Below are 347,382 nucleotides of genomic sequence, written 5' to 3' on the forward strand. Positions count from 1 at the left end.
TTCAATTATAGAAAGCATTAAATCTTTACATGATGAGATTGAAGCTGTTTTTACGCAATCTCCACTTTCTGTTGATGCAATAGCTAAGATAGAAAATATTTTATCTAGTGAGTTTTCGATGGTGGGAATCAACGGAAAAACAGTGAATTATGATGATGTTATCGCGATGTTCAGACAAAATGTAGGGAAAAGACATGGTCTGAAAATAAAAACAGATAATTATAAAATAATTTATCAATCAGATTGTTTGGCTTTTGTCAGATATCAAGAAACACACAGTGAAAATGAGAAAATTCTTATGAGGGAGTCAGTGGCACTATTGAGACGCAATTCTCATGAGATGAGTTGGCAATGGCACTACCTACATGAAACACAAATCATGAATAATTAATTGATTTATATGAAAAAACAGTCTTGTTACTGGTTTTTTTTGTCATTAAAAATAATACTAATAAATAAGACAATCTATGAATTTCTAATTAGCAAGCATTTTTATGCTGTCTTAATAAAAATATTTTTTCTATTCGGAGCACAAAGCATATTGCGTGTTGCAAAGAAGAGTTTATGATTGGCGCCTGAAAACTGTGTTTTCTATTCTTTACGTTACTATGATTCCCTTAGAGCGACCTCTTAAGTATAGTTAAGTAACCTATAGCTTAATTATTTATGGACTTAACTCGGAAAATGTAAGGAAGATATTATGCAGTTTCTTTGGCCTGTTCGTGTTTATTATGAAGATACTGATGCTGGTGGTGTAGTCTATCACGCTAGCTATCTAAAATATTTTGAACGCGCCAGAACAGAACTACTCAGAGAAAAAGGTTTTCATCAGCATGATTTACGGGAGTATGATCATGTTGTATTTGTTGTACGTAAATTATCAATAGAATATATTGCGCCAGCTCGACTCGATGAGCTTTTACAAGTAGAAAGTGAAATTACCCTATTACGTGGTGCTTCAATGACATTTTCTCAAAAGCTTATTAATCAAGATGGTTGTGTTTTGTGTAGCGCAGATGTGCTCGTTGTCTGCGTAGATTCATTAAAAATGAAGCCTGTAGCGCTTCCTAAGTCCATTATCGCGGAGTTTAAGTAGTGGCTGACATGAATGTTATCGATCTCTTTCTGAAAGCAGGGCTTTTAGTTAAGTTGATCATGTTGATTTTAATCGGATTTTCTATTGCATCTTGGGCGATTATTATTCAGAGAACCAAAGTCCTGAATGCTGCCGATCGTGAAGTTGCTGATTTTGAAGATAAATTCTGGTCAGGTACTGATTTGGCTCGTTTATATAAAGATAGCCAAGCTCGTCGTGATGAGTTATCAGGCTCAGAGCAAATTTTTCATTCCGGTTTTAAAGAATTTGCACGTTTACATCAAGCAAACGTTCATGCCCCAGATGCAGTCGTAAATGGTGCATCAAGAGCAATGCGTGTTTCTTTCAATCGTGAATTAGAATCTCTAGAAACTCATATTCCTTTCCTTGGTACTGTTGGTTCTATCAGCCCATATATTGGTCTGTTCGGTACAGTATGGGGGATCATGCATGCATTTATTGCATTAGGTAGTGTTAAACAAGCAACATTACAAATGGTCGCACCCGGCATTGCTGAAGCGTTGATTGCAACAGCTATCGGTTTATTTGCGGCGATCCCCGCAGTTATGGCTTATAACCGGTTTACACAACGTGTAACTAAACTGGAACAAAGTTACGATAACTTTATGGAAGAGTTTTTGACGATTTTACATCGCCAAGCTTTTGCCTCAGCAGAAAAGAAATAGTTAACGCAGAAGGAGATAGCTGATGGCACGGGGTCGCAGTAGCCGCCGAGGCGTAAAATCAGAGATTAACATTGTTCCTTTGCTTGACGTATTGTTAGTGCTTTTGCTTATTTTTATGGCTACAGCACCCATTATTTCGCAAAGTGTTGAGGTTGATCTTCCTGAAGCAACAGAGACACAAACTGTTTCAAGTAGCGATAATCCCCCAGTGATAGTCGAAGTTGCAGGTGTTGGAAAATATAATATTCGTGTTGATCAGGAAATATTAGAATTATTGCCTGAAGAACAGATTATGGCTGAAGCGAAACGACAATTGGAAAAAAATCCGAAAGTTGTCTTTCTTATTGGCGGTGCTAAAGATGTTCCTTATGATGAGATAATTAAAGCGCTCAACATGTTACGTCAAGCAGGTGTCAAATCTGTAGGTTTAATGACTCAACCTATGTAATAGGTTGAAATAAGTTTGGATAATAGCGTGGGAAAGAAGACGAAGCCAATCCGAAGTAAATTGAGCGGTTCAGTTATCTTGTCTACCGCCTTGCATTTGCTTGTTATCGCATTGCTTATCTGGGGGTCATTAACTCAGAAATGGGATTTAGGTGGCGGCGGTGGTGAAGACGGGCAAGTTATTGATGCTATTATGGTTGATCCTAATGCTGTCGTGCAACAGTATAATCAGCAAAAAGCACAACAAGCTAACGTCCAAAAAGCAGAGCAAGAACGTAAAGCGCGTGCTGAGCAACAAGAAGAAGAGTTGCGTCAGCAGCAGATGAAAGAACAAGAACGATTGAAAACCTTAGAAGTTGAGCGTTTACAAGCAAAAGAGGCAGCAGAAGCTCAAAAACGTGAAGCAGCGTTAGCTGCCGCCAAAGCGAAAGAAGAGCAAAAAGTGGCAGAAGAAGCGGCTGCACAAGCGAAAGCAGAGCGTGATCGTATCTTAAAAGAACAAGCAGACGCAAAAGCACAAGCTGAAGCTGAAGCAAAAAAACAAGCAGAATTAGCCGCGAAGCAAAAAGCTGAAGAGGCCAAAGCAAAAGCTGAGGCTGATGCTAAAGCAAAAGCTGAAGCAGATGCAAAAGCGAAGGCTGAGGCGGATGCTAAAGCGAAAGCCGCTGCTGAAGCCAAAGCGAAAGCTGCCGCAGAGGCCAAAGCAAAAGCAGCAGCTCAACAACAGAGTAAAGCTGTTGATAGCTTGCTTGATGGCTTAATGGCTGATGGTAACAAACAAAGCGGTGCATCAGCAGCGGGACAAGGTGGTGGAAATCGTACTGGTGCCAATGGTGAAGGTGTTGATCGCTATAAAGGTCAACTGAAAATTGCAATAGAACAGAAGTTCATTGATCCAGAGTTATATAAAGGTAAAACGTGTGAACTAAGAATTAGTATTGCACCTGATGGGATGTTAATTAATGTGAAGATTGTAGGTGGTGATCCCGCATTATGCCAAGTGGCATTAAGAGCGGCAAATACCGCTAAGTTACCGAAACCACCGAAAGATGTTTATGAAGAAGTAAAATCGTCAGTAATTGAGTTTAAACCATAAAACTATCTGATTGTAGGAAAACATACACTAATTTATAGCTATTTTAGAATGTTATTGATGCGTTGTATGGTGTTGTTGAAAAGCGTTTGTTACTATTCTGTGCGTTATTGCGTAATAATCGCAATAATAAAAGGGAGACATGATGAAGCAGGCATTAAATGTTATCTTCGGACTTTTAATTTTATGCGTAACCACTCTGGCTAACGCTGAAGTTCGAATTGAAATTACACAAGGGGTGAATACTGCACGCCCTATCGGTGTCGTTCCTTTTAAATGGGAAGGTACTGGTCAAATGCCAGAAGATATCGCTGGTGTGATTGCAGCTGATTTACGTAATAGCGGAAAGTTTAATCCTATTGATGTATCACGTATGCCTCAACAGCCTGTCACGGCTTCTGAAGTCCAACCTGCATTATGGACTGCATTAGGGATTGATTCTGTTGTTGTTGGACGCGTACAACCGTCAGCGGATGGCCAATATTTAGTAAGCTATCAGTTAGTTGACGTTGCTGGCTCTCCAGGCGCGGTTTTATCTCAAAGCGAGTTTAAAGTCCCATCTAAATGGCTACGTTATTCTGCTCACACGGCCAGTGATGAAGTGTTTGAAAAACTGACTGGTATTCGTGGCGCATTCCGTACACGTATTGCTTATGTTGTTGTGACTAATGGGGGCGCATATCCTTATGAATTGCGCGTTTCTGACTATGATGGCTTTAACCAAGATCGTGTTTATCGTTCATCACAGCCATTAATGTCACCAGCATGGTCACCAGATGGTGCTAAACTGGCTTATGTAACTTTTGAAAGCGGTCAATCTGCTTTAGTTGTACAAACATTAGCAACAGGCGAAATTCGCCAAATTGCATCATTCCCAAGACATAATGGTGCACCTTCGTTTTCACCAGATGGCTCTAAACTTGCTTTTGCTCTTTCTAAGAGTGGTAGCTTAAATCTGTATGTGATGGATTTAGCAAGTGGGAATATGACACAGGTAACCAATGGCAGAAGCAACAATACCGAGCCAAATTGGATGCCAGATGGACAAACCTTGGTCTATACTTCAGATCAAGGTGGACGTCCACAAATATACAAAGTTAATATTAACGGTGGAACGCCTGAACGTATTACGTGGGAAGGTAAACAAAACCAAAACCCAGCAGTAAGCCCAGATGGTAGTTTCTTAGTTATGGTGAGTTCTGAAAGCGGTAGGCAACATATCGCTAAGCAGGATCTAGAAACGAATTCCGTACAATATTTAACAGATACGTTTCTGGATGAAACGCCAAGCATCGCGCCTAACGGCACAATGGTTATTTATAGCTCTACACAAGGCTTAGGCACCATTTTGCAGCTAGTATCGACTGATGGACGTTTCAAAGCGCGTCTTCCGGCGACTGATGGTCAGGTTAAATCACCTGCCTGGTCACCGTTTATGTGATGCATAAGAATTATGTATGGCAAACAAAATAAAGGAACAAATAGAGATGCAATTAAACAAAGTGTTTAAAGGGTTGATGTTAGCATTACCACTCGTTGCTGTAGCAGCATGTAGCTCAAACAAAAACGAAGATCAAACTGACACAAACAATGTACCAGTTGTTGAACAAGGTCCTACTGCTGAAGAGTTAGCTCGTCAGCAATTAGAACAACTGAAACAACAAAACATCGTTTACTTCGGTTTTGACAAATATGACATTAGCTCAGATTACGCTAGCCTATTAGATGCACACGCTGACTTCCTGCGTGCTAATCCATCAGTACGTATCACTGTAGAAGGTCATGCTGACGAACGCGGTACTCCAGAATACAACATCGCTCTGGGCGAACGTCGTGCTAACGCTGTGAAAATGTACCTACAAGGTAAAGGCGTATCTGCTGATCAACTGTCAATCGTATCTTACGGTAAAGAAAAACCAGCTGTACTGGGTCATGACGAAGCCGCTTATGCGAAAAACCGTCGTGCAGTACTGGATTACTAAGAGAACGGCATGAACAACAGTAACTTCAGACCTTTCTTGATGAGTCTGTTGTTACTGGTTGGCGTAGCGGCTCCTGTAGCCGCTATTGCCCAAGCGCCAATCAGTAATATCGGTTCTGGTTCGACCGATGAACGACTCGCCCAACTTGAGCGTTTTTCAAATGCTCACAGCCAGCTTTTGACTCAATTACAGCAACAACTTGCTGATTCTCAGCGTGATATTGATATGTTACGTGGTCAAATTCAGGAAAACCAATACCAGCTAAATCAAGTTGTCGAACGTCAACGCAATATCTATCAACAATTGGATAGCCTAGGTGGCGGAGCTTCAACATCGACAGAAGCCACTCAACCTGATAATGCTACTTCTTCAACACCTTCTGCTACAACTAATTCTGGGCAAGGTGATGAGAAGGCCGATTATAATGCTGCAATTGATATCGTATTGAATTCAAAAGATTACGATAAGGCAATTGTTGAATTAAACAACTTTATCAAAAACTATCCGAAGTCTAGCTATCAATCAAATGCACATTTTTGGTTGGGTCAGATGTATTACTTAAAAGGTAATAAGGATCAGGCAGCAAGTACATTTGCTATCGTTGTTAAAAACTATCCGAAATCTCAAAAAGCAAGTGAAGCCTTTTATAAAATTGGTCTGATCATGCAAGAGAAAGGGCAAAAGGATAATGCTAAAGCTATTTATCAACAAGTGATTAAGCAATATCCAAATAGTGCGGGCGCTAAATTAGCGCAAAAGCAGTTAGCAGCACTCTAATTATTGACCCCGTAATGTAAAATCTTACATTTTCGGGGTTAAATGATTGTTTTTTAAACGCTCGATTGTTTTTTTGAAAAAAAACATTGCACAAAAACATTAAATCAGTATTATTACCCGCCGTTGCCACAGAGAATGTGGCAAATTCGAAAAAGGGTCGTTAGCTCAGTCGGTAGAGCAGTTGACTTTTAATCAATTGGTCGGGCGTTCGAATCGCCCACGACCCACCATTTTCGAATACCAATCCGTTTTTATTGAAATGGGTCGTTAGCTCAGTCGGTAGAGCAGTTGACTTTTAATCAATTGGTCGGGCGTTCGAATCGCCCACGACCCACCATTTCAAACCCTTCCTTGATTATTTACCATCGTTCTAATAATTAGCCACATTATCAATTAATGTCTCTCCAGTTTTTCTGATAATGCTATCTAATCTCTGGACTGAATAACTAAGATAGTTTTTTCAAAATTGAAAAAAAGACCTCACACTTTAATTAAAAATCACTTTGAAATCAGTAATGGCAAATAATTGATGACGTAATCTGGGTATATTCATTTTCAGTCAAAAGTTCATTGTCAATAAGCCAATTACTCACTTGCTCTTGGGTTTTTTTTGCGGTATCAAGGGAATAATCAAGCCGTTTTGATGCATCAATAAAAAAAGCCATCATAATCGAAAGGGCTGCGGCTGATTCATAAGGTGTACTCATTGCAAGTGTACTTTCTAATGATCGTAATGAATAAAATTTAGGTAGCCATTCTTTCAGATTTTTTCCTTGATACCACACATCTTGTGTTGGTGCGGTGTGTAACGCAACTTGTTCAAGTAACGCGATTAGCCATTCACGCATATCGTTCATGCGATAATTAGCAAACCAAAATTCATGGCGTAAAATGGCTATAGCGACCTGTGACGCTTCAAACCAGAATTCTTGAGCATTATTGTAAGCTTGCTCTTTAGTGAGCGTAGGTGGCGTTATGGTGCTAATTTCAGGAAGTCCGTCACATAAACCTGTTTTATCAAGTAAGATTTGGTATCCACGCTGGTAAACTGGGCTAAGTCCTTCTGTTTTCATGTTAAAAATACGCTCAGGCTCTGCCATCATAATATCCATTTTGCGACCTTGAGCTAAAACATGTAGGTAGATAGGCCAAAATTGACCTTTGGGATCTTCACAGTCCAATTGTAAGCTGACAAGGCTATTTCCAAATTGTGATAGCCAATGTTGGTTTTTTGCGAGCTCTGTCGCGCCATAACCGATAAGCTCTATATCAATATCAGAATAACTGTCTATCTTTTTATTACGCCCTAATGATCCTGTCAGTATTACAGCTTCAATTCTGGGATCAAGGAGAGCAAAAGATAGTGTGCGATCGATTAAGCGTGTTGTTGGCTCCATATTTCTCTCTAATAATTAAAATGTATAAAGTTATTTGTCGTTTTTATTGTTTAAAGCGTAAATTAGAATAATTTGTTTAGTATATAAAACACTTTTTTGTTATTTTTATAGCTCAATAATATAATGTTTAGTATTAAAAACTAAGTACCATTATAAATATGAATTTATAATATATCTTTACTACTTTGCAAAGATGTCGCAATAACCCATATTTTCTTTGTTTTTTTCTATGATTAAGTCGGGGTTGTAAAATGGATGTCATGAGTTGGTTTAGTATCAATAATATTTTAGTCAATATTCCACTTGGGCAAGGTGGATACCCACTTTCGTGGATTGAAGCTGTGGGCACTATAGCAGGTCTCTTATGTATATGGCTTGCAAGTCAGGAAAAAATAATTAATTACTTATTTGGACTGATTAACGTCACCTTATTTGCCATTATCTTTTTCCAAATTCAGTTATATGCGAGTTTATTGCTTCAAATTTTCTTCTTTGCAGCCAATATTTATGGATGGTACGCATGGAGCAGAGTAAATGATTTTGAGCAAGCTGAACTAAGAATTCGTTGGTTAAAACCAAGCCATCGTCTTTTTTTAATTATTGTTTCAATAGCTGCTATTGTCGCTTTGACCTTTAATATTGATACTGTATTTGGTTATTTAGCCATTATTGCTGTTGATATCTTAAATGTCTTTGGTGCAAATTTAGCTACGCCAGTGCTTGAACCTGATGCTTACCCATTCTGGGATTCTACAATGACGGTTCTTTCTATTGTGGCGATGATCTTAATGACGCGGAAATTAGTTGAAAACTGGTTAATTTGGTCCGTGATCAACGTGATTAGTATCGTTATATTTTACAAGCAAGGTGTTTATGCCATGTCTGTTGAATATATTATTTTATTGGCCATCGCGATTAATGGCTCTCGTTTGTGGATCAAAACAGCAAAACGTACTAGCAGAAATAATTATCTCTCCTAATAAAAAAGGCTGGTAGAGTTATCTTTCTCTCCAGCCTTACTATTCATTGTTTTTATTCTTATCTTTAACGCAATTTCAAATCATTATTTTGCTTAAGTGCGCTATTTCCATTTTTGGCGATTTTTTAGAAAGGTGACTATAGATACTTTAGGGTGAAAGGGTGTTTACAGATAGAAAACGAATGGTTAGATTGGGAAAGCAATAATAACATTGACTAGATAACATAAAAGAGTGGATACACGGGAATGAATTATCAAAATGATGACCTTAAAATAACACAAATTAATGAACTCTTACCGCCCGTCGCTTTATTGGAAAAGTTTCCAGCGACTGATAATGCGGCTTTTACAGTTCGTCATGCCCGTGAAGCTATTCATCAAATCCTAGCAGGAAAAGATGATCGTCTATTAGTAGTAATTGGACCTTGTTCTATTCATGATCCGAAAGCTGCGTTGGAGTATGCGCAACGGTTAAGCCTCATTAGAGAAGAGCTTAAAGATAAACTTGAAATTGTTATGCGTGTTTATTTTGAAAAACCACGTACAACCGTAGGCTGGAAAGGTTTAATTAATGATCCTCATATGGATCATACCTTTGATATTAATGAAGGTTTACGTATTGCTCGTAATCTTTTATTAACCATCAACGATAGTGGCTTGCCAACAGCTGGCGAGTTTTTAGATATGATAACGCCTCAATATGTTGCTGATTTAATGAGTTGGGGTGCCATTGGTGCTCGTACTACAGAATCTCAAGTACACCGTGAGCTTTCGTCTGGCTTGTCTTGTCCTGTTGGTTTTAAAAATGGTACAGATGGAACCATTAAAGTTGCTATTGATGCAATTAATGCCGCGGGATCGCCACACTGTTTTCTTTCTGTCACTAAATGGGGCCATTCAGCCATTGTGCGCACAGCAGGTAATGGTGATTGTCATATTATTTTACGTGGTGGTAAAGAGCCAAATTACAGCGCTGAACATGTTGCAGCAGTAAAAGAAGGGCTTAAAAAAGCAGGTTTACCACAAAATGTGATGGTTGACTTCAGCCACGCTAATAGTTGCAAGAAATTTGAGAAACAAATGGAAGTTGGTGCTGATATCTGTCAACAAATTAGTTCAGGTGAAAAAGCATTAATTGGTGTTATGGTTGAAAGCCATTTAGTGGAAGGTAGCCAGTCATTAGAGAGCGGTGAACCTTTGGTTTACGGTAAAAGTATCACTGATGCTTGTATTGGTTGGGATGATACTGAAACGCTGTTACGCCAATTAGCAGATGCAGTTGTCGCTCGTCGCGGTTAACTGATATTATTTCAGTACACAAACTGTAATACCGTTGATAATTAATCAACGGTATTTTTTTATGAAAAAATAAGTTAATCATGTATCTTCAGTAGATCAAGCCTAAATTTAGCGGGTTTAAATCCAAGCTCATATGACTTTTGATACCATTCACATGCTTTTTCTTTGTCAGCAATGACACCCAATCCTTTTTCATACAAATAACCGATATTATAAATAGCGGAGGGATCATTATCTTCAGCCGCCTTTAAATAGAAGGTCATTGCTTTCTGATAATCCTGCTCAACTCCTAAGCCATGTTGATATGAATAAGCAATATTATTGTTTGTTTTGATATGTCCATTACTAACTGCTTTTAAATACCACTCCATTGCTTTTTCGTAGTCTTGTTTAGTACCAAGACCATCTAAATATAAAAGACCTAGATTATTCTGTGCTCTACTAAAATTCTGCTCTGCAGACTTTAAATACCATTCAATTGCTGTATAGTAATTTTGTATAACACCTAAACCATCATCATACATATATCCTATATAAAACTGTGCAGTAGGATTATTTTTACTAGACGATTTTAATAGCCACTTCATGGCCAGTTCATAATCTTTAGGGAAATATAAATTTCCATTAATGTAGAAAGAACCTATTTTTGCTTGAGCTTCCGCATTCTCGTTATAAGCAGATAATAAATAAAACTTGCGGGCTTTGTTTTTATCATTCTTAGTAAAATAAATATCGCCTAAGTAAAGTTGATAATGTGAAAGACTTTGTTTAAATAGAGATGGAGAAGGATCATTTATTCTACTTAAATGGAAATAAAACAAACATTATTATAATCATAATAATGATAAATAGAATGGTAGCTATTTTTAATTTCATATTAATGTCCCTATTCTTTATTTTATTTTTAATGTTTTATTATAGTAGTATATTTGAGATTATTATAATTAAAGGATTAAAAAAATAAAATGGGAAACTTAATTTATTTAACAATCGAAGGAAAACAACAAGGTTTGATTTCAAGAGGATGTGGAACAGTTGACTCTATTGGAAATAAATGCCAAGAAGGAAAGGAAGATGAAATTATTATTATTGAATATAGTAGCACGATAACAAGAAATTAAAATGTATCTCATCATCCAATAGAGTTTATTAAAAATATTGATAAATCATCACCTTTGTGATTAGTTGCTATTTCTAATAATGAAGTTCTTAAATTAACATTTGATTTTTATAGAACTTCACAGCACGGTAAAAATGAAAAATATTATACTATTGTATTAAATCAAGCTTCTATTGTCGATTATTCTACTCGTTATCCACATAGTATAAATAGTAATAGTTCCCAACCGGAAGAGTCTGTTCTTGTGCAATATAGAGACATAACTTGTAGCCACCATATTGCAGGAACATCAGGATGTAGTATCGCAGATTAATTATTTTTTGAATTTAATAAAGCAACATAAGCTTGTAAAAGCTCGTATGTATCATGCGAGTTTTTATTCTCTATTATATTTAGAATAGGGCTAATATCTTCTTCAAAAAAAAGATAAGTTAAAGATAGTTGCTTATTATCTAATCTATAATATAACTCCGGACTAAGAGCTCGTAATCGTCTAGATGCTCTATCTAATTTTTCTATAAAACCATAAGAGCTCACTAAAACAATTGTAATATCTATCCATCCTTTTGATAATTTTTTTTTGTTTTTTAAACTTGCTTTTGATTTAAATATGTTTAATCTTAAAATTGCACTTCTGGTAATTAGGTAAATAATTATGGATAATAGTAATTTTCTTACTACGGTATTTTCTATAAAGGATGGTACTTCATTAAATCCATTATAGTATGCAAGTTCATTAACTTTATATTTGGTTGCATCTGTATCAATGGATAATTCTCTTGTATTTAGTATTTTATTCAATTCATTTTTTTGTTGTTCATCTAAATTTTCATAAATATACTCACCAATAATAGTTCCTGCAATATTTACAACTTCAGAAGGATTTTTAGCATAAACTAAAAGATGTATCGCTTCGACATCTCTATCAAAAACGGGATTTTTTGAGGGAGGTGCTCGTAATAAATGGTGATAAAGATAAACATCAGATAATCTATCTAGACCCAGTGCTGTTGTTTCAATGAGGCCGAGAGTACCTGATACGGCTTGATCTGAAATAGCCTCGGCCATTTCTTCTAATGATTTATTTTTAGATTTTCATACCCTTTTCTGAGTGAGCGAGATAGTGCTTGTCTTTCTGTATAAAAAGGTTGTTCATGAAGTTCTAAAATTCACCCTTCTGGAGAACAATATCACCAAGATCCATAAGAGTTATAATTACACTCAGACATAAAATATCCCTATTTTAATATGCGTTTGTTATAAGCGTTTTATATTTATAAATAATTAAATTACTTAAAATCTAATATTAAATACTTAATAACTGCAAGTGATAATTTAATATTTTTTAATTAATACTATCGAGTTAAATATTATATTTTTAATGTAAAATAAACAACAATGTGAAAAAATTGAAATCTAGAAATTTAATATAAAAAAATACCGCTATTTCTAGCGGTATTTATAATATAAACCTAAATAAATAGATTTAAAGCAAAATTATTTCGCTTTACCTTGGTTAGCAACAGCGGCTGCTTTTGCTGCGATTTCGTCAGCATTACCTAAGTAGTAACGTTTGATTGGTTTCATGTTTTCATCAAATTCGTAAACTAAAGGTACAGCTGTTGGGATATTCAGCTCAAGAATTTCATCTTCGCTCATGTTGTCTAGGTATTTAACCAGAGCACGCAGTGAGTTACCGTGAGCTGCAATAATCACTTTCTCACCAGAAGCAACACGTGGTTTGATAACTTCTTCCCAGTATGGTGTTACACGGTCGATAGTTAATGCTAGGCTTTCTGTTAATGGCAGTTCTGCCGCAGTTAAAGATGCATAACGAGGATCTTTACCTGGGAAACGTTCATCGTCTTTAGTTAATTCTGGTGGAGTGATAGCAAAACCACGACGCCATTGTTTAACTTGCTCATCACCATATTTTTCAGCAGTTTCAGCTTTGTTTAAGCCTTGCAGAGCACCGTAATGACGTTCGTTTAATTTCCAGCATTTTTCAACTGGCAGCCATTGTTGATCAACTTGATCAAGAATGTTCCACAGGGTGTGAATTGCGCGTTTCAGAACAGAAGTATATGCATAGTCAAATACGAAACCTTCAGCTTTCAGCAGTTTACCTGCTTCTTGCGCTTCATTACGGCCTTTTTCGGACAGCTCAACGTCAGTCCAGCCTGTAAAACGGTTTTCTTTGTTCCATACACTTTCACCGTGTCGAACTAGCACAAGCTTAGTTACTGCCATAGTTTAGACTCCTATAATTACTTTCTTAATATAAGTTTAAAATTAGCACTTCAATCATTATATGGATCATCGACAAGAACGCCAAACATAAGTGACAAAACAAGGGGGATTAAGTCAAAAATGTCGTTTGTTCGATGAATTATTGCACAGTTGTCACACCTTTTGCTTAATCGTTCAAGCTATTAATCTAGCGGGATCGGCGTAAAAAAACAAAATATCCGTTTTGTATAAAAAATAGACGAAAATGACGTCCATAAAAACGACAGATCTTTTATTTATTATTGTTTAAATAACAAGCAAAAAATGTCGATTTAAATAAAAATTCAGACCTAAGTTTAGCGTTAATTTCTAAAATCATTGCCCTGATTATGACAGTAAAAATCATCATTTAACAAATTTCTTGCTGGTAGCGATAAATTTCGCCTTCTTTAATAAAAGTCAATCGATGAGTAATACACGATGGCGCATCTTCTTGATGGTGGCTTACAAACAAAAGTTGCGTATTACTGTGGCTTATCATGATATCGATAAAACGTTGTACTAAGAGTCGGTTCGTTGTGTCTAATCCTTGTAGTGGTTCATCAAGAATAAGCAAGGTAGGGTGTTTAACTAAGGCTCTAACAATTAACACTAAGCGTTGTTGACCCCACGATAAAGAATGGAATGGATGATTAGCATGTGAGGTTAAACCAATTAACGCTAACCATTCATCAGCAAGTTTAAGCTGCTTATCTGTAATGGCTTGATAAATGCCAATAGAGTCATGAAAGCCTGAAATAATGACATTTTTTACCGTTGAAGAAACACGATAACTTTGATGCAAGGCATTACTGACATAACCAATATGACGTTTAATTTCCCATACTGTTTCACCACTTCCTCTTTTACGACCAAATAGCGTCAAGTCATTGCTGTAGCCTTGAGGGTGATCGCCCGTAATTAAACTTAATAACGTCGATTTCCCTGCACCATTAGGGCCTAAAATCTGCCAATGTTGCTGAGGTTTTACTTCCCAGCTTAAATGGTGAAGAACAGGTTTATCGTTATAGCTCACTACGCCATCTTTTAACACGATAGGAGAAAGAGTCGGTGATAATTGAGGAATGGCATCAGGTAGATCTTGTTCAGGTAATGTGAGATTTTCCAGCGTTTCGCTGTGAGATAATTGCCCTATTACAGAGTCAGATAAAACCTGCTCTTTCTCACCGTTGGCGACTAATTCGCAATTAATGAGTAGACCTGCATACTGAATAAAATCAGGAATATCATTAAAACGATTTAGAATGAGTACGATAGTCAGATTTTGTTGATGTAATAGTGTTAGCAATTCATTTAAAGCACGGCGAGAATCAACATCTAATCCATCAAAAGGCTCATCTAAAATAATTAAATCAGGTTTATTCATTAAAAGTTGAATAAGCAATATTTTTCGAGATTCACCAGTAGATAGATATTTAAAACGTCTTGATAAAAGGTATTCAACACCAAATTGCTTTGCTAGTAAAAAGCATCTGTCATCATCTTTAACCTGCATTTGAATAACTTGAGCAACGGTTAAGCCAGTATCTTCTTCACCTTCACTTAATAAATCTGTGTTATTACGACGCCACTCTTCTTCAATCATTTTTTGCTGTTTTTCAAAAGAGAGGCTAATTGGACGAGAAAATGTGCTGATAAATTCACCAGAGAGCAAAATACCTTCTTGGCATAATGCGTTTGCTAAGGCGGTTTTGCCACTTCCATTACTGCCTACAAATGCCCAACTTTCACCTTCATTTATGGCTAAATTGTCAATTTGTAAACAGAGTTTATCGCTTAAGCGAAATTGTGTTTTGTTGAGTTGTAAGTGTTTCATTATTATTAGCCTTATTTTTTTAATGTAAGCTAAGTGCAAGTTAAGTATCTAGCAATATAGGGTTAATAGAAACTTGTCAATATTTGCTGAAAGAACTTTTTCCAAAAGCCTTATACATCTACTATTTAATGATAACCTTTAAAATGCGTTTCCTATGTAAATATATAAACATCTCTTTAAGGATGACTTATATATGCATAAATTTAAAAAAATAAACTTATTCTTTTTTATATTTTTACTCATTAGCAAAAATAGTTTTTCTTCGAATAATAAAAATGTAAATAGTAATTGCTTTCTTATTGATAAAGTTGATCTTACAGAAAATACTCTATTAGATTATAGACAGAAATCTAAATTAATTTCACCGTATCTACAAAAATGTCTAACATTAAATGATATGCATGAGATCGCTAAATCAATTACTAATAATTATATTGAAAAAGGTTATGTAACCTCACAAGCTATTATTCCAGAGCAGGATCTTTCTAATCATAAGTTAGTAATAAAGATTATTGAAGGTAGAATAAAAGATATTTCTATCAATGGTGTTTCATCTAGATTAATTGATATTATTTTTCCTTCCTTCAAAGAGAAAATTTTAAACCTACGAGATTTAGAACATGGATTAGAACAGCTTAATCGATTAACAACAACGCAATATACATTGGATATTCAACCAAGCGATAGTGTGGGATATTCATCTGTAACCATTAATCGAAAAGCTAAAAAACTTCCTTTAAAGAATCGATTAACAATTGATAATTCGGGAACAGAAACAACAGGAAAGATCTTACTTACTAATACAACAACAATAGATTCTTTGTTTGGCTTGGGTGAGCAGTGGATTTTTTCACTAAAAACAAATACAGATTTCCTTCATACTCACTATTCTCGTGCTTATACTGCAAGTGTGAATATCCCTTATGGTTATTGGTTTTATCAATACCAGTTATCTCATAGTAGTTCATCTTATTCCTTCCATGATAATCAAAAATATATTTATAAAAACAAAAATAGAGATCAGCAATTTGATATTAATCGTCTAGTCTATCGAGATAATAAACAACGAATAACACTAAAGGGAATGTTAAAGCATAAGAAAGCAAAAACACAATTAGCACAACAAAAATTATTAATAAATAGCCCCACATTAACTTCTTTATCATTTAGCCCTGAATATACTTTAAGGTTACATAATGGATATTTAATTATTAATCCAACTGCTGAGTTTGGGATCTCTCTTTTTGGCGCGACACCTGATTATATTGCTGATAATTCACCTCGAAGTCATTATCGAAAATTGAGTTTAAATTTAAGCTATCAATATTTATTGACTGATCAGTTTTCCTATCTCACTTCATTTCATAGTCAATATACGCCTGATAACCTTTATGGTTCGGAAAAAATAGCAATAGATGGAATAAAGGCTGTTCGTGGATATAAAGAAACAAATTTTAATGCTAATAATGGGCTTTATTGGCGCAATGAAATAAATATATCACCAATAACTTCGTTTTTAAGTAAATGGAATTTTATTTTTGCACTTGATTATGGTGTCGCCCATTCAGATCAATATGAAACAGAAAAGAATAAAATAATTGGAAGTTCAATAGGTGCTTCTTTTTATCATTCCACTTTTTCTTCTCAAATTTTAATTAATAAACCTGTGTTTTATCCCAAATCATTAAAGCCAGATTGCTGGTCTTTTTATTGGTCCATTTCTCTTGCTATTTAAATGTTAGGAGTTTTTATGTGTGAAAAGGATATTTCTTGGAAACAACGTTTAATAAGTTATAGCATAGCTTATGTAATTGCTATTTATCCATTACATCCAGCTTGGAGTTTAGCAATTACGCCCTCCGATAAAACGATTAAAGTCAATCAGCACAATACTGTTCCTATTATTAATATTGTAGCACCTAATGATCTTGGTATTTCTCATAATAAGTTTCATTCGTTCAATGTTAGCAAGCAAGGTGTTGTAATTAATAATGCGACAACTTCTGTTAATACACAATTAGCCAAACAAGTAAATGCCAATACTAATTTAAAAGGAAGTGCTGCTCATTTAATTATTAATGAAGTGGTGGGAAATGGGCGCTCACAATTACAAGGAAAATTTGAAGTCGCGGGAGAACAAGCGAAAGTTGTTATTGCTAATCCAAATGGCATTACGTGTGATGGCTGTTCATTTATTAATACTCCTACAATTACGCTAACAACAGGAAAACCTCTTTTTAACCCTCAAGGTGCTTATTCGGCAATAGAAGTGAAAAAAGGTGGTGTTGTTATTGGCAAGCAAGGCATAGATCTCCGAACTCAGGATTATGCCGACATTATCAGCCGCAGTATTGAGTTAAATGGAAAAATTAACGCTAAAACCCTTTCTTTAATGCAAGGAAATAACCGTATCGATTTTGATAAAGGTACAGTAAATAGCATTAATGGTGAAGGCGTTAAACCTACGCTGTCTATTGATACGAAAGCGCTAGGTGGAATGTATGCCAATCAAATACGTCTAGTTAGTACAGAAAAAGGTGTCGGTGTTAATTTAAGTGATATTAAAACGAACCAAAACAGTGTGAATTTAACCGTTGATGGAAAAATTACCTTTAATGGCAATATTCAATCTGATCAAGATATTAATGTTAGTAGTAAAGAACTACAAATTAATAGTAATACAAAGTTAAAAGCAAAAAGAGATATTACTTTAGCAACTAATACGCTGATTAATCATAGTAAAGTTATCTCAGAGAAAGATATGCGTTTATTTGCAGATAAACTCACTAATAAAAATGAAAAGGCACTTATTCAAGCGAAAGATAATTTATGGATACAGAGAAATGCGCAGGGTGAACCAAGCACTTTAATTGAAAATCAATCAGCCACGATAAAAACAGAAAAGGGTGATTTGATTATTAGAACTAAGAAATTGGTTAATGAATCTATAACACCTTTATTTAAAGAGATAAAACAAGAGCCTAATTCTAAAGAATTTTACAGTGTTAGAAATCAATTTATTCCATCTTATCCAAGTAGTAGTTTTTCTCAGGGTAATTATGAAGCATATATTATTTCTTACATACCTGAATTAATAGATGAGAAAAATAAAAAATGGTTTGGTGTGGCAAATTTAAATGATGATTATGGTATAAATACTGAGAGAGAAAAAGTAGATTTAATTTCAAGTTATATCGGTTCTAAAATTATTTCTGGTAATAATTTATACATTCAATCCAATAGGATTTTAAATAGTCAATCATATATTTTAGCAAATAATAATTCTATTTTAACTGGAGAGAGTGCTTTTTTTTTAAATTACTCAATAGGTCAGTTAGATAAGTGGGTGATATATGAAAATAGAAGTCCTTTCCCAGAAATAAATTCACTATTTGAGATACCAAATAATTTAGTTGAAAAATCAAAGTATAAAAAAGTATATTTATATATACCATATATTTCCACTGATATTTATAGTTACCATTTTAAATTTGGAAAAAACAATGAACATATCAGAGCAGAAGAGAATTTAATTTTAGATTTTAAGAATAGCATTAATATAGAAACTAATCCCCCATCTAAGTATTCATCAATAAAAAAATCAATAAACAAGTTACACTCAGGTTATAATGTTTTAGCTAATAACATATTGATTAATTCTAATTCTATTAATATATCGTCAAATATAAATTCAAATAATGAATTATCTGTTATCTCTAGTGGAGATATTATTGTAAAAGATTCACACCTCTCATCTAAAAAATCATTAAGCTTAATTTCAAATAAAAATATAGAGCTTAACCAAGTAGATCTAACAGCAAAAGACGGTGTTGTTCTTGCTAAGAATGGAAACATTGATTATACATTAAATCCCATTTCTGCATTTAATGAAAATGATGTTTTAACTCCACCGGCTATTAATGTCTCTGATTCTATTTTATTTCAATCTGGAAAAGATATAACTTTTAATAATATTGAAATTAATAATGCTAACTTCTTAAGCTTAATTTCACAAGGTGATATAAAAATTCAGAGAAATGAATCGGAACTTTTTAAGATATTACCATATTTTCATTTGTATAATAAAGAGCCTGCATTATCAAAAACGGAAAGCTGGAAAACGCGAGGTGATATTATATTTACGGCTGGTAAAGATATTATTAGTCAAGGAATAAAATATCACAGCGATAAAGCTATAACCTTTAATGCAGGACAGGATATTTTCCTTGCCTCAAAATCAATAAAAGAAGCCGATCCTTTTTTTAGTGATATTCATTATCCTCAATTACAATCTAAGTTATTTTCAGACAATAACCTTATCTTAAATGCAGCGCGTGATATTGATTTAAGTTCAACAGTATTAAATTCAAAAGATAAAGTCATTGTATTAGCAGGTAGGAATATAAAGCTGGGTACAAATGCTTATTCTGCCATCAAAGATCCCCACGAAGATTCTCAAGATATCCAGTATAGCACAGCGGCCATTATAGGAAATAAAGGTATTTCGATTGCGTCATCAGGTGCGTTAATAACAGAAGGTAGTTCACTCAAATCAGACGATAACATTACGATATCCAGTGGTGGTAATATTCAATTAGGATCGGTAAAAACACATTTTCGTAAAGAGTCGGGTTCTAAGTTAGAAGAACTTCGCAAACAAGTCAGTACTGAAATTAATAGTGGTAATAATTTAACTCTATTATCTGAAGGCAGTATTTTATTTCAGGCATCAAAATTGATTGCCAATAAAGAGATAGATATTGCTGCTAAAGGTGGATTTCTTTACGCACAAGCGATGGAAGAATCGAGTTATTACGAAGAAGAGAAGAAAAAATGTAATCGATGGACTTTATGTACTACCAAAAAGAAATATACGAAAAAACGTCATAATACAAATAATAAAGTTACCGATTTCATCGCTAATGGCGATATTAATTTATTTGCTAAAGATGATATTACCTTAGAAGCGAGCAAACTAGAAACAGCGAAGAATGCAAAATTAACCAGTAAAACAGGAAAAGTTAATTTTAAAGCAGTTAAAAATACAGCATTTAAGCAAGTTATTACTAATTCAAAAGATATTTATATTACTCAGCGCGATCAGGGATATATAAAAGAGAGTTGGGCATTACCGACACTTTATATTGGTGGAAAACTGACTATTGATGCTCCTAAAGGAATATCTGCTGATATTAAAGCTCAAAAAGGACAATCACTAGAACAAGCATTAACAGTTTTAAGTAACACTCCAGAATATGCATGGCTTAAAGATCTTCAACATCATCAAAACGTCAATTGGAATTTAGTTAAGGATACCTATTCTGATTGGGATGATAAAACAAAACAATTAAATCCTGTTGTTGGTGCGGTTATCGCTATTGCAGTGGGAGTTGCCACTTACGGTACAGCAACCGCGGCAACTATTGGTGGAATGGCAAGTAAGGCAACCATTGCGGCGGGCGCTTCAGCAAGCGTGGCTTCAACGGCATCGGTTGCAGCACAAGCAGGTTTTGCCTCTTTAGTTTCGCAAGCGGCGGTCTCTTTAGCTGAAAACCAAGGCAACATCTCTAAAACACTTGAATCACTGGGGCGTAGCGACACGGTCAAGTCTGTGGTGACGAGTATGGTTGTTGCGGGGGCACTTCAGGGCCTTGACCAATTTATGGGGTGGGATCAAGCAATCCAAGGTGGAACATTACCTTCAACAGGTAAGTTACTTGCGACCGATAGCGCAACATGGAATCAAGTTGCACAACGCGTTGCCTCTCATTCAGTCGTCAGTTCAACATTGGGCACTACCATACAAGGTGGCAGTTTTATTGATAATTTTAAAACCGCGCTATTAAGCAATATCGGTAGTCAGCTTCATGCCGAAGGCGCCAATTTAATTGGTGATAATGGCGCGGTATTAGGGCATGCAGGAAAGGTTTTAAGTCATGCAACATTATCTGGTTTATCTGCCCAAATTAGTGGAGGAAATATTAATGGTGCAGTTATAGGTAGCTTAGCTGCTGAAATTGCTGCTATTTCATTGGGTGATAACACTATTAAGGCTGAGGAATGGCAGAGAAAATCAGAATCACAAGCGCAATTTGTTAGATTATTTGGTGGTATTGTCGGTGGTGTTTTTACTGGTGAGCCAGGTGGTGTATATAGTGGTGCTAGTTCAGCTGAGAATATATTCCGTTTCAACCATTTATTTCATGATATTTCGATGGATTTCGATCGAGAAATACATAAATGTGGGTCTAATGCTGAATGCCTATCAAAGATAATCGACAAATATACAGTTTTTAGCAATGAAAATAGTTTAAAACTAGATGTTGAATTAAATACTAATCCGTTAGCAGTTATAGAGATCAAGAAAAAAAGAATTGAAAATGCACTTGAATTAACTAAAAGACCATATTGGGCTAGCTATCTTGGTGCTGATACAATGCAAACTGAGATAGCTAAACAATATGTTCAATATTGGAATTCGCAAGATTTAGATAAAATAGATGTAAACACTCCTTCTTGGTTAAAGTTTTCATCGTGGATCTCAGAGCCAGATAACCAGTTTTTTCTTGTTAGTGCTGGTTTTTTAGTTAAAGAATTAAGCGATTTTGCTATTAGATATTTTGGTAGAAATTCAGCAAGTAAAACAATTTCTGCTTCTGAAATTGGTATGAAATGGTCTTCTGGGGGAGGAAATATAAATACACAAGGAATGTCATGGGAAAACTCTATTGCGAAAAGCTTACCTGTTCACACTAGATTGCCAAAAAATTTTAAAACATTTGATTTTTATATTGCTAAAGATAAAGTAGCAATAAGTGCAAAAAGCCTAGATACTCAAACGATGAGTAAACTTAATCGACCAAAACAAATTTATAATACAATTAAAGGTAATATAGATGATGCTGCAAAATTTGAAGGTTATAGATTGTCAGGAGTTAATTTACATTCAGAAATGATAGCAAAACGAGAAATTTGGCTTGCTGTACCACAATCGACAACAAAGGCCCAATGGATTGAAATTAATCGTGCGGTAGCTTATGGAGAAAGTATGAATATTGAAGTAAAAATAACGCAGGTAAAATGATGACGTTTATTAACGATAATGAGTATTGTGCTTTGATAGTAATGACAGATAAATTTTTTTGCTTAAATACGGAATCTGGCTATGGGCTAATGACACTCGATCCTAATTTTTCATCAATTATACTTTCTTTAACATGTTCAAATAAGGAGCTTGGCGAAAGTTTAATTAAAGTTTTAGAGAATAGTCGAACTCAGCTCAAAGATGAGGAATATGACAAACTCTTTAAAAAGGAAAATATAAAAAAAAACTGGGATTCATGGCTAGAATTATTACAGTATAAATATAACTATCGCTCAAAACGTCAACTTTTAGCTAATATGCTAAATTGTTCTGTTTATCTTTCTAATAACAAAATATTAATTTCACCTTCTCACCATTCAAGTCTTGAAGGATGGGAAGGAATAGGGGCATCCCATAAGGTTATTTTATCGCTAGATAGCTCATCTGATGAGATAGGTTTGGGTATTCGGCTTGCATTTAGTCGGTGTACTACGAAGAGATTTTAACTTAATGAAAGTGAGTATTTTTGTATAATTGAAATATAATATATATGTAAATTATTAGGCAATAAATAATTAAATGTTTTTAATTTGATTTTTAATTGAATTGATAGGGATTTTTCTTTTTTGAGTTTTTAATGAATTATATGAGTACCGCCCAGTAGGGTATGAAGGAGAAAATAAAATTGGTGATTATTTTCGTTTTATTGTCCCTAGTATTTATGCTTCGATTGAAGATATTCCTGAAGATTTAAGAAAATATGTTGTAGTCTCTGATAATATTGATTTTACTAAAGATAGATTACTCGATAATAATAAGATTAATGATTATTTTACTCGTATGTACTCAAAATAATTTTAGTTACTAAATTTTAATGAGAAAATTATTTAATCCAAAAACTATTGCTTAATATGACAATTAGGTGATGGTTTTTTATTTAACGATAATTATCTAAGTTGTTTATAAAAAGGGAAGTAAAGATGATTATAAACTACTGAATGACAGGAATTAATCAATGGAAAATAATTAGCTATTCAATTAAAAATGCATCTTCAAAGAATATTAGGTTTAATATTACTGTAATTGAGGAGTAGTTAATGATTATATCGAAGGGCTATAATTTATATGCGGATATTTACTTTAATTATGATTACTATATTATAGTAACTATCTCGGGATGCTATATCCACTTTATGGATTTAAAAAATGGATATAACGTTTTATCTAAGAATATCACTGATGATAAGTTAGGTCATTATTCAAAAATTTCTTTAAGTAATAGTAGAAAAATAGAAAGTAACTCACAAGAATTTAATGAGATGTATAATGATAAAAAATATTATTCAGAGTGGGTAAAAAAAATAATTAAAGAATATAGTTATAAAAATAAAATAGCTCATATTTGAAAATATGAACTTATGTGGTTTAAGCTTTATAGGTAATGAAATTATTATTAAGCCTCAAAACCATTTACGTATGGATCATTGGGTCGGCGAGGGAATACCTGATAGCGCAATTATTACGTTAAAAAGCAATTGTAGTGACGAGGTTTTAGGTGCCTCAATAAAAGAAGCATTTACGCGTTGTATTAGTCGAAAAGTTTAAATGGATATTAAAATTACCTTATATCAATCAAGTGTAAGGTAATTTTATATAATTTAATCAATTAAAAACCATCACTTAATATTATTGTTAAAATAATAACTAAGTGATGGTTTTATCTTTTATTTAAAAGTAATCATATTAATGATTAACACAGTGTTGCAACAATCACCTGATCAGCATTAAATAAAGCCGTTACGCTGTCATTAATATGTAGTTTTTGCTCTTTAACATGCTGATTAGAACATGTGGCACAAACTTCTTGTCCACCTTCTAATGTCACCACTAATTCGCTGTTTTCACTACCTGTCTCAATTTGAGTGAGTGTGCCTGAAAGCGCATTGTCATATTGCTGTGTTAAAGAAGTTCCTTTTTCAATATTGACCCAAGGTGCCTTAATTAAAATCAGTACTTCTTTACCTTTTTTAAGCCCTAGGCGATCAGCGCTTTTCTCTGTTAAAGCAGCACGAATGATCGTTTTTCTATCTGCAAGTTGCACATTAACATGTTGTTGAACTTGCAGGTTGTCACGCTCAATAATCGTACCAAAAAATTGGTTTCTAGCGCTGGTTTGTAATGAAAAACGAGAAATAGCCGCTAAAAGACTATCCAGAGGGAGTGAATCATCTTTCAATACATCAAAGGCTTTTTGCTGAATTTGACCGAGCAGATCGTAAAGTTGAAGTAAGCGCTCACAATAATGTGTGAGAGTTGCACCACCGCCACCTTTACCGCCTGTTGCTCTATCAACAAGAAGTTCGTCCGCGAGTTGATTCATTTCATTAATGGCATCCCAAGCACTTTTATAACTAATGCCCGCCATTTTTGCCCCTTGGCTAATTGAACCTGTCGCCTTGATCTGTTTTAACAATGCAACACGACGAGGATCGGCAAAGAGCTTATCTTGAAGTTTAAGAGTTAATAATATTTCTGCTTGCATAATGATAGGCTTCTTCTTTTTTTGTGTGTTTATCGCATTTTTTGTGCCGACACAAAGCGATAATTCTCTAGAATATATACATCTATAGCGTTATTATTCGTCATTCGTGAAGAAATGCCAACTCTGGCTTTCCGAATATACCATGATAAAGAGGTTATCATGCTTGAATTATTGAAAAGTTTAGGGTTTGCTCTCTTGATGGTACCTGTTGTAATGGTACTGATTATGGGCATCATTTATGGTTTAGGTGAAGTGTTTAACTTGATTTCACCAAGTCAGCCAAAAGCAGACAAAAAATCATAATTTCTCCCTTCCTGATTTAGAACAGCCCTTTATTTTGTAGAGGGCTGTTTTTTTATCTACGCGTACTTGTCATACTTCAAGCCACAGCGTCATTCGCACTAGCCACATAACTCATGATACTCGTCATACTTCAAGCCACAGCGTTGTTGGCTGTGTTCATTCGCATTAGCCACATACTCATGATACTCGTCATACTTCAAGCCACAGCGTTGTTGACTGCGTTCATTCGCACTAGTCACATACTTATGTATGCTCCTAGCGACTCATTCACTTGTCGCCTAGCTGTGACTTGAATTATTTAGAGTATCTATTCACACATTTTAAATTGTCGTGTTGTTGAGTACGCTTCTATTTCTATTTTTTACCTCTATTTTTATGGTTATATTTATTGATATATAACCAGTTTCTAACATCTAATTCTTTCATTTTACGCTGTATCTTGGTATATACAGCGTGTCATCCTTTAATTTAAGTGGAATTAGAACATGAAAAAATTATCAGGCAAGCTACTTGCTGGCGCAGTTATCTCTTTTGCTTTAGTAAGCCAAAGTTTTGCATCGGAAAAAGTAACGGTATTTGCTGCCGCTTCTCTGACCAATGCTCTTAATGAAATTTCGGCACAATATAAGCAAGAAAATAAAACTGAAGTTGTTGCATCTTATGCCTCTTCTTCAACACTGGCTCGTCAAATTGAGCAGGGTGCACCTGCAAATCTGTTTATTTCAGCAGATCAGCAGTGGATGGATTTCGTTATCGATAAAAATTTAATGGTTGCAGATTCACGTCATACACTATTAGGTAATGATTTAGTACTCATTGCCCCTAAAGATAGTAAATTAAATGACGTTGTTATTAATAAGGAAACTAAATGGAAATCCTTACTTAATGGCGGAAAACTAGCCGTTGGCGATCCTGACCATGTGCCTGTTGGTATCTATGCGAAAGAATCATTAGAATATTTAGGCGCATGGGATACAGTAAGCCCAGATATGGCTCGTACTAATAACGTGCGTAGCGGTATGGCGCTGGTTGAACGCGATGAAGCACCATTAGGTATCGTATACGGTTCTGACGCGGTTGCGAGTGATAAAGTGAAAGTGGTCGGCGTATTCCCAGCTGATAGCCACAAACCTGTTGAGTATCCAATGGCAGTTGTAAAAGGTCAGGACAATAAAGCAGCTCGTGATTTTTATGACTATCTGAAAACACCTCAAGCCGCAGAAATCTTTAAGAAATACGGCTTTAGCCCACTGTAGGAATTATACTTTTGGAGATGTTAAGTGAATACGAATGGCAAGCCATCATACTAAGCCTTAAGGTATCGACTGTTGCAGTTATTATTAGTCTACCTTTTGGTATTTTTATGGCTTGGCTTTTAGTTAGGGTACGTTTTCCCGGTAAATCATTGCTTGATAGCATTATCCATTTACCTTTAGTTCTACCTCCTGTTGTGGTTGGTTATCTTTTACTGATCAGTATGGGGAGACGTGGATTTATTGGTGAATGGCTGTATGACTGGTTTGGTTTTAGCTTTACCTTTAGTTGGCGAGGCGCAGCACTTGCATCCGCAGTCGTTGCATTTCCATTGATGGTAAGAGCGATCAGATTAGCATTAGAAGCTGTCGATCAACGTATGGAACAAGCAGCGAGAACCTTAGGGGCCTCACCGATACGCGTCTTTTTTACCATAACGTTACCTTTGTCTATGCCAGGGATCATCGCAGGAATTGTGTTGGCATTTGCGCGCTCATTGGGAGAATTTGGCGCAACAATCACTTTCGTCTCCAATATTCCGGGGGAAACAAGAACTATTCCTCTAGCAATGTATACCTTGATTGAAACACCGGGTGCGGAAATGGATGCGGCTCGTTTGTGTGTTATTGCAATTATTTTGGCGCTCGTCTCTTTAATGGCTTCAGAGTGGCTAACTCGTTGGGGTCGTAAAAGATTGGGGGGCGTATGCTAGAGATGAATTTTAAACAGACGCTAGGATCACTGCGTCTGGAAGTCAATACTGAACTACCAACAGAAAGTATTACCGCTGTTTTTGGTTTATCTGGAGCCGGTAAAACCTCATTGATTAATGTGATTGGCGGTTTAACCAAGCCAGATTCAGGACGGATTATATTAAATAATCACACACTGGTTGATACAGAAAAGAAAATTTATCTGCCACCTGAAAAACGTAAAGTGGGTTATGTATTCCAAGATGCCAGACTGTTTCCTCATTACACTGTAAAAGGAAATCTGCTTTACGGTATGTCGCCGACAATGAAAGTGCAGTTTGATCGCATTATTCATTTATTAGGGATTGGTCATTTACTCACTCGTTTTCCTATCACTTTATCAGGCGGTGAAAAACAGCGTGTTGCCATAGGACGAGCGTTATTAACAGCGCCTGATATTATGTTGATGGATGAGCCTTTGGCTTCACTTGATTTACCGCGTAAACGAGAGTTACTGCCATATTTAGAAAAGCTCTCACAAGATGTACAAATTCCTATTTTGTATGTGAGTCATAGCCTTGATGAAATTATTCGACTTGCAGATAACGTCATTGTGATGGATGCAGGAAAAATTAAGGCGACAGGTAAGCTGGAAGATGTATGGGCAAGCAGTGCATTACGTCCTTGGTTACAAAAAGAGACACTCAGCAGTATCGCGAATGTGATGGTAGTAGAACACCATAGCCATTACGATATGACAGCAACGGCTTTCGGTAATCAAGTGCTGTGGTTGCCTCAAATCGAGACTAAAATTGGTCGTGATGTTCGTGTTCGTATTGATGCTTCTGATGTGTCACTGACTACCACTCGCCCATCAAATAGTAGTATTCGTAATATTTTGCATATGAAAGTGGTTGAAACCATTAAAAATGATGGCCAAGTTGATGTGAAACTTGTCAATGATGGTAATTATTTATGGGCAAGGATCACGCCTTGGGCAAAAGATGAATTGAATATTCAAGAAGGGCAATGGCTTTATGCGCAAATTAAGAGTATTTCACTAAGCCGCCATCTTTGATTTATCCGTTATATGTGTCGATAAAAAGACCTCATTAAAAACGAGGTCTTTTTCTTTTAGCTGAGGTAAAAATAAGGCTAAGACAAAATATATTTATGAATAGTTTCAGCAATACCTGGTTGTGAATTCACTTTAGTGACCATTCTTGCGCGTGCTTTTACTTCATCTGAAGCATTACCCATTGCAACACCTAAGCCAACATGCTCTAGCATGCTAAGATCATTAAAATTATCACCAAAGGCAATAACGTCACTCATATTCATACCATTCGCTTCAACCCAGCGTTGTAAACGACGACCTTTACTGTTGCCTTTTTTGGCGATATCAACTTGATCAACCCAAGACCATTCACACTCTAAACCGACTTGTTGCTCAATTTTTTCAACTAAAGTGCGTAATTCATCGTGATCAGGCGTTGTTGTTGCAATTTTCCAAATGGCATTAACATCATGCATGGCTTGATAGAAATCATCGACTTTGATTAAATTTGGACGCTGTGCAGTAGGTAATGTTTCTGACCATTTTAAAGTGCGTTGCACTGGGGCTGATAGTTGGTCATACATCATTGCATCATCAGCATAAACTAAGTGATGTACATCTGTTTGTTTAACAAGATCTAATACTGCGCTGGTTTCTTGAGTCGTTAATGGATCGGATTCCAGTACCTTTTTACCAATATAATCATAAAGGTAAGTCCCATTACAGCAGATCGCAGGGGTATCAAGATCGAGTGCTTGATAGAATGGATGAATAGCAACATGATGACGACCTGTTACAATTAAAACTTTAACACCTGCTTTTCTTGCAAGATTGAGTGCTTCTAAAGATTCTGGCAGGATACGTTTTTGGTCATCAAGCAGTGTGCCATCAAGATCCAAAGCAATAACGCGATATGACATAAATAAGCCCCTTGATAGTATTAAGATGCAATGTTGCTGATGGTACACGTTAACCAATAAAAGATAAACTAGCTTAATCGTGACAAGTAAACGTTAGTTATTCTATTATTCTTTACAAATCAATGGGTAATCGGTTTTAAGGAGAAGGGATGAAACAGGTAGTCTACATAGCATGTCCAGAGAGTCAGCAAATCCATGTTTATGGATTAAATGCTGAAGGTGAAATGGATTTATTGCAGATTGTTGAGGTTGCAGGGCAAGTACAACCGATGATTGCAAGTGCGGATGGAAAATACCTTTATGTTGGGATCCGTCCTCATTTTAGTGTAGTGACATTTGCGATTACGGCCGATGGTCAGTTAGAACAAAAGGCGATGACTTCCATTCCAAGCACACCTGTCCACTTATGCCTAGATAAAACAGAGCGCTTCTTGTTTGTTCCTTCTTATCATCAAGGCAATTTGGCTGTTTTACCTATTAATGAGAAGGGGATCCCGCAATCACCTATTCAACTGATTGAAGGATTAGATAAACCTCACTCGTCGAATATTGATTGGAATAATAAACAACTGATTGTACCTTGCTTAGGTGAAGATCATATTCGTTTATTTAATTTATTAGAAGATGGGCATTTAACAGAAGTGGGTACTGAAGAGCTGACAACAGCACAAAATGCAGGGCCTCGCCATATGGCATTCCACCCTAATGGTAATGTATTTTATTGCCTTAATGAATTAGATGCGACAATCAATGTTTATTGTCGTATGGGGGATTTATATCGTTTAATGCAAACGGTTGATATTGTGCCTGAAACCTTTAACAGTACTCGTTGGGCATCAGATATTCATATCACACCTGATGGTCGTTTTCTTTATGCCAGCGAACGCTCTGAAAGCTTTATCTGTGGGATGGCAATCTCTGAGGCTGGTGATTATCTACAACCTGTAGGACATTACCCAACACAGGCACAGCCTCGTGGCTTTAATCTTGATAATACAGGCAATTACCTGATTTCTTGTGGTCAAAAATCAGATTTTGCTTCTGTTTCTCGTATTGATAAACACACGGGTGCATTAACTGAATTAGCGTGTTACCCAGTAGGTAAAGGTGCAATGTGGGTTACCGTTGTGACGAAATAAAAATCACTGAAAACCTCTAGCAAAACATTACCTTGCTAGAGGTTTATTTTGATGAAAGATTTATGAGATATTAACCACTTTCTCAATAGCTTGAGTGAGTTTAGTTAGGCTTGCTGGTGGTATAATAAATGGTGGCATAATATAAATAAGCTTGCCAAAAGGCCTGATCCAAACCCCTTCCTCTACAAAGATTTTTTGTAATTTTGCCATATTAACGGGCTCGTTCATTTCGACCACGCCAATCGCACCTAAAACCCGCACATCTTTGACACATTTAGCCTGTTTTAACGGTAATAGCTCGCGTTTTAGTTGTTTTTCAATTTCTGCAACTTGGTTTATCCAATCGCCATTTGCTAATAGAGATAAACTGACATCAGCAACAGCACAAGCCAAAGGATTTCCCATATAAGTAGGGCCATGCATAAAGCAACCCGCATCACCTTGACTGATGGTTTCGGCAATATGACGCGTGGTTAAAGTTGCTGATAAGGTCATGTAACCCCCCGTTAATGCTTTACCTACACACATAATATCAGGAGAAATTCCAGCGTGTTCACAGGCAAAAAGTTTACCTGTTCGGCCAAAACCCGTAGCTATTTCATCGGCAATGAGTAATACATCAAATTCGTCACACAGGGCTCTTGCGCATTTTAAATATTCAGGATGGTAAATCCGCATACCCCCCGCGCCTTGAACAATGGGTTCAAGCATAACGGCGGCAATTTCTTGATGATGTTGCTCTAGTGTTGAGCGTAATGAGTTGATATCAGCTGGATCCCACTCTTCATAAAAGCCTGTTTTGGGTGCATCTACAAAGAGATGATTAGGCAAGTAACCTTTGTAAAGACTGTGCATGGAGTTATCCGGATCACATACTGACATCGCGCCAAAGGTATCACCATGATATCCCTGTTTTAACGCCACAATACGTTGACGTTTTTCACCTTTAGCTTGCCAATATTGCAAGGCCATTTTCAGTGCGACTTCAACGGACACCGAACCTGAATCCGCTAAGAATATGCATTCAAGAGGCTCTGGTGTTATCGCCAATAATTTACGACAAAGTGATACTGCTGGGGGATGAGTAATGCCACCAAACATAACATGAGACATATTGTTTAGTTGCGTGGTAACCGCATGATTAAGCTCTGGATGATTATATCCATGAATTGTGGCCCACCATGAAGACATTCCATCTATCAATGTTCTGCCATTAGCTAAGACTAATTCAACGCCTTTAGCACTAACAATAGGATAAGCAGGTAACGGATGACTCATCGAGGTGTATGGGTGCCAAATGTGGCGTAAATCGAAAGCGATATCTTCAGGTGTCATTTTATTTTTCACTCAATCATGTAAACCAATGGTGATCAATTTTAGTTGACATGATAACCCTATTATTTAAACTGGCAATCACTTTTAAACAGGAGATTGTATTGTGAGCACACTAAAACGCTGGACATTAAAAGAAGCCAGAGCATTGTTTGATATGCCATTTTTAGATTTGGTTTTTCAAGCACAACAAGTGCATCGTCAACATTTTGACCCTTCACAAATTCAAGTCAGTACGTTGCTTTCTATCAAAACAGGGGCTTGCCCTGAAGATTGTAAATACTGTGCTCAAAGTGCGCGCTATAAAACAGGATTAGAAAAAGAGCGCCTAATGGAAGTGCAACAAGTGATTGAATCGGCAAAAAAAGCAAAAGCGGCGGGTTCAACCCGTTTTTGTATGGGGGCCGCTTGGAAAAATCCGCATGAACGTGATATGCCTTACCTTGAGCAAATGGTAAAAGAAGTGAAAGCACTGGGTATGGAAACCTGCATGACTCTGGGTAAATTAGATGATTCACAAGCTAATCGATTAGCCGATGCGGGGCTGGATTTTTATAACCATAACCTTGATACCTCCCCTGAATTTTACGGCAGTATCGTGACAACGCGAACGTATCAAGATCGTTTAGATACACTTGATAAAGTTCGCAATGCAGGCATTAAGGTATGCTCTGGTGGAATTTTAGGGTTAGGTGAGGAAGTGAAAGATCGCGCGGCAATGTTGGTGCAATTAGCCAATTTGCCACAACCTCCAGAAAGTGTGCCGATTAATATGTTAGCCAAAATCAAAGGTACGCCATTAGCTGATAATGAAGATGTCGATCCTTTTGATTTTATTCGTACAATCGCCGTTGCTCGTATCATGATGCCACGCTCTTATGTACGCCTTTCTGCCGGTCGTGAGCAAATGAGTGAACAAACACAAGCATTCTGCTTTATGGCTGGGGCGAACTCTATTTTCTATGGTTGCAAATTATTAACAACAACCAATCCGACCGAAGATAAAGATCACCAATTATTCCGTAAATTAGGTTTAAATCCTGAACGATTAGCAGTATCTATGGGCGACAATCAGCAAGAAGATGCTTTGATGCAAGCTGTTGCCAATAAAGACACTGAACAATTTTATAACGCGGCACTGTAATGAGTTGGCAAACCTATTTAGATAAACAACTTAATGGGCGTAGAAATACGCCATTATGGCGAAAACGCAAAGTGATCAAACAGGCTACGGGGCGCTTTTTGATCACAATATCAGGTGAAAAGTACCTTAATTTTTCAGGCAATGATTATTTAGGTATCAGTCAACATACGGATGTCATTAAAGCATGGCAACAAGGTGCTGATAAGTACGGTGTAGGTAGCGGTGGATCAGGTCATATCACCGGATTTACACAAGCTCATGCGCAATTAGAGCAACATCTCGCAGGTTGGCTGGGTTACGATAATGCACTGCTATTTTCATCCGGTTATAGTGCTAACCAAGGCGTGATTTCGGCATTACTTGAAAAAGGCGATGCCATTATTGCAGATAAACTTTGCCATGCTTCGTTAATGGAAGCCGCCGTATTATCACCAGCCACATTATGGCGTTTTTTACACAATTCTCCTGACTCTTTATCTCAACGACTTAATAAAACGTTGGCTAGTAAAACCTTAGTGGTTACCGAAGGGGTATTTAGCATGGATGGAGATCAAGCGCCATTAACAGAAATGGCAACAATAAGCCGACAACATGATGCATGGCTAATGGTCGATGATGCGCACGGTATTGGTGTTTTAGGTAAAGAAGGTCGAGGTAGTTGTGATGAAGCGGGTATCAAACCTGAGCTATTAGTGGTGACTTTTGGTAAGGCTTTTGGTGTCAGTGGGGCGGCAGTGCTTTGTAACCAGTCGACAGCGGAATTTTTTGAACAATATGCTCGTCATCTTATTTACAGTACCTCAATGCCACCAGCACAAGCTATCGCTTTAAATACTACTCTAAATGTCATTAAGCGAGCGGATAATGAGCGAGAATATCTACAGCAATTAATTAATACCTTTCGCCAAGGTGTTGTTTCGCTTCCTATTAAATTATTACCTTCACAAACGGCTATTCAGCCAGTAATTATTGGTGATGAGCAATTATGCCAAACACTTTCAGATTATCTGCAATCTAAAGGGCTTTGGGTAAAAGCCATCTTTCCACCTACAGTTCCACCTCATAGTGCACGTTTACGAATAACGTTAACCACTCGCCATCACCTTTCAGATATTAAGCTGTTAATCGAGACGCTTCATGCATTCTTTAGTCAAAACAGATAAACAACGTATAGCTCAAACATTTGGTAAAGCGGCGATTCATTATGATAATCACGCTAATATTCAGCGCTACAGTGGCAATAAATTAATGGATTTAGCACGTTATGATAGTGGCAATATTGTCTTAGATGCAGGATGCGGAACCGGGTATTTTAGCCAAAAATGGAAACAACGCGGGCGCTTTGTTATTGCACTCGATTTATCACATACGATGCTACAAGTAGCAAAACAACAACGACGGGCAGATGGTTATCTACAAAGTGATATAGAACACTGTGCGATTGTGCCACAAAGTATGGATATCGTATTTAGTAATTTAGCGATGCAATGGTGTGATGATTTATCCGTTGCAATTAACTCACTCATGAAAGTGGTAAATAAAAAAGGCGCGCTTTATTTTTCAACACTCGCTACATTGACTTTGCAAGAAGTCAGAAATGCTTGGCAATCTCTTGATAACCATCCGCATGTTAATCCTTTTTTATCTCTTCAAGATATTGAGAAAGCGTGTTGTGGTTTTCATTGTCAATTTTCTACTGAAACAATCACCGAACACTATGATTCATTACATGCGTTGTTTGCTTCTTTAAAGGGCGTTGGTGCCAATTTTGTGCAAGGTGATAGACAAAAAGGGTTAATGACTCGACAAAAATTTCGTGCACTAGAAAAGGTGTGGAAAACAGATTCAGGTAAATATTTACTTACCTATCAAATTGTTATAGGAAAAATATCACATGGCTAAAATAGTGTTCTTAACAGGTACAGATACAGAAGTGGGTAAAACCGTTGTGAGTAGTGCACTATTGCAATGTGCTACAGAGCAAGGATATCAAACCGTAGGCTATAAACCTGTTGCTTCAGGAAGTGAGTGGCTAAAGGAAGGTTTGCGTAATTCGGATGCATTAACACTGCAAAAATTCAGTACAGTAAAATTGGATTATCACCGTGTTAATCCTTACTGTTTTGAAATACCTACATCGCCTCATATTGTCAGCGGCGAAATGAATCAGCCTATTGATTTTAATGTAATGTCAGAAGGTTTATCTTACTTAAAACAGCAAGCAGATTGGGTTTTAGTCGAAGGGGCTGGTGGATGGTTTACGCCATTGTCGGAAAACCAATTTTTCTCTGATTGGGTTATTAGTGAACAGCTTCCCGTTATTTTAACGGTAGGGATTAAATTGGGTTGTATTAATCATGCGTTATTAACGCAACAAGCAATTATTCAGTCTGGTTTAACATTTGCGGGTTGGATTGCTAATGAAGTTGAGCCAGCAGGGCGATATCAGAAGGAATATCTGGCAACATTAAAAAAACATATTAAAGCTCCGTTCTTAGGCAAGATACCCTATTTAAATGAAACAAAAGAGCATAATTTTAGGCCTTATCTTGATCTTTCTTGTTTAAAACTAGGTTGATAAGCTTCTCTCTGGTAAATAATAAAAGTCTATTTTTTAAGCCAATAAAAAAATAAAAAAAATAAATTTTGTCCTTTTTAAGGAATATTTTAAGGCAAAAAAAAAGACGTAACTTACCGAGAGATAACAATTTTGTGTAGTTATCCACTATTCCTGTGGATAACCTTGTGTATTACCATTATAAAAATACTCTGAATAGAGAGAATACAAGGCATTGCTAAAGATTGGTGTTATTCTCAACTTTTATTTTTAATTCTTACATATCAATTAATTAAATAAAATCAATAGAGCGAGTGATGTCTGCGCGTCTCTTTGAATAATTCACAAAATAGGGGGTTGCTTTTTAAATTTTTTCCAGTTTCAAAACTGGGGATAACTGATGCTAATTATTCATACAATTTTTAGTAGATAGAGATTGAAGCTGGATTTTTATCCAGTATCATAAGGAGTGTCAGCGAGGAGAAGAAAATATGAGCAAAGTTTTTAAACTGCATTCTGAATTTAAGCCTGGAGGCGATCAACCTACAGCTATTGCTTCACTTTGTGAAGGATTAGACGATGGGCTTGCGCATCAAACTCTTTTAGGGGTAACAGGTTCAGGTAAAACTTTTACTATTGCTAATGTAATTGCCAATTTAAATCGACCCACGATGGTGCTTGCTCCAAATAAAACCTTAGCAGCACAGCTTTACAGTGAAATGAAAGAATTTTTTCCTGAAAATGCAGTGGAATACTTTGTTTCTTATTACGATTATTATCAGCCTGAAGCGTATGTGCCAAGTTCTGATACTTTTATTGAGAAAGATGCTTCAGTTAACGAACATATCGAACAAATGCGTCTGTCTGCGACAAAAGCTTTATTAGAGCGTAAAGATGTCATTGTCGTGTCGTCTGTTTCTGCGATTTATGGTTTGGGTGATCCTGATAGCTATTTAAAAATGATGCTTCACCTAACAAATGGCATGATAATCGATCAACGTGCAATTTTGCGCCGTCTTGCTGATCTACAATATACCCGTAATGATCAAGCCTTTCAGCGCGGGACATTTCGTGTCCGTGGTGAGGTTATTGATATCTTCCCTGCTGAATCTGATGATTACGCTTTACGTGTTGAATTATTTGATGAAGAAGTCGAGCGCCTGTCTTTATTTGACCCTTTAACAGGGCAAATCCATTATAATGTGCCTCGTTTTACGGTTTATCCCAAAACACACTATGTCACACCACGTGAGCGCATTCTTGAAGCGATGGAAGAAATTAAAAAAGAACTTGCAGAGAGACGCAAAGTACTTTTAGCGAATGATAAACTCGTTGAAGAACAACGTGTGACACAGCGTACCCAGTTTGATCTCGAAATGATGAATGAGCTGGGATATTGCTCTGGTATCGAAAACTATTCGCGTTATCTATCAGGTAGAGGCCCGGGCGAGCCACCACCAACCCTGTTTGATTACCTCCCTGCTGACGGTTTGTTAGTAATTGATGAATCACACGTTACTATTCCACAAATTGGTGGAATGTACAAAGGTGACCGTTCTCGTAAAGAAACCTTGGTTGAATATGGTTTCCGTTTGCCTTCAGCGCTTGATAACCGTCCATTACGTTTTGAAGAATTTGAAGCATTAGCACCACAAACAATTTATGTTTCAGCAACACCGGGTAAATATGAGCTTGAAAAATCAGGTGATGAAATTGTTGAACAAGTTGTAAGACCAACAGGCTTACTTGATCCGATTGTTGAAGTGCGACCGGTTGCTACACAAGTTGATGATTTACTCTCTGAAATTCGTATTCGTGCTGCAAAAAATGAACGTGTATTGGTTACCACATTAACAAAACGGATGGCGGAAGATCTAACAGAATATCTAGAAGAGCATGGTGAGCGAGTTCGTTATTTACACTCTGATATTGATACTGTTGAACGTGTCGAAATTATTCGTGATTTACGCCTAGGTGAGTTTGATGTATTAGTGGGTATCAACTTACTTCGAGAAGGCTTGGATATGCCAGAGGTCTCTTTGGTGGCGATTTTAGATGCTGATAAAGAGGGCTTCTTACGTTCAGAACGTTCATTAATTCAGACTATCGGTCGTGCGGCTCGTAACCTTGAAGGTAAAGCGATTTTATATGGCGATAGAATTACGGACTCCATGGCGAAAGCAATTGGTGAAACCGAACGTCGTCGAGAGAAACAGCAACAATTTAACCTTGAACACGGTATTGTGCCTAAAGGATTAAATAAAAAAGTGGGCGATATTCTTAAGATTGGTCAGCCTACCCAAGGACGTAATAAAAATAAAAAAGGGCATAAAGCAACAGATATTCATGATAATTACCCGTTGTTATCGACTGCTGAACTAGAAAAAGAGATCCAACGTTTAGAAGCCGAAATGTATCAACATGCCAAAGATCTTGAATTTGAACAAGCAGCAAGCACTCGTGATAAGTTGCAAGCGTTGCGCGCTCAATTTATTGCGAACTCTTAATCACTAAATTTAAATCAGAACAATGAAGGGATAACTGCATATTTACCTCGGATTATCCCTTTTCCCTTTTTATCTTTCACTTTTTCCCTAGTTTTATATTCCCTTAATGGCGTTCAACTGTTTAAATATCACCACAAACAAAGCGTCAATTATTTACAAAGATAAAAAAGACATTAAGGACAGTGAATGAGTGGTTATGTTTATGCAGGGTTTCCTAGCTCTGCAGGGGTCATTATTGGTGTTATTCTTCTTATTTTGCTTTTTAAATGGTTACGCAAATTTGCTGTACAAGATAGTGAATTATCAAAACCATTAACAGCAGGGCAGGAGCCCATTTTATCTGAAGCAAAAAATACGCCATCAGATCAGTTATTGCCTCATGAATGGGGATTGTATGTAGCAGCGCCTTATGCCGTAATGAATGAGTGGGCATATAATGAATATAATCCAGGAAAAGATGATGGTGGGTTGTCAGCTGGTTGGGGAATTAATGACCGTTGGGATTTAGTGTATCAACTGTTTTGGTTGCTGACTCAGGGTCATACTAATGATTTTTATCAGTTACGCGACCAAATTTTAGAGAGCAAAGAAGAGGATATTCAGTCATTAAAAAATGATATTTTGCTTTCAGAGTTGACGGAACATGATAAAAACGAGCGTTTATGGCAAATCGATATGATGAGCACTAATCGTATGAATATCCAAAATGTGAAATACCTTATTTGGGATCTCTGTCGTTTTAACAAGCTTTGCTTAGAAGGTTGTCAGCAAGGTTATATAACCCAGCAAGAAGCACAAACATGGTCATTAATGAGTGCCTCAATGTTACGTCGAATTTACGATGGCTGGGAAGATATGTGGAAAAACTTTATTGCTGCGCGTTGGTTTTGGGCGAGTGGCGATCAAGATTGGGTATCTTCTCATCAAGCTTTTACGGATGTTATACAAACTATTCTTAATGCAGAAGATACGTTGGCAACAGAAGAAAATTGGATAATGGATTTACCGCCACTGGATTTAACATCGTTCTCTCGTACTGTGGCAGGTCTGGGTTTAATGAAAAATGATGTGCCAATGACATTATCTGAAATTGAAGAAACCATCAGTCAACGTATTACGTTAAAACACCTTAATAGTTAAAATGAGTTAAAAACCAATAGCGATATTGTGTTTTTATCGACAAAAACCGCACTTGCTGTTTATTGCAGATGCGGTTTTTTTAATGAAATTACGTGATTAAATTCTATTTAATGGCTTGAGATGAAGCGTTACGTTGTCCTAATTGTTGCAACGTTAACTCAATCGCTTTGCCTAATAGATGACGGTCGTGGCGATAAGGAATATCTTTGGCTTCCAATTGAGCCTGCACAATTAGCCGGCCTTTCATCGACTCATATTGTGTTTCAGGGCTAATAATGACAGCGTCTATCGTTTGTAGGCCAATATAGTTTTCCATCATGGCGATTTTATCAGACATCGTCATACTGGCAGCCGCAGGGCTTAGCTCTTTGCCTAAATTACCAATATAAATGGTTGTTGCACTACTACGGCGTAATGCTTGTGCAAGCTCTGGCAATAATAACAAAGGCATTAAACTGGTAAAAAAACTACCGGGGCCAATTAAGATAAGATCAGCTTGCTCAATGGCTTCAATGGCTTCTCTTGTCGTTGGTACTTTAGGATAAAGATCAAGTTTTTGTGGGATCTTAGGCAAATTATCAACATTGACCTCCCCATAAATCTCATTACCTTGGTCATCTATTGCCATCAGGTCAACGGCTTGTTCAGACATAGGAATAAGGTGCGCATTGACTCTTAATAATCCCCGAATAAGATTAATCGCTTCTAAGGGGCGAACACTTAGGTTATCCAATGCTTTTAGCATTAAATTCCCTAAATTATGACCAGCAAGTTCCCCTGTCCCTGAAAAACGGTATTCAAACATTGCAGAAGCCACTGAAGGCTCAGTAATTAACTGGTTAATACAATTGCGCATATCACCCCACGCAATGCCACCTTCTTCTTGACGAATACGGCCAGTAGAACCGCCATTGTCTGTTGTTGTAACAATACCAGTAAGGCGAGTGCCTAAGTAGGAGAGTGCTGAAAGCACACGTCCAAGGCCATGACCACCACCAAGGGCAACAACACGATCTAAATCACTTAGCGTGCGATTTCGCATATTTGTTCTACTCATCTTTAAAAATTTGTCGCTAATTTATCACAATTAAATTTTAAGCCTATGATCACGACGTGATTTCATCACATTCCTAGTTTAATTTTACTTTTGATAGCCAAATATTTAACCAATGAAAGTGTTTTTATTTATGTTATTAACGCAACTAAAGTGTTGTAAGTCGTTGTATTGTAAATTATATAGCGAAAACATTATTCGCTTTTTATATCATTAGCAGGTAGAATCCACAATAAATATATAGGTATTAGAAACCTGTGCAAAACAGGTAAAGATAAACTCCTAGCCTTAACGTCTAAGTCGAGTATTGACAAGATATGATGTTCTGGCCGTGACAATAAGTCACCAGGGTGCAAGGTAGAAATGTCTGCATCTCCCGATTTGGAAAGGTGTTATTATGCAACAACTCGTTGATGCGTTTTCCCGCAAGTTTTTCTATTTACGTCTTTCAATTACAGACGTGTGCAATTTCCGTTGTACTTATTGCCTACCCAATGGTTATAAGCCTAATGGCCACAAATCATTTCTTTCATTAGATGAAATCAGCAGACTTACACAATCTTTTGCCGCATTAGGGACAGAAAAAATCCGCTTAACAGGTGGTGAACCCACAATGCGTCGCGATTTTACTGATATTATCGCGACAATTAAAGATAATGCTGCGATTAAAAAAATCGCAGTGACAACAAATGGCTATCGTCTATCACGCGATGTTGCACAATGGCGTGATGCGGGATTAAGTGCGATTAATGTGAGTGTTGATAGTCTCGATCCCCGTCAATTCCACGCTATTACTGGACAAGATAAATTTAGCCAAGTGATGGAAGGTATTGATGCCGCATTTACCGCAGGGTTCGAAAAAGTCAAAGTTAACGTTGTGTTGATGCGCAATGTCAATGACAAAAATCTCCCTGATTTTCTTCATTGGATCAAAGACAGACCTATTCAATTGCGCTTTATTGAATTAATGGAAACCGGTGACGGTAGTGATATTTTCAACCGCTTTCATTTGTCTGGTGAAGTTATTCGCCAACGCTTATTTAATGAAGGTTGGTCGCAGATCCCTCGCGCCCGTAGTGACGGGCCAGCTCAAGTATTTACCCATCCTGATTATCAAGGCGAAATCGGTCTGATCATGCCTTATGAAAAAGATTTTTGCCTAACTTGTAACCGTTTACGTGTTTCAGCTATTGGTAATCTTCATCTTTGCCTATTTGGTGAACATGGCATTCCGTTACGTGATCTACTTGCTGACGATAGTCAACAAGAGGCATTACAACAACGTATTCAGGGTGGTCTTCTTCATAAACGAGAAACGCATTTTCTTCATCAAGGCGATAGCGGTATTACACCGAATTTATCTGTTATTGGTGGATAGTTTTTCGCTCTGTTATTTCGTTAATTTCAGGAGTTGTGCATGTCTCAACTAACTCATATTAATGCTGCCGGTGAAGCTCACATGGTGGATGTTAGCGCTAAAGATGAAACAGTGCGAGAAGCGCGAGCTGAAGCCTTTGTTGAAATGTCAGCAGAAACATTAAATATGATCACGGAAGGTAAGCACCATAAAGGTGATGTATTTGCGACTGCAAGAATTGCAGGTATCCAAGCGGCAAAAAGAACATGGGAGTTAATCCCATTATGCCATCCGTTATTATTAACTAAAGTCGAAGTGCGTTTAGAAGCACTCACTGGATCTAATCGTGTACGCATTGAATCTGTTTGTCGTTTAACCGGTAAAACAGGCGTTGAGATGGAAGCATTAACTGCCGCATCGGTCGCAGCATTAACGATTTATGATATGTGTAAAGCGGTTCAAAAGGATATGGTGATAGGTCCTGTGCGTTTATTAGAAAAAACAGGCGGTAAATCAGGTCACTTTAAGGTGGAAGCATGATCAAAGTTCTCTTTTTCGCACAAGTGCGTGAGTTAGTTGGTGTAGACTCGCTTGAATTAGAATGTAAATATCACACGGTAGATGATTTACGTAATGCATTAATTACCAAAGGCGAACGTTGGTCATTGGCACTTGAAGATGGCAAATTACTTTCTGCGGTTAATCAATCTTTTGTTAAAGGCGCTCATATAATTAATGATGGAGATGAAATCGCCTTTTTCCCACCTGTTACAGGGGGTTAGAATGAACGCATCAACACGCATATCAGTACAAACCGACAATTTTAGCGTTGGTGATGAATACCAATGGCTTTCAGAGTGCGACAGTGATGGTGCTGTTGTGACCTTTACGGGGAAAGTTCGCAATCACAATTTAGGTGATGAAGTGAGTACGCTCACACTTGAACATTACCCTGGCATGACAGAAAAAGCGCTTAATGACATTGTCAATGAAGCTCGAGGACGTTGGCCTTTGCAACGTGTCAGTGTTATTCACAGAGTAGGAACATTGCATATCGGTGAAGAGATAGTGTTTGTCGGTGTGACCAGCTCTCATCGTAATAGTGCGTTTGAATCTGCGGAATTTATTATGGATTTCTTAAAAACACGTGCGCCATTTTGGAAGAAAGAAGGGCTCTCTGAAAATAAAAACAGATGGGTTGATGCGCGTCAAAGTGATTATGACTCAGCCGAGCGCTGGGAATAAATCACCACACTCAATTTAATGCTACAAAACTTTACCTCAATTTATTTTACGATGACATTTCATACAGTTTATTTCATGGAAATGTAAAATCAGTGTGATAAAATTAAATTCTAATGAGCCCATAATGGGCTCTTTACTGAAATAAACGTTATCGTTAAACCTAACGTTATCACTATGATTAAAGGGTAATCATCATGGATCGATTTTCACGTTCTAATGATTCAATCGTACAGCGCACAGGTTCTGGCCTACAAACCTTTATGGCTCAGGTTTATGGTTGGATGACTGTTGGTCTGTTATTAACTGCGTTCGTAGCACTCTACGTTGCATCAAGCGAAGCATTATTATCAATGATTTTTTCTAGCAAGGTCGTCTTCTTTGGTCTGATCATTGCTCAGTTAGGGTTAGTTTTCGTGTTATCAGGTATGGTTCATAAAATGAGTGGTGCAGTTGCAACCTCATTATTTATGCTATATTCCGCATTAACAGGGGTAACTATCTCTAGTGTATTAATTATTTACACTGCATCATCAGTTGCGAGTACATTCTTTATTTGTGCGGCAATGTTCGGTGCATTAAGTGTTTATGGTTACACCACTAAGCGTAGCTTAACGGGTATGGGTAGCTTCCTGTTTATGGGGCTTATCGGTATCATTATTGCTTCTATCGTTAATATCTTTATGCAAAGCTCAATGATGAGCATGGTTATCTCTTACGCGGGTGTGTTAATTTTCGCTGGCTTAACTGCTTACGACACACAAAAATTAAAAGACATGGGTAATGAGATTAATCAAGAAGATAAAGAAAATATGCGCCGTTACTCCATTATGGGTGCATTAACGCTTTATTTAGATTTCATCAACCTGTTCTTAATGTTACTGCGTATTTTAGGCGACCGTCGTTAATTTTAACGATATTTACGTGCAAACGTAGTTTAACAACAGCATAAACAATAAATCCCATAACTTAATAAGTTGTGGGATTTTTTTATTTAATAAATTAATGGCTATCGTTTTAAGCTATTTTTCTTTGGAAAAGATAATATGCAAAAGAGCCAGTACCTGCTGCAATCACCAATAAAGGCCATAAACTGTGCCATATTACGGTAATATCGGCATTTTTAAGGTAAATCTGTTTTGTGATATCGGTAAAATGACGAATAGGGTTTATCCATGTGGCATGTTGTAGCCAAACGGGCATGTTTTCTACGGGGGAAATATAACCTGATAGTAAAACGGCTGGCATCATAAATACAAACACACCAATAAAAGCCTGTTGTTGTGTTGAACTTAATGCTGATATTAATAAGCCAAAACCCACCAGCGATAAACCATAAATTAGCATGGTAAAGTAAAACAGCAATAGTGAACCTGAAAAAGGTATTTGGTAACCAAATATCCCTATAATCAATACAATAGTGCCTTGAATGGCCGCCACTACCATTGCTGGCACCGCTTTACCTACAAAGATTTGCCATGTTGATAATGGTGAAACTAATAATTGGTCTAATGTGCCTTGTTCACGCTCTCTCGCAACAGAAAGTGAAGTGACTATCATAACCCCAATAGTAATAATCAGTGCTACTAAAGAGGGGACAATAAACCATTTATAATTTAAATTCGGGTTATACCAATTGCGAACAACCAGTTCTGTTTTATTTAGTAAAGAAGGTGTATTACCTGCTAATTCAGTTTGATAATTTTGTACGATTTGTTGTACATAATTTGCAGCAATTTGTGCACTATTTGAATTTCGGCCATCTAAGATTAATTGCAATTTAACAGGAACATGGCTTTCTAGATCAGCACTAAAATTCTGCGGAAAACGAACTAATAAAAGCGCTTTACGATTATCAATAGTCTCTTTTATTTCATGTTCATTTTTAAGCAAAAGAGTTTGAGAGAATGCACTCGCTTTGGCGATACGTTGGGTTAACTCGATAGATTGTTTACCATTGTCCTCATCAAAAATGGCAATAGAGGCATTAGTAACATCTAACGTTGCTGCAAAAGGAAATAAAATCATCTGAAAGATAACTGGCATTATTAAAATAATACGCGTTTGAGGCTCTTGTAATAATGACTGTAACTCTTTCATTATCAGGGTGAGAAGGCGATAAAACATAAAAGCTCTCCCTTTAATCTAATCGACGACGTGTTGCTAACGCCGTTAATCCAATAAAAAATATCGCCGATACAATTAATAACCACATATCTAGCATTAATATCAACGGAATATCACCAGCCAAAAAGAGTGTTTGTAAACTACTGACAAAATAACGCGCGGGAATAAAATAAGTCACCACTTGAATAAATATGGGCATACTATCAATTTCAAAAACAAAGCCTGATAACATAATTGCGGGTAAAAATGCGGCATTTAGCGAAATCATCGCGGCATTAAATTGATTACGCGTTAGCGTGGAAATAAGCAATCCCATGCCTAAAGCGGTAGCTAAAAAGAGCGAGGTGATCCCGCCTAAAATCCACAACGATCCTCTATAAGGTACGCCAAGCACAAACACGGTGACTACCATACATAACACCATGACAAAACTGCCTAACACTTGGTAAGGAATAAGCTTTGAAAGTAAGAGTTCTGTGCGTGTTATTTGGGTAGAAAGTAGCGCTTCCATCGTACCTCGTTCCCATTCACGCGCAATCACTAGCGAGGTAAGGATAGCGCCTACGACGGTAATAATAATAGTAACGGCACCCGGAATAATATAGTGCTGACTTATTGCCGCAGGGTTAAACCAATAACGAGGTTCTATTTCGATTAAGGGGGGAGTATCAATACCTTTGCTGATAGCTTGTTGTTGTAACCAGATTTGCCAAACCCCTTTGGTATAAGCTTGTACAAAGTTTGCGGTATTGGGTTCGCTACCATCGGTGATCACTTGAATGGGCGCTTTCGTGCCCTGGCGAGCCAGTAATTCAGCAAAATTAACAGGGATAACCACAATACCTCTAATTTGCCCCGCCTGCATTTTATCGATTAATAATTGTCGATTATCGCTAATGGTTGCATTGATATAAGGTGAGTTTGTAAAGGTATAAACGAGCGCTTGCGAAGGTTGGCTTTGTTGATTGGTTAAAATACCGATATTTAATTTACTTGAGTCTAAATTAATGCCATAACCAAATATAAACAGCAAAGTAAGCGGAATAACAATGGCAATTAAGGCACTACTGGGATCGCGAGTAATTTGTTTTGTTTCTTTTAAACACAGTGCGTATAAACGTCGCCAAGAAAAGCGGGCATGAGAGGATTGAGCTGAATTAGGCATGTGTTTCGCTCCCTTTATCATTTTCACGTTCAAGTTTTTTATCGTAATCTAGCACCAAGCCAATAAAGGCATCTTCCATTGAAGGCGTTGGATTATCATCACTGGCAACCATTTTCTTGAGCGAATCAGGTTCGCCAGCAGCAATGATTTTTCCGCGATAAACCAAACCAATGCGATCACAATACTCGGCTTCATCCATAAAGTGGGTCGTCACCATCACAGTCACCCCTTTATCAACCATACCATTAATGTGTAGCCAAAACTCTCGCCGTGTTAAGGGATCAACACCCGATGTGGGTTCATCTAAAAAGAGAATATCGGGCTCGTGCATGAGTGAACATGCAAGAGCAAGGCGTTGTTTATAACCTAAAGGTAAAGTTTCCGTGATTTGATTCACCATTGGTTGTAAACCAAAAGCGGTTATCATATCGTTGATTTTATCGCGCTGTTGCTTACCATGTAAGCCATAAATACCAGAGAAGAATTTTAAGTTTTGTCCCACTTTAAGATTGCCATAAAGTGAGAATTTTTGTGCCATATAACCTAAATGTTGGCGTGCTTTACCTGAACTCTCTTTTAAGTCCATACCTAATACCAGTGCTTTACCGCTGGAGGGCACCAATAAGCCACACATCATTTTAAATGTTGTCGATTTACCCGCACCGTTAGGCCCCAATAAGCCAAAAATTTCACCACGTTTAACTTGAAAATCAACATGATCAGTTGCTGCAAATTGACCAAACATTTTGGTGAGTTGTTGTGCTTCAATGACGGTCTCATTGGGCGCAGGTGGGATTTGAGGCATGATTTCAGCTAATTCAGATTTATGAGAAGGGCCTCCCCCTAATAAATCAATAAAAGCATCTTCAAAGCGTGGAGTGGCTGGAATAAGTTTAGCGTCAGGTTTACCTAAGGCATTGAGTAATTCGGATTGATTGCTTTGTTTTTTCAAGATCAAACGGACAGATTGTCCTTGAATAACACCATCTGTTACTTGAGGTTGAATAATGGCTTGTTGTAATACTTTTCTTCGCTGATGCCCTTCAACATCAAGCAGAAAAGAGCGACCAGCCATTTTTGCTGTTAAATCTTGCGGAATACCACTATAAAGCAACTCCCCTTTGTTAAGTAAGAGAATATTTTTACATTGCTCTGCTTCATCAAGATAAGAAGTACTCCACAGTATCAACATACCATCACTGGCTAAGGCATGTACCATTTGCCAAAGCTCACGCCGTGCAATGGGATCAACGCCAACACCAGGCTCATCAAGTAACAAGACTTTAGGGCTACCTAATAAAGTACAAGCCAACCCCAATTTTTGTTTCATTCCTCCTGAAAGATTGCCCGCAAGGCGAGAGGTAAAGCGAGTGAGATCGGTAAAAGAGAGCAACTGCTGGTAAACTTTTTTGCGCTCTTCACCGATGACATTTTTTAAATCAGCATAAAGATTGAGATTTTCTAATACCGTTAAATCTTCATAGAGGCCAAATTTCTGAGGCATATAACCAAGAATGGCTCGGACATCCACGCTTTGGCGTTGTGGATCCATGCCCAAAATACGAATATCACCTGCATCAGGTTTTAATAGCCCTGCAAGCATACGAATGAGTGTCGTTTTACCCGCACCATCTGGGCCGACTAAACCCGTGACAGAGCCACCAGTAATGGTGGCGGTTAATGCAGAAACCGCTGGGCTTTCTAGTCCAGTAAAGCGTTTTTCAACACCTTGTAGTTCGATAGTGTAATCAGTGTGTTCCATTTTGCCTCCCACTTAATGAGTGGGTGCAAATTTTAAAGTCACGGGCATCCCTTGGCGTAATGCATCATCAGCATCCGTCACAACGACTCGAAGTCGATAAACTAAGTCAGTTCTTAATTCCGGTGTTTCGACACTTTTCGGCGTAAATTCTGCTGTCGGTGAAACAAAACCGATTGTGCCATGATAAGGTTTATCTTTACGTCCATCGGTGTAGAGATAAACGTCTCGATTAGGGATAGCTTCGCTTAAGTGGGTTTCACTAATATACGCTCTAACCCAAACCGGGTTGGTTAAAGACACTGTAAATACGGGATTACCTGCGGATAAAATAGTGCCAGGTTCAACGGCTCTTGTTAATATTGTACCTTGTGATGGTGAGATTAACTGCGTGTCTTGAAGGTTTAACTCAGCTTGAGCAACGGCGGCTTTTGCCTGCATAACTTGGCCTCTAGCTGCATCAATATCTTCTTTTCGGTAACCATTTTTATATTGATTTAATTTATCTTGGGCTGCCTTTAAGGCAGCTGCTGCTTGATTACGATTATTTCTTGCGCTGTCTAAGTCATTGGCCGAAATCACGTTACGATTAGCTAAATCTTGTTGGCGTTTATAAAAGTTGTCGGCATATTGCCAAGCGGCTTGTTTTAATGACACATCAGATTGAGCTTGTGCAATTTCCTCACTGCGATAACCCGCTTCCATTAAGGCTAACGCAGCAATAGCACTATCGCGCTCACCATAAGCTTTATCGAGTGCATTACGATAAGGGGCATCATCGAGATTTCCTAGCAGTTGCCCTTTTTCGACAGAAGCACCTTCATCAACAAGCAATGAATCTAATTTTCCTGCAACACGAAAACTTAGATTAACAGTACGTATATCGACATTGCCATAGAGTACTAATTCAGACTCTTTGTTTTCTTCGTAATAATAGATACCTGCAACAACACCGATAATAATCATTAAGATGATAAAGAAGCTGATTTTTTTAGTTTTCATAATAACTCTATTTATGCATGATGTGGGTGAGTGTAAATCTCTCTTAATCCATTGAGTAATAACGTAATATGTGTTTTTAAAGTATTGGAGATAATTTGATATTCATTCTTACCAATTCTATCCCATCCTGTTTGTCTTAGAATGGTTTCTCTCACTAAACGAAATGATAGCACTTCTCCTAAAATAGCGTGAGTGTGTAACATTGTCGTCGGAAGTGTGGGATCTAAACCAATATAGAGAGCTAATAATTTATTTACGCGTGTTAAAAGTGGCGATAACGCTTGTTGGTGAATAAGCGAATATGCTTCTGTGGGGACAAGCTGTTCTCTCGCCATAATACGACTAAGATGAATATTGGCTTTATCAAGTACCAGTTGAGCATATTGTAAAAAGCTATCCGTGATCAGTGTTTGTAGCAATGGCAGATGTTCGGTTGGGTTTGGCCGCTCAAGAAATTCGTCGAGGATGGCAACAGTAGGTTCAAAATCAAGACGGATAAGATCAGCGATATGTTGTGCAACGGCGAGATACAACCCGTCTTTGGAGCCAAAATAATAAGCGATAGCGGCAATATTTTGTTGAGCGGCTTGTGCAATCTGGCGTGTTGTGGCTGCATCGGGGCCATTCTTACCAAAGATCTCACATGCTGCTTCCAATAGTTGTCGTTTTGCTAGTTCACCACGTGTCGTCTTCTGATGGGTTTCTGACATAATAGAAGATACCTTACTTAAGTAAAATGTAACAAAACCAATGATATTAAAAACAGAGATAACAAGGAGTATTATATTAGATGATATTGAACAATAGGGAAATTTTGTAATAAATAATCAAATAAAGGTGATTTGTAATAATAAAAACAACGCTATCTATTATTGAAAATTATTTTTGTATTCTGAACATAGCAAAAACTGTTAAAATAAGGGTTATTAGGTTAACCTAGCAAGGTTCATTCTCTTTTATCACTGTCTATACCTATAAATGGTAGTACCTATAGAGCAATAATATCTATAGATTGACAGTATGAAAGCCCGTCATTTTTAATTTTCAATCACCGTGTTATACGTTCTGGTTGTAGGAGACTACTGTTTTGACCGATTTTACATCGCTTGGCTTAAGTGAGGCGCTTCTCCGCGCTATTGATGAACAAGGGTATAAAACCCCAACCCCTATTCAACAGCAGGCGATTGAGCCGATTTTGGCAGGTAAAGACGTATTAGCCAGTGCGCAAACAGGAACGGGTAAAACAGCCGCTTTTACATTGCCTATCTTGGAAAAGTTAGCTCAATCGGCAGAAAAAACCAAAGGTCGCCAACCTGTTAAAGCACTCATTTTAACGCCAACACGTGAACTCGCAGCACAGATTGCTGAGAATGTGAAAGCGTATAGCCGTTATTTACCGATCCGTTCACTTGTTGTTTTTGGCGGTGTGAGTATTAACCCGCAAATGATGAAATTGCGTGGTGGCGTTGATGTATTGATAGCAACCCCTGGGCGTTTACTCGACCTTGAACATCAAAATGCGGTCGATCTTTCTCGTGTTGAAGTTTTAGTACTTGATGAAGCTGATCGTATGTTAGATATGGGCTTTATTCATGATATTCGCCGAGTGATCAATAAATTACCTAAAAAGCGTCAAAATTTATTATTCTCCGCGACATTCTCTAAAGAGATCACAGGACTGGCCAATTCTTTATTAAATCATCCTGTGAGTATTTCAGTTGCGCCAAAAAATTCGGCTGCTGAATCTGTTGATCAATATGTTCATTTAGTGGATAAAAAACGTAAAACAGAGTTGTTATCACACTTAATTGGCTTAGAAAATTGGTCACAAGTGCTTATTTTTACACGTACTAAGCACGGTGCTAATAAGCTTGCTGAACATTTAAATGCCGATGGTATTAAATCAGCTGCTATTCATGGTAATAAAAGCCAAGGTGCAAGAACCCGTGCTTTAGCTGACTTTAAAGACGGTAAATTAAAAGCGCTGGTGGCAACAGATATTGCAGCACGTGGCCTCGATATCGACCAACTGCCTTATGTTGTCAATTTTGAATTACCGCAAGTGGCTGAAGATTATGTTCACCGTATTGGTAGAACAGGACGAGCGGCGGCAACAGGTAAAGCTATTTCACTGGTTTGTGTTGATGAACATGGATTATTAGCCGATATTGAGCGTTTATTAAAACGTGAAATTCCACGTTTAGCGTTAGAAGGTTATGATCCTGATCCTTCAATTAAAGCCGCCCCATTACATAAAAAGCCAAAAAACAATGCACCACGTAGAAGTGGTGGTGGCCATGGCCGTGCAGATATTCGTGGCAAAGATAATCGCAATAATCCCCGTAAAGAGGCGGGGAGTGAAGGCGGTAAAGAAGGTGATCGTAAAAAAAACAAAGAAAACTACCGTAATAAAGATGGCTCTCGTACCGGTAAATTAGGGCCTCGTCGTTCACGTAAAAGTGATGAAGGTAGTGATAATCAAAGCCCTTGGTCAAAAGCTAAAAAAGAGTTTTGAGGTTAAACCGTGCGAGTTCTATTAGCGCCAATGGAGGGGGTTTTAGACCCCCTTGTGAGAGAGTTGCTCACTTCGATTAATGATTACGATCTCTGTATTACAGAGTTTGTGCGTGTTGTTGATTCATTACTGCCAACAAAAGCTTTTTATCGCTTATGTCCTGAATTGCAGACTGAAAGTCGCACAAAAAGTGGCACACTTGTGCGAGTGCAATTATTAGGGCAACACCCACAATGGTTGGCTGAAAATGCGTTTAGAGCGGTGTCATTAGGCTCTTGGGGAGTTGATTTAAATTGTGGTTGCCCTTCAAAAACAGTCAATGGTAGTGGGGGGGGAGCTTCACTTTTAAAACAGCCAGAAACGATTTATCAAGCCACTAAAGCGATGCGTCATGCAGTACCTTTAGAATTACCTGTATCGGTTAAAGTGAGACTCGGTTGGGATTCTTCCTCGTATAGTCATGAGATTGCAGATGCGGTGGCGCAAGGTGGTGCTACAGAAATCACGGTACATGGCAGAACAAAAGAAGATGGCTATAGTGCAGACAAAATTAATTGGCAGGCTATTGGTGATATTCGCCAAAGACTCTCAATACCTGTGATTGCCAATGGTGAAATCTGGAACCGTGAAGATGCATTAGCTTGTTTAGCTACAACAGGGTGTGATGCGATAATGATTGGGCGTGGTGCAATGAATACACCTAACTTAAGTCGTGTTGTAAAAGGCATAGAAGCTAAAATGTCATGGCAGGAGGTTATTCAATTATTAAAGCGTTATATTCGTTTAGAAAAACGTGGTGATACGACGATCTATCATGCATCACGCATTAAACAGTGGTTTAGCTATTTAAGAAAAGAATATCCAGAGGCGGATGCGTTGTTTAGGCAAATCCGAACATTAAAAACGTCGCCAGAAATTGCAGTCGCAATAGAGGCTCTGTAGTTTAAACAACCATTTTATTTGATAAAAATAGTGCTTATTAATCAGCACTATTTTTTGTTCATTAAGCAATGATATTTCTATTTATCTTAAATATAGTGTTACTTATCTCTAATAATTGGAAAAAATAACTATTTCGACTTACACTCAATAAGTGGCATTTTTAGGTATGTTGTTTATATCATGACTATTTTAGGGGGAAATATGGGAATTCTTGCTTGGATTATCTTTGGTTTGATCGCGGGTATTTTGGCGAAATTCTTAATGCCAGGCTCTTATGATATTGGTCTGATATGGACTTGTATTCTGGGTATTGTGGGTGCGGTTGTTGGTGGCGCAATCAGTAGCTTCTTTGGTAAAGGTAAAGTGGATGGTTTTAACTTTGGTAGCTTTGTTGTTGCCGTTATTGGTGCCATTGTTGTACTCTATCTTGCCAAGATATTCGCCAGTTAATGCATTTATACTCAATCATGATAATAAACCCGCTTAATATGCGGGTTTACTTTTTAAGGCAAAGACTGATTAAGTTAGCATTCGCAAGGAAGAGCACTCTCTGCGCCCCATTGCGCCCAAGAACCGTCATAAAGTGCGATAGACTGACAACCTAATATTGTTAACGCTAAAAATAACACTGCGGCAGTCATACCTGAACCACAGGTAACAATGACGGGTTGTGATAAATCGACACCAGCCTGTTCAAATATTTGCTTTAATTCAGTTTTACCTTTTAATTGCCCATCAACAACTAACTCATTCCAAGGCACATTTTTACTACCAGGAATATGTCCACTACGCAAGCCTGGGCGGGGTTCTGGTGCTCTACCATAAAAGCGATCAGCAGAACGCGCATCAATCATCTGTTTTTGCTTTGTCGCTAGATTATCAATAAGTTGCTGTTTATTAGCATAATGTTGGGCGTGACGTTCAACTACAAATGGAGATGTTGCTGGTGTCTTGATAGTTTCACCTTGTTCTATAGCAAATCCAGCATCAATCCATGCTTGTAGACCGCCAGCAAGAATGCGCACATTACGACAACCTAGTGTTGTGAATGTCCACCAACCTCTAGGAACAGAAAATAAGTTGCCTTGATCGTAAAGAATAACCGTCGTGGTATTAGAGATACCTAATTGCGTCAGCGTTTCTGAAAATAGTGTGTCAGACGGCAACATATGTGGCAATGTTGTCGTTTTATCTGCGATTTCATCAAGATCAAAAAAATGAGCATGTGGAATATGGCGCTCAAGATAAAGCGCTTGATAGTCAATCTGTTGTGTTGGCATTGGTGCACTGACATCTAGGATCACAAGATCAGAGTTATTTTGATGTTCAAATAGCCATTGGGGAGTAACAAAGTAATCGTATTCCACGGTGCGACCTCATTTATTTAGCAGAAGATGAGCTGTCTGGGATAGCTGGAAATTGTTGTGCAGGTGACGTTTCATGTTGCGCTTTTTCTGTTTCTATTGGTGTAGTGGAGCGAGTATAGATATTTAAACCCGCAAGAAAAACACCACCGATAGAACCAAAAGCAAGGAGTGCGATAATGACAATAATTATTTTTTTCATAATGTTCATTTGCAGATGAATGTTGCGCAAAAGTATATCGAGATATGAAGTTGAAACAAGTATTAAGTGGGCTTAATCGACAAATGATGGTGGTTAGAAAGTTTATTTTTTGGGGAAAAGCAAGGGAGAGTAGATAAATAAACAGACTATTTATTTTTATAAATAGTCTGAGTAGGGTTAACGTTGGCGTTAATTATTTCAATCAAAGGTTACAGTCAATGATAAGAAAAAATCCCTTAAACTCAGGAGTAAATGAGTTTAAGGGGAAGGGTAACGCAACTTAATTAGGAATATAAAAACCAGAATGTCATCGCTAAGTTCACAATAGCCGCGACAGCCATAGGAATAGCAGTGCGTTTAACTATTTGGAACGGTGAGACATTCGCAATACCTGCAATGGCGACAATGGCGGCGGTAATGGGTGAAACAGTACGGCCGAAACTTGTCATTATTTGCATGGGTAAAATTAAGGTAATCACATCGACTTTTAAGAAGGCGGCAATTTTAGGTGTTAAGGCTGCAAATGAGAAAAATGCGGCATTGCCCGAACCCATTAAAAAGGCGGCTAATGCAAGAATGGCACTCATTACAATAATCATGGCTGCAATTCCGAAACCTGCATCTTGAGCAGAACTAATTAGTGTATCGACGGCACCACTTTTTAGTAAACCATTCGCAAAGAACTCACCGGAGACAATTAACGATACTACTAAGACAAATTGCTTACCCATTCCTTCAAAGAACAGCATAAAGCTATTCATTACCGCTTTTGCATCGCGTAAGCGAACATATTCAAAAAGAAGTGCAATCACAGTACTAATAATCATCGCTGTGGTGACTTCTAATTTAATATAAGGGTGTAGCAAAGGACTGAAGCCAATAATCAGAATTAAAGGGATCACGGGTAATAAGGCATAAGATAACGGAATTTTATTATCTTCTTCTTTTACAGAATCAATCGTTGTTGGGTCAAAAACAAATCCTTCACGTTTATCCCACCAGCGCTGAATAAAGAAGTGAGTGATGGCAACAGCAATAATAATAGGAATAGTGATCGGTAACTGATGTTGAACAAAATAGACGGCAGGTTCAATATCCGCTGTTTTCGCAGCCATAATCACGTTACCAGAACCGGGACCATGGTCGATAAACTGGCAACATCCAATAACACCTAAAGCGGAAAGTGGACTAATACCAGAACGAATTAATATAGGGTACATAGTGACCATCAACAGCATACCTAAACCCGCATGGCTAGGAATAAAGATAACCAAGATTTGGGTGACTAGAAATGAAATCACTAATAATAAGTAAGGCGATTTTATCGCTTTTAATGGTTTCTCAAAAATCGCGAATAAAGCACGGCTTGCGCCAACGTGTTCCATATAACGAGAGAAACCCGCAATGGCCATTAATGTTAAACCAAGACCCGCTAGGCGAGAACTCATAATATTCGTAAAGATTTGGAAAATATCAAAATATTTAAATTGAGTGGATTTATTTTCTGGCAATAACGGATTAAGGTCGAGAGATGCCGTTAAGAGTAATAGCAACAACCCGCCGAGTAATAATACTGGTTGAGGCTTATAACCTCGCGCCAGTAAATAAACCACCAACGCTGTTACCAGCGCGGCAATGATTAAACCTGTCATAGTGAATTCCCCGGTAATGACGCAATATTTTTTGTTATTGGTTTAATGCTGAAAAAGCTTGTGTAATATCTGCAATAAGATCGTCAGTTGCCTCAAGACCAATATGTAAACGGACAAAAGGACCATGACCTTCACGCCAATCAGATGCTGTTCTTGCACCAACAACATTGGCCGGTAATGCAAGGCTTTCGAATCCCCCCCAAGATGCACCAATCCCAAATAGCTCAAGCGCATCAATAAATTGCTCTGATTGTTTTGTGGTAAATTCTTGTTTGAACTCAATAGTTAATAGGCCGTTACTGCCTTTGCAGTCACGTTTCCATAAATCATGACGAGGGTGATTAGGTAATTCAGGGAACCATACTTTTTCAACTTCTGGACGAGTCTCTAACCACTGGGCGATAGTCAGAGCCGATTTACCATGAGCGGCAATACGTTGGCCTAATGTCCTCATTCCGCGAAGTACTAGTGCTGCATCATCAGGACTACTGGCTTGACCTAATGCTTCGGGTAATGCACCAATTTTTTCCCATGCTTTTTCATTGGCGACCATAATGCCCATCATGACATCAGAGTGACCGCATAAATATTTAGTTGCTGCAATAACTGAGACATCAGCGCCTAATTCCAGTGGGTTATAAAGCCATGCAGAGCCCCATGTATTATCAACACCGACAGGAATATTTCTTTCATGAGCAATACGGCAGATTTCAGGTAAGTCGAGCATTTCATAAAGGAGTGAGCCTGGAGATTCGACAAAAATAAGCTGTGTATTTTGCTGAATTTTCTGTTCAAAATCTGAACCGTCGGTTTTAAAGAAGCTATAAGCAATATTATTGGGTTCAAGGAAAGCAGAAGCGATTTTACGCACAGGTTCATAAACGGAATCGGCAAATAAAACATGCCCGCCACTGCGTGCATATCCCATAATGGTCACTGCGATAGCCGCCAAACCGGTAGGGAACAATTGAGCACGATGACCACCTTCTAGTTCTGTCACTAAAGCTTCTAAAGCAAAAGCGGTTTCGGTACCACGAGCGCCATAACTCAATACACGCTCTGTCGCACGACGATCACGTACATCACGCCAGCTTTTAATTGAGTCAAAAACAATAGTACTGGCTCTCATAACAGGTGGATTAATGGGACCAGAAGTCTTAATTTCTTGACGTCCACTGTGGATTAATTTTGTTTGTTTATTTTGTTTCATTATTAATATCTCCAAATATAGAAATAGAGTTCCCCGGTAATTAAATAAAATGATTAATTACTGTTTGTACTTATTTTGTTTCTATTATTTATAACAAACTTATTTATTTTTAAAATAGCTATTTTCTAAAAATGATGATCTCCCTCTAACTTTTTAGCATTAATTATTCTAATTGAATCTTAAATGTTATTTAAGATTCAAAAGTTATAATTCATAAATAAAAGATTATTTATAACATATTGAATTAATGTTACTTTTTAATTGATAAGAAATATTTGAAATTAGATTAAAATTATCAAAGTGTTTTTTTAGAGATTATATTGCATAAATAAAATAACAATCTAACAAGTCGTTTGATTAAAAAAACGATTTTTTTTATTATTCTTTTAACAGGGGAAATAATTATGGGAACCAGCGTTTTCGATTCGGTTTTATTAAAGAATTTATGGTCAACAGAAGAGATGAGAACTATTTTTTCTGATAAAACAAGAATGCAAAATTGGCTTGATTATGAAGCGGCATTAGCCATTGAACAAGCTGAATTAGGTTTGATCCCAAAAGAAGCAGCTAAAGTTATTGCAGATACCGCGAAACTTGAAAAGCTCGATATGGATTATGTATTAGAACAAGTGCGCCTTACTCGCCATCCATTAGTGCCAACAATTCGTGGTTTAGAACATGCTTGCCCAGAACACTATGGGGAATATGTTCATTTTGGGCCAACCACTCAAGATGTAATTGATACCGGCCTTGTGCTTCAACTCAAAGAAGCGCATCACACTTTTTTACGTGATATCAAAGTATTAGGTCGTGCATTACTTTCATTAAGTGAACGACATCGCAATACGCCAATGGTTGGACGTACATTAGCTTTACAAGCTCTACCTATTACTTTCGGTCATAAAACGGCGATTTGGTTAACTGAATTAGCACGTCATTACCAACGCCTTAAAGAAATTGAGCCTCGTTTATTTGTTGGCAGTGTTGTCGGTGCGGTGGGGACAAAAGCCTCTTTAAGTGATAAAGCTGATGAATTAGAAGCTCGCGTATTAAAACGCTTAGGCTTAGGCGTACCTGAAATTTCATGGCAACCTGCACGTGATAGATTCAGTGAATATGGTATGTTGATTGGCTTAATTAGCGGAACTTTAGGTAAAATTGCCAATGAAATCCTACTATTAGCACATAACGAAATTGATGAGTTATCTGAACCGTTTAGTAAAGGACAAGTGGGTTCTTCGACTATGCCACATAAACGTAATCCAGCGATTGTAGAAAATGCGGCCTGTGTTAGTAATACCTTAAAAGCAAATCTTTCTGTACTAACAGACATGATGAAACATCAACATGAGCGTGATGGTGCTATTTGGAAAATGGAATGGAAAATCATGCCAGAAATGTGCCTGATGTTATCTGTTATCTTCGATAATATGAAAACAGTATTAGGTGGATTAAATGTGCATGTAGAAAAAATGCGCGAAAATATGGACATATTAGGCGGTTTTATGTTGGCAGAGCGTGTGATGTTTGCATTATCTGATAAAGCAGGTAAACAAACCGCACATGAAATTGTGTATGAAGCATCCATGTCAGGACAAGAAGAAGGCATAACCTTCGTCGAAGCGATTAATCGCGATACGCGTATCCGTGATCACATCACTCAAGAAGAGCTTGATGCTCTTTTAGATCCAACAACGTATGTAGGAAATGCGCCGGCCCAAGTTGATCGTGTTGTCGCACAAACCAAAGCTTCTGGCTGGTTAAATGACTAAGTGACTTAATTACATCCAATCTTCTTATTATCTAAAAGCCGGTGATATTGCTGGCTTTTTCTTATCTATCCTGAGGTGTTTATGACATTGAGTCAGCAGTTAGCCCAATTTATTACTACAACCACTTTCTCTGATTTACCTGTTCAAGTTGTTAGTCAAGCCAAAATTCATTTATTAGATACATTAGGTGTCGCACTTGCTGGAAGTGTGCAACAAAGTGCTATTCAAAGTCGTCAAGGTGTGGCTTTTTTACCTGATAGCCAAGGTAACATTCCGATTTGGGGAAGTTCGCTAACAGCAAGCACTACAGTGGCGGCACTAACAAATGGTATTGCATCACATGCCTTAGATTTTGATGATACACACACTGATTCGATTGCACATGGTAGCGCGGTATTAACGCCGATTGCTTTTGCATTGGGTGAGTCTATTGGTGCTTCATCAAAAGATATTTTAACGGCATGGGTGATTGGCTGGGAAGTGGCAGCAAGAGTAGGCTTAGCAAGCCATAGTGGATTTCATCAGCGAGGTTTTCACGCCACAGCAATTGCGGGAATTTTTGGCGCAACAGCTTGTGCCGCTTCACTATTAAAGTTAACGCCAGAACAAACTGTGAATGCAATAGGCCTAACAGGAAGCCAAGCAGGAGGTGTGGCAGAATATCTTACTAATAGTTCATCTTCTAAATGCTTTCATGCGGGATGGGCTGCACAATCAGGTATTATTGCTGCATCACTAGCAAAAGGTGGAATGACAGGCCCTGAAACGATATTCGAAGGTCGCTATAGTCTCTACCAAACTCACGGTATTCGAGAACAAGCACAACCCGAACAAGTGGCATTGGGATTAGGTAAACGATGGGAATTTTTAAATGTTTCTATTAAGCCTTATCCGGTGTGCCACTTTGCTCATGCGACTGTTGACTGTGGACGTAATCTACTGAAAAAAGGGGTCACGGCTGATGATATTGAGAGCGTGGAGTGCGTGGTTGATCCTGTCGCAGCCGCTTTAATTTGTGAACCACTTGAAACAAAATGGGCACCTCAAACAGCTTATGGAGCAAAATTTAGTTTGCCGTGGCTATTTGCTGTGGGCTTTTTAGATAATGCATTAACGTTATCTTCATTATTACCCGAAAACTTACAACGTGAAGATATTCAATCGTTAGCGAAGCGTGTAAGTTATCGTTATCCTGAAAAAGCTGAAATACCATTCCCAACATATTTTCCAGGATTAATTTTTGTGACATTAAAAAATGGTGAAAAGATCACCGAGAGATTAGATATTCAATATGGTAATCCACAAAATCCAATGACTGATAAGGATGTGATCAGTAAATTTTACGATAATGCTTCATTAGTGATGCAAGATAAACAATTGACTCAACTCGTTGAAAAAACGTTGGATTTTGAGAATGTCACTCTTTCTGAGATTACACAATTATTGCGTATTGAAGAAAACACTAATTAAGTTAAAAATAACGTCAATAAGATGATGAAGTGAAGGATTGGTTTGGTCTATCCAATCCTTTTTTTATTGCCTTGCACACATAAATTCAGATGTACATACAATTTTTTCACCAATACGAACAATACCAAAAAAGCTAACAATAGTGCGTCGTTGTCGGCGAAACTGAATATCCAGATGTAGCTGATCACCCGCTTTTACCGCATCATAAAACCGTGCATTTTTTATACTGGCAAAATAACATTGCTGGCCTTCTTCCATAGGAGAAAGGTAGTAATGTGCAAGGATCCCTGCCGCTTGAGCCAGACTTTCAAGGAGTAATAAAGGTGGGTAAAACTCACCAAAAACAACCGTATCATTGGTAGTGACATTTTTTATTGCGATTAATTTGCCACAGGCAAGTTCGGCTGGCTCAGAAATAACGCCATCAATTAATAAGAATGGATAACGATGAGGTAATATTTCCATTATTTCACTGACTGAAATGGGCATATATTTTCTCCTCGTTATGGTGATAGAACAAATCGGATCCTGCAACAATAGTGGCTATTATTTCATTCTTATTCAATATCGTACAGCATATTGAACTGAATGGTATGCGAAAGCGATAACAAAGACTAAAATTGTAAAAAATTTAGCCTTTGTTATTTCTAAATAAGAATAGTTTATTAATCAAGTTGAGCAATAATTTGGCGTAGATCCGCTATTGCAGCATCATTTAAAGGCGCTTGCGGTAAAATGGGATCACCTACGTTAAAACCTTGAATATTGAGAGAGGCTTTAATGCATGATGCCAGTGAATATTTAGTAAAGGCTTCATTGAGTTGCCACATTTCTTTTTGTTTTGCCAATGCGGTATCAAAATTGCCTTTTGTTGCGAGTTCATACAGTTCAACACATTGTTTTGGTAAGACGCAAGCAGGGCCTGCCATCCAACCAACACCACCCAGCTTTAATACAAGCAATGGAATATGAGCAGAGGCGCTGAAAATTTTGGCGCGTTCACCAAAGGTGTTGATCATGGTGAGTAAACGACCTGTATTGCTTGACGCATCTTTAATATATTCAATATTCGGGATATAGCTAAGTTCATTGAATAAAGAGATAGGGAGAACATCACCTAAAAGCCCAGGATTTGTGTAAATTGTCATGGATTTTTCAGGAAAGGCTTCAGCGATAGTTCTGAAATAACCCGCTTGCGCTGTTTCGCTTAATGGGTACATTTTTTGTGATATCAGCACCATGCCATCTACACCTAATTGGGCGTATTGTTCAGCCTGATGACAGGCATCTGCGGTTGAAAAACTTGCGACACCTGCAATAACAGGAACCCGCCCCGCAGTTTGATCAACCGTAATACGCACAATTTCATTACGTTGCGCTTGAGAGAGATAAGCATATTCACCAGTGCTACCTAATGGACTTAGTCCATGAACACCACACGAGATCAAATGCTCAATCAAGTGGCGTAATGAGACTTCGAGGATCGTGCCTTTTGTTTGATCAACAGGGGAAACAAGGTAAGGAAAAATACCATGAAATTGGGTCATAATCGGTGTCCTGTTCTATGGTGTTAATATTTTATTACTTTGGTTATTAACGATATTATTTCATTCAGATATTTTATTCTTGTTGAAGAGTTATATCGGCATGATTAATAACTTCATTTTGTTCATTTTTTAATGAATCAAACAGTATTTGTGCTGCTTTTCCTGGGCTATTGGCATTGAGATACAGGTTATAACGAATTGCGGGTAAAGCGGGTAATCCTTCTTTTTCGCCTAAAATACGCAAATCATCACCTGAAAGCTCAATTGACCGCGCCATAATACCTAAACCTGCACGTACCGCAGCTCTAGCTCCTGAAAGCGTTGTAGCCATATAAGCAATTCGCCAACGAATGCCTTGTTGATCAAGGTGATTTATCATCATATCGCGGTATGTGCTGGGTTCATCTAGTACAACTAATGGCAATGGTTCATCAAGATCAAATCTGAAATGTTTTCCGCAATACCATAAGGAAGGGGAGACACGCAGGACAATTTTGGGATACCCCACATGTTCTTCGGTGGAAATAGCTAAATCAAGCTCGTTATTTTCTAGCATCGACATTAAAAACGGACTACGTTTAACAATGATTTCCATAATAAGGCGTGGATATGCACCTGAAAAACGTGCGAGAAGGTCTGGTAAAATCGTGTTTGCCGTATCATCAGGGGAACCAATTTTTAAGATCCCATCGATTTCTTCATGCATTAATGAAAGACAAGCTTCATCGTTCAGACGTAAAATACGGCGAGCATAATTGAGGAGTTGCGTGCCTGCTTCTGTCAGTGTTTTATTTCTGCCTTGGCGAGCAAAAAGTTCTTTACCTATAAGGGATTCAAGTCGCTGCATTTGCTGGCTAACCGCAGATTGAGTACGACAAACAGATTCTGCGGCTGCGGCAAAGGTATTTCCATCGACAACGGCAACAAAGGTTCGGAGTAAATCAAGTTCTAAGTTAAAAATAGGGCGCTTTGCAGAGGTCATTATAGGTATCTCTTAACTGGTGTTGTGTTTTAATAAAACCAATAAATCATATTTTTATAAAGCTATTTTTAATGTGACGTAACGAATACTCATACTATGAAGAGTTGAATTAATAATCTATAACAAAGCTCAATAATTTCGAGATGTTATCCATTCTTTGATGAAAAAAGAGAGTAATTAAAGGTAACTACTGATTTTTATACAGTATTATGAGACAATAGCACCTTTCTTAAAATCAGCTACAGAGTGGTTATGTCCCTTTCTCAATCAGTTAAAACTCAAATAAGTCAGTGGTATAAAGCTCTCCCCGAATATATTGATGGGTTTATTCCCCGTGCGCCACAGCGTGAAATGATCGCTGAAGTAGCCAAGACTTTTTCTGATGAGATGGGACGTCATTTAGTAATTGAAGCGCCAACAGGTGTAGGAAAAACACTCTCTTATCTTATTCCTGGTATTGCAATTAGTCGTGATGAGAAAAAACCACTGATAATCAGTACGGCAAATGTGGCACTGCAAGATCAAATTTTTAGCAAAGATCTCCCCTTATTAAAAAAAATCATTCCTGACCTTACGTTTACAGGTGCTTTTGGCCGTGGGCGTTATTTATGTCCTCGTAATTTAGATGCTATCTGTGCGACTGAAGGCGAGCAAATCGACTTAATGTTTTTACTTGAAGACAAAGTGGATGTGGCAACCAGTGCAGAAAGAGAAATTTGCCAAGAATTAAAAAATGATTTTACGAGTTTTGGCTGGGATGGTTTGCGCGATCATCATAAACGGGCATTAACAGATAGTTTATGGCGCAAAATTAGCACAGATAAAATGAACTGCTTAGGACGCAATTGTCAATATTATCATCGTTGCCCTTTTTTTATTGCTCGCCGTGAAATTGATGAAGTTGATGTAGTGATCACCAATCATGCTTTAGTGATGGCGGCAATGGAAAGCGAATCTGTGTTACCGGATGCTAAAAATATGCTATTGGTGCTAGATGAAGGGCATCATATTCCTGATGTTGCGCGAGATGCACTTGAAGTGGAAGGGGAAATTACCTTAGTTGCCCTTAATAATCAGCTCGATAATATCACTCGCCATGTTAGTCAGTATTTAGCGCAATTTATTCCAGCAAGGCCACCTAAATTGGCTGATCCTATTCGTTTTGATGCCCATATCGCTAAGTTACGTGAAGCTTATCAAGAGGTTGATACATTTACGCGCGTGTTATTACCAGAGCGTAGTGAACAAGATGAATATCTCTTTCCATTAGGCCAATTACCTGAACAACTTTTGCTAAGTTGCCAAACCTTATTTAAGTTAACGGATGGATTAAAAATGTTAGGTGAGGCGATTTTAAACGATTTAACAGAGCGTACAGGCAAAGAAGATGTTGTGCGTTTACATCGTGCTATTTTAACTACCAGTAGAATGGTGGGCTATTTAGAAAATATGGCCAAACTGTGGCGCTTAGCAACATTAGAACAGACGTCAAAAGCTCCCGTATCAAAATGGCTGACTCGTCGTTACGATAAAAAGCAGTCTCATCTCTATTTTCATTGTGCTGGCATTCGTGTTAGCGAACAACTGACACAATTGTTATGGAAAAATATCCCACATGTGGTTATTACTTCTGCGACATTACGCTCATTAAATAGCTATTCTCGTATTCAAGAATTAACAGGCCTAAGTGAGCATTTTGATGATCGCTTTATTACGTTATCTTCACCTTTTGAACATAAAGAGCAAGGTAGATTAGTTATTCCCAAAATGCACTATGAACCTACGATGAGCTATGAGCGTGAACATTTAAAAGAGATGGCTCAATATTTTCGACAAGGAATGGAAGAAAATAATCATCGAGGACAATTGGTTTTATTTAGTAGCCAACGGGCAATGGACGGCTTTTTGGAAGAAGTGAAAGATTTACGTTTATGCTTATTAGTACAAGGGGATCAGCCTCGTTATCGATTGGTAGAAACACATTGTAAGCGTATTGATGCGGGTGATAATAGTGTATTGATTGGTTTGCAATCATTTGCTGAAGGGCTTGACTTAAAAGGAGATTATTTAACACAGGTGCATATTCATAAAATTGCTTTCCCTCCTGTGACTGATCCTGTCATTGTGACAGAAGGTGAGTGGCTCAAATCACTGAAACGTTATCCATTTGAAGTGCAAAGCTTACCAAGTGCATCATTTAATTTAATTCAGCAAGTCGGTCGTCTTATTCGTAGTCATCATTGTCACGGTGAAATTGTCATTTATGATAGGCGTTTGCTAACTAAAAATTACGGGGGACGTTTATTAACGGCGTTACCTGTTTTTCCTATTTATCAACCTGATATGCCTAAAATAAATAAAAAAAGACTACCTAAAGAAAGGTAGCCTTTTTAAGTTATAATTATAACGTATTATATTATCAATTAATTCTCAATATTAGCTTCAATAAACCATAAGAATTTATCAAGATCACGTGATGCGGCTGTAAACATATCCGCGGTATCTTCGTCTTCAACTTCATCAATGGCTTTACGAATATCATTTGCAACGATAGCATAACGATCGGCCAGTGCTTTTAAGTGATCTTGCACATCGTGAATATCCAGAGGATAAGCTTTCAATGGGGTTTTCTTACTGACAACCTGTGCTGTGCCTAATACAGTGCCACCTAATTGAACAACACGCTCTGCAAATTCATCAGTGTGTTCATTAATGGTATCGCGGAAGCCGTCTACCATCTCATGAACAGAAATAAAGTTTCTGCCACGCATATTCCAGTGCGCTTGTTTTGTAATGAGAGATAGGTCGATAAACTGCGTCACCATCTGTTGTAGTAATTCGATAGCATGCAGTTTTACACTATCATCGAGATTATTACGGGTATAAAGCAGAGTTGAAGGTGTGGATTTGACTAATTTAGCAGTACTCATAATCGTTCTCCCTAAATAATTAATAAATCATTATCTTAATTTCTGTTAATTATGATAGTGAATTATTAATGGTTAGTCTTATCGATTGATACTATTAAATTGATAGGTCATCTATTAAAAAAATCTAATCTATCGAAATAGTCTATTTAGGGTAAGACAATGAGCGAAAAATAGCAATGATAGGTCAGTAAAGTTATTATTTAATAAGTAAAAAGGATCATAAGATCCTTTTAAAACTAATATTAATTTCTTACTGAGTAAAATGAGTTAAATATCTATTTTATTTCCTCAATTTTGGTTTTGCTTTTCATGGTCGTTGTTGAACCAATAGAGGCTAAAACAATAAAGGCTAAGGCAACCCATTGTATTAACGTCAAATGTTCATGTAAGAAAATAATACCAATAAAAGCTCCCATACAAGGCTCTAAGCTCATTAAAGTACCAAATGTTTTAGCTGGTAGACGCGTAAGTGCGATCATTTCTAAGGTATAAGGGAATGCGGTTGATAAAATCGCAATCGCCAAAGCAATAGGTAAAATAGACCAACTAAACATAATGTCAGGACTGCTTTGTAACATACCAATAGGAACAAAAATAAAAGCCGCAACTAACGAGCCAATAGAAACCGTTGCCGCGCCGTAACCTTTACCTGCACGTTGTCCGAATACAATATATAACGCCCAACCTACACCGGCACCCAGTGCATAAAGGATACCTAGAGGATCTAATCCATGAATATTATCGCCAATAGGCAGCAATAATCCTAAACCTGCAATGACTAAAATTATCCATAAAAAGTCGATGGCTCTGCGCGATGAAAACATAGCAACAGCTAAAGGGCCTGTAAATTCAAGGGCAACCGCAATACCTAAAGGAATGGTTTCAAGGGCGAGGTAGAAAAGGTAATTCATTGCCCCTAACGATAAACCATATAAAAACAGTGGCATAATTGACTCGCGGTTAAATTTGAGCCGCCATGGTTTAAAGATAAAAAAGAGGATCAATGTGCCTAATAATAGACGTAACGCCGTTACCGCAGGGGCACCGATAACAGGAAATAGGCTTTTAGCAAGGGATGCGCCACTTTGTATCGAAAGCATAGAAAGAAGCAAAAGAAGCACAGGATAAAATACCTGTAATTTAGCTGAGTGTCTGGCTGACAACATCCTATAAAACCTCGTCAATAATCAATCGTATGTGTGCTCTGTTAGCGAAATAACAAAGGATCGCATAATATAAAATAAAATTACGTGCTTTAATATAGTTATTTATTAATAAATATTTTTATTTAAATTTAGTTGAATAAATTTAGTTAAAATACAAGTCAATTAATATTGAATAAAATAAAGAATAGGATAATTTAAATATAAGATTTAATAATAATTAAAGATATATGCATGATAAAAGTGCAAAAACACTTTTTTTAACCTTTTTTATCAAAGTAGGCTTAAGTATAATTCGACATTCGTTTTAACTAGCAAAATGAGAATAAAAAATGAATAAAATAAAATCTATCGCTGTGTATTGTGGTTCTAGTTTAGGGGCCTCACCTATTTATAAAGAACAAGCCATTATTTTTGCCGAAGAGCTGGTTAAACGTAATATTACCTTAATTTATGGAGGAGCAAGTGTGGGAATTATGGGTACACTTGCAGATACAGTATTAGCTGAAGGCGGAAAAGTAATTGGGGTTATTCCTACGCTATTAGAAGGGCGTGAAATTTCTCATAAAAATCTGACTGAACTGCACGTTGTTGAGACCATGCATCAGCGTAAAAGCAAAATGATAGAACTAGCAGAAGGTTTTGTCGCTTTACCTGGTGGTTTTGGTACATTAGAGGAGTTTAGTGAAGTCTTTACATGGAGCCAAATTGGGTTGCATAAAAAACCCTTGGGCATACTTAATATTAATCAGTTTTATTCACCATTATTAATGATGATTGATAAAATGGCGGACGAACAATTCCTACATGAAAAATATCGCAATATGGCAATTGTAGAACAATGTCCTATTCAATTATTAAATAAGTTTGAAACATATATTGCACCTCCGGTAAAAACCTACAACAAATAAAGGTAAAAAATGATAATAATAAGAAAAGCAATTTTTTCTGATGTGGAAGAAATTAATGCACTTTACTCGGTTTTATTTAATGAAATGGCAAAATTACAACCCGATCGATTAAAACCAGGTAAGCAAGATGAAGCTTTTATTATTAATGGAATAAAAAATAATAAGTTTCATCTGTTAGTGGCCGATTTAGACGGTAAAATTGTTGGATTTAGTATGGCGCAAATACAAGAAACGCCAATGTTTAACTGCTTAGTGCAACGTAAATACGCCTATATTTATGATATCGTTGTTGATCCTACTATTCGTAGTCAAGGCACTGGGAGCTTATTGCTCAACGCCATGAAAGAGTGGGCGAAATCAGAGAAAATGACGCATCTTGAGTTATCGGTATTAGCTGAAAATAGTGCAGCTAAGCGTTTTTACGAGCGAGAAGGATTAAAAGAAGTAAGCACTGTAATGGGGATTACTTTGTAGCAGATTAAATTTATCTTAATTCTCATGGGATTAAGTGCATAGATAAAAATAAACCCGCTTTACACGGGTTTATTAATTATATTATTCAGCTAAATTGTGGGTTTCCCCGCTATGATCGTACACAATACCCTGACATTTTCAACATCTTCTGCCGATATTTCAAACAGGTTTCTATCTAATACAATAAAATCAGCAAATTTTCCGACTTCTAATGATCCAATTTGTCTCTCCATATCCAATGCCTGAGCGGCATTAATGGTAGCAGCTCGTAAGACTTCAATTAATGTAAGATTGCGATCGTTATCAAGGCGTGGGCTTGTGACATTTTTTTGGCGCGTCATTGCAACTTTAAAATTGTACCATTCATTAAGTGGATCTATCGGCCAGTCGCTACCAAAAGCCACGGTGACGCCTGCATCAATAAATTTTCCTGCCGTTTCCAAATAGTCACAGCGAGATTTACCTAGCATTTCAATATCTTTTTCGATATTGCTCTGCTCTACAGCAGCCCATTGGAAGGAGAGAAAAGGGGTGGTTTTTAGTTGTGTAAAACGAGCATAATCTTTTTCACACATCAATTCATTATGCGCGAGCCCCGGTCTAATGTCTTTTTTAGGTAAGACTTTACGCATTTCACTGATAGCATCCAGTGCTGTGCTGATTGCACCTTCAGCAACGGTATGAATATGAGGATGATAACCCTCACGAGCAATTTCTATGATTAATGGCGTTAAGATTTCAGGTGAAAAATAGAGGTCACCAACATGTTCAGATGGTTGCCAATGTGGTGTGTCATCTGTGCCCACATTGATGCGATATGGTGCGTGTAAACGAGCTGTCATAATCGGCGCTTGTAATACACCATCAAGAAAAAGTTTAATATGACGGATAGCAACGCTGGGTTGAGCATTTTCGCTGATTTGATGCCATTGTGAAAAACGAGTTGTAGCATGGCGTACCGCGTTTGGAATATCATCAATAGATGGCACATCATCGGGTGTGATTTCAACGGCATTTTCAACACGAAGGGTCAGTTCACCGGCTTTTCTTAATGTATTAAAGGCGCGTAATTGAGGTTCACCCGCACGCGCATCCATAATGGTGGTTACGCCTTGTTCATTTAATAATTTTTGAACATGACGGGCTATGTGTAGGTTTTGTGCTTCAGTGAGTGGAGGCAAGCTATCAATGGCTTGCATTGCGGGGGCATCTTCAAGAATGCCAATGGGAGTTCTATCGCCATCACGCTCGATATTTCCATCAGGAGGATCGGGTGTTTCAGCAGTGATATTTAACAGTTCTAAAGCTCGAGAATTAGCAAGAACGCTATGACAATCACTGGAAAAAAGTAAAATAGGGCGAGTCGTATTTAGGGTATCAAGGTGATAACGTGTCATTTGTACACCTTCTGGTTGCATTCCTTCACGATACCATGCAGAGACCTTTAACCATTCGTTATCACTATTAATAAAATTTTCATCAAGGTATTTTTGAATGCGCGATAAAATATCATCGATAGAGAGTGATTGATAATCAAGATGGCAACCCGCTAATGTTGCACCACCCCAAAATGGGTGCATATGTGCATCAATAATGCCAGGCATAGCCATTTTTCCCTGTAAATCAATCAGTTCAGTTTTGTCATTACAGTAAGAAAGTAAACACTCTTTTTTACCTGTAGCTATAATTACACCCTGGTTTATCGCGATAGCATCAACAATATTATCATGATGATCCGCGGTATAAATAAACCCGTTGTAATAAAGAGTGTCTGCAATTTGAAATGTCATTCTTCTACCTTGTATTGCTTTTTAGCACGTTAAACTTGTGCTTAGATGAGTATCTGTGCTTATCGGGCATCCTGTTGCGTTTTGACGCGGGCGGTTATAGTAGAATTAAATCAAGTTGAATACTACAAGTGTGTTACATTGATTTAACGAGGAATATGACTTAAAACGCGATTAAAATGATGATAAAACAGGTGAACACCCTTATATTTGAGGGTCGATAAGGTAAGGTTGAAGACGTTAGGCTTACCTTATCGAAAAGTATCAGAGTGGTTAGTTGTCAGGTAAATTGGCGGAGCACACTTCGCAATGTGGGTTTTTAGGGAGCTTAAACTCACGAAATTGCATTCGCATTGCGTCAAACATTAATACTTTGCCATGCAAATTTTCACCGTAGCCAGTGAGTAACTTTATTGCTTCAACGGCTTGTAATGTACCGATAGTACCCACAACAGGCGCCATTATGCCCGCTTCAACACAACTCAAGGCGTTATCGCCAAAAAGGTGGCTCAGACAACGATAGCAAGGTTCGCCATTTTGGTAGGTGAATACACTGATTTGACCTTCCATACGAATAGCAGCACCAGATACTAGCGGTTTCTTCTGATGAAAGCAGAGACGATTAAGTTGTTCGCGCACAGTCACATTATCCGTACAATCCATAACAATATCATGTTGGCTAATAAGCTGTGCTAAAGCCTCATCTTCAAGTAATGCATCAACGGTTTCTATTGTGACATGAGGATTAATAGCTTCTAATGTGGCTTTTGCAGAGAGTACTTTGGGTTGACCAATCGTGGCATCGCGATGAAGAATTTGGCGCTGAAGATTAGAAAGAGAAACGGTATCAAAATCTAATAATGTAAGTTTCCCTACGCCAGCGGCCGTTAGATATTGCGAAGCGCTACATCCTAAGCCACCTGCGCCAACAATTAGTACAGAAGCGCTTTTCAACGCTTCTTGACCATCAAAATCAAAGCCTCGCAATACAATCTGGCGATTATAGCGTAGTGTTTCTTCATCGGTTAATTCTATACTCATAAAGGCTATTCGCTTTTTAACAGGGAATTAAATAGCTCGATAGTAACGGTTTCGCCCGCTGCGATTTTGCCTCGTTCACGCTCTAAAACGATAAAGCAGTTAGCAACACTAAAAGAGCTATAAACGTGAGAGCCTTGGTGGCCTGAAGTATCCACTTGCCAAACACCCTCAGCATTAATACTTGCAATACCACGTTGAAAATCAAGACGGCCTACTGATTTTTTTAATGATGATTGGGCTATTGCTTGGAAACGTTGTGGTGCTTTCCAATGACTAAAGCCTGACAAGCGCGCGATTAAAGGCTGAACCAATTGGTAGAATGTGACCGTTGCTGAAACAGGATTACCCGGTAAGCCACAGAACCATGCATGATGTAATCGACCAAAGGCAAAAGGTTTTCCTGGTTTAATGGCTAATTTCCAAAAACCAATTTCGCCAATTTCATCAAGAATTTGTTTGGTATAATCAGCCTCACCGACAGAAACGCCACCACTGCTGATCACTAAATCGGCTTCTTGATCTGCTTTTTTAAAGGTTTCACGGAGTTTTTCCGGTGAGTCAGGAATAACGCCTAAATCTAAAACTTCACAACCCAATTTTTCAAGCATTAGGCGGACAGCAAAACGATTGGTATCATAAATTTGCCCCGCTTTTAATGGCTGACCGATAGTTTGTAACTCATCACCCGTTGAGAAAACGGCAACTTTTAAACGTCGATAAACGTGTACAGTGGCGATCCCTAAAGAGGCGATTAAGGGTAATTGTGCTGTTGAAAGCTTAGTGCCCGCCGGTAATACAACCTCATTTTCCTTAATATCTTCACCAATACGGCGAATATTTTGGCCTTTTTTCGCTGGATGAGGAAAACGAATACCACTTTCGCTTATCTCTGCTTCTTCTTGCATAATGACAGTATCAACACCAGTAGGAACCATTGCCCCTGTCATAATGCGTACACATTGACCAGCAGGAAGTTCTCCCTCAAAAGGAATACCAGCGAATGATTTTCCTGCCACAGGAAGAGGAGTTTGAGCGTCTAAGTCAGCGTAACGAAGTCCGTAACCATCCATTGCAGAATTATCAAAAGGCGGAACATTGAGTGGAGATGTAATATCTGCACTTAGAATATAATTGGCTGCATTATTTAATGGGATGTTAAGGGTATCGGTAATTGCCAGCGGTTTTTCAAGTAGTTTTTCTAGCGCTTCATCAAGAGATAATAAACCGCTAACGTGACATTGACTCATTATATACTCCAAGATCTATCGAAATGTTCTGTTTTATTTCATGATACTAATCTATCACGATGAACATCATCATGTCAGAGATCATCTTGTGACTAGAAAGAAATGAAACATCTTGTTGCAAAAAATGTTAACTGTCTGGGGTTAATATGTTGCTTGTTCTATTATTAATAAACAGCACATTTAAAATGTATAAAACAATAAAACAAAATAATGGATATCAATGAATACTTCAAATCACCAAAGTCATTCAGCGCAAGCTTTTCATATCGCGTTTAGTGGTTTTCTTGCTTTAGTCGTAGCGATGGGAATAGGGCGTTTTACCTTTACACCACAGGTGCCACTGATGATTGCGGGATCTCAATTGACACTCACGAGCGCAGGTATTGTCGCGGCATTTAATTACCTTGGTTATCTCGCAGGCTCTTATGATGCCATGAGAGCTATTAACGGTGTGGGATATCGCTTGTGGGCTGGACTTTGGGGATCCGTTGTTATTACCTTGTTGTCTGCCTTTTTAAATGATGCCTTTACACACAGTATTGCCCGTTTTTTTATTGGTTGGGCAAGTGGCTGGACACTTGTGTTGGTAGCCTCATGGGCCAATGAGTTACTGGCTCGGTTAAATCGTCCTGCTTTAAGTGTTGCTGTTTATGCTGGTACAGGAGCGGGTATATTCATTAGCGGTATGCTTGCTGTATTAATTATGAAATGGCAAATGACGGCGATGGCTGGCTGGATTATTTATGGTTCACTTGCTTTTATTTGTGCAATATATGTGAGCTATCACCTTCCTAAACCTTGGGCGATGAGCCGAGAAAACGTAAAAGTTGCACCTTTAACACTGACCCCAGCAATGAAAAAGTTGATTTGGGGTTATACCTTTGCAGGTTTTGGTTATATTTTACCGGCCACATTTCTTTCTCAAATGGCGGCAGAGCGCTTTCCGGGTAGTTTAATTGCACAATTTGTTTGGCCTGTTTTTGGTGCTTCTGCTGCATTGTGTATTGGAATTGCCATTTTAACGCGTAATGTATTAAACACACAGTTACGATTAGCTATTACACTTTGGCTCCAAGCATTAGGCATTTTAATTGCAGAGTGGATACCAACAATAACAGGGCTTGCGATAGGTGCTTTTTTAGTTGGTGGCGGTTTGATGTGTGCAGTACAACTTGCTTTTTTACGAGGTCGAGAATTAGCGCCTGATCATGGGCGCTATATGGCGGGTTTACTCACGACTTTTTATGCCATTGGGCAATTAGTTGGTCCTGTTATATCTTCACTTTCAACAGCATTAACAGGAAAATTAGAACCCGCGCTTTACGTTGCCTTTATCGTGTTGATCATCGGTGGTTTTCTGGTGTGTTTAAATGAAAAAAATTAGATTTAAGCTAAAAATAGTTCACACAAAAATGCAATAATTTCATAACGAAAAATGCGGTATTGCTGGATAATGTGATTCAGGTCATCTAAAGTGTAGGTTGTTGTCGCTGAGCGTGACAACAGCGACTTAATTAATGTGTTTATCGGAGAGTCCAATGTCATCATTAAGTAAAGAGGCGCAATGGGTGCACGCTGCGTTAGTTGAACGCGGTTTGGAAACGCCTCTTCGTGAATCAAAGCTATCTCCAAGTGAGAGTAAACAGCAAATTGAACATCATATGACAGAAGTGATGAAGCTGTTAAACCTGGATTTAAGCGACGATAGTTTGGCTGAAACGCCTCGTCGTATTGCTAAAATGTATGTTGATGAAATTTTCTCAGGACTGGATTATCACAATTTCCCAAAAATCACGCTCATTGAAAATAAAATGCAAGTGGATGAAATGGTGACGGTACGGGATATCACATTAACCAGTACTTGTGAGCATCATTTTGTCACCATTGATGGTAAAGCGATTGTGGCTTATATCCCAAAAGATAAAGTGATTGGTTTATCTAAAATTAACCGTATTGTGCAGTTTTTTGCTCAACGTCCTCAAGTTCAAGAACGCTTAACGCAACAAATACTGATTGCATTACAAACGTTATTAGGCACAAAAAATGTGGCAGTTTCGATAGATGCTGTTCACTACTGTGTTAAAGCTCGTGGTATTCGCGATGCAACGAGTGCAACGACAACAACCTCATTAGGTGGGTTATTTAAATCGAGTCAAAATACGCGTCAGGAATTTTTGCGCGCTGTTCGTCATCTTTGAGATTTTAAATAAAAATGAATGAATCGTCTCATCAACGTATCGAATCGCTTGATGCGTTGAGAGGAATGGCGATCCTTGGCATTTTATTGCTCAATATTTCAGGTTTTGCATTATTAAGAGTGGCTTCCTTTAACCCTTTACATTCGGGGGAAGCTTCTTTTGGTGATCGTATAACATGGATGGCATTAAATCTCTTTGCTCAAGGCAAGTTCCTCTTTATTTTTGCATTACTATTTGGTGGTACGCTTTATTTGCTTTTACGCAAAGGCACACGCTTTAATTTATCACGCTTAATTGTGTTAGCGTTGATTGGTGTTATTCATACATTATTTATTTGGGAAGGGGATATTTTATTCCCATACAGTGTGTGTGGTTTATTTGTTTTTGCTTTTATCAAATCAATGACAATAAAGCACCAATTTATATTGGGTGCAATACTCTATTTTTGTGGCGCTCTTATATTGGGTGCTCTATTTTATTATTATCGCGATTTTATTGATACTGTTTGGTATAGCACACCCTATTCTCAATTGGCTGAATCAGATTGGAAAACAGGATCTTATTTAAATAGTGTCTATTATCGCTTGAGTGAATTTAGCCTTTTTATCTTTAATTTAGTACGCCAATATAGCTGGTTTTTGTTTGGTGCTATGCTGATGGGCGCTGCATTAATGGCATCTGGCTGGTTACAGCAGAAATTTAGTCGTTCCCATTATGGGAATGTAGCGTTTTTTTTCCTCACAATCAGTTTAAGCTTACAAACGGTTATTGTACTGGTGGATTATTTTCTTGATTGGGATTATCTCTGGGCAGCGGTTTGGGCGCAACCTTTGACTATGTTGATCCAAGTAATACAAAGTTTGGGGTATGTGGCGCTTTTTTATTGGAGCTGGGATATCATTCAGCACTCCTATTTTGCTTATGCTTTACGCTGTGTAGGAAAAATGGCGCTAACGACCTATTTAATGCAAAGTCTTATTGGCATCATTTTGTTTCAGCGCATGGGATTATTTAACCAATTTACCCTACCTGAACTGATGCCTTTTGTTGTGGTTATTTGGGCAATCAATGTTGCTTTTGCCATAATTTGGCTACGTTATTTTCCACAAGGTCCAATAGAGTGGATTTGGCGCAAATCAGCTACAAAATTAGCGCAATTCTTTTAGTTTTTCTCCTGATTATTGTCACTCAGAGGAAGTGATTCTACTTCCTCTGGTGAAACTGCAGGATATCCTTTTATGCCATCAGGAATAGATTGTATCGCAGGAATGGTTTCTGGTGGCCCTAAAAAGCGCGGCTCACGGTTTAAAATATACACATCAATCATTGCACCCGCTCTGGCAAATACTTCACGTATACGTACTTTAAACATACTTTTTGGGGATGCAACAGCGAAACATTGTGCATCAATCCCTTTTTCAAGAGCAATAAAAACGGCGCGTTCGCAATGAAAACGTTGGGTAATAATAGTAAAGCCATCCGTGCCAAAGACTTCCTTTGTCCGCACAACAGAATCTAGTGTTCTGAATCCTGCAAAATCCATTACGATACGAGAAGCTGGAATACCTGCTTTAATGAGATCTTTACGCATCGTATTAGGCTCGTTATAGCTATGCTTTGCATTATCTCCACTTAACAATAAATATTGAATTTTACCACTATTATAGGCATTAACAGCACCCTGTATGCGATATTGATAAAATTGATTAATGTAACCACTGGTGTAGTATTTGGATGTACCCAAAACCATTCCCACTTTTTTAGCGGGTAATTTATCAATATCTTCAAAGATATAAGGGCTTGTTTTCCACCCGATCCAGCGATCGCAGGCAATTAGCGTGACAGCAAGTAGAATAAACAGTGTAAGAAAGAGATAAATGAGGCGTTTTAGCATGTCCTTGCCTTAATGACGCATGACTTTAATAATGCTTAAGGCTACTTGAGCGGAGATAGGGAAGCAAGAAAAAAGCGCCTCATATTAAGTAATGACGCGCTTTTCAGAATGGTACTTAGTGACAAAAACTGACTTAGAATGACGTTCTTTTATAAATGCGGTATTCAGGTTGCCAATAATTACGTTCAATCGCTTCTTCTAAAGCCGAATCTGAGGTGACAGTAGCAACACCTTGGACTTGTGCTTCCTTTGCAACTTGTTTTGCAATATAACGCGAAACTTGTTGAATATCTGCCAGTAAAGGTAATAGAGAGCCATTACCGTCTTTTGCCATTGGTGAGCAATCAGCTAATGCACGACTTGCAACCATTAACATGGCATCAGTCACACGTTTAGCACCACAGGCAATAACACCTAACCCAATGCCTGGGAAGATATAAGAGTTATTACATTGTGCAATTGGATACTCTTTATCTTTGTATTTTACAGGTGCAAATGGGCTACCCGTTGCAACTAAAGCTTGGCCATCCGTCCAATTGATAATATCTTCAGGGCGCGCTTCAACACGTGAAGTTGGGTTAGATAATGGCATCACGATAGGGCGTTCACAGTGTTTGTGCATTTCACGAATAATTTCTTCAGTGAATAACCCTGCTTGTCCTGATACACCAATTAGGATCGTTGGTTTTGCATTCTTAACCACTTCTAACAGTGAAATCGCATCGCTTTCAGTTTCCCAATTAGCAAGAGTTTCACTTTTTTGGATAAGTTTGCTTTGGAAATCAAGTAAATTTGGCAGTTTATCTGTTAATAAGCCAAAACGGTCAACCATGAAGATACGCTTACGCGCTTGTTCATCGCTTAAGCCTTCAGATTTCATTTGGGCAATGATTTGCTCAGCAATACCACAACCTGCGGAGCCTGCACCTAAGAAAGTGACGGTTTGGTCTTTTAATTGACGACCTGCAGCACGACTAGCTGCAATCAGACTCCCTAAGGTAACAGACGCAGTACCTTGAATATCATCGTTAAAACAACATAACTCATCACGATAACGGTTTAGTAAAGGCATTGCATTTTTTTGCGCGAAGTCTTCAAATTGCAGTAAAACATTTGGCCAGCGACGTTTAACCGCTTGAATAAATTCATCAACGAACTCGTTATATTCATCACCAGTAATACGAGGATGGCGCCATCCCATATACAGTGGATCGTTTAAACGCTGTGGGTTATTAGTACCAACATCAAGTACAACAGGCAGTGTGTACGCGGGGCTGATACCGCCACACGCGGTATATAAAGAGAGTTTACCGATAGGAATTCCCATACCGCCGATACCTTGGTCACCTAAACCAAGAATACGTTCGCCATCAGTAACAACAATTACTTTTACATTTTGTTTAGTGGCGTTTTGTAGCATATCGTCGATATTGGCACGGTTAGGATAAGAGATAAACAAGCCACGAGCACGACGATAAATATCAGAGAAATGTTCACAAGCTTCACCCACTGTTGGTGTGTAAATGATTGGCATCATTTCAGTCAGGTGAGATTCCAATAAACGATAAAACAGGGTTTCATTGGTATCTTGGATGTTTCTTAGGTAAATGTGTTTATCGTTATCGTTTTTGAAATCAAGATATTGGCGATAAGCGCGTTCAACCTGCTCTTCAATAGTTTCAACTGCTTCAGGCAGTAAACCATGTAAGTTAAAGGTGCTGCGTTCTTCTTCGCTGAAAGCACTACCTTTATTTAACAGGGGAAATTCAAGCAGGATTGGGCCTGCATACGGGATGTAGAGAGGGCGTTTACTTTCGTGTTCCAGTTCCATGAAAAATACTCTTGTAAGGCAGTTAGTCACATGACAATTGTAGATCCTACAAAATAATAAAAATATGTACAGCTTATGTTATTTTTTTATGATTTTTATGCTTAGAAATGAGAGATAGATACGGTTGTTACAACTTTTTCTGGTAAGCATCAGCAAAATTTACATGCTGATGCTTTTTTAAGAGAGATTTTTAGAGGAATAAGTTAAAACTTTTTACAAAGTGATGCGTTGCATTTGGCGACAACCTAAAGCAGTTAATGTTGCTTGTGTTGCATCCCATTGCGTTAAAATTGTCTCTGCTTTTTCGATTAAGACAGCCGATTCAATATCCATCACACTCTCACCTGCCATATTTAACAAAATTAAAGCTGCTTGTAATGGCGGTAAACTTGGATTGAATGCAGCATTTTCTGCGTAACTACCTTGGAAAATTTTGCCATTTTTCATTTGAACGGCAATACCACTATGCGACTCGCTATAAGGCGCATGGCTACGATTAGTGGCTTGTAGCGCTTGTTGCGCTAATTCACTAGGATTATCAATTTTGTAGTCGTGATTAACTTTATCCATCAATAGTGAAGTAATATTGAGATCTTTTGGACCAAAGCTATCGGGTAAATAATCTCCCAATGTTGCCAATTTTCTACCTGGTAATTGAATTTGAATGTGAGTGCCACTGTTGAGCTCATTCATAAACTGGCGACAATGACCACAAGGTGTATAGTTAACAGTGATTGAGATTAAGCGAGATTCGCCACGTAACCATGCGTGAGTTACCGCACTTTGTTCAGCATGGACGGTTTGTTGTAGTGGTGCACCAGCGAATTCCATATTGGCACCGAAGTAGAGATTACCACTTTCACCACGCGCAACTGCACCGACTTTAAAATTAGAGATGGGTGCAACAGCACAAGCAGCAGCAACCGGTAAAAGTGCTAGGGCTAAGGCATCATCATTACATTGTAACTGTGTTTTTATGGCGTTGACCTGCTCTGCCGTAAACATTGCAGGAAATTCATCCTGCTCAAGATAAGGAGCAAGTGCTTGTTGTAACTGAGGGGATAAATCTGACCAAACTGCCTGAAAACGAGTATGCATACATGAGTCTCCCATTAATCTTTCTGTATTATAAGATTCTAGGCATCTTTACCCATTCTTATATGTGATGAAAATCATATTTTCAATGAAACAATTGCAACAAATTCATTAATTGAGAGATGTATCTCAAATTTATAGTAAAAATCCCCGAAATAAATTTAATTAAATCGGGGATTTAAGAATGGAGAGTAAGAAAGATATCAACTATAAAGATGCAAAATAATAGGGAAGATAAATGGCGCAGTAAGGGATGTAATAATCCCACAGGTCATTAATGCCAATGAACTGTAAGCACCTTCGATATAATCCACTTCTGCGGCTCTTGCTGTTCCGACTGCGTGAGAAACGGTTCCCATTGCTAAACCACGAGAGGCGTGAGTGGGAATACGCAATATCTTGAATAGAGTGTGACCAAAAATGGCACCTAAAATACCTACTGCAATAACACATGCAGCACTGATTGCAGGAATACCACCTATAGAGTCTGCGACAGCCATTGCGATAGGGGTTGTGACCGATTTAGGTAAGACTGATGCGGCAATTTCAGGTGTTGCTCCTGCCCATAAGGCAATCGCAGTACCACTGACCATTGCAGCAACACTACCAATAAAGCAAATGCTTATCAGTGACTTCCACTGTGCGCGAATTTGGTGTAATTGCTGATAAAGCGGGATAGCTAAAGCCACAACGGCAGGTTGTAATAAATCATTTAAAATACGACTACCCGCGAAATAGTGTTCGTATGGCGTATGTGTAATTAACAAGATAGGAATAATAACCGCAATACCAATAAGTAAAGGGTTCAATATAGGTAATTTATAACGAGCAGCAAGCTTACGTGATAAATAAAAGATAATTATGGTTAAAGGAAGTGACCACCAAATATTCATTAACACTAACATTTTTTCTTCTCACTTAATGCTTTATCATCATCTTTTTCTTTTGTTTCAATAACATCTTCCACTAAGTCTGGTTTTGAACCCACGATAACACGCTCACGATGGACATAATGTGAACAGTAAGCAACCAGTGCCATAACCCCAAAAGTACTGACTACACAGGATAAAACGATAGGGAAAAGTTGCTGGCTTAATAAATCATAATAATTCATTACGGCTACCCCGATAGGGATAAAGAGCAATGACATATTTTTTAACAGTATATTGGCGCCAGGTTTGACCCAACGTAAAGGAATAAGTTGGAAAGCAAGTAAACCAAAAAGGATGAGTAAGCCAACAATACTACCAGGAACCGCAAAGGGTAGAAGGGCGGAAATAAGATTACCTGCAAAAAGACAAAGATAAAGAACCAAAAAAGATCGTAGATAATGCCAAAGTGTAATCTGCAATCGTGCCCGTTTAGATTTCATAAGTAAGTGTCCCAAATCAACTAACAGAATTATCATACACCGATTTTGAAAGTGTGCTATGGATCACAATAAAAAAAGAGCGGGGCTCTAATAGAACCCCGCCATTTATTTGTTTGGCAAATGAATCTTGGTTGTTATTTCACTTGTTGACCTGGTTTTGCACCAGAGTCTGGGCTAAGTAAGAAGATATCTTTATCGCCTGGACCTGCGGCCATGACCATGCCTTCTGAAATACCAAAACGCATTTTACGAGGTGCTAAGTTTGCCACCATCACCGTCAAGCGACCTTCTAACACTTTAGGATCTGGGTATGCAGTACGAATACCTGAAAATACTTGGCGAGTTTCGCCACCTAAGTCTAAAACTAATTTCAGCAGTTTGTCTGAGCCTTCAACAAAATCCGCTAGTTTAATTTCAGCGATACGCATATCGATTTTTGCAAAATCATCAAACTTAATCGTTTCTTGAATAGGTGAATCTGCTAATGGGCCAGTGACTTCTTTTACTGGCGCAATGGTGCTTTTAGATGCTTCAACCATCGCATTAGCTTTATCCATTTCAATACGATTAAACAGCGCTTTGAATTTTGTAATTTCTTGGCCTAATAGCGGTTGTGCAAGAGCATTCCATGTTAATTGGGTTTGTAAAAATGCTTCTGAACGTTCTGTCAGTGAAGGTAATACAGGTTTCAGATACGTCATCAGTACTCGGAATAAGTTAATCCCCATGGTACAGATTGCTTGTAACTGAGCATCTTGACCTTCTTGTTTTGCTACGACCCACGGCGCTTTTTCGTCGATATAACGGTTAGCTTCGTCAGCTAATGCCATAATTTCACGAATGGCTTTACCAAATTCACGGTTTTCAAATGATTGAGCAATGGTGTCTTGCATATCAACGAAGTGTTGATAAAGCTTAGCATCATCTAAAGTATCTGCTAATTTGCCATCAAAACGTTTGCTGATAAAACCCGCAGTACGCGATGCTAGATTAACGACTTTATTTACAATGTCGCTGTTTACGCGTTGAACAAAGTCTTCTAAGTTTAGATCAATATCGTCAATGCGTGATGAAAGTTTGGCTGCATAGTAGTAACGCAGGCAATCAGCATCAAAATGATCAAGGTAAGCACGCGCTGTAATAAAGGTGCCACGAGATTTAGACATCTTCGCGCCATTTACAGTGACATAACCATGAACAAACAGGTTCGTTGGTTTACGATATTCGCTACCTTCTAACATGGCAGGCCAGAATAAACTGTGGAAATAGACAATATCTTTACCAATAAAGTGATAAAGGTCAGTTTTGCTGTCTTTATTCCAAAACTCATCGAAACTTAAGTCACCCCGTTTTTCACATAAGTTTAAAAATGAGCTCATGTAGCCAATCGGTGCATCTAGCCATACATAGAAATATTTACCCGGAGCATCTGGAATTTCGAAACCGAAATAGGGTGCATCACGAGTGATATCCCATTGTTGTAAACCGCTGTCGAACCACTCTTGCATTTTATTTGCAACTTGCTCTTGCAGTGCGCCAGAGCGTATCCAATCTTGTAACATGTTGCTAAATGCAGGTAAGTCAAAGAAATAGTGTTCTGTTTCACGCATGACAGGAGTTGATCCTGAAACGACAGAACGTGGATTAATTAATTCTGTTGGGCTGTAAGTTGAGCCACACACTTCACAGTTATCACCGTATTGATCTTGTGCTTTACATTTAGGACAAGTGCCTTTCACAAAACGGTCAGGTAAGAACATGCCTTTTTCTTCATCATAAAGCTGAGAAATCGTTTTGCTTTTGATGTGGCCATTCTTTTTCAGTGCCAGATAAATTTTAGTCGATAATTGGCGACTTTCTTCACTGTGAGTAGAGTGATAATTATCATAACTGATATTGAAGCCAGCAAAATCCTGTTGATGCTCTTTGCTCATTTCTTCAATCATGGCTTCTGGGGTAATACCCAGTTGTTGTGCCTTTAGCATAATTGGTGTGCCGTGAGCATCGTCAGCGCAGATGAAATGAACTTCTTTGCCGCGCATTCGTTGATAACGGACCCAGATATCTGCCTGAATGTGCTCAAGGATATGACCGAGATGAATTGAACCGTTAGCATAAGGTAACGCGCAGGTTACCAATAATTTATTCGCGACGTGAGACATAGTAAGGATCTTACTTCCATAAAATTAATAAAGGGGCTTTGATGTTAACCGATCCGTCATGATGTCGCTAGGGCAATAATGGAGTTTTTGCAAGAGAAATTTCAGTTGGCAAATTGAGGTAAGGCATTATCGTAGTCATCTACTATCTGATATGATAGATACACTCATATATTTAATAAATAATGAAAACGAGAGGAGCCGGGATGAGTGATAAATCCCCCGAGCAGACCACCCCTGAGATTCTGAACGAAAAAGTTTCAGGTGTCTTGTCTACTTTTGAACACCCGACATTGAAACGTAATCTGCTTTCTCTAAAAGCATTACATCAATGTGCGATGATTGACGATGTTCTTCATATCGAGTTAGTGATGCCGTTTGTTTGGAAAAAACCATTCCAAGTGCTAATTGAAGAAAAAACAGCTGAACTTCGTAATATCACTGGCGCAAAAGCGATTGAATGGAAGCTCAAACATAATATTTCAACCTTACGTCGTGCAAATGATCTGCCCGGTGTTAATGGTGTGCGTAATATTCTTGCTGTGAGCTCTGGTAAAGGTGGTGTAGGTAAATCAAGTACAGCCGTTAACCTTGCACTAGCCCTTGCACAAGAAGGTGCTAAAGTGGGTATTCTTGATGCAGATATTTATGGTCCGTCTATTCCTAATATGTTAGGTACCACAATGGAGCGTCCTACGTCCCCTGATGGACAACATATGGCACCAATTATGGCTTATGGATTAGCGTCTAACTCTATCGGTTATTTAGTCACTGACGATAACGCGATGGTATGGCGTGGACCTATGGCGAGCAAAGCGTTAATGCAAATGCTCCAAGATACGCTATGGCCCGACTTAGATTATCTCGTTATCGATATGCCACCGGGAACTGGTGATATTCAATTAACCTTATCCCAAAACATCCCTGTAACTGCGGCCGTTGTGGTAACAACACCACAAGATATTGCATTGGTGGATGCGATGAAAGGGATTGTCATGTTTAAGAAAGTCAATGTGCCTGTATTAGGTATTATTGAAAACATGAGTGCACATATTTGTAGTAACTGTGGTCACCTTGAACCTATCTTTGGTACAGGTGGTGCGGCAAAATTGGCAGAGAAATATCATTGCCAATTATTAGGTCAAGTCCCTCTTCATATCTCTTTACGTGAAGACTTAGACCGTGGACAGCCAACTGTTATGCGTGATCCTGAAGGTGAATTTGCCGATATTTATCGCGAAATAGCATCAACCGTTTCTGCTCAAATGTATTGGGATGGTGATGCAATCCCAACGGAAATTTCTTTCCGCGCAGTGTAATCGCAGTAGAATAATGCATGACGTTATTTGTTAATTTAAATGGAAAGCCATTTGGCTTTCCATTTTTTACATATGATTTCCGACTGTTTTTGATAAAAAACAAAGAGATTTCTGGTTTTACTCTGGAACCAGAAGGATTTCAAAACTATAATCTGCGCTAGCGTAATATTTACATATTATTACGTTATCCCTCTTTTTATTTCAAACCAGGTTTTTGATTATGGCTGACACAGCACATCAGTGCACAATTGTAGGTATCGCTGGAGCTTCTGCTTCGGGTAAAAGTCTTATTGCAAGTACACTTTACCGTGAATTAAGAGCGCAAGTAGGTGATCATAATATCGGTGTGATACCAGAAGATTGTTATTATCGTGACCAAAGTGACTTGACGATGGAAGAACGATATAAGGTCAATTATGACCACCCTAATTCGATGGATCACGCACTTTTATACCAGCATTTGTGTGAACTAAAAGCAGGAAATGCCATCGAACTCCCTCAATATGACTACGTTGCTCACACACGCAAAACAGAATCCATACCTTTTAAACCTAAAAAAGTTATTATTATTGAAGGTATTTTGTTATTAACCGATAAGCGCCTGCGCGAAGAGATGGATTTCTCTATCTTTGTTGATACCCCATTAGATATTTGCTTAATGCGTAGAATTAAACGTGATGTAAATGAACGTGGACGTAGCTTAGACTCAGTCATTGAACAATATAATAAAACAGTTCGTCCAATGTTCTTCCAGTTTATTGAACCTTCTAAACAATATGCCGATATTATTGTACCTAGAGGGGGTAAAAACCGTGTTGCGATTGATATTCTGAAAGCAAAAATTGGGCAGTTTTGCGAATAATAGGTTCATTTTGGGGCAGCTTTCATGCATGATGAAACTGCCTATTTAACTTGAGGAAGGAAATAAAATGCGATTATGCGACCGTGATATTATTCAGTGGCTGGATGAAGGTAAATTAGTCATTGAACCCCGCCCGCCTGTCGAGCGAATTAACGGCGCAACAGCAGATGTTCGCTTAGGAAATCAATTCCGTGTTTTCCAAGGACATACTGCTGCTTATATTGATCTGAGTGGCCCAAAAGCTGAAGTGAATGCCGCATTAGAACGCGTGATGAGTGATGAAATTGTGTTACCTGATGGTGAAGCTTTTTATTTACATCCTGGTGAGTTAGCGTTGGCAGTGACACTTGAATCGGTCACTTTGCCTGACAATGTAGTGGGATGGTTAGATGGACGCTCCTCATTAGCACGTTTAGGTTTGATGGTACATGTTACCGCACATCGTATTGATCCTGGTTGGCATGGACAAATCGTATTAGAGTTTTTTAATTCAGGTAAACTTCCCCTTGCATTAAGACCGGGCATGGTGATTGGTGCATTAAGCTTTGAACCTATGTCGGGGTCTGCTGATAGGCCTTATAATCGACGTCAAGATGCAAAATATAAAAATCAACAAGGTGCAGTTGGTAGTCGGATTAGCGAAGATTAACTATCTTTATGATCATCATTATCATGTTCACTAAGCGGGTAATTATATGAAAAGGTTTTTGACAACACTGGCTATTTTGCTTGTGGTTATTTTGGCAGGCTTAACAGCATTAGTTTTACTCATTAACCCTAATGATTTCCGTGGATATCTTGTTGAACGAGTTGAAAAACAAAGTGGCTATAAACTCACATTGCAAGATGATATGCGTTGGCATGTTTGGCCAAAGCTGAGTATTATCAGTGGAAAAATGTCATTAACAGCACCAGGTGCTGAAATGCCTTTAATTACAGCAGATAATATGCGTCTGGATGTTGAATTATTACCGCTTCTCTCTCATCAACTTGAAGTAAAAGAAGTTATGCTTAAAGGGGCTGTCGTTCGTCAAACACCAGAAAGTAAGGCCATTCCTAAAATACCATCCCCCTCTACACCTAAAGATACTTCTCATCCAGTTATAGAGCCTAGGGCGAATAGCTGGCAGTTGAATATCGCAAAAGTAAACATTTCAGACAGCTTAATTATTTGGCAAATGAAAGACGGTGAGCAACTTAATTTGCGTGATATTAATTTATCGCTGAAAACAGACGATAAAAAACAAGTCAATCTTGAGATGAGCACGAAAGTGAATCGTGATCGTCGTGAGATCACGCTAAATGTTGCCGCTAATGCGGATATGAGCAGCTATCCTTACCAAATCAACGGTAATATCTCACAGCTGGATTATGTTTTATCCGGGGTAGAAATCCCTGAAAATGGCATCACAGGAAGTTTAACCTCAGATTTTACGATCCAAAATGAGGGGATGAGAAAAATTTCATTTGATAACTTAAATTTCACCGCTAATGACAGTCAGCTACAAGGCCATATTCGTGCTGAATTTGCGGATAAAACACGTTATCAGATCGATTTAAAAGGTGAGCAATTAAATTTAAATACGTTGCTACCAGAGTTAGCTACGGCTAAAACAGCTGAAACCGCATTATTGTCCCTTAAAGATAATAAGACACCGTCATCATTTTCATTATTCAATACAGCACATGCAGCTCCAGCTCCAAATGCAACGATTATAGCCAAGCCGGTTATTACTTCAGTGACGATTGAAAATAAAGAATATGATTTAACGCATTGGGGCAATATTGAATTTACGCTGAAATTAGCACTGAATAAGCTTCTTTATAAAGATTTGGAGATTAATTATTTTAAACTTGATGCGCTAAATAATCCCAAATCGCTGAATATTCAAACCTTAACAGGAAAAATTCTTCAGGGTGATTTTTCACTTCCTACCGTGATTTCTACCAGTATAGTGCCCGCTCATATCAGTATGGATATCACTATGAACAATATTCCCTTACAACCCTTATTGCGTGCATTTAATCAGCCTGAAAATTTCAGTGGGTTAATTTCAGCTAAAGGAAATGTTGAAGGTGCGGGATATAATCGAAAAGCCTTTTATCATTACTGGCAGGGCACACTGAATACCTCATTAACTCAATTTAAAATGCAGGGCTTAAATGTACCTCAGGTTATTCAGCAATCTATTGCTCAAGCAACGGATAAAGTGATTTACCCTGAAAATATCGAAAGTTACACTCAAGCAGATAATGTTATTGCCCAATTTAAATTAACGCCAAAAGGACAGTTGACGGTTAATTCACTTGATGCTCAAGCTAATACTTATCAAATTAAAGGGCAGGGTAACGTTAACCTTCAACGTCATGATCTTGATGTGACGCTATTGGTTAATATTAAAAAGGGGTGGGGTAAAGAAAACGAATTTATTCGCCAACTGACTAAAATAGATATTCCATTAAGGCTTTATGGGGATTGGAATGCGGTGCAATATGAGCTCAATGTTGAAAAATTATTGCGTGACCAATTACAGCAAAAAGCAAAACAAGCCATCGATAATTGGCTGAATAAACAAGACGCTGAAAGCCCTGAAGTCAAAGCACTCAATCAGTTATTGAAGAAAATTTAATTTCACGACTTTTAACGTCATCACCGCTTAATAAAAGCACACTATTTTGATAATTGTGTGCTTTTTGCTTTATATCTATCATTTAATTTATATTTTGAATGAAAAGTAAGCATTCGTGCTATATCTATGTAAAAAAATAGTCGTTTTTTTTGATATATGTCATACACTGCAACGTTGCCTTTGGGCAGAGTGTGTCAATCGCACTAAACGCAAAAATGATGATAAAAATAAAAAACTTCATTTTATAAATGACTATTTTAGACAGGATAAACCAATGATTGAAATTCTTATCGGCGCCCTCGTTGCAGTGGGTGTTGGACGTTATATTGTAAAAGGCTATTCACCAACGGGTGTGTTAATGACGGGTGGTCTGTTATTACTGATCATCAGCGTTATTATGGGTAGAGCTGTTTTACCTGCGAGTGCGACTGCGACAGGCTACGGATTAATTGACATTGTTGAGTATGTGAAAAATCTTCTAATGAGCCGTGGTGGCGATTTAGGTATGATGATCATGATACTGTGTGGCTTTGCTTCTTATATGACACACATCGGTGCAAATGATGTTGTAGTAAAATTAGCATCACGCCCACTGAAAATGATCAACTCACCTTATCTTCTGATGGTCGCGGCTTATATTGTTGCATGTTTAATGTCTCTGGCTGTTTCATCAGCAACGGGCTTAGGTGTGTTGTTAATGGCAACACTGTTCCCTGTTATGGTAAATATGGGAATTAGTCGCGGGGCTGCTGCTGCAATTTGTGCGTCTCCAGCCTCTATTATTTTAGCGCCAACATCAGGTGATGTTATTTTAGCCGCTGAAGCCTCTCAAATGCCACTGATAGATTTCGCCTTTAAAACCACATTACCTATCTCTATTGCTGCAATTATTGGTATGTGTATCGCTCACTTCTTTTGGCAGCGTTATCTTGACCGTAAAGAGCATATCGAAACAGAAATGTTAGACGTGAATGAGATCAAAACTCACGCACCAAGTTTCTATGCGATTTTACCTTTCACACCAATTATTGGTGTTTTAGTTTTCGATGGTAAATGGTTACCAGAACTTCATATCGTTGCCATTATTATCATCTGTATGATTTTAGCGGCTATTATCGAATTTATTCGTAGCTTTAGCGCCAAACAAGTTTTTGAAGGTTTAGAGGTTGCTTACCGTGGCATGGCAGATGCATTTGCTCAAGTTGTTATGTTATTAGTGGCAGCAGGGGTATTTGCTCAAGGCTTAACAACAGTTGGCTTTATTAACGCCTTAATTGAAGGGGCCCAGTCATTAGGCTCAGGTGCGATTGTGATGATGATCGCTCTGGTATTAATTACCATGTTAGCCGCGATGACAACCGGCTCGGGTAATGCACCATTCTATGCCTTTGTTGAATTAATTCCTCGTTTAGCAAGCAACATGGGTGTTAACCCTGCTTATTTAACTATTCCAATGTTACAAGCTTCAAACTTAGGGCGTACATTATCACCTGTTTCTGGTGTCGTAGTTGCGGTATCCGGTATGGCAAAAATTTCACCATTTGAAGTGATGAAACGTGTTTCTGTACCCGTATTAGTTGGGCTGGTTATTGTTATTGTTGCGACTGAAATTCTTGTACCAAGTACATTAGGTTAATTGTTAGTGTATTGAAATAAAATTAATTTTATCTTTATTGGCGGGTTTTGTTATGTCATAACAAAGCCCGTTAAAGGGGGGATTGCCTTTCTCTCTCAAGAGGTGTTAACCAAAGGATTTTGACACAGGCATGGGTTTTCATATCACTCACGATTAAACACAATTTTCAGATAAAAAATATCCGCCTTAAAGGCGGATATTTTGCTATTTGACAGGGATTACGCTTCGTCCACGTTTTCTTCGTCTTCCGGTGTAGGCTCCACAATTCGAACTTTATTAATTCGATGATTGTTGACTTCTAATGGCTCAAATTCAATACCATCAATTAGGATTTTTTCACCTACTTTTGGTACACGTTGTAAATGCTCCATTAATAAGCCTGCTAAGGTTTCATATTCACGTTTTTCATCCAATTTGATTGGAATATAAAGTACTAAGTCTTCAAGTGGTGTAAAACCGTTAACAGTCCATGAACCGTCTTCATTTTGAGCTAAATCGTGGCGTGAGTCGTTTTCTTCAGAGCTGACGGGTAAGTTACCTGCAATGGTTTCCATTACGTCAGTTAATGTAACAATACCTTCCACTGAACCGAATTCATCTACGACAAACGCGAAGTGAGTATGCGCACTTCGAAATTGTTCTAATGCTTGTAGCAGTGATAGACCTTCAGGGAAGATCAACGGTTGTGTGACCAATAAACGTAAGTCTAGTGGTTCATTACGTAGCTGTTGGTTCAACAGCTGGATCACATTAACGACACCAACAGGTTCATCACTAGATTGCTCATCGGTGATCACAAGGCGAGAGTGCGGATCTTTTTCCAATAATTGGCGAATATCATCTTGCGTTGCATTTAAATCGACGTACTCAACATCATGGCGAGAGGTCATGATACTGTTAACGTTGCGTTGACTTAAACCCAGCACACGCACAATCATTTGGCGCTCTTGAGGATCAAACACTTCTTCTGAACTAGAGACTAGATCAGAGGTGTGAGGATCTAATTCTGAAGTTTCAGGTTTACCATTAATAATGCGTAACACCGCTTCTGCTGTACGTTCACGTAAAGAACGAGAGGCAGATAAGAAACGGCGACGATTAAATTGTGCAAGCTGATTAAAGACCTCTATCATGATAGAGAAGCCAATTGCTGCATATAAGTAGCCTTTTGGAATGGCGTAGCCAAAACCTTCGGCAACTAATGCGAAACCGATCATCAGCAAGAAACTTAAACACAAAATAACAATGGTTGGGTGATTATTGACGAAGTTTGTTAAAGGCTTACTTGCCAGGATCATCAATATCATTGCGATAGTAACAGCCGCAATCATAACGCCTAAATGATCAACCATCCCCACAGCGGTTATTACTGAGTCAAGCGAGAATACCGCATCCAGTACGATAATTTGGGCAACAACAGACCAAAAGCTGGTGGTTTTGCGTTGTTTTCCCTCACCGTGGTCTTTACCTTCTAGCCGTTCATTAAGCTCCATCGTGGCTTTGAACAGCAAGAATATCCCTCCGAGAAGCATAATTAAGTCTCTTGCACTGAAAGGATGCTCAAACAGTGTGATAAGAGGTTTTGTCAGAGTGATAAGCCAAGAGAGACTAAATAACAACACAATACGCATAAGTAAGGCACACAATAGGCCTGTTATACGTGCTTTATCTCTTAGTTTTGCTGGGAGTTTATCTGCCAGAATAGCAATAAAAACAAGGTTATCAATACCAAGTACGATTTCGAGAACAATTAGGGTGGAGAGTCCTACCCAAATCGTCGGATCCAAGATCCATTCCATACAGTTTGTTTTACCTTCTATAAAGACGGCATATGCCGACAAGGGAATAATGAGCAATTTGCAGGAATTTTTCAATAATTTATTATTAATATAAAGGTAATAATTTCATTTCATGTGAAAGAGTGCGATATCGATTGCATCAATAACTACCACCAATGATGAGAGTGCGTTACTATGTGATCAGGTTAACAGATTGTCAGTACATTGATACTGGCAGGTTTATTTTCAGACGGGAGTTATTTTCATGTCAAAACAGCAAATCGGCGTGGTTGGTATGGCAGTAATGGGACGTAATCTTGCGCTAAATATTGAAAGCCGTGGTTATACTGTCTCCATTTACAACCGCTCAAGCGATAAAACCAACGAAGTTATCGCTGAAAATCCAGGTAAAAAACTGGTTCCGAATTATTCTATTGAAGAGTTTGTTGATTCGTTAGAAAAACCGCGCCGTATTTTATTAATGGTAAAAGCGGGTGAAGCAACGGATAAAACAATTGCTGCATTGACACCGCATTTAGATAAAGGCGATATCCTTATCGATGGCGGAAATACATTCTTTAAAGATACTATTCGTCGTAACCGTGAATTATCAGCACAAGGTTTTAATTTCATTGGTACAGGTGTTTCTGGTGGTGAAGAAGGTGCATTAAAAGGCCCTTCAATCATGCCGGGTGGACAAAAAGAAGCTTACGAATTAGTCGCACCAATCCTTGAGAAAATTGCAGCTGTTGCTGAAGGCGAGCCTTGTGTAACTTATATTGGTGCTGATGGTGCGGGTCACTATGTGAAAATGGTTCATAATGGTATCGAATACGGTGATATGCAATTGATTGCAGAAGCCTATTCCGTATTAAAACACTCTTTAGGTCTAACTAACGAAGAATTGGCAGAAACCTTTACCGAGTGGAACCAAGGTGAGTTAAGTAGCTATCTGATTGAAATCACTGCAGATATTTTCCGTAAAAAAGATGATGAAGGCAAATATCTTGTTGACGTTATTCTTGATGAAGCGGCAAATAAAGGTACAGGTAAATGGACTAGTCAAAGTTCTTTAGATTTAGGTGTACCTGTCACGCTTATCACTGAATCTGTATTTGCTCGGTATATCTCTTCATTAAAAGACCAACGTGTTGCTGCATCAAAAGTATTATCAGGCCCAACACCTAAAGCATTTTCTGGTGACAAAAAAGCCTTTATTGAAAATGTTCGTCGCGCACTGTATTTAGGTAAAATTGTCTCTTATGCGCAAGGTTTCCAACAACTGAAAGCCGCATCAGATGAATATAACTGGGATTTAAACTACGGTGAAATCGCGAAGATTTTCCGTGCGGGTTGTATTATTCGTGCTCAATTCCTGCAAAAAATTACTGATGCCTATAATGAAGATGCAAACATCGCAAATCTGCTGTTAGCACCATACTTCAAACAAATTGCTGATGATTACCAACAAGCTCTACGTGATGTTGTTTGTTATGGCGTGCAAGCGGGTATTCCTACACCAACTTTCTCTGCGGCTATTTCTTACTACGACAGCTATCGTGCAGAAGTGTTACCTGCAAACTTAATCCAAGCTCAACGCGATTATTTTGGTGCGCATACTTATAAGCGTACTGATAAAGAAGGTGTATTCCATACAGAGTGGATGGAATAAGTAAAATTAAATATTCGGTTATCTTAATCGAAATATAACAAATAAAAGGTGCTCAAATTGAGCACCTTTTTTATAAATTTTATATTGCGGTATTAAACGGAGATAGTACCATTTAAAACATCATTAAAGATGTTCTCTATCCATTGAGGTTTTTCTTCATGAACGCTATGTGAAATAAAAGGCACATTTAGTAATGAAGCTGATCCGATAGCACCAACATATTACAATAAGGTAATAATCTTTTAAGTAATCAACTAAAGGGTTAAATGAGGTTAAATTTCCCATTCCTCCATGCAGTAAAATAATAGGGTAATTTTTTGGGTTACCCAGTGTTTCAATATAAATATCTGCATTATTAATAAGCAAGGTTTTACCTTGTTGATGGTTGAAGTGTGTCATAGTAAAAGTCCTATTCTTTCTACCACACTTGTTTTAGCTCATTAAAGTAACAATAATTGTCAGTAGCATTTGAATACAATGGATTATTTATGGTGATTGAAACGTTACCACGGCGATAACGAATTAAATATAAAAGAAAAAATTAATAAAAAAGAGAGTATTTAAATAAATACTCTCTTTTATCATTATTTGTTTAAGAATAGATCCAATTTATTATTCTGATACTTTTACATAATGAGGTTCATTGCTTTCATTATTAGAGACTAAATTATCATGAGGTATGTCTTCTCTTGATATCCTTCCACTAAAAACAGCATTCATTCTCTCTGTATCCAACGCATTTTCCCAGCGAGAGACCACAATACAGGCGCAAGCATTACCCACAATATTGGTCAATGCACGGCATTCTGACATAAAGCGATCTATACCCAAGATAAGCGCCATACCTGCAACAGGAACACTAGGTACAACAGAGAGTGTTGCTGCAAGAGTAATAAAACCGGCTCCTGTCACCCCCGCCGCACCTTTTGAGCTGATCATGGCAACAAACAGTAACGTGATTTGTTCTGTTAATGACAGATCAACGCCGGTTGCTTGAGCGATAAATAACGCAGCCATGGTCATATAGATATTGGTGCCATCTAAATTAAAAGAATAGCCAGTCGGAATGACTAAGCCGACTACCGATTTTTTACAGCCTAACTGTTCCATTTTACTCATTAATGTCGGTAATGCGGCTTCTGATGAAGAGGTGCCTAATACAAGCCAGAGTTCATCTTTAATATATTTAATTAAAGCAAGAATAGAAAAACCATTATATTTAGCGACAGATCCTAATACCACTAAGACAAAAAGTAAGGCAGTAAGATAAAAAGTAATCACCAATAACATTAGATTACCAATGGAAGAAATACCATATTTACCTATTGTAAAAGCCATGGCGCCAAAGGCGCCAATAGGTGCTAACTTCATTAGCATTCCTACCATTTTAAAAACAGGTTCAGAAAGCTGTTGTAAAAATTCAAGTACAGGCCTACCTTTTGTTCCTATTGAGGCTAGAGCTAAGCCAAAAACGACAGACACAAACAGTACTTGTAAGATATTACCGTTAACTAATGGGCTAACGATAGTATCGGGAATGATATTCATCAGAAAGCTAACAAGAGAAGAACTATGTGCCTGTGTGACGTACATTTCAACTCTACTGCTATCTAATGAGCCAGGAGAGATATTTAAACCATCTCCAGGACGAATAATGTTAGCAGTGATTAATCCAATAACAAGTGCAATAGTAGAAAATGTGAGAAAGTAAATCATTGATTTACCCGCTACTTTTCCTACTGCGTTCATATTGTTCATCCCCGCAATGCCTGTCACGACGGTTAAGAAGATCACAGGTGCGATGATCATTTTTACAATTTTGATAAAACCATCCCCTAAAGGTTTGAAGGATTCACCAATATCAGGATAAAAATGACCGAGTAAAATGCCTAGAAGAATGGCGATAATAACTTGAATATATAAAACTCGATAAAAGGGGAGCTTGCGAGATGAAGTCTGCATAAAAAATTCCCTGTAACTGAAAGATATTAAATAAATAAAAGAGGTATTACGATGTAAATTATTATTTACATTTGTTTTGTTGTGATGGGTAACTTAAAGGTATGAGTAAATTAGGTCAATAAAATAAAATTGATTTTATCAAATATTGTGCTCTTTATCTAAAAAAATAGATTTAATTTCTATTTAATCAGTTTTATTAAAATTTATTTTACTTAAATGTTAAGTTAATGAAATTATCTTTTGTATTTTTTATTCGAGTTTATTTAATGGTATGTGTATTTTAATGGCGTTAAAAGTGAATGAAAAAATTAAAATGTAAATAAATATAAACAGGAAAAATAAAGTCAGTTTAAATAGTTTGTAAAGCGATTCTCTTTACTCTTCAGTATTATTATGAAAAAAATACATCATAATGAAAAATAAATCTTATGATAACAATTACCCTTTATAGGTTTTATTTATAGGGTAATTGTTAAAATGGAATTGTTTTATTCTTCGGTATTTTCTTCTCGAATAAAGTGAATCAATTCAGGTTGTGCAATACGTTTATAATCTTGCGTATTGAGAATAATAGAGCGCTCTAATGTGCCCGCATTAAATGCTAATTCATCAAAACGTTCAAAAAGTAGAGGGTCTGCTACCAGTTTTAATGAAGGGTGAAAACTAAAAGGAGGGATAGCACCAAATACACATTGGGTAAGATCATCCACTTCTTTCGGGCTCGCTAGAGATGCTCTTGTCCCTCCAATTTGATGTGCAAGTTTTGAGAGATCAGCTTGTTTATCGGCGGGTAATATTGCCAGCACATGTTGCTTAATTCCATTTCCTTTTATATGACAAACCAGCCCTTTTGCGCCTTGTCCTAATTGTGTTCCTCTGATTTTTGCAACCTCTTCAGAACGACCTGCGGTAGAGTGTTCCATAACACGATAAGTAGCGTGGTTGTTATCTAATAAAGTAGTAAGTTGCTCAAAAATAGTCAAAGACATCAATGACTCCTGAATTTAATAAGTGATTTTTTTAAAGCCATTATACGACTTTAAAAAAAATATTCTGCTGTGATGTTTATGGCTGGTTTTGATTATTTTGATAAGCTTTTCAAATTATTTTGTTACAAATGATAATATGTTAATAGTATTATCCTATTGAATTAATAGGGTAATTGGGCTTCTAAATTTAATTACCTGTAATAACATGATAAACAAATTGATATTTATTCATTATTTTGATGATGATCAATTTAAGAACAAAAAGAATAGAACATATTAAAACGCAGATTTAATTACTAAAAAGGAAGTCAATAATGGCTGTTTCAACATTCTATATCCCTTCTGTAAATAAAATTGGTGCAGGTTGTCTTGCGGAAGCTGTAAGCTCAATGAAAGACTTCGGTTTTCATAAAGCGCTAATCGTTACTGATAGTGTTTTAAATCAACTGGGTGTTGTGGATAAAGTCAGTAAATTATTGACTGAATCAGGTATTGCAAGTGTGACTTATGATGGTACAGCACCAAACCCTACAGTTGAAAACGTAGAAGCGGGTTTAGCTCTGCTGAAAGAACATCAATGTGACTGTGTGATTTCTTTAGGTGGTGGTTCTCCACATGATTGTGCTAAAGGTATCGCATTAGTCGCTTCTAATGGTGGAAAAATTGCAGATTACGAAGGTGTCGATCGTTCAGCTAAACCTCAATTACCACTGATTTCAATTAATACCACAGCAGGTACTGCATCAGAAATGACTCGTTTTTGTATCATCACCGATACTGCGCGTCATATCAAAATGGCTATTGTTGATAAAAACGTTACCCCAATTTTATCTGTAAATGATTCAGAATTAATGCTTGGTATGCCAAAAGGTTTAACTGCTGCAACAGGTATGGATGCATTAACTCATGCGGTTGAAGCGTATGTTTCAATCGCAGCAAACCCAATCACTGATGCGTGTGCATTAAAAGCAGTCACTATGATCAGCGAGTCTTTACGTAAAGTTGTTGATAATGGTGGTGATGCGCAAGCACGTGAAAATATGGCTTATGCTCAATTCTTAGCTGGCATGGCATTCAATAATGCTTCTTTAGGTTATGTACACGCTATGGCTCACCAATTAGGTGGTTTCTATAATTTACCTCATGGTGTGTGTAATGCTGTTTTATTGCCACATGTTCAAGCTTATAACATCCAAGCTGCTGCGGGACGTTTAAAAGATATTGCACAAGCGATGGGTGTTGATGTTTCTGCAATGAGCGATGAACAAGGCGCTAAAGCATGTATCGAAGAAATTCGCAAAATGGCTAAGGATGTGGGTATTCCAGCAGGTCTGAAAGAATTAGGCGTGAAAGAAGAAGATTTTAAAACATTAGCTGAAAATGCGCTGAAAGACGCTTGTGCAATCACTAACCCTGTTCAAGGTTCTGAAAGTGATGTTATCGAGTTATTCCGCCAAGCAATGTAATGTTTAAAGAAGAGAAAAGTCATTAAGTAACGACTTTTATTTTTTCAAAAGCGAAAGCCGATACATTGAAGTTTGTATCGGCTTTGTCGTATTACATTATATCAATTATTCTGCTTTTTTATGGCGCGCTTGTAGGCAATCAATAACATCAGAGAGTGATAATGATTGGTCTTGTAACAATACCATTAAGTGATAGAGCAAATCAGAGGCTTCATTTTTTAGCTCTTCTCTGTCATTAACCGTGGCAGCTAACGCCGTTTCTACGCCTTCTTCTCCTACTTTTTGAGCTATACGTTTTGTTCCGCTGGCATAAAGGCGGGCAGTGTAAGAGCTATCAGGTGAGGCATTTTTACGCTCACGTAATATATTCTCGAGTTCATAGAGAAATCCCCATTGGCTTTGTGCAGGTGCAAAGCAACTTTCAGTGCCATTATGGCAGGTAGGTCCAATTGGGTTAGCTAAAATAAGTAAAGTATCATTATCACAGTCAGGATAAATATTGACTAACTTGAGAAAATTGCCTGATGTTTCGCCTTTTGTCCATAAACGCTGTTTGGTACGTGAATAGAAGGTAACATTTCCACTTTCTAGCGTTACATCTAGCGCTTTTTTATCCATGTAACCGAGCATTAATACATCGCCTGAAATGGCATTTTGGATAATCACAGGCATGAGATTATCGACTTTTTCCCAATCTAATTGTGCTAATGCTTCACTATTCATTATATTCTTACCTTAACGTCATTTTCTGCAAGATATTGTTTTAATTCGTTAATATTAATGATTTGTTTATGAAAAACAGATGCTGCAAGTGCGCCATCGACATTGGCTAATTTAAAGGCATCAAGAAAGTGTGACATTTCGCCAGCGCCTCCTGATGCGATAATAGGAACATTAGCGACTTGGCGTACTGAGGCGAGTTGTTTTAGGTCATAGCCTTGTCTTACACCATCTTGGTTCATCATATTTAAAACAATTTCACCCGCACCGAGTTTCTGAACTTCGCGTACCCAATCAAGTGTTTTCCAGTGTGTTTGTTGTGTCCGTTTTTCATCACCTGTGAATTGATAAACTAGGTATTCACCTGTTTTTTCATCAAACCAAGTGTCAATACCGACGACAACACATTGCACACCGTAGCGATCTGCCAAACGAGATATCAGTGAAGGATCGGATAGTGCTGGGGAGTTAATCGAAATTTTATCAGCCCCAAAAGAGAGAATTTTTCCTGCATCTTCAACAGAACGAATGCCACCAGCAACACAAAATGGAATATCAATCACTTCAGCAACACGCGATACCCAGCTCTTATCAACAACTCGGCCATCAGAAGAGGCGGTAATATCATAAAATACAAGCTCGTCAGCGCCTTCTTTGGCGTAGCGTTCTGCAAGAGGGACAATATCACCAATGATTTCATGATTTCGAAATTGAACACCTTTAACGACTTGTCCATCACGAACATCAAGACAAGGAATTATGCGTTTTGCCAACATGATATCGCCTCTTTTAATGTAAATTTGCCTTCTAATAATGCTCTACCAACAATAATACCAGCGACGCCAGATGCTGGAAGCGCTGCGATATCTTGTAAATTACCAATACCACCAGAAGCTTGAAATAAAATGTCAGGAAAACGTTGGCTAATTTCTGTATACAATTCAACGTTAGAGCCTGTCAATGTGCCGTCACGAGAAATATCGGTACACAACACATGCTTTAATCCGACACTTTGATAAAGTTCGATGATCTCTTCAAGGGTATAGGGGGAGTTCTCTTGCCAGCCACTCACGGCTACCCATTTTTGACCTTGTTTATCGATACGAACATCAAGGGCTAACACAATGGCATCTGCACCATAGCGTTGAAACCAAGTTTTCACCATTTCGGGCTGACTGACTGCGGTAGAGCCAATAACAACTCTACTTGCACCTGCATCGAGTAATGATTTCACATCATCTTCAGTGCGAATGCCACCCCCCACTTGTACTGGTACATTCACACAAGCAACAAGCTCTTTTAACAGTGAAATCTGGCGAGCAGAAGGATCTTTTGCACCGGTTAGATCCACCAAATGAAGGAGCTTTGCACCGTCTTTTTCATATTGTTGATAGCGTGTCAGCGGATCATCATCGTAATCACGTTGTTTCGTGTAATCACCTTGGTGAAGACGAACGACTTTCCCGTCAATTAAATCTAATGCTGGAATGATCATAACGCGTTACATCTCCAAAAAATTCTTGATAAGTTGAGCGCCGGCTTTTCCTGAGCGCTCTGGGTGAAATTGCACACCATAAAAATTATCTTTTTGAATTGCACTACTAAAGCGAGATCCATATTCGGTTTCGGCAATGGTTGATTCATTTAATGCTAAACCATAACTGTGAACAAAATAGAACCAAGCATCGTCATCAAGAGAACGAAAAAGAGGATGAGCAGGTTTGGCTAATACTTGATTCCAACCCATATGAGGTAGCGGTAAGCCCGCTGTATCCAGTTTATTAATTGTGCCATCAACTAGTCCTAATAACGGAATACTTTTACCTTCTTCACTTAATGAGGCTAATATTTGCATGCCTAAACAAATTCCTAAAACAGGCTGTGTTAACGCCTTAATTAAAGGAATTAATTCGCGTGCTTCCAGTTGTTCCATTGCTGCGCGAGCCGTTCCCACTCCGGGTAAAAAGAGTTTATCCGCAGATAGCACAACGTTTTTTTCATAGGAAATAATGGGGTCATAACCGAGTCGCTTAACGGCGTAAGCGACAGAGGCTAAATTGGCACAACCTGTATCGAGAATAACCACTTTCATCACAGAACACCTTTTGAGCTTGGTAAAGTATTACCTTCAACACGAATAGCTTGGCGTAATGTACGACCAAAGACTTTAAATAAGCTTTCAGCTTTGTGGTGATCGTTTTTGCCTTTTGATTTCAGGTGTAATGTGCAACCCATGGTGTAAGAGAGTGAACGGAAAAAGTGTTCTATCATCTCTGTACTTAGATCACCGACACGCTGATATTTAAATTCCGCTTTGTATTCAAGGTGTGGACGGCCAGAAATGTCTAATGCACAGCTTGCGAGGCATTCATCCATTGGTAATGTAAAACCAAAGCGGGCAATACCACGTTTATCACCCAATGCTTCGCGTAGGGCCTCACCTAAAGCCAGGCCGGTATCTTCAACGGTGTGGTGATCGTCAATCACTAAGTCGCCTTGTACATCGATGTTCATACGAAAACCGCCATGAGTGGCAATTTGATCAAGCATATGATCAAAGAAACCGACACCGGTACTGATTTGGCTGTCACCTTCACGATCAAGCCAGATATCAATAGCAATTTGTGTTTCTTTTGTTTTACGTTCAACGTGCGCATAGCGATCTTTTTGGGTGAGTTGTTCTGTGATAACCGCCCAATCGAGATCATCGGTATTATAAAGTAAGCCTTTAATACCCATATTTTCAGCTAACTGAATATCTGTTTGTCTATCACCAATAACGTAGCTGTTATCTTTATCGAGTGCACCATCAACTAAATATTGTGTCACAAGCCCTGTTTCAGGTTTGCGACAAGGGCAGTTATCTTCAGGTTTATGAGGACAAATTAAAACATCATCAAAGGTTATTCCTTGTGATGACAAAATTTGCATCATCAAATTATGTGGAGGATCGAAATCTGCCTGAGGAAAACTTTCTGTACCTAATCCATCTTGATTCGTGATCATAATAAGTTTGTAACCCGCCTTTTGTAGCGTAATTAGCGCAGGGATCACACCATTTTCAAAGGCAAGTTTATCGAGTCTATCAACTTGATAATCTGTAGGTGGTTCGGTGATTAAAGTGCCATCACGGTCAATAAAAAGAATTTTTTGGCTCATGGTAAGCTCCTTCAGTTGCGATTTTTGTTGTTATCGTTTTAATGTTTTTATACGTTTGCAGTTTGAATGTTTTTTATGGCATTGATCACGCTATCACATTCTTCAGCTGTACCGATAGAAATACGCAAACAACCATTAAGCCCATATTGACGTTGTTGATCGCGTAAAATGATCCCTAGCTCCCATAAAGTACGGAAAACTAGATTAGCATCAGTGAATTTCACTAAAATATAGTTGGTTTCACTATTATAAACCTGCTCAACATTCGGTAATTTTTTTAACGCATCAGATAAAATCTTTCTGTTACGCGATATTTCAGCAACACGGTTTCTCATCACGTCAATACCTGCCTTAGTTAATGCTTGTGCTGCAATGTCGGCAACAGGTGTTGACAGGGGATACGGTGCAATCACTTTTAGTAATAATTCAATAACGGGTGGATTGGCAAGCGTAAACCCACAGCGCAACCCAGCTAATGCAAAGGCTTTCGATAAGGTACGTAAAATGACTAAATTCGGGTAATCTTCAAGCCATGAAACAATCGATGCTTGTGGACAGAATTCTATATAAGCTTCATCAACTGCAACGATAGCTTTGCCTTTAGTGAGTTCTAATACATCACGAATAAGGGATGGGTTAACAATGTTCCCTGTTGGGTTATTGGGGCTACACAGATAGAGTAGTTTTACATTCTCAAGTTGAGATGCAATGGCTTCTACATTTGGACTCCAATCTGCTAATGTCGGTACAACTCGTTGTTCGATGCCAAAAGTTTCTGCACTAACGCTATACATGCCGTAAGTGGGGGGGCAATAAAGTACTGCATCTTTACTGGGTTCACAAAAAGCGCGAATAAGCAGTTCAATAGCTTCATCCGCACCACGGCTGACTAAGACTTGATTTGGACTAACACCCGCGTATGTTGCATAACGATTAATAACATTAACGGGCTGGCATTCAGGGTAACGGTTTAAATTTTTTTCATTAAAAGTAAATTCGGGTGCAACAGGGTATTCATTTGCATTTAACCAAACTGAACCATTTCCCCCTAAACGTCTTGCAGACTGATAAGGGGTTAATTCACGTACATTTTTTCTGGCAAGTGTGGTGATATCAAATTCAATGTTCATCGTTATTTTTTTCCCTGAGCCAAAGCGTTAACACGAAGTGTGACCGCATTTTTATGAGCCGTTAATTGTTCTGCTTGCGCTAGTATTTCAATTGTCTGTGCTAAATCAGATAAACCTTGTGCTGTGAGTTTTTGCACGGTCATACGTTTCATAAAATCAGCTAAACCTAAACTTGAGTAGGTTGAAGTATAGCCATAAGTCGGTAGAACGTGATTGGTACCAGAAGCATAATCTCCCGCAGATTCTGGAGACCAAGCCCCAAGAAAGACAGAACCTGCACTGGTAATATTATCAACACGCATATCTGCGTCATTGGTTTGAATAATCAAGTGTTCAGGGCCGTAATTGTTACTGATTTCAATACACTGATCGAGATCACAAGTAATAATGACACGGCTTTCAGCTAAGGCTTGTTTAGCAATCTCAGCTCGGCTTAACTGAGCCAGTTGTGTTTCAGTTTCGGCAATAACCGATTTAGCTAATGCTTCATCTGGCGTTAATAACACGACTTGTGAATCTGGACCGTGCTCTGCTTGTGACAATAAATCAGCGGCAATAAATGCAGGGTTTGCATCGGCATCAGCAATGACTAATACTTCAGAAGGGCCTGCTGGCATATCAATAGCAGCACCTTGTAGTGATTGGCTGACTTGGCGTTTGGCTTCGGTAACATAAGCATTACCAGGGCCAAATATTTTATCTACTTTAGGAATAGACTCTGTACCGAATGCCATTGCTGCAATTGCCTGTGCGCCACCCACTTGGAATATTTCATTAATACCAATTTGTTGAGCAATATATAAAATTTCATCAGCAATAGGGGGCGGTGAGCAAAGAATAACTTTGCGACAACCGGCAATACGCGCTGGAATACCGAGCATCATTACGGTTGAAAGTAATGGAGCCGAACCACCGGGAATATAAAGTCCTACTGCATCAATAGGTCTGCTTACTTGTTGGCAAAATACGCCAGGCTGAGTTTCCACTTCAATTGTGTTAGGAATTTGAGCTTCATGAAAACGGCGAATATTATTCATCGCCTGTGCTACCGCCTGTTTTATTTCGTTATTAAGTCTTGCTGTAGCTTCATCAACTTGCGCTTTTGGCACCAATACACTTTCCGGCGCTGCCTTATCGAATTTTTGGCTAAGTGCTTTAAGCGCTTTGTCCCCATCATTGCGTACCTGTGAAATGATGTTAGCAACTTGTTCTGTAATTGAACCTGATGCAGAAATCGCAGGGCGAGTTAATAGCCCCTTTTGTTGCTCTTGTGTGTATTCATTCCAGTAAATTAATGTATTAAAACCCGTTTTCATCATTTCACCTTATTCCATCATTTTTTCTATTGGTAAAACAAGAATTGAACTTGCACCTAATGTTTTAAGTTTTTCCATTGTTTCCCAGAATAGGGTTTCGCTACTGACCATGTGCATTGCAACGCGATTTTGATCACCGGCAAGCGGTAGAATTGTTGGTCTTTCTGCACCAGGAAGTAATGCAATGACATCTTCGAGGCAATCGCTTGGTGCGTGTAACATAATGTATTTTGATTCTCGGGCTTGGATAACGCCTTGAATACGAGTGAGTAAACGGTCGATAAGTGCTTGTTTATCAGCTTCCATTTCACCGTCGCGTTGGATCAAGCACGCTTTTGAGCGGTAAATCACTTCAACCTCTTTTAAACCATTTGCTTCTAATGTTGCACCAGTTGAAACTAAGTCACAGATAGAATCAGCAAGGCCGGCACGAGGAGCGACTTCAACAGATCCATTTAATAGACACGATTTAAATTTGATGCCTTTTTGGTCTAAATAACGTTTTAATAGATTTGGGTAAGAGGTAGCAATACGTGTATTATCTAGGCATTCAGCACCTTGATAGTCGAAATCGACAGGGGTCGCAATAGATAAACGGCAACCACCAAAATCTAAGCGTCGTAGTGTGAGATAACTTGGATTTTCGCCTTGTGCGCGACGTTTTAATAATTCTTCTTCTAATACGTTTTCGCCAATAATGCCTAAGTCAACCACACCGTCCATCACTAGGCCGGGGATATCGTCATCTCTTACACGTAAAATATCGATTGGCATATTTTCCGCATAAGCAATCAGACGTTGTTGGTTTAAGTTAATTTTGATGCCACAACGCGCTAAAAGGGCGCGTGATTCATCACTTAAACGACCTGATTTTTGCATTGCAATTCTTAATCTTGTTTTGTCTAACATAATGTTACCCTGCCCTTGTTTCTATTTTTGTTTGAAAATTAGCTATAAAAAAACCCCGGAAGTTGCCTTCCGGGGTTTTTATTGTTTGCCTGCATTCAGACCACCGGAAGCGTTTCTTAAACGTCTTCCAGCACTCATCGCCTGAAAGACTAGTCAGGATGATGGTGATGATGGTGGTTTAGTTGAATGCTATACATAATTATTTTCCTAGCTAATTACACTATTTATTATTTGATAATGCTCGTTACTATTAATTTGTATTTAGTAACCAACATTCAGAAATTGTCTGCCTTTCAACCTACATGATTTGCAAAGTGAAAAGCAACCTATTTTTTAATAATAATTTAATTATTTTATAACCTTTTGTTTTTAATGCTATTTTAATATTTCTCTTATTTACTTAATCCAACAAGTGAGCGAGTATATAGGAGTATGCTAAAAATCAACAAAATATAAGTAGTATTTATATGTGATGGCGAAATAAAAATTTTATAGCATACTTTGACTAAGCCATTTAAGTAGGGGAGCAAAATGAAACGAATAACCATCGTTGGATTAGGTTGGTTAGGTTTACCACTTGCGGTTGCGTTGCGTGATGCAGGCTATCAAGTTAAAGGGACTAAAACCACCGAAGATGGCGTAGAAGCAGCAAGAATGAGTGGCGTTGATTGCTGTTTAGTGAATTTAACACCCGCAATTGAATGTGATAGAGATGATTTTGATTACTTAATGGAAACTGACGTTCTGATCATCACATTGCCACCCAGTGCCGCTGGTGGCGGTTATGATTATGTTGAAGCTATTCAAACGCTAGTGGATAGTGCAATGTCTCGCCATATCACAAGAGTCATTTACATTAGCTCTACTTCTGTATATGGCAATCAGACAGGTAATATCACAGAAGAAATGGATATTCGGCCTGAAACACAATCGGCAAAAATGTTAGCTGAAGTTGAAAACTGGTTACATCGTTTACCATTAACCACGGTTGATATTCTTCGATTGGCGGGATTAGTGGGGCCAGGCCGTCATGCTGGGCGTTTTTTATCGGGTAAAAAGCAGGTAAAAGGTGCGCATCAATGTGTCAATTTAGTTCATCTTGATGATGTGATTTTTGCAGTTGAACAACTGCTTGCACAAAATGAAGGGGGACATTTGTATAATTTATGTGCACCTATTCATCCTAAAAAGAAAGATTTTTACACGAGAGTATCCTCTCAACTTAATCTTATTCCCCCTGAATTTGCTGATGAAGAGAAACCGTTAATACGGGAGATTGATGGGCAGGAGATCTGTCGAGATCTTGGATTCCATTATCATTATCCAGATCCCGACAAAATGCCAATGAATTAACTTAATTTACAGGCAGTAACACGACATCACGGAAAATAGAACTTTCACTTAATTGTGCGAACCAGCGCTCAATATGTGGGAAGTGAGGTCTATCTTTGCAAACTTCGAGCCATGGGTAAACCAGTGGCGCGATAGCTATATCAGCAAGAGAGATTTCATCTCCAGCAAAATAAGCTGTTTTTGCTAGTTGGTTATCTGCAATTCTGATCAGTTTGTTAAGTTTTTCTTTTAATTCTTCAATCTGCTCAGGATGTTGTTGTTCTTTAGGTGTGCGAACAATCATTATCATCATTTGTTGAATGGGTGAAAATAAGCTGCCATTTGACCAGTCCATCCATTTTTCTACATTTGCTCGTTGTTTAGGATCAATTGGATAGAATGTGTTATTTTCATATTTTGAGCATAAATAACGAAGAATGGTATTAGACTCCCATAATGTAAAGTCATCATCTTGTAGTGTTGGAATAGAAGCGTTGGGATTCATCGCTAAATAATTTGTTTCATTGAGCCCACCAAACGGGCCTCCAACATCAATTTGCTCATAAGGAACGTTTAACGCCTTTAAGCACCAAAGAACTTTTTTAACGTTAGATGAGTTTTTTCTACCCCAGACTTTTAACATAAAGGTCTCCTAAACCACGATAAGTAATAAAATTTCCCTCTATAGGGCGTTAAGCATGAATATAAGATAAATCTCTATATATCAATGTTGGCGTCTTATTCCAGAAAGCCATATAGTAGGAAAGCTTTAACAAATTGATATAAAAGGGTGATCGGTAATGAAAAAAAATATTCCATCTGTTCTGGGTAAGGTTACCGCGGGAATGGGTTTACTGCTAATTATTTCTAGTCCTTCATTTGCGGTAAATAATCCTGTACCTCCTCAAATAGAGGCAAAATCTTATGTATTAATGGATTACAACAGCGGAAAAATTCTGGCATCAGAGAAACCTGATGAGCGTTTAGATCCCGCCAGTCTGACAAAAATCATGAGTAGCTATGTGGTTGGACAAGCCATCAAAGAAGGGCGTATGTCGCCGGACGATATGGTGATTGTAGGACGCAATGCATGGGCAACAGGTAATCCGGTATTAAAAGGCTCATCATTAATGTTCTTGAAACCGGGTGATCAGGTAAAAGTCATTGATTTAAACCGAGGCATGGTTATTCAATCGGGTAATGATGCCAGTATCGCATTAGCTGAACATGTTGCGGGAAGTCAGGAAACGTTTGTTGATTTAATGAACTCCTATGCCAACAATCTGGGTTTAAAAAATACGCACTTTAAAACGGTCCATGGATTAGATTCTGATGGACAATATACAACTGCACAAGATATGGCTTTGCTAACTGCTGCCATGATCCGTGATGTTCCATCAGAATACGAAATACATAAAGAAAAAGAATTTACATTCAACAATATTCGTCAGCCAAACCGCAACCGTTTATTGTGGAATAAAAATATGAATGTTGATGGTGTGAAAACAGGGCACACAAATGGTGCTGGATATAACCTTGTATCTTCGGCAACTGAAGGAAATATGCGCTTAATTGCGGTTGTTTTAGGTGCACCGTCAGACAAAATTCGCTTTGCTGAGAGTGAAAAATTATTGGGTTGGGGATTCCGCTTTTTTGAAACCGTCACACCAGTTAAAGAAAATGCACCACTGACAAAACAAAAAGTATGGTATGGCGATAAAGGGGAAGTGGCTTTAGGCGTTGCTAATGATGCTTCAATCACGATCCCTAAAGGTGAACTGAAAAATTTAAAAGCTTCATTTACTTTAACTAATCCAGTATTAGAAGCACCTTTAACACAAAACCAGGTGGTGGGTACAGTTAACTTTTTATTAAACGATGAAGTGATTGAACAACGTCCTTTAGTTGTAAAAGAAGCGGTTGAAGAAGGTGGTTTCTTTAGTCGTATCTGGGATTTTGTGGTTAAAACAGTATCAGGCTGGTTTAACGCCATTTTTGGTTAAAATTATCAATAATGGTTTTATCAACGCGTTACTGAGTTTTTCACCCATAAAGAAAGACTAACTATCGTTTTTGTATAAAAAATCCGTAATTAGAATGACGATTACGGATTTTTTTATATTTACTGAAATAAAGAGTTATATACTTTAGAACTTAAATAAGCCCATCAATCTTGCCTCGATTATTAATATCAACCTTAATGGCTGCTGGCGTTTTCGGTAATCCTGGCATAGTGGTAATAGTGCCTGTTAACGCAACAACAAAGCCAGCACCCGCAGATACGTATACTTCGCGTACATTTATCGTAAAATCAGTAGGGCGCCCTAATAAAGTTGGATTATCTGAGAGTGAATATTGTGTTTTTGCCATACATACAGGAAAATGGCCAAACCCCATATTTTCTATTTTTTCCAACATATTGCGTGCATGTTGGCTATAAGTCACACCATTTGCTCCATAAATTTCTTTAGCTACAGTGTCAATTTTTTCATAAAGTGAAGCGTTATCAGGGTAAATTAATTGAAATTGACTCTGTTCATTTTCAAGTGTATCAATCACTTGCTTAGCTAATTCAATACCGCCTTCGCCTCCTTTTTCCCACACTTTGGTAATAGCGAAGCGACAATCTCTATCTTGGCAAAATTGTTCGATAAACTGGTGTTCTACAATACTATCAGTGACATAGGCATTAAGAGAGACAATCACCGGCAAGCCATATTTTTTAAGGTTTTCAATATGTTTTTCGAGATTAGCAATGCCTTTTTCAAGTGCAACTAAGTCTTCATTATCCCACTCGTTTTTGCCTAAACCACCGTTATATTTTAGTGCTTTTGTGGTAACTACAATCACTGCACAATCTGGATGTAATCCACTCATTCGACATTTTATATCAAAGAATTTCTCAGCACCTAAATCGGCTCCAAAGCCTGCTTCTGTAATTGTGATATCGGCAAGTTGAAGTGCCAATTTTGTTGCCCTTACACTATTGCACCCATGGGCAATATTGGCGAAAGGGCCACCATGAATAATCGCGGGTGTATTTTCGAGTGTTTGTACTAAATTAGGATTAATGGCATCTTTTAACAAACTGGCCATTGCGCCAACAGCTTGTAAATCGTTTGCAGTGATAGGGTCGTCATTATAAGAATAAGCAACAATGATCTGAGAAAGTCTTTGCTTTAAATCTTGGATATCTTCGGCTAAACACAAGATTGACATAATTTCAGAAGCAACAGTAATAACAAAATTATCTTCTCTTGTAATACCGTCTTTTTCGCCACCCAATCCCACAACAATATTTCGTAAAGTGCGATCGTTCATATCCATACAGCGCTTAAAAACAATTTTTTTAGGGTCGATATTTAAAGGATTACCTTGATAAATAGAGTTATCAAGCATGGCTGCCAGTAAATTATTGGCTGAAGTAATCGCATGAAAATCGCCAGTAAAATGAAGGTTAAGATCTTCCATTGGCACGACTTGAGAATAACCGCCTCCCGCAGCTCCACCTTTAATACCAAAGCAAGGACCTAAAGAAGGCTCGCGTAACGCAATAATGGCATTTTTCCCAATATGGTTAAGGGCTTGGCCTAATCCAACAGTAACAGTTGTTTTACCTTCTCCGGCTGGAGTGGGATTAATTGCAGTGACTAAAACTAATTTTCCTGTTTTTTTTGTGGCGATTTTAGACCAAATACTGTGGCTAAATTTGGCTTTGTATTTGCCATAAAACTCGATATCGTCTTGATCAATATTTAAATTTTTAGCAATGTCTTGAATTGGTAAGAGGTGTGCTTCTTGGGAGATTTGAATATCTGATTTCATTTTAGTTCTCTTTTTATCCCGCTTATGATGTCTCTAGTGATCTTTACTTATCAACTGTAGCCAAGGATATAAATATGGCCAATAGATTGATTAAGTTGTAATTATTTTCTATTAGATAACGTGTTTATCGTCACATCATTTAAATAATTATTGCTACAGACTCCTATCTTTGATCTTTTGCTACTTATTATTGAGTAATATTTCTGTTTTCAATATCGTGTTCTTTTTTCGACACGTATTTTAACTAAGGATGATCATTTAATCTCATACAAAAAATAATATTCAAAGAGAAGAGCATCATTTTTGATTTTAGATAATAAAAAAGGCGCTGATATCAGCGCCTTATCGATAATGATTCTCTATATTTGAACCTCTTAAATTTAGTCACAAGAAATTTTAATGGCTAATCCACCTTGAGAGGTTTCACGATATTTAGCATTAATATCTTTACCTGTTTCGTACATGGTTTCGATGACTTTATCTAAACAAATACGAGGATCACTGACACGGCGTAAAGCCATACGAGATGAGTTTACAGCTTGTACAGCCGCAATGGCATTACGTTCAATGCAAGGGACTTGCACTTGTCCTGCAACAGGGTCACAGGTAAGTCCTAAGTTATGCTCCATTGCTATTTCAGCAGCCATACAAACTTGTTCTGGACTGCCACCTAGAAGTTCTGTTAATGCACCGGCAGCCATAGAACAAGCAACACCGACTTCACCTTGACAACCGACTTCAGCACCTGAAATTGAAGCATTCATTTTGTAAAGAGAACCGATAACACCGGCCACTAAGAAAAAGCGTGTGTAAGAGTTTTCATTTACAGGACGAATGAATTTATCATAGTAAGACAGTACCGCAGGAATAATGCCACATGCTCCATTTGTCGGTGCTGTTACAACACGTCCGCCAGCGGCATTTTCTTCATTGACAGCAAGTGCAAACATATTGATCCAGTCAACAACTGTCATAGGATCGGTTGTGGTTTTATCTTCTGTTACCAACATACGGCGTAACGCAGAAGCACGGCGAGGTACACGTAATGGTCCTGGCAATAAGCCTTCGGTATTTACACCGCGCTCAATACCTGACTTCATTACATCCCAAACCGCAGCAAAATGGGCTGAGATCTCTTCTTTACTCCGCAGAGCTAATTCATTTTGCATGACTAATGCAGATAGAGAAAGGCCGGTTTCTTTACAATGGCGACGTAAATCAGCCGCATATTGGTAAGGATAAGGGACTTGAACTACATTTTCTTCAGGTTGACCAAAATGCTCTTCATCAACAATAAAGCCACCACCAATAGAATAATAGGTTTTTTTCAATAGAACCTGTTCACCATTATAAGCGGTGATAGTCATACCATTCTCATGGAGAGGTAAATTGCTTTTATGGAAATTCATACCACCATCAACAGGAAAATCTACTTCTTTAATGCCGTTTGCCAGCATTAAGCGACCCGTTGTTTCTACTTGTTTTATAAATGGAGTAATAGAATCTATATCAACGGTATCAGGTAAATTACCAGCTAATCCCATAATAATAGCAATATCGGTTGCGTGACCTTTACCAGTTAAAGATAAAGAGCCGTACACATCAACGATAACACGGGAAACAGAAGAGAGAAGATTTTTGTCAGCAAGGATATCAACGAATTCTTTACCTGCTTTCATGGGGCCTACAGTGTGTGAACTTGAAGGACCGATACCAATTTTAAAAATATCAAAGACGCTAACCATAATATTCGCCTCCCTAATTAATTTAAAGGCGCAACTGTGTGATTATTAGAGTGATAAGTGTCAGTTTTGAAGTCTAAAGCTGTAATGGCTACTTTCATAAAAGAAAGTAGCCATTAGATGCCTTATTAGCCCATGAAAGAGTTAATTAAGCTATAGAAAACTGCTGAGATTGCGATAAGACCCATGATTACAACGAATACGTTGCTGATATGGCCTTCGTATTTCTTCATCGCAGGTACTTTACGGATTGCATACATAGGCATCAGGAACAGTAACATTGCGATAATTGGACCACCTAACGTTTCAATCATACCTAAGATGCTTGGGTTTAACGTTGCAACGATCCACGTTGTAACCAGCATAAACAGTGCAGTGATTTTGTTTAAACGATCTTTTTCGATTGTTTTACCTTTTTCACGCAATGATTTGATGATTAAACCATTGAAACCTTCACGAGCACCTAAGTAGTGACCTAAGAAAGATTTCGTAATCGCAACAAAAGCAATAAATGGAGCAATATAAGCGATAACAGGTGCTTCAAAATGGTTAGCCAGATAAGACAGGATACTGATATTCTGTGCTTTTGCTTCTGCTAAGTTTTCTGGTGTTAAGCTAAATACACAGCTAAACACGAAGAACATAACAGTGATAACCATCATGATGTGCGCATAAGCTAAAATGCGTGAACATTTCTTCTCAGCGTTTTCACCGTATTCTTCACGTTTTGCAACCGCAAAAGCAGAGATAATGGGGGAGTGGTTGAAAGAGAATACCATGACAGGGATAGCTAACCACAGTGTTACTAATAGGCCTTGGCCCATACCTGAAGTTGTTGCGTGATCAAAAGAGAGAGTCTCAAGTATTGCGCCATTCCATTCAGGAATAAGATACAGTGCTAAAACCATCAAGACGGCAACAAATGGGAACACTAGCACACTCATTGCTTTAACGATAGCTTGTTCACCAAAGCGAATAATTGACATGATACCGACAATCAGTATCAGCGATAAAATTGCGCGAGGTGGTGCAGTCATGTGCATTTGGTTCACTATAAAGCTTTCTACTGTATTGGTGATAGCAACACTATAAACCAATAAAATAGGGTAAATAGCAAAGAAATAGAGCAGAGTAATCAGTTTACCTGCTGTTTTACCAAAGTGTTCTTCAACAACTTCAGTGATATCTTCACCTGGGTTTTTACCTGATAACACAAAGCGACACATACCACGGTGTGCAAAGAAGGTCATTGGAAATGCAAGCACTAACATGATCAACAGAGGAATTAAGCCACCAATCCCTGCATTGATAGGTAAAAATAGAACGCCAGCACCGATAGCCGTACCATATAAACCTAACATCCATACCGTATCTGACTTACGCCATGTTTTGTAATCACCTTGGGTGTTACCCGATGCGATAGAACCAGCTTTGGTTGTATCCATAATACTCTCCGAAATAACGCGGTAAAAAAAATAATGAATAAAATAAAAGCGTGATTTTATTTCTTATCAGAAACAATCACGACATAAATTTAATTATGAATAAATGAGAGCATTGAGTACCTGGTGTTATCTCAATATCTTCAATTACCACATACTAAAATCTTTAAATTTCAAAAGAATTACGATCTTCTAAAATTTGAAAAAATATTCGATAAGTTTATATCCAGACTTAAGAGGTGCAGAATATAGTGTTTTTCAGGATAAACTACCGTGATCACCATCTCAAATGCTAAATATAACTGAAAAATCTAAAAATGTAACATTTTTTATATTTTGTGTTTTTAGAAGGGTTTTTTAAACATTTTGAAATACTTTTCCATTTTTAATGGAGATTGATAATAAATCCATATACCTGAATGTTCATATATTAATGATTAAAATTAGACTTTTTTATTTCTTATAAAATAAATGATTTAAATCAATATGGTTATTTTTATTCACAATTAAAACATTATATTAACAATATAACACATTGATATTTATATACTAATTATTTTCTTTAATTTGTGTTTAAAAGTAGACAAAAGAATATAAAAATAGAGTATTACGATTATTTATTAATGATTTTCTTTTATTCTATGAAATGAAGATAACAATAATTCAGTCATAAGTAGAATATTGTTTATTATTACGACAATAAATTTGTTAATAAATGAGTTTGATATATTACAATATAGCGAATATAAAAACTTCATTTTGATTAAAATAACAACACATTTTTTTTTGGACAAATAATATAATAATAGAGGATAATTTTATTTAGATATTAATATATCGAAGTGGAGAGAATTGCTTAAGTTAAATATAAAAAAAGACCACAATAAATAGGGTCTTTTTCAAAGCAAGAAGGGTTAGGCTTTTGTCCAACCTTTACGAATCGGATAAGCAAAACAGAACTGATAAAGTTGTTGTACCCATTTTTGGAGTGCATTCCCGCCTTTAGACCAGAAGATCTGGCTTAAACCACAAGAAAGCAGAGCAACTATAAGGGCGCCTATCATATCGATTGGCCAATGCACACCAAGGTAAATACGCGCCCAAGCAATCGCAACTCCTAAACCTAGCATGATATAACCAATACGTTTACTGTTATGCCAAAACAGATAAGCTAATGCAATGGTGAAAACAAATGTACCGTGATTGCTTGGGAACGAAGGCGTTGCATCATGCTCAAGGAAATTATACCCAATATTGGCAGCAAAAGGGCGCTCATGAGGCGCAATTGCACCAATAAACCAAGAGATAGACAGCGCAATAACTAAAGAGACCGCTGCTTTACAGGCTAATGTTCTTTGCTGGCTAAGGTGTTTTTCATTACCCCACAACCAATAGAACACTAAAGATAAAGGAAAGAGATAGACAAGGTACTTAGCAATAATTATCGCCACACCGATTTCGAAAGGAGATGCTGCAGGTGTTGCATTCATCATTGAAAATACGGCTAAATTAAATTGTTCCAGCAAAGTAGGCTCCATACATGTCGTGCTGATAAGCGATGTTTATGATACATAATACGCAAGTTTTTAAGGGTAAATGAGCGAGTAATAAGGGTAAAGTGTTTTTTTCTTATTTAATTGTGCTTTTTTTAAAAGAATTGTCAGTTTTAGATTTAACTGAGCTAAAGCATGCTTAAAAAGAGAATTTCACTTATGGTATAGCTCTCACATTGCTCTTTTTTGTTATTTTCAACGAGGTATAAAAAATGTGGCTCCAAAAAAATATCGTACTCAACGCAAGGCCGAGAGGGTTCCACTTAATTACACAGACATTGATTCAAGAATTACCCGAACTAAGACAATATAAAATTGGAATTGCTCATTTTTTTATTCAACATACATCGGCTTCGTTAACGATTAATGAAAATGCAGATCCGACAGTACGAAGTGATTTTGAAAATTTCTTTAATCAAAGTGTTAAAGAGAATGAAAATTACTACCTTCACACTTATGAAGGAAGTGATGATATGCCAGCACATATAAAAAGCAGTTTACTTGGACAAAGTATCACTATTCCTATTAGTCAAGGCGAGCTTAATTTAGGAACTTGGCAGGGAATTTATCTTGGTGAACACCGTAATCATGGTGGTCGTCGCCGTATTATTGTGACATTGCAAGGTGAATAAGGCTCTATTTTAGGCAATAAAAAACCCGACAGTTATTTCACCAAAGGGGTTGAAACTATCGGGCTCCTCAATATTTGGGGACATCAAAGAAAAGCAGTGGCACTAATTCAGACTCTGAGTTAAGAAGAAAGTTCGCTGACTAATGAAAAAAAATAGAATTTTTTTTGGAAAGAGGAAGATATAAAGAGATAATGTGTGAAATAAAAAAAAGAAAGCGCTAAAACATATTGAAAAATAGCTTGTTTTAGCGCTTTTTGATTAGTTATAGATGCCTAAATTTTCTTTAGCATAAGCTTCAAAATCTGTGCAACCACCGATGTGTTTCTCATCAATAAAAATTTGTGGCACAGTTTCAACCTCTTTACCGACGGTTTTAGATAAATCTGCTTTTGTAATTCCTTCGGCTTGGATATCAACATAACGGAAATCAAAATCGTCACGTTTTTCAGCCAGAGTTTCAGCCAGTTGTTTAGCACGTACACAATATGGGCAACCAGGGCGACCAAAAATTACAACAAACATACGACACTCCTTATTGAGGAAATAAAATTCAGGCATAATAGTCTTTATTGGTTGATACTATGCCCTTTTATGAGGCTAAACAAAAACAGTTATTGCCTTTTAGTGTGATAAATTATACCAATTTGCCGAATAATGAGATAGGACTGCGATACAGCATTTAGCGGAGAAAATATGGAAAAGCCTTCTAATCGGGATATGAAATCACTGTCTGATATGCCAAAACCCATCATAATCATTGAGATCATAGGGATTATTTTATTAGTGATTGCTTATTTGTCTATCAATCAATATATCACATCTCCGCAGTGGCTAGGCACCTACACGGGGCAATTAACACTGGTTGTTCTGGGGGTTATCTGCATGATCCCGCCTGCTATTCATATTGTATGGCGTGCGATTTATCGCTTAACGTTTTTAGGTATTGATAACAAACCCGCGAATAATAAAAAGAAAAAAGAGAATAACGAACAATAGCGCACTGTTTTTTTTCAACAATGCATGAAAAACCAAGAAAATCCAATCTGTAAATTGGCTTAATTTTCTTAGTTTTTCTATTTATTAGTGCCTTCAAGATATAAAAAGTGGCAAAATAGCCTCAATGCCAAAAGGCACTCTTTTCTTTAGCGCGTAAAGGTTATTTGAATGAACGCTGTTGTGACCCCCGATCTGGATCAGCTAAAATCTTGGCTTGATGAACTACAGATTGCTTATTATGAATGTGACTCTTGTCAGGCGTTACATTTGCCACATCTTCAATATATCAGTGGCATATTTGATGCTAAAATTGATATTCTTGAAGATGTGCTTGTATTTACCGCTATCGCTGAATTAAAACCCTCAGCAATAGTGCCTTTAATGGCCAACCTTAGCCAAATTAATGCAAGTTCTTTGTTTATTAAAACATTTTTAGAAATTAGTGATGAAAACTTACCTAAATTAGTATTCTGCCAATCATTCCCTGTTGCCGCGGGGATCTCACTGAATCAGTTTGATCTGTTCTTACAAAAAGCAGAAGAACAATCAGCTGAAGTAGTCAGTGAGATTTTTAATAATGGTTTCTTGTATGGCGAAAAACAAGAAAGTGAAAATGAAGAAGATGATGAAGAAGATGTTGAAATAAGTAGTTCATCAACTGACTCCTCCTATACTGTACATTAATATTAATCTCCATAACGGTCACAAAATCTTATGCAATGCGCACGATTTAGTGCGGGTGATTGTCATTCTTGTGAATGGCTTTCTCTTGCTTATTCTGAACAAATCAAGAAAAAACAGCACAGCTTATTAGCATTGCTACCTGAAGATTATGCTTTTGATAAATTAGCGCCTGTTGAAAGCCAGCAAGCGCAATTTCGTAACAAAGCAAAAATGGTAGTCAGTGGCAGTGTTGAAAAACCAGTATTAGGTCTAAAAACACGAGAGGGTGTGGCTGTCGATTTATGCGAATGTCCTCTTTACCCTGACTCTTTTACACCGATATTCCCAATTTTAAAAACATTTATAGCGAGAGCAGGATTAGTACCTTACGATATTGAGCGTCGGCGTGGCGAACTTAAGTTTATTTTATTAACTGAAAGCAGAAGCAATGGCACGATGATGTTGCGTTTTGTTTTACGCTCAGAAAAAAAATTAGAGCAACTTCGTAAAGCACTTCCGTGGTTACAAGAAAAACTACCTCAATTGGCGGTTATCTCTGTGAATATTCAACCTGTTCATATGGCAATTCTTGAAGGTGAAAAAGAAATTATTCTGACTGAAAAAACGTTTTTAGATGAATCATTCAACAAAATTCCATTGCATATTCGTCCAAGAGGCTTTTTTCAAACTAATCCAGTTGTGGCCTCATCACTTTATGCTACGGCGGGTCGTTGGGTTAGAGAATTAAATATCTCACATTTGTGGGATATGTTTTGTGGATCAGGAGGCTTTGGGTTACATTGCGCAGATAAATTGACCCAATTGACAGGAATTGAGATTAGTCCTGAAGCAATAGAATGTGCGCGTTTATCAGCTTATGAATTAGGGTTAGAGCATGTTGAATTTCAAGCACTAGATTCAACGGGTTATGCATTAGCCAACGAGTTAGTGCCTGAATTAGTGCTTGTTAATCCGCCAAGACGAGGTATTGGTGAGGCACTGTGTGGCTATTTAAATAAAATGAAGCCTCGCTTTATTCTGTATTCGAGTTGTAACGCTCAAACTATGGTTAAAGATATTCAGCAACTTTCTCATTATCGTATTGATAGAGTGCAGTTGTTTGATATGTTTCCGCATACAGCTCACTATGAAGTGCTTACATTATTGGTATTACAAGACAGTTAAGATATTCATTACAAAATAGGCAATGGGTGTTAGTATAAATCAGTATTTAACGCTCGATGGATAACATCGGGCGTTTTCTTTTTTATTAGATGGGCATTTTTTATGCAGAATTTAAAAGCGTTGTTATTAGTGATGGTGTTATTGGGGCCTTTGGGGATCGATCTCTATTTACCGACGATCCCTGCGATTGCTCAAGATTTAGGAAGTAGTGTCTCCCTTATTCAATCGACTATCGCTTTATTTATTTTAGTTTTAGGTATAGGACAACTGATATCAGGGCCATTAGTGGATAAGTTTGGTCGTAAACCTATCGCTATCGTTGGGATCCTTATCTATATTGTGGGTTCTGTCATTGCAACGATCTCTACAGACTCAACGCTTTTTATTATTTCGCGATTATTACAGGCTTGTGCAGTGTGTTGTACTTCCGTTGTGGCTTTTACCTGTGTTCGTGACTGCTTTAATGGTAATGATGCGGCTCGTGTTTTTGGCTTTTTAAATGGTACCTTAAATATTATTCCTGCACTTGCACCCTTATTAGGTGGATTATTGGCTGAGTATTGGGGATGGCGTGCACCTTTTGGGTTTTTAATTTTCTATTCAGTATTTGTGCTAGTGTTGATCACTCGCTTCTTACCAGAAACTAAGCCTGAAAATATAGCGCAATCGAAACAGAAATTAGGTAAAACATACCTTGAGATTTTGTGTAGTAAACGTTTTTTAACTTTTGCTTTCGTGAATGCAGGCACAATGGGAATGGCTTTAACTTATGTTTCATTTGCTCCTATTGTTTTGATGAATGATGCGAAGCTATCACCGCTGATTTTTTCCATTGTTTTTGGTGTAAATGGTTTTTGGATAATGTTTGTTAGCTTTTATGCAAACCGGGTGATCCACCGTGTTGGCAGACCTATTTGTTTGATATTAGGGGGTGGGTTAATGGGGGTAGGTTGTGTGAGTTTGTTATTAAGCTTAATGTTTATTCCTGCCGAAATACAAAGCCATTGGCTGATTTACATGCTCCCTGTAGCAAGTGCTTGCGCTGGATTAGCCTTTATTATGGGGCCTGCGACAAGTTATGCACTTGAGCCGTATTCACAGACGGCAGGTATTGCCTCTGCTTTGGTTGGTTTTATTCAAATGGCAGGCGGTGCTGCGTTAGGTTTAACTGCACTGACATCACCGGTACAACCTAAATTAGCATTAGCCGTTGTCATGTTAATTGGTAGCCTATTGGCGTGGAATGCGTATAGAGTAAGCCATAAGGAAGCGTTAATAGAAAAACAGACTACACAAAAATAGAACCATTATTTGTTACAATTTATTCAGCGATAAAAAAATACCCCAGAGATAAAAATATCCGGGGTATTTTTTTATCGACAGTTTGGCTTACGCATTTTTAATTACGATGTTCAAACTTTAAGGCTTTTTTCTCAATCAATCTCATGAGAAGTGTTAGTATTCCGTTGATGCCTAAATAAATAATGCCTGCGGCAACAAAGACCATCACATCATAACTTTGACCGAATACTTGTCGGCTATAACCTGTTAATTCAAGTAAAGTGATCGTACTGGCGAGAGAGGTACTTTTAAATATTAGTACAACTTCATTTGAATAGGATGAAAGCGCCCGCTTAAATGCATAAGGCAATATTACCCTTGCCGTTTGCACGGGGGACATCCCTAACGCTTGGCAAGATTGCCATTGTCCTGACGGAATCGCTCTTACTGCACCATAGAAAAGTAAGGTTGAATAAGCAGCACTATTTAATGCTAATGTAACCATGGCACAAAACCAAGGTGTTGATAATAACTCCCAAATCATAGGGAATTTTTGCAACACAGGAAATTGTCCAGGGCCATAATAGATTAAGAAAAACTGTACTAATAAAGGAGTACCGGTAAATAAGGTGATATATGCTTTTACAATTTGAGTAATAACTGGAGTTTTTAACGCCAAAATAAAGGTCATTAAAACCGAAAGTGTAAATGCCACCAGTAAAGCCACTAAAGTTAATGACAAGCTGGTTGGTAATCCCGGTAAAATATCAACAATATAATCCCACATTATGAGGCACTCCGTTCAAAGCGAGTTGTTCTCATTTCTAACCATTTCAGGATATATTGACTGATCAGCGTAATGGCTAAATAAATCAGTGCAACAATGCTATACCAAGTAAAAGGCTCTTGAGTTCTATTAGCAATACTTTGTGTTTGTAACATTAAATCATTAACACTGATTAATGAGACTAAAGCAGTATCTTTTAATAAAACTAACCACTGATTACCTAAACCGGGTAAAGCATGACGCCACATTTGAGGCATGATAAAGCGGAAGAAGATAGTAATACGGCCCATACCTAATGCTTGACCGGCTTCCCATTGTCCTGTTGGTACGGCTTTTAAGGCGCCACGTAACGTTTGTGAAGCATAAGAAGCATAAAGAAGTGAAAGGGCGATAACACCACAATAGAAAGGTAGAGAATCGGTGTCACCAAAGTCTATTTGCAAGGTGAATGAGCCTAATTCAATGCCATCCATTAAGATCATGACGCCTTGTAAGGTGCCATAATAGACAAAAAGAACCACCAGCATTTCTGGTAGTCCCCTAATGAGTGTTACCCAACATGTTCCTAAGAAAGCAAAGGCTTTCCATCTCGCAGATTCCCATGCTGTAAACAGCATGGCTAGAACTAATCCGATGATAAGCGCAGAAATAGCAAGTGAGACCGTTGTGACGGCCGCACCTGCTAGAGTTGTTATTTCATTCATTTATTAAGCTATTATTGTTATTCAAACCATTTTTTATAAATGACATCATAGGTGCCATCAGCTTTTACTTCAGCTAATGCTTTGTTCAATTTATCTTGTAAATCAGCATTGCCTTTTCTTACTGCGATCGCAAGGCCTGTACCAAAATAGTTAGGATCTGCAACTTTGTCGCCTACAATACCTAATTCAGGATTCTTTTTCAGCCATTCATTGACAACCGCAGTGTCACCAAAGATTGCTTCGATACGACCATTTTTAAGATCTAATACCGCATTTTGGTAACTGTCATAAGGAACAGTTTTCATCTCTTTATGTTGTTCATTGATGAATTTTTGATGAGTAGTCCCATTTTGAACACCAATTTGTTTACCTTTTAAACTCGCAACGTCAGAGATTTTACCCGTTACTGTAATAAATACAGCAGAGTTATCATAGTAAGAATCTGTAAAATCAACTTGTTTTTGACGTTCTGGTGTAATATCAATACCTGCCATTAGTGCTTCAAAACGACGGAATTTCAAACTAGGAATTAAACTATCAAATGATTGATTGGTAAAGGTACAATCCGCATTAATTTTTGCACACATAGCATTAGCGAGATCAACATCAAATCCTACAATTTGGTTATTCGCATCAATCATTTCGAATGGAGGATATGTTGCTTCAGTGGCAAAACGGATTGTCTCTTTTTCAGCCGCAGTTGCAGAAAGTGTAATACTGGTCAGAAGTGCTGCAAATAATATTTTTTTCATTGTCTGATCCCGATTTAGTGTGACAAGTAATTAGCAAAAGCTTCCGTTTGTGGAGCTGTAAAACGATAGTTATCGCCTTGCTCTATAATACGGCCGTTTTCCATATATACAACTTTGCTCGCGGCTTTGCGTGCAATTTCAACTTCGTGGGTCACAATCACTTGTGTAATACCCGTTTCAGAAAGTTCTTTTATAATATCAACAACTTGAGCTGTTATTTCAGGATCTAGTGCTGCTGTCGGTTCATCAAATAAGAGAACTTGAGGTTCCATCATTAATGCTCTTGCAATGGCAACACGTTGTTGCTGTCCACCTGATAAATGTAGTGGAAAGCGTCCTGCATAATCACTTAAACGTAAACGTTCAAGTAATTTCATCGCTTTTTCTTTGGCCTGTGGTTTTGATAAACCTAACACACGACAAGGCGCTTCAATTAAATTATCAATAACCGTCAAATGTGGCCATAAATTATATTGTTGAAATACCATGCCCACATTTTGGCGTAATAAACGAATTGCCTTTGCGTTAGGCTGTTGGCTAAAGTCAAAATGTAGACCTGCAATTTCTAACTCACCTGAACGTGGCATTTCTAATAAGTTAAGAACTCTCATTAGTGAGCTCTTGCCTGCACCACTTGGTCCTAATAGAACCATTGTTTCGCCAGCAGAGCATTCTAGATTAATATCATAGAGTGCTTGGTGCGAACCGTAGAAACAATTTATGTTTTTTAATTGAATACTCATGCGTTTTTTCTGAATAGTCATTAACTGGTTCAAATAATAAAACGATAAGAATAATTATGCAACAAAAACTGCATAATAAAGTGGTTTTTTTACGTAAAAATGGGTAATTCAGCTACTTTTTTTCATTGTTAGATGAATTTTTATCCAGATTGTAAGCGTTGGTACTTATGGTTTTAGCCATCCCTTTGAAAATAAATAAGTGTGCAGGCATCATCGCAAACCAATAAAGTAATCCACTAAAGCCTGCTGGATGCCACCAAGCACGAACATCAATAGAACGAAGATTGCCACTATCATGGATGGTAAAAGAAAGTCGGCCTAAGCCAGGGGCTTTCATGCCAAACAACAATGTGAGTTGCTTTTCAGGCTCAAGTTTTATCACTCGCCAACCATCAATCATATCACCGAGTTTTAATGTGTCTCTAGAAGGTCGACCATAAGTCACTTTATTTCCGACCATATCATCCATAGCCGCGCGTATTTTCCATAGTGCGTTACCATAAAAGTAGCCTTGCTCACCACCAATTTGTTGTACGGTATGCCAAAGCGATTTTGCTGTGGCAGGTGTTGAAACAGTACATCCTGCGTTTTTAGGGTAATAACCATAACCAGGCTTCCAACGACTGCGAACAGCAGGATCGTAACCCCAATCTTGATTATCTAAAGCGGCTTCTTCATCTGCTAATGTTTCTCTTACGGCATCATCAAAAGCGATTAATGTTTGAGGGATAAGTTTACGTAAACGAGCATCGTGAGCAGGAAGATCATGCTTGAGTCCTTGAATAAGCTCCTTAGCAATGGAGGTTGGTACAGAGGTTATCATGCTAATAAAGCCTGCTGAAATAAGGCTGCCTGGCATAGGTAATGGGATCAATACACGCTTTTTACCTGAAATTTTAATAAAGCGCTCAAAAAGAGTTTGATAACTAATATATTCGGGGCCACCAGCATCAAAAACACGATGTTGATGTGAGGGGTGATGGATAATTTCAGATAAATAGTGAATTAAATTTTTTAAGGCGATAGGGGAAGATTTTGAGCGAACCCAGCGTGGAGGCGTAAGAATAGGAAGGTTATAAACCATATCACGCATAATCTCAAAGGCGGCAGAGCCAGGGCCAACAATCATGGAGGTACGAATTTCAGTTACAGGAATAGTACTTGTTCTTAATACCTCACCAGTGAGTTTTCGTGCAATGAGATGAGGTGAGTATTGCTGATCTTTATGTTGTAAGGCGCTTAAAAAAATAATTTGTTTAACTTTTGTGCCTTCTAAAGCTTCAACAACATTAATTGCTGCTTTACGCTCTTGCTCAACTAAATTATGAGCATCACCCATGCTATGAACAAGGTAGTACACGATATCAGTATCATGCATGACTTTGTTTAAGGTTTCTGGATTGTGCAAATCCACGAAGATACAGCGTGTGTTTTCCCAACCTTGAGACATCATCCAATCAACTCTACGTGCACCCGCAGTGACTTGATGACCTTGTTTTATCAGAGCTGGAATAAGATTTTGACCAATATGACCACTTGCACCAAGTACTAATACACGCTGTTGATTCATTATTAACCCACTGTAAAAGAGAACACTATTGTTCTATTGTTACTGATTTTTCTATGAAGTAAAGAAAGCCATAAATATTGGGGTAATTAAGCTCAACACGAATCCATGCACAATAGCTGCAGGCACAATGGCCACACCGCCACTTCTTTGTAAAACAGGTAAAGTAAAGTCCATGGAGGTTGAGCCACAAATTCCTAAGGCAGTATTTCTATAACGATTAACAATAATAGGAATAAGCATAATTGCGGCTAATTCACGCATTAAGTCATTAAAGAAAGCAGTACTACCAATAACAGGGCCAAATGCATCGGTGAGTACAATCCCAGATAAAGAGTACCAACCATATCCAGATGCAATAGCTAATCCCATTTTCATCGGTAATCCTAGTAAATAAGCCGCTAAAGCACCGCCAGCAAGCGCACTCACCCCCATGACGACGGCAACGGTTGTTCCTCGACGGTTAATTAAAATTTGCTTTGGGCTCATTCCGCTATTACGCAATTGTAACCCTACTAACCACAGCAAGAAGATCAGTGCACCTTGGCTGGCATGAGAAGCATAATGAAAAACTGACCAACCTGTTAAACCAACAAAAAAACCAACAACAACGACACCGCATAATTGCAACGATTCAAGTACCATTTTTATGCGTGATGGGGGTTTAGATTGTTTATGAGCAGGGACATGCCAAGGATCTTTTTTATCCAATAGCCATAAGAACAGTAAATTTGCACCAAAAGTACATAAAAAGAAAACACTGGCATAAGCAAGAATAGAGACTAAATTTTCACCAATATTATCTAACATGGCAAGACTGACGCCCATTAGAAATAGGATAACGTAAACCATCGCACTAAGTAGGCGGTTTGCCAGATGAAGTAATGGGCGATGGTTTAACTTAATCAAATATCCTACAAAAAGCGGAAGTAGGATAATTAATAACCCTGATAGCATTTCTATTCCTTACTGAGTGTGCTCAAATTATAAAATAAACTAATAACGTGATTTGTATTATAACATTTACTTATGTTGTTGTAGATATAGAAGCTGAGATAAATATAAAATTTTTATTGAAGGTAAAGAGCCTAACATGTTTAGGGTAAAGTGGCTTTAATTGTCTGAAAAATGAGCGAATTGGGTATGTATCGAATAGTTGAGTAAATTTTATTACGACACTCTTTAACTGTGATTTAATAAAAATATTCATTAAGTGAAATTATTGGCAGATTAAGCATAAAATTAAGATAGGAAGAATAAAAACATAGCTTAGTCGTAACTAACGAGGGAACTTATGTATTTAGAAAGAGTGGAAATAGTTGGATTCCGTGGACTTAATCGTCTTTCATTACCTCTTGATATGAATACAGTCTTAGTGGGGGAAAATGCGTGGGGTAAAAGCTCATTACTTGATGCGTTAACACTCAGCTTGGGTATTGAAACCTATCAATATGCATTTACACCTGATGATTTCCATCGCCTGCCGAATGAATCAGAAGAAAATAGTAAAAAAAGTCTACAAATTATTCTGACATTTACTGAATCTCGTCCCGGAAGACATCGTTCTTATCGTTTCCATAAACTTACGCCAGTATGGGTTGAAAATGGTGATGAATTAAAACATATCTATTATCGCATTAGTGCAGAACTCGATGAGCAAAAAAATGTGAAAACCTTTCGCTATTTTCTTGATAAAGAGGGAAAGCAGATCCGTTTACCTAATGGGCAAACACAAGAAATTATTGCAGAAATAGTGAGACTTTATCCCGTCTTACGCTTACAAGATGCGCGTTTTGTTCGTGATCTTACCTCTGACGTTATCGATCCTCATAATAACCCTCATCGAGAAGCATTTAATAATAAAATGAGCGAGTTAACTAAAGCATTAGTTAATAATCCGGATGAATTGTCGGATGAGGATTTACGTGAAGGGCTAGATGCCATGCAACAATTGTTAGGGCACTATTTTGCCGATCATGGTTCGTTATTGTTTAAATCGCATACCCGACATCGTAAAGTTAATGAACCTCATGTACGTGGCTGGCATGCGTTAGAAAATATTAATAAGGTGTTAGCAAAACCGAATCAACGAAGTATTCGCCTAATTATCTTAGGGATGTTCTCCTCTATATTACAGTCTCGAGGTAGTGTTGCATTAGATCCTTATGCAAGGCCTATCGTTATTGTTGAAAACCCTGAAACACGTTTACACCCCATTATGCTTTCAGTGGCTTGGGGATTACTTAATCTTTTTTCACTACAACGCATAACTACGACTAATTCAGGTGAGTTACTTTCATTAGCCCCATTAGAGAGTGTTTGTCGTTTAGTGCGAGATACCGACAAAGTCGCTGCTTACCGCGTTGGTCATCAACAGCTGCATTCAGATGAAGAACGGCGCATCTCATTTCATATTCGCTATAACAGACCTTCTGCACTTTTTGCTCGTTGCTGGTTATTGGTTGAAGGTGAAACAGAAATTTGGCTAATGAACGAGTTGGCAAGGCAATGTAATTATTTCTTTGAAGCTGAAGGAATAAAAGTCATCGAATTTGCACAATGTGGACTTAAGCCATTATTAAAGTATGCAACGTATATGGGAATAGAATGGCATACTTTAGTGGATGGTGATGAAGCCGGTAAAAAATATGCCGCAACCGTTAAAGATTTTGCATCAAAACGTAATGATTCTGAACGTGATAGATTAACGAAACTTCCTGCTTTAGATATGGAGCATTTCTTATACAAAGAAGGTTTTCGTAATGTGTATCATGATGTTGCAGGTGTGCCAGATAATGAAAAATGGCCAATTCGACGTGTGATTATTAAAGCTATCCAACGCTCATCAAAACCCGATCTCGCATTAACGGTAGCTAACAATGCTGCTCAACGAGGAGTTGACGCCATCCCTTCCATACTAAAAAGTATGTTTTCTCGTGTTGCATGGCTTGCTAGAGGCAAAGCGAATTAGGTTGTTATAGCAAGCAAGATAAATGCACGAGACCAAAGTAAATTTTATTTAGCGATGAAGGTTAATATCATCGCTAAAATTTCTTATGGCTTATTAAATCGTCATGTTTAGGAAGGATATTGTATGGCTTTTTTATCTTTAAAAAAGCGCGGAAAGGTGCTCGCTTTTATTTTAATTACGGTTGCTATTATCGCCTATTTTTTTTGGCCGAAAGAAAATGTACCGTCATACCAAACACAAATTATTACACGAGGTGAACTGTCAAAAGAAGTGACAGCAACTGGTAAACTGGATGCTGTGCGTAAAGTTGATGTGGGTGCTCAGGTCAGTGGCCAATTACAAACTTTGTTTGTGAAAGAGGGCGATACGGTTAAAAAGGGTGATTTGTTAGCGATTATTGATCCTAAGAAAGCACAAAATGAAGTCACTGAATCGCAGGAAACTAACAATGAGCTTAGAGCAAATCTTCAACAAGCACAGGCCGAATTACGCTTGGCACAACTGACTTATCAACGTCAGTTAAAGCTGATTGGTACACATGCAATTGCACAAGATGAGCTTGATCGTACTAAAACTGATGTTGATGTTAAAAAAGCGCGTATTATCACCTATGAAGCACAAATTAAAAAGAATCAAGCGACCTTAGATACAGCCAAAACTAACCTTCAATATACACGTATTACTGCGCCTATGGATGGTATAGTGACGTTTATTAAAACCCTAGAAGGCCAAACCGTCATTGCAGCACAAGAAGCACCAACGATTTTAACTTTAGCAGATTTAGATACGATGCTGGTAAAAGCAGAAGTATCAGAAGCCGATGTTATTTATTTAAAACCGGATCTTAGTGCTTCTTTTACGGTATTAGGTGCACCAGATAAAGCCTTTAGCGGTAAGTTAAAAGATATTCTGCCGACGCCTGAAAAAATTAATGACGCTATCTTCTACTATGCCCGTTTCGAAGTGCCTAATGAACAACATTTACTACGTTTACAAATGACGGCACAAGTTAAAATTCTTATCGAAAATAAGAAAGATGTACTCCTTGTACCGCTTTCTGTCCTAGGTGAGGATGCGGGTATTAATGAATATTATGTTGATGTATTGGTTAATGGTCAGCCAGAAAAACGCACGGTAAAAATAGGTATGCGTACTGATGTTTATGCTGAAGTCCTCAGCGGATTAAAAGAGAACGATGAGGTTATTCTGGGTGAAACTTCAGGAGATGCATAATGCCGGCATTATTAGAACTCAATGAGGTTAGTCGCGTATATAGCAATGGTGAAGAAGAAACTATTGTTCTTAATAAAGTCTCATTAACGATTAATGCGGGTGAAATGGTCGCGATTATGGGTGCCTCCGGCTCTGGTAAATCGACCTTAATGAATATATTGGGATGTTTGGATAAACCAAGTCGCGGTGAATATAAAGTTGCAGGTCAAAGTGTTGCACAAATGGAAGGTGATCAGCTTGCTGCATTACGCCGTGAGCACTTTGGGTTTATTTTTCAACGCTACCATTTAATGGCGCACTTAAGTGCAGAACAGAATGTTGAAATTCCAGCTATTTATGCCGATAAAAATGCCACTCAGCGTAAAGAAAGGGCACGTGAATTATTAACTCGTTTAGGATTAGGAGAGCGTGTTGATTATCGCCCTAATCAGCTTTCTGGTGGTCAGCAACAACGTGTAAGTATTGCGAGAGCGTTGATGAATGGTGGTGAGGTCATTCTTGCTGATGAGCCTACGGGTGCATTAGATAGTCATTCTGGTAAAGAAGTTATGGCTATTTTGAAGCAACTCAATGAACAAGGGCATACGGTTATTATCGTCACTCATGATCCTTTAATTGCAGAGCAAGCTGACCGAATTATCGAAATAAAAGACGGTAAGATTATTAGTGATCGCTGTCATCAAACAACGACACATAAAATTAAAAAAGAAACGACAACTGTTTTAACTTCCTCTTATTTGGGGCAAATTGTAGGGCGCTTTACTCAAGCATTAGAAATGGCTTGGCGTGCCATGGTTGTCAATAAAGTACGTACCTTATTGACAATGCTCGGCATTATTATAGGGATCGCTTCTGTTGTGACCATTATTGTGATTGGTGATGCCGCAAAAAGTATGGTGCTTTCTGATATAAAAGCGATTGGCTCTAATACTATTGATATCTATCCTGGGAAAGATTTTGGTAGTGACTCCCCCGAAGACAGGCAATCATTAACGCTACAAGATGTTTTTGCCTTAAAACAGCAGTCTTATGTGCAAGCGGTAACGCCACAAGTGCAATTTAGTACGCGATTACGCCGAGGGAATCAAGATTCGCCCGCTTCTGTTGCGGGGGTGAGTGATGACTATTTTACTGTGTATGCGATGAAATTTTCGCAAGGTCGCTCATTTACGCACGATATGATCCAACGGCAAGCTCAGGTTGTTGTGATTGATGAAAATACTCGCCATCGCTTTTTTCCTAATAAGAAAAACGTAATTGGTGAACAAATTATTATTCGGAATATTCCTTCTACGATTATTGGAGTTATAGCAGATAAAAAATCGGTTTTTGGTAATGGACAATCATTACGCGTTTGGGTGCCTTATAGCACGTTAAATAGTCGTATTTTAAATCGCTCATATCTTGATAGCATTACGGTAAGAGCAATAGAAGGCTATGATGCTAACGTAGCAGAACAACAAATTATTCGTTTACTCACGATCCGACATGGCAAAAAAGATATTTTTACTTATAACCTTGATAGTTTTATTAAAGCGGCTGAGAGCACCACACAAACAATGCAATTATTTCTTACATTTGTTGCCGTTATTTCATTAGTGGTTGGTGGCATTGGTGTTATGAATATTATGTTGGTTTCTGTGACTGAAAGAACGCGAGAGATTGGTATTAGAATGGCGGTTGGGGCGAGAGCGAGTGATGTGATGCAACAGTTTCTCATTGAGTCTGTACTGGTTTGTTTAGTCGGAGGGGTGTTAGGAATTGGTCTTTCGTTTAGTATTGCAATAATTGCAAGTGTGATGTTACCCGAATGGCATTTTGTATTCCAGCCTATCGCATTAGTCAGTGCTTTTATTTGTTCAACCGCTATTGGGGTTATTTTCGGATTTTTACCCGCAAGACGTGCAGCAAAAATGAATCCCATTGATGCGTTAGCCAGAGAATAATTCAAACAATAAAATAAAAGCCCTTAACCGTATAAAGGGCTTTTATTTGAATGAATGAGGTATCTTGTTTGACTGAAAATACCTGACTTCATTGGATGAGGATAAAAGGTATTATCAAGTTTACCTATACTGTGAATATCTTCTATTCAATGATAGGAATGATAAGGTCAGTATGGTCACCTTTAGGCCCTTTTATCGTGCTATAATTAACTTTCTGCCCCGCTTTAAGTGTGCGGTAGCCTTCCATTCTAATTGTTGAATAGTGGGCAAAAATATCTTCGCCACCGTTTGCTGGGGTAATAAAACCAAAGCCCTTAGCATTATTGAACCACTTTACTGTACCTGTCTCCATACTTAGCTTCTCTCATATACTTGTATTTATTTGTTTAACATCACCTTCAGTATATTTACTGAGCTGTTCATAAAACATACTCTATTTTATTGTTTCAGTCGTCAAGAGGTGGAAGGTATAGAAAGTGTTTCGATAAGGTAAAATTTTGATGTAGCTAACGCTTTGTTATTTTTTTGGATGTAAAAAGAGGGAATAAAAAAGCGTTGATAGGCAGACTTTCCTGTGAGATGGTAAACTAAATGTCATAATTGAAAGTGATGTTTAACAAGACAATGAGTAATGCAAAACAATGGGTCAGTTTGATTTTTTAACAGAAACCACGTTAAGGGATGATGTTCATCAGGTAAATGAGCCACCAGCAATGTATAAGGTGATCTTGAATAATGATGATTACACCCCCATGGATTTTGTTGTAGAAGTACTTACGATGTATTTTTTTCTTAGTGAAGAGAAAGCAACACAGATTATGTTGGATGTTCATCATAAAGGAAAAGGAGTTTGTGGGGTTTATAGTGCGGATATTGCTGAAACGAAAGTGGCACAAGTTAATCTGTATGCGAGAGAAAACGAATACCCACTTTTATGTACTCTTGAACAAGCATGATCCGGTTAGTCTTTTAAGGAGGAGGTGCTTATGCTTAATCACGAATTAGAGCTGAGTCTTAATGTTGCATTCGCGAAAGCCCGTGATAACAGACACGAATTTATGACTGTAGAGCACCTGTTATTGGCGCTATTAAGTAATAAATCGGCACGCGAAGCATTGGAAGCTTGTAAAGTCGATCTGGCCGTTTTACGAGAAGAGCTTGAAGTCTTTATTCGTAAAACAACCCCAATTTTACCTGAAAATGTTGATAGAGAAACACAGCCAACGCTGAGTTTTCAGCGAGTATTACAACGTGCTGTTTTCCATGTTCAATCGTCAGGCAAAAATGAAGTCTCTGGTGCTAATGTGCTGGTGGCTATTTTTAGTGAACAAGAATCTCACGCTGCTTACTTATTACGTAAACATGATGTTAGTCGTCTTGATGTTGTCAATTTTATTTCTCATGGTATTTCAAAGGAAGCTCAACAAAACGAAGATCTTTCTGACATGAATGAGATGAATGCACAATCTCAGCAAGAGATGCCTCAAGGTGACGATCATATGGATAATTTTACCACTAACCTTAATCAGTTAGCGCGCCAAGGTAAAATAGATCCTCTAATTGGGCGTCAAGCTGAATTAGAAAGAACCATTCAAGTATTATGCCGTCGCCGTAAAAACAATCCACTGTTAGTGGGTGAATCAGGCGTTGGTAAAACGGCAATTGCCGAAGGGCTTGCATGGCGTATTGAGCAAGATGATGTTCCTGACGTTATGAAAGGCTACACCATTTACTCACTGGATATTGGTTCGTTATTAGCGGGTACAAAATACCGTGGAGATTTTGAAAAACGGTTTAAAGCGTTACTGAAAACACTTGAAAAAGATGAAAAAAGCATCTTATTTATTGATGAGATCCACACGATTATTGGTGCGGGTGCGGCTTCAGGTGGACAGGTAGACGCGGCAAACTTAATCAAACCTTTGTTATCAGGTGGGCGAATTCGAGTTATAGGCTCTACGACTTATCAAGAATTTAGTAATATTTTTGAAAAAGATAGAGCACTTACACGTCGTTTCCAAAAAATTGATATAACAGAACCTTCTCCTGATGAAACCGTGCTCATCATCAAAGGATTGCGTCAAAAATATGAAGCGCATCACGAGGTACGTTATACCAATAAAGCGATTCAGGCTGCGGTGGATTTATCAGTTAAATACATTACGGATAGACATCTACCTGATAAAGCTATTGATGTTATTGATGAAGCTGGTGCAAAAACACGTTTAATAGCACCAAGTAAACGCAAAAAAACGATCAATGTCTCTGATATTGAATCAGTCGTTGCTAAAATTGCACGTATTCCTGAAAAAACGGTTTCTAGTAGTGATAAATCAATACTGAAAAATCTTGATAACCAATTAAAAATGTTGGTATTTGGTCAAGATCAGGCAATTCATGCATTGTCTGAAGCCATTAAAATGAGTCGAGCAGGGTTAGGCCAAGATAATAAACCGGTCGGTTCGTTCTTATTTGCTGGCCCTACTGGGGTAGGTAAAACAGAAGTTACTGTACAATTAGCGAAAGCATTGAATGTTAAATTACTTCGCTTTGATATGTCGGAATATATGGAGCGACATACTGTTAGTCGCTTAATTGGTGCGCCTCCAGGTTATGTTGGTTTTGATCAAGGCGGATTATTAACCGACGCAGTAATTAAAAATCCTTATTCTGTTGTATTACTTGATGAAATTGAAAAAGCACATCCCGATGTGTTCAATATTCTGTTACAGGTGATGGATAACGGTACATTAACAGATAACAATGGCCGCAAAGCGGATTTTCGTAATGTTATTTTAGTGATGACCACCAATGCGGGGGTGCGTGAAACGCAACGTAAATCGATCGGATTTACGGAGCAAGATAACAGCACTGATGCGATGGTCGAAATTAAAAAAGCGTTTTCTCCTGAATTTCGTAATCGTTTAGATAGCATTATTTGGTTTAATGCATTATCACCTGAAATTATCTCTATGGTTGTAGATAAGTTTATTGTCGAACTACAAGTACAGTTAGATGATAAAGGGGTTTCGCTAGAAGTTAGCCAAGAAGCACGCCAATGGTTGTGCGATAAAGGTTACGACAAAGCGATGGGCGCAAGACCAATGGCACGCGTTATTCAAGAAAACTTAAAAAAACCATTAGCTAACGAGATTTTATTTGGCTCTCTTGTTAATGGTGGTTCAGTTTCTGTCACATTCGATAATTTAGCAGGTAAGTTAAACTACGAGTTTATCAGCCAAGAAAAACGGGCTAAGAACGAAGATACCGTTATCTAAGGATAGCGGTTAATTTACTAAGTTATAAACGCATACACCACAGGTGAGCATCAATAATGCTTTGCCTGTGGTGTTTTTTTTCATCCGTTATATGACAATAACGGGAGAGAACAGATTGGGATCAACGGCTACGGAAGATGATACGGCCTTTGCTCAGGTCATATGGGGTCAGCTCAACGGTAACCTTGTCGCCTGTCAGGATACGAATATAGTTTTTACGCATTTTTCCTGAGATATGAGCGGTAACGACGTGTCCGTTTTCTAATTCTACGCGGAACATCGTGTTTGGCAGAGTATCCAGTACAGTGCCTTGCATTTCAATGTTGTCTTCTTTGGCCATCTAATCCTCTAAGTTTTAATAACCATATTTTTTAAACGGCAAGATAATGCCGAAAATATTGTCCTATGTAAAGGAATGTTATCCGATAGCAATGGTGTTCACCTTGCTATTGTGCTTAACATCCTTACCGTGACTTGCGTTTTACTAAGCTCAAGCAAAAGTAATAACAGAAGTCGTAATTCTTTATTTTGTGGTATTTATAGCAATAAAATAACAGCACCCTAACCACGTAATGGGTGTGTAAGATAAAATTTTTGTATAAACCTTTTATTGAATAAATAACAGAATGGCATTCTTGATTCTGTTTTAAATAAGAAGGGCTTTACAAAAACAAGCAGTGATTATAATTCCAACGATTGCTGATACCAACACTTTTTATCAATAATCACTTTTTTCCAACGAGATAATGCAACTAAATAATGGTCACGAGAGATCTCACTGGCACCTAACGAGGCAGTATGAGAGTTTAGCACCTGACAATCAAATAGTTGACCCCCATAACGAAGAAAATGGTTATAAAAAGCAATAAAGGCACATTTAGATGCGTTATCTCTGCGACTAAACATCGATTCGCCACAAAAAACTGCACCAACATTGACTCCATACAATCCGCCAACTAATTCATCGCCATCCCAAACTTCAACAGAGTGCGCTTCACCTTGTCGATAAAGTGCTTCATAACCTTCTTTAATATCAGGGCCTATCCATGTACCTTCATCACGTATAGAGCAGGCTTCTATCACAGAAGCAAAAGCATGATTTAACGTTATTTTATATGGCTGATGACGAATAAATTTACGCAAACTACGTCCAATATGTAAATCACCAGCAGACAACACAGCTCTTGGATCAGGTGACCACCATAATGGCTCTTCGTAGGGGAAGTACCAAGGGAAGATCCCTGATTGATATGCAACACGTAATCGAGCAGGGGAGATTTCTCCCCCTATCGCTAATAATCCATTAGGCTCTTTTAATGCTAAATGAGGCTCTGGAAAATCCAAATCACTATCGTCTAATTGAAACAATGGCATATTATGCCTCGTGAGTCGGAGTTAATAGTGCTTGTCTTTGGTGAAATTTAGCATAATGCCCTTGTTGCTGTAATAACGAAGCATGAGTGCCTGTTTCAACGATTTTCCCGCCATCCATAACGCAGATTTTATCCATTTTATCTAAACCGTGAAGTCGGTGAGTGATCATTAATACCGCTTTACCCTGACAATGTTGATGTAAGAGAGTAAGGATCTGTTGTTCTGTATCGGCGTCAAGGCCTTCTGTTGGCTCATCCAGTAATACAAGAGGTGCATTATGGAGTAGAGCTCTTGCAAGACCTAAACGTCGTTGTTCACCACCTGAGAGCTGTCTACCACCATCGCCCATCCATGCATTTAAACCTTCATCATTGTCCAGCAGGTGTCCAAGGCCAACTTGCTGAAGCGCATGACTGAGTTCTTCATCCGTTGCCTCTTCTTTTGCCATAATTAAGTTTTCTCTTAATGTGTGGCTAAAGACATGAACACGTTGAGGAACAACAGACATCATTGAACGTAGAGTTGTTTCATCATAATCAGCAATAGGTGAATTATTTAAGCGGATAGTGCCATGAGTCGGATCAAACGCACGATTGATTAACTGTAATAGCGTTGATTTACCACAACCTGTTTTTCCTAATAATGCGATGTGTTGCCCTGCTTCAATAGTCAAATCAACATGATTAATTACTTGCATCGGCTGAGTTGGGTAAGTAAAGCAAATATTATGCAGGGTGAGTGAAGCACTATTTTTTCTTTCTCCTCCTTTTTCAGGGAAAGAGACATCGGGTTTTTGCTCAATTAAATGAGAAATACGAGTTGCTGATGCCATTACTTGCCCTAAATGCTGAAACGCAACAGTAACAGGTGCTAACGACTCGAAAGCAGCGAGTGCACAGAAAGTGAATAAAGCTATTAAGGCTTCAGGCATAAAATTATGGTCTATGCCACCCGCTGCCAGCCATAGAATTAAGGTTGCGGTCAGCCCTGATGCGAGGATCATGAGGGATTGCGATAAACCGGTTAAGTTTGCTTGTTGTGCTTGTCTGCGTAACCACTTAGCTTCAAGTTGCGCTAAGTTCTGTCTAAAGCGAGGCAATGCGCCAAAAACAGTTAGCTCAGCTTGTCCTTGTAACATACTGGTTAATACTGTGCGATATTGTCCACGTAAGTCGGTCAGATCACGGCCAATAGGTTTACCTGCATAATAGAACACAAAAGGTAAAATAATCAGCAAGGTGAGCATAATGCCACCTAATGTGTTGGCTAAGTGGGCATCAATTAAACCAAGACCAAACATAATCATCATAATGACGACAAAAGCGGCAATAATTGGTGAGATAACACGAATATAAAGGTGATCTAATGTTTCAACATCAGCCACTAAGCGGTTAAGTAACTCACCTTGACGAAAACGCGCAATCCCACCTGGTGAAAGAGGTAAGATCTTTTTGAAGGTAAACACACGTAAGTGCGATAACACCCGAAATGTTGCATCATGACTAACAAGTCTTTCAAAATAACGGCCTGCTGTACGAAATATTGCGGCACCACGAACACCTGCCGCAGGTAGCATATAGTTAAAACTATAGATCCCCGCAAAACCGGCTAAAGACGTGCCTGCTAAAAACCAGCCTGATAATGTTAAAAGGCCGATACTCGCAAGTAAGGTTAAGATAGCGAGAATAATCCCTAGCAATAACATAAACCAATGGCGACGATAGAGTGCGAGAAAAGGAAGCAATACTCTCATGATTAAAGTTCCTCTTTACGATGAGCAAGAAGACGGGCAAAAGCACCTTGCTGTTGGCTTAATGATGCATAAGTGCCCGTTTCAATAATTTGACCTTTTTCCATTACCCAAATTTGATCGTAACCTAATGTTTCTTCCAATAAATGGGTAACAAGTAACGTAGTTTGATTTAATGACGCATTATTAAGAGCGTGCATCACACGTTGTTCGCTATGAGAATCAAGGCTTGCTGCAGGTTCATCCAATAACAAAAATTGGCAAGGGGATAATAATGCACGTGCTACAGCAATGCGTTGTGCTTGACCAACAGAAAGACGTGCAGCACCATCGCCAATTACTGTATTTAACCCATCAGGTAAATCGTTAATAAAATCGCTGACATAGGCTTTTTCAATAGCCAGATTTATTTGTTCTGAACTGGCCTCGGGAGCACTCAAACGCACATTATCAAGTAAAGTTTGTTCAGGTAAATTGGGATTTTGTCCCACCCAACTTAAACATTGACGCCATGCTTCAGGTGAAAGCTGAGTTAATTCAATGCCATTAACTTTTAATGAACCCCGATAGGGTAAAAAGCCTAAAAGTACATTCAATAATGAGCTTTTTCCTGCACCACTTTGGCCTACAATCGCAATACGTTGCTGAGGACTAATCGTAAAACTTAATGGACCCGCTAATTTTACCCCTTGATGCGATAAAATCTCTAGTTCATGTGCTGTTATTTCAATACCTTCGTTTGTATTGACACGCGCATTACCTGCTAATTGTGGTTTTTCGCCATCAGTTTCTAAAAACTCAACGAGAGATTCTGCTGCGCCCACTGCTTGCGCTTTTGCGTGATAATAAGTGCCTAAATCTCGTAAAGGTTGAAAAAATTCAGGAGCAAGGATCAGCGCTAAGAACCCCGAAAAGAGGGTAACACCTAGACCATAGCTACCAAAGTTAAGTTCACCTAAGTAAGAAAAACCGAAATAAACAGCAACAACGGCAATAGAAACAGCGGTAAAGAATTCCAATACGCCAGAAGAAAGGAACGCCATTCTAAGCACTTCCATCGTGCGTTTACGGAAATCTTCTGTGGCTTCTGTAATTTGTTTGACTTCAGCATTACCGCGGTTAAATAACCGTAATGTATCAAGCCCTCTTAATCTATCGAGGAAGTTACCACTTAAACGACCTAAAGCGAGAAAGTTTCTGCGGTTTGCATCAGCAGCACCTAATCCGACTAATGCCATAAACAAGGGAATTAGAGGGGCAGTAAAGAATAAAATTAAACCCGCAACCCAGTTAACAGGAAATAGGGTGATAAGAATAAGAATAGGAACAATAGCGGAAAGATACATTTGTGGAAGATAACGTGCATAGTAATCTTGCATATCTTCAATTTGTTCTAGAATAATAGTTGCCCAGCTTCCAGCGGGTTTGCCTTTAACCCAAACAGGGCCTAATTCTTCAAGTCTATCAAGGACAATTTTACGAATTTGTTGCCTAACAACCATACCACAGCGATAACCAACACGCTCTCGTATTGCCATGACTGCTGCACGTAAGATAAAAATGCCAATAAGAGTGAGGAAAGTAGGTATATGCGTATCACGGTTAATACTATCCATGATAAATGCTTGAAGTAAAACCGCTAATAACCATGCTTGAGCAATAATTAATAAACCGCTTACGACACCTAAAATCATTGATAGCCGTAGCCATCGACGGGCTGGAGCACTCTGCTGTTTCAGCCATCGAACCATTTCATTTTGTTTAGTTTTATCCATAAGAAAAGATTCAAATCTGCAGGTGAGATACAAAGTATCAGAAAGGCCAAGGTAAGTAATTATACGCTTTGGCAACCAGGCTAGTATGTTACATGGTAAAAGGCGCTACTGAAATAGCGCCTTGAAAGGAAGTGATGATTTTAGTTGGATTTTTGTGCGTCTAAGTAGCGTTCTGCATCTAACGCTGCCATACAACCTGTTCCGGCAGAGGTAATTGCTTGACGATAAATATGATCCATTACGTCACCTGCAGCAAAAACACCTTCAATTGAGGTTTGAGTTGCATTACCTTGTGTGCCTGATTGCACTTTGATATAACCATTATCTAATTCTAATTGTCCATCAAAAATAGCGGTATTTGGGCTATGTCCAATGGCAATAAAAACACCCATTACATCTAATTCTTCGGTTTTATCGCTTTTTGTATCTTTTAAACGAACTTTGGTCACACCCATATCGTCGCCAAGAACTTCGTCTAAGGTACGATCAGTATGCAAAATAATATTGCCACTGTTAACTTTGTCCATTAAACGATTAATTAAGATTTTTTCAGAACGGAATGAATCACGGCGGTGGATCAGGTGAACTTCAGAGGCAATATTGGCTAAATAGAGCGCTTCTTCTACTGCAGTATTACCTCCACCGACTACGGCGACTTTTTGGTTACGATAAAAGAAACCGTCACAGGTTGCACAAGCAGAGACACCACGGCCTTTAAAGGATTCTTCAGAAGGTAAGCCGATATAACGCGCAGAAGCGCCTGTAGCGATAATTAATGCATCGCAGGTATATTCTTGTTCATCACCAAATAGACGGAAAGGACGGTTTTTCAGATCGACTTTATTAATATGGTCAGAGATAATCTCTGTATTAAATTTTTCAGCGTGCTGAAACATGCGGTCCATTAAGCCTGGGCCTGTTAGCCCTTCTGGGTCACCGGGCCAGTTTTCGACTTCTGTTGTTGTTGTCAGCTGACCGCCTTTTTCAACACCCGTAATCAGTACTGGTTCTAAGTTTGCTCTTGCCGCATAAACGGCAGCGGTGTAACCCGCAGGGCCTGAACCTAAAATAATAAGTTTGCTATGTTTGATGGTGCTCATGTATACCTCATCTCTGATTAGGCGTGATGCGAATTGAAGGATTGTAGGAGAAATAAGACGTTAAAAAAAGCCAATGACGAGAAATAGACATAATATTTTAGCTATTTTAGCAATAGTTAATACTAATATAGTTTAATAATTATAGAGTTATATTGGGCTAACATCATCGAATTAACATGAAACATTTTGCTTTACAATTGATGACTATCTTGCGTATATAGAGAATAACATAGCGCCTTGTTCTGATTTTTACTCATTTGCTTTGACAATCCGCTGTACATTTGCGAAAACATGATTGTTAAAGATAATTATCCTTGGATGTTATAGGTACAATTTTTTCGGCAGACAGGGTAAAGGATAGTTACTTGGCGATATTTGCTAATGAGTATTTAGATAAAATAGATGTTTTATCTGGCATTAAAAGAAAATAAATTGATAGTTTGCTCTGACCATTTGATACCGAAGTTTCGACATTGATGCTGAAGGTGTACAGGTATGGGTCTAGGAAAATAAAGTAAGAGAAAAAGAGAAAGAGAGTATAGAGATGATTGATAATAAAAAACGTCCGGGTAAAGATCTTGATAGAATAGACCGGAATATTCTAAATGAGCTTCAAAAAGATGGTCGTATTTCAAACGTTGAGTTATCTAAACGTGTTGGTTTATCACCAACGCCTTGTTTAGAGCGCGTACGTCGTTTAGAGCGCCAAGGATTTATTTCTGGTTATACTGCGCTGTTAAACCCTCATTACCTCGATGCATCATTACTGGTATTTGTGGAAATCACACTAAATCGTGGCGCACCAGATGTTTTTGAACAATTTAATATGGCTGTTCAAAAGCTTGAAGAAATCCAAGAATGTCATTTAGTTTCTGGTGATTTTGACTATCTGTTGAAAACTCGTGTACCTGATATGTCCGCTTACCGTAAATTACTGGGTGAAACCCTGTTACGTCTTCCTGGTGTTAATGACACACGTACTTACGTGGTTATGGAAGAAGTTAAACAAAGTAACCGCCTTGTAATCAAAACTCGCTAAGCCAACTTAATAGGTTGGTGCAAAACAGGAAAAAATTAGGTACACTCCTGTTTATGCATACAGTTTCAACGCTGGGATAACTCAGCGTTGTTCCGTTTTAATTTAACCCTAAATTAAACCTGGAGAGCCCTCTTTGAGCCAGGAATATACAGAAGACAAAAATGTTCGTTTAACAAAGATAAGTAACCGTCGTCGTGTTTGGGAAGCTATTCTCATTTTAATCGGGATTGGTGCTGTCTTTTTGATGGTTTCTTTACTTAGCTTTCATCCTTCTGATCCTAGCTGGTCACAAACCACATGGAATGATCCTATTCAAAATTTAGGTGGCAGCATCGGAGCATGGTTAGCTGATATCCTATTTTCAGCATTTGGCTTGCTTGCCTATGCAATTCCTGTTGTGGTTGTTTTTGGTTGCTGGAATTCGCTACGCTACCAAAAAAATCGTGAATATACTGACTTTTTTTCCCTCGCACTTCGCACGATTGGCGCCTTGGCTCTGGTTTTTACCTCTTGTGCATTAGCTGATCTTAATTTTGATGATATCTATAATTTCAGCTCGGGCGGTGTTATTGGTAGTTTATTCAGTAAGGCCTTATTACCTTGGTTTAATGTATTAGGCGCAACGCTTGCACTACTATCTGTCTGGGCGATTGGTTTTACACTATTTACTGGTTGGTCGTGGTTAACTATCACTGAAAAGATTGGTGCCGTAATCCTTGGTACAGTGGGTTTTATTACTAATCGAGGCCAACACGAAGCTGAATACGAAGAAGATGATGATAGTACTCAGGATTTTGTTGATGATGTAACTGAACATGTAAATCAAACAGAAAAACAACCATCAGAACTGAAAACAGAAGAGAGTGATGACGTCTTATTTTCCGCACCTTCAGCGCTTGAACTTGCTCGTCAGCAAGATATTGAGTCATCACAACCTAAAACGGAACACGAAGACGAGCTACCTTCTTTCAGTGCAACAAATGATACAGACAATCATGCACAATCATTAACACAAGTTGCGCCTGCTGTATCAGGGGCTATTGCAGAACAAACACCTGAAATAACAGTAACAGAAGAAGTACCTGAACATTACCGTTTTGATATACCGGAAGCCTTCCTTAAAAAAGATATTCAGCCAGATGTCAGTGCGCCTCAACATTCTGTTTACTCAATACCAGAAGAGAACACTCCTTCTGTAACACCATTAGTTGAAAATGATCAACCTGCAGAGGCAGATAGCTTTATGCCAGTTGGGCGTGCTGAACCAACATTTTCGTTAGCACCAAATAGCGAAGATACCTTAACACCTGAAATGGCCGTGACTGCAGGAGTAGCAACGAGTGCTTTGGTGAGTCATGGCGCGCAAGTTAAACAAGGATTAGGGCCTGAACTACCTCGACCAAACCCAGTACGTTTACCTACTCGTCGTGAGCTTTATGGCATTCATATTCCTTCGCAACGCGAAGCGGAGCTACGTCGTCGCGAAGAAGCGGTTCAAACAGAGCATGAAGATGAGTTAGCTGATATCCAAGAACAAGCGAATTTTGAACAACAATTGCGCCAACAATTTCTTGAACAGCAGCGTGAACGCTATGGCGATGAAGCAGATGAAGTTATTGAGCAATCTGCATCTTATTATGAGCCGAATATTGAAACATCGTTTTCTTCCTTGAATCCTCAAAAAGATAATTATCAGGATGAACCTACTGTTACTGCAAATACATTCTCTTCAACAGAAGATAATCACAATGATGTAGATGAGAATGCACTTCATGAACAACAACAGCTAGCTGCGCAATTTAAACAACAATTGCAGGCGCGTTATGGTGATGATGTTTCATTAGATGACGATGAAGAAGAGGTGTTACCTCAACTATCCTCACAAGCACCTTCATTGCAAACAACAACAGGTTATCAACCTCATATTCAACATTCGTTTGCTTCACAATCAGCACAACCGACGCAAACAATAGAGAAAAAAGTAGAATATTCAACCAGTAATGCGTTTTTACAAATCTCACCTCGCGATGATGAAGAGGAAGAGTACACTCCAAAAATTGAGTTAGAAAGAGAACTCACCGCATTAGAGGCTTTCTCGCCTATTGATGATTTATTGGATGAAGAACCGATAGAGCCGGTATTTACGCCGATTGTTTCTGAACCTGTTACGCCACCTGCTACATCTCAAACTGCATCGGAATCACGTATTGAACCACAGCCAAATATGGCTCAGCATTTTGCACAGCAACAGCAACAGCAACAGCAACAGCAACAGCAACAGCAACAGCAACAGCAACAGCAACAGCAACAGCAACAGCAACAGCAACAGCAAGAATCTTTAATTCATCCATTTTTGATGCGTAATGATAGGCCGTTGCAAAAACCAACTACGCCAATGCCTTCTCTGGATCTGTTAACAACACCGCCAGTAGAAGAAGAACCCGTTGATATGTTTGAGCTTGAGCGTATCGGTAAATTAATTGAAGCACGTCTTAATGATTATCGTGTTAAAGCGAAGGTCGTGGGCATATCACCAGGACCTGTTATCACGCGATTTGAGCTTGAACTTGCGCCGGGCGTAAAAGCCGCACGTATTTCAAATTTATCACGCGACTTGGCACGTTCATTATCTGCCATTGCGGTACGTATTGTCGAAGTTATTCCAGGAAAACCTTATGTAGGGCTGGAATTACCGAATAAGAAACGTCAAACCGTGTATATGCGTGAGCTATTAGATAATGATGCTTTCCGCGAAAGTCGTTCACCTTTAACCGTTGTTCTGGGTAAAGATATTGGTGGGCAACCTGTTGTTGCAAATCTTGCAAAAATGCCACATCTATTGGTGGCGGGTACAACAGGTTCAGGTAAATCTGTCGGTGTGAATGCAATGATCATCAGCATTCTTTATAAAGCTAAACCAGAAGATGTTCGCTTTATTATGATAGATCCAAAAATGCTTGAACTTTCTGTCTATGAAGGTATTCCTCATCTTCTTACGGAAGTCGTTACCGATATGAAAGATGCTGCCAATGCATTACGTTGGAGTGTGGCAGAAATGGAGCGCCGTTATAAACTGATGTCGCGATTAGGTGTACGTAATCTTGCGGGCTATAACGAAAAAATTAAAGAAGCTGAAGCGATGGGTCGCCCAATTCCAGATCCATTCTGGAAACCAACAGACAGCATGGCAACAGAAATGCCTATGTTAGAAAAAGAGCCCTATATCGTGGTTGTGGTTGATGAGTTTGCTGATTTAATGATGACCGCAGGTAAAAAAGTGGAAGAATTGATTGCACGCTTAGCGCAAAAAGCGCGTGCGGCGGGTATTCATCTTGTGCTTGCAACACAACGACCTTCTGTTGATATTATTACAGGCCTGATTAAAGCTAATATCCCTAGCCGTATTGCATTTACTGTTTCGAGTAAAATTGATTCACGAACCATCTTAGATCAAGGTGGTGCAGAATCCTTACTGGGTATGGGTGATATGTTATATGCACCTAATGGTTATCCGCCAGAGCGTGTACATGGTGCTTTTGTCAGTGATGATGAGGTACATGCTGTCGCAAGTGACTGGAAGGCACGAGGTCGTCCGCAATATATTGAAGCTATTACTAAGTGTGGTGAAGAAGGCGAAAGTGGTAATGGTGGTGGATACGATGATGGTGAAGAACTAGATCCATTATTTGACCAAGCCGTAGAATTTGTGGTTGAAAAACAACGTGTTTCTATTTCTGGTGTACAACGTCAATTTAGAATTGGCTATAACCGTGCCGCAAGAATTGTAGAGCAAATGGAGATGCAAGGTATTGTCAGTACGCCAAATCACAACAATACACGTGATGTACTTTCACCACCGCCTTCTGATATGTAATATCTTGAAAACTCAGTTATCAGCTAATGAGATAGCATGATAACCTGCACAATATCATTAAAATTTATACGCCGACATTATGTCGGCGTAATCTCATGCCGAGGCTTGTAGAATGAAAAAAGTATTATTTGCAGTGTGTGCGATGACCTTAATAAGTAGCCAAGTCGCTTGGGCTGATGCGCGTCAAGATCTGCAACAACGATTAAATAAAGTAAATAGTTTTCAAGCTAACTTTAGCCAAACTGTCACTAGCAATGAAGGGGCCCTTATTCAAAAAGGGGAAGGTAATTTAAAGGTACAACGTCCTGATTTGTTTAATTGGCAAATGACAGCGCCTGATGAGAGCACTTTGATTTCTGATGGTAAAACATTATGGTTTTATAACCCTTTTGTGGAACAAGTCACGGCAACTTGGCTTGAAAGTGCGACAACCAATACGCCTTTTATGTTGATTGCGCGTAATGACAGTAAAGAGTGGCAAAATTATGAAGTAAAACAAACGGGTGATCGTTTTGAGCTAACACCAAAAACAGAAAATAATTTAAAACATTTTACGATCACCGTGTTACCTAATGGGCAAATCCAACAATTTGCTGCGACAGAACAAGATGGTCAGGTGAGTAATTATCAACTTACAGCTCAAACTGTTGCCCCTATTGATGCTTCTGCTTTTCGCTTTACACCACCAGCGGGTGTGACTTTGGATGACCAACGTCAGTGAGGATACTTTGAGTAATTTATCACTCGATTTTTCACGCAATGAATTCCAACCTCTTGCCGCAAGAATGCGACCTGAAACATTGGAACAATATATCGGACAAACGCATTTACTTGCGGAAGGTAAACCATTACCTCGAGCTATTAAGGCGGGACAATTGCATTCCATGATTTTATGGGGGCCACCAGGCACGGGGAAAACAACCCTTGCTGAGATAATTGGTCGCTATGCACAAGCTGATATAGAGCGATTATCTGCGGTAACATCGGGTATTAAAGAAATCAGAGAGTCTATTGAAATTGCGCGCCAAAACCGCAATGCAGGGCGTAGAACAATTTTGTTTGTTGATGAAGTTCACCGTTTTAATAAAAGCCAACAAGATGCCTTTTTGCCTCACATTGAAGATGGCACGATCACTTTTATTGGTGCAACAACAGAAAATCCTTCTTTTGAATTAAATTCGGCGTTGCTCTCTAGAGCAAGAGTTTATCTATTACGTTCGTTAACCGAAACGGATATAGAGCAAGTGCTACAACAAGCGCTGGATGATCCAGAACGAGGTTTAGGTGGGCGTAATATTATCTTACCAGATGATACACGCAAAATGATTGCACAGCTTGTGAATGGTGATGCGCGTCGTTCGTTAAATTTGCTTGAAATGATGGCGGATATTGCCGAAGTGGATAGCCAAGGAAAACGCACATTGACACCCGCATTATTGGCAGAAATTAGTGGTGAACGTAGTGCACGTTTTGATAATAAAGGTGATCGCTTTTACGATCTTATCTCTGCGTTACATAAATCAGTAAGAGGTTCAGCACCTGATGCTGCGCTTTATTGGTATGCAAGGATCATTACTGCGGGGGGGGATCCCCTGTATGTTGCTCGTCGCTTATTGGCAATAGCATCTGAAGATGTGGGGAATGCTGATCCTCGCGCGATGCAAGTCGCTATTGCAGCATGGGATTGTTTTACACGTGTTGGGCCCGCGGAAGGCGAACGTGCGATTGCTCAAGCTATCGTATATTTATCTTGCGCCCCAAAAAGTAATGCGGTTTACACGGCATTTAAAGCAGCTATTGCCGATGCCAAAAGTAAACCTGATTATGATGTGCCTGAACATTTGCGTAATGCGCCGACAAAACTCATGAAAGAAATGGGGCTTGGCGCTGAGTATCGTTATGCTCACGATGAGCCTAATGCTTATGCAGCAGGAGAGGTTTATTTCCCTAAAGAAATGGCCAATACGCAGTATTATTACCCAGTAAAAAGAGGGTTAGAGATCAAGGTTGCAGAGAAATTAGACTGGCTTTCTCAACAAGATCAAAATAGTGTTACAAAACGCTATCGCAAAATGTAAAGATGCGGTAAGGTTATTAAATTATCATTAATTTCTTAACTATGCCTTGTCTCAGATATCTTTTTTATAAGATAGGAGAGAAGGTTTTTATTAATCTATCAATAAGCACAGGATAAGCATGCTCGATCCAAATCTACTGCGTAATGAGCTAGACGCGGTCGCCGAAAAACTGGCTCGCAGGGGGTTCACCCTCGATGTGGAAAAAATCCGTCAACAAGAAGAACGCCGTAAGGTGTTACAAGTTGAAACTGAATCCCTGCAAGCAGAACGTAATTCTCGATCGAAGTCCATCGGTGCGGCAAAAGCGCGTGGTGAAGATATTGAGCCACTTCGTCAGGAAGTTAACCTGTTAGGTGAAAAACTTGAAGCTGCAAAAGCAGAACTTGAAGTACTTCAAGCTGAAATTCGTGATTACGTTTTAACTATTCCTAATATGCCAGATGATGCTGTGCCAAATGGTAAAGATGATAGCGAAAACGTAGAAGTTTCTCGTTGGGGTACACCAAAGACTTATGATTTCGAATTAAAAGATCATGTGACTTTAGGTGAGCTGACTGATGGTTTAGATTTTGCTTCTGCGGTGAAAATTACTGGCTCGCGTTTTGTTGTGATGAAAGGTCAAATTGCACGTTTACATCGTGCTATCACACAATTTATGCTGAATCTGCATACCGAAGAGCACGGCTACCAAGAAATGTATGTTCCTTACTTGGTTAACCACGCAACTCTGTACGGTACAGGTCAGTTACCTAAATTCAGTGAAGACTTATTCCACACTAAACCGTTAGAAGAAGAAGCAGAAAGCCAATACGCGCTTATTCCAACAGCAGAAGTACCTGTTACCAATATGGTAAGAGACGTTATTCTTGATGAAGACGACTTACCACTGAAAATGACAGCTCATACGCCATGTTTCCGCTCAGAAGCTGGTTCTTATGGCCGTGATACTCGTGGCTTAATCCGTATGCACCAATTTGATAAAGTTGAGCTCGTTCAAATTGCTCACCCTGAAAAATCAATGGAAGCATTAGAAGAGCTAACAGGCCATGCTGAAAAAGTGTTGCAATTACTGAATCTGCCATATCGTAAAGTTGTGCTTTGCACTGGTGATATCGGTTTTGGTTCACGTAAAACTTACGACTTAGAAGTTTGGGTTCCGGCTCAAAATACTTACCGTGAAATCTCTTCATGCTCAAACATGTGGGATTTCCAAGCTCGTCGTATGCAAGCACGTTTCCGCTCTAAAGGTGATAAGAAAACTCAACTGGTTCATACATTAAATGGTTCTGGTTTAGCAGTAGGTCGTACTTTAGTCGCAATCATGGAAAACTATCAAATGGCTGATGGCCGTATTGAAATTCCAGAAGTATTACGTCCTTATATGAACGGTTTAGAATATATTGGTTAATTATTATCTAATTAATTGAATATTTATAATTTAACCCTCTGCTTAGGCAGGGGGTTTTTGTTTTCATAGTATTATAGAAAGGGATCAAAAGATCAGAAGTTATATCGTTAATGACTTATTTAATACGCAATACTTCAATGAGGTTCAGATAAATAGGGCAATAGAGAGAAAAAGATCTCTATTTTTCTTTCATTTTCCATATTAACAAAATCGTCCATTGCAATTTCTATATAATCAATAGTTTTATTATGAATAGTAAATTTATACATCAAATGTCCACTCCAACTGCGGTGAATATAGACACAGTTTTCTATACTATAAGAAAGCCATTTCTCTTCCATGCATGCAGGTAACCAACCATTTAATATGTTTTTTTCAGCATCTTCAGTTAGAGAATAATTAATATGATGAATTAATGGTTTTTTTTCAAAATACTTTAAGTTCTTTAATATTTCTTTATTTATCATTTTATTTATTATACAAATTTTAATTGTTACCACAGACTACCGAAATAGATTTAAATGATCAAAAGGAATGTATGAAAATTTATAATTTTTAATATTATCTAAATACAGTTATGAAGTGGAGAAAAAATAGATGATTATTAAAAAATTCTTACTAAATAGAGTAAGATTAAATAAAAATATAATGCAATCCGCTATTGGTTAAATTGATCACGGCAGATCCTATTTATGCTGTTAGATTAGACCTATCGCTCGAATTAACCTCGATTATTTATGACGTTTCTATTTAAATAGAACCCTACAAAAGAGCATATTCTATGATAGTTTCTAAACAACAGTTACATCAATTAATTAAAAACAAATTACATCATGCAGGGCTAAATGAAGTACATGCAGATACGGTGGCTGATGTCTTAGTTCATGCTGATGCCAAAGGTATTCACTCTCATGGTGCTGTGCGAGTAGAGTATTATGCAGAGCGCATTAGCAAAGGTGGCACAAATACTGCACCTAACTTTACTTATACTGAAACAGGGCCTTGTAGCGCTGTATTTGACGGTGATAATGGTGCTGGGCATGTTGCAGCTAAAGATGCAATGGAGCGTGCTATCAAAATGGCACAAGATAAGGGTGTTGCTGTTGTGGGAGTCAGGCGAATAGGCCATAGTGGTGCACTTTCTTATTTTGTTGAGCAAGCATCTCAAGCAGGGATGATTGGGATCTCACTTTGCCAATCTGATCCCATGGTTGTTCCTTTTGGTGGTTCTGAAGTGTATTACGGCACTAATCCTATCGCGTTTTCAGCCCCAGGCGTAGGGGATAAACATATAACATTCGATATGGCGACAACGGTACAGGCGTGGGGAAAAGTACTTGATGCACGTTCACGCGGTGTTGATATTCCTGATACTTGGGCGGTAGATGAAAGCGGTAAACCTACGACAGATCCTTTTGCGGTAAAAGGCTTATTGCCTATTGCTGGCCCGAAAGGTTATGGCTTGATGATGATGGTCGATGTGTTGTCAGGTATTTTGCTTGGGCTTCCTTTTGGTAAACATGTCAGCTCGATGTATCACGATTTAACGCAAGGACGAGAGTTAGGCCAATTACATATTGTCATTAATCCCGCTTTTTTCACTGATACCATTTTATTTAGAGAGCATATCTCACAAGTGATGAAGGAGTTAAATGCGATTAAGCCAGCGCCTAATGTCGAAAAAGTCCTTTATCCTGGTGAAAATAGCCAAATAGAAGAACAGAGAAGTGAAAGTGAAGGCATTGAGATTGTTGATGATATTTATGACTATTTAATGTCTGACGCAATTTATAATAAATCTTATGATAATAAAAATCCCTTTGCTAGCTGAAGAAAAAGTGTAAAGCTAGCAGTAAGTTATTTTATTAACTATTTGATGTGATCGTATTACATTACGATCACTATTTTATTATTGCTGTTTTTTCTATAGCATAATAGCAGATACATAAATAAACATGATTTAGCGCCACCTCATATTCAAGATAAATCAGAGAGTTTTTTTGTGGAAAAATGAATATGAGATTAACTTTGAAGAAGTTGATAATAAATTAATTTATTATCAAATAAAAATACGCCCATAATAGGAAGTCAATAAGCATATCTTGAGAGCATCAGATTGCCTACTATTGAAATTTTTTTAGTTTCAATATTAAGATATTATTGATATAAAAAACCCCTAATGTTGATTGATCAAATATTAGGGGGTTGATGATTATTTATTTTGTATTAATTAAAGATTAACTTACTAATTTCCCAATATTGGATTCAGCGGTTTTATTTAGGGATATTGTACCATTTCCATTGATACCACCGTTATTTCCTTGATTTCCTATATTATGGTGATAAAACACATCACGATAAGAACCATACATTGCCGTATAAGAAAGAGGGATGGTAATCAGTAACCCTAAACCAAATGGAATAACACTAATAGCGATAATAAAGAACAGTAAAAGAAAGAAGAAAAAACCGCCAGATAAATTTATTTTTACCGCGGAAAGACTCGCTTTAACCGCAGGGAATGCTTTATAACCATTGACTAATACAAGCGCAGGAACAAACCAATAAGCTGCTGTACTCAACGCACCAAAAATAGCGATAATAATAAAAAACAATATAAATCCGGATGAGTTATCCATCATCATTTCAGCAATAATCTCTTCGGGGTAATCGCTATTGATAGCATAAAAAATATCCATCATAGCAGCACTGCTGACGAGAATGGCAAGAATGATGCCCGCTAATAAAATGAGAAAACTGATGCCATACGCTCCCATTAAACTAAGGTAACGTTTGTTATAGAAACCTACAAATAAGGTATCGACATCAATTCGCTGGGTTTCATACTGCTGATGAGCAATTGCTACGACACCTGCGGCTAATACAGTAGTAACAAAAGGTGAGATGATCGGGCCAATTAGCGGAATAAATCCAAGAATGGTTGATATAATAAGACTTACAATAAAGTAGATAATAATAACGCCTATCCACATCCAAAAACGTTCTTTTATTAAATCCCATCCTAGCCCTAACCAACGCACCCCGCCAGAGGCACCTCGTGCTTGAGGAATAGGTGTAAAGACCTCTTGTGGCTGAGTTTGCGATGAATTGTTATCTTGTTCCATTTCCTGTACCTTAATCCCAATATTTTTGTTTATAAATATAAGCCCTCTATAATATCTTTTTGTTTTGTTATTAATCAACTGTATTAAACCTAATATAGGTTAGGGATAATCTTATAAAGCCTACTTTTATTTGCTAGTCATTTAATTGTTTATTTAATCTTTGCATAAGAAGTATGAAATAAAGATGATAGATTTAATAGAAGGGATATTACGTTTAAGACCGTTATTCTAAAAATAACCTAAAGAAAAATAGAAAAGGTGAAAAAGAAGACAACAAAGCAACTCTTTTAATATCAATGATATTTAGGTTTGATTAACAAAAAAGCAGCGTTTTAATGCGCTGCTTCCTAAATTAACACTAAGTAGAAAAACTTAATACATGACTTTATGGCCGTAAGACTCAAGAATAGATTTTACATTTTCCATCGTCTCTTTTGACGGTGGATGAATACCATCTAATTTGTATTCTTCGCCTAAAGCTACCCATTTATGTTTGCCGAGTTCGTGGTAAGGCAGTAGTTCTACTTTTTCAATATTTTTCATATCTTTAATAAATTCGCCTAAACGATGAGCAGAATCATCATCATCAGACCAACCCGGTACAACCACATAACGAACCCATGTTTTTTGGCCTCGTTTTGCTAAATAACGCGCAAACTCAAGTGTACGCTGGTTTGATACACCTACTAATTTTTGGTGAATTTCATCATTGACTTGTTTTAGATCGAGCATCACCAAGTCAGTGGCATCCATTAATTCATCAATAACCGGATCATAACGACGAACAAAGCCGTTAGTATCTAAGCAAGTATGGATATTTTCTTTTTGACATGCGCGGAACCAATCGCGCACAAACTCTGCTTGCAAAATCGCTTCGCCGCCAGAAGCAGTAACACCGCCACCAGAAGCATTCATAAAATGACGATAGGTAACCGCCTCTTTCATTAATTCATCAACTGTGACGATTTGCCCACCATGAGTATCCCATGTGTCACGGTTGTGACAATAGAGGCATCTCATTAAGCATCCTTGAAAGAAAACAATGAAACGTATTCCGGGACCATCAACAGTACCGCAGGATTCAAATGAGTGGATACGACCAAGTACGGACATAACAGGGTTACTCCAAAACTGTCTAGATAAAAAGGCCCCAAAGTAGGGGCCTTTATTCTAAGCGATTTTATCTACTTTCTCAGTAAATAAATGCATATAGTTATCTTTATTACATTGTTTGTGTAAATGTACGGGTGATAACGTCTTGCTGTTGCTCTTTAGTCAGTGAGTTAAAGCGAACTGCATAACCAGAAACACGGATAGTTAACTGAGGATATTTCTCAGGATCTTCCATTGCTTCTAACAGCATTTCACGATTCATCACGTTAACGTTCAGATGTTGGCCACCTTCAATACCGGCTTCGTGGTGGAAATAACCATCCATTAGACCTGCAAGGTTCGCTTTACGAACATCATCATCTTTACCTAATGCATTAGGTACAATTGAGAAGGTGTAAGAAATACCGTCTTTTGCATAAGCAAATGGCAGTTTAGCAACTGAAGTCAGTGATGCAACTGCACCTTTTTGGTCACGGCCGTGCATTGGGTTAGCACCTGGTCCGAATGGTGCGCCTGCACGACGACCGTCTGGAGTGTTACCTGTTTTCTTACCGTAAACAACGTTTGACGTGATAGTCAGGATAGACTGTGTAGGTACCGCATTACGGTATGTACGCAGTTTCTGAATTTTCTTCATGAAACGTTCGACTAAGTCACAAGCGATGTCATCTACACGAGAATCGTTGTTACCAAATTGTGGGTATTCGCCATCAATTTTGAAGTCAACTGCTAAGCCGTTTTCATCACGGATTGGAGAAACTTTTGCGTATTTGATAGCAGACAGTGAGTCAGCAGCAACAGACAGACCTGCGATACCACATGCCATTGTACGATATACATCACGGTCATGAAGTGCCATCAGTGCTGCTTCATAGCTGTATTTGTCGTGCATGTAATGGATAACGTTCAGTGCAGTTACGTACTGAGTTGCTAACCAATCCATAAAGTGATCCATTTGGTTCATCACAGTATCGAAGTCTAAGACTTCATCCATGATTGGCGCATGTTTTGGACCGACTTGGATTTTCAGTTTTTCGTCAACACCACCATTGATGGTATACAGTAAGGTTTTCGCTAAGTTTGCACGAGCACCAAAGAACTGCATTTGTTTACCAACAACCATTGGGCTAACACAACATGCGATTGCATAGTCATCGCTGTCGAAGTCAGGACGCATTAAGTCATCATTTTCGTACTGGATTGAAGAAGTATCGATTGAGACTTTTGCTGCATATTTTTTGAAGTTGATAGGCAGTTGTTCTGACCACAGGATGGTCATGTTTGGTTCAGGAGATGGACCCATTGTGTATAGGGTATTTAAGAAACGGAAAGTATTCTTAGTTACCAAAGTACGGCCATCTAAACCCATACCTGCTAAAGATTCTGTTGCCCAGATTGGGTCACCAGAGAACAGTTCATCATATTCAGGCGTACGTAAGAAACGAACCATACGTAACTTCATGACTAAGTGGTCAATTAATTCCTGAGCTTGTTCTTCTGTCAGTAAACCTGCTTCAATATCACGTTGGATGTAGATATCTAAGAACGTAGATACACGACCAAATGACATTGCTGCACCGTTTTGAGATTTAACAGCAGCTAAGTAACCGAAGTAAGTCCATTGTACTGCTTCTTTTGCGTTTTGAGCAGGACGAGAAATATCGTAACCGTATTTCGCAGCCATTTCTTGGATTTGACCTAAAGCAGCATGCTGCTCTGCGATTTCTTCACGCAGTTGGATAGTCATTTCCAGATCTTCGCCTTTTTCCATTCTTTCTTGTAAAGAAGTGAATTGAGCGAATTTGTCTTTACGCAGGAAGTCGATACCGTACAGAGCAACACGACGGTAGTCACCGATGATACGGCCACGACCATAAGCATCTGGTAAGCCAGTTAAGATACCAGATTTACGGCATTTTAAGATGTCTGGAGTATAAACATCGAAAACGCCTTGGTTATGAGTTTTACGATAATCAGTAAAGATTTTTTTCAGTTCTGGATCCAGCTCACGGTTGTAAGCGTGGCAAGAACTTTCAACCATACGGATACCACCGAATGGGATGATCGCACGTTTCAGAGGTGCATCAGTCTGTAAACCTACGATTTGTTCTAAATCTTTAGCGATGTAACCTGCATCGTGAGATGTGATAGTTGAAGCAACAGAAGTATCAAAATCAACCGGCGCATGCGTACGGTTTTCGATTTTGATGCCTTCCATAACTTGTTCCCAAAGTGTATCAGTTGCTTTAGTGGAACCTGCTAGGAAAGATTCGTCGCCTTCATATGGAGTATAGTTTTTTTGGATAAAATCACGAACGTTAACACCGTTCTGCCATTCACCTTCAGAAAAACCTTTCCATGCTTCAGCAAATTTTTCATTTAAATCAGACATGATACTTCTACCTTTTTACAATGGAACTTAAGAAATCAGTCATACCTGCACGGATTAATGTTTGTCACCGCGCAGATGCATTAACCAGTATACCAGACCGACTAGGACTGCTCCGCCAATAATGTTACCGATAGTGACTGGTAATAAATTATCAGAGAGGAAATTTGATACCGTTAAATTTGAAAATTGTTCGGGTGATGCACCTACTTTAGTCCAGAATTCTGTGGGTGCAAAATTCTTAATAACAATACCTAATGGAATAAGAAACATGTTAGCGATACTGTGCTCAAAACCGCTAGCAACGAACATACCGATAGGTAATATCAGTGCAAAAAGCTTATCAATAAGTGTACGACCTGCATAGCTCATCCATACTGCAAGACAAACCATTAAGTTAGCTAAAATACCTAAACAGACGGCTTCAATAAAAGTGTGTTCAACTTTATGTTGTGCTGTTTGTAAAACATTTAGCCCCCAAAGCCCATTTGCAGCCATATGTTGGCCCGCAAACCACATTAATGCGACAAAAAAGAGTGCGCCAACGAAGTTACCAAGATAGACATTTATCCAGTTAGCAAACATTTTGCCCCAAGATATACGTCCAGTTGCTTTAGGAATAATAGTCAGAACAGTTGAGGTGAATAAGTCCGCGCCACAAACGACAACGAGCATTAACCCCAGAGAGAAGCAGATCCCGCCAACTAATTTAGCCAGCCCAAATGGAACAGATGCGGTGCCTGTAGTAGCAGTAATATAAAAAACAAAAGCAATTGATATAAACATTCCCGCAGTAAATGCAGATAAGTAAGTCGTTGGAATATGTTTATTTGCTTTATAACAACATGCATCATCGGCAAATTTTGCCATATCAGCAGGTGATAATAAATTAAAAGGGCTGTCAGCTTTCATACTAACACTCTCTTATATGTTGGAATAATTATAGCACGCAATAATAGTAGCAAAGGGGCTTACTTCTAAAATTGATATGGATCATGGTCGCTCATTAGAAACCCGTTTTTAGTGCGTAAAAACCCGTTGTTTATGCTATAACTATTTGATTAATAAAATAAAAAATTTTTTTAAAAATTATCAAAAAATTTTAGACTAGCTGGATAAATAAAGTAAAAAGTAAAGATAAAGTATTATTTAGACCTCGTATGTTAAGAATTAAAAATCAAATTTAACGCCTTATTTACTTTTGCCATAAATATAAACATTACTTTATTTGTGGTTAATCATTATTGATTACTCCAGACATATAACCATTATAAAAATAAGGTTTTTATTTTTTTGAGATCTGGTTAAACAAATAGCAATTTAAACCATATTTAAGTAATATTCTTGGTTGAAAAATTCAATATTTATTTGTAGCGTCATATTAAATGTCATAATTCGTCACTTTTGCCATATTTTGACAATTTTGTCAGGTGACATATTTGTCATGTTGACATATTTGTCAAAAATTTATTTTTAGCAAAATAAAACACTCTACTTTTCAATAGAGTGTTTTAATTCAAATACGCGCTTATTATTCAGTTAAATTGAGTGTTTATTTAATAAATCATCTTAAATAAAATAGGCTTATTTGTTCGATTGACGTTTTGCTTTTTGCAATTTTTCATAAGCAGCAAGTAGTGACTGATGAATAGGTAAATTTGTTAAATCGGCATCAATAGGCTGTAAACCATAAAATGCTTGTTTACCTTGCATTGCGTTTAAGGCTGCTTGTAATGTTTCTTCTCCATACATACGAGAGAATGCATACATGTATTGTGCGGGTTCACGTTCAGTCTCTTGTTGTAATAATAAGAGATTGTGCAAGCAACGATAATAATTTTGGCGTTCTGACGTAAATAAAGAAGCGTTGAAATCTTGAGTCCATTCAACCCAAACAAGCGCTTGGTCAAGATCGCCCCCCGCAAGTGCAAGCATGGATTTTAATTCACCGACACGTAGATGGCTCCAACCATTATCTTTACCCGGTGCAATACCAATCATTTCTCTGATACGAGTAAAGTCGTCTAAACCATCTTCATCAAATTGACTGATAAGTGATAAATATTCTTCTTTTGTGCCTTCGCTTGTTGGTAATGAAAGAATAGTATCGCGCCAATGTACACCCATAATGTTATTGGCTAATTGTAGATCTTCTGCAGGGTAAATATCCGATAAACCAGGTACTAAAATACGACACGCATAAACGCCTAAGTGTGAGTAATCCATAATATAGACTTCAGCATCACATTGTTGGCACAGCGCCATTAAGGTATGAAATTCTTCTTCGGTTGTCCCACTGAAATCCCAATCTGTGAAAGCATAATCGGCCTCTTTTTTAAATAGATCCCAACTAATTAAACCACTTGAATCAATAAAGTGTGTTTCAAGGTTGGTGTGATCACCCACTTCTTCATCATCAAAGCTTGGTGGGTTGAAAACATCAAGATCTTTAAGGCTACGGCCTTGTAATAACTCAGTGACGGTACGCTCTAAAGCCACACCGAAATCAGGATGAGCGCCAAAAGAAGCGAAGCAAGTTCCATTTTGTGGGTTAAATAACACGACACAAATAACAGGGAATTGCCCCCCTAAAGAGGCATCAAAACTAAAGATTGGGAAACCTTCTTGTTCTAATGTTTCAATCGCCTCAATAACTGCAGGGTAGCGAGCTAAAACTTCGTTAGGAATTTCAGGTAAGCTGATTCTTTCGGTGATAATGCGGTTTTTTACATAGCGCTCAAAAACTTCTGAAAGTCCTTGGACTCGAGCTTCATTTTTTGTATTACCCGCTGACATACCGTTAGAGGCATACAAGTTAGCGATAATATTTACAGGAATAAAAACAGGTTTTTCATCAGATTGACGTATAAATGGTAGGGCACAAATTCCACGATCATGGTTACTCGATTGTAGATCGACTAATTCGCTACCACATAATTCACCTTCAGGATCGTAAAACTCACGTAAACGACTATCTAGTAAGCCTTCTGGTACTGAATCGTCATCTGTAAGTGGGAACCATTTTTCATTTGGATAGTGAACAAACTCACCTTCTGCAATATCAGCACCTAGCCAGAAATCAGAAAAGAAATAGTTTGTTGAAAGACGTTCAAAATATTCGCCCAGTGCAGAGGCTAAAGCCGCTTTTTTACTAGCACCTTTACCATTAGTAAAACATAAAGGGCAATCTTTATCGCGAATATGAACAGACCAGACATTAGGAACGGGGTTTAACCATGAAGCTTCTTCAATGTTAAAGCCTAAGTCGGTTAATTTTTTCTGAAAGTTAGCGATAGAATCTTCCAGTGCGGCATCTTTGCCAGGAATGAATGTTTGTGACATGGCAGGTTTCATTAATATTTTGCGGGTGATAGTTAGGGGAACATGATACTGAAATCCCCTGTTAAGCACTAATAATTTCTCTCATTTAGAACAGACTAACCATATTCATTACTAATTAATTATTTAATATATGAGTTTTTTTAATAAATACGTTTGATTAATCACGGAATTAATGAGAACAAATCATCATAATTGGATTTATTTATAAACTCATAAGGGATCAGTTCGATGATGAAAAAAACATTGCTTGCCAGTTTATTAGCTGTAGTCAGTGGTTCTGTTTTCGCCTTACCTAATGTGACCATTTTAGCAACCGGGGGCACTATTGCTGGTGGTGGCGATTCAGCAACAACATCAAGTTATACAGCGGGTAAATTAGGTATTGATACGCTGATTAATGCCGTACCTGAGGCTAAGAAAGTGGCCAATTTAAAAGGTGAGCAAGTCGTTAACATTGGTTCTCAAGATATGAATGACCAAGTATGGCTAAAGCTGGCTAATAAAATTAATGCAGATTGTGATAAAACAGACGGGTTTGTGATTACTCATGGTACGGATACCATGGAAGAGACGGCTTACTTTCTGGATTTAACAACAGCCTGTAAAAAACCGGTTGTTATGGTTGGTGCAATGCGTCCTGCAACGGCATTAGGCGCTGAAGGTCCTTTGAATCTTTTTAATGCGGTTGTGATTGCCAGTGATAAAGCGTCTGAAAATCGTGGTGTGTTGGTCACTATGAATAATTCGGTTATCAGTGGTAAAGATGTTGTGAAAATGAATACAACGGAAGTACAAGCATTCCAACCTATTAATGCAGGGGCTCAAGGCTATGTACACAACGGAAAAGTTCATTTTTATACAGCCGCATTACCTCGTGCCGATAAGCCAATCTTTGATGTAAGTAAACTGACTGAATTACCTAAGGTTGGTATCGTATATAACTACTCAAATGCATCAGATTTACCGGCTAAAGCCTTTATTGATAATGACTACAAAGGCATTGTGAGCGCAGGTGTGGGTAACGGTAATTTATATACTGATATTTTTGATACTTTAGCCGATGGCGCTAAAAAAGGTGTTGTCGTAGTTCGTGCAAGTCGTGTTCCAGTAGGTTTTACGACACAAAATGGCGAAGTTGATGATGCGAAATACGGTTTTGTGGCATCAGAACGCCTGAACCCACAAAAAGCGAGAGTATTATTACAATTATCACTCACACAAACTCAAGATCCTGCGAAGATCCAAGAAAACTTTGAAAAGTATTAATGTAAAATAGTTTGGACAATAACAAGGCCTCATTAAAGAGGCTTTGTTATTTTTTAGAAATGAAATAGGTTAATTTTTTGAGGTTCGAGACACGACTATTTGTGCTGTAAAGAAAGCAATTAGCGGAGTTACTGCAAAAATAATAAATAACCAATGTGCGGCATTTTTTGCACCAATAATGCCTCCAGGATCGGTTAATCCTGCCATATTAACGACAGTACCTGATATTGAAGCGCCAACTGCGGCTGAAAATAATTGGATCGTTGTAATTGATGTTGCTGCTTTTTGGGCTTCTTGCCCCTGAGAAACATGTAATACACGGGTTAAATAATGAGGCCAAGCCATACCAATTCCTGCGCCAGTAAAAAAGAGTGCTACACAAATAACGATAATCTGCCCATAAGGTAATGTGACACTATTGGATATAAATAAACCGAGAATAACTATTGCAGAAAAGTTAATTATAGGGCCAAAGCGCATTAAACGTTGAGCGGTATATTGTTGACTTGATGAAGAAATAATCGCAGAAAAAGACCAACCTGCGCCCACTAATGCCGCTAAATAACCGGAAAGTAATGGGGTAATATTATGAATGGTTTGTAAAAAATAGGGCACAAAAACTTCGGTTTGTACACTGATACCCAATAATGCCATGGTGAGATAAATTGGGGCTAAAGGTGCAGAAAAAGAGAATGTCCCTTTAGGAAATAAGCCATCATTTGATTTTTTATCTATGTGTATTAAAAGCAATATAAAGATAATAGCAAGTAAAAATGATAATACGTGATACAACGTGATGTTATAAAGACCGCCGATTGAAATAGATAATACAGCAAACATTAATAGAAAAAGTTGCTGATAGGGTAAAGGGGATTTTGCGACGATATTATCGGTCACATTTTCTGTCGGCAGAATAGTAAATAATAAAATGGCGTAAGGAATGCCAACGACTAAAATAGACCAAAATGCGCCACGCCAAATATCATATTCTGCAAATATTCCACCTAATGCAGGGCCTAATAGTGTTGATATTCCCCACATACTTGACATTAATGCCATCGCTCTAGACCAAAGTGGTTGTGGAAACATCACTCTGACTAACGAATAAGCCAGTGCAAGCAACATACCGCCACCCGCTCCTTGAACAAATCGGCCGAATAATAATATTTGCATAGAAGGTGCTGTGGCACAGATAACGGAACCGACTAAAAAGCAGAGCGTTGCAAGCAAGTAACTATTACGAGGCGCAAATTTGCTCAATAAACGAGACGTCACCGCGGAAAAGAGAATAGAAGCTAAAATAAAAACCGTCGTATTCCAAGCATACAAATTGAGTCCACCGATATCACGTACTACAGAAGGCAATGTTGTTATCGTGATATAGACATTAATTGCATGTAATGCGACCCCTCCTGCTAAAGCGAGCGATTTTAGACTATTTTTTCCATGAAGAAGCATTCCCCAGCTTGCTTCTTCTTTTTTATTTACACTCCCCGACATAAAATACTCCTAACCGTTATTTTTACGCACTGCGTATTATGCGTTAGCTCACAATAATCATTGCGCCAATTTAACGAGAATGATACAACCGATAAAGGTCATTTTGTAAAAACATATTCAGATAGGGTGAATTTGAATGAGTCAGGTATATAACTTTAGTGCAGGTCCGGCTATGTTACCGGCAGAAGTCCTTCGTCGTGCAGAATTAGAATTATGCAATTGGCATGAACTTGGGCGCTCGGTCATGGAAATCAGCCACCGCAGTAAAGAGTTTCTTGAAGTTGCTCATCAGGCAGAGCAAGATCTTCGTGATCTTCTTAATGTGCCAGAAAACTACAAAATTCTTTTTTGCCATGGTGGGGCTCGAGGTCACTTTGCGGCTTTACCTCTCAATTTATTAGGTGAGAAGGCAACTGCTGACTATATAGATGGTGGATATTGGGCGAAAAGCGCGGCTGATGAAGCTGAAAAATATTGTTCACCAAATGTCATTAAAATTAAAACAGAAATTGATGGCAAAATTGGTGTTAAGCCAATGAAAGAATGGCAATTAAGTGATGATGCTGCTTATGTACATTATTGCCCAAATGAAACCATTGATGGCATCGCAATTCATGAAGAACCGAATTTTAATGATAATAAAATTGTTATTGCAGACTACTCATCTGCGATTTTATCCCAACCATTAGATGTTAGTCGTTTTGGTGTAATTTATGCAGGCGCACAAAAGAATATTGGTCCTGCGGGATTAACCATCGTTATTATTCGTGAAGACCTATTAGGTAAAGCACGTAAAGAAACACCATCAGTGTTTGATTATACCGTGCTCGCTGAAAATGACTCAATGTTTAATACACCTCCTACTTTTGCTTGGTATTTATCAGGAATGGTCTTTAAATGGCTAAAAGAGCAAGGTGGGTTGCAAGAAATGGCAAAACGTAACTATGAAAAAGCAATGCTTCTTTATAGTGCCATTGATAACAGTGATTTTTATATCAATCGTATTGCAACAGAAAATCGTTCATTAATGAATGTGCCTTTCCAAATGTCTTCTCCTGAATTAGATTCAGTCTTCTTAAAAGAAGCCGAGGCTCAAGGATTAGTGGCATTAAAAGGTCACCGTGTATCGGGTGGTATGCGTGCATCAATTTATAACGCAATGCCATTGGCAGGTGTTCAAGCCTTAGTTGATTTTATGGCTGATTTTGAGCGTCGTCACGCATAATTCATACATTATATGTTTAGGAAACCTATGTGAAAATGGGTTTCCTTTTATCCAAAGATGTTGATAATGATAATCAATTATTACTGTACTAAAAAATAAATAAAAACAATAAGCACCTAAGTTGTTTTCTCATTTTTTGATTAAACCACATCCCATCTTATTTTATTTGTTTATCGGAGTTCTTACCTATTTATGGAATCGTTGACGTTACAGCCTATTGCTCATATCGAAGGTACTATTAATTTACCCGGTTCAAAAAGTGTCTCTAATCGTGCGTTATTATTAGCCGCTTTAGCTAACGGTAAAACGCGTTTAACTAACTTATTAGATAGTGATGATATTCGTTATATGCTGAATGCATTAAAAGCATTAGGCGTGCAGTATCAATTATCAAATAACAATACGGTATGTGATATTGAAGGGCTAGGGGGAGAATTTAAAACAGAGTCGTCATTAGAACTCTTTTTAGGTAATGCTGGAACAGCAATGCGTCCATTAGCAGCAGCCTTAAGTTTAGGCTTGCATGATATTGTATTAACTGGCGAACCACGTATGAAAGAGCGTCCAATTGGGCACTTAGTTGACGCTTTGCGTCAAGGTGGCGCGAGTATTGATTATCTCGAACAAACAGATTATCCACCTATTCGTCTACGGGGCGGGTTTAAGGGAGGACATGTAGAGGTAGATGGTAGTGTTTCAAGTCAATTTTTGACTGCCTTATTAATGTCGGCTCCATTAGCTAAACAAGATACAACTATTACAATTAAAGGCGAATTAGTATCAAAACCTTATATTGATATTACCTTAGCTTTAATTAATACCTTTGGTGGAAAGATTGAAAATCAAAATTATCAACAATTTATTATAAAAGGTGGTCAACAATATCAATCACCCGAAACATATCTTGTAGAAGGAGATGCATCATCGGCATCTTATTTCTTAGCAGCGGCTGCAATTAAAGGTGGGACCGTCCGAGTTACAGGTATTGGTAAAAAGAGTTTGCAAGGCGATATTCACTTTGCTTCTGTACTTGAAAAAATGGGCGCAAAAATACGTTGGGGTGATGATTATATCGAATGTGAACGTGGCTCATTAAACGGCATTGATATGGATATGAATACGATCCCTGATGCGGCAATGACCATTGCTACGACAGCATTGTTTGCAGAAGGTGATACTGTTATTCGTAATATCTATAACTGGCGAGTAAAAGAGACAGACCGATTGGCTGCAATGGCTGCAGAGTTGCAAAAAGTGGGTGCAATTGTTGAAGAAGGGCATGATTACTTAAAAGTCACGCCACCAAAGCAGTTAACGACTGCTGACATTAAAACCTATAACGATCATCGTATTGCAATGTGTTTTTCGCTGGTGGCATTGTCTGATATACCGATTACTATTCTTGATCCAGGGTGTACAGCCAAAACATTCCCAGATTATTTTGAAAAGTTAGAAACGCTTTCTCAGCGTCATGGATAATATCCATTATACTAAATAAAAATAAGTCAAAATTAAATCAATCAAATCGGCAGTGTTGGACTTTTAAAAGAACAATATTGTCGATTTGTTATTATTTTAAGATAAAGTTTTCTAAAAAATAACTTATCTATGAAAAATAACATTGAATAAATCTCTTTGTCCCTTATCTGCTTGTTTCTTCCTATACATTGTATGCGTATAATGACGCGCATACATTAATACTGTTTTTCTCTGTTTGAATTCAATGTCTATTATATCAATGTAATAAGAGCATCAAACACAGAAATGCAGTGCCCATGAAAAGGAGAAACTCATGGCGGTTATCGTCCCTGTTATAACTGTTGATGGGCCTAGTGGAGCAGGTAAAGGAACATTATGCCAAGCATTAGCAAAAGCGTTTGGCTGGCACTTACTTGATTCTGGCGCTATTTACCGTGTGTTGGCATTAGCTGCTTTACACCACCATGTTGATATTACTTCTGAAGATGCATTAGTACCATTAGCGGCAAATTTAGATGTACGTTTTGTCCCTAATGAGAATGGTTTAAGTGTTATTCTTGAAGGGGAAGACGTATCGAATGAAATTCGTACCGAAACAGTTGGAAACACAGCATCACAAGCAGCAACTTTTCCTCGTGTAAGAGAAGCGTTATTGCGTCGCCAGCGTGCATTTCGTACAGAACCAGGCCTTATTGCTGATGGGCGAGATATGGGAACAATCGTTTTCCCTGATGCACAAGTGAAAATTTTTCTTGAAGCCAGCGCAGAAGAACGAGCACGTCGTCGCATGTTACAGTTGCAGGAAAAGGGCTTTAATGTTAACTTTGAACGCCTTTTATCCGAGATAAAAGAACGCGATTACCGTGACCGGAATCGTGCTGTTGCGCCACTTATTGCGGCGAAAGATGCATTAATTCTCGATTCTACAAGTTTGTCTATCGACGAAGTCATTGAAAAATCGTTAACTTATGCTAAAAAAAATCTGCAATTATCAGCGTAATTAATTTTTATTTCGTTTATACTAGGTAATTATCAAAATCGGGTTGACGTGTTAATGAAAACACAACAATGCCCGATGACCTTGTCACAAAGGATGTAACGAGGTATGTGAAACAACCCCATTCGGCCGGATGCTAAATGGACGTTAATTAAATTTACTTGAAGATCATTAACATGACAGAATCTTTTGCTCAACTCTTTGAAGAATCCCTAAAAACAATCGAAACTCGTCCTGGCGCTATCGTTCGTGGCGTTGTAGTTGCTATCGATAAAGACGTTGTTCTGGTTGATGCAGGTCTGAAATCAGAATCTGCTATTCCTGTAGAACAATTCAAAAACGCTCAAGGCGAATTAGAAATCCAAGTGGGCGACGAAATTGATGTTGCTCTGGACGCGGTTGAAGATGGCTTCGGTGAAACCGTTCTGTCTCGTGAGAAAGCTAAACGTCACGAAGCGTGGCTGATGCTGGAAAAAGCTTACGAAGAAAACGAAACTGTTGTTGGTATCATCAACGGTAAAGTTAAAGGTGGTTTTACTGTTGAACTGAATGGCATTCGTGCATTCTTACCTGGTTCACTGGTAGACGTTCGCCCAGTTCGCGATACAACTCATCTGGAAAACAAAGAGCTTGAGTTCAAAGTCATCAAATTAGACCAAAAACGTAACAACGTTGTTGTGTCTCGTCGTGCGGTTATCGAATCTGAAAATAGCGCAGAACGCGATCAGTTATTAGAAAACCTGCAAGAAGGCATGGAAGTTAAAGGTATTGTTAAGAACCTTACTGACTACGGTGCATTCGTTGATCTGGGCGGTGTTGACGGCTTACTGCACATCACTGACATGGCTTGGAAACGTGTTAAACACCCAAGCGAAATTGTCAATGTTGGCGACGAAATCACTGTTAAAGTCCTGAAATTCGACCGTGAACGTACTCGCGTATCATTAGGTCTGAAACAACTGGGCGAAGATCCATGGGTAGCTATCGCTAAACGTTATCCAGAAGGTACTAGACTGACTGGTCGTGTAACTAATCTGACTGATTACGGTTGCTTCGTAGAAATCGAAGAAGGCGTTGAAGGTCTGGTACACGTTTCTGAAATGGATTGGACTAACAAAAACATTCACCCATCTAAAGTTGTTAACGTTGGTGATGTTGTTGAGGTTATGGTTCTTGACATCGATGAAGAACGTCGCCGTATTTCACTGGGTCTGAAACAGTGCAAATCTAACCCATGGCAGCAGTTCGCAGAAACTCACAACAAGAACGACCGTGTTGAAGGTAAAATCAAGTCTATCACTGACTTCGGTATCTTCATCGGTTTAGACGGCGGTATCGACGGTCTGGTTCACTTATCTGACATTTCTTGGAATGTTGCAGGTGAAGAAGCTGTTCGTGAATACAAAAAAGGCGACGAAATCGCTGCTGTAGTTCTGCAAGTTGATGCTGAACGTGAACGTATCTCACTGGGCGTTAAACAATTATCAGAAGATCCATTCAATAATTACCTGTCTGCTCACAAAAAAGGTGCTATTGTTTCTGGTAAAGTAACTGCTGTTGACGCTAAAGGCGCAACTGTAGAATTAGCTGACGGTGTTGAAGGTTACCTGCGTGCTTCTGAAGCTTCACGTGACCGCGTTGAAGATGCAACTCTGGTTCTGAATGTTGGCGAAGCTGTTGAAGCTAAATACACTGGTGTTGACCGTAAAAACCGCGTTATCAACTTATCTGTTCGTGCTAAAGACGAAGCAGACGAGAAAGACGCTATCGCTTCTGTAAACAACAAAGAAGAAGTTGGTTTTTCAAACAACGCTATGGCTGAAGCTTTCAAAGCAGCTAAAGGCGAATAATTTAAGTTATTAACGGAGGCAACGTTAATCGTTGCCTATTTATCGGTAGTTTAGGGAGGTAATATGACCAAGTCTGAGTTAATCGAGAGACTTGCAGGCCTACAATCTCATCTTTCGGCTAAGACGGTTGAAGAAGCTGTAAAAGAAATGCTTGATCATATGGCTGATACTTTAGCTGATGGTGAGCGTATCGAAGTCCGCGGATTCGGCAGTTTTTCTCTACACTACCGTGCGCCGCGTACGGGTCGTAACCCGAAAACTGGTGATAAAGTAGATCTGGAAGGTAAATACGTTCCACACTTTAAGCCAGGTAAAGAGTTACGTGACCGTGTAAATATTTATACGGAATAATAACACCTGTCGAAATGGTACGATGTTAGTTAACTTTCTCAAAAACGGTGCTTCGGTGCCGTTTTTTATTATCTTTTACTTGTGCTGATTATTTTTATGACTTTCATAATTTTTGTTTTTTATTGTTAGTCCTTATTTTATTTACGATATTTACTTTATTCTCTTTCTTACTTTTCTTAGTATTACTTTATTGTATTTTGATTTTTATTTCTTGATTTAATTATCATGATTGCTGAGTTATTCTATTTTTTTCGAGGTTCTTCTCAAAAAATAGTGTATACGACAATAAAAATTATTCTTTTTATAAAGAAGTACAAAAAAGCCCTCTAAAAAGCTACCTTTAATAAAAATATAACCTCATGATATTTAAAGATGCTTATAAAGGGATGCGAAAATGATTCTATTCAAAGGGATAATAAGTATTTTGAGGGTGAAAATATTATCAATAAAACAACACTTTTTTTATTCAAAATATTTTCAACGATTTTATTTTACCAAGCTGAGTTTAGATAACATTGCTTTGGCAATATTTTTAGGGGGAATGCCTTTATTATTTCAGCATACGCTTTTTAGTTTAATGACTTATTATATTGTTATTATTATTGCAATATTCTTATTATTTATTCCTTTTTCATTAATTCGTTTTTTAGCATTATTTTTATTCTTCTGGGTTTATTCTAATCTTATTGCATACGCTTTGATGGCAAGAACAGTAGAACTTGTTGATAATATAGTGATCTTTGAAGCAAATATTGTTGAGTATCGTCAATTATCGGATGGTCACCTTATTATCAAAATTCCCATTCCGAAAAAAACATTTTTTTCATCATCTATTTACGCTAGCGTATATTGGCGAAATCCACCTAAAAATATCGAAATAGGACAAGGTTGGCAATTTAAAGTTCAATTTAGAGCCGCACATAGCTATTTAAACGAAGGCGGATTTGATAGTCAAAAATATGCAGTTTCTAAGAAAGAAACTTTAGCAGGCAAAGTATTACAAGCAACCTTACTTAATGCCGATATTTCTCTACACACTCAATTCATCCAATATATTTCAAGCTTTTGGAAAACAACAACAAACAGTGGTGAGATTGCGGCTTTGGTTTTGGGAGATAAAAGACAAATAGAGCCTGAAAAGAAAGATCTTTATATGAAAACCGGTGTTGCGCACCTAATTGTTATTTCTGGTTTGCATATTGGTTTAGCCGCATTATTAGGTTGGTTAATTGCAAGAGGGATCCAGTTTTTCTTTCCAGCAAAATGGATAAATATTTATTTTCCTTTGGTTCTTGCTTGGGGATTTGGTGTTTTTTATACAGCACTATCAGGTTGGGGAATACCAGCAACCAGAGCTGTAATAGGCTTAAGTGTTTGGGTTTTATTGCATTTAGGACATCGATTATTTCTTCCGTGGCAGTGGGCTCTTTGGAGTGCAGCCCTTATTTTGATTGTTGAACCACTATCGATACTTTCAGCCAGTTTTTGGCTTTCATTTTCAGCTGTATTTGCCATTATTTTTTGGTATTGGATGTACCCACTCAACGCTAAATATAATTATCAAAAAAAGTGGTTTATTTTAAGGTTAATTCATTTGCAATTTGGATTGTTAATTATTTTATTACCTTTTCAATTCTATTTATTTGGTGGTGCTAATTTTTTTAGTTTTATTGTTAATTTATGGGCAGTTCCTATTATTTCATTTATTACCGTACCATTAATAATGATTGGGTTATTGACATTCTTTCTCTCATTTCTACAACCAATAATTTGGTACTGGATTGATCTTTCGATTAGTCTTGCTTTTTGGTGTGCTCCTTTTTTTTTGAAGTTTTGGCAACATAGTGGCGCTCTTCCTTTTTTATTGGGGTTTTCAGGTGTTGGTATTATTGTAATCATCAAAATGTCATGGTGGCGTCATCATTTTATTTTGCTTGTTGTTATTGGTATTCTTTTATATTGCGAATTCACTACTTTCCCACGTTATCAATGGCGTATATCTATGTTAGATGTTGGCCATGGTTTAGCTATTATTATTGAAAAAGACAGAGAAGCGATTATTTATGACACAGGAATACGTTGGAAAAGTGGGGGGTCAATTGCAAAAAGTGTCATTATCCCTTATTTAAAGTACCATCGCCTTAAGCCAGTTGCATTGATAATTAGTCATGATCATTTAGATCACACCGGAGGGATTGAGGATTTATTGAGAGCTTATCCAACATTAACGATCCGCAGTAGTTTCAATAATCCTTCACATTTACCTTGTTTGCAAGATGAGTCATGGCAATGGAAGGGACTTTATTTTGATGCCTTATGGCCGGCAAATACAGTTCACTCTCCCAAAAATAACCAATCGTGTGTGATCAATGTAAGTGATGGTAAACATAATATATTGTTGACTGGCGACATTGAAAAAGAAGCAGAAACTCAATTGATCAGGTTGAAAAACCACCAATTAAAAGCTGATATTTTACAAGTTCCTCACCATGGTAGCCAAACATCGTCCACATTGGCGTTTATTCAAACAGTATCCCCCAAATTTGCACTCGTTTCTGCTGCTCGTTATAGCCTTTGGCGTTTACCTTCTGATAAAGTACACCTCCGTTATAAAAAAGAAGCAATTAATTGGCTAACAACCTCTATTAGTGGGCAGATTTCGATCGAGTTTAATCAAGATAATATTGATGTATTTACCTATAGGGGAGATATTTTGCCTCGCTGGTATCATCAGTGGTTTGGTGTTTTGACGTTTCCCGAGTAGAATGACCGGCTAATTATTAAAAGTTTGGTAATATATATGAATGATATAGACCTATCAACGTGGCAAACATTCCGACGTTTATGGCCGATGATTCGGATTTTCAAAGTGGGATTGATCGCTGCAGCAATTGCATTAATCATCAATGCAGGTGTGGATGCATTTATGATTTCTTTATTAAAACCACTTCTTGATGAAGGTTTTGGTAAAGCAAGTAACGACGTATTAAAATGGATGCCAATTGCTGTTATTGGGCTGATAGTTCTGCGTGGTATATCTAACTTTATTTCAAGCTACTGCCTTTCTTGGGTATCAGGGAAAGTTGTAATGAATATGCGTCGCCGACTGTTTTCTCATATTATGGGAATGCCGGTGAGCTTTTTTGATCAGCAATCAACAGGAACTTTGCTTTCTCGTATTACATATGATTCAGAGCAAGTTGCTTCATCATCATCAGGTGCATTAATTACAGTTGTCCGTGAAGGTGCCTATATTATCGGGCTATTTGGCTTGATGTTTTACTATAGTTGGCAATTATCTCTGATCCTTATTATTATTGCTCCTATCGTCGCCATTGTTATTCGTTTGGTATCAACGCGCTTTAGAACGATCAGTAAACGTATCCAAAATAGTATGGGACAAGTAACAACTAGTGCTGAACAGATGCTGAAAGGGCATAAAGAAGTACTCATTTTTAATGGTCAAGAAGTTGAGAATAAACGCTTTAATCATGTGAGTAACCATATTCGTCGCCAAGGTATGCGTATGGTTGTTGCATCGTCAATTTCAGATCCAATCATTCAATTAATTGCTTCTTTCGCATTAGCATTTGTTCTGTACGCTGCCAGCTTTCCTGAAATTATGGAAACATTAACCGCAGGTACAATCACTGTTGTTTTCTCATCAATGGTTGCATTAATGCGTCCATTGAAATCACTGACTAATGTAAATGCTCAGTTCCAGCGCGGTATGGCGGCTTGTCAGACCTTATTTTCTATCCTTGATATGGAACAAGAAAAAGATACAGGTAAACTGGAGCTGAAAAAACCGACGGGTGATATTGAATTCCGTAATGTAACTTTCCAATATGTGACAAAAGATACGCCTGCTTTGAGAAATATGTCATTTACTATTCCAGCGGGGAAAACTGTTGCATTAGTCGGTCGCTCAGGCTCAGGTAAGTCTACAATTGCTAATCTAATCACGCGTTTTTATGACATTAATGAAGGGCAAATATTGATTAATGGACATGATATTCGTGACTACACTCTGAAATCTTTACGTAATCAAGTCGCTCTTGTTTCTCAAAATGTCCACTTATTTAATGAAACAGTAGCGAACAATATTGTTTATGCTTGTGAAGACCAATACAGCCGTGAAGATATCGAAAAAGCGGCTAAAATGGCGCATGCAATGGACTTTATCAATAAAATGGATAAAGGCCTCGATACTGAAATTGGTGAAAATGGTGTTCTGCTTTCTGGTGGGCAGCGTCAACGTATCGCGATAGCGAGGGCTTTACTACGTGATTCACCAATTCTTATCCTTGATGAAGCTACATCGGCACTTGATACAGAATCTGAACGTGCTATTCAATCAGCTCTTGATGAACTGCAAAAAAATAGAACTTCTTTAGTGATTGCTCACCGATTATCAACCATTGAAAAAGCGGATGAAATCTTAGTTATTGAAGATGGTGAAATTGTTGAACGTGGCTCACACATTGATTTAATCGATCAAAAAGGTGTTTATGCTCAACTTCACAGGATGCAATTTGGTAAATGATTGAACGGATTTGGTCTGGTAAATCTTGGTTTTATCTCCTCTTACTTCCATTTTCATGGTTGTACGGCGCGATTACTCTATTAAGGCGCTTTGCATATCAAAAAGGATGGTTGTCATCATGGAAAGCCTCTGTTCCTGTCGTGGTTGTTGGTAACTTAACGGCAGGTGGCAATGGCAAAACCCCCGTTGTTATATGGCTTGTTGAGCAATTAATACAGAAAGGGTTTAAACCAGGTATTGTTTCCCGCGGCTATGGCGGGAAATCAGATCATTATCCATTACTGTTAACATCCGAGACAACACCTGCAATGGCAGGTGATGAACCTGTGTTAATTTATCATCGAACTGGTGCACCCGTTGCGGTTGCACCTAATCGACGAGATGCAGTAAAAGCCTTATTAGCACAACATGAACTTGATGTGATCATCACGGATGATGGCTTACAGCATTATGCACTACAGCGTGATTATGAAATTGTAGTTATCGATGGGCAACGTCGATTTGGTAATGGCTGGTGGCTTCCTGCTGGCCCTATGCGGGAACGCGCTACTCGTTTGCATTCAGTTGATGCAATTATCGTTAATGGTGGTTTAAGCCAAGGTAATGAAATAGGTATGGTTTTAGCGGGTGATATTGCGGTGAACCTGAAAACGGGTGAGAAAAGACCCGTTCAGGAGATCACTAAAGTAGTTGCCATGGCGGGTATTGGTCATCCTCTTCGTTTCTTTAATTCTTTGCGCGAAAAAGGGATTGAATTAATATCAACTCGAGCATTTAGTGATCATAGTGATTACAGCGCCAAAGAATTACAAGATTTAACGCCTTTCAATGAGCCCCTTATTATGACAGAAAAAGATGCTGTTAAATGTCAGCATTTTGCTCAGGATAATTGGTGGTATTTACCAGTTAGTGCTAAGTTAAATAGCCAATCTGTGCTAAAACAGGTCAGCAATTTAATTTACGGCTCGAAAAAAACTTGTATCTGATCTGAAACAATGATATTTATAGTGGAAATCAGGATAGCGTTACATAAAAGATTACCTACCCACAGTCGCATATCGCTTTTGTCGTAGTTCAATTTAACTCGCCAATACCCTATCTACTCAAAAGCCTTGTGTGGATATTTTGTGGATCTTTAATGTAGACGTAATATTTTTATGCTGTGAATGCAATAGGCTTTGCACCTAATGGATTGTAGAAACTATTTTGAATAGTGATTGTTAATCCTTATATGCGGTTATTTTATTTATAGGTGCTCAATAAACTATCTTCCTCATGTCATCTTTTTGTCATGTTGGTACTGTAAATATTGATTAAGCCTTAGAATATTCATTAAGCTTAGCTATCACGGTTTTGAACATTTATATTAAATAATAAAATGCACTACTTAAATTAATGTGTTCAGAATTTAATTGGGGTTTTATATAAGAAGACATAATAAAAAGTAGGATGCATTAGTATAGAAAAATAAAAACTATACGAAGAACAAAAGGAGTTTATCTATCATGACATTACAATTAAGAATGGGTCGCGTAAAATGGTTCGACAATAACAAAGGTTATGGTCTTATTGTTGCCAGCGGTATTGAACAAGAAGTTTATGTCAATAAAAAAGCGATTGCCAACACAAAAAATAAAGCATTAACAGAAGGTCAAGACGTTGAATTTTCTGTTATCAGAACAGCTGCAGGCCTAGAAGCCGCTGATGTTATCGGATTTTAAATAAGGTTTAACCTTGTTGAAGATGTAGATAAAACGATAGTTTAATACTGAGATTAAATGATCGTTTATACCTAATTGGGGGCCGATAAGCACAAATAGCTGACCACCAAGCCGAATAAGTAATATAAAAGAGTTGTGACGTTAATTAGAATGCAATAAAGATAATAAAAAGGTTAAATTATTATCAATAAAAGCGGAATGTAATTCTTTATTAATGATGTTGCAGACTCAACGATAAAAAGCCACATTAATGTGGCTTTTTTGTTGCTTATAGTAAAAAAGAAAATAATAAATTTATTAATAAATAAAATAATTTTCGAATTATCACTAAACGGGAGGCTTTGAGTATTAACGCTGATCCTTCCTTATGATATCCTTTTGCCATATAAAATGATTAACCCTTGAGAGGGACAAAATGGATCACCGCTTACTTGAAATTATTGCTTGTCCAGTTTGCCATGGCAAACTTATCTTTGATAAAGAAAATTCTGAGCTTATCTGCAAAATTGATCATTTAGCTTATCCTGTTCGTGACAATATCCCCGTTCTTCTGGAGAATGAAGCAAGAGAATTATCACTAGAAGAGGAAAAGTAACTTCATGTTCACGGTCATAATCCCTGGTCGATACGCATCGACCCGTTTACCGGGTAAGCCCCTTGCGGATATTCACGGTAAGCCTATGATTGTTCGTGTTATGGAACAGGCTATGCGTTCTGGTGCAAACCGTGTCATTGTCGCAACCGACAACTTAGATGTTGTTGCCGCTGTGGAAAAAGCGGGTGGAGAAGCATGTATGACTCGAGAAGATCACCATTCGGGTACAGAACGTTTAGCTGAAGTCATTGAAAAATACCAATTTGCAGACGACGAAATAATCGTTAACGTACAAGGTGATGAGCCTCTTATTCCGCCCACTATTATTACTCAGGTTGCTGAAAACTTAGCAAGTTGTGGTGCCGGAATGGCAACATTAGCCGTGCCTATTGTTGACTCAAAAGAAGCTTTTAATCCTAACGCTGTGAAAGTAGTGATGGATGCAAAAGGTTTCGCACTTTATTTTTCTCGAGCAACCATTCCTTGGGAAAGAGACCGTTTTAACTTATCACACGATGAAATTGGTGAGCATTACCTCCGCCATATTGGGATTTATGCTTATCGTGCTGGCTTTATACGTCGATATATTACTTGGGAACCAAGCCCATTAGAATCTATTGAAATGTTAGAGCAACTGCGAGTGTTATGGTATGGTGAAAAAATCCATGTTGCAAAAGCATTAGAAGTTCCTGGCGTGGGTGTTGATACTCAAGATGATCTTGTCGCAGCTAGAGCTGCATATCGAGCACTTAACCAAGAGTTCTGATCTTTTAACGGTAACAAATAAATTTCAACGGCGCTTAAATTAAGTGCCGTTTTTGTATCAGTCTGTAATGATATCTTTTAATTATTGGCTTTCTTCTTTATCAGATTGATGATTTTCATTTTCAGTAATAGTGGCAGGTTGCCCCGCAGGTTTGACTGATTGCCACATTGATCCTAAAAACTCATACCACGCACGTTCACTATGTTGAAAATAGGTCGCCGAAGGAAAATACTTCTCCCAAGGATGCAATGGCGAAGTGATTGCTAATTGGTTAGCCGGTGCCACAATAGGCTTCATACCTCTGGCTAAAAAGAAACGTTCAGCACGTGCTAAATGGTTGGCTGAAGTCACGAGTAAAAAAGGTTGTTTACCGATGAGCTTATCAACCTCATAGGCTTCTTCTTCGGTATCTTTTGGTATTGATAATGCAATGGTTTTATTCGCGGGTACGCCTAAAGATTGTGCTACCTGAGTTGCAACCTCTGCACTACTTATTTGATTAACGCCAGCACCACCTGTAAAAATCAATGTCGCATTAGGATTACGATAATAAAGCCTAACGCCTTCTACAACACGAAATAAGCTATTATTGAGAAGGTTAGCACTAGGTGCCCATTCGGGGTTATAAGTAAATCCCCCCCCTAAAACAACAATGTAGTTCACATCTTGTGGTGAATTTTCTCGTAATTCATAACGAGCTTGATACTCTTTTTCACTTGGCATTAATAGAGTATCAGCAACAGGTTGTATGCCTAAAATAGTGAGTAGAATAAGTACCACCGTAAGTAGGCTTTTTCCTGTTTTTTGCCAACGAGTAAACCAAAGCAGAGCCAAGGCAAAAAAAGCGATTAATAAGAGCAAAGGTAAGGGCATTAGAAAGCCAGCAACATATTTTTTGAGCAAAAACAGCATAAATCATCCTAAATTGAGTGAAATACATGCAATTGATAGTGAAAGCTTAGTGAAAACTAGGGGATCATAGAGGCATTGTGTCAAAATAGTGAGCACAACGACATTTCACTAAGTTTTAATCAATAGAAATAAAGAACCGTTAAATTATTTATAAAACGATAAGCGTTTGAACGTTAATTTTTTCATTAATAAGCGTTATATTTATACTGCGCTTTGCGAATAGTCTGATTCATGGCTTATTTCTTTAGAGAAAACAGTCAGTATCATAGAACACTGGTAAAATTGCTGTCTTAATTTTATGTACAGTGTCTCATATTTTTTGAATTTATCAGAATGCAAAGAGCGCAAGTAGCAGGTTGTTATCATGAGGCGTTTTAATGTCAGATCGTAATTTTGACGATATTGCAGATAAATTCTCCCGCAATATCTACGGCACAACAAAGGGTAAAATTCGCCAAGCGGTGATTTGGGAAGATTTACAACAATTATTAACTCTTTTCCCTAACCGTACTCTGCGTATTTTAGATGCAGGCGGTGGTGAAGGGTATTTCTCTCGTCAGTTAGCTAAATTGGGACACCAAATTATCTTATGTGATTTATCACAAGAGATGCTTAATCGCGCGCAAGAAGCAGCTATTGACGAAGGTGTTGCTGAGAATATGACATTTATTTGTTGTGCTGCTCAAGAGATTAAAGAGCATAGAGATGAAAGCGTTGACTTAATTCTGTTTCATGCTGTATTGGAGTGGATCACGGATCAGAAAGACGCCGTAAATGTTCTTACCGATATGTTGTTACCTAATGGTATCTTATCGCTGATGTTTTACAATGCAAATGGCATTGTTATGAGAAATGCGATATTGGGGAATTTTCATCTGGCAAATCCTGAAATTCCTCGAAGAAGAAAAAAATCGTTGTCACCTCAAAACCCATTGCAACCTGAAGATGTCTATCAATGGCTGACTGAATTTTCAATGACAATATTAGGAAAGACAGGTGTTCGCGTTTTTCATGATTATTTACAAAGTCGTCAGTTACAAAATAAAGATTTTCCATCGTTGCTTGCATTAGAGCAACGTTATTGTCGACAAGAGCCCTATATCAGTCTGGGGCGTTACATTCATGTCATGGCACAAAAGCGTGTAAATTAAGGATGTACTATGAGTGATTTTACCCAGACCGTTCCTGAGTTAGTGTCTTGGGCGAGAAAAAATGATTTCTCAATCTCACTGCCACCTGAAAGATTAGCTTTTTTGATGGCAGTCGCTGTATTAAACAGTGAACGCCTTGATGGCGAAATTAGTGAAGGGGAGTTAATTGACGCCTTTAGAGAGGTCTGTAAAGGCTTTGAACAACCCGCAGAATCAATACAAGTCCGTGCCAATAACGCCATTAATGATATGGTTAAGCAACGGCTTTTTAACCGTTTTACCAGTGAACTGGTAGAAGGTAATGCAATATATCGTCTAACCCCGTTAGGCATTGGAATAAGTGATTATTATATTCGCCAACGTGAGTTTTCATCGTTACGTTTATCTATGCAGTTATCTATAGTGGCCGGAGAACTCGATTCTGCTGCAAGCTCTGCTGAAGAAGGGGGCGATGAATATCATTGGCATCGCAATGTTTTTGCACCACTGAAATATTCAGTAGCAGAAATTTTCGATAGCATTGATTTGTCACAGAGAATTATGGATGAGCAGCAAAATACGGTAAAAGAAGATATTGCTGAGTTATTAAATCAAGACTGGCAAGCTGCTATTTCAAGCTGTGAACAACTCTTATCTGAAACTTCCGGCACACTAAGAGAGCTACAAGATACGCTTGAAGCCGCAGGTGATAAACTTCAAGCCAATCTGTTGCGTATCCAAGAAGCAAACATGAATACAGGTCATGTCGATCAAATTGATACGTTAGTATTTGAGCTACAAAGTAAGCTTGATCGTATTATTAGCTGGGGTCAGCAATCTATTGATTTATGGATTGGCTATGATAGACATGTCCATAAATTTATTCGTACGGCGATTGATATGGATAAAAATCGTATATTCTCTCGTCGATTACGTCAATCAGTACAAAACTATTTCGACAGCCCATGGGCATTAACTTACGCTAATGCAGATAGGTTGTATGATATGCGTGATGAAGAACTAACGCTACGAGATGAAGAAGTCACCGGTGAATTACCCGAAGAACTCGAATACCAAATGTTCAGCGAAGTGAACGAACAAATAACGCAATGGGTAGAACAAGAGCTTGCTTCTTACAAATTAGAGCAACGAGCATTAGATCTCAGTTCAGTATTAGTTGAATATCTTAATCGTTATCCGCAACAGAAACATTTCGATGTTGCCCGTATTGTCATTGATCAGGCGGTGCGATTAGGTGTGGCAAAAGCTGAGCTCGCAGGATTACCTGCAAAATGGTCAGAAATTAACGAATATGGAGCTAAGGTACAAGCGCATGTCATCGATACATACTGAACAATTTATGCCAGCAAAACTGGCGCAGGCATTAGCGAACTCACTTTTCCCTGAACTGGATAGCCAATTACGTGCAGGTCGGCATATCGGTATAGATTCTCTGGATAATCATGCATTCTTGATGGACTTTCAAGATGAGTTATCAGATTTTTATGCGCGTTATAATGTTGAATTAATTCGAGCACCAGAAGGTTTTTTCTATTTACGTCCTCGCTCAACTACGCTTATTCCTCGTTCTGTACTATCTGAAATGGATATGCTGGTGGGGAAAATTCTTTGTTATCTCTATCTTAGCCCTGAACGATTAGCGAATCAGGGAATATTCACTGTTCAAGAATTATTTGATGAATTAAGAACATTAGCAGATGAAGCCAAACTTTTACGCTTAGTGAACCAACGCTCAACGGGGTCTGATCTTGATTTGCAAAAATTACAAGAAAAAATGAGAACCTCTCTAAATCGTTTACGACGTTTAGGTATGATTTCATTCTTATTAAATGATATGCAGCGTTTTTCAATCACTGAGTCTGTTTTTCGCTTTGGTGCTGATGTGCGTAGTGGTGATTCACCTATTGAGGCTCAAATACGAATGATCCGTGATGGTGAAGCTATGGCGCTTGAGAACAGTTCCGAATCACCAAACGAAGATGAAGAAAATGAAGATGAGCAGTTACAATCGAGTGAAGATGATGCGGAGGAAGAAAATAAATGATTGAACGTGGAAAATTTCGCTCATTAACACTGATCAACTGGAATGGGTTCTTTGCTCGTACTTTTGACTTAGATGAATTGGTGACGACATTATCAGGCGGGAATGGAGCAGGTAAATCAACCACTATGGCTGCATTTATCACCGCAATGATCCCTGATCTTACTTTGTTGCACTTTCGCAATACCACCGAAGCAGGATCGACAAGTGGTTCTCGTGATAAAGGGCTATATGGGAAACTGCGTCCTGGTGTGTGTTATGCCGTATTAGATGTGATCAACTCACGTCACTTACGTGCTGTGGTTGGTGTGCGTTTACAGCAAATTGCAGGGCGTGATAAAAAAGTTGATATCAAACCCTTTATGATCCAAGGGTTGCCGATGGCAGAGAATCCAACAGAAATTCTGACCCAAGCTGTTGCCGATCGCCAAGCGCGCGTTTTACCACTCAATGAATTAAAAGAAAAAGTTGAAGCGATTGATGGTGTTGTTTTCAGACAGTTTAATTCTATCACTGATTTTCATGCCGTAATGTTTGATTTAGGCGTTATCCCTAAACGTTTACGTTCAGCGAGTGATCGCGCCAAATTCTATCGTTTAATTGAAGCCTCATTGTATGGTGGTATTTCAAGTGCGATCACACGTTCTTTACGAGATTATTTATTACCTGAAAATAGCGGTGTAAGAAAAGCATTCCAAGATATGGAAGGTGCATTGCGGGAAAACCGCATGACACTTGAAGCTATTCGTGTCACACAATCTGATCGTGATTTATTTAAGCACTTAATTACAGAAGCGACATCTTATGTTGCAGCTGATTATATGCGCCATGCTAATGAACGACGTGTTCATCTTGATGAAGCGCTAGAAGTCCGCCGTGAATTATGGCGCCAGAGAAAATCCATCAATAACGAGGCATATCGCTTTATTGAAATGGGTAAAGAGTTGGAAGAGCAACAAGCACTTTCTTCTGATCTTGAGGCGGATTATCAAGCAGCAAGTGACCGATTAAACTTAGTGCAAAATGCGGTTCGCCAACAAGAAAAAATAGACCGTTACGTTGCTGATGTAGAAGAGATCACTTTCCGTTTAGAAGAGCAAAGTGAAGTGGTTGAAGAGGCGGCTTCTAAAAAAGAAGAGCTCGAAGCGCGAGTAGAGTCTGCGGAAGAAGAAGTTGATGAACTGAAAAATCAGTTAGCAGATTATCAGCAAGCATTAGACGTACAACAAACACGCGCTATTCAATATCGTCAAGCAGTACAGGCTTTAGAGCGAGCAAAAGCACAATGTAACATTGCTGATTTAGATGAAACTAATGCGGATCAATGGGCTGAACATATTCAAGCAAAAATTCAAACTCTTACCCATTCGCTACTTTCTATGGAACAGAAACTCAATGTTTCTGAAGCGGCAAAAACACAGTTTGATCAAGCGTATAAATTGGTTAGCGGCATTGTTGGTGAGGTTGATCGTAAAGATGCATGGGGTGTCGCCAAAACCGCATTACGTGAATGGTCTTCTCATCGCCATCAAGCAGATAGGGTTCATCCTATTCGTATGCAGTTGGCAGAATTAGAGCAACGCTTACATCAAAGAAATAATGCCCAGCGCCAGCTTGAAGAATTTAATAAGCATCATGGTAAATCGATGGAGCCAGATGATCTTTTAATTTTACAAGATGAGCTGGAAGCAAAAATTGAAGAGCTTAGCGATTATGTTAACGAATCTGGTGAACATCGCATGCAAATGCGCCAAGAGCTGGATCAACTCAAGCAACAAATTGAAAAGCTGAAAAAACAAGCACCTGCATGGCTTGCGGCACAAGATGCGTTAACACAGCTGTGTGAGCAAACTCGCCAATCTTTTGAAACGGGTCATCAAGTAACTGAATATATGCAACAGTTACTTGAAAAAGAGCGTGAAGCCACAGTATTACGTGATGAAACTGCGACGCGTAAACAGCAGATTGAAGCACAAATTGAACGTTTAAGTCAGCCTAGCGGTGCTGAAGATGGACGATTAATTACGCTAGCAGAGCGCTTTAATGGGGTTTTATTATCTGAGATTTATGATGATATTACATTGGATGATGCGCCTTATTTTTCAGCGCTATATGGCCCTGCACGTCACGCAATTGTTGTGCAAGATTTGTCTCAAGTTCAGGAACAGTTAGAAACGTTAGAAGATTGCCCTGAAGATCTCTATTTTATCGAAGGGGATCCACAATCTTTCGATGACAGTGTATTTAATGCACAAGAGATGGAGAAAGCGGTTCTTATCAAGAGCTCAGATAGGCAATGGCGTTATTCTCGCTACCCTGAAATTCCGCTTTTTGGTCGCGCGGCGCGTGAGAATCAATTAGAAATATTATCTCGCCAACGCGATGAGCTTTCTGAGCTTTATGCAACGCAAGCTTTTGATGTACAAAAAATTCAACGTGCGCACCATGCTTTTAGCCAATTTGTCGGGCAACATATTTCAGTCGCGTTTGAAGCTGATCCTGAAGAGGATATCCGTCAACTTAATCAAAGACGCAATGAGCTAGAGAGGGCATTAACACAGTATGAAGAGAATACTCAACAGCAACGTCAACATTATGCTCAAGCAAAAGAGTCGTTAAATTTACTTAATAAACTGATCCCTCAAGTGAATATCTTGATGGATGAAACGCTAATTGATCGCGTTGAAGAATTACGTGAAGAGCTGTATAGCGCTGAAGAGTCTATGCGCTATTTACAGCGTCATGAAAAAGCACTGGCAACATTAGAACCTATTGCATCAATTTTACAAAGTGATCCACAAGAACATGAGCAATTAGCACAGGATTACGAACACGCTAAAGCAGAACAACAGCGTTATCAACAACAGGCTTTCTTGCTGGTGGAAGTTGTACAACGTCGTGCACACTTTAGCTATAGCGATGCGGTTGAGATTGTGAGTGAAAATAGCGATCTTAACGAGAAACTACGTCATCGTTTAGAAATGGCAGAAACAGAACGTGCTACGGCAAGAGAACTTTATCGTCAGCAACAAGCTCAATGTGCTCAATTTAATCAAGTACTCGCATCATTAAAAAGCTCCTTTGACACTAAATCTGAATTGCTCAGAGAACTTGAGCAAGAGATGCGTGATACAGGGATCCATATTGATGTTGGCGCAGAAGCAAGAGCTAAAGAGCTACGTGATCAACGTTATGCTGCTGTCAGTGCTAACCGTACACGAATTAGTCAACTTGAGCGAGATATCGCACTGAGTGAAGCTGAACGCGATAATCTAACCAAGAAAATTCGTAAACTTGAACGTGACTACATTCAAATTCGTGAGCATGTTGTGAGTGCAAAAGCGGGCTGGTGTGCGGTGATGCGGTTAGTGAAAGAAAATGGTATGGAACGTCGTTTGCATCGCCGAGACTTCGCTTACCTTTCTGCTGATGAATTGCGTTCAATGTCGGATAAGGCGCTAGGTGCATTACGTCAAGCTGTTGCTGATAATGAATATTTACGTGATGCATTACGTCGTTCTGAAGATGCAAAATATCCTGATCGTAAAGTTCAGTTCTTTATTGCGGTATATCAGCATTTAAGAGAGCGTATTCGCCAAGATATCATTAAAACCGACGATCCAGTTGATGCAATTGAACAGATGGAAATTGAGCTTGCTCGCTTAACGGAAGAACTGACAAGCCGTGAACAGAAATTAGCGATTAGTTCACGAAGTGTCGCGAATATTATTCGCAAAACTATCCAACGAGAGCAAAACCGTATCCGTATGCTAAACCAAGGTTTACAAGCGGTTTCATTTGGCCAAGTGCGAGGTGTTCGACTTAACGTCAATATTCGTGAAAGTCATCAAGTGCTTCTTGATGTGTTATCAGAAGAAGATAATCAATACCAAGACTTATTTAAAAACCAAAACCTTACCTTCTCTGAAGCGATGGCGAAGCTTTATCAACGTTTAAATCCACAAGTAGATATTGGTCAACGTATGCCACAAACTGTGGGGGAAGAGCTGTTAGATTACCGTAATTACCTTGAAATGGATGTTGAGGTTAATCGTGGGCCAGAAGGGTGGTTAAAAGCGGAAAGTGGCGCTTTATCGACTGGTGAAGCGATTGGTACAGGAATGTCAATTCTGGTGATGGTTGTACAAAGTTGGGAAGAAGAATCACGACGCTTAAGAGGAAAAGATATTTCTCCTTGTCGCTTACTCTTCCTTGATGAAGCCGCACGTTTGGATGCGAAATCTATAGCGACATTATTTGAACTTTGTGATCGTCTCGATATGCAATTGATTATTGCGGCACCAGAAAATATCAGCCCAGAAAAAGGCACGACTTATAAACTCGTCCGTAAAGTGTTCAACGGTACAGAACATGTTCACGTTGTGGGTTTAAAAGGTTTTGGCCAACACGCTGAAAAAGATAAAATTGCATCATCAAATGTTGCTGAAATAACAGAATAATTTTATTTCGTTATCAACGACAGAGAGAAAAATAGAAAGGCGCTATGGGCATATGCTCATAGCGCCTTCTTTTTTCAAAGTGTTAGATAGATCAAAAAATGAAAGTAAATTAACAAAAAAATGAAAATTTAAATGATATAACGTGCGCCACATCTCATTTAAATGTAAGCGTGATGTCTATGATTGTTGCCGTATGTGATTAATATAAAAAATTAAAGGAAAGAAAATGCGTAAAGTCACGTTAGCTTTTAGTGCAATTGCTTTAGCGTTAAGTTTAAATGGCGCGGCAATGGCAAAAGTTCATATGCCAGAAGTTGTCAGCCCAGGTGTTACTGTTGCTCAATTAGCACAACAACAACCAATTAATTGGGTTTCTGTTGCAGATATAGAAAAAAGCTTAGCAGGCCAAGCGCCAATGGCGGTTGGTTTTGATATTGATGATACTGTTTTATTCTCAAGCCCAGGTTTTTATCGCGGTAAACTAGAATATTCTCCAAATGATTTCAGTTATCTGAAAAATCCAGAGTTCTGGGAGAAAATGAATAATGAGTGGGATAAATTCAGTATGCCTAAACAAGTCGGTATCGATCTTGTTCAAATGCACTTAAAACGTGGTGATACTGTTTATTTCATTACTGGTCGTACTAAAACTAAAACTGAGACTGTGACCAAATATGTTCAAGAAGGTTTAAATATCCCTGCTGATAAAATGCAGCCTGTTATTTTCGCGGGTGACCAACCTGGTGCAAATAATAAAGTAAGCTGGATGCGTGATCATAAATTGAAAATTTACTACGGTGATGCTGATGCAGATATCGCGGCGGCAGATGAACTGAATATCCGTGGTATTCGTATTCTGCGTGCTGCTAACTCTTCTTACCAACCATTGCCAAAAGCGGGTCAGTTTGGCGAAGAAGTTGTTATCAATTCAGAATACTAATTTTTATCCTTTGTTTACCTTTATTTGTCAGGCGTAGGAAACTACGCCTTTTTCTCGATTAAAACACCTTTTATTTAAATAATCTTATTATCTATTTTCAATATTTTATTATATTTTGAAATTTTTTTCAAAATGTCTGTTTTTTGTTCTTTTGTTGATTTTTTATTTAAACTCTATTTTTGAATATAAAAATAACTAAGTGGTCTTTTTTTGATTGAATAAAATTAAATTTCCATCAAAGGGTTATAAAACTTTAAAAATATTAGTTTATTCCTATAAAACTCTTCTCCAAGCTCATCTAATATTCTAGGATATCAAAATAATAATAAGGGATGAGGGTAGGGGATTTATGGCGTACCAACCAATTAAAAGAGCAATTACATATTCAGTCGTTATAGGAACTCTTCTTTCTGGGCATTATGCAGTGGCTACAGAAGCGGAGTCAGCTATTTTATCTACACCCGAAATAGAAAACGCAACGTTAGTTCCTATGACTAACGAAGCTATGACTATACCTGCCACTGTGGTAATGAATATTCCACAAGTTACCGAGTTAGAGGCAAGAACAAAACTACAATCATGGATCCCAACGGGATATAAACCATTCTATTTAACTCAATTAGTGAAAGTTTACCAAGCAAATAACCTCACATTAATCTGGCAAGATGAAAAAATCGCACAGCAATTACAGGAACAAATTGCAGAAGTGGCTATTTCAGGTATTCAGCCTCAATTTGGACAATGGTTAACACAATTAGAAACACCGGAGTTAACAAAAGAAGGGCGTGATATTATTTTATCAGACGCATTTTTAGGTTATATCAGTTTTGTTGAGCAAGTGAATAAATCAGGCGTATCTTTATTGTATCGTGATGGCGCAAAAAGCCTACCATCACCGTCAGATAAATCCATGGTTGACCTACAACAAAATATTCAAAATAGCACTTTAGGTAGCTTCGTTATTTCTTATGCTCCGTCTCATCCTTATTACGCTTTAATGAAAGAAGAAGTACGTAAACAATTACATAGTTCGATTGTTTGGCCTGAGATGACGGGAACGACATCATTAAAACCAAATCAATCATCACAAGAAGTTGTACCACTGAGACAGATTTTACGTTATTTAAAATTAATTCCTGAGTTGGCTGAAAATGAGCAAGAAATTGCGACAATCGTTTATGATGCACCTTTAATCACTGCTGTTAAATTATTTCAAACCGCTCATGGTTTAGAGCCAGATGGAATTATTGGGCGACAAACGCGTGCATGGTTAAATACAACGCCAACACAACGCGCCAGTATTATGGCATTAAATATTCAACGCCTTCGCTTAACACCGGCTATTGGTGACACAGGCATTTGGGTGAATATTCCTGATTTTTCACTCTATTTTTATGCCAACAACGAACTTATTCTTGATTCAAAAGTGATAGTCGGTCGTCCAGATAGAAAAACGCCAATTATGAGTAGTGCATTAAATAATGTTGTGGTTAATCCACCTTGGAATGTGCCAACAAGTATGACTCGCAAAGATATTGTCCCTAGAGGTAAAGCAGATCCTAGCTACTTTAGCCGTAAGGGATATACCATTTATTCCGGATGGGGCAATGATGCTTACCCAATTAATCCTTATGATATTGATTGGCAAAATATGAGTGCAAGTAATTTCCCTTATCGAATTTGGCAGGCGCCGGGACCAACAAACTCATTAGGGCGTTATAAGTTTAATATGCCAAATTCAGATGCGATATACCTACATGACACACCAAATCATTCACTGTTTTCAAAAAATATGCGCGCAATTAGCTCGGGATGTATTCGTGTTAATAAAGCCTCTCAGTTGGCCTCGATTTTATTAGGTGATGCAGGATGGAAACAAGATAGAATTGATGCGGCATTAAAACGTGGATCAACACAATATGCGCCCATTCCTGAACGTATTCCTGTTTATTTATATTATCAAACTGCATGGGTTGCACAGGAAAATGCACCTCAATATCGAGCAGACATTTATGGCTATGATAAGAGCATTACCAATGCACAACCTTATTTAGAGAATATTAAGAAATACTTGTAATATTAATAAATATAAATTGGATAAAGGGCGATTAGTTTAATTGCCCTTTATTTCTATATAAATCAATAAGATGTTTTTTTAATTTTATATATAAAAATAAGATCACTAAAAAATTATAAATTTATAAAATATTTTTAAAATTTCCATTAAAAATAGAAAGATAAAAAGAGACTTTAGTATAAATAGCTAAATTTATAAAATGTCTGATGGCATTAAATTGAAATGAATTGTTATTTACAATACTATACAAACCATAAGAAACAATTCGAGAAAAATATTGTCATAATAAAGGTTCTTCCTCCTGAAATAATTATTGAGTACATATACTATGGATATTATTGATTCACATCGCCGTAAGTGGCTAGGGCTCGGTATGGCCGCTGTGGGGTTGGGGTTATTGCCTTCTCATGCTTTTGCTTCATTAGCAACACCTCGTCCAAAAATCCTTCGCTTTAATAATTTAAATACTGGTGAAACTATTAAAGCCGAGTTTTTTGATGGAAAACGTTATAATAAACAAGAGCTTGCTAAGTTAAATCACCTTTTTAGAGATTATCGTCAAAATAAAATTAAAACCATCGACCCTGCATTGTTTGACCAAATTTATCTATTGCAAGTGATGCTGAATAATAATAAGCCCGTTGAACTTATTTCAGGCTATCGCTCTTTAGTGACCAATAATAATTTACGACAAAGTAGCAGTGGTGTTGCGAAGAAAAGCTATCATACTCGCGGACAAGCAATGGATTTTCGTTTAGTGGGGACTGAGCTTTCAAAAGTTCGTCAAGTGGCGCTAAGAATGAAAGCGGGGGGAGTTGGGTATTATCCAAAAAGTAATTTTGTTCATATTGATACGGGACCAGTCCGCTCATGGTAAGCTATTGAGAATTAGTTAATAGAGAGTGGAGTGATTCATGATGTATCACATTGTACCTGTGACAAACTATATGCAAAATTGCACCCTTATTTGGTGTGATGAAACGAAGGAAGCGGCAATTGTTGATCCTGGTGGCGATGTCGAAAGACTGATTGCGGAAATCGAAAAACGCCAATTAACATTGACCAAAGTATTATTAACACATGGACACTTTGATCATATTGCAGGCACCTCTCAGATTGTTGAGCACTTTCATGTTCCTATTTATGGGCCTCATAAAGAAGATAATTTCTTATTAGAGGAATTAGAGCAACAGTGCCGTATGTTTAATTTCCCTTGCGGAAAGTCATTTGCACCAGATAGCTGGTTAAATGAAGGCGATACCATCACAATTGGTAAAACAATTTCGTTATCTGTTTTACATTGCCCTGGGCATACACCAGGACATATTATTTTTGTAAATCATAAGAATAAACTTATCTCTATGGGAGATGTGTTATTTAAAGAAAGCATTGGCCGTACCGATTTTCCACGCGGAAACCATGCCGATCTTATTGCATCAATCAAAAATAAAGTGTTGCCTTTAGGTGATGATTATCTGTTTATTCCGGGACATGGCCCTATGTCTAATTTAGGGCATGAACGCCAATACAACCCGTTTTTACAAGATGAAATGCCAATCTGGTAATAGTTGCGCTGAGTAAAGTGAATAAGTGAAAGCTCTTTATAATAAAGAGCTTTTTTATACGTAAAAAATATGATTTTTATTTCTTTTGTTTAAATAAAAATGCCACATTGTATAACGTGGCATTCATCTAATTGCACGTTAAAGACAATTAGAGTACTGCAACGATGGCTTCACACAGTGGCACCATATTCTCAAGGGTTAAACCGGCAACGTTAATACGACCAGAGCCTACGATATAAATACCGTATTCAGCACGTAAGCGCTCAACTTGCTCTTTATTCAAACCACTAAATGAGAACATGCCATTTTGGTCAATAATAAAGCTAAAGTCTTGCTTAGCCCCTTTTTCTTGTAGTGTCGTAACTAACAATTGGCGCATACGCTGAATGCGTTCACGCATAGTCGTTAGTTCTTCAATCCACTCTTCTTTTAATTCTGAGTTAGAAAGAATCGTTGTTACCACTGAAGCACCGTGTGCTGGTGGGTTTGAGTAGTTAGCACGAATAATGGCTTTTGCTTGGCTAAAGGCTTTTTCAGCCGTGTCACTGTCTTTGGTGACAATAGTACATGCACCTACACGTTCATTGTAAAGACCGAAGTTTTTAGAATATGAACTTGCAACAATAAGCTCAGGATTTTTTTCTGCAAAGAGGCGTAAACCTTGTGCATCTTCTTCAAGACCGCGAGCAAAACCTTGGTATGCGAAGTCAAAAACAGGTAACCAGCCTTTCTCTGCTGATAGCGCTGCTAATTGACGCCATTGTTCTTCCGTTGGATCAATACCGCTTGGGTTATGACAGCAACCGTGGAACAGGACAACATCACCCGCTTGAGCTTTAGTAAGGCTTGCTAGCATACCATCAAAGTCTAATCCATGATTTTTTGCGTCGTAATAATCATAATTACAGATCTCAAGACCTGCAATTTGGAAAATATTATTATGATTAGGCCAAGTAGGGTTGCTTATCCAAACGCGTTTTGCTGTGGTTTGCTGAGCAATAAAATCAGCAGCAATACGTAAAGCTCCTGTTCCCCCAGGGGCTTGTGCTGTGCGTGCGCGTTTTTCAGAGATAATAGAATGTTGTTCACCAAACAAAAGTGCTTGGGTCACATTGCCAAATTCAGGGATACCGCTAATAGGAAGGTAATTTTTGGTGGTTTCGTTTTCTAACAGGTATTTTTCTGCTTTCTTAACTGTGGTTAAAACAGGCGTTTTACCTGTCTCATCCTTGTAAACACCAATCCCTAAGTTAATTTTGTTTTCACGAGGATCAGAACGGAAACTATCAGCTAAACCCAGAATAGGATCGGCTGGTGCAGCAATGATTTTCTCAAACATAGTGTAATTGTTCCCTAAGCTCAAAACGAAGCCGAAATATGAGTATCAAGAGTAACGCTATGAGGGATTTTTGCCAACTGTTTGTAGAGAAATTAACAAGAAGTTGTGAACTAAGTGAGAATAAATAGCAAATCAAGATGTAAATAAGTGAATATCCTGTGATTACATTAACATGTAAAAATAATCACTAAAAAATAATAATTGTTTAGTATGATAAACTTTTTGAAGTTGTTAAAAATAAAGAAGTTACAATGTTTTTCAGTGAATAAATAAACAGATCTACTGCAAATGCAAAAATAAAGAGAAAGAAAACATCGAGAATAAGAAGAAAAAAGAGGGATAAATAACAAGAGATTGAGATAGACAGTAGTAGTACAAATAAAAAAGCAACACCGAAGTGTTGCTTTTCAAATCAATTAACTTGACTGTTTAATTACCTAAGCGGTAATTAGAACTGATAAGTCAGACCTAAACCAACTACGTTGTCGTCGTTGATGCCCAGTTTGTTATCAGATTTCAGCAGGTTGATTTTGTAATCAACAACTGCAGTCATGTTTTTGTTAAATTTGTAGAAAGAACCTACAGAGATATATTTAACTAAATCTTCGTCATTTACGCCGTTAACATCTAAGTCTTTACCTTTAGATTGAACATAACCTAAAGATGGTTTCAGACCTAAATCAGCGAAGTCATACTGCGCAGTTAACTCAATGTTTTGAGTTTTGTTAGCAATGCCTTTATTGAAGCTAGTCATGTTACGAGTTTCACCGTACATAGCCGCTAAGTAAACATTGTTAGCTGCGAATTTACCACCAACGTTCCATGCTTCTGCACGAGAACCTTTAGCAGTGCTGTTATCTTGCTGCCAAGAAGTACGAGCAGAGTTTGAATAACCACCACCCAGAGTTACGCCCCAGCCTAAGTTATAAGCTGTAGAGAAACCGAAGCCGTCACCATTAGCTTTTTTACCATCACGCTTGTTGATAGTATTTTCGTTGTTTTTGCCTTGGTATTGCAGAGCAAAGTTCAGACCATCAACATAACCGAACATATCAGTGTTACGGTAAGTTAAAACACCAGTAGTACGGCTAGTCATGTAAACGTCAGTTTGTGCCATGGAGTCGCCACCAAATAAAGGTAGAACGTCTGTCCATGCGTTGGTGTCGTAAATTACACCGTAGTTACGACCATAGTCCATAGAACCGTAGTCAGCAAATTTAAAACCTGCGTAAGCAAAACGAGCACGTGAATCAGTATCACCTTCAGCATTGCTAGTACGAATTTCGTATTCAAAACGACCAAAACCAACTAAATCTTTATTGATTTGAGTTTCGCCTTTGAAGCCGATACGTGCACGAGAACCGTCACCGTCTTCACCTGAGTCTTTATCAGCGAAGTAATGACGAACGTCAACTTTACCGTAGATGTCTACTTTGTTGCCGTCTTTGTTGTACATTTCAGCTGCGTTTGCTGCACCAGCAAACATTAAAGCTGGGATTACCACTGCAAGAAGATTGCGCTTCATCATTATTATTACCCTCATTGGTGTTATTCAGACACCTTTGCCACTGCCAGAAATAGTTTCTTAATTTTTATGGAACTATTTATGAGAGTTAAGTGTCGTCTGTGTCGGGTGACAGTGTTCCATTGGTAAAAAATTTTATCTACCCCCAATTTGCTACAAAAACGAAAAAAGTGTAACAAATTGTAACTATGTATTTCAAAGTGTGTATTTAGGGGAACTTTTTAATCAAATAACAGCCATGCATAAAAAAAGCCAACCTTGCGGTTGGCTTCTTTACTTAAGCTAAATCTGTACAATAAAACAGCACTACAAAATTTTAGCTAAATACTAATCAATCACTAAATTAGAAATCTGCATTTCTTGGTGTACGAGGGAATGGAATAACTTCACGAACATTTGCGACACCGGTCACATAAGCAACTAAACGTTCAAAACCTAAACCGAAACCTGAGTGAGGTACAGTGCCATAACGACGTAGATCACGATACCACCAGTAGTCTTCTTTACTCATTCCCATTTCGTCTAAACGTTTATCAAACATCTCTAAACGCTCTTCACGTTGAGAGCCACCAATAATTTCACCAATGCCGGGTGCTAATACATCCATCGCTGCTACGGTCTTACCGTCTTCATTCATACGCATATAGAATGCTTTGATATCTTTCGGATAGTTTTTCACAACAACAGGTGCTTTAAAGTGTTTCTCTGCCAGATAACGTTCATGCTCAGAAGAAAGGTCAACACCCCAGTAAACTGGGTTTTCAAATTTCTCACCACAGTTTTCAAGCACCGTAACTGCATCGGTATAATCAATTTGAGCAAAATCAGAGGTGATAAAGTTCTCTAAGCGTGTGATAGCGTCTTTGTCGACACGTTGTGCAAAGAATTCCATATCATCTTTACGTTCTGCCAATACGGCAGCAAAGGTGTATTTCAACATTTTTTCAGCAAGGGCTGCGATATCGTTAAGATCAGCAAAGGCCACTTCAGGTTCAACCATCCAGAATTCAGCAAGGTGACGACTGGTATTTGAGTTTTCAGCACGGAATGTTGGGCCGAAAGTATACACTTTGCTTAATGCAGAGGCGTAAGTTTCACCATTTAACTGACCTGATACGGTTAAAAACGCTTCACGGCCAAAAAAGTCTTCGCTGAAATCAACTTCGCCTTTATCTGTACGTGGCAGATTGTTCATATCGAGTGTAGAGACACGGAACATTTCACCCGCACCTTCTGTATCAGCCGCTGTAATTAGTGGCGTAGAAACCCAGAAGAAGCCTTGTTCATCGAAGAAACGATGTAGTGCTTGTGCTAATGTGTGACGAACACGTGCAACTGCACCAATTAAGTTAGTACGAGGACGAAGGTGAGCAACTTCACGCAGGTACTCAATACTATGACGTTTGGCGGCCATCGGATAAGTTTCCGGATCATCGACCATTCCTACCACAACAACATTGGTGGCGTGAATTTCAAAGTTCTGTCCCTGGCCCGGAGATTCAACAATTTTACCGGTGACTTCCACAGAACAGCCTGTGGTTAAGTGCAGCACTTCATCTTGATAATTCGGTAAATTATTATTAATGATGGCCTGTACTGGATTAAAGCAGGAACCGTCATAGACGGTAAGAAATGAGATACCAGCTTTTGAATCTCTTCTTGTACGTACCCAACCGCGAACGGTGACGTCTTCGCCAACCGCGATACGGCCTTGCAGTACGTCGACTACAGGCGCAACGATCATAAATAAATCTCTCTTCGTTTAATTAAAATAATTGTTTGGTTAATTCACTCTGCCCCTGTCGGACAGTTTTTCTATGTTACTTGCAATAGCGCAGGAAACAAGTAGGAAATTTTAGTTTAAAGAGTCAATAAAGAAGAGAAAAGCTTTTGTATAAAATAAATTGATAAAAATAGGGGAATTATTGATAAAAGTAGAGGTTATGACAAAAGAAAGGGCAATTATTACCCTTTCTTTTACTAATAAAGATTTTTAGCTAATTAACAGGCTTGTTTGACAAGAGGAACATCAAAGGCTTTGCGTAGCTTGTCAACAAAATCATCGTCTTCGCAAATCGTTTTGCCTGGACTATCTGATAATTTAGCAACTGGCTTACCATTACACTCCACCAGCTTAATGACAATATTAAGTGGCGTTATTTGCGGAATATTACAAGTGAGCCGAGTACCAATACCAAAGATTAAACGAATACGTTTATGGAAATGTTTATAAAGTACTAATGCTTTTTGAAAATCTAGGCTATCAGAAAAGACTAATACTTTACTCATTGGATCGATGCCCAGTTTCTCATAATGTGCAATCGCTTTTTCCCCCCATTCAATAGGGTCGCCAGAGTCGTGACGTAAACCTTGATAACGCTCTGCAAAGGTCTTATCAAAATCACGCAAAAAAGCATCCATTGTAATACAGTCTGTTAATGCAATACCTAATTGAACGGGGTATTCATCTAGCCAAGATTGCAAGGCAGCACGCTGACTATTTGATAGTTCAGGACTAATTTGTTGATGTGCCTGAAACCACTCATGAGCTTGTGTACCCACAGGGGCTAATTGCATACGTTCTGCTAAATGATAGTTGCTTGTACCAATAAGATAAGGAAAATGATTTTTCAGCTCATCCACAATGGCGCACTGCACATCATAAGAAAAACGGCGACGAGTACCAAAATCCATCAATTTAAAATCAGCTAAGTCAATCTGCTGTTCAGCGGCATCACGGTAGAAGATATCAATCAATTTACGTAATTGGTTAACGGCATCATCGGGGGTGATTTGAGGTGAGCGAGTACGATGTACAATTTCACTCACTAAAGCCAATAACGGAACTTCCCATAAAATAACTTCACGCCAAGGGCCTGTAATTTTAATGGTAAGTTGGTTTTCAGGTGTGGTTGAAATATGGACTTGTTCTGGCTTAAAACGGAAATGTTTAAACCATTGCAGATAGTCATTTTTGAAAAAAGGGAGACTCTGAAGATAGTCAAACTCTTCATTTGTTAATGACAGGTTTGCCATCATGTTAACTTGATGGCGTAAGGTTGTTGCATATTCACCTAGACGTTCATCACTCCGACAGCGGAACTCAGCAACGACAGGAATATCACTATAATGGTGGTAAACCGCTTGTTGCATGTGGAGCTTATATGCATCGGTATCCAACAGTGATGTAATAATCGGTGTAGCGTCTAAAATCATAGCGCGTCAAGCATCCTCACGGAGCGTTTTTATGTCTGCTAAATCGTTAAGGTTGGAGAGTATACCCGAATATGATGACAAAGCGTCACTATTCAATAATATTTCTCTGCGACATAAAAACAAGCTGTAAAACTTAGATAAGTTTACCACGTTAAACAAAATTTGGGAGTCTATTAGCATCATTTACCAAATAAATTGATTACATGTATTAATGAAATATTAACATTCTGTTGACTTTTAATGTTTTCAATTGAATATTCGACTGGCTAAACAGATTTTTGACGAGTAAGCTTTGGCAATATAACCGTTAAATAGTCGTGTTAACTAAAAGGTTTTTTCTATGACACAACAAAGAATCGCGAAATTTCGCAAAGATTATCGTGCCCCTGACTACACAATCACCGATTTACATCTTGATTTTATCTTAGATAAAGAAAATACCCAGGTTACGGCGATAAGCCAATGTAAACGTCTAAACTCAAATGCGACAGCATTAGTATTAGATGGTGAAGATTTAACATTAAAATCAATTTCTGTTAATGATGTTGCTTGGACACACTATAAAGAAGAAAACGGCAAACTCATCATTGAACAATTGCCAGAGCAATTTACATTAAAAATTATCAACGAAATTAATCCATCAGCCAATACAGCATTAGAAGGGTTGTATGTTTCTGGTGATGCGTTATGTACACAGTGCGAAGCTGAAGGTTTCCGCCATATTACCTACTATTTAGATAGACCGGATGTGTTAGCTCGTTACACCACAACAATTACGGCAGACAAAAAACAGTATCCTTATTTATTGTCAAATGGTAACCGTATTGCACAAGGTGAACTTGATGATGGTCGTCATTGGGTAACATGGGAAGATCCACATCCAAAACCAAGTTATTTATTTGCGGTAGTGGCGGGTGACTTTGATGTATTACGAGATACTTTTATCACCAAAAGCGGTCGCGAAGTTGCTTTAGAGCTTTTTGTTGATAAAGGTAATTTAGATCGTGCCGATTGGGCAATGACCTCATTGAAAAATGCGATGGCATGGGATCAATCTCGCTTTAATTTAGAATACGATCTCGATATCTATATGATAGTCGCTGTTGACTTCTTTAATATGGGTGCGATGGAGAATAAAGGACTGAATGTCTTTAACTCTAAATATGTACTAGCAAAAAGTGAAACGGCAACTGACAAAGATTATTTAGGCATTGAGTCTGTTATTGGTCATGAATATTTCCATAACTGGACAGGTAACCGCATTACTTGTCGTGATTGGTTCCAGTTAAGTCTAAAAGAAGGCTTAACGGTTTTCCGTGACCAAGAATTCAGTTCAGATTTAGGCTCTCGTTCTGTTAACCGTATCAATAATGTACGAGTGATGCGTACTGCTCAGTTTGCAGAAGATGCAAGCCCAATGGCACATCCAATTCGTCCTGATAGTGTGATCGAAATGAATAACTTCTATACTTTAACAGTATATGAAAAAGGTTCAGAAGTGATCAGAATGATCCATACCTTATTAGGCGAAGAGCAATTCCAAGCGGGTATTCAGATGTACATTCATCGTCATGATGGAAGTGCGGCAACCTGTGACGACTTTATTCAAGCGATGGAAGATGCTTCTAATGTTGATCTCACGTTATTCCGTCGTTGGTATAGCCAATCAGGTACACCACAACTGACAGTGCGTGACAGCTATGATGTGGATAAAAAGCAATACACCTTAACTGTTAGTCAAATGACACCACCAACAGCTGATCAAGCTGAAAAACAAGTGCTACATATTCCATTAGATATTGAATTGTATGATCGTGAAGGTAATGTGATCCCTCTGCGTTCACAAGGTCAGGCGATTTCTAATGTATTGAATGTCGTCCGTGAAGAACAACAATTTGTATTTGATGACGTTCCAGAACAGCCAATCCCATCTTTATTACGTGAGTTCTCTGCGCCTGTAAAATTGGACTATCCATTTACGGATGAGCAACTGTCCTTTTTAATGAAATATGCACGTAATGCATTTTCACGCTGGGATGCAGCGCAATCATTATTAGGTCGCTATATAAAAGAAAACGTCGCCCGTGCACAGAAAGATGAAGCATTTATTCTTCCTGAAATGGTGGTTGATGCTTTCCGTGCAGTATTACTAGATAAAGATATTGATCCTGCATTAGCAGCACTTATTCTGACATTGCCAACGGATGTTGAAGCGGGTGAGTCATTTAGTATTATCGATCCAATGGCTATTCATGAAACACTTGGTTTTATACGTAAAACATTAGCCACTGAAATGGCGGATGAATTCTCTGCTGTTTATCATTCTATGCATATTGGCGCTTATCGTGTTAATCATGAAGATATTGCAAAACGTGATTTACGTAATGTGTGTTTAGGTTATTTAGCGGTTGAAAATGAGCAAACAGGCAACAAACTTGTTGATGCACAATACCACAACAGCGATAACATGACCGACGCGCTTGCCGCACTTAGCGCTGCTGTAATGGCTCAGTTACCTTGCAAAGATGCGCTATTACAAGAATTCGATGATAAATGGCATCAAGATGGTTTAGTCATGGACAAATGGTTTAGCTTACATGCCATGAGCCCAGCAAAAGATGTGTTACAAAAAGTACGTAGTTTGTTATCTCATCGCTCATTTACACTAGCAAATCCTAACCGTACTCGTGCATTAATTGGCGCATTTGTAAATAATAACCCAGTCGCTTTCCACGCTGAAGATGGCTCTGGTTACTTATTATTGACAGAAATTCTGACTGACTTAAATAGCCGTAACCCACAAGTTGCTTCACGTCTTATTGAACCGTTTATTCGTTTAAAACGCTATGATGCAACACGCCAAGAAAAAATGCGTGCAGAGTTATTAAAGCTGAAAGCACTTGAGAATTTATCAGGTGATCTCTATGAAAAAATCACCAAAGCTTTAGCTGATTAATATTACGTTTTATATCATTTTATGAGTGAGTAAATAGTATAAAATCAGTATGATAATTAGATCCCCAGCATAGTCTGGGGATTTTTTATGGCGAATTGTGAAATTGAAACGTTTACTTTTCGTGCTTTTATCTATATGATGCACGACGCTTAATTTGTCGTAGACATATCATTCCTAATACCCGATATTCTCAATGGAGATCGTATGTATTATTCCTTAGTAAGGAAGGCATTGTTTCGGCTAGATCCTGAACGTGCCCATGATTTTACCTTCCGTCAGTTAAAACGTTTATCTCATTCCCCATTTCAATTTCTTATTCAGCAGTCACTTCCTTCAAAACCCGTTTCCTGTATGGGACTCTCATTTAAAAATCCACTTGGTCTTGCCGCCGGTCTTGATAAAAACGGTGATTGTATAGATGCATTGGGTGCAATGGGATTTGGTTTTATTGAAGTTGGTACGGTGACACCTCGTCCTCAAGTAGGAAATGATAAACCTCGTTTATTTCGCTTAGTGGAAGCTGAAGGCTTAATTAACCGAATGGGCTTTAATAACCTTGGCGTCGATAACTTAATTGAAAATGTAAAACAATCTCGTTATGGCGGTGTGCTAGGTATTAATATTGGTAAAAATAAAGATACTCCTGTAGAGCAAGGCAAAGACGATTATCTGATTTGTATGGAAAAAGTTTATGCACATGCGGGTTATATCGCGATCAATATTTCATCACCCAATACTCCAGGTTTGCGTACACTGCAATATGGCGAAGCATTAGACGATTTGTTATCTGCAATTAAAAATAAACAATTAGAGTTGCAAGGAAAATATCAAAAATATGTTCCTGTTGCTGTCAAAATTGCACCTGATTTAACACATGAAGAATTAATCCAAGTTGCAGATAGCTTAGTGCGTCATCATATTGATGGTGTTATTGCGACAAATACCACATTAGATAAATCATTAGTCAGTGGTTTAGATCATTGTAATGAAGCAGGGGGATTAAGTGGCCGCCCGGTACAATCAAAAAGCACACAAATAATTCGTCAATTAAATGAAGAATTAAAAGGCGCATTGCCTATTATTGGTGTAGGTGGAATTGATTCATTAACGGCAGCAAGAGAGAAAATGGATGCGGGTGCTTCTCTCATTCAAATCTATTCAGGATTCATTTATCAAGGTCCTGCACTTATCAAATCTATAATTAATCATATCTAAATACATTTTATAATGAGTTAAGGGCTTTTCTTCTGTCCTTAACTCGTTTATATTGCCCCTAGTTGGTTATTTTTTATTAAATTGCACTGATTGTGCTTAATTAATAGTAAAATGAATCCTGTTTTTGTTAGGTGATATTAAATATTTTATTTATGTCATTTAATTTTGATTATTTGTCAGAGTATAAAACAGGTTATGAATCGAAGGGGGATTAATTAGTGATAATAAAACCCGATGATCGCTGGCGTTGGTATTTTGATGTTGAGCAACAAAGATTAATGCTTGATTTAGCCAATGGCATGGTTTTTCGTTCTCGCTTTCCAAGCAAAATGCTAAGTGAGAGTGCTTGCCAATCAGCATCTTTTACCGTCGATGATGCAGCTCTTTATTATGGATACGATGAGCAGATCCGCCAAATTGATATGCCGTCAGAATCAAGAGCTGAATTAGCTTTAAATGCATTAATAGCCCATCGCTTTTTAAAACCACTGATGCCTAAGAGTTGGTATTTTGAAGTTAACAATAATCAAATCAACCCTTATTTATCGCAAGTGGTAGAGGCTTCATTAAAAGAAGGTAATGAAACAGCACTTTTTTTAGTGGCAGAAGTGGGTACTCAAGCTTGTTTATGCTTATTAGCGCAACCGCAATTAACGTTATTCGATAGAACACTTAATTTTTGTGACCCAATAAAAATTATGAATGACAGGTTAAGTTATTACCATAAAGAGTCGGAGTCAGGATCATTTTTGTACGAAAAAGTTATTTAACAAAAAGAGTAAAAAGGACTTACTCTTTTTATCGTTACACATTATTTATAGCATTCTAAAAAAAAATTCACTCTAAACAATACTCCCCAAAATCAAATCTTCATTACTCTCTTTTTGTGATCTTTTTCTAAAAATAAAATAAGCTTATTGATAATTCATCATTAAGTTCTTAATGAGATAATTCTTATTAAATAAACTGTTTTATTTAAAATAAAAAAAGAAGGTAAGTAAAAATTACCTTCTCTTAATTTGTGATAAAGATAAGTGTTATTTTTTATTAAGTGAAAGTTTTACATTACCGTTAGGAACACAGCTACAGGCTAAAATTTTACCTGAACGTTTAATTGCACCGGCTTTTAATGCATTAACATCACCTTCATCTAGTTGGATAACACAAGAGCCACAAAGGCCCGCTCGGCAACTATAAGGAATAGCATAACCATTATTTTCAAGCTGTTCTAATAGAACTTCTTGGTTATTACCTTCGAAAATCTCACCGTTAAATTCAATACTGACAGACTGTTCTTGTGTATTTTCAATAATAGGCGTTGATTGTGTTTCAACAGGAGTCGTTACAAGATACTGTTTCGCTTCTTTATAAGCTAATACCTCAACAGTATCTCCCACCCGAATAATACCCGTTTGACGAATGATGATATTTTGACCAAAGTCGACATCACCAGTTTCATCACTACGGAATGTTTGCAGTGTTGCAAGTGGTTCTGTGTTAGGATGTTTAACGCCTTCATCAATACTAATTGTGGTCATGATACAACGGCTACAAGGTTTTATCAGATCCATCACAACAGAGCCAACACGAATAGTTTGCCAAGTATCTTCTTCAAAAGGCTTTGCACCTGTTATGAGGATATTACCTCGAAATTGCTCAATATTAATTGAAGCGGGGCAACGCTGTTGTAAGTATTGAAATGAGGCTTCATTAAGTAATAAGTAAGGATAACCATCAGCGAAAGAAACAGCGGTTTCTGGATTTTTTTTCACTCGGCGTGTCGATTTTTCGCCAGTCCAACGAAGTTGAACATCCATTTTTAAATAATGACTGAACCACTGATTTATTTCATCTGGCGCCACATACGCGGTAAAATGGTTGCCCCAAACTTCTGTCGGTTGCAATGTGGTCTCAAAATCTTGATAGGTGATAGCAATACCCTCACCATCAGGGGCTTGAATATAAATACCATTTGCCATGACAGTAGGGATAAAACACAGCAAAACGGGAAATTTTCGTGCCGTGATAAACGTCCCTTCAGGGGTGGTTATCATAAAATCACGATCAAACGTGAATCCGCTCTCACGAGCAAATGCATGAGAAAGCCGAATTCCCTTCATTGATTTAACTGGGTGTATATAAAGGCGTGAAACGTTGATCATCGGTGCTCCCAAAAGACATTATTATTTTTTATAGCCAGTAACTTTATGACAACGTAATACAATTAGCTATAATGCCCAACAATTTTATTTTAGGTGGTAACAATACTATGCGCTCTCTGTTTGCCAGCACAGGCCGAGGTCTGGAAGAACTATTAAAATCTGAACTTGAACACTTAGGTGCTCAGGCTTGCCAGATAACACAAGGCGGTGTTTATTTTCGTGCTGATGATAAAACCATGTATCAGTCTTTACTTTGGAGTCGTTTAGCGTCACGTATTATGTTGCCGTTAAATGAATTCAATGTGTATAGTGATTTAGACTTATATCTTGGTGTGCAGGCAATTGATTGGAGTGAGATTTTTACTGTTGATCAGACTTTTGCTATCCATTTTAATGGCACGAATGACATTATTCGTAATAGCCAATATGGTGCATTAAAAGCGAAAGATGCCATCGTTGACTCATTTCAACGTAAAATAGGGCAACGTCCTGATGTGGCTAAGCAATCTCCTGATATTCGCTTAACTATTCATCTGCATAAAGAAAAAGCATCACTCTCTTTAGACTTAAGTGGTGATGGTTTACATCAACGTGGTTATCGTGATCTAACCGGACAAGCACCTTTAAAAGAAAATTTAGCGGCTGCGATTATTATGCGTTCAGGTTGGAAAACGGATACACCATTAATTGACCCTATGTGTGGTTCAGGAACATTATTAATTGAAGCTGCTATGATGGCTTCGGATTGTGCTCCAGCATTAAACCGTGTGCATTGGGGCTTTCGTCATTGGCTAGGCCATGATGAAGCATTGTGGAAAGAAGTCACTCATGAGGCTTTTACTCGTTTTCGTGAAGGCAAAAAGAATACCACTGCCCGTTTTTATGGTTTTGATGTTGATAAACGTGTGTTGGATATGGCTAGAGCCAATGCGCGCCGGGCTGATGTTGCTGATTTAATTACCTTTGCGCATGGTGATGCGGCAAAACTGGCTAATCCTGTGTCAGCTGAAGTAAAAGGAACAATTATCAGTAACCCACCTTATGGTGAGCGTTTAGAAAGTGAGCCCGCACTAATTGCACTGCATAGTCAATTAGGAAGAGCTATAAAGGCACACTTCCCAGGCTGGCGATTATCGCTATTTAGTGCATCACCTGAATTATTGAGTTGTATTCAATTACGAGCAGAGCGCGAGTTCAAAGCAAAAAATGGTCCTCTTGATTGTGTACAGAAAAACTATTTACTTTCTGATACTCCATCAATGATTAATACCGGGCTTGCTGAAGATTTTGCAAACCGTTTGCGTAAAAATGAGAAAAAACTCGCGAAATGGGCAAAACAACAGCAAATTGAATGCTATCGCTTATACGATGCTGATTTACCTGAATATAATGTTGCTGTAGACCGTTATGGCGAAAAAGTGGTTATTCAAGAATATGCACCACCTAAAACCGTTAATGAACATAAAGCACGCCAACGTTTGTTTGATGTTATTAGCGCTACGATGGAAGTATTAGTATTACGTTCTGATCAACTGATTTTAAAAACTCGTCAACGCCAAAAAGGTAAATTACAGTATGAAAAAATGGCCGAGAAGGGTGATTTCTTTTTAGTTAATGAATTTGGTGCAAAATTCTGGGTAAATCTTACAGATTACCTCGATACAGGACTGTTTTTAGATCACCGTATTGCACGAAAAATGCTGGGTGAAATGAGCAAAGGAAAAGATTTCTTAAATCTCTTTGCTTATACCGGTACTGCATCTGTACACGCTGGGATTGGTGGTGCAAAAAGTACGACAACCGTTGATATGTCACGTACCTACCTTGAATGGGCTGAGAAAAACTTCCAAGCAAATGGCCTATCAGGTAGACAACATCGTTTAATGCAGGCTGATTGTTTACAATGGCTAATGCAAAGCAATGAACAATTTGATGTAATTTTTATCGATCCCCCTACGTTTTCTAACTCAAAACGTATGGAAAATACCTTTGATGTTCAACGCGATCATATTGAATTGATGAAACATCTAAAACGTTTGTTGAGAAAAGGTGGCACTATCATGTTCTCAAATAACAAACGTGGGTTCAAAATGGAACATGACGAGTTAGCAAAAATAGGATTATCCGCAAAAGAGATAACACAGAAAACATTATCACAAGACTTTGCGCGTAACCGCCAAATCCACAATTGCTGGCTGTTAACTCATGCTGGTGAGGAATAATTTACAATGCCGTTAATTAGTTTGACAGGGGCTTATTTATCTTTCAGTGATGCCCCTCTATTAGATAGCACCGATTTATTTATTGAAGAAAATGAACGTGTTTGCTTAGTGGGGCGCAATGGCGCAGGAAAATCAACGTTATTAAGAGTGCTATCTAAAGAGCAACCTTTAGACGATGGCCAAGTTGTTTATGAACAAGATTTGGTCACAGCACGCTTACAGCAAGATCCACCAAGAGATATTGAAGGTACTATCTTTGATTTTGTGGCTGAAGGTGTTGAAGAAGATGCCAAGTACCTAACGGAATATCACCATATTTCAAAACTGATTGAGACAGATCCATCTGATAAAAATCTTAATCGTATGGCGCAACTGCAAGAAGTACTTGATAGCCGTAACTTGTGGTTGCTTGATAGCCGTATTGCAGAAGTACTCGAAAAATTAGGTTTAGACGGTGACTCCGATCTTTCTTCTTTGTCAGGTGGGTGGTTAAGGAAAGCCGCATTAGGGCGTGCATTAGTTAGCGCACCAAGAGTTCTTTTTTTAGATGAACCGACAAACCACCTTGATATTGAAACGATCCTTTGGCTTGAGAAATTTTTAAAAGATTTCCAAGGTAGCATTGTGTTTATTTCCCATGACCGTTCATTTATTCGAAATATGGCAACCCGTATTATCGACCTTGATCGAGGCAAACTCTCTTCATGGCCAGGAAATTACGATAAATATCTTGAGAGTAAAGAAGAAGCTTTACGTGTTGAAGAACAACAAAATGCAGAATTTGATCGTAAATTAGCGCAAGAAGAAGCTTGGATACGTCAAGGAATTAAAGCACGACGTACTCGTAATGAAGGTAGGGTACGTGCTTTAAAAGCACTGCGTGTTGAGCGTAGTGAACGCCGTGAAGTGTTAGGCAGTGCGCGTATGCAGGTCGAAGAAGCAACTCGCTCTGGTAAAATTGTATTCGAGCTAGAAGATGTTAATTACAGCATTGGAACTCGTAAGTTAGTTCATAATTTTTCTGCCAAAGTACAACGTGGTGACAAAATTGCGCTGGTGGGACCAAATGGGTGCGGTAAAACGACGTTATTAAAACTGATGTTAGGTGACTTAAAAGCAGACAGTGGTCGAGTGCATTGTGGTACTAAGCTTGAAGTAGCTTATTTCGATCAACACCGTGCCACACTTGATCCGGACAAAACCGTGATGGATAACCTTGCTGAAGGTAAGCAAGAAGTCATGGTTAATGGTCGACCTCGTCATGTATTAGGTTATTTACAAGATTTTTTATTCCCACCTAAGCGTGCTATGACACCTGTTCGGGCACTTTCTGGTGGCGAAAGAAACCGTTTATTACTGGCTCGTTTATTCTTAAAACCAAGCAATCTTCTTATTCTCGATGAACCAACCAATGATCTTGATGTTGAAACATTAGAGTTATTAGAAGAGCTTGTTGATGCTTATCAAGGTACGGTTTTACTGGTCAGCCATGACCGTGAGTTCGTTGATAATAGTGTCACAGAATGTTGGATCTTTGAAGGTGATGGCGTTATTAACAGTTATGTTGGTGGCTATTACGATGCTCAGCAACAAAAAGCACAAACAGTTTCCTTGAGAAATGAACAAAATAAATCACGTAATGCACCAGAAAAAGCTGAAAAAGAAGCCAAAACTAAAGATAGTGCTAAAAAGAGCACCCGTAGTGGCAATAAGTTAAGTTATCATTTAATGCGCGAACTTGAACAACTGCCCGCTAAGCTAGAAAGTTTAGAAACACAGTTAAGTGCGTTACAAGAAGAAGTGAGTGCTCCAGACTTTTTTACTCGTCCCCATGAGGAGACGGAAAAAGTCCTAAAAACACTTGCTGATAAAGAGCAAGAGCTTGAAGCCGCTTTTGATAGATGGCAAGAGCTAGAAATGATGCAGAACGGTGAATAAATAGCCAGTCTAAGACGGGGCATATTGCCCCGTTTTATTTTCTGGATTAAATATTCTTTTATTGATCATTAAAAAAATAAGAGGTGTCGCTGTGTGCTCTGGTCAACAACATCGTCATGAACATAAACATAAGCAAATATTATGTCCTCAGTGCGATCTGGTGGTCAGTGTTCCCGAATTAGTGCAAGGAACCAAAGCAACATGCCCACGTTGCCACACAATGCTAATTGCACGTTGGCGACAGCCTTTTTATCAACCTGTTGCATTGGCAATTAGTGCATTATTTATGTTACTGATGGCAAGTCAGTTTACGTTTGTTAGCATGGAAGTTGCTGGTATTGCTAATAATGTGACATTGATGCAGATCCCAAGTGTGATGTTTAGTGAAAACTATATCGAGCTGGGGGCTTTTTTCTTACTATTTGTCCAAATTGTGCCTGCTTTTTGTATGGTAGCAATCTTATTGCTGTGTACACCAATCAAACTACCTAGAAAACTGCAAATCTGGTTATCTCGCATTTTATTCCAACTTAAATCATGGTGTATGGCGGAGATTTTTCTCGCGGGTATTTTAGTCAGTTTTGTCAAATTAATGGCTTATGGTGAGATTGGTTTAGGGTTAAGTTTTTTACCTTACGTTTTGTATTGTTTATTTCAAATCCGTGCTTTTCAGTGTCTTGATAGACATACACTATGGGAGAAATTAGAACCTCGCCCTGATTACCCAAATATTGAATCAGGTAAATCAGGATTAAAACAAGGTGTGAGATTATGTCGCTCATGTACTGCGATTTTACCGGTTACACAATATGAATGTAGTCGTTGTGAAGTTAAAGGGCATGCCCGAAGACCAAAAAGTTTGCAATGGACAGTATCATTATTGATTACGTCACTTATTCTTTATATCCCGGCTAATTTATTACCTATTATGGTGACCGAATCACTAGGTAATAATATCTACTCTACAATTATGGCTGGGGTGATATTGTTATGGGAAGATGGCTCTTATCCTGTTGCGATGGTGATATTTATCGCCAGTATTATGGTGCCAAGTTTAAAAATGGTCGCTATAGCTTGGCTGTGTTGGGATGCACATAAATCAAAAGGTAAAAGAGATCCTGCTAAAATGCATTTTCTCTATGAAGTTGTTGAATATGTAGGGCGTTGGTCAATGATTGACGTCTTTGTTATCGCTGTTTTAGCTTCATTAGTCAGAATGGGACGTCTGATGAGCATTTACCCAGATTTTGGTGTAGTGCTATTTGCAGTGGTTGTTGTATTAACTATGTTCTCTGCAATGATGTTTGATCCTCGGTTGACGTGGGACAAATGTACAGCCGATGATGATAAATCGAAGATTAAGGAGCCTAAGGGTGACTGAAAAGAATGAAACTGCTTTAACAGAAGCAAAAATTAACAAACTAAAAAGCTGGTCTCCAGTTTGGATCATACCACTTGTCACTTTATTGATCGGTGCATGGATACTTTATTATCATTTCAGCCATCAAGGTCCAGAAGTTACCTTAATTACTTATAATGCTGAGGGCATTGAAGCCGGTAAAACGAAAATTAAAAGCCGTAGTGTCGATATTGGTTTAGTCGAAAGTGTCACTCTCGACAGTAATTTTAGTCGCGTTATTATCAATGCGCGCCTTGATACAGGCATGAATGAACTATTACGGTCAGATACCGCTTTTTGGGTTGTAAGACCGCAAATAGGTAAAGAAGGGGTAACGGGTTTAGGTACTTTGCTTTCTGGTGCCTATATTGAATTGCAACCAGGTTTAACCGGTAAAGAGAAAGAAGAATTTGATCTTCTTGATGCCCCACCTCTGGCCTCACCTGATGCAAAAGGTATTCGTATAAATTTGGTGAGTGAAAGAGCTGGACAGTTAAATGCGGGTGATCCTGTTTTATTCAGAGGTTACCAAGTTGGCTCTGTTGAAACCAGTGAATTCAACATTGATAGCCGAGACATGCATTATCAACTTTTCATTAAAGCACCTTATGACAAAATGGTGACATCCAATGTTCGCTTCTGGAAAGATTCGGGGATTGCTTTTGATATGTCTTCATCTGGTGTACGTGTTGAAATGGCGTCACTTTCTACACTCTTTAGTGGTGGTGTAAGTTTTGATGTTCCTGCGGGCTGGTTGCCTGGTGAACAAATTGCACCTAAAACAGAATTTAAACTCTATGATAATGAAAAGAGCATTCAAAACTCGTTATATACGGATTATCGCAGTTATATCATGTTTTTCTCTGATTCTGTAAGAGGGTTACAAGCTGGAGCACCTGTAGAGTTCCGAGGAATTCGAATGGGGACGGTTGTTCAAGTGCCTTATTACACAAAAGGTATGCAACAATCACTAGATAAAGATTTTCGTATTCCAGTGCTGATCCATGTCGAACCAGAACGTTTTGCCAATGATGTTGGTGAAAGTTTTGATTTCGTCAAAGAGCTCTCTACCGCCTCTAATAATGGGCTAAGAGCCTCATTAAAATCAGGCAATCTTTTAACGGGCGCTCTATATATCGACCTTGATTTTTATCCAGATGAAAAGAAATGGGAAGGACCTCGTGAGGTTGCAGGCTTTCAACAAATTCCTACTGTAGGGTCGGGGTTAGCGCAAATTCAGCAAAAAGTGATGACATCGCTTGATAAGATCAACAATCTTCCTGTTGAACCGATGCTTAAAGAGATGACAGCAACCTTATCTGAAAGCCAAAAAGCGGTAATGGAAGCAAAAGAAACACTAAAAGCATTGAATGCCATGATTGGTAGTGATGAATTTAGAAATCTTCCTAATGATATTCAACAATCATTAAAAGAGATCAATCGTAGCATGCAAGGATTCCAGCCAGGCTCTCCTGCATACGGAAAAATGATCGATAATATGCAACAGCTTGATCAGGTTTTAAGAGAAATGCAACCTTTATTGAAAACACTGAACAATAAAAGTAATGCATTAATTTTTGAAGCGAAGGAAGGTAAAGATCCAGAACCAAAGAGGGCTGAAAAATAATGAGATACATCATTGGGATATTTGTTTTGATGTTAACGGCATGTTCAAGCCAAACTGAGAAAACCTATTATCAGCTACCTGATATTTACCAAACAGGGGTATCAGAACAAGTCACGACCATACAGTCAGCGAAAAAGCCTCAAATTTGGGTTCAGCCGATCCGTTTGTCCAATATGCTGGTTAATGCTGGTATTGTTTATCAAACAACAGATATTAACTATACCGTAGCAAATCAGCATTTATGGATAAATCCGCTTGATCAGCAATTACAGCAGAACCTCATTTCGGGTTTAACAAAAGCATTACCAGGAACGGTTGTTGCCAACCAACCGATTGAAGATAATTTGGCAAAATTAACAGTTACGGTTAATTACTTTCAAGGTCGTTATGATGGGCAAGTGATCATTTCTGGTGATTGGATTTATACTGAAAATAGCAAAGTGATTAGTCAGCCATTTTCTCTAGTGCTAACACAAACAGAAGATGGTTATCCCGCTTTAGTCCGTACATTAGGACAAGGCTGGGAGCAGGTTGTTTCTGATATTGCGACAACAATTCAAGCTCAATACTAACTGACTTAGTCTCACATTTATTAAACCCAATATTCTCTTAGATAATGGCTAAGTTGAGTATTGGGTTTTGTTTATTTAAAAGAAAAACAAAGGAAATAATATGTTAGAAAAACTTAAAAAGAAATATCCAACGGCAATCAGTTGGTCATTTGGTGACAGTGAACAATTAGCTGATGAACTTGCTACATTAGTGATAGAAGGTAAGAAGACAGTAACCTGTAGCTCATTAAGTGGTTTTTTTAGTGATAGTGTTATTCCTGTCATTGGTGGTTTTAGCATTATTCTCAATAGTCATAACCAGCCTGTATGTGTTATTCGAACACGCTCTTTATGGTTAATGCGCTTTAATGAAGTCACTGAAGATCTGGCTAAAAAGGAAGGTGAAGGCGATTTAAGTTTGGCATATTGGCAAGAAGGGCATAAAGCATTTTTTAGCCGAGAAGGCAGTTTTTCAGAAGATATGGAATTGGTATTTGAAGAGTTTGAATTAATCGAAGTATGTAAGAGGCATTAATCGCCTTTTTTATCTTCGATTATGGCTAATCCCTTAATAAAAAAAAGGTAATTAAAACGAGTTTACTAGAAAGAAATAAAAATAGAGCAAAAAATCATATTGATAAATCAAGCTATATATTGACATAAATTTAAAAATAAATATTATTTTATCTTATTTAATTTATTGATTACATAAAATAAAAATAATTGTACATTCTAAAGATTTTAAATAAATATGTTGAATATCAATTTGTTATTTTTATTTTTTTGATGGTCTTTAAATGCGACAGATAAATTTTTAATTTAAACGTTAAATAAAAACAAATAGTAACAATGGTTACTTTATTTAATGTTGGCTTGACATCACAAATATGACATTTGTATTAACTTCTTTACTTGCTTAAATGCTCAATAAAGCGTATCAATTTATAGGTGTTGTTGAAAAAACAATCACTATCTTTCCGCTTAAACTTAGAACGTGAGGGTTGTCTAGATATGAAAAGACAGAAACGAGATCGTTTAGCTAGAGCATTATCGAAAGGTTATCAAGCTGGTATGCAAGGCCGTTCAAAAGAACTTTGTCCCTATTTCGCGATTGATGCGCGTTCACATTGGCTGGGAGGCTGGCGACAGGCCATGGAAGATCGCCCGAGTCTGGTAAAATAAATAACCCGTCGTAGTGAAATAAACAATAGTGATATTAAATATAATCACTAAATTTTGCCGACGAAAAAATAAGGGTTATTTATATATTTCTGTGTTTACATTGAACACAGGACAATTTGAGTATAAATAACAAACAGTAGTTATAAATTGAATACAAAAAGGCTTGCATACTCTGCGAGCCTTTTTACATTATATTGGCATTATTTTTTATTCGGTTGTGTTTATTTTCTTTAAATCTTTTTTTATAAGGAAAATAAATATGTTATTAGCACAGATAAAAAAATACCGTATATTTTATATTACACGGTATTTTTATAATAAATTATGGAAAGCATTGATTTTAGAATGCAGTTGTATCTTTAAATAAGCCAACTTTTAAATCTTTTGCTTCATAAATCAGCTTACCATCAACATACACTTCACCGTCGGCAATACCCATAATCAGTTTACGATTGATAACACGTTTGAAATCAATTTTATAGGTAACTTTTTTGGCAGTCGGTAATATTTGCCCAGTGAATTTAACTTCACCTACACCAAGAGCTCGGCCTTTTCCTTCACCACCAAGCCAGCCAAGATAGAAGCCAACAAGTTGCCACATGGCATCAAGGCCTAAGCAACCCGGCATCACAGGATCATTGACGAAATGACAATCAAAGAACCATAAGTCGGGCTTGATATCGAATTCTGCTTCGATAAAGCCTTTATTATGGGTGCCGCCATCTTCAGTCATTTTAATGATGCGATCCATCATTAGCATATTACCAGACGGCAGTGGTGGGCCATCTTGGCCAAATAATTCACCACGGCCTGAAGCAATGAGGTCTTCTTTAGAATAAGATTCGCGTTTATCAACCATTGTCTATATAGCCTTTATCAAGTGTAAGACAACAGAATAGCTTACACTTGTACGCTGAACAACTCCGATCACTTGAAACAGAATTATCTGAATAGACGTAAGAACCAAGGCAATTTAGGTCTATCTTGATTATTTGCGAGTGTTATGCGGTCATGGATCACAGCTAACAAGTGTGCATCAGATTGTTCTGGCTCACATTGTTCTTCATAATATGGCTGACGAGTCAGTAATGTTATAGCTTCAGCGACATGTGTTACAGGCCAAATATGAAATTTTTCTTCTTTGACAGCTTGTTGAACACTTTCATTGAGCACTAGATGGCGAATATTCGCGAGAGGAATAATCACACCTTGTGATCCCGTTAATCCTCTTTGCTGGCAAATATCAAAGAACCCTTCGATTTTTTGGTTTACACCACCAATAGGTTGAACCTGACCAAATTGATCAACAGCACCCGTCACTGCAATTTGCTGATCGATAGGTTGTAGTGCAAGTGTGCTAATTAATGCACACAGTTCAGCGAGAGAGGCACTATCACCATCTACTTCACCATAAGATTGCTCAAAGACAATAGAAGTGCTAAATGGTTGTGGTTGGTCCAAACGTAATTCTGAGTTTAAGTAAGCTTGCATGATCATCATTCCTTTAGCATGAAGATTGCCACCAAGCTCCGCTTTACGCTCAACATCAGTAAACTCACCATCACCAATATGCGCGACACAAGTTATACGTGTTGGTTCACCAATTAAATCAGGATAACCAGGGTAGTCTAAGACAGAAAGCCCATTGATTTGGCCAACAGCTTCACCTTCTGTTTGTATCATTACCTGATCTTGTAAAATTTCATCACGGCTACGTTCTAATAGATAACTATGTCGCCATAAGCGATTCTCTTCTGCTTTTTTTAGCGCATCTGCATTTAAATAAGCATCATGATTAAAACGTATGGCATAACGGAGTTGACGTAAGATCCACTCTAAATCTAAGCTCAATATCAATTGATCTTCATGTTGTCTTGCCGCTTGTGTTAATAAGACTTCCCAAGCATCTGCTGATAAAGAAGGAAGGCGATATTTTTGGCACAATGCATTTACAAAGCTACACCATTGAGAAAGTGCTTTTTCGTCTTCTAAATACATATCGTATTCATATTCGCCATATAAAGCTGTGCTACTGAGTTCAGGCTCCATAAATTCAAGCTCTTCAAGGCTCAGTCTATCGCCAACTAAAATCACTCGCAGATTGAGTGGCATACTTTCAATGGGTAAAGGTAATGACTGGTTATCATTCCAGATAAGCCATTCAAAGCGTTGCGATTCAACCATTTTTTTCAAGCGGAACCACATCAATGGTTGAGCTAATAAAGATTTAATGGAGAGAACGAGAATTCCACCATTAACTTTATGTAATAGGCCTGGGCTGACAGTGACATTATCTTTATGATGATAGAAAGAGCCAAACAGTTGTTCGGGTTCTATCCACTGGCAACAAGTAATAGATTCTGATGATGAAAATGTACCTTGTACATTTTCTTGCCAATAGATTTTATTTGATTCTGCTTGATAGGCACCAATCACCGGATAGGTTTTGATCTCTGCTTGCGTTAATGTGTCTGTCAGCATATCAAAGTAAGCGCTAGAATCATCAGCTTTTAAGAGCATAAATTGACCGGGTTCTGCATTATTTAGCCATTGTAGGCTTTCGTACAGGCGAGGTTGAACCTCACGAAGTAGAGATGCAGGTAATTGAGACGCTGTTTGAAAGAAAGTCTGGTAGGAGGCGTAATCAGGACGTAACGCCTGCCATTCTAATTCGTTGTTTTTCAAGGTTACCGTTTTTATTATTGGTTAGTGAAAAGTGATTTATTAGATACCACTATAAGTGGGTATCTATCCTGCAATAAGACGGTTCTTTAACTGTCATCAACTGCATAGGCAGGGAATATGTATCGCTATTACCTTATAACAATAAGCTAATAAATAAGTTATTAGGTTTTATTATAGCGACGCTCGATTCTATCATAACGTGCTCAGAAAACTATCCCTTATCAAGCTTGTTATTAATTGATAAAAAAGATTATCCAAAATATCTTCGCTTATAAAATAGGCAAAAAATTTCGGTTCAGTGGCAGTATTTTTGTAAAATTGTTGATATGCTAGTGGATAGTTACGTTGTCACGGGGATTTGTATGAAATATCAACAATTAGAAAATCTAGAATGTGGCTGGAAATGGGCATATCTCGTCAAAAAACACCGTGAAGGTGAGTTAATTACCCGTTATATTGAAAAAAGCGCGGCTGATGAGGTTATTGAACAATTATTGCTTATCGAATCACAACCATTAAAAGTTTTAGAATGGATAGATTTGCATATGAATCCTGATTTATCCAATAAGATGAAACAAACTATTCGTGCTCGTAGAAAGCGGTATTTTAATGCAGAGCACCAACATACACGTAAAAAATCGATAGATTTGACGTTTAAAGTTTGGCAACGTTTATCCGCTTTATCACAACGTCGAGGGATCACATTATCAGAAACGATAGTGCAATTAATTGAAGATGCGGAAAGAAAAGAGCAATACGCATTAAAAGTACATAGTTTAAAAGATGGCTTAATTGAGCTATTAGAAAGAGATAAAAATAAATAATCAATATTTATTGTTTTATATACATTAACGGCCCATCTTCATCTTGTGATATTTCATACCCATTTCGTTTTGGGTATTTTTTCTTCCTATAAAGAAAAACCCTGCCAATGGCAGGGTTTTGAATTCATCAACAGTAGATTATTCTACTATCTGAATTATTGACCAGGTTGAACAACAACTTCAGTTGTACCTTGGATTTCGATTTCAACACGACGGTCTGGCGCTAAGCAATCGATCAGAGCTGAACGAGCTTTAACGTTGTCACATGTGTTGCCAGTAACTGGGTTTTCTTTACCACGACCTTCTGCAGAGATGCTGTTTGCAGGGATACCTTTAGATACCAGGTAATCAACTACAGATTGAGCACGTTTTTCTGACAGAGGCAGGTTGTAGTTTTGAGAACCGATACGGTCAGTATAACCAATAACAACTACACGACCTTGAGTTGGGTCGATGTTAGCCAGTTCATTGTACAGACCATTCAGAGCTTCTTGACCTTCAGTTTTCAGCGTAGATTTGTTGAAGTTGAACAGAACATCTGAACGCAGAGTAAAGGTTTTGTTCTCTACAACTGGCGCTGGAGCTACAACTGGTGCTGGAGCTACAACTGGTGCTGGCGTTTCTTGGTTGAAACGGTAAGCAACACCAACACTCAGCATGCCGTTATCTGGACGCGCATTCAGAGTACCTTTATCACCGATGTTGTTGATCCACTGATATTCAACACGGGTAGCGATGTTTGGAGTGATCGCGTACTCAGTACCTAATGCAAATACTGGAGAAACGCCAGTATCGTTATTAGAGAAACGTTCTTGTTTTGGAGATAATGAAGTCGCGTTTTTAGTTGCAGAAGAATCTGCACGCCATACCATACCACCTAAACGAGTATAAACGTCTAAGTCTTCCATTACTGGATAACTTAATTTAGTGGTTAATTGGATACCTTGTGCACGGAATGCACCATTGTCATATGAACCTTTATAAGTCATACGACCTAACCAATCATAACCCAGTTCAAAACCTAAGTATTGGTTGTACTGATAACCAGCAAATGCACCTGCACCTAATTGATCACGGTGAGTGTTACCATTACCGATAGAAGTACCATCAAAATGGTTGCTAGTACCTTGGTATTGAGACCAACCTAATTTACCACCGGTATACCAGGTATTGTCTTTTGGAGCTGCTTGCGCTGCAGTTGCGAAAGCTGCCACTGCCACTGCTAATGCGATAGCTGTCTTTTTCATTTTTACGCCTCGTTATCATCCAAGTTAGGCATTTGGCTTTAAGCCTTATTATTTGCCCTTGGTTAAATTATTGTTAGGAATCCAATACTTTCATCAAGTGATGATCCCAAAAAACGGGATTTAAAGCATAACCTTAACGACATAAAGTCTACAATGAACTTAAAAAGTTACAAGTAATCCTTTAAAATTCGACTTAAAATTTTAAAAAGATCTGCTTAATTCCACAATGGGGAAGATTCTGTATTTTTGTTAAATTCATTGTAACTATATGATTTAGGTTATAAATACTTTTCACTTATCTTAAATGATACAAGGGGGTCCTTAGTATTAGGAAAACTCTTAAATTTCACTAATGGTAGTGAATTGAATGAATTTTTACGGAATTCAAATGTCGTTTAGATGTATTAGTACTTTCTAAATGGATATTTGTATTCATTTGCTGCCTCATAATAAGGCCTAAGCTTTTACCTTTACTGGCAGCAGATTCTAATCTTTTCATCTCTTCTGGCGATATTTCTGGTAACCAACCGAGAACGACACTGTAATTACCACTCATTAATGCTTTTTCCATAAAATCAACTGTGTTTATCATATTTATATAATTTAATTGGATTATTTTATTAAGTGGTAATCCTGCATTTTTCAGCCAAGAGCGATTAAGTTTTTGTTGTGGGTTTAGCCACAATAACCAACGTGATTCATGGCTATACTGTTTCAATAATGGCAAGAGAATATGATTAATGACGAGAGGATTTTGGTAGAGAAGTTCACTTACCATGCCTTGTTTATTATCACTATCAGAAGTACCCCTTGCTGAAGGGATAGATAGAGGTAATACCTCATTAGAGATCTCTTGGAGAATGGTATTTTGTCTTGTCGGAGATGATGTTGAGATTTTCATGTTTACCTCTGCCTATATGTACTGTATGAATATACAGTATCTCTAAATTTCGCTTAAATCAAGCTCAATTTTTTGAAAGTTCCTCTCAAATTTTATGTAAATTCCTATTTTTGAGTCGCTAACTGTTGGCAATAAAAAGGAAATTCTTTATTGTCTTTTTCGTGATGTTTTATGCATGTTTTTGAATTCAAGGATAAATTTTTAATCTAAAGTTTGTATCGGAGTTTTAATGTCATTTTTACCTGAGCAACGGAAGGCTCATTTGCTATCGCGTATTGCGAAATATGGAGAGTTAACAATAAAGTCGCAATTTGGTGGTGTTAGCTTAATGATCGATAATGTTATGTTTGCTATTACGTCTGATAATGAGCTTTATCTAAAAGGAAGTGATTTTTTGGAAACGCTTTATAAAGCAACGAAAATGGAAGCCTATATTTATCTAAAAAAAGGAAAACCAATAACATTACGTTATTATCAAATTACGGATGCTTTATGGGAAAATCAGAAAAAATTAGATCAATATATTGATTTGTCATATCACTACAGTATTCAAGAGTATTTAGGCCAACGAAAAAAACCATGTCGAATAAAAGATTTACCTAATTTAGGCGTTATTTTAGAGAAAAGGCTAAGCCAAATTGGTGTTAATCAGGTCGAGGAGTTACGGCTTATTGGAGCTAAAGCGTGTTACTTAAAGTTAATGCGCAATCATAATTTAAAAAATAGTGAACTTTTACTTTCATTAGCTGGGGCAATAGTAGGGTGTCATCGTTCAGTGTTACCCAACCAGCTTAAAACAGAATTATTGGATTGGTATGACGAGTTATCTTTTCAATAAGATAAAATCAATAATAGTTATTTTCTCTAATATCATATGGAAATTAGAGAAAATAACGTTAATTACATATTAATGTTGTAGTTGAGGTGTGTTATTTACTTCGCCTTGTTCAATCATTTGAATACAGTTAATGATTTGTGGTAGTAAATCTAACAATAATCTAATTTGAGTTAGAACTAATTGAATTTGTCCATCATCAGCATTCGGTAGTGAATTGATCTGTTCAATTAATTTTAAATGAGATTGTTTAAATGCTTCGTCGTGTGGTGTTTTACGGCGTAAAGCAGAGTCGATATAACAAACTGTATCGTTAAGCAACGTAAGTACGGTTTCATCTTCGATTTTAGAACGATGAACACCCAGTGCTGAAATATAACTAAGTAAGGTATGATTCAAGCAGAGTAACTGGAAAGCGACCTCTTGGGATGCTTGATAACTTTTTGGCTCCGAGGACATATTTGAGATAAGTGATGCAAGTTCACCATCACTGCTATGAGCATTACGGCGAGCAATTCGATAACCTAAACTATTATCTTTTCCTTGGTAATACTGAATAAGAATAGCATCAAGATAGTAGCAGTTATTTGTCATTGTTTTTTGAATAACAACTGGAAGTTGACGAAATTTCCAATCAGGCCAAATAAAGCTCACAGCAAACCATGCTATAGCACAGCCTATTAAGGTATCAATAATACGAGGAAGAGCAACATCATAACCTTCACCGAGCAAATTGAAGCTTAATAAAACTAATAAGGTAATAAATAGCGTGGCATGCGCATATTGTATTGTTCGAAATGCAAAAAAGAGCGTACCAGTGATAACGATTAAGACGAGTTGTCCTTCAATTGAGGGAACAAAATACAAAATAGGGAAACCAATTAAAATACCAATAATGGTGCCACTTACGCGTAATGTTAAGCGCCTACGTGTGGCATTGTAGTTGGGTTGGCAAACAAATAAGCTGGTTAATAATATCCAATATCCCCTGTCTAATTGGAAAAATTGAATAATGGCATAACCAATACATAGCACCAGTGACATTCTTACTGCATGTCTAAAAAGTGCTGATTTAGGCGTAAGATGCTCTTTTATTCTTAATGCGATATCTCGCCATCCGGTTAAACCATCATCAGAAAGTTGCGTTTCTTCTTTTTGATCATGAGATATTTGATACTGTTCTGTGCTAATACTTCGTAAAAGTGCATCAATCCCTTGAAGATTTTGTAATAAATTATTCAAAGGTGTCATTAATTGTGGTTCTGAGATTGTCTTTTTTAAATGGTTGAGAGCATTTTCTAAATAATTAATAGAACGCTCAAGTGCAGGATTATGCTGATACTTTTTATGCCAAAGAATTGATTGTGCAACTTGCTCACAAGCTCGTGCCTGCATAGAAAGTAAACGTTGAAAACGAAAAAGTACATCACTGTGACGTAACTCATTACTCAATAATTGATACTGGACATGAGATGAACTGGCTCTTTCATGAATATCTTGAGCGACAAAATAGTAATGCAGTGTAAAACGGCTACTACGTTGGCCTCTATCACCTTTTAATCGGCTTAATAATGTGACTTTAGTTTGATTCATAGTGTCAATAAGCTGGCTATTGGCCATAGCTAAACTATAAAGCGAATGTTGATAGTCATCTTCAACATCAGGATCAAATAAAGTTGCTTTCGCTTCGAGATAAGTTGCAAGTTGCTGGTAACACCGGGTTAAATTGTCTTGCACTGGACGAATAGGGAACAATAAGTGACCAACCAAGGTTAACGAGTTATACCAAATAGCACCTAATAACAGTAAAATAGGTTGTTCATACCAAACAGGGAAAATAGGCATACCGAGCATAGTGTAAATGGCGATGAGTAATGCACCAAAAGCAATGGTCGCGTAGCGTTGCCCTAACGCACCTAATAAAATAAATCCCCAAGTTGAAATGGCTAAACCGAAAAAGAACAAAATAGGATAGGGATAAAGTAATCCTATTGATGCTGATGCAAGAAGAAAACAGCATAATGTAATGACGAGATTTTTTAAGCGTCCGACAAGCCTATCATCTAAGTCAGTTAATGCAGCTGCGACCACACCTAAAGTTAGCGGAATGGTATATTTAGGCTCTTGACCTAAAACCCAAGGAAACAAAGTCGTTCCTGTAAGTGCGATTATTATGCGAATATAATAGAGAAAGTGGCTATTATAGATAAATCGGCGGGCGCCATTTAGCAAAGTGAACACAAAAAAGCCCTTAAATAAACAAGATGAAGATAATTACCTCTTAGAATATAGGGTTTATCACCGATTAAAAAGAGCTTAACAACAGACTATTTGTTATTTATTGCAGGAATTACGTATGGAACTGAAATCCACTCCGATGGGACAACGTTTAGCACAGCATCCTTATAATAGAGTCAAATTGTTAAATGCGGGTATTGAGGTCAGTGGTGAGAAACATCAGTATTTAATTCCTTTTAACGAATTGATTAATATTTACTGTAAAAAAGGGATTGTCTGGGGTGAATTAGAATTTTTATTGCCTGAAGATAAAGTGGTTCGATTACATGGAACAGACTGGGAGGAAACTCAGCAATTTTATCGATATCTATATCATACATGGCAAAATTGGAGTCAAGAAATGAGTGAAATAAGTGCTCAAGTTCTTGAGAAGGAACTCCATAATATTGCTGAAATGACGCAATCAAATAAATGGATAAAGCAATCTAACCTTAGTGAAATTCAACAATCTATCAAAGAAAGCTTCTCAGCTATTCCACTTCCACTTGAACGTCTTACCCAATTTGATAATTGCCAAGCACTCTATCAGCAATGTTTAGAGTGGCTAAAACAAGGTGAATCACTTATTAATAAAGAAAATTCCGCGTGGATAACACAAATGCTAAATGAGCATGCGGAATTTTTTAATACCATTGAATCATCTCCTCTCAATGGATCACAATGTCGCGCTGTTATTAATGGTGAAGAAAATATTTTAGTTTTAGCGGGAGCGGGAAGCGGTAAAACATCTGTATTAGTGGCAAGAGTAGGATGGTTATTACGCCGAAATTTAGCGCAACCAGAGCAAATTTTGGTATTGGCATTTGGACGTAAAGCAGCACAAGAAATGAATGAACGTATTTCAGCACGTTTACATGCCGATATTACGGCAAAAACATTTCATGCATTAGCATTATCAATTATTCAGCAAGCAACAAAAAAGCAACCTAAAATTAGTGAGCTTGAAATAAATAGTGAAAAAAGAAGAACATTACTATTAGACGAATGGCGAAATCAATGTCAACAGAAAAAAGCACAAGCAAAGGGATGGCGTGAATGCCTATCTCAAGAACTTGGCTGGGATATTCCAGAAGGTGAATTTTGGCATGATAAAAAAGTAGAGAACCAAGTTGCCGTAAGATTAGAGCGTTGGATTGGTTTATTAAGAATGCAAGGAGGTAGTCAAAAATCACTAATTGAAAGTGTACAACCTGAATATACAGAAGCATTTAAAAAATATTTAAAATTGCTATCTCCTTTATTAAAAGCTTGGAAAGTGGCATTAAAAGAAGAAGATGCGATAGATTTTTCGGGTTTATTGCATCAAGCTATCAATCTTATTGAAAAAGGGCGTTTTATTAGCCCATGGAAACATATTCTTGTTGATGAATTTCAAGATATTTCGCCACTTCGAGCATCATTATTAACAGCATTAAAACAGCAAAATAAACAAACATCTTTATTTGCTGTGGGGGATGATTGGCAAGCTATTTACCGTTTTAGTGGTGCAGAATTATTATTAACGACTTCTTTTCATCATTCTTTTGGAGAAGGTGCAGTATGTGCATTAGATACGACTTATCGTTTTAATGACACAATTGGTGATGTTGCCAATAGTTTTATTCAGCAAAATCCGATGCAATTATCTAAGCCTCTAACTAGTTTAGTTAAAGGTAATAAAAAAGCCGTTGCTCTGTTATCGGACGATCAGCTTGAAAATCTATTAAATAAAATGAGTGGTTACGTTGAAGAAGATGAAACAATCCTCTTACTTGCTCGTTATCACTATTTAAAACCTGAATTATTAAAAAAAGCTAAAACGCGTTGGCCTAAATTAAATTTAGAATTTATGACTTTTCATGCTTCAAAGGGGCAGCAAGCTGATTACGTTATCATTTTAGGTTTACAAGATGGCAAAGATGCTTTTCCTGCGCCAGCCAGAGAGTCAATTATTGAATTAGCGTTATTACCAAAAGTTGAAGATTATCCTAATGCTGAAGAAAGGCGTTTAATGTATGTCGCTTTAACTAGAGCAAAAAAACAAGTATGGCTATTATTTAATAAACAACAACCATCTTGTTTTGTCTCAGAGTTAAAATCTCAAGGTGTTCCTATACAGCGGAAACCTTAGGATTATTTTAATCTTTCTTTTAAATAACCGTCGTAATCAGGAATTTTAATTGTAGCTTCTTGTGAGAACAAAGGTGATGAAATTAAAAAATTTGCAGTTGCACGATTGGTGGCAACCGGAATGTTCCATACGGTGGCTAAGCGTAGAAGAGCTTTAACATCCGGATCGTGTGGAACGGCGTTCAATGGATCCCAAAAGAAAATCATAATATCGATTTTCTTTTCAGCGATCATTGCACCTATTTGTTGATCACCGCCCATTGGGCCACTTAGCATTTGAGTAACATGAAGGCCTGTATGGTGATTAATTAAATTTCCTGTGGTTCCTGTCGCAAATAATTTGTGTAGAGACAGTTGTTCGCGATTATTTTGAACCCATTCAAGTAATGAGCTTTTACAGTGATCATGGGCAACAAGCGCGATATTTTTTTCTTTTAAGAGCGTGCGGTCAATTTGTTCCATTTGATACCTTTAAAATAAATATAGTTATTGTTCCAGTTGTCAAAATACCTTTTTTTTATCTTACAAGCTATGAACGGATCAAGATACTATGATGTATCATAATATTTTCAATCTTCATGATGAACGGAGTATATAAATGGTGGACTCAGACATTTATGACATTTTAAGAAGTGTCAAAACAATTGCGCTTGTTGGTGCGAGTAGCAAAGAAGATCGCCCAAGCTATAAAGTCATGAAATTCTTATTGGAACAAGGTTATGACGTTATTCCTGTAAATCCTGGTATGTCTGGACAGACATTGTTAGGGCAACAATGCTATACCTCATTAAAAGATATTCCGGTTGCTATTGATATGGTTGATGTTTTTCGTCAATCTTCTGCTGCATTAGACATTGCAAAAGAAGCGATTGAGATTAATGCCAAAGTGTTATGGTTACAAATTGATGTGATTAATGAAAAAGCCAAAGAGCTAGCAGAAAAAGCTGGATTACGAGTAGTTATGGATCGTTGTCCTAAAAAAGAAATTGAAGCGCATGGTCTTCCTTGGTAATTAACCAAAATAAAATCGCCGAAAATAAATTCGGCGATATCGTGTTTATTCAGGTCACAACTTATTTAAATTATTCGATTAATTCCTTAATCGTGGAGCCTGTAATTGGCTACGAATTGATTGTGATAGCTCATCTAATGAGTCATTATCTAAATGTTCATCTGAAACTTCATAAGTTATCTGCGCTTCCGCGAGATAAGTATGAACGGGTTGTCCTTCATCATCTTCCATCACAACATGATACCAAGGTGCTGCTCGCAAGGTCACATTAGATGCAATATCATCCTCATTAGGTTGATCAAAGGAATATTCAGCATCCACATCGACAATAACCCCTAAGTAGCCGAGTAATTTATGTCTAACTTGCTGTCCTATCCCAAATTTGCTGGCGGTCATCATAGTATCACCTCCATATAGCCTTGCTTATTAGTTATATATATGAGGGCACAAAGTGAAATTTCAAGGATTTGAAAAAAATATAATCCTTTGCTTTCATAATGAATAAAGAACCTCACAAAATCAGATTATCTATTGTATAAAGAAAAGACAATAACCTGAGTAGAATTTTTATTTCAGGAACACTATCAGGAGAGTGTATGAAAATGGGACGCGAATATATTATTCAAGGGCGAGTGCAGGGCGTTGGATTTCGTTTTTTTACTTATCAATGGATGAAGAAACAACCAATAACGGGATATGTTTGGAACCGTGATGATGGCAGTGTGGGAGTAAGAGCGTTTGCGCAGGAAGATGCATTAAAAGAATTTGAAAATTGGTTAGAAGCGGGGGGACCAAAAAGTGCCAAAATTACATTTTGGTCTGCCACACCTTGTGAATATGAATCAATGGCAGATTTTTCAATCCGCCATTAGGGATAATATAGTTTTAAGGATTTTTAATTATCTTTTATTAAAAACTAATTTTTAAATACATTTAACGGGTTTAGGTAAACCCGCCAGTTTTGTGGCTTGCTTCGCTGGGCCTTTAGGAAATAAGCGATAAAGGTAACGGCTATTACCTTTTTCATCGCCATATTTTTGAGCTAAAGCTTTTACCAGCATACGAATAGCAGGGGATGTATTAAATTCTAAATAAAATTGGCGAACAAAGCGGATTATTTCCCAATGTTGTTCTGTTAGTTCAATTTCTTCTATTTTAGCTAATGTTGGAACCATATCTTCGCTCCATTCATTACTATTTTTTAGATAACCGTGACTATCTGTCTCGATTTCTTTTCCGTTAAAGACAAACATGTGCATTATGACCAATCAAAAATAATAGCGTTAATTTAGCAAAAATAAAGAAAATACCCAAGTAGAACCCATAAATCGTTGATTAATTAAGCCATTGACTTATGATGCGTTTAATTTTACAGCAAACAGTACAATAAGACCTTTACAATATAAGTCTAGATGTTTATATTGCTCCACATTGCGGAGGGGTGGCCGAGCGGCTGAAGGCAGCGGTCTTGAAAACCGCCGATGGGAAACCATCCGAGAGTTCGAATCTCTCCTCCTCCGCCATCTCATCACTTCCTAGCGTCTCCTGAAGTCTCTTAATCCCAAGTAAATCAAGCATTCTAGTAAAATCATTATCTCTTAATGTCTCTTGCTATTTTCTAGCGTTGTAGATATTTGGAGGAAGGTTCTATGTCCATCAATATTTAATCTTCTCAATAATTAGTGCAATAAATTTATTCCCATTGAGATTTATTGAGTATCGAGTATCTCTATTTTAAAGTAGAGAGGAGTAATAAGATTTTATTTTCTCCTGTATTTATATTTTTAGATATTAATAATATAATAAAGTTTAATACAGAGAAGTTAGACTTCTCTGTATTACTTTTTATTTTTACCCAGTTTATAAAGATAGAATTCGTTCAGATATTAGCGACATTAATTTATCCGATTGAACATCGGTAATTATCATCGTATTTATACGGCATTCATTTAAATTACTATTATTTTTGGTGGATCTTGAATCATCGTGGACTGTGGCAAAACTTAAACCAAATAGTTTGCGTGATTCGTATTCAATGTCAATATGACCATTTATACCAGTGAAAATATCTGGGCGAATTAGATAACCTATTACACAAGGATCATGTAAGAAGGGGTCAAATGTGGCATATCCACGAGCCATTTTGGCTGCTGTTTTAGCAATGACATTACCTTGATCTAACGATTGGCATAAACCAGCTCGGATATCTGCTTTATGGGTAACATCCAATCCCAGCATCGTAATGTGCTCAGCTGTATCAAAGACAATATGTGCTGCATGTGGATCGACATAAAAATTGAATTCGGCTGCCGGAGTTATATTGCCATTACAAAATGCAGCTCCTCCCATTAGAACGATATCTTTCACATTATCCTTAAGCCTTGGTTCTTTGAGCATTGCCATCGCAATATTAGTCAGTGGCGCTGTCGGACAAAGGGTGACTTCTTTAGGGTTAGACATCACAGTATCAATGATAAAATCCACTGCGTGTATATCGGGATAAGTATAATTGGATTTTGGTAACGTCACACCAGCAAGGCCGTTATTACCGTGTACTTGTGTTTTACTTCCTCGACGGGCTATCAAAGGTCGTTCACATCCTCTGGCTAGAGGAATGTCGGGGCGTGACACAAACGAAAGAATGTTGCGAGCATTCTCATGAACTTTATCTAACTCAACATTTCCAGCTACTGTTGTGATCCCCAGCACTTTGATTTCTGGTGATGCCAATGCAAGTAAAATTGCAATAGCGTCATCTACACCCGGATCACAATCTATAATAATTTTAGTCATATACTTCTCCTTTGATAACTTACATAACGCATTGAACAACATACAAAACTAAAAGTAGGGTTTATAAAATAAGTGTTAGCTCACAAAAATACCGACCATCGTTGCGGATAAGCAACTCACCAATGTTGAACCCACGATCAATCGAAAACTATTAGCCGCTATCATTTTTCCATGTTCTTTGCTGATACTGGCGACACAGGCGATAATCATCCCCACTGAACCAAAATTTGCGAACGAGATCAGGAAGACAGAGATAATGGCTTCAGTTCTTGGGCTTAGATCCTCTAATTTGATATAATCAACCATTGCGACAAATTCATTTGTTAAAATTTTTGTGGCAATAATCTGCCCAAATTCAATACTGTCTTGCCATGGAACGCCAAGTACAAACGCAATTGGTGAGAAAATATAGCCAAGAAGGCCTTGGAAACTAATTCCTATGATGCGTAAGAAAATATCATTCAACATGCTAATTAGAGCAATAAAACCAAGAAGCATAGGAACTATTGCTAGAATTAATTTAAAACCATCGAGCATATGTTCTGTTAGTACTTCAAAAAAACTATGATGTTCATTTTTAGGACCAGAAAAGTTGCTGGATATCTCAATAGGATCGTTAGGGTTAATAATAGAAACAATAACGAAAGTACTAAAAAAGTTTAGACACACACCAATAAAGACAAATTGAGGTGATAACATTTGAGTATAAGCACCCAGTATTGCGATATCGACAGTTGATAATGAACATGCTGCTATTGTATACATTTGTGGTTTTGTTAAATTGGGTATGTATTCTTTAATTGATACATACACGGCCATCATACCTACAACGACAGCACTAACTGCTGAAAAAGATTCAAGTTTGCCAACTTTTGCAATTTTATTAATAAGGTATCCGATGGTTATAATAATCAATCGAAGAATACCAAAATATTTTAATATCCCAATAATTGAGCAAATAAACACTAAAGGCATTAGTGCAACAATAACAAAAACAATAGGTGTTTTATTGCTTATATCTCCAAAAACAAAATCAATACCTTTATTTGCATGATGTACTAAATACTCTATACCAATATTCGTTGTATTAAGAATCGTTATTCCAATAGATGTATGCAAAAGTATGAAAGCAACGATGGCCTCTAATAATAAAAGAATAATAATGGGAAAGATTTTTCTTTTTATTTTATTAGCATTAAAGCTAATAGAAGATGCCACTATAAAAATTAAGAGAAGGCTAATAATGAAAATTAAATATTTCATAACGACCTCGGTTATATAATTTATCAACGGGGTGGGTTATTTATGCACTTCCCTTACATACGCTCTTTTTTTAGTCTGGCATCAACACTTGTTCGAGATGGCATTGATGATGCTCCTTTTTTTTCAACTGCTAATGATGCATAGGCAATGGAAAACTTAATAGCCTCATCCATATTTTTTCCTTCTATTAATTTTGCCGCCAATGCACCTGTAAATGCATCACCTGCGCCACTAGTATCAACGACAGATGCCTCCATCGCTTTGTAATACTTCATAGTGCTACCATTGAAATAAAGTGCTCCACTGTCACCAAGTGTCATCACTATTTCTTTAACACCTAAGTTATGTATTGCTTTTATGGCTTCCTGTGCTGAAATAACGCTATCAATTTTAATATTTGATATTAATTCTGCTTCTGTTCCATTCGGTACTAATAAATCAACTGAAGGCAAATGTGAGACAATTTGATCTGAATAAGGCGCAGGATTGAGAATGACATAACATCCCGATTTTTTTGCTATTTCAATAGCAAATTTGGTCGCTTCTATATTGTTTTCTAATTGGGTAAGAAAAATCTTTGCCGATTGTAGATTATTAATATCTGAAAGAATTTCAGCTTTAGAGATAGTTGCATTAGCGCCGAGATCAATAACAATGCTATTGTTTCCCGTGGCATTCTCAACCATAACTAATGCATTTCCTGTCTTTGAATTGGTATCCTTAATTAATGTATATGAACTTATTTTTGTTGTACTGAAATATTTTTCTGCGGTCGTGCCAAATGAATCATCGCCTACTTTAGCGAAAAAATGTACATGATCATTTAATTCTGCCGCCGCGACCGCCTGGTTAGCTCCTTTTCCACCAGGGTAAAAATTTGTAGAGATTGCTTTGATTGTTTCTCCTATAAAAGGAAATCTTTCAACTTCTGTTACAACATCTAAATTGAAAGATCCCAAAATATATAATGAGCACTTATCTGCATTTTTTTTATCTCTATTTTGTTCTTCACGATCAATTTGAAGTACTCTAGTTTCATCAATAGTTCTATTTATTATTGGTTCTAATTCAATTTTTTGTAATCTGACACCACCATGAAATTTAGTTGCTATACCTAATAACTGCAATTCGTCTATATATCTTCTTACTGTTCTTTCTGATACATGAAGTAGAGCACTGAGCTCTTTTACGTAGATGGAATTATCTTTAACTAATTTTTTTCTGATAAATGCAATACTGCTCTTTTTTTTCATATCACCTCTTGTTTGTTAAAAAATGTTTTATCATTTGTTAAGATAATAGTGATTAATAAAGTTTATTCTGCCTGGATAGTCACGTTTTTTGCTCGTAATTGGACAATTATCTGTCCGTTTATATAAATTTTAAGAAAAATATGTGGTGATCGCAGTTTACTTGTATTGGATGACTATCTGAGGTGGTAATGAAATTATTGAAGATTATTTACTTATTTTTGACTTTCGATAGCATTGAAATGCTTGAATATCTAGAGAGTATATAGGGGGATTGATCGTTTTTAGTACCCACTAAACGTAAAAAATGACCAATTGAGTGCTATTACTGTGTACAAGTATTTCAACTTTTGCTTTCTTTCATACAGGGAAAGCAAAATATAAGGAATTAAAACGAGGATAGGTTCGATAATATATCTTCCGCCTAGAGGAAGTTGGTCAAGTTGTTTTATATCACCATCACCTAACATCCATTCGTAATTTAAGCTTGAAAGTATCCGGATCAGAATTAATAAAAAGATAAAATAAAGAAAGAAAAATATCTTTAATAGCATTTTCATATAAACATAAGTTCAATCAAAGCAATTGGCTGAGTAAAATAAAAATAAGGAAAATATCAGCGATAATAAGTAATACACAAATAGGTGCTCTTGCTAAAAGGTATGGAAGAAAGGAGAGCGTTATTAATACATTGATAAATTGGATACAACTCATGGTATCTGTAAGTCAACGTACTTTAGAAAACCTATTTTCTGGTGAATTACGTATTAAATAAATTAGAAAAATAACAAGAAATAAAAATAAATTACAGCCTGTTGAGAGAATTAAAATATTAATATACAAAACATAATATAAAAATAAGAAAATGCTCACTTGATTATTTAATAATAAATAATTATAAGTAATTTTTTATTTTACTAGCGAGTAATCACGGTATTAAAAATGAATGAAATGGTAAAGCTAATTTCATTTTTATATATGATAAAATTCTATAATATAAAAGAAAGCACTTAATAATGTTTTATTAAGTGCTTAAGATAGTTGTTATTAGTTACGTGCGATAATAGGCTTTTCTTTGCGATTAAACCAACTTTCACGTAATTTATCGTAGCTAAGATTAAATGCATAAGTATAAAAAAGGAAAAAGACAAAGAAGCCAATTTCTAATAAGAATGCATTCCATAATGACATATCTAATAAAAGTGCCAATATCGGTAATCCTATGATCACAAAGCTAAACTCAAAACCAATTGCATGTATAATACGTATTTTTGTTGGTCTTGAGCCTTTTGACAAAGGCCAATAGTGATCAAAAATCATGTTATAAAAAAGATTTAGCAACATAGCTAATGTTGATAAGACAATAGCGACTGTACCCATCTGAAAAATTGAGCGCTCCAAAAGCCATGCACTAAGCGGTGCCGTTATGGCAATAGCAATCGCTTCAAATGAAACAGCGTGAAAAACGCGCTCAGTAAATGTTTTTTGATATTGGCTCATATCTCACCTCAAATTAATTGGTTAACAAAAAACGAGTGCAATTATTGGTGATATTTTGTATATATACAAAATAGGAGCCATCGGAAAAATCGATACCATAATGAATTATTCTATAGAAACTTTGCGTACATTTGTTGAAGCTGCTTCATTAAAATCATTTTCTGCAACAGCAAGGAAATTAAATAAAAGTCAATCTACTGTGAGTAGCACGATTGCCGGATTCGAAGATGATATGGGCTTTGAGCTATTTGAGCGAAAAGGGCGAGAATCAACGCTGACTTTTGCAGGACAAAAAGTGTTGAGCTTGGTTGAGGACATATTAGCTGCTGATGAACGATTACAAGCATTAAGAATAGACCTCTCTTCAGAAATGGAGCCTCGTTTAAGTTGTGTATTTTCTGATATGTACCAGCCCCCTTATTCTGAACAGCTTTTAAAAATTCTGGATACAGAATTTCCACATCTTGAATTTGAGTTTCTTGTTGCTGAGAATGATGATGTGATTAATATGTTACAAAATAATCAGGCGCATATTGGTATGATGGAATCGCGAATAGAATATCCTGCTGATATTGCTTTTGCTCGTTTGCCTGTGAGTGGCAAGTTAGGATTATATGCACATAAAACACATCCACTGGTGAAAGAAAAGAAAATTAACTATCAACACTTAACAATGCATCGTCAATTAAGGCTAAGTAGCCGTGCTCAATTCGCGATTAATAGTGAAAAGAACTGGCTAGCACCTAATTATTTATTGTTACTTGAAATGGCAGAGCAAGAAATGGGATGGGCGATATTACCTACATGGTTAGTCGAGCAATTTGGACATAATTTGTTAGTCAGTCTGAATTATGATCAATTCCCTAAGAAAATAGATATTGATCTAGTATGGTCGAGAAGTAATCCCCCCGGAAAAGCAGGATATTGGATGATAGATAGACTTTTGAAAAATGATCTTAAATTTTCTCTCTAGGCATCAATCACCTTCATTATTAATAGATATAGTGAAGGTGATGTGTTTTTTCTGGTATCAGATCACCAGCCACAAACATTTGTTTCTTCGTCCATATCATAACCACGTACGATATTAATAAGATCTTTCACCATTAAGCTGGACATATCTGCGTCTAATAAATCAGCTAAAATACAGTCTTTATCAACAGAAACACCATTATTTTTGTTTGTTAAGACTAAGGTGAGTTCTTGTGGATCACTATTTACCTTATTTTTTAGCTCATTAACTAAAAGTAGTACTTCTTTAGTGGCAATTTCTGGAATATATAAAATTTTAGGATTTAGAAATACTTTTTGAGATTTTTCTTGTCCATTGGTATTAATCAATTCTAATAAATAGCCTTTATTTTCATTTTCCATATTATTCTTTTAACCTTCGGCAAGTATTTTAGGGTCGACATAAAAATCGACATTAAAAACAGTATCTTCAGTTTTTGCTTCTATTTTGTGCCATGTTTCTGGTGGGAATACACCAAATTCACCTGCATTAATTACTAATGTTTCTGTTGGCTCTGGGCTAAATTCATCTGCATATGCGTAATAAACAATCATTCCTTGCATAACTGAGAGCTTAGGGTAAACCCCTTGACGCGTTCCTTTGTCTAAATGTCTTTCCCAAATAGATTTAGGTGCAGTGTCTTTAGTCCAAAGTGGCGTTGATCGTATATGGACATAGTGAGTGGGAATAATAATTCGTTCCATTTTACCTCCCTAAAAAATGAAGAGATCAATCTTTCTTTTTATCTTAGTTAAGAAGAAAAATTATCACATAATAATGTAATAAGTTATTGTGCTGTTGGATAAAATCTACCTCTTATAATAATGTATTTCAAATGCAATTTTATAGAAAAAAGTGACAATTATAGCTCTGGATCTATTAATATCTTGTTTTACTTAACTAAATTATTTTTTAAAAATTAAATTATTTTTTGTTTAGAGGTCATTTTTTAATCGCCTATTGGTGCTATTATAGGATTTTTACTCATCAATATAATTTCTTTGTTCTATAATTAATCAAGTTTAAGATATTAATATTTAATTCATTATTTAACATAATTGAGATATCACGATGGAATTAAAGGATTACTACGCCATAATGGGTGTTAAACCTACAGATGATACTAAAACGATTAAAACGGCATATCGCCGTTTAGCCAAAAAATATCATCCTGATGTCAGTAAAGAGCCGAATGCTGAAGAGCGTTTTAAAGAAATTGCTCAAGCATGGGAAATATTAGGGGATGAACAACGAAGAGCGGAATATGATGAACTTTGGGCACATCGTAATGATCCTAAGTTTAAGCAATTTACACAACAACATTCGAATACAAATCAAGAAACTTTTAGCCAAGAAGATTTTGATGATATTTATGCTTCATTCTTCGGTCAACGTTCTCCATTTGAAGAGCGCAGAGCTCATCAGTCTTTTAAACAACGAGGACATGATTTAGAAATAGAATTAGCTATCTTTTTAGAAGAGTCGCAAGAAGAACATAAACGCACAATTAGCTATCATTTACCGGTTTATAATGTTTTTGGGATCGTAGAAAAAGAAATACCTAAAACATTAAATATTAAAATTCCTGCGGGTGTTATTGATGGGCAACGAATTCGTTTAAAAGGTCAGGGAACTCGAGGTGAAAATGGCGGAGAGAATGGTGATTTATGGCTAACAATTCGTATTGCTCCTCATCCTCTGTTTGATATCAAAGGCCATGATTTAGAAATAGTCGTTCCGGTTGCTCCTTGGGAAGCGGCATTAGGTACAAAAATTCCTATACCTACAATAAAAGAGAAAATATTGTTAACTATTCCAGCGGGAAGTCAAGCAGGGCAAAAATTACGTATTAAAGGAAAAGGATTGGTTAGCAAAAAAGTGAGTGGTGATTTATATGCAATTTTAAAAATTGTGATGCCACCTAAACCAGATGAAAAAACACGCGAATTATGGCAACAAATTGCAGATATTCAGACCGATTATAATCCACGTAAAGATTGGGAGAATAAATAATGGGTCAATTAACAACAACCGTATTTACTGTTACTGAGTTTTGTCATCATACCGGGATCTCAAATGACGAACTTAACGAATTTGTCTCTCTTGGCATGATCGAGCCATTAGAAATTGAAACCCAAGAGTGGTATTTTGATGATCATGCACTTGTGATAACGCATCGTGCATTAAAACTTCATAAAGAACTCGCATTAGATTGGCATGGGATTGCTATAGCGCTGACATTATTAGATGAAAATGAGCAGCTAAAACAAGAAAATAAACAATTACGCCAGCAACTAATGCGATTTATTGATGAATCTTGATTAATAAAATAGCTACTAAATGTGTAAATGACTTTAGTGGCTATTTTTATCTCTTAATTTATTTTTCTTGTATTTCCATACGCATTATTCATTGATTTTACTCATTATTTTCTATTTCTATCTGAATGCTATTATATAATTGCCATGCTTTAAAAATGAGCAAAATGGCGATGAGATCACATTCATATCTATAACCATTAAGTTATGATTATTATAATTTATTAATTATGCTCTATTGGTTATTAATAGAGGCTTACTTTTTATAAGGGAAAATAATGAAGCCGATCCAAGTAAATAAGTTAATAGAATGGCGTAGGGCTTTTCACCAGTTTCCAGAAATTGGTTGGGCCGAGTTTGTAACTACGGGAACGATAATAACGTTATTGCGTGATATGGATATTGAAGTCAAAGCTGGGCCACATATTCTTTGTCGGGAAAGTATTTTAGGGCGAGATGAAGAATTAGTTAAAGAAGCAATCAAAATAGCAAAAGAAAAAGAAATCAGCACTGAGCTATTAACTGAAATGGATGGTCTGACAGGATGCATGGCTATTATTGATACAGAAATTCCTGGTCCTACATTTGCCTTTCGTTTTGATATTGATTGTGTTTATGTCCAAGAATCAAATGACGAAAATCATCTACCTAATAAACAGGGGTTCGCCTCATGCCGTTCTGGGTTAATGCATGCTTGTGGTCATGATGGGCATACTGCGATAGGGCTTGGTTTAGCGCATTGGTTAAAACAAAATATTCACGTTTTACGTGGAAAATATAAATTAATATTTCAACCCGCAGAAGAAGGAGTAAGAGGCGCAAGAGCAATAAGTGACAGTGGGATCTTAGATGATACTGATTATTTTATGGGAATGCATATTGGATGTAATTTAAAAAAAGGTGAAGTTGCACTCGATCCTTTTGATTTTCTTTGTACAACTAAATTAGATATTTTTTTAAAAGGAAAAGTCGCTAATGCTACGGATGAGCCAGAAAAAGGCACTAATGCATTAGTGGGAGCTTGTTTTTTAGCTAATGAAATATTAGCAACACCAAGACACGGCAAAGGAATGACGAGAGTAAATGTTGGAACCTTAATTGCAGGTGAAAATCGTAGCCTTATTCCTAGTTCTGCGAAGATGCAACTGGAAGTCCGTGGACAAGATGCTGAAATAACAAAATATTTATTTGATAATATAAAAAAATATACTGCTGGTATTGCATCTGCTTATCATTTAGAAACAAAAATAGAAGTTACTGGTGAAGCGACAAATTTTAGAAATGATCCTGAAATGATAAACCTCATGCAAGCTATTATCGATACACATCCAGAATTACTAAATGTCACATTACCTTTGGGCGGGAGTGAAGATGTTTCACTGATGGTAAGACGAGTACAAGAGCAAGGCGGGAAAGCGATATTCTTTTTAGTGGGAGCAGACCAAAGTGACGGGCATCATAAAGAAAAATTTGATATTGATGAAGAAGCGCTTTCCATCGGTTTAACGCTTTTTACTGAAGGTATTTTATCTATTCTTAATATACCTAATTAATAGGAAGGTCTCTTCTATTTACTAATGTTAAATAGAAAGAGACCATTACTCACTATTTAATGGGAGTTGAAAGTAACGAGGTTTTTGGTTGATGCTCTTTGATGAACTCAATATAGAGTTGAGTTTCATGCTCAATTTTTTTCGATGTAAAGAAACAGATATTACTCATAATTGTTGGTGTAAATTCTCTATAAATAACACCTTCTGTTTCAATAATAGGAAATGAATTAATTAAACTTATTCCTAAACCATTTTTTACAAATGTCATTGCTGTTTCTTGATCAGAGACTTCAGCAATAATGTTAGGTCTAGATTTTGATTTATGGAGCACTCTGTCAATAACAGTACGGCCAATATTGCTTTTTACTAATGCAATAAAAGATTGCTCATGTAAATCATCAGATGTGATCGTTTTTTTTGTACATAGATCATGCATTTTAGGAATTGCGCAAATAATTTGAGTTTCTCTCATTGGTATTTGTGTCAAATTATAATTGCTATTGATCGTCATATTATCAGTAATGGCGATATCAGCTTGCTCTTTTGCTATTAAAGATAGTAGTTGTTCACTCCTTGATATTTCTAAATGAACATTAATTTGGTATTTTTTGATAAAAAGAGCCGTGACTTGATTTATAAATCCATAGGCTAACGTTGGAGGAACTAAAATACGTAAGCTTCGTTTTTTTTCTTGACGATGGAAATGACTTAATCGGTTGAAAGAGTCGGCTATATTGGTGATTTCTTCGTAAAGCAACAATGCATCAGAGTTAGGCACGAGCTTGTTATTTTCACGAATGAATAATTTTTTACCACAACGCTTTTCTATCTGATTTAATGTTTGACTTACTGCGGGTTGAGATATGCCAAGCCGCTCTGCGGCATTAGTTACACTCCCATGATCGATCACAGTTTGTATAATTTCAAGATCGCGTAACGTAGCCCATCCTCCTGACCAAGAGGTTCTTTTTATATCCATTGCCATTGTGTTTTTACTTTTGTCTGTTTATCTTATATACGATTATAGCGTTAATAAGATAATTATTAAATAATAGTTATGAGGAAAAAAATTAATGTTTTTTTATTAACACTGATCATTATCAGATTTAATGTATTGTTGTTATATTTAATATTAAGAATGTTTTTTATAAAAAATGAGTATTTAGATTACATTTATAAAAACACTTAATAACAAGTGCATTGTTTTATTTATATTTAAAATATATCTTTTAATAAATCCTATTGATATTAATATGATGCATTTAGTTAATATTTTTATTTCAAAATATAATGTCCATTGAGATATAAATCACGGTAATGAACACTTTCTCATTGTTAATATTCCAATTTGGGTTATCTATCTAGATTTTTATTTTTTTAAATATTTAATTGATAAACAAATTATAAATAACAAGCAAATGAGGATTTTTATGTCTTTACTCAAAAAAAGTATTATTGCCTTATCTATTAACCTTGCATTGGTTTCTTCTGTTTTGGCCTGCACCACTTTGTTAGCTGGAAGTGAAGCAACAAATGATGGTTCTTTGATTATCGCTCGTAGTGCAGATAGTGATGCATTAAAAGCACAACATTTTGTTATTCATCCAGCTAAATCAAATCAAACAGGAAATTACAGTACAAAAGAACACAATGGCGCTAATAATTTTACTTATCCATTACCAGAAAATGCATTACGTTATACCACTGTTCCTAATTGGAAAACACAGCTACACGGTGCAACAGGATTTAATGAGTTAGGAGTTGGTGTTAGCGGTACAGAATCGATTTTTGCTTCACCTAAAGCACTTTCTTTTGATCCCTATGTTGAAGACACAGGGATAACGGAAGATGATATTCCGGACGTGCTTCTTTCAAGAGCGAAAACAGCTCGTGAAGCGATTGAAGTACTAGGTAGCATTATTGAAACACAAGGTGCTGGTGAAGGGTTTGGTGTTGCCGTTGTTGATAAAAACGAACTTTGGTATTTAGAAACAGGAACCGGACATCATTGGATTGCACAAAAGTTACCTAAAGATAAATATTTTGCGACAGGTAACCAAGGCAGGTTACAAACTTATGATATTAACAGTAAGGATGTTTTAGGCTCTAAAAATTTAGTGGAGTTTGCGGTTGAAAAAGGACTTTATAATCCTGAAAAAGAGGGGACATTTAATTTTTCTAAAGCGTATACCCGTGATGATGAACGGGATCGCACCTATAACGATCCGCGGGTTTGGATCATTCAGCAACAATTTAATCCATCATTAAAACAAGCTGTGGATGATGGACGTAATTTCGCCCCTTTATTAACGCCAGAAAAAAAAGTTTCTATTGAAGAAGCTAAAGCTATGCTACGTAACCACTTTGAAGGAACAGAACACGACCCTTATACCAATGGATTAAATGGTCAAGAGCCATGGCGCCCAATTAGTGTATTTAGAACTTACGAGGCACATGTTATGCAAGTCCGCCCTGAGCTTCCTCAAGAAATAGGTGAAGTCACTTATGTAGGGTTGGGTATGGCAGATCTAACTGCATTTGTTCCGTATTACAGTGGATTAAAAGCTTACCCACAACATTATGGCATAGGTACAAATAAAGCGGACAATGATTCTATTTATTGGAAATATCGTAAATTACAAACATTAGTAATGACAGACTATCCAAAGCTTGCGCCAATAGTGAAAAAAGCTTACCAAGAGTGGGAGGAAAAAACAGCATTAGAGCAAAAAGAAATGGAAGCCAAATATCTTGCTATGATTAAAACGGATAAAATGAGTGCGGATAAAATGCTTAATGAATTTAATTTAGGCGTGATGGCGAGTGCTGAAAAATTAACCGAAAATTTAACAAATGAACTATTTACGCTAAAAACAAAAGATATTCAAGATAATATTTTCTTTGCTAATAAGTCTAAAAAAGACTAATAGAAAAATGTTGTTCTAAATACAATATACACGAAAGATCCCAATTTTTTTGGGATCTTTTTCAATGAAAGATTATTAAATGACAGGGATATAGTAGCTAATTTTTTTTAAATATTTCTCGCTTTGATTAAGTAATTTATCGTAACTTACAGATTCTTTTAATGTATATTGTTCAATATCCGGGCCAGGCCTACGCAGTAAATTCATTTTGGGCAATACTTTTGTATATACTGTATAAATAATGTCATCATAACCCGTTAATGAATCTAAAATATCATCCATATCAAAAGTAATAGCCAAGTAATTACCACTAGGTAATTCTAATTGTGACATTGCTGAGATATTGGATGCCGTTGATAGTTTTTCTTTATCAACAGCCGTGCTGTAAATGTACATTGTATCTTCTAATGTACTCGCAGATGCTCTATGTGTTGCATATAATTCAGTGGGTACTGTGTGTATATCTTTCAAAAATTTACGCCAAAATTCCTTTCTGAATTTTTTCTTGTCTGAATTCCACGTTGAAATGGGTTTGTTATACTGATGAGACATACTCGCTAATTTTAGAGAAGGGAAGGTAACAATTTCATAATTAGCGTTAAGTTCAACAGTTTCAAGTGCTGGAAAAATAAGCTCGCTAATATCCCAACCTGTTTTTTTTCTGTATTCGGAAGGCGTGATATTAAACTGTTTTTTAAATGCTCGACAAAATGTTTGCTGAGAGTCAAATCGATATTTCAACGAAATATCTAATAGGCTACAACGCGTTATTCGTAAGGCGTAAGCACCGCAGGATAAACGTCGGGCGAGTATGTATTTTCCTAAAGATATTCCTGTATATGCTTTAAACAAACGCTGAAAATGCCACTTTGTATAGCCTGATTTTTCAGCAATAATATCTAATGATAAGCGTGAATCAAGATTTTGCTCGATCCAAACAATGATATCTTTAACTACATTCTCTTGAAGCATGAATATTCCTACTATTTTTCTCTATCGATATTTTTCAATTAGATCGACTTAATTTATTGAACTACAATAAATTTATAGGTGCTAGGATAATAGCATATCGTATAGCGATAGTGACATTGAATAAAGTAAAATAGGCTGATATTAATGTAAAGTTATGTATTCCAATTTATTTGAATAAAAATGGGGTTTAAATAAAAAATGACCATTGAAATCATTAATCAATGATTGATAATTTTTATTGGGATTAAGGTTTTATTCAAATAAGATTGAATCATTTTTAATAAAATGAGGAGGTATCCTATTTCTTCTTTAAAATAAAAGGTCTATCTTTATTATATTAGTAAACTCAATTGGTTATTTTAGGAGATATAAATGAATAAGTTATTTTCTATTTCTGCTATTGCTTTAGTGTCTTCGTTAATAACAGCTCCTGCTTTAGCAGCTAAAACGGATACTTATAATTGTGAAGGTCAGAAGATTAGAGTTTCTTTCCCTAATGAACAGCTTGCTGTTATGTACTATAGTGATGAAATTATTGTGCTAAAAGAAGCTGTTGCAGCAAGCGGTGCTCGTTATGTTGGCGAGAATTTTCAAATATGGGGAAAAGGAAAAGATGAATTTAACCTCGCTACCATTTCAGAAGATGATGCAGTTAATGGACGTGTTGCTGAAGATAAAGGTCGCACATGTGAATTAGTAAAATAACGTAGTTATCGTAATAATATTTAAAAATTAGAAAATAAAAGAGGGGATTTATTTCTCCTTTTTTATTTTAAGAAAAAGAATAAGTAAATATAATAAAAAAAGAGAAAAAGATTTCTGTATAATGGTTTAAAGTACGTTTATATTAAAAATAAATACCATATAAAATTAGATGAGTTATAAATAGAGTCATATTATGATGGCTAAATATTTTGTTATAACGGTTAAATACATATCTCCGCTCATTACTAATAAAAAGTAGAATATGTGGCTATTCTTTTAGAAAATATGACGGCTAATAAGAATTAAGTAAGTGTTGGTTATATTAAAGTAATGGCTGTTTTAAATGATTATTGTCGATAAAAGAACAGTGAAAATTTAATGTTCAAAGCGAATGATGTTACTTAATCTTGTTATCAATGTGGGGTGCTTTCTACATCAAAAAAAGGATCACCTGTATATTTTAATGGAATAAATGGGCAAGAAAACACATTAAATTGAACCATAGTGTTTACAAAAAAACTGAAGGTAATAGCGAAGTTATCATAACTTTTAGTCCATAAAAATAGATTTAATCGCATCGCTATATTGTGATTTTCATTGTAGTGAACAGTGATAATAGATACTTAACGAATAGGCATAATTTAGTTATAGTGTCTAAAAGCAACATCAAAAACTAGACGTTTTTATTTTTAATACTACTAACAATATTTATCGTGAGTTTATATGAAATCTTGTCCTTAGCTAGTCTCATATTAGTTTTAAAAAACTAAACTTAGAAAAAGACACATCGCTATTTAGTATGATGAGTGTCATGTCATCAAAAAATTAATAAAAGACAAAATCTAATGAAAGTTAAAAACTCAAGAAAATATAATGTATTATTGCCTGATAATAGAATTTTAACGTGGTATGAATCTGGCCCAGAACAAGGTAAACCTGTGTTATTTTGTACTGGGGCGGGTATGAGTGGTGTATTAGGTGTGGATGTCGAATGCCTAAATAAGCTTAATATCCGATTAATTACCCCAACTCGCCCTGGATTAGGTGATTCAACGTTTGATCCTCATAAAACGTTAAAATCTTTTTCTCAAGATATTTTATTTTTATTTGAACATCTTAATCTCAAAAATCTTAATGTAGTTGGATTTTCTCAAGGGGCTGTATTTGCTATGGCACTTTGTGTTTATTGCCATGTTGATAAATTAGTCATTGTCGCAGGACAAGATCAATTTGATTATCCTGATACTCGAAATCAGCTCACAGAAGACGTTGTTAATATGCAACAACAGGCTGTGAATGCACCCGATGCATTAGCCGATTGGATTAAGAAAAATATATCGGCAAATTGGTTGATGAACTTTATTCTAAATTACAGTGCAGCTGTTGATTTAGCTGTCTATCAATCAGCGAATTTTCTTCCTGTTTATCAAGAATGTATGACAGAAGCTTTTAAACAAGGAAATGAAGGATATACTCAAGATCTGCTTATCGCTATGCAGCCATGGGGCTTTTCACCTGAAGATATCAGAACGCCAACCACATTATGGTATGGTATGAAAGATACGAGTACCGTTCATTCTCCTGATTTTGGGACATTATTGCTTCAACGTTTTCCTAATGCACAACGATATTTATGGCCAGAAGAAGGGGGGGCACTTCTGTGGACAAAAACGGAAGATATTTTCTTCGGATTAGTTGATTAAAACGAAGTACTACATTATTGATAGAGTAGATACTGTTTATTTAAAAAATAACAGTATCTGCTGTTTTAAAGTATATTTTGTCGATTTATTTCAATTTTATTAAATAATTTATATTTAAATAAGGTTTTTGGTTGAATGAATAATTATTCTTATATTATAAATTTGTTTCAAGTTAGTGTTTTAACATTTTTTTTTAAATAAATTTGAAAATAATTTGCTATAAACTGAATTATATGACTTAATAGCGCCACTGGTTTGGAAGTACAGACCTATTTATGTTAGTGCAGTTTTAAGTAGTTCACCGTTTAGCGTTATCCCTGATACCTCTTCGTTGCGAATTCCTTCAAATAGTGACCATAAGTAAAAATCCGAAATCAAACCGCAAACACTGCCTTATGGCAAAATAATTAATTAAAGGAAATCTTATGTCTAATACAATGACTGGTACAGTAAAATGGTTTAACGATGATAAAGGCTTCGGTTTTATCACTCCTAAAGACGGTAGCAAAGACGTATTCGTACACTTTTCAGCGATCCAAAGTGAAAGCTTCAAGTCACTGAAAGAAGGCCAAGAAGTTTCATTTTCTATTGAAAATGGCGCTAAAGGCCCTGCAGCAGCGAACGTAATCGCTCTGTAATATTGAGTCATTATTACGGTACATATTGCTTAACGCAGTATCAGTACTGGAAAGACCAATACAAAAACCTCACTTTGGTGAGGTTTTTTTGTTTTAATGAAAGGTATTATTCGTTTTAGTATTTATCTGATAATGTTGATTAAAATAATATTATTAAAGTTATGTAAATATTTAGAATAAATAATTTTAATTATTAAACAAAAATTCTTTAATAATTTACTTTATTAGCAAAAAAAATAATTTAAATAATAATAAAAATCTTATAATGCTGAAATAAAGATAGCAAGATATTGCTTTCTCAATGAAAAGAAAGAAGAAATTTTCATTAGAATAGAAAGATATCAGATAAATCATAAAAAATAATTTAAAGAACAAAAAATAAAATTAATATTTAATGACTTATCTTAAAAAAATGCTGTCTAATTCAATGTGGCTTAAATGCTTTTAGTTCTCAAAGGATAAACTAGTGTACGCTAAAAATTTTTTTTCATTGCATCTATTACACCCAAAGTATTTTTTAACTTGGTTTGGTGTTTTTATTCTTTTTCTATTAGTTCAATTACCTTATTCATGGTTACTTTTCTTGGGTAAACGTTTAGGGTTATTATCTCGTTTTTTTGTAAAAAGAAGAGTTTCTATAATAAAGAGAAATTTAGAGTTATGTTTTCCTGATAAAAATCAACATGAAATAAATAAACTTGTCATGGATAACTTATCTTCACTTGGTGTTGCATTATTTGAAACAGGAATGGCTTGGTTTTGGAGTGATCGTCGATTAAAAAATCTCTTTGAAGTACAAGGTATATCCAATTTTACAGATGCTAATGAGAAAAACGCAGGTATTTTATTAATCGGCATACATTCTATGTCGTTAGAATTGGGTGGACGTATTATGGGGCTTTGCTTCCCAGTTAATGCAATGTATAGGCCACATAATAATAAGGCGATGGAGTACATTCAAACTAAAGCGAGATGTCGCTCTGATAAGGGGATGATTGATCGACGTAATTTAAAATTTATGGTTATGGAGTTAAAAAAAGGAAAAGCAATTTGGTTTGCTCCTGACCAGGATTTCGGTTTGAAAGGAACCACTTTTTCACCTTTCTTTTGTGTCGAAAAAACATCAACCTCAAAAGGAGTCGCAATATTAGCCAAATTGTCAGGAGCGCCTTCTTTGACTGTCACGTTAGTTAGAAATGAAAATAAGACAGGTAAGCAATATAGTTTGATTATTGGCAAAGAACTGACTGATTATCCTAGCGAGAACATTCAAAATGATACAGATAGAATGAATAAGTTGATTGAAACAGAAATCATGAGGGCGCCAGAACAATATTTATGGGCTCATAGACGATTTAAAACCCGACCTTCAGGTGAAGCGAGTTTTTACCATTAAGGCTATTTCTGTAGGCAAACAAAAAAAAGACCAACACATTATGTGTTGGTCACAGTAAATACTGGAAGCAATGTGAGCAATGTCGTTGCAAAAAGTTGAGTGAAATACTCAACTATTTACAATCTAAAAGATAATCATTATCAATTACATTGTCAACCCTTACGTTTATATGGATTAAGAAAATGTTGAAATGAGAAATGAAAAAAGGAAAGAATGGCAAGGAAAAAAGAACAGAGCCAGCAGATATAAATCAATTATACCTGCTTAATATATTATGATCATAGTAGAAAAATACCATTTATATAAATATAGTAATAAATACTATTGTTCAAAAAAATATATACTCATTATTTACTATTATTTCTAAAATGTTTAGAGATTAATGTTTATAAAATATAGAGTTATAAAAGCCGTTAATCTTAATTATATAATATATCCATTATTGCTAAATTATCCCTAATCCGATTTATCTTCATTGAACCTTTATTTTCACCTAATTTGGTATTAAATATTTCATTAAGTTCAATTTAATGTTCTACTTCTTCCATTTCAACACTATTCCAGCAATTTGTTTTAAAAATATATTCAACCGAATTAATTATACAATTAGCTTCTACTTAAATATTTATGAATGATTTTTTGAGAGGGTTAATAATAGAACAATAATTGACATTAGAAGCAGTTTATCTAATTTATTGAATTATATTGGTTTGATAAGTTTAAACTTGTTTTTATTAACAAGTTAATCTTATTTTACATTAGTCATATTACTTAATTTTTCAATGATACATTTTGTTGTTAAAATAAAAAATTAATAAATTAAGCTATTTCAGGATGACAAGAAATTTATCAATATATTTTGATGAAATCGCTTCCAAAGAAAAAATACATCTTTATTCGACATCTTTTTAATTTAATGGAGTGTTGATATATTAAATAATCACTTTATCATCAATAGAATAAATCATTAAAGTAAGAGAGTAGAATGTTTATGCAGAGTTATCATTCACTATCAGCCCAAGTTTACCAAATAGATAAACCTATAGGGTGTAGTTTCGGCGATGTAGAATACTATCAAGAACGTCTTAAAGGTGTTAATGGTAAGATCCTAGAGCCTGCGGTAGGAACAGGGAGAATCTTGATCCCTTTATTGAAAGCTGGGTTTAATATAGAAGGATTTGATCTCTCAGATGAGATGCTCTCTTTCTGCATGGAAAATCTAAAAAGTAATGGGTTTTCTCAAGATAAAGTTACTAAAGATAATTTGATGACATTTCATGTTGAGACACCTGTTGACGCAATAATTATTCCAACAGGGACTTTCTTATTGTTAAATAGTGAAGATAAAGCACTACAAGCCCTTCGACAATGTTATAACGCATTGAATTCTGGCGGACGTTTACTTATTGATATTAGTTTGGCACATACTTTTGCTAAAGGTCAAAGTTCTAGCCGACAATTTGAAACGTCTGAAGGGGATTTAATTACTTTACAGATAGTGAATGCCGAAATAGATTACATTAATCAACTAACAGTATCACACCACCGTTATGATAAATGGAGAAATGGCAAAATAATTGAAAGTGAATGGGAAGTGTTCACATTGAAATGGTTTGGTGTGTATGAGTTTAAACGCATACTTAAATCTATTGGTTTTGGTAAAATAACAATCTCTGGTGATTATCAGTATTTATGTGAACCGAATAACGAAACAGAAGTTATTACATTTGAAGCTTATAAATAGACATTGAGTAGAGTTTTGACAACAAGGCCATAAAATTAATGGCCTTTTTTAATTTATATTTTTTATATTGTTGTTATTTTTCAATATGATAAGGTGTTATCTTTGCTATAAGAAAAGAAAGTCAGAGCATGTTTAGTTTGAAAGAAACGGTATCAGGATTAAAGTGTATTATTGAGATAAAAAAAATCCCCGCATTAGGCGGGGAAAATTAAATATCTATCAGTGATGAAATACTAAAACTATAGTAAGGGAAAAAGAGATATCAATCTGTAACAAACTTTAAAAAAATAATAAAGATAAGCAAAAAGTGGAGTAATTCTCTAAAGAGAAAATAATTATTTGAGTTCTTATAATGTCTTGTTTTACCTTGATTTTAAATTTTTAAATTTAGTCATATGAAGAAAACTAATACACATTTAACTATAAAGATTATATACATTTAGTTGAATGTTCTAATAATTATTCCGTTTATTAAAATAACAATATACGTATTTACTATTGGATTAAAATTAAACAATAATTATGACTTATTTAGAATCAATGAGAGTTCGTAGTCTAGTTACTCGCTATCTCAGCTTTATATTAATTTTATTATCCTTTATATATACGCAATATAAAAATAGAGTATTATCACGTAATTGATTGTTTATTCTATTGAATGTAGTTGCCAAAATTTTTTTAGGTTGAATAGAAATTTTATAACAGCTAAAAAAAGACCAACGCTAGGAGAGTTGGTCAATAAATACTAGAAGCAATGTGAGCAATGTCATTGTGAAAAACTAAGTAAAGAACTCAATTATCCACAAGTCAAAAGATAATCATTATCATTTAATATGTCAACCACACTAAGATTGTGGTCATTATTTATTCACACTAAATGTCAACAAAATAACCTACCTGATAGAAACCAATGTGGGTAATTTATCAATAATAACAATAAGATCACTTTTTTCTAATTTGGTATTTATGGTATTTTCAACGCTTTTCATTTTTTTTATTTTATTGATTAAATCCTTAACGTGTCGAGAGCGTAAATGTATAGTTTTCTGAACCATGGGTTTTCTCCTTACCTTTGATGATTTTTGTAATCATAGTAATGATAAACAAATGCAAATGATAATCAATAGCATTTGTGATTTATAGAGTAAAATTAGAGATAAATTCTTAGTAATGACTATAACAGTCTCTTATTCATACTTTATGTGTAGATTTTTTTATCTCTGTTTTATTAAAAAAATGATAATATAAACGATAAAGATCTTTAATTAGGAATTGACGCTATGGCATATGATTTAACAAAAAGATTAGTCATAGGGCTATCCTCTAGTGCGTTGTTTGATTTAGAAGAGTCAGACAATATATTTCGTACTGAAGGCGAGGAAGCTTACCGAAAATATCAACGAGAAATGCAAGATATTCCACTAAATAAAGGTGTTGCATTTCCATTTATCAGTCGGCTTTTAAAGCTAAATAATATTAGAATTGACGACCCTCTGGTTGAAGTTATTTTATTATCTAGAAATGATCCTGATACTGGATTAAGAGTGATGAATTCTATTGAATATTATGAACTAGGGATCACCAGGGCTGTATTTCTTCAAGGAAAATCACCCCATATTTATATTCCAGCTTTTGATATAGAATTATTTTTATCAGCAGATCATGATGATGTTATTCAGGCAATAAAAGCTAATTATCCTGCAGGACAAATATTAGCAGGTCATATTAATGATGATAATGAGGATGAATTAAGAATTGCTTTTGACTTTGATGGTGTAATTGCTGATGATGAAGCTGAGACTATTTACAAAGCATCAGGAAATTTATCACAATTTCATCTTCATGAAGCTAAGATGGTTGATACACCTCATAACCCTGGACCATTAAAGAAATTCTTACTACGTATTTCAGATATTCAAAAACTAGAATTAGAAAAAGTAAAACAAGATCCTAGTTATGTTCCATTACTTAAGATATCTATTGTTACTGCACGAAATGCACCATCTCATAAACGTGTTATTAATACGATGAGAGCATGGGGTATTTCTGTTAATGAAGCTTTTTTTATGGGGGGAGTTGAGAAAGCGAATGTATTAAGAATTTTAAAACCACATATATTCTTTGACGATCAAAAATTACATTTAAAATCCTCATCTGAACTTCCTTCTGTACATATCCCGTTTGGAATTGCGAATAAAAAGATAGATAATAAATAAATTATTATAAAATAAGATGTGCGATATTTATATCATACACCTTTTTTTTATTTTGTCTAATAAGGTCTTTTTAGTGAATATTCTATTTTAATTTTTTTATTTTTGGGCTTTCAATAAAAACAAGCACAAAATTGGATCTATTTTTATAGAAGTAGTATGGTGTTAGCTAATTTATATATATTATAAATTAATGACCGACTTATAGAGGTTTATTTTAAGAGGTTTCTAATCAATTAAAAGTAAATAAGGAAAATTGAAATGGATAATAAACATAGATTTTTTTCTGATGAGATCTGTCCTAAAACTGCATTATATGGTCAATTCTATGGAGATGATCACTATGCCGGACGAGATTATGAGCGAAAGATATATAATGGAAATAAGTTTCCAAAAACTAAAAAAGGATTTTATTTTAAAAAACTAATGAACTTTAAATAATAATAAGTAAGTAATATAAAGTCACTTTAATAAAAGTATAGATTATTTAAATTTATGGATATTTAAAAATAAATTGATGATTGTGTAATTAATGAATTTTGCTATGCTGAAAAATAATAGTGCAGTAAAAATTAAAATGATTATGAACTTTTCAATATTAACTACTTAATAATTTCATCATAAAGGTTTGAGATTTTCATTTGAGTTATTTATATTAGGTGAATGTAATAATCATCGTTTTTTGTTCAATAATATGCAATCATCAACTTCTCTTGATTTTTATTTATATTTTTTTGACGCTTTATTAAAAGTATTGTAATGGCTTTTTCAGTGGTCTTATTCATCGATGATACAATAAATCAAATTTAGGAGATTAAACTAATTTTTATGGATGAGCGTTACTCTCATTAAAAAAATATAATTTGTTATAATAATATTTGGTTTATTGCAAAGAATCATGTTAAATCCATCAATCCAAGTATTTCAACATAGCTATCATATGTACTTTATTTTGTTACCAAGCGAGCTTTTCTTACCATAGCCCATGCGTCTACAGTTTTTTTGATCCAACAAATTGGAATCATGAACGTCAGCATTTGACTTACTGGCATTGTCACCAATATAGAACATAAATAATTTAATTATTATACCTGCTTTTTTATGTGGCTAATGATATATCATTTTTTATACAATCATATTGAGAGCAAGCGTAAAAATGAAGGTAACTAATTGATGAACTAAATTACTTATTTTCACTCTAAATTTTCGCTATTAATTGAAAATATGACTTGGAGTAGATATGCGTTTACTTATACTTTTTTGTGTTTTTTTTATTTCTGCTTGTTCATCAACGGGGTCGATTGAGTCTCAAGAAAATAGAAAACATAAAGAAGATCCATATGCAGATAGTACATTAAATAGTATTAAGGCTAATCAGAATATTTATATTGAGCAGCAACGCAGTAAAGGAAATTTCTGATTTGTTAGAAATCGTTATTTTATTGGCCACTCAGTGGCCATTTTTATCTGTAAGTTATGAAAATTATATGTCATTGTTGATTGTTTTAAGATTATCTATATAAGATTTAGGTGTATTTTCTTATTGATGTTTAGAGAGTTTATCGATTTGAGGCGATAATGAATAGGAAATAATTAATTGATTACATTAAAGCAAACTATAATGTAGAACCTGAGCATTTATGGATTAAATACCCAATTACATCGTTTTTAGACATAAGAGCAATTTGAAATGGTTCGCTGTTATAATTGATATTTTAGAAAATAAATTATCAGGTAATAGTGGTAATAATAGAGTTGATATCATTAATTTAAAAGTTATGCCAAATTTAACGGGATCATTGCGATTAAAAAAGGAGTTTATCCTGCCTATCATATGAATAAGGAGCATTGGATTTCTATTGATTTAGCATCCAACTTTGATGAAAGTGAATTAAAATCTTTAATTGCTGAGAGCTATAAACTAACACAATAAATTAACAATCTTATTAATATAATCACTTCGTTTTCAAATACTGCACAGAATTCCCATCTGGCAACTTCTGACTTCTCTCACGATAAAACGCTAACTGTTCATTAAAGTACGCTCTCAAATGTGCTGGTTGCTGTCTTTCAACTTCGGATGCAACAACTGGCATATTGAGACGTTCTTTATATGCGACACCACTTGCAGATAGATCAACGTTAATCTTGTCTTTTTCTTCCTGAGTTAGCTCAGCTAGATTTTTCATTTGATAAGCTCTATTAATGAATTTGAGGTGAATTATAGCATAGAAACAGGGCGAGAATTGAGCTTTAACTAGGGTTAATCTGTCGTCGTTTTACCACAGTTTTACCACACACAAATTTCAGACATAAAAAAACCAACCGTAAGAGGTTGGTTTTTCTAAAGAATTTTGGTCGGCATGATAGGATTTGAACCTACGACCCCCGACACCCCATGACGGTGCGCTACCAGGCTGCGCTACATGCCGTTTGTGTCATGTATATTACTGTTTTTGACCGCTAAAGCAACCCTTTGCGAATTAAGTGGCGTAATTTTATACTTTATTACTAGCTTCAGCGTTCAATAAAGCGTTTTTGTTCGGCAAGAACTTGTAGTAATAATTTTAAATCAGGTTTTGCTGCACTAATTTCTTTTCCTGACTTATCAAATAAAGCATACCGGCCATGTTTATCTATCAGCAAGGTGTTATCTTGTAAAAAGACCACAAATGCTTCGTCATCGCCGGTGAAAATCCATGGATGATTACGGGTGCTTGCAAATAAATCTTCACCTTGTGAATAGTTATCAGCTGGGCTAATAACACGTAAAACATGCTGCATTAAGGTTGTCATGATATCTTGATGACTAGTCATTTTATCAATCGACTGTGGCTTCATGTTCGGCCAGTGTATTATTAGAGGCACTTGTGATTGGTTTAGGTTAAATGTGGTTTTATCAGAAAGCCATTGATTATTTTGTTTTTTATCACCGTCTTGATGATAGCTAGATGTGATAACCACGACAGTATTATCAAGCACTTTGGTTTCTTGCAACGTATTAAAAATGCGCTCTAATTGCTGATTTAATGTAATTTTTTGGGACGCTTTATTAGTATGTCCATCAATTTGTAAGAAAGAGAACCAAGGTGTTGTTTGGTTGTTTTTTATTAGCCAATTACGCCAACTATCGATAGTGGCATCATTGTTACCACTGCGTGATGTTGGAGTAGAGAAATCGGATAGTACGGCTTGTTTAAATAATGGTGTTTGAAAGCCATTTGTTGAGAACATTGCTAGTTGGTAATTTCGGTAATTTAAGGCATCAAATAGTGCTGAATTTTTTCTGCTACTTAATACACTATCTAAATAAGAAGGTGAGATGCCATAAAATAGACCAAATAATGCTGTATCATTATTAATGCCTGATGAATAATGATGTGTAAAATCGAGATTATTTTGTGCGAACTGTTGCAAGCTTGGTAATTCAGGGACCTCCTCATTACCTAAACCATCAACAACAACGACTAGTAAATTATAAGAGTAAGTCTCTTTTGCATAAACTAATGGTGCAAGCGGGTAGGTAATACTTTGTGCCGTAGGGTTACCTTCACTGATTAGACGTTGCTCATATTCTGATTGATTAATAAAACCATGGCGCTCAAGGAATTTACGCGCAGTCATCGGATAGGATAAGGGTAAATTAGCGCGTTGCATCGTAATTGGACGATAAAAATTAGCATCAGCCCAAATTGACATAGAGTGAGATAAGACAAAGCAAGTAATAAAAATGCCAGCCAATGGCTTACCCCATCGCTGACGATTTAAACTACGTAATTTTTGCCAACTCCATGTCGCAAAAAGCATCTCAATAAGAAAGATAATAGGAATACCAATAAAAATAAGTTGCCATTCACGTGCCATTTCACCTTCATCTGGATTAATGACTAAATCCCAAACGAGCTGAGTTAGATGAAGCTGAAATTGCTGGTAAACTGCCATATCAAAGATAAGAATGGTGAGTCCAGCACTGGCGAGAGTACAGGAGATCACTCTAAGTAGCCGTTGAGATACGACCACGAAGGTAAGCGGAAAAAGGACAAGGATATAGATAGCGAAAACAATAAAACTAAAGTGCCCCATCCAACTTACGATAGCGTAAAAGCGACCCGCGAAAGTTGCAGGCCAATCTGAAATAAACAGGTAACGGCTTCCAAGTAATAAGCTTAGAATAATATTAAATAGCGCAAACCAGTGCCCCCAACTGATCATTTGGGATACTTTTTCACGATAGGACTGAGGTTTCGTTACCATGTCTATAAATAATTTTTCTATGTTTATTAGTGAATATTGCCTTCATCAATTGAAGCACGCAATGCGTGAACAAAAGAATCAGCAATCAGCATTCGTTGAGCAGGAGCAATACTTGTATTAATTAAGTTTGTCACCATGTTCCCCAACACCATCAAAGAAAGGTCTGTAGGAGTATGATGTTTTTCAAGAACGCTGACAAGTTCTGCTAATAACTGCTCAACTTGTTCATCACTATAACGGGATTTTTGTGGCATAAAATCAGAATTCCTACTAAATGAATAAAACGCTATATATTACCGTATTACTGGGTCTTTTTCCGCTATTAAATTAATTAATTTTCCCTTGATACTGAAAGTGGGGAGTGTTTGAATACGCGCATGCGAAAGTGAAGGAATAAAGAGGACGACCATGAGTCTAGATATTAGTCAGTTAGTCTTACATCAGCTTATCAAGCGAGATGAGCAGACATTAGAAGTTGTGTTACGTGATTCAGTATTAGACATTGAACCTGTTGTTCAGGAAATGATTGAAGAATTGCATCGTGTTTACAGTGCAAAAAACAAAGCTTATGGTCTGTTTAATGAAGAAAGTGAATTAGCACAAGCATTGCGTTTACAGCGTAAAGGTGAAGAAAACTTTTTAGGTTTTTCGCGTGCAGCAACGGTGAGATTAAAGGATGAATTAGCAAAATATCCTTTCGCAGAAGGGGGAACAGTTCTCTTTTGTCATTATCGTTATTTAGCGGTGGATTATCTTTTAATTGCTGTACTGAGTAGCTGTAATAGTATGTGGGTAAATGACAGCCTTGATGTTTCTTCAACACGTTATTTAGATATTCCTCATGCAGATATTATTGCTCGTATCGATTTAACTGAATGGGAAACAGCGCCAGATTCTCTGCGTTATTTAACATTTCTAAAAGGTCGAGTAGGTCGCAAAGTTTCTGACTTTTTTATGGACTTTTTAGGTGCTCAAGAAGGTTTAAACGCTAAAGTTCAAAATAAAGGTTTATTACAAGCTGTTGATGATTTTTGTGAAGCTTCCGAAATGGACAAGCAAGAACGTCAAACTTGTCGTGAGCAAGTATATAGCTACTGCAATGAGCAATTACAGTCTGGCGAAGAAATTGCCTTAACTCAGCTTGCTGAAGAATTACCGTCTTTGGGGAATCAAAACTTTGCACAATTTACCGAAGAGAAGGGCTATGAATTAGCTGAAACTTTCCCTGCTGATCGTAGTACTTTACGTCAATTAATGAAATATTCTGGTAGTGGCGGTGGATTAACCGTTAATTTTGATGCGAAATTATTGGGTGAAAGAATATTCTGGGATCCCGCAACAGATACACTCACTATTAAAGGTACTCCACCTAATTTGCGTGAACAATTACAGCGTAGAGCATCAGAAAAATAATTCAGTAGTAAAAACAAATAACGCCACATTAAGTGGCGTTACATGCTCGGCGTCCCGAAAAATAAAGCTCGAAGGGTGGCTTATTAAGCGCGCAGGAAGTCAATATGAGTAATTTTTGGCTTATACTCGTGACGTTGCACTGCTTTAACTTTAACTTTAGTTTCTTTACCATCGATTACCAGGTTTACGAAATCAGAATAGAATTCAGATTTGTGTTCTTGGTTGATTACTTCGTTGTGATCTAAATCGATAGCGATTGGCTCTTCATTTCCGCCATAAACGATAGCAGGAAAACGGTTAGCCACACGCAGGCGGCGGCTCGCACCCTTACCCTGCTCTTTACGTACAGTTGCATTAATAGTTAACATCTTTTTTCTCTTATGAAAAAGAAAGAAAATACATACTTGTTACAGGCGACCCAGCAACAAGCTCGAGATTTGGTTTATCTAAAAATAGATAAAGCGGGGCGCATTTTAACGAAAAAGTCCACTAACAGCAAATATAAATCCAGATTAATACAATGTATCTGCTTTTCGATAGCGTCCTGTATAGTCAAAAATTTTATTTCTTATCTTCCAAAAATGCGCTTTTTTACTTTTATGGGCGACAATAAAATCAGGATGACGTAATAAATCGAACTGCTTAATAACATCGTTAGCATTGTGCCAAACAAAAGGAACACCAGGGGCGCGTTGATGTTCTCGTAGAAATTTTAACTCAAAGACTTTACGTTGGGCTGGGGTAGTTAAGTGAAAGCGCTCTGATACTGACGTGCCTTCTTCATCGTAATAATTGATATCTATCCATTCTCCTTTAGTATCATTGCCTGATTGAAATTGCATGCCACCACAGCGCAAAACAAGCGCTCCTTTTAGCTTTAATGCGGCTTTAAGCATATCATCAGGATCAACTAATATTTCATCACAGTGAACACAACGACGCGCCGCAATATCATTTTCTTCATTACAATGAGGGCATAATTTAAAGCGAAAGCGGAACTCACATTGCTGTTTTTGTCCATGTTCATTAAGTTCCCAACCTTGGCAACGTCGACCATAGTGTTCAATAATATCGCCATCAGTATCCACAATTCCCCAAAAAGTATTAGCAAATTGGCAAACAGGGCAGAATACTTGTACAGGCTTACTTTTTGGGTTAGGTTTTTTAGTACCGACCTCAGGAAGATAAAGATCATGAGGATTGCCTGCATAATCCAAAATCAGACATTCGGTTTTTCCTGCAAATAATCTTAATCCACGCCCTACAATTTGTTGATATAAACTGACGGATTCTGTTGGGCGTAAAATGGCAATTAAATCAACATGAGGTGCATCAAAGCCTGTTGTTAGTACCGCAACATTGACCATATAACGCAATTGTTGCTGTTTAAAACGAGAAATCAGCGTGTCTCGTTCATGAGAAGGCGTATCCGCGCTCACTAATGCCGCTTCATCTTGAGGTAAAAGAGAAAGAATTTCTTTTGCATGTTCAACTGTGGCTGCAAATATCATTGTACCACGGCAATTTTTTGCATATTCAATAATCTGTGAAACAATGTGGGGGGTAATACGCTTTTGCTTTTTTATTTCACGATTAAGATCTTCTTCATTAAATATCCCATTTTGGCTAGTTCGGACTTGGCTAAAGTCATATTGCAAAATAGGCATATCTAATCGAATTGGTGGAACTAAAAAATGATTGCTTATCATATAGCGTAAAGGCAATTCATAAATACAATCACGGAAAAAACAGTCTTCATCGCCTCTAATCATCCCGTGATAATGGTATTGATAAATCCAACCCGTAGGCAAACGATAAGGTGTTGCAGTTAATCCTAGGATGCGTAAATTCGGATTAACGAATTGCAATTGTTTAATAACTTGCTGATATTGGCTATCTTTAGACAAGCTTATACGATGACATTCATCGATAATAAGTAGCGAAAAACTATCATTAAACTGTGATAAATTACGCGCAACAGATTGCACGCTACCAAAGATAACTTTTCCACTACTCTCTTTTTGTTGTAAGCCTGCAGCATAAATACCCGCAGATAGACCATAAGCCTCATATTTGTTATGGTTCTGTTCGACTAATTCTTTTACGTGTGCCAAGACTAAGACACGCCCTCGCGCTTTTTTGGCTAGTTCAGCGATAACTAAACTTTTTCCTGCACCTGTGGGTAAGACTATCACTGCGGGTGTGCTGTGTTGACGAAAATAAGAGATCGTCGCGTTAACGGCGTCAAGTTGGTAAGGTCTGAGTGTAAATGCCATAACTCTACATAAGAAATCAAACAGAGCAATCAGCGTAGCATTTTTTTAGAGATAGCGCGAATAAGGCGAGTGGAACTTGATAAGTAAAGAATGTGATAGTTTATTTATAAATTAATTAGTTGTTTTATTGTTAATATTCATTTTTAATAGATACCTCATATCAGATGGTATTCTTCCATTTTTCAGAGAAATTCATGCGATTAGATAAATTTTTATCCCAGCAATTGGGGATTAGCCGTAGCTTGATCCTTCGTGAATTAAGAGCAGGGCTTGTAACAATTGATGGTGAAATGGTGAAAAGCGGTTCGACCAAAATAACACCAGAACAAAAAGTGGCTTATAACGGTAATGTGTTAACCCAGATTTTAGGGCCACGTTATTTTATGTTAAATAAGCCCATCGGTTATGTCTGTTCAACAGATGACCCAGTTAATCCAACCATCCTTTATTTTATTGATGAACCCCTGGCATATAAATTACATGCTGCAGGGCGTTTAGATATTGATACAACAGGGCTTGTCTTATTGACTGACAATGGTCAGTGGTCACATCGTATTACGGCGCCAAAACATCATTGTGAAAAAACGTATCACGTTACACTAGAAGAGCCAATAGCTGAAGGTGTTGCTGAACAGTTCCAAAAAGGTGTGCAGCTAAATGGTGAAAAAGATCTGACTAAACCCGCCAAATTAGAAATTATTACACCTATAGAAGTGAAACTCACTATTAGTGAAGGTAAATACCATCAAGTAAAACGTATGTTTGCTGCCGTGGGTAATCACGTCAGTGCATTACATCGTGAGCGTATTGGGGATATAACATTAGATGAAACTTTAGCTGAGGGCGAATACCGTCCACTAACAGAAGAAGAGATCAACAGCATTCACCTACCTCAATAATTATTATTTATCCTGACGTTTTTGGGAGTTTATCTGCGTGCAACAGCAACGTTCGTCGTACCTTAGTCTCATTTTAATATTGGGACTTATTTCCATGCTTATGCCATTGGCTATAGATATGTATTTGCCAAGTTTACCCACTATTGCACAAGATTTTGGTGTGCCTAGTGGTAAAGTGCAAATGACATTAAGTATCTATATTTTTGGTTTTGCTATTGGGCAATTAGTTTATGGTCCTATGGCGGATAGTTTGGGACGTAAGCCAGTCATTTTGGGCGGTGTGATTGTTTTTGCTTTTGCCTCTAGTGCATGTGCATTATCTGAATCTATAGATATGCTAATTGGCATGCGTTTTCTTCATGGCTTTGCGGCAGCTGCTGCGAGTGTGGTTATTAATGCATTAATGAGAGATATGTTCTCTAGAGATGATTTCTCTAGAAGTATGTCTTTCGTTGCATTAGTGATGACGATTGCACCTTTATTAGCACCATTGCTGGGTGCTTGGGTGATGAATTGGTTTTCATGGCATGCTATTTTTTGGAGTATTGCGATAGCTGCGGTGATTGCAGGTGCATTAATTGCATTTTATATTCCTGAAACCTTGCCCAAAGATCGTCGTCAGCGCTTTAGCCTAAGAGTGACATTTAGCCAATTTATTAGCTTGTTTAGAACACGTCGTGTTCTTTGTTATATTTTGGCATCAGGTTTTTCTTTTGCTGGTATGTTCTCATTCCTCAGTGCAGGGCCTTTCGTTTATATTGAACTACACGGCATTCCATTCGATCAGTTTGGCTTGTATTTTGGTTTTAATATTATCTTTTTAATTGTTATGACAAGTATAAATGGGCGATATGTTCGTCGATTTGGTGCGTTGAAGATGTTGCGCCTAGGCCTAACCATTCAATGCGTTATGGGGATCTTTCTATTGCTAGTTGTTGCTCTTAATTTACATTTCTATTATCTCGTTGTGGGAGTGGCGATGTATGTGGGGGGGATCGCGATGATCACATCAAATGCGATGGCTGTTATTCTTGATGATTATCCTCATATGGCAGGAACGGTTTCCTCTTTAGCAGGAACCGTGCGTTTTGGTGTTGGAGCTTTAGTTGGAACAGCTATTGCTATGTTCCCAGCAAAATCAGAATGGCCAATGGTCAGCGCCATGGCTTTTTGTGTCCTGTTTGCAATGGGCTTTATTTTACTTGCGCGTCGCTACAAATAAGAATATCACGCTATAAATCACAGGAATTTATAGCGTGCCTCTCTTTCTCCCCCTTTTTCCCCCTTAGAAAAACCATATTTTCCTCTGCTGGATTGCTTGAATCGCTTCAAATTAGTACGCTTTTTTGATTTGAATCAATACTTTATGTTGTTATTTTGTTAAATTAAGTGAAATTTATTTTAATAATCATCTATTATTGTTTTGTTGATATGAATCATAGTGATAAAAATGGATGAATTGTTTTACTTGAATACGTAATATTTATACAATTATTTTATATAGTTGATAAAATGTTAAATAAATGAAAGAATAATTGAAGAGAATAATCATCATAGAAATGAAAGCGTACAAACACTAAGCTAAATAAATAGTTTGATACGTCTCTTTGCTTTTGTTGTAAAATAATTGTAATAATTATGTTTTATAATTGGCAGGTTCTAATATGACGTGTGAGCAAGTCAGTTCAAACTCGTATTGATGATGTATTAAATTAACGTGTTGATGAAACAGGATTGATTTGTGGATAATGTACAACTTTCGGTAGTCCATAAGCTGCCGCTGAGTTATCGGTGGCTAGCAGGCTTTGCAGGCACAAGAGTAGAGATACTGCCTGAAAATGAGGCTGGAAAGCAAAATACACTGATTGGCTTAAAATTATTAAGTCACGATGGTATGACACTGGACGAAGCAATACAGAATTTGCGTCAGTATCTGAGTAATCTCCATATTGATAGCGTTGTGATTGAATGGGATGGCGTACCATGCCTTTTCTTATGTAGTGATGATGAATGCGCTGCGTTATGTTGCTTAAAAAATGCAGGCGTGGCCATTGCTGAACCATTTCCTACAGCGTACTCTTATTTATAACATTACTCATTGTTATAAACCAACGTGATAATTATTTGATTTATAATATAAAAAACACTAAAAAAGCCTCATTATCAAATAATGAGGCTTTTTATTTGCAATAAGATATAAGGGAATGAATTATCTTAATACACTTTTTGAAAGGTTGTTGTCAGCAAGAGTCGCATCATTATTTTCGATAACACGTCTTGCCGCATAGAAACGCTTATTCCAGTAGACATTAGACATTTCTGACACTGTCACGCCATTGCTGGTGGATGCGTGTACAAATTTGTCATTTCCAATGTAAATACCAACATGGCGCATAGTGCGACCTGTTTTAAATAGAACTAAATCTCCTGCTTGTAATTTTGATTTATTAACCTGAGTGCCAGAGAACTGTTGGTCTGAGGTTGAGCGAGGTAGTTCTACACCGAATTGTTCAAGGAAAGTTCTTTGTACAAAAGCAGAGCAGTCGATGCCTTTTTTGGTCTCTCCGCCTAAACGATAAGCGACCCCTTTCCAGTCTGCATATTGGTCAAGTATCTTAGATTTTATATCGAGATTCTTCACCAATGATTCAAATTCATCTTGAGATGCTTGGGAAATAGAAGTGCTTGATGATGTATTAAGTGGGGTTGTGTTTGAATTCGCTAAGCGTGAATTTGCGTTCTGTGAGCTACAGGCCGATAGCGTAGCTACAACAATGAACGCCGGTATGAGCTTAAGCATTCTCATATACGGTTTTGTTCTCATTGTGACAGATTTCCCTTACATCCTTACGTGCAGAAGCGCACATGAATTATTCACTAAATAACCAGAGAATATAGTGTAATTTAACTCTGGCAACCCTATTTCGCGAAAAACGTGCTCTAAAGCACGTAAATATCCACATTAAACAATAAATAATGAGGAAACCAGAAAAGTGTACAGAAAGAGACGTTAAATGGCGAGAGAAAAGAGGCTTAATTTACAAAACATTAGATAATAAAGTGCTAATACTTAAAATAGATCTCATTTTGTCATAATAATATCATTTAATTGTCAAAAAAATGACCAAAAGAATAAGTGTAAATATCACACTTATTCTCTTTTAATTAATTAGGTGAGTTTTCTTTTTTATTTTTAAAAGGAAGGGTCTTTTCCAGTTTCCTAATAATAGCATCAGATAATGGTGTTATTAATAACCAACTTGTGGCGATTAACGTTAAAGAAACAGAGCCTACTAAGATATCAGATGCCCAGTGTGCTCCCGCCATAACACGCGGTAGTGAGAATACAACGGTAATAAGAAGTGCGCATAAAAAAGAGCGAAACGACAGATAACGTAATATAAAGCTACAAAAGATAAGTAGCATTAAGCCGTGATCACCAGGAAAGCTGTCACCTGAGGAATCTTTTGTCGGAATACCGGTCACAATACCTACCCTATGTACATTTTCAAAATGAAGTGTCGGACTAGGTCTTTCAATTGGAATATTTTGTCCAATTTGATTGATGAGTACGGCACTAATTACCATCACTAATCCTACAATTATAAGATGGCGTTTGCCCCTATAATCTTTCTTACGAAATGTATGGTAATAAAGTGCGCCCATTGCCAATAAAATAACTAAATCAAACTTTCTGTTATTGATATAAGCAACAAAAGTCGCAAAAAAACTATCAGGTAACAGGTGCTGATTAAAAAAATAAAAAATATGGGTATCAATTGATAGCCATATTCCATGCTGTGCAGGAAGATACCAAGAGAGAAAAATAATTAATCCTGTGAGATTAAGTAAAAAAATAACAAGTGCTTTTTGGCGAAAATTAGAAAGTTTCATAGTAATCAAATGGCAAGTTTTAAGTATTTTTTGTGATGATCGTCACAAAAATTCAAAGTTTAATGATAGGACTATAGTCAAAATAAAAAAATATATCTTTGCAATTTATCGCTTAAGTGGATGTTATTTTTTTGTTTCTTTTTTGTTGTACCTCGTTAATCTCTACTTAACCTAAATTTTAGGTGTTTTTTTTTGATAGTCGTAATTTGAGTAATTTATAATTGTTTTCTATTCTTTAATTAAAGATAAAAGTTAAATAAAAAAAGTTACAGGCCGATATTAGTTATGTCTTTAATAACATATTGGCTTGTGACTCCTTACACTCCAATAACAAAGGAGATTCAAAATGAAAAAGATATATATTACAGCTATATGCTTATCTTTATTATTTAGTATTCCATCTTTTAGTAAAGAAAATAAAGTTATTGGTTCTGGAACAATCACGTTTGTTGGTGCAATTGTTGAAGGAAATTGCCTAATGGATATGGATAAAAATACTTTTAAAACAAGTTGTTGGGATGGAAAGGAAATGCAAGAATCTCAATATCAGTTAGAAAGGAATAAGCACTTTAGCTCTAAACTGATTAACAATAAAGGTTCTATGAATATTAAATGGATAAATGATCATTTAGCTATAATGAATATTGTTTATAACTAAATTTTCATTGTTAAAATAGTAAAAATTATAGAGTTAATTAAATATTTTTTAATTCTTCTCTATAGTGTTATTTATTTTTTAAATATTTGGCTTAAGTTTAATCAACGTTGATTTCTTATTTATAAATATCGAGCGTTTATATTTGATAGACATCAAATATTCTTCTCATGTTTATATGAATGTCATATTTTATTGCTATGATGAAAACATGTCGGGTAGGTGTGATCCTCATACCTGCTAGCGCAAACAAGAAGTGAGGTCGTTATGAGAAAATATCTGACCGTAGTATGTAGTCTTCTCGTTTCCAGTTCGATATCATTAGCTTGGGCATCTGATCCCATGCAAACAACAGGGCAGATTTATCTGCGGGGGGCGATCGTCGATCCTGCATGTGAGATGAATTTCACATTAGATAAAGCTGAATATCAGTGTTACAAACATAACAAAGTGTTTACATCTACTCAATCCATCGTTCCTGCTTCTTTTAATCAATCTCAACAAACCATTATTTTACCTCAAGATATGGGTAAGGCCGAGATCCGTTGGATGGATAATGCTCAAAAAAATGGCGTTATTGACGTTCAATACTTTTAAAGTATTCGAGGATAGTAGAGAAGGATAACAAAGATAAACAAGTCAAATAATCGTTTGTCACATTGGGTTTCTTACGATTATCTGACCTATTTAAAACAACATTAGCGATGTGCTAATGAGTTGGTTTTTTTGACTATTGATTAGTCAGCTCGGCCCATATAGCGACGTTCAGCAATATGAATACGCACTTTATCGCCAGTAGAAAGATATTCAGGAACCTGAATAACTAATCCAGTTGGTAATGTTGCAGGTTTCGTACGTGCACTTGCTGACGCACCTTTAATACCTGGAACAGTTTCAACAATTTCCATATCAACAGTTTGTGGCAGTTCTAATGCTAAGACTTGACCGTCCATTGTTAATACTTGCATTCCCGCTAAACCTTCTTCAGGAATAAACAGTAATTCATCTTCAATTTGATCTTTTTTGAAGGTATAAGGTGTGTAATCTTCATTGTCCATAAAGACATACTCATCACCATCAATATAAGAAAAACTGACAGCACGGCGAGTTAAGTTGATGGTATCTACCATATCGTCGCCTTTAAAACGCTCTTCCACCTTTTGACCTGTACGGATATCGGTAAAACGCATTTTATACAGAGTACTTGCACCTCGAGCACTTGGTGCTTGAATATCGATATCTTTTACCAGTAATAATTTATTGTTATAACTAACAGCCATACCACGCTTAATTTCATTGGCTTTTGCCATATAAAACCTTCCATTAAATAACATTGACGATAATGGCGACAAAATTACTCGCAGTGTAGAAACTTGGCAAGTTATTCGCACATTTTTTTATAAGATTTTATGAAAAATAAAGCCAGCATCAGCTGGCTTTTAGTGAAGGTATTAACGGTAGATAGGAAGAAGATTAAAGTTTGCTAAAATATGTGCACCAGCATTAATGACGCCAAACAAAATAACAAATCCAATCATAAACATACCACCGGGAGCCTTAAAGCTTTGTGCTTGATGACGTTGGCGGCTGGCCTTTGCCATTAAAGCTGGAATAATTGCAGCCCAAATAGTCGCTGCCAGTCCAGCAAATCCAATGGCATATAAGAAACCATCAGGGAAAATAATGGCTAAAATAGTCGGTGGTATAAATGTCACTAATGCTGATTTTAATCGACCGCTACTATTATTTGAGAATTTAAAGAAATCAGCTAAATAATCGAATAATCCTAATGATACACCTAAGAATGAACTTGCTAATGCCATATAAGAGAATAAGTCTAGTAACAATGATACAGTGGCATTGGCAGTTGTTGAGCGCATTTGTGCCAATAAGTTACCAATATTCCCACCATCAGCAATGACTTGTTTAAAGCCTTCACGAGGAATATTACCTTGTACAACAAACTGCCATAAAATATAAATTGCCAGTGAAATTAATGTACCTATCAGCAAGCTCTTCATGACGGCTTTGCCATCTTTACGATAATACGTGACTAAGCCTGGAATATTGCCGTGATAACCAAATGAGGTCAGTAAATAAGGGAGTGCGGCTAAAGCATAAGGTAAGTAACTTGCATTATTTTCATTGGTGTTAAATAACACAGGCATTTTTACCTCTGTAAATAATCCACCAATGGCTAAGATAAACGCGATAACCATACCACCAATTAAAATTGTGCTTAATCTATCGACTGCACGTGTTGATAACCAAACAAAGAAAGCAACAATCAATGCAAATACTAAGCCAGCAATAGCTTGTGGTATGCTGATCATCCCTGAAAAATTTTGTACGATAATTGAGCTTCCGGCAGAAATATAGGCGTAAGTTAAAATATAAAGAACAAACGCAATAGATAACCCATTAATGGTACTCCAGCCTTTTCCTAATAAGTCCTTAGTAATGGTATGAAAACTTGAGCCTAAAGGGTAATGAAGGTTCACTTCTAAGATCATTAATCCTGACATAAACAGACAAAACCAAGTATAAATCAATAGAAAAATAGACCCAGTAAACCAGACACCGGAAGTCACAATTGGGATAGAAAACATGCCAGCACCGACGGCAGTACCTGCAATGATCATTGCGCCACCAAGTATGGATGGGCGCTTAGTTATTGATGTGACTTCTGACATAAGATGTCCTTATAAAATTGACTCAATGTACTAGCTTGATAGTGTGAAGAATACACGTTTGTGCACAGGGTGTAAATAGAGGTTATTGTGCTATATAAAAGAAAAAAGTGAGCAAAAATAATACAATAGAAGAATGTGATTATATAAATCAATAGATTAGTGTAGGCATTATCAGAAATAATAAAGAAATAGAGTATTAAATAAGTTTCTATTTCAAGCAAAAATAGAAGAAGAAACCATTATTCTGAACGAAAAATATTCAGAATAATGAAGATGATAGGGGACTTTTAATTAGTCTTGGTAAAACTGTTTATTTTTCCATAATGCAATAGAATTACGGCTGGCTTCAAAATGAGGTTCAGGTAAATCATTAGGTGAACACCAACGGATTTCAGAACATTTGTCTGGTTCCATTAATTTGGGCTCATCACCTTGGTATTGTGCAATCATGCAAATAGAGACAGTGTGTTTACCTTCTAATCGGTAAGTTTCTAGATTATTGCTAATACCAATTACTTGAGGTGATGTAATAGTAATACCAATTTCTTCTTCTATTTCACGAATGGCGCATTGTTCAAAGGTTTCGCCATCATCAACATGACCACCAAAAATTGACCAATAAGGCGCGTGTTTTCCACAACGTTTTCCTAATAACACATCCCCTTTTTCATTTACGATAATTACACCAACACCAACCACGACTGACATTCTAGACTCCTTGCTTTTTTATATAGTTATCAATAATGGATAAAATAAGTCGTTTTTTATGGGCACTATTGTCCTTGCTGGATAGCGAGAGTGCAAGAATAACCGACGCAATTTCACTGAATTAAAGGTTAATTAGTGCTATATATAGCCCCTAAATATTCATAATAAAAACGATTGGAGAGTAAAGACATGAGTCGCCGTGTCGCTACGATCACTTTAAATCCCGCTTATGATCTTGTTGGTGCTTGTTCTACGATTGACGTAGGTGGTGTTAATTTAGTCCGAACAGCTGGGCTTAATCCTGCGGGTAAAGGTAATAATGTTGCGAAAGTCTTACGTGATTTAGGAATAGATGTTACTGTCAGCGGATTTATGGGACGCGAAAATCAAGAAGCATTTCAGCACTTCTTTAGTGAAAATGGGATGGCTAACCGCTTTTATCTTGTCTCCGGCCGCACACGTATTAATGTGAAGTTAACTGAAGGAAAGGGGCAGGTTACTGACTTTAATTTTTCAGGATTTACGGTATCACCACAAGACTGGCAACGCTTTGCAACAGATTCACTTAATTGGCTAGGGCATTTTGATATGGTGGTTGTTAGTGGTAGCCTACCTAGTGGTATTGATCCAGACGCTTTTACTCAATGGATGATTAAATTAAGACAATTGTGCCCCTGCATTATTTTTGATAGTAGTCGAGATGCGTTAGTGGCGGGATTGAAAGCTGCGCCTTGGTTAATAAAACCGAATCATCGTGAGTTGGAAGCATGGATTGGGCATTCATTGACTGAAATGACGGATATTATTAAAGTAGCTCATCAATTGAGAGATAAAGGTATTGCACATGTCGTTATCTCATTAGGTGAAAGAGGTGCTTTATGGGTAAATGCATCGGGTGCTTGGCTAGCTAACCCCCCACATTGTGATGTAATAAGTACAGTGGGAGCTGGTGATTCTATGGTTGCAGGATTAGTTTATGGTTTATTGATGAGCCAAACTAGCGAGCATACTTTGCGTTTGGCAACCGCTATTTCTGCGTTATCGGTGAGTCAGCCTGATGTGGGGATCAAAGATAGAAGTCAAATTGCACAGATGATGACTAAAATTGAGTTAACACCGATTAAATAAAGTTATTTGCGGTTTATTTTAAAATAAACCGCAAAGTAAACTAAGTTTATGCTTGCTGTGATTTTAACCACGCGATTTCATCAGGCCAAATATCAGGGTTAATGGTTTCCAAAATCAGTGGAATACCATCAAAACGTGTATCTTGCATAATATAGCTGAAAGGAACTTTACCTATATTGCCTTCACCTAAGCTATGATGACGGTCAACTCGACTTGCTAGTTCGCTTTTTGCATCATTTAAGTGCATTGCTTTTAAGTATTGAAAACCGACAATGCTTTCAAATTCAGCAAAGGTTTTTTCACACTCTTCGCGGGTCCTTAAATCATAACCAGCAGCGAAAGTGTGGCAAGTATCAATACAAACACCTACTCGAGATTTATCTTCAACACCTTCAATAATCGCAGCAAGATGTTCGAAACGATAACCTAAATTTGTACCTTGCCCTGCCGTGTTTTCAATCACTGCGGTAACGTTTTTGGTTTTTTCTAAAGTGATATTAATGGATTGGGCTATTTTTTGTAGGCATTTATCAACATCGATCTTATTTAAATGGCTACCTGGATGAAAATTAAGTAATTCAATACCAAGTTGTTCACAACGTTGCATTTCATCTAAAAAAGCCACTCTTGATTTCTCAAGTGCTTCTTCTTCAGGGTGGCCTAAATTAATTAGATAACTGTCATGGGGTAAAATTTGAGAAGGGCCATAACCATAAAGTTCACAGTTCTTTTTAAATTTATCAATAACTTCTGTAGATAATGGTGCGGCTTTCCACTGGCGCTGGTTTTTAGTAAAAAGGGCAAACGCAGTGGCTTTGATTTCATGTGCGCGTAATACCGCCTGATCGACGCCACCAGCAGCACTGACATGTGCGCCAACAAATTTCATGACTTCTCTCCTTAGATTTATTTCACACCACGATAACAAAATTACAGAGGTATAACATCATATTGAGGTGATAAAAGCAAAAAAGCGCAACTAAAAAGTTGCGCAATAATGAAAATACTTCTCAAGGCGAAAATAAATGGGGCGTCACATGTTATCTCAAGACATCAGCGCCGATTGAATAAATATATTGATAACCGCGCCACCAAGGGTTAGCCAGAAAAATAGGAATAAAGCTAATAATAGTGGCTTAACGCCAGCTTGGCGGATGGCACTAATATGCGTTGTTAAGCCTAACGCAACCATTGCCATTGCTAATAAAATAGTATCTATGGTCACAATGTAACTAACAATAGACGCAGGAATTAAATTTAAAGAGTTAAAGCCAGCCATTAAAATAAAGAATACCGCAAACCAAGGAATAGTTATTGGACTCTTCTCATTATCTTGTGCACCAGTGTTGGCTGTACTTTTCTTTTTACTTAAATATGTTGAAAGAATAATTAAAAAGGGCGCTAACATCATTACGCGGATCATTTTACTGATCACTGCTGCATTTTCAGCATCAGGGCTAATTGAATGTCCGACTGCGACTACTTGAGCAACTTCATGAATCGTTGATCCAGAGAAAATACCAAAGGTTTCTTCTGTAAATGGTAGCCAACCTGCAAATGCATTTAAGTGATAAAACCAAGGATAAAGGAAAATACCAATAGTACCGAAAATGACGACGGTAGAAACCGCGACAGCAACTTGGCTTGCTTGTGCTTTGACGACGGGTTCCGTTGCCATAACAGCTGCTGCACCACAAATACTACTACCTGCACCAATTAAGATCACGGTCTGTTCATCTAAGCCAAAATATTTTCGACCAATCCACATTGCAATAAGAAAAGTCGATGTCAGCATAATTGCATCTATAATTAAACCCGTTGCACCCACATCGGCAATTTGCTGAAACGTCAGCCGAAAACCATACAAAATAATACCTGTGCGTAATAAATAATGTTTAGCAAATTTGACGCCTTCATCACTATACGGTTTGGCAACAGGATAAAAAGTATTACCTACAATAATGCCGAAAAGGATCGCCAATGTTAAGGCGCCTAAACCCATACTCGAAAACCAAGGAATATCACCAATATAAATGGCAAGTGCAGTTAATACACCTGTTAGTAATAAACCAGGAAGCCAGCGATAAACTGGAGTAAAACATTTTTTCGCCAATGTAATAGATTGACTTTGCTCTGACATAGAAAAACCTTGCTTATATGAATTTTGCATAAGCATATAACAATCAATCTTATTTATTAAACTCATTATTTTTATAATAATAACCACTAAAACTAATATAGGTGTATTTTATTAAATGTATTTGGTATGTTACTGGTTTGTGGATAGTATGTTATTTCAATGACAGCTCAAAGGTGGAATGGATATGCGAATTACGTTGCGGCAACTGGAAGTCTTTACTGAAGTTCTCAAGAGTGGTTCTACAACGCAAGCATCACAACAGCTTGCTTTATCTCAATCTGCTGTCAGTGCTTCTTTAACTGATCTTGAAAGCCAATTAGGGGTTCAGCTTTTTGATAGAGTGGGAAAACGTCTTGTCACAAACGAACATGGGCGATTACTTTATCCCAGAGCATTATCTTTACTTGAACGTGCGACGGAAGTTGAGCAACTGTTCCAAGCTGGAAATGGTGCTTTACGTATTGCAGCAAGTACCACAATAGGCAATTACATTCTTCCACAAATGCTGGGTAACTTTCATCGTAATTATCCTGATATTCCCTTAGAGATGAGTATTGGCAATACCGAAGAAGTCGTTAAACTCGTGAGTGAGTTTCGGGTCGATTTAGGGCTTATTGAAGGGGCTTGCCAAAGTTCTGAGCTAATTAGCCAAAAATGGCTTTTAGATGAAATGGTTATATTTTGCTCTCCTGATCACTCCTTAGCGAAAGCATCAAAGATAACATTAGCTGATTTGCAATCTGCGCCTTGGATCTTGCGAGAAAATGGTTCAGGCACACGAGATGTACTTAATCACCTTCTTTTTGCTTCTTTACCGGGGTATCGCATTGAAATGGAATTAGGTAATTCAGAAGCGATAAAACACGCAGTGATGTATGAAATGGGAATTAGTTGTTTATCTCGTCGAGTGATTGAAGAGCAAATTAATAACGGCTCATTAAAAGAGATAAAAGTAGAAGGATTGACATTACAACGTACCTTATATCTGGTTTACCACCGTCAAAAACATGTCTCAGATGCGCTGAAAAAACTGCTGGCATATTGTAATGCTGAACACTTAATCAGCAATTTTTCATAAATTGCTAATAATTGACGCCCGATTATGAAGGTATCTTATAATCATGGATCCTTGCTATTCACGAACGACAGATTTGCTACAATCTTTGTCAGAAAAGTGAATATAAAAGTGGAATGTTATGTCAGAACAACAAAAAAGTGCTGCTAAGTCGGGCGCAGTACAGCAAACTTTGCGCCGAGAATTAAAGGCGCGACATTTGGCGATGATCGCTATTGGTGGTTCAATTGGTACAGGGCTTTTTGTCGCATCAGGTGCTACTGTTGCTCAAGCTGGACCAGGTGGGGCATTACTCTCTTATGCTCTAATTGGGCTGATGGTTTATTTTTTAATGACAAGTCTTGGTGAATTAGCCGCATTTATGCCTGTATCTGGCTCTTTCTCAACTTACGGTTCTAAGTATGTAGAAGAAGGCTTTGGTTTCGCATTAGGTTGGAACTATTGGTATAACTGGGCAGTCACGATTGCTGTTGACCTTGTTGCTGCACAATTAGTGATGCTTTATTGGTTCCCTGATGTTGATGGTTGGATTTGGAGTGCTTTATTTCTTGGCGTTATTTTCTTGCTTAACTATATTTCTGTAAAAGGATTTGGTGAGGCTGAATATTGGTTCTCTTTGATCAAAGTTTCCACAGTGATTATCTTTATTGTTGTAGGTATTGCGATGATCACTGGCATTATGAAAGGGGCTGAAAACGCAGGTTGGCATAACTGGGAAATTGGTGATGCACCTTTTGCGGGTGGGTTTGCTGCTATGATAGGCGTGGCAATGATTGTCGGTTTCTCATTCCAAGGTACAGAATTAATTGGTATTGCAGCAGGGGAATCTAAAGATCCAGCTAAAAATATTCCCAAAGCTGTGCGTAAAGTTTTCTGGCGTATTTTGCTGTTTTATATCTTTGCTATCTTAATTATTAGCTTAATTATTCCTTATACTGATCCAAACTTACTACGTAATGATGTTGGCGATATCAGCGTTAGCCCATTCACGTTAGTCTTTAAAAATGCTGGATTATTGTCTGCAGCTGCAATTATGAATGCTGTCATTTTAACTGCGGTACTTTCTGCGGGTAATTCCGGCATGTATGCCTCAACACGTATGCTGTTTACACTAGCAAGAGAAGGTAAAGCTCCAAAATGCTTTGGTAAACTGTCTAAGAATGGCGTACCACGTAATGCACTTTATGCAACAACCGTTGTTGCGGCTCTGTGTTTCTTAAGCTCAATGTATGGAAACCAGACTGTCTACTTATGGTTATTAAATACATCAGGGATGACAGGTTTTATTGCATGGTTAGGTATTGCGATAAGTCATTATCGTTTCCGTAAAGGTTATGTTGCACAAGGACGCGATTTAAAGGATTTACCTTATCGTTCTGGTTTCTTCCCAATTGGTCCAATTTTTGCCTTTGTCCTGTGTTTAATTATTACATTAGGTCAAAATTACCAAGCATTTTTGGAAGATACGATTGATTGGTATGGTGCTATTGCAACCTATATTGGTATCCCATTATTCTTGTTAATCTGGTTTACTTATAAAATTGTGAAGAAAACTCGTTTTATCCGTTATAACGAAATGGAATTTCCAACGCATATTACGAATAAAAAATAACCTATAAATCAATAAAGTAAGGCGCTCGTTTTGTGATCATAGTCACATTTAAACGAGCGCTTTTTTATTTTTTTAATCTAATCGTTATAGAAAATATACAAAAACTCTAATTATATTAGCAATCGCATTGATAATTATTATTGTTTGCTTTATTGTTATCATATATTTCATTTGCTGATAAATAAAATAACAGCGTTATTGATTGTAAATATTATGCTCAATGTAATAAGTCGGATAATAATTAATCCTTATATCTCTCAATATTTCAGAGCAAAAACTTATCGTAATGTAATAAATTACACAACGAATGTATTTCACAGTATAATAATTTGGCGACTCATTTCTTTGTTAGATAAATCGTCCCGGATTGATAATTTGCTCCATAGCAATAAAAAGTATTTGATGAGTTGTACGGCATGTTTTTGTCTTCATAAAGCACAGGCAAAGACAGAAAAAGATAAAAAAAGACTGGGTACAACAATTGATATGAGCATTACGTCACAGCGACTTACCGCAGAAGAACTAGCAAAAAGCACATCAGATAACGTGAAAGCGCATTATCGAAAAATGATGAGTCAGCGTATGTTATGGCTAGGGGTTATCGTTTTAATTATTTGTGCTTCAGTCGTGTTGGATTTCACGATGGGGCCTTCCGGTTTATCACTGGATAAATTATTCACAACACTTTTTCAACCTGAGCTTGTTGATGCAGGTTCAAGAGTGATTGTATGGGATATTCGCTTACCTTATGCCTTAATAGCTGTGGTGGTAGGTATGTCGCTAGGGTTAGCGGGAGCAGAAATGCAGACCATTTTAAATAACCCTTTAGCGAGCCCATTCACCTTAGGTTTATCAAATGCAGCATCATTTGGTGCGGCATTGGCTATTGTGTTAGGTATTGGTATTCCAGGTATTCCTGACCAATGGTTTATTTCAGTCAATGCCTTTCTTTTTGCGTTGCTATCCGCCTTGTTATTAGACGGGATGACTCGTTGGACTCGCGTTCCGACATCTGGTGTTGTGCTCTTTGGTATTGCCATGGTGTTTACTTTCAACGCGTTGGTTTCAATGATGCAATTTATTGCGACAGAAGACACTCTTCAAGGGCTTGTTTTCTGGACAATGGGAAGTCTAGCACGCGCAACATGGATAAAGCTTGGTGTTATGACAGGGGCTTTTTCTGTCATTATGGTAATTTCATGGCTGAATTCATGGAAATTAACTGCGTTACGATTGGGTGAAGACAGGGCGATTAGCTTTGGTATTGATGTAAAACGTTTAAGATTAGGCTCATTGTTGCGTATCAGTATTTTAACAGCGTTGGCGGTTGCTTTTGTTGGGCCAATTGCTTTTATCGGATTAGTTGCCCCACATATTGCTCGCATGATGTTTGGAGAAGATCACCGATTTTATTTACCAGCAAGCGCATTAATCGGTGCTTTAGTTTTATCATTGGCGTCAATTGCTTCTAAAAATTTAATACCTGGTGTCATTATTCCGGTCGGTATTGTGACATCATTAGTGGGGGTGCCATTTTTCCTCAGCATGATTTTACGTCATAGAGGGAATATCTAATGATTGAAGGGTTAAAAATTCAAGACTTTAGTGCAGGTTATGCTAGGCATCTTATTATTAAGTCACTTGATATAGATCCCTTACCTAAAGGAAAAGTCACCGTATTATTAGGGCCAAATGGGAGTGGAAAATCAACATTATTAAGAGCGTTAGCGGGATTAAATAGATCATCAGGTGTTGCTAGCTTAGATGGCGATGATTTGACATCAATGAATTTTGTACAACGTGCGCAAAATGTTGTCTATTTACCACAAACATTACCTGCTGGTGTTCATTTACACGTTTTAGGATCCATTATTGTCGCTCAGCGTGCTTCAGGTGGATTACATAATGAACATAGTGAAGCACAGGTCATGCACTTATTACGTCAATTAGATATTGAGTATTTAGCTTTACGTTATTTAGATGAATTATCGGGTGGTCAAAAACAATTAGTTGGGCTTGCACAATCATTAATTAGACAACCCTCTTTATTATTATTAGACGAGCCCTTAAGCGCATTAGATCTTAATTACCAATATCATGTAATGAATTTGATCGTAAAGGAAACACATCGGCGAAATATTATTACTATTGTCGTGGTTCACGATATCAATATAGCCTTACGATATGGTGAATATGTATTAATGCTAAAACAAGGGCAGTTAATTGCGCAAGGCACACCTGATAAGGTTATTACGGCGCAAAGCCTTGCTGATGTTTATGGCATTCAAGGTCGATTGGAATATTGTTCACAAGGAATGCCTCAAATTATTATTGATGGTTTAGTGGATAAAATATAGAGAAGTAAAAGAGAAAATGAAGTAAATATAGGAATGCAGTAAATAGGGATATAAAAATAATATTAAAATAACGAAGGGTAATTAAAATTATTAATTACTCTAATTTCTGAGCAATTGTCGATCTGTCCATCTATATAAAATGTAAAGAATATATATTCTTGGAGAATCGGGAATGGTAGTGTTAAATAAAAATAAAATCGCGCTTAGTGTTGTTGCTGCAATTGCATCTAGTTTTGTTATGACTGCAACAGCAGAAAATGTAGAAAAATTACTTGTAACAACCGCTTCTGGGTTTAAACAAACAGTTGAAGATGCACCCGCGTCAGTTTCTGTTGTGACACGTGAACAATTAGAAACTAAGTCTTATCGTGACGTGACAGATGCGTTAAAAGATGTTCCAGGCGTATTGGTAACAGGTGGTGGAAGTAGTTCCGATATCAGTATTCGTGGTATGGATCCAAAATATACTATGATCTTGGTTGATGGTAAGCGTGTTGCCTCGCGTGAGACGCGTCCTAATAGTGATAACTCAGGTATTGAACAAGGCTGGTTACCGCCTTTACCTGCCATTGAACGTATTGAAGTTGTACGTGGCCCAATGTCTTCTTTATATGGTTCTGATGCGATGGGTGGGGTTATTAATATTATTACTCGTAAAGCACAAAAAGAGTGGAACTTTAGCCTACGTGCAGACAGTACTATCACAGAGCGTAAAGATTCAGGTAACACCAATCAAGGAAGTTTTTATGCTGGTGGCCCATTAATCGATAACGTATTAAGTTTGAAAATTCAAGGTCAATATTCACATCGTAGTGAGGATAAAATAGTCAATGGCTATAATCGTCAAATCACTGCAACAGGTGGTGGTACTTTAAGTTGGACGCCTGATGAAAAAAATACGATTGATTTTGAGTTTAAGAAAGATAATCAACACCGCGACTCACGTGTTTGGCATTCAAAATCAGGGTTACCTAGTCGAGGCAAAGCACCTGAAAGTAGCTTTACTGACTATGAGTTAACTCATTATGCGTTAACTCATGATGGTATCTATGATTTTGGTACAATGAATACTTACGTTCAACGTGATGAAAGTCGCAACCCATCTCGCAAAATGGATTATGACGATACTACGGTACGTAACCAAACCGTCTTTATTTTGGGTGACCATACATTAAGTGTGGGGGCACAATATCGTTATGAAGAATTAAAAGATGAAGGCAATAAGTTAAAAGGTAGCAATAAATTAGATCGTTATAGCTGGGCACTATTCGCTGAGAATGAGTGGGCAATGACCAACGATTTCGCCTTAACCGGTGGCTTGCGTATGGACAAAGATGAAAACTTTGGTACGCACTGGACACCTCGTGTTTACGGTGTGTGGCATATGGCAGATGAGTGGACACTAAAAGGTGGGGTATCTACAGGTTATCGCTCACCGGATTTACGCCAAGCAACAAATACGTGGGGACAAGTTACGGGTGGTGGGCGCTTAGACGGTGTTATTTTCGGTAATGCTGACTTAAAACCAGAAAAATCAGTAACTGAGGAAATTAGCCTGATCTGGGATAATCGAGATAATCTAACCGCAAGCCTTACTGTTTATAACACTGATTTTAAAGATAAAATTATGGAAAGACGTGTTTGCGACAAAGATTCATCGAGAAAATGTGAGGCAAGTGATGGTTTTGGTCATGTCTATGATTTCGTGAGCTCACGTGAAAACGTTGATAAAGCCAATATGCGTGGTATCGAGGTTACAGGAAACTGGACGATTTCCCCTGAATGGAATTTAGCAGCTAATTACACTTTCACAGATTCAGAGCAGAAGAGTGGGGCATTTAATGGTAAACCTCTAAATAAACAGCCTCGCCATATGGCAAACGCAACTTTAAATTGGGAAACTACGCCAGAAATGGAAACGTGGGCGCGTATTAACTTCCGTGGTAAAACCTCGGATTACTTATCACGCACCTCAATGGCGAAAGGTACACCTTCTTATGCATTTGTTGACATTGGTACTAGTTACAGCTTAACCAAACAGCTTAATGTGATTGGTGGTGTCTATAACGTGTTTGATCGTCGTATTAATTATGAAAACTTTAATACTACATTAGAAGGCCGTCGTTACAATATTGGTTTGAATTACAACTTCTAATTTATTACCCTCAGTTTGTGTCATTAAGACTCCACTTGTTGGAGTCTTTTTTTATCACTTATTGTTTTTTATTTGTTCAGAATTAAGATTGGAAAAATTAAATATTGGGGGTTACATTTGGCTCAATAAATTATCTTATCAACTGTTTTATTCTGACTGTTTGATTGTTACTTCTACGTATTATCTGTCATTTTTTTCTTAATTCATCCTCTTGCTTTTTATTTATGTAAAACAGGTTATTAAAAAACAAACACTTTTTATTAAAAGTCGGTCTTTTTATATAAACAAGTGTTTGTTAGCAATTTATTAACATTAATCTTATTAATGTATTTTATATGTCTTATTTTTGTGGATTGGTATTGATTTAGATTTTATTTTATTTTTTATTGTTATTTATCAGCTTGTTGAGTGTTTTTTGTTTGAGTGAAACTCTGTTTTTTTGAGTATTTATATCTTAATCTTTGTGATAAAAGTACACCTATTGTTAATTAAATGTAGCGTTATAGGTTGACATAGTTTGCGAATTGAAAAGATCGTAAAAAAAGGGGGCTTTTTGATGAAAATGTATTGCTATTTAAGTCTGAGACGTGCAAAATGCGCCCACTAAAAATATGACTGATGCGTTTAAAGTGCATCGGTTTTTTTTTGCATTTTTACTTATTACTACACCAAGAGGTCAGATTCACTTGAGTCTGAATAGATAACATAATTTGATTAGCAGCCAGCCCCTTAGAGAAAGGGTTGTCGTGATAGAGGAATGCTAATATGGTACAATTATTCTCTTTCGCAGTCGGGCCAAACGGTACCTGCGGTAATGATGACTACGGAGCACGGCGTCTCCTAAATACATACACATCCTTAAAAACTTCATTCTATTCTGTTTATAGGCAGATGCGAAGTCTTCCCAGTAACTATCGGTTGAGTTTATTGAATACTCAAACCGAAGTTATGGGAGGGTTCGCGAATGTCAGATAACGTCATCTCCTCTATCGGCACTAACCAAACCGGTGCTAACAATCGCGTTCAACTACGTAAGACATTGACCCTAATGCAGGTAGTCATGATGGGGCTTGCTTTTTTACAGCCTATGACTATTTTCGATACATTTGGCATCGTTTCTGGCATTACTAATGGTCACGTAGCAACATCGTATGCAATAGCTTTAGTTGCAATTTTATTTACCGCGGTAAGTTATGGGAAATTGGTTAAGCGTTTTCCATCAGCTGGCTCGGCATACACTTATGCTCAAAAATCCATGAGTCCATATGTCGGCTTTATGGTAGGTTGGTCTTCTTTATTGGACTATCTATTTATGCCAATGATCAATATTCTATTGGCGAAAATCTATTTACAAGCAATATTCCCGGGCGTTGAACCGTGGATCTTTGTATTTGGCTTAGTGGTTTTAATGACGTTCTTTAACCTACGTGGTATTAACGTTGTTGCTAACTTAAATACAGCAATTGTTATTGTGCAAGTTGCAGTAATGGTTGTGTTTGTAGGGTTACTTATTCACGGCGTATATAACGGGGAAGGTGCAGGGGAGTTATGGACCTTTAGACCGTTTGCATCTGTGGATGCTGAATTAATACCTATGATAACCGGAGCCACAATACTTTGTTTCTCATTCTTAGGTTTTGACGGTATCAGTACATTGTCAGAAGAGACACCAAATGCAGGTAAAGTTATTCCTAAAGCGATTTTCTTAACAGCGCTGATTGGTGGGATCATTTTTATTGCAGTTTCTTACTTTTTACAACTGTATTTTCCTGATATTTCACGATTTAAAAACCCAGAAGAGTCACAACCTGAAATAATGTTGTATGTTGCTGGTGCTTTATTTCAGTCCATTATTTTAGTGTTCTCTTGTGTAACTGTATTAGCATCAGGTATGGCAGCTCATGCTGGTGTTGCTCGTTTACTTTATGTAATGGGACGTGATGGGGTATTCCCAGAGAAGACATTTGGTTACGTACATCCTAAATGGCGTACACCTGCATTTAACGTGCTATTAGTTGGTTTCTTAGCGCTAGGTGCTGTGTTCTTTGATTTAGTAACTGCAACGGCGTTAATTAACTTTGGTGCGTTAGTTGCGTTTACTTTCGTGAACTTGTCTGTTATTTCACAGTTCTATATTCGCGAGCGCCGTAATAAAGGGGTAATGGATCACATTAATTACCTGATATTACCGATTATTGGTGCCGCGACAATGGGCGTCTTGTGGATAAACCTTGAACCTGGTTCTATGGAATTAGGACTTGTTTGGGGGGCAATAGGTCTTCTTTATATGGTATGGATCACTCGTCGTTTCCGTCGCCCAATGCCACAAATGCCAGAAAAGTAATATCCTAAAAATTGAAATAATGATAAATGGAATGGCCTCAGTAATGAGGCCATTTTTTTACATTAGATAAACAAGAATAGAATACATTAGGCTAATAAATAACCAATGGTTGATTTGCACACAATGAAATTAGGTGTATTTACTTATTTAAATAAAAAAATTTAAAAATAATTTTATGTGGAATATAAGTTTATTCTTAAGTGTTTATATCTAAGTGTTTTTACTTATTAATATTAAATTAAATATTAATTTGAATATATCTATATATATGAAAAATAAAGTCTATATATTTTAAATATATCCTTTATTTTTAAAGTATTATATTGATGCTCAATTAAAGATTAGGCATATATCCTAAAAATAAAGAAATTACTTTATAAATAAAGTTTTTTGAATAATTATCTTTTCGCAATTTAAACACAATCCATGAGTAAATTTAAATTGTTGTGCTACTCTTTAAGGGAATTAGAAAATATAGTTTCTTAAATTTTATCTAATAAGATAATTAAGAGAATATAGCTAATTTCAATAGGCGATTTATTTAAAAAACGAAAGGTAACAATATGTCTTTAATTAAGAAAGTTGCTCCGTTTATCGTGTTGTCTGGATTTATGGTTGCAGGCAATGCTTTTGCTGTAACACAGGGTACAACTGTGTCATTCGAAGCATTAATTCGTGCCGCAAGTTGTGATGTTTCTTCAACAACAGAAGGTTCTAGAATTGATTGGGGAACTTTTACGAGTGATGAAGTCTCTGGTAAAAACGTCGGTGATCAATTAGGAGATAACAAGACGTTTAATTTAGAGCTTTCTAATTGTACAGCAGCATTAGCAGCTGATGGAACAATCAATCTTTATGCTCGTGGTAATAAATCAAACTTTGATTCTGAAATGTTTGCTAACGCAACAGCAGCTTCTTTAGCTGTAAAATTGTTAGCAACAGCAAGTAATACTTTAGTTAAACCAAATGTTGAAACAGGTCTGACATTAGGACAAGAGATCATTAAAGACGGCACTGGTCGTATTCCGATGACTGCTGGTCTGTATTTAACAAATGGTGCAGTAACAAGTGATGAATTAAAAGTACCAGTTACTTTTACTGTTGCTTATAACTAATATTACTTAATTTTTAGAGGCTCTATCTAATAGAGCCTCTCATTAAAGAAGAAATATAATGATTAAAGTTACAAATAGAATCAGAAAATTTTTTGTTATTTTACTAATGATTATATCTCCACTTGCTTATTCCAAAGGTGTGGGTTTAAACGCTACACGTATTATTTATCCTGAAGGTGAAAATAGTGTAGGTGTTATTGTTCGTAATGAAGAGCCAAAAATAAATTATTTGGTACAAACTTATATTTCCTCTGATGAAAACCCTGTTGTATTTCAAGTTACGCCACCTCTTTTTAGAATTAATAGTTTATCAAGGCATGAAGTGAAAATTTATATCATGAGTAATTCTTTACCGAAAGATAGAGAAAGTATTTTTTATTTTCATGCAAAGATGATCCCTGGACAAAACAATAATTCTGACACAGCGGGCTTAAGTGTGGGATTTGATAATGTCATAAAACTTTTCTACCGACCTAAAAACTTACCGATGACATCAGAGGATGCGCAAAAGAAATTAGGATTTAGTGTGGAAGGAAAGCAATTAAAGGTAGTCAATAATTCTCCTTATTACGTCAATTTTGCTGGGTTTTCTGTCAACAATATAAAGCTAGATGTTAGTTTGGCCAATAACAATGCCATGATCGCGCCTTATAGTTCGATAAAATATGCCTTACCTATAGGGGTAAGTAAAGGAAGTGTTCAATGGCGTACAATAGATGATTTAGGTGGATTTAATGAACATAAAGCCACATTTTAAGCCAATTGTGTTGGGCGCATTATTAGCCTGTGTTTCTTTTTATGGGCATAGCGCTGTTGATGATTCTGCGGTTGTCATCGTAAAAGGCTCAGTAACAAAAGGTACATGTGCTTTTACTTTATCAGACCAAACGGTGAAATTTTCTCAATCAACGTTAATGCAAAATGTTGATGAAATAGGTGTAAAAGAAGAAAACAAAATACCTTTTTCTGTTAACTATCTTTGTCAAGATTATGTTGATGAAACACCTGATATGGAAGTTGTTATCAAAGCGGGATCAGGAACAGAAATTGCAAATAACAAAATATCACCGGTGAATAATCCAACCAATGCAAGTTTTGCTTTGTACGATTGTAAAAACGGTCATTGTTCTTTAGTTAATTTTAATGCCGGGACAAGTTCTGTTTTTATTACAACTGGAAACGGTAATAAAAATAAAGATTTTGAAGTAGAGCTCGTTAAGAAAGACGGTTCAGCGGTTAATCCTGGCACGCTAAAAGCAATATTAGCATTAACACTTATACAACCTTGAGAGAGTAAATATGAATATATTTCTATTGAAAAGGAATTTGTTAAGTTTATTTATTACACCTGCACTCTTTATCAGTTTTAGTGCTCAAAGTATTGAATTTGACTTTAACGTGATTATTGATAAACAAACTTGTAAGCTCTCTGTTTCTGGTACAAGTAACAATGAAGTTGATTTTGGCAGTATTCAATCGAATAAAATTAAAAATAATCTTATAGAACCTATACCGATAAAGGTTTTACTGAGTGACTGTAAAACAAATGACTTCTTTGATACTTATGTGACGATGAAGGCAAAAAGTACTTTAAATACGGTTACTTTTAATGATGATCTCACTAAAAGTTTTGGTATCAGAGTATCGAATAAAAATAATGTCGCTCAATCTAATCTTAATGCGGATTTTTTTAAATCTGAAGATACTGTTTGGGATAACATTAGTAAAGATCAGTTAGAAAAAACACTTTATACCTATGTTAAATGCAAAGATCCTGCAACTTGTGATCCTGAAGCCGGAGAGTTTTCAGCAACGTTAACTTTTTCGTATATTGTTGATTAAGATATTATATGAATAATTTTATTATAAAAATTTCTATTATTTTAATATTGGCTTTTACTTATTTTAATGCTAATGCTCAAGGGGTTAGTTTAGGCAAAACACGAGTTATTTTTACCGAAGGTAGTTCAAGTGAAAGTGTATATATTTCTAATGATGATAATCAGCCTTATTTAATACAAGCTGGCGTTACTGAGAAAATTGATGGAAATTTATCCTCTAATTTTATCGTTACTCCTCCGGTTTTTCGTTTAGAAAATAAAAGTGTATCATCTTTACGTATTTTATTAAAAGATACTCAATATTTACCCAATGATAAAGAGTCACTCTTTTATTTGAATACAAAAATTATACCTTCCACTAAACGACCTAATGAAGGTGAGTCACAGGAATCAAAATTAGTATTAATAACTAATTTTGTGATTAAAGTTATTTATCGCCCTGAAAATATAGCAAGGCCTTCAGAACAAGATTACAAAAAAATCCTTCTTAAAGAAAAAGAAGGAAAATGGTTTTTAGATAACCCAACGCCATATTATATGACATTAACATCAATTAAAGTTGATAATAAAAAATATAATAGAACTTTCTTGTTAGCTCCTTATAGCAAGACCGAATGGGCGGAACAATCAATAAAAGAAGCTAGTTGGCATATAATTAACGACTATGGTGAGTTATCAAAAGAATTCAAATATAAGGGATAATGAGATGAACATTTTGAATAGTCGTATTTTTTTTATTACTACTTTGATATTAGGTTTTTTTTATTGCCAATTAGCATGGTCTGCTAATAATGCATTTGAATTTTCATTACAAAGAATGACATATAATGAAGGTAGTAAAAGCATCTCTATCGGTTTAAGAAATAATGAAAAAAAAGCATATCTTATTCAAGCTAGTATGAGATGGTTAGATGAATCCACAGGATTACAATTAATTGATAAAAAAGAGAATCCTCCTTTTATTCTAACTCCATTGTTACAAAAAATAGAACCTGAAGAATACTATGAATGGGTAATTAAATTTACGGGATCCGAAAGTAAATTACCAACAGATAGAGAGAGTGTTTATATTGCTCAATTTCGATTAATCCCATCGACAGCTGAAGAAACACCGAATGTACAGATGAACTTTATTAGGGCATTAAACTTTAAAGTATATTATCGGCCAAAATCTCTTGAAGGTATAAAAATAAAAGATGCAGAAAAAAAATTATCAATGTTGGTTGATGGTAATAAAATAATCGCTAGAAATGATTCACCCATTTATCTTGCTTTTAACACAATAAAGATAAATGGAAAAGAAATCGAACTGCAAGAGTTGTCGAAAAATGTTCCTCCTTTTGGCACACAAGAATATTTATTTTCAAATGAAAAAAATATTACATCTATTCATTGGCAAGTATTAGATGAGTTTATGTTTCCATTAGATGAAAAAATGAAAACAGTAAATTAATAGTTTTATAAAAGTGTATTTTTATAAAGATAAATATTAAGAGTGTAAAAATGAATAAATCAATGACAATGTTTAGATATAGTTTTTTTACATCACTTATTTTGTTCTCATTTCATTCTTTTGCAGAAGATTATTTTGATCCCGCATTACTTGATGGACAATTAGGTACATCTGCAAATGAAATTGATTTAAGCCAGTTTTCACAAAAGGATGCTTTACCTGAAGGTAAAATATCTTTATTAGTTTATGTCAATGGTAATAATACGGGTGAGATAATTATTGATTTAATAAAGGGGCCTAATAACAAAGTAGTACCTGAAATTACGCGAGAGTTATTAGATGAATTAGGTGTTAATACTAAAGTAATACCTGATTTGAACACATTAAAAAATGATCAAGTAATTTATGATATTACTGAATATATACCTGATGCATCAATAAAAGTAAATTTATCAGAACTAAAATTAATTACTAGTTTTCCTCAAATTGTGATGTCTAATGAGGCTGTTGGTTATATTGACCCCGCCTCTTTTGATAGTGGTGTTACGGCTATGTTTATTAATTATATGCTGAGCGGGGGACACTCTTCTAACGACAGTCATTTCGATAAAATTAATAATAATGGAAAACAAAAAAATGATAACTTCTTTGCTCAATTAAGAGCGGGGTTTAATCTTTATGATTGGCGTTTACGCTCGACAATGACACAGACATATACTCGAAATTCAAATAATACAGAGACTCAAAGTAATAATAGTAATAAATTTTCTAATACATATCTTTCTCGTAATCTTTACTCTTTACGTTCGGAATTTATTATTGGTGAAACTACAACAGGAAATGATGTCTTTGATAGCATTCCAATGAAAGGAATACGTTTAGTTTCTAATGAACAAATGTTGCCGGCCAGCCAGCAAGGTTTTGCTCCTGATGTGAGTGGTATTGCTCAATCTAATGCTCAAATTACTATCCGACAAAATGGGAATGTCATTTATCAAACTTATGTTGCCCCTGGTGCATTTAAAATAACCGATCTTTATGCTAGTGGTTCGGGAGGGAACTTAGATGTCACAGTGAAAGAAGAAGATGGTTCAGAAAGGACATTTACAATTGCTTTTTCATCATTACCCGTAATGTTAAGGCCAGGTGGTTGGAAATATGAAATTAGTACTGGGCGATTTGATGGTGGCACAACGGTTGGTTCTAAAAAAGCAGATTTTCTGCTTGCCAGTGGTATTTATGGTTTACCTCATGATGTCACTCTTTATGGTGGGTTATTAGGTGCGAAAGATTATTACGCTATTTCTTCTGGGATAGGAATTTCATTAGGTAATTGGGGTGCTCTGTCTACAGATATTACACATGCTCATGCTGACTTTAATACAATAGGCTCCCAAAATGGGCAATCTTATCGATTCCGTTATTCTAAGAATATGACTACTACAGGAACCTCTGTTGACTTAACGGCATTACGTTTTTCAACTAAAGATTATTACGATTTTAATCAATTTAATACTGAAGATTATCGGTTAAAAGACGGTACTTCACCGTGGTTAGGTGAACGAGAAAAAAGTCGTTTTACAACGTCATTATCACAATCATTAGGTCAGTACGGTAGTATTTATTTATCTGGTAGCCGTTATAATTATTGGGAACAAGATAAGAATGTTACTCAACTTACCACGGGTTATAACGGAAATATTCGTGGTATTAATTTTGGCGTTAACTACAGTATTGATAGAATAAAATCAGATGATAGTTGGCCTGAAAATAGGCAAATTAGTTTTAATGTGAGCGTTCCATTTAGTGTGTTTAGTAATTCGCCTGCGCTCAACAATTTTAATAGCACTTACATGATAAACCATGATAATAATGGAAGAACTAACCAGCAAGTTGGATTATCTGGTAGTGCATTTGATAACTCCTTATCTTATGGTATTTCTCAATCTTGGGCTAACCAAGGTCAATCTAATAATGGCTCAGCATATGCTAATTATTCAGGTAACTATGGCACATCCTCTCTAAATTATAATTATTCAAGTGACTATTATAATGTTAATGGCAGCATGAACGGTGGTTTACTTTTACATTCAGGTGGTTTATTGCTGGGTAGAAGTATGGGCAATAGTATGGCTATTGTTGAAGCACCTGGAGCAAAAGGAACTGAATTAAGTTCAGGAAATGGTGCGATTAATGGACAGGGATATGCGTTATCACCATATCTTACAGAATATCGCCAAAACACAATTGCATTAAATGTAAATACATTGCCTGATAATACGACTCTACAATCCACATCTCAAAATGTCGTTCCGACAAAAGGCGCTATTGTTAAGGTTGCCTTTAAAACAAAGATTGGCTTCCAAGCTATTTTAAATCTTTCTCAAAATAAAAGTGTTGTCCCATTTGGCGCTATTGCGACGTTAATTGATGCTGATAATCCTAATGATTTGAATACAGGTATTGTTGGTGAAAATGGCCAGCTTTATATGAGTGGGCTTCCTGATAATGGTAAGCTGTTAGTGAAATGGGGTAATAAAAACCAGCAAAGCTGCAACGTTTCATATAGTGGCTTAAGTAATATTGAAGTCAATAGCAAGCAACCAATAAGAATTTTATCTCTTTCTTGCCAATAAAAAATAATCCTTATTTTATAGGTGGATGCATAACAATGAAAATGCGTAATTTAATGATGGCATCACTAACTTCAGTATTAATGACTTCGTCATTTAATGTTTTAGCTGGAACAGATAGGGGTGCTATGACATTAAGCTTAACTGGGGTGATTGATATGAATATTAGCCCCACTCAAGTTCAATATATAAATGGTACATTGACTGGGACTAGTAGTTTTCCTGGGAGTCCTGTTTATGATATTAGCAGTAACTCTTCTTGGGATACTAAGTATGCGATTATTTCTTTAAGTCAGTCAAAAACGAGATGTGATGCCACATTTGTTTCTAAAATTCCTGGGCAAACTAATAAATACGGTCTAAAACTAACGCATTCCAATAATACAAATACGGCAGTTTATGTAACACCACAATTTAACTTCAATGTCAGTTTATCTAATTTTAGTTCTAATTATCAAAGTGCTTATTCGGGGCAATTTTTTCAGGTGAATAGTAGTCTTGTTGATAAAGAATCATCTAGCATTAATGTATGTTTTGTGCCACATAATTATGCAACGACAACAGTTCCTGGTGGTGGCTCAAAAGTTGTTAGTGTCACAACACCAAGTTCATTTCCTGTTTATATTGATGCTAATTTAACGCCAGGTAAGTTAACGTATAAAGGCACTCCGTTTTATGTAGGTAGTTTTGGTCGGAGTGCTAGTGGGGACTTTTTTGCACAAGTTAACGTAATTGCAGATGTAACAGTAAAACGTTCTTGTGCTGTTACTGGTGTATCTAATCAACAAATTAATGAAAATATGACATTTACGAATGAAGTTATTAGAGATTCTGTATTTACATTATCCTGTGGTGGATTAGGCAACCCTGTAAATATGTCAGCGGTGATTAAAGAGGGAAGTTTAGATCCCAGTAATGTAAATAAATTAGTCTTAGCTCCTATTAATGGTACTGTATCTAACAAAAAACCTTGGGTGATAGGATTGCCTTATAAGCAAACTTCAACACCGAATTTAAAATGTGCTGATGAAAATAATAACAATCTATTAAAGTTCAATAATACCGATCTCGAACTAAGTGGAACCAATATGGGGAATAATCAACCTGATATATTTGGTATTAAATGGGCTCTTTGCAAACCAGATGGCACAAAAGCGGGTGAATATCGCGGAAAAGTGGATGTAAATATTTTTGTTCGCGGATAAAGATGATGGTTTAAAAAAAGGAAAAGTGGATCTTAGGATCCACTTTTTTTATGAAAGATATTTTTATTTCTATTTATTTCATTTATGATTTTATTTTATCTTAAATAAATATTTCAATAGTAAATTATTTTAACTCAAGTTTTTTAAACTAAATTTAGTCTTCTACCTAAATTGCTTTATTCGTTCTCCGCATAACGGATAATCAACTATCCGGCTTGGTGAATAAGAGGATAATTTTAAACTCTCATAATATGTAGCAACTTATCATTGCGGATCAGTTATAGGTAGTTAGAGTTAAGAATTCCTCAATAAGAGCCTCATTCCTATAAACTATCCGCGTTGAATACTTCACTTTATTATGAGGGAGTGTTAAAAAATCCTAATCAGAAAGAGATAGATACTTTCATATCAATGCTATTATCTTGCTGATTTTTTGCTGTTAATCCACTATATCCGATTGATAATTTTGATATTTCATTGATTTGGATTGTTGTTCCTGCTTTAACCACAAGAGCATCCCGTGCCGTATCAACGCTATTAGCAGTAAATGTTGGTTGGGTATTAGTGAAACGTAAATTGATACCTCGTTCCATATCGTGGTATTGGTGTAACCAACCTAGTTCGCCATACAGAGAAACATTAGATTTATTGTTAAGTTTCCACTGGTTATTTAAACGTAACCCTGTAGTAGATGTGGTTGAATTTAAACTTTGTGAATGGGCTTGTAAGGCTGCACGGCCTCCTTGCTCGTTAATGGTAGCGTTTTTTGTTTTGGCGTATTCTAAATTAACAAACGGCTCTAATTGTGTGTCCGAAAGAGTTATTGGATAAGCCACTTCGATAAATATCTGGTTGGTGTTCCCATTGTAATTAGCCGTATTTTTATCTGATTGCGCGACGTAATTGAGCGTTTTTGAGGTATGGACACGATGAAACGTATTCGATACACCTGCACGTAGCGTGATACGGTTAAAATCATAACCACTATAGAGTGATAAGTGGTAGTTTTCGCTATTTGCGTGACTGTTATAACCTGAAAGAGAGGTTTTGGTGACCCCCGCTGCTACACCAAGTAGCATTTTATCGTTGTTAAAACGCTGATCCGCACCTAATAGTACACCATAGGCAGAAGCATCATAGCTATTCGCATTACCATCACTTGAGCTATCTTCCCAATTATAAAGGACTTTAGCCCAGACATTGCCTTTATTGTCTGTACTTTCTTTTTCGCTATTAAGTATTTCTGCGTTTTTAACCTGAGAGAGGAGTGTTTCTTTTATTTGCCGGCTACCGTTAAGTTGATTAGATAAAACATCGGCATGAATTTGACCAGTTAATTCATTAAAGGCATTGCGGACATCATTTTTTAGATCCATTCCGACAATGCTTTCATAGACAGGATGCCCAGAAGGTAATGCATCTATTGCATTGGCAATAGATATTTGGTTTTTTGTTTTTGCCAAGCTTGAAAAAGCAGTATTATTTCTTCCGATATTTAATATTACTGCATTCTGATCGTAATATAGTGTTGTTCCTAAAAAAAGATAGTTTGGATTAACATCAGCGAATTTACCATTAATACCTTTATCCGCCATTAAAATAGTATATTTCGTGTTATATAGACTCTGAACATTGTCTTTTGTGAGGAGGTTTTTATTCTTTTCAAGAGATACATTAACTGTACCTCCATTAAGTATCACTGTGCCGAGGCTCGTTATTTTATCGCTATCACCTTGTGAATTGACTTCAACCAGATAGTGGCTATCAGAATTAAAGAGCACAGTATCATCTATATTAATCGTACCAATTGAATAGCCTGGTGCTACGATACCTCCTGAATTCACTTCTAGTTTCTTAATTTTCCCTTTACCAGTAAGTACACCCTTGTCATTGATATTGACCTGAGAATTTATGCTCCCATTATTTAATAGTAACGTTCCTTTATTAATATCCAGTAAAGAATTTAATTTTCCTTCAAGTAACAATGTACCACCATTGATGGAAGAATTTTTTGAATAGTGATTTTCGCCTATAAGTAGTAAATTTCCCTGATTAACCTCGACGCCTGCAAAATGGTTATTGCCAGATAAGATCAATGTGCCATCGCCTTGTTTGATTAATTTACCAGGCCCACTAATATCATTTTTCCATTCATCAAGTTTACCAAACTCAGCGAAGTCAAATTTATTATTTGTTTGATTAACAATAAAATGATTATAGAAATATGAAGGCCCATTATAGGCTTTAGGAAGATTAATTAATCCCCAGCTAGAATCTGGATCATTTTCGTTTGAAGCCCAGCCAGCCAAAGAATTACTAGGGTAGGCTGTGCTCGCTAAAATAGATTGTCTCTGCTCTTTGGTTAAATATGCAAAACGTAAACGTAGTAAATTGTTGGCTGAACTGGGTATTTTATTGGGGAAAATTATCGGTAAAATTTCAGGATCTTTTATTCCATAATAACCTGCTTCATCGTTAGTTATTTTTTTCGGTGTGGTTAAACAATTTAGGCTTTTACACTGATTAGCGACATTCTGGCGGACTTCTTTGGCAAGTTTAACAAAAGTTCGAGTAGTGTCATCATCTGCAAGCATCTGTGATAACAGGTAATAATTTCCTATTCTCGAAGCGATGGTATCTGTTGCAAAGTGTGCCCCTACGATAACTCGACTTTCACCATATTCTATTGCTCGGGCAAACATTTCACTGCCCTTTTCAGGGAATAATATGGATAAAACCGTAGCTTGCTTATATCCGTTCCATGTATGTCCACTTGGGTAAGATGAACCTGTTATATTGGTATAATTGTTAAGATAATTACCTCCCTTATCAATAACTTGATAAGGTCTGCCACGTAAAAAAAGTTCTTTTAAGATAAAATCTATCGAGCGTGCTCTTTTTTTGTTTGGATCATAAGCATATGTACCTGTGTTATGTAATATGTTCAGATCTTGGTAAGCTTGAATATCGCTAAAATTGATCGACTTGGCGTTATCGCCAAATAAAATATTGGCATAGGTATTAAAAACATAAGAATGGCTCTGTGACTTATCAGCTTCGGCCAGTTCTCTCCGTTCACCAGTGATAGCTTGATAATTATTGCTTATTATTCTATCTAGTTCGGCTGTTTTTGACTCATTTTCAGGGGGAATTGTGATGACACCATTTTTGATCTCTTCCAGCCAATTATTGCGTTGGTCTATAATACGTTGTTTGGTTGCTAAAATATCTGTTTCAGACCATGATGAATTTGAAAAAAGTAAAAAAAAGAAGCTTAACGAGGTAGGTATTACAATGTTTTTCATAAAATAAGCCATAGTCTCCAAAAAGTTTGGAGCTAATTTATATTATTTATGTTTATTTTTTATGACAGGGTATTATATTAAGAGATATATTTAAAGTTGGTTTTAATTTATTCATTAATAATGTTTTGATTATTTTCTACTACAATATACGATTATTTTAATGCGATATGATAAATGTGAGGATGAAACATTGGCATGCTCTATATATTTAAAATAAAAATTAGAACATGCCAATCATTTAATTTATACCTAACTTAATAAATGAAGGTTATCTAAGATTTTATCCATTTTTTTTATAATACTTCATTTATCATTTTATTCATTTATTTTAGAATGAATATAACGAACTTTTAGATTCTTTTAATTTTTTTGCTAATTCAGAAGATTCATATCGCTCTGTTACTATTTCGATGTAAGAGGCATTTTCTGTTGATTCGGCTACTTCAAGTGCCTTATTTAACTCATCTATCGTTGTAACTTTCACACAATGCCAATCTTTGGCACCGAAAGCTTTAGGTAATTGATGATAATTCCATTGAGCAAGATCGTTATAATAGGCTTCAGGATAATCACATAATAATCGTTCAATTAAATAACCATCGTTATTTAAAACAAGAATAATCGGTTTTAATCTAAAACGAACAAATTGACTTATTTCTTGTACGGTTAATTGATGTGAGCCTTCACCTGTAATTAAAATAACTCGTTTATCCGGCGCGGCAAGTGCAGCACCAAATGATGCGGGTGTTGCCCAACCAATAGAACCCCATAATGTTTGGTTATGGAACTGAGCACCTTCTGGTAATAGAGCAAAGCCTAATCCCATTGATGATGTGCCTGTTTCAGCAATAATAATATCGTTAGGTCTAAAGAATTTCTCTAATCGAGGATAGAGATATTGCGCTGTAACTTTACCGTTATCAGATAAAATTGCTTCTCCTAATCCCTTGACTTTAATCTGATGATAAGTTTTATTCGGTAATCGCTTTGTTAGTTCAGAGAGAATATCTTCCATATAAACAGAAGAATAGATAACGGAATCAATTTCAACATATTTTGGCATGATGTTGATAAATTGTTCTGGTTTAATATTGGTAGTGAAACTCCCTGCATTAAAGTCGGTCATCATTGCTCCGATCCCTAACACATATTCACTATTTTCGACAAATTCTCTGACATCTGGCGTCATTAATTGTCCATCATACATCCCAACATATTGAGTATTAGATTCATTTAATATGCTTTTATCCATAAACATAGTGGCATAAGGTAAACCTGTTTTATCAATAAAAGCTTGGACATTATCTGATAACCCTAAACGTGTGGATAAAATACCGGGTAATACGCAGATATTATTGCTTTGTGTAAGCTTATCAATAATCAGTGATACCACTTTTTCTAGTATTTCTTTATCACTTATTGGTTTTTTCTGTGTGGTAACAGAGGTGTTTTCTATCACTGGCATCACTGCATAATCAGATGGTAAACCAATATAAACAGGACGACGTTCTTTTAATGCTGTCGCAATTAAACGTTCCATTTCAGCGATGCAATTTTCTGGCGTTAATATTGCATGAGCACAAGCAAGACGCTGAGCTAATTGATAAAAAATATCAAAATCACCATTACCTAAGGTATGGTGAACAAGGCGTTTACTTTTTTGCACACCACTTGCTGGCATCCCAACTAAATGAAAAATAGGCAGATTTTCTGCATAAGAGCCAGCAATAGCATTAATCGCACTTAATTCTCCAACTCCAAATGTGGTTGATAACGCAGCCATACCTTTAATTCGAGCATAACCATCAGCAGCATAAGCAGCATTTAATTCGTTACAGTTACCAATCCAACGTATATGGTTGCTATTACAAATCGTGTCTTCTATAGGAAAAGCGTAATCACCGGCAACACCAAAAACATCACTTATACCTAAGTCATATAATCGGTTTAGCATATATTCAACAACAGTCTTATTCATATTATCTCCAGAATATCCAAATAATAATCTGTAAAAATAGTATTATTCATTTATATTATGCTTAATGTTTTACCGCGGATATAAATCAATATGAAATGGTTTATTATTATTGATGGTATAACTAAATGTAATAAGGTAAATATTACTAATGGATATTCGTACATTACGTTATTTTGTTGAAGTCATTCAATTAAATGGTTTTAGCCGAGCTGCTGATGCTCTATTTATTACTCAGCCTGCAATTAGTCGTAGCATTAAAAAATTAGAAAATGAATTAGGTGTTATTTTATTGGTAAGAGAAGTTGATGGCGTAAGATTAACTGATGATGGCGCGATACTTTTTGAACATGCAAAAAAGATACTCGCACAATTTAATAGTATGAATAAAGCCCTTCAGGACAAGTCAGGAGCATTAACAGGAACATTAAATGTTGGATTACCTCCGGTAATAGCTTCGACGTATTTTGCCGATATTATTATGGCATTTAGTTCTCTACACCCTCAGGTTGAACTGAAAATATTTGAATTGGGAACTAAACAAATGGCAGAAGCGATGGTTGAGGGAAAAGTAGAAACAGCGGCCGTGGTATTACCTTTTAATAATGACATATTTGAATTAACGCCTTTTTCAAAAGAAAGTCTGATGCTATTAGTGTCTCCATCACATCCTTTAGCCATCAAAAAAGAAGTGCATTTTAAAGAGTTAATAAGTGAGCCTTTTATTTTTTTCTCTGAAGATTTTCGCATTAATGATTTAGTTTATAGCGCCTGCGGTATTTATAATACAAAGCCTATTATTGCAGGACGTAGTAACCATTTAGATTTAATTATAGCGATGGTAAAAGCGGGTGTAGGTGTAACACTATTGCCTGGGAGTATGTGTAATAAAAATCCCATTGATGACTTAATCGTGCTTCCTGTTGTTGAACCGACATTGTCATATCAATTAGCATTAGCAAATAATAAAAGTAGTTATAAAAGTCGAAGTTGCCAAGCATGGGATCGGTTAGCAAGAGAAAAGCTAATAATAGAATAAAATAGTAAATTAAGGTTTATCTATATTCTATTTAAGAAATAAATATCAAAAATATTTTTTAATAGCAAAAATAACTGAACATAAAAATGTCATTTTTTTCGGAAATGTGGATAGCAGTATAAAAGCAGTTATATAAATGATAAGTTTATATTTTGCACGTAGTCTTATGAGTAATAATAAAAACGAGCAAAATACAAATTAATCAGACAAGACAGGAATAGGATAGGGAACATGAATGAAAGTAATAGCTCTGTAAATCAACATTTTATTCGTAAACTTGAAAGTATTGTTGGTAAAAAACAGGTATTAACACAAGCACATAAAACAGAACGTTATCGTAAAGGCTTTCGTTCGGGACAAGGCAAGGCATTAGCGGTTGTATTTCCTGCCAATTTATTAGAACAATGGCGTGTTTTTAAAACCTGCGTTGAAGCTGATAAAATTATTATTATGCAAGCAGCGAATACGGGATTAACAGAAGGTTCGACGCCTAATGGTGATGATTATGATAGAGATATCGTGATTATTAGTACATTACGCCAAGATAAAATACAAGTTCTTTCAGAACATAATCAAGTTATAGCCTTTCCTGGTAGTACGCTGTGGCATTTAGAAAAAGTATTAAAACCATTAGGGCGTGAACCTCATTCTGTTATTGGCTCGTCTTGTATTGGTGCTTCTGTTATTGGTGGGATCTGTAATAACTCCGGCGGAGCTTTAGTTCGTCGAGGGCCTGCTTACACTGAATTATCGCTTTATGCACGAGTTAATGAAAAAGGTGAAGCTGAATTAGTTAACCACTTAGGTATTGATTTAGGTGAAACCCCAGAAGAGATTCTAACGAATTTAGATAATCGTCATTACCACGAGAAACAAATACAAGTGACAGAAAAATTAGCGTCTGATCATGAATATCATGAACGTGTTCGTGATGTTGATGCCAATACGCCTTCTCGATTTAATAATGATGAACGTCGTTTATATGAAGCTGCGGGGAGTGCAGGTAAATTATCTGTGTTTGCGGTACGATTAGATACATTCCCTGCGGATCATCGCACCCAAGTCTTTTATATTGGCACTAATAATCCTGATGAACTTGAAGATATTCGTCGCCATATTTTAAGTCATTTTAAAAAGCTTCCTGTTGCAGGAGAGTATATGCATAGAAGCTACTATAAAATGGCTGAAGTATATGGAAAAGATACATTTTTAGTGATTGATAAATTGGGCACAGATAAAATGCCAACTTTATTTGCCGTGAAAGGGCGAGTAGATGCGGTATTAAATAAAGTGCCTTTTTTGCCTAAAAACATGGCGGATAGAATCATGCAGTTTATGAGCAAATTATGGCCAGCTCATTTACCTGAGCGTATGACAGATTTCCGCGATAAATATGAACATCATTTAATGTTAAGAATGGCTGATGACGGTATTGAAGAGGCATCTAGCTATTTAAAAGAATATTTTAAACAAGCTTCGGGTGATTATTTTGAATGTACTGAAGAGGAAGGTAATAAAGCATTCTTACACCGTTTTGCTGCCGCTGGTGCTGCTGTTCGTTATCATGCTGTTCATGTGAATGACGTTGAAGATGTCTTGCCATTAGATATTGCATTGCGTCGTAATGACAAAGATTGGTTTGAAAAATTACCACCAGAAATAGAAAGTAAATTACTTTATAAACTCTATTGTGGTCATTTTATGTGTCACGTTATGCATCAGGACTACATTATTAAAAAAGGTGTTGATGCGAAGGCGCTAAAAGCAGAAATGTTAGCGTTATTAGATAAACGTGGAGCAGAGTATCCCGCAGAGCATAATGTAGGCCATCTGTATTATGCAAAGCCACAATTAAAAGCGTTCTATAAACATAACGATCCGACCAATAGTATGAATCCAGGCATAGGTAAAACCTCGAAATTAAAATATTGGGGAGAAGAGTGCGGATGTGGGCAGGCTCACGCTGAGGTTAAAACTGAACGTATTGAAATCAAAAAATAATTGTTTTATATCGTGTTTATTAAGTTAAAAAGAGAGGCAGGATAAAACCTGCCTTTTGTCTTATTGTCTAACTCGCAATATCTTGAGCATATAAATAAAGCTCTTGTAGTTGTTTTAGCTTCTCTTCGTTATCGCTATATTCTTCTGCTAAAAGCTGGATCGTATTGATATATTCAGTCAGTTTTTCTGGCGTTAACATCTCTTTTCTATGAGCTAACCAACGTTGTTGCTCATCATCGTTGAGAGTGGAAGGATAATTTCTCGCACGATAGCGGAAAAATAGCGGTTCCATTCTTGCATCTTCAAACGTTAAATCTAAAGCGGGTAAATTTTGGGGCGGTGTTGAGCGGATAATGTCCATTGCACTACGGTCGTTATCACTAAAAAAGCCATTATAAATTTGAGAGTCAACATCATCAGAAACAACAAAAGGGGATTGTTGAGCGAAGAGTTCCACGACTTTATTGCGTATTTCAGGATGTGAAAATAAAATGGCTTGGTTATTTAAACAAGCATCAACATCTAAGCCTATTCTATCTGCATCTTGTGGTCTTAATGTATTTTGTGGTGCCACAATAGGGCATTTATTAATATGCAGTAATTTAATTGGAACAGGTGGTTCATCAACGGACAATTCACTGCGTGGCGTATATAAACGCTCACGTAATTGGTCTGATGTTAAGGTTAATAGCGGGGATATATCCGCAGATAAATCACACACAATAACCGCATTACGATTATCAGGGTGCCATGCCAATGGCGCCACAAGGCTTAAATTTGAGCGTGCTGCTCCAAACATACCTGAAACATGAACAATTGGCGTCATTGCAGGAATATCAATTAGTGCCTGTACTTTGCGTTTATCACGTAAATTAAAAAAATAATCAAACATACGCGGTTGTGCTTGTTTTAATTGTTTTGCCATCGCAATGGTGGCATAAACATCGGACATTGCATCATGCGCATTCTCATGAGAGATGCCATTGGCTTTGGTTAATAGCTCCAGACGAAAGCTTGGGAAACCGTCTTCATTTTCAGGCCAAACAATACCTTCTGGGCGTAGTGCATAACAGGCGCGTAAAACATCGAGCAAATCCCACCGAGAATTCCCTTTTTGCCAACTATAGGCATAAGGATCATAAAAATTACGATAAAAGATATTACGGGTTACTTCATCATCAAATCGAAGGTTGTTATATCCCATAATGCAACTATTAGGCTGACTAAACGCTTGATGAATTTGACGGGTAAATTCAGCTTCGATTAACCCGTTTTTTAACGCAATTTGTGGGGTTATTCCCGTTATCATCACTGCTTCAGGGTGAGGTAAATAATCGTCATTAGGTTTGCAATAAATCACGAGAGGATCTTCAATAATATTGAAATCCATGTCAGTTCTTATACCTGCGAACTGAGCAGGGCGATCTAGCGCTGGGTGTGTACCAAAAGTTTCATAATCATGAATATAAAATGTGGGCATTTTCGCTGAATTAGACAAGGTTTCCTACCGTAAATTTATTTGCTTATTGAGTTAAATTTTAAGTGAGATTTAAAAGTATTAACCCTTGCACTATTTAGTTGCGTTGGGTTTAAACATTATATATCTCTGTTTCGAGAGTGATGTGCCCCAAGCATAAAATTGCTAGCAATGCTCAATCGAGACATGGTAAACCATAATATAATAAACGTGAAATGTCATATTAAAGAGGATTCATGTCGAGCTTAATAATGAGCCTTTATATTTTTTCGCTCTCGCCAAAGAATTGCATACCAAATAAGGAGATTGATAGCAGTCTTCTAGACGATTTTTTCAATCCGCTATATGGATTTCAAGTTTGTAATAGAGGGGAGAGTAAAAATAAAATGAGACACTTTTACTCTTTCTACTGCATGATGTTATAGGATAAAAGATATGACTTAAAAGTTTTAAAATGACTGGCAGATAGACTGAAAGTATAAGGGATAATCACTCTTTTCAGTAATAATTGTAAACTTTGCTTGTTTATTGACACGATTAAGCGATAATCTTAAAGAGAGCTATTTATCTTAAATATCAATTGTAAAGGTGTAGGAAATGGATAACGCAAACAAGCCGTCTTTCCAAAACGTACTGGAGTTTGTGCGTATGTATCGTCGTAAAAACAAAATCCGTCGTGAGATCACTGACAATGAGAAAAAGATCCGTGATAACCAAAAACGTGTTCTTTTATTAGACAACTTAAGTGAATATATTAAACCAGGTATGTCTATCGAAGATGTACTGGGTATTATCGCAAATATGCGTAGCGACTATGATGATCGTGTTGATGATTATATTATTAAAAATGCAGATCTATCTAAAGAACGCCGTGAACTTTCTAAACAGTTAAAAGCGATGGGTGAAATTAAAAATCTTCCAGATCTAAAAGACTGATTGTTTTACTAAGCAAAATTCAGCCTCTGAATAGAAAATTCAGAGGTTTTTTTTATCTTATTTTTAGCACAATACGTTTTACTATTTTGATTCATTTAGTTAAAAAAAGAACCCACTAAAAGTGAGTTCTCAATTTAATAGTATTATCAAGATATTCTTAATAATGCCTTATTATCAATCTTGACTTTCCGTTTTCGTCATCACTGATGAAGCTTGGTTGGTAGAACAATGTCCACCAGCACCAGTCCGGCCTTTCTTATCAAAAGCAGGACGAGCTTCCCATGCTTTGATTTCAACCGCGACAGTGGCTTCATCAGATGCTGGTGCTTTCGTCATCGGTGCGCTTGCGTGTAGTTGGCGTACCACTGGTTCTTGACGAATAATAACGGTTGTCGGTTTGCTTTCTTTTACTGTTTCCGCTTTTGCTACAGGCGCTGAACTTACTTCTGACTGGCTTTCAGTCATAGCATCAACGATAGGCTCAGCAACAGTTTCAACATCACTTTCTTTGTGTTGTTCAACCGTTTTTTCGGTTTCAACAGGAGTGACAACTGGCTCTGGAGTAGACGTTTCACGCACTTCGCGTTCTATTGATGCTGGTGCAATAACCTCTTGTGCTACTTCTTCAGCCACCTCTGTACTTGTTTCCGCTTGTTGTGAAGCTTCATGCATATAAGCCTCAGTTGTGTTTAATACCGCAGAAATATTTTCTTTACGAGTGACATGTTCTTCGGTATTCACATCATTGATAACGTTGTCGACAACACTTTCTTCAACTTGATTTTCAATGATGTTATTTGCTACTGTTGGCGCTGATTGTGGCTCTATTGCAATAATTTCAGCAACAGCATCCGTGGTTGATTCACTACTAACAGTCACCGTGTAGGTTGATTCTGTAGTATCAGCTTGTTCAACTTTTGTAACAAGGGTTTCTGAAACTGCAGGAGCGATAGCGACCATTTGAGGATCAGCATGAGTAATGATGTTCTTTTCAACAAAACTCTCATTGTTGTTTTCAACATTATTCTCAATAATTGGAGCATCACTTACTGGTGTTACGGGGTAACTAATACATACTTTACCAGAAGCGAGTTCAGGTGATGCAACAGCCATGGCTAGAGGCATTGGTGACACGGTTAATGTACGTTCATCACGATAACGACGGCGACGTTGGCCACTGACACGTAAATGGCGAGGTGAACGGCGAGAACGACGAGGCATGACATTATCTTGCCCGTTGTTATCTTCAGTTTTATTGTCCTCTTGTGCTTTAGGTGCTGTATCTGGTAGAGCTTTTGCCGGTTGTGCCTCATTTGTTTCAACTTTTGCTATTGCAATAGCTTTAGGCGTTGTTTTTTCTGTAGGCGCAATTTTAGCTGGTGCGATAGCAACAGGCGGTTCTGAAATAGCCTTTTCTGTTGTTGCAACTGTTGCAACTGGTGCAATGGCTAACGGTGTATCGCTATCAGTAACACGTACAGATTGCGTTAATTGACGACGATTACGACGTTGCATAACAGGGCGACGAGGTTCTTCTTTCTTCTCATCAGCATTGTCTTTTTCAGTTGTATTTTTTTCACTAAGTGCAACTTGTGCTTTCGCAGCTTCCTGTTGTTGCTGACGTTTTTCTTCTTGGCGACGACGTTGTTCTGCGCGTTGTTCACGGCGTTGTTGGCGGCGCGCTTCACGTTCTGCAATCTCTTGTTCACTACTGACTTCAGTTGCTGGAGTCGGTTGTGGTTTTTGATTACGATTCTTACGATTCTCTTCGCTATTCGCGTTATCGCGATTACGATCGTTATCACGGTCGCGACGATTGTTGTTACGTCGATTGTTGTTATTACGACGTTCACGACGGTTATCTGTATTTTCTTTTTTGGTTTCCTGTGGTTTTTCTTGAGTTACCGCAGGTTCTGGTTCGTTACCAAATAAGTTAGAGAAGAATTTTGCAATAGAAGCAAAGAAACCTGTACCTTGAACTTGGGCTTGCTCTGATTTAACAGGCTTAGTTTGAGGCTGAGGAACTTTTTTACTTTTCGTTGTTTCAGTTGTGTTTTCTTCTTGTAATCCAAAGGCTGAAATAGCAGGTTGTTCAGGTGCTTTACGTTCTGTAGCAACATCGTCTTCAGTTTCATTTAACTGATTTTCGTGGAATTGCGCTAAGTTGTAGCTTAGAGACGTAATTTCTTCGCCCTTACGCACACGAATAACAGAGAAGTGAGGAGTTTGCATTTGGTCATTAGGGACAATAACCACTTTAACGTTAGATTGACGTAGTTCAATATCTGTTACTGCTTTACGTTTTTCGTTAAGCAAATAAGAGGCGATTTGAACAGGAACAATTGCATGAACTTCATGGGTATTTTCTTTCAGTGCTTCTTCTTCAATTAGACGTAACACAGAAAGTGACAGTGATTCGTTATCACGAATAGTGCCTGTGCCTAAGCAACGAGGACAAACATGATGGCTTGATTCACCCAATGAAGGACTTAAACGTTGACGAGACATCTCTAATAAGCCAAAGCGAGAGATGCGCCCAATTTGAATACGGGCACGATCTTGGCGTACGGCCTCACGCATTCTATTTTCAACTTCACGTTGGTGGCGTACTGGCGTCATGTCAATAAAGTCGATAACAATTAAACCACCGAGGTCGCGTAAACGTAATTGGCGTGCAATTTCGTCAGCTGCTTCTAAGTTAGTATTGAATGCTGTTTCTTCGATGTCACCACCACGAGTTGAGCGCGAGGAGTTAATGTCAATCGCCGTTAATGCTTCTGTAGTATCTATAACTAATGCACCACCAGAAGGTAAGCGAACTTCACGTTGAAACGCAGACTCGATTTGTGATTCAATTTGATAATGGCTAAATAATGGAACTGCGCCAGTGTAATGGCGAATTTTGCTAGCAAAATCACCACGTCCAATCGCTTCAATATGGCTACGCGCCATTTCAACGACTTTTGCGTTATCAATTAATATCTCACCAATATCAGGACGTAAATAGTCACGGAATGCGCGAACGATTACGTTGCTTTCTTGATGAATTAAAAAAGGTGCAGGGCGATTCTCTGCTGCTTTTTTAATGGCATCCCAGTGCCTTAGGCGATAGCTTAAATCTTGTTGTAGTGCTTCAGCAGATTTACCGACCCCTGCAGTACGTACAATTAGACCCATGCCATCTGGGATCTCAAGACTTGATAAGGCTTCTTTAAGTTCTGTACGGTCTTCACCTTCGATACGTCGAGAAATACCACCTGCACGAGGATTATTTGGCATTAACACCAAATAGCTCCCTGCAAGGCTGATAAAAGTGGTTAATGCTGCACCCTTATTACCACGCTCTTCTTTATCAACTTGAACAATAACTTCCTGGCCTTCTTTCAAGACATCTTTGATGTTAGGACGACCATGGGAGTGATAATTACTAGGAAAATATTCGCGGGCTATTTCTTTAATAGGAAGGAAACCGTGGCGTTCCGCACCATAATCAACAAAAGCGGCTTCTAAGCTGGGTTCAATTCGAGTGATTTTACCTTTATAGATATTCGCTTTTTTCTGTTCATGACCGGGGCTTTCGATATCCAGATCGTACAAGCGTTGCCCATCAACAAGGGCAACACGCAACTCTTCCTGCTGAGTTGCGTTAATTAACATTCTTTTCATATTGTGACTTACTCGTTATTTTCACGTTTTATAATGTGCCACCAACATACGTAATTACACTATTGATAACCGATGACCTCGTGTCTTTTACAAATGCGTCAACCTCACGGTTGTCGATTGTATAGAGGTGCAATATCTCGGTGAGTCTGATTTTCAGTTCAAAAATTCAGCACTCTTTAATTGAACACAATGTTTCAACTCAATAAGCGATGTATTTGTGGCATACTAAATTGTTTGATTTTCGACTATGTCTTACGCCATTGCTGCATTTTGAAAATCAAACAAACAAAATTTTCATAAATATACCTGATAAACATAATCAGGAGAGTCTGCATTATTCCATTGGTGTTAGGGTTATAGCAAGATGACTTTTCTGCTTTGGTGACTTTTTCTGTATAAATATGAGAGATTAGCTAATGTTTCGTCTTTTTCCCATTATTCAGGTTAAAATAGACGACAGAATTGATGTTATTTTGTGCACCATAAAGTTGTTTGTTATTTTTATTTTTAAGAGAGCCAAAGAATCGCCACTATGAAATCATTTAATCAAGTTCAGTTCGTCACCATTGATGGCGATGAAGCAGGCCAGCGTATCGATAATTTTTTACTGGCACGCTTAAAAGGTGTACCAAAAAGTATGATTTACCGAATTATCCGTAAAGGGGAAGTTCGGGTTAATAAAGGGCGAATTAAACCTGAGTACAAATTAAATGCAGGTGACAGTATTCGTATTCCACCTGTGAGAGTAGCAGAAAAAGAAGAAATTGCCGTATCGCCAAAGTTAGACAAAGTTTCCGCATTAGCCAATTGTATTTTATATGAAGATGATCATTTGATGCTGATTAATAAACCATCTGGTACGGCTGTGCATGGTGGTAGCGGTTTAAGTTTTGGTGTCATTGAAGGTTTACGTGCATTACGCCCAGAAGCCCGTTTTTTAGAGCTTGTGCATCGCCTTGATAGAGATACCTCTGGCGTATTGTTAATTGCGAAAAAACGATCAGCTCTGCGTGCTTTACATGAGCAGTTACGTTTAAAGCAGATGCAAAAAGATTATTTAGCTTTAGTTCGTGGTCAGTGGCAATCGCATACTAAAGTGGTGCAAGCGCCATTATTGAAAAATATTCTTCAAAGTGGTGAGCGTGTAGTAAAAGTGAGCAATGAAGGCAAACCTTCAGAGACGCGTTTTAAAGTGGAAGAGCGTTTCGGATTTGCCACTTTGGTGAAAGCAAGCCCAGTAACAGGAAGAACACACCAAATCCGTGTACATACATTACATGCAGGTCATCCTATTGCTTTTGATGATCGTTATGGTGATCGTGATTTCGATGCACAATTGGTAGGAACAAAACTCAATCGTTTATTTTTACACGCGAGTTCTTTGACATTCACACACCCTTCAACGGGTGAACAGATGCGGATTGAGGCACCCATGGATACCTCATTACGCCATTGTTTACAGGTATTGCGTAGTCAAAAATCTTAAATTCTTATTTCGGCAAAAAATTCGAATTCCCAATACGTCCAGTTAATTGGACGCATTGGGGCTTAAAACCATATGGAGCGGTTAATAAGAATACAATTAACCCTCTATTTTTGTCATACATTGCTCAACGATGTTATCAATATTCCACTCTTTAGGCAGTGATTTTGAACCATTTTTGCGCATTTCCATATCAACACGAATAAATTCAGTAATGCCATAATTTTTGATAATGCTGTCGTAGGTGCATCCACACACTTCTGTAATTTGAGGAATAAGTGCATCATCAGTAATGCCGGATCCTAATATGCAACTGCTGACAAAGTTCTTTTTGAATGAAGATGTGCTGTCATCTTTTTTATTCGAAATTACACTGTCTTGGACAATATTGTTGGCATTAGTTGTTTGAGCGGTTTCTGTGTCTTTTTCATCAGAACAACCCGCTAATGCTGTTGCCATCACTAACGCTATCAAGACGGATGTTAGTTTATTCATAATACGTTTTATCGCTACATAAGATTAAAAATAAGATGATCGGGTTTATTTTTGATCATCAGAGAAAAATAATGGGTTTATTCTTTGCGAGAGTAACATTTTATTCAATCGGATAAGTGGCAAACCAATTAAAGAATTTGGATCATCGCCTGCTAGTTTATCAAATAGAGTAATACCCAGCCCTTCAGATTTAAAACTTCCAGCACAATTGAAAGGCATTTCTTTATTTAAATAACTGATAATTTCATCATCGGTTAAATGACGAAAGTAAACTTGAAATAATTCACAATGCGTTTGGTGTTCTAAATTTAGGCTATTATATACAGTTAATCCAGTATAAAACGACACACATTGTCCTGATGCTTGTTTTAATTGTGCGAAAGCATTATCAAAATTATAGGGTTTACCTGTGATTTTTTTATTTAATACACAAACTTGATCGGCGCCAATAATAATGTGATGTGGAAATTTTGCTTGTAAAGCGCTGGCTTTTTCATAGGATAAGCGAGTGACAAGATCCTGAGCACACTCAGTGGGTATTGGGGTTTCGTCAATATCGGGAGATGCCTGTATAAAGGGCATTCCAAGCTTTTTTAGCAACTGAGCTCGAAAGGGTGAAGTAGACGCAAGAACGAGTGGCAACATATTTTTTTTAAAATCCGTAGCAAAATGATGCCTGACATTCTAAACTATGCGCCGCTGATAAAGCGAATTTTGGTGGAAAGGTGTAGATAACCCGCCTTTTTCTTTGACTATATTCCATTACAAAGATAATATGCGCGCCTTATGCAAAAGGTAAAATTACCCCTGACCATTGATGCGTTGCGAGCAGCTCAAAAGAATTTAGACTATGACGGTCATTATTCTCCAGAGCAAGTAAGCCGCTTAGCTGAATCGGTGGTCAGTGTGGACAGTAATATTGATGTGGCTTTATCATTTGATATTGACCATCAACGCCTTGCCGTGATTAAAGGACATTCCGATGTGGATGTGACTTTAGAATGTCAACGTTGTGGTGGCCATTTTCCTTATCATGTTCACGCAACATATTGTTTTAGCCCTGTTGTCAGTGATGAACGGGCCGAGGCATTACCGGAAGAATATGAACCAGTCGATGTAAACGAATTTGGTGAAATAGATTTGCTGGCAATGATTGAAGATGAAATAATCCTCAACTTGCCGGTGGTTCCGGTACATGATTTTGAACACTGTGAAGTGTCCGACGCGGATATGGTGTTTGGTGAACTCCCTGAGGAATTATCAGAGAAGCCGAATCCATTTGCCGTATTAGCCAGTTTAAAGAAAAGTACTAAGGAGTAAGGTCAATGGCCGTACAACAAAACAAACCAACTCGTTCTAAACGCGGTATGCGTCGTTCTCATGACGCGCTGACAGTAACTCAAGTTTCAGTTGACAAAACTTCTGGTGAAACTCACCTGCGTCACCATGTAACTGCTGACGGTTACTACCGTGGTCGCAAGGTTATCAACAAGTAATTAGCTTTATAGCTCGTTGATACCTTGACAAATCTAACCATAGCGTTAGATGCGATGGGCGGGGACTTCGGTCCTCGCATCACAGTGCCTGCTTGTTTGCGGGCGCTGGCATCTAATCCTCATTTAAAAATATTGCTGGTAGGTCAACCAGACGCTATCTCTCCTTTGCTTGCAGATCAAAATGCTGAGCTAATTTCCCGTTTACACGTTATACCCGCTGAACATATTGTCGCCAATGATGCTAAACCTTCACAAGCTATTAGAGCAAGTAAAGGTACATCAATGCGAGTGGCGCTTGATCTCGTGAAAACAGGTGAAGCACAAGCCTGTGTAAGCGCTGGTAATACTGGCGTATTAATGGGATTAGCAAAACTGCGACTGAATGCTATTGATGGAATTGAACGTCCTGCACTGGTTTCGGTATTACCTAACCAGAAAAAAGGTAAGACTGTCGTTCTTGATTTAGGCGCGAACGTTAACTGTGATAGCCAAATGTTGGTACAGTTTGCGGTGATGGGCGCAGTTATGGCAGAAGAAATTGCAGGAATTAGTTCACCTAAAGTGGCACTTTTAAATATTGGTGAAGAAGAGAGTAAAGGGTTAGATAATATCCGCGAAGCCGCTACGGTATTAAAGTCGACACCTAATATCAATTATATTGGTTATGTTGAAGGTAATGAATTACTGACAGGCAAAACGGATGTATTGGTGTGTGACGGCTTCGCAGGTAATGTCTCCCTTAAAACGATGGAAGGGGTTATTCGGGTTTTCCTTTCATTGATTAAATCTTCTACTACTGAAAATAAAAAAACGTCGTGGTGGATAAAAATATTGAAGAAATGGTTACAAAAACGGCTAATTAAGCGTTTTGGACACATGAACCCCGACCAGTATAACGGTGCTTCTCTGTTAGGATTACGCGGTATCGTCATTAAGAGCCATGGTGGCGCAAATGAAAGCGCGTTTACAGCAGCAATAGAACAGGCTGTTCATGCCGTTGAGCGAAAAATCCCAGAACGGATCGCTTCTCGACTGACAACAGTATTACCCAAGAGCGATTGATAGAATGTATACAAAAATCTTAGGTACTGGTAGTTACTTGCCTGTACAAGTGCGAACTAATGCCGATTTAGAAACAATGGTTGAAACGTCTGACGAGTGGATTGTTACCCGGACAGGTATTCATGAACGTCGGATTGCAACAGAAGAAGAAACTGTTGCGTTGATGGGAGCAAGTGCGGCTGAAAAAGCATTAGAAATGTCTGGTATTGATAAGCAAGACATTGGGTTGATTGTTGTTGCCACAACATCAGGCTCACATGCATTCCCAAGCGCAGCATGTCAGATTCAAAATGCGTTAGGTATCAATGATTGCATCGCTTTTGACGTTGCTGCAGCATGTTCTGGCTTTGTTTATGCATTAAGTATTGCAGATCAGTTTATTAAAGCTGGTTCTGTTAAGCATGCTCTTGTGATCGGTGCTGATAGATTATCCCATGCGTTAGATCCTAACGATCGTGGCACCATTATTTTATTTGGTGATGCGGCGGGTGCAGCAGTTGTGGGTGCGTCAGAAGACGAAGGTATTATTTCTACACATTTACACTCTGATGGGCGTTTCGGTGATTTATTAGCATTACCTTATCAGCGTAAAGAAAATGAAGATTTACCTGCTTACGTTACAATGGCAGGAAATGAAGTATTTAAAGTCGCAGTTCGTGAACTTGCCCACATTGTGGATGAGACACTCGAAGCTAACAATATTGATAAATCTGAACTGGACTGGCTTGTGCCTCATCAGGCAAATTTAAGAATTATTTCAGCGACAGCGAAAAAGCTGGATATGACAATGGATAAAGTAGTGGTGACATTAGATCGCCACGGCAATACGTCAGCAGCATCAGTCCCAACAGCATTAGATGAAGCTGTAAGAGACAATCGCATTCAACGTGGTCAGTTAATCTTGCTGGAAGCGTTTGGTGGTGGTTTTACTTGGGGTTCTGCACTTATCCGTTTTTAATATTATCAGGAAAATAAACATGACTGATTTTGCAATGGTTTTCCCTGGACAGGGATCGCAAACTGTTGGAATGCTTGCAGAACTTGCCGAGCAATATCCAATAGTGACTGAAACATTTGCTCAAGCATCTGATGTATTGGGCTACTCTCTTTGGGATTTAGTTCAAAATGGCCCTGAAGATGAGTTAAACAAAACATGGAAAACACAACCCGCATTATTAGCCGCCTCGGTTGCTGTTTGGCGTGTATGGCAAGAAAAACAAGGCAAAATGCCACAAATGATGGCAGGTCACAGTCTTGGTGAGTATTCTGCTTTAGTGTGTGCGGGTGTTATTGATTTCACCGCAGCAATTAAACTAGTAGAATTACGCGGTCAACTGATGCAAGAAGCTGTACCAGCAGGTACAGGCGCAATGTATGCGATTATCGGTTTAGATAATGACGCTATTGCAAAGGCATGTGAAGAAGCAGCCCAAGGGCAAGTTGTTTCGCCTGTAAACTTTAATTCACCAGGTCAAGTGGTTATCGCTGGTAATAAAGAGGCAGTAGAACGTGCTGGTGTTTTATGTAAGGAAGCTGGCGCTAAGCGCGCGTTGCCATTAGCGGTAAGCGTGCCTTCACATTGTGCTTTAATGAAACCAGCAGCTGATAAGCTAGCGATTGCATTACAAGAAATTGAATTTAAACAACCTGAAATACAGGTCGTTAATAATGTTGATGTGAAAGCACAAACTGATGTTAATGCTATCCGTGATGCGTTAGTTCGCCAGCTTTATAATCCAGTTCGCTGGACTGAAACGGTTGAACTTATTGCTGAAAAAGGTATCACACAGCTATTAGAAATCGGCCCAGGAAAAGTATTAACTGGTTTAACAAAACGTATTTCTAAAGAAATGAACGCTGCAGCAGTTAATGATATTGCGTCATTAAATGCTGCATTAGGAAATGACTGAGGGATCTCATGGGATTTGACGGAAAAATAGCGCTAGTTACTGGTGCAAGCCGTGGCATTGGCCGTGCGATTGCAGAAGATTTAGTTGCGCGCGGTGCGACCGTAATTGGTACAGCAACGAGTGAAAACGGTGCGCAAGCTATCAGCGAATATTTAAGCGGTAAAGGTAAGGGTTTTGTGTTAAATGTCACAGAAAACGACTCTATCGAAAAATTTTTAGCTGAAGTGCGTGCTGAATTTGGCGAAATTGATATTTTGGTCAATAATGCAGGTATTACTCGTGATAACCTGTTGATGCGCATGAAAGATGATGAGTGGCAAGATATCATCAACACAAATCTTTCATCAGTCTTCCGTCTGTCTAAAGCAGTTATGCGTGCTATGATGAAAAAACGTTATGGCCGTATAATTACCATTGGTTCTGTTGTTGGAACTATGGGTAATGCAGGACAGGCAAACTACGCGGCGGCAAAAGCGGGTGTGATTGGTTTTAGTAAATCATTAGCACGCGAAGTTGCTTCCCGGGGCATTACGGTAAATGTTGTTGCACCTGGTTTTATCGAAACTGATATGACAAGAGCATTAACAGATGACCAAAGAGCAGGTATTTTATCTCAAGTTCCTGCTAACCGTTTAGGTGATGCCAAAGAGATTGCCAGTGCTGTAGCCTTCTTAGCTTCTGATGAAGCAAGCTATATCACGGGTGAAACATTGCATGTCAATGGTGGCATGTACATGATCTAATTATGGGGACGTCTTTATATTTGCTTTTTGCGTACAATATAATGCAAAATATAGCGAATAAAGTAGTCCACACAGTCGGGATTGGTTAGATCTTTTCCTGTATTTATAAACTAAGAAAATCATCGCGCAAGCGAGTTTTGATAGGAAATTTAATAGTATGAGCACTATCGACGAACGCGTTAAGAAAATCATTGTTGAACAACTGGGTGTTAAAGAGGAAGAAGTTGTAAATTCAGCTTCATTTGTTGATGACTTAGGCGCTGATTCTCTTGACACAGTTGAGCTGGTAATGGCTCTGGAAGAAGAATTCGATATCGAAATCCCAGACGAAGAAGCAGAAAAAATTACTACAGTTCAAGCTGCTATTGATTACGTTGAAAACGCAGGTAAATAAGCTTGCTAATCTAGGCGGTCACTCGACCGCCTATATTTTTAATCCTAAACTTTTTCCCTCCTTGGAGGATAAGCGTGTCTAAGCGTCGTGTAGTTGTGACCGGACTAGGCATGTTATCTCCTGTCGGTAATAACGCAGAAGCTTCTTGGGAAGCAGTGTGTGCCGGACAGAGTGGTATCGGCCTTATCAAAGATTTTGACACCAGTCATCATGCGACTAAATTCGCAGGATTGGTAAAAGATTTCAATCATGAAGATTATAATCTTTCGCGTAAAGAGGCGCGTAAGATGGATCTTTTCATTCAATATGGTATTGCAGCCGGTGTGCAAGCCATTGCGGATTCAGGTCTTGAAGTAACAGAAGCCAATGCAAGTCGTATCGGAGCTGCTATTGGTTCTGGTATTGGTGGCTTAGGCCTTATCGAAGAAAATCATACATCCATGATGAATGGTGGTCCTCGTAAAATTAGCCCATTTTTTGTACCTTCAACCATCATTAACATGGTTGCAGGACATTTAAGCATTATGTATGGCCTTCGTGGCCCTACAATCTCTATCGCCACAGCGTGTACTTCAGGTGTTCATAATATAGGACATGCTGCACGTATTATCGCTTATGGTGATGCTGATGCAATGCTGGCGGGCGGTGCCGAAAAAGCAACCACACCATTAGGGTTAGGTGGCTTTGGTGCTGTTCGTGCATTATCAACACGTAATGATAATCCTCAAGCGGCTAGTCGTCCATGGGATAAAGATCGTGATGGTTTTGTATTAGGTGATGGTGCTGGTGTTCTGGTTCTTGAAGAATATGAACATGCTAAAAACCGTGGCGCTAAAATTTATGCTGAAGTGGTTGGTTTTGGGATGAGTAGCGATGCTTATCACATGACTTCACCAGCAGAAAATGGCGAAGGCGGTGCGCTGGCGATGACAAATGCACTGAAAGATGCGGGTATTGCCTCATCAGAAGTGGGTTATATCAACGCACATGGTACATCAACGAATGCAGGCGATGTTGCTGAAGCACAAGCGGTAGAAAACGTATTTGGTAAAGGCACAGATGTATTAGTTAGCTCAACAAAATCTATGACAGGTCATTTATTAGGCGCTGCTGGAGCTATTGAGTCTATCTTTACTATTCTTTCTCTACGTGACCAAATCGTACCTCCAACTATTAACCTCGATAATCAAGACGAAAATTGTCATCTTGATTTTGTTCCACATAAAGCACGTAAAGTTGAGAACATGGAATATGCTCTGTGTAACTCATTCGGCTTTGGTGGTACTAATGGTTCAATTCTCTTTAAGCGCGTTTAAACCGTTTTTTGCAGAAAGTTGAAAAATACTTAAAGGCCCAGGATTATTCTGGGTCTTTTATTTTGTCCTTTTACTGCCAGTTGCTTTATCATGTGCAGGTTGATATCAATAACATAGATGTAGGGTGTGTTAGATGCATTGGGTAAATGGACAACAGCAACAAAATGTAGATGCCAGTGACCGAGCGATACAGTTTGGGGATGGTTGCTTTACTACTCTTGCGATTGAACAGGGTAAACCTTTTTTATTACCCGAACACCTTAACCGTTTAAAAGAAGGCTGTGAGGCTCTTTTTCTTCCTCATCCCAATTGGCCCGATTTAGAAAATCACATAATAAATATTGCCTCAGATACCCAGGCGAAAGGTGTTATTAAAATTATCATCAGTCGCGGTTATGGGGGGCGTGGTTATTCTTCAAATGGATTTATGACACCGACGGTTATAACATCACTGTCATCCTATCCCTCACATTATTCTCATCAGCAAAGTGAAGGTATATCACTTAGCATCAGTCCTGTTACTTTAGGAAAAAATCCTCTATTGGCGGGAATTAAACACTTAAATCGTTTAGAGCAGGTTCTTATTAAGCATCATTTAGAAAAAACAGAATTTGATGATGTTTTGGTGTGTGATAATGAGGGATATTTAGTTGAAGCAAATGCAGCAAATCTTTTTTGGCGCAAAGGAAATACACTTTTCACACCGGATCTGAGGGATTCCGGCGTAAAGGGCATAATGCGTCAATCAATTATTCAATTAGCTAAAAAACTGAATTGGAAAATTGATATCGTAAAAGAGAAACCGGAAACCCTTTATCAAGCAGATGAAGTTTGGTTAACAAATAGCTTAATGCCGATACTTCCTGTTTCACGTATCACTTTTTCGGATGATAAGTGCTATCAGTATTCAACTAGAGAGTATTATCATGTTGTTTTACAACACTGTTTGTCACTTAAATAGAACTTGATGAGTTATAAATGAAGATAAAAAAAATAGTATGGATAGTTTTTTTTGCCTTACTAATTAGTATCGGTGCAATTGCGTTGTATATGATGCAACATCTTCGTGCTTTAGAAGAAAATGTTGTTGTAAAGCAAGATGAAATGCTACTCACAGTGCCAGCAGGAACAGGGCGCGTTGCCATGGAACAACTGCTTATAAAAAATAATCTACTCAACAAAGGCGATTATTTTCAAGTTTTACTAAAAATAAAACCAGAGCTTAGTCAATTTAAAGCAGGTACATATCGTTTAACAAAAGGTATGTCTTTGCGTGATGTTTTGTTGCTGATCAACAGTGGTAAAGAAGCCCAATTTACCATCCGTTTTATTGAAGGGAGTCGTTTAAAAGATTGGCAGTCTATTTTTGAGCAAGCCCCCCAACTTACGACTATTGCACATACAATGGATAGCGATAAATTACGTGAAGAGATAGGGATAAAACCCGAGATGGCTAACCTAGAAGGTTGGTTTGCACCAGATACATACCATTACACAGCGGGTACGACAGATGTCGCAATTTTAAAACGCGCCTATCAACAAATGGAAAAAACATTAGAAGAAGAGTGGATTAAACGAGATAGAGGTCTACCGTATAAATCAGCTTATGAAATGCTTATCATGGCATCAATTATTGAAAAAGAGACGGGGATTGAGGCTGAAAGAACAAAGGTCGCGTCTGTATTTATTAATCGATTAAAAGCCAATATGCGATTACAGACCGATCCTACTGTAATTTATGGTTTAGGTGATAAATATCGAGGTACGATTTATCGTAGTGATTTAAATGGTTATACCCCTTATAACACGTATCAAATTGATGGATTGCCACCAACACCAATTGCGATGCCAGGGGTCGCCTCAATCAGAGCCGCTGCACATCCAGCGGATACGCGTTATCTCTATTTTGTTGCAGATGGAACGGGTGGTCATAAATTTTCAACCACACTCAATGAACATAATAAAGCCGTCGCACAATATCGACGCTTACAACAAAGATAATTATGAACAACAGTAAATTTATTGTAATTGAAGGATTAGAAGGCGCGGGAAAAACCAGTGCAATTCAAACCGTTGTTAATACATTAAAAGAAAAAAATATCACCAACTTAGTCTTTACCCGTGAACCAGGAGGCACGCCTCTTGCTGAAAAACTACGTGAACTTATTAAGCAAGGAATCGAAGGCGAAAAAGTGACAGATAAAGCAGAACTGTTAATGCTATACGCAGCGCGTGTTCAGCTTGTTGAAAATGTGATAAAACCAGCATTAGCAGAAGGTAAATGGGTGATTGGCGATCGACATGATCTCTCTTCCCAAGCCTATCAAGGTGGTGGACGTGGTTTAGATAAAGATCTCATGCTATCACTTCGCAATACGGTTCTTGCCGACTTTCGTCCTGATTTAACGTTATATCTTGATTTAGATCCCGCCATTGGACTTGCAAGGGCGCGAGCTAGGGGGGAGTTAGATCGGATTGAAAAAGAGTCAATGGACTTCTTTTATCGCACTCGTGAACGGTATCAAGCATTGGCTCAAGGTGACGATTCTATTATTACAATAGATGCATCTCAAACTATCGAGAAAGTTCAAGCCGATATCCGCCAAACACTGACTACATGGCTAGCTCAGCAGGAAAATAAAGCATTATGAATTGGTATCCTTGGCTAAATCAGGCATATCGGCAACTTATTAGCATGTATCAAGAAGAGCGTGGCCATCATGCTCTGCTTTTACATGCGATCGAAGGCATGGGAGCAGACGCGCTTTCTTATGGATTAAGTCGTTGGTTAATGTGTCAGAATAAACAGGGATTAAAAAGCTGTAATGAGTGCCACAGTTGTCGCTTGATGCTTGCCGAAACACACCCGGATTGGCACCTTTTACAAAGTGAAAAGGGTAAGACATCTATTGGTGTGGAAGCCGTTAGAAAAGTGACAGAAAAACTAGAGCAGCATGCTCAACAAAGTGGTGCAAGAGTTGTGTGGATCAAAGAGGTTGAAGCGTTAACTGAAGCGGCTGCAAATGCATTATTAAAAACGTTGGAAGAACCGCCTAAAAATACGTATTTTTTACTTAATTGTCAGCAACCTGAAGTTTTATTAGCCACATTGCGTAGCCGCTGTTTTTATTACCATTTAGTGGCTCCTGATCATCAACATGCATCATATTGGATACAACAACAGCTGCCGAATGTACCTTATGCTAATAGTGTAACTGCGTTAAATTTATCGCAGAATGCACCAATAGCAGCACTCTCATTACTGAAAGAAGAATGGCAAGAAAGAGAGACTTTTTGCCAAGTGTTATATTCGAGTTTGCAACAACGTGATTTATTTGGATTTCTTCCACAACTAAATCAAGATAATGCAGAGCGTCGCTTGTATTGGTTGTTATCGCTTTTACTTGATGCTTTAAAGTATCAAACGAATGCACAAGGCTATTGTATTAACCAAGATCAACAACCTTTAATTATGGCGTTATCACAATGGTCTTCAAATATCTTGTTAACCATTATTGATGGATGGAAACAATGTCGTTATCAGTTAATGACCATTCCAGCCTTAAATAAAGAATTATTATTGGCAGAACAACTGCTAGATTGGGAAAATCAGTTAGTCACACAACATTAATAGCTACATAAAATTAATTGTGATTTAGCTGTAATAGAAACACCTATAAGTTATATCAGATAAATGAGAGTAAGTTATGTTTTTAGTTGATTCACACTGCCATCTCGACAGCTTAGATTATGAAAAACTACACAAAAATATTGATGATGTTGTCGAAAAAGCACAGCAGCGTGATGTTCAATATATGTTAGCTGTAGCAACAACGTTACCGGGGTTCAAAAAGATGCGTGAACTTATTGGCAAACGTGACAATATTGCATTCTCTTGTGGTATTCATCCCTTGAATTTAGATGAAGGTCATGATGTTGAAGAGCTCGCGCGCTTAGCGGTTGCGCCTGATGTAGTTGCTTTAGGCGAAACGGGGTTAGATTACTATTACCAACAAGAAAATGCAGCATTGCAACGTGATATTTTTCGTGAACATATTCGCATTGGCCGACAAGTCAACAAACCTGTAATCGTGCATACACGCAGTGCTCGTGAAGATACGTTATCGATTTTAAAAGAAGAAAAAGTGCAAGAGTGTGGCGGTGTGTTGCATTGTTTTACTGAAGATAAAGAAACCGCAACTGCATTACTTGATCTTGGAATGTACATCTCTTTTTCAGGCATTGTGACATTTAGGAATGCGGAACAAATTAGGGAGGCTGCACGTATTGTCCCTCTTGATAGAATTTTAGTTGAAACAGATTCCCCTTATTTAGCACCAGTTCCTCATCGCGGAAAAGAAAATCAACCTGCTTATGTCCGTGATGTTGCAGAATATATGGCTGTATTAAAAGGGGTGAGTGTTGAAGAGTTAGCGCTACAAACAACGCGCAATTTTGCTAAGCTCTTTCATATTCAAAACTTACCTGCTTAATTGATTAATCAGGGATTAAAACAAATAATTAAGGTGATGGAAATGGCAGAAGAAACAATTTTCAGTAAAATTATTCGTGGTGAAATTCCCGCTAACATCGTTTTTCAAGATGAGACTGTCACTGCATTTCGTGATATTTCGCCTCAAGCACCCACACATATTTTGATTATTCCTAATAAACTTATTCCTACAGTAAATGATGTTACAGTTGAAGATGAACAAGTGTTAGGACACCTATTTGTTGTTGCCGCTAAAATTGCTCAACAAGAAGGTATTGCAGAAGATGGTTATCGCCTAGTGATGAATTGTAATAAACATGGTGGGCAAGAAGTTTTCCATATTCACATGCATTTATTGGGTGGCAGACCATTAGGGCCATTATTAAGCCAATAATCGACATGATACTAAAAGCGAAATAACAGGAAGTAATACATGATAAGACAAGGTAAGGCTATTTACTCGTTACTTATCGTTATGTGTATGACGACATTGCTCTCTGGGTGTTTATCATCTCATTCAGATAATAAACTCTATTTTAATCGTCAACAGGCCATTATTATGGAACCTTCTGTCTTAGTTGTGGGGATTGTTGCGGGACAACCAACCCTTGAACACCATGCTAACGGTACAAGAGCGACTGTTATGCTGTCGAATACACAATCGTATCCTGTTTCAATTCGCTATCGCTTTTACTGGTATAACGAACAAGGACTTGAAGTATCTCCTGCTGGACATGTAAATGATGTGACTATTCTTGGTGATGGAGATACTGAAATTAGCGCCGATGTTCCAGATAAAACCATTAGTTATGTCAGAGTTTATCTCTTTACTTAGGATAAGGTAACGCGAGTATGAAAAGACTTTTATTTGTGGCGATCTCTGTGTTTTTATTAGCAGGTTGTCCGTCTATGTTGCCACAACAACCGCCTGTACCAGTAGAGCCGGTTACACCGACTGAGCCTGTTGAGCCACCTAAACCAATAGAACCACCGATTGAAGTGGTGCCGACACCACCAAAGATCACCCGTATTAATTGGAGCGCGGTGGTAACACCTTTAATTAGAGAAATGGCAGTCACTGATGACTTAGAAGCGGGTAAGTTAATCGTTATTGATAATGTCAAAAATAACTCTGGCGGAAACATCCAAGCGGTAAATGCAACCAATACAATTATAGAATCTGTTAATAGTATTAGTGCGTTACAAACTGTGCCTTATACGCAAATGATGTCAGCTCGAAAAGCGCTTGGTTTATCAGGAGAAGACCGTTTAGGTCTTCGTAGTGCCGCAATTGGATTAGCTCGTCATTTAAAAGCAGATTATATTTTATTCTCAACAGTTGATGGCAAAAAAGATAACCGCGTTATTAGCATGCAGTTAATGTCGGTTTCTTCTGGCGAAATTCTTTGGAATGGACGCAATAAGATTGAGTGATCGGTATGACTTAAGTTTGCTTAATGCCTTGCAAAGGCTTTTTCCTGCAACGGCATTAAGTCAATGGAGAATAACAGCATTAACGGGGTTGGGAGGTGGCTCTTTTCGTGTTCAATATGCTGATATTGATTTGATTGCTCGCTACTATGGGGATGAAAGAAAAGGACTTTATGTACACGGAAAAAAAGAGTATGCCATTCTAAAACAGCTTTCAGACTCTGATTTATCACCTAAAGTTGCAACATGCTATGGAGAATGGTTTTTTCTTCATTGGTTACCCGGCGAACACCTTTCTCATCAATCTCTTTTTAGTACTTATTTGAAGCCATTAGCGGAAAAAGTAGCAACGTTACATCAACAAACTCCGTTAGGCTTTCCTCTTGACTTAAATCATGAGTTATTCCTTTATTGGCAAAGAGTCGATAGAAAACGGTTATCTGCTAAATGGCTACGTTTACAACAATATTTTTTACGCCAACCTCGATGTAATCTCATAAAATACGCGCCAGCTCACATGGATTTGCATGTTGAGAATATTCTTCTTAGTGATTCAGGTATAAAATTTATTGATTGGGAATATGCTGCAGATATTGATACAGCTGATTCATTAATGACGTTCTTTGCCACAAATCAACTGAATGAAACGCAACAAATGGCATTTTTGGATTATTATTGTTCGTATCATTGTCATTATACAGAGCAGAAAGAGGCTGACTCTTATTCTGTCAGAGAATTAAGAGCACGTATTCTTTCAAGGGAATCATTCATTTTTTATATGATGCTAATGTGGTATGAAGTCCGTTGGCAACAAACAAAAGATGGATCATTTTTAATGATGTCTGAACCTTTACGTCGCTATTTTAGTCTGACGAATTAAAGACATTATCTTGTCACAATTACAAAGAGAGGAATGTTATGGGTCCAGTAATGCTTGATGTTGAAGGATATGAACTCGATAGTGAAGAGCGTGAAATTTTAAAGCATCCTCTTGTCGGTGGATTAATCCTTTTTACCCGCAACTTCCACGATGCAGAACAATTAAATGAATTAGTTCGCCAAATTCGTGATGCATCTCATGAACGTCTGGTGATTGCCGTTGACCAAGAAGGTGGGCGAGTACAACGTTTCCGAGATGGTTTTACACGGATACCTGCAGCACAATCCTATGCAGCATTAAATGAAAGCTATCAAGCGAGTCATTTAGCACAAGAAGCGGGATGGTTAATGGCATCCGAAATGATTGCTATGGATATTGATATTAGTTTTGCGCCTGTCCTCGATTTAGGCCATAACTGCATTGCGATAGGGGAGCGCTCTTTCCATGATTCTCCTGAAATTGCCATGACAATGGCAGAAAGTTTCATTAAAGGCATGCGTTCTGCAGGCATGAAATCAACAGGTAAACATTTCCCGGGGCATGGTGCTGTAAGAGCTGACTCTCACAAAGAAACTCCGCGTGACGATCGCTCTTTAAATGATATTCGCCAACGTGATATGTCAATTTTTAAAGATTTTATTCAGCGTCAATTGTTAGATGCAATTATGCCAGCTCATGTTATCTATTCTCAAGTTGATGAACGTCCAGCGAGTGGCTCATCCTACTGGTTGAAATCAATTTTACGTGAACAACTCGGCTTCCAAGGTGTTATTTTCTCTGATGATTTATCTATGGAAGGTGCTGCTATAATGGGAAGTTACGCAGAAAGAGCACAGCGCTCCCTTGATGCGGGTTGTGATATGCTTTTAGTGTGTAATAACAGAAAAGGGGCAGTGAGTGTGTTAGATAACCTGTCCTCAGTCAAAGCAGAACGCATTTCCACATTGTACCATCACCGAGGTCGTTACACATTGAGTGAGCTACAAACCTCTGATCGTTGGAAAAAAGCGAATCAGTTGCTGACCCAATTACAGGAGCAATGGCAGGAGCGCGCATGATTATATATTTACATGGTTTTGATTCCACAAGTCCTGGAAATCATGAGAAGGTTTTACAGCTACAGTTTATTGATCCTGATGTTCGTTTTCTCAGTTACAGCACCTTGCATCCTCGTCATGATATGCAACATTTGCTGAAAGAAACGGATAAAGTGATTAAATCCACTAAAGAGCCCGTATTAATTTGCGGTGTTGGATTAGGGGGATATTGGGCAGAACGTATTGGTTTCTTATGTAATATTCGTCAGGTAATGATTAACCCTAATCTTTTTCCTTACGAAAACATGACAGATAAAATCGATAGACCTGAAGAATATTTAGATATCGCAACGAAATGTATTAAAGATTTTCGTTCTAAGAACAAAGACAATGCATTAGTGATATTATCCCGCAATGATGAGATTTTAGATAACCAGCGCTCTGCTGATGAATTATCACCTTATTACACTGTGATTTGGGATGAAGTCCAGACGCATAAATTTAAAAGTCTTTCTGAGCATCTGTTTAAAATTAAAGCGTTTAATAGCAAAATTTAAGACTAAAATTGTTTCCAAAAATGGGTGGGTTTTCCATCCATTTTTATTGTCTCCCGCATAATATTTTTATCTCTTCTTGTCCCTTTTGGCTTTAGTGCAATTGGTTTAAGATGACCTGTTCATTATCTGCTCATCACATTCTGTTTTCATCGCTTTAACTTCACTTTTTATCCTTAATAGTTTGTATTTATTTAAAAAATTTAGTCTTAATGTTTTTTTTAGTTGTTTATTAATCAGAAAAAGGCGCATTGCTCTCGATTTTTTCAAAAAAGAGATATGAATATTCAACTATTTTTGATATAAATCAACTTCGGTATGACCATCTTTCCAATTAACTTGTTTGAAAACAAAAATAGCAGCCGAAACGATTTAACTGTCGTTATATAAGTAGATTTCACTAAGGCTATTTAAATAACAACAGTAAATATCTTTATGGAGTGACGTTAAATGTCATTAACAAAAATTATTATTGTCGGTGGTGGCGCGGGTGGCTTAGAACTTGCGACTAAATTAGGCAATAAATTAGGTCGCAGCAAAAAAGCCGAAATCACCTTAGTTGATCGTAATAATAGCCATCTATGGAAACCATTATTACATGAAGTGGCTACAGGCTCTTTAGATGATGGCGTTGATGCGTTAAGTTATTTAGCACACGGCTATAACCATCATTTCAATTTTCAATTAGGTTCACTCACCGGACTTGATCGCGAACAAAAAAATATTACATTAGCGGCTATCTATGATGAAGACCAAGAATTACTCGTCCCCGAACGTACGCTTGATTATGATATTTTAGTTATGGCATTAGGCAGTAAATCGAATGATTTTGGTACACCAGGCATTAAAGAAAACTGTATTTTCTTAGATAGCCCACAACAAGCACATCGTTTTCATAATGAAATGCTGAATTTATTCTTAAAATATTCAGCTGACGCCAATGCACAAGCCGAAGATCGTAAAGTGAATATCGCTATTGTTGGTGGGGGAGCTACAGGGGTTGAACTTTCTGCTGAATTACATAATGCAGTACGCCAGCTAAATAGTTATGGATTAAAAAAATTAGCGCCATCAGCGTTAAATATTACTTTAGTTGAAGCGGGAGAGCGTATTCTTCCTGCATTACCTGTGCGTATTTCGAGCGCAGCACATCATGAGTTAACAAAATTAGGTGTACGAGTTATGACCAAAACAATGGTCACAAGTGCAGATGAAGGCGGATTAAACACAAAAGAAGGTGAGCATATTGATGCTGACTTAATGGTGTGGGCGGCTGGTATTAAAGCACCTGATTTTATGAAAGATATTGCAGGCCTAGAAACTAATCGCATTAATCAATTAGTTGTAAAACCAACCTTACAAACGACCGTCGATGAGTCTATTTTTGCTATCGGTGATTGCGCATCTTGCCCTAGAAAAGAAGGTGGTTTTGTTCCACCAAGGGCACAATCAGCACATCAAATGGCAAGCCGTTGTTACAGCAATATTTTAGCAATGTTAAAAGAAAAACCATTAAAAGATTATGTATTTACCGATCACGGTTCATTAGTTTCTCTATCGAAATTCAGTACGGTAGGGAGTTTAATGGGAAATTTGATGAAAGGTGACATGATGATCGAAGGACGGATCGCTCGTATTGTTTACATCTCTTTATATCGGATGCATCAAATTGCGTTACATGGTTACATCAAAACAGGGCTTATGATGTTGGTTGGTTCTATCAATCGAGTGATTAGACCCAAGCTAAAACTTCATTGATTTATCTTTTGCTTTTCTGATAAGACAAAAGTTATCTTTTTAAACCCTCGTATTATATGAGGGTTTTTTATCTATTTTTTCTTTTAAATTAAATAATTAAATTAGAATATCTAAATAAGATAAATAATCTTAGCATAAATGACTAGATGATTTATCTGTTTATATCAAAAATAACGAATAACACTAAAGCTCAATAAGACAATGGTAAATATAATTTTATCATTAAGGTTAATGAGTAATATTAAAGATAAGATCTATTTTTGATTATTATGCTAAATTATTTAAGACTTTTCTTAAATAAAAAATGATGTTTAATTCATTAATTTATCAAATAAAGTGTTATGGTATTTCTCTGATTTGCATTTAAAACACAATAAGTGAAAAGCATTAGTATAAGCTTAACATGTTATTTTTATTAAAATTTAATTCAATGAAATATTTTCATAAATCTTAAAAATAGATTTTTAAATATGAATTATCACTTATTTTTAAGCAACAATTGTTAACCTCGTGTTATCATAATGATGTATTATAAATAGTATAACGGTTTAAATTTTTTCACGAAAATAAATTAAGAACTCTCTTAATATAATAGATAATGCTTAAAAATATGATGAGGATTTATTTAATTAAGTAATTAAAACAGAAATAAGTGGTGTATTTAACATGTCATAAATACGTAGTTTACTTATTATGTTAATCAGCATGGATGTTGAATTAAGCTGTCAGATAGAGAATTCATTTATTGAATAATAAATAAATTAGCCAGTTATCGTAAAATAGTGGCTTTTTATTGAGCATCTGTAGCAATTAAGGACAAAACAAATAAAAAGGGGTAAAAGTGAGTGTTGATGTCAGAAAGTACACACTGATAGGACTAGTCGTTGTATTAGCTATTCTTTCATTTATTGTATGGAGGTGGGTATTTCCCCAGCCTCAATTCGCTCATGTCGTTTCCGCTACACCGATTAAATCAACGGTTTTTGTGACAGAAGAGTATTGTCATCGAATCGGTTTACCAACGCCTTTTACTCCAGAAAAATTGTCACGATTTCATCCGGCAGAGCAAGAATGTCGCGTGTTTTATATGATTGAAGCACTTAATAACAGTAATATTGCAAATTTTCCTTATCCTCAATTCAAAGAATGTATTCCGATTTATCGACAAGAGCGCAGAATTGTGGGCTATGATGTGCTTTACACTATTGATGGAACACCAGGTAAAGTGCGCACTACCTTTAAGCCTGGCGAAGTTATTGCTTTAGATGCTGATGGCAGGCTGATTTTGGCACAAGAACCTTATTGTTCAATGAATGAAAAAGTTCCTTGCCGTACAAACTAATACTAATAATATAAAAAGGCGTAAATGAAGAGGCTTTATTCCTTCATAACGCCTTTTTATTGACTTAAATAGCGGTGAATTCGACTGCTATTTTATCTTATGATCATCAAATGCACTTAACATATCATCAATGAAAGTGAGTCGTTTTTCACGTTCAGCTAAATTAGTAATAAACTTCAATTTAGATGGGCCGTCTAAGCGAAAAACAGCGGGTTGTTCTTGGAGTAAGCTAATTAAATAGCTCGGATCAACCTTGTTCTTCTCACCGAATTCAATAAACCCGCCTTTATCATGCGCTTCAATACGTGTAATACCTAAGCTCATTGCATTTAAACGAATAGCGGCATTACGCAATAAATAACGACCAGCATCAGGCAATTTACCAAATCTATCAATCAATTCTGCTCTTAAATCATTAAGTTCATTTAAATCAACCGCACTTGCAATTCGTTTATAGAATGAGAGTCTGACATTTACATCTGGAATGTAATCATCTGGTAATAAAACTGGCATTCTTAATTCAATTTCAGTTTGCTGATTGGTGAGATCTTCAAGTGATGGCTCTCTGCCTTCTTTTAGTGCTTCTATGGCGCTTTCTAGCAATTCCATATAAAGAGAGAAGCCTACCGTATTCATTTGGCCACTTTGTTCTTCACCGAGTAACTCGCCCGCACCCCGAATTTCCAAATCGTGAGTAGCCAACGCAAAACCAGCACCTAGATCTTCCAGTGAAGCAATCGCCTCTAAACGTTTATGAGCATCTTTTGTCATGGCTTTAGGATGTGGCGTTAACAAATAAGCATAAGCTTGGTGATGAGAACGACCTACACGACCACGTAACTGATGTAATTGCGCTAAACCAAAGTGATCGGCTCGCTCAATAATAATGGTATTTGCACTTGGTATATCAATACCTGTTTCGATGATGGTAGTGCAAAGTAACACATTAAAACGCTGATGATGGAAATCATTCATCACTCGCTCAAGTTCACGTTCACGCATTTGCCCATGCCCAATCCCAATACGAGCCTCAGGAACGAGTGTAGCCAGTCTCTCACGCGCTTTTTCGATATTTTCAACATCGTTATACAAGTAATAAACTTGTCCACCACGTAATGTTTCACGCAAGATAGCTTCGCGTACCACTAAATCATCATATTCCCGTACAAAGGTTTTTACGGATAAACGGCGTGCGGGTGGTGTTGCGATAATAGAAAGATCACGCATACCACTCATGGCCATATTTAATGTACGAGGAATTGGGGTTGCTGTTAGTGTCAAAATATCTACATTAGCACGCATAGCTTTAATCCGTTCTTTGTGACGAACACCAAAGCGATGCTCTTCATCAACAATGAGTAGCCCTAAATCTTTCCAGTGAATACTCGGTTGTAATAATTTGTGTGTACCAATGACAATATCAATAGTACCTTCAGCCAGTTTCTCTGTGATTTGTTGCTGTTCTTTTGCGCTACGAAAACGCGAAATCATCTCAATATTAACGGGCCAATTGGCGAAACGATCGCGAAAATTATCGAAATGTTGCTGAGCTAATAGAGTGGTTGGTACTAAAATCGCAACTTGTTTATTATTGTTAACCGCAAGGAATGCTGCGCGCATTGCCACTTCTGTTTTACCAAAACCCACATCACCACAGACTAATCTATCCATTGAAATGGCCTGGCACATATCACTTAATACGGCGTTGATTGCTATTTCTTGATCGGGAGTAGTTTCAAAAGGGAAACTTTGTCGGAACGCGTGATACTGCTCTTTATCCATTTTAAAGGCAAAGCCTGTTTTTATTTCGCGTTGCGCATAAACATCTAACAGCTCTGCCGCAACATCACGGACTTTTTCAGCCGCTTTTTGACGCGCTCTTACCCACGCATCCCCCCCTAATTTGTGTAAAGGGGCATTTTCATCAGCACCACCAGAATAACGACTGATTAAATGTAATGATGAAACAGGAACATAAAGTTTGTCGTTACCTGCGTAACCTAACATTAGGTATTCTGCTTTTACGCCACCTGCTTCTAAGGTTGTCATACCTTGATAGCGTCCAACACCGTGTTGAAGATGCACAACAGGCTGACCAATACTTAATTCGGCAAGGTTACGAATTAAGGTATCGGTATTAATTGCTCTGCGATTGTCTTGACGGCGACGATTAATACGTTCACCCAACATATCGCTTTCACAGATCAAGGCTAATTGGCGATGGCTATCAATAAAGCCGTGTTCAGCTGCGCCAATAATAAAATAAGCCCCTTTTTCTTGGGCATCTGATAACTCAACGATCTGTTTTGGGGCTATTTTTATACGTGATAATAGTTCTTGTACTGTTTCGCGTCGACCTTCACTCTCAACAGAGAAAATAATACTACCTGAAAATTGCTCTTGGAATCGACGCAGATTATCTAAAGGAGATTTACTTTGCGCGTTAATCGATAAATCAGGAAGTGGTTGATAACCTAAATTAGTTTGTCCTGCTTTTTCTGGCAACGTGTCTGTTTTAAGTTGAATTCGTGGCCACTGTTTGAGCGCTTGATTAAACTTATCAACATTGAGCCAAATATCATCAGGAGGGAGCAAAGGCCGCATTGGATCAACGCGACGACTTTCAAAACGTTGGTTGATGTCTTGCCAGAATTTATCAGCGAAATCTTGTAGATCTTGCGTCACTATTAGGGTGTTTTGGGGAAAATAAGCAAATAAGTTAGATAAAGGCTGTTCAAAAAATAGTGATTGCCAATATTCAATCCCAGTTGGCAGTATGTGTTTACTGACTTGTTGATAAATATGTTCAGGATCACGTCTTACATCGAAGCGCTCACGCCACTGACTACGAAAGAGCTCAATTGCATTGGCATCAGTTGGGAATTCATGTGCAGGCAATAAATTGATTTGCTCCACTTCTATTAATGTTCTTTGAGTATCGACATCAAAAGTACGCAGGCTATCAATTTCATCATCGAAAAAATCAATACGATAAGGGAATTCACTTCCCATAGGAAATAAATCAAGCAATGCACCACGTGTTGCATATTCTCCATGCTCTAATACTTGCTCTACATGGCGATATCCTGCTTCATCGAGTGTTTTACGCAAATTATCACGAGAAAGTATCTCTCCTTTTTGCATTACCAACGCATGACTTGCGAGATAATCCGTAGGGCAGACTTTCTGCATTAACGTATTGACGGGTAAGATTAAAATTCCCTTGAGAAGTGATGGAATACGGTATAGCGTAGAAAGGCGGTTTGAGATAATTTCTTGGTGAGGTGAAAAACTGTCATAAGGCAGAGTTTCCCAATCCGATAATGTCTCTACTGGATAATCACAAAACTGACGGATTTCATCTTGTAAACGTAATGCATTTTGCATGTCACGAGTAACAAGAACGACTAATCCAGAATGACGTTTGATGATCTCTGCACATTCTAGAGCACAAGCGGCACCAGTCAGTTGACCGAGCTGGCGAGTATCCCCTTGTTTTATAGGAAGTTGATAACGATATTCTGAGGACATAAGCGTGTAATGTGAACTCTTTGTTGTAGTTAACTCCCAACACATCTTCAGCGTACTCGCTAAAGCTTAAACTGGCGGGCAGGTTAAGATAAAAGAAAAACCACAGTTTGGGAATAGAGTGGTTCCATTCAGTAAGACTACCCTTTATTATCCCTGAACACTTCGCATTAGCAACAGGAACAGCACAGATTTCATGTACAATTCTGTCTCATTTTATATAGGGCTCCGTTATATGCGGGGTCGCGCGGTCGATAAGTTCGGTCGCTTCGTCTCATGGCTATCTGCTTTAGGGATCATGTTAGGTGTCGCAGCGCTTATCACTGTGACTTCTGTTATGAATGGCTTTGAACGTTCATTGCAAGAAAGTATTCTTGCTTATCTTCCACAAGCCATAGTGACATCACCTAACGGGCAACTACCCCGACAATCAAATATAGCCGAAAATTTACTGACGCGAGAAGGTATCATAAACGTTGTTCCTTTAGTAGAAAGTGATGTTGTTTTGCAAAGTAAAGACAATATCAGTGTTGGCGTTATGTTAGGGATTGAGAAAGCACAAGATGAGCCATTAACAAAATATATTCGTTATGGTGATTTCTCTATGCTTAAATCGGGTGAATATGGTGTGATCTTAGGAAGTGGCTTAGCTAAACAATTGAAAGCAAAAGAAGGGGATAAAATTCGCCTGATTGTGCCAAGTGTAAGCCAACTAACCCCGATGGGAAGATTACCCAGTCAACGATTATTTACTGTTAAAGGTATTTTCCAAAGTGGTGGAGATGCTGACGCCTCTCAAATTTTAGTTAATCAACAAGATGCGGCACGTTTAATGCGTTATCAACCAGGAAATATTACTGGGTGGCGTCTTTTCTTTTCTGATCCTCTCAATATTGAAAAATACAGTACTCAGCCTTTAGCTAAAAATTTAAGTTGGAAAGATTGGCGTGAACGTAAAGGTGAATTTTTCCAGGCAGTTAAAATGGAAAAAAATATGATGGGATTATTATTAAGCTTAATTATTGCTGTAGCTGCTTTTAATATTATTACCTCACTTTCTTTATTAGTTATGGAAAAACAAGGGGAAGTGGCTATTTTGCAAACCATGGGGTTAAAACGTTCTCAGATTATGTCCATTTTTATGTTGCAAGGTGCTGGGGCTGGCATACTAGGTGCTGTTGCGGGGGGGCTTCTAGGGGCATTGCTCTCAAGCCAGTTAAATACCATTATGCCAGCGGTAGGACTTATTCCACAAGGCGTCGAATTACCTGCCACGCTTGATTGGGGACGGGTATTTATGATTGGCTTTGCCGCTATTGTGATTTCCCTTTTATCCACTTTATACCCGTCTTGGCGGGCCGCGACTATTCAGCCAGCAGAGGCGCTACGTTATGAGTAATTCTTCTATTAATAAACAGCCAATGGCATCAGAAAAAAACATGCAAATTGACAAGAATTGTTTATTGGATTGTCACGCCCTGTGTAAACAATACCAAGATGGTACAATTTCAACGCAAGTACTGAAATCGGTTTCATTTAAAATGGAAAAAGGTGATTTTTTAGCTATCGTGGGTAGCTCCGGTTCAGGTAAAAGTACCTTATTGCATCTATTGGGTGGTTTAGATTCACCTACATCGGGCGAAGTCTTCTTTGAGGGGCTGTCGCTCAATACATTATCTTCCTCAGAAAAAGCCGACTTGCGTAATACACAACTGGGTTTTATTTATCAATTTCACCACTTATTACCTGATTTCACTGCCCTTGAAAATGTGGCAATGCCATTAATGATTGGTGGGATTAACGTGGCAAAAGCGAAAGAGAAAGCGATGTCTTTACTTGAAGCCGTCGGTTTAAAAGCGCGCGCTCATCATCGTCCTTCAGAGCTTTCAGGTGGTGAAAGACAACGTGTTGCGATTGCAAGAGCATTAGTTAATGATCCGGCATTGGTACTTGCAGACGAGCCAACAGGCAACCTTGATCAGAAAAATGCCGAAGGGATTTTCGAGCTATTGATTAAGTTAAATAAAGAAAAGCAAACCGCTTTTCTGGTAGTGACGCATGATTTATCACTGGCGGCTCGTTTTCAGCGTCAACTAGAAATGAAAGATGGTCAATTACAGCCACAAAACGCGATTTCAGGAGTGAAATAATGGCGCAATTGCCACTTGCATTAGTGACCGCTTTACGTTTTTCAAGAGGGCGAAAACGTGCGGGAATGGTTTCGTTAATCTCGGTTATTTCAACATTGGGTATTATGCTTGGTGTTGCCGTTTTAATTATCGGTTTAAGTGCTATGAATGGATTTGAACGCGAATTAAAAAACCGTATTTTATCTGTCGTCCCTCATGGTCAAATTTATTCTGTTGAACAGCCATTTGTACAATGGCAATCGGCATTACCTCGGATTGAAAGCACTCCAGGTGTTGTTGCCGCTGCACCGTATATCTTATTAACGGGATTATTAGAGAAAGGAACTGAACTAAAAGCAGTGAGTGTTATGGGAGTATCCCCTGAAAAACAAAGTGATATCAGCTTATTGCCTCGTTATGTACAAAATAATGCATGGCAAGATTTTCGTGCAGGCAAGCAACAAATTATTGTTGGGCAAGGTGTTGCAGACGCATTAAAAATAAAACAGGGTGATTGGTTAACGGTATTAATCCCGAATAATGATGATCCTACTAAGCTATTACAGCCTAAACGTATCCGTTTACAAGTGAGTGGCATATTTAAACTGAGTGGTATGCTTGATCACCAATTAGCGTTAGTGCCTTTAGCTGATGCTCAGCAATATATGGATTATGGACAAGGCATTACAGGGATTGAAGTGAAAACAGTTGATCCATTTTTGGCTAATGAAATCATCCATAATGCGGGTTTAAACAGCAAAGAGTATGTTTATGCGAAAAGTTGGATAAGTGACTATGGCTATATGTATAGTGATATTCAAATGATCCGCAGCATTATGTATTTATCCATGATTTTAGTGATTGGTGTGGCTTGTTTTAATATTGTTTCAACGTTAATTATGGCAGTAAGAGATAAAAGCAGTGATATTGCTATTTTACGTACACTAGGTGCACGAGATAGCCATATTCGTAATATCTTTTTATGGTACGGCTTATTATCAGGCATGATTGGTTGTATTGCCGGTGTTATTTTTGGTGTAGCAGTGGCTTACAATTTGACACCTTTAGTCTCTGTTATTGAATCATTAACAGGGCATAGTGTACTTTCAGGTGATGTTTATTTTGTCGATTTTCTCCCTTCAGAAGTGCATTTGATGGATGTTTTTTCTGTATTTATCACTACTGTGATCTTAAGTCTGATAGCAAGTTGGTATCCAGCTCGTCGAGCCACTAAACTAGATCCTGCAAGAATTTTAAGTGGACAATAAGTTTATTGACATACAAAGAAGAAAAAACACTTAAAATAGTGAAGTTAGAAACGCGATATTTAAACTTGAAAACCAAGGATTGTAATGATGAAACTTAAACTTCGTCATCGTCGGCTTAGGAAGTTTCGTAAGATTAAAAGTTTACGTAGACAACATTCACGTTGTCGTTATTTTCATCTCACCCATAAAACGGAACATGAAATGAATTTACCCAAAGTTGTCGTATTAACAGGGGCTGGCATTTCAGCTGAATCAGGAATTAAAACATTTCGTTCAGAAGATGGATTGTGGGAAGAACATCGCGTTGAAGATGTTGCAACACCTGAAGGTTATCAACGCAATCCGCAATTGGTTCAGCAGTTTTATAATGAACGCCGGCGCCAATTGCAACAACCTACAATTCAACCGAATGAAGCACATTATGCATTAGCGAAACTTGAGCAACGCTTAGGTAAAGATCACTTTCTTCTTGTAACACAAAATATTGATAATTTACATGAAAAAGCGGGTAGTCAGCATATTTTGCATATGCATGGTGAATTGTTAAAAGTTCGTTGCCCACAATCCCGCCAAGTTTTTGAATGGAAAGGTGATTTAGACATCACAGATCACTGTCATTGTTGCCAGTTTCCATCGCCACTACGTCCGCATATCGTCTGGTTTGGTGAAATGCCTATTGGTATGGATGATATTTATCGTGCTTTGGCTGAGGCTGATATTTTTATCTCTATTGGGACTTCAGGTAATGTCTATCCTGCTGCCGGTTTTGTTCATGAAGCAAAACTGACGGGAGCGCATACTGTTGAGTTAAATCTTGAACCTAGTTTAGTTGAAAGCCAGTTTGAAGAGAAACATTATGGACCAGCAAGTCAGGTTGTTGATGAATATGTTCATAAATTGTTTGAATTAATTAATGATCCTAAAGCTGATTTGACGCAATAATTATTTTATAGAGTTCCCTATTATTGTTCTTAGAGAGATCTTAGGGGGCAAAATGGATAAATTATTAGAACGTTTTTTTGAATACATTAATTTTGATACTCAATCAAAACCATCTTCAAAAATGTCGCCAAGCAGTGATGGCCAGCTAAAACTGGCTAAGGCATTGGCACAAGAATTAAAAAAACTGGGTTTTTCTGACGTAACACTCAGTGACAAAGGATGTGTAATGGCAAGTTTGCCATCCAATGTCTCTTGGCCAGTGCCTGTTATTGGTTTTATTTCGCATCTTGATACAGCTCCTGATTTTTCGGGCAAGCATGTAAAACCACAAATTCTTGAAGATTATCGTGGTGGTGATATTGCATTGGGTATTGGTGATGAAGTGTTGTCACCCGTTATGTTTCCAATACTGCATTCCATGATTGGTAAAACATTAATTACGACAGACGGTAAAACCTTATTAGGTGCTGATGATAAAGCGGGTATCGCTGAAATTATTACCGCCATGGTACGTTTAAAAGAAACGAACCGACCTCATGGTGATATTCGTATTGCGTTTACACCAGATGAAGAAATTGGTCGTGGCGCACATTATGTTGATTTAAAAGAATTTGGTGCAAGTTGGGCTTATACTGTTGATGGTGGTGGTGTCGGTGAATTAGAGTATGAAAACTTTAATGCCGCATCGGTGAATATTAAAATTGTTGGTAACAATGTTCATCCTGGTAGTGCAAAAGGGGTAATGGTAAATGCATTAGGATTAGCGTCTCGTATTCACCAAGAATTACCTGTCGATGAAACACCAGAAAATACTGACGGCTATGAAGGTTTTTACCATCTACAAAGTATTAAAGGTACGGTAGAAAGAGCGGAAATGCATTATATTATCCGTGATTTTAACCGTAATTTATTTGAAAAACGCAAACAGAATATGATTGCGATTGCTGAAAAAGTAGGTAAAGGCTTACACCCGGATTGCTATATTGAGCTGACTATTGATGATAGTTATTACAATATGCATGACAAAGTTGTTCAATTCCCACATGTTATTGAAATAGCAAAACAAGCGATGATTGATTGTGATATTGAACCTAATATTAAGCCTATTCGCGGTGGTACAGATGGCGCGCAGCTTTCTTATCGTGGACTTCCTTGCCCTAATATTTTTACCGGTGGTTATAATTTTCACGGTAAGCATGAATTTATCTCTTTAGAAGGAATGGAAGCCGCAGTGAGTGTGATCATGCGCATTGCGGAAATAACAGCGGAAAGAGAAAAGGCAAAAGTGATTAGCTAATGACTGATAGATTTTGTTATATAAGATAAAAATAATAGCCGAAATATCGGCTATTATTTTTTAGTTATATTTCTTAATTATATTGTTAACTGAGATGATTTATTTACGCTCTTTATAATCTTGCTCAACAGAAGATTTCCAATCTTCATTTAACTCTTTACCTTCAATCTTAGACTGAACGGCTTTATTAACCGATTCGTAGGCATTTCCATAACCTTTAGCATCTTGAATATATTGAGTTGAGTTAGACGATTTAATACCAATACTTTCCGCTGCACTTATCGCATCAAAATTAGCGCCTAAAAAGATAAACTCCCAACCTTTCTCTTTTTCTGCTGAAGTAATTAATGATTTTACTTTTTCTAGCGAATATTCACGGCTACTATTTTCTTCACCATCAGTTATGATCACCATCATGACATTTTTATAAGGTGAATTTGGTTTATTTTCTTCCGTGATCGCATTTCCAACTGCATCTAACAATGCAGTATTGCCTGATGCAAAATAATCATTAGTAGTTAAATCTTCTATCTTATTAATATCAATTCGGTTATGTAGTTTTTTAGCCTTACTATCAAATAAAATCGTGGTTATATAAACTTTCTCAGGGCGATTTTTATTTTCAGCTAAAATGGTATTAAATCCACCAATAGTATCTTTTTCATATCCTTGCATTGAACCACTTTTATCTAACACAAAAATGATATCCGTTTGTGCTGGTGGTACTTTCACATTGGCTATTTCTGCTGTTTCTGCAAATACCATGGACGGTAAAATAAACGCAGCAATTAAAACAATAAATTTTTTCATAGACGACTCCATTGTAGAAAAAAGAAGTAAAGTGGTGAAAACCTAGCCTTACCTTAAAGGAAATTAATAAGATAAAATAGGAGAACTGACTGAAAAATAGACGGAGTGTTAATATATGAACGCACTTAATTAAAAATAGAATGATTTTATAATAATGGGCTTACATATTATTTAATATTAAAATTTCAATATAGGCTTAAAATTAATAACTCCTTGATAAATTAACTTTATTAAATTTATCTTATAATCACAATGAAATTTATAAATATAATATAAGGATATTGAATGGAAACCATAGCAGGAAAATTATTAAAACCGGTAACAGAAGCTCAACTAAATTCTCATAAAAAGGAAATGATTAAAAAATCTGAGCAACAATCATTTATTATTATTTTTAGCTATTTTCTAATAACTTTTTTAATTTTATTTTCTCTTTATGTGACAAATAGCAAACATACATTATTACTTTTTTTCTTACAAAGTACATTTTTTGTTGTTATTCCTTTTTTCTTCCGTAATACAAGAGTTCTTTTAAAAGAAGCAATAAATTATTTTATTCGCTAAGTTTGAAAATAAGAGATATTTTAAAATATATAATAATAAAAAAGCCCTGCCATTAACATGGTAGGGCTTTATAACTTATCATTGAAGATTAGTGATAATTAATCTTCAAAATACCAATAACCTTGATTAACTAAGTGTGTTAATAAACGTACAAATTTTGGATCAGACAGCGCCTCACCTAAGTGTTGTTTATCAATATAATCATATTGGCAAAGCGCATCAGCTGCTTCAATATGAGCAGTATCTATTAATTCGCCATTTACAAAACAGCTATCGCCAACACGCAGTGCGCGAATACCATTTAAACGATGAAGTTGTTCACCTTGTTGCAGTAAATCATGAATTTCTGCGCTTTCATATAAAGGCTCAGGAACAGCGAGATCGAGTTCATGGCGAGATTGAGAAATAAATTCACCAAACCAATGGCGGAATACTTCGGGTTGAGCAAGTAAATCTTCCATCATTTCATGAAGTTTATTTAACTCTTGATGTTGTACTAATGCTGGATTTTCACGCTCGGTTAAATCAGGATCACTATAACGATAGCTACCTAAATCGTTAGCTAACACATAGTCAGCGAAGCCACTGAAAAGTTCACGGGCATTAGGAGCCCTGAAACCAACAGAGTAGTTAAGTGATTCTTCAATCGCATAGCCTTCATGTGGGAATCCAGGTGGGATATAAAGAATATCACCGGGTTCTAATTCTTCATCAATAATTGCGTCAAAAGGATCCACTTGAAGTAAGTCAGGGTGAGGGCAGTGTTGTCTCATCGGGATTTTTTCACCCACACGCCAACGACGACGACCTTGTCCTTGAATAATAAAGACATCATATTGATCGAGATGTGGGCCTACACCACCACCAGGAACAGAATAAGAGATCATTAAATCATCAATGCGCCAATCGGGTAATACACGAAATGGCTTCATTAATGCCGCACTAGGGAAATGCCAGTGATCGACAGCTTGTACAAGCAAAGACCAGTCTTTATCACCAAGTCCCTCGAAGTGCTCAAAAGGCCCATGTTTGACTCCCCATTGTCCGTCTTGACAGCTAACAAGACGGCTATCCACTTCATCTTCCATTGCAAGACCAGCAAGTTCGTCAGGAGATAAAGGATCAACAAAACGTGAGAAGCCGTTTTTAATTAATAAAGGGCGTTTTTGCCAATGGCTTTCGAGAAATGATTGCCAATCTAAATTAAGTTTATAGTCCATTGTGTATATCCTGAATTCGGGAAGCCTGAAGTCATAATATAATGAATTCTAACTTCCTGCTAAACATTCCTTTGAGCAATGTGAGTAATAACGATTAACACAAGAATAAGTGGACAGTTATCATACATAAAGATGATGTGGGGTAGTGATTTATTCAGGATAGTTTATTCACGTTCTGTTGTGAGTTGTTGTTCTGCGAACGTGACTGTAATACGGGCTCCTCCTAAAGGGCTGTCAGTCATTGTAATATCACCACGATATTGCTCAATAATATCAATCGCAATGGATAATCCTAAACCTTGTCCTGGGCGTAAAGTATCTGCTCTTGTTCCTCGTTGGAAGATGACTTCTCTTTTTTCAGGGCTGACGCCGGGGCCATCATCATCAACAATAATTATTACACTATTTTCATTATTACTTACATTGATTTCAACAAATTCTAGACAGTATTTACAGGCGTTATCAAGAATATTACCCATTACTTCCATAAAATCATTTTTTTCACCTAACCACATAATTTCAGGTGAAACATTGAGTGTTAAATCAACACCTTTTGATTGGTAAACTTTACTTAATGCACTACAAAGATTATCTAATAATCCTGACAGTGAATGGAGTTTTCGTGTGGTAATGTCGTGATCACCATGAATCGATGCTCGGTGCAGATAATAACCAACTTGTTGTGAAATTCGTTCTATTTGATCAAGCATGATAGGTTCAGCTTGCTCTATCGTCATTTGCTTACCTGATCGCAAAGAGCGTAATGTTGATTGCAACACGGCAAGTGGTGTTTTTAAGCTGTGGGTAAGATCAGATAAACTTGTGCGATATTTACTGTAACGGCTTCGTTCATTACGCAATAACACATTTAAATTTCGGACTAAACCTTTTAATTCTGTTGGTGGGTTTTCATCTAAATCATTACGTGTCCCTTTTTCTAATGCGCTGATTTGTTCAATTACTTGCTTTATAGGTCGTAAGCTCCAATGGGCAGCTAACCAAATTAAAGGCACAACTAAGAATAAATTAGCGAGAATAATATATAAAAACCAGTCCCAAACCTGACTGACTTTTTGCATACGTTGGGGGATAGGATCGATAACAGCGATTGCCATATAAGGCATATTATCTGCTGCAGGATAATGGTTAATCACCACGGAGTGAGTTAAAAATTCATTGCTTGAATATTCTTCAAGACGTTTAAGATAAACACGATATTGAGGCAACTGTTGTAACATTAAACGGGTTGTTTTGACATCAACCAAAATCTCAAATAAACCTTCTTCATGGCGCCATTTATGCTTAATACTATTTGGAATCGCTTTGGGTAAATCGGAAGGCGTCCATAAGACGTTGCCTTTATCATCAAAAATGATGACCAGCGACGTATTGTTATTATTCAGGTTTGTTGGAAATTCAATATTCAGCTTGCCCTTATTCCACTGCGCTAAACTGTAATACAGATTACTTTGACTGCGCATTAACATAAAAGTGGTTTTATCAACGCTCACGATAGAACCGACTATGGCTACCAACCCATAAGAGAGTGTAAGTGCCAAAATAATGGCACTGGTCGCTAGTAAAAATCGTGTTCGTAATGAAAAAGGGGAACGCTGTTTTTTTTGCATATTAAGGTTTCATATCAAAACGGTAGCCTTGTCCGCGTACTGTTACAACAACATCATCAGGGTATTTTTCTAAGATTTTTTTACGTAATCGCCCCATTAATACATCAATAGTGTGGCTTTCTTTTAATTCGGCATCAGGATATAACTGGCGCATTAATGCATCTTTGCTAACGACTTTATTTTGATTGCGCATTAATGTTTCTAAGATCGTATATTCAAATGCTGTTAATTTAATTTGCTCGCCTGAAATCATGAACTCTTTACGTGACAAATCCAACTCGAAAGGCTCAATAGAGAGAGTTTGTGATGCAATTCCCATGTTTCTTCGCATTAATGCCTGAATACGAGCAACAATTTCCTCAAAATGAAAAGGTTTTGTCACATAATCATCAGCACCTGCATTTAATGCGGAGACTTTTTCTTGCCAACTTTCACGTGCAGTTAACACCATGATGGGCAACGTGACATTATTTTCTCGCCATCTGCGAATAAGGCTAATACCATCTTCATCGGGTAATCCTAAATCCACAATGGCAACATCTGGTGTACCTTCTGTTATAAAACTATCAGCTTCTTTGGCATCTTCTGCTGCATCAACTTGATGACCGGCATCACGAAACTGCACGGATAAGTGATGACGAAGTAAAATATTATCTTCAATAATTAAGATCCGCATAATTCCTCCTTGAGTACAATCGGCCAAGATACACCGTTGTAAAATAAATATAGGAAATGATAGTTAGTTAATCAGATAAAAATATTAGGTTATCATAGACAATCTATTGCTTAAAAAATACTGTAGCTAGCAATGTGTTTAAGTTGCAGATAGTTTTCTTCGTTTTTTGTTATAAAAAAAGGCAGAAATTATCTGCCTTTGAGAGGGAGGGAGATAAATTAGTTTAATTTATCAACAAACTGAGTTGCAAAACCAATATAACTTTCAGGTTTCATCGATTTTAAGCGAGTTTTTTCATCTTCAGGTAGTTCTAAACCATCAATAAAAATAGCCATATCTTGCTCTGTGATACGTTTGCCACGAGTCAATTCTTTTAGTTTTTCATACGGTTTTTCAATGCCATAGCGACGCATTACAGTTTGAATTGGCTCAGCTAACACTTCCCAGTTACAGTCTAATTCTTCGCGAAGATGTTTTTCATTTACTTCAAGCTTATTGAGACCTTTAATGGTCGATTGATAAGCAATTAATGCATAACCAATACCTACACCTAAATTACGTAGAACGGTTGAATCTGTTAAATCACGTTGCCAACGAGAAAGCGGTAACTTACTCGAAAGATGTCCCATAACGGCATTGGCTAATCCTAAGTTTCCTTCCGAGTTTTCAAAGTCAATAGGATTCACTTTATGTGGCATCGTTGATGAACCAATTTCACCGGCAATGGTTTTTTGTTTAAAGTGATTTAGTGCGACATAACCCCAAATATCACGGTCGAAATCGATCAAAATTGTATTGAAGCGGCTAATGCAATCAAAAAGTTCCGCAATATAATCATGCGGTTCGATTTGTGTTGTGTATGGATTCCATGTAATACCTAATGAAGTCACAAATTCTTCACTAAACTGGTGCCAGTTTACTTCAGGGTAGGCGGCTAAGTGTGCGTTATAGTTACCGACAGCACCATTGATTTTACCTAAGATCTCAACTTGTGTAAGTTGGCGATATTGACGTTCCATACGATAAGCAACGTTAGCAAACTCTTTACCCATTGTTGAGGGGGTTGCAGGTTGACCGTGAGTACGAGAAAGAAGAGGTAAATCACGGTATTCTTGTGCCATTTTACTAACAGTATCAATAAGTTCACGCCATGTTGGTAGCAAAATCTCTTGGCGAGCTGTTTCTAGCATAATGGCATGAGACAGATTATTAATATCTTCTGAAGTACAAGCAAAGTGAATAAACTCAGAAACCTGATGTAATGCAGGGATGGTCGCCACTTTTTCTTTTAAGAAATATTCTACAGCTTTTACATCGTGGTTAGTGGTGCGTTCGATGGTTTTAATACGTGCTGCATCTTCTTCATTGAAGTTAGCAACTATCGCATCAAGGTAATCGTTTGCGTTTTTTTCAAAGGCAGGAACTTCTTTAATGTCGGCGCAAGATGCCAGCTTTTGTAGCCAGCGAACTTCTACCTGTACACGGAATTTCAGAAGACCGAATTCACTAAAAATAGAACGTAACGACGAAGTTTTACTACCGTAACGACCGTCAATCGGTGAAATCGCTGTCAGCGAAGATAATTCCATTGTTGGCAACTCCCAGGTTGAATTTAAAGTATTAACATTGAGCGAGAAAATCATCAGCTTGTCGGATAATTGTCTTTTGATGTAATAAAAAATCAAAGCGACGACCACCCACTTGACGCCAGAGCACGGCACTACGAATACCCGTTAATAATAACGCTCTAACTTTAGCTTGAATAATTGGGTTTTTTAACAGTTCGATAGAGCCATGAACTTGAATGCGAGGGCCTACAGGACTAACCGCATCAACATAAACGCCAGCGAGTGCATTAAATACACCTTCGGACATAGGTTCAAAATAGCTTTTTTGACGCTCTAATTGAGAAATTTTTTGTGATAAACGTGAACTATAATCATCATTTCGTCCGATTAAGCGTTCTAAGTTGATTAAACCTTGTTGATAAGTCATCAACTCTAGCGTTAATTTTTCTCTTCTTACTGCCTGATGAATAGCTTTCAGTGTTTGAAAGCCTAATTTTAAATGGCTAATTTGATTACCATAAACATCAAGTGTTGATGTGGGATTGAGATTAAAAATACTGTTAACCATCACTTCAACATCATTTTCGTTCGCACTACCTTGGTAAGCAATTTGTTGAACGAGACGACTTGCTTGGCAGATGCCTGCCAATGCAAGTGTTATATCACGAAAATCTTTAGCCACATCTACTCCTGAATACGTGTTTCAATGATCCCGCCACCTAAACAGACTTCGTCTTGATAAAAGACGGCTGATTGTCCCGGCGTTACAGCAGCAACGGGATAATCAAAGCGGACTTCAATTTTATCTTCACTTAATGGCGTTACTGTACACGCAATATCAGGTTGGCGATATCGTGTTTTAACAGTACAGCGAAACGCCCCAGTCATTGGCTCTCTTGATACCCAATGTAATTGTTGAGCAATTAAGCCGACAGACATTAATCTTGGGTGTTCATGACCTTGTGCCACAACAAGAATGTTGTTTTCAACATCTTTATCAACAACATACCAAGGATCATCGCCACCGTCTTTTGTTCCACCGATACCTAAACCTTTACGTTGACCTAATGTGTGATACATCAATCCTTGGTGTTCACCAATAGTTTCACCATCAACTGTGATGATAGGGCCAGGTTTAGCCGGGAGGTAACGTGATAAGAAATCGGTAAATTTACGCTCACCAATAAAACAAATACCCGTTGAGTCTTTTTTCTTCGCTGTTGCTAATTCAAGTTTTTCAGCGATTTTTCTAACTTCAGGCTTTTCCATCTCACCAACAGGGAAAAGACTTTGTGCGATTTGCTCGTGACTTAATGTGTATAAGAAATAGCTCTGGTCTTTGTTATTATCGACGCCACGAAGTAATTGGCTTTTGCCATTGATATCACGACGGCGAACATAGTGGCCTGTTGCGATATAATCAGCACCTAAATCTTCTGCCGCATATTCTAAAAATGCTTTAAATTTTATTTCTTTATTGCACAGAATATCGGGGTTTGGAGTGCGGCCTGCTTTATATTCAGATAAAAAATGTTCAAAAACATTATCCCAATATTCAGCAGCAAAATTGATGGTGTAAAGCTCGATACCAAGCTTATCGCACACGGCTTGTGCATCAGCAAGATCCGCTGATGCTGAGCAATATTCTGTATCGTCGTCTTCTTCCCAGTTCTTCATAAACAGACCAACGACCTGATATCCCTGTTCCTTAAGAAGATAGGCTGAGACGGATGAATCTACGCCACCGGACATTCCCACGATGACTTTTTTTTGGCTGTTATCTGACATGACTGGATCTCACTGCGGAAAAATAAGCGCCATACTTTACCATATCACTGACACAGGTGCATCAAGTGTTGCTCTGTTTTTGATGCTTTGTTTTCCCATTTTCTGTTATTTAATTAAAGGGTGCACCAAAGCCACTTAAAATAGAAAGAGGGTAGAGTTCACCTTGTTGATAACATAACAGGCTTTCTCTCACTAAAGGTGAACGTAATTGCTGGCTTTGAATAATGTCATCTGCGCTAACCCAATGACAACAATTGATATCGCTATCATTAGGGTGAGTTTCAACTTGTTCTTGAGCCTCAATTAAAAAGAGGAACCGTAAAAAAGGCGTTTTATCAGGGGCAATCCATTGATGTAATTTAAGGAAATATTGAACAGGAAGTGTTAATCCTGTTTCTTCCCATAACTCACGTTGAACAGCTTGAATAAGTGTTTCATCAGCTTCAAGGTGGCCAGCAGGTTGATTCCATGTTGCTTTGCCATTAACGGTTTCTTCAACAACCAGAAATTTATTTTTTGCATGAACAATACATGCGACAGTCACATGAGGTTTAAACAAAATCAATCTCCTTCCATTCACCAGGTAATAGATTATCCAGCGTAATATTTCCCATACTAAAGCGGATCAAGCGTAATGTAGGGTAACCAATATGAGCCGTCATTCGTCTCACTTGACGATTTTTACCTTCAAATAAGGTGATTTTTAGCCAAGTTGTCGGAATAGTTTGGCGTTCTCTAATCGGTGGATTTCTCTCCCATAGCCATTCGGGTTGTTCAACTATTTCGACTTGTGCAGGTAGTGTTTTGCCATCTTTAAGGTCTAATCCTTCTCGAAATTGTTGTAATGCTGTTGTACAAGGAACGCCTTCTACCTGAGCATAGTAGATTTTTCCTGTTTTTTTACCCGGTTGCGTTAATTTTGCTTGTAACTTCCCATCATTTGTTAAGACTAAAAGCCCTTCGCTATCTCTATCTAGACGCCCTGCAGCATAAATATCACGAATAGGAATAAAATCTTTTAGTGTTTTTCTACCACTTTCATCAGTAAATTGGACTAGCACATCAAAGGGTTTATTAAAGATAACCACTTTACGCTCACCTCTTAGGCGTGCTGGTTTTCTTTGTGTTGAAGGGGCATGATGTTTTCTTGTTTTAATCGAGCTTTTAAATTGATTTGTCATAGCTAATTTTTGTAAAAAATGGGAGATTGATTATACCTTAAAAGAGAAGCGATTGGCGTTAGCTGAATAATCAAGTAGTATTGACAGGTCTCTTACAAAAAATTAACAAAGCGTGCGCTTACATGAAAGGAGAGGTAAATGGAAAGCAAAGTAGTTGTTCCGGCTAATGGCGCTAAAATTACACTAGATGCTAAAGGTAAGCTTGTTGTTCCCAATAATCCGGTTATCCCTTATATTGAAGGGGACGGTATCGGTATCGATGTCACGCCAGCAATGTTAAAAGTTGTTGATGCAGCCGTTGAGAAAGCTTATGGCAAAGAACGTAAGATTGAATGGATGGAAGTCTACACCGGTGAAAAATCTACGCAGGTGTATGGTAAAGATGTTTGGTTACCAGAAGAAACCTTAGATCTTATCCGTGAATATCGTGTTTCTATTAAAGGTCCTCTGACTACCCCAGTTGGCGGTGGTATCCGTTCATTAAACGTTGCATTACGCCAACAACTTGACCTCTATATTTGCCTACGCCCAGTACGTTACTACAAAGGTACTCCAAGCCCAGTTAAACACCCTGAACTGACTGATATGGTTATCTTCCGTGAAAACTCAGAAGATATTTATGCGGGTATTGAGTGGAAAGCTGGCTCAGCAGAAGCAGATAAAGTCATTAAATTCTTGCAAAATGAAATGGGTGTTACCAAAATCCGCTTCCCTCAAGATTGTGGTATTGGTATCAAACCTTGTTCAGAAGAAGGGACTAAGCGCTTAGTTCGTGCAGCGATTGAATACGCGATTGATAATGACCGAGATTCAGTCACGCTGGTACACAAAGGTAATATTATGAAATTTACCGAAGGTGCCTTTAAAGACTGGGGTTATGAATTAGCACGCGAAGAGTTTGGTGGTGAATTATTAGATGGTGGCCCTTGGGTTAAAATCAAAAATCCAAAATCAGGTAAAGAGATCATCGTTAAAGACGTTATCGCTGACGCATTCTTGCAACAGATTCTGTTACGTCCAGCAGAGTATGATGTAATCGCATGTATGAACCTTAATGGTGACTATATTTCCGATGCATTAGCGGCTCAAGTTGGAGGTATCGGTATTGCACCTGGCGCAAATATTGGTGATGAGTGTGCTTTATTCGAAGCAACACACGGTACAGCACCTAAGTATGCAGGACAAGATAAAGTTAACCCTGGCTCAATTATTCTTTCCGCGGAAATGATGTTACGCCACATGGGTTGGACAGAAGCTGCTGACTTAATCATTAAAGGTATGGAAGGCGCGATTGCCGCTAAGACCGTAACTTATGATTTCGAACGTCAGTTAGAAGGCGCTAAACTACTGAAATGTAGCGAGTTTGGTGACGCGATTATCAAACACATGTAATTGTTGATTTGATAAATAGTTAACGGGAGCTTATTAGTTCCCGTTTATTTTTTGTACTATAAAATTCTTCCCCAAAATATCCCCAAAACTCTTCCCCAAAACTGTTCAATTAAACAGCAATAATTTGCCATTCTTTTCCTCTATCGTCGTGGTATTTATCAGTCATATTTTGTGTTTTATGCCCTAATAATTTTTGTGTATTAATTCCTTGTTCTCGATAAAGTCGCTCAGATAAAGATCGCTGTTCATGGAAAGTAGGTGCCGTACCTTTTTCCCAAGTTAACCCACATTTATCTCGCGCCTTTTTAAATGTTGTGGTTAATGTATTTGGTGTGACTTGCTCGCCTCGTTTTGCTTGTGCGGTGGTATGCCGATAATGCACGAGATATTTACTTACAACCGCGTCACGACATTGAGCAACAACATCCCTTAAGGAGAGGTTGATAGCCTCACATTTTAGCGAAAGAGGGATGGCTAACTTACTCCCCGTTTTCTCTTGCTGTATGTGTAACATGTCATCCCAAATATCAGAGAATTTCATTTTACAGATATCACCGATCCGCTGACCTGTGGTTAAAGCCAATAACATGCCACATTGCAGGTAAGGAGGGTGGTTTTTAGCTTGCTGGTAAATAGTGCGCCATTCGTCCAATGTCATGCGTTCTCTTTTCACTCTATTCCGTGGTTGTTTAGTTGCTTTCGCGGGATTGTAACCAGGCGGAACATAGCCAGCATGTTGAGCTTCCTTAAATACATCAATAAGCACCATGCGAACGACCTGAGCCATTCTTGAATGTCCTAATACTTTGATGGAATCTATTATTTCAGCGATGTCTAAAGCGGTTATCTCTTTTAATATTTTCGTACCACAATACTGACGGAATAAATTAATAGGTTTCATTTTTTGTCGATAAGAATTAATTTTTAATTCACCGATATCTAATCTTTCTTTTTGAATATCTAAATATTTATCCATCCATATATCGACAGATATTTCAGACTTGCTTGTCTTAATTTTTGATAACCGTTCATTAATACTTAATAACTGTCGAGTATGTTGTTCAGCAATAATTGTATTGGCCTGAATGGCAGTTTCTCTCGCTTCTTGCTCGTCGGTGCCTAAGCTATGAAATTTACCGGTGATGGGATGTTTATATTGCCAATAAATTTTGCCGTTACGTTTATCTAGCTTTCGATATAGATTAGGGATGATAATTTTATGGGTTCGTGGTCGGGCAGCCATCGGTAATTATCCTCTTAAGTCGTTCCGTTGATTTAGTAGGAATTTGAGGGAGAGACAGATAGCCCACATAACGAGCTTCTCTATCGACCATCCACTTGCGGCCAACTTTCATTGCAGGTGGTGCAATAAGGTTATTCTTTGCGTATTTTTGTAATACCGTCATGCAAGGAGAGGCATCTCCAAATTCCAACCTTGCCCACGCTTCAAGAGTCACCATTCTTGACATATTTTCTCTCCATACTGCCGTATACAGTTTAAATAGACGTTAATTATGCTGGTGGTATTTATTTAAACTTTTTAGAACTGTTTATTTAGCTCCTTTTACTTAATTCATTAAATCTACGTAAAAATAAAACTTTGGCTTGTAGTGAAGTTAATGGATTAACAATAAAATCACTTGTAGGAATACCTTCAAGCATTAGCCAATTGCTACCCACATCAATATCTAAATCTCGTTTTTCAGTTGCTAACATCATTAAGTCGGCTAAATGCACAGCGTCCGACATAACGGGTGGCAAGTTATATTTTTGACGAATAACAGTATCAATTCTTTTTTCTATCTCCTTATATTCAGGTAATAGCTTTTTAAGCGGTGATGGCAGATCTTTTACATAGGCCTCACTGGCATCATGAAGTAAGGCTTCTAAAGCATATTCAGGAGCAACTAAATAGCTGACATATACTGAGTGTTGAGCAACAGAATAGAAATTATCAATTTGTCCATTAAAGCGACATTCATTAGCTAAACCTATCGCGATGTCTTGAATATCTATATCCTCGATCCGTACATCGAGGTAATAGAAGTGCTTATTTGTTGCAGTTGCAATATAAGACATTATTCTCTCCACATAATTTAAGTAATAAAGATCCCTCTCGAATTAATCGAGATTAAATTTCCCTGATGTTGGTTAATGGTAAATAAAGACTTATTTTTTATGTTTCAATTATTGAACTTGATTATTGTTTACCTCAAGTTGTGGCGGTTTCTGCTGTTTCCCAACAGACAGAAACTATTTCTCTTCACATGAAAATTTTTATTAAGTGTTTTCACACACATAATTGAATTAGATATTAATCATAATGTAACTCATCCTACACCGCACACTTAAAATGTAGGATAACCAACATTGGTGTGTCAAGTGTTTTTGTAGGAAAACTTACATTGGTATGTGATGGTAATAAAAAATCCTCCGAAGAGGATCCTTTTATCAATGAGATAGGAAATTATGGTAAATGAGCTATTTTGGCATCCACAACAACACCCACAATTTTACAATTTCCATTGATTGGTATTAAGCGGTATTGAGGGTTTAATGGTTTTAAGTAATGGTTGCCTGCATCTACAATGTACTGCTTAAATGTAACTTCATTTTCAGATTCTAATTTAGCGACAACTAGCTTGCCACTAACAACCTCTACTGCGGGATCTACTAATATAATCATCCCTTCAGGAATACTTAGTCCAGAAGGAGAGGTCATAGAATCTCCTTTTACTTCTAGCCAAAATGATTCTTCGGAACAATGCACAGTTGTCTCATACCATGTATCGATTGATTTTCTATGATATGGCTCTACGGCCTCAGACCAATTCCCAGCGCTTACCCAGCTAATTAAAGGGTATTCACCACTAGATCTATTAAATTTTAAAAACGAAACATTAGAAATAGGATCTTCTTTTCCATCAACAAGCCAAATAGGGCTTGTTTCAAGAGCACTCGCTAATGCTTGAAGATTAGCGCCATTGGGTTGATAGTCACCTTTTTCCCAACCAGTAACAGTCACACGATTGACTCCAGCTTTTTTGGCTAGAGCCTGCTGTGTCATTTTCAGCTCAAGGCGTCTTTGTTTAATTCGTTCGCTCATTTCTTTCATGTAGGAAAGCCTACCACATTCCAAATGTAAGAATCTTGACATTTAAATGTAAGATATCCTACATTGTATGCGTGTGAATTATTCACTTACCAAAGGATTACAAATGAAGAAAAAAGATGTAATCACGTTTTTTGGTGGTACGTGTAAAACAGCAAAAGCCCTCGGTATTAAACATCCTTCGGTGTGTGGTTGGGGATATATCATTCCTAAAGTAAGGGCGTATGAAATAGAAAAAATCACCAAGGGAAAACTTAAATATAACCCTGAACTTTATAGAAAAAATACCAAAACAGCATAAGGCAATTAACTACCAATAAAAGATAGAGCAGGTAGATATGAGTAAACATTCAATTAAAGAAGTTATTAAAGAAATGTGCAAAGCACTGCCGGGTGGACGTTCTGCTATGGCAGGGGCTTTAGGCATGTCACTCGATACGTTTAATAACAAGTTATATGAAAAAAATGGCTGTCGTTTCTTTGATATTGATGAACAAGAAGCGATGGAAGACATTTCGGGCACTAAGTTGCTGGTGGAATATCACCTAGAACGTCATGGCATGAGTGCATTACCAAAAATAGAAGCAGAAAAGATAGACCAAGTAGAGCTATTTGATATGCGAATGACATTGGCGGCTATGCAAGGATCACTCGCCGTTTTAATTCAAGAAAGTCTTGTTGATGGTGTTTTAACGGATGAAGAAATAGGGCGTATTTATCGAAAAGCAGGAAAAGTTTTTGCATATGCAATTGGGTTCTTGGATTCACTGAAAGTGTTATACGGTGAAAAACAGGAAGCGACTAAGAAAGGGTGAAGCCAAAGGTATACGGCCTCTGGCTTCGGTTGCCAATTTCAATGATGTGAAGAGAAATAAGCATGAGTAGATTAGCGCATCTAATACCTAAAAAGCAATTTCGCTGTTTACCCTTAACTAAAGAGGGAACATTTCGCTATGTAGAAAGCATACCGAGTGACAATCGATCACACAACTACCGAAAAAATATCGATTTGGTAGATAAGAGGACACTGAAAAAGTCATGGGCTGATTTCTATTTCTTGAGTGGAGGAAAATGCAATGCGAAATGAAGATCCTAATCGTCTGGATCGCTATTACAGAAATCCTCGAGGGCTCCTTGTTCATGTCATTCGTTATGATCGAGAAAAACAGCGCGTTATTTTTATGATTGATGGTTGTGAATACGAACAATGCGAGCCAGTTCAAAGATTTAAAGAGAGATATACCCGAGTTAAGTGAGGCCTTTTATGAGTGTTAAATTATCTAGTTATGTTTGGGATGGTTGCGCCCATGCAGGTTTAAAACTCACATCAGTCGCTATCATGGCAAGATTAGCTGATTTTTCTAATGATGAAGGTATTTGTTGGCCTTCTGTTGTGACGATTGCTCGTCAAATTGGTGCGGGTGAAAGCACGGTGCGCACAGCAATAAAACAGTTGGAAAAAGAAGGGTGGTTAACCAGTGAAAAGCGTAGAAAAGGCAATCGTAACGCAAGCAATATTTATCAGCTGAATGTAGAAAAACTATACCAATCAGCCAAGAAAGCGCTTTCTCAACCAACAAAATCTGACGCATCAGGATCTGACCCATCAAAATTTGTCGCATCAAATTCTGTTCCCTCAGAATCGAGCAAAAACAGGGATTTTGACCCGTCAGCTCCTGAGGGCGATCCATCAGTAACTTCAAAATATGATCCATCAATAAATTATTCTTCGTCGCAGAATTCTGGCGAATCCAGCGACCAGCCCAAAAATGATTTTTTAACTCGTTATCCTGAAGCTGTGATTTACAGCGCCAATTTTCAAAAATGGGGCTCCGCTGACGATTTGAAGTGCGCTAAATGGCTATTCAGTCGTAAATGCGAAGTGTTTCAAGAGATGGGATTAAAAACGCCTAAAGAGCCAAATTTCACTGATTGGGCTAATGATATTCGCTTAATGACAACGATTGATGGGCATACTCACAAAGAAATTTGTCAGTTCTATAAACGAATTACGCAAGATAATTTTTGGAAAAAGAATGTTCAGTGTCCTCGTACACTCAGGGCTCAATGGGATGATTTAACCTTACGTTTGGCGGGTAAGAAAAAAATCACAATCGATTCCGTAGAGCGTGATGAAACATTTCGGCTTATCTGGGGTACAGGTTGGAAACCTAAAAATAAAATCCAAGAATTAGCCGCTATTCAGGCAAAGAAAAATGGTCTAGGCCGAATGAATGAGGTTGCAGGTTTAGCTGCGTGGCGAGGTATTTGGCAACAAGTCGCGGAACAAGTTGCTCAGGAAGTTTTGCTATAAACGAGAGTGGAGAAAAATAACATGAATGGACTAATTGTTATTGATGGTGTTCAAATTCGTCGAGATACCGCAGGGCGTTATTGTTTAAATGATCTTCATCGAGTCTCAGGTGGTGAAAAACGGCATCAACCGTCGAATTGGAGTGTTTTGACTCAAACTAAAGAGTTGGTTGATGAAATTTCAACCGCTCCTGAGATCACAGGAGCGGTTCCCATTGTGACCATTGTTGGAGGGCTTAACCAAGGAACATATGTTTGCAAAGAATTAGTGTATGCCTATGCAATGTGGATAAGCCCGTCATTTCATTTAAAAGTGATCCGTACTTTTGATGCATTGATAACACAGCAACACGGCGAAAAGTTAGCCGATAAAGTTCAAGCTGGAGTCATATTGCTTGAATCGATGGCTAAAAGCCTGAATTTCTCAAACTCTTCAAAATTAGGGGCGTATCAAAAATTACAAGCCATGGCAGGCTTACCCGAATTAGCCCCTGTGTATGCGATTGATGCGCCAAGCGGATCAATGGATGGTTCAAGTCGTCCAACAGTAGCTTTATCAACACTGATTAGAAAACATCAATTACCTATTTCAGCGCAACAAGCTTATAAGCGGTTGGCAGATCTCGGCATTGTTGAACGTTTATCTCGTCCAAGTACGAAAACTGCTAATAAAATAAAAGAGTTCTGGTCTGTGACTGCTCGAGGTTGTCAGTTTGGGAAGAACATGACCAGCCCTAATAATCCTCGTGAAACTCAACCCCATTTCTTTGAAAGTAAAACGGATGAATTGATCCGTATGGTGATGCTGAATAAACAGGTGAGTGCATGAAATTATTATTAACACCCTATATTCAGCCCGATCTTGGTGTTGTTTTATTGAAGCCTGAAGCGGAGTTGCTTGCGCAACTTAAACAACATTCTCGTGTGATTATTAGTGATGTACCAAAGAGTTTAAATAAATGGCCTTCTGGTGCATTAACAGGGAACGAACAGCCATTATTGAATAACAAGGACATTATTGGCTTTTTAAATAATGAAAAAGTGATCCAAGCTATGGGTGGGCTGTCATCGATGAATATGTGGATAGGCAGAAATATTCATTGTTGCCAGATTAACGATGAGCATGACAGTTATCATCATCATGAATTAACAACCACATGGCATAAAGACGGTGTGATACGGACTTGTTGGTATCATGATAATCATATTCGTAATTCATCGGCGGGGTGGGTTGCTGAATTAGCATATAAAAATCGTATTGCTTGGATGATAGACACTATTCGCAGTCGTTTGAGATTAGATGATAGCCATTCGCTGACGATACCTGACTTTTTTGCTTTTGCCGTAATGCATAAACTGGTTGATGAACTACCTGATGCTATATTACGTCGTATTCTAAATTGGTCTGATAAACCTAAAGAGCGCAGGGTGCATGGCGGTTTTCCTGAAGCTGATATTGTTCCCAATGAAGTAACAGCGCTATCAGCAATGAATGCGCGTTTAGATGCCATAAAACCCGTTATTAATGTGACTGTCGATCCTGAACCTCCAGCCTCATTTCTTCTTAAACCTAAAATGCGTCGTTGGGAGAATTCTCAATGGATTCAATGGATAAAAACACAGCCTTGTTGTGTTTGCGGACAACAAGCTGATGATCCACATCATATCATCGGCCATGGTATGGGAGGCATGGGAACGAAAGCTCATGACTTATTCACTATTCCATTATGTCGGCAACATCATGATGAGTTGCATCGTGATCCCAAATTGTGGGAAGCCACTTACGGCAATCAAATCGAATTGTTATTTTCTTTTTTAAACCGTTCATTAGGAATGGGAGCATTGGTTTAACGTGTATACGGCACGGGGAGTCTAAGTATGAGAGATATGCAGGAAGTTTTATCACGTTGGGGTGCGTGGTCAGCTAATGAGGGAAATAGTATCGATTACTCATCAATTGCCGCAGGTTTTAAAGGATTAATTCCAAGCTCAAGACGAAGCCGAGAGCAATGTTCAGATGATGATGGCTTAAAAATAAATAAAGCGGTATTACATTTAAAGGTAAATAATAGTTACTTGTTTCAGTTGGTTATTATGTACTATGTGAAGAATTATCCTTTACGCTCAATGGCTTCAAAACTCGGTATTTCTCATAATGAAGTAGCTAAGCGATTGCAGACAGCGGAAGGATTTATTGAAGGGTGTTTATCGGTTGATAACGTAAAATTAGACATGGATAAAATAATTAGAAAACACCACATTTATAGTCTTGCGTAATTACAAAGCACAATATATTGTGTTTAAAATATGTTTTACATATCATGTATTCAAGTAAAAAAATAATTGATAATTGGTAGGTGAATTATGTTCCACTTACACTGGTTACGATAAAATCGTTGGGTGAGAGGTAAACTAAATTAAAGGTATATCTATGTCCAAAGATTGTTTTTATTGTGCAGAGAGAGTATAAAAAATGTCTTCACCAGAACGCACCATAGTAGCCAATTATCAAGTTATTGCCATAACTCAGTGAAAGAACATGACGTAGAAATTGGATGCAATTTTATAATGATCTGTTTTTTGCTAAATAAATTTTCAATCACATAAATACTTTTTATTTACCTTGTTTTATCAAGTTAATTTACTTTAATCCTGTGACCTGCTTATCATTATGTTTATACCATTTCCCTTATGAACTGAATATTGATCTAGTATTGTTGCTATATAAGAAAATTATTCTAAAGGAACAGGTCTGTATGGCTAGAAATAAAAAGCTTGAATGTGGTGCATTAAATATAACTATTCATCCTCATTCTCCACAAAAATATGTTGAGCTATTTAAAGATACTTTTAGATTACATAAAACTGTGAATTTGGGGGGAGATATTTACGCTTTATTAAAATTTTTCTCAAAAACAATTGGTAGCACATCTGATGTAGATCCGTATGAAGGTGAGATTTTAAAATATATGGATATCAATAAAGATAGTGATTGGTACAGTATTACTACCAATGAATTAGCAACAGAAGAAGAAAAAGATAGTATATTTATACCTGAAAATCTTAAGCCAAATGTTTCAAAGTTTTCATTCGTTTTTCTTCCTAAAGCACACTTATTAGTGTATGAGGCTCGTTATAATAATAAAAATCTTTCTCACTTACAAATAGAGAAGTTTTTTAATTTATTATTTTCCAATGAAAAAATTGTTAAGAAATATGGGGTCGTTAATGTTACAAGCCTTACAGAACCTAATGAAGTTGAACGTATGTTATCTTTAAAAGGAATAAAAAAAATAACTTTGGTTACTCGTAGACCTAACCCTGATGATTTAGCAAATGCTGAGCAAGAGTTTAAGGAAAGGCTTAAAAAAATCAATGTGATAGAAGAAGAAAAAATTTTAAAGTCAGATAGTAATCATGATATTGCTCCCGATCAAAAATTAAAAATGGAAGCTTTAATTGCATCTCGTAATGGTAAAGTAACTATTAAAAGACAAGATTATGAAGGTTTTTCAGAAGAATTATCTAGTTCTGATAAGCCATTAAAAAGATATGAGATTTATGATCCAGATGACACGTTACCTATGGATGTTCTTTTAAGGAAAGCAAAATCAATTTATAATGATTTTAGGCAATGGCTAACTAAATGATAGATATTATAAAAAAATATTGGTCAGTCTATGGTGGCTTTACTGCGCTATTTAAAAGTAGTTACTTTTACGTAGCGTTTCTTGTTGCTTGCATATTATATCCCGCTTGGTCTAAATCAGGGTGGTGGGGAGATGTTTTATCATTACTTCCTAATCTACTTGGTTTTTCCCTTGGGGGATTAGCAATCTTACTTGCTGTAGGTGATGATGGTTTTAAGAAACTTATAGCTGGAGGTAGTGAAGGTAGTAAACCATCACCATATATGGAAGCATGTACAGCATTTGTTCATTTTATATTTTTGCAAATATTAGCAATTCTTATTGCATTGTTGGCTAAAACATATGGAGTAATTCTTCCTAAAATATTTTGCAAGGAAGCGTTACTTTTATTGAGTTTTTTCGGTTATTTCATATTTATTTATTCAATTTTTTGTACTTTAGCCGCTGTTTTTGCGGTATTCAGAGTAGCAGATTGGTTTGATAGCTATATAACTGAATTTAATTCAATGAATAAAAAGAAAGGTGAAGTTAAAGATGAAAGTAAAGATGAAAGACACCATTAATATTAAGTTTAATAATGACATCATATAATGATAAAACTGATTGATATTTTACCTAACTGTCAATGCTATAAGTATAATAAGGATATTTATAAAATCTTTCCGGGTAATATTGTCTTCGAAAAAAATGTGTTGAATCCTATATTTAATGTTATTAATCCTATTAATGGTATTAATCTAATTTATAAATTCTATGGTGAAAAGTCGTTTAAAGAAAGAAGAAGAGACATTCAATCTATTACATTAAAATTTTCTCAATTTTACTGGTATATAAAGGATAACTTTAAAGACGAAAATAGGGTTCTTTATGATATTACGACAGATAATGATGGTTGCTTACTAATTAAATATGTGGATAAAAGAAAATTTATTGGAGTAAATACTGAGATTCTTTCTAAAATAAAACAAGATATTCTCATCCAAAACTTTTTAGTCAAAGACCATGAAGTAAGAGAGCTATCAAAGTCTTATGAACAATGTAAAAAAGAAAAAAACAACTTAAATGGAAAAATTTTTATTTTAGAGAGAAAAATAAAAAATAATTTTTCGTATGATTGATAGTTTTTAATTTTATACCATCCATAATTTTGATACTTATTTAATGATTATAACGATATATTCTTAAGTATGAAAATATGATATTTAATTTTTCATCAACTGGAGACTTAGTTAATTTATAGGGTTTTTATGATTTAAAAACATTCGTGAGCAGACTTACCGCTAAAAAATAAAGTTTGCTATCTGAATTTTTCTATGGCTTAATAGCGTCACTGGTTTGGAAGTACAGACCTATTTATGTTAGTAAGTTTAAAGTTGTTCCCGTTTAGCGTTATCCTCGATACCTCTTCATTGTGAATTCCTTCTAATTAATTCCCATAAGTAAAAATACAAAACAAACCGCATATGCCTTATGGCAAATTAAATCAATTAAAGGAAATTCTATGTCTAATACAATGACTGGTACAGTAAAATGGTTCGATGAAGGTAAAGGTTTTGGTTTTATTACTCCAGCTGATGGCAGCAAAGATGTCTTCGTACATTTCTCTGCAATCCAAAGTGATAGCTTCAAAACATTAGCGGAAGGCCAACAAGTTTCATTCACCATGGAAAATGGTATGAAAGGCCCAGCAGCAGGCAACGTGGTGGCTCTCTAAAGGCGCTATTACTATTCGCCTCTATTTTAAATGCCCTTGTTGTAGTGGTTCACAATATAGAACATCACAATTTGATGTCACAGTGAACAATCCACACGGCGCAAAATGTATCTTTTGCAAAAGTGTGATGACAGCTCAAATGAGTTAAGCATTAAATAGTTGAATATATAAAACCTCGCTTCGGCGGGGTTTTTTGCTATCTGCAATCTCATATTGGTTGGTTAAAGATAAAAAAATGAGTTTTTAGGGCTTGAAAAATTTTTGTTCGTTCATATTTATATTTTGGGCAAATAAGATACCGCCCATAATTCACTAAATACTGAAGGAGGAGTTATATGCCTAACATTAAACCTTTTTCATTATTCCCAGCATTATCTGACAACCTACTGTCAAACCGCTTTGATCAGATAGATCGCCTGTTTAGTCAGTTAACAGGTAGTAAGCCTATTGCATCACCAATTCAGACCTATAACCTGAAACAGATTGATGATAACCATTATGAACTGACAGTGAGTGTGCCTGGATATCAAGAAGATGACTTATCGGTTTCATTAAAAGGAAGTCGTTTATTGATTGAAGGGAAAAAAGAAGAAAAATCAGAAGAAGACAATGATAAATGGATCCA

The 347,382-nt window shown here is 37.2% G+C and carries 308 protein-coding genes, 4 tRNA genes, 1 pseudogene, 1 riboswitch and 1 other annotated feature (1 of these 315 cut by a window edge); of the genes and pseudogenes, 187 read left to right on the forward strand and 126 right to left on the reverse strand.

All coding sequences use genetic code 11. The annotated features are described in order from the left end of the window. The 10 genes from GWI97_RS16580 to GWI97_RS16625 form a co-directional block, all read left to right on the forward strand. A protein-coding gene (locus GWI97_RS16580; RefSeq protein ID WP_036938411.1) for a hypothetical protein crosses the window boundary here: on the forward strand, positions 1–391 show its 3' portion. 17 nt of this gene lie to the left of the window's left edge; only the last 391 of its 408 coding nucleotides appear in the window; its start codon lies off the left edge, out of view; the stop codon is at positions 389–391. 309 nt (positions 392–700) lie between these two features. Beyond that, positions 701–1,096: a tol-pal system-associated acyl-CoA thioesterase gene (gene ybgC, locus GWI97_RS16585; protein WP_036938408.1), complete on the forward strand. Its 396-nt coding sequence runs from the start codon at positions 701–703 to the stop codon at positions 1,094–1,096. Continuing rightward, positions 1,096–1,782 carry a Tol-Pal system protein TolQ gene (tolQ, locus tag GWI97_RS16590; RefSeq protein ID WP_036938406.1) on the forward strand — a complete coding sequence of 229 codons (687 nt, stop codon included), beginning with the start codon at positions 1,096–1,098 and terminating at the stop codon, positions 1,780–1,782. The genes ybgC and tolQ overlap by 1 nt, the downstream gene beginning before the upstream one ends. 22 nt (positions 1,783–1,804) lie before the next feature. Further along, positions 1,805–2,230 carry a colicin uptake protein TolR gene (gene tolR / locus GWI97_RS16595; protein WP_036938404.1) on the forward strand — a complete coding sequence of 142 codons (426 nt, stop codon included), beginning with the start codon at positions 1,805–1,807 and terminating at the stop codon, positions 2,228–2,230. Between the two features lie 27 nt (positions 2,231–2,257). Continuing rightward, the gene (gene tolA, locus GWI97_RS16600; RefSeq protein WP_036938401.1) at positions 2,258–3,325 is read left to right on the forward strand and encodes a cell envelope integrity protein TolA; all 1,068 of its coding nucleotides are present in this window, start codon (positions 2,258–2,260) and stop codon (positions 3,323–3,325) included. Between the two features lie 142 nt (positions 3,326–3,467). Next, positions 3,468–4,763, forward strand: coding sequence for a Tol-Pal system beta propeller repeat protein TolB (tolB, locus tag GWI97_RS16605; RefSeq protein ID WP_036938398.1), 1,296 nt, complete (start codon positions 3,468–3,470; stop codon positions 4,761–4,763). 46 nt (positions 4,764–4,809) lie between these two features. Next, entirely contained in the window at positions 4,810–5,304 is a 495-nt protein-coding gene (gene pal / locus GWI97_RS16610) for a peptidoglycan-associated lipoprotein Pal (RefSeq protein ID WP_036938395.1), read from the forward strand. A gap of 9 nt (positions 5,305–5,313) precedes the next feature. Beyond that, positions 5,314–6,081 carry a cell division protein CpoB gene (cpoB, locus tag GWI97_RS16615; RefSeq protein WP_036938392.1) on the forward strand — a complete coding sequence of 256 codons (768 nt, stop codon included), beginning with the start codon at positions 5,314–5,316 and terminating at the stop codon, positions 6,079–6,081. 154 nt (positions 6,082–6,235) lie between these two features. Continuing rightward, positions 6,236–6,311 (forward strand) — tRNA-Lys (locus GWI97_RS16620). Positions 6,312–6,342: 31 nt separating this feature from the next. Beyond that, positions 6,343–6,418: transfer RNA gene (locus tag GWI97_RS16625), tRNA-Lys, on the forward strand. 172 nt (positions 6,419–6,590) lie between these two features. Here GWI97_RS16625 and GWI97_RS16630 read toward each other — a convergent pair. Next, positions 6,591–7,478, reverse strand: a complete 888-nt coding sequence (locus GWI97_RS16630; RefSeq protein WP_087803657.1) for an aminoglycoside 6-adenylyltransferase — start codon at positions 7,476–7,478, stop codon at positions 6,591–6,593. Between the two features lie 251 nt (positions 7,479–7,729). On the opposite strand from GWI97_RS16630, the gene pnuC reads away from it, so the two are divergent. Beyond that, entirely contained in the window at positions 7,730–8,458 is a 729-nt protein-coding gene (gene pnuC / locus GWI97_RS16635; protein ID WP_087803655.1) for a nicotinamide riboside transporter PnuC, read from the forward strand. A 245-nt stretch (positions 8,459–8,703) separates the two neighbouring features. After that, positions 8,704–9,756: a 3-deoxy-7-phosphoheptulonate synthase AroG gene (aroG, locus tag GWI97_RS16640; RefSeq protein ID WP_036938387.1), complete on the forward strand. Its 1,053-nt coding sequence runs from the start codon at positions 8,704–8,706 to the stop codon at positions 9,754–9,756. 74 nt (positions 9,757–9,830) lie between these two features. Here aroG and GWI97_RS16645 read toward each other — a convergent pair whose 3' ends face one another. After that, positions 9,831–10,577, reverse strand: a complete 747-nt coding sequence (locus GWI97_RS16645; RefSeq protein WP_123821971.1) for a tetratricopeptide repeat protein — start codon at positions 10,575–10,577, stop codon at positions 9,831–9,833. Between the two features lie 144 nt (positions 10,578–10,721). Between GWI97_RS16645 and GWI97_RS16650 the strand changes: the two are divergent. Beyond that, positions 10,722–11,189 (forward strand): annotated as a pseudogene (locus GWI97_RS16650) (Hcp family type VI secretion system effector). On the opposite strand, the gene GWI97_RS16655 reads toward GWI97_RS16650, so the two are convergent. From GWI97_RS16655 to modF, 3 genes are all read right to left on the reverse strand, one after another. Continuing rightward, the gene (locus GWI97_RS16655; protein WP_087803651.1) at positions 11,186–11,944 is read right to left on the reverse strand and encodes a hypothetical protein; all 759 of its coding nucleotides are present in this window, start codon (positions 11,942–11,944) and stop codon (positions 11,186–11,188) included. The pseudogene GWI97_RS16650 and the gene GWI97_RS16655 sit on opposite strands and share 4 nt — an antisense overlap. 429 nt (positions 11,945–12,373) lie before the next feature. Beyond that, entirely contained in the window at positions 12,374–13,126 is a 753-nt protein-coding gene (gene gpmA / locus GWI97_RS16660; protein ID WP_036938379.1) for a 2,3-diphosphoglycerate-dependent phosphoglycerate mutase, read from the reverse strand. A 388-nt stretch (positions 13,127–13,514) separates the two neighbouring features. Continuing rightward, positions 13,515–14,981, reverse strand: a complete 1,467-nt coding sequence (gene modF, locus GWI97_RS16665) for a molybdate ABC transporter ATP-binding protein ModF (RefSeq protein WP_103004889.1) — start codon at positions 14,979–14,981, stop codon at positions 13,515–13,517. A gap of 193 nt (positions 14,982–15,174) precedes the next feature. Here modF and GWI97_RS16670 point away from each other — a divergent pair, with 193 nt between their 5' ends. The 5 genes from GWI97_RS16670 (at position 15,175) to GWI97_RS18500 (ending at position 23,670) form a co-directional block, all read left to right on the forward strand. Next, complete coding sequence (locus GWI97_RS16670) at positions 15,175–16,716, forward strand: ShlB/FhaC/HecB family hemolysin secretion/activation protein (protein WP_161752146.1); 1,542 nt, start codon at positions 15,175–15,177, stop codon at positions 16,714–16,716. Between the two features lie 15 nt (positions 16,717–16,731). Then, positions 16,732–22,065, forward strand: a complete 5,334-nt coding sequence (locus tag GWI97_RS16675) for a DUF637 domain-containing protein (protein WP_161752147.1) — start codon at positions 16,732–16,734, stop codon at positions 22,063–22,065. Further along, complete coding sequence (locus tag GWI97_RS16680) at positions 22,065–22,571, forward strand: contact-dependent growth inhibition system immunity protein (RefSeq protein ID WP_036938372.1); 507 nt, start codon at positions 22,065–22,067, stop codon at positions 22,569–22,571. The genes GWI97_RS16675 and GWI97_RS16680 overlap by 1 nt, the downstream gene beginning before the upstream one ends. A 591-nt stretch (positions 22,572–23,162) precedes the next feature. Continuing rightward, positions 23,163–23,471 carry a contact-dependent growth inhibition system immunity protein gene (locus GWI97_RS18495; RefSeq protein WP_115370391.1) on the forward strand — a complete coding sequence of 103 codons (309 nt, stop codon included), beginning with the start codon at positions 23,163–23,165 and terminating at the stop codon, positions 23,469–23,471. A gap of 4 nt (positions 23,472–23,475) precedes the next feature. Beyond that, positions 23,476–23,670, forward strand: coding sequence for a contact-dependent growth inhibition system immunity protein (locus tag GWI97_RS18500; protein ID WP_231039442.1), 195 nt, complete (start codon positions 23,476–23,478; stop codon positions 23,668–23,670). 145 nt (positions 23,671–23,815) lie between these two features. On the opposite strand, the gene modE is transcribed toward GWI97_RS18500, so the two are convergent. Continuing rightward, a complete protein-coding gene (gene modE / locus GWI97_RS16690; protein ID WP_087803643.1) occupies positions 23,816–24,607 on the reverse strand; it encodes a molybdenum-dependent transcriptional regulator in 792 nt (263 codons plus the stop codon). Positions 24,608–24,766: 159 nt separating this feature from the next. Here modE and GWI97_RS16695 point away from each other — a divergent pair, with 159 nt between their 5' ends. Beyond that, positions 24,767–24,910: an AcrZ family multidrug efflux pump-associated protein gene (locus GWI97_RS16695; RefSeq protein ID WP_071788544.1), complete on the forward strand. Its 144-nt coding sequence runs from the start codon at positions 24,767–24,769 to the stop codon at positions 24,908–24,910. A 98-nt stretch (positions 24,911–25,008) separates the two neighbouring features. On the opposite strand, the gene GWI97_RS16700 is transcribed toward GWI97_RS16695, so the two are convergent. Beyond that, positions 25,009–25,149 (reverse strand): hypothetical protein, encoded by a 141-nt coding sequence (locus GWI97_RS16700; protein ID WP_161681519.1) that lies wholly within the window; start codon positions 25,147–25,149, stop codon positions 25,009–25,011. 246 nt (positions 25,150–25,395) lie between these two features. Here GWI97_RS16700 and modA point away from each other — a divergent pair, with 246 nt between their 5' ends. The 3 genes from modA to modC are packed head-to-tail and all read left to right on the forward strand — an operon-like array spanning position 25,396 to position 27,934. Next, the gene (modA, locus tag GWI97_RS16705; protein ID WP_087803638.1) at positions 25,396–26,166 is read left to right on the forward strand and encodes a molybdate ABC transporter substrate-binding protein; all 771 of its coding nucleotides are present in this window, start codon (positions 25,396–25,398) and stop codon (positions 26,164–26,166) included. A gap of 17 nt (positions 26,167–26,183) precedes the next feature. Further along, positions 26,184–26,876: a molybdate ABC transporter permease subunit gene (gene modB / locus GWI97_RS16710; protein ID WP_036938363.1), complete on the forward strand. Its 693-nt coding sequence runs from the start codon at positions 26,184–26,186 to the stop codon at positions 26,874–26,876. Continuing rightward, positions 26,870–27,934, forward strand: a complete 1,065-nt coding sequence (modC, locus tag GWI97_RS16715) for a molybdenum ABC transporter ATP-binding protein ModC (RefSeq protein WP_036938362.1) — start codon at positions 26,870–26,872, stop codon at positions 27,932–27,934. The genes modB and modC overlap by 7 nt, the downstream gene beginning before the upstream one ends. A 77-nt stretch (positions 27,935–28,011) precedes the next feature. On the opposite strand, the gene GWI97_RS16720 is transcribed toward modC, so the two are convergent. Continuing rightward, the gene (locus GWI97_RS16720) at positions 28,012–28,833 is read right to left on the reverse strand and encodes a pyridoxal phosphatase (RefSeq protein WP_036938361.1); all 822 of its coding nucleotides are present in this window, start codon (positions 28,831–28,833) and stop codon (positions 28,012–28,014) included. 149 nt (positions 28,834–28,982) lie between these two features. Here GWI97_RS16720 and pgl point away from each other — a divergent pair, with 149 nt between their 5' ends. Continuing rightward, on the forward strand, positions 28,983–29,972 hold the full coding sequence (pgl, locus tag GWI97_RS16725) for a 6-phosphogluconolactonase (RefSeq protein ID WP_161752148.1): 990 nt from the start codon (positions 28,983–28,985) through the stop codon (positions 29,970–29,972). A gap of 60 nt (positions 29,973–30,032) precedes the next feature. Here the strand turns inward: pgl and bioA are convergent, their stop codons facing one another. Next, positions 30,033–31,307 (reverse strand): adenosylmethionine--8-amino-7-oxononanoate transaminase, encoded by a 1,275-nt coding sequence (bioA, locus tag GWI97_RS16730; protein ID WP_036938354.1) that lies wholly within the window; start codon positions 31,305–31,307, stop codon positions 30,033–30,035. Between the two features lie 103 nt (positions 31,308–31,410). Here bioA and bioB point away from each other — a divergent pair, with 103 nt between their 5' ends. The 6 genes from bioB (at position 31,411) to GWI97_RS16760 (ending at position 38,652) form a co-directional block, all read left to right on the forward strand. Continuing rightward, positions 31,411–32,448 (forward strand): biotin synthase BioB, encoded by a 1,038-nt coding sequence (bioB, locus tag GWI97_RS16735; RefSeq protein WP_036938351.1) that lies wholly within the window; start codon positions 31,411–31,413, stop codon positions 32,446–32,448. Beyond that, a complete protein-coding gene (gene bioF, locus GWI97_RS16740) occupies positions 32,448–33,611 on the forward strand; it encodes an 8-amino-7-oxononanoate synthase (protein WP_036938348.1) in 1,164 nt (387 codons plus the stop codon). The genes bioB and bioF overlap by 1 nt, the downstream gene beginning before the upstream one ends. Beyond that, a complete protein-coding gene (bioC, locus tag GWI97_RS16745; protein ID WP_036938346.1) occupies positions 33,586–34,350 on the forward strand; it encodes a malonyl-ACP O-methyltransferase BioC in 765 nt (254 codons plus the stop codon). Before bioF ends, bioC begins: the two co-directional genes overlap by 26 nt. After that, complete coding sequence (bioD, locus tag GWI97_RS16750; RefSeq protein ID WP_036938343.1) at positions 34,343–35,026, forward strand: dethiobiotin synthase; 684 nt, start codon at positions 34,343–34,345, stop codon at positions 35,024–35,026. Before bioC ends, bioD begins: the two co-directional genes overlap by 8 nt. A 470-nt stretch (positions 35,027–35,496) precedes the next feature. Next, complete coding sequence (gene uvrB / locus GWI97_RS16755; RefSeq protein WP_036938339.1) at positions 35,497–37,512, forward strand: excinuclease ABC subunit UvrB; 2,016 nt, start codon at positions 35,497–35,499, stop codon at positions 37,510–37,512. 186 nt (positions 37,513–37,698) lie between these two features. Continuing rightward, a complete protein-coding gene (locus GWI97_RS16760; protein ID WP_036938338.1) occupies positions 37,699–38,652 on the forward strand; it encodes a DUF1266 domain-containing protein in 954 nt (317 codons plus the stop codon). A gap of 103 nt (positions 38,653–38,755) precedes the next feature. On the opposite strand, the gene yvcK is transcribed toward GWI97_RS16760, so the two are convergent. Beyond that, positions 38,756–39,694, reverse strand: coding sequence for a uridine diphosphate-N-acetylglucosamine-binding protein YvcK (yvcK, locus tag GWI97_RS16765; protein ID WP_036938336.1), 939 nt, complete (start codon positions 39,692–39,694; stop codon positions 38,756–38,758). A 279-nt stretch (positions 39,695–39,973) separates the two neighbouring features. Further along, positions 39,974–40,114, forward strand: a riboswitch (molybdenum cofactor riboswitch). Between yvcK and moaA the strand changes: the two genes are divergently transcribed. The 5 genes from moaA (at position 40,104) to GWI97_RS16790 (ending at position 43,213) form a co-directional block, all read left to right on the forward strand. Beyond that, on the forward strand, positions 40,104–41,084 hold the full coding sequence (moaA, locus tag GWI97_RS16770; RefSeq protein ID WP_036938334.1) for a GTP 3',8-cyclase MoaA: 981 nt from the start codon (positions 40,104–40,106) through the stop codon (positions 41,082–41,084). (Overlaps the previous riboswitch by 11 nt.) A gap of 39 nt (positions 41,085–41,123) precedes the next feature. Then, positions 41,124–41,603, forward strand: coding sequence for a cyclic pyranopterin monophosphate synthase MoaC (moaC, locus tag GWI97_RS16775; protein ID WP_103004884.1), 480 nt, complete (start codon positions 41,124–41,126; stop codon positions 41,601–41,603). Continuing rightward, complete coding sequence (moaD, locus tag GWI97_RS16780; protein ID WP_036938329.1) at positions 41,600–41,845, forward strand: molybdopterin synthase sulfur carrier subunit; 246 nt, start codon at positions 41,600–41,602, stop codon at positions 41,843–41,845. The genes moaC and moaD overlap by 4 nt, the downstream gene beginning before the upstream one ends. 1 nt (position 41,846) lies before the next feature. After that, positions 41,847–42,308: a molybdopterin synthase catalytic subunit MoaE gene (moaE, locus tag GWI97_RS16785; protein WP_036938328.1), complete on the forward strand. Its 462-nt coding sequence runs from the start codon at positions 41,847–41,849 to the stop codon at positions 42,306–42,308. A 194-nt stretch (positions 42,309–42,502) separates the two neighbouring features. Beyond that, positions 42,503–43,213, forward strand: coding sequence for a Bax inhibitor-1/YccA family protein (locus GWI97_RS16790; protein WP_036938325.1), 711 nt, complete (start codon positions 42,503–42,505; stop codon positions 43,211–43,213). Positions 43,214–43,322: 109 nt separating this feature from the next. On the opposite strand, the gene GWI97_RS16795 is transcribed toward GWI97_RS16790, so the two are convergent. From GWI97_RS16795 to cecR, 5 genes are read right to left on the reverse strand one after another with little or no spacing between them, the layout of a single operon-like run. After that, positions 43,323–44,432, reverse strand: a complete 1,110-nt coding sequence (locus GWI97_RS16795; RefSeq protein WP_036938324.1) for an ABC transporter permease — start codon at positions 44,430–44,432, stop codon at positions 43,323–43,325. 13 nt (positions 44,433–44,445) lie between these two features. Further along, the gene (locus GWI97_RS16800; protein ID WP_036938322.1) at positions 44,446–45,597 is read right to left on the reverse strand and encodes an ABC transporter permease; all 1,152 of its coding nucleotides are present in this window, start codon (positions 45,595–45,597) and stop codon (positions 44,446–44,448) included. Beyond that, positions 45,590–47,359, reverse strand: coding sequence for an ATP-binding cassette domain-containing protein (locus GWI97_RS16805; RefSeq protein WP_161752149.1), 1,770 nt, complete (start codon positions 47,357–47,359; stop codon positions 45,590–45,592). The genes GWI97_RS16800 and GWI97_RS16805 overlap by 8 nt, the downstream gene beginning before the upstream one ends. A gap of 12 nt (positions 47,360–47,371) precedes the next feature. Next, positions 47,372–48,358: a secretion protein HlyD gene (hlyD, locus tag GWI97_RS16810; RefSeq protein WP_036938318.1), complete on the reverse strand. Its 987-nt coding sequence runs from the start codon at positions 48,356–48,358 to the stop codon at positions 47,372–47,374. Positions 48,359–48,369: 11 nt separating this feature from the next. Continuing rightward, positions 48,370–49,068, reverse strand: a complete 699-nt coding sequence (gene cecR, locus GWI97_RS16815) for a transcriptional regulator CecR (protein WP_036938316.1) — start codon at positions 49,066–49,068, stop codon at positions 48,370–48,372. 377 nt (positions 49,069–49,445) lie between these two features. Here cecR and rhlE point away from each other — a divergent pair, with 377 nt between their 5' ends. From rhlE to GWI97_RS16830, 3 genes are all read left to right on the forward strand, one after another. Further along, positions 49,446–50,873: an ATP-dependent RNA helicase RhlE gene (gene rhlE / locus GWI97_RS16820; RefSeq protein ID WP_087803634.1), complete on the forward strand. Its 1,428-nt coding sequence runs from the start codon at positions 49,446–49,448 to the stop codon at positions 50,871–50,873. 9 nt (positions 50,874–50,882) lie between these two features. Continuing rightward, on the forward strand, positions 50,883–51,815 hold the full coding sequence (gene dusC, locus GWI97_RS16825) for a tRNA dihydrouridine(16) synthase DusC (RefSeq protein WP_036938312.1): 933 nt from the start codon (positions 50,883–50,885) through the stop codon (positions 51,813–51,815). A 201-nt stretch (positions 51,816–52,016) separates the two neighbouring features. After that, positions 52,017–52,265 (forward strand): GlsB/YeaQ/YmgE family stress response membrane protein, encoded by a 249-nt coding sequence (locus GWI97_RS16830; RefSeq protein WP_036938310.1) that lies wholly within the window; start codon positions 52,017–52,019, stop codon positions 52,263–52,265. A 74-nt stretch (positions 52,266–52,339) separates the two neighbouring features. On the opposite strand, the gene sseA is transcribed toward GWI97_RS16830, so the two are convergent. The 4 genes from sseA to metC all read right to left on the reverse strand — a co-directional run bounded on the left by sseA (position 52,340) and on the right by metC (position 56,243). After that, positions 52,340–53,182, reverse strand: a complete 843-nt coding sequence (gene sseA, locus GWI97_RS16835) for a 3-mercaptopyruvate sulfurtransferase (protein ID WP_036938306.1) — start codon at positions 53,180–53,182, stop codon at positions 52,340–52,342. Between the two features lie 13 nt (positions 53,183–53,195). Further along, the gene (locus GWI97_RS16840) at positions 53,196–53,381 is read right to left on the reverse strand and encodes a hypothetical protein (RefSeq protein WP_036938304.1); all 186 of its coding nucleotides are present in this window, start codon (positions 53,379–53,381) and stop codon (positions 53,196–53,198) included. 284 nt (positions 53,382–53,665) lie between these two features. Further along, entirely contained in the window at positions 53,666–55,033 is a 1,368-nt protein-coding gene (dcuC, locus tag GWI97_RS16845) for a C4-dicarboxylate transporter DcuC (RefSeq protein ID WP_036938302.1), read from the reverse strand. A 34-nt stretch (positions 55,034–55,067) separates the two neighbouring features. Next, positions 55,068–56,243 carry a cystathionine beta-lyase gene (gene metC / locus GWI97_RS16850; RefSeq protein WP_036938300.1) on the reverse strand — a complete coding sequence of 392 codons (1,176 nt, stop codon included), beginning with the start codon at positions 56,241–56,243 and terminating at the stop codon, positions 55,068–55,070. Between the two features lie 404 nt (positions 56,244–56,647). Between metC and purB (GWI97_RS16855) the strand changes: the two genes are divergently transcribed. Then, entirely contained in the window at positions 56,648–58,015 is a 1,368-nt protein-coding gene (gene purB / locus GWI97_RS16855) for an adenylosuccinate lyase (RefSeq protein ID WP_036938298.1), read from the forward strand. A gap of 81 nt (positions 58,016–58,096) precedes the next feature. After that, positions 58,097–59,485 (forward strand): MmgE/PrpD family protein, encoded by a 1,389-nt coding sequence (locus GWI97_RS16860; protein ID WP_036938296.1) that lies wholly within the window; start codon positions 58,097–58,099, stop codon positions 59,483–59,485. A 63-nt stretch (positions 59,486–59,548) separates the two neighbouring features. Here the strand turns inward: GWI97_RS16860 and GWI97_RS16865 are convergent, their stop codons facing one another. The 3 genes from GWI97_RS16865 to GWI97_RS16875 form a co-directional block, all read right to left on the reverse strand. After that, entirely contained in the window at positions 59,549–59,974 is a 426-nt protein-coding gene (locus GWI97_RS16865; RefSeq protein WP_036938294.1) for a hypothetical protein, read from the reverse strand. 176 nt (positions 59,975–60,150) lie between these two features. After that, a complete protein-coding gene (locus GWI97_RS16870; protein ID WP_036938292.1) occupies positions 60,151–61,032 on the reverse strand; it encodes a dihydrodipicolinate synthase family protein in 882 nt (293 codons plus the stop codon). 73 nt (positions 61,033–61,105) lie between these two features. Continuing rightward, positions 61,106–62,014: a LysR family transcriptional regulator gene (locus GWI97_RS16875; protein WP_036938290.1), complete on the reverse strand. Its 909-nt coding sequence runs from the start codon at positions 62,012–62,014 to the stop codon at positions 61,106–61,108. A gap of 252 nt (positions 62,015–62,266) precedes the next feature. On the opposite strand from GWI97_RS16875, the gene dinG reads away from it, so the two are divergent. Beyond that, positions 62,267–64,399, forward strand: a complete 2,133-nt coding sequence (gene dinG, locus GWI97_RS16880) for an ATP-dependent DNA helicase DinG (RefSeq protein ID WP_087803626.1) — start codon at positions 62,267–62,269, stop codon at positions 64,397–64,399. A gap of 38 nt (positions 64,400–64,437) precedes the next feature. Here dinG and dps read toward each other — a convergent pair whose 3' ends face one another. Further along, complete coding sequence (gene dps, locus GWI97_RS16885; protein ID WP_036938285.1) at positions 64,438–64,944, reverse strand: DNA starvation/stationary phase protection protein Dps; 507 nt, start codon at positions 64,942–64,944, stop codon at positions 64,438–64,440. A 275-nt stretch (positions 64,945–65,219) separates the two neighbouring features. Continuing rightward, positions 65,220–66,110, reverse strand: a complete 891-nt coding sequence (rhtA, locus tag GWI97_RS16890) for a threonine/homoserine exporter RhtA (RefSeq protein WP_036938283.1) — start codon at positions 66,108–66,110, stop codon at positions 65,220–65,222. 329 nt (positions 66,111–66,439) lie between these two features. Here rhtA and GWI97_RS16895 point away from each other — a divergent pair, with 329 nt between their 5' ends. Further along, the gene (locus tag GWI97_RS16895; protein ID WP_115370386.1) at positions 66,440–67,018 is read left to right on the forward strand and encodes a TIGR00730 family Rossman fold protein; all 579 of its coding nucleotides are present in this window, start codon (positions 66,440–66,442) and stop codon (positions 67,016–67,018) included. Positions 67,019–67,027: 9 nt separating this feature from the next. Further along, entirely contained in the window at positions 67,028–67,492 is a 465-nt protein-coding gene (locus tag GWI97_RS16900) for a GNAT family N-acetyltransferase (RefSeq protein WP_087803624.1), read from the forward strand. An 89-nt stretch (positions 67,493–67,581) separates the two neighbouring features. Here the strand turns inward: GWI97_RS16900 and GWI97_RS16905 are convergent, their stop codons facing one another. From GWI97_RS16905 to moeA, 3 genes are all read right to left on the reverse strand, one after another. Then, the gene (locus tag GWI97_RS16905) at positions 67,582–69,282 is read right to left on the reverse strand and encodes an amidohydrolase (RefSeq protein ID WP_036938276.1); all 1,701 of its coding nucleotides are present in this window, start codon (positions 69,280–69,282) and stop codon (positions 67,582–67,584) included. 270 nt (positions 69,283–69,552) lie between these two features. Next, positions 69,553–70,320, reverse strand: coding sequence for a molybdopterin-synthase adenylyltransferase MoeB (moeB, locus tag GWI97_RS16910; RefSeq protein ID WP_036938273.1), 768 nt, complete (start codon positions 70,318–70,320; stop codon positions 69,553–69,555). A 5-nt stretch (positions 70,321–70,325) separates the two neighbouring features. Next, on the reverse strand, positions 70,326–71,567 hold the full coding sequence (gene moeA / locus GWI97_RS16915) for a molybdopterin molybdotransferase MoeA (RefSeq protein ID WP_123821977.1): 1,242 nt from the start codon (positions 71,565–71,567) through the stop codon (positions 70,326–70,328). A 220-nt stretch (positions 71,568–71,787) separates the two neighbouring features. On the opposite strand from moeA, the gene GWI97_RS16920 reads away from it, so the two are divergent. From GWI97_RS16920 to yeiB, 3 genes are all read left to right on the forward strand, one after another. Further along, positions 71,788–72,951 carry a YbfB/YjiJ family MFS transporter gene (locus tag GWI97_RS16920; protein WP_036938267.1) on the forward strand — a complete coding sequence of 388 codons (1,164 nt, stop codon included), beginning with the start codon at positions 71,788–71,790 and terminating at the stop codon, positions 72,949–72,951. Positions 72,952–73,105: 154 nt separating this feature from the next. Then, positions 73,106–73,765 carry a GTP cyclohydrolase I FolE gene (gene folE, locus GWI97_RS16925; RefSeq protein ID WP_036938265.1) on the forward strand — a complete coding sequence of 220 codons (660 nt, stop codon included), beginning with the start codon at positions 73,106–73,108 and terminating at the stop codon, positions 73,763–73,765. A 14-nt stretch (positions 73,766–73,779) separates the two neighbouring features. After that, positions 73,780–74,931 carry a DUF418 domain-containing protein YeiB gene (yeiB, locus tag GWI97_RS16930; RefSeq protein ID WP_036938263.1) on the forward strand — a complete coding sequence of 384 codons (1,152 nt, stop codon included), beginning with the start codon at positions 73,780–73,782 and terminating at the stop codon, positions 74,929–74,931. On the opposite strand, the gene sanA is transcribed toward yeiB, so the two are convergent. From sanA to metG, 6 genes are all read right to left on the reverse strand, one after another. Then, positions 74,928–75,659 carry an outer membrane permeability protein SanA gene (sanA, locus tag GWI97_RS16935; RefSeq protein ID WP_036938261.1) on the reverse strand — a complete coding sequence of 244 codons (732 nt, stop codon included), beginning with the start codon at positions 75,657–75,659 and terminating at the stop codon, positions 74,928–74,930. The two genes, yeiB and sanA, sit on opposite strands and share 4 nt — an antisense overlap. Before the next feature lie 133 nt (positions 75,660–75,792). Continuing rightward, complete coding sequence (locus tag GWI97_RS16940) at positions 75,793–77,490, reverse strand: NAD-dependent malic enzyme (RefSeq protein ID WP_036938258.1); 1,698 nt, start codon at positions 77,488–77,490, stop codon at positions 75,793–75,795. A 213-nt stretch (positions 77,491–77,703) separates the two neighbouring features. Then, the gene (cdd, locus tag GWI97_RS16945) at positions 77,704–78,588 is read right to left on the reverse strand and encodes a cytidine deaminase (RefSeq protein WP_036938255.1); all 885 of its coding nucleotides are present in this window, start codon (positions 78,586–78,588) and stop codon (positions 77,704–77,706) included. Between the two features lie 200 nt (positions 78,589–78,788). Next, complete coding sequence (locus tag GWI97_RS16950) at positions 78,789–79,490, reverse strand: CidB/LrgB family autolysis modulator (protein ID WP_179951907.1); 702 nt, start codon at positions 79,488–79,490, stop codon at positions 78,789–78,791. Beyond that, a complete protein-coding gene (locus GWI97_RS16955; RefSeq protein WP_036938252.1) occupies positions 79,484–79,957 on the reverse strand; it encodes a CidA/LrgA family protein in 474 nt (157 codons plus the stop codon). Before GWI97_RS16955 ends, GWI97_RS16950 begins: the two co-directional genes overlap by 7 nt. 134 nt (positions 79,958–80,091) lie before the next feature. Further along, positions 80,092–82,119 (reverse strand): methionine--tRNA ligase, encoded by a 2,028-nt coding sequence (gene metG / locus GWI97_RS16960; RefSeq protein WP_036938249.1) that lies wholly within the window; start codon positions 82,117–82,119, stop codon positions 80,092–80,094. A 203-nt stretch (positions 82,120–82,322) separates the two neighbouring features. Here metG and apbC point away from each other — a divergent pair, with 203 nt between their 5' ends. From apbC to dcuC (GWI97_RS16985), 5 genes are all read left to right on the forward strand, one after another. Further along, a complete protein-coding gene (gene apbC, locus GWI97_RS16965; protein WP_036912151.1) occupies positions 82,323–83,435 on the forward strand; it encodes an iron-sulfur cluster carrier protein ApbC in 1,113 nt (370 codons plus the stop codon). Positions 83,436–83,655: 220 nt separating this feature from the next. Then, positions 83,656–84,297 (forward strand): uridine kinase, encoded by a 642-nt coding sequence (gene udk / locus GWI97_RS16970; protein ID WP_036938247.1) that lies wholly within the window; start codon positions 83,656–83,658, stop codon positions 84,295–84,297. Positions 84,298–84,364: 67 nt separating this feature from the next. Then, the gene (gene dcd, locus GWI97_RS16975) at positions 84,365–84,946 is read left to right on the forward strand and encodes a dCTP deaminase (protein WP_036938245.1); all 582 of its coding nucleotides are present in this window, start codon (positions 84,365–84,367) and stop codon (positions 84,944–84,946) included. 46 nt (positions 84,947–84,992) lie between these two features. Then, positions 84,993–86,927: an outer membrane assembly protein AsmA gene (gene asmA / locus GWI97_RS16980; protein WP_115370384.1), complete on the forward strand. Its 1,935-nt coding sequence runs from the start codon at positions 84,993–84,995 to the stop codon at positions 86,925–86,927. Between the two features lie 274 nt (positions 86,928–87,201). Beyond that, positions 87,202–88,563 carry an anaerobic C4-dicarboxylate transporter DcuC gene (gene dcuC / locus GWI97_RS16985; RefSeq protein WP_087803616.1) on the forward strand — a complete coding sequence of 454 codons (1,362 nt, stop codon included), beginning with the start codon at positions 87,202–87,204 and terminating at the stop codon, positions 88,561–88,563. A gap of 218 nt (positions 88,564–88,781) precedes the next feature. Here the strand turns inward: dcuC (GWI97_RS16985) and GWI97_RS16990 are convergent, their stop codons facing one another. Continuing rightward, positions 88,782–90,362, reverse strand: a complete 1,581-nt coding sequence (locus GWI97_RS16990) for a TerC family protein (RefSeq protein ID WP_036938236.1) — start codon at positions 90,360–90,362, stop codon at positions 88,782–88,784. 244 nt (positions 90,363–90,606) lie between these two features. Between GWI97_RS16990 and gndA the strand changes: the two genes are divergently transcribed. Beyond that, positions 90,607–92,013: an NADP-dependent phosphogluconate dehydrogenase gene (gene gndA / locus GWI97_RS16995; protein WP_115370383.1), complete on the forward strand. Its 1,407-nt coding sequence runs from the start codon at positions 90,607–90,609 to the stop codon at positions 92,011–92,013. Positions 92,014–92,178: 165 nt separating this feature from the next. Here gndA and GWI97_RS17000 read toward each other — a convergent pair whose 3' ends face one another. The 3 genes from GWI97_RS17000 to GWI97_RS17010 form a co-directional block, all read right to left on the reverse strand. Next, on the reverse strand, positions 92,179–92,412 hold the full coding sequence (locus GWI97_RS17000) for an alpha/beta fold hydrolase (RefSeq protein ID WP_036938232.1): 234 nt from the start codon (positions 92,410–92,412) through the stop codon (positions 92,179–92,181). A 213-nt stretch (positions 92,413–92,625) separates the two neighbouring features. Next, on the reverse strand, positions 92,626–93,975 hold the full coding sequence (locus GWI97_RS17005) for a dicarboxylate/amino acid:cation symporter (RefSeq protein WP_036938230.1): 1,350 nt from the start codon (positions 93,973–93,975) through the stop codon (positions 92,626–92,628). A gap of 488 nt (positions 93,976–94,463) precedes the next feature. Beyond that, positions 94,464–94,964 (reverse strand): YbaK/prolyl-tRNA synthetase associated domain-containing protein, encoded by a 501-nt coding sequence (locus GWI97_RS17010; RefSeq protein ID WP_036938228.1) that lies wholly within the window; start codon positions 94,962–94,964, stop codon positions 94,464–94,466. A gap of 314 nt (positions 94,965–95,278) precedes the next feature. Between GWI97_RS17010 and yiaY the strand changes: the two genes are divergently transcribed. Further along, positions 95,279–96,430: an L-threonine dehydrogenase gene (gene yiaY / locus GWI97_RS17015; protein ID WP_036938226.1), complete on the forward strand. Its 1,152-nt coding sequence runs from the start codon at positions 95,279–95,281 to the stop codon at positions 96,428–96,430. Positions 96,431–96,535: 105 nt separating this feature from the next. Here the strand turns inward: yiaY and hisIE are convergent, their stop codons facing one another. The 8 genes from hisIE to hisG are packed head-to-tail and all read right to left on the reverse strand — an operon-like array spanning position 96,536 to position 103,664. Beyond that, positions 96,536–97,153 carry a bifunctional phosphoribosyl-AMP cyclohydrolase/phosphoribosyl-ATP diphosphatase HisIE gene (gene hisIE / locus GWI97_RS17020; RefSeq protein WP_052038526.1) on the reverse strand — a complete coding sequence of 206 codons (618 nt, stop codon included), beginning with the start codon at positions 97,151–97,153 and terminating at the stop codon, positions 96,536–96,538. Beyond that, on the reverse strand, positions 97,153–97,926 hold the full coding sequence (hisF, locus tag GWI97_RS17025; protein WP_036938220.1) for an imidazole glycerol phosphate synthase subunit HisF: 774 nt from the start codon (positions 97,924–97,926) through the stop codon (positions 97,153–97,155). The genes hisIE and hisF overlap by 1 nt, the downstream gene beginning before the upstream one ends. Next, positions 97,908–98,645, reverse strand: a complete 738-nt coding sequence (hisA, locus tag GWI97_RS17030) for a 1-(5-phosphoribosyl)-5-[(5-phosphoribosylamino)methylideneamino]imidazole-4-carboxamide isomerase (RefSeq protein WP_036938216.1) — start codon at positions 98,643–98,645, stop codon at positions 97,908–97,910. Before hisA ends, hisF begins: the two co-directional genes overlap by 19 nt. Positions 98,646–98,651: 6 nt before the next feature. Continuing rightward, entirely contained in the window at positions 98,652–99,242 is a 591-nt protein-coding gene (gene hisH / locus GWI97_RS17035; protein WP_036938214.1) for an imidazole glycerol phosphate synthase subunit HisH, read from the reverse strand. After that, positions 99,242–100,309, reverse strand: a complete 1,068-nt coding sequence (hisB, locus tag GWI97_RS17040; protein WP_087803612.1) for a bifunctional histidinol-phosphatase/imidazoleglycerol-phosphate dehydratase HisB — start codon at positions 100,307–100,309, stop codon at positions 99,242–99,244. The genes hisH and hisB overlap by 1 nt, the downstream gene beginning before the upstream one ends. Before the next feature lie 47 nt (positions 100,310–100,356). Continuing rightward, positions 100,357–101,439, reverse strand: coding sequence for a histidinol-phosphate transaminase (gene hisC, locus GWI97_RS17045; RefSeq protein ID WP_161681522.1), 1,083 nt, complete (start codon positions 101,437–101,439; stop codon positions 100,357–100,359). A 2-nt stretch (positions 101,440–101,441) separates the two neighbouring features. After that, positions 101,442–102,758: a histidinol dehydrogenase gene (hisD, locus tag GWI97_RS17050; RefSeq protein ID WP_161752150.1), complete on the reverse strand. Its 1,317-nt coding sequence runs from the start codon at positions 102,756–102,758 to the stop codon at positions 101,442–101,444. Between the two features lie 6 nt (positions 102,759–102,764). Beyond that, a complete protein-coding gene (gene hisG, locus GWI97_RS17055; RefSeq protein WP_036938206.1) occupies positions 102,765–103,664 on the reverse strand; it encodes an ATP phosphoribosyltransferase in 900 nt (299 codons plus the stop codon). A gap of 43 nt (positions 103,665–103,707) precedes the next feature. Continuing rightward, positions 103,708–103,838: a sequence feature (His leader region), on the reverse strand. Between the two features lie 357 nt (positions 103,839–104,195). On the opposite strand from hisG, the gene GWI97_RS17060 reads away from it, so the two are divergent. Continuing rightward, the gene (locus GWI97_RS17060) at positions 104,196–105,017 is read left to right on the forward strand and encodes an SDR family oxidoreductase (RefSeq protein ID WP_161752151.1); all 822 of its coding nucleotides are present in this window, start codon (positions 104,196–104,198) and stop codon (positions 105,015–105,017) included. A gap of 1 nt (position 105,018) precedes the next feature. On the opposite strand, the gene GWI97_RS17065 is transcribed toward GWI97_RS17060, so the two are convergent. Further along, the gene (locus GWI97_RS17065; protein ID WP_087803608.1) at positions 105,019–105,639 is read right to left on the reverse strand and encodes a glutathione S-transferase family protein; all 621 of its coding nucleotides are present in this window, start codon (positions 105,637–105,639) and stop codon (positions 105,019–105,021) included. 157 nt (positions 105,640–105,796) lie between these two features. Between GWI97_RS17065 and GWI97_RS17070 the strand changes: the two genes are divergently transcribed. Continuing rightward, positions 105,797–106,999, forward strand: coding sequence for a serine hydrolase (locus GWI97_RS17070; RefSeq protein WP_036938201.1), 1,203 nt, complete (start codon positions 105,797–105,799; stop codon positions 106,997–106,999). 151 nt (positions 107,000–107,150) lie between these two features. Here GWI97_RS17070 and GWI97_RS17075 read toward each other — a convergent pair whose 3' ends face one another. The 4 genes from GWI97_RS17075 to ybjG form a co-directional block, all read right to left on the reverse strand. Then, positions 107,151–108,821, reverse strand: a complete 1,671-nt coding sequence (locus GWI97_RS17075) for a formate--tetrahydrofolate ligase (protein ID WP_087803606.1) — start codon at positions 108,819–108,821, stop codon at positions 107,151–107,153. 380 nt (positions 108,822–109,201) lie between these two features. Next, positions 109,202–110,566 carry an L-serine ammonia-lyase gene (locus GWI97_RS17080; RefSeq protein ID WP_036938196.1) on the reverse strand — a complete coding sequence of 455 codons (1,365 nt, stop codon included), beginning with the start codon at positions 110,564–110,566 and terminating at the stop codon, positions 109,202–109,204. A gap of 125 nt (positions 110,567–110,691) precedes the next feature. Further along, positions 110,692–112,008, reverse strand: coding sequence for an HAAAP family serine/threonine permease (locus GWI97_RS17085; RefSeq protein WP_036938194.1), 1,317 nt, complete (start codon positions 112,006–112,008; stop codon positions 110,692–110,694). A gap of 911 nt (positions 112,009–112,919) precedes the next feature. Continuing rightward, positions 112,920–113,531 (reverse strand): undecaprenyl-diphosphate phosphatase, encoded by a 612-nt coding sequence (gene ybjG / locus GWI97_RS17090; RefSeq protein WP_036938192.1) that lies wholly within the window; start codon positions 113,529–113,531, stop codon positions 112,920–112,922. Positions 113,532–113,770: 239 nt separating this feature from the next. On the opposite strand from ybjG, the gene GWI97_RS17095 reads away from it, so the two are divergent. Beyond that, positions 113,771–114,190 (forward strand): secondary thiamine-phosphate synthase enzyme YjbQ, encoded by a 420-nt coding sequence (locus tag GWI97_RS17095; RefSeq protein WP_036938190.1) that lies wholly within the window; start codon positions 113,771–113,773, stop codon positions 114,188–114,190. 258 nt (positions 114,191–114,448) lie between these two features. On the opposite strand, the gene GWI97_RS17100 is transcribed toward GWI97_RS17095, so the two are convergent. Further along, complete coding sequence (locus tag GWI97_RS17100) at positions 114,449–114,712, reverse strand: GrxA family glutaredoxin (protein ID WP_036938187.1); 264 nt, start codon at positions 114,710–114,712, stop codon at positions 114,449–114,451. Positions 114,713–114,883: 171 nt separating this feature from the next. Here GWI97_RS17100 and GWI97_RS17105 point away from each other — a divergent pair, with 171 nt between their 5' ends. The 4 genes from GWI97_RS17105 to GWI97_RS17120 all read left to right on the forward strand — a co-directional run bounded on the left by GWI97_RS17105 (position 114,884) and on the right by GWI97_RS17120 (position 118,336). Further along, positions 114,884–115,186 carry a YbjC family protein gene (locus GWI97_RS17105; protein WP_036938185.1) on the forward strand — a complete coding sequence of 101 codons (303 nt, stop codon included), beginning with the start codon at positions 114,884–114,886 and terminating at the stop codon, positions 115,184–115,186. A 168-nt stretch (positions 115,187–115,354) separates the two neighbouring features. Continuing rightward, positions 115,355–115,870, forward strand: a complete 516-nt coding sequence (locus GWI97_RS17110) for a YbjN domain-containing protein (RefSeq protein ID WP_036938182.1) — start codon at positions 115,355–115,357, stop codon at positions 115,868–115,870. A 30-nt stretch (positions 115,871–115,900) separates the two neighbouring features. Next, a complete protein-coding gene (gene rlmC / locus GWI97_RS17115) occupies positions 115,901–117,034 on the forward strand; it encodes a 23S rRNA (uracil(747)-C(5))-methyltransferase RlmC (protein WP_036938179.1) in 1,134 nt (377 codons plus the stop codon). A gap of 102 nt (positions 117,035–117,136) precedes the next feature. After that, positions 117,137–118,336 carry a multidrug effflux MFS transporter gene (locus GWI97_RS17120; RefSeq protein ID WP_036938177.1) on the forward strand — a complete coding sequence of 400 codons (1,200 nt, stop codon included), beginning with the start codon at positions 117,137–117,139 and terminating at the stop codon, positions 118,334–118,336. 97 nt (positions 118,337–118,433) lie between these two features. Here GWI97_RS17120 and artM read toward each other — a convergent pair whose 3' ends face one another. From artM to GWI97_RS17150, 6 genes are all read right to left on the reverse strand, one after another. Continuing rightward, a complete protein-coding gene (gene artM / locus GWI97_RS17125; RefSeq protein ID WP_036938175.1) occupies positions 118,434–119,102 on the reverse strand; it encodes an arginine ABC transporter permease ArtM in 669 nt (222 codons plus the stop codon). Then, positions 119,102–119,806 carry an arginine ABC transporter permease ArtQ gene (gene artQ, locus GWI97_RS17130; protein ID WP_036938173.1) on the reverse strand — a complete coding sequence of 235 codons (705 nt, stop codon included), beginning with the start codon at positions 119,804–119,806 and terminating at the stop codon, positions 119,102–119,104. The genes artM and artQ overlap by 1 nt, the downstream gene beginning before the upstream one ends. A 17-nt stretch (positions 119,807–119,823) precedes the next feature. Continuing rightward, positions 119,824–120,558 (reverse strand): arginine ABC transporter substrate-binding protein, encoded by a 735-nt coding sequence (gene artJ, locus GWI97_RS17135; protein WP_023581291.1) that lies wholly within the window; start codon positions 120,556–120,558, stop codon positions 119,824–119,826. Positions 120,559–120,572: 14 nt separating this feature from the next. Next, positions 120,573–121,301 carry an arginine ABC transporter ATP-binding protein ArtP gene (gene artP / locus GWI97_RS17140; RefSeq protein WP_087803676.1) on the reverse strand — a complete coding sequence of 243 codons (729 nt, stop codon included), beginning with the start codon at positions 121,299–121,301 and terminating at the stop codon, positions 120,573–120,575. A gap of 112 nt (positions 121,302–121,413) precedes the next feature. Beyond that, entirely contained in the window at positions 121,414–122,871 is a 1,458-nt protein-coding gene (locus tag GWI97_RS17145; protein ID WP_087803605.1) for a DUF2867 domain-containing protein, read from the reverse strand. 51 nt (positions 122,872–122,922) lie between these two features. Further along, positions 122,923–123,825, reverse strand: coding sequence for a lysine exporter LysO family protein (locus GWI97_RS17150; protein ID WP_115370379.1), 903 nt, complete (start codon positions 123,823–123,825; stop codon positions 122,923–122,925). A gap of 337 nt (positions 123,826–124,162) precedes the next feature. Here GWI97_RS17150 and GWI97_RS17155 point away from each other — a divergent pair, with 337 nt between their 5' ends. From GWI97_RS17155 to macB, 3 genes are all read left to right on the forward strand, one after another. Continuing rightward, positions 124,163–125,839, forward strand: coding sequence for an ATP-dependent nuclease (locus tag GWI97_RS17155; RefSeq protein ID WP_036938164.1), 1,677 nt, complete (start codon positions 124,163–124,165; stop codon positions 125,837–125,839). Positions 125,840–125,962: 123 nt separating this feature from the next. After that, complete coding sequence (macA, locus tag GWI97_RS17160) at positions 125,963–127,072, forward strand: macrolide transporter subunit MacA (protein WP_036938162.1); 1,110 nt, start codon at positions 125,963–125,965, stop codon at positions 127,070–127,072. Continuing rightward, entirely contained in the window at positions 127,072–129,018 is a 1,947-nt protein-coding gene (gene macB / locus GWI97_RS17165; RefSeq protein ID WP_036938159.1) for a macrolide ABC transporter ATP-binding protein/permease MacB, read from the forward strand. The genes macA and macB overlap by 1 nt, the downstream gene beginning before the upstream one ends. 142 nt (positions 129,019–129,160) lie before the next feature. On the opposite strand, the gene cspD is transcribed toward macB, so the two are convergent. Next, a complete protein-coding gene (cspD, locus tag GWI97_RS17170) occupies positions 129,161–129,370 on the reverse strand; it encodes a cold shock domain-containing protein CspD (protein WP_036938157.1) in 210 nt (69 codons plus the stop codon). A gap of 289 nt (positions 129,371–129,659) precedes the next feature. Between cspD and clpS the strand changes: the two genes are divergently transcribed. Further along, positions 129,660–129,974 (forward strand): ATP-dependent Clp protease adapter ClpS, encoded by a 315-nt coding sequence (gene clpS / locus GWI97_RS17175; protein ID WP_036938154.1) that lies wholly within the window; start codon positions 129,660–129,662, stop codon positions 129,972–129,974. A gap of 30 nt (positions 129,975–130,004) precedes the next feature. Next, positions 130,005–132,296 carry an ATP-dependent Clp protease ATP-binding subunit ClpA gene (gene clpA / locus GWI97_RS17180; RefSeq protein ID WP_103004870.1) on the forward strand — a complete coding sequence of 764 codons (2,292 nt, stop codon included), beginning with the start codon at positions 130,005–130,007 and terminating at the stop codon, positions 132,294–132,296. Between the two features lie 121 nt (positions 132,297–132,417). On the opposite strand, the gene infA is transcribed toward clpA, so the two are convergent. The 5 genes from infA to trxB all read right to left on the reverse strand — a co-directional run bounded on the left by infA (position 132,418) and on the right by trxB (position 138,295). Then, positions 132,418–132,636 carry a translation initiation factor IF-1 gene (gene infA, locus GWI97_RS17185; protein WP_004244560.1) on the reverse strand — a complete coding sequence of 73 codons (219 nt, stop codon included), beginning with the start codon at positions 132,634–132,636 and terminating at the stop codon, positions 132,418–132,420. Between the two features lie 341 nt (positions 132,637–132,977). After that, the gene (gene aat, locus GWI97_RS17190) at positions 132,978–133,670 is read right to left on the reverse strand and encodes a leucyl/phenylalanyl-tRNA--protein transferase (protein WP_161752152.1); all 693 of its coding nucleotides are present in this window, start codon (positions 133,668–133,670) and stop codon (positions 132,978–132,980) included. Position 133,671: 1 nt separating this feature from the next. Further along, complete coding sequence (gene cydC, locus GWI97_RS17195) at positions 133,672–135,423, reverse strand: heme ABC transporter ATP-binding protein/permease CydC (RefSeq protein WP_036938146.1); 1,752 nt, start codon at positions 135,421–135,423, stop codon at positions 133,672–133,674. 2 nt (positions 135,424–135,425) lie between these two features. Then, on the reverse strand, positions 135,426–137,195 hold the full coding sequence (gene cydD, locus GWI97_RS17200; protein WP_161752153.1) for a heme ABC transporter permease/ATP-binding protein CydD: 1,770 nt from the start codon (positions 137,193–137,195) through the stop codon (positions 135,426–135,428). Positions 137,196–137,335: 140 nt separating this feature from the next. After that, positions 137,336–138,295: a thioredoxin-disulfide reductase gene (trxB, locus tag GWI97_RS17205; RefSeq protein ID WP_036938142.1), complete on the reverse strand. Its 960-nt coding sequence runs from the start codon at positions 138,293–138,295 to the stop codon at positions 137,336–137,338. A gap of 544 nt (positions 138,296–138,839) precedes the next feature. Between trxB and lrp the strand changes: the two genes are divergently transcribed. The 5 genes from lrp to serS all read left to right on the forward strand — a co-directional run bounded on the left by lrp (position 138,840) and on the right by serS (position 146,694). After that, a complete protein-coding gene (lrp, locus tag GWI97_RS17210; protein ID WP_004244566.1) occupies positions 138,840–139,334 on the forward strand; it encodes a leucine-responsive transcriptional regulator Lrp in 495 nt (164 codons plus the stop codon). Positions 139,335–139,467: 133 nt separating this feature from the next. Continuing rightward, entirely contained in the window at positions 139,468–143,208 is a 3,741-nt protein-coding gene (locus GWI97_RS17215) for a DNA translocase FtsK 4TM domain-containing protein (protein WP_161752154.1), read from the forward strand. Between the two features lie 112 nt (positions 143,209–143,320). Beyond that, the gene (lolA, locus tag GWI97_RS17220) at positions 143,321–143,929 is read left to right on the forward strand and encodes an outer membrane lipoprotein chaperone LolA (protein WP_036938135.1); all 609 of its coding nucleotides are present in this window, start codon (positions 143,321–143,323) and stop codon (positions 143,927–143,929) included. 7 nt (positions 143,930–143,936) lie between these two features. Continuing rightward, positions 143,937–145,286: a replication-associated recombination protein A gene (locus GWI97_RS17225; RefSeq protein ID WP_036939078.1), complete on the forward strand. Its 1,350-nt coding sequence runs from the start codon at positions 143,937–143,939 to the stop codon at positions 145,284–145,286. Positions 145,287–145,404: 118 nt separating this feature from the next. Further along, the gene (gene serS / locus GWI97_RS17230) at positions 145,405–146,694 is read left to right on the forward strand and encodes a serine--tRNA ligase (RefSeq protein WP_036938133.1); all 1,290 of its coding nucleotides are present in this window, start codon (positions 145,405–145,407) and stop codon (positions 146,692–146,694) included. Between the two features lie 134 nt (positions 146,695–146,828). On the opposite strand, the gene GWI97_RS17235 is transcribed toward serS, so the two are convergent. Further along, positions 146,829–147,194 (reverse strand): hypothetical protein, encoded by a 366-nt coding sequence (locus GWI97_RS17235; RefSeq protein WP_226905403.1) that lies wholly within the window; start codon positions 147,192–147,194, stop codon positions 146,829–146,831. 281 nt (positions 147,195–147,475) lie between these two features. Here GWI97_RS17235 and allD point away from each other — a divergent pair, with 281 nt between their 5' ends. Continuing rightward, positions 147,476–148,525 (forward strand): ureidoglycolate dehydrogenase, encoded by a 1,050-nt coding sequence (gene allD / locus GWI97_RS17240; protein ID WP_036938131.1) that lies wholly within the window; start codon positions 147,476–147,478, stop codon positions 148,523–148,525. 406 nt (positions 148,526–148,931) lie between these two features. Here the strand turns inward: allD and GWI97_RS17245 are convergent, their stop codons facing one another. The 5 genes from GWI97_RS17245 to ycaO form a co-directional block, all read right to left on the reverse strand. After that, positions 148,932–149,819, reverse strand: a complete 888-nt coding sequence (locus GWI97_RS17245) for a BPSS1780 family membrane protein (protein ID WP_036938129.1) — start codon at positions 149,817–149,819, stop codon at positions 148,932–148,934. A 372-nt stretch (positions 149,820–150,191) separates the two neighbouring features. Continuing rightward, positions 150,192–150,932: a pyruvate formate lyase 1-activating protein gene (gene pflA / locus GWI97_RS17250; protein WP_036938126.1), complete on the reverse strand. Its 741-nt coding sequence runs from the start codon at positions 150,930–150,932 to the stop codon at positions 150,192–150,194. A 109-nt stretch (positions 150,933–151,041) separates the two neighbouring features. After that, positions 151,042–153,324: a formate C-acetyltransferase gene (pflB, locus tag GWI97_RS17255; RefSeq protein WP_036938125.1), complete on the reverse strand. Its 2,283-nt coding sequence runs from the start codon at positions 153,322–153,324 to the stop codon at positions 151,042–151,044. A 54-nt stretch (positions 153,325–153,378) separates the two neighbouring features. Continuing rightward, positions 153,379–154,233, reverse strand: coding sequence for a formate transporter FocA (gene focA / locus GWI97_RS17260; protein WP_036938122.1), 855 nt, complete (start codon positions 154,231–154,233; stop codon positions 153,379–153,381). Positions 154,234–154,905: 672 nt separating this feature from the next. Further along, positions 154,906–156,663 (reverse strand): 30S ribosomal protein S12 methylthiotransferase accessory factor YcaO, encoded by a 1,758-nt coding sequence (gene ycaO / locus GWI97_RS17265; protein ID WP_036938120.1) that lies wholly within the window; start codon positions 156,661–156,663, stop codon positions 154,906–154,908. Between the two features lie 228 nt (positions 156,664–156,891). Here ycaO and ansB point away from each other — a divergent pair, with 228 nt between their 5' ends. After that, positions 156,892–157,929 (forward strand): L-asparaginase 2, encoded by a 1,038-nt coding sequence (ansB, locus tag GWI97_RS17270; protein WP_082239477.1) that lies wholly within the window; start codon positions 156,892–156,894, stop codon positions 157,927–157,929. A 69-nt stretch (positions 157,930–157,998) separates the two neighbouring features. On the opposite strand, the gene GWI97_RS17275 is transcribed toward ansB, so the two are convergent. Continuing rightward, on the reverse strand, positions 157,999–159,429 hold the full coding sequence (locus GWI97_RS17275) for an MFS transporter (RefSeq protein ID WP_036938118.1): 1,431 nt from the start codon (positions 159,427–159,429) through the stop codon (positions 157,999–158,001). Between the two features lie 136 nt (positions 159,430–159,565). Here GWI97_RS17275 and serC point away from each other — a divergent pair, with 136 nt between their 5' ends. The 11 genes from serC to kdsB all read left to right on the forward strand — a co-directional run bounded on the left by serC (position 159,566) and on the right by kdsB (position 172,959). Beyond that, complete coding sequence (serC, locus tag GWI97_RS17280; protein ID WP_036938115.1) at positions 159,566–160,654, forward strand: 3-phosphoserine/phosphohydroxythreonine transaminase; 1,089 nt, start codon at positions 159,566–159,568, stop codon at positions 160,652–160,654. 192 nt (positions 160,655–160,846) lie between these two features. Continuing rightward, a complete protein-coding gene (aroA, locus tag GWI97_RS17285) occupies positions 160,847–162,133 on the forward strand; it encodes a 3-phosphoshikimate 1-carboxyvinyltransferase (protein ID WP_036938112.1) in 1,287 nt (428 codons plus the stop codon). Positions 162,134–162,446: 313 nt separating this feature from the next. After that, entirely contained in the window at positions 162,447–163,133 is a 687-nt protein-coding gene (cmk, locus tag GWI97_RS17290; protein ID WP_036938110.1) for a (d)CMP kinase, read from the forward strand. Between the two features lie 173 nt (positions 163,134–163,306). Next, positions 163,307–164,980 (forward strand): 30S ribosomal protein S1, encoded by a 1,674-nt coding sequence (gene rpsA, locus GWI97_RS17295; protein ID WP_036938108.1) that lies wholly within the window; start codon positions 163,307–163,309, stop codon positions 164,978–164,980. 63 nt (positions 164,981–165,043) lie between these two features. Next, positions 165,044–165,331: an integration host factor subunit beta gene (gene ihfB / locus GWI97_RS17300; RefSeq protein ID WP_006537420.1), complete on the forward strand. Its 288-nt coding sequence runs from the start codon at positions 165,044–165,046 to the stop codon at positions 165,329–165,331. A gap of 541 nt (positions 165,332–165,872) precedes the next feature. Continuing rightward, a complete protein-coding gene (locus GWI97_RS17305; protein WP_237585400.1) occupies positions 165,873–168,095 on the forward strand; it encodes a DNA internalization-related competence protein ComEC/Rec2 in 2,223 nt (740 codons plus the stop codon). Positions 168,096–168,131: 36 nt separating this feature from the next. Next, positions 168,132–169,877 (forward strand): lipid A ABC transporter ATP-binding protein/permease MsbA, encoded by a 1,746-nt coding sequence (gene msbA / locus GWI97_RS17310; protein ID WP_036938106.1) that lies wholly within the window; start codon positions 168,132–168,134, stop codon positions 169,875–169,877. After that, a complete protein-coding gene (lpxK, locus tag GWI97_RS17315) occupies positions 169,874–170,863 on the forward strand; it encodes a tetraacyldisaccharide 4'-kinase (protein WP_161752156.1) in 990 nt (329 codons plus the stop codon). Before msbA ends, lpxK begins: the two co-directional genes overlap by 4 nt. Before the next feature lie 519 nt (positions 170,864–171,382). Next, the gene (locus tag GWI97_RS17320; protein WP_036938100.1) at positions 171,383–171,598 is read left to right on the forward strand and encodes a cold-shock protein; all 216 of its coding nucleotides are present in this window, start codon (positions 171,383–171,385) and stop codon (positions 171,596–171,598) included. Between the two features lie 415 nt (positions 171,599–172,013). Continuing rightward, positions 172,014–172,193, forward strand: a complete 180-nt coding sequence (locus GWI97_RS17325; protein ID WP_004244593.1) for a Trm112 family protein — start codon at positions 172,014–172,016, stop codon at positions 172,191–172,193. A 4-nt stretch (positions 172,194–172,197) separates the two neighbouring features. Next, positions 172,198–172,959 (forward strand): 3-deoxy-manno-octulosonate cytidylyltransferase, encoded by a 762-nt coding sequence (kdsB, locus tag GWI97_RS17330; RefSeq protein WP_036938097.1) that lies wholly within the window; start codon positions 172,198–172,200, stop codon positions 172,957–172,959. A gap of 81 nt (positions 172,960–173,040) precedes the next feature. Here kdsB and elyC read toward each other — a convergent pair whose 3' ends face one another. After that, positions 173,041–173,871, reverse strand: a complete 831-nt coding sequence (elyC, locus tag GWI97_RS17335) for an envelope biogenesis factor ElyC (RefSeq protein ID WP_036938094.1) — start codon at positions 173,869–173,871, stop codon at positions 173,041–173,043. A gap of 377 nt (positions 173,872–174,248) precedes the next feature. On the opposite strand from elyC, the gene cmoM reads away from it, so the two are divergent. The 8 genes from cmoM (at position 174,249) to GWI97_RS17375 (ending at position 186,105) form a co-directional block, all read left to right on the forward strand. Then, a complete protein-coding gene (cmoM, locus tag GWI97_RS17340; protein ID WP_036938089.1) occupies positions 174,249–175,022 on the forward strand; it encodes a tRNA uridine 5-oxyacetic acid(34) methyltransferase CmoM in 774 nt (257 codons plus the stop codon). A gap of 9 nt (positions 175,023–175,031) precedes the next feature. Continuing rightward, on the forward strand, positions 175,032–176,354 hold the full coding sequence (gene mukF, locus GWI97_RS17345; protein WP_036938087.1) for a chromosome partition protein MukF: 1,323 nt from the start codon (positions 175,032–175,034) through the stop codon (positions 176,352–176,354). Then, positions 176,335–177,066, forward strand: coding sequence for a chromosome partition protein MukE (mukE, locus tag GWI97_RS17350; protein ID WP_036938084.1), 732 nt, complete (start codon positions 176,335–176,337; stop codon positions 177,064–177,066). Before mukF ends, mukE begins: the two co-directional genes overlap by 20 nt. Next, positions 177,063–181,523: a chromosome partition protein MukB gene (gene mukB / locus GWI97_RS17355; protein WP_036938082.1), complete on the forward strand. Its 4,461-nt coding sequence runs from the start codon at positions 177,063–177,065 to the stop codon at positions 181,521–181,523. Before mukE ends, mukB begins: the two co-directional genes overlap by 4 nt. Before the next feature lie 226 nt (positions 181,524–181,749). Next, entirely contained in the window at positions 181,750–182,463 is a 714-nt protein-coding gene (gene aphA, locus GWI97_RS17360; protein ID WP_036938080.1) for an acid phosphatase AphA, read from the forward strand. A 349-nt stretch (positions 182,464–182,812) separates the two neighbouring features. Then, positions 182,813–184,540, forward strand: coding sequence for a L,D-transpeptidase (ldtD, locus tag GWI97_RS17365; RefSeq protein WP_087803595.1), 1,728 nt, complete (start codon positions 182,813–182,815; stop codon positions 184,538–184,540). A 328-nt stretch (positions 184,541–184,868) separates the two neighbouring features. Then, positions 184,869–185,417: a YcbK family protein gene (locus GWI97_RS17370; RefSeq protein ID WP_036938074.1), complete on the forward strand. Its 549-nt coding sequence runs from the start codon at positions 184,869–184,871 to the stop codon at positions 185,415–185,417. Positions 185,418–185,454: 37 nt separating this feature from the next. Then, positions 185,455–186,105 carry an MBL fold metallo-hydrolase gene (locus GWI97_RS17375; protein ID WP_036938071.1) on the forward strand — a complete coding sequence of 217 codons (651 nt, stop codon included), beginning with the start codon at positions 185,455–185,457 and terminating at the stop codon, positions 186,103–186,105. Between the two features lie 148 nt (positions 186,106–186,253). Here GWI97_RS17375 and GWI97_RS17380 read toward each other — a convergent pair whose 3' ends face one another. From GWI97_RS17380 to pncB, 4 genes are all read right to left on the reverse strand, one after another. Next, positions 186,254–187,444: an amino acid aminotransferase gene (locus tag GWI97_RS17380; RefSeq protein WP_036938068.1), complete on the reverse strand. Its 1,191-nt coding sequence runs from the start codon at positions 187,442–187,444 to the stop codon at positions 186,254–186,256. A gap of 448 nt (positions 187,445–187,892) precedes the next feature. Further along, entirely contained in the window at positions 187,893–188,972 is a 1,080-nt protein-coding gene (locus GWI97_RS17385) for a porin (protein ID WP_036938065.1), read from the reverse strand. Between the two features lie 340 nt (positions 188,973–189,312). Next, on the reverse strand, positions 189,313–190,713 hold the full coding sequence (gene asnS / locus GWI97_RS17390) for an asparagine--tRNA ligase (RefSeq protein WP_036938062.1): 1,401 nt from the start codon (positions 190,711–190,713) through the stop codon (positions 189,313–189,315). A gap of 257 nt (positions 190,714–190,970) precedes the next feature. Next, positions 190,971–192,185 carry a nicotinate phosphoribosyltransferase gene (gene pncB, locus GWI97_RS17395; protein ID WP_161752157.1) on the reverse strand — a complete coding sequence of 405 codons (1,215 nt, stop codon included), beginning with the start codon at positions 192,183–192,185 and terminating at the stop codon, positions 190,971–190,973. 340 nt (positions 192,186–192,525) lie between these two features. Here pncB and pepN point away from each other — a divergent pair, with 340 nt between their 5' ends. The 3 genes from pepN (at position 192,526) to GWI97_RS17410 (ending at position 197,126) form a co-directional block, all read left to right on the forward strand. After that, positions 192,526–195,141 carry an aminopeptidase N gene (gene pepN, locus GWI97_RS17400; RefSeq protein ID WP_036938058.1) on the forward strand — a complete coding sequence of 872 codons (2,616 nt, stop codon included), beginning with the start codon at positions 192,526–192,528 and terminating at the stop codon, positions 195,139–195,141. A 204-nt stretch (positions 195,142–195,345) separates the two neighbouring features. Then, positions 195,346–196,356 carry a quinone-dependent dihydroorotate dehydrogenase gene (gene pyrD, locus GWI97_RS17405; protein ID WP_036938056.1) on the forward strand — a complete coding sequence of 337 codons (1,011 nt, stop codon included), beginning with the start codon at positions 195,346–195,348 and terminating at the stop codon, positions 196,354–196,356. 218 nt (positions 196,357–196,574) lie between these two features. Then, the gene (locus GWI97_RS17410) at positions 196,575–197,126 is read left to right on the forward strand and encodes a cell division protein ZapC (RefSeq protein ID WP_036938053.1); all 552 of its coding nucleotides are present in this window, start codon (positions 196,575–196,577) and stop codon (positions 197,124–197,126) included. Between the two features lie 267 nt (positions 197,127–197,393). On the opposite strand, the gene GWI97_RS17415 is transcribed toward GWI97_RS17410, so the two are convergent. Beyond that, positions 197,394–198,518: a YcbX family protein gene (locus GWI97_RS17415; protein WP_036938050.1), complete on the reverse strand. Its 1,125-nt coding sequence runs from the start codon at positions 198,516–198,518 to the stop codon at positions 197,394–197,396. Between the two features lie 107 nt (positions 198,519–198,625). Here GWI97_RS17415 and rlmKL point away from each other — a divergent pair, with 107 nt between their 5' ends. The 7 genes from rlmKL (at position 198,626) to rmf (ending at position 207,437) form a co-directional block, all read left to right on the forward strand. Further along, positions 198,626–200,740 carry a bifunctional 23S rRNA (guanine(2069)-N(7))-methyltransferase RlmK/23S rRNA (guanine(2445)-N(2))-methyltransferase RlmL gene (rlmKL, locus tag GWI97_RS17420; protein WP_087803591.1) on the forward strand — a complete coding sequence of 705 codons (2,115 nt, stop codon included), beginning with the start codon at positions 198,626–198,628 and terminating at the stop codon, positions 200,738–200,740. A gap of 6 nt (positions 200,741–200,746) precedes the next feature. Next, positions 200,747–202,678 (forward strand): ABC transporter ATP-binding protein, encoded by a 1,932-nt coding sequence (locus tag GWI97_RS17425; protein ID WP_087803589.1) that lies wholly within the window; start codon positions 200,747–200,749, stop codon positions 202,676–202,678. A 91-nt stretch (positions 202,679–202,769) separates the two neighbouring features. After that, positions 202,770–204,059 carry a membrane integrity-associated transporter subunit PqiA gene (gene pqiA / locus GWI97_RS17430; protein ID WP_036938039.1) on the forward strand — a complete coding sequence of 430 codons (1,290 nt, stop codon included), beginning with the start codon at positions 202,770–202,772 and terminating at the stop codon, positions 204,057–204,059. Then, positions 204,052–205,704: an intermembrane transport protein PqiB gene (pqiB, locus tag GWI97_RS17435; protein WP_036938037.1), complete on the forward strand. Its 1,653-nt coding sequence runs from the start codon at positions 204,052–204,054 to the stop codon at positions 205,702–205,704. Before pqiA ends, pqiB begins: the two co-directional genes overlap by 8 nt. Further along, entirely contained in the window at positions 205,704–206,276 is a 573-nt protein-coding gene (gene pqiC / locus GWI97_RS17440) for a membrane integrity-associated transporter subunit PqiC (RefSeq protein ID WP_036938031.1), read from the forward strand. Before pqiB ends, pqiC begins: the two co-directional genes overlap by 1 nt. A 100-nt stretch (positions 206,277–206,376) precedes the next feature. Then, positions 206,377–206,790, forward strand: coding sequence for an ASCH domain-containing protein (locus tag GWI97_RS17445; RefSeq protein WP_036938028.1), 414 nt, complete (start codon positions 206,377–206,379; stop codon positions 206,788–206,790). A 476-nt stretch (positions 206,791–207,266) separates the two neighbouring features. Further along, positions 207,267–207,437, forward strand: a complete 171-nt coding sequence (gene rmf / locus GWI97_RS17450) for a ribosome modulation factor (protein ID WP_023581348.1) — start codon at positions 207,267–207,269, stop codon at positions 207,435–207,437. Between the two features lie 340 nt (positions 207,438–207,777). Here rmf and fabA read toward each other — a convergent pair whose 3' ends face one another. Both fabA and GWI97_RS17460 read right to left on the reverse strand, forming a co-directional pair. Further along, complete coding sequence (gene fabA, locus GWI97_RS17455; protein ID WP_023581351.1) at positions 207,778–208,296, reverse strand: bifunctional 3-hydroxydecanoyl-ACP dehydratase/trans-2-decenoyl-ACP isomerase; 519 nt, start codon at positions 208,294–208,296, stop codon at positions 207,778–207,780. A gap of 83 nt (positions 208,297–208,379) precedes the next feature. Beyond that, complete coding sequence (locus GWI97_RS17460) at positions 208,380–210,122, reverse strand: AAA family ATPase (protein ID WP_036938024.1); 1,743 nt, start codon at positions 210,120–210,122, stop codon at positions 208,380–208,382. Between the two features lie 362 nt (positions 210,123–210,484). Between GWI97_RS17460 and matP the strand changes: the two genes are divergently transcribed. Continuing rightward, complete coding sequence (gene matP, locus GWI97_RS17465; protein WP_036938021.1) at positions 210,485–210,946, forward strand: macrodomain Ter protein MatP; 462 nt, start codon at positions 210,485–210,487, stop codon at positions 210,944–210,946. Positions 210,947–211,101: 155 nt separating this feature from the next. On the opposite strand, the gene ompA is transcribed toward matP, so the two are convergent. Together ompA and sulA are read right to left on the reverse strand one after the other, a co-directional pair. Then, complete coding sequence (gene ompA, locus GWI97_RS17470; RefSeq protein WP_036938019.1) at positions 211,102–212,193, reverse strand: porin OmpA; 1,092 nt, start codon at positions 212,191–212,193, stop codon at positions 211,102–211,104. A 349-nt stretch (positions 212,194–212,542) separates the two neighbouring features. After that, complete coding sequence (gene sulA / locus GWI97_RS17475; protein WP_161752158.1) at positions 212,543–213,094, reverse strand: SOS-induced cell division inhibitor SulA; 552 nt, start codon at positions 213,092–213,094, stop codon at positions 212,543–212,545. Positions 213,095–213,323: 229 nt separating this feature from the next. Between sulA and GWI97_RS17480 the strand changes: the two genes are divergently transcribed. After that, entirely contained in the window at positions 213,324–213,932 is a 609-nt protein-coding gene (locus GWI97_RS17480; protein ID WP_036938016.1) for a TfoX/Sxy family DNA transformation protein, read from the forward strand. A 69-nt stretch (positions 213,933–214,001) separates the two neighbouring features. On the opposite strand, the gene yccS is transcribed toward GWI97_RS17480, so the two are convergent. Continuing rightward, a complete protein-coding gene (yccS, locus tag GWI97_RS17485) occupies positions 214,002–216,170 on the reverse strand; it encodes a YccS family putative transporter (RefSeq protein WP_036938014.1) in 2,169 nt (722 codons plus the stop codon). 115 nt (positions 216,171–216,285) lie between these two features. Here yccS and helD point away from each other — a divergent pair, with 115 nt between their 5' ends. Beyond that, complete coding sequence (gene helD, locus GWI97_RS17490) at positions 216,286–218,337, forward strand: DNA helicase IV (protein ID WP_161752159.1); 2,052 nt, start codon at positions 216,286–216,288, stop codon at positions 218,335–218,337. Positions 218,338–218,339: 2 nt separating this feature from the next. Here helD and GWI97_RS17495 read toward each other — a convergent pair whose 3' ends face one another. Then, positions 218,340–218,798: a methylglyoxal synthase gene (locus GWI97_RS17495; protein WP_036938008.1), complete on the reverse strand. Its 459-nt coding sequence runs from the start codon at positions 218,796–218,798 to the stop codon at positions 218,340–218,342. Positions 218,799–218,934: 136 nt separating this feature from the next. On the opposite strand from GWI97_RS17495, the gene GWI97_RS17500 reads away from it, so the two are divergent. Further along, positions 218,935–219,348, forward strand: coding sequence for a CoA-binding protein (locus GWI97_RS17500; protein ID WP_036938006.1), 414 nt, complete (start codon positions 218,935–218,937; stop codon positions 219,346–219,348). 78 nt (positions 219,349–219,426) lie between these two features. Here the strand turns inward: GWI97_RS17500 and hspQ are convergent, their stop codons facing one another. Then, entirely contained in the window at positions 219,427–219,747 is a 321-nt protein-coding gene (gene hspQ, locus GWI97_RS17505; RefSeq protein WP_179951906.1) for a heat shock protein HspQ, read from the reverse strand. Positions 219,748–219,944: 197 nt separating this feature from the next. Between hspQ and GWI97_RS17510 the strand changes: the two genes are divergently transcribed. Further along, positions 219,945–220,220, forward strand: a complete 276-nt coding sequence (locus tag GWI97_RS17510) for an acylphosphatase (protein ID WP_036938002.1) — start codon at positions 219,945–219,947, stop codon at positions 220,218–220,220. A gap of 51 nt (positions 220,221–220,271) precedes the next feature. Here the strand turns inward: GWI97_RS17510 and tusE are convergent, their stop codons facing one another. Further along, positions 220,272–220,601: a sulfurtransferase TusE gene (gene tusE, locus GWI97_RS17515; protein ID WP_036938000.1), complete on the reverse strand. Its 330-nt coding sequence runs from the start codon at positions 220,599–220,601 to the stop codon at positions 220,272–220,274. Positions 220,602–220,783: 182 nt separating this feature from the next. On the opposite strand from tusE, the gene GWI97_RS17520 reads away from it, so the two are divergent. Next, positions 220,784–220,871: transfer RNA gene (locus GWI97_RS17520), tRNA-Ser, on the forward strand. Between the two features lie 337 nt (positions 220,872–221,208). Here GWI97_RS17520 and GWI97_RS17525 read toward each other — a convergent pair. The 5 genes from GWI97_RS17525 to GWI97_RS17545 all read right to left on the reverse strand — a co-directional run bounded on the left by GWI97_RS17525 (position 221,209) and on the right by GWI97_RS17545 (position 226,154). Then, positions 221,209–222,141 carry a nucleoside hydrolase gene (locus GWI97_RS17525; RefSeq protein WP_036937998.1) on the reverse strand — a complete coding sequence of 311 codons (933 nt, stop codon included), beginning with the start codon at positions 222,139–222,141 and terminating at the stop codon, positions 221,209–221,211. A gap of 75 nt (positions 222,142–222,216) precedes the next feature. Further along, entirely contained in the window at positions 222,217–223,404 is a 1,188-nt protein-coding gene (locus GWI97_RS17530) for a NupC/NupG family nucleoside CNT transporter (RefSeq protein ID WP_036937995.1), read from the reverse strand. A 53-nt stretch (positions 223,405–223,457) separates the two neighbouring features. Then, positions 223,458–224,657 carry a PfkB family carbohydrate kinase gene (locus GWI97_RS17535; protein ID WP_052038525.1) on the reverse strand — a complete coding sequence of 400 codons (1,200 nt, stop codon included), beginning with the start codon at positions 224,655–224,657 and terminating at the stop codon, positions 223,458–223,460. A 281-nt stretch (positions 224,658–224,938) separates the two neighbouring features. Beyond that, positions 224,939–225,214: a DUF2645 family protein gene (locus GWI97_RS17540; protein WP_072024213.1), complete on the reverse strand. Its 276-nt coding sequence runs from the start codon at positions 225,212–225,214 to the stop codon at positions 224,939–224,941. 487 nt (positions 225,215–225,701) lie between these two features. Next, on the reverse strand, positions 225,702–226,154 hold the full coding sequence (locus GWI97_RS17545; RefSeq protein WP_036937992.1) for a multidrug/biocide efflux PACE transporter: 453 nt from the start codon (positions 226,152–226,154) through the stop codon (positions 225,702–225,704). A gap of 100 nt (positions 226,155–226,254) precedes the next feature. Between GWI97_RS17545 and GWI97_RS17550 the strand changes: the two genes are divergently transcribed. Beyond that, positions 226,255–227,127, forward strand: coding sequence for a LysR family transcriptional regulator (locus tag GWI97_RS17550; RefSeq protein WP_036937989.1), 873 nt, complete (start codon positions 226,255–226,257; stop codon positions 227,125–227,127). A 62-nt stretch (positions 227,128–227,189) separates the two neighbouring features. Here GWI97_RS17550 and GWI97_RS17555 read toward each other — a convergent pair whose 3' ends face one another. Both GWI97_RS17555 and GWI97_RS17560 read right to left on the reverse strand, forming a co-directional pair. Beyond that, positions 227,190–227,528: a DUF1869 domain-containing protein gene (locus tag GWI97_RS17555; protein ID WP_036937986.1), complete on the reverse strand. Its 339-nt coding sequence runs from the start codon at positions 227,526–227,528 to the stop codon at positions 227,190–227,192. Between the two features lie 9 nt (positions 227,529–227,537). Continuing rightward, complete coding sequence (locus GWI97_RS17560) at positions 227,538–227,870, reverse strand: DUF1971 domain-containing protein (protein ID WP_036937983.1); 333 nt, start codon at positions 227,868–227,870, stop codon at positions 227,538–227,540. Positions 227,871–228,237: 367 nt separating this feature from the next. Here GWI97_RS17560 and cbpA point away from each other — a divergent pair, with 367 nt between their 5' ends. The 3 genes from cbpA (at position 228,238) to GWI97_RS17575 (ending at position 231,037) form a co-directional block, all read left to right on the forward strand. Continuing rightward, positions 228,238–229,179: a curved DNA-binding protein gene (cbpA, locus tag GWI97_RS17565; RefSeq protein WP_036937980.1), complete on the forward strand. Its 942-nt coding sequence runs from the start codon at positions 228,238–228,240 to the stop codon at positions 229,177–229,179. Further along, positions 229,179–229,487, forward strand: a complete 309-nt coding sequence (gene cbpM, locus GWI97_RS17570) for a chaperone modulator CbpM (RefSeq protein WP_036937978.1) — start codon at positions 229,179–229,181, stop codon at positions 229,485–229,487. Before cbpA ends, cbpM begins: the two co-directional genes overlap by 1 nt. Positions 229,488–229,762: 275 nt before the next feature. After that, a complete protein-coding gene (locus GWI97_RS17575) occupies positions 229,763–231,037 on the forward strand; it encodes an amidohydrolase (RefSeq protein ID WP_036937976.1) in 1,275 nt (424 codons plus the stop codon). Between the two features lie 52 nt (positions 231,038–231,089). Here the strand turns inward: GWI97_RS17575 and GWI97_RS17580 are convergent, their stop codons facing one another. Next, positions 231,090–232,022 (reverse strand): LysR family transcriptional regulator, encoded by a 933-nt coding sequence (locus GWI97_RS17580; RefSeq protein ID WP_036937975.1) that lies wholly within the window; start codon positions 232,020–232,022, stop codon positions 231,090–231,092. Between the two features lie 445 nt (positions 232,023–232,467). Here GWI97_RS17580 and GWI97_RS17585 point away from each other — a divergent pair, with 445 nt between their 5' ends. Then, on the forward strand, positions 232,468–233,964 hold the full coding sequence (locus GWI97_RS17585; RefSeq protein ID WP_036937973.1) for a C69 family dipeptidase: 1,497 nt from the start codon (positions 232,468–232,470) through the stop codon (positions 233,962–233,964). Positions 233,965–234,039: 75 nt separating this feature from the next. Here the strand turns inward: GWI97_RS17585 and GWI97_RS17590 are convergent, their stop codons facing one another. After that, positions 234,040–234,936 carry an AraC family transcriptional regulator gene (locus GWI97_RS17590; protein ID WP_036937970.1) on the reverse strand — a complete coding sequence of 299 codons (897 nt, stop codon included), beginning with the start codon at positions 234,934–234,936 and terminating at the stop codon, positions 234,040–234,042. A gap of 372 nt (positions 234,937–235,308) precedes the next feature. Between GWI97_RS17590 and GWI97_RS17595 the strand changes: the two genes are divergently transcribed. From GWI97_RS17595 to GWI97_RS18440, 9 genes are all read left to right on the forward strand, one after another. Beyond that, entirely contained in the window at positions 235,309–235,641 is a 333-nt protein-coding gene (locus tag GWI97_RS17595; RefSeq protein WP_036937967.1) for an MliC family protein, read from the forward strand. A gap of 845 nt (positions 235,642–236,486) precedes the next feature. Further along, positions 236,487–237,344 (forward strand): alpha/beta fold hydrolase, encoded by an 858-nt coding sequence (locus GWI97_RS17600; protein ID WP_036937964.1) that lies wholly within the window; start codon positions 236,487–236,489, stop codon positions 237,342–237,344. Positions 237,345–237,769: 425 nt separating this feature from the next. Next, the gene (cspE, locus tag GWI97_RS17605) at positions 237,770–237,982 is read left to right on the forward strand and encodes a transcription antiterminator/RNA stability regulator CspE (RefSeq protein ID WP_036937961.1); all 213 of its coding nucleotides are present in this window, start codon (positions 237,770–237,772) and stop codon (positions 237,980–237,982) included. Positions 237,983–238,448: 466 nt separating this feature from the next. Then, the gene (gene lpxL / locus GWI97_RS17610) at positions 238,449–239,378 is read left to right on the forward strand and encodes an LpxL/LpxP family Kdo(2)-lipid IV(A) lauroyl/palmitoleoyl acyltransferase (protein WP_036937959.1); all 930 of its coding nucleotides are present in this window, start codon (positions 238,449–238,451) and stop codon (positions 239,376–239,378) included. A 985-nt stretch (positions 239,379–240,363) separates the two neighbouring features. Further along, complete coding sequence (locus tag GWI97_RS17615) at positions 240,364–241,122, forward strand: class I SAM-dependent methyltransferase (RefSeq protein WP_224215450.1); 759 nt, start codon at positions 240,364–240,366, stop codon at positions 241,120–241,122. A 1,280-nt stretch (positions 241,123–242,402) separates the two neighbouring features. Continuing rightward, positions 242,403–243,338, forward strand: a complete 936-nt coding sequence (locus tag GWI97_RS17620; RefSeq protein WP_036937957.1) for a 5'-nucleotidase — start codon at positions 242,403–242,405, stop codon at positions 243,336–243,338. 258 nt (positions 243,339–243,596) lie between these two features. Continuing rightward, the gene (locus GWI97_RS17625; RefSeq protein WP_036937955.1) at positions 243,597–243,776 is read left to right on the forward strand and encodes a hypothetical protein; all 180 of its coding nucleotides are present in this window, start codon (positions 243,597–243,599) and stop codon (positions 243,774–243,776) included. A gap of 799 nt (positions 243,777–244,575) precedes the next feature. Continuing rightward, positions 244,576–244,755: a hypothetical protein gene (locus GWI97_RS17630; RefSeq protein WP_036937952.1), complete on the forward strand. Its 180-nt coding sequence runs from the start codon at positions 244,576–244,578 to the stop codon at positions 244,753–244,755. A gap of 414 nt (positions 244,756–245,169) precedes the next feature. Beyond that, complete coding sequence (locus GWI97_RS18440) at positions 245,170–245,268, forward strand: hypothetical protein (RefSeq protein WP_231135551.1); 99 nt, start codon at positions 245,170–245,172, stop codon at positions 245,266–245,268. Between the two features lie 22 nt (positions 245,269–245,290). Here GWI97_RS18440 and GWI97_RS17640 read toward each other — a convergent pair whose 3' ends face one another. The 4 genes from GWI97_RS17640 to GWI97_RS17655 form a co-directional block, all read right to left on the reverse strand. Continuing rightward, entirely contained in the window at positions 245,291–245,524 is a 234-nt protein-coding gene (locus tag GWI97_RS17640; RefSeq protein ID WP_036937950.1) for a DNA polymerase III subunit theta, read from the reverse strand. A 166-nt stretch (positions 245,525–245,690) separates the two neighbouring features. Next, positions 245,691–245,767: transfer RNA gene (locus GWI97_RS17645), tRNA-Pro, on the reverse strand. An 85-nt stretch (positions 245,768–245,852) separates the two neighbouring features. Next, on the reverse strand, positions 245,853–247,589 hold the full coding sequence (yejM, locus tag GWI97_RS17650; RefSeq protein WP_036937836.1) for an LPS biosynthesis-modulating metalloenzyme YejM: 1,737 nt from the start codon (positions 247,587–247,589) through the stop codon (positions 245,853–245,855). 26 nt (positions 247,590–247,615) lie between these two features. Beyond that, positions 247,616–247,843, reverse strand: coding sequence for a YejL family protein (locus GWI97_RS17655; protein WP_004247042.1), 228 nt, complete (start codon positions 247,841–247,843; stop codon positions 247,616–247,618). A 154-nt stretch (positions 247,844–247,997) separates the two neighbouring features. Here GWI97_RS17655 and yejK point away from each other — a divergent pair, with 154 nt between their 5' ends. Next, positions 247,998–249,002 carry a nucleoid-associated protein YejK gene (yejK, locus tag GWI97_RS17660; protein WP_161750468.1) on the forward strand — a complete coding sequence of 335 codons (1,005 nt, stop codon included), beginning with the start codon at positions 247,998–248,000 and terminating at the stop codon, positions 249,000–249,002. 83 nt (positions 249,003–249,085) lie between these two features. Here the strand turns inward: yejK and rplY are convergent, their stop codons facing one another. Continuing rightward, a complete protein-coding gene (gene rplY, locus GWI97_RS17665; protein WP_006537318.1) occupies positions 249,086–249,370 on the reverse strand; it encodes a 50S ribosomal protein L25 in 285 nt (94 codons plus the stop codon). 144 nt (positions 249,371–249,514) lie between these two features. Then, positions 249,515–251,278 carry a DEAD/DEAH box helicase gene (locus GWI97_RS17670; protein WP_036937832.1) on the reverse strand — a complete coding sequence of 588 codons (1,764 nt, stop codon included), beginning with the start codon at positions 251,276–251,278 and terminating at the stop codon, positions 249,515–249,517. 194 nt (positions 251,279–251,472) lie between these two features. Here GWI97_RS17670 and rsuA point away from each other — a divergent pair, with 194 nt between their 5' ends. The 3 genes from rsuA (at position 251,473) to GWI97_RS17685 (ending at position 254,266) form a co-directional block, all read left to right on the forward strand. Beyond that, positions 251,473–252,177 (forward strand): 16S rRNA pseudouridine(516) synthase RsuA, encoded by a 705-nt coding sequence (gene rsuA / locus GWI97_RS17675; protein ID WP_036937830.1) that lies wholly within the window; start codon positions 251,473–251,475, stop codon positions 252,175–252,177. A gap of 37 nt (positions 252,178–252,214) precedes the next feature. Beyond that, positions 252,215–253,399 (forward strand): Bcr/CflA family multidrug efflux MFS transporter, encoded by a 1,185-nt coding sequence (locus GWI97_RS17680; protein ID WP_036937828.1) that lies wholly within the window; start codon positions 252,215–252,217, stop codon positions 253,397–253,399. Positions 253,400–253,918: 519 nt separating this feature from the next. Beyond that, positions 253,919–254,266, forward strand: coding sequence for a YejG family protein (locus GWI97_RS17685; RefSeq protein WP_036937827.1), 348 nt, complete (start codon positions 253,919–253,921; stop codon positions 254,264–254,266). 120 nt (positions 254,267–254,386) lie between these two features. Here GWI97_RS17685 and mepS read toward each other — a convergent pair whose 3' ends face one another. Both mepS and GWI97_RS17695 read right to left on the reverse strand, forming a co-directional pair. After that, positions 254,387–255,001, reverse strand: coding sequence for a bifunctional murein DD-endopeptidase/murein LD-carboxypeptidase (gene mepS, locus GWI97_RS17690; protein ID WP_036937826.1), 615 nt, complete (start codon positions 254,999–255,001; stop codon positions 254,387–254,389). Between the two features lie 341 nt (positions 255,002–255,342). Further along, positions 255,343–256,071, reverse strand: a complete 729-nt coding sequence (locus tag GWI97_RS17695) for a phosphatase PAP2 family protein (RefSeq protein WP_087803577.1) — start codon at positions 256,069–256,071, stop codon at positions 255,343–255,345. Positions 256,072–256,417: 346 nt separating this feature from the next. On the opposite strand from GWI97_RS17695, the gene GWI97_RS17700 reads away from it, so the two are divergent. Both GWI97_RS17700 and GWI97_RS17705 read left to right on the forward strand, forming a co-directional pair. Further along, a complete protein-coding gene (locus GWI97_RS17700) occupies positions 256,418–256,729 on the forward strand; it encodes a hypothetical protein (protein WP_036937822.1) in 312 nt (103 codons plus the stop codon). Between the two features lie 264 nt (positions 256,730–256,993). Then, entirely contained in the window at positions 256,994–257,323 is a 330-nt protein-coding gene (locus tag GWI97_RS17705) for a hypothetical protein (protein ID WP_036937820.1), read from the forward strand. A gap of 140 nt (positions 257,324–257,463) precedes the next feature. Here GWI97_RS17705 and yeiP read toward each other — a convergent pair whose 3' ends face one another. The 3 genes from yeiP to GWI97_RS17720 all read right to left on the reverse strand — a co-directional run bounded on the left by yeiP (position 257,464) and on the right by GWI97_RS17720 (position 260,127). Beyond that, on the reverse strand, positions 257,464–258,036 hold the full coding sequence (yeiP, locus tag GWI97_RS17710; RefSeq protein WP_036937819.1) for an elongation factor P-like protein YeiP: 573 nt from the start codon (positions 258,034–258,036) through the stop codon (positions 257,464–257,466). A gap of 141 nt (positions 258,037–258,177) precedes the next feature. After that, positions 258,178–259,419 (reverse strand): tryptophan permease, encoded by a 1,242-nt coding sequence (gene mtr / locus GWI97_RS17715; protein ID WP_036937818.1) that lies wholly within the window; start codon positions 259,417–259,419, stop codon positions 258,178–258,180. 291 nt (positions 259,420–259,710) lie between these two features. Further along, positions 259,711–260,127, reverse strand: a complete 417-nt coding sequence (locus GWI97_RS17720; protein WP_036937817.1) for a nucleotide triphosphate diphosphatase NUDT15 — start codon at positions 260,125–260,127, stop codon at positions 259,711–259,713. A 189-nt stretch (positions 260,128–260,316) separates the two neighbouring features. Here GWI97_RS17720 and fruK point away from each other — a divergent pair, with 189 nt between their 5' ends. After that, a complete protein-coding gene (gene fruK, locus GWI97_RS17725) occupies positions 260,317–261,255 on the forward strand; it encodes a 1-phosphofructokinase (RefSeq protein WP_036937816.1) in 939 nt (312 codons plus the stop codon). A gap of 46 nt (positions 261,256–261,301) precedes the next feature. Here fruK and nfo read toward each other — a convergent pair whose 3' ends face one another. Both nfo and GWI97_RS17735 read right to left on the reverse strand, forming a co-directional pair. Beyond that, entirely contained in the window at positions 261,302–262,144 is an 843-nt protein-coding gene (gene nfo, locus GWI97_RS17730) for a deoxyribonuclease IV (protein ID WP_036937815.1), read from the reverse strand. Positions 262,145–262,300: 156 nt separating this feature from the next. Beyond that, the gene (locus GWI97_RS17735) at positions 262,301–263,395 is read right to left on the reverse strand and encodes a YeiH family protein (RefSeq protein WP_036937813.1); all 1,095 of its coding nucleotides are present in this window, start codon (positions 263,393–263,395) and stop codon (positions 262,301–262,303) included. Positions 263,396–263,579: 184 nt separating this feature from the next. On the opposite strand from GWI97_RS17735, the gene GWI97_RS17740 reads away from it, so the two are divergent. The 15 genes from GWI97_RS17740 (at position 263,580) to GWI97_RS17810 (ending at position 281,185) form a co-directional block, all read left to right on the forward strand. Next, on the forward strand, positions 263,580–264,473 hold the full coding sequence (locus GWI97_RS17740) for a LysR family transcriptional regulator (protein ID WP_036937811.1): 894 nt from the start codon (positions 263,580–263,582) through the stop codon (positions 264,471–264,473). Positions 264,474–264,591: 118 nt separating this feature from the next. Continuing rightward, on the forward strand, positions 264,592–266,082 hold the full coding sequence (locus tag GWI97_RS17745) for an amino acid permease (RefSeq protein ID WP_161752160.1): 1,491 nt from the start codon (positions 264,592–264,594) through the stop codon (positions 266,080–266,082). Positions 266,083–266,649: 567 nt separating this feature from the next. Then, complete coding sequence (locus GWI97_RS17750; RefSeq protein WP_373364690.1) at positions 266,650–267,657, forward strand: FecCD family ABC transporter permease; 1,008 nt, start codon at positions 266,650–266,652, stop codon at positions 267,655–267,657. Then, positions 267,657–268,439, forward strand: a complete 783-nt coding sequence (locus GWI97_RS17755) for an ABC transporter ATP-binding protein (protein WP_036937805.1) — start codon at positions 267,657–267,659, stop codon at positions 268,437–268,439. Before GWI97_RS17750 ends, GWI97_RS17755 begins: the two co-directional genes overlap by 1 nt. Before the next feature lie 172 nt (positions 268,440–268,611). Continuing rightward, on the forward strand, positions 268,612–270,594 hold the full coding sequence (locus GWI97_RS17760; RefSeq protein ID WP_036937803.1) for a ligand-gated channel protein: 1,983 nt from the start codon (positions 268,612–268,614) through the stop codon (positions 270,592–270,594). A gap of 765 nt (positions 270,595–271,359) precedes the next feature. Then, the gene (locus tag GWI97_RS18650; protein ID WP_072024210.1) at positions 271,360–271,569 is read left to right on the forward strand and encodes a hypothetical protein; all 210 of its coding nucleotides are present in this window, start codon (positions 271,360–271,362) and stop codon (positions 271,567–271,569) included. Next, positions 271,559–272,938 (forward strand): APC family permease, encoded by a 1,380-nt coding sequence (locus GWI97_RS17770; protein WP_161752161.1) that lies wholly within the window; start codon positions 271,559–271,561, stop codon positions 272,936–272,938. Before GWI97_RS18650 ends, GWI97_RS17770 begins: the two co-directional genes overlap by 11 nt. Before the next feature lie 563 nt (positions 272,939–273,501). Then, positions 273,502–274,053: a fimbrial protein gene (locus GWI97_RS17775; protein WP_036937797.1), complete on the forward strand. Its 552-nt coding sequence runs from the start codon at positions 273,502–273,504 to the stop codon at positions 274,051–274,053. A 58-nt stretch (positions 274,054–274,111) separates the two neighbouring features. Continuing rightward, positions 274,112–274,810, forward strand: a complete 699-nt coding sequence (locus GWI97_RS17780; RefSeq protein WP_036937795.1) for a fimbrial biogenesis chaperone — start codon at positions 274,112–274,114, stop codon at positions 274,808–274,810. Then, positions 274,788–275,342 (forward strand): fimbrial protein, encoded by a 555-nt coding sequence (locus GWI97_RS17785; RefSeq protein ID WP_036937793.1) that lies wholly within the window; start codon positions 274,788–274,790, stop codon positions 275,340–275,342. The genes GWI97_RS17780 and GWI97_RS17785 overlap by 23 nt, the downstream gene beginning before the upstream one ends. 10 nt (positions 275,343–275,352) lie before the next feature. Continuing rightward, complete coding sequence (locus GWI97_RS17790; protein WP_082239476.1) at positions 275,353–275,895, forward strand: fimbrial protein; 543 nt, start codon at positions 275,353–275,355, stop codon at positions 275,893–275,895. An 8-nt stretch (positions 275,896–275,903) separates the two neighbouring features. Beyond that, entirely contained in the window at positions 275,904–276,596 is a 693-nt protein-coding gene (locus GWI97_RS17795) for a fimbrial biogenesis chaperone (protein WP_087803573.1), read from the forward strand. Positions 276,597–276,600: 4 nt separating this feature from the next. Then, a complete protein-coding gene (locus tag GWI97_RS17800; protein ID WP_036937788.1) occupies positions 276,601–277,347 on the forward strand; it encodes a fimbrial biogenesis chaperone in 747 nt (248 codons plus the stop codon). 50 nt (positions 277,348–277,397) lie between these two features. Further along, entirely contained in the window at positions 277,398–279,983 is a 2,586-nt protein-coding gene (locus GWI97_RS17805) for a fimbria/pilus outer membrane usher protein (RefSeq protein ID WP_237585401.1), read from the forward strand. Positions 279,984–280,036: 53 nt separating this feature from the next. Further along, entirely contained in the window at positions 280,037–281,185 is a 1,149-nt protein-coding gene (locus GWI97_RS17810) for a hypothetical protein (RefSeq protein ID WP_161752162.1), read from the forward strand. 383 nt (positions 281,186–281,568) lie between these two features. Here GWI97_RS17810 and GWI97_RS17815 read toward each other — a convergent pair whose 3' ends face one another. Together GWI97_RS17815 and GWI97_RS17820 are read right to left on the reverse strand one after the other, a co-directional pair. Beyond that, positions 281,569–284,502: an autotransporter domain-containing protein gene (locus GWI97_RS17815; protein ID WP_161752163.1), complete on the reverse strand. Its 2,934-nt coding sequence runs from the start codon at positions 284,500–284,502 to the stop codon at positions 281,569–281,571. A gap of 316 nt (positions 284,503–284,818) precedes the next feature. Then, a complete protein-coding gene (locus GWI97_RS17820; RefSeq protein ID WP_161752164.1) occupies positions 284,819–286,468 on the reverse strand; it encodes an alpha-keto acid decarboxylase family protein in 1,650 nt (549 codons plus the stop codon). Between the two features lie 148 nt (positions 286,469–286,616). Between GWI97_RS17820 and GWI97_RS17825 the strand changes: the two genes are divergently transcribed. Together GWI97_RS17825 and dld are read left to right on the forward strand one after the other, a co-directional pair. Continuing rightward, entirely contained in the window at positions 286,617–287,504 is an 888-nt protein-coding gene (locus GWI97_RS17825; RefSeq protein WP_036937777.1) for a LysR family transcriptional regulator, read from the forward strand. 231 nt (positions 287,505–287,735) lie between these two features. Further along, positions 287,736–289,505: a D-lactate dehydrogenase gene (gene dld / locus GWI97_RS17830; RefSeq protein ID WP_036937775.1), complete on the forward strand. Its 1,770-nt coding sequence runs from the start codon at positions 287,736–287,738 to the stop codon at positions 289,503–289,505. A gap of 67 nt (positions 289,506–289,572) precedes the next feature. Here dld and sbcB read toward each other — a convergent pair whose 3' ends face one another. Continuing rightward, the gene (gene sbcB / locus GWI97_RS17835; RefSeq protein ID WP_087803569.1) at positions 289,573–291,003 is read right to left on the reverse strand and encodes an exodeoxyribonuclease I; all 1,431 of its coding nucleotides are present in this window, start codon (positions 291,001–291,003) and stop codon (positions 289,573–289,575) included. Positions 291,004–291,579: 576 nt separating this feature from the next. Between sbcB and tmaR the strand changes: the two genes are divergently transcribed. Then, a complete protein-coding gene (gene tmaR, locus GWI97_RS17840; RefSeq protein ID WP_036937771.1) occupies positions 291,580–291,918 on the forward strand; it encodes a PTS system regulator TmaR in 339 nt (112 codons plus the stop codon). Positions 291,919–292,092: 174 nt separating this feature from the next. On the opposite strand, the gene rne is transcribed toward tmaR, so the two are convergent. After that, positions 292,093–295,584 (reverse strand): ribonuclease E, encoded by a 3,492-nt coding sequence (rne, locus tag GWI97_RS17845; protein ID WP_161752165.1) that lies wholly within the window; start codon positions 295,582–295,584, stop codon positions 292,093–292,095. Positions 295,585–296,116: 532 nt separating this feature from the next. Here rne and rluC point away from each other — a divergent pair. Further along, positions 296,117–297,070 carry a 23S rRNA pseudouridine(955/2504/2580) synthase RluC gene (rluC, locus tag GWI97_RS17850; RefSeq protein ID WP_036937767.1) on the forward strand — a complete coding sequence of 318 codons (954 nt, stop codon included), beginning with the start codon at positions 296,117–296,119 and terminating at the stop codon, positions 297,068–297,070. A gap of 96 nt (positions 297,071–297,166) precedes the next feature. On the opposite strand, the gene GWI97_RS17855 is transcribed toward rluC, so the two are convergent. Both GWI97_RS17855 and GWI97_RS17860 read right to left on the reverse strand, forming a co-directional pair. Beyond that, positions 297,167–297,562 (reverse strand): hypothetical protein, encoded by a 396-nt coding sequence (locus tag GWI97_RS17855; protein WP_087803566.1) that lies wholly within the window; start codon positions 297,560–297,562, stop codon positions 297,167–297,169. Positions 297,563–297,607: 45 nt separating this feature from the next. Beyond that, a complete protein-coding gene (locus GWI97_RS17860) occupies positions 297,608–298,207 on the reverse strand; it encodes a Maf family protein (protein WP_036937761.1) in 600 nt (199 codons plus the stop codon). A 141-nt stretch (positions 298,208–298,348) separates the two neighbouring features. Here GWI97_RS17860 and yceD point away from each other — a divergent pair, with 141 nt between their 5' ends. The 21 genes from yceD (at position 298,349) to umoD (ending at position 315,977) form a co-directional block, all read left to right on the forward strand. Further along, positions 298,349–298,882, forward strand: coding sequence for a 23S rRNA accumulation protein YceD (yceD, locus tag GWI97_RS17865; protein WP_036937758.1), 534 nt, complete (start codon positions 298,349–298,351; stop codon positions 298,880–298,882). Between the two features lie 5 nt (positions 298,883–298,887). Then, on the forward strand, positions 298,888–299,058 hold the full coding sequence (rpmF, locus tag GWI97_RS17870; protein ID WP_006537252.1) for a 50S ribosomal protein L32: 171 nt from the start codon (positions 298,888–298,890) through the stop codon (positions 299,056–299,058). Between the two features lie 24 nt (positions 299,059–299,082). After that, positions 299,083–300,120, forward strand: coding sequence for a phosphate acyltransferase PlsX (gene plsX, locus GWI97_RS17875; RefSeq protein WP_072024209.1), 1,038 nt, complete (start codon positions 299,083–299,085; stop codon positions 300,118–300,120). A 4-nt stretch (positions 300,121–300,124) separates the two neighbouring features. After that, positions 300,125–301,078 carry a beta-ketoacyl-ACP synthase III gene (locus GWI97_RS17880; RefSeq protein WP_036937752.1) on the forward strand — a complete coding sequence of 318 codons (954 nt, stop codon included), beginning with the start codon at positions 300,125–300,127 and terminating at the stop codon, positions 301,076–301,078. Between the two features lie 19 nt (positions 301,079–301,097). Beyond that, positions 301,098–302,030: an ACP S-malonyltransferase gene (gene fabD, locus GWI97_RS17885; RefSeq protein ID WP_036937749.1), complete on the forward strand. Its 933-nt coding sequence runs from the start codon at positions 301,098–301,100 to the stop codon at positions 302,028–302,030. An 8-nt stretch (positions 302,031–302,038) separates the two neighbouring features. Beyond that, complete coding sequence (gene fabG / locus GWI97_RS17890) at positions 302,039–302,773, forward strand: 3-oxoacyl-ACP reductase FabG (RefSeq protein ID WP_036937746.1); 735 nt, start codon at positions 302,039–302,041, stop codon at positions 302,771–302,773. Between the two features lie 157 nt (positions 302,774–302,930). After that, positions 302,931–303,167 carry an acyl carrier protein gene (acpP, locus tag GWI97_RS17895; protein WP_004247087.1) on the forward strand — a complete coding sequence of 79 codons (237 nt, stop codon included), beginning with the start codon at positions 302,931–302,933 and terminating at the stop codon, positions 303,165–303,167. A gap of 74 nt (positions 303,168–303,241) precedes the next feature. Then, positions 303,242–304,483 (forward strand): beta-ketoacyl-ACP synthase II, encoded by a 1,242-nt coding sequence (gene fabF / locus GWI97_RS17900; RefSeq protein WP_036937743.1) that lies wholly within the window; start codon positions 303,242–303,244, stop codon positions 304,481–304,483. 133 nt (positions 304,484–304,616) lie between these two features. Next, entirely contained in the window at positions 304,617–305,444 is an 828-nt protein-coding gene (pabC, locus tag GWI97_RS17905) for an aminodeoxychorismate lyase (protein ID WP_036937740.1), read from the forward strand. A gap of 17 nt (positions 305,445–305,461) precedes the next feature. Then, a complete protein-coding gene (gene mltG, locus GWI97_RS17910; RefSeq protein WP_036937738.1) occupies positions 305,462–306,484 on the forward strand; it encodes an endolytic transglycosylase MltG in 1,023 nt (340 codons plus the stop codon). A 2-nt stretch (positions 306,485–306,486) separates the two neighbouring features. Continuing rightward, positions 306,487–307,134, forward strand: coding sequence for a dTMP kinase (gene tmk, locus GWI97_RS17915; RefSeq protein WP_036937735.1), 648 nt, complete (start codon positions 306,487–306,489; stop codon positions 307,132–307,134). Next, positions 307,131–308,114: a DNA polymerase III subunit delta' gene (gene holB / locus GWI97_RS17920; RefSeq protein WP_036937733.1), complete on the forward strand. Its 984-nt coding sequence runs from the start codon at positions 307,131–307,133 to the stop codon at positions 308,112–308,114. Before tmk ends, holB begins: the two co-directional genes overlap by 4 nt. A 76-nt stretch (positions 308,115–308,190) precedes the next feature. Beyond that, entirely contained in the window at positions 308,191–308,976 is a 786-nt protein-coding gene (locus GWI97_RS17925) for a metal-dependent hydrolase (RefSeq protein WP_036937729.1), read from the forward strand. Between the two features lie 42 nt (positions 308,977–309,018). Beyond that, positions 309,019–309,369 carry a purine nucleoside phosphoramidase gene (hinT, locus tag GWI97_RS17930; RefSeq protein ID WP_036937727.1) on the forward strand — a complete coding sequence of 117 codons (351 nt, stop codon included), beginning with the start codon at positions 309,019–309,021 and terminating at the stop codon, positions 309,367–309,369. 39 nt (positions 309,370–309,408) lie between these two features. After that, a complete protein-coding gene (locus tag GWI97_RS17935) occupies positions 309,409–309,810 on the forward strand; it encodes a YcfL family protein (protein WP_036937724.1) in 402 nt (133 codons plus the stop codon). Positions 309,811–309,827: 17 nt separating this feature from the next. After that, on the forward strand, positions 309,828–310,409 hold the full coding sequence (locus tag GWI97_RS17940; RefSeq protein WP_036937721.1) for a penicillin-binding protein activator LpoB: 582 nt from the start codon (positions 309,828–309,830) through the stop codon (positions 310,407–310,409). After that, a complete protein-coding gene (locus GWI97_RS17945) occupies positions 310,387–311,286 on the forward strand; it encodes a phosphotransferase (RefSeq protein WP_052038521.1) in 900 nt (299 codons plus the stop codon). The genes GWI97_RS17940 and GWI97_RS17945 overlap by 23 nt, the downstream gene beginning before the upstream one ends. A 38-nt stretch (positions 311,287–311,324) precedes the next feature. Beyond that, positions 311,325–312,344 carry a beta-N-acetylhexosaminidase gene (gene nagZ, locus GWI97_RS17950; protein WP_036937719.1) on the forward strand — a complete coding sequence of 340 codons (1,020 nt, stop codon included), beginning with the start codon at positions 311,325–311,327 and terminating at the stop codon, positions 312,342–312,344. Next, a complete protein-coding gene (gene ycfP / locus GWI97_RS17955; protein WP_036937716.1) occupies positions 312,341–312,880 on the forward strand; it encodes an alpha/beta hydrolase YcfP in 540 nt (179 codons plus the stop codon). The genes nagZ and ycfP overlap by 4 nt, the downstream gene beginning before the upstream one ends. Before the next feature lie 447 nt (positions 312,881–313,327). Further along, positions 313,328–314,635, forward strand: coding sequence for an NAD(P)/FAD-dependent oxidoreductase (locus tag GWI97_RS17960; RefSeq protein WP_087803562.1), 1,308 nt, complete (start codon positions 313,328–313,330; stop codon positions 314,633–314,635). Between the two features lie 841 nt (positions 314,636–315,476). After that, complete coding sequence (gene umoD / locus GWI97_RS17965; RefSeq protein ID WP_036937713.1) at positions 315,477–315,977, forward strand: flagellar biogenesis regulator UmoD; 501 nt, start codon at positions 315,477–315,479, stop codon at positions 315,975–315,977. Positions 315,978–316,064: 87 nt separating this feature from the next. Here umoD and mfd read toward each other — a convergent pair whose 3' ends face one another. Then, positions 316,065–319,508 carry a transcription-repair coupling factor gene (gene mfd, locus GWI97_RS17970; RefSeq protein ID WP_036937710.1) on the reverse strand — a complete coding sequence of 1,148 codons (3,444 nt, stop codon included), beginning with the start codon at positions 319,506–319,508 and terminating at the stop codon, positions 316,065–316,067. Positions 319,509–319,701: 193 nt separating this feature from the next. On the opposite strand from mfd, the gene lolC reads away from it, so the two are divergent. The 5 genes from lolC (at position 319,702) to pepT (ending at position 325,141) form a co-directional block, all read left to right on the forward strand. Then, positions 319,702–320,904 carry a lipoprotein-releasing ABC transporter permease subunit LolC gene (lolC, locus tag GWI97_RS17975; RefSeq protein ID WP_087803560.1) on the forward strand — a complete coding sequence of 401 codons (1,203 nt, stop codon included), beginning with the start codon at positions 319,702–319,704 and terminating at the stop codon, positions 320,902–320,904. Positions 320,905–320,944: 40 nt separating this feature from the next. After that, entirely contained in the window at positions 320,945–321,655 is a 711-nt protein-coding gene (gene lolD / locus GWI97_RS17980; protein ID WP_036939053.1) for a lipoprotein-releasing ABC transporter ATP-binding protein LolD, read from the forward strand. Beyond that, positions 321,655–322,902 (forward strand): lipoprotein-releasing ABC transporter permease subunit LolE, encoded by a 1,248-nt coding sequence (gene lolE, locus GWI97_RS17985; protein WP_087803558.1) that lies wholly within the window; start codon positions 321,655–321,657, stop codon positions 322,900–322,902. The genes lolD and lolE overlap by 1 nt, the downstream gene beginning before the upstream one ends. Before the next feature lie 84 nt (positions 322,903–322,986). After that, entirely contained in the window at positions 322,987–323,844 is an 858-nt protein-coding gene (gene cobB, locus GWI97_RS17990) for a Sir2 family NAD+-dependent deacetylase (RefSeq protein ID WP_036937704.1), read from the forward strand. A 52-nt stretch (positions 323,845–323,896) separates the two neighbouring features. Continuing rightward, on the forward strand, positions 323,897–325,141 hold the full coding sequence (gene pepT, locus GWI97_RS17995) for a peptidase T (RefSeq protein ID WP_036937701.1): 1,245 nt from the start codon (positions 323,897–323,899) through the stop codon (positions 325,139–325,141). A gap of 99 nt (positions 325,142–325,240) precedes the next feature. Here the strand turns inward: pepT and GWI97_RS18000 are convergent, their stop codons facing one another. After that, complete coding sequence (locus tag GWI97_RS18000; protein ID WP_226905411.1) at positions 325,241–325,951, reverse strand: vWA domain-containing protein; 711 nt, start codon at positions 325,949–325,951, stop codon at positions 325,241–325,243. Positions 325,952–326,236: 285 nt separating this feature from the next. On the opposite strand from GWI97_RS18000, the gene GWI97_RS18005 reads away from it, so the two are divergent. Then, positions 326,237–326,515, forward strand: a complete 279-nt coding sequence (locus tag GWI97_RS18005; RefSeq protein ID WP_052038520.1) for a hypothetical protein — start codon at positions 326,237–326,239, stop codon at positions 326,513–326,515. Positions 326,516–326,613: 98 nt separating this feature from the next. On the opposite strand, the gene GWI97_RS18010 is transcribed toward GWI97_RS18005, so the two are convergent. The 8 genes from GWI97_RS18010 to rluE form a co-directional block, all read right to left on the reverse strand. Then, positions 326,614–327,735, reverse strand: coding sequence for a ribosomal protein uL16 3-hydroxylase (locus GWI97_RS18010; RefSeq protein ID WP_036937695.1), 1,122 nt, complete (start codon positions 327,733–327,735; stop codon positions 326,614–326,616). A gap of 164 nt (positions 327,736–327,899) precedes the next feature. Next, positions 327,900–329,363, reverse strand: a complete 1,464-nt coding sequence (gene phoQ / locus GWI97_RS18015) for a two-component system sensor histidine kinase PhoQ (RefSeq protein WP_036937692.1) — start codon at positions 329,361–329,363, stop codon at positions 327,900–327,902. Position 329,364: 1 nt separating this feature from the next. Next, positions 329,365–330,039, reverse strand: coding sequence for a two-component system response regulator PhoP (phoP, locus tag GWI97_RS18020; RefSeq protein WP_036937690.1), 675 nt, complete (start codon positions 330,037–330,039; stop codon positions 329,365–329,367). Positions 330,040–330,257: 218 nt separating this feature from the next. Continuing rightward, complete coding sequence (gene purB / locus GWI97_RS18025) at positions 330,258–331,628, reverse strand: adenylosuccinate lyase (protein ID WP_036937687.1); 1,371 nt, start codon at positions 331,626–331,628, stop codon at positions 330,258–330,260. A 31-nt stretch (positions 331,629–331,659) separates the two neighbouring features. Beyond that, a complete protein-coding gene (hflD, locus tag GWI97_RS18030; RefSeq protein WP_036937683.1) occupies positions 331,660–332,289 on the reverse strand; it encodes a high frequency lysogenization protein HflD in 630 nt (209 codons plus the stop codon). Between the two features lie 2 nt (positions 332,290–332,291). After that, positions 332,292–333,395 carry a tRNA 2-thiouridine(34) synthase MnmA gene (mnmA, locus tag GWI97_RS18035; protein ID WP_036937680.1) on the reverse strand — a complete coding sequence of 368 codons (1,104 nt, stop codon included), beginning with the start codon at positions 333,393–333,395 and terminating at the stop codon, positions 332,292–332,294. Between the two features lie 109 nt (positions 333,396–333,504). Beyond that, positions 333,505–333,954 (reverse strand): NUDIX hydrolase, encoded by a 450-nt coding sequence (locus GWI97_RS18040; protein ID WP_036937677.1) that lies wholly within the window; start codon positions 333,952–333,954, stop codon positions 333,505–333,507. Beyond that, complete coding sequence (gene rluE, locus GWI97_RS18045) at positions 333,947–334,576, reverse strand: 23S rRNA pseudouridine(2457) synthase RluE (protein WP_036937674.1); 630 nt, start codon at positions 334,574–334,576, stop codon at positions 333,947–333,949. Before rluE ends, GWI97_RS18040 begins: the two co-directional genes overlap by 8 nt. Before the next feature lie 138 nt (positions 334,577–334,714). Between rluE and icd the strand changes: the two genes are divergently transcribed. Beyond that, complete coding sequence (gene icd / locus GWI97_RS18050; protein ID WP_036937671.1) at positions 334,715–335,968, forward strand: NADP-dependent isocitrate dehydrogenase; 1,254 nt, start codon at positions 334,715–334,717, stop codon at positions 335,966–335,968. 109 nt (positions 335,969–336,077) lie between these two features. On the opposite strand, the gene GWI97_RS18055 is transcribed toward icd, so the two are convergent. From GWI97_RS18055 to GWI97_RS18070, 4 genes are all read right to left on the reverse strand, one after another. Next, positions 336,078–337,211 (reverse strand): site-specific integrase, encoded by a 1,134-nt coding sequence (locus GWI97_RS18055; RefSeq protein WP_161752166.1) that lies wholly within the window; start codon positions 337,209–337,211, stop codon positions 336,078–336,080. Beyond that, complete coding sequence (locus GWI97_RS18060) at positions 337,186–337,437, reverse strand: excisionase (RefSeq protein ID WP_017628380.1); 252 nt, start codon at positions 337,435–337,437, stop codon at positions 337,186–337,188. The genes GWI97_RS18055 and GWI97_RS18060 overlap by 26 nt, the downstream gene beginning before the upstream one ends. Positions 337,438–337,522: 85 nt before the next feature. Next, positions 337,523–338,047: an HD family hydrolase gene (locus GWI97_RS18065; protein WP_161730033.1), complete on the reverse strand. Its 525-nt coding sequence runs from the start codon at positions 338,045–338,047 to the stop codon at positions 337,523–337,525. Between the two features lie 388 nt (positions 338,048–338,435). Next, positions 338,436–339,074, reverse strand: a complete 639-nt coding sequence (locus GWI97_RS18070) for a LexA family protein (RefSeq protein WP_373274641.1) — start codon at positions 339,072–339,074, stop codon at positions 338,436–338,438. Positions 339,075–339,186: 112 nt separating this feature from the next. Between GWI97_RS18070 and GWI97_RS18075 the strand changes: the two genes are divergently transcribed. From GWI97_RS18075 to GWI97_RS18135, 13 genes are all read left to right on the forward strand, one after another. Beyond that, complete coding sequence (locus GWI97_RS18075) at positions 339,187–339,381, forward strand: Cro/CI family transcriptional regulator (RefSeq protein ID WP_049217157.1); 195 nt, start codon at positions 339,187–339,189, stop codon at positions 339,379–339,381. Positions 339,382–339,418: 37 nt separating this feature from the next. Further along, on the forward strand, positions 339,419–339,895 hold the full coding sequence (locus GWI97_RS18080; RefSeq protein ID WP_036976726.1) for a YmfL family putative regulatory protein: 477 nt from the start codon (positions 339,419–339,421) through the stop codon (positions 339,893–339,895). Positions 339,896–340,156: 261 nt separating this feature from the next. Beyond that, positions 340,157–340,336 carry a DUF4222 domain-containing protein gene (locus GWI97_RS18085; protein ID WP_017628377.1) on the forward strand — a complete coding sequence of 60 codons (180 nt, stop codon included), beginning with the start codon at positions 340,157–340,159 and terminating at the stop codon, positions 340,334–340,336. 8 nt (positions 340,337–340,344) lie between these two features. After that, a complete protein-coding gene (locus GWI97_RS18445; protein WP_237585403.1) occupies positions 340,345–341,394 on the forward strand; it encodes a helix-turn-helix domain-containing protein in 1,050 nt (349 codons plus the stop codon). Positions 341,395–341,415: 21 nt separating this feature from the next. After that, entirely contained in the window at positions 341,416–342,222 is an 807-nt protein-coding gene (locus GWI97_RS18100; protein WP_161752167.1) for a KilA-N domain-containing protein, read from the forward strand. Further along, a complete protein-coding gene (locus tag GWI97_RS18105) occupies positions 342,219–343,244 on the forward strand; it encodes a DUF968 domain-containing protein (protein WP_161752168.1) in 1,026 nt (341 codons plus the stop codon). The genes GWI97_RS18100 and GWI97_RS18105 overlap by 4 nt, the downstream gene beginning before the upstream one ends. A gap of 27 nt (positions 343,245–343,271) precedes the next feature. Further along, positions 343,272–343,670, forward strand: coding sequence for an antiterminator Q family protein (locus GWI97_RS18110; protein ID WP_049219743.1), 399 nt, complete (start codon positions 343,272–343,274; stop codon positions 343,668–343,670). A 479-nt stretch (positions 343,671–344,149) separates the two neighbouring features. Then, positions 344,150–345,043 (forward strand): DUF4747 family protein, encoded by an 894-nt coding sequence (locus tag GWI97_RS18115; RefSeq protein WP_161752169.1) that lies wholly within the window; start codon positions 344,150–344,152, stop codon positions 345,041–345,043. Further along, positions 345,040–345,606, forward strand: a complete 567-nt coding sequence (locus GWI97_RS18120; RefSeq protein ID WP_196576472.1) for a hypothetical protein — start codon at positions 345,040–345,042, stop codon at positions 345,604–345,606. Before GWI97_RS18115 ends, GWI97_RS18120 begins: the two co-directional genes overlap by 4 nt. Positions 345,607–345,633: 27 nt before the next feature. Further along, the gene (locus GWI97_RS18125) at positions 345,634–346,161 is read left to right on the forward strand and encodes a hypothetical protein (RefSeq protein WP_161752170.1); all 528 of its coding nucleotides are present in this window, start codon (positions 345,634–345,636) and stop codon (positions 346,159–346,161) included. A 383-nt stretch (positions 346,162–346,544) separates the two neighbouring features. Continuing rightward, positions 346,545–346,757 (forward strand): transcription antiterminator/RNA stability regulator CspE, encoded by a 213-nt coding sequence (gene cspE, locus GWI97_RS18130; RefSeq protein WP_004244726.1) that lies wholly within the window; start codon positions 346,545–346,547, stop codon positions 346,755–346,757. A 7-nt stretch (positions 346,758–346,764) separates the two neighbouring features. Then, positions 346,765–346,905, forward strand: a complete 141-nt coding sequence (gene ymcF / locus GWI97_RS18450; RefSeq protein ID WP_418312483.1) for a cold shock small protein YmcF — start codon at positions 346,765–346,767, stop codon at positions 346,903–346,905. A 187-nt stretch (positions 346,906–347,092) separates the two neighbouring features. Further along, positions 347,093–347,382: Hsp20 family protein (locus GWI97_RS18135; protein WP_161681312.1), on the forward strand; the 290-nt coding region annotated here is incomplete at its 3' end.

Source organism: Proteus sp. G2300 (assembly GCF_009915965.1).
Classification (GTDB): Bacteria; Pseudomonadota; Gammaproteobacteria; order Enterobacterales; family Enterobacteriaceae; genus Proteus; species Proteus vulgaris.

Bases quoted from the DNA above. Each gene is read 5' to 3' on its own strand.
- GWI97_RS17945 (WP_052038521.1), top strand. From the start codon at position 310,387: ATGGACGCAATAAGATTGAGTGATCGGTATGACTTAAGTTTGCTTAAT.
- mfd (WP_036937710.1), bottom strand. From the start codon at position 319,508: ATGTCCTCAGAATATCGTTATCAACTTCCTATAAAACAAGGGGATACT.
- aroA (WP_036938112.1), top strand. From the start codon at position 160,847: ATGGAATCGTTGACGTTACAGCCTATTGCTCATATCGAAGGTACTATT.
- pabC (WP_036937740.1), top strand. From the start codon at position 304,617: ATGCATTGGGTAAATGGACAACAGCAACAAAATGTAGATGCCAGTGAC.
- dld (WP_036937775.1), top strand. From the start codon at position 287,736: ATGAATGAAAGTAATAGCTCTGTAAATCAACATTTTATTCGTAAACTT.
- helD (WP_161752159.1), top strand. From the start codon at position 216,286: ATGGAACTGAAATCCACTCCGATGGGACAACGTTTAGCACAGCATCCT.
- aphA (WP_036938080.1), top strand. From the start codon at position 181,750: ATGCGTAAAGTCACGTTAGCTTTTAGTGCAATTGCTTTAGCGTTAAGT.
- GWI97_RS17740 (WP_036937811.1), top strand. From the start codon at position 263,580: ATGCGAATTACGTTGCGGCAACTGGAAGTCTTTACTGAAGTTCTCAAG.
- GWI97_RS18070 (WP_373274641.1), bottom strand. From the start codon at position 339,074: ATGAGCGAACGAATTAAACAAAGACGCCTTGAGCTGAAAATGACACAG.
- GWI97_RS18060 (WP_017628380.1), bottom strand. From the start codon at position 337,437: ATGTCAAGAATGGTGACTCTTGAAGCGTGGGCAAGGTTGGAATTTGGA.
- GWI97_RS16950 (WP_179951907.1), bottom strand. From the start codon at position 79,490: ATGTTAGTGTTAATGAATATTTGGTGGTCACTTCCTTTAACCATAATT.
- moeA (WP_123821977.1), bottom strand. From the start codon at position 71,567: ATGAGTCAATGTCACGTTAGCGGTTTATTATCTCTTGATGAAGCGCTA.
- aroG (WP_036938387.1), top strand. From the start codon at position 8,704: ATGAATTATCAAAATGATGACCTTAAAATAACACAAATTAATGAACTC.
- allD (WP_036938131.1), top strand. From the start codon at position 147,476: ATGATAGTTTCTAAACAACAGTTACATCAATTAATTAAAAACAAATTA.
- uvrB (WP_036938339.1), top strand. From the start codon at position 35,497: ATGAGCAAAGTTTTTAAACTGCATTCTGAATTTAAGCCTGGAGGCGAT.
- sulA (WP_161752158.1), bottom strand. From the start codon at position 213,094: ATGAAAATCTCAACATCATCTCCGACAAGACAAAATACCATTCTCCAA.
- GWI97_RS17630 (WP_036937952.1), top strand. From the start codon at position 244,576: ATGCGTTTACTTATACTTTTTTGTGTTTTTTTTATTTCTGCTTGTTCA.
- macA (WP_036938162.1), top strand. From the start codon at position 125,963: ATGGCTTTTTTATCTTTAAAAAAGCGCGGAAAGGTGCTCGCTTTTATT.
- nagZ (WP_036937719.1), top strand. From the start codon at position 311,325: ATGGGTCCAGTAATGCTTGATGTTGAAGGATATGAACTCGATAGTGAA.
- metG (WP_036938249.1), bottom strand. From the start codon at position 82,119: ATGTCTCACGTCGCGAATAAATTATTGGTAACCTGCGCGTTACCTTAT.
- GWI97_RS18500 (WP_231039442.1), top strand. From the start codon at position 23,476: ATGAACTTATGTGGTTTAAGCTTTATAGGTAATGAAATTATTATTAAG.
- artJ (WP_023581291.1), bottom strand. From the start codon at position 120,558: ATGAAAAAAATATTATTTGCAGCACTTCTGACCAGTATTACACTTTCT.
- GWI97_RS17700 (WP_036937822.1), top strand. From the start codon at position 256,418: ATGAAAAAGATATATATTACAGCTATATGCTTATCTTTATTATTTAGT.
- trxB (WP_036938142.1), bottom strand. From the start codon at position 138,295: ATGAGCACCATCAAACATAGCAAACTTATTATTTTAGGTTCAGGCCCT.
- rhtA (WP_036938283.1), bottom strand. From the start codon at position 66,110: ATGTTGTCAGCCAGACACTCAGCTAAATTACAGGTATTTTATCCTGTG.
- GWI97_RS16895 (WP_115370386.1), top strand. From the start codon at position 66,440: ATGAATAAAATAAAATCTATCGCTGTGTATTGTGGTTCTAGTTTAGGG.
- GWI97_RS17535 (WP_052038525.1), bottom strand. From the start codon at position 224,657: ATGAAAAAAAAGAGCAGTATTGCATTTATCAGAAAAAAATTAGTTAAA.
- tolR (WP_036938404.1), top strand. From the start codon at position 1,805: ATGGCACGGGGTCGCAGTAGCCGCCGAGGCGTAAAATCAGAGATTAAC.
- GWI97_RS17795 (WP_087803573.1), top strand. From the start codon at position 275,904: ATGAATAATTTTATTATAAAAATTTCTATTATTTTAATATTGGCTTTT.
- kdsB (WP_036938097.1), top strand. From the start codon at position 172,198: ATGTTCACGGTCATAATCCCTGGTCGATACGCATCGACCCGTTTACCG.
- ycfP (WP_036937716.1), top strand. From the start codon at position 312,341: ATGATTATATATTTACATGGTTTTGATTCCACAAGTCCTGGAAATCAT.
- sanA (WP_036938261.1), bottom strand. From the start codon at position 75,659: ATGCTAAAACGCCTCATTTATCTCTTTCTTACACTGTTTATTCTACTT.
- cydD (WP_161752153.1), bottom strand. From the start codon at position 137,195: ATGGATAAAACTAAACAAAATGAAATGGTTCGATGGCTGAAACAGCAG.
- GWI97_RS17720 (WP_036937817.1), bottom strand. From the start codon at position 260,127: ATGTCAGTCGTGGTTGGTGTTGGTGTAATTATCGTAAATGAAAAAGGG.
- gndA (WP_115370383.1), top strand. From the start codon at position 90,607: ATGTCAAAACAGCAAATCGGCGTGGTTGGTATGGCAGTAATGGGACGT.
- GWI97_RS17555 (WP_036937986.1), bottom strand. From the start codon at position 227,528: ATGGAAAATGAAAATAAAGGCTATTTATTAGAATTGATTAATACCAAT.
- tolB (WP_036938398.1), top strand. From the start codon at position 3,468: ATGAAGCAGGCATTAAATGTTATCTTCGGACTTTTAATTTTATGCGTA.
- GWI97_RS17695 (WP_087803577.1), bottom strand. From the start codon at position 256,071: ATGAAACTTTCTAATTTTCGCCAAAAAGCACTTGTTATTTTTTTACTT.
- gpmA (WP_036938379.1), bottom strand. From the start codon at position 13,126: ATGGCAGTAACTAAGCTTGTGCTAGTTCGACACGGTGAAAGTGTATGG.
- cspE (WP_036937961.1), top strand. From the start codon at position 237,770: ATGTCTAATACAATGACTGGTACAGTAAAATGGTTTAACGATGATAAA.
- GWI97_RS18650 (WP_072024210.1), top strand. From the start codon at position 271,360: ATGGTACAATTATTCTCTTTCGCAGTCGGGCCAAACGGTACCTGCGGT.
- yvcK (WP_036938336.1), bottom strand. From the start codon at position 39,694: ATGCGAAATCGCACGCTAAGTGATTTAGATCGTGTTGTTGCCCTTGGT.
- mukE (WP_036938084.1), top strand. From the start codon at position 176,335: ATGTCATCGATACATACTGAACAATTTATGCCAGCAAAACTGGCGCAG.
- GWI97_RS17525 (WP_036937998.1), bottom strand. From the start codon at position 222,141: ATGACTAAAATTATTATAGATTGTGATCCGGGTGTAGATGACGCTATT.
- GWI97_RS17415 (WP_036938050.1), bottom strand. From the start codon at position 198,518: ATGATCAACGTTTCACGCCTTTATATACACCCAGTTAAATCAATGAAG.
- GWI97_RS17590 (WP_036937970.1), bottom strand. From the start codon at position 234,936: ATGCTTCAAGAGAATGTAGTTAAAGATATCATTGTTTGGATCGAGCAA.
- phoQ (WP_036937692.1), bottom strand. From the start codon at position 329,363: ATGCAAAAAAAACAGCGTTCCCCTTTTTCATTACGAACACGATTTTTA.
- GWI97_RS16805 (WP_161752149.1), bottom strand. From the start codon at position 47,359: ATGGAACACACTGATTACACTATCGAACTACAAGGTGTTGAAAAACGC.
- GWI97_RS18005 (WP_052038520.1), top strand. From the start codon at position 326,237: ATGGAAACCATAGCAGGAAAATTATTAAAACCGGTAACAGAAGCTCAA.
- GWI97_RS17145 (WP_087803605.1), bottom strand. From the start codon at position 122,871: ATGAATCAACAGCGTGTATTAGTACTTGGTGCAAGTGGTCATATTGGT.
- GWI97_RS18115 (WP_161752169.1), top strand. From the start codon at position 344,150: ATGGCTAGAAATAAAAAGCTTGAATGTGGTGCATTAAATATAACTATT.
- pal (WP_036938395.1), top strand. From the start codon at position 4,810: ATGCAATTAAACAAAGTGTTTAAAGGGTTGATGTTAGCATTACCACTC.
- pepT (WP_036937701.1), top strand. From the start codon at position 323,897: ATGGATAAATTATTAGAACGTTTTTTTGAATACATTAATTTTGATACT.
- ompA (WP_036938019.1), bottom strand. From the start codon at position 212,193: ATGAAAAAGACAGCTATCGCATTAGCAGTGGCAGTGGCAGCTTTCGCA.
- GWI97_RS18075 (WP_049217157.1), top strand. From the start codon at position 339,187: ATGAAGAAAAAAGATGTAATCACGTTTTTTGGTGGTACGTGTAAAACA.
- GWI97_RS17925 (WP_036937729.1), top strand. From the start codon at position 308,191: ATGTTTTTAGTTGATTCACACTGCCATCTCGACAGCTTAGATTATGAA.
- fabD (WP_036937749.1), top strand. From the start codon at position 301,098: ATGACTGATTTTGCAATGGTTTTCCCTGGACAGGGATCGCAAACTGTT.
- GWI97_RS16760 (WP_036938338.1), top strand. From the start codon at position 37,699: ATGAGTGGTTATGTTTATGCAGGGTTTCCTAGCTCTGCAGGGGTCATT.
- GWI97_RS16670 (WP_161752146.1), top strand. From the start codon at position 15,175: ATGCATAAATTTAAAAAAATAAACTTATTCTTTTTTATATTTTTACTC.
- hlyD (WP_036938318.1), bottom strand. From the start codon at position 48,358: ATGAAAACTAAAAAAATCAGCTTCTTTATCATCTTAATGATTATTATC.
- GWI97_RS17370 (WP_036938074.1), top strand. From the start codon at position 184,869: ATGGATATTATTGATTCACATCGCCGTAAGTGGCTAGGGCTCGGTATG.
- GWI97_RS18110 (WP_049219743.1), top strand. From the start codon at position 343,272: ATGAGAGATATGCAGGAAGTTTTATCACGTTGGGGTGCGTGGTCAGCT.
- cmk (WP_036938110.1), top strand. From the start codon at position 162,447: ATGGCGGTTATCGTCCCTGTTATAACTGTTGATGGGCCTAGTGGAGCA.
- GWI97_RS17670 (WP_036937832.1), bottom strand. From the start codon at position 251,278: ATGGCATTTACACTCAGACCTTACCAACTTGACGCCGTTAACGCGACG.
- lpxK (WP_161752156.1), top strand. From the start codon at position 169,874: ATGATTGAACGGATTTGGTCTGGTAAATCTTGGTTTTATCTCCTCTTA.
- GWI97_RS17855 (WP_087803566.1), bottom strand. From the start codon at position 297,562: ATGAATAAACTAACATCCGTCTTGATAGCGTTAGTGATGGCAACAGCA.
- rlmC (WP_036938179.1), top strand. From the start codon at position 115,901: ATGCAATGCGCACGATTTAGTGCGGGTGATTGTCATTCTTGTGAATGG.
- dcuC (WP_036938302.1), bottom strand. From the start codon at position 55,033: ATGACAGGTTTAATCATTGCCGCGCTGGTAACAGCGTTGGTGGTTTAT.
- GWI97_RS17960 (WP_087803562.1), top strand. From the start codon at position 313,328: ATGTCATTAACAAAAATTATTATTGTCGGTGGTGGCGCGGGTGGCTTA.
- hisH (WP_036938214.1), bottom strand. From the start codon at position 99,242: ATGAAAGTGGTTATTCTCGATACAGGTTGTGCCAATTTAGCCTCTGTC.
- GWI97_RS16900 (WP_087803624.1), top strand. From the start codon at position 67,028: ATGATAATAATAAGAAAAGCAATTTTTTCTGATGTGGAAGAAATTAAT.
- tmk (WP_036937735.1), top strand. From the start codon at position 306,487: ATGAACAACAGTAAATTTATTGTAATTGAAGGATTAGAAGGCGCGGGA.
- lolD (WP_036939053.1), top strand. From the start codon at position 320,945: ATGCAAATTGACAAGAATTGTTTATTGGATTGTCACGCCCTGTGTAAA.
- GWI97_RS16940 (WP_036938258.1), bottom strand. From the start codon at position 77,490: ATGGAACTGGAACACGAAAGTAAACGCCCTCTCTACATCCCGTATGCA.
- mukF (WP_036938087.1), top strand. From the start codon at position 175,032: ATGAGTGATTTTACCCAGACCGTTCCTGAGTTAGTGTCTTGGGCGAGA.
- pnuC (WP_087803655.1), top strand. From the start codon at position 7,730: ATGGATGTCATGAGTTGGTTTAGTATCAATAATATTTTAGTCAATATT.
- dinG (WP_087803626.1), top strand. From the start codon at position 62,267: ATGTCCCTTTCTCAATCAGTTAAAACTCAAATAAGTCAGTGGTATAAA.
- pflB (WP_036938125.1), bottom strand. From the start codon at position 153,324: ATGTCTGATTTAAATGAAAAATTTGCTGAAGCATGGAAAGGTTTTTCT.
- fabG (WP_036937746.1), top strand. From the start codon at position 302,039: ATGGGATTTGACGGAAAAATAGCGCTAGTTACTGGTGCAAGCCGTGGC.
- hisB (WP_087803612.1), bottom strand. From the start codon at position 100,309: ATGAGCCAAAAAATTCTTTTTATTGACCGTGATGGCACTTTAATCACC.
- pflA (WP_036938126.1), bottom strand. From the start codon at position 150,932: ATGTCCGTACTTGGTCGTATCCACTCATTTGAATCCTGCGGTACTGTT.
- GWI97_RS17860 (WP_036937761.1), bottom strand. From the start codon at position 298,207: ATGTTGCCACTCGTTCTTGCGTCTACTTCACCCTTTCGAGCTCAGTTG.
- hisF (WP_036938220.1), bottom strand. From the start codon at position 97,926: ATGTTGGCAAAACGCATAATTCCTTGTCTTGATGTTCGTGATGGACAA.
- GWI97_RS16840 (WP_036938304.1), bottom strand. From the start codon at position 53,381: ATGAAAAAAATAATTATTGTCATTATCGCACTCCTTGCTTTTGGTTCT.
- GWI97_RS17000 (WP_036938232.1), bottom strand. From the start codon at position 92,412: ATGACACACTTCAACCATCAACAAGGTAAAACCTTGCTTATTAATAAT.
- rplY (WP_006537318.1), bottom strand. From the start codon at position 249,370: ATGTTAACTATTAATGCAACTGTACGTAAAGAGCAGGGTAAGGGTGCG.
- GWI97_RS17790 (WP_082239476.1), top strand. From the start codon at position 275,353: ATGAATATATTTCTATTGAAAAGGAATTTGTTAAGTTTATTTATTACA.
- mltG (WP_036937738.1), top strand. From the start codon at position 305,462: ATGAAGATAAAAAAAATAGTATGGATAGTTTTTTTTGCCTTACTAATT.
- GWI97_RS17005 (WP_036938230.1), bottom strand. From the start codon at position 93,975: ATGCAGACTTCATCTCGCAAGCTCCCCTTTTATCGAGTTTTATATATT.
- modA (WP_087803638.1), top strand. From the start codon at position 25,396: ATGAAAAAATTATCAGGCAAGCTACTTGCTGGCGCAGTTATCTCTTTT.
- pncB (WP_161752157.1), bottom strand. From the start codon at position 192,185: ATGATTTTAGACGCTACACCGATTATTACATCACTGTTGGATACCGAT.
- metC (WP_036938300.1), bottom strand. From the start codon at position 56,243: ATGAAACAAAATAAACAAACAAAATTAATCCACAGTGGACGTCAAGAA.
- GWI97_RS16860 (WP_036938296.1), top strand. From the start codon at position 58,097: ATGACATTGAGTCAGCAGTTAGCCCAATTTATTACTACAACCACTTTC.
- GWI97_RS17935 (WP_036937724.1), top strand. From the start codon at position 309,409: ATGATAAGACAAGGTAAGGCTATTTACTCGTTACTTATCGTTATGTGT.
- pgl (WP_161752148.1), top strand. From the start codon at position 28,983: ATGAAACAGGTAGTCTACATAGCATGTCCAGAGAGTCAGCAAATCCAT.
- moaD (WP_036938329.1), top strand. From the start codon at position 41,600: ATGATCAAAGTTCTCTTTTTCGCACAAGTGCGTGAGTTAGTTGGTGTA.
- focA (WP_036938122.1), bottom strand. From the start codon at position 154,233: ATGAAAGCTGACAGCCCTTTTAATTTATTATCACCTGCTGATATGGCA.
- pqiC (WP_036938031.1), top strand. From the start codon at position 205,704: ATGAGATACATCATTGGGATATTTGTTTTGATGTTAACGGCATGTTCA.
- yejM (WP_036937836.1), bottom strand. From the start codon at position 247,589: ATGGTAACGAAACCTCAGTCCTATCGTGAAAAAGTATCCCAAATGATC.
- GWI97_RS17750 (WP_373364690.1), top strand. From the start codon at position 266,650: ATGATGAGTCAGCGTATGTTATGGCTAGGGGTTATCGTTTTAATTATT.
- artM (WP_036938175.1), bottom strand. From the start codon at position 119,102: ATGTGGGATTATATTGTTGATATTTTACCGGGATTACCAACCAGCTTG.
- rpmF (WP_006537252.1), top strand. From the start codon at position 298,888: ATGGCCGTACAACAAAACAAACCAACTCGTTCTAAACGCGGTATGCGT.
- GWI97_RS17305 (WP_237585400.1), top strand. From the start codon at position 165,873: ATGCCTTTATTATTTCAGCATACGCTTTTTAGTTTAATGACTTATTAT.
- hisC (WP_161681522.1), bottom strand. From the start codon at position 101,439: ATGAACATTGAATTTGATATCACCACACTTGCCAGAAAAAATGTACGT.
- rsuA (WP_036937830.1), top strand. From the start codon at position 251,473: ATGCGATTAGATAAATTTTTATCCCAGCAATTGGGGATTAGCCGTAGC.
- lolA (WP_036938135.1), top strand. From the start codon at position 143,321: ATGAAAAAAGTATTATTTGCAGTGTGTGCGATGACCTTAATAAGTAGC.
- GWI97_RS17705 (WP_036937820.1), top strand. From the start codon at position 256,994: ATGAGAAAATATCTGACCGTAGTATGTAGTCTTCTCGTTTCCAGTTCG.
- GWI97_RS17820 (WP_161752164.1), bottom strand. From the start codon at position 286,468: ATGAATAAGACTGTTGTTGAATATATGCTAAACCGATTATATGACTTA.
- ycaO (WP_036938120.1), bottom strand. From the start codon at position 156,663: ATGTCACAAACATTCATTCCTGGCAAAGATGCCGCACTGGAAGATTCT.
- modB (WP_036938363.1), top strand. From the start codon at position 26,184: ATGTTAAGTGAATACGAATGGCAAGCCATCATACTAAGCCTTAAGGTA.
- artP (WP_087803676.1), bottom strand. From the start codon at position 121,301: ATGAGTATTCAATTAAAAAACATAAATTGTTTCTACGGTTCGCACCAA.
- lrp (WP_004244566.1), top strand. From the start codon at position 138,840: ATGATTGATAATAAAAAACGTCCGGGTAAAGATCTTGATAGAATAGAC.
- GWI97_RS17585 (WP_036937973.1), top strand. From the start codon at position 232,468: ATGTCTTTACTCAAAAAAAGTATTATTGCCTTATCTATTAACCTTGCA.
- ybgC (WP_036938408.1), top strand. From the start codon at position 701: ATGCAGTTTCTTTGGCCTGTTCGTGTTTATTATGAAGATACTGATGCT.
- GWI97_RS17445 (WP_036938028.1), top strand. From the start codon at position 206,377: ATGTTAGAAAAACTTAAAAAGAAATATCCAACGGCAATCAGTTGGTCA.
- GWI97_RS18080 (WP_036976726.1), top strand. From the start codon at position 339,419: ATGAGTAAACATTCAATTAAAGAAGTTATTAAAGAAATGTGCAAAGCA.
- GWI97_RS17425 (WP_087803589.1), top strand. From the start codon at position 200,747: ATGCCGTTAATTAGTTTGACAGGGGCTTATTTATCTTTCAGTGATGCC.
- modC (WP_036938362.1), top strand. From the start codon at position 26,870: ATGCTAGAGATGAATTTTAAACAGACGCTAGGATCACTGCGTCTGGAA.
- GWI97_RS18440 (WP_231135551.1), top strand. From the start codon at position 245,170: ATGAATAAGGAGCATTGGATTTCTATTGATTTAGCATCCAACTTTGAT.
- GWI97_RS17575 (WP_036937976.1), top strand. From the start codon at position 229,763: ATGAAGCCGATCCAAGTAAATAAGTTAATAGAATGGCGTAGGGCTTTT.
- rluE (WP_036937674.1), bottom strand. From the start codon at position 334,576: ATGACAAATCAATTTAAAAGCTCGATTAAAACAAGAAAACATCATGCC.
- GWI97_RS18010 (WP_036937695.1), bottom strand. From the start codon at position 327,735: ATGGACTATAAACTTAATTTAGATTGGCAATCATTTCTCGAAAGCCAT.
- GWI97_RS17325 (WP_004244593.1), top strand. From the start codon at position 172,014: ATGGATCACCGCTTACTTGAAATTATTGCTTGTCCAGTTTGCCATGGC.
- GWI97_RS17755 (WP_036937805.1), top strand. From the start codon at position 267,657: ATGATTGAAGGGTTAAAAATTCAAGACTTTAGTGCAGGTTATGCTAGG.
- cbpA (WP_036937980.1), top strand. From the start codon at position 228,238: ATGGAATTAAAGGATTACTACGCCATAATGGGTGTTAAACCTACAGAT.
- asmA (WP_115370384.1), top strand. From the start codon at position 84,993: ATGAAAAGGTTTTTGACAACACTGGCTATTTTGCTTGTGGTTATTTTG.
- GWI97_RS17810 (WP_161752162.1), top strand. From the start codon at position 280,037: ATGATGGCATCACTAACTTCAGTATTAATGACTTCGTCATTTAATGTT.
- GWI97_RS18065 (WP_161730033.1), bottom strand. From the start codon at position 338,047: ATGTCTTATATTGCAACTGCAACAAATAAGCACTTCTATTACCTCGAT.
- clpA (WP_103004870.1), top strand. From the start codon at position 130,005: ATGCTTAATCACGAATTAGAGCTGAGTCTTAATGTTGCATTCGCGAAA.
- GWI97_RS16870 (WP_036938292.1), bottom strand. From the start codon at position 61,032: ATGACCCAATTTCATGGTATTTTTCCTTACCTTGTTTCCCCTGTTGAT.
- GWI97_RS17600 (WP_036937964.1), top strand. From the start codon at position 236,487: ATGAAAGTTAAAAACTCAAGAAAATATAATGTATTATTGCCTGATAAT.
- GWI97_RS17105 (WP_036938185.1), top strand. From the start codon at position 114,884: ATGGAAAAGCCTTCTAATCGGGATATGAAATCACTGTCTGATATGCCA.
- bioA (WP_036938354.1), bottom strand. From the start codon at position 31,307: ATGACACCTGAAGATATCGCTTTCGATTTACGCCACATTTGGCACCCA.
- folE (WP_036938265.1), top strand. From the start codon at position 73,106: ATGTCATCATTAAGTAAAGAGGCGCAATGGGTGCACGCTGCGTTAGTT.
- fabA (WP_023581351.1), bottom strand. From the start codon at position 208,296: ATGGTTGATAAACGCGAATCTTATTCTAAAGAAGACCTCATTGCTTCA.
- GWI97_RS16790 (WP_036938325.1), top strand. From the start codon at position 42,503: ATGGATCGATTTTCACGTTCTAATGATTCAATCGTACAGCGCACAGGT.
- GWI97_RS17880 (WP_036937752.1), top strand. From the start codon at position 300,125: ATGTATACAAAAATCTTAGGTACTGGTAGTTACTTGCCTGTACAAGTG.
- GWI97_RS16830 (WP_036938310.1), top strand. From the start codon at position 52,017: ATGGGAATTCTTGCTTGGATTATCTTTGGTTTGATCGCGGGTATTTTG.
- GWI97_RS16920 (WP_036938267.1), top strand. From the start codon at position 71,788: ATGAATACTTCAAATCACCAAAGTCATTCAGCGCAAGCTTTTCATATC.
- GWI97_RS17760 (WP_036937803.1), top strand. From the start codon at position 268,612: ATGGTAGTGTTAAATAAAAATAAAATCGCGCTTAGTGTTGTTGCTGCA.
- GWI97_RS18125 (WP_161752170.1), top strand. From the start codon at position 345,634: ATGATAAAACTGATTGATATTTTACCTAACTGTCAATGCTATAAGTAT.
- purB (WP_036938298.1), top strand. From the start codon at position 56,648: ATGGGAACCAGCGTTTTCGATTCGGTTTTATTAAAGAATTTATGGTCA.
- GWI97_RS17100 (WP_036938187.1), bottom strand. From the start codon at position 114,712: ATGTTTGTTGTAATTTTTGGTCGCCCTGGTTGCCCATATTGTGTACGT.
- cdd (WP_036938255.1), bottom strand. From the start codon at position 78,588: ATGCATACTCGTTTTCAGGCAGTTTGGTCAGATTTATCCCCTCAGTTA.
- GWI97_RS17075 (WP_087803606.1), bottom strand. From the start codon at position 108,821: ATGAAATCAGATATTCAAATCTCCCAAGAAGCACACCTCTTACCAATT.
- rluC (WP_036937767.1), top strand. From the start codon at position 296,117: ATGAAATCATTTAATCAAGTTCAGTTCGTCACCATTGATGGCGATGAA.
- rpsA (WP_036938108.1), top strand. From the start codon at position 163,307: ATGACAGAATCTTTTGCTCAACTCTTTGAAGAATCCCTAAAAACAATC.
- GWI97_RS17245 (WP_036938129.1), bottom strand. From the start codon at position 149,819: ATGGAACAAGATAACAATTCATCGCAAACTCAGCCACAAGAGGTCTTT.
- GWI97_RS17785 (WP_036937793.1), top strand. From the start codon at position 274,788: ATGAACATAAAGCCACATTTTAAGCCAATTGTGTTGGGCGCATTATTA.
- GWI97_RS17615 (WP_224215450.1), top strand. From the start codon at position 240,364: ATGTTTATGCAGAGTTATCATTCACTATCAGCCCAAGTTTACCAAATA.
- udk (WP_036938247.1), top strand. From the start codon at position 83,656: ATGGCTGACACAGCACATCAGTGCACAATTGTAGGTATCGCTGGAGCT.
- GWI97_RS17085 (WP_036938194.1), bottom strand. From the start codon at position 112,008: ATGGATACAACCAAAGCTGGTTCTATCGCATCGGGTAACACCCAAGGT.
- moaE (WP_036938328.1), top strand. From the start codon at position 41,847: ATGAACGCATCAACACGCATATCAGTACAAACCGACAATTTTAGCGTT.
- yiaY (WP_036938226.1), top strand. From the start codon at position 95,279: ATGGCTGTTTCAACATTCTATATCCCTTCTGTAAATAAAATTGGTGCA.
- apbC (WP_036912151.1), top strand. From the start codon at position 82,323: ATGAGTGATAAATCCCCCGAGCAGACCACCCCTGAGATTCTGAACGAA.
- hisA (WP_036938216.1), bottom strand. From the start codon at position 98,645: ATGATCATTCCAGCATTAGATTTAATTGACGGGAAAGTCGTTCGTCTT.
- GWI97_RS17065 (WP_087803608.1), bottom strand. From the start codon at position 105,639: ATGTTAAAAGTCTGGGGTAGAAAAAACTCATCTAACGTTAAAAAAGTT.
- yeiB (WP_036938263.1), top strand. From the start codon at position 73,780: ATGAATGAATCGTCTCATCAACGTATCGAATCGCTTGATGCGTTGAGA.
- bioD (WP_036938343.1), top strand. From the start codon at position 34,343: ATGGCTAAAATAGTGTTCTTAACAGGTACAGATACAGAAGTGGGTAAA.
- GWI97_RS17155 (WP_036938164.1), top strand. From the start codon at position 124,163: ATGTATTTAGAAAGAGTGGAAATAGTTGGATTCCGTGGACTTAATCGT.
- macB (WP_036938159.1), top strand. From the start codon at position 127,072: ATGCCGGCATTATTAGAACTCAATGAGGTTAGTCGCGTATATAGCAAT.
- GWI97_RS16655 (WP_087803651.1), bottom strand. From the start codon at position 11,944: ATGGCCGAGGCTATTTCAGATCAAGCCGTATCAGGTACTCTCGGCCTC.
- GWI97_RS17780 (WP_036937795.1), top strand. From the start codon at position 274,112: ATGATTAAAGTTACAAATAGAATCAGAAAATTTTTTGTTATTTTACTA.
- icd (WP_036937671.1), top strand. From the start codon at position 334,715: ATGGAAAGCAAAGTAGTTGTTCCGGCTAATGGCGCTAAAATTACACTA.
- ihfB (WP_006537420.1), top strand. From the start codon at position 165,044: ATGACCAAGTCTGAGTTAATCGAGAGACTTGCAGGCCTACAATCTCAT.
- GWI97_RS16990 (WP_036938236.1), bottom strand. From the start codon at position 90,362: ATGGAATGGATCTTGGATCCGACGATTTGGGTAGGACTCTCCACCCTA.
- cbpM (WP_036937978.1), top strand. From the start codon at position 229,179: ATGGGTCAATTAACAACAACCGTATTTACTGTTACTGAGTTTTGTCAT.
- hspQ (WP_179951906.1), bottom strand. From the start codon at position 219,747: ATGATGACCGCCAGCAAATTTGGGATAGGACAGCAAGTTAGACATAAA.
- GWI97_RS17010 (WP_036938228.1), bottom strand. From the start codon at position 94,964: ATGTCTTTGACTATTTTTGAGCAACTTACTACTTTATTAGATAACAAC.
- GWI97_RS17560 (WP_036937983.1), bottom strand. From the start codon at position 227,870: ATGGAACGAATTATTATTCCCACTCACTATGTCCATATACGATCAACG.
- serC (WP_036938115.1), top strand. From the start codon at position 159,566: ATGAGTCAGGTATATAACTTTAGTGCAGGTCCGGCTATGTTACCGGCA.
- GWI97_RS17625 (WP_036937955.1), top strand. From the start codon at position 243,597: ATGGATAATAAACATAGATTTTTTTCTGATGAGATCTGTCCTAAAACT.
- elyC (WP_036938094.1), bottom strand. From the start codon at position 173,871: ATGCTGTTTTTGCTCAAAAAATATGTTGCTGGCTTTCTAATGCCCTTA.
- GWI97_RS17110 (WP_036938182.1), top strand. From the start codon at position 115,355: ATGAACGCTGTTGTGACCCCCGATCTGGATCAGCTAAAATCTTGGCTT.
- GWI97_RS17805 (WP_237585401.1), top strand. From the start codon at position 277,398: ATGAATAAATCAATGACAATGTTTAGATATAGTTTTTTTACATCACTT.
- GWI97_RS17095 (WP_036938190.1), top strand. From the start codon at position 113,771: ATGTGGCTCCAAAAAAATATCGTACTCAACGCAAGGCCGAGAGGGTTC.
- cydC (WP_036938146.1), bottom strand. From the start codon at position 135,423: ATGAGAGTATTGCTTCCTTTTCTCGCACTCTATCGTCGCCATTGGTTT.
- lolC (WP_087803560.1), top strand. From the start codon at position 319,702: ATGTACAATTCTGTCTCATTTTATATAGGGCTCCGTTATATGCGGGGT.
- GWI97_RS17510 (WP_036938002.1), top strand. From the start codon at position 219,945: ATGAAAATGGGACGCGAATATATTATTCAAGGGCGAGTGCAGGGCGTT.
- GWI97_RS16630 (WP_087803657.1), bottom strand. From the start codon at position 7,478: ATGGAGCCAACAACACGCTTAATCGATCGCACACTATCTTTTGCTCTC.
- pepN (WP_036938058.1), top strand. From the start codon at position 192,526: ATGACACAACAAAGAATCGCGAAATTTCGCAAAGATTATCGTGCCCCT.
- ldtD (WP_087803595.1), top strand. From the start codon at position 182,813: ATGGCGTACCAACCAATTAAAAGAGCAATTACATATTCAGTCGTTATA.
- GWI97_RS17545 (WP_036937992.1), bottom strand. From the start codon at position 226,154: ATGAGCCAATATCAAAAAACATTTACTGAGCGCGTTTTTCACGCTGTT.
- GWI97_RS16680 (WP_036938372.1), top strand. From the start codon at position 22,065: ATGACGTTTATTAACGATAATGAGTATTGTGCTTTGATAGTAATGACA.
- rne (WP_161752165.1), bottom strand. From the start codon at position 295,584: ATGAAAAGAATGTTAATTAACGCAACTCAGCAGGAAGAGTTGCGTGTT.
- GWI97_RS18055 (WP_161752166.1), bottom strand. From the start codon at position 337,211: ATGGCTGCCCGACCACGAACCCATAAAATTATCATCCCTAATCTATAT.
- GWI97_RS18120 (WP_196576472.1), top strand. From the start codon at position 345,040: ATGATAGATATTATAAAAAAATATTGGTCAGTCTATGGTGGCTTTACT.
- moeB (WP_036938273.1), bottom strand. From the start codon at position 70,320: ATGAGTATAGAATTAACCGATGAAGAAACACTACGCTATAATCGCCAG.
- GWI97_RS18445 (WP_237585403.1), top strand. From the start codon at position 340,345: ATGAGTGTTAAATTATCTAGTTATGTTTGGGATGGTTGCGCCCATGCA.
- phoP (WP_036937690.1), bottom strand. From the start codon at position 330,039: ATGCGGATCTTAATTATTGAAGATAATATTTTACTTCGTCATCACTTA.
- GWI97_RS17775 (WP_036937797.1), top strand. From the start codon at position 273,502: ATGTCTTTAATTAAGAAAGTTGCTCCGTTTATCGTGTTGTCTGGATTT.
- clpS (WP_036938154.1), top strand. From the start codon at position 129,660: ATGGGTCAGTTTGATTTTTTAACAGAAACCACGTTAAGGGATGATGTT.
- GWI97_RS17495 (WP_036938008.1), bottom strand. From the start codon at position 218,798: ATGGAACAAATTGACCGCACGCTCTTAAAAGAAAAAAATATCGCGCTT.
- modE (WP_087803643.1), bottom strand. From the start codon at position 24,607: ATGCAAGCAGAAATATTATTAACTCTTAAACTTCAAGATAAGCTCTTT.
- mtr (WP_036937818.1), bottom strand. From the start codon at position 259,419: ATGTCAGAAGTCACATCAATAACTAAGCGCCCATCCATACTTGGTGGC.
- lolE (WP_087803558.1), top strand. From the start codon at position 321,655: ATGGCGCAATTGCCACTTGCATTAGTGACCGCTTTACGTTTTTCAAGA.
- cobB (WP_036937704.1), top strand. From the start codon at position 322,987: ATGATGAAACTTAAACTTCGTCATCGTCGGCTTAGGAAGTTTCGTAAG.
- GWI97_RS17275 (WP_036938118.1), bottom strand. From the start codon at position 159,429: ATGTCGGGGAGTGTAAATAAAAAAGAAGAAGCAAGCTGGGGAATGCTT.
- artQ (WP_036938173.1), bottom strand. From the start codon at position 119,806: ATGAATGAAATAACAACTCTAGCAGGTGCGGCCGTCACAACGGTCTCA.
- modF (WP_103004889.1), bottom strand. From the start codon at position 14,981: ATGAAACACTTACAACTCAACAAAACACAATTTCGCTTAAGCGATAAA.
- hinT (WP_036937727.1), top strand. From the start codon at position 309,019: ATGGCAGAAGAAACAATTTTCAGTAAAATTATTCGTGGTGAAATTCCC.
- GWI97_RS18100 (WP_161752167.1), top strand. From the start codon at position 341,416: ATGAATGGACTAATTGTTATTGATGGTGTTCAAATTCGTCGAGATACC.
- msbA (WP_036938106.1), top strand. From the start codon at position 168,132: ATGAATGATATAGACCTATCAACGTGGCAAACATTCCGACGTTTATGG.
- dcd (WP_036938245.1), top strand. From the start codon at position 84,365: ATGCGATTATGCGACCGTGATATTATTCAGTGGCTGGATGAAGGTAAA.
- rlmKL (WP_087803591.1), top strand. From the start codon at position 198,626: ATGCGCTCTCTGTTTGCCAGCACAGGCCGAGGTCTGGAAGAACTATTA.
- cpoB (WP_036938392.1), top strand. From the start codon at position 5,314: ATGAACAACAGTAACTTCAGACCTTTCTTGATGAGTCTGTTGTTACTG.
- GWI97_RS17595 (WP_036937967.1), top strand. From the start codon at position 235,309: ATGAATAAGTTATTTTCTATTTCTGCTATTGCTTTAGTGTCTTCGTTA.
- GWI97_RS16905 (WP_036938276.1), bottom strand. From the start codon at position 69,282: ATGACATTTCAAATTGCAGACACTCTTTATTACAACGGGTTTATTTAT.
- GWI97_RS17735 (WP_036937813.1), bottom strand. From the start codon at position 263,395: ATGTCAGAGCAAAGTCAATCTATTACATTGGCGAAAAAATGTTTTACT.
- dps (WP_036938285.1), bottom strand. From the start codon at position 64,944: ATGAGTACTGCTAAATTAGTCAAATCCACACCTTCAACTCTGCTTTAT.
- mukB (WP_036938082.1), top strand. From the start codon at position 177,063: ATGATTGAACGTGGAAAATTTCGCTCATTAACACTGATCAACTGGAAT.
- GWI97_RS17530 (WP_036937995.1), bottom strand. From the start codon at position 223,404: ATGAAATATTTAATTTTCATTATTAGCCTTCTCTTAATTTTTATAGTG.
- GWI97_RS16875 (WP_036938290.1), bottom strand. From the start codon at position 62,014: ATGACCTCTGCAAAGCGCCCTATTTTTAACTTAGAACTTGATTTACTC.
- hisD (WP_161752150.1), bottom strand. From the start codon at position 102,758: ATGATGAAAACGGGTTTTAATACATTAATTTACTGGAATGAATACACA.
- GWI97_RS17320 (WP_036938100.1), top strand. From the start codon at position 171,383: ATGACATTACAATTAAGAATGGGTCGCGTAAAATGGTTCGACAATAAC.
- GWI97_RS17060 (WP_161752151.1), top strand. From the start codon at position 104,196: ATGAAACGAATAACCATCGTTGGATTAGGTTGGTTAGGTTTACCACTT.
- asnS (WP_036938062.1), bottom strand. From the start codon at position 190,713: ATGATCGTTGCGCCTGTAGTCGACGTACTGCAAGGCCGTATCGCGGTT.
- moaC (WP_103004884.1), top strand. From the start codon at position 41,124: ATGTCTCAACTAACTCATATTAATGCTGCCGGTGAAGCTCACATGGTG.
- holB (WP_036937733.1), top strand. From the start codon at position 307,131: ATGAATTGGTATCCTTGGCTAAATCAGGCATATCGGCAACTTATTAGC.
- GWI97_RS17150 (WP_115370379.1), bottom strand. From the start codon at position 123,825: ATGCTATCAGGGTTATTAATTATCCTACTTCCGCTTTTTGTAGGATAT.
- GWI97_RS16865 (WP_036938294.1), bottom strand. From the start codon at position 59,974: ATGCCCATTTCAGTCAGTGAAATAATGGAAATATTACCTCATCGTTAT.
- GWI97_RS17550 (WP_036937989.1), top strand. From the start codon at position 226,255: ATGAATTATTCTATAGAAACTTTGCGTACATTTGTTGAAGCTGCTTCA.
- GWI97_RS17640 (WP_036937950.1), bottom strand. From the start codon at position 245,524: ATGAAAAATCTAGCTGAGCTAACTCAGGAAGAAAAAGACAAGATTAAC.
- ansB (WP_082239477.1), top strand. From the start codon at position 156,892: ATGATGAAAAAAACATTGCTTGCCAGTTTATTAGCTGTAGTCAGTGGT.
- GWI97_RS17815 (WP_161752163.1), bottom strand. From the start codon at position 284,502: ATGGCTTATTTTATGAAAAACATTGTAATACCTACCTCGTTAAGCTTC.
- GWI97_RS17580 (WP_036937975.1), bottom strand. From the start codon at position 232,022: ATGGCAATGGATATAAAAAGAACCTCTTGGTCAGGAGGATGGGCTACG.
- GWI97_RS17380 (WP_036938068.1), bottom strand. From the start codon at position 187,444: ATGTTTGAGAAAATCATTGCTGCACCAGCCGATCCTATTCTGGGTTTA.
- dcuC (WP_087803616.1), top strand. From the start codon at position 87,202: ATGATTGAAATTCTTATCGGCGCCCTCGTTGCAGTGGGTGTTGGACGT.
- cmoM (WP_036938089.1), top strand. From the start codon at position 174,249: ATGTCAGATCGTAATTTTGACGATATTGCAGATAAATTCTCCCGCAAT.
- GWI97_RS18085 (WP_017628377.1), top strand. From the start codon at position 340,157: ATGCGAAATGAAGATCCTAATCGTCTGGATCGCTATTACAGAAATCCT.
- yejK (WP_161750468.1), top strand. From the start codon at position 247,998: ATGAGTCTAGATATTAGTCAGTTAGTCTTACATCAGCTTATCAAGCGA.
- GWI97_RS17070 (WP_036938201.1), top strand. From the start codon at position 105,797: ATGAAAAAAAATATTCCATCTGTTCTGGGTAAGGTTACCGCGGGAATG.
- cecR (WP_036938316.1), bottom strand. From the start codon at position 49,068: ATGTCAGAAACCCATCAGAAGACGACACGTGGTGAACTAGCAAAACGA.
- serS (WP_036938133.1), top strand. From the start codon at position 145,405: ATGCTCGATCCAAATCTACTGCGTAATGAGCTAGACGCGGTCGCCGAA.
- tusE (WP_036938000.1), bottom strand. From the start codon at position 220,601: ATGTTTGTCTTTAACGGAAAAGAAATCGAGACAGATAGTCACGGTTAT.
- GWI97_RS16675 (WP_161752147.1), top strand. From the start codon at position 16,732: ATGTGTGAAAAGGATATTTCTTGGAAACAACGTTTAATAAGTTATAGC.
- cspE (WP_004244726.1), top strand. From the start codon at position 346,545: ATGTCTAATACAATGACTGGTACAGTAAAATGGTTCGATGAAGGTAAA.
- yeiP (WP_036937819.1), bottom strand. From the start codon at position 258,036: ATGGCAAAAGCCAATGAAATTAAGCGTGGTATGGCTGTTAGTTATAAC.
- yceD (WP_036937758.1), top strand. From the start codon at position 298,349: ATGCAAAAGGTAAAATTACCCCTGACCATTGATGCGTTGCGAGCAGCT.
- GWI97_RS17375 (WP_036938071.1), top strand. From the start codon at position 185,455: ATGATGTATCACATTGTACCTGTGACAAACTATATGCAAAATTGCACC.
- hisG (WP_036938206.1), bottom strand. From the start codon at position 103,664: ATGTTAGACAAAACAAGATTAAGAATTGCAATGCAAAAATCAGGTCGT.
- GWI97_RS17825 (WP_036937777.1), top strand. From the start codon at position 286,617: ATGGATATTCGTACATTACGTTATTTTGTTGAAGTCATTCAATTAAAT.
- GWI97_RS17940 (WP_036937721.1), top strand. From the start codon at position 309,828: ATGAAAAGACTTTTATTTGTGGCGATCTCTGTGTTTTTATTAGCAGGT.
- hisIE (WP_052038526.1), bottom strand. From the start codon at position 97,153: ATGAATAGTGAAGCATTAGCACAATTAGATTGGGAAAAAGTCGATAAT.
- acpP (WP_004247087.1), top strand. From the start codon at position 302,931: ATGAGCACTATCGACGAACGCGTTAAGAAAATCATTGTTGAACAACTG.
- bioC (WP_036938346.1), top strand. From the start codon at position 33,586: ATGCATTCTTTAGTCAAAACAGATAAACAACGTATAGCTCAAACATTT.
- infA (WP_004244560.1), bottom strand. From the start codon at position 132,636: ATGGCCAAAGAAGACAACATTGAAATGCAAGGCACTGTACTGGATACT.
- aat (WP_161752152.1), bottom strand. From the start codon at position 133,670: ATGCCATTGTTTCAATTAGACGATAGTGATTTGGATTTTCCAGAGCCT.
- purB (WP_036937687.1), bottom strand. From the start codon at position 331,628: ATGGAATTATCTTCGCTGACAGCGATTTCACCGATTGACGGTCGTTAC.
- pyrD (WP_036938056.1), top strand. From the start codon at position 195,346: ATGTATTATTCCTTAGTAAGGAAGGCATTGTTTCGGCTAGATCCTGAA.
- GWI97_RS16720 (WP_036938361.1), bottom strand. From the start codon at position 28,833: ATGTCATATCGCGTTATTGCTTTGGATCTTGATGGCACACTGCTTGAT.
- nfo (WP_036937815.1), bottom strand. From the start codon at position 262,144: ATGAAATTTGTTGGCGCACATGTCAGTGCTGCTGGTGGCGTCGATCAG.
- GWI97_RS17385 (WP_036938065.1), bottom strand. From the start codon at position 188,972: ATGATGAAGCGCAATCTTCTTGCAGTGGTAATCCCAGCTTTAATGTTT.
- GWI97_RS17745 (WP_161752160.1), top strand. From the start codon at position 264,592: ATGTCAGAACAACAAAAAAGTGCTGCTAAGTCGGGCGCAGTACAGCAA.
- matP (WP_036938021.1), top strand. From the start codon at position 210,485: ATGAAATATCAACAATTAGAAAATCTAGAATGTGGCTGGAAATGGGCA.
- GWI97_RS16800 (WP_036938322.1), bottom strand. From the start codon at position 45,597: ATGCCTAATTCAGCTCAATCCTCTCATGCCCGCTTTTCTTGGCGACGT.
- GWI97_RS16695 (WP_071788544.1), top strand. From the start codon at position 24,767: ATGCTTGAATTATTGAAAAGTTTAGGGTTTGCTCTCTTGATGGTACCT.
- GWI97_RS17620 (WP_036937957.1), top strand. From the start codon at position 242,403: ATGGCATATGATTTAACAAAAAGATTAGTCATAGGGCTATCCTCTAGT.
- fruK (WP_036937816.1), top strand. From the start codon at position 260,317: ATGAGTCGCCGTGTCGCTACGATCACTTTAAATCCCGCTTATGATCTT.
- moaA (WP_036938334.1), top strand. From the start codon at position 40,104: ATGCAACAACTCGTTGATGCGTTTTCCCGCAAGTTTTTCTATTTACGT.
- tmaR (WP_036937771.1), top strand. From the start codon at position 291,580: ATGGATAACGCAAACAAGCCGTCTTTCCAAAACGTACTGGAGTTTGTG.
- GWI97_RS17800 (WP_036937788.1), top strand. From the start codon at position 276,601: ATGAACATTTTGAATAGTCGTATTTTTTTTATTACTACTTTGATATTA.
- GWI97_RS17770 (WP_161752161.1), top strand. From the start codon at position 271,559: ATGTCAGATAACGTCATCTCCTCTATCGGCACTAACCAAACCGGTGCT.
- GWI97_RS18000 (WP_226905411.1), bottom strand. From the start codon at position 325,951: ATGAAAAAATTTATTGTTTTAATTGCTGCGTTTATTTTACCGTCCATG.
- GWI97_RS17080 (WP_036938196.1), bottom strand. From the start codon at position 110,566: ATGGTTAGCGTCTTTGATATTTTTAAAATTGGTATCGGTCCTTCAAGT.
- GWI97_RS16795 (WP_036938324.1), bottom strand. From the start codon at position 44,432: ATGTTTTATCGCCTTCTCACCCTGATAATGAAAGAGTTACAGTCATTA.
- GWI97_RS17120 (WP_036938177.1), top strand. From the start codon at position 117,137: ATGCAGAATTTAAAAGCGTTGTTATTAGTGATGGTGTTATTGGGGCCT.
- mnmA (WP_036937680.1), bottom strand. From the start codon at position 333,395: ATGTCAGATAACAGCCAAAAAAAAGTCATCGTGGGAATGTCCGGTGGC.
- GWI97_RS17500 (WP_036938006.1), top strand. From the start codon at position 218,935: ATGGTGGACTCAGACATTTATGACATTTTAAGAAGTGTCAAAACAATT.
- GWI97_RS17480 (WP_036938016.1), top strand. From the start codon at position 213,324: ATGTCATTTTTACCTGAGCAACGGAAGGCTCATTTGCTATCGCGTATT.
- cspD (WP_036938157.1), bottom strand. From the start codon at position 129,370: ATGGAGACAGGTACAGTAAAGTGGTTCAATAATGCTAAGGGCTTTGGT.
- GWI97_RS18495 (WP_115370391.1), top strand. From the start codon at position 23,163: ATGATTATATCGAAGGGCTATAATTTATATGCGGATATTTACTTTAAT.
- rmf (WP_023581348.1), top strand. From the start codon at position 207,267: ATGAAAAGACAGAAACGAGATCGTTTAGCTAGAGCATTATCGAAAGGT.
- GWI97_RS18105 (WP_161752168.1), top strand. From the start codon at position 342,219: ATGAAATTATTATTAACACCCTATATTCAGCCCGATCTTGGTGTTGTT.
- GWI97_RS17540 (WP_072024213.1), bottom strand. From the start codon at position 225,214: ATGAAAATGCTATTAAAGATATTTTTCTTTCTTTATTTTATCTTTTTA.
- bioF (WP_036938348.1), top strand. From the start codon at position 32,448: ATGAGTTGGCAAACCTATTTAGATAAACAACTTAATGGGCGTAGAAAT.
- GWI97_RS16955 (WP_036938252.1), bottom strand. From the start codon at position 79,957: ATGAAATCTAAACGGGCACGATTGCAGATTACACTTTGGCATTATCTA.
- mepS (WP_036937826.1), bottom strand. From the start codon at position 255,001: ATGAGAACAAAACCGTATATGAGAATGCTTAAGCTCATACCGGCGTTC.
- GWI97_RS17655 (WP_004247042.1), bottom strand. From the start codon at position 247,843: ATGCCACAAAAATCCCGTTATAGTGATGAACAAGTTGAGCAGTTATTA.